The organism is Pedobacter frigoris, from assembly GCF_032678645.1.
Lineage (GTDB): Bacteria > Bacteroidota > Bacteroidia > Sphingobacteriales > Sphingobacteriaceae > Pedobacter > Pedobacter frigoris_A.
Genome location: NZ_JAVTSP010000001.1, coordinates 230,686 through 692,058, shown reverse-complemented (window position 1 = coordinate 692,058; position 461,373 = coordinate 230,686). Strand labels below are relative to the sequence as shown.

Below are 461,373 nucleotides of genomic sequence, written 5' to 3'. Positions count from 1 at the left end.
GGTAATACCGTCCTCTCCTGGGGATCTAATCGTTTGGCAGGTTTCTATGGAAATTTTTCTTACAGTTTTGACGGTAAATATACCTTGTCAGGCAGCGCAAGGAGTGATGCATCAAACTTCGTTACTGATGATCCAAAGTTGAGATGGACACCTTTATGGCACATTGGTGCGATGTGGAATATTGGTAGTGAAGAGTTTATGAAGCCGCTAACCTGGCTGGACCGTTTAAATGTTCGCTTCACATACGGAAGCACCGGATATGCTAATCAAACTGTTTCTACCAAAACACTGATTAGCATAAGCACCTCACCAAGCACGATAACCAACACAATAACCGGTACACTAGGTACCCCTGGTAATGCGTTTTTACGTTGGGAACGTACTTATTCTACCAATCTGGCCGTAGATTTTTCAATGTTTAGCAGAAGATTATCCGGCAAGGTGGAGGTTTATAACAAGGACGGAAGGGATATTGTAGGAAATATTTCATTGCCGGCAGTTACTGGAGCAACAAGTGCGCGCGTGAATAACGCCGGTATCTCTAACAGAGGTATTGAAATTGAACTGGGAACTTTGGTAAATATCAACCGTGATTTTACGTACAATACAAACATTACCTATTCTTATAACCAAAACAAGATTACAAAACTGTTCTTTCCAGCATTGCTGTCTTTTGACATGCTTGCAGGTCAATATGTTGAAGGACGACCTGTAGGCTCTGTGTATTCTTATAAATATCTTGGAATGATTGATGGAGTTCCACATGTAGAAGGACCGAATCAAATCCCGTCCAGCATGAATTCGGTTGCACTGCATAACACGGGTTTAGGCCGGACATTTTTACAATATGAAGGTACCAGCATTCCTCCGCATACTTTAGGCTGGATCAACAATTTCAGGTACAAGAATTTTAACCTCATGACAGTCGTTACAGGAACAATGGGCGGCAAGTTCCGCAGGCCTATATTTAACTATGCTACTGTTGTAGGTAGCAGTAAGACTACCGTAGATCGCTTCGTAGCAGATGTCTTTGCCGGTGATCCAAGTATTCCGCAGTTTCCTAAGTTAGATGAACTGAATTTTTATTTGTGGGACAGGTATACGCCTAACTTAGATGGACTGGTGGAAAGTTCTTCCTTCATTGAACTTAAAGAGATCAATTTAGAATACTCGCTTCCGAAATCAATAGCCAATAAAGTAAGTCTCAGCAACATCAGGTTATTTGCGCAGGCCAGAAATTTAGGGCTGCTTTATACCAACAACAGTGAAAATTATCATCCTGAATGGTTGCCAGGAACTTATCGGCCAGTTAGAAACTATACGTTAGGTTTAAATCTTCAATTTTAAATTTTAAGCTATGAAATCATCATATATCACAACACTAGGCATTATGTTACTGCTGACCGGTGTTGGCTGCACTAAATTCCTTGAAAAGGAACCCGCCAGACAAACTACTATACAAACTGTAGATCAAATGCGCGCGCTGATGGATAATCCTAATGCATCAGCCGGTAATGGGTTCTATGAAGAGAACAACTCTACTGTTGCATTTTCAACAGATGATACTGAAATACCTGCCGATGTATTTGCTGCTAATGTCTCGCGATTAGGTGGCGACAGGCTCTTGTATTACACGTTTGACGTCGATCAAATTATTGGACTTTCGGGCGATCCGTTATGGACGGGAGAATATCGGAAAATATTTGTCGCGAATACCGTGCTTGACAATCTTAATGAAGCAATCGGAACGGCCGCCGAGAAGGCAGCCTTAAAAGCAGATGCCCACTTTTATCGTGCGTATTCCTATTGGGTGTTGGCTAACTATTACTGCCTTCCATACAGCCAGGCAAATTTGGCCAGTCCAGGCTTGACATTAAAAAAGACATCTAACATGGAGGAATCGTTAAAGCGTGCTACCCTGGACGAGACCTACCAGTTTATTCTGTCTGAATTGAACGAAGCTATGAACGTCAGTACTGTTGACGTTGATCCTACAAAGAGATGGCGCGTAACCAAAAGAACGGTGGACGCCATGTTGAGCCGCTATTACCTATGTATTGGCGACTATCCTAATGCACTAGATTATGCAAACAAGGCGCTGGCCTCAACCAATGTGGTTTTAAAGGACTATAAAACTATTGTTGCTGCGCCACCAATAGCTTACACAAATCCTACGGCATCTCTAGAGGTCCCAGAAACCTACAATTGGACAGCTGTTCAATATATTCCCTGGCCAGAGTTGTATTATCCAAGGTTTGCATACACGGCTAATCAATTTTACATGCCAAGTGCTTCGTTAAGAGCGTTATATGAGGGTCAGAATGATTTACGGTACAAGTGGTTTGTGATTGAAAATGGGGGTAGAAGATTTAGTATTGTAACACCTCAAACTTTCAGGTATGTACAATTTGATGATGGCCGACGTATAGTTTCCGGACTTTCGCGTGCTGAAATGTTACTGAACAAGGCGGAAGCGCTGGCCCGTACCAATAAGCCTGCAGAAGCAATGAGCGCCGTTAATGAATTAAGGTCAAAACGGTTTACTAACCCGACGGATTTAACCGCCGCAAATACGGATCAGGCTATCGCTAATGTGCTTGCTGAACGGCGGAGAGAATTTCCTTTTGCTATGCGTTGGATCGACATCAGGAGATTTAGTGTCAACAACTATCCCGCTGATGACGTATCCATTACTCGTGACTTCTTTCAGATGAATGGAAATACTGTTGATGTAACTACGCCAAAAACATTTACGCTACCGGTAGGTAGCAGGCGATACGCAGTGCCTATTAATGGTTTAGATGTGAGTGCCAGCAATGGGCAAATCCCACAGAACACTTATTAAAATAATTTAATATGAAACGATTTATTGTAATACTTGCTGTTTTCGCTTTGAGCATCCAGGTGTATGGCCAAAAGCAAGCTCCTTTGCAGAAGCTCCGGGTATTGTATGTAGGTGGCTCAGCAAATTGGGAAGCTGCATATTTTGTGGGTAAACCTGATGAACTGAAGGCGGATGTAGCTCAACGCATGTCTTCATTTGAGTCTATGTTAAAGCGTTATTTTACAGAAGTTAAAGTTGTTGATGCGTCTACGTATAATCAGTCCCTATCAGACCAGTACGATGTGACGGTTATGGATGGTACGCCTAAGGCGATTAACCCAAGGCAGAATATTACCGATGCTTCTGGTAAATTAACTAAAATAATTCCTGCAGCTTATCTTACCGAGGATTTTAACAAGCCTATGCTTTTTATCGGTGAACTGGGTGAGAAGATGGGTAGGAGCATAGGACTTAAGCTGGATTGGTATTGCCTTTGTCTTGATGCCGATGCGCATAACATGCGTAAAGATCATCAGATTTTTAAAGGTCCATTCCCGGTTAAGATGACCATGGTTACAAAACCCACTCCGGAGGATGCGTTCCATTATGAGTATTTCTTAGGAAAGAAGACACCGGAGACGCTTCCCATGTGGAAAGTACAGACTAAGGGGTATATTACTGATAAAAACTTTAGGATAGGTATGGTTGCCCGTCCATGGGGATTTGAAGATTCGCCAGATGCGGAATTTATATCCAGTGGTGTTTGTCAGAAAACACTGGATGCCGTTGCACTGGGGCGCCATGGAAATTTCTTTCACTGGGGTTTTGCGGCCTCTCCTGAATTCATGACAGAAGAAGCACAAGTGGTATTGGCTAATTCGATTGCTTATATTTCTAAATTCAATGGCAAAGGAGTCATTGCCCGAAAATATTTAGACCGTCGTGCGACCAGAGAGTACCTTAAAGAGCGAAAATATCTTGTCACTAAAGCTGCATATGAAGTAAGACTAGCTTCAGAAGAAAAATTTGCAAAACAGATGCTCGCGGAGAAAGCAACTGCGGAAGCAAAGAAAGCAAATGGGGAAACGCTTGATCAGACTGCTCAAATGGCTTTAAACTATAAGGCCAGTCCATCACAGTCTTATGAGAGCTTTTTAAAGGGAAGGTATAGTGATCTCTTCGATAAATTTGGTACAGACGAAGCTGCTTATGCCAGATATTTTGATGAAAATAAGGACTATTTCTATTCGGAAGATGAGATGTATAAAATCAACATTGATGAAGATGTAAAGAGTTTGGGTATTCCATATTACGACAAAAAAATACTGGATAAGGCCATCGGTATGCTGGAAAGTGGAAATGACGTAGCCAAAGGCAAACGGATTTTAAACCGGTATACTCTGGTGAATTTTGATACTACAGCCCAATGGCGTGCCTGGTTTGATAAATATAAATCTAAAATGTTCTTTACGGAAACCGGCGGCTATTATTTTATGATTGATACCTATGATAAAACTGTTCCCGGAAATCAATATAAAAAACCAGGTGTACAAAAGGTATCGTACAATAAAATTCAAACCGGAAAAACCAGTCATGAAAATGCGGTTGCCGTTGCAACAGGGATGGTAGATTTAGGTAATAATAAAAAGGAGATTGTGATTAAGTTTAAGGTACATTCTGGTTACCATATGTATGCGAATGTAGCTAAAGAGGATCCCTATATCGTCACCGAGGTGAAAATAAATTTGCCTGCCGGATATAGAAAAGTCGGCGAGCTGCGTATGCCAAGCTTTAATTATTTCAATGACAAGGGTACAACCATTTATGAGAACGAGATTATGTTTGTGCAGGAAGTTAGCGGCGATGGAAAAGGAGAAGCAGTTTGTTCGGTAAGTTATCAGTGCTGTGATTCGCAGATCTGCTTTCCACCAGTGATTGGTGATAAGTATAAGGTGGAAATTAATTAAAAGTCAAGACTTTATTAAATACTAAATAGTAATCATGATCTTAAATAGTATGAAACTAGGCAAAATGGCTTTAATAGTCATTTTTTTAACTGCAGCAATGCCTGTAGCATTTGGTCAGAGACCCAATAAAAGTGAAATTATTACGGATAAGGCTGAACTAGCCAAATTACAGACTGCAGTCGAAGCTAGTCCGGACAGCTTGAAAGTGCACACCGCTTTTATCAAAGCCATGGGTACTGATAATCCAGAACTGGAAAAGCAATATGAAGTATGGATGACAAAATATCCAAAATCTGCGATGGTCCCTTATGCGCTGGGAAAAGCGTATGAAGATCAGGAAAGTCCGAAGGCTAAGCCATATCTATTAAAAACAGTTGCACTTGATCCTAAGTTTACAGAAGCCTGGGGAGGGCTATGGATTGATGCAGAACGCTGGGGAGATTTTGCAGGAGGAAGAGACTATCTTGCTAAGGCGGTAGCTTCTGATCCTTCAAATCCAAATTATAATTTCTACTACGCTTCTTCATTTAGTGGTGCAGATGAGGCCAAATATAGGGAGCTTAGTCTTGCGGTTGCGAAGAAATTTCCTTCGCATGAAAGAGGTGCACAGGCTTTGTACTGGTTAGGCGCGCGATCTAAAAAAGTAGCAGATAAAATGAAATATTTTGAATTGCTCCGTAAGAGTTATTCACCATTAAAATTTAACTGGTCTGCGAGTGGTATGTCTTCCTATTATGATATATTGCTTTCAGAGAACCCTGCTAAAGCGATAACATTGGCCAAAGAGATGGCTAAAGATGCAGAGAAGCAAAAAGAATGGTCTAATTTAGCATTGCAGGCGCAAAATGTTGCTGCTGCCAAAAAACTGATTGCAGCGAAGAAGCCCGGAGAGGCGAAAGCAGCGTTAAATAAAATCAAATTACCGAGGTATTTTAGCTTCAATAAAGAAATTGTCTTGTTGAAAGCTAAAGCAGATGATATTGCAGGTAATACGGGCGCTGCTTATGATAGTTTGATCGTTGCATTTGGCAAAGCACCTTCGCTTAGGGTTAAGTCAGTGATAAAAAGCTATGGAGCTAAACTGGGTAAACAAGAAGAGCGGGTTGAAGCAGACATATGGAATAGATTGGATGGTGTAGCTAAAGCAGCTACGCCATTTACGCTGAAGCAATACTTCAAACCTGAGAGTGCTTCTTTGTCTGATTATAAAGGTAAGGTGGTGTTGCTGACTTACTGGTTCCCGGGCTGCGGACCCTGCCGTGGTGAATTCCCGCACTTTGAAAATGTAGTAAGGAAATTCAAAGGAAAAGATTTGGAATATATCGGTATCAATATCGTGTCTGATCAGAATGATTATGTGGTGCCGTTTATGAAAAGCAGTGGTTATAGTTTTACCCCGCTGGAAGAGGTTAAGGGAAGGACTAAAGGCAATTTGGATAATGGAGGCGCTGCTCCGACTAATTTTTTAATTGATCAGCAGGGACGTGTTGTTTTTTCTAACTTTAGGACGGACGGTGATAACGAGGATGATCTGGAGTTGATGATTAACCTGTTACTTGCAAGTAAAACTTTATAGATATGAAATTCTTGAAAAAAATAGCTTTATTATGCCTGGGCATATTTGCGCTTACACCAATATATGCTCAAAAAGGAGCGGGTTTTATCACACTTAAAGGGCAGTTGAAAGGTTTCAGTAATCAAGTGGAAGTCGAGGATATGTCTGAGTTTCAATACCTGTTGCCGCCATCCGCAGAACGCGTATTTGTGCCTGACGCCAACGGCAACTTTACTGTGAAATTTAAAGCCCAAGGACCCAATTACTACCGTTTAGGACGGAATGCGCTTTACTTAACTCCGGGTGATGATCTGGAAGTATTCATCGATAAGGGTAATCCAAAAACGGCCACATTTAAAGGCTTAGGTGCTGAAGCAAATGTTTATATGAAAGATACTCCTTTCCCGAAAGGTGGGTCTTTTATCGAAGCCGGAAAGCAAGTTAAGTCCACTCCGGAAGAAACCCTGACTGCGGTTGAAGCAATGGCCTCAGCACGTGCGAAAGAGCTGGCTTTGGTAACTAAAGTTAGTCCTGAATTCAAAAGACTGGAAACTGCACGCATTAAAGCAGACCTGATCAACAGTATGTATAGTGCTGAAACCTACGGACTCATGATGAAAAAACTGAAAGCCGATGGGACGCCGCTGTCATCTGAAGATTATAAGAAGGTAATTCAGCCAAAAGTTAAAGAACTCAATAAGAATTTTACAGATCCTTCCCTAATGAAACTGGTGGTTTATCGTGATGTTGCTGATGAGGTCATAAAAGAAGGAGGCAAACCAGCCGATATACAAGCTATTAAAGATTGGTATAGCAGTAGTGCATTGGTAAGAGAAATGCAGAAGATAAGCAACAAGCAACAGCTTGCTTTATTCAATCCGAAAGTTGCTGCCATTAAAACCCCTGGTTATAAGTCTGCAGTTACAAAAATGCTGCAACGTTTGATGGCCTTCGGAAAGGGAGATGCGGCTGCAGACTTCATGGCAGTTGATCTGGAAGGCAAAAAAGTAAATCTAAGCAGTTTAAAGGGTAAAGTGCTCTATGTGGATCTATGGGCTACGTGGTGTGGGCCCTGCATGCAGGAAATGCCGCATTACGATAAACTAAAGGAGAAGTATAAAGACAATCCGAATGTAGCTTTTGTATCTCTTTCTATTGACGACGGGGAAGAGCTTTGGAAAAAAAGTGTCAATAGCCGTAAGGCAGATGGCCATCAGTGGCTGATCAACAGATCAAAGTTAGATGCCTACAATATTGTCGGCATTCCAAGAACATTGTTGATTGACAAGGATTTTAAAATGGCAGATATGAATGCGCCAATGCCATCTGAGGCTGCCGCTTCAAAAGCGATTGACGAGTTGTTAAAGTAGTCATCAGGAAAGCACAAGGTCGGAGGCAATCAGTTTGCGACCTTGCGCTTTAATAGTCTCTAAGGAGCGATAATCGTAAACAGATATACCGCAAATATGACGAGCAATACAATTCCCTGAAGGATATTGGTCTTGCCGTTAGCCAGTGATAAGGTTACTGTAAATAATGACAGCAGGAGAAGTACTGTTGATTTGGTGTCAATTCCCAGTGTAATGGTAAGGCCTGTGATCATAGATACTGCTGCTACCGCAGGAATGGTTAGTCCGATGCTTGCCAGCGCAGAACCTAAAGCAAGATTGAGGCTGGTTTGTAAGCGGTTTTTACGCGCTGCCCGATAGGCAGCCATACCTTCCGGAAGCAGTACTACTGCAGCAATAATTACGCCTACGAGGGATTCCGGAGCTCCGGCATTGAGTACCGCAATTTCAATATCTTTGGCGAGTGATTTTGCCAGAATTACCACAATAGCTAAGCAGAGCAAAAGTATGACCATACTGACGATTGCCGTTTGTTTGCTCGGCGGGTCTGCATGGACCTCTTCATTACCATCAGTTTCTTTGGGAAGGAAATAATCTCTGTGTCTGAAAGTTTGCACCAATACAAATGTTCCATAAAGGACTAACGAAATAACAGCCACAAAACCAAGCTGAACATTGCTATATGAAGGCCCGGCTTCACTTGTGGTATAGTTTGGAAGTACCAATGTGAGTACCAGGATGGCAGTCAGGGTAATGAGTGCGGCGCTTACACCTTTAAGTCGAAAAGTTTGTTCTCTGAATTTTATGCCGCCGACAAAGAGGCATATTCCGGTGATCCCGGTCAAAATAATCATCACAGCGGCAAATACAGTATCCCGGGCGAGTACGGCGGTTTCCGGACCTCCGGACAGCATGATAGAAACAATTAATGCGACTTCTATAATCGTGATGGCCAATGCGAGAATAAGCGTACCAAAAGGTTCGCCAACACGGTGTGCTACAGTTTCAGCATGATGTACTGCGGCTAATACACTACCTATCAGACCTGCGCCCAGTATAAATTTGTAATAATCTCCAAAATTAAGAGAGAGCCCAAAATAAGCAATCCAGGCAAGGATGGGAGCGGCGATAGTCCAAATGGGAAGTGATAGTTTCTGCATATAAATAAATAGTAAGTTGTCAATCCCATCAATATAATATTTTTTGAGGGTTTTCACACGTCTTTTATTCAGATCACTTAATAGTTGTGTGATAGACGGATAATATCTAAATTGCGCTATTAGTATATTCAATCATGAAAAAGACATATATTTTAGTCGCATTTTTATTATTCGGGATTAGTGCCATTGCGAATGCTCAGCAAAAAATGCCGACCGCACAGGAGCTTACAGTAAAAAATGTAGATGAGATGGCAGAAAGGCTAAAGTTAAGTTCGACTCAAAAAAGCATCATCTACAATTATACTTTTGAAATGTATAAACAACAGCTTGATCTGGTAAAGAAACAGCAGGCTGGCACTTCTAAGGAAGAAGATATCAGTAAATTCTATAGGTTTCAAAATCAGACAAATGATAATATTAAAACCATTCTAAAAGGAGAGCAACTTCCTGAATTTGAGAAGCTGCAGGAAGAATGGCTGAATGGTGATAAGAATAAGAAGAAAAAGAAAAAAGGTAAGAAAGATCAGGAAGAAGTAGTGACTGGGATTGAAGGTCTGAAGAGCGGAATTAAACCTTAATCTCTTAATATGAAGTCAAGGTTGTTTCTGCTCCTGCCGCTGGTTGTTTTTATATCTTGTAATACTTCAAAAAATGCAACCTATATTCCTGATCAGGAGGAGTTTGTAAAGTATTTTTCATCGACACTGGAACAGGAGAACCTAATCAATCCTCAGCCACAACACTACAAAAAATCAGTAGCAGAAACCGATATTCCAAGATTTAGGGAAACAATCTGGACGCTATGGAAACAAGCCAATCAGCAACGACTGGCTACCTGGAAAACAATAGCGGAAGACAGTAAGCAAGATTCTATGGTTTGGGATCTCCCTGATCAAAAGAAAATGCTGTTTGCCATTTTAAAAAAAGGGAATCGTCCTGCTGAGGGCTATCCGCTCTTTATCAATTTGCATGGGGGCGGATGTTATCCAAAAGAACCGGGCCCATGGACATCAGCGATGAATAATTCTGAATGGAAAGCTGCAAAGACGCTGGGCGCGAGGTATGCTGATGGCCCCAGCTTATACTTTATACCCAGGATGCCTGACGACAGGAGAGGAAGGTGGTATCACAGGGCGTCTATAGCTGCATGGATCAGAGCCTGGCAACTCAGTGTCTTGTCGGGGGATGTAAATCCAGATAAGGCTTATATATTAGGAATTTCCGAAGGCGGATATGGAAGCTTTAGAATGGGCATTTTTCTTGCTGACTATTTCGCGGCAGCAGGACCTATGGCTGGTCCGGTGTGGGTAAATCAGGAGCCGGTAGAAAATTTAAGAAATACAGCCTTTCGAATTGAAGTAGGGGAGAATGACAATGCTTATGGCAGGTCAACTAATGCAAAGGACTGGAAAGCTCGTTTAGACAGCGCTGCATCTAAAAATCCAGGACAATTTATTCATACTGTGGAAATACAAAAGGGCCGCGGACATGGTATTGATTACTTTAAAACTGCACCCTGGTTAAAACAATTCACAAGAAAAGCTTATCCGGATACTTTGAGTGCAGTTTACTACGCTCAATGTGACAGCATTTATGGAGGCGAGCCCAATGTTCCCTGTACCTATCGAAAGGGATTTGGTTATTTACGTTTGGATGGTTTGTCGCAAACGGGCGAACGGAGGTTTAATGTCTTTAAGGACGGCAACGTTTACCACGTAAATTCATCCAATGTGAAGGCTGAGGTAAAAGGAACTGTTAAACTCTATGTAGATCGAATTAATTTTGATAAACCTGTTCAGGTCTTCTACAATGATAAGATGATCCATAATAAAAAATTGCTTCCAAACATTGGTACTATGGCAGAGAGCATGGCCTTGTTTGGAGATCCCAGAAGGATTTTCGCTGCTGCGGTAACGATCAATATAGAATAAGAAACACTTTTATTGGAACTCAATAGTAACGAATACCGGGTAATGATCAGAAGGTGTTCTTGCAGTTGAATTTTGCAGTTTTATTTCACCAGGAGCAGTAGCCGGGTTAAAAGCCTCCTGAGTATTATCGAGCACACGATAAGTATCAGTCAATACCCCATATCTGCTTACTTTGAATTGTTTAGTTAGGAAGATATGGTCGATTCGGCTGCTGGTAATTGAATTCGCTTTAAAGTTGTTGAACGTACCATTCATAATGTAAGGTGATTTTGCCAATTGAAAAGCATCTTTTAGTAGTCCTGAATTGTTAATTACCGCATAGCTATCGCTATTTTGATCTACGTTAAAATCTCCTGTCAGGATAGCAGGAATCTTAGTGCTACCTATTTCATTGATTTTTTTCATGATGAGTTTTGCACTTTCTTGTCGTGCTATAACACCGATATGATCGAAATGGGTATTGAAAAACATGAATTTCTTTTTTGATTTCTTATCCTGAAACAAACCCCATGTGCAAATTCTTGGCAGTACAGCATCCCAGCCCTTATTGGGCGATGTGGTATTTTCAGAAAGCCAGAAAGTGCCGGTTTTTAGGAGCGTGAATTTGTCTTTCTTATAAAATATGGGTGAGTATTCGCCTTTTTGAGCACCATCTTCTCTTCCAACGCCCGTATAAGTGTAGTTAGGTAGTTGTCCGAGCATATCTTCAAGTTGGTTGTGAAGAACTTCCTGCGAACCGAAAATATCAAAATCATGAAATTTAATCAATTGAGTGAGCGGTATGTAACGTTGTTTCCATCCATCACCTTGTTTTACATCGCTACCTGCATCCAGACGAATGTTGTAAGTGGCAACTCTAAGCGTTTGTGCTTGTAAAGAGCCAATTGAGAGCATTACAGTAAGGAGGGCAATGTATATCCTTTTATTCATGATTTTATCTTTTCAATCCAAAATTAACAATTAATAGAATATAGCTCGTTAAAATTTTTTATGTTTGCATTCCGAATAAAAATCCATTGCCCGGATGGCGAAATTGGTAAACGTTGCGGTCTCAGAAGCCGTTGGAGTAAGATCCTTGAGAGTTCGAGTCTCTCTTCGGGCACAAAAAGGGACGAACACAGATTGCTGTTGTTTGTCCCTTTTTAATTTACTAAGCCCCGCTTTTTTTCATTCCCAACACCCAGGTTACCGCTGCGCCTCCAATTGCACCAATTACAGTCATTGCTACAATATCTGCTAACATGCATTCCATAGTAAACATGGTTGTGGTTGCATACATTGTTAAGTCAATAAATAGGGCAACCATAAGCGCGAGTAAAGCTCCGCGCATCGTCCCCTGAGCAATGCTAAGTCCGGAACTCCATTTTCCAAGAACGATAGCATATAGAAATCCCCAGGCCAGATTTGCTATCACAAGATGGAACATATCTGGTACTTGTTTTTGCATCGATGCTGCAGGCCCGGCATTTGCAGACATAAAGTCCATCATGATAATGCCATAGACCAGCCAGCCCAGGAAGAAGAAGACGACTCCGCCAGCAATGCCGGCAATTAAGATTTTGTTCATAACGTTTGGTTTAGTGGTGAATATTTGGTTATAATTTAGTTGATACTAAGTTACTTACAATATTCTTAATAAACCATTCACGAACTCAACCCCATAGCGAGCACTTAGGTGCAGTAAACGATGATATTTCTTGACGTTATTCGTTTTTCTGTTAATGTTTTTTTTGTCATCTTTAAACATATTTATTTGTGATGTCATTGAACGACCAAAACAAAGTATTCCCGGCTTTTATGTATGGTGGAGGGGAATCTGGAGAGTTGATTAGAAATATCGACTGGTCAGTTACTCCTCTGGGGATCCCGGATTCCTGGTCACCCTGTCTTAAAATGCTGACAGGAACGATGCTTTCTACGCTGTCTCCCGTTTTAATTTGTTGGGGAAAGCAATATGTGCAATTGTATAACGATGCATTTCGTCCGATCTTAGGGAAAAATAAGCATCCGCGCGCCATGGGGATAAGTGCATCTGAAACCTATGAGGAGATATGGGATACCATAGGTCCCATGTTTGAGGATGTAATGGCTGGTCACCCGGTAAGTTTTCCGGATTTTATGGTTCCAATGGATCGAAATGGCTATTCTGAAGATTGTTATTTCAATTTTTCATACAGTCCCATCCGTGATGAAGATGGTAAAATAGGGGGGGTACTTGTCATTTGTACAGAAACTACTGAAAAGGTAAACTCATTAAAGGAGCTAAAGGAAACGAACAGGCAGTTAGTGATTGCAAAAACCGCAGACTTCATTGCTATGAAAAGGATAGAAGAGAGTGAAGAACGGTTTCGTATAATGGCTGAAGCAACTGATATCATGATTGCGGTGGCAGATGAAAGCAGCCATGCTGTTTATTTTAATCATGCCTGGGTTGAACTAACTGGCAGGCCTATGGAAGAGTTGCTGGAATTTGGCTGGGCTGATCTTATTCATCCCGAGGAAAAAGAGAGCTGGCTGGAGAATTATATTGGGGCTTTTAGGCAAAGGATTCCCTTTGAAGGAGAGTTTAGAATTTTAAGTAAAAATGGAGATTACCGTTGGTTGCTGGCAAAAGGACCGCCGAGGTTTCATAATGATGGTCGCTTTGCAGGTTATATCAGTTCCTGTATAGACATTACTGAGCGCAAGCGCCAGGAAATGGAAATGGAAAGACTTTCCGAAGATCTGGCAATCATCAACGAAGAAATGGCTGCGGCGAATGAAGAGCTGACCACAACAAACGAAGATATCTCTCATTCAAATGAGGAACTACAGCTCAGTGAACAAAGATTTAAGAGTTTGATCCGGCAGGCTCCTTTCGCCATATGTGTAATAGGAGCTGAGGACCTGATGATTTTGGATGTAAACGACGATTATCTGGAGCTCGTGGGCAGAAGGCGTGATGAACTAGAAAATCGCACCATATGGGATGCCGTTCCAGAAGCTTCCGAAAGTTATGCGCCGGTAATGTACGAGGTGATCCGATCCGGAATTGCTTTTGTGGCCGATGAACATGAGGTTATGCTGGTCAGGAATGGCATTCCGGAAATGTTATTTATTGATTTTGTATACGAGCCTGTAAAAGACCTTAATGGCATAGTAACGGCGATTATGGTGGTAGGGATAGATGTGACAGATAAAGTATTGGCACGTAGAAATATCGAGGATATAGAAGAGCGCATCAGGCTTGCTGTAGAGGCTGCTGAAATGGGAACTTTTGACTATAATTATATAGAAGATAAGATACTGACGTCAGATCGTTTCAATCAGATTTTTGGATTTGACCATAGTGTAACCAGAGACGAGTTGCTTTCCAGGTATCATGAGTCGGACCGGAATTTGAGTGCCGAGGGACATAAAATTGCTGCCAAAACCGGTAAATTGTTTTATGAAGCACGACTCATTTATCCAGACAATTCGCTGCATTGGATACGTGTGCAGGGTAATGTTTATTTTGATGATCAGGGACAACGCAAACGTATATTAGGTACCGTGCTGGACATCACTGAGTTTAAACGCCTGCAACAACAGAAAGACGATTTTATTTCGATAGCGAGCCATGAACTGAAAACTCCGATAACCAGTTTAAAAGCTTCTTTGCAATTGCTGGACCGCATGAAAGACAAAGGAACAACACCGATGACGACTAAACTCATTGGGCAGGCTACAAAAAGTATGAACAAGATTAGTGAACTGGTTGAGGATCTGCTTAATGTAAGCCGTATGAATCAGGGACAGGTAGGGCTTAATAAAAAAACTTTTCGGTTGTCAGAAATGCTTGATGACTGTTGTAACCATGTTCGTGCAGGAGGAGATCATGAACTTGTTTTTGAGGGCGACAGGAACCTGGAAGTTTTTGCTGATGAGCAGCGTATTGATCAGGTAGTGGTCAATTTTGTCAATAATGCAGTGAAATATGCACCAAATTCAAGAAAAATATACCTGGTAGTAGAAAAGCTTGGAAATGCAGCCAGGGTTTCCGTTAAAGATAATGGGCCGGGAATTCCAAAAGATAAACTTCCGCATTTGTTTGACCGCTATTTTAGAGCAGATGTATCTGGTTTTCAGGTTTCAGGACTTGGTTTAGGTCTTTATATCAGTGCAGACATTATTGAACGTCATGATGGAAAGATTGGAGTGGATAGCGAAGAAGGTAAGGGGAGTACATTTTGGTTCACGTTGCCACTCTAATTCAAGAAAAATTACAGTTTCACCTGCCTGATTATATTTTTTATATTCAATTCAATGATATCCGTCATCGTCTTACAATTAAGATACATGTCATCATTAAAATAGGCCTTCATGCCCTGTTTCAGATTTTCAATATTCTCTGCTGTGGTAAGCACATCTTGATTAGAAACATCGCGTAGGTCTGTCAGTCGATGACGTTCGCTGCGTACTCTATGCAGCAATGATGATTTCTCTTCCTGTTGATATTGAAGATATGTTTTGTCAGTAAGCTGATCCATACACATCTTTACATATGGGAAATTTTCCTTGAAGAATTGGGGCAGATATACTTTTATATTGCCCTCATAAAACTGCTGATCAAAATCAATCGCCCGAATTCTGAATTGTATATCGTCAAAGTCGGGAGTAATCTGTACTACAAAATTGTAGGCTCTCATGTCACCAAGCAACATCACAAGGCACCGTTCATTAAACTTAACAAATTCCTTAGCGATCCTGGTTGGATTGTATTCGGGATTGTGCAGATAGAGTTTAGAAAAAACATCACCCGGGATGCCTGCGATATGTTCTTCAATTAATGTCTCCCTGTCAACAAGATAATTTACCTGGTTTGGAGATAAGATTTCTTCAAGTTCTAAGCCGTAAATTCTGGAAGCATCAGCTTTCTTAACGTAAAAATAATCGTAAACATCATTTAATCTGTTGACTATCCGAATGCGAAAAGGATTGGTATTGCCAAAGGTGCAGTACTCAATTCTGTCAATGTATTTATGCTGAACAATACGTAGGTTGCCAGAGGCTTTCAGATTGGCGTAAATGATCTTGAGTCCATTATGTAACTCGTTTAGTTGTCCGGCGGCATATATTGGAGCTTCCCAAAGCGAATCTTTTCCATACTTATCCATTATAGGATAAGATTCGGTAAACATCAGCAGATCGTTATATGTGATCGGAAGTTTAGAATCCCTTTGGTAAGTCTTTAAATATTTCTGCAAGGCAGAAGATACCGGAAATATCGGTTTCTTGCGGGATATTTTTATATCATCTGATTCCATCATCACTAATTTAGCTCTAAAATGCGATTTTATAAATAAAGAACAGTTCTTTATTTCTCATCATAGGCTCTGTTTTGCAAAAAAATAATACTCGATATCCAAATTAACGTTAAGCATTTGATATATTTAACTGGCTTATGAAAAGACTAAGATTTTTAATGTTAATGCAATTCAGTCTGTTTATACTGGTGCCGATCAATAGCTATTCACAGAGTGGATTGCAGCGATTTGACGATCAGATACTTATTGATTTGTCGAAGAAAAGAACCCCGGAGAAAACAGGTTTTTTTCTTTTTCTATCTAATCATAATGACTGGGTCAATATTGGTGTACCCGCAGGTTTGCTGGCCGCTGGCGTAATAGGAGATAACAAGGAGATGCGACAGAATGCTTTGTATGTTGCCAGCAGTTCCGCAGTAAATACATTGGTGACCATGCTGGTCAAAAAAATCGTAAAAAGACCCAGGCCTTTCTTAGCGAATGTGAAGATCAACGCGGTGTATCATCCTACACATTATTCTTTCCCATCGGGGCACACTTCTACATCTTTTACTACTGCAACTGCTTTATCTCAGGCTTATCCAAAATGGTATGTAATTGCACCGGCTTACTTGTGGGCAGGCTCTGTGAGTTATTCAAGACTGTATTTAGGAGTTCACTATCCTACGGATGTAGCCGCAGGAGCTATATTGGGGACAGGTACTGCATTTTCATTTCGTTTCATGAGGCCTGATTAAATTCATCGGATTTCTTTTAAAAAAAGAAAGGGCTGTTCCATCCAGACACATCCCTTTTCTAACCAAATATAAACCTGTATGAACGGGTTACTCTTTATTACCAAATATTTTGCCAAGAATTGACTGTTGAGGTATTTGGTAATACTAACGCAACAAATTTAGTGATTATTGTATAGTGTACAAAATACACTAACTTCTTTTGTTAAAATTTAACAAAAAAACAACAATTGAAGCTTTGTCATTATTCAGATACATCAAAATCCAATTATTGCCGATTATTAATGAAAAATAAGTGAGTTGCCTGAATCGGTATTTCTGGCCATTGCAGGTATGATAATCAGGTGGAAAAGCAGACAATCTTCATATAGATGTCATAACATTTGTGTGAAAGCTATGTCCTGACTTTTTTACTATAAAATTCAAATGTTGAGTATTAACTTTGTCGGGCTTATTCATTTAAGCTTTATAACATTGAATTAATTTTAATCGACACGTGGATAAATTGTTTAGTTCTACCGAGAAAATAGGTTATAGTATCTTGCTCGTATTTGCTTTAATGTCGTTTGGGGCAATAAAAGCAAACGCTCAACAAATCGTTGTTAGTGGTGTCGTAACGGACGCTTCTACAAAAGAAGGCCTGCCTTATGTTTCATTTTTAATAGGGGGGACGACCAAAGGTGGACAAACTGATGCGGATGGTAAATATACAGTCGCTATTGCCAATGGGCAAACAACGCTAAAGTTCAGCTATGTGGGATATAAGACTCAGATTAAGAATATTAAGCCCGGAGTTTCTCAAGTGATTAATGTACAGCTTCAATCCGAATCTACCCAAATGAACGAGGTTGTTATTACGGCTGGCAAGAAACAGAAATACCGCAATAAAGAAAATCCGGCAGTTGAACTGATCCGTAAAGTAATTGAAAACAAGTCCAAAAACAGGATAGAACAATATGATTATGTTTCCTACCAGAAATATGAACGTATGCTTTTTTCAATGAGTAACCTTTCAGATAAGTTCAAGGGCAAGCGTGTTTTTAAAAATTACCAATTTCTTTTTCAGCAACAGGATTCAACTAAAATAGGTGGAAGAAATCTGTTACCTGTATTTCAGGAGGAGAAGCTTTCAGATAATTACTACACTAAAAGCCCGGAGAAAACTAAAACAGTTGTTTTGGCCAATAAGCGTGTCAATTTTGACGAACGTTTTATTGATAACCAGGGATTGAGCACTTATTTTGACAGGATGTACCAGGATATAGATATCTACGATAACAATATTTCGGTAGTCAGCAATCAATTGTTGAGTCCTATTGCTGATGGTGCTCCAACCTTCTACAGATTCTATATTTCGGACACGATCAAGACCCAGCAGCCAAATCTGATAGAGCTGTCGTTTATGCCCCGCAATACCACAGATTTATTGTTTCAAGGTAAATTATATGTGACTATGGATGGGAATTATGCCATTCAAAAAGCATTTTTAACGGTAAATAAAAACATCAACCTGAACTTCGTAAGGGCACTTGAAGCAGATCTTGATTTTGAACAAAATGCAGATAAACGCTATCATCTTAGCAAAAGCAATCTGATAGTAGATTTTGGGTTGAGTAAGAAAAGCGGAGCCGGATTTACCGGTGAGCGACTTGTTTCTTTTAAAGATTATAAGATAAATACGCCATTGCCTGATACTATTGATAAAGCAACACAGCTTGTTGTCGCCCCGGATGCCAATAAACAATCAGAGCAATTCTGGAAGATGAACAGACCTGTAGCATTGAGTGCAGCAAATGCAAAGATCTACAGTAACCTGGATACATTGCAGACTATACCTTCCTTCAAAAGGACGATGGATATTGTAACCCTGTTTTTTGCCGGATATAAGGATTTTGGGCCATTTGAAATGGGACCGGTTAATACTTTCTATAGTTTTAATGGTGTTGAAGGTTTTAGGTTACGTGTGGGTGGTCGTACAACAACAGCTTTAAGCAAAAGGTACTTTTTTGAAACCTACGCCGCTTATGGATTTGAAGATCAGAAATGGAAGTATTTTATAAAAGGTACTTATTCATTGAATAACAAATCAATATATGCCTTTCCACAGAACTATATTAGTGCAAGTTTTCAAAGGGACACAAAAATCCCGGGTCAGGAATTACAATTTGTTCAGGAAGATAATTTTCTGCTTTCCTTTAAAAGAGGCGAAAATAACATGATGCTCTATAACGACTTTTATAGAGTAGACTATGTCCGCGAATTTGAAAATCATTTCTCCTATAGCCTCGGCTTACGTAAATGGAATCAGAGTCCTGCAGGTTCATTATATTTCACGAACTCAGAAAGTAGCTTTACAAACAGAATCAATAACATCAATACTTCTGAAGTAAGCCTACAGCTCAGGTACGCACCACACGAGAAGTTTTACCAGGGAAAGGTATACCGCACACCAATAGTAGATAAATACCCGACTTTTAACCTGAGGTATACAGCAGGTATTAAAGGTTTACTGGGCGGCGAGTATAACTATCATAATTTTATGGGAAGCATTGACAAGCGTTTGTACCTTTCTCAATTAGGATATACAGACCTGACGCTGGAGGGAGCCTATATTATAGGCAAAGTTCCTTTTCCACTTTTGTCGATACATAGAGCCAACCAGACCTATGCCTACCAGTTAAATTCATATAACCTGATGAACTTTCTGGAGTTTGTAAGTGACCACTATGCAAGCATCAATATTGATCATAATTTCAATGGGTTTTTCTTTAACAAAGTACCATTGTTAAAAGAATTGAAACTAAGGGAAGTATTGTCGTTTAAGGCACTCTACGGTGGATTACGTGATGAAAACAACCCGGTAACCAATCAGTCTGCCATGCGTTTTGTGAAAAACCAGGACGGCGTTTCTATCACCAATGCTTTGAATAAAGAACCTTATCTTGAAGGAAGCGTTGGTGTTGGCAATATTTTCAAAGTCTTGCGCGTAGACGTAGTTAAGCGTTTCACTTATCTGGATAATCCATTGGTAACCAATTGGGGAATTCGTGCCAGGGTAAAGTTTGATTTTTAAACCCTATTTTCGTGCTTATTTTTATAAGTAAATATGATGAATTGGGAAAAACTATTGTCGTCTAAACGTTGGGGAAACGAAGATCGGTTTATAGGAAATCAAAAGGAAGCCAGGTCTGAATTTCAGCGCGATTACGATAGAATTATTTTTTCTTCACCCTTTCGGAGGTTGCAGAATAAAACACAGGTATTTCCATTGCCTGGAAGTGTATTTGTGCACAACAGATTGACACATAGTTTAGAGGTTGCAAGTGTAGGACGGTCGTTAGGTACCATTTTCTATAATAAGATCAAGGCATTGGATGCTGATGTAGATGAGACTTGTCCGCTTCTTTGCGAAGTAGGCAATATCATAGCCTCAGCCTGTCTGGCACATGACCTTGGAAATCCAGCTTTTGGACATTCCGGTGAGTCTGCCATTTCCTATTACTTTACAAATGGAGATGGGAAAGCTTATAAATCGCAGGTTAGTGCTGATCAATGGGAAGACCTGATTCACTTTGAAGGAAATGCCAATGCTTTAAGAATTCTTACCCATCCCTTTGCAGGTAAGGGGACAGGGGGCTTTGCGCTTACTTATGCTACCTTAGCGGCAATCGCAAAATATCCATGTTCTTCACTCGCCGGACATAACAAACAAAATATTTTCACCAAAAAGTACGGCTTTTTCCAGTCTGAGGAAAGCGGGTTTGTAAAGATTGCTTCAGAAATGGGCTTGATCAAAGTACAGGACTCGCCGCTTATTTATAAAAGACATCCACTGGTATATCTTGTGGAAGCTGCAGACGATATTTGCTATAACATTATTGATCTGGAAGATGCGCATCGGCTAAAGATCCTTACCTACAAAGAAGTAGAAACTCTTTTGCTTCCGCTGTGCAATGATGACAACATGAAGGCACGTTTATCAGGCATAGAAGATGATGATGCAAAGATTACATTAATGCGCGCAAAATCTATCAGTACTTTAATAGGGCAGTGCTCAAATGTGTTTTATAACGAGCAGGAGTCTATACTAAGTGGCGATTTTAATAAAAGTTTAATGGACCAGATCGATGAGCCATTTTTATCTGTAATGAAAGAAATCGAGCGGATATCTATACAAAAGATTTATAATTATTCATCTGTAGTCCAAATAGAAGTTGCTGGTTATAAGGTCATGGCGGGATTGCTGGAAGAATTTATTCCTGCCTATTTGCACAATGACTCTAAATATCATAAGAAACTTGTGGAACTGATTCCAAAACAATTTCTTACTGAAAACAAAGGTGTCTACACAAGGATACAGTGTGTGTTAGATTTCGTCTCGGGAATGACAGATATTTACGCAGTAGAGCTTTTTAGAAAAATCAAAGGAATTTCATTTCCATCGATTAGCTAAAAATAGGCTTAATAAACCTCTTTTTTTATTTGTTCTGTTGACAGCCAGTTGTTTACATGGTGTTTGGTATGGGTTTTGAGGATTGGTTATTCCTAAAATTACTCAAATATGAATTGAAGTTAACTCAAATCCTAAAACATCTCAGCTATGAACACAATTGATTTTAATCGCCACCTAATTACAAATCAAAATGCTCTGGAGTCATTCGCTTTTAAGTTTACTCACGATTATGAGGATGCAAATGATTTAGTTCAGGATACCATGCTAAAAGCAATGCGTTATTCACGGAAATTTCAAGAAGGAACCAATTTTAAGGGATGGTTGTATACCATCATGAAAAACACCTTCATCAATGGTTACAGGAGAACACTAAAAACGAGGTCGCTAATGACCACCCATGAAGAAATTCCTACAGCTCAGTTACTCAATGGTGCTACAGGGAATTCTGGTGAGAACAAATTTATGATGGAAGATATTCATAATGCAATGAATAAACTTCAGCCGGAATACCTGACTCCGTTTATAAAATATTTTGAAGGATTTAAATACCATGAGATTGCTGAGGAACTAAATATTCCTATAGGCACCGTAAAAACCAGAATTCATATGGCAAGGGGACTACTTAAAAAGAATCTCAAGATGTATACAGCAGAATTTTCAGCAGAGTCACGTTAAGGTGGCTCTGTTTATTTAAAGCTTAAGGTGTTCATCAATAGCTTTTCCTATATCCTCAAAGCAGGCAGAAGATATCCTTCTGCCGCCGTTATTTTCTATGTTCCATGACCCTGTTTTCTCACGCCTTAAAATGATTGGATCAGGCTCTCCGGTCACCATCTCTACCTTAAATTTATGATTATCCTCAGATGACGTGACGATCGCATCTAAATCTATATTCCCCATCTTGAAATTAATTGGAAATGCTTTCATGGGATTTTCCTCCTCACTATTTTATAACCCCCTTCTTCACCATATCTTCAAATAATGTTTTACTAAATTCAGATGCGAGGGATTGCGGACTATCCGGATTGATCGTTTTTGTCTGTGCAGAATACACTAATTTATCTCCGACCAGGTTGAAGAAATTCGCTTCCAGCATAAACTTGTTTGTTACCTGGTAATAACCGGGCTCGTATACTCTCGCATACATAGGTCTGTAATAGCCCCAAAATCCATATGGATACGGCATGATGCCAAATCCTCCGGGTACATAGCTTTTACTTTTAGTTTTATCCAGTAAAGCTATGGTAAATGCCCCGTCATATCCTTTCTCTTTAATTTTCTGAACTGCTACTTTCTCATCTAAGCCATCAAAATCTTTCGGCCCGTATTCCGCCAGTGCTGAACCGGCCGATACTCCATGGGTCTTTAAGTTCTCAACTATAGAATTTTCAACGTTTTCCCTTAATTTCCTGTCTTTGTTGCCCATTAGTGCTATAACCAGCACTTTACTGCTTTGTGGTATGGTCACATCTTTGGCTGTCCATGATGAAACCAACTTAGTACTGCTGCATGAATCTAATAAGATGCATAGCGCAACTAGAATAATCCCTATTGCTGATAATCGTTTCATTGTTGTATGATTAATGCTGATATAATAACAATTTAAAATCCATTTGGTTGCAAATAATTTGCACATCAAAGGTTTGTTATAAATATAACTAAACCAGTTGTTGATTTCCAGTGTTATGTATTTAAATTACAATTATGCCATCAAGTGTAATAGACCGTATTGAATATGATGCTGAAAATAGGATACTGAGTGTAGTGTTCCAGTCGGGCAAGGTATACTATTACAAAGAAGTTCCGCAGGGTGTTTATCTTGCGCTAAGAGCAGCAAGATCAAAGGGCAGATACCTGAATAACTATATAAAAGGAGTTTATGAGTTTGAGAGCTCTAGTACATGAGGCCATCTGAAAAGATGCAGACAGCCTCATGTGTTATTTTACTTCGCTACAGCATCGCGCAGCGCTTTAATCTGATCGTGAGATGCTCTCAGTTCAATTTTTTGCTCTGTAATGAGCGATTTCAGATTCGCTGATAATCCTTCTGTCTCCAAAGCCATTTTATACGCTTTTTGCGCTGCATCCTCACCAAATTCGCAGTTGTTTAAAACGGTTTCTCTATCATGACCTGTAAAAATTGCTTTTACATCCATCCAGGCCCTATAAATTTTCCCAGATGTAGTAGTTCCTGTTTCAGCTTTTTCTCCAAGAACCTGTACTTCTCCAGTTAACGCCGACTTATGCCTGTGGCTTTGTCTGATCATCTCTACAAACAACGATTTAAGATCGCTGTCTTCTACATGTAGCTCTTCAATTGCTTTCTCATATCCTGCAACTCTGTCATTATTGATTTCAATAAGATCATTGAGGATTTCGGTGTTTACATTACTGTTTTCCATTTTTTAAAGGTTTTGATGTATTAAGTCAACAAGCGGTATTCAGATATGTTTTAATTTTTCACGATTACCCCACAGCCAACCCTTGGCCCGGAATTTCCGGTAGGCTGGGTAGTGTAATCATCAGTTCCTCCATGTACAATGATTCCCCGTCCGATGATGTTTTTAATGTCATTTTCCTGCACACTCCATCTGTCTGTAGTCACAGTTATCGTTCCATGGCCTTTAGCATCTAACTGGATGTTTCCTATATCACCAGAGTGGTATGCTGCAGATCCCCATTTTCCATGAGCTTCTTTGGTAGGATTCCAGTGGCCATGTGTATTTTCTCCCATATTTCCACAATCTCCATGTTCATGGAAATGCACTGCAACGGTACTGTCGGCTCTTTCCGGATAATTTATTTCAAGATCCATTTTTATCTTACCATCGTTCAAAAGAAAGAATTTGGCCGATCCGATTTCTTTTCCGTCTGCGGTGGTTGCAAGTTTTGAATGTGCTATTTCTTTGTCATTATTGCTTGTGCAGGAAGACAGAATAGCTGAAATAAAAATTAGTGTTAAAATTGAAAATTTCTTCATGTCGTTTATAATTAATGATTTACATCATACAACAAAAGCAAATCTGTTTGGTTTGGAGATAGAAAATATAAACATATATGATAACTGCATTTAGTTCGTTTGTTTTCTATTACAGTAGTTTGTATTATTGAAACTTTTACTAGAATTATGAAGAAATACCTTGCGATTTTATTTTTATGCTTTAGCACAGCTGTTTTTGCACAAGAGAATTACTGGCAGCAGAGCGTCAGTTACGATATTGACGTTACCTTGAATGATCAGGAGAAATCATTAAAAGGATTTGAGACGATAGTTTACAAAAATAACTCTCCAAGCACGCTTGATTTTATTTGGTTTCATATTTGGCCAAATGCATACAAACAGGAATCAACAGCACTGTTTCAACAAATAAGAAATGATACATCCAGGGTTAAAAAGCTGAAAAATTACAGTTACGGAAGCATTGAAGGCCTAAATTTTAAGGTAAATGGAGCCGTTGCGGTAACAGAACCACACTCAAACCCGCAGTACATAGACATCATCAAGGTAAAACTAAATTCCCCTTTGAAACCAGGTGATTCAGTTAAAATAACTACTGATTTTAAAGTGAAACTTCCTTCTTACTTCTCCAGATCCGGATTTGCCGATGGAGAGTTTATGGTATGTCAGTGGTATCCTAAACCAGCCGTTTTCGACAAAAGTGGATGGCACGAGTTCCCTTATCTGGACATGGGGGAATTCTACAGCGACTATGCCTCTTTTAACGTAAATATTACCGTGCCCAACAATTATGTCGTAGGAGCTACAGGTGTATTGCAAAACACAGATGAACTTGCAGCGTATAAAAGCTTGGGTGCCAAAAACGTAGCTAACAGAGATGGAAAACCGGCGGTTTACGTACCGAAAGCTAAAAGCGGAACTAAGAAGCTAACTTACAAGATCTCCAATGTACCGGATTTCGCCTGGTTTGCAGATAAGGATTTCGTAATTCAGTATGATACAGTGAAACTTGAATCCGGAAAGGTAATCGATGCATTTACTTATTATCATAATAAAAAAGGAAGCCTGTGGGTAAACAGCATTGACTATACCAAAGATGCGGTAAAAAAGTACAGTGGCTGGATCGGCGATTACGAATATCCTGTGGTACAGGTTGTGGAAGGACCGGAGAATAATTCAAGCGGTGGTATGGAATACCCGACCATTACATTGATTACGAGTCCGGATGCGAAGAAAGAATCTCTTGATGGAGTAATTGCTCACGAAGTAGGGCACAACTGGTTCATGAGTATGCTGGGCAGCAATGAGCGCATGCATACCTGGCTTGATGAAGGCCTGAATACTTATTTTCAATTCAGGTATGAAGCAGGTAAATACAGGGCAAATTCGATATTCGGTGATCACATTCCTGCAGAAATCAAAGCCCTTCCTGAAAAGGATTTTTTAAATAGCTTGTACAATGCAATGGGTAATATCCCTATGCAATCTGCTATCGAAATTCCTGCAGATAAGTTTGCGTCATCAGACGAATATGGTATCATATCCTATGTGAAAACAGCACTGTGGCTTTACATACTGGAAAGTCAGGCAGGAAGAGAAAAGATGGACAAAGCTTTTAAACTTTATTTCAGTAAGTGGAAAAATAAACATCCTCAACCTGAAGATCTGAAAGCTGCATTCGAAGAATCCATAGGTGTAGACTTAACTAAGTATTTTGACTTGTTGAAGCAAGAGGGACAGTTTAAGTAACCCATTGTTATTTATATATAATCAGCACTTTATCTTTATATTTTAAAAAGTCAAATGAGATCAAATCATATATTGAATAGGGTGCTGATTTTAGTACTAATCATGTTTAACGTGGGTTGCGATCAGGTCACCAAAACTATCGTAAGAGATCGGATTAGTTATCATGAAAATATCCCTGTAATTGACAATCACCTAACACTTACCAAAGTAGAGAACTATGGTGCATTTTTAAGTTCAGGAGATTCATTGCCTTATGCCATCAAATTCATTTTACTTTCTTTGATGCCTTTGCTGGTATTGGCATATGGGTTTTATTTTTTAATGATCAAAACCAATTTAGACAGACTGTTCATCACAGGCATTTGCTTTGTAATAGGCGGTGGTATTGGAAATCTTTACGACAGGATCATTCATGGATCAGTCACAGATTTTCTCCACATTGATTTCGTAATATTTCAAACCGGAATATTTAATGTAGCAGACCTTTCTATCATGGCAGGTATGTGTCTGGTTTTAATTCATTTATATTTCAAAAAAAGACCCCAGCAATTGCAAGGCGAATAGCTATTTCACGTATACAGTTTTAACATTCACAAATTCCCTGATTCCGAACAACCCAAGCTCTCTTCCGTATCCGGATTGATTTATTCCGCCAAAGGGGAGTCTGGGATCAGACTTAACCAGTGAATTGACAAAGCAGGAGCCGGCATTTAAACGAGTTTTCGCAATTTCCTCGCCTTTCTCCTTGTTCTTCGTGAAGACAGCCGCACCCAGTCCGAATGACGTATCGTTGGCTATTTTTATAGCATCTTCTTCATTTTTTGCGTCAATAACCAGGGCCACCGGACCAAATACTTCGTCCTCATATCCTGGCATTCCTTTTTTTATCCCGGTAAGGATCGTTGGCGTATAAAATGCATGATTTCCTTTAAAACGGGGAATTTCACCTCCAAGAATACATTTGGCGCCAGCCTCAATGTTGTTCAGCACCTGCTGATGGAGCTCGTCCCTCAGGTCCTGACGCGACATAGGGCCAAGGTTTGTATTGGCGTCAAAAGGATCACCGGTTATCCGCACTTCCATCGCAGATTTAAATGCCTTAAGAAAATCTTTCAATACATCCTTGACCACAATAAAGCGCTTACCTGCGATGCAGCTCTGACCGTTGTTAATCAGCCTGCTTTGGGTGCATACTTCGGCGGCATATTCCAGATCTGCATCTTTTAAGATAATATAAGGGTCACTGCCCCCGAGTTCCAATACAGATTTTTTTAAATGCATCGCAGCCTGTTGCGCTACCTGGATACCGGCTTCAGTACTTCCTGTTAAGGTTACAGCCTTAATAAAAGGCAGCTCAATTACGTCCTTAACCACTTTACTGTTGATCAGCAATACATTAAACACATCTTTCGGAAAACCAGCGTCGACGATGATCTGATGTATAGCCAGTGCACATCCACTAACATTGGACGCATGCTTTAAAATCCCGCAGTTGCCGGCCATCAAAGCAGGAGCGAGGAAGCGGAATAGCTGCCAGAAAGGAAAGTTCCATGGCATTACCGCCAGTACCAATCCCAGCGGCTGAAAACTCACATAGCTTTTTGATGCCTCAGTGTCAATGATTTCGTCTTTTAAAAAACCAGCACCATTCGCAGCATAGTACTCACATACCAGTGCGCATTTCTCTATTTCTGCAATACCATCCTTAAGTGGTTTTCCCATTTCCAAAGCCATCAATTCTGCCAATGCAGCACTGTTTTTTCTCAGTGTCACTGCAGCTTTAGTGAGAAAGCCGGCTCTTTCATCAAAACTTGTATTGCGCCATTTCAGCCAGGCATTGTGCGTTTTGTTCACTTTCTCCGTCACCTGTTTCCAGGTATCGGCTTTATAGCTTTTGATTATCTTTCCATTTACAGGATTAATTGATTTGATGTTCATGGCATTAGCTTATGGTTTCTTCCTACAGGATAACAAAATTCTAGACCAAACGTTTCACGCCTTCCTGTGCGGCCACCAGATGCGCGACATTCCAGATGATATTGTTGTTAATCCTGAAGGAATTTTATTCAACTGATCTGCGCTGAATTCATTGACTGCATTAAGTACATAAAGTCTTAGTTTTCTTAATGTTTCAATCTGAGGATATACCGATAGACCCATAAATATTGGATTATAAATAAATATTGCATTAATATGTTAATTATCCGCAATATAATTAAATAGAAGATGCAGTTTGGGTATAAAATTTGATTAGGGATTTGTAATTTTGCAAAAAATTTCAAAAATGACCGGAAAGAAGAGTAATTCAAGTAAAGAGGTAGATGTAATATTGATTGGCGCGGGTATTATGAGCGCAACTTTAGGAGTATTGCTAAAAGAATTACAACCCGATCTGAGCATAGAGATTTTTGAGCGCCTGGATGTGGCAGCAGCGGAGAGTTCTGATGCCTGGAACAATGCGGGTACAGGCCACTCAGCATTCTGCGAATTGAATTACACTCCTCAACTGACCGACGGCTCTGTTGAAACTAAAAAGGCGGTTTCTATTGCAGAATCCTTTGAGGTTTCTAAACAATTCTGGACTTTTCTGGTACAAAGCGGTATCGTTGGAAATCCTGAGGAATTCATTAAAGCGATACCTCATATGAGTTTTGTCTGGGGAGAAGAAAATGTAGACTTTTTGCATAAAAGATTTACTAAACTTCAGGAAAGCAATCTTTTTAAAGGAATGAATTATTCTGAAGATCCTAAACAGCTGGCTGAATGGATGCCGCTTGTGATGGAGAACAGAAATCCTGATGAGAAAGTGGCTGCTACCAGAATGACCCTTGGTACTGATGTTAATTTCGGTTCATTGACAAGAATGATGTTTAATCATCTTCAAAAACTTGAAAATGTATCCCTTCATTTCCACCACGAAGTCCGCAAATTGAAACAAAGGGACGGGCTTTGGGAAGTAAAGGTTAAAAATGAATCGACAGGCAAGAAAAGGATAGTAAAGTCAAAATTTGTTTTCATAGGCGCGGGAGGTGGATCATTGCCACTTCTTGAAAAAGCAGATATACCAGAAGGAAATGGCTTCGGAGGTTTTCCGGTTAGCGGCCAATGGTTGAAATGTGTGAATCCTGAGGTAATAGAACGTCACAATGCAAAGGTGTATGGTAAAGCTTCAGTTGGGGCTCCTCCAATGTCTGTACCTCATCTGGATACACGAATGATTGATGGCAAAAAGGCTTTGCTTTTTGGTCCATATGCAGGTTTCTCTACAAGATTCCTGAAACATGGTTCGTTGCTGGATCTTCCGCTATCAATTAAAGTGAACAACATCAGACCGATGATCTCTGCAGGACTGGATAATTTACAGCTTACCAAATATTTAATCGACCAGGTAAGACAATCTCCTCAGGATAGGATGGAGGCATTGAGGGAATATTTACCTGATGCCAAAATGGAAGACTGGGAGCTTGAAACAGCCGGACAGCGTGTTCAAGTTATTAAAAAGGATGAAAAACATGGTGGTATATTGGAGTTTGGTACTGAGGTGGTGACTGCTGCTGATGGGTCTATAGCTGCTTTATTGGGTGCTTCGCCAGGTGCATCAACAGCTGTTTCAATCATGCTTACTTTAATGGAACGTTGTTTTAGCACTCATATCAAAACTGATCAATGGCAACAAAAATTAAAAGAAATGATTCCTTCCTATGGTCAGTACCTTAGCGGAAATCCTGAGCTTACTGATAACGTAAGAAATCATACATCAGAAATATTGAAGCTGGAAGTGCCAGAAATGGTTTAAACCGGTTTTCTTATACATGAAATGAGGACGTCTGATGAAGGCATCCTCTTTTTTATTGGCCTCAAATGCAGGAAAATATAGCCATCTTTATAATAATCTCATATTACCTACAGTATACCTACATATAAACAACATAATTAATGTATCCTTACCATATCCTTGCTATATCCTTGAACTATCCTAGGATATAGCAAGGATAGTCCAACCATAGTTCAAGGATAGTTCAATGATATGTCAATACTGTTATTATATCGTTGTTAATATGAAGGTATTATGAAATTATTTAAAACCTTTTCCTAGCCTGATTTGTTGTTGTTTTGGAGGTTTATAAAAGACTAACTACGATTGGCATCATCCTGAAACAATACGTTTGTCATCCTGAAATAGCGCGTTCGTCATCCTGAATTTATTTTGCTTCGCAGCTTCTTCGAGTTCAGGATCCCGGTTGAGCAGGTTTTAAAATGCCATATTCAGGATCCTAAAATAAATTCAGCAGGACGGCAATAGGAGCCAAACTTTTAATACCCTCTTTAACTAATTAACCATTTATAAACAGTAATTATGGCAATAGCAAACAATGGCCCTCATGGGAGTCACCGCGGACGGATTGGCAACATCGTATATTACATGCTGAACGGACAGCCGGTATCTCGGGAGATAGGCATTACAGATAAACCACCTACAGTTCGATAATTGACTGCCCAGCTGAGTACCAAAATATGCAGTGAATTTTTAGCATCTGTCAAGGAATTTACCGAGGTCGGATTTGCCGCCGAAGCAGAAGGTACTACCGCTAATCCCTTTAATTTATCAGTAAAATACAACCGTAAATACATTATTAAAGGTACCTATCCAGAGCTTGCAATCGATTTTGAAAAGGTAGTCTTAAGTTCAGGAACTCTAAAACAGCCGGAAAACTGGGAGGTTACAGAAACAGAAGATGGGTTGCAGTATACCTGGGATGCAGATCCGCAGATGCCATGGGCAGAGTCAACCGATCAAGTGATGATGATGGCTTATTTTCCAATAAGGAACAAGGTGGTTTACACACTTTTTGGTAACAATAGACTTTCCGGCAGTGATATACTGGAAATTCCACCTAGTCTAAGGGATACGCCTATGGAAACGTATATGTCCTTTGTCGCCGCCGACAGGAAACAAACGGCACACAGTATTTACACAGGAAGTTTTAATCAATAATGTTATGGGTATACTAAGAAAAGGGCTTCTTGGCCCTGTTAAAAATAAAACCGGTGCAGTAATTGGTCGCGAGCACCGGGGTCAGAACATACTTACAGGGCTGCACAACCCAAGTACGAAACCGCCTACAGAAAAGCAACTGGAGGAAAGGCGGAAGTTTGGCATGCTCAATAGTTTTCTGAGCGACATTGATAAATTGGTGAATGTTGGCTTTAAGCGCTATGCAAAAATAGGATCACCTGTAAATGTGGCCTATTCTTACAATGCGGATCATGCATTTGTAAAGCAGGGAGAGGAGTGGCAACTCAATTTTCCAGAGATGGTCTACAGTCGCGGACACGTAGACACACCAGAGGGTGCGAATGTAGTGCTGGGTGCCGAGGTTCACACGGTATTGTTTAGCTGGCTAGCACAAAAACAAACAGCTTCCTGTCAGTTTGCCGATCAAGCGAGTTTCCTCGTATATAATGCCGCGAAGAATAAGGCACTGATCCTGATGGACGCTACAAACAGATATGCACTTTCGTACCAGTTGACCCTGCCGACCGAGTTTGCTGGCGATGCATTGCATTGCTATATGAATTTCAATTCCGAAGATGGGAAGCGGAGCGGAGATAGTGTGTATTTGGGAGAACTTTTATTTTAGTAAATTGTAATCGCTAAGTGCATTTGCGAGATACGAATTTAATGGTGCGAAAATTGATAAACAACAGGTAACTAATCAAATAGAAGATGCCAAAATGGTCTAAAATAACCCTCAAAGTACTAGGTGTCCTGATTGGACTGGTATTGGTGCTATATGTTGCAGCCGCTTTATATGTTAATGCCAATAAAAAGAGTTTACTGGCATCCGTTACTGCTCAATTAAATAAAAGCCTGAATGGCTCGATATATATCGAGACAATGGATCCAACGTTTTTAAGAGGATTTCCGGGAGTGTCGCTTACTTTAAAGAACGTAGTACTTAAAGACAGTCTTTGGAAAAACCACAAGCATACCCTGCTTGAGGCAAAAGACCTGGAGGTAGCCGTTAACACCCTGGCCTTGTTTACAGGCACGATAGAAATTAAAAAGATTGGTATTAATAACGCATCCGTCTATTTGTATACTGATAGCTTAGGTTATAGTAATACTTCTGTCTTTAAAAAGAAGGATAAATCTAAACCGAAACCTGCAGACAAAGATGCTCCGGCACAGTTTGGCAAGTTTACGTTGAACAATGTGAACTTTGTGATGGACAATCAGAAGGGGCACAAGCTGTTCGAGTTCGTGGTGGACGATCTTAAGGGCGATGTTGATTATTCCTGGTCGGGATGGGAAGCTGAAATTAAACTTAAGACAATAGCGAAGAGCTTGGCATTCAATACCAGAAGAGGATCTTTTATTAAAGATAAATTACTTGAGGGACCGTTTAATATAGATTACAACGATGAATCCGGGGTTTTAACCGTAGCGCCTAATACACTTAGTATCGGGTCAGATCCATTTATCATAGGAGCGAAGTTTGATACTTCAAAAGAAAACACTGATTTTAAAATAGATATAGAAGCCAAGGACATCCAATGGCGTAATGCATCGGCATTGCTGGCTCCGAATATTAGTTCCAAACTGAATATGTTTAATCTGGATAAACCCATTCATGTCAATTGCACCATTGCGGGCAATATGGGGCCGGGTGGCGAACCTGCTATTCACGTAAAAGCGCTGGTGGCAAATAACGTGCTTACTATACCAGGAGGCGTGGTTAAAGACTGTAATTTTACGGGGATATTTACCAATAATTTCATCAATGGGAAGGGGATGACGGATGAGAATTCAGCCATCAAATTGTTTAATTTTAAAGGAAGCTACGAAGAGATGCCTTTTTCAATTGATACCGCTTCAATTAATAACCTGGACAAGCCAATTGCGACAGGGGTATTTAAGTCTCAGTTTGACATTGCCAAGTTGAATAATGTGATTGGTGACAATATGCTGAAGTTTGGAAAGGGTACAGCAAATGTAAAACTGGCTTACAGAGCAGACATTGTTAATTTTCAATTGACTAAGCCTTTTGTAACCGGACTGGTAGATATTAAAAATGCTGACGTGAGTTATGTGCCGAGAAGAGTTAACTTTAAAAATACGGCCATCTCACTTAACTTCACAGATCATGATCTTTTTATTAAAAACATCCGGTTGCAGAGCGGTAAGAGTGTTGTTTTTATGGATGGCAGCATCCGCAACTTCTTGAATTTATACTATACAGCGCCTGAAAAGATTTTGCTGAACTGGCAGATTAAAAGTCCCGAGCTGCATCTTGGTGAGTTTCTTGGCTTCCTCGGTACCAGGAAACCTAAGGCAAAGAAACGTACTCCAAAAAGTAATTTTTCAGATAACCTGAACGAGGTATTCGAGAAGAGCCAGGTAAATATGAACATCCAGGTAAATAAGGTTTATTACAATAAGTTTCTGGCGACCAATGCAAATGCCGATCTGCTGCTGTCGGAAAATAGCATCGCCATCAGGAACGTAAGTGTAAAACATGCGGGCGGTGGACTAAAGCTGAGTGGTAGTGTGACTCAGAAAGGCAGCGTCAATAAGTTTGTACTGAACACTAACATCAGTAATGTAGACATCAAGAACTTTTTCTATTCTTTTGATAACTTCGGAATGAAGTCGCTGACTTCCAAAAATCTAAGAGGCTACCTGTTTTCTAAGGTGAATATGACCGGACAGATTAGTGACAGGGGAAACCTGATGCCGAATTCTTTGTATGGCAGCATCGTATTTGACCTTAAAAAAGGAGCATTATTGAATTTTGAGCCGGTAAAAAGTGTCGGTAAATTTGCCTTTCCTTTCAGGGATCTTGACAACATTACTTTTACCAATTTAAATGGTAAATTTGATGTACGCGGACAGAATATTACCATCAATCCAATGCAGATCAATTCAAGTTTGTTGAATATGGACATTGCAGGGGTGTACTCGCTGAATAAGGGTACAAATATCGCATTGGATGTTCCGCTTCGTAATCCTAAAAAGGATGAGGAAATTACAGATAAGCAAGAGCGGAAGGATCGCAGAATGAAGGGCATCGTATTACATTTACTGGCCACAGATGGAGAAGACGGCAAGATTAAAATAAAGCTGAATAAAAACAGAGATAAAACTAAATAACCCTAATCCAATATTCACATGAAACGTAATGCAACAGCCGTTTGGAATGGCACAATTAAAGAAGGTAAAGGTCATATCACCACTGACAGCAAGGTGCTTGATCAAACTCAATATTCTTTTAACAGCAGGTTTGCTGAAGGAATTGGTACGAATCCTGAAGAACTGATGGCAGCCGCCCATGCCGGATGTTTTACTATGAAATTGAGCCTGGACTTAACAGAGGCTGGGTTTAATCCAACTGCTCTGGAGACTAAAGCGACAGTGTCTTTAGACAACGGAGTGATCACCAGTTCACATTTGGTATTAAAGGCAGATATACCCGGGATCAGTAATGACCAATTTCAGGAGATTGCTGTAGGATCAAAAGCAAATTGTCCAGTTAGTAAGGCTTATAATGTTGACATTACCCTGGAAGCATCACTTTCTTAATCATTTTTAAAAAAATATTTAATTAATCCCCTGTTTGTTTCTCATTCAGGGGATTTTTTTATCTTATAGTTATTAGAAACGCTGTAATTTAACTATTTTCGGTTTTTCATGTCAGATTCTAGAATATCAACATAAATGACCAAGTCTATACTTGTTTTAAAATTAGGTTCGGCCTCTATTACGACCAAAGAAGGAGAAATTGATGAAGCTATAATATCAGATATTACACGTCAGGTTGCTGAGCTTGCTGCAAATTATCACCTTATACTTGTTTCTTCAGGAGCAGTGGCGGCAGGTAAAAAGTTTGTTAAAAATTATAAAGGTAAAATCAGTGAAAGAAAGGCCGCGGCGGCTATTGGCAATCCATTGCTGCTGGGTACTTATTCCAAATATTTTCAATCTTATGGCATTTCCATCGCACAGAGTCTGTGCGAGCGTCAGCATTTCTCAAACAGGCCTCAGTTTCTGCAACTGAAGGAGACCTATGAGGAATTGTGGAAGAATGGTGTGATTCCTATTGCCAACGAAAATGATGTGGTAAGTAACCTGGAATTGAAGTTTTCTGATAATGATGAACTGGCAACACTTCTTGGAGTGGGCTTTGGTGCTTCAATGATCTTATTGGGTACCTCCGTTCCGGGCGTATTAGATAAGGATGGAATCGTGATTGATAAAATTGATTCTATCAATAATGATGTGTTTTCACTGGCCAATAAAAGTACATCTGAAGTAGGATTGGGCGGTATGAGTTCTAAGCTGACCTTTGCGCATCTTGCTTCTACAATGGGAATCAGGGTTGCTATTTTTGGTGTTAGGACTCCCGACGGGATTTTGAAAGCTGTAAAAGGAGAAACCGGAACGGCATGTACGCCGAAGAACTGCTCTATTTCTGCAAGAAATAAATGGCTGGCCAGCGGGAGTTTGGTGACGGGCAGGGTCATGGCCGATGAAGGAGCATGTTCTGCAATTAGGAAAAGGAAAAGTTTACTGGCTGTTGGGATCAAGACCATAGTGGCTGATTTTGCAGGCGGTGAAATATTTGAGGTTATAGATGAGCAGCACCATATTGTTGCTGTTGCGCGTGCTAAAGTTTCATCAAATGCAATCACAGAGAATTTAAAACAACACAACCTAGAAATAGCAAATGCCAGTGATATTGTGGTCTTATAATATAGAATGGAATCGATTCAAGAACAGTTAATCAATGCCCGGCAGGCGCAAAAATCTATTGCCTCGCTTAAGGATGAAGAAAAGCAGCGTTTCCTGATTAGACTTGCTGAGGTTATAGCTGATCAGTCAGGGGAAATCATCTCTCAAAATCTAAAGGATCTGGAGAGAATGCCTGCTGCTGACCCCAAGCGTGATCGGCTGGTGTTAAACGAGGCACGCATAGCTGAATTGTCTAAAAGCCTTGCAGACGTAGCTGGTTTGCCGGACCCTACACAGCAGCTGATTTCAGAAAATACCCTGGAAAACGGATTGTTCATTCAGAAAAAAACAGTCCCGCTGGGTGTAGTAGCGGTTATCTATGAGTCGAGGCCCAATGTAACCATAGATGTTGCTGCCTTGTGTATCAGATCTGGAAATGTTTGTTTACTCAGAGGTGGACAGGATGCTTATTTTACCAATCTTTTCATTGTATCGTTGATTCAGCAGGTTCTTAAAGAATTTGATCTGGATGTGAATATTGTACAGCAACTTCCGGCGGATAGAAAATACATAGCCGATATACTTAAGGCAGAAAAATATATAGACGTAATTATACCGAGAGGTTCTAATGAACTGATTGAATTCGTGCGTAAAAATGCACTGGTGCCAGTTATTGAAACAGGAGCTGGCGTATGCCATACTTATGTAGAGCGAACAGCCAATTTACCTTTGGCAACTGATGTGGTTGTTAATGCTAAAGTTTCCCGTCCTTCGGTATGCAATGCGCTGGATACGGTAATTGTAGACAGGCAGATAGCAAGCGAATTTCTGATGTTGGCAGCTCCTAAATTGTCGTCATATCAGGTGGAGATATTTGCAGACGAAACAGCATATGGGATTTTAAAAGGTTTAGATTATCCTTTTTTGCAATCGGCCACTGCGGAAGATTTTGGTAGGGAATTTTTGGATTTTAAATGTTCTGTGAAGGTAGTTGATGATATTGATGAGGCATTAGCCCATATTGCTGAGTATTCTTCGAAACATTCAGAGGCAATTATTACAGAAGATGCAACAAAGAGCGAGCTTTTCCTGAACCAGGTAGACGCAGCTGTAGTTTATTTAAATGCATCGACAAGATTTACTGACGGACAGGTATTTGGGCTGGGAGCTGAAATAGGCATTTCAACTCAAAAGCTACACGCACGCGGACCGTTTGCTCTTGAAAAATTAGTAACAGAAAAATGGATAGTAAAAGGCAAGGGACAAATAAGATGAAAGCATTATCCATAAAAGACATCGCCAAAAAGGCGGAGGTATCAATCACAACTGTATCGTTCATTTTGAATGGAAAGGCAGCACAGATGCGGATCAGTAAGGCCGTTATTGAAAAGGTAGAAGCGATCATTAAGGAAATGGAGTTTAAACCAAATCAGGTAGCCAGAAGCTTGCGTACAGGAAACACGAAAACGATAGGCCTTCTTGTAGAAGATATATCAAATCCGTTCTTTGCGAGCATTGCCAGGAAGATTGAAGATAAAGCTTATAAAAAGGGGTATAAAATTAGTTACTCAAGTACAGAGAACAATCCGGCCAAGGCCAAGGATTTGATAGAAATGTTTAAATCCAGACAAGTGGATGCTTACATTATCGCCCCTGTACCGGGTATTGAAGACGACATTAAGCTCTTGCTTGCTGAGAATATTCCTGTCGTTATATTTGACAGGAACCTGCCTGATCTTGATGTTAATTTTGTTGCTGTTGATAACTTCAACGGGACCTATATGGCTACAGAACATCTGATCAGTAAAGGAAAAAAGAATATTGCCTTTGTAACGGTGGATGTACATGTAGATCAGATGGATAATCGTTTTTTAGGGTATCAGAAAGCTTTGAAGGATCATGGTCTATTGTTTAATACGGATCTGTATACAGAAATTCCATTTAATAATCCTGATGACAATACCGATGCGCAGTTGAAATTGATGTTTGAGAATAATCCGGAAATAGACGCCGTTCTTTTCTCTACAAACTATCTTGCTATTAAAGGGCTTGGTGTTTTGAAACAGATTAATAAACAGATCAATGAAGACTTTACCATCATCTCATATGATGACCATGATGTGTTTAGATTGCATACGCCACCCATAAGTGTTGTTGACCAGCCGATAGAAGAAATAGCAGAAAGGATTATTGATATTGTGCTTCATGAACTTGCCAATAGCAATAATCCTGTGAATAGAAGAGAGCTGAGCAAAGTAATGTTACAGCCTCATTTTATTGAAAGATGATTTAGAGGTTAGACCTCTAAATCATTCATAATCGATTTTACTTTTTCGCTCAGTTGAGCATCAGCGGCTTTAAATGCCGCTTTATCTTTTATTGTAGCATTTACACTGCAATAGAACTTGATTTTAGGCTCTGTTCCCGATGGTCTGGCTGAAATTATGCTGCCATCAGCAGTGATGAATTGCAGTACGTCAGATTTAGGTAGTTCAAGCTCTGTTTTGGTACCTGTCTTTAGATCGGTTTCAATTCCTAATTCATAATCCTTTAGTGTATCTACTTTAGCGCCGCCCAATGTAGCAGGAGGATTGTTCCTGAATTTCTCCATCATCGCTTTAATTTCTTCAGCTCCGGTTTTTCCTTTTTTAGTGATAGAGACCAGTTCTTCTTTGTAAAGACCGTACTGTACGTACATATCCAGCATTGCATTGTATAAGCTACTGCCTTTGTCTTTATAGAAAGCTGTCATTTCAGCAATAAATGCACATGAAACCACAGCGTCTTTATCCCTTACCAATTCTCCGATCAGATAGCCATAGCTTTCTTCGCCACCACCGATAAATGTTTTCTTACCTTGTAATTCAGTCATCAGTTTACCAATCCATTTGAATCCGGTTAATGTGTTGTAGCACGGAACATCTTTCGATTTGGCTATTGCTTCGATTAAATTAGAGGTTACTATGGTTTTGACTATATATTGGTCCCCTGTTAGTTTTCCTTTTTCTTCCCAGGCACTTAAAAGGTAATTGATCAATAAGCTGCCGGTCTGATTTCCGTTTAACAGTACAAATTCCCCATCATTGTTTTTTACCGCAATGCCGACGCGGTCAGCATCAGGGTCTGTGGCCAACACAAGATCAGCATCTATCTCCTGCGCCTTTTTTAAAGCGAGTGTAAGTGCTTCTTTTTCTTCGGGGTTAGGATATACTACAGTAGGGAAGTTTCCATCAGGAGTGCTTTGTTCCTCTACAAGTGTCAGGTTGGTAAAACCAAATTGCTCCAATGCTTTAGGAACAAGTGTAATGCCTGTTCCGTGGATGGGAGAGTAGACGATCTTAAGGTCTTTTTGGCGCATAATTGCTTCTGGAGAAACAGATAAAGCTGTGATTTTGTCCAGGTAAAGCTGATCAAGTTCTTCACCAATTAATTCAATATTTCCGGCTATACCGTCAAATTTAACCTCATCAATGCTTTGTATTTTTGCTACCTCATCCATTACAAGGGTATCGTCAGGGGAGGTGAACTGTCCGCCGTCAGCTCCATAAGCTTTATACCCATTGTATTCCTTAGGGTTATGAGAAGCAGTAAGCATAACCCCGCTTTTGCAGCCAAGTTCTCTGATGGCAAAAGACAATTCCGGAGTTGGTCTTAGTGCCTTAAAGAAATAGACATGTATGCCATTTGCAGAAAAAACATCCGCAGTAATTTGTGCAAAATAATCAGAGTTATTTCTGCTGTCGTGCGCAATAGCTACTTTGATTTTTTCACCGGGATACTTATTATTCAGGTAGTTGGCTAAGCCCTGGGTGGCCGTTCCGATCGTATACTTATTGATCCTGTTTGATCCCGCACCCATTATTCCGCGTAAACCTCCGGTACCAAATTCCAGATTTCTGTAGAACGAGTCTGTAAGTTCGGTGTAAGCTTCTTTGTCTAGCAGTTGTTGTATTTCTTCTTTGGTTTTTTGATCGTAATTTCCATTAAGCCAACTGTTTATGGTGCTTAAGGTAGCTGCTTCTAATTGCATATGTCAGGTATATGTTTTAAGTTATTACTAGAGGAAACAAAATATTTTTAGCGGTAGTTTTTAAGGGAGTGCAACAATGAGCAAATTATTCCAAATTTTATTTTGTCAATATCACAATTATTAACGCCGTTTTATTTAATTTCACGCCCTAATATAAGTATATAACCAATTTGATTGAAATATTTATTAACCTTTAAAGATTAAACCACTAACAATGAAACTGTAAACATTTTGTTTATAGGATCATGAAAAAAACAAATTATAAACGACATGAAAATATTAAAGTTTGGAGGAACTTCCGTAGGAAGCCCTGAGCGCATGAAAAAATTACTGGACATCATCAATCCAGCCGAAGAACAAATTGTAGTATTATCAGCTGTGTCTGGTACGACCAATAGTTTAGTAGAAATTTCAGCCAAACTTTTAAAGGAAGATAAACAGGTTGCGTTAAGCTTAATTAACGCATTGCATCAAAAATATAATGAATTTGTAATCGAACTTTTGCCGGAAGGTGATTTTCGTGAACAGGGGCAGGAAGTAGTAGATTACCATTTTAATTTCCTTGGTACTTTGGCTAATGATTTATTTACGCCTATTGAAGAAAAGATTGTGTTGGCACAGGGTGAGTTATTGTCGACTACGCTGTATCATATTTATCTAAAGTCAATAGGAGTTGCTTCGGTGCTTTTGCCAGCTTTGGATTTCATGAAAATTGATGAAGACAACGAGCCGGATGTGCCTTTTACCACAAAGCATTTGCAGCCGATACTCGATGCCAATAAGGGAAACAAGCTTTTCATTACACAAGGCTTTATTTGCAGAAACAGCTTTGGGGAAGTAGATAACCTGAGACGCGGGGGAAGTGATTATACTGCTTCGTTACTTGGTGCAGCTATTCTTGCTGAAGAAGTTCAGATCTGGACTGACATCGATGGGATGCATAACAATGACCCAAGGATCGTAAAAGGTACTAAACCTATTTCTCAGCTTTCTTTTGATGAGGCTGCTGAATTGGCTTATTTCGGAGCAAAGATCCTGCATCCGCAGTCGGTTTTTCCGGCTCAGAAATATAAGATACCTGTGAGGTTGTTGAATACCATGGAGCCAAATGCTTCAGGTACTTTGATCTCGACAGAAAGTGAAAAAGGAAAGATCAAATCGATTGCAGCTAAAGACGGTATTACTGCGATTAAGATCCAGTCGAGCAGAATGTTGCTGGCCTATGGGTTTTTGAGACGTGTTTTTGAGATTTTCGAGCGTTATAAAACGCCAATTGATATGATTACTACTTCTGAAGTAGCTGTGTCGTTAACAGTTGACTTCACGGATAACCTGGATAAGATCATTGAAGAATTACATGATTTCGGAAGTGTGGAAATTGACAGCAATCAATCCATTGTATGTGTTGTTGGTGATTTTAGTGCAGATAAACATGGGTATGCGGCACGTGTATTAGATGCAATCAAGCACATCCCTGTACGTATGATTTCTTATGGAGGCAGTAATTACAACATTTCATTATTAATCAATACAGAATATAAAACTGAAGCGTTAAAAAGCCTTCATAATCGCTTGTTTGAGTAGGAATTACCTTTTCTTAAGCCATACAAGGAGCGCTGCAATGATAAGAATGAGTGCGATGAAGAGTCTTACTCTACGGTCGTATTCTTTTTTATTGATCCTTTGCTTTTTATAATCAAGGTAATTGCCAAAATAGATCAGCGCCAGTACAAGAATAAAAATTACAATAAGAAACTTAAACATTATGTTTTCTGATAAAGATATATCGCACTTCACTAGTCTAGAAACACCTTTCTATTACTATGACCTTGCATTATTGCAAAAAACACTTAGCAACTGTGCGGATGCTGCGAAGTTATATAATTTTCATGTGCATTATGCCATGAAAGCAAATTTCAATCAAAAGGTTCTGCAACACGTTAAGTCGACAGGTTTTGGCGCAGACTGTGTGAGTGGTGGCGAAGTAAGTAAGGCTATCGAAATAGGATTTGATAAGTCGCAGGTGGTATTTGCCGGTGTAGGTAAATCGGACAAGGAAATTAACAATGCATTAGATCATGATATTTTTTGTTTCAATGTAGAATCTATACAGGAGCTTGAGGTGATCAATGAGCTGGCCGCTGCTAAAGGTAAGACCGCCAGGGTAGCTATACGGATCAATCCGAACGTAGATGCACATACGCATCATAACATCACAACGGGGTTGGACGAGAATAAATTTGGTATCAATTCATGGGATTTGCCGCTTTGTGCAGAAACTTTAAAGAAATGTGCGAATTTAGAGTTCCTGGGAATTCACTTCCATATAGGTTCTCAGATCACGAATCTTGACGTTTATAAAAATCTATGTGTTCGTGTAAATGAGTTTGCTGAATGGTTTGAAGAGCGTGGTTTTACAGTTAAGGTATTGAATGTAGGCGGGGGCTTAGGGATTGATTATCACAACCCGGATCAGCAAATCCCAGACTTTACTTCATACTTTAAAATCTTCAATGATTTTCTGAATGTAAGGCCAAATCAGGAAGTGCATTTTGAATTGGGCAGGGCATTGGTTGGTCAGAGTTCATCGCTCATTAGTAAGGTCTTATATGTGAAGAATGGAAAGAAAAAGAATTTTATCATTTTAGATGCAGGTATGACTGAATTGATGAGGCCAGCATTGTATCAGGCATATCACCAGATTGAAAATATTTCTAAAGCCGCATCGCCTTCTGCAGTTAAATATGATGTAGTAGGCCCTATTTGTGAAAGTACAGATTGTTTTGGGAAAGAAGTAGAATTGCCGGATACTTTGAGAGGTGATTTGATCGCCTTACGAAGCACTGGCGCTTATGGTGAGGTTATGGCTTCTCATTATAATCTGCGTGAGAACATACAGTCCGTTTATAGCGGAGAATAAAGATTAGTGCAATTATACAATAGCAGTACCGTTATCGCGAGGATACGAGAGATCTCTTGAATTATTTCCGGACAAGAGATCTCTCTCTGCAATCGAGACGACGACAGGTTGTGCTTTTTAAAAATACCTATTTATTCTTCAAAGAAGTCCGCAAGTCCGCCAAGGTAATACTCCTGAAGACCTTCAGTAAAATCCTTAAAATCTTCCTCCGGGATGTTTGTCTGTACAAATTCCAGGGAAGTTCCTTTTTTGTCTTCGTGAAGTTTAATGGTAACTATTGACGGTTCGTTCTCTTCACCAAAATACCATTGCTGAACAATTCTCTTTCCGTATTCAAACTCTATGTTTTTTCCGCTGATGTCTCCGTCCCAGAAAGAAAACTCAGTTCCTGGTTCTTCAGTAAACTCTACTTCAGCACCAGTCCACAATTGTATACTTTGAGCTTTAGTAAGTGCCAGGTAAACTTCTTCAGGAGGGGCAGGGATATAAATGTACTTTTTAAATGTTTTCATGTTGCTTTTCATTTTTATCCGCATCCGGTGCTGTTGTGGGTATAGCGGATGCTGTTAGTTTTTTATTGTAGTATTGAATTAAGGCTTTTGTACACTCGGACTCCGGATAGGTAAAGACAAAAGTTTCTTTAACCCTTTTTGATACTTTAAGATACCAGATGACGGCGATGGAAATGATGATTGAAAAAAAAGTAAGGCCGATCTGGTAACCGATGTTGGCATACAAGTCGAGTAGCTTGTTACTTAGGATTGATATTACTGAAGTAAAAATAGTCAATCCGATCATTAACTTGGTGAAAAGTATATAGGTACGCGGGAAGCTTTCTCTTCTGTTGACGAATAAAAAGATACACAGTATAGAAAATACAAACAGTACAAAATGGGCAATTAGGTCTGCACCAAAAGCGAACTTATAAATTATTGCCTTATAAGTTCCAAGCTCATTCAGGCTCTTCCAAAACGTATCGTCAAATAGTTTCAATACAAACACTTTGGATAAAATGAGAGGCCCCAAAACGACTCTTATTGCCATTAAAGTAAGCCATCCACCAATTGACAATGCTGAGGCAAGTTGAGCCACATCAAAATGACCCCTTTTTTTGTACAACTTTACGAAGAAAAATGTTGAAAACACCACAGTTAATATACCCGCCATTACTGCATAAGAGTTGGTATCTGCACGCACTGATACAGAACCAGGCTCTTTTGCCATAAAATAATAGCTTAGGTTTTCATCGACCTTTTTATAATCTTCATTATATGCTTTTATCTGATCGGCATTCATATAGGCACTCAGGCTTTTGTATTTGTACTTGAGTGTTGCTTCATTCGTACTGTTCTCTCTATTCAGTTCAAAAGAGTACTGGCCATTGTTTACTTTGATAACTTCTGAATCTTCATCGTACATATAAGGCATATAAACAGTGATGTTTTGCTCTACATTGACCGGATGTCTCAATGCCAGGGGCTCGGATCGTTTTTTTGCGCTTACCTTACGAAGCTCATTGCTGACCAGGTCTGCATAAAAATTTACATATTGCTGGTTGTCTTCTTCGCTGCGCACCCAAATGTTTGGTATTTCGTAACTCTCGGTGATCTCCACAACATTGTCATCTTCATTGTCTTTGATCTCCAAAGGAGAACTGCTCTCCGTGTCTGTATAATATTTTCCATAGTACTCCAGAAAGTCTTTTTCAATGCCGTCTGTTCCGGATTCTGCGATTTCACTCCTGATGTTGTCGGCATAATTCCCTGTGTACCTGCTATGGATCACCAAAGTCGAATTTTTAGTGCCTGATGTATCAGATATGTTAAAAGTCAGCTCTGCTACTAATTTGCCTTCAGGTTTGCTTATTAGTTTTTCAAGTGTATTATTGCCCGGTTTGATGACCAGGACATATCCATAGTCAGGGGCATAAAAATCATTAAATTTACCTCTTTGATAAGATATTGTTGGGTCAATCCATGTTCTTCGGTTATTGTAATCTATTGCAACGATCACATGATTGAATACAAAAGGACTGGGGAGATATTCTTTGGTAGCTAAGGTCAGATCAGTGCCTGCATAGACCATATAGGCTTTAATGTTCAAACCTTTGAGTAGGTGTACCAACAATAGCGACTTATCTTTGCAGTCGCCATACCGTTGACTCAATACTTTTTCCGGAGAATTGGGTCGATGAGAATACATACCCATCTCGATTCCCATGTACCTGATCTCATCCTGTACAAAGCGGCTAGCCAATTCTATGTATTTCTTTTCATTGCCCGCTGCCTGTTTTTTGAAATCCTGAATCTTCTTATTAAGCAATGGTGATTTCAGATCGGGGTAATCGTTGACCGACAAGCCCCAATTTACCACTTCATTCCAGTTGTTGTACTCAGTTACCTGCGTTCTTTTTAATGGATTGTACCAGGAAGGTTCATTATCTTTGGTACGGTATGTTTTGGTTAATGTGCTGGTCCACTCATACAATTTATAGCCGTCACGTTCAGTAATCTCCGGTGCTTCGGCTTTATTGAAGCTTTTCAGGTTCAGTTTGCGGTCTTTGCCTGCGATGAGGTTCATATACAATTGGCCCAAACTGCTAGATCCTTCTGTATAGTACATGGAGACATGTTTTTTACCGAAGATCGGGTTGTTGCCTTTTATGGTATAAGCATATTCAATTCTGTCGCCTTTGCGGACATCGTCCAATATCAGGAAAGCATCATAGGTAGCACTATAAATAAATTTAGAAAGATCTTTTTCGTTTTGAATGACTTTAAATTTACCTGCTTTCAACTGATCGACTTTCTGACTGCCACGCCAGATCAGGATCTTGTGAAAAACAAGTTTTTGAAAACCAGGTTCATATGTAATGCTGATCTGAGAAGCATTTTGTACGCCTGCATCGGAAACGATCTCCCTTATAATATGGGTGTAATCTTCTTCAAGTTCCGCATGGTTTTGGTTTTCATATAAGGACAGATAATATCCATCTGAAACGTCTTTAGCTTTCAGTTTAACGTTCTTGTTTTCAACTTTAACGATCCATGAAGGTTCGTGTTTGTTGATGGAAAAACCATGGCCTTGCGCAGAAACATTGACCTGATTTCCGAAAATGATTAATAGGAGTAATGATATAGCTAAACAAATCGTATGATAAGACCTGAGCGTTAAGAAAGACATATAAATTAAGAGTTTTTATATTGCAGAATCTGAGTTATTTAAAAGCATTGAGACCAGTCACATCCATGCCGGTAATTAATAAATGTATGTCATGAGTACCCTCATAAGTAACTACTGATTCCAGATTCATCATGTGCCTCATGATAGAATATTCGCCTGTAATTCCCATTCCACCAAGTATCTGTCTTGCATTTCTGGCGATGTCAAGTGCTATTTCAACACTGTTCCTTTTGGCCATGGATATTTGTTCGGCACTGGCTCGGTCCTCGCTTTTTAATGTGCCTAACCGCCAAACCAGTAATTGTCCTTTCGTGATTTCAGTAATCATTTCAGCAAGTTTTTTCTGCTGTAATTGAAATCCGCCGATAGGCTTTCCGAATTGAATACGTTCTTTTGAATATCGCAGAGCTGTATCGTAGCAGTCCATAGCAGCACCTAATGCGCCCCATGCAATTCCGTAGCGTGCCTGATTCAGACAACCCAATGGACCTTTTAATCCTGAAATATTAGGGAACACATTTTCTTTAGGTATTTTGACGTTGTCAAATACAAGTTCGCCTGTAGCCGAAGCGCGTAGACTCCATTTGCCATGTGTCTCAGGTGTGGTAAAACCTTCCATGCCGCGTTCGACCACCATTCCTCTGATTTTGCCTGATTCATCTTTAGCCCAAACAACGGCAATATCGGCAAAAGGAGCATTGGAGATCCACATCTTGGCTCCATTCAATAGGTAATGGCTGCCATTGTCTTTTATGTTGGTTACCATTCCACCTGGATTAGATCCATGATCAGGTTCTGTAAGACCAAAACAACCCATTAATTCACCTGTGGCCAATTTTGGGAGATATTTTTTGCGCTGTTCTTCTGATCCGTAAGCGTAAATAGGGTACATAACCAATGAACCCTGAACAGAGGCTGTAGAGCGGATTCCTGAGTCCCCGCGTTCTATTTCCTGCATCAATATGCCGTATGCAGTGTAATCTAATCCCGCTCCGCCATATTCAACTGGTATAGTGGGGCCAAAGGCTCCAATTTCGCCTAAACCTTTGATGACGTGTTTGGGGAATTCGGCTCGCTGTGCATAATCTTCAATAATCGGACTTATTTCTCTTTTAACCCAGTCTCTTGCTGTTGAACGGATCAGTTTGTGTTCTTCAGATAACAGTTCGTCTAACAAATAATAATCAGGAGCTTCGTAAAGGTCTTTCTTGGCAGATTTATTCATTGTTTACACTATATTTGGTTAAGCAATCAGCTGTTGTTTTCAAAGGTAATAATTTAAGGGAATGGCTGGTAAAAACCAATCAAAAATATAATTTTGCCAAATGAACAGCACAAAAAGCTATCTGCAAACCGTTGCCCTCAAAGATGTGAAGTGTCATGCTCTACATGGTTATTATCCAGAAGAACAGTTGACCGGAATTTACTTTATGGTAGATGCTGTGGTGACCTTTATCCCAAATGAAGATACTGAAAATCTGGCCCGCACAGTGAATTACGAAGTACTGAATACCATCATTCTGGAAGAGATGAAACTGACTCAGAAGATGCTTGAAACGGTTGTTAAAAATATACTAGACCGGATCATCGGCCATTATCCCTTTATTTTGACCGGGGAAGTCGGTATCAGAAAATTAAATCCACCGATGCCTGGTCAGATAGGTCACTCTTTTGTACAACTAAGCTATAAGGCTTAAAAATAGGGGGCTATCCCTGCTAAAAATATAATGGAATACACTAAAATAAATGAGGATCTGCTGGAGCAGATCAAGCAAGCTGTTGGTTCGCAAAATGTATTTACAGATCAGGATGCACTGGATACTTATTGTCACGACGAGACGGAAGACTTAAAGTATTATCCGGAGGTTGTGGTGAAGCCTGTTGACGCAGTATCTATCTCTGCTTTATTGAGATTGTGTAATGCTTTTCATGTGCCGGTAACTCCGCGTGGAGGTGGTACAGGCTTAAGTGGTGCCGCTTTACCCATCTACGGAGGAGTGTTGCTTTCAATGGAGAGATTTAAAGCGATTATCGACATAGATACTGAAAATCTTCAGGCAACAGTGGAGCCGGGTGTTATTACAGAAGAGTTTATTAATGCTGTTGCGGAAAAGGGGCTGTTGTATCCTGTGGATCCGTCCAGTAAGGGTTCTTGTTTCATTGGGGGAAATGTCGCTCATGGTTCAGGTGGGCCTCGTGTGGTAAAATATGGAACTATAAGAGAGTATATTTTGAATCTGGAGATGGTATTGCCAACAGGGGAGATCATCTGGACAGGTGCAAATACAGTTAAGTATGCTTCTGGTTATAACCTTACACAACTGATGATAGGTTCAGAAGGTACGCTTGGTGTCGTGACCAAGATCGTGACAAAACTAATCCCTAAATCCCATCATACCGTCCTTATGCTGGCTTCGTTTACTGAAAATGAAAAGGCCTGCGCAGCAGTTTCTGCGATATTCAGAGCGGGAATTATCCCATCAGCATTGGAATTTATGGAAAGAAAAGGAGTGGAGTGGGTGATTAAATTTGATGATATCAAATTTGATCTTAAAGACGATGTCAATGCATTTCTATTGATAGAATTCGACGGTGACGATATGGATACCATCTTCAAAGATTGCGAAAAAGTAAATCTGGTGTTGGAAGAATTTGATTGTATAGATGTGCTTTTTGCAGATACGGCTCAGCAAAAGGAAGACTTGTGGCGTATGCGTCGTACTATGGCTGAATCAGTGAAATCGAATTCAGTATATAAGGAGGAAGATACAGTGGTACCGCGTGCAGCACTTCCTAAGCTGATAAATGGAATCAAAGAGATTGGCTCGCGTTTTGGTTTTGAAAGCGTTTGCTATGGGCATGCCGGAGATGGAAATCTTCATATTAATATTATAAAGGCAGGAATGAGTGATGACGATTGGAAAAACAAACTCAAAGATGGTATTGTAGAGATTTTTGAGCTCACGACTGCGCTGGGAGGTACTATTTCAGGTGAACATGGCATTGGGCTGGTGCAGAAGGAATTTATGCCGATAAAATATAGTGAGATTAACCTTAATCTTATGCGTGGGATCAAGACTGTTTTTGATCCTAATGGGATATTAAACCCCGGAAAGATATTCTAATCCGGGGTTTGAAAAGTTAGTAATTGTCTAGCTGCTCAAAGGCGAGCATTTTATTTCGTTCGTCATTGGGTATAGGAGCCGATGTTTTCATTTGGTAGTCAAAGGCAACACATGTGGTTTTGCCTTTGCTGCAAACTATCTCTTCGTTATTTTTAGTTTTGACCAACAAATACTCCAGGTCGAAACTGCTTTTCCCTATTCTTGATGTGCGTACATAAATACTGATCTTATCTTCAATGAATATTGGTGCGATATAATCTAACGACGCATTCGCGATTACAACTCCTGTTTTCTTCCAGTCCCATCCAATGGCCTGTTTCCAATATTTGGTTCGGGCAATTTCCATGTAAGTAAAATAGACCGCATTATTTACGTGTCCCATCATATCAAAATCAGCAAACCTTGTTTCTATAGTAGTTTTATACTTAAAACTGTCTAATTGATTGATGTCTTCTGTCTTTTTGTCTGCTTCTTTTGTTTTGTTGCGCCAAAATGTCTTAAAAATCATAAATAATGTGCTTGGTATAAGAGTTGAATATAGGTTTAGTATAAAATTAAAAAACTTAAAAATAGGAGAAATATACAATGACACTAGTAAAATTTAACAACAGAACCAGGAACACTGCACCATACTTTAACAACGTTTTCGATTCATTGTTTAGTGAAGCGATAAATAAAAATTTAACCATTAATAAAGTTCCAGGGGTAAATATATTAGAGAGTGAAGCTGATTATAAAATCGAATTGGCGGCTCCAGGTTTAACAAAAGAAGATTTTCAGATTAATCTCAAAAAAGATACGCTTTCAGTTTGGGCGGAAAAAAAAGTGAGTGAAACTGAGGAGAAAAAAGATTACACACGCAAAGAATTTGAGTATTTCTCTTTTGCAAGATCGTTTGTGTTACCAGAAAGTGTTAATCCGGATAGCATTACTGCAGAGTATGTAAACGGTATTTTAAATATTACGATTGGTAAGGATACAGTTAAATCTCAAAGCAGAGAAATAAAAGTTTCATAATAGGTTAAAGTTTGGTTTTTAAGGTTAGGGCATATCGGATGATATGCCCTTTTTTATTTTTAGGTATAACCCAGAATCTTTAGTACCTGCTTACTGTTTTGTTCCTCACCAAAAACTTCAAAGTTAAATGTTTCATCACGATTGCGTCTGATGATCACATGTTTAGGGCTTGGTAGCAAGCAGTGATGGATACCGCCATAACCACTTAATACTTCCTGGTATGCTCCTGTGTTAAAGAATCCTAAATATTGTACCTTCCTTGTTTTAGGCATAAATACACTATTCATGTGTGCTTCCTGATTGTAATAATCCTGGCCATCACAAGTAATACCTCCCAGGTTTACACGCTCGTATTCAGCATCCCAGTTATTAATTGGTAGTAAGATGTATTTTTGATTCAGTGCCCATACATCTGGAAGATTTGTAATGAAGGAACCATCCAGCATTAGCCATTTCTCCCTGTCGTTCTGTTGTTTACGACCTAATACTTTATAAAGTATACCAGAAGCTTCCGCTACTGTATATTTTCCAAATTCAGTAATGATATCCGGTTCCACGACATCATGTTCAGCACAGATTTCCTTTATCCTTTTAACGATCTCATTTACCATGTATTCATAATCGAAATCAAATACGAGAGAGTCTTTAAATGGCATACCGCCACCAATATCTAAAGTGTCCAATTCAGGATTGATCTTTTTGAATTTGCAATAAAGAGTTACGTATTTTTCGAGCTCATTCCAGTAATACGGAGAATCTGTGATACCTGAATTAATAAAGAAGTGTAGTAATTTTACCCTGAAGTTCGGATTAGCAGAAATCTTATTGTTGTAGAAGTCTATCACATCTTCCATACGTACGCCCAGACGAGAAGTGTAGAATTGTGAATCCGGTTGTTCCTCAGCAGCGATACGAATACCCAAATTACAAGGAGTATCCATTTCTACTTCATCGTCAAAAAGATTGAATTCTTCCTTGTTATCCAAGACAGGAATGATGTTTTTATAACCATCATGAAGCATATCTATGATATACTGTTTGTACTGATAAGTTTTAAAACCGTTGCAGATTACTGTAATGTCTTTGGTAAGTGCGCCTTTCTTTTCCAGAGCTTCAATCATTGGCATATCGAATGCTGAAGAAGTTTCCAGGTGAATCCCATTTTTAAGGGCTTCTTCTACGATATGACGGAAGTGGGAACTTTTAGTACAATAACAATACTTATAGTCTCCGCGATAGTTATTCTTAATGATTGCCGTTTGAAACAATAGCTTGGCTTGCTGTATCTTTTTACTAATCATTGGAAGGTAAGTAAAACGTAATGGCGTACCATAGGTTTCAATCATCTCCATCAGATTTAGGTCTTGAAAATATAATTCGTCGTCTATAACGCTGTAACCTTCCTGAGGAAAACCAACACTTAGATCAAGAAATTCGGAGTAACTCTGCATTTTTTATATTTTTGAACTATTATTTATGAGGCTTGGCAAATTAAAATAAGTTAATTTTGTTGCCAAAGATAAACACTTTATAAAATACACCCGTATTTTTTTTATGACTAAGACTTTAAAAATTATTGAAGTAAAATCTGAGATTGGAGCCGGTACACGCGGGGCAAGTTTGGGTGTTGATGCAATTAAGATTGCGGCACTTGATTTTGGTAGTCGTTTTTTTAAAAAACATAAGTCTGTTGAAGTGCCAAATGAAAATCATTTATTGCTGGAAACTACCGGTAGTCCCTATGCAAAGCGGATTTCTGGTATTCTGACAATGGTGGAGCGGGTGAGTGACGAAGTAAGGACAACGTTGGACAAACAAGAATTCCCGGTAGTACTTGCGGGTGATCACAGTACTGCAGCCGGAACGATTGCCGGGATTAAAGCTGCTTATCCGAAATCTAAATTAGGTGTGATTTGGATAGATGCGCATGCCGACTTACATTCTCCGTATACTACACCGTCGGGAAATATGCATGGCATGCCTCTGGCAATGGCTCTTGATGAAGATAATATGGATGCGAGGGTAAATAAGCTGGATCAGGAGACTATCAATTACTGGTATCAACTAAAGAATGTAGGCAAGATTGCTCCTAAGATCAGCTACCGGGATCTGGTGCTGATTTCGGCCAGAGATATGGAGAAACCAGAGGAATCCCTACTGAAAAGAAATAAAGTTAAGATATTTACCACCGCTGAGTTGCGGAAAAGAGGTGTGGAGCGGATTGTAATCGAAACCCTCAAATATCTGGATCATTGTGATTTGATCTACGTATCATTTGATGTAGATTCATTGGATCCTACTGCTTCAAGAGGTACAGGCACCCCGGTAGCCCAGGGATTAACAGAGCGTGAAGCCGGCAACTTGATGTCGAGATTAATAACTAATCAAAAGGTTTGCTGTTTTGAGATCGTTGAAGTAAATCCAACACTTGACAGAGAGAACCAGATGGCGGAACATGCCTTTGAGATTTTGATTAAGGCAACCAATGCGTTTAGGAATGAATAAAAAAGTTGCATTTTGAATGCATTTTAAAGTTTTTAGTAAAGAATATGAATATTGAACAACATATAACTACTGCGACTATTGCTGCAGTAAAGCAATTATACGGTCAGGATTTACCTGAAAACCAGGTGAATTTGCAAGAAACAAGAATTGAATTCGAAGGGCAGATTACAATCGTTGTATTTCCTGTAGTAAGATTTTCAAAAAAATCACCCGAGGTTACTGCAACTGAATTAGGTGAGTATCTCGTAGCAAACGTTGGAGACGTGACTTCCTTTAATGTCATTAAAGGCTTTTTAAATTTAAGCATTGCAGATGACTATTGGGTGAATCTATTCAATACTGTATTGCTTGATTCATCATTTGGTAAAATAAAACCAAATGGCAAAAAGGTTATGGTGGAGTATTCTTCACCAAATACAAATAAACCATTGCATCTTGGGCATGTTAGAAACAATTTACTAGGGTATTCTGTAGCGGAATTACTTAAAGCCAATGGTTACGAGGTGTTTAAGGTGAATCTTGTAAATGACAGAGGAATTCATATCTGTAAATCAATGCTTGCATGGCAGAAATGGGGTAACGGAGAGACGCCGGAAAGTTCACTCCTTAAAGGTGACCACCTGGTTGGTAAGTACTATGTGATTTTTGATAAGGAATATAAAAAAGAGATTGAAGCACTAAAAACGGAGGGACAAAGCGAGGAGGATGCCAAAAAGAATGCCCCTCTAATCAAAGAAGCTCAAAAGATGCTGCAAGACTGGGAAGCAGGAGATGAAGAAGTAATTGCGCTTTGGAAAAAGATGAATGGCTGGGTTTATGATGGATTTGCTGTAACTTATAGAAATCTGGGTGTCGATTTTGATAAGTACTATTACGAAAGTAATACATACCTGCTTGGTAAAGATACAGTGGAAGAGGGGCTTGCAAAAGGAGTTTTCTTTAAAAAACCAGATGGCTCTGTTTGGATAGACCTGACAGCAGATGGTTTGGATCAAAAGCTTGTATTGAGAGCTGATGGTACTTCTGTATACATTACACAAGATATTGGTACTGCTGAAAAGAAACATGACGACTTCAATATGGACGATTCTATATATGTAGTGGGTAATGAGCAGGATTATCATTTTAAAGTGTTGTTCTTAATTTTAGAAAAACTAGGCAAGAGCTGGGCTAAAGGACTGTACCATTTATCTTATGGAATGGTGGATCTTCCTAGTGGAAAAATGAAGTCAAGAGAAGGGACTGTTGTAGATGCGGATGATCTGATTGCCGAAATGGTAGCTACTGCAAAGCAAAAAACAGAAATGCTTGGTAAGGTTACTAATTTTAGTGAAGAAGAAAAGGATTCCTTATATCATCAAATAGGCCTGGGAGCCCTTAAATACTTTTTGCTGAAGGTTGAGCCTAAGAAACGATTGTTATTTGATCCTTCTGAATCTATTGATTTTCAGGGTAATACCGGGCCATTTATACAGTACACTCATGCGCGAATTAAATCTCTGCTGGGCAAAGCTGGATATGAAAATAGCTCTGCGGTTCTAGATGCGAGCATTACTGCTACAGAACTTGATATGATTATATTATTATCTAAATATCCTTCTGAACTGGTGGCAGCTGCCAAGGTCTATAGTCCTGCGACTTTAGCTAATTATCTATATGAAGTGGCCAAGATGTTCAATAAGTTTTATCATGAGGTTCCACCAATTGTAAAGGAAGAGGATGAGAAAGCTAAACAACACCGATTAAATATCTGTCATGTAACAGCTGGCATATTAAAATCTGGGATGGGAATACTGGGAATTGAAGTTCCGGAAAGAATGTAAAATAAACCCCTAAGCTAAATAGCTTAGGGGTTTATTTTTTAGAAGCCAGCTGTGTAGGTATCAATATATGTTGATCTGTTTTGTATCCAGGTCTTTAGACTGGCTACATCGAGTTTAAAGTTGCCGCTTCCTGTGTTCCATTTCGTATAATCCCTGGCTTTTGAAGGCTCCAATGTTGCGGCGTAATCATCAATATAGGTTAGTAGCTGAGGAAGCTTACTGCTTTTAAAAGCCGCCCATTTTTGTTTAAATAGTGTTTTTACTTTAGGATCTGATAGTAATCTTGAGAAAAATAAAGTCCCGGGAGAGGTTTTCGTTATTGGTAGTAAGGGAGCATTATATTTCGAAAAGTGTTTGTATGAGCCTTCATAACCATAAGCCCAGTCGAAATCCCATAACGGCCCCATAGTATATTTTCCATTTTTTGGTTTATACATATAAGTGCTTTTTGGATGATTTATTTCCTGATTGTCTGTAAGCATGTAGACGATTAAAACATCCGCAAGAATATTGATGTCTATATAGTCTGTATAATTATTGTTTGGAAAAGAAGTAGCTGAAATTGCATTTTCCATTACCTGGAAATCCGTTTTTATGGTATTGAGCTGATCCTGCGTTGTGAGATCAGGATATTTAATCATGACTGGCAGATTATAAGCGGTAGATTTGAACTTCCATGGTTCATCATAATAACTATCCAGTTCGAATAGTGTACCTCCATCTTCTATATTCACCCTGTTCTTTGCTACTGCCACCTGCTCGGTAAAGCTATAACTCCCCATATAAGTTCCATTTACAGTAAGATCCACCGGAATGATATGGTTCGTGTACGGGATATCCAGTAACTGTCCGGTCTTCATAGCTACCGCGTTGAGCATTAACGTAGGGTCTATGTAATTGGCAAGGAGTACCCAATCTTTGTCCTCTGCCAGTCCAAGTAATGCTGCTTTGGAATCCAGTTTCAAGCGATAAGGCTTCTTTGGATAGTTCCATGTAGAATTTCCCCTTCCTTTAATTTTAGTAGTGCCATTGAAATCTTTGAAGGCTGTATTCCCCTCAATTTTTATGGTAGCCGTTAGATAGTCATCTTTTGAAACTACAGGAGCATTTCCTGTTGTGACTATGTAAATATGTGGTACCTCCGATATCCATTTTACTGTTACTGTATATTGTTTTTTAGTTCCGGTTTCTGAGGTTAGGATATAAGTTACAGGTGTAGAAAAATCATTGACCGTTATTCCACTTTGCTGTTTGATCCCGTTTACTGTTACATCGATAGCAGGCGTTGCAAATGTTGCAATAAGCTGTTTTTGAAAATGCTTTAATTCAGAACTTACATTGACATTATTTATAACCAGATTGTAATCCTGTTTTAGATCAGTATTATTTATTCTTAGGAAAGAAAAGGTACTTAGGACAAGGCCGGGATCTGCTTTTATACTGATTGTGACCGGATAATTGGATTCTGAATCATCTTCAGCTTTAATTGTATAAGTAATCTGCTTTGAGAAGTCATTTGATGTTTGTGTTGATTGTTGTTCAATGCTATTAACTAATACTTTTAATCCATTGTGACCAAAAGTAGCTTTTAGATTAGTTAAAGGTACACCTTCAGGAAGTTCAAGGCTGATGTTATTGTTTTCAATTTTAGCATCAATATCTTTAGATATTACCCCATTGTTGTTTTTAGCCTCAATCTTAAAGAATTGAAGCTCTTTGGAGCTATGTTTGATGTCTTGCTTACGGCATGACCATAGTATAGAACTGCCTATGATCAGCAGTAGCAAGTATTTTTTGGTTTGGTTCATTCCTAGGTTTATTTTTCTGTACCCGGTTTAGTGGCTATAGCTTTCTTTTTTCTAAATGTAGGAAATGTCATCGGACTTTTTGTTGGTCTTTCATCGCCTAATAAAACTCCCCACTGTTTAAAAGTTTCTGTTCTGTCAAATATTACTTTCAATACTGCAATTAAAGGCATAGAGAGGAACATGCCAGATACACCGGCTATGCTGCCGCCAATAATCACTCCTAATATGGCAAACAGTGCATTGATTTTTACTTTTGATCCTACTATTCTAGGCATCAAAATGTTATTGTCTAAGAATTGAACAACAGCTATAACACCAAGCACAGTAACAACAGGCCACAGTTCTGTTGACGAAGTAAGTGTGAGCATCACACCGATGACGTTCCCTATTAATGCGCCTACGTAGGGAATCAGGTTTAGAATCGCAAAGATTACACCTATCAGCAGTGCGTGTTTGATTCCTATGAGCAATAATATTCCTCCTAAAAGAATTGTCATATAGGTTACTTGTATCAATAGTCCAACCAGATAATTTTTGATGATAGCCTCAGTTTCATAAATTGCTTCTTTTACTTTTGGATGGTGATCGGTCTTAAACCACATAAAGATAAACCTCAACAGGATGTCTTTGTAAAAGAGCATCAAATAAATGTAAATTGGCAAAAGACCTACGAATACAAATATGGAACTCAGGGTTACTGCGGCACCACTGGCAGCTTTACCAGCTACCCCGAGCAGATCATTGCTTTTTTCATTTATAAACTTGACTTGTTCTGTAGTAGAAAAGTCGCTTATGCTACTTATCCATTTACTGAGTGCATTTAAATGGACGCTTACGTTGTGTTTTATCTGTGGAAAATCATTTACTAGTAATCCAACCTGAGCTGAAAAGAACCAGATGATCAGTCCAAGAAATATAGCGAGCAGGAGTATAGGTAGGATTATAGCAGCAACTTCCGGAAACTTATGTTTAATTAGAAAACGATAAATAGGAAGGAGCACTATGCTGATGAAAAATGCCATAATTACAGGCATGATGATGTTGTTCGCAACTACTAATATTGCAATTACAAGAACTATTCCAAGCAATTCAATAGATCGCTTTACTGTAAGTGGCATGTCTGTCATGGGGAGGATGTTTAGTTTTTCAAAAGTAAAAAGATAGTTAATTCGGGTAGTAACACTCCAAGGTATGAAATGTTTGTCTAGTTTTGCAGATAACTATAATCAAAAAAGAGGCCAGAAGGTAATTCTGGTAAGCAGGAATGATCACAAATGAAACCATAGTAGCTTTATCAACACCGCCCGGAATAGGTGCAATAGGAGTAATTCGTCTATCTGGGAAGGATGCCATCGCAATTACCAATTCAGTGTTTTATGGAAAGGATTTGTCACGGCAGGCTTCTCATACTATACATTTTGGTTTAATTAAAGACGGTAATGTAGTTATAGATGAGGTGCTTGTGTCTTTGTTTATTGCGCCTAAGTCCTATACTAAGGAAAATGTGGTCGAGATCTCATGTCATGGCTCTAATTATATAATTCAGCAGATTATTACCTTACTGATTAAAAAAGGAGCATCTGCTGCCAAACCTGGCGAATTTACATTGCGTGCTTTTTTGAATGGTGGATTGGATTTGTCACAAGCAGAAGCTGTAGCGGATTTGATCTCTTCTGATTCTGCTGCTGCACATAGCGTAGCTATGAACCAATTGAGGGGTGGATTTAGTACAGAACTTAATGTGCTAAGAGAGCAATTGATCCATTTTGCATCTATGATAGAACTTGAACTGGACTTTGCGGAAGAAGATGTAGAATTTGCCAACAGAGATCAATTGCAGGAATTGATAGGTAAAATTACGATTGTTTTAAATAAGCTGATTCGTTCTTTTGAGCTTGGAAATGTGATAAAAGAGGGAATAAATACCGTGATTGCCGGAAGACCAAATGCCGGTAAGTCTACGTTGCTTAATGCTTTGTTAAATGAGGATAGAGCCATTGTAAGTGATATAGCTGGTACAACACGTGACACTATTGAAGAGGTATTGAACATCAATGGGATTAACTTCAGACTGATAGATACGGCCGGAATTAGAGAGGCAACTGATACTATTGAAGCCATAGGCGTTGAAAAAACGATGCAGAAGATTAGCCAATCTGCAGTTTTGGTATATCTATTTGATGTGGTAAATATGTCGGCTACGGAAATCCGGGACGATATCGCCAGCTTATATAGGCCGGGAATGTCGTTTGTTGCTGTGGCGAATAAGATAGATCTATCTTATAGTGATCGTTTAAAAGAGCTTAATTTACCTGCTGATATTCAGTTTATTTCGATATCTGCAAAAGCACATCAACAAATAGAAGAACTAAAGCAATTGCTTTATGAAACTGCTGTAGGAGATAAGCTTTCGGATAATCATACTATGGTTACAAATATTCGTCATGTAGAAGCATTGCAAAGAACTCAGGCAGCATTAAATAGTGTAGCCAATGGATTGGATAATCCGGTGACGTCTGATTTTTTAGCTATGGATATTAAACAGGCTTTGTACTATTTAGGTGAGATCACGGGACAAGTTACAACCGATGATTTGCTGGAAAATATTTTTAGTAAATTCTGTATCGGGAAATAGTACAAGACGTTGAAGTTTGATCCAATATAAATTCTTTAACCATTAATTTGATATCATCCATATATCAATAATACATAAAAATCATCTTTTGCTAGCAGGACATGCTGATACAGGAATACTGTTGAAGGAGTTTTGGAATTTAATCTGGATTAAGTGAAAATCCGACTGATTAGTCCAGATTTTTTTATAAATTTCACAATCAATTAATGTTTGAAGCCAGGGTTTTTTAAAGCTAAAGTACTTTTACCAGCCCAGGTATATTTATAATATTTCAATTGCCGTGGTTATGTATAGACTTGAAAGAGATAATTCGATATCCGTGATAAGTATCCAGGGATTTAGAGAAGGACAACTTGCTGGCCGTGAAGAAATTTTATTTAATGAACTTCATGGTGAAAGAACTATAGAAAAGCCGCATAAGCATGATTTCTTTATCATTAATCTCTTCGACCAGGCCGCCGGTATACATTGTATTGATTCCGTAGATTATGCGATTGGCAACCACCAGGTACATGTATTATTTCCAGGACAAATGCATAAATGGAATATTAAAGCGGGAACAATCGGTTATCAATTGATGGTCGAACGTAATTTTTTTGAAAAGTTTGCTCCGTATTTCAGGTTTTCTTTTACCAACTACCAAAACCATCCGGTGATACAATTGTCGGAAAGTGCTTTCAATCTCTTGTATTATGAGTTTGATGCGATTAAAAATGAGCTGAAAAGAGACCATTCGCTTGTTCATTTGATCAATGCCCGTGCGGCGGTCATTGCGGCAATAGTGAGCAGAGAGGCAGAGGAGGTTTTTACAGAGTTTAGAGTTTACCAATCCAATGCGAGGCTGGCTGCTTTCAACGTGCTAATAGATGAATTCTTTGTGCACCAGAAGTTCGTAACTTATTATGCCGATAAACTTCATATATCTGCCAATTACCTAAACATCTTATGCAAAAAGCATCTGAAAATATCTGCAACCCAGCTTATACAACAACGGGTATGTACGGAAGCAAAAAGACTGCTTCAAAGTACCGGCCTTTCCATTAAGGAAATTGCTTTTGAATTGGGCTTTGTTGACCAGGCATACTTCTCTAATTTTTTTAAAGGGCAAACAGGAATATCACCCACCGAGTTTCGGGATAAAAGATAAATTTCACAAATAATGAGAGGAATCTTTCAAGTATCTCAGCGATCCGGTAATGTACTTTTGTATGCGATATTTTGTTTTCAATCAGAAAAAACAAGAGTTTATCTAAAAATAATTAAGTTAGTGTAATATGGAAAAATCCGGCATATCACGTAAAGATTTCCTTAAAAATTCTGCATTTGGTTTTGCGGGTTTAACGTTTGTTCCAGGAATATTGCAAGCAGAGCCCAAAAACAAAATAGAAGAAACTGATAGTAGGGTTCTAAAATCAGCAAATAGTTATACGTTGAAAAATGTCCGTTTGGAAATTGGTTTTGAGTATGATGCGGATGAAGTAACGGCCACCAAAACGGCACTTTTTTCTATTGATATAGAAAATGGAAAAATAAAAAAAATAAACCCGAACCAGCCAAATTCAAAGGCTACCGATGCGAAAGGTATGCTGATGCTTCCGTCGTTTAGGGATATGCACATCCATCTGGATAAGACTTTTTATGGAAATAAATGGCAATCGGTAAGAAGGAGAGAAGGTGGGGTAAAGGGAATGATTAAACTGGAACAGCAAATTCTACCTGAAATGCTGAAAAATTCTACCTATAAGGCAGAAAAGATGATTGAGCTTCTACAATCAAAAGGAACAGCTTTTGCACGCAGCCACGTGAATATCGAACCAACATCTAAGCTTGAATCATTAAAAAATTTACTGAAAGCCTTAGAAAATAAAAAGAATGTTTTCGGTGCAGAACTGGTAGCCTTTCCACAGCACGGCGTGTTTTATACTGATTCAGTTCCATATCTCAAAGAAGCTGCCAAGATGAACATTGATTTTATTGGTGGCCTAGATCCTTACAGCATTGATGGTGCGATTGAGAAAACAATTGACTTTACAGTACAACTAGCGCTTGACCACAACAAAGGCATTGACATACATCTGCATGAATCAGGTGAATCGGGATTAAAAACGGTAGAATACCTAATTGATAAGGTAAACGAAAATCCGAACTTAAAAGGAAAAACATATGTTAGCCATTGTTTTGTGCTGGGTAAACTGGACAAAACGAAACAGGAAGAAATTGCTGAGAAACTGGCCAATGCTCAAATAGGTATCAACTCTACGATTCCTTTCGGGGGGCTAATCATGCCAATCCCAACTTTGATAAAATATGGCGTAACAGTGATGGCCGGAAATGACAGTATTGTAGATCATTGGAATACATTTGGTACGGGAAGCGTATTACAAAAAGCCAATCTCGCTGCGCAATTATATGGTTATTCTACAGAGTTTGGCTTGTCCAGAATGTTGAAGTTAGCAACTGCGGGACCTCTGCCTTTAGATGACAAAGGTGTGCGCCAATGGCCTAAACCAGGTGATGATGCAAATTTGGTTTTTATTGATGCTACTTGTTCTGCAGAAGCTGTTTCCCGTATGTCGCCAGTGAAATCCCTGATTCATAAAGGGAATATTGTCTTTTAACTATCTAATTTATTATGAGTTAAATTGATGCCTGATAAAGTCGTTGCTTATGGTGGCTTAAAATAAATTAATCTTAACTTTATGCACTATGAGAGTACTTTTACTTGGGTTTGTGCTATTGTTATGCAGCTTCCCGTCATTTGCACAAATAAATACAAAAGCCACTGAGGCCGTGATTACTTTTGGGTTTCGGAACAATGGAAAGGAATCAAGAACTGAACAAAAAATGTTCATTAAAGGAGATATGGTACGCTTAGTACCCCAAGGTAACCAAACAGAACAACAATATCTTCAAATTGCGCAGAAAGCCAGTTATCAAATTCAAAATAGCAATGGAACAATATACACCCTAAAAAAGAGCTTCTCCGAATATGTGAAGGCGGAATTGCTTCCTGGTATAGATACTATACTTGGCATTCCGTGTAAAAAGGCTAAGGTATTTATTCGCTCGAATACTATTGAAGTGTGGTATACAGATATTTTAAAAATAAAGGGAACACCTGGTATTTCTATTGCTCCCGGATTGGGTTTGGTACTTAAGACGATTCGTAACGGAAATGCTGAAACGATTGCTAAAAAAATAGAATACCGTACGGTATCCCCAGAAGAAATTGCCTGGCCAAAGACCTGGGGTATCGTCGTAGATGAACCTACTTATCAGAGACAAATAATTGAAAGCCGTTATAAAACACTAAATATTTTCAATAACGAACAGATTAGCTTTGGTAATAAAATAGAAAATCCTGATGGTGAACAATCTAATGCCACCTATCATTTTTCAGGTGGTACAATCATCTTAAAGAAAGTGAAATTGCCGGAGACAAAAGCTGGACAGCAGTTATTTGTCGAATTGGTGCAAAGATCTAATGGCGATGCATATGACCGTACCGGATCAGTATTTATGATTCCTACTGATAAATCAGTTTCTTACCTGAATGCGCTAAAAAATGGCATTCAGGCCTTGCCCGTATACTCTGCTAGAAACGGGAAGAAATACCAGGGTGTTACTGCTACAGATGGCTATTTACCACCATTGGAATTAATGCGTTTTTTTACATCTTTTGGAGTAGGTCATTTTAATGCCCAGGCAAAAATAAAAGGGTATAACTGGGCGGACAGTGTAGTTTACAAACAAGATATAACAGCCCTGTTGCCAAAATTACAAGGCGAGGTATGGCTTGGCGTCTTTATTGGAAATTATGATAAAGGGGGACATAAAGCCAGTTTATATTTCAAATATTACCCTGGTTATGAAGGTGAAGGTGAAAAGGAACAAAAGAAATGGGTAATGCCTGTTTTTAATACTACTAATCTGATGGAGATGTCTGGACAGGAATATGGAACTATGTTCGATCAGGATTCATTAACCGTAACTGTTGACGTTCCACAAGATGTAAAGAACCTTAAACTGAGATACCTTACAACAGGTCATGGCGGCTGGGGTGGAGGAGACGAATTTGTGCCAAAACAAAATGAGGTCTTTTTGGACGGCAAGAGAGTTTATCATTTCATTCCCTGGAGAGAAGACTGCGCTACGTATCGTTTTTTAAATCCTGCATCCGGCAACTTTGGCAATGGCCTTTCTTCTTCTGATCTTAGCCGGTCTAACTGGTGTCCGGGAACAATTACTTTACCTGTAGAAATCCCATTGCCCGATCTTAAGCCTGGAAAACATACACTTAAGGTCGCAATTCCGCTCGGCAAGCCGGAAGGTGGAAGTTTTAGTGCATGGAATGTATCGGGAACGCTAATCGGAGATAGGGAATAACGATAATAGAGCAGAACCTTATAATTCTTATCATAGATCAATGATAAGCCATTTACTGCTCTGTAATTTTGTGTTAAATTAAAAACTCAGAAAAATGAAATTAAAAATCAACTCAATTTTTTTATTAGTAGCAGTATTGTCATTGTCTGCTTTCAAAAAGCCAGCTAAGCCAGTAAGTTATGTAGTAGACGCAGAAAAATCAAATATTACCTGGCTTGGTAAAAAGGTTACGGGATCACATAATGGAACAATTTCTTTAAAATCAGGGTCACTGAAGGTTGATGGGAAAAGTGTAATAGGTGGTAACTTCGTGATTGATATGACTTCAATTAAAGATGCTGATGGCAGCGAAAAATTAGAAGGACACTTGAAAGCAGATGATTTTTTCGGTTCAATTAAGTTTCCTACTTCGACTTTTGCAATCACTAAAGTTACTGGTAAAGGGGCTAATATAACAGTTTCAGGTAACTTAACTATTAAAGGGATTACTAAACCCTTAAGCTTCCCTGCAACTGTTACTGTTAATGGTGACGGAACTGTATCAGCATTAGCGGGTAAAATTACTGTTGACAGGACTAAATATGACATCAGATATGGTTCTAAATCATTCTTTGACAGCATTGGTGATAAAGCAATTGATGATACCTTCGAAATCGGAGTGAAATTAATAGCGAAAAAATAGTTGCCGTTCAATTGAAATTTAAAAGCCTGCTCCATTTAGAGCTGGCTTTTTTTGTAAGTATGCAGTCTTCGGTGTTTCCATCAAACCAATTTATGTTGATTTGAGATTTTCATTTACCTTATACCTCGGTCAAATGAAACTAATAGTTGTATAAGCTTGTTTCGATTCTTCGTACTCATTGAAATGTCCATGGGCAAATAAATAAGTTTTTCCAATGTTAGGTCTTCTATATTAGGAGTAAACTTTGGCTCCCCTTGTTTTATGAGACTGGATGCTTTTTGTGAAGCGTCAAAACCGTTGGTACGTAAATAATTGATTAGGCTATTGGGATCTTGAGTTTCAATGGGCAACACCCAATGAGTATGTTTTTTATTTAGAATGCCGATTTTATAGTTTTGTGGAATGTGTTGTAAAATATCGTTAGCGAATAGTATTCTTGCCGTAATATTTTGCTGATTAAAGTCATTCAGTTTTTTTTGCAATAGTTTCTTGTTTGGCAGACAAGGACGATAACGTATTTTTTTGAGGATATCATCACCTGTGAAACCCTTGGTGAAGTTCGATAATACCTCATCAAAATCCTTATTCATCACTTTTATAAGATTATAGAATCCAGTATAAATAGACTTGTAGGTGAGAAGTTTTATCAATAGAACTTTAAATAGTTTATTGGTAAATATAGATATCCGCTGTTTTTCATATTGTTGGTTTCTAATTGAGGCATCTGTATACAAGTCATTATCCTTTATATTTAGCATCGCCCCACTGACAGCTGTATTCGTTTTAATAAGCCCAAAACTAAACATTATCGCATCTGTTGTCGGATTGCCTTCATATAGGTTACCCGCATAAGCCTGAGCGCAATCTTCAAATACGAATAGGTTGTGTTTTTTTGCAATGTTATTTATTTCATTTGTTTCCATAATAGCACCGAAAAGATGGGTAATCAATACCGCCTTAGTTGAAGGTGTTATCGCAGATTCTAAATGTGCAGGTGATATATTTAATGTATGTTTATTTACAGGCAGTGGAACCGCTATCAGCTTGTGGGCTGCGATGATTTTGAACATATCAGGGATATTGATGTCTGTTACCAAGATCTCGGAACCTGCTGGCAGATTTAAACTACTTAGAATCAAATCGAAGCCTGTACGTACAGAAAGGCAAGTTATAATATTGCTTTTTTTCTGACGACTATCTGCTCTTTCAGACTTAAAGTAGCTGGTGAAACAATACAAAATACCAGTAAGTAAATCTTTATTGCTAATATATAGCTTTCCCCTGGGTATCATGGTTGCAAGATATTAAAAGTTTAGTGTCTTATTGAGGATATAGGTACAATCTCACGCCTATTTTTTCCTGTATACTTTTGTGTAGTATTAATTAACAATTTGTTTAGCTTAATTAAACATTTGTTTCTTTTTTTTGCACCTTAGCGTAATCACTAAAACAAAACACAAAATGAAAAAAGGAAATATTATAATTTTTGATGGTGCAGACAAACCAATGCGTTCTGATATAAAGACAGTTCCAGAACTACAGGAAGGGGAGGTGTTGATAGAAAACCTTTATACTACTCTATGTGGTAGTGATTTACATACTTTTTGTGGATTAAGAAATGAGAAGACACCTACAGTATTGGGGCATGAAATCGTTGGTCGTATACTGAAATTTGAAGAGACGCATAACAGGTTAGATTATCTTGGAAATACTTTAAAAGAAGGTGATGTTGTTACCTGGACTATATTCAGTTCAGATCCAAATTCTGAATGGACAGCACTTGGAATGCCACAGAAGGCCAACAGTTTGTTTAAATATGGTCATGCGCAGATAAAGGGCGATGATGCATTCCATGGTGGATTAAGTGATTATTGCATTTTGAAAAAGGACACGGTCATACTCCGAATTCCTGAAGACTTACCGCTTCCCATAGCCGCAACAATTAATTGTGCAATAGCCACCGTTTCAGGAGGCCTAAGGCTAGCCGGCGATCTTAATGGGAAGAATGTGATGATTACCGGTATGGGGCTGCTTGGGATTATTTGCGGAGCCATGTGCAAAGACGCTGGCGCAGCGGTAGTATGGGCAACAGATATTAATGAAGCCAGACTCGAACAATCCAGATCATTCGGAGTTGATAAGACTTTCCTTTTGAATGAAAATGACACTGATTTTGAAAATTCATTAAAAGAGACCTTTCCGAAAAATGGTGTAGATGTGGTTTTCGATATGAGTGGAGCCCCATTGGCCATGGAATTTGGAGTTAAATCTTTGGCAGTAGGTGGAATCGCCATATGGATTGGAGGCGTATTTCATTCGCGCCCTATACAAATAGATGCAGAGCAGGTTATTCGTAAATTAATCAGTATCAAAGGGCTGCACAATTACAATTATGAGGATTTTGTTTCCGCAGTTGATTTTATCACAAGAAATTACAGGAAATATCCTTTTGATGATATTGTTTCAAAAGAGTTTGCTCTTCTGGATGCCCAGGAAGCATTTCAATATGCTGTAAAACACAAGCCACTTCGAGTGGGTATTCGAATTTCAAAATAACTATATAAAAAAATGGCTAAAAAATTTAGAAATCAGCAATGGGTTATGTTGCTCATTTGCATGTTGTGTTATCTGTTTTTTTATACCGGAAGGCATAATTTTGGGTGGGCGGTAAAGGATATGTCAAAAGAATTGAATATCGGTTATGCACAAGTAGGATGGATAAGTTTCTCCATGCTGATTGGTTATGCAGTGGGTCAATTCATTAACGGGAATTTGGCGGACCGATTCAGTGCCAGGTTTATGGTGGTTACTGGAGCCTATCTGTCTGTATGTATGAATATAGCCATTAGCTTTTCACAATCTGCAGGGCTGATCATGATTTTCTGGGCATTCAATGGTTATTTTCAGTCTATGGCGTGGGCTCCTAGTAGTAAGGTGATTTCGAACTGGTGGTCCAAAGAAGAAAAAGGAAAGGCTTTTGGATTATTTACGATGTCTGCGGGGTTATCATCCGCTGTAACGTATTTGCTTTCTATTGTAATGATTCAACAACATATGGAATGGAGAATGTTGTTTCGTTTACCTGTTTTGTTGTTATTAGTGGTCGCCACGATTTATTTATGGGTAATAAGAGATAAGCCGTCGTTGCTTGGTTTTCAGGAATTTGAAGAAAACAGGTCTGAACCGTCCGCACCGAAAGAAGATTGGGTGCGCCGATATAAAGTTGTTTTTAACAATAAGGGCTTTATGATGGCCTCGCTTTCTTTTGCATTTGAAAGCATGGCCAGATACGGTCTTATTTTTTGGGTTCCAGTACATTATCTTGGTGAGAATTGGAAAGCGAACCCAAGTTATTTGTGGGTAACCTTTTTGCTTCCAATAGGCATGGCAACGGGTGCACTTTCCTTTGGGATATTGTCAGACTCATTATTTAAGCGTAACAGAATTGCTTCTATTAGATTTGGTATGTTAATTAGTGCCGGACTGGCATTACTAATTTATTTATTGCCAGCAGAGAATATCATTGTGGGCGCTGTATTGATGTTTTTTGTCGGTTTCTTTGTTTATGGGCCTCAAGCCAATTTCTGGACTTTAAGTCCGGAGATGCTCGGAAATAAATATACTGGCACTGGAATCGGACTAATGAATATGTGTGGTTATGTATTTGCGGCTTTAGGTGAACCGATGTTTGGACATGTCATTGACTTGTTGGGCAACTCTGATGTCATATTTATAATAGTCTCTGTAATCTGCTTACTTTCTGCTATAGTAATCTCCCTGGTTAAAGTGAATAAAATGCCTTATCTGACTAAAATTCCAGTGTCTTAGTCAGATAAGGCATCGCTTTTAATTTTCAATAAAATCCAGTTCAGCAATAGTTACTGTTTTTCCATCGCCAGCTATCACTTTAGGAGTTAAGCGAACGAACTGGCTATCGATAGGTGCTTTAAAATAATGAATTCGTCTTACAGGATCATTTATCAAGTTGCCAAATTCAAAGCTTTCAGCATCTACCCACGTCTTCCCATCTTTACTGATTTGTATAATTCCACTTTGTATCATGCCATCGCTATTTTCTTTTTGCGGTGTATAAGCAAATCCTTTTAAAACGGTAAGTTTTCCTAGATCTATAGCAATAGGATCTATTGATCCTTCTTTGGAATGCCAGTATGTTCGATCGTTTTCATCAATTGCATTGGGTGGGCTGTTGCGGCTTTGTTTTTCGCTACTGCCATTAAGAATTTTCCAATGGCTTTTTGTCATTCCAAATAGACTTGTATTTACTGAACCCTTTACATTTTTCGAATAACTTACTGCTTTAACTTCACGGCTGTTTATTAAAAAAGGCTGAGTATATTTCAAACTAGAACTAGTAGGTTCAGTTCCGTCAGTAGTATAATAAATTTGAACATCTGTGCTTAGATTTTGTGCTGCATGTTCTCCGTGTGGTTTCCAGTTAAACTCTTGCTCAAAGGGAGTAAGTTTAACAAATCCATTTAGGTCTCTGGAGAATTGAATTTGGGGTGGCCTGCTAATATAATAGTGGGCAGTGATATTGCTAATTGCTGGAATGGCGCGGGATTTTAATATACGTATCCTAAATTTTCCTGAGGTAATTTCAGGAAAACGCAGGATTCTTTTGTAGCCTATATTTGTACCTTTGGCTATTTCTTTCCATTGATTGTTTATCCACGCATCTAACGCATGTAGTTCTACGCGTTCACCGTGTGTCGCAATTGCCTCTTGTATAACTAGCCTGTTTATGGTGATGGGAGAAGGTGTTGATAACAAAACTTGATTGTTATTCAGAAGGTATGTGCTGGTATTTTGATCTAAAATTTCTTTTGGTCCAGATGCCTTGCTCAAGAGGTTTTTGCCATAGGTCTCTTTTATTCTCTTGCCTACCTCATTTAATACCTGTACATCTGTGGACGAAAACTTTCCATCACGGTTAGGCGGAATGTTAAGTAAAAAAGTGGAGTTGCCACCTGTTGAACGTTCATAAATATCAAACACATCGTCTGCACTTCTTACCTTCTGCTTGTTATCGTCTCTATAGAACCATCCTTCTCTTATTGAAGTATTGGTTTCTGCTTGCTGATAGTGTAAAAATTTACCTTTATAAAGATTGTTTCTGTTTCCAAGTGAATCCTCAGTCAAATCAGCGAAGTTATTCATTAGTTTTGGGTCTTCGAGATAAGGGATTACATTCCATTCGGTATTTCTGGTTTTTCCAGCTTCGTTACCACACCATCTGATATCTTCTTTCCCAAAGATTACTGCATTCGGAGCCAGGGTGTTAATTAGCTTTTTCCATGCCATATAATTATACTGCTGACCACCCTTTGTTTTTGGATGTGCACCATCAAACCATACTTCATCAATGCGACCATACTCTGTAAGCAGTTCATAAAGCTGGTTCATGAAATATTCATTATAATCGTCGGCTTCAAATTCAAAAGTTTTTTTGTTGACAAATGGTCTTCCAGGAACAACTCTAGGGATTGTTCTTTTTGTATACTTACTTAAGTTTCCGTATAAGCCTGCAGGATTCTCTATCTGATATAAATCAGCAGGGGATAGGTATACCCCTAGTTTTAGTCCATATTTTTTACAAGATGCAGAAAGGTCTTTTAGGATGTCTCCCTTACCATTTTTATAGTCAGTGGACATAATACCGTGTTTAGTATAGCGGCTTTGCCACAAAACAAAACCGTCGTGGTGTTTTACGGTAATAATTACCATCTTCATTCCTGCCGACTTGATAGCTTCGCACCATTGATCGGTATGAAGTTCCTTTAGATCAAAAATTTTAGGATCTTCTAAGCCATTACCCCATTCCATTCTGGTAAAAGTATTAGGCCCAAAATGTATGAATGCAATAAATTCATTTTTTAATGCTTCATATTGATTTTTTGTGGGGACAACGTTTGCTGCCTTTTGTATGATCATTTCCTTACTATCCCCAATGTCGATTGGAATAGTATTTTTAGTTCGCGTAGCTGTTGTTTTGTTTTGGCCTGCAACGCTTAATGTTATTGTTGTAAGTAGTAAAAAGATTAATATTTTCATTGTGTATTTGGTTAATATGTATTGCTTAAATTTCATCATCTAAAACCAAAATGGCTTTGATAAGTGTTTGATCCTGATTTGTAAAACTTAAATTTGGGTCTCCAAATTTTAACCTGTGGGTAATGTAGTCCTTGGTTTTAATCTTTCCATTTTGTATACAGGAGATCACATGCTTGAAATCTTCAGGTAAAGCATTTCTACTACTCATTAGCGTAGCTTCTTTTTTGTGGAAGCCTGGATGATTGATACTTATTTCTTCCTTTTGCAGACCTATAATTACGAAACGTCCCCCATGTGCCAGGTAATTAACTGCATTATTGATCGCCTTAATATTGCCTGTACAATCCAGAATAACGGTAGGCATATCCTTGTTGGTAAATTCCCTTAGTTTTTCGATAATATCATCTTCATCAGGATTGATGGTGTAAGGAATGCCCAACTTGTTTTTACAAAAGTCTAATCGTTTCTGATTTTTATCCATTGCAATTACCTTGGCTCCAGCTATAATTGCGAAATTCATTGTTGCAATGCCGATTGGACCTGCGCCCATGACCAATATGAATTCTCCCTGTTTAATTTGAGCTCTGCTGATCCCGTGCGCTCCAATGGCTAGGGGCTCAACCAAAACCAATTCATCTTCCCTTAATTTATTCCCAGATATAATTGAATAGTCTGGTACTAAAATATATGAACACATAGCGCCGTCTGTGTGAACACCTAATACTTGAAGTTGTTCACAGCAATTTGTCTTATGAGATCTGCAGGCAATGCATTTACCGCAATAGAAATATGGGCTTACTGTTACTTTTTCTCCAATAACGAAGCCACTATCTGGTTCCGTATCGGCAATTTCAGCTGAAATTTCATGTCCCAATATTCTTGGATATTCGAAATAAGGCTGTGTCCCGTCAAAGGCGTGATAGTCTGTTCCGCAAATGCCAACACTATTAATTTTCAATATACTGTGTTCTTTTTTTAAAGCGGGCATTTGAACTTCTATATATTCCAATGCTCCTGGAGTTTTACATACAAGTGCTTTCATTTATATTATAATTTAAGACATAAAGAAAGGTTCTTTCAGCTATAAAAGAGAGTTGAATTTAACTGATTATTAAGTCAAATTAACATCTTTATAGATATTCTTCCTTTTTTGGGCATATTTTTATTATAATCGTAGTTTATGAAACCACTCCATTTGAAAGTTCCAGGTAGTGTAGATCAGTCTTTCTGTATTAGAAAAGATATGATCCCCAACATTAATAATAGATGGCATTACCATACGGAAATTGAATTGATCTGTTTTCATAAAGGCACAGGTACTCAGTTTGTTGGCGATGATATAAAGAGATTTGGACCTGGAGATATAGTCTTAGTCGGTAGTGATTTACCTCATTACTGGCGTTATGATATACCTTGTTTTGAGGATAAAGCCTCGCAGGAACCTTATTCAACGGTAATTCATTTTAGTCCTAATTTTATAGGAGAACGGTTTTTATTTCTGCCAGAAGCAAAATCGATAAAAGATGTGCTGGATAAGGCCAGACGCGGCATCCTGATCAAAGGAAATGAGGCTACAAAGATTGCTGCTTTTATTGAACAAATCTACAGAAGCGAGGGGATGGCTAAAATAATAGGACTTCTTACGTGTTTAATGCATATTTCAAATCTGCCGCAGCCGGATTTACTTTCCTCTATGGGCTTTAGGTATGACTTTCGGGAATCTGAGAACGAAAGAATGAGTAATATTTACAATTTTGCTTTGAATAATTTCAAGAAAAAGATTCAACTTGAAGAAATCGCAGCAGTTGCAGACCTTGTTCCAAACTCATTTTGCAGATATTTTAAAACTCGCACAGGAAAGACATTTTCTAGATTTCTAATTGATATCCGGATAGGTTACGCATGCAAACTGATTCTCGAGAATAAAATGGGAGTCAAGCAAGTATGTTTTGAGTCAGGATTTTATAATTTCTCTTCTTTTCATAAATGCTTTAAAATGATCACGGGTAAAACGCCAAAAACATATCGGCAAACTCACCTCATTGATTAATTGGATTTTTGTACAAAACCTCCAGATTACTTTAATAGCAGATTAATTAATACACCAATCATTGCTGAAGAGGCAAAGCTAACCAAGGTTCCCACTAATACGTATTCTGTTTTTAGTTGAGTATTGGCTTCTTTTTCGCTGAACCTTAAAATTGATTTTGCTGTCATTAAAAAACCAATTGCTGTATATTGAGCCATCAGCACAAAAGTCAGTATGAGTATTCTTTCACAAATGCCAATCCATTTGCCTGCACTAGCTAATCCAAGCTCTTGTTCTTCTGTAGTTTTAGTGATTTCAGGTAATGCTGGAGTTTGATTTTCTTCGGTTATATCATCACTTTTATTTAAGGTCAATTTTTCTTTTTCACGACTAATCTGATCACGCCATTTTTGTGTTGCTTTTCCTATGATGATTCCTAATGGCCAGCTTACAAATAAATAACCTGCTGAAACCACCCAAAATTTTGTATTGCTGAATAATTGAGCTTTGAATGGCAGAATGTTTACCCAGATGTTTTCAATGGAAAGCCACAAAATCACTATAACAAGTAAATGGGCCAGTTGATCGGCAATAAAATAGCTGAATTTATCTTTGTTTGTTTTTGATTTTATATAATCGATAAACAGATGGGTGCTGAATATCACTAATGGAATGACCAAGTTATCATAAAGCCCCGAGAAGAGATAAGCAACTATCGTAGTTATAATAACATGTATATATAGCTTCGAAGATTTTCCCTTTTTTTGTTCTCTGTCAGTCACCCAGCTTTTTGGCTGTAATACAAAATCAGTCAAAAGATGTGCAATAACTAATCTCAATAGTAAGTTTATTTCCATTATTTCTGTTCTATTAAGTTTGCAATATATTTGATTGTGGCTTCAACTTCCTTCCATCCAGCTGATTTTAACCTCCCGTTAACTGAGGGCTGAGATAAAGAAAGTGTTTCTGCAGTTTCCTGCTGGGTTTTGCCTTCTAGTAGAAGAAAAATTACTTCTGCTTGTCCCTTCGTCCATTTGCCTATGTATTTATTGATGAAGCCAAGAATTATTTCAATGCCGGCATTCTTGTTTTCATCTGCTGTATGGATGGATAAGTATTCACTATCTTTCATGGTATCGAAGTTTCTTCCTGACAGGTGGAACGCTTCTCCATCTGAGTTGAGAACATTTTTGCCTAAATAAGAAATCTCACCAACACCTATAGAGATGCGTGTGCTCAAATATATTTTGTTATTCTCATCTGAATGTTTTTTGAACCAGCATATTAGTTGTATACTTTTTGTTATGGCCTCGAAAATTTCATCAAATAATACCTGATAGCTATCTCCCCTAAATATTTCTGCTTCACCTTTTTCCTTAGTCCATGTTTTTAAAAGCACTTCTGTATTTTCAATTAATTGTTGTCTTTTAATCGCAGATAACTTTGTGAAGTTGATGATATCTCCTGTTATAACAGCTTGTTTTTTCATACCCATCATTTATGTAATAATAAATATAGGGATTTTATTCTATATATTAAATTTATAGGGATTTTATTCTATATTTAATGATAATAGGTGTTTTGACCTATAATGCATAAATGTATCAATTACCATGTATAAACAAGAAGAATTTTTTATTTACAGGTGGTAGGTCCAAACAACTTAAACAAACAATTATTGGGTTTATAACTAAGTATATGGTCTTGTAACTTTTAAATAGATCAAAATGAAATTTTAGTGCAAACTGTTATATTAGGTGCTGCTAAAACGGATTAACAATAAGTAGTTCTAAATCGATGACCTTATCATTAACCGAAAACCTTAACCCAAACTGTAACCTGAATATAAAAATGAAACTAAATTACCACCTGATTCTGATCGGGTTTTCCTTATTCTCCTTACTTCAAAATAATGCACATGCCCAGGGAAAAGCGAAGCCTGAAGATAACCGCTTTACCAAAGTAATACTAGCACAAAAGCTTGAAGAACCCATGCAGTTCCAGGTCTTGAATGATGGTAAAGTACTTTATGCTGAACGTAAAGGAAAACTGAAAATATATGATCCGGTTACAAATAAAATGGTCGTAATAGCCGATCTTTCTGTAAGCAGGGAATATGTAAGTAAAACCGGAGAACGATCGGAAGGTGAAGATGGGTTGCAAGGTGTTATTCTCGATCCGGATTATGCTAAGAACCATTGGATTTATATTTACTACTCTCCAAAAAATGAATCGGCAAACAGGTTGTCAAGGTTTACATGGATAGGAGGAAAGCTCAATATGGCAACCGAAAAGAAAATTCTTGATGTTGCAGTACAACGTGAAGAATGTTGCCATGTAGGCGGCGGAATGCTATTTGATAAGGATAAAAACCTTTTGCTAAGCACTGGAGATAATACTTTTTCAAGATCATCGGATGGATTTACACCAATAGATGAACGCCCGGGTGAAAGTCCAAGGGACGCACAAAAATCTTCTGGAAATACCAACGACCTGAGGGGGAAAATTCTAAGAATACATCCGGAACCTGATGGCACCTATACCATTCCAGAAGGAAATCTGTTTCCGAAAGGAACCCCAAAAACAAGGCCGGAAATCTATACAATGGGCAATAGAAATCCATGGCGATTAACCATAGATAGTAAGACCAACTGGTTGTATTGGGGAGAGGTAGGTCCTGATGGCTCTAATAGTTCTGAAAGCCGGGGACCACGTTCTTATGATGAATTTAATATAGCTAAAAAGGCAGGCAACTATGGCTGGCCCTATTTTATAGGCAATAATCAGGCATATAGATATTATAATTTTGCAACCAAGCAATCCGGAGCGCCTTATGATGTCATGAATCCTGCAAATAATTCGCCTAACAATACAGGACTCAATATATTACCTCCGGCCGTAGCTTCAATGATCTGGTATCCCTATGCTGCAAGCGAAGAATTCCCTGAAATGGGCAGTGGTGGGCGAAGTGCAGTAGGCGGCCCTATATTTCATAAAAGTGATTTCAAACAGACGGCTAAAGTTTTTCCTGATTATTTTGAGGGAAAATGGTTGATTACGGACTGGGTGAGGGGTTGGTTGTTATTAGTGGCACTTGATGACAACGGTAATTTCAAATCCATGGAGCGCTTCTTGCCCAATCTGACTTTACGCGGCCCTATAGATATCAAGTTTGGCCCGGATGGAAGCTTGTATGTACTGGAATATGGCAATGGCTATTTTAAGGATAATCCTGAAGCCGAACTCATCAAAATAGAATATAATGGTGGTAATAGAAAACCAGTGGTACAGGTAGCGACCAATATCCCGGCCGGGCCAGTTCCTCTAAAAATTAAATTGTCTTCTTCAGGAACCTCTGATGCTGATGGAGATTCTTTAAAATATGAGTGGAAAATTACAAAGGGAGGTATTTTAAAGCAATCAAGCAAATTGGCGGATCCTGAAATTACTTTGATGACAGGTGGAGTTTATAAAGCTATACTTACTGTTACAGACGGCCAGGGAGCTAAAAATAGCAAATCAGTTGATATTGCTGCAGGTAATGCCATTCCTGTCGTTAAATTCGATTTTAAAAAAGGCAATTCTAGTTTCTATTTTCCTGGCAACAGTATCAGCTATGCAGTTAGCGTAACAGATAAAGAGGATGGTAGCCTAGCTAATAAAAGAATATCACCTGCTCAGGTATCCGTTTCCATTAACTACCTTACTGAGGGATATGATATGACGGTTATTGCTCAGCGTCAGAATAATTTTGATGTTACAGCACAGTTTTCAGCCGCTAAAGCAATGATTAAGAAAAGTGACTGTAATGCTTGTCATGCAGTTGATACCAAATCATTAGGCCCATCGTTTAAACAGGTTGCTTTAAAATATAAGAGTAGTAAAACTGCAGAAGCCACGCTTGTAAAAAAGGTGATCAACGGAGGAGCGGGAGTATGGGGCGATGCAATGATGCCTGCACATTCTACCATGCCTGTAAGTGAGGTAACTTCAATCGTTAAATACATCCTGAGTCTGAGTGAAAAAGCTCCGGTCAATAAAAATCTACCAGTTATTGGGAGCTATACAACAAACGTTAAGCCTGGACAAACAAATAAAGGCTCTTTTATATTTAGGGCAGCTTATAAAGATAGAGGCAGTAAATTGGCTCCCGCACAGTTTGCAGAACATGTGATTGTACTAAATGATCCGTATGTTTCAGTGAACCATACAGATGGCTTTAACGGAGTTGATTTAAATAGAAATAAGACAGCAGTTACTTCCAAAGTCTCTGGAGCATCTATTCAAATGAAGAATGTGGATTTAACTGACCTTAAAAAAATGGAATTCGTCACTGACGGAAAAGGTATAAATGGCGATGTGGAAGTGCGTATAGATTCAATTGATGGCCGGTTGATAGGTAAGGCTTCTGCAGCAAATCCGGTAGCTACTCTGTTACCTATAATAGGGAAACATACATTATGGTTTGTATTTCCAGAGAAGGAAACCAAGTTATCTGCTATTAAGATGAATATATATTAGCAGATACATAATTCACACTTTATAAAAAAGCTGTACAGAAAGAAACATAGTTGAAGTTTAAATGATTTCCATCGTATCCCTGCAGGTGATGAGCACAATTACACCTTTCTGTACAGCTTCTTTCAGATTATTGCTTTATAAACTGGAACTTTTGAGAATTTCCGGTTCCTGTTGTCCAGATCTGGATTTTAGTACCGTTTGCTGAAAATCCGCCGTTCACATCCAGTTGTTTGTCGGGAGCACATGCAGGCACTAAACTATAGTATCCACTACCTACACTTCTAATCACCCATTTTTGTCCCGCTGAACTGTCGTCGTTATAAAGTTGGATCTGCGTACCATTCGCTGTTCCCGCACCTGTGACATCCATTACTTTGGTAAGTGCGTGTAGTGGTTGGAGTTTATAATAACCACTGCCTACACTGGTAACTTTCCACTGTTGGTTTAAAGTTGACGGGTTATTGTTGCTGTAGAGTGCAACCGTTGTGCCATTACTGGTGCCGCTAGCTGTTACGTCAAGCAAACTTGTATTGTTTACCGCGGAAATGATTTTGTAGGTAGATCCGGATTCAATTCCTACATCTTCATTTAATGTACTTGGTTCTACTGTAGGCTGAGGTAGTCCTAACCCGGCAATTTCAGTATATACACTTTCATTTACCAGAAATCCCCATTTTCTAAAGAAGTTAGTGAGGTTTCTGCCGGATACAGAACATGCTTTAAGCATGAAATAACGCATTTTTTCAGCATCTGTACTTACAGTAGGAAGTTCTACACGTGTTACTTTATGTAGCTGCTTGTAAAAATTGTCTCCAAAGGCCAACCATAGTTGATGGAACATATATAATCTTATCCACTCGCCATTAGATATTGTACCATTGAAATCCTTGGCAGGGCTCGTGTTGGCTAAATAGGTAGAGACAGCCGGCCATACATTGTCACGTTTTAGTCTGGATGGCGTAACACCCATAGCGCGCTCCACTGCCAAACTGTAAATATTTACTGTAACTTCTCCAAGAGTACTCCATTTCCATGCCTGTTGCTGATGCATATGCCCAAGCTCATGCCATGGTCCCCAGCCATCTACACCACCAATGGTTGATGTGAATGCTGCAGAAGCAGCAGCAGTTACATAGGCAGTACGATAATACGTTGCAAACATCCATCCGGTACCATCGTTTTCAGTCATGATAATACGCTGATTTATATTTGGTTGGTGTTGTACAGCAGAACCATCAATTCCACTAATGGCATCCTCAATATCCATCGTCTGGTCAGCTTTACTCAATACGTAATTATTATCCTGAGTTTGTGTGTTTAAAGCTCTTGTTCTCGAATAAACCTGGTACACTCTGGTACCAATTAATATGACGTCAGGAGAAGCGGTATAGGTAGACAATTGGTTCGCCCAGTCCGTTTGTGTAGTTTGATTTTTGATGAAAACAGGCGCACGGACATGTCCGCTCACAAAAGTAATACGCACACTGCTTGAGGGCGTGCCTGTAGTGCCGAAACGAACCCATACCAACCCCCCATATTGATCGGCGGTTATGTTGTTGGTTCCGGTTGTAAGCGTAAACTCCTGTGGATTGTTTTTAACCGAATACCTGGAGTAAGTACCCACCAGTATTTTTGGGCGGGCAGTTCCTGTCAATTGCTGCAAACTGATTTGCATGGTTGTATTAGGAGCCAGATAAAACCCTGTGGGGTCAAAGTCTGACCAGGGATTTCCAAGAGCCAGTCTGTTCCTTTCCGCAATTGCGTCTTTTAATTCATTGAAATCTTGGGTATTGCTCCCTACTGTAGAGTTTAGGTTTGGGTTTGATGACGCAGATAGGGCATCTGGTCTTGCTTTACCTCGGGTTTCAGGATCAAGCTTTTGGTTTTTACACCCAAAGAGAAGTATCGCACATAATGTAGCAATACTTAAAAAGTTAAAAATTTTGTGGTTCATAATAGGATTTGATTAGGGATTGTTAAGGTTTAATTGATTTTAATTCATACCTGCAGGTCGTTTAAAGATTAATGTTAAACTACTTCGCTGTGCGATGTTATAATGCGTTAATCAATTATTAATCAAATGAACAAATAAAGTCATTAAACTTAATCTTAAACTTTTGCGCAAACGTTTGAAAAGTGTCGTAATACCCTGTTTTATAGCCTGTTTATATAAGTTTTTTACAGATGCTTATATCGATGTTCGAAAATTTTAATAATAACATCAAAATTTTAGGTGGTTATAAAACTTTTAATCAATATGTTTGTCTAGATTTATAAAAATAAATTTAGACAAATAATGAAGTACTCCATATCCGATCTTGAACAACTTTCAGGAGTGCAGACTCATACCATTCGTATCTGGGAACGCAGGTATCATGCTTTGGAGCCTATGCGTTCTGCAGGAAACACCAGGTTTTACGATGATAACCAATTGCGGAGATTATTGAATATCGTAGGACTTAGTCAAACGGGCCTAAAGATATCTCAGGTATGTGCCTTATCAGACCTGGAAATGGACAAGCTCCTTAGTAATGAGATGGATCATCAAATCTCTAAGGATGCTCAATTTGAATATTACATCACCCAGCTACTCAACTTCGGATTGCACTATAATGAGTATGATTTTGATATTCTGATTTCTGAGTGTTTAAGTATTCATGGAATGGCTGTTACTTATAAAAATGTAATTTACCCCTTGCTGGTGAGGTTAGGAATGATGTGGAGGAGAGATCACATTTGTCCTGCCCAAGAACATTTTATATCTAATATACTCAGACAGAAGCTGTATAAAGCTATAGACGGTTTGCCTATAAAGCCTAATGCAAACTCTTCATGGCTTTTATTTCTCCCTGAAGATGAAGGCCATGACATTGGTTTGCTTTATGCCAATTACGTGCTTAAAGCAGAGGGACAGCGTGTTATTTTTTTGGGAGGAAGAGTTCCCCTGGATTCTGTAAAAGATGCTATGCACAATAATGGAATAGACCACATATTATTATTTATGGTTAGGTCCCGGCCTTTAAATGAAGCCAACGAATATTTAAATGAACTCAGCAATTTGTATGAAACAACAAGGATACATATTGCAGGAAATTATAAGTTGATCAGTGAGTTAGAGCTGGCATCCAACATAGGTTGGTTTCAATCCATCGAAGAATTTGAACAAATTATAAAAGCAGCACAACATGTCAATTGAAATCAATGATCAAAAAACTGATTTTGCAGTAATAGGTGCTGGATTTGCTGGTATCAGTGCGGCTGCCTATTTAGCGAAAAGCGGATTTAAAGTTGATGTTTATGAGAAAAATCCTACTATAGGCGGTCGGGCAAGGCAGTTGGTTACAGATAATGGTTATGCTTTTGATATGGGTCCCAGTTGGTATTGGATGCCTGATGTATTCGAAAAGTTTTTTAATGACTTTGGCTATAAGGCTAGTGATTTTTACGAATTGGAGCTTTTGAATCCTGGATTCTCTGTTGTATATGGTCAGGACGATGTGCTTGATATTCCTGCCGATTTCAACGAATTGTGTCTGCTTTTCGAGTCTATTGAAAAGGGGAGTTCAGAGCAGTTGATTGAATTTCTAAAAGGGGCTGAGTTTAAATACAAAGTTGGAATAGATAAATTGGTTTACAAACCAGGCCTTTCATTGCTTGAATTTTTAGATACAGATCTTATAAAAGGAATGTTCAGACTTCAGGTGTTTACATCCTTTAGTAAACATGTTAGAAAATACTTTAGACATCCGAAGTTGATTGCTTTGATGGAATTTCCTGTGCTTTTTTTAGGAGCCATGCCAAAGGATACGCCGGCTTTGTATAGTTTGATGAACTATGCGGGATTAAAATTGGGAACCTGGTATCCGAAAGGTGGTTTCGCAGCTGTAATAGCGGCTATGAAAACTGTGGCAGAAAGGCAAGGGGCAGTATTCTATTTAGACGAACCCGTGGTGAGCTTTCAGATAGAAAAAAATAAAATAACAGGATTGACCTCAGCAAATAGAGAAAAGAAATATGAAGGGATCATCGCCGCTGCAGACTATCAACATGTAGAGGAAAAGCTCCTGGGGGATAATTATCGCAATTATACAGCGCATTATTGGGATAATAGGGTATTGGCTCCGTCTTGTTTGATATTTTATCTGGGAGTTAAGAGGAAAGTAGATCGTTTGAACCATCATACATTATTTTTTGATGAAAACCTCGATCAACACGCTATGGAAATATACAAAGAACCACAGTGGCCTTCCAAACCATTGTTTTATGTTTGCTGCCCGTCCAAGACAGATCCAGACGTAGCTCCAAAAGGTCACGAAAACTTATTTGTATTGATGCCCCTTGCAGTAAATATGGAAGATACTGCGGAGTTGCGTGAGCACTATTTCGATCTCATCATGAACAGGCTGGAACAATACACCGGTAGTGAGATAAGGTCAGATCTGGATTATAAAAAGAGCTATTGTGTAGCTGATTTTATAACAGATTATAATTCCTATAAAGGCAATGCTTATGGATTAGCAAACACATTAACGCAAACTGCAAATCTGAAGCCCTCACTTAAAAATAAAAAGATTGGCAATCTGTTTTATGCCGGACAGCTTACTGTTCCCGGACCGGGAGTACCACCGTCTATTATTTCTGGAAACGTAGCCGCCAAACAATTGATAAAGCACCTAAAATTACCTAGATATGAAAGAGTTATTTGACAAGTTATCTGCAGATTGCAGCAGGATCACGACCAAGCGGTATAGCACCAGCTTTTCATTAGGAATATATTTCTTAAACAAGAAATTACGCAATCCCATTTATTCAATTTATGGATTTGTAAGATTAGCCGATGAAATTGTAGATAGTTTCCATGAATTTGATAAGGCCTTTCTTTTAAATAAATTTAAGAACGATTGCTTTGAAGCAATAGAGCAGGGAATTAGTTTGAATCCTGTACTTAACTCGTTTCAGCAAGTAGTAAATGCTTATAATATTGATAAAGAACTTATAGATTTGTTTCTGCAAAGTATGGAGATGGATTTAAACCAAAATCAATATACTCCTGAAAAATACGATCAATATATTTTGGGCTCTGCTCAGGTAGTAGGACTGATGTGTCTCAGGGTGTTTACCGAAGGCGATGAGAGGCTTTATGGAGAATTGAAAGATTCGGCTATGAAATTAGGCTCAGCCTTTCAAAAGGTAAATTTTCTTAGAGACTTAAAAGCCGATTATAACACCCTAAGCCGCACTTATTTTCCTAATGTAGATCTTGAAAAGTTTTCTAATTTAGAAAAGAAATTGATAGAACAGGATATTGAAAATGAATTTAAAGCAGCTCTTTTAGGGATTAAACAATTGCCGTCATCGTCTAGAAATGGCGTATACCTTGCTTATATCTACTATAAAGAGTTGTTCAACAAGATTAAAAATACGACTGCAGAGAAAGTAATGTCTAAAAGAATCAGAATATCAAATAGCCATAAGTTTGGTCTGATGTGCGATTCAATTATCCGTTTTAGAATGAATGTAATATGAAGATTTTTTTGTTTATAATATTTTGTTTAATAGATGGTTATGGTGATTTGTCTGAACCAAAGGTAGCAGAGCTGAGAAACCTGTTTTATGAATCAGAATCGAATAAGTCTGCATGGGTAAAGCTGGTTAAATTAGTTGAGCCTGTGAATACTAAATCAAGCCCTTTATTAGTTTGTTATAAAGGAGTATCAGAGATGATGGGGGCAAAGTATACCGTAAATCCAGTTAGTAAACTAAGAAGATTTAAAAAAGGGAGATCATTTATAGAGCATGCGGTAAAAAGAGAACCAGAAAATCTCGAAATCAGGTTTCTAAGATTTTCAATTCAAACAAACTTGCCCACCTTTCTCGGATACAAAGATCAGATTAAAGAGGATAAAATAATACTGTTGAATAATTTACGTGGAATAAGAGATAAAGAGCTTAAAACGAATATTGTAACATATCTTTCTTCATCTAAATATTGTACTGAAGAAGAAAAGAAAAAAATATAGAAATGACGGAAAATGTAATACTTGTAGATCTTAATGATAATGAAATTGGTATAATGCCTAAAATGGAAGCGCATCTTGAAGGTAAACTTCATCGTGCATTTTCTATTTTCATTTTCAATGCCAATGGTGAATTGTTATTACAGCAACGTGCATTTGATAAATACCACTCAGGTGGAAAGTGGACAAATACTTGTTGTAGTCATCCCCGGCAGGGCGAAGAAACAATTGACGCTGCACACAGGAGACTTATGGAGGAGATGGGTATGAATGCTGAATTGCGTCACGTATTTAGTTTTACATACAGAGCTGACTTAATGGATGGCATTTCAGAATATGAGTTTGATCATGTATTTTTTGGTGTCAGTGATGAACTGCCGGTAGTCAATACAAATGAGGTGGCTTCATATCAATACATAGGAATGGAAACTTTATTGGAAGAACTGAATACATATCCGGAAAAATATACCGCATGGTTGAAGATCTGTTTTTCCAGGGTAATGAATAACTATAATCAAATATTTTAGGCTTATGAATGTATTGCTAGTTAATTTCTTGATTGTCTTGGGAACTTTTATTACGATGGAAGGAGTGGCCTGGTTTACTCATAAATACGTTATGCATGGCTTATTATGGGTATTACATAAAGATCACCATCATAAGGATCACGAAGGTTTTTTAGAACGAAATGATTTTTTCTTTCTGATCTTTGCTGTGCCGGGTATTGTCTGTCTGGCTTTAGGGTCTTTTTACGGCAATAATGTCGCATTTTGGATAGGTATAGGAATCACAGTATACGGTGCCGCATATTTTTTTGTCCACGACATATTCATTCATCAACGGTTTAAGGTTTTTAGAAATGCTGACCACTGGTACTTTAGGGCAATCAGGAGAGCTCATAAAATGCACCATAAGCACATAAATAAGGAACATGGCGAGTGTTTTGGGATGCTTTGGGTACCTTTTAAATACTTTTTGGAAATGAGAAAAACCACCTAGATATGAAGTATACTTATCTTCTGATAGATTTCTTTACAATAATAGTTCCCTTTATATTTTCTTTCCATCCCAAATTGAATTTTTATAAAACCTGGAAAGCATTTTTTCCGGCGGTAATTTTAACTGGGCTGATCTTTATTTTATGGGATGTTTATTTTACTTCAATAGGGGTATGGGGATTCAGTCAACAATATTTGATTGGCACTAAATTATGGAACTTACCAATCGAGGAGATCCTGTTTTTTTTCTGTATTCCCTATGCCTGTGTATTTACCTATCATTGTCTGGATATCTTTATTCAAAAGACCCTTAACCAAAAACAGGAGCACGCACTTACCTTATCTTTTATTATTTGTTTTGCCCTGGTAGGCTTTTTTGCTCATGATAAGATTTATACCATGGTTACTTTTTTTGGTTTATCATTCATTTTGTTATTGGCAAAGTACCTATTGAGGATTAGCTGGCTGGCTAAATTTTACGTCATATACGGCGTCTTGTTATTACCGTTTGTTATAGTCAACGGATTACTCACCGGTACCGGTTTAGAAAATCCAGTAGTTTGGTATAACGAAGCAGAGATACTGGGATTTAGGATTCTTACAATTCCGGTAGAAGATGTTTTTTATGGTATGGGATTAATTTTTATTAACTTATTGCTTTACAAATATTTTATAGCTCTGGCAGAGCGAAAATCTATTTAATTGGTAACCTGTAGCGTTTATACCGTAGCTGTCGTTTAGGTTAAAAACAAACTAATATGAAAACCAATCTATTTAAAATCTCAGTTATACTGTTTCTATTCAGTGTAGTTACTACGGCGTGTAAAAAAGATAAAGAGAAACCGGATGACAGTTTAATAATATCTTATGGCCTTGATGTTGGACTGTGTTATGGATATTGCAACAATAAACTGACCGTTAAAAAAGACCAACTTGTTTTGAGAAGAACGGATCATAACCCTACCATTACGGCTAAGGTATGTGAAGGAACAATAAGTACCGAAGATTGGAATGCGTTAAAAGCAGCTATTAATTTAACTGAATTTAGCAAGTTGGAAGAGACTTACGGATGTCCTGGTTGTAATGATGGAGGAATTAGCTGGGTTGAGATTACTTACAACGGTACTACAAAAAGAGTAACTTTTGAATCCGGAAAAGAGCCAGATAACATGGCTGCATACCTCAGTATATTGCGTAAGCATCGCGATTCATTCAAAGACTGTAACTAATAGCAATTTTGCGCAAACGTTTGTAATCCAAATTTTAAAGGAAACAAGGTTATTTACTGCTAATACTCCAATTTTGAAATGATTATTTGATTATTATTGTGTTAAACCAATTTTAACTAAAAATGATCAAAACACACAATTTGATACTTGCGGTTGCTTTATTCTTCACATCATTTTCGGCAGCAAATGCACAGATTAACGTAATTCCTTTGCCGGCTAGTCTTAAAGAGACTGCTGCGAGTTTTACGATTACATCTCAAACGAAGATTTTATATGACAAGGGACTGAAGCAACAGGCTGAACTTTTGGCTTCAAGCTTGTCGCCAGCTACAGGATATGACTTTTCAATCGCTGAGAATAAAACTGCGGTAAAAAATGCTATTGTATTAAAAATAGATAAAGCAATAGCTGATAATAGAGAGGCTTATAGTTTGAGTGTAAAGAACGATCAGATCGTGATCACGGGAACTACAGCCGCCGGCACCTTTTATGCCTCACAAACTTTGCTTCAAATGCTTCCTGTTCAGATATATAGCAAGGAACGTCAGAAAAATACCGTCTGGAAGATAAAAGGTGCAGAAATTAAGGACCAGCCTTTATATGAATGGAGGGGGATGATGCTGGATGTAGCCAGGTATTTTTTCACCAAAGATTATGTGCTGAGATTCATTGATATGATGGCTATGTACAAGTTGAATGAACTTCACTTGCACCTGGTGGATGATGCTGGCTGGCGCATCGAAATCAAAAAGTATCCTAAGTTGACCTCTATCGGAGCATGGCGCGGAGAAGGCCCAAATAGAGTTGGTGGCTATTATACACAAGAAGATATCAAGGAAATGGTTGCCTATGCCGCCGCCAGAAATGTAAATATTATCCCCGAAATAGAATTGCCGGCGCATACCTTATCGTCTATCGCCGCATATCCTGATTTATGCTGTACGGGTGAACAATATACTGTTCAGACACAACATTCAATCAGCAAGGAGTTGTATTGCGTAGGAAGGGAATCTACTTTTGATTTTTTAAATGACGTTTTTGCAGAAACATTTGCACTGTTCCCTTCTAAATATATCCACATAGGAGGTGATGAAGCACAATATGACCGTTGGAAAGCTTGCCCACATTGCCAGAAAAGAAAGGCTGATCTTGGTTTAAAAACAGAAAAAGAGCTGCAGGTTTATTTTAATCAAAGGGTACAAAATATGGTTAAAAAGTATGGAAAAACCATCGTTGGCTGGGATGAGATTATAGAAGATGGTTTAAAGGAAAAGGCAGTAGGCATGATTTGGCATGATCAGAAAAAAGCCTTTAAAGCTTCAGAAGCCGGACATTATTCAGTAATGTCACTTACAGGCCACTGTTATTTTGACGTTGCGGAAAGCAATATCCCTGGTGAAATAAAAGCCGCCACATGGCTGCCTCCAATTTCTCTCGAAAAGGTCTATCAATTGAACCCAATGCTGAAAGGACTGGATGAAAAGTATCGCCCATTGATATTAGGTGCCAGTGCTACGCTATGGTCAGATCAATTTATTCATGGAACGGTTTTGCAGGAACTTCCTTTAATTGATGAGAACCGCTCGGAAAAATACTTTGAATATTTAGCTTTTCCACGGATGGCCGCTTTAGCCGAAGTTACCTGGACACCTGTAGCTAGACAAAGCTGGAATGGATTTGAAAGCCGGATGGCGAGCCATTACAACAGGTATAATTATGCCGGATATGGTTACCGGGTACCCCAGCCGAAACTAATCAGTAATGAAAAGCAAGGCGAAGGCTACGTGTTGAAGGTCGCTAATGTTGTTGACGGAGCAACAATCAGGTATACTACCGATGGAACCAGACCAAATGTGTATTCTCCAATTTATTCTCAACCGGTGAAGGTAGGCAAGCTATCGGATTTTAGCGCAATAACAGTAGTGAACAGAAATGTATATTCATTGCCATTGTACTTTCCAGAGAAATATGAGAAATTCCAGAAGTATGGACAATTGGTGGCGGAATGGAAGCCATCGTTGATTAAAGGAAAAGAGTATGCCGTTTTCGAAATGAATGGTTCAGGTAAGATAAATGCCAATGGTGAGTATCAATTGTCGTTTTGGTATGTTGATGGCGATTCAAGATTAGACATCAAATCAGTTGAGGTTTATAAAAATGGAGTTAAAATAGCTGAAGACATTCACAACGGTTTTACCGGCAGCCAGCAGGAAAACAATACTTATAAGTTTAAAATCAGCGAGTACGAGACAGGTGCTGCTTTTACAATAAAAGCAATGGTTCGGGGTGATGTGAGCAACAATTCTAATGGAGTGGTATTTATAAGGAAATTGTAACTTTGAGCTATGAATTATAGCCCACCTGAATTGAGAACGGTTAATGTAACCCGGTATGTCACTCCTCTGCGGGAGGGCGGATCGATGCCTGCAATAGCAGAGGCAGATGACGAATTTTTATATGTGTTAAAGTTCAGGGGCGCTGGTCAGGGTGTTAAAGCGCTTATTGCTGAGATCATAGGCGGAGAAATTGCCAGGGCACTCGGATTTAGAATTCCAGAGATTGTGTTTGCTAATCTGGATGAAGCTTTTGGCCGTACAGAACCGGACGAAGAAATTCAGGATTTACTGAAAGCAAGTGTAGGGCTAAATCTCGCTTTACATTATCTTTCAGGAGCCATTACCTACGATCCAACGGTGACCCAAGTAAACAGTAACCTTGCTTCAAAAATTGTATGGCTGGACTGTTTACTCACCAATATGGACCGGACTGCAAGAAATACCAATATGCTGATGTGGCATAAAGAGTTATGGCTTATTGATCATGGAGCTTCATTGTATTTTCATCATGCGATGCAGAATTGGAAAGAGGCGGCTGTGAAGCCATTCACCATGATAAAGGATCATGTCTTGCTGCCATTTGCAACAGAGCTTGATGAAATAGACCGGCTATTTAAAAATATACTCACAGATGACGTGATTGACGGTATAGTAAACTTGATTCCTCAGGATTGGCTGAAAGACCAATCTGACGATGAACCAGAAGAACGTAGAAAGGTATATGCTGAGTTTTTAAAATCAAGGATCAGCAATTCAGAAGTTTTTATTAAAGAAGCACAACATGCAAGAGCGTCACTTATTTGAGTATGCAGTTTTGCGTGTGATGCCACACGTGGAACGAGAGGAGTTCATCAATGTGGGTGTGATTTTATATTGTGCAAAACAGCGCTTCCTGAAGGCGGTATTTCATGTAGACGAAAATAAGTTAAAAGCATTTTGCGAGAAGCTGGATATTGAAGAAGTAGCGGCAAATTTATTGGCTTTTGAAAGAATATGTGCCGGAGGGAAAGCAGGTGGACCAATAGCCACGCTGGATATTGCATCCCGTTTTAGGTGGCTTACTGCAACACGTAGTACTGTAGTGCAGACATCGAAAGTTCACCCCGGCTTTTGTGATGATCCGGATGAGAAACTGAATAAGCTTTATCAGCAATTGGTTTTATGACCTTAATCTATCTTTTAAATGGGATTTTTTTCATTCCTTTATGCTTTATAAAAAAACAATACTGAAATGAACGAGGAGTTTTATCTTCATATCTACACCAAACAAAACCAGATAGAAGCAGTACCATCCAATGAGGAAATAGCACAATGGGCTATTAGTCTGATGAATATATTGTATCCGGAACGTTTTACTTCACCTGATTATTCGATTAATGAAATCAAAAGATTACTCGCAAAGCAAGAAAAGGAACTGACGAGGATCTTAAATGCAACCAAGGCTTGTGAGCATAGTGATAATGAAAGTATAGCCAGCGCATTTTTTGACGGGCTGCCCGAATTGTACCGCAAAATGAATACTGATATCAGTGCCATATTGAACGGTGATCCGGCTGCTAAAAGTGAGTTTGAAATTATCAGAAGTTACCCCGGTTTCCTTGCAATAGCGCTCTACAGGATTGCTCATTCACTACTGAAAGCTGAAATCCCGATTATCCCAAGGATATTGACAGAATATGCACATTCAGTTACTGGAATAGATATTCACCCCGCCGCCACTATTGGTGAGTGTTTATTTATAGACCATGGAACTGGTATCGTAATTGGTGAGACGACAATAATTGGGAATCATGTGAAATTATATCAGGGTGTCACTTTAGGCGCTTTGAGCGTAGAGAAATACATGGCCAACACCAAAAGACATCCTACGATAGAAGATCATGTAATTATTTATTCCGGGGCGACCATTTTGGGCGGAGATACCGTGATTGGCAAAGGGTGTATCATTGGAGGTAACGTTTGGCTCACTAAGAGTGTTCCTGCAAATTCAACAGTTTATCATCAGTCGGCCATTAAAGTTATAGAGACGAAACATATAGATTAATATGGGAAATATCATAGATGCTGTAGGTAATACACCACTGGCAGAAATTCAGAAATTAAATCCTAATCCGGCAGTAAAGATTTTTGCCAAACTTGAAGGAAACAATCCTGGTGGAAGTGTAAAAGACCGGGCTGCATTAAATATGATTCGCAGTGCGATAGAAAGAGGAGAGGTAACGAAAGGAACGAAACTGATTGAGGCAACCAGCGGTAATACGGGTATTGCGTTAGCTATGATTGCAAGCACATATGGCATTGAAATAGAGTTGGTAATGCCGGCTAGTTCAACAAGAGAACGAACACTAACAATGGAAGCGTTTGGAGCTAAAGTAACCCTGCTGGAGTCTATAGAAGTTTGCCGTGATTATGCTGAAGAGAAGGGAGTGCAGCCAGGATATTTCCTATTGAATCAATTTGCTAACCCTGACAACTATCTGGCTCATTATAAAACCACAGGTCCGGAAATATGGAAGGATACAAATCATAAGATTACCCATTTTGTAAGTGCCATGGGGACAACAGGCAGCATCATGGGAAACTCTATGTTTTTAAAAGAAGTAAATCCTGAAATCCAGATCATAGGCTGCCAGCCAACAGAAGAATCATCAATACCAGGTATCAGGAGATGGCCTGAAGCCTATCTTCCAAAAATATTTGATGCAAGCAGGGTAGACAGGGTGATGGATGTGTCTCAAAAAGAAGCTACTGAAATGGCAAGGAGGATGACAAGAGAAGAAGGTATTTTTGCTGGTATGAGTAGCGGAGGCGCTTTAGCTTGTGCACTTAAGCTTGCAGAGGAACTTGATTCCGGATTAATTGTATTCATTGCCTGCGATCGCGGTGACAGATATTTGAGCAGTGATTTGTTCGGATAAATTGCATATTAATTTTAAAGCTTTAAATTAGCTCCTGCAACGATAACGATTGCGTAAATAATTTCTACAATAACTAATTATTCCTAGCAATAATTATGTAGAATTGTTTTATACAGCATAATTTTATATGATTATATCTAAAGTATTTTTAAAGAATATAAAAAATGAAAACGTTATCATTCCTAATAACGAAGTATTTGATTTACCGGAAAAAGTCCTTCAGTTTGGTACTGGTGTACTATTAAGAGGCTTAACAGACTACTTTGTAGATAAAGGAAATAGAGAAGGGCTTTTTAATGGGAGAGTAGCAGTTGTAAAGTCTACAAGCAAAGGAAGTACCTCCGATTTTGATGAACAGGACAGTTTATATACTATCTGTGTAAGGGGGATACAGAACGGTAAAAATATTGAAGAAAATATAATTTCTTCCGCCATCAGCCGTGTACTTGTTGCAGATAACGATTGGAACGACATTCTTGAAATCGGAAAGAATCCGGAAGTTAAATTAATTGTATCTAACACGACGGAAGTTGGAATTCAACTTGTCAAAGAAAGTATAAAAAATCAAACACCGGCGTCCTTCCCCGCCAAATTATTGGCCGTACTCTATGCACGATATAAATCACTTGGAGATACAGAAGATGCTGATGTTGTCATCATAGCTACTGAATTGATTCCCGATAATGGTACAAAACTTCAGTCCATTGTACAGGAACTGGCTGCCTTCAATGAACTTGAAACTGAATTTACGAACTGGTTAGCCAAGCATGCTCTATTTTGTAATTCTTTAGTTGACAGAATTGTACCTGGCAGACCGGAAGGACAGGCTTTGGCCAAACTCGAAGATGAACTTGGATATCAGGATAACCTATTATTGATGGCTGAGCCGTATCGTTTGTGGGCTATAGAAGGTAATGAAAGGGTAGCTAGCTTACTTAACCAGCTGGAAGCCACAGATTCTGGAGTGATCATCAAATCAGACATTGAGATTTACAGAGAATTAAAAGTAAGGCTATTAAACGGTACACATACTTTGTCCTGCGGGATAGCACATCTGGCGGGTATAGATACAGTAGCCGGGGGCATGTCGGATACGGCTGTGAGGGAATACGTTACAAAGGTTATGCAAGATGAGATTGCCCCTGCAATTCCATATCAGGTTCCAGATGGCGAAGCTAGAGCATTCGCAAATCAGGTACTGGATAGATTTGCAAATCCTTACATAGAGCACTTATGGATTAATATCACTTTTCAATACACGATGAAGGTAAAGATCAGGATATTGCCAGTATTGTTCCAGTATTATACGCAGACTAATAAAGTGCCGAAACACATCGCGTTCGGATTTGCTGCATTTCTGGTGTTTATGAGAACTGCGGAGAAATCAGGAAATCAGTACTATGGGAATTATAAGGGAGAAGTGTATCCAATCAACGACGATCAGGCTGCCTATTTCAGCGACAAGAGTAAATTAGATGACAGCAAATATGTGAGCAGTATTTTAGCTGATAAAACATTATGGGAAGCAGACTTGGCGAGTATTGATAATTTTATAGAAACGGTGGAGGAATACTATAACGGAATTTTAAAATATGATATTAAACAAGCGCTACTTAGCATAAGCTAAAAAAACAAAAACACCTAACCAAAAATAAACCAAATATAATGAACGAGAAAAAAGCAACCAATTACAGGTGGACGATCTGTGCTTTACTATTTTTTGCAACAACAGTAAACTATCTTGATCGTCAGGTATTGAGCTTATTAAAACCAAGATTAGAAGAGATTTTCGGATGGAGTAATAGCGATTATGCCAATATCGCATCGGTATTCCAGTTTACTTATGCCATTTCTATGCTATTCGCAGGAAGAATAATCGACAAACTCGGTACAAAAAGTGGTTATGCATGGGCTATTATTATTTGGTCTGTTGGGGCGATTATACATGCCTTTGCGATTCCGATAGGTCAAAGTATTGCGACAGTATTGGGCTTTGTCGGCATTACGTCTATATCCATATCTATAGCTGGCTTTATGCTTTCAAGGGCTGTTCTTGGATTTGGAGAGTCAGGTAACTTTCCCGCTGCAATAAAGGCTACTGCCGAATATTTTCCAAAAAAGGAACGATCATTTGCTACCGGTATATTTAATTCGGGAACAAATGTCGGCGCAATTTTAGCGCCTTTAACTGTTCCTTTTATTGCAAAACACTGGGGTTGGGAAGCCGCATTTCTACTTATCGGAGCTGTAGGTTTTCTATGGTTGATATTCTGGTTTAAATTCTATGAAAAACCAGAGGAACAAAAAAGAATGTCAGCTGAAGAACTGCAGTATATAAATGAAGAAGATGCTGATCAGAATATTAAAGGAAATGATACCATTCCTGCCGAAGAAAAAGTGAAATGGTTCAAATTGCTTACTTACAAACAGACCTGGGCGTTTACAGTGGGTAAGTTTATGACTGATGGAGTATGGTGGTTTTTCTTGTTTTGGCTTCCTGCTTATTTAAAAGATCAGTACGGAATGGTTGACACCCAGGTGATGTTGCCGCTAATAGTGATTTATAGCATGACAATGTTTGGCAGTATTGGTGGCGGATATTTTCCAATGTACTTCATAAAAAAAGGATACGGCGCCTATGATGGACGAATGAGGGCGATGTTTGTAATCGCAGTATTTCCTTTGGTAGTATTGGCTGCTCAGCCTTTGGGGCATATTACTTTCTGGATACCTATTATCTTAATTGGGATTGGTGCATCAGCACACCAGGCATGGTCTGCGAATATATTTACCACAGTATCGGATATGTTTCCTAAGAAAGCGATTGGTTCTGTTGTGGGAATAGGTGGTATGGCCGGTGGATTGGGAAGTGTTTTAATCACCAAACTGGGTGGATCATTATTTGATAAATACAAAGCGCTAGGACATATCGAAACAGGTTATACAATCATGTTTACCATATGCGCACTTGCTTACCTGATTGCCTGGAGTATCATGAAATTCCTGGTGCCGAAATACAAACCTATTACCGACCTATAAGATATCAATACTAAGGTCTCAACCGGATTAATATTACTTCGCTTTAGCGACACATTACCTACTATATACCTACTGATAAAAGACAGAATTGAACTATCCTTGGTATATCCTTGAACTATGGTTGGACTATCCTTGCTATATCCCAGGATAGTCCAACCATAGTCTAAGGATAGTTTAACCATACCTCAATTACGTTGTTTATCAGAAGCCACCCTGTAGTCATACAGTTGGCATTACTATCCTCTCTTTACTTAGTTATATTTGATGCTAAAATCACTTAATGAATTGATAATAAAATAGAATTAAGAATTCTGTTTATTGCTTTCTTTGTTACAACCAAACGAAATCTGGAACGTATGAAAAAAATAACCCTGTTATTCGCTGGATTGTTCATTTTGAGCACCGGTGTTTTTGCGCAAAAAAACTACCTGCAGGAAAGTAAACCTGATAAAACAAAACGGATGCAATGGTGGGATGACGCTACCTTCGGAATGTTTATCCATTGGGGTTTGTATGCAGTGCCTGCAGGTGAATATAATGGAAAGGGCGGAGGCGCGGAATGGATTATGGAAACCCATAAAATACCGGTATCTGAGTACGAAAAATTTGCTCAACAGTTCAATCCACAGAAATTTAATGCGAGGGAATGGGTTAGAATAGCCAAGAATGCAGGTGCGAAATATATTGTGATTACTTCCAAGCACCATGATGGTTTTAGTATCTGGGACAGTAAAGTGACCAATTATGACATTATGGATGCAACACCTTTTAAAAGAGATATTTTAAAGGAACTTGCAGATGCTTGTAAAGCCGAGGGGATTCAATTTGGATTGTACCATTCGATAATGGACTGGCATCAACCTGACGCAAAATCCAAGGACTATCCTCATCAGAAAACAGAAAAACCAGATTTTGCTAAATATAGGGAAGAGTATTTAAAACCACAGTTAGCCGAATTGATCAAGAAATACAATCCGTCAATTTTATGGTTTGATGGTGAGTGGATACCTGAATGGACTGAGGAGCAGGGTAAAGATTTGTACAACTATTTGAGAAATTTAAAGCCATCATTAATCATCAATAACCGGGTAGGCAAAGGAAGAGGCGGAATGCAGGGGATGAATAAATATGAAAATGCAGCAGGTGATTTTGGCACCCCTGAACAGGAGATTCTTAAAACTGCATCCCAGGATTATTGGGAAAGCTGCATGACCTTAAATAACAATTGGGGTTTTGTAAAAAATGACAACAAATGGAAGTCTGTCCAGGTTCTTATAGACAACCTGATAGATGTGACTGCGAAGGGAGGGAATTACCTGCTAAACGTGGGGCCGACAGCAGAAGGACTAATTCCAGAACCTAGTATAGAACGTTTGGCTGAAATGGGGAATTGGCTGAAAATAAACAAACAGGCCATCTATGCTACAAAAGCGCTACCGAATTATAAAGAAGGAGAAAATATTAAATTTACGCAGAGTAAGGACGGGAAACTTGTTTACGCAATTTTTAATAAAGCAGAAAACAATGAAATTAAGCTTACCAGTATATCTCCAAAGACAGGATCAAGAATATATCTGCTTGGTTCAGCTAAACCACTAACCTGGAAAAAGGACAACGGAGTAACGGTAGTTAACTTGCCTCAGGAATTACCAGGTAAATACGCATGGACTTTGAAGATTGAACAATGAAATTATTAAGACTACTGTTTTTTTTGAGCCTGAGTATCGCATTTAATGCTGATGCCCAGGTAAAAATTATACCTTTCGCCAACTATGTGAATGTGAGGGGCGGCATAAACCATTCTTATTATGCATTTACCATCCAAAAGAAAGCAACGGTAGCTTTTCTTGGTGGATCAATAACTTATAATTCAGGATGGCGAAATAAAGTCTGTAACTATTTAAAAGACCGTTATCCGCAAACAGATTTTCATTTTATAGCGGCAGGAATACCATCATTGGGCAGTTTGCCTCATTCTTTCAGACTTAAATTTGATGTTCTGGACTCAGGAAAAATAGACCTCCTGTTTTTAGAAGCAGCTGTTAACGACGAGGCAAATGGGACAGACAGTCTGGTTCAGGTTAAAGCTTTGGAAGGCATCATCAGACAAGCAAGAAAAAGTAATCCATCTATAGATATCATCATGATGTCGTTTGCAGATCCTGGTAAAACGAAGGCTTATGACGAAGGTAAGATACCTACATCTGTAGCAAATCATGAGCTTGTGGCAACACATTACCGTTTGCCTTCTATTAATCTTGCTAAAGCTGTGCGGGATAAGATGAGAAATGACGAGTTTGACTGGAATAAAGATTTTAAGGATCTGCACCCCTCACCGTTCGGACAGGAGCTGTATTTTAACGCGATAAAAGAACTGTTTTCTGAAACTGAAACGGTGTTCAGGAGACAGGTGATGGTAAAAAAGCATGCAAAACTTCCTAAGCCATTAACTCCCAAAAATTTTAGTGATGGCAATTACCTCGATATAAAGCTTGCAGAATATGATAAAGGATGGAAACTGGATAACGACTGGACTCCGGAAGATCATATTGGGACAAGAGCAGGTTTTGTAAATGTACCTGTCTTGAGTTCCGCATCTCCGGGTGCAGTATTAAAGCTAAAATTTAAGGGTAATGCTATTGGGATGGCCATTTTATCTGGTGCAGATGCCGGCATCGTAAATTATAGGATAGATAATGGCCCGGAAAAACAGCTTGATTTATTTACTCAATGGAGTCCATCATTACATCTGCCGTGGTATGTACTTTTTGGTGGTGATCTTAAAAATGGCAAACATGAACTGACAATTAGCATCAGTCCCAATAAGAACAGCAATAGTAAGGGCAATGCCTGCCGGATTGTTCATTTTTTGGTCAATGGTACTCAATAAGAGGTACTGTTGTTCATTTGTGGTTTACCCTTTTATTTTATATTTGTTGTATAGTGTAGTACAGATGAAATCGACTATAATAATAAAACCACACACGCACAAATGAACAAAAATCTATTTATCTTTTTTATACTGCTGTTTTCGGCCGGTATTTGTTTAAATGTCAATGGACAGGCTAAGCAGCATATTGTTATCGGAACAAAAAGTGTAAATCTTATTTTTTCGGTTGGTAAAGACGGTAAACTGTATCAGACCTATCTGGGTGAGAAGCTGACAAATCCGGGTGATACCGCACTGCTTAAACCTTCAAAACATGAAGCTTATATCGGGGCCGGTACAAACAATTTATTTGAACCGGCAATAAAGGTGTTGCACGCAGATGGCAATCCGTCGATTGATTTGAGATTTAGTAGTCTGACGACAAGCGAAAACGAAGGCAAGACTAGCACTACAGACATTACGTTAAAGGATCCTAAATATCCAATTTTTGTAATTCTTCATATTCAGTCGTTTTATGATGACGATATCATCAAGACCTGGACAGAGATTAGGCATCATGAAAAGAAGCCTGTAGTATTGTACAATTTTGCTTCTTCCATGCTTCATTTTGATGCAGATAAATATTGGCTTACACAATTTCATGGAGACTGGGCGGAAGAGGCAAAAATGCAGGAAAGCCAACTGACAAGTGGAATTAAGATCATAGATAGCAAATTGGGTACACGTGCTAATATGTACCAGTCGCCATTTTTCTTTTTATCGCTGAATAAACTTGCTGATGAAAATACAGGAGAACTCATAGCCGGCACGCTTGCTTGGACAGGAAATTTTAAGTTTCTATTTGAGTTGGATGAACGTAATTCACTGAGAATAGTTTCGGGAATGAATCCATTTGCATCAGAATATAAACTGGAACCTGGAAAATCGTTTACTACCCCTGAATTCATTTTTACTTATAGCAACAAGGGTAAGGGAAAGGCCAGTCGTAGTTTCCATTCCTGGGGCAGAAATTACGGTATATTGGATGGCAATAAACCCAGACTGACGTTGTTAAATAACTGGGAGGCTACCTATTTTGATTTTAATCAGCAAAAACTGGGAAGCCTGTTTACCGATGCAAAAAAGCTGGGTGTGGATCTTTTTCTTTTGGATGATGGATGGTTCGGTAATAAATACCCAAGAAATAATGACAACGCCGGATTAGGTGACTGGCAGGAAAATAAGTTGAAATTACCTGATGGAATTAGTTCCCTGGTGAAGGATGCTGAAAGCAAAGGCGTTAAATTTGGTGTCTGGCTGGAGCCTGAAATGGTAAATCCTAAAAGTGAGCTTTATGAAGAACATCCTGATTGGATATTGAAATTACCTAACAGAGATGAAAATTATTATAGAAACCAACTTGTTCTAGATTTGATCAACCCTAAGGTTCAGGATTTTGTTTATGACCTGGTTGACGGCATGTTGACTAAAAGTCCCGGTATCGCTTATATCAAGTGGGATTGTAATAGAATGATGACCAATGCTTATTCTCCGTATTTAAAGGATAATCAGTCGGCGATGTATATCGAATACACCAGAAGTCTGTATAAAGTATTGGAACGTATCAGACTGAAATATCCATCATTGCCAATGATGCTTTGCTCTGGTGGTGGTGGCCGCACAGATTATGGAGCTTTGAAGTATTTTAATGAGTTTTGGCCAAGTGACGATACAGATGGTTTTGAAAGAGTATACATCCAATGGGGCTATTCTTATTTCTTTCCTTCACTTGCACTGACCAGTCATGTGACCTCATGGGGCAAACAATCTATAAAATTCAGGACTGATGTTGCAATGATGGGCAAATTAGGTTTTGATATCGATTTAAACCACCTGAAAGAAGAGGAACGGATTTTTTGTACAGAGGCTGTAAGAAATTACAAGCGTTTGGAGGAACTGATCACCAAAGGTGAAATGTATCGTCTGGTGTCTCCTTATGAGCAAAATAGAGCAGTATTGATGTATGTGGATGATGCTAAGAATAAAGCATTGTTGTTTGTCTATAATTTGCACCTGCGCTATGGTGAAGAATTTAATAAGGTTAAGTTGCAGGGACTGGATCCACAGAAGCAGTACAAAGTTGTTGAAACAAATCGTTACAATGGCGCCAAGTCATCATCTCAGGACAATGATAAGACATACTCTGGAGATTATTTAATGAAAATAGGACTTAGTGTGTCCACACAGACAGCTTTGACTAGTGCTATATTTGAAATTAACTCAGTTAACTAAATGGGTGTCGAGACTGATGAATATATAATTAAGAGAAAACTTCAATGAGATTGAAATGAAGAGATGTGTTTATTTATTAATCCTGCTGATCTCAGTGGGTTTTGCTGCAAATGGAAAAGTAACGTTGCCGAGTATACTTACGGACAATATGGTTTTACAGCAGAAAGAGAAAGTTAATCTTTGGGGGAAAGCTGCACCGAATGCAAAAGTTACAATTACTACATCATGGGACAATCAGAAGTACCCCCTGCAAGCAGGTGATGAAGGTAAATTTGAGGGTACGGTTAATACACCCTCTTATGGCGGCCCTTACAGTATTTCATTTGATGATGGTGAAGTACTTACTTTAAATAATATCCTCATCGGGGAGGTTTGGATCTGCTCGGGGCAATCAAATATGCAGTTTGCGATGAGAGAGATAGGCAATCAGGCAGAACAGGAGATCAATGCTGCAAATTATCCAAATATCAGGGTGTTGAGATTGAGTATGGCGGCGAGTAATGTGCCGATGACTGAGGCAAAACTTGATGGAGGAGGATGGGCAGTATGCAGTCCTCAAAGCATACGTGATTTTTCTGCTGTGGGCTATTTTTTTGGCCGGGAGCTTAATCAGAAACTGAATGTCCCGATAGGTTTAATAGAAAGCAGTTGGGGAGGTACCATATCAGAAGCATGGACCAGTGGAAATACCCTTAAGAGGTTTTCGGAATTTCAGCAAGCTGTAAAGCAGATGCAAAGTGATAACCGTACACCTGATCAGGTACTTTCGGATTATACACAAGCTCAAAAGGATTGGTTTACAAAAGTTCAAAGTACAGATGCGGGTTTCTACGACAATAGGGCAGTCTGGGCAGCCAGTGATTTTAATGATGAGAATTGGAAAAATATAGAACTTCCCGGTTTTTGGGAATCGTCTGTATTGCCCTCATTTGATGGGGTGGTGTGGATGCGCAAGAAGATAAACATTGGTTCAGACTTTGCAGTTAGTGACCTTACAATTCATCTCGAACAAATAGACGACAATGATATAGTGTGGTTTAATGGTGTTGAAGTGGGACGAACAGAAGGATGGAATACAAATAGAACCTATAAGATACCAGCTAAACTGATAAAAAATGGAGAGAATACAATTACCATAAGGGCATTTGATACCGGAGGAAATGGCGGTGTTCATGGAAATGCTGATGGTTTAAAACTTATAAATTCATCAGGTGCCATCATACAACTGGCAGGGACATGGAAATATAAGACAGCAGTTAATTTTGCAGAGCTGCCTACACCTCAGCTACAAAATGGTCCGAATAGGCCTTCTGTGTTATATAACGCAATGATAAACCCTTTAACAAAAGTTAGACTTAAAGGAGCTATCTGGTATCAGGGAGAGAGCAACGCAAGCCGGGCAGATCAGTATAGGACTATTTTTCCCGCATTGATTAGGGATTGGAGGACACAGTTCAACAATCCTGACCTGTATTTCTTATATGTTCAGCTTGCTAATTTTATGCAACGTAAGAATGAACCTGGTGATTCAGAATGGGCTGAGTTGAGAGATGCGCAATTACAGACGCTTAAAGTTCCTAATACAGGAATGGCATTGGCTATTGATATAGGGGAGGCCGCTGATATTCACCCTAAGAATAAATTGGATGTCGGAAAGAGGTTGGCATTAGCAGCATTGGCAAAAACTTATGGACAAACGTCGGTAGTCTACTCAGGTCCAATTTACAAGTCTTTTGTAAAGGCAGGAAAAGAGATCACCATCAGCTTTGATCATATAAATGACGGTTTGAAAACCAGAGACGGTTCGGCGGTTAAGGGATTTACGATTGCAGGAAAAGATCAGAAATTTAAAAATGCAAACGCAATAATTAAAGGAAATCAGGTAGTGGTGAGTGCCGCAGACGTAAGCGAACCAATAGCTGTAAGATATGCCTGGGCAGATAATCCAGAGTGTAATTTAGTGAATGGGGCGGGATTACCTGCTTCACCATTTCGTACTGATAACTGGAAAGGAATAACGTTTGGGAAGAAATAGTAATTAAATATTTGATGAATAAATCAATATATTTACCATGCAACATTAAATAATGGAAAGACGTTTAGCTATAAAGCAAGTACTGATCTTAGCTGGGGGACTGATGGTATTGCCATCTTGTTTGAGGGAATCGGGAAAAGCTTCGATCGAATTAAAGAATTTGGATATAGATTTGGATCAGGAAAACATCCTGGCGGAAATCACGGAAATGATTATTCCAAAGACAGATACACCCGGTGCAAAAGATCTTAAACTTCATCTCTTTGTTTTGAAAATGGTAGATGACTGCTATGAAAAAAAGGACCAGCAAGTATTCAGTAACGGACTGAAATATGTTTCTAAACTTGAAGCATCTGAACGGAAGCAGTTTATTCTGGATGCGAATGCAAAAAAAGAGCATTTAGATGAAGATGCATATAACTTTTTTAATATAGTAAAAGACCGTACGATTGGTGGTTATATGAATTCTAAATATGTGATGAGTAATCTGGTGATCTGGGAATTGGTACCCGGAAGATATAATGGTTATTTCCCTGTTAAAAATACCTAAGTAAAAAATCATGTCAAATCTTAATATTGATGCAGTAAAGAAGAACACTTACGATGCAATTGTAATTGGTTCAGGGATCAGCGGTGGCTGGGCGGCTAAGGAATTTACTGAGAAGGGATTAAAAACGCTTGTTCTGGAAAGAGGAAGAGATGTAAAGCATATCGTTGATTACCCCACAACTAATAAATATCCTTATGAATTTGAGCATAGAGGGGAGGTCTCTTTAGCCATTAAAAAGGAAAATCCAGTGATAAGTAAATGCTATGCATTTAAAGAAGATGCAATGCACTTTTTCGTTAAAGATAATGAACACCCTTATGTTCAGGAAAAGCCATTTGACTGGATACGCGGGTACCAGGTAGGTGGTAAATCTCTTATGTGGGCAAGGCAGACTCAACGCTGGAGTGACCTGGATTTTGAAGGGCCATTGAGGGATGATTTTGCTGTCGACTGGCCCATTAGGTATAAGGATATTGCACCCTGGTACAGTTATGTAGAGAAATTTGCGGGAATATCAGGTAATAGTGATGGCTTACCGGAATTACCGGATGGAGAATTTTTGCCGGGATTCCCTTTGAATGCGGTTGAAGATTATTTTAAGAAATCTCTGAAAAATAAGTATGGTAACAGGCATGTGATCAGTGCCAGATGTGCACATTTGTCGCAACCTAAACAAATCCATTTTGATCAGGGCAGGGTGAAGTGTCAGAACAGGAATCTATGTCAGAGGGGTTGTCCGTTTGGAGGGTATTTCAGTAGCAATGCTTCTACTTTACCCTGGGCAGCCAAGACCGGGAATTTAACTCTTCGTCCGTTTTCAGTGGTTGAATCTGTTATCTATGATGATAAATTAGGCAAGGCAACAGGTGTGAGGGTAGTAGATACCAATACCAAGGAAGTTACTGAATATTTTGCCAAGGTGATTTTTGTAAATGCAGCTGCAATTAATACTAACCTGATCCTGTTGAATTCTAAATCTTCACGTTTTCCAAACGGATTGGGAAATGACAGTGGTGTGCTAGGTAAATATGTGGCGTTTCACAACTATAGCGCGCGTATTAATGCCGAGTATGAAGGGTTAAAGGAATTTACAACAGATGGACGAAATCCTGCCGGCGGTGGGTATATTCCGCGATTTAGAAATCTCTTAAAACAGGAAACTAACTTTAAAAGGGGATATGCAGCGGGTTTTGGAGCTTACAGAACTGCTGATACTGATACATCCGGAATTGGCATAGATCTAAAGTCACAACTATTGACGAAAAAATTAGGGCCGTGGAAAGTTGGTTCCCATATGATGGGGGAAACTATTCCTAAGGAAAGTAATTATGTGAGTCTTGATGCCAATAAAAAAGATGCCTGGGGTATTCCGCAGCTAAAAATCGCGATAGACTATGATGACAATGATGCTAAGATGAAGAAAGATTATATTGAGCAGTTATCGGAAATGTTTACTGAGGCAGGTTTTAAAAATATTGAGGTAAATGATGCATCTCAAGCGCCTGGTCTGGATATTCACGAGATGGGAGGTGTTAGAATGGGACATGACCCAAAAACATCAATGCTGAATAAATGGCATCAGCTTCATGCGTGCAAAAATGTATTTGTGACTGATGGCGCATGCATGACTTCTACCTCTACACAAAACCCATCGTTAACTTATATGGCGTTTACTGCGAGAGCAGTAGATTATGCGGTAAATGAAATGAAAAAAGGAGAGCTATAGCTCTCCTTCCATTTTTTTATACTCTTTTAACAGGGCAATCTGGTTTTTAGCCCTATTGAGATTATGGCCTTCATATTTAGCGCCATAATAAGTATCATTTTGCAGGTAATCTGCTAAGAAGCGAATAGCCTGCATATAAATTATAAATTTACCTGCATAAGTAAAGTATTGTTTTTCCGTTTCTGTTAGCACATCGTTCATCTCGTCCATATAACCATCATAGATGGCCTGGAAAAATTCTTTTCTGATACTGATCTTTGAAAGGTCTGTTTCTTCTTCACTTGCTACTGCAAGGTAGGTCCTCATCATATCCCCAACGTCACTGATGAAATACCCAGGCATCACAGTATCTAAGTCTATTACACACAAACCGTTATTCTTCTCGTCAAAAAGTACATTGTTTATTTTTGTATCGTGATGAATTACCCTAAGAGGAATCTCTTTATTTTCTACAATTTTACAATAAGTATCTACAATACTTTTGTTTTCATTGATGAATTCAATACTCTCTTTGGCAAGCTCCAGTCTGTCTGCAGCAGCATTTTTGCAAGCTTCTGCGAACTGCTCAGACCTTAGTTTAAGATTGTGAAAATTAGGAATAGTGATATTTAGTTGTTCAGCATCAAATTCTGCAAGAATTTTAGAGAATTTTCCAAATTGCTTTGCTGCCTCATAGGCTTCCGACTTATTAGTGAGTGAGTTGTGGGAAGTAGAGCCTTCAACAAAAGGAAACAGCCTGTAATAACCGAAGTCTGTATCTAAGAGAGACTCTCCACTTAAAGTGTTTACAGGCGATACAAATAAGTAATTTGGGTATTTGACATTTAAATACTCTTTAATTAAAGAGATATTTTCATCAATATCTGTAGGTGTTTTAAAAACGTCGTTATTTACTTTTTGTAAAATATAATTTTGGGTATCAGTACTTACTTTCCAGGTATGGTTAATTAAGCCGTCTCCAAATAGCTTAACGGTAGTTTTATCTGAACTCAAACCATACAATGGCAAAATATTTTCGAACATGCGCTTATTAAAATTTGTTTATCAAACGTAAACGTAACGAATTCCATATTTAAACCATCGTGCAAACGATTGCGCAAAATTATTTTGACTGACTGATTACCAATTCAGATTCAACAACAATATTAAAATAAGCTTGTTCGGCACCTGATTCAGTTTTAGGTTTATTAATCAGATCTATGAGAATATCTGCGGCTTTTTTACCTTGTTTATAGGGAAATTGCTCTACAGAGGCAATTGGGGTATAATCCATGTAATTTATGATAGGAAGATTTGCATAGCTAACGAAATCTATGCCTTTCAGGTCCAATGAGCGTGTATATCTGATAGCGAAAAGGGCCACATAGTCGTTGAAAGTTACTATCGCTGTAGGTTTTCTTCGGTGATTAAGCATGGTATCCATTACTTCTATGGTACCTGCTTCAGAAAGATCACAACTTACAATTAAAGAAGGATCAAATTTTAACCTGTTTGACATCATTGCTTTGATGTAACCTTCTTTTCTTTCATGACTTGCTACCAAAGTGTTTGGGCCATTGATCATACCAATAGTGCGGTGACCTTTCTTTAAGAGGAAATTCACAGCCTCGTATGTACCTGTTTCAAGATTAGAAGCCACATAATGTATGTCTTTGATGGGAGGGATACGATCAAAGAATACAACAGGGATATTTAGCTTCTTAAATATTTCAAAATGTTCGTATGTACTTGTTGTTTTTGATACGGAGACAAGAAGGCCGTCTACACGTTGCGTTTTCATCTTTTCTACCAGTAGCTTTTCTCGCTCTGCATCATCATGTGATTGTGCCAATAGCACCGTATAATTTCTTTTGTAGGCAATGTCCTCAATTCCGCTTATCGCCGTTGAGAAAAAGGATTCAGATAGTTCGGGTAAGATTACACCAATAATAAGTGATTTGCCATGGAGAAACTGTATAGCTTTTTGATTGGGTTCATAATTGAGCTCTGATGCGAGTTTTTTAACCCTCATTTTCGTAGTTAACCCAATACTTGAATGATCATTTAATGCTCTTGATACAGTTGAAACTGATATCTTAAGTATTTTAGCAATTTCCTTTATTGTTGTTGGTTTGTCAGACATTATGCTCAAATATTATAATAAACTTTGAATAACCTTACAATTTTAATAAAATTCTATTTTTTTATCGTTTAATATCCAATATACACATAAATCTGCGCAAACGTTTGTCCGTACGTCAAATACATTTAAGTTTAAAAGTGGCGGATTTTTCAATATAAATTTTACATTAAATAATTGTAATTGTATAGTCTGCTTTATTATTATCGAGATATCAGATTTTTTTCACATTACTTCTATCGCATACATTATTAGGAAGTTACGATATATTTAAATTATATAGAAAAAAGATAGAAGCTGAAAAATATCAAACGTTTGCGTGTTTTTTTTTGGTTTTTGTGCTACCAGTTACTCATATAGTATATACCTTGTGGTAGATTATTGTTGTTTGTAACAGAAATGACGATGATTCAACTAACCAGAACATATAAAGTGTACTAAATAAATTATGAACAGAAGAGAATTTGTTAGAAACTCAGGTTTAACTGCCGCAGCCGTTACAATTTTGCCGGAAAATCCATTATTTGCAGGTACAACTGCTGATAAAGTAAAAATTGCAATGATTGGTGTGGGATTACGTGGACAAAACCACTTAGATCTGTTGTTGAAAAGAAATGATGTAGAGCTCGTAGCCATTTGCGACATCGAGCCCAGAATGCTTGAAACTGCAAAAGGCCTGATTACTAAAAGTGGTAAACCAATGCCGAAAATTTTTACAGGTGATGAAAATGCCTGGAAAAAAATGCTTGAAATCAAAGGATTACAATCTATACTAATTGCTACTCCGTGGGAATGGCATAAAGAAATGATCATTAAATCTATCGAGTCTGGTATTAAGTATGTAGCTACTGAAGTTATTTTAGGTATTACATTACAAGATCATTGGGATGTTGTTCAGGCAGCAGAAAAACATAATGCCCATGTAATGATGCTGGAAAACGTTTGTTATAGAAGAGACGTTTTAGCTGCTTTGAACATGGTTAGACAGGGTCTATTTGGTGAAATCCTGCACCTTCAGGGTGGATATCAGCACGACCTAAGGGAAGTTAAATTTAATGACGGTGTCAAACCATATGGTGGCGGTGTTGAATTTAATGAGAAAGGTTTTTCTGAAGCTAAGTGGAGAACTAACCATTCTGTATATCGCAATGGTGATTTGTATCCAACTCACGGAATTGGTCCGGTAGCCAACTGTATAGATATCAACAGGGGTAATAGATTCCTGAAATTGAATTCATTCTCTACGAAATCAAGAGGTTTGCATAATTATATTGTTGAAAAAGGTGGTGCAAGTCACCCTAACGCTAAAGTTAATTTCCGCCTTGGAGATATCGTGACGACTACAATTGACTGTGCTAACGGAGAAACCATCATTTTGCAACACGATACCAATTTACCAAGACCTTATTCATTAGGCTTTAGGGTTCAGGGTACAAAAGGATTGTGGATGGATGTAAATAAAAGTATCTATGTAGAGGGTGTTAGTAAGCCGCACCAGTGGGACAATGCAAAAGAATGGTTAGACAAATATGACCACCCACTTTGGAAAAAATACGGAAATGATGCTCAGGGAGCAGGACATGGCGGTATGGATTTCTTTGTAATCCATGCGTTTATTGAATCTGTTAAACGTAATTTACCAACTCCATTAGATGTATATGACGCGGCAGCATGGAGTGCAATTACACCATTAAGTGAGCAATCAATAGAGATGGGCAATGAAACAATTGACTTCCCGGATTTCACAAGTGGCAAATGGATGCACAGAAAACCTGTTTTTGCATTTAACGACGACTATTAGAAATATTTAGTTTGATTTATATTTAGCCTTTCCCTTTAGGGAGAGGCTTTTTTAATTTACAATATTTCCAAATTGTATTTTGTTAATATTAACTTAACATTGAAAGCGCATCTTTGTGCATGTTTTTAACAGCACTTGCCCTTACATTTTTATTATTTGCAGTGATAGCTGCATTTAAAATGGAATCACCTTTAAAAGGTATACTGTTTATTGTTACGCTTGCAGCAGTAGCCGGTATTCTTTATTTATTCATTTTATTCCCTGGATATTCCGGACTGGCAGTTTCATTGATATTAGCTGCTTTTATCTTTAGGCAAAATAAGAGGTAGTAGGCCAGCCTTTTCTAGTTTTATAATTGAGTTATAAATTATTTCAAAAAAGTATACTAATAATACAATATTTTATTTAATAATTCTTAAATTTATTTCAATCAAAATAGGGAGGATATATTAAATATTATTGGTTATGAAAACACTAGGGGAGAAATTTAGGATTTTACGCCAGAAACGAGGGGTAAATCAAAAAGCAATGGCCGATTTATTGGAAATTTCAATTCCGGCATATTCAAAATTAGAAACAAGCATCACGGATCCAAATTTTAGCAGGATTAATCAGATTGCTGAAGTTCACAATTTAACTTTAAGGGAATTACTGGATGTCGGCGAAGAGGGAGTGAATGAACAAACGCAACTAATCGATCAATTGAAGGAAAAAGTTAGTGATTTGGAAAACACCGTTATTAAATTGCAGACTAAGCTTATTGAACTGTATGACAAAGAAGATCAGCGTAATAAGAAATAATGGATAATTAGTAGACAGGGTTAATTACGCCTGTCTACTAATTTAATAAGTAATCTGCAATTTTCAGTTAGCCATTCATAGCCTGATACTCCAGCAGGTTTAAGGAAAAGTTTTGATCCGAAACCAAGTGATGTAACCCCTGCACTCAGCCATTGATCAATATTCTCTTTGTTGACATCAACACCCCCAGTAGGCATAAATTTTAATTTCGGAAAAAGAGGTTTAATTGCTTTTAAAAATCCAGGGCCCAATGTGTCTCCAGGAAAAAGCTTAACTAATGAAGCACCTAATTCTTCTGCAAAGTTAATTTCTGTAGGTGTCATACAACCGGGAATCCATAAGGTATTGTTAGATGATGCCAACCGGGCAATATCTTCCTTTACAATCGGACTTACTAGAAAATCTGCTCCAAGGTCGAGATATGCTTGCGCTTGCTGAATATTTTTTATTGTTCCAATTCCTAATTGAAGATCTTTAAAATGTTCATTCCTGTATTCAAGTAAAATTTTAAAGTTATCGAGCGCATTTTCTCCTCTGTTGGTAAATTCAAATACCCTGATTCCCCCATCATAACAAGCCTTAACTATTGCCTTGCATATTTCTGGATCTTCATGATAATAGACAGGAATTACAGGGTATTGTTCTATATGTGATAATGTATTTATTTTCATTGTTGCTGTTAAATTGAGCCATTCCCAAAATCTCCTTTTACAAAAAGCTTTTGATAACCGGCATTAGTTGCTTTATTAATAATTTCTTGTCCGTCATTTGTATGGATTAATGCGTAAATTAATCCTGCCATGAAAGCATCACCACTTCCAATTCGGTCGATTACATCATATGTTTCCCTTACGTCAGATATGAAATGTTCCGTTCTCGTATGGTAGGTACCGTAGAATAGGTTATGTTTTGCTTGATCCATAAATCTGAAAGTATTGGCCAGATGCGAACATTGGGGGAATTTTTCAAAGATCTCCCTGGCTGATGCTTTGGCCTGTTCGAAATATTCTTCACTGCTTGTATTTCTGTCCAGACTGGGATCTACTGCTGTGCCCAGCATTTTGTTGGCCGCCCATATATTACCCATGATCACGTCGCAGTATTGAACAAGTTCAGGCATTACTTCGATTGGTTGTTTGCCATAGTCCCATAGTCGGTTCCGGTAATTCAGGTCTACAGAGATTTTTAAGCCCTTCTTTTTGGCAGCAATAAGTGCCTCCTTGCAAATAATAGCCATTGTTTCATTAAGAGCGGGGGTAAGTGCAGTAAAATGAAACCAGGTATGTCCTTCCATCAGAGAATCCCAATCAATAGTCTGCGGAACAAGCGTACTGAACGATGAAAATTTTCGGTCGTATACCACTTCTCCACTGCTTAATCCATTAGCTGAAAGTAGAAAGTATAAGCCTAATCTGCTACCTTGTATTAAGGTTTTTGACGTATCTGCTCCCAAATCCGATAATGTTTGCAGAGCACTGGCTGCTAAAGCATTTTTTGGGGCAGCAGTAACGTAAGAACAAGGAATATTCCATTGAGAAAGAGAGGCTGTCACGTTAGCTTCTGAGCCACCTGGAAATAAGGACACTGTATGGTTTTTAGAAATAAACTGTTCTTCGGCAGAACTAAACCTGAGTAAAAGTTCGCCAAACACCAGTATGTTCTCTTGTTTCTGCATATTTAAATGAATATCAATGTGCAATAATACAGGTTTAACTCATTAAATCCATCAGCTAATGTATATATATGCACGCAATCGTTTTCGGATTTATTTCCTTGCTCTTGTAGAGGCCCTTACCTGAATTGTAGTATCCAATAATATGGTTTCGTATTCCGGCTCCTGGTTTTTCTTTTCAATCAGTGATATTAATTTTGACGCAGCCAATTGGCCAATTTCAAAAGCAGGTTGGTGGACAGTAGTTAGAGGAGGATTAAAGGCATCAGCAAGATCAGTATTGGTAAATCCAATCAGAGCTACGTCTTCAGGTATTTTATACCCAAGCTTGTTTAACAGGGCCAGGCATCGGGTACTGATCTGATCTGTACTTGTCAATATTGCGTCTGGACGATCCTTAAGTGCCATGTAGTATTTGATGGACTCTTCCAGGTCAGCATTTAATTTTTTCGCATCTGTATAATCACAAGATCGCAGGAGATCTGGCCTATATGTTAGTTTATATTCTTCGAGAGCTTGCTTGTATCCGTTGAGACGCTCTGTAGCAATATTTAAAATTGTGTTGGTATTTAAGTGTGCTATACTCCTGTAACCGTTCTTAATGAGGTGCACAGTGGCATCGTAAGCGCCTTTAAAATTATCAGCACCGACTTTGTGTGTGTCTATGTCGTCACTTAATCTGTCAAATAATACAACGGGTAATCCAGACTCCTGCAGGGACTGCAGGTAGCTGAAGTCGACTGTTTCACAGGCGGGAGAAATCAGGATTCCGTCAACACCTCCTGCATATAGCAACTCTATACACGCTCTTTCCTGTTTTTGTGACTCTTTGCTTTGCATGATAATGATCTGATAAGATTTATCAGTACTTGCGCAATCAATACCATCCAGCATCTGTGCTGCAAAGTTATTTTCCAGAGAGCAAACAACTACACCTATCGACCTACTTTTACCTTCCTTAAGTCCCTTAGCCAGACGATTCGGAAAATAATGATGCTGTTGCGCATAATCCAATACCAATTTTTTAGTCTCTGCACTGATTTCATGGCTATCATTTAATGATTTGGAGATGGTAGAAATAGATAAATTGAGCGCTTTGGCAATGTCTTTTAAAGTGACGCTGTTGTTCATACTGTTTTCCGTTGTGTGCAGGAGCGAATTTGCAATTTATAAATCGAATAAAGTAAAGTTAATCATATATTTGACCATCCTCCTTTAAAAACACTTTAATATCAATGCTCCATAAAAAATATAAATTGTTCTTTTTAATATTCATTTTGCCTTTTTTTTCTTCCTGTTTTCAGATTATTGAAGAAATTAACGTTACTAAATCAGGTTCAGGCAGAGTAAGTCTTACCTTAAATATGAGTGCGAGTAAGTCAAAGGTAGCTTCCATTATGTTGATGGATAGTATACAAGGATACAAGGTACCTGACCGTCAAACCATTCAAAAGGAAATGAATGAGGCTGTTGAGTATTTGAGAAATTCACCCGGTATCAGCAAGGTTGAGAAGAAAATTGATCTTGAAAATTACATTGTTAGCCTGAGTTTTGATTTTAAAAGTATTACGAACATCAATAATCTAACCAGTAGCGTTCTTAAAAAACTGAAGATCAACGCCATAAGTAATTCTTCCTATTCCTACGACGCCAGAACAATGACCTTTCAACGTAGCTATCAGCATACCAAAGAAGCTGTTAATCAGTATAGTAGACTTAAGCCTGAGGTTAAAAATATCTTTAAGGAAGCCACTTATACCAGTATTTACCGCTTCGAAGAATTGATAATAAACAGTAACAATCCTCTGGCTAAAGTATCTAAATCTAAAAAAGCTGTGATGATCAATGCAGGGATGCTCGGTTTGATCAATGGGAAAACCGATATCTCTAACAAGATTGTTCTGGCAAAATAGAAATTGCCCTTTTAAATTAACAACTCAATACATGAAAAATCTGTACAAATGCTTTTATGCATTAATTTTAACAATGACTGGCTTAACGGGTTTTGCCCAGGACCTATCTTCTAAAATTCCTGCCGACGCACTCGCCGTAGCTACCATAAAGGGTAAGAACCTGACGGAACTGATGTCTTTAAAGGAATTCAATACCACTTTCTTAGGAAAACAGGTATTGTCAACCTTGAATAAAATAGATCCTGCTTTAAATACTCTAGAGGATTTAGGGTTTAATCTATCCTCTAACTTTTATTATTATAATCAAAGTAATGATAGTGTAACCTATAACTGCTTTCTTGCACCTATAAAAAATGCAAAACAAATTGATGCATTGTATACAGGAGGCCGTAAAAAATTTAATTCAAAAGATGGACTTAGGACCTATTACAGCGCCGATTCAAGCGAAATAGTATATTGGAACGATGAAATGCTGCTTTTTGCAATTGGTAGCGCAAAACAAAGTTACTTCTCCCGTCAAGATGTTATCGACAGATTTGGTTTGATTTCTTTAGATCTAGAAGTAGACTCAAGTGCTGTTACCGTTGTTTCAGATACAACATATATCGATACTGCCGTAGATACAATTGCGGTTGGAGAAGAAGCAGAAGATTCAGATAGTCTGGAAGTAGATATGGTACCAGTTACGGTCGAAGATAGTTATGTTAGTGAAAATTATAAAAATATCCAGAAGCAAAAAGCGATAATTGCGCTATGGACGGATCGGATGCTTGAGGATGCATTCTCATCTAGAACTACTGGTTCCATATTAAATAATAAAGATTTTATAACCAGTTTAGATGACAACGCAGAAGCAAGCATTTGGCTTTCCGGCGCAGATAAGCTTATGAATAGTTATATGCCTGACTTATATAGTTTTAAGGGGATTAATTTTCTGAATGGTTATGGTGCGGTTAATGCCAAGCTTTATCTTGAAAAGCAATCCATAAAACTCAGTACTTCTATCACTTTTAATGATGCTTATGCTGATGTTTTTAAAAAGGTTTATAAGCGTAAGGTGAATAAAAACTTCCTGAAGTACATGAATGAAGATAAAATGATAGGGTATATGGCCTATGCAATGGATACCAAAGCCTATCTTCAGGAATATCCAAAATTAATTTCCAATATTTATGGCTCACTATATGCAGATGAAATTGGGATGGCTACAGATCTCTTTTCTCTGCTGCTTGATGAAGAAGCTATTAGTAAAGTTGTAAAAGGTGATGGCTTATTTATATTTAACGGGTTGTCTCAGAAGGAAGCTACTTTTAAGTCTTATGATTATAATGAAGATAATTTTGAAACAAAGGAAGTAACAAAAACCAAAAAAGAAATACTTCCTGATTTCCTATTTATGTTGTCTACAGAAGATACCAAGTTGTTGGATAAATTAATTGCATACGGTACAAAAAAACAAATGATACAGCAAAAGTCCGGGTATTTTGAACTTGCGATACCTAAAACGCCGCTGGCAATTTTTGTCGCCATAAAAAACGGGATTCTATTTTTTGGAACCGATGAGACAGAATTTAAAAGTATTACGGGAAATACTTTTGTAGGTAACATTAGCAGTAAACACAAAAAACGAATGATTAGCGCTAATTATTCCGCTTATTTTAATCCAAAAAAGATGGCAGGGAAAATCCCTTTGGGAGAAATGGGAGGCTCTAAGGAAATGGAAAAGGTAAACGGAATATTAACTTCAATTGGAGATATTTATTTGAAATCAAATCCTATTAAAGGCAATACTTTATCAGGTGAAATAAGTATGGATGTTCCCGCAACCCATCAAAATTCTCTGAGGTATTTGTTCTCTATCATTGAAAATGTACAAAAGTAAATTTCTAAGAATAATACTGATATCAGCAGCAATTATCATAATGCTACTGATATCGGTATTTGGATATTTGAAATATCGTCAATACACCTCTTATAACCAAGGGATACATAAAAATGCGGCATTGATTTTTCGAATCAACGCGGACCAGGTCTATTCGAAGCTGTTTAAAGATTATTTAGGTAATTCAGGGTATTATGAAGATCGCAATAAATACAGTAATCTAAACACTGGACTGAAGATTCCTGCTAATGTATTTGTCTACAATATATCCGGTAGATCATTTGATACATTTTTCTGTTTGATGCCGATTAAAAACCCAGAGAATCTTAAAGCCTTTTTAAAAGACGAGTTAAGGATTAATGCCATAGCAGGGCAGGAGACCGGACTTAGTTTTGGTACATCACCAGATGGCAAATTAACAGTGGCCTATAATAAACAAAGAATTGCTATAGCATATTCATTTAAGAAGGAAGCGATTGCTCAAATACTTAAAGATATGTTAAAGGGAGTGAATATGGTTCGGCCTGATGATGAAAGATTGTCTAAGCTTAGGGCTAATAAAGCTGATGTAACTTATGTATATGGTCGGTATGAGGGAACCGGTAATTTTCACGACGGCAGAATTACCTTTAATGGAGATTTTAGTTCCAGATATTTAAAGTCAAATCAAGGTTCCTTGTCTCATAAAAAATTTAGTAGGTCTGCGCAATTGACGATGTGGTTAAATATAGACTTGTCCAGATTACCTTTTAAAAAGATAATTCAATTAAAGAACGCACAACTCAACATCGATAGTTTGCTTAAACATAAAGTTAGGTATGCAGATTTAGAAGTTGCCGGCAACATTGAGCAACAGGATACTGTAATTACTTATGATTACAATGAAGATTTTGAAAAGGTTGCAATTGCAGCTACAAAAACTTCTTTTGTGCCTAATGTGGTATTGTCTCTAAATTCTGATGCGATGCCTTTGACGAAGTATTTGAATCTTGAACGTGTAATTAGCTATAATGGAGCTTTTAATAAGACACTCTTTCCTTTATACAATATATATTGGTTTGCAGGAACTGATGAGTTCAAATTGAGTACAAGCAAAAAAGTAGTTTCTACTGAAAGAGAAGATACTCCCTATTTTTTCGGACTTGAAATCGACTTTGGGTCTTTTTCCAGTAAAAGTAGTTCTCAATTAACTTTTAAAAAGATGCGAGATCTAAAATCACTTACAATCTTTGCAAAGCAAAAAAACAATGATGCGAACTGTTTTGAAGCAGTTTTAAAATTTAAAAAAAGTGATATTAACGGCTTGGCTCAATTATTCTGATTCGATTTGACAAATAAATGATACGTAATTAGCAAACTGTTTATACATTTGCTTAACGGTGTTAAATTATTTACACCTCGTCATAATTATATTATGGGAAGTAAAGAGAGAATAGCAAGACTAAAGGACGAAACCAGACTAAATATTTTAGATGCTGCTTTAGATATTGTAAAAGATGAAGGGTGGCAGTCTCTTAGCATGAGGAAAATAGCTGATAAAATTGAGTATACAGCACCTATTATTTATGAGTATTTTGCTAACAAGGAAGGGATTTTACTTGAGCTGACAAGAAGGGGATATATTATCCTCGCTGGTGAGGTGAGGACAGCCAAACAGTTGCATGAATCTCCGGCAGATCAGCTTGAAGCAATGTGGATAGCGTATTGGAATTTTGCTTTCAAATATAAGGAGCTTTACAGATTGATGTATGGAGTAGATATGAATTGCTGCGAGCTCAAAAAGTCTATGCCTGAAGCGGAACTCGCTGATGATCTCATATATGAGGTGATCGAAAAGATTATGACGGTTGACAATCCTCCTGAAGATCTGGTTTGTCGAAAATTTTATACTTTTTGGTCCATTATACATGGATTGATTTCCATCAATCTGGTTAATAAAGGACGAAATGAAGAAATGAATCAACGTATTCTAAAAGATGCCATAAAAGGCATCATTAAATACATCAACGACTAATTAATATATTACAGGTTCTATGGACCTTTTTTTAAAACTACTACTTAACACTGTTAAATGACTTTAATGTCGTTATCAGCCATCTCTTTAATATATATAATATGAAAATTCCTCCAAACTATTTACAATTACTTAACACTGTTAAACAATCTAATAACGTTATGAAAACATCAATACTAGTTTTAGCAATATTTTTATATGGGTGTAGTGGTCAAACCAGTACACCTCCGCCACCCGCAATACAGGCCCTGCCTGTCACAGAGGTCAGAAAATCATCCGAAACCACATTTACTGAATACCCGGCGTCAATAGAAGGTACTGTAGATCTGGAAATACGTCCCCAGGTATCTGGCGCGTTAGATGAGATTTTTGTAAGCGAGGGCGCTCTTGTTCGTAAAGGACAGCCGTTGTTTAAGATCAACGAACTTCCATTTAGGCAGGCAGTAAATAATGCAAAAGCAGCGCTTTTGTCAGCCAGGGCTTCTCTTCTAAATGCACAGTTGGAAGTAGAAAAACTGACTCCACTTGTGGCCAATAAAGTTGTATCAGATTTTCAGCTAAAAAGTGCGAAAGCTAGCTATGAATCTGCTTTAGCTAACGTAGAACAAGCTAAAGCCGGAGTGGGAATTGCAGAAATCAATTTGGGTTATACACTTATTAAGGCACCTGTAAGTGGTTATGTAGGTAGGTTACCTAAAAAACAAGGAAGTCTTGTAAATCCATCTGATCTAAATCCTCTTACCTTGCTTTCTGATGCACATGAGGTTCATGTTTATTTTTCACTGGGTGAAGATGACTTTATTGCTTTTAATTCCCGGTACGAAGGTAAAACTATAGCAGAAAAAGCAAGTAAGATTCCGGGTATCTCTCTCGTACTTGCCGACCAGACAACCTATGCCCAACAAGGTAAGATTGATATGGTAGATGGACAATTTGATAAACAAACGGGCTCCATTTCACTTAGAGCGACATTTCCAAATGCTCAGGGTATTTTAAGATCTGGTAATACAGGGAAAATTCGCATAGCTGAAACGCATAATGATGCCTTTTTAATCCCGCAATCAGCAACTGTTGAGATGCAGGATAAAGTCTTTGTATTTGCTGTTGCAGATAGCAATAAAGTGAAAAAGATGCCAATTACGATTATTGCAAGAAGTGGAAGTAACTACCTGGTAAAAGAAGGTATAAAGGTTGGTGATCAGATAGTGCTAAGTGGAATAGACCGGTTACAGGAAGGGCAGGAGATCAAACCTGAGAAAACAACACAAAAAGTGGCTCAATTAATTAATAAATAAATCTCGCGATAATGTTTAAAATTTTTATACAAAGGCCCGTATTGGCTACAGTGATCTCCATACTCCTGGTGATTCTGGGAGTACTTGGTCTAACCAAATTACCTTTACAACAGTTTCCAGATATCGCACCACCATCTGTATTGGTTACCGCTGTTTATCCAGGCGCGAATGCTGAAACTGTTCTACGTTCAGTGGCTCCCTCAATTGAGGAATCAATAAACGGTGTTGAAAATATGAGCTACATGAGTTCAACGGCTAGTAACGACGGTTCATTAGCTATCACAGTATACTTTAAATTAGGTACAGATCCTGATCAAGCCGCTGTAAATGTTCAAAACCGAGTAGCACAAGCGACTAGTCAGCTGCCTGCAGAAGTTGTTCAACAAGGGGTGATTACGGCAAAACAACAGAATAGTTTCATTATGGCAATTGGGATGTTTACTGAAGACGAAAGTAAATATGATCAGACATTTGTTGCTAATTATGCCCAGATCAATATTATTCCAGAGATCAAGCGTATCCCTGGAGTCGGTGCTGCCAGCATTTTTGGTGGGGTAAAAGATTATTCAATGAGAGTCTGGCTAAATCCGACTCAAATGGCTACTTATCAGGTGACACCTAATGATGTCATGAGAGCGATACAAGACAAAAGTCTGGAGGCAGCTCCCGGACGCTTTGGAGAAAAAAGCAATGAAGTATTTGAGTATGTAATCAAATACAAAGGCAAATTGAACAAACCGGAAGAGTATGAAAATATAGCTATCCGTGCTAATACCGATGGAACAATACTTCGTCTGAAAGACGTAGCAAGAATAGAATTTGGAGCTTATTCTTATTCCAGTCTTACACGCCTGAATGGTAAAAAAGGAGTTGTTATTGGCGTGATTCAGTTAGCTGGTTCCAATTCAAACGAGATTCAGATTGCAATAAACAAGTTGATGGAAAAATCTGCTAAAGATTTTCCTAGCGGCATTAAGCACAATATATTCTACAGTACAAAAGTTGCTCTTGATCAGTCAATAGATCAGGTGAAACATACACTGATAGAGGCATTCATCCTCGTATTTATCGTAGTATTTATTTTCCTTCAAGATTTCCGTTCTACGCTGATTCCAGCTATTGCCGTTCCAGTTGCCATATTGGGGACGTTTTTCTTCATGCAGCTATTTGGTTTCTCTATTAATCTCCTGACTTTATTTGCTCTGGTTTTGGCGATCGGTATCGTTGTAGATGATGCAATTGTGGTGGTTGAAGCAGTACATGCAAAGATCGAACATAAAAAACTTTCTCCAAAAGCCGCTACTACTGAGGCTATGCATGAAATTACAGGAGCGATTGTATCTATTACTTTGGTAATGGCAGCTGTATTCTTACCCGTAGGTTTCATGGAAGGTTCTACAGGTGTGTTTTACAGGCAATTTGCATTTACTATGGCCATTGCTATTGTGATATCTGCTGTAAATGCATTGACATTAAGTCCGGCACTTGCTGCATTATTCCTGAAAGATAATCATGGGACGGGTGAAACTGAAGAAGCACCAATTAAGAAGGGGTTCAGTCAGAAATTCTTTGCAGGATTTAACAGCAGTTTTGCAGCGATAACCAATAGGTATGTTGGTGGGCTGAAATTCTTAATCCGCAATAAATGGGTCAGTATGGGAGGTCTTGTTGTCGTTACATTAGCAACTATATGGATGGTTAAAAATACGCCATCAGGATTTATCCCTACCGAAGATCAGGGCTTCATAGCTATCGCCGTGAATACACCTTCAGGTACATCCCTGGAGGGTACATCAAAAGTAATGACCCAAGCTGAAAATGCATTGCACGAACTTGATGCTTCAAGATTTGTAACTGCAATTTCTGGATTTAACTTATTGACAAATTCAACGAGTCCTTCATCCGCAGTGTGCTTTGTACTACTCAAACCTACTGAAGAACGAGGTAAAGTCAAAGAGATCAATGCGATCATGGATCTTGTGCGAGCTAAATTAGGGAGTATTACCGGCGGTAGTTTCTTTGTATTTAGTTTTCCGACTGTACCAGGATTCAGTAATGTAGAAGCTTTAGATTTGGTTTTACAAGATAAAACTGGTGGAAAACTGGATAAATTCAGCGGCGTAGCGAATGGTTTTATCGGAGAACTGATGAAAAGGAAAGAAATTGCAGTAGCCTTTACAACTTTTAAAGCTGATTATCCTCAATTACAGCTCGAAATAAATGATGAAAAAGCAGATCAGCTTGGCGTAAGTGTTAAAGATATTTTGCAAACAATGCAAACTTATTTTGGTAGCGCACAGGCTTCAGACTTTAATCGCTTTGGTAAGTATTACAGGGTAATTGTTCAGGCCGATGTTGCAGACAGGGCAGATCCTGCATCAATAGATAGGGTATATGTAAAAAATAACGCTGGGGAAATGGTACCTGTTAATACTTTGGTTAAGTTAAATAGGGTATATGGTTCAGAAACAGCTTCGCGTTACAACCTATTTAACTCCATACAGGTAAATGCAATTCCTAAGCCAGGCTTTAGTTCGGGCGATGCAATTAAAGCTATACAAGAAGTAGCATCACGACAGTTACCATCTGGCTATGCTTATGAATTTTCAGGACAAACAAGAGAAGAGATATCTTCAGGCGGGCAATCAACCATCATATTTATGTTGTGTCTGATATTTATCTATTTCTTACTTGCAGCACAATATGAAAGTTATATCCTTCCTCTTGCTGTCATTCTTTCTATTCCGACAGGGATTTTTGGAGTCTTTATAGCCATAGGTCTTACTGGTATAGAAAATAATATCTATGTACAAGTTGCACTAATAATGCTCATCGGCTTACTCGCAAAAAATGCAATCTTGATCGTAGAATTTGCAGCGCAGAGAAGAAGAGCTGGCCAACCATTAGTAGCAGCAGCTCTTGAAGCCGCTAAACTTAGACTTCGTCCAATTATTATGACTTCACTCGCATTTGTAGTTGGCTTATTCCCAATGAGTATTGCAACCGGCCCTTCAGCTCAAGGTAATCATTCTATTAGTATTGGTGCAGCGGGAGGGATGTTGTCTGGAGTAGTTATAGGTTTATTTATTATCCCGGTATTGTTTGTTGTTTTCCAATACCTACAGGAGCGGATTAGCCCTAAAACAAAAACACCTGTTGTTCACAATGAAAATCACGTTAAAGAACTCATTCATGAAATCGCATAATTATATATATAAATTTCTGCTTATCACATTGGTATTTAGCGGTTGTAAAGTATCAAAAGATATTCTAAAACCTGTTGATGCTACACCTGTTGCATATAGAGGGCGTGCAGAAATAGCTGATACAATTAGTATTGCCTCAATTCCAGTTAAGGATTTTATAACTGATACAGAGGTGAAAAAACTCATAGATACGGCAATTTCCAGAAACTATGATTTACAATTGGCTTTAAAAAACATTGAAGCATCAGACTTATTATTCAGACAATCCAAATTAGGAAACCTGCCTGTTATTAATCTCCAAATTGCAGCAAATTCAAACAGGCCATCAAATAACAGCCTAAATGGATTAACCTCCAGTCAGTTTTTAGGTACGAAACACATTGAGGATTACAATGCTAATCTGGGATTAAGTTGGGAGGCGGATATATGGGGTAAGATCAGAAACCAAAAAGAAGCTGCGTTAGCTACATATCTCCAGACCATAGAAGCTAAAAAAGCGGTGCAAACCCGATTAATTGCCAGTGTAGCCCAAGGTTATTATCTGTTACTGATGATGGATGCACAATTGTCGGTAGCTAAGAAAAATCTGGCGTTGAGCGACAGTACGCTGAAGATGATCCATATACAATTTGATGCAGGTCAGGTCACTTCACTGGCAATTCAGCAATCAGAGGCACAACAATTAGTTGCAGCACAGCTTATTCCTCAATTGGAACAAAATATTGCAATACAGGAGAATGCTTTAAAAATTCTTACCGGTCATTTACCTGGCCCAGTAGCACGTTCGTCTAGTCTGGAGTCAACAAAAGTACCAGATTACCTGTCAGCCGGACTACCGTCTGACATGGTAAGCCGAAGGCCGGATGTTAGGAGTGCAGAGCTATCTTTAAATATTGCCAACGCTAAGGTCGGCATTAGTAAAGCAAATATGTATCCTTCGCTGATCATCACAGCGAGCGGTGGACTTAATTCATTCAAAGCAAGCAACTGGTTCAATGTGCCAGCGTCACTATTTGGTATGGTAGCTGGAGGGATTACTCAGCCGGTTTTTCAGAGAAAAGAATTAAAGACCCAATATGAACTTGCGAAAGTCGACAGAGAGAGAATCGTGATCGAGTTTAGGCAATCAGTACTCAATGCTGTTGGAGAAGTGTCGGATGAGCTGGTAAAACTTGAAAAGCTAAAAGTCCAGTATGATATTTCACAAAAACGTGTTATCACTTTACAACAAGCTGTAAAGAATGCTAATCTGTTATTTAATAATGGAATGGCGACCTATCTTGAAGTAATTACTGCACAAAGCAATTCATTACAAAGCGAATTAGAGTTGGCAGCAATTAAGACAGCCAGATTAAACGCATCAGTGGAACTTTATCGTTCACTCGGAGGAGGTATATAGTAACATAATAATAAAGGGTGATCATCATTGATCACCCTTTATTATTATAGAGGATAAGCTGTTTCACTTTTTGTTTCAGACAGTACAAAGAAACTTTGAACTGTACTTATATTAGGTAATGTTGCCAACTTATTCCGAAGGAATAAATGATAAGAATCCATATCGCTTGTAGCTATACGGAGGATAAAATCAAATGCTCCCGTCATTTGAAAACACTCCATAACTTCACTAAATTTCGCAACGTCGTTTTCGAAAGCATACAATGTACTGGCTGTATGTTCTTTTAAAAGAACTTGTGAAAATGCAATAAGATTTTTATTGATTTTCTTCCTGTCGAGAATTGCCACAATACGTTTGATATAACCCTGCTCTTTTAACCTTCTTATCCTTTCATGGATGGTTGCGATTGATTTACTAAGCTTAAAGGCAAGCTCCTTATTCGTCAGGGTAGCATCCATTTGTAGAAGCTTTAAAATCTCAACATCTACTGGGTCTAATTCAGTCTGCATATTACTATCTTATTAATTCCAAAAATTAAACAATTTTAAGTGCTCATTATCAGTATTGTAATACGGTTTTATGCATTAAAAAATGGAGTTGAAAAAAAAACTAATATTGCCACTGTTTAATAATGTAAACTGTAAAAAAATACTACATTTTGTCAAAAATCCGAATAATTTCCGGAATTAACCGCATGCCATTGTTAATTTGATTTATAATATAGAGTTTTATCGATTATTAATGAATCATAAAATTGATTTATTAATCTAAAAGTGCAAATAGAATTATGATAATGAATGAAACAATGTCGTTTAAATGTTTATCCGACGATTTAGCAAGTAAGTTTGAACACCTATGGCATTTGGTAGGTAACACTCCGATGCTCGAATTGCGTTATGAGTACAAAGGGAAGCCTGGTAAGATCTATGTGAAATGCGAACACTATAATTTAACAGGCAGCATAAAGGACAGAATGGCTTTGAATATTATGTATGAAGCGTATAATTCATGTACTATAAAGCCTGGCGATACAATAGTAGAAGCAACCAGCGGTAACACAGGAATAGCATTTGCGGCTATTGGAAAGGCGCTTGGCCATAACGTAAAGATCATTATGCCCAACTGGTTGAGCAAAGAGCGTATTGATATCATCAGAAGTATGGGAGCCGAAGTAGTTTTGGTAAGTAAAGAAGAAGGTGGATTTTTAGGAAGTATCAAAATGTGCGAGGAACTGGCGGCTAAAGGTGGTGTTTTTCTTCCAAGACAATTTGAAAATCAGTATAATGAAGAAGCCCATGAGAAAACTACAGGTATGGAAATATGGGAACAGCTAAAGCAAAATGGATTAACACCTGATGCATTTGTGGCAGGGGTTGGTACTGGTGGTACAGTAATGGGAGTAGGTAAAAGATTAAAAGCTCACAATCCAGCCATCACTATTCACCCATTGGAACCAGCAGAAAGCCCTACACTAACAACTGGATATAAAGTTGGTAGTCATCGTATACAAGGTATTTCAGATGAATTTATTCCAGAGATAGTTAAGTTAGATGAATTAGATGAGATAATTCAGGCTAATGATGGTGATGCAATTATTATGGCGCAGAAACTGGCTAAAGAACTTGGTTTGGCGGTCGGCATATCTTCTGGTGCAAATGTAATTGGAGCTATTAAACTAAAAGAGAAAATGGGAGTCGAAGCTGTAGTGGTAACATTATTATGCGATAGTAATAAAAAATATCTTAGCACAGATTTGGTCAAAGAAGAGTCAATAAAGGAATCGTTTATCTCAACTGATACTAAATTTACAGGATACAAACCTATTTGTCGTTTAAAATAGCCATTTTTATAACCAATTATTTTATAAGTTTGTCAACACATAAAAAAACAATAAACATGAAAAACCTATTATTATTAGCAGTGGGACTGTTTTTTAGCCTTTCGGCAAGCAGTCAGATTTTGAAACCAGTGAAGTGGGCTTACTCTGCAAAGAAAATTTCTAAGACAGAAGCTGTAGTTGCTATCAGAGCTACTATTGAGGACGGATGGCATTTATATTCGCAAAATATGGCTGACGGAGGCCCTATAAAAACAACATTCACTTTTGCCCCGGCTAAAACCTACAAACTTAACGGTAAAACAGCTGAACCAAAACCAGTTGTTAAATTCGAGAAGACATTTGATATGAACGTGAGTTACTTTGAAAAATCAGTAACCTTTACACAAAAAATCAAATTAACAGGAGCAAATGCTGTTGTTAAAGGTACTGTAGAATATATGGTTTGTGATGATTCACAATGCCTTCCACCTGAAACTGTTGATTTTTCTATTGCCGTAAAATAATAAATAAATGACATTTATAAATATTAAAACAAGCATTAAGGTGCTTGTTTTGGGGATAATATTTTTTCTTGGATCGTCAACATTAGTGTCAGCGCAGCAAGCTGACACTACTTTTGATGACATGGAGTTTACTGAAATAGGCGCAGATACTACATCTGCTCCCGATTCAGCTAGCGTTGCACCTGTATCTACCATAACTAAAGATACCATCTCGAAGGTTGATTCAACTAAGGTTGCTGGTACACCATCTGGGACTAAAACAGAAAAAGAAAAGACACTTTGGCAAACTTTTATTGCTGGTTTAGTTGGAGGTTTTCTTGCATTCTTGATGCCTTGTATATTTCCTATGGTTCCGCTGACCATTAGTTATTTTACGAAACGAGCCGGAAGTAAGGGAAAAGGCATAGGTCAGGCGTTAATTTATGGACTGTCGATTATTGTTATTTATGTTGCGTTCGGGTTGTTAATTACCGTTATTTTTGGATCTGCAGGTTTGAATGCATTAAGTGCGAGTGGAACATTCAACTTTTTGTTCTTCATCTTACTGGTGGTTTTTGCAATTTCTTTTTTTGGAGCTTTCGAAATTACACTTCCAAGCGCATTTGTAAATAAAATTGATAACAAGGCCGACAATAGTAAAGGTTTACTCGGTATTTTCTTTATGGCAGCATCGCTGGCTTTGGTGTCGTTCTCTTGCACTGGACCTATTATCGGTACTTTGCTTGTAGATGCGAGTTCTAAAGGTGAACTTTTGGGACCTGCTGTTGGTATGTTTGGATTTTCTTTAGCCCTTGCATTACCATTTACTTTATCTGCTATTTTCCCGGGCTTTCTTAGTAGTATGCCTAAATCAGGTGGTTGGCTCAACAGTGTTAAAGTTTGTTTAGGCTTTTTAGAGCTAGCACTGGCGTTAAAGTTTCTTTCTTCGGCAGATTTGGCTTGGCATTGGGAATGGTTTGACAGGGAGATTTTCCTGGTATTATGGATTGTGATATTTGTTTTGATGGGTATTTACTTGTTAGGAGGAATTAAGTTTGCCCACGACAGTGATCTGCCTTATGTCTCAACACCCAGGTTATTTATAGCGATTTTATCTTTCTCATTTGCAATGTACATTGTACCAGGGTTATGGGGGGCACCTGTTAGCATATTAAGTGGATTAGCACCGCCAATGAATACACAAGACTTTATCTTAACTCCTGGTAGCACATCTTCTTCATCAAACACATCATCTGTAGAGTTTCCGGCGAAAGTTAAACATGGTGAGCACCTGAAACCTCCAGTAGGGTTCCGCGCATTTTTTGATCTGGATGAAGGTATTGCTTATGCTGCATCAGTAAATAAGCCTGTTTTACTAGACTTTACAGGACATACTTGTGTTAATTGCCGGAGAATGGAAGATTTAGTATGGGTAGATAAGGAAGTGGGTCGTTTAATTAAAGACGAATATGTCCTGATTCAACTTTACGCAGACGATCGCAACATCAAAATGCCTAAAGATAAAATCCATTATTCTAAGATATTGAAACGTAATACAGACGATTTGGGTTACTGGAATCTGGACCTTCAAGCGACGAAATATGGATCTAATGCCCAGCCGTTATATGTGCTGGCTACTGCAAATGATCTTACTCCATTGGTGCCGCCTCAAGGAGCGAATATGGACGTTAAGGAATACGCAGCTTATCTTCAAAGTGGACTTGATGCATTTAAGAGTAAAAAATAAACATTCAGTATAATAAAAAGCCTTCAAAAATTTTGAAGGCTTTTTATTTATTAGGTAGTTATATAGTCAATAAACTATCAACTTGATTGGAATCAATTGTATCAGTATGATTGAAACTTGCTGCAGTATACATCGCCGCTAAATGTTCATCTAAGTATCTCGAAGTGTAAGGCTGATCGCTCACATTTATAAAAAGCACGTTCTTACCTTCAATAGTGTTAATAACAATATTTGCCACCTCTGGTGCCACAGCTGGGCAACCTTGGCTACGGCCTAATCTACCCAATGAATTTATCGTTTCTTGGCTTACGTAGTCAGCACCATGTACTACAATAGATCTTTTTCTGGCATTAGAGTTATAACCTTCATCCATTCCGTCTAAACGAAGCGAACGTCCATGCTGTCCATAATAAACTTCTCCGGTTAAGTAAAAGCCTATACTACTTTGAAAGGAGTTGTTACTATTTGAAAAGTGTCTGGCTATATCTGACCCACTTCTTTGGCCATGAGCTACCCATGTATTTAGTAATACTTTTTTCTTATTCAAATCTATGATCCACAGGCGTTTTTTAGTACTATTTAAGTCAAAATCCGCAATTGTTAATATAGACTTATCCGAAGACACATCTCCGTTTTTTTTTAGATTATAAAACCCCGTAACCGCTTTTTCAAACACCGACGGATTTAAACCACTTTCTTCCAGATGTGCTGATTTATACAAATCAGTTATGTGATTTGTATATAAGCTATCTTCCGGTAATTCAGAAAGAGTTGTGTTATTTGGTGCTGTTGATGTCCAGCTGACAATAGTTAAAGCGAAATTTATTGCAATAAAACCCACCCCTCCAATAAAGCATTTCGTCATATAAACTTGTTATCTACAAATAAATAATTTAGTTAATTAAGTATATTATATTGATGAGCAGCATTTAGACTTTAACAAAAATAGTTAAACAAAATGTATATGTTTGATAGTTAGTTGATTGTATTGCATTAATATGACTTTTATCTTTTTTCATTGCAAATGAGTTTACTGTACTATTTATTGATTATTGCGATGCTTAACTTACATGCGTAAACTTGGTGAAATATAACTAATGATACCGAAGGCCTATAATAAAAATTATCTAACCATAAATGATGTAATGTATCTATCTTTGAGGAAAAGTACATTCCAGCACCATGATCCGATTTGATTTCTCAAAAGATTATATCCTTGAAGATGACACGGCATTGCTGCGTCCTTTGCAAATTGAAGATTTGGAATATCTTGTGTATGTTGCCGGCCAACCAGCGGTCTGGAAATATTCTACTTTAAAGGCCGACACTCCTGAAGATTTAAATATATATATAGAAAAAGCACTTCAGGCACGTGTAGAAGGTAAGGAATATCCTTTTATAATATTCGATAAGCGTACAAATCAATATGCTGGTTCAACACGTTTTTATGATATAAAACTAAATCAGCACAACCTTAGTCTTGGATATACATGGTATGCACTCGAGCACCAGGGAACAGGGCTGAATAAACATTGTAAATACCTGTTATTTGACTTTGCCTTCGGACAGGGCTTTGAAAGAGTTGAATTTGCAGCAGATACTACAAATCAAAAAAGCATAGCAGCAATGAAAAGTCTGGGCTGTACTGAAGAAGGTATTCTGAGAAGTCATGTGATTCGTTTAGATGGGAGCAGGAGAGATACGATAGTGCTAAGCATGTTAAGATCAGAATGGGAACAAACTTATAAATATGAATTAGAACAAAAAATATATGCTACAAAGTGACTTATTTCAGATAGAAAATGAAATTCAATGGGAAGATCTTGGAAATGGAATTAAAAGACAAGTGTTTGGTTATGACGATAGGATAATGCTTGTTAAAGCAAAATTTGAAACTGGAGCGGTTGGAGAATTACATCAACATCACCATACTCAGGTTACTTATGTAGACAGTGGCTCGTTTGAAATGACCATCGGTAATGAAAAGAGGATCATAAATAAAGGTGATGGTTATTATGTGCCACCAAATGTAATTCACGGATGTGTGTGTCTTAAAGCAGGTATACTTATAGATTCTTTTACCCCACATCGGGAAGATTTTCTTTAAAACATAAGAGGGGTTATTTAACCCCTCCGAATGCTGCAAAACACAAGTTTTTATGTAAAACCTCAGTATCCCTAAAGCCAATTCGCTGCATCAGATTTAGCTGATATTTTATAGATCTTGGAGTATCTTCATATGCTATGTAATCAAATACTTTTTGCCGGTATTCCGGTCCGCCCAATGTCTCCAGATAATCGCCGTAATGTTTCTGAAATAAATTGTTTAGTGGTTCAGCATCATGTACGATCAGATCTGAAATCCAGAAACAACCTCCTGGTTTTAGCGCTTTGTACAATTTGCTGAAAACATGTTCCCAATCTTCATCCGTTCTCAAATGATGAAGTGTAGCGGCAGCAAGAATGATATCATATTGCTCATCTGCAAGATCAAGCTCTCGCATATCAATTTGTATCGTGGTTACTTTTCCGGTTGTTTCTAGCGAAACGCGCTCTTTGGCTCTTTCAAGCATAGGTAAACTCAAATCATTTAACGTGCAGTTTAGGTTAGGAATCTTACTGAGCATTTTCAATGTATAATTTCCTGCACCACAACCAATATCCAACAACTCCTTTGCATCCGGAACAATAAATTTAGCTGCATCAGTACAAAGTTCCATTGTCAGAGGTGCATCCAGGGTGGTTAATTGTCCTGTGTCGAGGTTTGAGAATCTTTCTACATCCTGGTCAAACCTTGTTTTAATCTCATCGTTTGTTGCTTTGTTGGCGTATTGTGTACTCATAATAATTGTTTTCTTCAAATGTGGCTATTGTTAAACACATTTAAAAGTTTTTTTATTCAAGCATAGGGGTAAAGTTAAAGTTCGTTGTCCTACTACCAAATCACAAAATACAAATGAATAATAACTCTAAAAAACAAAACATGAAAACGAACAAATTTTATCTAATGGTTGTGTTGATCTTGATATCAGTCAGCGCAGCAAACGCACAATCAAGTTTTAATCTGGGCTTAAAAGCAGGAGTGAATCATGCCACGCTACCGACCAGTTTCAAAGAAGTGAAGAACAAAGAAGGAAAAGCAGGTTATAATTTTGGGATATTTGCAAGGGTAGGTAATGATCTCTATTTTCAGCCCGAACTTAATTACACAGCATTTAAAAGCGAGTATACATATGCCGGAAATAACTACAAGCCTAAATTTAAACAAGCAAACATTCCTTTGATGGTTGGCTATAAACTGGTCAATACCGAGGCTCTAAATTTTAGAATTTCAGCCGGACCAGACTTAAGCTATACATTAAATAAAGTAGAGGGACCGTTACAGTTTGATTATAAGAAATTTTCAGCTGGTGGTGTGATCAATGCCGGTGTCGATATAGGAAGCTTAACATTGGATGCGCGTTATAGCAGAGGTTTTACGAAAATCAATAAAGGATTAGATGAAAAAACAGGAATATTTAACTTATCCGTAGGATTTAAGATATTTTAACGATTAAATGCTTAAAAAAACAAAAGCCAGGATTCATTCTGGCTTTTGTTTTTCATAGGAGATGATTATCTGATATTTATAGAGCGTGATAATATTTTAATTCTATCGTTGAAATAATTGTCGTAAACAAAGTACTAAAGAGTAACGTATCATTTTCATCGATAGAAGTAGAATTCTTGCAACAAAGATAGTATACGGTCATTTTCTCATCAACTGAGTAAATACGCAGTTGCAAATCACGTTACTTGTTTGGGTATAAAAAATAAGTAACATATATTTACTTTAATCCCAAATATATGATGAAGAAGATCCTTTCTATTGATGGCGGAGGAATAAGAGGAATTATTCCTGGAATGCTATTGGTTGCGCTTGAAGAGAAATTAAAACGTGAAAGTAAAAACCCTGATGCAGCTATTGTAGACTATTTTGACTTCTTTGCTGGTACAAGTACAGGCGGGATATTAACATGCCTTTTGTTATGTCCTTCTGAAGACCATCCAACTAGACCCAGATTCTCAGCCAAAGCAGCTCTTGATCTTTACTTAGAACATGGTAACGAAATATTTAAAATGAGCTTTTTTAAACGTCTACGTGCTAAACTTGGTCTCGCGGGAGAACGTTATAACAGTGCTGTATTTGAAAATGTATTGCATAAGTATTTTGGTGAAACAAAACTAAGTCAGCTCATCAAACCATGTATCATTAGTTCTTATAACATAGAACTAAGAAAAACACATTTCTTTAGACAACAAAATGCCATTTCAAGAGGTGATAGCAGGGATTTTTATCTTCGTGATGTGTGTCGAGCAACTTCAGCAGCACCTACGTATTTTAGTGTCGCAGAGATTCATTCCCTGGCTAATGTCAGGTATCCATTATTAGACGGTGGGGTATTTGCAACCAATCCTGCATTAAGCGGTTTAATTGAAGTGACCAAAGCATTTAATCAGACCAGAATAAATGACATTTACCTACTTTCATTAGGAACAGGTCGCTCCAGGAAATCTTATGATTATGATCATTTCAAAAAAAGCAGTGCAATGGCAATAGTTCCTGCATTGGTTGATATCATGATGAGTGGTGTAGCGGAAACCAGCGACTTCTTTCTTCAGCAGCTTTTCCATTCAGCTGGTAAGGAAAAGAACTATATCAGAGTAGAACCGAGAAGTCTTGAAAGTATTAAAGAAGGTCTTGATGCAGCAAGCCCATCAAACATAGAAAAACTTGTAGCCTTAGGTGATAGGACCGTTAGTGAAAATGAAGACACGCTCAGTCAGATTGCTAAATTTCTGGTAGAAGAACAAAAGCGTACCAGTGCTAAAATGCCTTGGGATTTTCTTAGAGTGGCACGATAACCATTAGACCGAAGTGATTTTACAAGCCTGGTAAAAACAGAATACAAACAATACGAAAGCAAGCAGTTTTAAGATACCAAGCGCAAATCTTATTGTCGCAGATTTTTGTCCCTTTTTAATGTTCATGATCATAAGTGCTATTTTATAATGCACGAAATTAACCAAAGGGTAATATTCCATCAACTGAGAAAATACGCAGTAACCAAGAAGGCCAGATATTCCGGCCTTCTGTGGATGTTAATAAATAGGGATATTAGGGTCTTTTTTAAGTAAAGCAATGATTGACTCATACTTGTAATTGATATATTACATAATCGTGCCTAAAAATAAAATACTCCCTATGTTACTCGTATATAGTTATTTGTCAAAAATACTTAATTTTAAAAGTGTTGATATTCTCTACACTTTGAGGAGAAAGTAAACAGATTAATTCATGTCGCGTTCTACTTTTCTTGCAGTACTTTTACCAGGCAAATAGATTTGGAAACCAACACCTAAACTAAGCCTATGCGCATAAGCACTACTGCCAAAACCGACAACCCCATTATACTTAAGTAAGCCCTCCAATCCGATAGAAGGGGTGACGAAATAAGTAAAACCAGGACCAAAGCTGAATCCTAATCCATTGGTAGAACCGCCCTGAGCTGGATTTACTCCATTAATTCCCACAGTAGCCTCACCAAAGAAGCGAGAATTGTTTACGACCTCATCAGCGCCTGTAGTACCATAGTATCTACCTAAAGCACCTATTCCGTAGTTGATATCAGTACCACCACCTTTTTGAGTACTCAATCCAAACAATACATCACCACCAAGAGCAAGGCCGTCTTGAACAAACCAGGCAGCTTTAGGATTGATTTCAAGTTCAAAAACATTTGGTTTGTCCAAACCGAAGTTTATTTTGCTGATGTTGGCACCCATCATTACATGCCCTTTTTGTATCTGTGCGCTTGCTCCAAACACCACTGCGATACCTAATGCGAAAGTCAAAGTTAATCTTTTCATAGTTTTAATTGTTTTAGTGGATTGAAACCACGTAGCGTAATAATTTAATTAAGTAATTAAAGCAATCAATACTATTACAGATATACAATTTAATTGTTTCCATTAAATGAAATTAGTGTCACAGGTAGTAAAAACGATGATCATTTAGTCAAATAATTCCAATTGGTCGGGGTTTCCAGACCTGGAATGTATTACAGGGTCACCAAAATTCGACATCGAAATTCCAAGTAACCTTACTTTTTTATTCTCAAGATCAACATTTTCAAGGAGTGATACAGCGGTGTCAAAGATATCCTGATAATCTCCAATTGCGTTAGAAAATGACTGATTGCGAGTAATTTGTTTGAAATCACTATATTTTATTTTAAGAGTTATTGTTCTCCCTTTGAGCTGATTCTTTGCCATCCTCGAGGATACTTTATCTGACAGTTTTCTTAGTTCGGTATGCATCTCCTCAACTGTAATCAGATCATGTTCAAATGTGTCTTCAGCAGCAAGGGATTTAATAGTCCTTTCTGATCTGACCGTACGCTCATCAATCCCTCTTACAATTTTGAAATAGAATTTTCCACTTTTACCGAAATACCTTACCAAATCATCTTCCGATAACCTTTTAAGATCAGCACCAGTATGCAGGCTCATGCTTTTCATTCTTTTTGCAGTTACCTTACCAACACCAAAAAAACGTTCAACCGGCAGCATTTCCATAAAACCTTCTATTTTTGAAGGACCTATAAATGTCAATCCATCAGGCTTGTTCATGTCAGAGGCGATCTTTGCCACAAATTTACTTGACGATACGCCCGCGGAAGCAGTAAGGTTAAGTTCATCTTTTATAGCCTGTTTAATTTGCTTAGCAATTTCCAATGCCGAACCAATACCTAGTTTGTCTTCTGTTACATCAAGATAAGCTTCATCAAGAGATAAGGGCTCAATGATGTCTGTATATCTGCTAAATATTTCCCTTATCGCAGTAGAAACGGCTTTATAAGCATCAAATCTGGGTCTTACAAAAATCAATTCAGCGCAAAGCTGTAACGCTTGTCGGGAAGGCATAGCGGATTTAACACCAAACTTGCGGGCTTCATAACTTGCGGTCGCAACTACACCACGGCCACTTGGCGATCCGCCTACTGCAATAGCTTTACCTTTATATTCAGGGAAATCCCTTTGCTCTACTGATGCATAAAATGCATCCATATCAATATGGATTATCTTCTTCATCATTGATAAATTTAAGCAAATCCCAATTCAAATGAAACAATGCCTGTTGCTTCGTGTTCTCTAGAAAATAAAACGCAGCACTATGGAAAATACACAAAATAAAGATCTTAATCCGCACGAATTCACGATAGAGATCAGTGGTGAACCTCAGGCAGTTCGTGTTGAGATCACAAAGCCAGGCGATTATGTGATTTATATCAATGGAGAGAGGACTGGGCATATTTACCCTATAATAGGAAGTACTACACTCAAATGGAGAAGTAAAGACCACATCAGTCAGGAACTGGTAGATGAAATCGGAAAACAAATCGAAACGTTGGAAAACAATCATCTTTAAGTCGGGATTCTACAACCTTTTATCAATGTATCAGCTATTATTTTTAGTAAAAAATAGATTATAACAAAAAATATTGTCGCAATTTACTAAATTAAAACTAATTATTTTAGTATTATTGCATACTGAATTAGTTATGTATGATATTAGTAAATGATATTTTTCACGGCAAAATAGAACTTCCGGGTATATTTGATGACCTTATGAACTCAATAGCAGTCAAAAGACTGGGACGAATACATCAAAGTGGTGCTATCTTTTTGGTCAATCCCAATATCTCCCACACTAGACTTGAACATTCTATTGGAGTGACGATCCTGATCAGGAAGCTGGGAGGTTCAGAATTAGAACAGATAGCAGGCTTACTACATGATATTTCCCATACTGCTTTTTCGCATGTAGGTGATTATGTGTTCGGCAATGCAGAGGAAAATTATCATGAACAAATCTTTGAACATACCCTAAAGAATTCAGATATACCTGAGATACTAGGTTGGCATGGCTATACTCTTGATCAAATACTAAATGGAAACTTTCTGATCCTTGAACAAGAATTGCCTGGCTTATGCGCAGATCGTATAGATTATACCATCAGGGACTCCTATCATGCTGGTTTAATTACCCGCTCAGCAGCCAGAGACTTTATCAAATACCTTAGTATTGAAAATGGAAGCATTGCAATTAACAACACAGAAAAAGCGGAGTGGATTAATGAACTCTATAAAAAATTGATTGATGAAGTATTTAATCTTCCTTTACATGTCTATGCCAACAGGAAATTAACAGAACTAATTAAGAAGGGCCTAGAGAAAAATGAATTATCGGCCGATGATCTTTCAAAAGATGATACTTATTTGCTCAATAAAATTAGAAGCACAGCTTCAGGATATGAAGGTATAAAAGCAATCCGACAACAAAGAGATTTTGATGTTTTTGTTAAGAAAGGTATGGGCTTGAAAATGAAAAACAGGCAATTAAATGCGCTGATTTAAACTCACATTCAGGATCTTAGTGATGTCCTGAATGTGGAGTTTTATTCTTTCTGATGAAAGACAAATAGAATGCAGTAGCCAAGATAATAACTACTAACCCTAATAAAACAAGTGTAATTTGTAATCCGTGTGCCGATTGTTGATGTTCCATATTTAAAATTTGATGAAGGTAAAAATAAAAAACAAATTTTATAATCATTAAAATACTTTAAATACCATTTAATCTATATAGGGTTTGTATAGATTTACTACGAGAATAATACAATTCTACCGGAATAAAAACCACAGATAATTTCTATATTGGCCGCTTCAACGAAGACTTCCTGAATGACATGTGCCTGAATATGATTTGGTTCTTGTCTGTGGGAGGTGTCGAAGAAATTTTACTAAAAGAATTATGATAAACACACTCTGGAGCTCTAAACCTCAAAACAAACTTTTACTTGCATTGGCCATTCCCTTACTGACGTCCGGTGCACCAGCATTCGCAACATTAAAAACACATACTGTACAAGTTGTCACGCAGCAAAATCAGAAAGTTATTAGTGCAAAGAAAATAAGCTCAACTGTTGTTGAGGTATTGCTTTCAAATAATCAGAAGCTGACATTAGACTTCTATGGTAATAATATCTTCAGGTTATTCCAGGACAATACCGGCGGCACTATACGTGATCCCGAAGCTAAGCCAGAAGCCAAAATACTTGTTGAGAATCCAAGACAAGCAGTCTCAAATCTAAACGTAAAGGATGAGAATAGCATTGTTACCATTTCTACAGATAATATTACTGTTCAGATAGACAAAAATACGACCCTTTTAAAAATCATTAATCAAAAGACCAAGGCTGTTCTTCTAGAAGAAGTAGCTCCTGTTAATTTTGAGAAAGGAATGGTGACACTGACACTAAAAGAGAACCCTCAGGAGTATTTTTACGGTGGTGGCGTACAAAACGGACGTTTCTCACACAAAGGAAAATCAATTTCTATAGAAAATCAAAATAGCTGGACAGATGGTGGAGTAGCTTCTCCTGCACCTTATTATTGGTCGTCCAATGGCTACGGTTTCATGTGGTATACTTTTAAAAAAGGTAAATATGACTTTGGAGCAAAAGAAAAAGGAACTGTAAAACTATCACACGAAACCGATTATCTGGATGTATTCTTTATGGCTGGTGATGGTCCTTCAGCATTGTTAAATGACTTTTACCAGTTGACAGGTAATCCTGTTTTGTTACCTAAATTTGGTTTTTATCAAGGTCATTTAAATGCCTATAACAGGGATTTCTGGAAGGAAGATGAAAAAGGAATTATTTTTGAAGATGGTAAGCGCTATAAAGAGAGTCAAAAAGATAACGGGGGTACAAAAGAATCTCTTAATGGTGAAAAGAACAATTATCAGTTTTCTGCACGTGCGGTTATAGACAGATATAAAAAGAATGATATGCCATTCGGATGGATACTTCCAAACGATGGTTATGGTGCTGGTTACGGACAAACAGAAACTTTGGATGGAAATATCCAAAACCTAAAAAACTTAGGTGATTATGCGCGTAAAAATGGTGTTCAAATAGGATTGTGGACGCAGTCTGACCTTCACCCTAAACCAGAAATAAGCGCCCTGTTACAACGCGACATTATAAAAGAAGTTAAAGATGCTGGTGTACGTGTATTGAAAACTGACGTAGCATGGGTAGGGGCTGGTTACTCATTCGGACTTAACGGTGTAAGTGATGTAGGTCAGATCATACCTAAATACGGAAACGATGCCAGACCTTTCATTATATCTTTAGATGGCTGGGCTGGTACACAACGTTATGCAAGTATTTGGTCTGGCGACCAGACTGGTGGTGTTTGGGAATACATTCGTTTTCATATTCCTACTTATTTAGGCTCCGGATTATCCGGACAACCAAATATTACTTCTGATATGGATGGAATTTTTGGTGGTAAAAATACCATCATCAATACCAGGGATTTCCAATGGAAAACGTTTACTCCAATGCAGCTAAATATGGATGGATGGGGTTCTAATGAAAAATACCCTCAAGCATTGGGTGAGCCGATTACTTCAATCAACAGAAATTACCTTAAGCTGAAATCAGAGTTAATACCTTACACTTATAGCGTTGCAAGAGAAGCGGTTGCAGGGTTGCCGATAATCAGAGCGATGTTTCTGGAGTATCCAAATGCGTATACGCAGGGAACCGCAACTCAATATCAATTTTTATATGGTCCTAATTTCCTAGTGGCACCTATCTATCAGGCTACACAATCAGATGAGACAGGAAATGACATCCGCAATGGGATCTACCTTCCTGAAGGTATCTGGTATGATTATTTTACAGGTGAGAAATATATTGGGAATAACATTGTAAATAACTTTGATGCCCCATTGTGGAAACTTCCTGTATTCGTTAAAAGCGGAGCTATTATACCTATGGCAAATGCCAACAATAACGTAACTGAGATCAACAAAGGGATCCGTAGTTATGAGCTCTATCCCGCAGGAAAAACATCGTTCAAAGAATATGATGATGACGGAATGACGGAGCAATATAAATTAGGCAAAGGTGTGTCTAACTTGATTGAACTTGAAGTTGACAAAAAGAACCGCGCTATCGTAACCGTTCGTCCTGCTGAAGGTAATTTCGATGGTTTTGTAAAAGAAAAAGCAACGGAATTCGTCGTTAATGTAACTGCAAAACCAAAAAAGATAAGTGCGAAGATCGGAAACAATAAAGTGAAGCTGGTCGAAGCAAAATCTAAGGAAGAATTTGTAGGCAAAGACAATGTATATTTCTATGACGCGACTCCTAACTTAAACAGGTTCTCAACTAAAGGAAGTGAATTTGAAAAAGTAATCATCGCTAAAAATCCTCAGGTATTGGTTAAAGTAGGCGCTACAGACATTACCATAAATCCGGTAACTGCTACTATTGAAGGTTTCAAATTTGATCCTGCAGATAGAAAACGCATATCAACAGGTCCGCTTGCTGCTCCTTTAAATGCCCGCATTACAGATAAAAACACTGAGGCGTATACATTGAAGCCAACATGGACAAAAGTTAGCAATGCCGATTACTATGAAATTGACTTTAATGGCATGAACTATACCACCATTAAGGATACTGCACTGTTATTCGAAGGGTTAACGGCCATCACGCCATATACATTTAAGCTGCGTGCGGTGAACAAAGATGGCTATTCCGACTGGACCGAGATTAAAGCTACTACTAAATCTAATCCTTTAGAATTTGCAATACAGGGCATTGTAGCCGAAACGAGTGTAGATAACCAGGGTGGAGCAGGAACTAACAAGCTATTTGATTTTGATGAGAGCACTACATGGCACACTAAATATAGTACCAAAGCAGTTCCTTTTGAGATGATTATAGACCTGAAAACAATCAATCAATTGGACAAATTCCACTACCTGCCACGTTCAGGAAAAGGCAATGGTATCTTATTGAAGGGTACAGTATCATATAGCAACAATAAAGAAAACTGGACAGAAGCTGGTCCGATTGATTGGGAAAATACAGATGCAGTGAAAATCTTCAATTTCGCAGGTCATCCGTCAGCCCGTTATATAAAAATCAATGTTACTGCAGGTGTTGGCGATTACGGATCAGGTCGTGAGTTATATGTGTTCAAAGTTCCGGGTACTGAAAGCTACCTTCCTGGTGATATTAACAATGACCGTTTGATCGATAAGAATGACCTGACTTCTTATACTAATTATACCGGATTAAGAAAAGGGGATGCAGATTTTGAAGGTTATATCAGTAATGGCGATATCAACAAGAATAACCTGATTGATGCTTATGACATTTCGGTAATGGCGACTCAGCTTGAGGGCGGTGTTGACAACCGTAAAGTTGATAAGTTGGCAGGTAAACTTCAAATCAGTACAGTAAAACAAAACTATAACAAAGATGAGATCATTGAAGTTAAAGTAAAAGGTGTTGATCTTATGTCCGTAAACGCATTAAGTTTTGCATTGCCTTACAATCCTCAGGATTATGAATTTGTAGGTGTACAAGCTTTAAATATGAAAAATCTGGATAATCTGACTTATGACAGGTTACATACCAATGGTGTTAAATCTTTATATCCAACTTTTGTAAATCTGGGTAAAAAAGAAGCACTGACAGGCACTTCTGATTTGTTTATATTGAAATTAAAAGCTAAACGTAAAGTTAAGTTTGAACTTAAAGCTGTAGATGGATTGCTGGTCGACAAGAATTTAAATTCACTTAAATTCTAAGACCTGCATTTATGAAAAAATGTTTAATTCTATTCATTTTTTCTGCTTCGCTTGCTTTTAGCACGAAAACTTACAGTCAGTCATTTGATTATAAAGCCCTGGAAAAGATTACTTCCGGGGCTTTGTCTAAAGCATATTCCGCCAGTGTGAGGATGTGGGGATATGACACTGTAAAGAAGCAGCAAAATAGTGCTCAGTTTAGCGGGGTAGTGGTAACAGCCGAAGGACATATCCTTACAGCGGCCCATGCTACCGTGCCGGGCAATACTTATAAAGTATTTTTCCCTGATGGTCAGGAGCGAATTGCTGTTGCCTTAGGAAGAATAGGCTTCAAAGAGAAGCAGAACCTGCCGGATGTGGCCATGATGAAGATCATTGGCAACGGAAAATGGCCTTTCGCAGAAATGGGTTGGTCTTCGAGTCTCAAGACAAACGAACCTTGTGTCAGCATTGCCTACCCAGAAACATTAAGCCAGTCTAAACCTAGTGTAAGATTTGGTCGGATTTCTGTACCTATGACGCAATGGGGCTTCGTACAGTCTACCTGCAAAATGGAGCCCGGTGATTCCGGAGGTCCTTTGTTCGATTACATGGGACGTGTAATAGCCCTTCACAGCCGAATAGATAAACCGGAAGATGTTAACTTTGAAGTACCGGTCGATCTGTACAGAAAATATTGGACTGCCTTAAATAAATCCATAGACTACGATAAACTACCCGATGAAGAGAACGATGTTTTATCAGACCCTTTCGCCAACAAGATCATTACCATACCTGCATTAGAAAACATAGGTAATCAATTTCTGAATTTGGAATCTAAATTTAAAGGAACGAGTTTAGTCATTAAGAGTGTGCTTAACGGAAAAGAACAACAAGCCTTAGGTGCCTTATTTCTATTGGATAAGATGCTCGTAAAAAGCGGTATGAGGAGCGGTAGTTTTATTATCGGTAAAAGCACTTTGATCGGCAACAATCCTATCGTTAATCTTGGTTCAGGAAAGCTGATAAAGGCAGTTGTCGTTGCCCGTGATAAAAGCAGCGATCTTGTCTTACTTCAGTTGCCAAAGAAACTTAAAACAGGCATTACCGCAAAGATGCTGAAGGATACATCGGCTATTCAGTTTAATGAACTTGGGAAGTTTCTACTTTCAGCTTTGCCTGGCCAAACTAGCAAAGTTAGCGTACTCGGTAGTCAACTCTTCTCTTTACCGAGGAAATTCAGTTCGGGTTATTTTGGTGCGAATGCAACCTTTATCAATCAACAGATTATTTTAACACGGGTTACTCCAGGTAGTCCGGCAGCAGATAAATTAGAATTACAAGATCAGATCACGGGTATTAATGGTACTCCGATCAGCCAGCCGCCACAGTATGGTGCTGAGATCATGAAATATGCTCCGGGCGACACAATTTCCATTCAGGGCGTACGCAAAGGTGTACCATATAGTCTTCCGGTAGCACTCACCGTTGTGCCGGTAAGAGGCAATCATCCAGCTGATAAAATAGAAGGTGGTAAAAGTATCAGGCTCGATGATTTCAAAAGCGTATTTACACACGATGCTGCAATTTCTGCCGCGGAATGTGGCGGGCCTTTGTTCGATGCCAATGGCCGGTTTTACGGAATTAATATCGCCAGATTTAGCAGAACAAGCATTCTGACTATTCCAGCGGGAACAATATATGACTTTTTAAAAGACTCATTATAAAATCTCAACAGTCTTTAATATAAGTGATTGTTGATGTTATTATTAAAAAGACCGTTTCGTAAAAAAGGTTTGCTCGCTAAACATTAGTGAGTTTTTATTGCAAAACTCTATTATGCTTCTTTTTCCTTTTTCTCCAATTGAATAAATCATGTTCAAATCTTTGTGATGCAGCCTACTTAGGTCTCTGACATAAAGAATTCCTACCTGAATTAAAGCATTTTTGGTTCGGGTAGAGAATTCCTTCACCTCCCTGATCGAGTAGTTTTTTATATTCATTAAGCAGTTTAGTTAGTTGATGCATTGGCTAATTCTGGAAACCAATTATCGCTATGCATTTATAGTACAATTCTAAATAAAAAATACAACAAAAGAAAGTAAAATATTAGTATTTGTAAACTTTTAAGCTCTACGTTTTCTATATACTTATAAGGTTTTGATAGTGTTAGGTGCCTTTTACTAAATTTAGGCTGATATTGACAAATGTTTAAAAATTCAAATTGTTTAATATTTGTAAATATTATGTCTTTTTCTGTACCTTGTAGTCAAATAAAAAACAACACCAAATGAAAAAAGAGAATGCCGAAATAGGTAGGCTCGTTATCTCGACAGAGCTCAGCGAGGAGATATCTCTTGATCATGTAAGCTGCAACGAATTAAAACAACCAAGAGATCCCTCGGTAACTCAGTATGAGGATGAACCTAAACCTACTTTTTTAAAACTATCTCTTTAACTTAAACCACACAAATGAACAGAAAAGATTTTTTAACAAAAACCGGACTTGCAGGAGGTACCTTGCTTTTTGCCAGATTTCCGGAACTTAGTACTGAAGACCAGCAAGTAAACCCCGAAGCTAAAAAAATCAGGTTCGGGATGATCACAGATCTCCATCATGACATCATGCACGATGGTATCGACAGACTATCTGCATTTATTAAAGAAATGAATGCTGAATCGCCTGATTTCATCATACAGGGTGGCGACTTTTGCGTACCTAAGAAAGCCAATACACCATTACTTGACGTCTGGAACCAATTTAAGGGGGATAAATATCATGTAATTGGCAACCATGACAACGACGGCGGATACACACGCGATCAGGTAGTCGAATTCTGGAACTCGAAATCAAAATACTACTCATTTGATAAAAATGGATTTCATTTCGTCGTATTGGATGGAAATGAGCATAACGAAAGTCCGGACCGTCCAAAAGGTTATGCCAGGTACATTTCTCAAATACAACTAAACTGGCTAAAAAAGGATCTGGATGCTACTACTTTACCAACCATAATTTTTTGCCATCAGGGAATAGACAATGATTCCGGTGGTTTAGAAAATGGCACTTTATTGCGCTATACTTTTGAGCAGGCAAATCAAAAAGCTGGCAGACAAAAAGTAATCCTCGTGCTTAGCGGTCATCACCATCAGGACTACTACAACCACATCAATGACATCCACTACGTCCAGATCAATAGCGCGTCCTACAGCTGGCTGGGTGATGATTATAAAGAGGTTAGATACTCTGCAGAAATTGATAAAGCTAAGCCTTATATCAAATACACGGCACCCTATAAAGATCCAATATGGGCAATGATCGAAATAGAACACAACGGCAGGATTAAAATAAAAGGTAAAAAATCAGTGTTTGTTGGTTCATCACCGGAAAAACTGGGCGTAAAAATGGAGACTGTCATATATCCAATTGTCCCTTATATATCAGATAGAAAACTAAGTTAGGTAAACACACACAAATGAAAAGAAGAGAATTAATCAAATCACTAGGGCTTGCAGCGGGAACCCTGGCAGTAAGCAACATCGCAGAAGCATCGGCAACAGTCCCTGCGGAAAAGAAGAAAAAGGTATTAAAAGTAGCCCACATTACAGACGTACACATCAGACCGGAGCATAATGCCGTTGCGCGTTTTAAGAAATGTCTGGAAATGATCAAAAAGGACAAGGTAGATCTAATTCTTAATGGTGGCGATACCATTTATGCTGCTGATTATGCTAACATCACTAAAGACAGGGTAGAACAGCTCTGGTCTTGCTGGAAAGAAAGTGTAGAAGTAGTTAAGGGCATCCCTATGCACCACGTATTGGGCAATCATGACATGTGGTGGCAAGGAAAAGGCGACGAATTGTACGGTAAACCAGGTGTATTAAAAATGTTGGGCATCGCGCACAATTACTACAGTTATAGTCAGAACGGATGGCATTTCATTATGCTCGATAGTAATCATTCGGTTAGTCCCGGAATGCTCGATGATGAACAGTGGAATTGGTTTGTACAGGAAGTAGAGAAAAATACAGACAAAAACATTTTAATCATGTCGCACTACCCATTGCTGAGCTGCACAGGTATTACCGATAATAAATCAGATGTCAGAGGCCCTTTCAAAATCGGCGGAGGTTCAAATCATACAGATGTACTCAAGTTCATCGAAGTTTTCAATAAAAACAAGAACGTTAAAATCTGTTTAAGCGGACACATCCATTTGCTTGATAAAGTTTGGTATAACGACGTTACCTATATGTGTAACGGAGCTACCAGCGGTTTCTGGTGGGAGCCAGGCGATGATGGCAAAAGTGCATATAGACAAACAGTGCCGGGATATACACTTCTAAATCTATACAATGACGGCACGTTTGACAGTGAATATGTTAAATACGAAATGAATACTTAATACATTAAAGAAACCAGATTGTACCAACACAAAATGAGTGATATGAAACAATACATATTAATTCCTTTATTTATACTGTCATTTGCCCTCAGCTCGGCATATGCCCAGATCAAAGTAATGAGCTATAACACACATTATTGTGTTGGTATGGATGGTAAAAACAGCCTGAAAAACATCGCTGAGCTAATCAAAAAAGCAGACCCTGATATCGTAGGCCTACAGGAAATCAGCGATTCATTAATGGCTGCAGAAATTGGAAGGCTAACAGGAATGAAAGTAGTGTTTGGTCCGTCATTGGGTAAAATGAACGGCTATGGCGATGCCATTTTAAGCAAATACCCATTTAAATGGGAGGGCAATCAAAGCATACCAAGCGCAAGCTCCAGTCGCTACCAGGCCATGGCGGTGACCATAGATTTTTCAATTAAATCTAAGGAGATGGGCGCAGTAAGACTAATCAATACACACTTCGACTGGCTTAAGACAATTGGTTCAAAGCAAGCAAGACTCGCCACAGTAGATGTTATAGAAGAAGCTTTTTTCAAAGACAATAACATACCTACTATCCTTACCGGCGATTTTAATGCCGAGCCAGACGATGTGGTCATTGCTAAATTGAAAAAGTACGGCTGGATCAATACCGGTGGAAATGGAAGCTACAAAACAATCAGTTCCGTCAATCCGACTAAACAAATTGATTACATCTTTTATAGGTCTAAAGAAAAATGGAAGGTTGAAAAGTTTTATGTCATGACAGGCGAACTGAGTTCTGATCATTTGCCGGTAGTTGCAGATCTAATCATTAAGTGATAAATTGAACTGAAATACATAACAGTAATCAAATTGACAAAATGAACTTTAGAAGCTACAGCATAAGAACGATTTGTTTGATTTTGCTGGTACTGCCTGCAATTGCAGCAGCCCAGCAAAAACGCAATATACTCCTGATCTTTGCAGACGATATGGGTTACAAAGATTGCGGCTTCACAGGAAGCGATAAATTTGAAACACCAAATATTGATGCCCTTGCCAAGAGCGGAATGGTATTCAATAATGCCTATGCAGGAGCAGGAAATTGTGCGCCCAGCCGCGCTTGTTTACTGAGCGGATCCTACACGCCGCGTCACGGCGTTTATGCAGTAGGAAGCACCACGAGGGGGCCCTTAAACCTCATGCGAATGGTTCCTGTTAAAAATACAACCAGCCTTAACCCATCTTTCGTAACCATAGCTGAAGCTTTAAAGAAGCAAGGCTACGCTACAGGTATTTTCGGCAAATGGCATTTGGGCAATAAGCCAGGGTTGACACCTAAAGATCAAGGGTTTGATGAATACAACGACAGCAGGGCAAACAACCCTAACAAAAATGTAGAAGGCACAGACGATCCAAAAGGTGTTTTCTCACTAACCAATGCTACTATTGAATTCATGCAGAAGCAACAAGGGAAGCCTTTCTTTGCCTACCTGGCACATCATGCCATTCATAGCGCACAGGAAGCATTACCCGCTACATTAGCCAAGTTCAAAGCCAAAGGATTAAAAAACAAAGATGCCATGTATGCGGCATGTGTGTATGATTTTGATGCCAGCATAGGTTTAATAATGAAGTATTTAAAGGAATCTGGCCTCGATAAAAATACCTTAGTTGTTTTTACAAGTGACAACGGAGCAACTCAGGCCTCATCTCAGGAACCCCTGCGTGGCAATAAAGGCTCTTATTATGAAGGTGGTATCCGCGAACCATTTATAGCCAGTTGGCCGGGGTATATCAAACCCTCTACAAGCAACAATACCCCAATCATCAACCTGGATCTGTATCCAACATTCTTAGCCCTGGCGGGCAATAAAAACATAGCATTAGATGGTGAAAATCTATTACCTATCTTTTATGGCGATAAAGAAAATACCCAGAGAAAAGAAATCTTCTGGCATTTCCCGGGATATTTAGATAATCCTGTGATAAGAGGCAGAGACAGTATTTTCCGCACACGGCCTGTTACTGCCATGCGCAAAGGCGATTGGAAAATCCTGCTATATCATGAAGAATGGCTTCTAGACGGCGGAAAAAACAAAATCACTACCAATAATGCCATTGAATTATACAACCTGAAAGATGATGAGGGCGAACGAAAAAATCTGGCAAACATCAATCCGGCTAAAAGAGACGAGATGTTACAAGGACTTTTAAACTGGTTGAAGAAAACAAATGCCCCAATGCCTGTAAAAATTGATGCTACCCATCAACTTGAAAAAGGAGGAAGTGCGGCGTCAGACGATTAACTAATAAAAATTATTGCTTTATGTGAACTTATAAATTCTATTTTTCGTATATATGTATGACATAATTACGAAGTATATCTATAGCATTAAGCTTATCTCATGGATTTATTAAATGTTAAAGTCACCATTTTTACTTTTTTTATTTTATTCTTGCCTACACAACTGTTCTCACAAACTGCAAAACGACAAGAGTCAGAAAAACAAACCCTGAAATTATCTTCCAAATCATGGAAACTTATTTTCTCTGATGAATTTAACAAGTCTGGCGATTTTGATACCAGCAAATGGAGTTATTGTAAAAGATGGCAGCCTGCATGGGCCAAATTCTTAACTTCAAGTTCAGATTATGTGTCTCAGGATGGAAAAAACCTGGTTTTAAGAATGGACAACAAAGTCATCGCAGGAGATGATATTCCATACCATTCAGGCGGAATCCAAACCTCCGGAAAATTTAGTATCACTTATGGAAAAGTAGAGGTAAGAGCAAAATTCAACAAAGGTAAAGGTTCCTGGCCTGCCATCTGGATGATGCCGGAATCAAACACCTATGGAGGCTGGCCAAAAAGCGGCGAGATCGATATTATGGAACACGTAAATACTGAAAGTGTAATTCATCATACCATTCATAACGCACAGGTAACTGGTGCAGATGGCGGCAGTACCGCTACAAAAAGTGTCACTTACAACGAAAATGACTTCAATACCTATGGCATCATCTGGAATCAGAACGAGATACAGTTTTATACGAACGGGACATTACAGTATACCTATACAAAACCTACAAATGCGATATCCAAAGAGTGGCCTTTTGATAAGCCGTTCTATCTGATCTTGAACCAATCTGGCGGTGCTGGCTGGCCTGGAAAAATCACAGATGCAGATCTGCCTTTCAAAATGGAAATAGATTGGGTACGGATTTATAAATAAACCCTGCCCGTGTACACACTATCTGCCACTGCAGTCCGATCTTCAGTGATAAAAGAAATATAGGTCTCCACAAAGCCTGTCTGCATTTCCAGAGGAATCTTCAGAATTTCAGATCCGGCCGACCTAATGGCACCTGCAAGTATATATATCGGCTGTTTGGAGGCAGGAAAATAAGCCATCAACATCACCTGATCCAAGTCACTTTGCTCCGGATGTATAGGATCAGTAAACCAGCTAAACAGCAATCCTTCAGGCACTAAAGATACTAGTGGCTGCTGTGCAGGTAGTAAATCGCCTTGCGAAAGTATGACCTTGCTATAATCAATTTCTACATTTGGATAAGTCCCAATCAAAGCATACTTTTTATGATAAGAGACCGCCATATTGAAGGGATAACGCTTTTCATTAGTAGCAACTACTTTAAAGCCAACTTTAATAAAACCCAATACCGACTGCACAAAAATAGTTGCCACCGCCATTTGTTGCCTGGTATTTAACTGCGCTTCACTAGGAGGCACCGTGTTCTTTCCTATGGTACGAACTATATTTTGTTCGTTTATTTGATAAAAAGAAAGGTTACCAATTTTTCCGGTGTATGCACCGAAGAGGCCAGAATTTAATTTTCCCATGATCTTATAAAATTAATTTTCCAACATATATACTGTTACTCACTTTCTTGAATTTTCTGGACTGGAAACTCATATAACAATGTAATTTTCCGGGAATAAACTTTGGAGGCAACTCCATTAGATATTCACATTTGCTTCTTTTTACTGCATTTATACTTGCCGCAAACAACTTTAAGTCTTCATTGTAAACCAAAAAAGTAGCCTCATCATCGTAATCACAATGATTTGTCAATTGCCATGTGAATGCCAATGAATCAAAGTCAATAAATGAAACATTAGGATTCAGTGGGCCTGCAAGACCTCCTTTACTATACAAAACTGCAGAATAGTCAATATCATAAATACCTCCGCTACCAATTACTGCAAATTGAAAATTATAAGAAACAGCTTCATTAAATGCTATTCCTTTTTTAGCCACATGTTTATAACCAGAGGCAATTAAACTCTTGATTGGTTTTAGAAATTCTACTATAAATTTCAATTTCAGATTCTGGTTCTGCTGGGCTATACTAATTTTCTTATTGCTTTTGTAATGCAAACCAGTGATCAAGTTTTGTCCTTTCACGTTGCGTCCTACCAGGGGGCCGGTCTTATTTACAAATCCACCAAATATTCCTTTATTCAAGATTCCCATATTACTCTTGTTTTTTTAGTTGAATTAAAAGCTAAAAAGATGCAGTTCCACAAAGGGATACTGCACCTTCTTTACACATTACGCTACTACCGTTAATGCGCCAACAAACACACTGTCACTTACCAGATCACCATCAGCCGAAGCCATAGAGATCCAGCATTGAACCTGATCGCCTGCAAACTCCGCAGGGAGATCCAGGGTGTAGGTCAGTGCAGATCTTGGCACAACACCCATGAAACCTACAAACATGTTTTTTACCGTGTTGTAAACCAATACGGTAACTAAATCTGTTGGTTTACCTGAATCAAGGACAGCCAGTGCCGACCAATCAAACTTGATACCTGCACCGACAACGGTAGATACCTCCGGATTGTAAGCAGGTGCCAATGGCCCTTTACTAATGATCACCTGATCGTAGCTGATCACATAAGCCGGCGCTACACCAGAAATGGTACCGTAGTTTTCGGAAAAAGCTGCATTAAATGCAGACTGTTTTTCCTTTTTTACATCCTTAAATCCTACTCTCAGTAAGGAGTTAATAGGACGTAAAAAATCAACCATCAATCCAAATCTCAACCGGGCGTTGATCTGTAACTGAGTAGGTGGTTTAGTGGATGGGTAGGGAATGCCTGTGATGACATTTTGCCCATTTACACGGTGGCCGACTAGTGCCCCCGCTTTTCCCTGGAAGCCTCCAAAGGCTCCCAAATGTTGAATTCCCATAAAATAGTTATGAGGTAAAACCATATGTTATTTATACCACCTACAAATCCGGTTTAGCTTTCTGGCTCTGTCTCCTGACATTACCTTTAAGTCGCTACTCCGGTTGCAAATGGTAGGTTAAACATAAAATCAAAAAACATAAGTAGCTAATAATCAGTATCATTTTACCTGTTTTTGCACCTTATTGCACTTTTCTGCACCTTTATTTAAGTAGATGTTTTATCTTTTTATTTCTGGAATCCTCAACAGCTTTAATCACCTGTTCTTCATTTAGTTCGAAACAGCGGCTGTATTTTTCTATGGAGACAGGTTCATATTTTGGAATTCCATATTTGGCACGTACATATGCAAGTCTGGACTTTGCAGTACGCTCACTGACCTCAATAATATCGGCCAGATCTTTGGTTTTGATGAATAACCGGCACATAATTTAGATTTAGGGTTAATTAGATTTTTATTAAACACCAAGTTAACGCCCGCTAAATTTATTTCAAATTGAGAAATCTCAACTCCGATGTCCGTTAATAATACGGCTCAATTCCTCTTCACTGATACCTATATAGCTAGCTACCTGCTTTTGCAACAAAAATCCTTTCCCTACCGGATCGCTAAAAAACTTTTTAAACCCTTCGTAAGCTTCCTTGGAATTTACTTTGCAGATCTCTATTTTTTTGAGCCAGTGCTGTTCCGCGTCTCCTAATATCAAATTAGCCAATTGATATACCTCAGGCATTTTTTCGGCCATAGTTATAAACGAATCGTATGAGAATGTGATCATCCTGCTGCCTTTTCTGGTCTCCAAAGAAAAATCTACCGGCACCTGGTTCATAAAGCTATGGCTAGGAAGGTATATTTTTCCGGGAACAGATATATCTGTTGTTTTTTCTTCCTCATATTCCCGGTCGGCTTCTGGTTTATAAGTAGTGTAGCGCCTCAAATAACCTGATATAGGCCAGTAAGCAGTTTGCGCAGTTTCGTCGGGTTTCAAAACCGGTGAATGTTCTGTATAATCAAAAGGCCCTTTTAATTCTGGAAATAACAACGAGCGAAACTCAGTAGGCATTGGTGTGAAACTGAGAAGATGAGCCAACAGATCATCATATTCTGGAGGATAGGTGTTCATTTAGATAGGTAGTTAGTTGAATATTACTCCATTCGAAAATGGTATAGCGAAGTTGAGTAATTTTTTGAGTAAGGTGGTAGAAAAATAGAAACTTTAGTGAAAGTTTAGTGAAAATGCGCTGAAACTCTAGATATTCTCCGCCTACGCGTCGATGGTCATTCGAAGATCGTTCGATGTTGCTTCGCTTTGAAGCGGAGGATAAGCGGATGGGAAGGGTAGGATTAAAATTGTATTACTAAAGTTTTATTTGGGTTTCAATATTGGTTTAGTGGGGTTTCAGAACACTATCAGTAAACAGATTAAAATATAGCATCTCTTGTGTTGTAGCTATTTAATCTTGTTGGTCATATTCTTCTTTTGTCATACTTCATGATTGTAAAATATTGAATTATTTGTCAATAATTTTTAATTATTTACAGAATATTAATTACTGAGAAATATTTGGTTGTATAAGTTATTTATTTGATATTTGTTTTGACTTTTATTTGGATGAACAATGAAGGAATACGAGGAAAAATTAGATGCTACATTAGTTGATGTCGCTATTGCCGAGCCAGAGGTCATTTATTCGGTTGTAGAGAAGAATCCTTTTGTTGATCCGCTAAATGATTGGGCTTTCAAACGGATTTTTGCTAGTGAAGCCAATAAAGAGGTGGCTAAAGCTTTCCTGAATGAAGTTTTGAAAGGAAAAAGGGAAATCGTATCTATGACATATGGTAAGAATGAGTACACAGGAGAGGTAAAGGATTATAGGGGAGCTGTACTGGATTTTGTCTGTATTGATAAAGATGGGACGTCTTTTCTGGTTGAACTGCAAAGGAAAAAACAAACATATTTTAAGGACCGCTCTCTGTTTTATACCTGCAGATTGATTAGCGATCAGGCACCAAAAGGAAAGGGATGGGACTACAAACTAAAAGCTATCTACATAATTTCCCTACTTGAAGAATCCAGTTTACAAGGTACAGATAGGGAGTTATATCTGCACAACGTTGCTTTGTGCGATACCCTAAAAGGTACGATTTTTTATGATAAGCTTCATTTCATTTATATTGAACTGGAAAAATTTGACAAAGCAGAATCTGTGCTTGAAACTGGTTTGGATAAATGGATTTATAGTTTGAAAAATGCTTCCAAGATGACTAAGGAACCAAGATTTGCGGGAGAAATGAGCGTATTTTTTGAATCGGCGAGATGCGCCAAATTTACTAAGGAGGAATTAGAAATGTACAGAACAGCACAACAAGAAGAATGGGACAATCAGAATGTTCTTAACCATGCAAAGAAAGAAGCAATGGAAATGGGTCGTGAAGAAGGTCGTGAAGAAGGTCGTGAAGAAGAACGACTGAGGGCTCTTGCAGAAAAAAAGGAAATCGCTAAAAAATTAAAAAATAAGGGTTTAGATTTTAAGATGATTTCAGAAGCTACAGGTCTTACGATTGAAGAGATAGTTTTATTATAAACAATATAATATAATGTTTTCAACTGAATTTTACGAATTGAGAAAACAAATGGCCCAGTGGGACAGACAGAATTGTTTTGATTTTGCTAGAGGTGAAGGTTATGAGCTCGGACAGGAAATGGCATTGGCGACATCTTTGGAGGAAAAGAAATCAGCGGTGGTGAAATGCATAAAAAAGAAGATCGAATTGGTAACAATAGCTGAAATAACAGGTTTTGATTTTCCAGAAATCAATGATTTGTTATGGAGTGCGCAGAAGAAAGCTAAATCAAGATATTGGGATTACTGTCTAGTTCTGGATTTTGTCAAAGATGAGGCATTTCAAGAGGGTGCTAAAGATACAATCAAGGAAATTGAGACAGCACAGCAAGCTTCGATACTGAAAATAGCATTGGCCATGAAGAAAGAAAAATTTACTCTACTTCACATTCAAAAATCCCTTCACTTGACCGAGACGCAAATTAAATGGTTAAGAGGTGCTAGCTTTTTAAAACAAGACTAATAGGTATCTACTTACCCAATGAAACAAATTTAAAAAATAGAGAAACGCCAATGAAATAAAGAAACGTAACAACATATCGCTGCTTCTTCAATGAGGTATTAATTAAAGAGTCTCGACAATCAAATTCTCACAATTATAGAACCGAGACAGTAGATTAATGCCCATAACGAATAATATTGTACTTTTGGAGGTGCACTATAGCGTTATGGGCCTACTGTAACCCGTGTTCCAGGCCGTGAGAAGCCCGATTGTGCGGAATTTACTTAGGCCCGCTATAGTGCATCTTCGTTTTTAAGCCTTCTCAGTTTTATTAACTCAGAGCAGCCCGTACGGCTTCTAAATCCCTACCGAGACTCATTTCAAGTAAAAAACTAAAATGAGACCATGATAAACGAAATAATCACCCGTATTACTAATCTAATTCCTATAGAGCGTATTTACCTCAGCACTTTTGAATATCAAAATACAAAAGTGAAAGAACTGAGTATTCTGATGCGAAATACATCCAAGTTGCACATCATTGAAGCTAAGCCTCTGGTAGAAATGATCATGAACGGATATCCAGAGTATAAGTCGAGGATGTTTTATACACAGGAGGTGTATCAGGCGATCGCACAGGGTAGCATGGTTTTTTATTCGATATGCAGGGAGGAAAACCTTGTTTATTTATCTCCCGACAGTACAGATGTTATCTCGGTTGTGGCGCTATCGGCCAACGAAGTGCTTTGCAATGCTAACGTTAGCCTGCAAAAGGAAGTGAAGAAAATCGGCGGTTTCAGGGAGGGAGCAGCGTTTTATATCGAACAAAATAATCAGCTTTTGGCGGCTTTTATGCTGCATCAGGTAATAGAACTTAGTTTTCGTACAGCAGAACTGCTAGTTATAGGCAAAGAGAAAGTGTCTCATTCAATCCGTAATCATCAGAAGCTAATGAAGCATTATGTGGCGGAAATGGGTTCAGTTTTCAATGATCAGGACGACCAGGAGATGATTTTGCTGGCATTGCTGGATGATGCTTATCGCTGTGTGCGCTATGAAAATGACTATGAGGTAAGTAGAGAGGAACTGTTGTTTTTTGTGCAAAAAGCAGATTTGATAGGAGAAAGATTAATTGATCTCTACGAAATTGTGATCGCACAATTTGAACAAAACTTTATTGGAAATAACGAATGTCTATAGTGTAGTCACAAAACTATTAAATTCCTTCATGTAAAGATTTGGCTCCGTACCCATTGATGTAAAACATTCCAAGTGATTACAATCCCAGGTAACTATTTTTGAATTAGGATTTTTTGATAGAAAATCTTCATAGTCGGCTGTCTTTGTGATAATATCTTTTAGCCCTGAAAAAAGCAATACCGGCTTTTTAATGTTGATCTTATTGGATTCGATATAAGCCGAGGAAGTGGAGGGTAGTGAGATGTTCTTCTTTTTCAGTGCAAATATTCTTTCAACTACTAATTTTGGGTCTATCACAAAAGAATCTAAAACCAGACCTTTTATCAATTTGGTGGTATCTGCATTCTTACGCGAGATGATCGTTCCCATCGATTGCCCATACAACACAATTGAACCTGGATGATATTTCGCTTCAACAAATGCAATAGTCTTGGCCAGATCTTCTGCAAATTCATCATAATACATGGCGTTTAAATCCATCTTAAAATCTGAACTTTCTCCAAAGCCTCTGTAATCATATAAGATCACATTATATCCTGCATCATAAAATGCCTGTGCTTGCCCTAAGGAATTGGACATATTTCCGGCATCAGTGCCCGAAATGATGATAAAAGGTTTTTTAAGATCCTGCTGCAGGCACGCCCAGGAATTTAATGTAACAGAGTTATTTACTTTAATTCTATTCGTTTCGTACTTCAGTCCGATAGCATCTGGCTTTGCCGAATATTCCCTCTGTGGATTAATGGCGTAAGCATTTGTGAATAATAAAATCTGAATGAAAAAGACAAAAGCTAAGAGCGGTTTATTGGTTATTTTAATCGTCATCTAATTGAAGTAAATTTTAATCTGATTGGCCATTCAATATAGGTAAATATTTGGAGTTGTATTTTTGAATGGCTACTTTGAACACAAGAATCTAATTTTATGACGTTTCAGAAGGCATTTTTTTTGTTAATAGTAATTATCATTGGCTTGAATATCAAGATATACGGGCAAGGTAACGGACAGAAAAACTTTGTCTTTTATGATAGCAAGGACACTGTGGTGTTGCAAAAGAATGAGTATGCAATCAAACAAAGCGCATCTGGATTTAATTTGACCATCATAAATAAAGATAAGAAGAAAAAGATAAGTGATCTGGATAAACCTAATATCAGTTTTACTGTAAAAGGAGCTAAAGCTACCGCTGTTGGTTTATTTGTGCTAAGTGCAGCAATGCCCCTGGGACATGATTATTTCTTCCCGCTGAATGGTAACAACGGGGTGTTTTTCATGAAATCAAATTCGATTGAGTTTACCAGAATACCAAAGCCTGACTGGAAAAAAGAGCGTGAAGAATTGATATTCAATGATGCTCCTTTTAAGCAATGTCACGCTTCTACGTTGGTAGAAACTTCGCCTGGTGTTATATTGGCAGCCTGGTTTGGTGGCAGTTATGAAGGTAGTAAGGATGTGAAAATCTGGATGTCCAGACTGGAAAAGGGTAAATGGCTGGCTCCATGGGTGGCTGCAGAGGGTGAAATGAAAGATACTGTAGTTGTGCCGTTGTGGAATCCGGTATTGTTCAAATCTCGTTCAGGAAAGGTATCTCTGTTCTACAAAGCCGGCCCAAATCCAAGAGAATGGTGGGGTATGGTAAAAACCTCTAAAGATAATGGCAAGAGCTGGTCTGCGGCTAGTCGATTGCCAGATGGCATCCTGGGGCCGATAAAAAACAAACCCGTACAGTTAAAGGATGGTAGTATTTTATCTCCATCTAGTACAGAAACCAACGAGAAATGGCAGGCACACATAGAGCGGTCGACAGATGATGGCGCGAACTGGCAACTGATCCCGGTAGATCATGGGTCTGCACTGGATGTGATACAGCCGAGTATTCTCTTTTATGAGGGCGGAAAGCGGCTGCAAATGCTTTGCCGCAGCAAACAGGGGACGGTAGTAGAATCCTGGTCGGCCGACAATGGTAAGTCCTGGAGTGCACTCAGCAAGACTTCGCTGCTGAACCCAAACTCAGGAACTGATGCGCTGACTCTAAAAAACGGTACACAGTTGATAGTTTACAATCCCGATGTACCCGGCAAAGATTGGTTCAATGGCCGGTTTAAATTAAATGTAGCAATGTCCAGGGATGGAAAAATCTGGACAGATATCGCAATTCTGGAAAACGGAGATGCTAAAAAGGAGTATAGTTATCCTGCTATCATCCAAACTAAAGATGGTAAGGTACACATCACCTATACCTTCGATAGAAAAAACATCAAGCATGTGGTATTGAGCAATACTAAATAACAATTTAGATCCTGGTTTATTGCTAATTAGAATGTTCCGTTCTGGAATATTCATTTACCATTCCACAATCTTCTGGTCAATAACACTTAAGATCGCCACTTTCTTTTAAATTATGTAATACATATTAAAATTGCATTTTTTGATATATGAAAGCAGTTTTCAAAGAATGCGCGCAAATTGTTAGAAAAAATTAGCTTAAAAATCTTTGGAAATTAGAATTATAAAACTCAACTTAGTCTATTATGTATAACATAATATTGTAATTCTAACCAATAAGAGATGAAAAGACTTTACCAAAACTATGTTAGCAAAGTCCTGCTGACATTCATTGTAAGCTTAACCATGCTTACAGCTATGGGCCAGAACATTCAACTATCCGGAAAGGTCACCGACGAAAGTGGCCTCGGTGTTCCGAATGCCAGTGTAGTGGTAAAAGGAACTAAGAATGGGGCTTCTACCAATTCCAATGGTATATTTAATATCTCTGCAAATAAGGGAGATGTTTTAGTAATTACCTATACCGGCTACTTGCCGCAGGAAATTACTGTTGGCAACCAGACTACCATCAATGTGAAATTGGAAGAAGATACCCAGGGGTTAGATGAGGTAGTCGTAGTGGGGTATGGTACCATGAAGAAATCCAAGATCACTGGTTCTGTTTCTAAACTGGATAATAAAGTGCTGGAAACAGGTGTACGTTCTAATCCTGCATCAGCTCTTGCTGGTACCATTCCGGGATTAAGGGTTCAACAGACTTCGGGCCGTCCAGGTGCCACGCCAACCATCGTATTACGCGGTGGTACTGGATATACCGGTGGTGGTTCGCCATTGGTTATCGTAGATGGTTTGCTGAGGTCTGGATTTAGCGACATCAATCAGGATGATATTGAATCTATTGAGGTGTTGAAAGATGCATCAGCAACGGCTATATATGGTGCCAGAGCAAGTAATGGTGTGGTTTTGATCACTACTAAAAAAGGTAAAGAAGGGGTTTCAAATATTTCTATCAAATCTAAAGTAGGTATCAACAAACTGAATATTCCTTTTGAATTTTTGAATGCCGAAGATTATATCTACTGGTCCAGGAAAGCTATTGAAACGTCTGGCAAGTATGAGCCAAGCCGTTTAACTCAATTGAACACGACCGGGCCTTTTGGTACAGGAAATCTTTATAAGGATGGCGCTGGTAATATACTGGACGGAAACCTGAATGCTGCTGCAGTTTGGAGTCCGATGTTCAGAAATAGCATCAATGAGGAATTACTGTCTAAAGGATGGCAGGTAATGATGGATCCTTTAAAAACCAACGCCGCCGGAGCATATGATTTAAATGGTACGAATAAAGAGATCATTTATAAGAACTTCAACTATAGCGACTATGCTTTGAGGGACTATAGTTTGACCCAGGATTATAATGTATCGATGACTGGTGGTAATGAAAAAGGCAAGTATTATGCTGGTTTGGGAAGTTATGATGAGAAAGGTATGCCAATTAACACTTATTATAAGCGCCTTACTTTTGTATTGAATGGTGAGTATAAGGTAAAACCATGGCTGACCTCTATTTCGGGTTTGAACTTTGCCAATGCGAAATGGAGAGATGCGGTGACCAATAGTGAAGGTAACTACCTGACCAGGTCTTTGGGTGCGCCTCCGACCATGCGTGGTATGAATGAAAAAGGGGAGCTGCTGGTAGGTAGAGATTTTAGAGACGGAAATCCGGCAGTAAACGATGATAAATTCATTAGAAAAAACAATACGGACAAGTTTACTTTATCGCAGGCTTTTAAAATAGATTTCCTGTCTAACTTATCGATGAGGGTTAGTGGTAACTATTTCTATAATCAAGGGAATTATGAGTCGTTTGATAAGGATTATTTGTCTAGCCCAAACAATTACAGCAGGGCACGTGCTTCATCAGCTTCCTTTGATAAAGAGTTGAGCCAGACCTACAATGCCGTATTAAACTACAATACAACTATAGCTTCTAAGCATCACTTGGATGTAATGGGTGGTACGGAATATTATGATACTTATGCTCAGGGTTTATCTGCATCTGGCAGTGGGGCTCCGACCGATGATTTTACAGATCTGCAGTATACAAGCTCTGAAAAAGACAGACGAAGCATCGACACTTATCATACTAACCAGCGTATTTTGTCTTTCTTCGGTCGTGCGAACTATGATTATGATGAAAAGTATTTATTAACTGCTACCATCAGACGCGATGGCTACTCAAGATTGATCAACAATCGCTGGGGAAGTTTCCCGGGGATCTCTTTGGGATGGAATATCGCCAAGGAAGATTTCTTTCAGCCGATGACAAATGTGGTGAACAGCTTAAAACTTAGGGCAAGTTATGGTGCCAACGGTAATGTAGGCGGCATAGGTGCTTATACTTTGCAGGGCTCTTACGGTTCTAATAAATACAACAGTAGTGTTGGTTATTTGTTGAGTCTTGGTGCTTTACCTAATCCTGATTTGAGATGGGAGAGTCTGATTACCAAAGAGGTAGGGCTGGAAGCACGCTTGTTAAATAAAATAGACTTCTCAATCGCTTATTATCACCGTACTACAAGTGATAAAATTGCGGATTTAACTTTCCCTGCTACGGCTGGTGCTACGTCTATCACCACAAATAACGGTGATATGCAGAATCAGGGTGTGGAGGTAGATTTGAGTTACAATGTATTTCGCAACAACGACTGGAATGTAAATTTCAATGCGAATATGGCTTACAATGCCAACAAGATTCTAAAATTACCTAGCAATGGATTGCCTAATAACAGACAAGGTGGTTTTCAGGTATATGACCCAAATAGTAAAGAGCTGATCTGGGTTGGTGGCCTGCAAGAGGGACAGGACCCGAATATTGCTTATGCTTACCAGGCTGAGGGCATCATCCGAACACAGGCAGACCTGGATTCTTATGCCTTAAAGCTGAGAGACTTAATCGGTGCGCGGGTATTGGTACATCCTGATGTGTACAATGCGATGAGCACTGCTGATAAGAACCTGCATTTCCCTATTGCTTTGGGTGATGTGAAATGGAGAGATGTGAACGGCGATGGTGTGATCAATAGTTTTGACAGGGTGTATCAGGGTCGGACACTTCCTCGCTGGACAGGTGGTTTTGGTGCTAATGCAAGCTGGAAAGGGATCACATTGAGTGCGAGATTCGACTATGCATTGGGTTTTGTTGCTTATGATGGTCCAAGAACATGGTTCCTGAGTAACGCTCAGGGTACTTTTAACACCACATCTGAGGTGTTCAATACATGGACTCCTGAGAACATTAATGCTAAATATCCTACTTACTATTGGGCTGATCAGTTGTACAAAAACAATACGTTTAGGGAGTCAAGCATGTTCTACAACAAAGCAGATTATCTGGCTTTAAGGGAGATCAACCTGACTTACAAACTGCCTGCTAAGTGGACTACGGCATTAAAAAGTGAGGGCATTAACTTCTCAGTGAGTGGGCAGAACCTGGTTTACTTCAGTAAGTCTACACTGTATTCTCCTGAGAGCAGCAGTATCGGTACTGGTGGCGCAGGAAGTGGCGGTTATCCATTGCCAAGGACAATAATTTTTGGTGTTCAATTTATTTTTTAGAAAAACGACAATGAAGAAGATATTAATAGGCGTTATTGCCATAGCATTGAGTACGACTTTTACATCGTGCAATAAATTACAGCTGGCTCCGGAGGATTATTTCGCAAGTGAAAGTTTCTGGAAAAATACGGCACAGGTAGATGGTGCCATGATTGGATTGCATGCGCAATTGAGAGGGTTTCAGTTTACCTTTTATACGCTGGGTGAATTGCGTGGAGGAACGCTGAAAACCGGAACCAGTTTTACAGGTACTGCTTCACTGAATTCTGCAAGTGTGATCAATCAGGACATCAGGGAGTCTAGTCCGGGCATCAGTGGTTGGTCTGGATTTTATCCTGCGATATTTCAGGTAAATAATTTCATCTACCAAGTGGAAAAAGCAGATTATTTAACTGCAGCAGATAAATCTTACTACCTGGGACAGGCATATGGATTGAGGGCTTATTATTATTTCCATTTGTACCGCACATTTGGAAGGGTGCCTTTGGCTATAGAACCGACCATACTTTTGACCAAACCTACTTCAGCACAGCAGATGTATCTGCCACGTACAAAGACTGAAAAAGAAACGCTTGATTTTATCAAAAGTGATATAGATAAGTCCGTGACAAATTTTGGAACCAACTACACGGCTAAGTTCCAGAAAGCACAATGGTCACTATCTGCCACGCAAATGCTGAAAGGAGAGGTGTATTTATGGTCTGCAAAAGTAAAAATTGATGGTGCTGCACCAACTACAACTACTGCTGATCTGACTACTGCCAGGGCCGCTTTGGAAGATGTAATCTCTAAACATACTTTATTGACTGATTTTAGTGCGGTATTTAAATCTGCCAGCATATCTGCGAGCAAAGGAAGTACTGAAATGGTATTGGCATTAAGGAACCAGTTTGGCGAGTCTACCAACAACTATAGTCAGTTCATTTATGCGATTACAGACCCCTTGAGTGGTTATGTTGATGACAAAGGTGTAGCCATTCCTGCTGATCCATTGCAGGTAAATGGTGGTGGTACCATCATCCGATATGAGTATAAGGTTGAGCTTTATGATCAATTTGGAGCGAATGACAAGAGAGGAAACGCTACGTTTTTAAATTTTAATAAAGGAGCGATAAGGGCTACCAATTTGCGCAAGTTTCCGGGAACTGTAGTAGAGGGCAACCGTAATTTCTCTGATGATTTTCCTGTTTATCGTGTAGCTGAAGCTTATTTATTGTTGGCAGAGGTGAAGAATAAGCAAGGTGTAGATCCTACAACTGAAATTATGGCGGTACGTAACCGTGCTTTCGCTCCTGTTGCAGCGCCAGCATTTGTAAATGGCACATTTGAACAGAATGAAATCGCCATTTTCTATGAAAGAAGCAAGGAATTTGTAGGAGAAGGTAAGCGCTGGTATGACCTGAGACGTATGCAGGATGCTTCCGGAAATCCACTGGTATTTAGAAAAGATTTGCCTTTGGTAGGTGTATTGGATAATACCGCCGGACAGAACCATAAGATCCTATGGCCAATAGATATTGGTACTATGAATCAGGATGAAACGCTGAAAGGTGACCAGAATCCAGGATATGCCGGGACTTAGGTCAATTAAATTATTACTATATTATTGATTACTAAATTATAACTGAATGACAACCGAACATATAAGGGGCTTAATTGCAGCCCCTTTCACTCCAATGCATGAAAATGGAGCTATTAATACTTCCATTATCCCGAAATATTATCGCTTTTTAAAAGACAATAAAGTAACCGGCGCTTTCATTTGCGGCTCTACTGGTGAAGGTGTTTCTATGTCGACTGAAGAGAAGAAGCAAGTGGCATCTGCCTGGGCAGACTGCACCAAAGATGACAAGGACTTTAAAGTCATGCTATTTTTAGGTGGTACGAGTATTACAGATTGCAAGGATTTGGCACGCTATGCAAAGCAAATTGGTTTATATGCAATCTCTTTTACCGCTCCATTTTATTTTAAACCTGCCAATGTAGATATGCTGGCTACAGCTTGTGCTGAAATCGCAGCTGTAGTGCCTGACATGCCGTTCTATTATTATCATATTCCGGTGCTTACTGGAGTTGGATTTGCGATGTACGACCTATTGAACGCAGTTGACCATAAGATCCCGAATTTTGCAGGAGTAAAATATACGCACGAAGACTTCATGGATTTCTTATCTTGTATGCACTTCAAAGATGGTAAGTACGATATGCTTTGGGGGCGTGATGAGAACATGCTTTCTGCATTGGTGTTAGGCACCAAAGGTGCGGTAGGGAGTACATTTAATTACGCCGCTCCATTGTACTACGATATGATCGATGCTTTTGAAGCTGATGACTTAAAAAAAGCACAGCAGCTTCAGCAGCAATCTATTGACATGATCAGGTTACTGGGTAAATATGGTGGTATTGCTACCGGAAAGGCATATATGAAATTGATCGACATCAATTGCGGTGAATTCAGATTGCCTGTGAAAAATATGGATGCTTCACAATTTGAACAGTTTAAAAAGGATGTTGATGGGGTAGGTTTTCACAATTTTAAATCGAAGGCAACCTCATTAGTTTAATGAAATGCTATGTATAAAATCTTATTATCCCTATCCGTTTCATTTATGCTGATATCTACCGATATTTTTGCCCAAAAAACTACAATAAAACAAGTAGAGTGGATTGTTGCGGCTAAATTGCAAAAGCCAGATGGCAGTGTTTCTATAGGTTTTGCCGGACCTATTAATGCCACACACAAGGATGTACTGATCGTTGCCGGTGGAGCTAATTTTCCTGATAAAATGCCCTGGGAAGGTGGCGCAAAATACTATTCTAAAGAAATACACATTCTGCAAAAAACAGGAAATCATTATTCCTGGAATAACACTCAATCAACACTTCCTGAACCTATTGCCTATTGCGGGAATACAGTAACTGAACAGGGACTGGTATATGCAGGTGGAGAAAATGAAAAAGGGCTTTCTCGTAAAACGTATTTGCTGAACTGGAACGCTGCATCAAATGAGGTCGAAATAAAGAATTTACCAGACCTGCCTTTAGCTGTTACCAATATGGCTTTAACTCATATTGGTAATACGGTATATGCGGTTGGCGGAGATGAAAAAAGCACCTCTTCAAATGCTTTTGCAAGTCTGAATCTGGATGACAAAGCGCCTGAATGGAAGCGTCTGCCTAACTTACCTATTGCATTAGCCAATGCGGTGGTAATTACTCAAAAACAGGTCGGTACACTGAAGATTTACGTGATTGGTGGACGTACAAAAAACGCGTCTGGGATTAGCGAACTGCACAACACGGTTTATATGTATAATCCGCTCAATAAAACATGGGCGACTTGTGCTGATATTTCCGATGGCAAGCAAACTACTAATTATTCCGCCGGTGCGGGCGTACCGATTGGTAAAAACCAGATCTTGCTTTTGGGAGGTGATAACGGAGAAACTTTTCATAAGATTGAAACATACATTTCACAGATTGCTAAATCCACAAACGAAGCAGAAAAACTAAAGCTTACTGCGGAAAAGAATGCATTGAGCATTCATCATAAAGGGTTTTATAAAGGAATGCTGCTGTATAACACAGATACAAATAAATGGACTAAAATAGGTGAATTGCCGTTTCATGCGCAGGTAACGACTACTGCAAGAATGTGGGGAAATAAAATCGTCTTGTCGAACGGCGAGATTAAACCTGGCGTACGCACGCCAAACATAATGCTTGGAAGCATTAAATAGCTAGATTATGGAGAATACTAAAAGATATGCCTGGGTTGTTGTAGGGTTGCTGTGGGTAGTGGCGTTATTAAATTATATGGACAGACAAATGTTGTCGACCATGAAGCCTGCCATGCAAATGGATATTGCTGAACTGCAGTCGGCCACAAACTTTGGCTATCTGATGGCCATATTCCTTTGGATCTATGGTTTTATGAGTCCGGTGTCCGGTATCATTGCCGATAAATTCAACAGGAAATGGCTCATTGTCGGCAGTCTATTTGTATGGTCTGCAGTCACTTATTTGATGGGGTATGCGGAGACATTTAATCAGATTTACTGGCTTAGGGCGCTCATGGGCGTAAGTGAGGCTTTGTACATCCCGGCAGGTTTGTCTCTGATTGCTGATTTCCATTCTCCGAAGACAAGATCCCTTGCCATAGGAATACACATGACGGGTCTGTATATGGGGCAGGCTTTGGGTGGTTTTGGGGCAACTATAGCTGATAAATTTAGCTGGCAAGCTACTTTTCATTCTTTCGGAATCATAGGCATTGTGTATTCAATGGTGCTGGTGTTTTTCCTTCGCGAAAGTAAAGTGGTAGATAAAAATGCTTCTTCTGATCAGATCCAGCTTAGTGCAAAGCCTTCTGTTTTAAAGGGTTTAGCGCTGCTGTTTACTAATATTTCTTTCTGGATTATCCTCTTTTACTTTGCAATACCCAGTCTTCCAGGCTGGGCTGCTAAAAACTGGTTACCTACACTCTTCGCAGAGAATCTAGATATTCCAATGGCAACTGCCGGGCCGTTATCTACCATCACTATAGCAGCTTCGTCTTTTATAGGGGTTATATTCGGCGGAATCCTATCGGACAGGTGGGTTCAAAAAAACATCAAGGGAAGGATTTACACAAGTGCAATAGGCTTAGGTCTAACCATCCCGTCGTTGTTGCTGCTGGGTTTCGGACATTCCTTACTCCATGTAGTAGGAGCAGCGTTATGTTTTGGCCTTGGATACGGAATGTTTGATGCGAATAACATGCCCATTCTTTGCCAGTTCGTTTCTGCTAAATATCGGGCCACCGCTTATGGCTTAATGAATATGACCGGAGTATTTTTTGGTGCTTTCATCACTGATTGGCTGGGTAAATCTTCTGATGCTGGAAAGCTTGGGAATGATTTCGCGATGCTGTCCGGAATTGTTTTGGTCGCCCTTATTATTCAGCTCTATTTCCTCCGTCCTAAGGCAAATGATTTTGTGGATGCCACGTAATTGATAGTTTAACATAAACACACACAACATGAACAAGGTTAACAGATTTTCGGGGTTATTGATGATACTGGCAACGGTATTTTTCTATTCCTGTACACAAAAAATTTACAAGAACACCGGCGGCAATGCGATACAAATCACTGCTGTCCCTACCATAAACCCCATTTTTAAAAGAATGGAAACTAATCCTTTCCTGCACATCACGGTGAACATACCTACAGGAAATCCGGAAATTACCTATCAGCAACTCAGCGGAACTATTTCTGGTGATGTTCAGGGTATTGCTCGACTCGAGATTTATGGTAGCAACGATAAAGCTGAATTTGCAGCTGATCAATTGTTAGGTAGCATTACATCCGGAGCCCGGACATTTACCATTCCCTTCAGCAAAAAGTTAAATCCCGGGACTCACCATTTGTGGTTGAGTGTCCGTTTGAAAGAAAATGCCAATACTGAAAAGGCGTTTGATATCAAGGCTGATCTCCTGAAAGATGGCACAGGATTGGGCTATAAGATAGAACAGGCAAAATCCGGTAAAAGATATCTCGGCATTGCCATCCGCAAGGCTAAAGATGAGAATGTGCATACCTACAGGATTCCGGGAATGATCACTACTGATAAGGGAACGCTGATCTCGGTTTATGACATCAGATATGACCATAGTGGCGATCTTCCTGCAAATATAGATGTGGGTATGAGCAGAAGTACTGATAAGGGAGAAACTTGGGAAGGAATGAAAAACATCATGGATATGGAAGGGCCAAATGACAATAGCGGTGTAGGTGATCCTTCTATTTTATTCGACCCGGCGACAAAGACCATTTGGGTAACTGCATTGTGGAGTAAAGGTAACCGCTCTATAGCGGGTTCTGGTCCTGGTTTAACACCTGAAGAAACAGGCCAGTTTGCAGTAACTTTCAGCACTGACGACGGGCTGACCTGGGCGAAGCCTTACAGCATTACCAAACAGGTAAAAAATCCGGAATGGAGATTGTTTTTTCCTGGGCCCGGCAATGGCATTGCAATGGCTGATGGTAAGCTTGTTTTTCCTGCACAATACTGGGATGCACAGAAAATGCCGCATTCTACATTGATTTATAGTGAGGATCATGGCAAGACCTGGAAAAGTGGAATAGGGGCCAAATCCAATACCACTGAAAGTCAGCTGGTAGAGACTACTCCTGGGACACTTATGCTCAATATGAGAGATAACAGAGGTAAGTTCAGAAGTGTGTCTACAACAACAGATATGGGTCAAACTTGGACCACCCATGCGACTTCATACAATACATTAACAGATCCGGTATGCATGGCTGGCTTTATCAAAGCTCGTATAAATATAAAAGGTGAAATGAAAGATGTGCTGTTCTTCAGCAATCAAAACAACCCGAAATCAAGACAGGATTTTACCATCAAAGCGAGTTTGGATATGGGAGAGACCTGGTTGCCGGCCAACCAGTTATTGATCGACGAGCGGAAATCTTATGGATATTCAGCACTGACTAAAGTAGATGACAATCATATCGGGATTTTATATGAAGGCATCAGAAGTATGCTATTTGTGAAGATCCCTGTAAGCGATATCATTAAGTAATCGGCGCCATACATGATGATCAGGTCATTCTTAGTCATTTGTCTTTCGCTGATGCAGTTAAACCTCATGGCTCAAAACAAGCCGTTAAAGGTTGCATGTATAGGTAATTCTGTAACCTATGGTTATCTTTTGAAAGATCCATCCAGGGAAGCTTATCCGGCTGTCCTGCAAAATCTGCTGGGAGCTGGTTATGAAGTTGGTAACTTCGGACTAAGCGGTACTACTTTATTGAAAAAAGGTCATAATCCTTACTACAAGACCAAAGCATTTAGCGCTGCTATGGATTTTCATCCGGATATAGCAATAGTGCATCTTGGTTTGAATGATACTGATCCCCGCGACTGGCCAGATTTCAGGGATGATTTTGCGCCCGATTATGCATGGCTGATAGACACCCTGAAGAAGCGAAACCCAGAGGTTAAAATATACATCTGTCGCTTGACACCAATCTTTAATGAGCATCCAAGATTTAAATCAGGTACCCGTGACTGGTATTGGCAGATACAGGATTTGATTCCTCAGATTGCGTCTGCCAATAAGACCGGACTGATTGATTTAAATACGCCTTTGTACTCTAGACCTGATTTGTTTCCTGATAACCTGCATCCCGATAAGCAAGGAGCCAAAATTATAGCACAAACTGTATACGCCAACATCACCGGAAATTATGGAGGACTAAAACTCTCTTCTGTATTTTCGGATCATATGGTGCTACAGAGAGAGAAGCTGATCCCTGTACATGGTATGGCAAATGCTTCTGAAAAGGTCATCATTAGTTTTGATGGAAAAACGAAGGAAACCACAGCTGATCAATATGGTAAATGGCGCGTAGAATTCCCGTCAATGCGAGCGGGTGGGCCTTATCAGATTGAAATTAGTAGCAGTTCTTCAAACATCGTTTTAAGCGATGTTCTTATCGGCGATGTATGGCTGTGTTCGGGACAATCCAATATGGCCTTTCCTTTAAATGCTGCTGCAACTGGCAAAGCTGAACTGAGGGATGTTAAAGAAAACCGAATGCTTAGGCTTTTGAAATTTGATGCCATAGCGGAAACAAACAATGTAGCCTGGGATTCATTAACATTAGAAAAAGTAAATCAGCTACAGTATTTTTCAGGTAAATGGGGCATTAGTGATGCGAGGAATCTTTCTGATTTTTCTGCTGTGGGCTATTACTTTGGCAAGAAACTGGTTGAGGAAGAAAACGTACCCATTGGTCTGATACAGCTAGCTGTTGGAGGAAGCATTATAGAATCCTGGATAGACCGTTTTACCATGGAACATGATGAACAACTCGTAGATGTGCTCACAAACTGGCGAAAGTCAGATTTTATTCAGCAATGGGCAAGGGAGCGTGCAGATGTAAACTTAAAGAATGCGCTAAAATCTAAACAACGTCACCCTTATGAACCCGCATATAATTACGAAGCCGGAGTTTCCAGGCTGATCGATTACCCCATTAAAGGTGTAATCTGGTATCAGGGTGAAAGCAATGCGCAGAATCCTGAACAATACAAGCATACATTTCCTGTGTTGGTTGACAGCTGGCGCAAAAAATGGGGATATGACTTTCCATTTTATTATGTGCAGCTATCTGGTATAGACCGCCCTTCATGGCCTGTTTTTAGAAACCTGCAACGCGAGCTTCAATACAGCATTAAAAATACTGGAATGGCAGTAAGCTCTGATCTCGGCGACTCATTAAATGTACATCCAGTATGGAAAAAGGAAATCGGGGAACGTCTGGCTTTACTCGCTTTAAAGAATACATACGATAAAAAAATCAGTGCCAGTGGTCCTATTGCTTTTGAAGCAAAGCAAATTCAAGACAAGATCACCGTTTCTTTTACTGAAGTCAATGTGTTAAATACAGTTAACCACCAGCCACTTATCGGTTTCGAAATTGTAAATGACAAGGGATACCATATTCCGGTAAAAGGCATCATCAAAAGAAAATCAGTGGTACTTGATGTCCCTGCAAGTGAAACAATTAAAAGGGTATTATATGCATGGCAACCATATACCAGAGCCAATCTTATCGATGAAACAGGTCTTCCAGCCTCTACTTTTTCAATTGATTTAAAAAATTAATTAAATATCATTAAATAACTAATTAAAAATGGGTTATACATCTAAAGACTTACGAGAACTCCAGGCATTTTATGAACATCAACTCTTAAAAGACACCGTACCATTCTGGTTTCCGAGATCCGTAGATCAGGAATTTGGCGGTTATATATTGATGCGCGATCAGGATGGCAGTTTGATCGATGATGATAAGGCCGTTTGGATTCAGGGAAGAGCAGCATGGCTTTTGTCTACCCTTTACAATACAATAGAGAAGAAACAGGAATGGTTGGATGGCGCAAAATCAGGAATAGATTTTCTTAATAATCATTGTTTTGATACAGATGGACAGATGTTCTTTCATGTTACAAGGGATGGTAAGCCGATACGCAAGCGGCGTTACTTTTTCTCGGAGACTTTTGCAGTGATAGCTAACGCAGCTTATGCTAAGGCCAGCGGGGATGAGGCAGCTGCAGAGAAAGCCAGATATCTTTTTGGGAAATGTATTGAATATGCCACTACACCAGGGCTGTTTCCCGCTAAATATACAAATACCAGACCGTCAAAAGGAATTGGGGTGCCGATGATCATGATGAATACGGCCCAGCAACTTCGTGAGAATATAGGTGATCCGCGTTGTGATGAATGGATAGATAAATGGATCAATGAAATAGAAACCTATTTTGTAAAAGATGATATTAAATGTGTGATGGAGCAGGTTGCCCCTGATGGAAGCATCATAGATCATATAGATGGACGTACGCTAAACCCTGGTCATGCAATCGAAGGCGCATGGTTTATACTGCATGAAGCAAAATATAGAAATAATGATCCCAGATTAGTTGCATTAGGTTGTAAGATGCTGGATTACATGTGGGAAAGAGGCTGGGACAAAGAACATGGCGGGATTATGTATTTCAGGGATGTATATGATAAACCCGTACAGGAATACTGGCAGGATATGAAATTCTGGTGGCCTCACAATGAGGTAATCATAGCTACATTATTAGCTTATGACATCACTGGTGACGAAAAGTATGCAGCCTGGCATAAGCTTGTTCATGATTACGCTTACAATCATTTCCATGATAAGGAAAACGGGGAATGGTTTGGCTATTTGCACAGAGATGGGAGTATAGCACAAACGGCAAAAGGCAATTTATTTAAAGGGCCCTTTCACCTGCCACGACAGGAATGGTATTGCCTGCAATTACTTAAAAAAATTAATCAGTAAAATTGATCTAACTGACTATTAACTAGAATAAATAATTATGCTTAGATACTTTTGGATATTGCTGTTTTCTTTAAATGTGTCTGCTCAGGTTTCTAAAACCAACAGACCAGCATTAATTCCCCTACCTAATAAATTAGAATGGAAAGAAGGCTCTTTTGATTTAAAAAGCTATAAAGCAATTGTAGCTGTTGACGCTAAACTGAGAGGTAACGCAATTTTACTTCAAAAATATTTAGAAAGCAGGGGAATCAGGATTCCAATAGTCAGGGAAAATAATGATAAACTGCCGGCAATCATACTTGAAACGAGCTCTTTTGCCAGTCATGAAGCGTATCGTCTCGATGTCGGTCCAAAAGCCATTCAGGTAAAAGCTTCAGGCGATGCTGGAATGTTCTATGGAATACAAACATTAAAACAACTGGTTGGAAATGCAAATAAGATCGGCGAATGTCATATTGAAGACGCTCCGGCTTTTGCTTGGCGTGGATATATGATTGATGCCGGCCGCAATTTTATGCCTATGGATTTGTTAAAGCAGCAGATTGATGTGATGGCAAGTTACAAACTCAATATCTTTCATTTCCACTTTACAGAAGATATAGCGTGGCGACTGGAAAGTAAACTTTATCCTCAGCTTACAAATCCGGAAACGATGATTCGTAATAAGGGACAATTTTATACGCAAAATGACCTGAAGGAATTGATTGCTTATTGTAGGGCAAGGCAGATCACTTTAATCCCGGAAATAGATATGCCGGGGCATAGTGCTGCCTTTAAAAGAGCAATGAAGGTGGATATGCAAAGCGATAGCGGCTTAATAATCGTAAAAAATATAATTAAAGAGTTTTGTGCTACCTATGATGTGGAATATCTTCATATTGGCGCTGATGAAGTTAAAATCACCAATAAGAATTTCCTTCCTGAAGTAACTGCGTTGATAGAGCAATTGGGAAAAAAGGTGATAGGATGGGAGCCTGGGGGTAATTTTACGGAGCTTACCATCAGGCAGTTGTGGATGGAAGGTGCTACAAAAGTAAGTGCAAACCCCAATATCAAATACATCGATTCCCGTCATTTGTATTTGAATCACATGGATCCGCTGGAATCTATTGCCACCATATTTCATCGCAAAATAGCCAATCTGGACAAAGGTAATAGTGCTGCTTTAGGTGGGATTATCTGTATGTGGCCAGACCGAAGAGTAAATATACCGCAGGATGTATTTACTCAAAACCCGGTGTATCCTGCTATGCTCGCTTTCGCTGAGCGCAGTTGGAAAGGCGGGGGCTTAGAAGGCTGGCAGGCTAATATCGGCTTAAAAGGAAGTACAGAGGCTATCGCCTTTTCAGAATTTGAGAACAGACTCCTGTTGCATAAAAAACTGCATTTCAGTAATATTCCTTTTCCCTATGTAAAACAATCTTCCAGCACATGGAAACTTTATGGCCCTTATGAAAATGGTGGAGATCTCAATAAGCAGTTTGATCCGGAGTATCCGGCTTTTGATGTTAATAAAACGCCCGTACTAACCGCTGTTGGTGGAACACTAATTTTGAGACATTGGTGGGCGCCCCAGGTAAAAGGCCTATTGGAAGCCCCTCAGGAAAATACTACCTGGTATGCCGTTACGCAAATTTGGAGTAACGAGAATAAAGTACAGGACTTTTGGATAGGTTTCAATAACATCTCCAGATCATACGCTTCGAGTTCACCTAAGTCAGGCACGTGGGATAACCGAAATAGTGCTGTTTATGTAAATAACCAGTTGATTCCACCTCCTGTATGGAAACAGGCAGGCATGGAGGGGGATTTGGAAAAGCCTTTGATTGATGAAGGATACGAATTTAGAGCGCCGACTAAAATTCAGTTAAAAAAAGGCTGGAACAAAATTGTGGTGAAACTGCCAATAGCCAGCTTTAGAGGAATTGATTGGAAAAATCCTGAAAAATGGATGTTTACTGTCGTACCTTGGCGTTAAATTTGTTGGGGATCAGCAAATATTACGTACCAACCAGTTGATTTATGTTTAAGAACCATACTTTTTTTCTTTATCTATCTTTAATATTCCTTAGTTCTTGTTCTTCTATTTATATGCCAAACGTACCAAATACGCCGATGTTAAGTCAAAAAGGGGAATTTAGTGGGGGGGTGCATGGCTCATTAAGAGGAAACTTCAGTTTGAATGGAGCCTATGCCGCCAGCAACCATATTGGTGTTTTGTTTGGTGGTTCATACATGAACTCAGAAAGAGAGAAAAAAGATTACAAACATAAATTGGTAGAAGTCGGTGGCGGATACTTTGATACTTTTGGTCCGGATGACAACAGGATCATTGAGATTTATGCTGGTTATGGTAATGGAAAGACCAACAGAACCTACCGGAATTATGACGATAACGAAGTGCTCACCAGTACAGATTTTGAAGAAGCAACTTACAACAAAACCTTTTTTCAGGTAAACTACAGTTCAAAAAAGACCAGCAATCTCAGGTTATTCGGTACGGATTTTCCTATCAATTATGGTACGGCTTTGCGCATAAGTTCTGTCGAGATGAAGACTTTTATGCGCAATAACATTGGCCAGATCAGGGAAGGAAATGTTTTCCTGGAACCCATCTTTTTTACAAGAATGCGTGTAGGCGAAAATATTCAGTTGCAATATACGACTAGTGGCACATTTGGGCTCAATAGCAGAAAATACATGAACGCAAACAATTCACTATTTACCATAGGCGCTGTAATGAACATAGGAGGCAGGAAAAAGTAATTTACATTACATTTCCTGCATCATTGCTTCAAGGTTAATTTGTCTTTTACTCTTGAGGTGTTTTTCAAGCACAGATTTTTTAAACCTGGGATGGTTTCTTAAAGTACTCATTGGTATTCTCAATGATTCACCGTACCTCCATATAAATCCTCCTGCGGTTAATGCTTTGTCGTTTAGTACCTTATATATTTCACTATCAAAGATTTTCGTAATCTTTGCAGCTTCCGGAACGTTATTGTAGGTCTGTATCCATTTGCCATCGAGATCGTATCTGGACACCTTTTGTGCCTTTTTAGGCTTAAGATGTTTTACCTGGATGGTGTTTTTAATACTTAGCCTCCATATAAAGCCCCCAGCAGTTGTTCTTTTTCCACTGATTACCTTATGAATAGATCCAAAAGTGATTCCAACTGCTCTGGCTGCTTCTCTAACGGTACTATAGGCATTTACAAGCTTTCCGCTATAATCATACTGGCCTACACGCTTTTTTTGAGAAAGCAATGGAGACATGCCAAATGATTTTTTTTCAAGAAGGGGAGCCACATCTATCTCAGGTGCCGAACCACGTCTCCAAATGTATCCACCTGCGGTAAGTGTATGGTGACCTTCTCTTGCAGCAGCAGATATTTGTCCGCTGAAGATTTTAACAGCCGCACTCGCAACTATAGCATTTTGGTACGTTTCCAGCAATTTGCCTGTAACGGAATATCGGCTAATCTTATAAGTGCCATTTTGCTTCTTAATCGCATTTATCTTTAATTGTCTGAGTTTTATCTCCTCAGGACTAAGGCTTCTGGAGATATCAGATTTTCGCCCGTGAGCCTGCATCAAAAGATTTTTATCTTTTGGTGTGCCGACATATAGGTTGTCTGCAGCCACATTCATGGGATCTCCATCTTTGTAAAGCACGTAGTTGTTTTTGTCTTTCAGGTCAAATTCCTGTACAAAACAATAGCATACCAATCTGGCTAAACCCCAATTGTGAATCTTTTTCTCTTTTACCAGTGAAACACCAAGATATACTCTTTCCTCTTTAAGAAAAGCATTCCAGCTTGATCTTTTGACGGGGCTAATGATCATTTCTTTTCTGAAACGCATATAACCTCGTTTGTCTTTTCCCTGACCCTGGAGCCTGCGTACCCTGCCTAAATTGGAAACGCGATAACAGTCTGTAAGATCAGGAACATCTACCCATTTTTCCCCGGGCAAGTCGGCGAGAGTAGTATCCTGATGAGCGTATAATGACTTAGTCATAACTGAATTAATTATTAATAAGACGAATTACAAATAGATGCTATAATTTTGAAACAACCAAAATCACGGCTGCTTATTAACATAATTTAACTAAAGTGTTACATGCATGGCCCTTCTTTGCCCAATGGAGCATTTAATGTAATTGAGTCATTTGAATCTCAAAAGTCAAAAGGGGCTATCTTAGTGATTTAAGTATTTTACATATCTTAGCCACGTGTTAAAATTGCTGAAACCATATTCAGGATTGATCTTTGCATTGCTTTTTTTAGCACTGTCAGGAAATGTATTAAGTTTATTGTTACCCAAGATCATTGGTAGTGTCATTGACGGACTTAAAAATCCTGATTTCTCTATGAATAATGCGATGATTCAGTTTTCAGGCATTACTGCAGCGGTTTTTATATTAGGTTATTTGCAAAGCATTCTTCAAATTTATGCGTCAGAAAAAGTGGCAAGAGATTTAAGAACAAGACTTGCAAATAAGATTTCCATTCAAAATTTTCTATTTATAGAACAGCAAAATCCGGCAAAGCTGTTAACAAATCTAACTTCGGACGTTGATGCCATTAAACAGTTTGTGTCTCAGGCAATAGTATCCATGATCTCATCGCTGGTTATCATCATTGGTTCTACCATCTTATTGTTCAGTATAGACTGGGAGCTTGGACTGATTGTGATTTGTATCGTTTCTACAATTGGCATTACTTTTTATCTCGTTTTGAAAAGAGTGAAAATGCTTTATAAAAAGAGTAGGGAAGTTATTGACAGGCTAAATAAGGTAATTAATGAAAGTATTCTGGGTGCATTTTTAGTCCGCGTGGTGAACTCCCAGACTTTGGAGTACGATAAATTTTTAGAAGCCAGTGTAAAAGGCAAAAACCTTGGACTGGCCATATTGAGGCTTTTTGCCTGGCTAATTCCGATCATTACCTTTACAGCCAACATTGCTGCGCTGGTTATTCTTATTTATGGTGGACATTTAGTAATCACAACCAGGATGTCTATTGGTGATCTCGCAGCCTTCAATAGCTACCTGGCAATGCTCATATTTCCCATCATTGTAATTGGATTTATGAGTAATGTAATCGTTCAGGCTACAGTATCTTATGGAAGAATAAGCAAAGTCCTGGATGCTGAAGATCTGCTGGATTCGGGTGAGATTGAGGCTGAGCTGACTGGTGCAATCAGCGTGGAACATGTAAACCTTAGTTATTCTGGCAAGAAAGTACTAAAGGACATTAGTTTTGAAATACAACCGGGCTCCAAAGTCGCAATAGTAGGCCCCACAGTGGCGGGAAAAACCCAACTGCTTCAGTTGATCGCCGGAATGATAAAACCGGATGACGGCATGATTAAATTTGACGATTTTCTGATTTCTGAGATTGAAAGTAATACTTTTTATCGTCAGTTAGCCATAGTATTTCAGGATAGCGTATTGTTCAACATCAGTATCAGAGACAATATTGGATTTAGCGAACAGGTAACTGATGAGCGGCTTCAACTGGCAATTGAAACTGCTGAGCTAAAGGGACTCGTTGCTTCTTTGCCAAATGGTCTGGATACGCTGGTTTCTGAACGGGGACTCAGTCTATCCGGTGGACAAAAGCAGCGTATCATGCTTGCAAGGGCGCTGGCTATCTGTCCAAATATTTTGTTGCTGGATGACTTTACAGCAAGGGTAGACCAACAAACAGAACAAAGAATACTCGAAAATATCCAGCGCAATTATCCTTCGATTACCCTTATTTCGGTAACTCAAAAGATAGCCGCAGTTGAAGATTATGATCAGATTATCTTAATGATGCAGGGAGAAATATTGGATACTGGAAAACATGAAGAACTCATGCTCAGAAGTCCGGAATATGTTCAAATATATAATTCACAACAAAGTACAAGCAACTATGAATTATAACCTGAATGTAGAAGAGAATGACCCGAAAAAAAAGCCGGTTTATCAGGAATTAAAAAATCTCCTGAGTGCTGGTGCTGCTGAAAAGAAGAACCTCGTGATAGCACTTACTATCATGCTGATTAACACCAGCATAAACTTAGCTGGCCCTTTGATTATTGGTTATACAATTGATCATTACATCCAAACTAAAGAATACAACGGTTTATTGATGTTTTCAGGCATATTGCTTTGCATGTATTGCATAGTTTTTGGTGCCAGTTACATTCAAACGAGATTGATGGGGGGTGCTGCACAACGAATTGTATTCAATTTAAGGAACACAGTATTTAATAAAATACAAGAGTTGCCAGTTGCTTTTTTCAATCAGAATAAAGCGGGCGATCTGATTTCCAGAGTGAACACAGATACCGACCGTTTAAATCAATTCTTCTCTCAGGCCTTATTGCAGTTCCTCAGCAGTATTTTTATGCTCATCGCTGCAGGATCATTCATGCTGATCATTAATTTTAAACTTGGGCTGGTAGCCATTTTACCAGCACTATGTATATGGGTATTTGTCAACAGGCTCTCACCCTGGGTGAGGAAAAAGAACGCTGCAAATTCAAAAAACGTCGGTTTGATGAGTGCTGAAATACAGGAGAGCCTGAGCAACTTTAAGGTGGTCGTAGCCTTTAATCGCCGTGATTATTTCAGAAAAAGGTTTGACAAAGCCAATCAGCAAAATTATACAACAGCAATTGGGGCCGGAATAGCCAATACGGTATTTATGCCGGTTTTTAGTTTATTCTCTAATATTGCTCAGTTATTAGTTTTGATTTATGGAATATATCTGATCAAAAACGGGGGGTTAAGTGTAGGTTTTCTAATCAGTTATATCGCTTATGCAAATAATTTCTATAATCCGATTAGACAGCTCGCATCATTATGGGCTAGTTTTCAAACCGCATTAGCTTCCTGGGACAGGATATCTAAAATATTAGGAATGGACAATAATCTCCAGGTTTTAAAAGATGACAAACTACCGTCCTCAAATAATTCAGGTGTTTTAGAGTTCCAGAACGTTCATTTTGGTTATCCCGAAGGAAAAGAAATTCTTCACGATGTGAATTTTCGGCTACATAAAGGCAAAACTTATGCCTTTGTTGGGCCAACTGGAGGAGGAAAGACAACTACCGCATCGATTATGGCCCGTCTTTACGACCCATTGCAAGGGAAGGTATTACTAAATGGAAGAGACATCAGGAGCTACAATGCAAAAGAGCGATCACAAAAAATAGGTTTTATCCTTCAGGAACCAATATTATTTACAGGAACGGTTAAGGAAAATATCTTGTATGGCAATGAAGAATTCGCTGAATATTCCGAAGCAGAATTTTTGGCAGTCATAAACAATGCCGGTTTAGTTCAGTTGATGAATGTTTTCGATGAAGGTCTTGATACAAATGTGATATCCGGGGGTGAAAGTATGAGCTTGGGTCAGAGACAGCTAATTGCCTTTATGAGGGCATTTTTGAGAAAGCCTGACTTGCTCATTCTCGATGAGGCAACAGCCAACATAGATACCGTAACTGAACAGCTACTAGGCCAGATATTGGAAAAACTTCCATCGGAGACTACATTGGTCATCATCGCACATAGACTAAATACTATAGAGAATGCCGATGAGATATTCTTCGTAAACTCTGGTGAAGTGATTCAGGCTGGATCTTTTCAGGATGCTATAAATAAATTGATACACGGAAAGATACAAAGCTAAAAAAGAAAGGTGCCCGTTTTGGGCACCTTTCTTTTATTTACTTACTGACAGCAGTAATATTAGATAATAGTGGTCTGTCTTTTATTTTGTCTCCTGTGTTCTTAACTAAAAAGTATACATCGTGCATTTTCTTATCAGTAACAAGCTCGATAGGTATCGTCATGTTGTTTGAAGTTGAACTTGCAAGTATTTTTCCATCTTTATCATCAAGTCTGATTTCAATGGTATAGTTCACATTTTCTCCCATTTTAACAACCCCAAACTGGAAAGCAGTTACAGAAGTTAAGTCGATGTTTTTTAATACAATTCGTCCATCGCCCTGAGGGAAAATTAACGCCTGTCCGCCATTGTAATCTCTTTTTCCAAATTGGGAGATATCTTTAATATCATTAGCCTCTATAATATTGCTTTTTAGGTTGACGACATTACTGGATGTAAGTGGTTTTAGCCCCGGTGCTCCCAGGTCTGAATAAGTAGCTTTGATTGCCAATACCGGTTTGTTTTTATTGACAGAAACAGGAGGGATGATATTGCCGGCCGCAGGAAGTGAAGGTTTAGTAATTGCTTTCGCGCTTAGTGACATAATCCATTCTGCGATTTGTTTTACATCAGATTCTTTCATCGTAGCGTGTCCGGGCATCGGAACTTCACCCCATACGCCGCTACCTCCCTTGATCACTTTATTTGTAAGATAAGCTATGGCCTTCGTATTTTTTTGATACTTGGTTGATACCTGTGTAAATGCGGGACCAATTGATTTTGTAGATATTTTATGACAAGTACTGCAGTCGGATTTCATCATGATAGACTTACCCACCAGCGTTTGTACAGCTTGCTGATGTCCCAGCTGAGCACCTGCCAGATCAAATCCCTCGGTGTAGGTATTGGATACATAAAGCCTGCTTTTGTTCACGGTAGCGCCTTTATCTGTTACCAAAACCTGATAACTTACTGGTTTCCCCGGAAAATAAAAGGTTTTATTACCCGACAAGACAATATCTACTTTTGGATGTTCATTCCCTGCAAATACAGGTATAACTGTACTTTTTGATGAGGCTTTCAGGTTATCAATTACCTCAACACTTATGGCATACTCACCGGCCCTGGTAAATGTATGCTCCAACTCAGGTTTGTTGGTTGTCTTTTTAACACCCTTTCCGAGATTCCAGATATAAGTGAGTACATCACCATCATCGGGATCACTGGCGTCAACTTTAGCTGTCAGTTTATAAGGGAGAAGTCCACTTGTTTTTTCTATTAGAAGTTCCTTAATAGCGGGAGGCCTATTACCAGCTAAATAGTCTATTCTGGTAAGTCCTGCATCAGCATTTTTTGAAAACCATCCTTTACCATATTCCAGTATATACAATTTTCCATCAGGGCCTAACTCCATATCAACCGGCGCTGCTAATGAGATGTTTGCCAGGAATGGCTCCATACTGATATAGTCGCCATTTGGTGCCATCGTAACCGCTTTTACCCAACCACGCATCCATTCGTAAATAATCAACTTGCCATTATAGTAAGAAGGGTAAGCAGCTGCACCGGGTTTAGGCCAATAGACAGGGCCAGCCATAGCAGTCCGGCCACCGGAGCCAACTTCCGGAAATTCCTTTGAATTTCCATATGGATACCAGATATAAGCAGATTGCGCTGGTGGAAGTTGAGTTCTGCCTGTATTATTTGGCGAATTATTAATAGCGGCAGCAGGGTCAAATGCAGCCCCACTCGTTCCGGTAGTATAATCATAGGCCTTATAAGGATAATTGTTTCCTACGAATAATGGCCAGCCAAAGTTACCAGCCTTACGTGCCTGATTAATTTCGTCGTAGCCTCTTGGTCCTCTGGAATCATCATCATTATTTGCATCTGGCCCAACTTCCCCCCAGTAAAGAAATCCTGTTTTTTGATCTACTGAGATCCTATAAGGATTCCTGTTACCCATTACATAAATTTCAGGCCTGCTTTTCTGATCATCCTTTGGGAATAAATTACCTTCAGGAATACTGTATGTACCGTCTGTATTCACTTTAATTCTCAGAACTTTACCTCTCAGATCATTTGTATTTCCTGAAGATCTTCTCGCATCATACTGCTGTAAACCTGGTCTGTTATCCAGAGGAGCATATCCTTTATTAACGTACTGTTGCTTTGGCACATCAAAAGGAGTGGAGTTGTCACCCGTAGATACGTACAGCATACCATCTGGTCCAAAAGCAATAGAACCACCAGTATGACAGCAAATCTCTCTTTGAGAATAAAACTCAAGAACTACTTTTTCACTGGCAATACTGATTTTATCATTAACCAGTTTAAACCGGGATAAACGGTTTACTGAAGTTTTTACCGGACTATAGAACAGATATACAAATTGGTTAGTTGCAAAATTTGGATCTGCCGCCATTCCAAGCAAACCCTCTTCCGCGTTAACGTCCGGCGCGCTGGTTTTGAAATAAACGTCTAGTTTACCTGCTTCAAGAAGTTTCTTAGTCTTGTTTTTGTAAAGCATAATTTCTCCCCGGCGCTGCGATATCAAAATATCCAGATTGGGTAGGATAGCGATCTCAGTTGGCTCGAATAACTGTCCCTGAACCAAGGGGACTTTCACAAATCTATCCTGATCAGGTGTATCTATTTTTAGTGTTATTTTTTCTTTTAGATTTCCGGTAGTTCGGTCAATTAGTGGTGTTCCATTTTTGCCGCCTGTAAAAGGCAGTATCATGGTAAATGCAATACCCGAAAGTATCAATGGTAAAGAAGCTTTCATTAATGTTATAGTTTGTGTGTTGGTTTCAAATATTAAATATAGAGCATATTGTTCAAATATGTAATATCCACTTTTATTAAACTACATATGGATTGATTTTTATTGATGTATTTTTTCATCAGAGTTATTTAGATAGTGTTTAAAACATATATTTACTCAACTAATTAATTAAACATATGAAATTAAAAGTCTTTTTATTTGCAATGGCCTCTGTATTTATACTAAACACTGCCATCGCACAAACAACTCCGGCACCTGCCGATGAAGTACTTAACGCAGCAATTAAACAAGCTAAAGCGGAAAAGAAAAATGTTTTGGTAATGTTTCACGCATCCTGGTGTGGATGGTGCCATAAAATGGATGCCAGTTTAAAAGACCCGTCAATTAAACCATTTTTTGATAAGAATTATGTTATTGCTGATATAGTAGTTTATGAACACGACGTGGCAAAGAAAAGTCTTGAGAATCCTGGTGCTGCTGAACTGTTAAAAAAATACAACAATGCAGATCAGGGCTTGCCAACATGGCTTGTATTTGACCAGAACAAAAATCTTCTTGCTGATTCGCAAATGAGAGCGGAAGGAGCTGAATTAACATCCAAAGGTGAAAACGTCGGGTGTCCTGCAGCTGAAAAGGAAGTAGCTTATTTCATCAGTACCCTCAAGAAATCATCAAAGATGACAACTAAGGAACTTGATCAAGTTGCGGTTGTCTTTAGAAAAAATGATATTAAGCGAAATTAACAGTTAATAATCTCGCCTCCATTAGGATGCAGGATCTGACCTGTTATATAGCTGGCGTCATCTGACGCCAGAAACACATAACAGGGAGCCACTTCATTTGGCTGGCCAGCTCTTTTTAACGGCACGTCAGAACCAAATTCGGCAACATGATCCGCAGGAAAAGTTGCTGGAATTAATGGTGTCCAGATAGGGCCTGGCGCAACGCCGTTGACCCTGATTCCTTTATCCGCCAGTGAGGCCGACAGGGATCTCACAAAGGCAACTATGGCGCCCTTGGTTGCTGAATAATCTATTAAGTGATCACTACCTCTGTAGGCAGTTACAGAGGTAGTACAAATGATGCTACTCCCTTTCTTCAGATGCTTAAGTGCCTCCTGGGTGATGAAAAAATGTGAAAATATATTTGTTCGGAATGTCTTTTCCAATTGTGATGATTTTATATCTGTTATGTGTTTCTGAGGATACTGAACCGCTGCATTATTTACCACGATATCCAGCTTCCCCAATACCTTAATAGTCTTTTTAACCAAGTCTCGGCAATGCTTTTCTTCGGCTATATCTCCGGCAAGGGCAATTGCTCTCCTCCCAAATGATTCAACAAACGCTACTGTTTCCTTCGCATCACTATGTTCGTTTAAGTAACCGATCACTACATCAGCACCTTCCTGTGCAAAAGCCACAGCTATAGCCCGTCCTATTCCACTATCTCCTCCGGTTATAAGGGCTACTTTGTCTTTCAATTTCAGTCCTGGTTTCTTGGGTAGATATTCCGGTAGGGGAAGCATCTTGCTTTCTATCCCAGGCTGTTTGTTTTGCTTTTGTTTCGGTCTGATCTGCGTCGGCTTTTCTGATTTCATAATGGATTAATTTGTGCTAACCAAAACCGTTAACAATCCGTCTCCGGAAAGTGTTTTATCAAGCCAAATTAAATGTTAGGAAGAATCTGGTAAAATAGAAGTTTTGTGTAATTTTAACAATAAGGTGAAAAATAGTTTTAGCAAATAAAATAAGGCTTATTTATTGATTAATAAGCATTCTTGTTTTTTGTAACAAAATCACTATTTTGCATTCCCGTTTAATCAAATATGAAATCATTACATTTAAATCTTTTTAAACCAAATAACACAATATGAAGCTTAATTATTTAAGGTTAGGAACAACGGCTTTTGTCTGGTTGTTAGGAACTGCGTTTGTGTCTGCTCAGCAACTGGCAGATCAATCGGAAATTAGCCTAAACGACCTCTCTTCGTTTAAAAGTCATGGGAAAACCTGGACTTTAGCCGGTGGGGTTACAGCAAACTTAGCTGAGCAAAATGCGCTAAATCTAACCAAAGGAACAGGAATCCTTGTAAACATTCCTACAAAGAACGACCATGGCTCTGATTTACTTACTATTGGTGAGCATGGAGATCTTGTTTTAGAATTGGATTATCTGATGGCTAAGGGCGCCAATTCAGGTATCTATTTGCAAGGTATCTATGAATTACAACTGGAAGATTCATGGACCGCAACAAAACCATTATCATCTATTAATGGTGGGATCTATGAAAGATGGGACGACTCAAAACCTGAAGGACAAAAAGGCTTTGGTGGTTATGCACCCCGTCAGAATGTATCTAAAGCACCTGGATTATGGCAACACGTTAAAATCGTATTTCTGGCGCCACGGTTTGACGCATCGGGAAACAAAACTGCAAATGCCAGATTTGTATCTGTTGAACTAAACGGAGTCTTAATTCACGATAATATTGAATTATTTGGTCCTACTAGGGGAGCAAATAGTAAAGAAAAAGCCTTCGGTGCTTTACGTTTACAGGGCGACCACGGTGCTGTTGCTTTTAAAAACATCAAAACTTCTAAGGTAAATAATGACCTGCTAAATGGAAAACAAAGAGGTGGTAGCGATGCCGATCCTATCCTGATAGAAGCACCGGTTAACACTATGATCCGCAGCTTTATTGATATCAATGGTGGACCAAGAGTTGTACATGCCATTTCTATCGGCAGCCCTCAGCAAGTTCACTATAGCTATGACCTGGATAACGGTCTTCTTTTTCATGCATGGAGAGGAGACTTCATCGATGCTACACCAATGTGGCATGATAGGGGTAACGGCTCATCTAAACCAAGAGGTGCCGTAACGACATTTATTAAGAAACCTGCACCTACATTGGCGAAATTAGCTGATGCGCAGGCCAGCTGGCCAACCGACACGACTGGTACAGGGTTTAAAACCAAAGGTTATATTTTGGATGCTGAAGACCGTCCAACTTTTACTTACAACGTATATGGTGCTAAAGTTGATGATGCCATCAGGGTTTCAGCAAACGGTGAAGCACTAAATAGAGAAATAGCCATAGATAAGCCATTAGATAATATCTATGCTTTATTGGCTGATGCTGGTAGCATAGAAGAAATTGGAAAAGGCTTATACCTTGTAGATGGCCAGTCATATCTAAAATTTGATGATACCAAAGACAAACCTGTGATCAGGGATGCAAATGGAAGAAAGCAATTAGTAGTTCTTCTGCGCGGTAAATTAAATTATTCAATTTTATTTTAATCGGGATTAGGAGATAAAGATGAAACATACTTTTAAAATGCTGGCAATGCTGGCTTTAAGCTTTAGTACATCGGTGTTTGCTCAGGAAACACCTAAAGAAGAAGATTTTTACAAAATTAATAAGGTTAGAATACCTGAAGGACCAATACTTGAAGTGGGTGGACTGATTACTCTGCCAAATGGGGATCTTGGTATCTCTACAAGAAGGGGAGAAGTGTATGTAGTGGAAAATCCTACTAGTAACAGACCGTATTTTCGCAAGTTTGCTACGGGACTACATGAGATACTTGGTATTGCTTATAAAGATGGCGCCATATATGTCGCTCAGCGTGGGGAATTAACTAAACTCATCGACAAAAATATGGATGGCAAAGCAGACGTCTATGAAACAATCTATGCCTGGCCTTTAAGTGGTCACTATCACGAGTATAGTTTTGGTCCTAAAATAGCACCTGATGGTACATTCTTCGTAAGTGCAAACGTAGCTTTTGGCGATGAGGAGTGGTGGCGTGCAGAAAGCCGTGTACCAATGCGCGGATGGATCATGAACATCACCGAAGATGGTAAAATGACACCATGGGCTCCTGGAGTACGTTCTCCTGCTGGTATAAATGTAATTGACGGACAGCTATTCTATACAGAAAACCAGGGTGACTGGGTGGGTTCTGGTGGTATCTGGAAGGTAAATAAAGGCAGCTTTATGGGACATCCTGCCAGTTTGAAATGGACAAGCAGATCAGATTCTCCAACTAAATTGTCTTCAGATTTCTTCTACTCACAAATTGATGAAAGAAGGATAAAGAATGATAAAGGCAGATACATTAAACCTGAGAACAGGGTGAACGAAGAGTTCAAAACTCTGTTTGAAATGAAAAAGGTATTTCCTGAGTTGAGATTACCTGCGGTATGGCTGCCTTATGGAATCCTGGGTATATCTACTTCTGAGCCAGTTAAAATTCCTGAAGGAACTTTTGGTCCATTTGAAGGCCAGCTTCTTGTAGGAGATCAGGGGATGAGTATCATTTCAAGGGTTTTCATGGAAAAAGTCAACGGTGAGGAGCAAGGTGCTGCGTTTTTATTCAGAACTGGATTCCGCTCAGGAGTATTAAGATTGGCATGGGGCACAGATGGATCGCTATTTGTAGGTGAGACCAACAGGGGATGGGGATCTGCCGGTGATGCCAATGAAGGACTGGAACGCCTGGTTTACAATAACAGCAAGACTCCATTTGAAATGAAAGCTGTAAGGGCTATGCCTGATGGTTTCGAAATTGAGTTTACGCAGCCTGTTGATCAGAAATCAGCTGAAGACCTGGCTTCTTACAACGTAGAAAGCTTTATATACAAATATCACCCAGTTTATGGATCACCTCCGGTAAACAAAGAAACTTTAAAAGTTAAAGGTGTTAAGGTTTCTGCTGATGGATTAAGAGCTAGGATCATTGTTGACAATCTTCGTCAATATTATATCCATACCATTACGGTGGATGGTGTACGTGAAAAAAACAACTTCTACTCGTTGATTCACCCGGTGGCTTATTATACACTAAACAACATTCCTTCTGGTGATAAATTATCAATGACTGAAGTTAGCACCAAAAATTCAGCAAATGCTGCCACAGCTAAAGTGACTCCTGCTGCCCAAAAAGGCCAGGTTACTAAAGCCAAAACAGATGCAGCAATAAAATCAGCTGTAAATAAGGAAAAGGCTGCAAGTACAGCAAAAACAACTGCAGCGGCTCCAACTTATAACCAGGTAAAAGGCTTGCTAACCAGTTACACTTGTCTTGCTTGCCACAATCCAACCAAAAAACAAATTGGTCCGGCGTTCCAGGATGTTGCTAAACGTAAGTATTCAAATGAAAAAATCGTTCAGCTGATACACAATCCTAAACCGGAAAACTGGCCGGGTTATGCAACTGAAATGCCACCTATGCCTCAGGTTACCAAGGCTGATGGATTAAAGATTGCGGCCTGGATCAACTCGCTTAATAAATAGACACTCTTAGAGTCTATTATACAGTTATGAGATTATTTGGCATTTCAATCAGTTTCTGAGTGTTATGCCAAATAATTTTTTATTTTAGCCAATTCAAATAAACCAATATAAACTAATGAGCACACTCCACTTTTACGATTACATTGTATTCTTCGTGTACTTTATAATCGTATCATCCTACGGATTTTGGATTTACTACAAAAAGAAATCCGCAACCAGCGATTCAAAAGATTATTTTTTAGCAGAAGGTTCTTTAACCTGGTGGGCAATTGGTGCCTCACTCATTGCTTCTAATATATCTGCAGAGCAAATGATCGGAATGAGCGGATCGGGCTTTAAACTGGGACTGGCAATTTCAGCATACGAATGGATGGCATCAGCAACATTAATTATTGTTGCCGTATTCTTTATGCCGGTATACCTCAAAAATAAAATCTTTACCATGCCACAGTTCTTAAATCAGCGCTACAATTCTACTGTAGCTATGATCATGGCGGTATTCTGGTTAGCGCTTTATATAGTCGTTAACTTAATGTCAATCCTCTATCTCGGTGCACTTGCCATTAGCGGAATCTCAGGACTGGATATCACCATGTGTATTCTTGGACTGGCCATATTTGCTATTTTTATTACACTGGGAGGTATGAAAGTAATCGGATACACAGATGTTATCCAGGTATTCTTCCTTGTTCTTGGTGGTCTTGTAGCTTCTTATATTGCATTAAATTTAATCTCCGGACAACAGGGTATCGTTAAAGGCTTCGGAATTTTGACAAATGGCGCTTCTGAGCACTTCCACCTGATCTTTAAAAAAGACAATCCAAATTATATGGACCTTCCTGGATTAAGCGTATTGATAGGAGGTATGTGGATAGCTAACTTGAGTTACTGGGGATGTAATCAATACATCACGCAAAGAGCACTTGGTGCTTCTTTACCTGTAGCGAGATCGGGCCTTTTATTTGCTGCTTTTCTAAAAATGTTAATGCCGGTGATCGTAGTGATTCCAGGTATCGCTGTTTATTATATCATTAAAGAAAAAATTCCTGGAATTAGCGGAAGTGATTTGTTGACCGCATCTGGTGTACAAGATCCTAACAAAGCCTATCCGGCACTACTTGGCCTTTTACCGTTGGGACTTAAGGGACTTTCTTTTGCCGCCTTAACTGCTGCAATCGTCGCTTCCCTGGCTGGTAAGGCTAACAGTATCGCCACCATATTTACTTTGGATATTTATAAAAAAGCATTCGACAAAGAAGCAAGTGAAAAAAAACAGGTAAACGTGGGTAAGGTTGCCGTAGTAGTTTCAATGCTCATTGCAGTTGTATTGTCATTAATAGTAGGCGATGCTTTAATGGGTGAAGGAAAACAAGGCTTCCAGTACATTCAGGAATATACAGGTTTTGTATCTCCGGGTATATTTGCCATGTTCATCTTAGGTTTCTTCTGGAAAAAAACCACTTCAAATGCAGCATTATTTGCCACAATAGGTGGTTTTGTAGTTTCAGTAATCCTGAAATTCTTACCGGGATGGATGGATCTATCTTTCTTGAACGAATATGGATGGGCTGTCGCGAATGCAAATGGCGTATTTGAAATTCCATTTATGGACAGGATGCTCATTGTATTTGCTGTTTGTATTATCGGTATGTACTTTATCAGCATTTACGAAAACCGAAAAGGTGTTATTCCTAATGGGCTTGAGGTAGACCCTAAAATGTTTAGAGTAAATACTTCTTTTGCAGTAGGATCATTAATTATAATAGCAATGCTTGTAGCACTTTATACTGCATTCTGGTAGATCAAAGTTAGAATCAATAAAAAAAGGCGATCCCGAACATATCAGGATCGCCTTTTTTTATTGATCTTGTTTTTTAGTATTTAAAAGCTTTTCCACCCACCATCACTTCTTGTTTTGCCTCGTCAAACGTAGCTTTTTCACCTGTTCTTGCAGCAGCATTTGTCATGATATTGGCTATTGAGTGGTAATAACCGGCTTCAACTGGCGCATTCGTTTCTTGTCTGCTCCTGATGCATTCCATCCAGTTGCGCATATGTGCTGAAGTCAGTTTGTCTCCACCCGTGTTTGCTGATGCAGCTACTTTTTCTGCTAAATCGGTAAGTTTTAATTCCGGAAGCAAATTTGGCTGCATATGCATAGCCGAAGCAGCATTGGCTTTTAATCCGCCTTTAGGTGAAACCATATTGGTTATAAGATTCAGTTCACCGCCATTTGAATAGTAGATTTCTGCCGGGTTTTCATCACCATTGTGCATCCTCGATGTAAATACCACCTGGAAACCATTGGCAGGATCGTTTTCTTTGCCATAATCAAACACAGCAGTAGTAGTATCCCAGTTTCTGCGACCATCTTTCCATTGATAAATACCTCCGTTTGCTACTACACTTCTTGGGTGTTTTAAGCCTGTGAACCAATGTACAGTATCAATCTGATGTGACATCCATTGTCCGGGCATTCCTGATGAATAAGGCCAGAATAAACGGTACTCCAAATATTTACGAGGATCCCATTCCTCAAATGGTCTGTTGATCAGGAAACGCTTCCAATCGGTATCTTCCTGCTTCAATTTAGCTACAAGATCTGGTCTGCGCCATCTGCCAGGCTGGTTTACATTCCAGCTTAGCTCCACCATAGTGATGTCTCCAAATTTACCATCTTTGATGAATTGGGAGGCTGCTTTGTAATTGGTGCCGCTTCTGCGTTGCGAACCTATCTGTATAACTTGTTTAGAAGCTTTGATTGCTTTAAGTGCGGCTCTGGCATCGGCCATTGTCTCCGCGAATGGCTTTTCACAGTACACATCACATTTATTCGTCACTGCCTCAATTGCATGTGTAGCATGTTGAAAATCCGCAGTACTTACGATAACTGCATCTATATCTTTTAAACCGTATAACTCATCGTTATTACGGCAAGGGGTAATGTCGTGTCCGAACTTACTTTTAAGATGATCGACACCCAAACCTCTGCGGTAGTTCCATAGGTCAGAAACTGCAACAATATCAAAATTGAGTTCTTTATGATGATTTAGAAAGCTAGGCAAAAGAGAATCTTTAAACCTATCTGAGAAGCCAACTATACCGACTCTTACACGGTCATTGGCACCTATGATATTTCCATAGCTCTTCGCACTCATACCCATGGTTCCAAGGTAAGTGCCTGCCGCGGCGATACCAGCCTGTTTAATAAACTTTCTTCTTGACTCTAGCATAATCTATATCCGTTTAAAGTGTTTTTATTTTTATGCTTCTGAAAAATACCTGATCTCCATGGTCCTGTAATAGGATATGTCCCTTAGGAGCCATTCCAAAATCTTTCCAATCCTTATATTTACTGCCCGCAACAAGCTCTTTAAATTCCGCTGAACCTCTTGTAAACTCAACCACTTTAAAGCCGTTTAACCAGTATTCAATTTTGTTATTTGGAAATACCCTAATCAGCCCTTTGTTCCATTCACCAATTGCTCTTTGAGCATTTGCAATCTTTTTGCTGGCGATCAGGTCATATAAAGACCCCAAAGTGCGGTTGCCGTTCTTTCCTAATTTAGCATCCGGATGTTTGGCATCGTCCAGTATCTGGTATTCAGGACCAATTGCTGAGCCTTTATTTCCTTCTGATAAGGTTACAAAATACTTCACTCCACTATTAGCTCCTTCTGTTAACTTAAAATCAAACTTTAGTTCGAAAGCACTGTATTCCTTCACGGTTACAATATCTCCACCATTAGTCGATTCTGCACCATCGGTTTTTTGCATACTCAACTCTCCGTTACTGATACTCCAGCCTTTTTCCGGGAACTTTGTTTTATACGCACCAATCCAGCCATTACTTGTCTTTCCATCCCATAACAATGAATAGCCTTCTGCTTTCTCTTGCGAAGACACTTCATTTGGTATATTATTTACCACGTAGATATCGTCGTTTTTAGAAGGCTTTAGATTTTCAGTTTGTATCCTGATGTTTTTCCATTTAATCTGCTTACCTGGTTGGTCACTTCCTCCAATTCCATGAACCTGTAGTGCAATGAAACCAGAAGGGGTCATATTATCAACAACATTCGATGTCGGAATTCCATTTACCCATACGCGAATTGAACTGCCTATACATTCCACTCTGTATTTGTTCCATTCATTATTCTTAAATGCAGCTTGCCCTTTCGGATTAATATCCAAAGGGTATAACCATCCTCTGCGTGCTTCATCATAAAGACCACCGCTCCATTTTCTGGCCGAAGGATCTATTTCAACCTGATAGCCATGTACACGGCCATTCTGGTAATCTGCTTTGCTTTCGCTTCTGATCTGTATGCCAGAATTCATAGCGTTGTCCACAAACAAATCAACCTCCAGAATAAAATCACCATAGTTCTTCTCCGTTGTTAAAAATGAGTTTGGTGTATTAGATACAGTAGTACCAACAATCTCGCCGTTTACTACCTCATATTTCGCCTTACCATTCAGCTGTTTCCATCCTTGCAGGTCCTTGCCATTAAAAAGGTTCTGCCACTTTCCAGTTTGAGCTTGCAATGTCAGTGGGGTAGTTCCGAACATTAATGCAGCTAAAACTAATAATCCTGTTTTTTTCATTTGTATATTATGTGCTTAAGTATTTTATTTTTTACTGAAATCTTTAGCCTGTTGATCCAGTTCATCGGCTCTTAAAATCTTACCCGAGGAAACAATGATTCTGTACTTGAAAGTAATAGACTGGCCTGGACTCAGTTTAAGGTTGAGTGTTTCTTTTCCGTTGCTAAAAATCTGTTGTCCCAATGGATTTGCAGCAAACAGGCCATAATCACGTGCATGCCAGTAAGTCGGATACCCTGGATTTTTTTGATGATCTATAATGCTAACAGCGAGTGGCTGACCTTCCTTCTGTCCGTAAAGCATGCACCAATTACCTCTCGTTCCCCATGCTTTAACCCCGGTTATACCTTCACTGGTCAAATAATTGCCATTTGCACCATTTCCGGACGCAGATACTTTCGTAATGTTTCCTTGATTATCTGTAAATTCCTCAACTTTATCGGAGGCAAATTCAAGCTCTTTAGTCAACCTAATCCCTAGCATACCGTCTTTTGCATCTTTAAAGAATACGGAATCTTGTTGCGCCGTTAATGTGGTAATTCTATCTATGGTACGGGAATCTGATGTGCCCGAAAAAACAAAAGCCGTTTGCTCTTTTAACAATACCTTGCCAGCCTGGTTTTCCCAGTTAGCAGAGTAGCTAAGTTTGCCATTATTTTTTCCATTCTCTGTACGCTCCACCGCTACGTTCCTGATCCAGCCGTATTTTGATTTCTTGTCCGCAGGGATATTATAGGAATTATTCCAGAAATCCAGCCCGTTTACACTCTCATAATTCAGCCATAGACCTACATGGTGGGGATGATCTATTCGCTCTCCATCACGTTTTTCCAAAGGGAAACCTCTGGTTATCACTTGTCCGTTTGCAGTGATGATAGGGTAGAGTATTGGCTTTTCCAGATCATTGGGGTAAATAAAACTTGTGAAATGTTTACCTCCAATCATCACCTTTACACTCTTTTCTTTACTGTTGCTTATAAAGGTTACACCTTCACTTTGTGCATGTACATGCAAACTGACAAAGCAACATACCGTAAGCATAAGTTTGTTTTTCATATTTGGGTTTACATATTGGGCTTTTTCAGATCAAAGTTTAGCTAAATATACCTTATCTTAAATATAATCTGTTCAGAAACATGGCTTTTCATAGAGAAAAATTACGAAAACGATTGCGTTATTTTTTATCAAAACTGTTGGAGAAGCCTTATACTTGTACACAGAAAAAAGGTTGATTTTAATGAATCGTAAGCACTTTTTATCATTCCTCATTACAGCGGGTGCAACCACTATGGTAAGCAAGGCTGCATCTGTAGAATCAGCATTTCCTGTAAAACCGTTTCGGATACCACCTTACCTGAAAGAAGGAGATACAATCGGAATTACCAGTCCCGCAAGTTTTATAGGCCTGGAAGAAATCGGACCGGCAGTACAGCTTATCCAAAGCTGGGGCTTCAATACCCAAATTGGCAAAACTATTGGCAAACGTGATTTTATCCTTGGGGGTACAGATATCGAAAGGATTGAGGATTTTCAACTCATGTTAGATAACCCCAATGTAAAAGCCATTATGTGCGCGAGAGGAGGTTATGGAATAGTAAGAATCATAGATCAACTGGACTTTAAACAATTTAAAAAGCATCCTAAATGGATAATAGGTTTTAGTGACATCACACTTTTACACAACCATATTTACGCCAACTTTGGAATTGCATCTGTACATTCTAAAATGTGCAATAGCTTTCCGAAAGTCTGGCAGGAAGCGCTTCCCATGCAAATAGAAACTATTTTATCGATCAAGCAGGTGATCAGTGGTCAACCGGTCAGGTATACGGCGCCCTACAATAGCAATAACCGCATTGGAAGGGCAGAAGGAGTATTAATAGGAGGTAATCTAAGCCTGATCGAGACGGCGGCAGGTACATCTTCTGATATCATTACAGATGGAAAGATCCTTTTTCTGGAAGATACAGAAGAACAGCTCTATAGTTTGGATAGAATGCTTTGGAATCTGAAAAGAAGCGGAAAATTCGATAAATTGAAGGGACTGATTATAGGTGGATTTAAATTAAAACCTGATCCGGAAGGAGATGAGTTTGGAAAAACACTTCAGGATATTATCCTGGAAAAGATAAAAGAATATGATTATCCTGTTTGTTTTGATTTTCCTGTAGGACATCAAATTAATAACTTTGCACTAAAATGCGGAGCACCGCATATACTCAATATAGATCAAAATGGTAGTTCCCTCACATCCATCTAATCGGCCTTCGATATCGCTATCAGAACTTACTGGCAGGATCAGGCAGACTATTGATGAAGTATTTGGGCAAAATACGTTTTGGGTGATTGCAGACATTACAAACTATACGTACAAACCTCAGAGTAATTATCATTATTTTGAACTCGTAGAGAAAGATAAATCATCGTCAAAAATACTGGCTAAAATAGCAGGAAGAGCTTGGGGAAATGCTGCCGTAAATATTACCAATTTTGAACAGACTACCGGACAGAAGTTTAAAAATGACATTAATGTACTCATACAGGTGTCTGTACAATACAATCCATCATTCGGACTCCAGCTCAATCTGATCGACATAGATACGAGCTTTACACTTGGTTTATTTGAACAGCAACGAAAAGATACACTAGCGCGTCTTCTTCTTGAGAATGCCGACTTTATACAAAAGCAAGGCGAACAATATATCACTCGAAATAGTTTACTTCATCTAAATAAAGTCATACAAAGCATTGCAATTATTTCCTCTGATACTTCTGCTGGTTATCTGGATTTTAAACATACTTTAGAAAACAATACCTTTAACTATAAATTTGATATCGACAATTATTTTACCCTGGTACAAGGTGAGGTAAATGCCAAGCAGATCCTTCGAAAAATCATAGAGGTTTTTCAATCTAAAAAGAGTTATGATGCACTGGTGATCATTAGGGGTGGCGGATCACAGATGGATTTTTTGATCTTTGATAACTATGATTTAAGCAGGGCAATTGCCAGATTTCCGATCCCAGTTATAACCGGGATCGGACACCAGAAGAATGAAACGATAGCTGATTTAATGGCTCACACCTCAACAAAAACACCAACTAAAGCAGCAGAATTAATTGTAGCGCATAACCGCGCATTTGAAGAACAAATACTGAATATGCAAAAGGTAATCCTGATTAAAACTTTTCAGATCATTAACCTGCATAAGGATAAATTAGCACACCTCAATCACATCACTATCAATACTACTAAAGAACTTCTGCATAAATACCACAAAAAAATCATAAATCTCTCAACAGCCATTCTCACGAATCCCAAGATCATCATCTCCAACAGGAAAAAAGACCTGACTAACTTGAGTAATAACATTCAATCTTATAGCCGAATATTCTTTGCGAACAAAAGAGGGTACCTTGGACATTTTATCTCGGTGATTAGGCTCATGAGTCCACAAAATATATTAAATAAAGGATTTGCCATCGTTAAGGTCGATGGTAAAATTGTAAGTAATGCAAGCGGCATCGAAACAGGCACAAAGTTGTCTGTGCAATTTACAGACACTGAAATAGATACAATAGTAACAAATAAAAAAACATATAATGGATCAGAATTTAACTTATGAAAGCGCTTATAAAGAACTAACTGAAATCGCTCACGAAATAGAAACGGAATCTGTTTCTGTTGATGTCCTGGCTGAGAAAGTAAAACGCGCTTCTGAATTGATAGAATTCTGTCAGAACAAGTTGAGGGGTACAGAAACCGAGGTAAATAAGATCATAAAACAAATGGAAAATTCTTAATATCTATAACCATTTATTGGTTTTATACCATTCCATTGTTTCATTAAGACCACTTTCCAGATCAAATGCCGGACGATAGTCAAGATCCTTTAAGGCATGATCAATATTACATGCCCAGTTAACAGCCGTGAGTTCAGCCATTTTCTCCCGGTTCAATGTTGGCGTTTCTTTACTATTGGTATACAGGATATCCATTATGGATGCCATTGCAGATACTATAAAAATAGGCAGGTGAAATTTGAATGTTTTTTTATCGAGGGCCTTCCTGGCAAACTTGCCTAATGAATACCTGTCATATACATGGCCATCAGTAACATTATAAGACCGACCAGAGACTTTGCTATTTAGTGCAGAGATAATTACATCTGCCAGGTCTTTCACATAAACAAATGTCAATTGCTGTTTAAAGCTTCCGATATAGGGTTCTATTCCCTGGTTGATGCTTTTAAACAAGATAAAGATATCCTTCTCACGCGGGCCATAAACAGCAGTAGGACGAATTACCACTAAAGGCAAACCTTTAATCTCTTTTAAATACTGCTCAGCTATAAGTTTACTTGAACCATAACTCGTTACTGGATGCCCTTCAGAATCATCCTCAATAACTCCATTTAAATCTTTGCGAGGACCCAGAGCTGCCAGACTACTTACAAATACAAATTTATCCAGTGGAATAGTTGCGACAACGGCCGCTAAAGCCAAGTTTTTGGCGTATCCCGCATTAACTTTATTATAATCATCCGCCGTTTTAGCTTTGGTAATTCCGGCTGCATGAATGATATAGTTATATTGATTTGCTTCAAGCTGGGTTTTTAAAATATCAACTGAACTGTAGTCCAGATCTACATAGGTAATATTAAAAGCTTTTAAATGTGATACATCACTGCTTTTACGTACGGCTGCAAATACTTCTAATCCTGCAGCCAGTGCCTTTTCGATCAGGTGATAACCTACAAAGCCAGTGGCACCGGTGATCAGCACCTTTTTACTCATATAGCTTTTTCGTAAATCCTGTATTTTTTGTACGGATCACCTTTGATGGCAATAATGGCATTGTTTACAAGATCATTATGCTCTAAAGTCCAGCTCGCTTCTGCATATTTCAAACCCTTGGCACGGTAAGCTTTAATGATCCCTCCATAAATACAGGCTTCAATACCCATTTTACGATATCCGTCAACTACGCCCAGAAGCAGAATTCTGATACCCGTTACTTTTTTCTTACCAAACAGAAGCTTGAATATACCAGTTGGGAGTAACCTTCCTTTTTTAATCTTGATCTGAATCTGGTTCATATCAGGAATGGCAGCACCAAAACCAACCAACTTACCTTCATGTTCCGCAACAAGACAAAAATCAGGATCAAGTACTAGTTTTAAATCTTTAGCCTGATAGTCAAATTCTTCGTCATTTAAAGGAACAAAACCCGTATTCTTATCCCAGGCCTTATTATAAACCTCTCGTAGACTTGCAGCTTCCTGTTTGAAATTTTTCATGTTGATCTTACGGATCGTAATGTTATTACGCTTCAGACGATCCTGTAATCTATCCATTAACTTTACTGAACGGTCATCATAATTGTCTCCGGTAAATCTCCATGCAAGCAGGTCAACTTGTTTTGTCAGACCCCAGCCTTCTAAAAGGGTAGGATAATAACTTGCATTATAAGGCATCATTACAACAGGTGGAGAATCAAAACCTTCTATCAATAAACCACATGATTCATTGGTAGAGAAGTTTACCGGTCCCATGATCTTATTTTTTACTCCCTTGTTTCTCAGCCAGTCTGCCGCAGTATCGAGCAACAGGTTAGCTGATTCCTGATCATTGATACAATCAAAAAAACCAAAGAACCCATCACTGGCATTATTCATGGCATTGTGACTGTTATTTAATATTGCCGTGATTCTTCCTATTACCTGATTTCCATCATAAAGCAAAAAACACTGCAATGAAGAGTGTTTATGAAAAGGATGGGTTGTCAAAAGATCGCGTTGTGCAATGAAAAGTTCAGGCACATAATTAGCGTCGTTTTTATACAACTCGTGTGGAAAATCTATGAAAGTGGCTAACTCAGTTTTAGTGCTTACTGCAACTATTTTTTTCATATAGTTACCTGAGTTTTTTTTACTTCTACTTGTTTCGCTGCTGCCGCAATTTTTTCAACAGCCTCTTCAATTTGAGCAAAAGTGTGAGTTGCCATCAATGAGAACCTGATTAAAGAAGCGTCTGAAGGAACAGCAGGAGAGACCACCGGGTTCACAAATATCCCATTCTTACTCAAAATATTGGTGATCATAAAAGTTTTATCATTGTCTCTGATGTAAACCGGGATAATAGGACTGTCAGTATGACCTATATCAAAGCCGGCTTCAAGCAGCAATTTCTTTGCATGGTTAGTATTAGCCCACAACTGATCTATACGCTCTGGCTCAGATTCAATGATATCAAGTGCAGCTATTACACTGGCTACTGCTGATGGTGGCATACTTGCACTAAACATCAATGAACGTGCTCTGTGTTTCACAAACTCAATGGTTTCTTCTGTGCCGGCTATAAATCCGCCCAAGGAAGCTAAAGACTTACTGAAAGTACCCATGATCAGATCTACTTTATCAGTTAAGCCAAAGTGAGATGCAGTACCGGCACCATTCAATCCTATAACGCCCAAACTATGAGCATCATCCATCATGATATTGGCACCAAATTCATCAGCTATCTTCACGATTTCAGGAAGATTTACTAAATCTCCTTCCATACTGAAAATACCGTCTGCTACAATTAGTTTTGCCGACTCTTCAGGTAATCTGCTCAGTTTCTTACGCAAATCATCCATATCATTGTGGGCGTATTTTATAGACCTTGAAAATGACAATCTGCTACCGTCTATGATAGAAGCGTGGTCATACTCATCAAGAATTAAATAATCATTTCTATCCAGCAAACAGGAGATCACACCCAGATTTACCTGAAAACCAGTACTAAAAAGAACCGCAGCCTCTTTGCCAACATAAGCCGCAAGTCTGCGTTCCAGTTCAATATGTATATCTAATGTGCCGTTCAAAAACCTCGAACCTGCGCAGCCTGTACCATATTTATCAACAGCTTGTTTTGCCGCTTCTTTGATTTTTGGATGATTAGTAAGACCCAGATAGGAGTTAGAACCAAACATCAGCACCTTTTTCCCGTCTATTATTACTTCGGTATCCTGTCCTGATTCTATTGCCCGAAAATAAGGATATAACCCTTTCTCTTTAATTGCTGTAGCGTCTTTAAACGCTGCTATCCTATCGTGTAATTTTTTGCGCATGCTAGCTAAGTACTATATGTTTAGATGACAGTGTCGACAATAAAGTCAACATTTATGCCAATAAATAAAACTCCCCAAATCTAAGATCATAAACACAGAAAACAAAACTTGAAGTCTACCAAGTTTGAATATATTAATTTTTAAAATAAAAATTACAATTTACTTATAATTTTCAGCCTTAAATTAAACAACATTCTACGTGTCTTCTTTTTCGAAGCTTAGAAATTCTGACTTATAGGGTATAAAAGTCATAAAAATTTATTTACCAAACAATACCGGCTAATAAAAAAGAAACGGAGATAAATCTTTCGATCTACCCCCGCTAAATTAACGCTCTCATTTGTACAAACGAACTAACCACGTAAATGGTTTTCAGAAATTGAAAATATTTTTTAAAAGAAACAGGGATAGACCTTTTTAGGTGTATCCCTGCTATAATGATGGTTGATCCACCACAGATCAACCTAAACCAAACAAACTGTGACTATAACGGCAAACATTGTGCAAATGTTTTCACAAAAAGAATAAAAAACATTCCCATGACAATAAATGTGCTATATCTATGATAAATACCCCGGTATTGCCAAAATCACTTAATGATTTGATAAAATCATTAAATAAATAATTTTATAATTCGCTTCCTTTGAGAAAGCTAAATATAGACAGGTACGATGTTTACAATACATAACCGTGATCATTTTCAGACATTGCCCGAAAAAGTATTCAAAAATTACTATTCGAGATTATGTGATTTCGCATGTTATCTAAAAAAGGATCAGTACGCTGCTGAAGATGTCGTACAGATGCTTCATCGCACTTCTTGAAAATATTCAACGTTGTAATAAAAAGCCAAAATAGTTTACTCTTTAGATAGAATCCCTCAATAAAAGAATCTCTAAATTTCTTTAAATTGAAATCGGCTTAATTTCAAACATATCACACAAATGAAAATACATAAATTAATACTGCCTGCCTTATTCCTAAGCGGAATTGCAAATGCACAGCAGAACTTCGCAATCCTAAAACCAGGAGAAACCCAGGATCAAATCATTAGTAAAGCGGCTAATATTACACCTAGTCCAAGGCAACTCAGATGGCAGCAACTAGAACTGACTGCCTTCTTTCATTTTGGTGTCAATACATTTTCCAACAGAGAATGGGGTACGGGAAAGGAAGATCCTAAAATATTTAATCCAACAAAACTGGATGCTGACCAATGGGTAAGGGTTACTAAAGAAGCTGGATTCAAACAGGTCATACTGACAGCCAAACACCATGACGGGTTTTGTTTATGGCCAACTAAATCCACAACTCACTCGGTAAAAAGCAGTCCATGGAAAAATGGAAATGGAGATGTAGTCAGGGCAGTAGCTGATGCTTGTAAAAAATATAAAATCGGTTTTGGTATCTATCTCTCTCCCTGGGATATGAATGCACCCTCTTACGGATCTGATGCTTACAATGACTTCTTCATCACTCAGCTAACGGAACTACTCACACAATATGGGAGGGTAGATGAGGTGTGGTTTGACGGAGCAAACGGTGAGGGACCAAATGGTAAAAAGCAGGTTTACGACTTCAACCGCTGGTACACCCACATCCGCAAATTACAGCCTACAGCAACCATCGCTGTTATGGGACCAGATGTAAGGTGGGTTGGTACTGAAACAGGATATGGAAGAGAAACCGAGTGGAGTGTATTACCAGCAAATAACCTGGACCAGAACGCCGTATCGGCAAACTCTCAAACAGAAATGAACATTAAGCCTTCTGGCTATCTGCAAGGCTCTGATATTGGCGGACGGGACAAACTGAAGAACGCAAAAGGACTGGTTTGGTACCCTGCAGAAACAGACGTTTCTATAAGACCAGGCTGGTTTTACCATAAAGCTGAAGACAGCAAAGTAAAGACTCCTGAAAAACTGCTCGACATTTATTACCATTCTGTAGGTAAAAATGGTGTACTGTTGTTGAATATCCCTCCGGATACTGACGGCCTGATTAGTGAAAGTGACGTAGCCAGTTTAAAAGGATGGACGCAATTGAGGGAACAAACGTTCAAAACAAACCTTTTAAAAGGTGCGGCAGTCAAATCGGCAAATGGCATCAATCCAAAAGCGATGCTGGACGATCAATATAAGACCTACTGGACCACCAAAGGAAAAGACAGTACAGCTGTGATCGAGTTAGATCTGAAAGTAACATCAACATTTGATGTCATATCTCTTCAGGAAAACATTACAGTAGGCCAACGTGTAGAAAGATTCAGCCTTGAATACTGGGATGGAAATGCATGGAAAGTCGCCACTAAAGGAACAACAATTGGCTACAAGCGTCTCATAAAATTTGACGCTGTAACAGCAAAAAAAGTAAGGCTCAATATAGAATCGTCGCGACTGAATCCAACACTTTCTCAATTAGGCTTATACAAACAAACCAAATAAGCCCTATCTTGTTAATCCTCAGTAAACTTAATCATTACCGATATGGATCAGAAAATCATTAACCTGTACGACGAATACACACACACGGGTCTTAGCAGGAAAGAATTCATGAAAAAGCTAGCCATCATTACGGGCAGCACAGCATTGGCATTAACTGTATTACCTCTTCTGGAAAACAATTATGCCGCTGCCGCAACATTAGATGAAGATGGGCTTAACATTGAAAACATTACTTACCCTGGAGCGGAAGGTGATGTTAAAGCCATTCTTGCTAAACCGAAGGATAAAAAGAACCTGGGCAGTGTAGTGGTAATTCATGAAAACAGGGGTTTAAATCCACACATCATTTCGGTAACCAAAAGGCTGGCTGCTGAAGGATTTATAGCAATGGGAATAGATGCATTGTCTCCTTTCGGAGGTACGCCTGCTGATGAAGACAAGGGTAGGGAGCTTATTGGAAAACTGGATCCGGAAAAGAACCTTCAAAATTATCTTAAAGGGCTGGAATATTTGAGAAATAGGAAAGATGGCAATGGCAAAACAGGATGTATCGGTTTTTGTTGGGGAGGCGCAATGTCCAATAAACTGGCTGTCGCAGACCCAAAACTCCTGGCCGCAGTGGCTTATTATGGTACACAGCCAAAGGCCGAAGAGGTCCCTAAAATCAAAGCCAGTATCATGCTTCATTACGGTGGACTAGACGAACGTGTTAATGCCGGTATTCCCGCATACGAAGCCGCCTTAAAGGAAAATAAAATAGATTATAAGCTGTATATTTACGATGGAGTTAATCATGCATTTAATAATGACACTTCGCCGACAAGATACAATGAAGCGGCAGCTAAACTTGCCTGGCAGCGCACTGTAGGTCTTTTAAAGGATAAATTGAGCTAAATATTGGAATTTCAATGCCTGCTTCAAACAAAATATTCTTTTGTGTGTTACAACTTATAATAAACAATTATACTTATAACTGACACTTACATTGGAATTTAAGCAAAAAATGCTTACTTTTGTACAAATTTTTAGACATTAATGAAGATATTTATTACAGGCCTTCCGTTAGAAGTAGGGGAAGATGAATTAACAGCCGTATTTGGTGATTTCGGTCAAGTAAAATCACTTAGGATTATCAAGGATCGCGAAACTGGTCAAAGTCGTGGTTTTGGTTTCGTGGAAATGCCAGTAGATGAAGAGGCAAAAGAAGCGATCAAACGCATGAACGGTGGTGATTACAATGGTAACCGTATTAAAGTGGCTGAAGCGCAGGAAAAACCAAACACTGGCGGAAACGGTGGTGGTGGTTTCAAACGCAACAACCGCACAGAAAAAAGCTACTAATTAGCTTTTTTCTATTTCAGTTTACTGATTCTATTTTTTAATATATTAGAGCAGCAGTGATGACTATGTCATTATTGCTGCTTTTTTTATTAAATTGTAGTCATGAACGTAGATTATATTGCATTGTCGGTTCCTATCTTCTTTATCCTTATAGGGATTGAAATTGCATATACATTCTACAAAAAACTCAATTATTACCGGCTCAATGATTCCATATCCAATCTGAGCCAGGGCATAGGCCAACAGATCACCGGTATTTTTATGAAAACCGCGCTCTTCTTTGGCTACAAATACATATTCGAAAACTGGCGTTTCTTTGATCTTCCGAATAACATATGGACCTGGGTCATTCTCTTTATCGGCGTTGATTTCTTTTATTATTGGTTTCATAGAATGAGCCACCAGGTAAACGCACTGTGGGCTGCGCATATCGTGCACCATCAATCTGAAGAATATAACCTTACGGTGGCCCTAAGGCAGTCCTGGTTCCAAAGCTGGTTTTCCTGGGTATTCTACCTGCCCCTTGCCTTAGTAGGCTTCGATCCGGTCATGTTCCTTACGCTCAGTGCTTTTAATACATTATATCAGTTTTGGATCCATACCCGCGCCATCAAGAGCCTGGGACCATTGGAATACATCATCAATACACCTTCGCATCATCGTGTACACCATGGTTCCAATCCAAAATACATCGATAAAAATCATGCAGGTACGCTCATTATCTGGGACATGATGTTCGGTACATTCCAAAAGGAAGAGGAAGATGTCTATTATGGCATAACCACGCCATTAGCAAGCTGGAACCCCATATGGGCTAATCTTCATTATTGGGATGAGCTATGGCATACCGCAAAGCAAAGTCCCTCATGGAAAGATAAGGTTCGGGTATTTCTCAAGCCTCCCGGATGGTTCCCTGCACATATGGGAGGTTTCAAACCGGCCCCTGAAATAGATCCGCTCAGTTACAGGAAGTATAATCCTGAATATCACAATAAGCTTTCCGGCTATGTATTACTACAATTTATTGTAGGACTAATTGGTGGATCTTCCATTTTGTTCCTTCATCAAACGTTACCGACACTTCCTGTTGTTATCGGTACCATCTTCGTTATACTTACACTCTTAACCTGCGGTGCTTTGCTGGAAGGAAAGAAATGGTTGATTTATTTTGAATATTCCCGACTTATCCTCGGTATTTTAATAGTTTTGCTCCTGGAATTCCCGATAGGGTACCAGGTCATATTCTCAGGCATACAGATCATTTCTGTTATCTGGTTCTATAACCTTCAAAAAATCAATACCAATGCTGAAGAAATACCCGAAATTTAACCTACTGTTTGCCCTTATATTCGTCCTGCAGCTGGTAGCAGAATTCAATAATTTGAATACACTGAGGCTCATTGTCAAGCCGTTGATTGTTGTCTCCTTACTGACCATGTTCTGCCTAAGTACCGGTCTCAAGGGACGTTTTCATAAACGCCTGTTTGCCGGATTATTTTTTGCACTGGCTGGAGATGTATTTCTGATGTTCAACAACCTAAATGCCTCTTTCTTTATGTACGGACTTATCGCGTTCCTGACCTGCCACATTTGCTACACCAGCGCTTTCTACCTTGATTTCCGTTCTGCACCGGAGCTTGATAAAAAAGGAGCAAGGATCGCCATCGCATTATGTTTCATTTTCAGTATCAGCTTTTACTTCTACCTGCGCCCGCACCTGGGTATCATGAGGGTTCCGGTACTGGCTTATACGATCATCATTAGCTTGATGATGATGATGGCAGCATTCAGAAACCTTCGTGTCAATAAAGAAAGTTTTAACCTGATCCTTAGTGGAGCTATTTTTTTCCTACTTTCAGATTCTATCCTTGCCTACAATAAATTTGTAACCGACCTGCCACATGCCGGCGTGCTGATTATGGGTACATATATGATTGCTCAATACCTGATTACCATGGGTGGAATAGAACGTCAGTTAGTTCGTAAAGATTAATCTTTATCCTTTTCCAACACAGTAAATACCTGTACCAGCCGTTCGCCGTTTTCATCTACCAGGGTTAAAGTATGTTTACCTGGCGCCGGACTAACAGCCAATTGATGGTAATCTTTTGTGGTAGCGATATATTCGTTGTCAATATGCCAGTAGATTTTCATTCCCTGATTGCGGTGCGTGGCATTCAAAACCACTTTCCCTCTCGTTCCATCAAATTCTATTGGTATATATACACTTGCATTATTTTTCGGATAAATCATATCCATCACATAGTTCCCGCCACCATCGTCACAGCCGGCTTTAAATGGGGGGAGGTCTTTATAGTCGCTGTTCTTGATCTTGTAATAGTATTCCATCGCCGGAGGCAATACGAACCAGGCTTTATGCACCATCATCGAAGGTGCTTCGCAAGCATCAGTCACACGATAAGTTGATGTCCTGTCCAGGTGTACCATCTTATGGTACGGACACAATGTCGTCTTTTCTCCGGCAGGAGAGACCTGCTCCAATACCTTGTCCGCGCAATATTCCCCGGCCTTATATCCGCTTTTCCGGCATACAATGATGTTCTTTAGTTGATTGGCTGGTTTTTTAAACCACTTACCTGAGGGCAATAGTTTAAAAATGTCAAATAAAACGGGTGCTGCCGCATCAATGCCGGTCAGGCCAGGCCTGCCTTCACCATCCGCATTTCCGACCCAAACGCAAACTACATAATCTGGATTTAGCCCGATAGCCCATGCATCCCTGAACCCAAAACTGGTGCCCGTTTTCCAGGCCAGCCTTTGTGACGAAGAAAATTGCTCCCACAATCCTTCTTCACCCGGTCTCATCAGCTCTTCCATGGCATTGAATGTATTCCAGATAGAGCCATAATCCATTACAGAAGCTACTTCTGTCTCAAAGTCATCGAAACGATCGTCTCTTTTTCCGGTAATGTAAACAGGCGCATCATAATCATGAGGATTATATTTTCCTTTATAATCATTGAAATGGTTTAGCGTTCTCGCCATTCCCATATAAGTCTTAGCCAGGTCCCACATGGTCACCTCACTACCCCCAAGTATCAGCGACAAACCATAGTGATCTGCAGGTTTATTCAAGGTACCAAAGCCCATTCGCTTCAGTTTATCATAGAATCGTTGATATTTATAATTCTGGAGCATTTTTACGGCAGGGATATTCAGAGATCTGCTCAATGCCCTGTCGGCGGGAATTGCACCATCATAACCCAAATCGTAGTTTTGAGGTGAATATCCTCCGATCTGTGTCGGAACATCTGCCACGAGTGTCCTTGGCAATAAGAACCCATCATTCAACATGCTGCCGTACAACAACGGTTTAAGTGTACTGCCAGGACTCCGTGCTGCTTTGATCATGTCTACATGACTTTCAAGTTCTGCTACCTCAGGCTGATAAATATTACCCACATAGCTGATCACACTGCCATTCCGTACATCCAGTACCATCGCCGCAATGTTATTGATATCATTTGCCCGATAGCGGTTATTATAGCGTTTCAACAAACTGTTTACGCGAAGCTGGAGGTCATAGTTCAGTGTTGAAGTAATTTTTGTTGATTTTACATCCTTTGCGCTCTTAATCAATGATGTATACTCATTCTTAAACCGGTTAAGCAGGTGAGGGGCGTACTGCGGAAGTTCAAGTGGCTTTCCCGGTATAGGCTCCAGTTTAGATAAGTCTGCAGTCTGACGATCAATGACATTAAGGTTGACCATCTTATCCAGCAGATCATTCCGCTTTTTAATCAGCTTAGGCGAATTCTTTCCCGGATGTACAAGTGACGGACTATTTGGCAACACGGCGAGTGTAGCCATTTCGCCCCATGACAAACTTTTTGCACTTCTACCAAAATAGCGCCATGCTGCAGCATCAAGACCCACCACATTACTTCCAAATGGTGCATTTGCAGCATATAGTTTCAGAATATCCTGTTTGGAATTTGAAAACTCCAGTCTGAAGGCCAAAAGCACTTCAATCAGCTTTTGCAGCATTGTTCTGGATTCACGCCTGTATAAACGTACTACTTGCATCGTTATCGTACTTCCGCCACTTACAACCCGTCCGACGCTTATATTCAGCTTCATGGCCCTGGATAAGGCCAGTATGTCTACTCCCGGATGCCGGTAAAACCGCTTATCTTCAAATGCAACAATACACTTAGCGAATTTATCGGGCACAGTATCCGCTGCAGGAAAACGCCATTGTCCGTCTTTAGCAATTGCAGCACTTAGCAATTCCCCGTTTGAGGCTTCCACTACATAAGATGTAGGGGATTTAAACAGCTTTGAAGGCAATGACAATAGGAATATCAGCACAGCCACAAGGCAGACCACATCTGTAACAAGAATGACTTTTTGTTTTTTCAACATTATTTTTAAATTCGACAAGCTCAGCTCTACGTCATCCTGAATTTATTTCAGGATCTCGCAAGCGCAATGAAGTCTTTCTAATCCGGGATCCTGAAATAAATTCAGGATGACGGGCGGTAATAACAAGTGTACCAGGTAACATTTTCCCACAACAACTGATCTGTAATAAATCAATTGTCATGGAAAAATTATTCACTTTTTTACGGTTCTTTATTGGGTTCATTAAGTATTTACTGATCAATGTATGGCCAAGGTTATAAAACTAACTATTTAATAACCTGAACCCATTTACCATTCTCAGTTGCGCTGATCGTGTTGTTGTACATTGCTTCACATTGTACTGCCGACAGGTAGTACCTGCCTATGTACGATGCGTTCAGCAATACCTTATACACTACTGTTTCATTCTCTCTCAGATTGAAATAAGTAAATACACGGTCGTCCCTGATGTCCCTGTAGGTATATGGAGATGAAGCAATAATGCTCTCATTGTCATTTACCCTGGTATTGATGATCTCCCAGCCTGAAGGGAAGATCTGTGTCAATGCCATCTGCTCGTAATATCCCATTCTGCCAGGATTCTTAATCGTTACCTCAGCATAGAAATCAGTGCCTTGTTTCAATAATGTCGGATCTATAGCCTTCCCATTCAGTAATTTGTAACTTACGTTAAAATCCATTACCGCCGGATCATTAGGTAAGAAATTGTTCTGTCCGGCAGCAGGCTGACCTTGCAGAATCAAACGGGCAAACAACACACGGCTTCCGGTATTCGACACCGAAACTCCGCCTTTAAAGGTTAGCGGCGTACTCATGATATACTGCCCTGTATTTACATTACCTTTCTTACCATCTATTGTATAATTGTACTTGATGTTATTAGAAGCGCTATTCTGTGCGCAGAATTTAGCTATTGCAAGTAAACTATAGGCCGTAGTCTGCGTACTGTACCAGGTATCCTGACCCAACTTCGCTGCCAGCGGTTGCAATAAATTCGCTGCATCACCTTTTCTTCCAAGCAGTGTCAGCGTCTCTAAGATCATTGCTTCATCTCTTACTTCAGATCCATATGTACCGCCTAACTGATTATATGGCTTGATCTCTGTAGACAAGCCCCTGATCAGGTTGTTCGCAGCATCTGCCTGTCCCGCAAGTTTATAAGCAGCAGCCAAACGCCATTTCGCAGTCACCGATAAATATTCAAATCCTCTTAACCTGTTCATTGCCGCAATTTCAGGCCTTTTTGCCAATGCAAGAATATACAAACGGTAAGATTGCAGCAGGTCGCCACCATAAAAGTTGTTGCTGTTTGGCGACCAGTTATTGGCCTTGCTTTTTAAATAGCGTACCAGTTCATCCAACATGCCAACCGGAAGTGTATAACCAGCATTTTGTGCTTCTATTAAGAAATGACCCGCATAATTGCTGCCCCATTCATCTGAAGATCCTTCGCCAGGCCAGTAGCTCAATCCACCATCCGGAGTCTGGAAACCACGCAAACGTGTAATTCCTGCTTTAATATTCTTCTCTGTATTTGCTTTCTGTTGTTCATTCAAAACTGTTAGTTTATCCAGGAACAATTGCGGGAATACACCAGAAGTTGTTTGCTCTACACAACCATGCGGATATTGCATCAGGTAGCTCAGTCGTTTTTTAAGATTGATAGGGGGGATCGAAGACAATTCCACAGTACCTGAATTGGTGCCCGCCATTCCTATCGGTGCATAATTCACAGACCAGTTCGTACCCGGCTGTATCACTGCAGATACTACATTGGTTACATAAGGATTTGGATTTCTAATGTCCATCTCCACATCATAAACAGCTTTTTCTGCTCCACTTTGAGCGATCAGTTTCACTTTTGCAATACCAATCACCTCAGGCGCTTTGATTTCAAAATAAGCAAGTTGTTCACCTGGTTTATTGAACCTCATTTGCTGGGTATTGCCACCTACAACCTGTAAATTCTGCGCCTGTAATTGAACCGAAACATTTTTCAAGTTAGGTTCTGTAGCAAATACAGTGGCAGGTAGGGTAAAGGTTTCACCCGGTCCAATTACCCTTGGCAGGGTAGCCAGCAGCATCAATGGTTTTTTAACCTGTACCGATTTCTCCGCAAAACCATAAGCCCCGTCTTGTCCGGCAACCACCATAGCCCTTACTGCACCGATGTACTGAGGCAGCTTAAATTTGTGTGTTGCAGAACCGCCTTTCAAGGTAAACGGCCCCATGTATTTCACAACGGGCACAAACCTGTTGGCCTTAGCCGGATTCAGGTTCCGGTTTACAGACCCATCGCCACCAATGCTCAGTATGCGCTCCAGATTGCCGCCCCATGCGCCCAATACGTAATCAAATAAGTCCCAGGTCTTCACACCCAATCCTTCTCTTGCATAGAAAACAGCATGAGGGTCAGGAGTTTTAAATCTGGTCAGGTCCAGTAACCCTTCATCTACAATAGCAATGGTATAAGTCATAGCCTTGCCCGAAGCTTCTGATACCGTAATGGTACTTTCAGTCTCTGGCTTCAACTTATCTGCCATTTTAATGACCGGTTTCAATATCGTCTGCGGATCTTCAATCAGCAAAGGAATAGCACCATACATCCTGATCGGAAGGTCATTCACCGTTTGTGCATGTGGCTGTAGTAAGGTCACATTGGCAAACACGTTTGGTGCCATTTCTTTTTCGGCTTTAAACTTAAACTGGGTTTGTCCAGCTTTGGTATCTGTCCAAAAGGTCTTCAATACCCTGCTGCCATTCTCAATTGAAATCAATGCCCTGCCGCCTTCGCCGGATGGAATAGTCAATACGACTTCTTCACCAACGCTAAACTTGGTTTTATTGGCTGTAAATGAAAGCATAGAAGCCTCAGTAGGGTTGCTGCCCTGCTCTCGCTGAGCCCATCCTGGCCAGTCAATATATATCGATTTACCGGTTACGTGTCCGCCGTTTGCATCCCTCACCAAAATCAGGTAACGTCCCCATTCTGGTTCATCAATCCTGACATTCCAGCTACCTTTACCATTAGAAAGCGTTATATTCTCTTTCTTAACTAGTTTATTATATGAGTTCTGCGTGAAATTGGCGAAGGAATTTTCATTGTCCTGTTCCCACCACCAGCGCCACTGTACTTTATACAATTCCACTTCTACAGTCTTACCGCCCTGCACGAGTTTGCCATTTCTATCTACGTTCACTACCTCTATTTTATGGTCCTGACCGGTCAGCAGCATTCCGCTCATCTTGTCACCCTCAGGTGTTTTTATGCCATAATAATTATTGTAAACATGATACGGAATACTAAAGTTGTCTATGCTAAAATTACCACCTGCTTCAAATACCTTGGTAGTAAAATTAGCTTTGAGCATTCCGGGAGCAGTATTGTTCTCGTTCAGACTGGTATTTACCTGGGCTACGCCATTGTCATTTAAAGTACCTTCAAAAATTGTTTTTATCTGTGATTGGAAAGTCACCGTTGGATTGTCAAATGTGTAAGCATCGAACCCTTTAAACGTGGTTTTCATGGTATTCAGGTTCACGTCTACTTTAGCTTTCAGGTTTTTGCCCGGCGCACCAAATAGCCAGTTCGCAGAAAGCGTAGCATAAGACGCGCCTCCAATACCCAGGTAAGTCGCGTTACCGATGTTGAAGTTGATCTTCAACCGGTTTGGCATCACAGTCTCGATTTTTATGGTCTTGGTAAAAGTAGCACCACCGGCTTTTACTTTAGCCATCCAGTTACCAGTAGGTGAGGTGCTTTCTGTAGCGGTTTTAAACGCATAGAAACCATTTAAAGGTTTACCATTGATGATCCGCTTGAACAATTGTCCCTGTGGATTATACAATTCAAAAGTAACCGGATACCCGCCCGGCAGTTTTTTCAGTCTGTCTTCCAGGATAAAGGAAACGAATACCGAATCTCCCGGACGCCAAACGCCACGCTCACCATAAATGAATCCTTTCAAACCATTCTGAACCACATCACCACCGACATCAAACCTGCTCAAAGGAAGTGAACCTCCATCGTCCATTTTCAGGTAGCCTCTTTCGGTACCATTTTTAGCGATCAGCAGAAAAGGCTTACGCTTCAGGTCAAAAGTAACCATTCCATCACCATCAGTTTTCGCTGTATGGATCACCTGACGCTGATAGTCAAGAAATTCCAGTTCAACACCGCTCATCGGCTTCGCAGTAAGCAAATCGGTCGCAATAACCAGCATACTGTTGTCATTACCACGTTTGGCGATCAGTCCAATATTCGAGGCCATGATATTCCTGCTGGCCCATTTATCATTCGTATAATAGGATGGGGTACAAGGATTTGCCCTGTCTTCCCAGCGATAATTGTTAGGGTAATAGCTGTTGTATCTTTCCCAGAAATCATCATCCTCATCTATTTTTTCGCCATATCCTCCATATTCATCTTCCGAATCACTATTATCGGACGCCGTGATGTCTGCGCATTTAAATACATTATATTCCTGTCTAAAGCCAATGGTAATCCTATACATTGCTCCGGGCTCGGTCTTAATCAATTTGTCCAGATCCAGGGTAAAGCGGTTCTTCTTATGCAAGTCAAGCGCTTTGTCTTCATCCAAACGAATAACCTTTTGCACAATAGGCTTACCTACACATCTGAGTTCACCACCATCCTTATAACCATTGGTCTGAAAAAACTGGGGGATGTTGTTCTCATAAATCTTAATCACGGTTACGTCAACCGCTTTTAGGTTTACGGCTTCAAAAGGCAATACCAACTTACCTGAATTAGGAAGTATCGTACCAGTTCCGGCTATCACGACTGCAGGAAGCTTATTTTCGAAAACAATATTCGCAGATTTACCTGTAGTGAGTTTCCGGCCCGCGATATTCTCTATGCCCTCGTTTACCGTAAAGGTATAGTTACCTTCAAGTGCAGCAGCGGTATAGACCTTCACCTGACTGCCATCTATGGTAAACCTAAGATCCGTTTGTCCGGCAAGTGAAATCAAACCCGCTAAGTCCTGGGCCACACTCACCGGTTCTGAGAACTGAACCAGAGCATAATCTTCCAGATCCTGCACCGCTTTCATATCCAGTATCTTAAACACACCAAGAGCCGGAACTGAAACCTCTACAGTACCTTTTGCATCGGCGTCGATTGAGTTGCCCGACCAGTTCAGCTTCAGCATTTTATCTGATTTTCCTTTCTTGATGCTGTCTATGGTAAAAGCATAGCTGTTCTTTTCTGGATTATGCTGCCATTTCACCTTCAGCGGCTGCTCGAAATCAAGTTCCAGAGATTTTTCTATTGCTTTAGCTTCCTCCTGATCAGAGGTGATGATCTCACCTTTGAGTTTCATGTAATCCATCGAAGTATTATTCTGAGACACCAAACCTTCCTGGCTCAGACTCATTCCCGGTCTGATCACCCTGAATTCAAACTCAAAATCTTCAAGCCCTTCTTCGGTTTCAGTAACCTTAGCGAGGTCAAATGTTGCCTGATAATCTTCGCCGGGTTCAAGCGGTTCATCAGGTCTGAACTCTACCGTCTGGGCATCAATCCAGAAGGTTTTACCTTTTACGGATGGAGAGAAGCTAAACAGATCTCTTGAATCTGCTACGCCTACATCGTTCATCGTTTTTACCTGACTGGCCAGATGTAGCCTGATAAAACTCTTTTTAGAGATCGTACCGGAGGTATAAGCCTCTATGTACTTTGCGTATTTCTGATTGTAATCATTGGGCTTGTCTTTCTTAAAGAAAAAGAATGATCCAACGGCGAAGAGCACAAAGGCAACGGTTCCAATGATGATGCCCTTTTTGTTTTTCTGAATAAACAGGGGAAGATTGAATTTCATACAAATTAATTGAGATAGTAGATGCATGAAAATTAAGAAAAATAATCCGAATGGATCCTATTTTATCATAACTCCTGGCATATCGACCAGGGGTATATGTATTAAATTTTCGTCTACAATGCTTTCCGGCAAAAAGATAAATTTCTTATCGAAAATAACACCATCAATATAATAACTCAGCCAATATTCGTTAGTCAGGCCAAATACTTCCGGATCAATGGCTTCAACACCTTTAAATGACCTGGGATCCAGATCTCCAAGGAAATGCCTCAGCACAGAAGTCTTTACCATTTTTCCACCCTTTTCACCATAGCCTTTCGAGCTGATCAAGACATTGGTAATGGATTCGTTTTTTAAATTCACCAGGTAAACAGTCCAGTTCTTTACTTCAGGAGTTTCGCTAATCAGCACCACTGCCATAGCTACATCTTCAACAATATTTTCCGGAAAGTCTTTCTTCATAATTATTGCATCTTTGCATACCCCGTCATCTCGAGGCACGAGAGATCTCTTGAACTCGCATAACCAAGAGATCTCTCGTGCCTCGAGGTGACGGAATCAGCTTACTTCTTTACTACTGCTTTCTTTTTTGCAGGGGCCTTCTTCGTCGCCGCACCGGTTTTCTTAGCCGCTGCTTTCTTAGCTTTTGGCTCAAAAGCACCAGGTACCTGTTCTACGATTAATTTCTTTACATCTTCCAAAGCAATTGAAGCCAGTTCCTCAGGTGTATATTTGTCATTGGTAGCAGGGTTTTTACGCAGTTTCAGCATTTCTTTACCGAAACGGATAAATGGTCCCCATCTGCCATTTTCAATCGCAATTTTCTCTGATTCCCATTGCTGGATAAACCTGTTTGCTTCTTTTTCTATTTTCTTACCGATCAGTTCCTCAATGTCATTCTGAGAAAGCCTGTCGAAATTATAAGCCTTAGGCACATTGATGAACAAATCATTCCATTTGATAAATGGCCCAAAACGTCCCGTACCCTTGGTTACCGGCAATGATTGATAATGCGCTACAGGTGCATCAGCAGTGATCTTCTCACCGATGATTTCTATAGCTCTTGCCTGATCGATAGTCAGTGGATCTTCATTCTTTGGAACTGAAATGTAAGCATCGCCCCATTTCACATATGGTCCAAAACGGCCAACGCCCACAGCCACCTCTTTACCTTCATAATCTTCTAAAGAAAAGGGCAGTTTAAACTGTTCAAGTGCCTGCTCCAAAGTGACAGTCCCAACAGACTGAGACTTCGCCAGACTTGCGTAGCGTGGTTTTTCTTCATCATCATTCTCACCAATCTGTACCAGCGGCCCGAATCGTCCAACCTTAGTATAAACGTTCTTACCAGTCGCCGGATCGATACCCAGTAAACGCTCACCATTGGCACGGTCTGCGGTCTCCAGTGTAGTTTCTACCTCTACATGAAAAGGCGTATAGAAGGAGTGAAGCATCTTCGTCCATTCCTGAAGTCCCTGTGCGATCTCATCAAATTCTTTCTCTACATTGGCTGTAAAGTTAAAATCCACGATACCTTTAAAGTGTTCTACCAGAAAGTCGTTCACTACTTCACCTATATCAGTAGGGAATAGCTTTCCTTTTTCCGCTCCTGTAATCTCAGATTTAGTCTGTTTCACCACTTTACCAGCAGTCAAAACGATAGAACCAAAGGTACGCTGACGGCCATCTCTGTCTTCCTTTACCACATAACCACGATTCTGGATCGTAGAAATGGTAGGCGCATAAGTAGATGGTCGGCCAATACCCAGTTCTTCCAGTTTTTTAACCAGACTTGCTTCTGTATATCTTGCCGGAGGTCTTGAAAAACGCTCCGTCGCATTCATTTCTCTCAATGTCAATTCCTGCCCACGTACCAACGGAGGCAGTAATTCTGCATTTTCAGCATCATCAGCATCGTCTTCATCAGACGATTCCAGGTATACTTTCAGAAAACCATCAAACTTCATGACTTCACCTTCAGCAACCAGATTTTCCTTACGGGTACTGATCGCGATCTGAGCAGTCGTTTTTTCAAACAAAGCCTCACTCATTTGCGAAGCAATGGCACGTTTCCAGATCAGCTCGTATAAGCGTTGCTCAGAACTATCACCCGGAACAGTATGATGGTTGAAATAAGTAGGGCGGATGGCCTCGTGAGCCTCTTGCGCACCTGCAGATTTCGTTTTATATACCCTTAAGTGATGGTATTTATCGCCGTAAGCAGATTTAATTTCGGCAGCCGCAGCCTGCAAAGCAGTCTCCGATAAGTTTACCGAATCTGTTCTCATATAAGTAATCCGTCCACTTTCATACAGTCGCTGAGCGATTTGCATGGTTCTCGAAACAGAATATCCCAGTTTACGTGATGCTTCCTGCTGCAGTGTCGACGTAGTAAACGGCGCCGCCGGATTGCGTTTTGCAGGTTTGGTCTCTAAGCTGTCTACTGAAAATCCTGCATTTACGCAGTCGTTCAGAAAAGCCTCGGCATCTGCTTCTTTTTCAAACCGTTGTGGCAATTCTGCTTTTACCAGTTCTTTACCTTTGCCGGTAAGGAATTGTGCAGTTATTTTATATGCCGCAGCAGCATTGAATTTAATGACTTCACGTTCGCGGTCTACGATCAGGCGTACCGCTACTGATTGTACACGGCCTGCAGACAGCGATGGTTTAATCTTCTTCCACAATACCGGAGAAAGTTCAAAACCCACGAGTCTGTCGAGCACCCTGCGTGCCTGCTGTGCATGCACCAGGTTATAATCTATTGTACGCGGTGTTTCTATAGCTTTTAATATGGCCGGCTTGGTGATCTCATGAAAAACAATCCTTTTCGTCTTATTTTCTTTAAGTCCAAGTGTTTCAAACAAGTGCCATGAAATCGCTTCTCCCTCGCGGTCCTCATCGGACGCTAACCATACCATCTCAGCTTCCTTTGCTAACTTCTTAAGCTCTGCAACTACCTGCTTCTTATCAGCAGGCACTTCATAGGTTTGGGCAAAATTATTGGTGATATCTATGCCCATATCTCCTTTAACCAGATCACGGATGTGTCCGTAACTTGATTTAACAAGGAAATCTTTGCCTAAATATCCTTCTATGGTTTTAGCTTTCGCAGGTGACTCAACTATTAGTAAATTCTTCGCCATTCAGGAGGTTTTTCTGCAAATAAAGCTATAAATAAGGCTATAATCAAAATCCGATCTAAATTTTCTAATAATTTATTTTCTAAAAGGCTCAATTGCAGTACTTAGAATTCAATACGTCCACAATATAAACTGTTAGAGATACTGTCCCTGTCGTTGGCTACGAAAGCAATGTAAGTTTCCGCATAGGTTACTACTTTGGGATTACGTTTAGCTCCATAATTCTTGAAAATCATCAAGAAATCCTGCCCTTCATTTCTACGGGCACCACTGTCAAGATAAACGGATTCTTTTACTTCAGGGAGGTAAGCCAGCATCATGACCTGATCCCGGTGACTCGCGCCTGGGAGATCTGTTTCCGGCTCCCAGTTAAATACCAGTTTAACCTGCTCACCCATATCATCAGCTGTCACATCCACATCTGCGGGCAAAGGCAAACTTCCTTCACAAACCCTTACGTTTGGATAATCGATTTCCTGATTCGGATATTCACCGGTAATCGCATTCTTTGTATTGTAAGATACCGCAAGGTTCTGTGCTGTTGGTGATACCTTTCGCGCGGCTACATCAAAGCCTACATTGGTAAAACTATTCATTGTTGCAATGAATTTAATCATCAGCTGGAAGCGCTGTGTGGTTGCCTTCTGTTTATCAGTCCTTTTTTTATTTGTGGGATGGGACTTCATCCTCAATATAGCGATCCCTTTACGGATGTAACCTACGTGGTTACCTAATGCGCCGACAATACCGCCCCAGGGGCCGAATTTTAAACGTGCCATGTCAGTGTTTTTTTGTTAATAATAAGTTACGCTAATATACCTAATATCCAGGCAAGTTACAAAGTATTTGGTCCATTATTTAACCAGAAACACTTTTGTCTTAAATTTGCTATTTTCCTGCTTGAGTAAGACAATAGCAAGAGAGGAGCAAGAGAAAAGCAAGACAAAAGCAAGAGAAAATTGTAGCACATCTGCTCTTGTATGCACACAATCTTTTTACTTAATGATTATATGAAAGCAATCTTTTTGTGCTTAACTTCGTAAGTACAATTATGAACCATACGGTTCCAACCCTTAACCCGATTATTATGACTACATTATTGCTTATCCTTAGCTTGTTTCTAAACCCACCGGCAAAAAGCGTTTATGATTTCTCTTTCAAAACCCTTGACGGCAAAGAAATTAAACTCTCAAAATTTAAAGGAAAGAAAATTCTGATCGTAAATACAGCTTCCAAATGTGGTTACACGCCGCAATATGATGAGCTGGAGAAGTTGCACAAGCAATATGGTAAGAATTTGGTGTTAATAGGTTTTCCGGCTGGTAACTTTGGCGGACAAGAACTGGCTACCAATAGCGAGATCAAAGAATTCTGTACCGGTAAGTTCAACGTGACTTTCCTCCTTGCCGAAAAAAGCAGTGTAAAAGGAGCCGACATCACTCCTTTATTTAAGTATTTAACCACAGCAGAAAATCCTGATTTTAAAGGCGATATCAACTGGAACTTCGAGAAATTCCTGATCAATGAAAAAGGTCAGCTGGTTCACCGTTTCCGTTCAAAAACTACTCCTTTGAGTGATGATATCGTAAAGAACTTAAAATAGAAAATGCACTATTGCAGATCTTTTCGAATTTATGCAATCTTATTGCTGGCCTTCAGCATAGCTTCCTGTTCTTCAGGCTATAATGTGGTTAGAAGTAATCGCTCTGATTACAGCATCAATCGGGATTTATTGCCTGACAGTAATATCATCAGGAAATACCTGCCGTATAAAGCGAAACTGGATGCTGAAATGAGTCAGGTCATTGGACACTCTGCAGTTTTAATGTCAAAGAAAAGCAGTGATACTTTGCCTGAGAGTCTTTTGAGTAATTTCTTTTCAGATGCGGTGCTGCAGCAGGCATTGAAAATGGATGCCAATATTGACTTTGCTTTGCCTTCTACTAAGGGCGGACTGAGGGTTGATCTTCCTAAAGGCAACATTACTGTATCTAATGTATTTGAACTGATGCCTTTTGAAAATGAACTGGTTATATTCAATGTAAAAGGAACTGAAGTAAAAAGTATCCTGAATTTTATAGCCAGCACGAATGGACAGCCGGTATCACGTTTAAAAATGAAGATCAGAAACAAGACCGCTGTTGATGTTTTGATCAATGGTAAACCACTGAATCCGGATAAAACTTATCGCATTCTTACTTCTGATTATATCGGTGGAGGGGGTGACAACGTGCCGGTTTTTAAAGGTATTAACGAAAAGAAAGTTCTCGGCCTTAAGATACGTGATGCCTTATTGAATCACATCAAAGAAACTGAAGCCCAGGGAAAAACCCTTAATCCGGAATTAGATGGACGAATTACTAAAGCTTAGCCGAAGGAATTTCATAAAAACAGGGGCGCTTGCGACGGCGACGTTTGCATTAGCACTGGATTCAATGGACGCACTGGCGCTAGAAAAGACTGATCTGGTAAAACTGACCATCCTGCATACCAATGACGTACATAGCCGGATAGAGCCTTTTCCTCTTGATGGGTCTAAATACCAGGGCTTAGGTGGTACGGCAAGACGCGCTGCATTGGTTGGCCAAATACGCATTAAAGAGCCCAACGTATTGTTATTGGATGCGGGAGATATTTTTCAGGGAACGCCATACTTCAACCTTTATGGTGGTGAAGTGGAAATGAAAATGATGTCGGCCATGAGATACGATGCCGCCACAATGGGCAACCATGATTTTGACAATGGTCTGGAGGGATTCCATAAGCAATTGCCACATGCTGATTTTCCTATTTTATGTAGCAATTATGATTTTTCAAATACTTTGCTGCACAGTTCGACACAGCCCTATAAAGTATTTAAAAAAGGCGGATTGAAGATCGGCGTATTCGGGATTGGACTGGAACTGAAAGGATTGGTAGATGACAGGAATTATGGTGAGACAGTATATCTTGATCCTGTAAATAAAGCAAATGAAATGGCTGTGCTGCTGAAGCATGAATTAAAATGCGATCTGGTGATTTGTTTGTCGCACCTTGGCTATAAATATACTACTGCTAAAGTTTCTGATCAGGTATTGGCCAAAAATACCCGCAACATTGACCTGATCATCGGCGGACATACGCATACTTTTATGGAGCAACCTGAGGATGTAAAGAACCTGGATGGCGAGATCACCACTATAAACCAGGTTGGCTTTGCAGGAATAAACCTGGGCAGAATAGATTATTATTTTGAAAAAAATAAAGGCAAGCGTGTAAAAACAGGCTCGCCTTATTTGATATCTAATGAGATTTAGCGGATCAGGCTTATATTAAAAAGCCGCCGCCAAGCAGGTCATTTCCTTCGTAGAAAACAGCTGATTGTCCCGGTGCAATAGCAGATACATTGTGGTCAAACACCACACGCATTTTATCATTTTCCTGAACAATAGTGCTCAGCATACCTGCATCTTTATACCTGATCTTGGTCACCACATTATCCAGAGGTTCTGTGATTGATCCGTATTTTACCAGATTTACATTGCGCACCAAAGCTTCGCGTTTTTCCAGATCTTCGGCTCTGCCTAATACCACAGTATTGCTCTCTGGCATGATCTGGGTCACAAACATAGGTTCGCCAAATGCAATACCAAGTCCTTTACGTTGTCCGATGGTATAGAAAGGATATCCTTTATGCTGACCTACAACCATTCCGTCTTTGGTGATGAAATTACCGCCAGCAACACGGTCTTCCAGATCTTCAACTTTGTGTTTCAGGAAGGCACGGTAATCATTATCCGGCACAAAACAGATCTCATAACTTTCGCTTTTTTTAGCCAGTTCTTCCTGTCCCATATCTAAAGCCATCTGCCTGATCTCTGATTTTGCAAAAGATCCTAAAGGGAATTGGGTTCTTGCCAGGTTTTCCTGTGATACGCCCCAAAGCACATAAGACTGGTCTTTATTTTCGTCTTTACCTTTTGAAATCACATAGCGGCCGCTGTCTTGCTGACGGATATTTGCATAATGTCCTGTAGCTATAAATTCGCAATCCAGTTTATTTGCACGTTTCAATAAGGCTTCCCATTTGATGTGGGTATTGCACAGGACGCATGGGTTAGGGGTGCGTCCGGCAAGGTATTCGTCTACAAAGTTGTCGATCACAAAATCTCCAAACTCGTCTCTGATGTCTAATATATAATGGGGGAATCCGTAGTTTACGGCCAGAGTACGTGCATCATTGATGCTATCCAGACTGCAGCAACCTGTTTCTTTACTGCTGCTTCCTGAAGTGGCATAGTCCCATGTTTTCATGGTCAGGCCTATTACTTCGTATCCTTGTTCGTGTAGCATTACTGCGGCTACTGAACTATCGACGCCGCCACTCATGGCGACTAATATTCTTCCTCTTTTACTCATGTTTTTAATGCTGCCCCGGGTTCAAAGTCCGGTGATTAATATTATAGGGTGCAAAAGTACAGGATTTTGATGATAGTTTGGTGAAAGGTTTGTCAAGAAAAAATTAAGTGATCTGCTCCGGGACGGGAACCAGTTGCGCTGAAGAAGCGCAAATAGTTCCTATGTCCCATCCCAAACACTGAATTTTTAGGAAAGCTGGGAGGTGAGGAAGGTGGAGATGGATGGGTATTGGATACTAGATGACCTGGGGTTTTCAGAGCTGTTGATATAAGTGATTAAGACTACAACACAAACGTATTAGCAAATGATTTAAGCAGGTTTTTAATAAATAAATTTTTATATTAGCCTTATCAAACAAACCACAAAATGAAGAAAGCATTATTGTACTGCTTGTTATTGTCGCCGGTACTTGCCAGCGCCCAGCAAAGTCTGGTGAAATATGTGAGGCCAATTATCGGAACGCAGAAAATGGGGCATACTTATCCGGGTGCTACGGTGCCTTTTGGTGCGGTGCAACTGAGTCCCGATACAGATACTTTGTCTTATGAACTTAATGGTAAGTACAATGGTGAGGTTTACAAGTACTGTGCAGGGTATAAGTATGAGGATAAAACCATCGTTGGTTTCAGTCATACGCATTTTAGCGGCACAGGGCATTCTGATCTCGGCGATTTCCTGATCATGCCTACTCAGGGCAAACTCCAGTTAAATCCCGGAACCGCTGATGATCCTAAATCCGGCTTCCGTTCGGCTTTTTCTCATGCAAATGAGACTGCCGAAGCAGGGTATTATAAGGTCAAACTGGATGATGATCACATCACAGCAGAAATGACCGCTACAAACAGGGTAGGGATACACCAGTATACTTTTCCAAAATCGGATAATTCCCATATTATCCTGGACCTGATGTCGGGCATTTATAACTACGATGATAAGACGGTGTGGACTTACGTCAGGGTGGTGAATGATACTTTAATCACTGGATACAGACAAACCAACGGCTGGGCACGTACACGTACGGTGTATTTCGCAATGTCTTTCTCTAAACCATTTAAAGCTTATGGTCAGAAGAATTTCGATAAAGCACAGGCTTACAAGGGATTCTGGAGGAAGTTTGATCAAACCAAAAACTTCCCTGAAATCGCGGGGAAACGCATCAGAATGTATTTTGATTTCGCAACACAAGAGCAGGAAAAGATCCAGATCAAGTTTGCTTTATCGCCGGTGAGCCAGGAAAATGCACTGATGAATATGAGAACTGAGGCACAGGGATGGGACTTCAATAAATTTAAATCTAATGCCCAGGCCGATTGGAATAAGGAACTGAACAAAATAAAAATTGATGCTGCTGAAGATGACAAGATCAATTTTTATACTGCATTATATCATGCGTTTATCAATCCGACGAATTATAGTGATGTAAACGGCGAATACAAGGGTTTAGACCAGGGGGTACATAAAGCGGATGGTTTTACCAACTATACTACCTTTTCGTTATGGGACACTTACAGGGCTTTACATCCCTTCTTTAACATCATGCAGCCTTCCCGTAATAATGATATGGTGAAGTCTATGATGGCGCATTATGACCAGAGCGCGTTGAAAATGCTGCCGATCTGGTCGCATTATGCAAATGACAACTGGTGTATGAGCGGCTACCATAGTGTGTCGGTACTCGCCGATGCCATTATTAAAGGGGTATACAACGGCGATGCCCAAAAGGCGCTGGAGACCTGTATCGTGACTGCTAATCATCGCGATTACGAGGGGATAGGTGATTATATAGATATGGGTTATATTCCTGCTGAACGCAGCGGAACCTCAGTTTCGAATACTTTGGAGTATGCCTATGATGATTGGTGCATCGCACAGATCGCCAAAAAATTGGGTAGGGATGATGTGTATGCTCAATTTATTAAGCGTGCGGGCAATTGGAAGAACGTATTTGATAAATCTATAGGTTTTATGCGTCCTAAGCTCGCTGACGGTTCTTTCAAAAAGGAATTTGATGCTTTGAGTACTCATGGACAGGGTTTTATAGAAGGAAATACCTGGAACTATAGTTTCTTCGTTCCTCAGGATCCTTCGGAGATGATTGTGCAGATGGGAGGGGCCAAACGTGTGGCTTCGAGATTAGATTCTTTATTCTCCATGCACCTGCCGGATGAGTTTTTTGCTGAGACGGAAGACATTACACGTGAGGGTATTATTGGTGGTTATGTGCATGGCAATGAGCCAGCACATCACGTTGCGTATTTGTATAACTGGGTGGGTCAGCCATGGAAAACACAGGAAAAAATCAGGATGATCTTGAAAATGCAGTATAAACCGACTCCTGATGGTTTGGGAGGAAATGATGATTGCGGACAAATGAGTGCCTGGTATCTATTTTCTTCGTTGGGTTTTTATCCGGTAGCACCCGGCTCTGATGAGTATGCGCTGGGAAGTCCGGCAGTGAAAAACGCGGTGCTTTCTCTTGAAAATGGAAAGACATTTACTGTGGAGGCATTGAATCAGAGCGATAAGAATGTGTATGTTTCTAAGGTTTTATTGAATGGGAAGACTTTAAACGGGTTTAAGATAAAGCATGCGGATATTACGAATGGGGGTAAGCTGACTTTTGTCATGACGGGGAAAATTAAGTGATCTGCTCCGGGACTGGAACTATTTGCGCTTCTTCAGCGCAAATAGTTCCTATGTCCCTTCCCAGACACTGAATTTTAAGGAAACCAGGGTGCATAGCTGGTGCTAAACGAATGCGGGTACAGCAGATCTTGGATCATTGCCCTGAATCTGGTTTCTTCTAATGTCTGCAGGTTCTACAGGTTTTTTGATGATCTTTTTATTGAGGCCACTTGCTGCGCTGTACAGCAGGATACTTCCTAAGGCCACTTCTTCAAATGCGGTGATAGGATGTTTGCGGATCTTTCTGATTCCTTTCTGAAGTATATAAACACCTGCTATTACTGAAACCAGCCTTTTTCCTGATTCTAATTCCTCTGTCTCATAATCCTTTAGCAGGGAACTGATGATTGATATCTTCAATTTATCTTTTACTTTCCTAAACATATTGCTTCTCGTTTATCTGTTAAATCAACATTGTAATGTTCTTCTTTGTTTGACAATTTTATCGAAATATAGTGAAAATGACCCAAAAAAGGGATATTATACTAATTTTTCTAAAACCATCTTTATAGCCTTATCAACTACTTTGCCAGGTTCAGTGCTGAACTGAAAATTGACACGACTTGCCAGAATTGCATTTACAGATAATGCTTTATGTCCCAGAACTTTTGCCAGTGCATAGATGCCTGCTGTTTCCATTTCCAGATTGGTAATTCTTTGATTTTGATATTGGAAACTGTTTAATAAGGTGATCAGATTAGGTACGGCATTCCGGGCACGTACTTGTCGGCCCTGAGGCGCATAAAAGCCGGGAGCGGTAACAGTAATACCATGCTCCATGTCTTTGCCTATGGTATTCAGCAATGTCTGATCAGCAGCAGTCAGATATGGAGTAATGCCTTTGATATGCGAAAAATTAGATTTAAAGCTATCTAATATGCTGTGTTCATCGCCCGAAAGCTCGTGAATATAATATTGCATGAGTGCATCTAGTCCGAGGCCAAAAGATGAGGCCAGTATCGTACCCATTGGTATATCGGGCTGAATGGCTCCTGAAGTGCCTATACGTATAATGTCTAATGAAGTGAGTTGGGGTTTTACCAGGCGGGTATTGAAATCAATGTTGACCAGCGCATCCAGTTCGTTGAATACGATATCGATATTATCAGTCCCAATGCCTGTGGAGATACAGGTAATTCGCTTCTGGCCGATATATCCGGTATGGGTAATGAATTCCCGTTTCCCTTTCTTAAGTTCTATGCGGTCAAAATGTTTAGATACTTCAGCTATGCGATCTGGATCACCAACAGTGATGATGGTCTGAGCAAGATCCTCAGGTTTGATGTTGAGGTGATAGATACTGCCATCTGGATTGATGATCAGGTCGGATTCTGATAATTTCTGTTGCATGCTTAAAGTTAAGGAATAATTGACCGGAGCGCAATGATTCGAATGAGAAAGAGGGCAGAAGGATCAGTTATGTGTGCGAAAAGATTTTTAAGCGGTATACAGATACTTTAGCTTTGCACCTTCAATTTTATCAAACCGGCCGACTACTCCATTCAAATTTGCCTTTCTAACTTCAAATTTAAGACTGCAGGAGTTGTCGAAATTCTGAGAAAGTACGTTGAGTTGTTCATCCTTGACCAGTTTCATGACATCGTTCATCACCAGGTAGTCAAACTGAACTTCATAAACGTCATTTACGGTCTTTTCTACGACCTGTGCAGCTGCTATTGCTTCTGCTGCTGCAGTTTTATAGGCATTGATCAGACCGGGAACGCCAAGCAATGTTCCTCCAAAATACCTGACAACGACAATCAGTAGATTAGTGACATCAGCCGAGAGCATGGCATTTAGTATTGGTCGGCCCGCCGTGCCGGATGGTTCACCATCGTCCTGTATGCGAAAAACACTGCGATCAGGGCTCAACCGCAACGCCCAGCAGAAATGCCTTGCCTTGGCATGTTCAGCTCTTAAATTCTGGAGGAGAGGCTTTATCTCTTCATCTGTGGCAACCGGGTAAGCATAAGCAATAAACTTACTGCCCTTGTCACGAAATATACCTTCAGAGGAAGCATTTATAGTTTTATAAGTATCATCAAACAGCATAGATCTGCGATATGGTAATTAAAATGATGGCCGCCAGAGCAAGTGCAAGCCCAAGGTAGTTTAGTTTATTTAGCTTTTCTTTAAAGATCAGTATACCAACAAGGCTACCGACGATGATCACACCCATGTTCATCCCCGCAAAAACAGTAGAAGGGTCGTTTGACATGGCCTGATGCGCTTTCAAATAGAATAAGATGTTGAAAAAATTGAAGAAGCCCAGGATACAGCCACATATGAAGTTGATGAGCTGTAGTTTTTGCTTTTTAATAAAAGCCAGGTATAAGAGTGTAATGATAGAAATGATGAAAGCCAGTGCAAAAATAATGATAAGCGAGCTGGTATAGGGGATGCTTTTGATCTGTGCTACTTTCTTAAATAAGATATCGATTACACCAAAACCAACAAAGACCATAATGGGATAGATCCAGCCTGATCCTTTGGTCTTATTGCCGCTCTTTTTGTATAGGGTAAAAAAGATCGCTGTAAATCCAACTGCTAGACCTATGAGCTTTACAGTTTTAAACTGGTCGTTGAAAAGAAAGTATGCCGCTAAAATTGGAATGAACAGTGACAGACGCTGCGCAATGTCTGTTTTAACAATTCCGATGTTTTTCACTGATGCTGCGAGGCACCAAAAGACAACAGGTAACAGTACACCCAGAGCCAGATAAACCTTATCAGGAGAGGTAGTTATGAGTTGAGACAAGTCGGGTTTAAAAAAGAAACAGCTGAGTCCTATTGCAAAAAGATAATTCCAGGTAACCGCCTGAGGAATACTGATTTTATACCTTTTGGCAAGTTTTAAAAGTACGGCTACTGTAACACTACAAAATATGCTGATAATGAGGTAAATCATTGATTTGGTTGGTTTTGATAGATGGTTAACTGATCCTTATCTATTTGGTATTGTTCGGCAATGATTCCATTGACCTCCGGAGAAGTAATGCCTTCCTGCCACGAGGTTCCCGATGTAAATACACGGGCTTCATCCCATAAATTGCCTTGTATAAACTGGTTGAGGATATTAGCGCCACCCTCAATAATAACAGATTGTACATCCATCAGGTAAAGCTGAAAAGCTATTTTCTGAGGAAGGTAGTATTGCATGTCTTCCATTTGAATGTAATGGATGTTACCGATAACCTCAGTTTTTATTTCATTGAAGATGACGGTTTTAGCATTGTCATTATAAATGTGGCTGGATTGTGGCACCCTAAGGTTACGGTCTATAAGGATCCTTAAAGGATTATTTCCCGGCCATTCCCGTGAACTGAGTCGTGGGTTATCGGCGACAGCAGTCTGGCTACCCACTAGAATTGCGTCTTCTTCGGTTCTCCACTTGTGAACTAACACTTTGGCCAGAGGACCGCTAATCCATTGCTGCAACGCATTTTTAGGAGCAAAGTAACCATTAGCAGTGGTAGCCCATTTTAGGATAAAATACGGTCTTTGCTGACTAATACGGGTAAAGAAGCGTTTGTTGACCATCGTACATTCCTTTTCCAGAACTCCCGATACGACTTCAATTCCCGCATTTTTCAAACGTTCTATTCCTTTGCCATTTACATCAGGAAAGGGGTCTCTGTTGCCGATCACTACTTTCTTTAACTTGTACCTGATCAGCAGATCTGCGCATGGAGGTGTTTTTCCGAAATGAGCGCAAGGCTCGAGACTTACATATGCAGTAGCAGTTGCAAGGAGTGTTTCTGCCTGATCACCATAAGTTTGAAGTACCTGGTTTACCGCGTTTACTTCGGCATGTGCCTTCCCGTACTCCTCATGATAACCTTCACCAATGATTTTATTATTACATACAATGACGCAGCCCACCATAGGATTTGGACTTACACTGCCTATCCCCAGTTGCGCCAGTTCGAGGCATCGCTGCATATATAATTCGTCGGTCATTGTCGCAAAAGTAAGGTATATTGTTCGATTTAGTTACTTTTGTATAGGATGAATTTAAAGCAGGTATTGCAACTTTTTACTGTACGATTACAGGATCTGTACGGGGAGACAGAAATCACTTCTATTTTTAATATTGTAGCTGAGCACATTTCTGGTCTGAGCAGAGTAGAACTGACTTTTAAAAAAGAAGAAGAGCTAAGTAAAGCAGTTTACGATGCTTATATAAAGGCATTAGATGAACTCAGCACCGGAGTACCTATGCAATATGTGCTGGGTGAAACGGAGTTCTATGGATTACGCTTTAAGGTTTCTCCGTCTGTTCTGATCCCCCGGCCGGAAACAGAAGAACTGGTGGAGTGGATCATCGAAGATTGCAAATTAAAAGAAGGCTTAAAATTTATAGATATCGGGACCGGGAGTGGCTGCATAGCCATTACACTGGAGAAAAAGTTGCCCGGAAATGTGGTGTTTGGACTGGATGTATCTAAAGAAGCACTTGAGATAGCAATGTCTAATGCTACATTAAATAAATCTGATGTGATTTTTACAGAAGCGGACATCAGAACTTACTGCAGCAGAGAAAAATTCGACGTGATTGTAAGTAATCCGCCTTACATTACTATGGATGAGCAGGAGGAAATGCATCAAAATGTGTTTGCTCATGAACCGCATCTGGCACTGTTTGTATCTAATGAAAAACCACTGGTGTTCTATGAAGCAATAGCGGATTTTGCACTGCAGTCTTTAAAGGAAGGCGGCTTGCTTTACTTTGAAATTAATGAGCACCTGGGCAAAGAAACAGTGGATATGCTCAGGAATAAAGCATTTTCAGACATTGTGTTGAGAAAAGATATGCAGGGAAAGGACAGGATGGTCAGATGTGAATTGGTGCGTTAGCTCCTTGGATGAAAATCTGTAATGATACCCCTGAGGTAATCCCTGTCCAGATGTGTATATATCTCTGTGGTTGTGATACTTGAATGGCCCAGCATTTCCTGAACGGCACGTAAATCGGCGCCGCCCTCTATTAAATGCGTAGCAAAGGAATGACGGAATGTATGTGGACTGATGTCTTTCTTGAGCCCTATTTTCTCTGCCAGTGACTTGATCATGGTAAATACAGATATACGTGATAATGAACTGCCCGAGCGGTTTAAAAAGATGTAATCTTCAAATCCCTTTTTTATGGGAATGTCTACCCTGGTTTGGCTGATGTAGATGTTCATATACTTGAGTGCACTATCGCCAATAGGCACTATTCTTTCTTTATTGCCTTTCCCCACAACTTTGATAAAGCCGCCTTCCTCGAAAATATTGGACAGCCGGAGGCTCACGAGTTCAGATACCCGCAAACCACAACTGTATAAAACTTCTATGATGGCTTTACTGCGTACGCCGTCAGGTTTAGAGGCATCAATGGCATCAATCAGTGCATTGATCTCGTGTATGTTTAGCGTATCAGGTAATTTTCTGGAAAGTCTTGGAGCTTCAAGCAATTCAGTAGGATCTGTAGTGATCAGATTTTCCAGCAGAAGAAACCCGAAGAATGACTTTAGTCCGGAGATGACCCTTGCCTGTGTACTGGGCAACATACCCAACTCGTTGATCCAGGAAATAAATAACTTTAAATGATCACTGGTAATCTCCTTAACATCAGGTTGTTTATCTATGGAATCAAAATATTGAAAGAGTTTAGCAATGTCATTCAAATAAGCATCAACAGAGTTGCCAGATAGCGACCGCTCCAGTTTCAGGTAAGTTTTAAATGATCTGATGTAGGGCTGATTAATCACACAAAAATTTTCTACTGTAAGTTTTTAACTTTAAGTTTGAACTGATGAAGATACAAATTATTAATGGCCCAAATTTAAACCTTTTAGGCGTACGTGAACCCGGAATTTACGGAAATCAGGGTTTTGATGAATATATCAAAGAATTGAGAGCGATGTACAGCATCCTGGAAATTGATTATTTCCAGAGCAATGTGGAGGGTGAACTGATCAATAAACTGCATGAAGTAGGGTTCACTTATGATGGCATTGTGATTAATGCAGGCGGATACACACATACTTCTGTGGCGATTGCTGACGCAATTGCTGCTATCAAAACACCTGTTATTGAAGTTCACATTTCCAATATATATGCACGTGAAGAATACAGACATGTATCACTAACGGGTAAGAACTGCAAAGGTGTACTGACCGGATTTGGAATGGATGGTTACAGATTGGCTATTGAAAGTTTATTAAAACAGCAGTCATGATCAAAAAAAGTACACTGATACTTGCGCTAAGCGCCATGGGTTTTGGTGCTTTCGCACAGACGGAAGTCACTGAAAAAGAGATCAAAGATCATATTCAGTTCCTTGCCTCACCTTCAATGAAAGGTAGATTCCCGGGAACCAAAGAGAATAAAAAGACCGTAGACTACTTAATCAAAAACTTTAAGAAATCAGGTATAAAACCCTATGGTAAAAGTTATTTGCAGGAGTTTACCGCTAAAATAAGGGTAAAGAAAGGAGTAACTGATACACCTTATGCAAATACTCAGAACGTGATCGGTTATATCGAGGGTACTGACCCAGTTTTAAAAAATGAATTTATCGTACTGGGCGCTCACTATGACCATCTTGGAATGGGAGGTGCTTCTTCTAAGAAACCGGACACGGTGGGCATTCATTTGGGTGCCGATGACAACGCGAGCGGAACAGCGGCATTAATGGAAATCGGCGAAATGCTTGCTGCTAATAAGGATTTGAAACGCAGTGTGCTGCTGATTGCTTTTGGAGCAGAGGAGCAAGGTTTACTTGGTTCCAGATACTTTACAGAGCATCCTGTTATCCCTTTGGAATCTATAAAACTGATGCTGAACATGGATATGGTGGGACGCATGAACGCTGAGAAGCATTTATACATGGGTGGTGCAGCGTCATTTGATGGTGGTATGGAACTGATGAAAAGCCTGGGACCGGTTGTTGGTATTAATCCGATTGTAATTGCTTACGATGTAGGCGGATCAGATCACGTTTCGTTTTACAAAAAGAACATTTCTGTACTTGGATTTCATACAGGCGGCCATCCGCAATACCATACACCTGAGGATAGCATTGACTTAATCAATGTTGCGGGCGAAAAAATGGTATGTGATTACATTTACAAAGCAATTGTAAGCGTGGCCAACAGGACAGCCCCGATATTATTTGTTCCGGAAAAGAAGAACTAGAATTTCAACTGGCTAAAGGACCTGATTTTCTTGATAAAGTACGCATAAACGATACTGGATGGGTATTGACCGGTATGCTTTGAAAAGCTGATCTGCTTTGCGGTTCTTTTCTTTGCATTAGTTGACAGGCTTTTCAGGAAGTGCCAGTGCGCCTTATTTACGGCAAAGGCAAAATCTGTTTTTCCTTGTACCAAAAAATGGATCCAGGCAATAAAATCAAGGCACATCCTGATAAATACCCTGGAGTATGCATCTGCTAGCGGCAGGTTTTTTTGCAGAATAATGAGGTTATTCCTAAAATTCAGATAGGTTTTATAAGGGTTGTTTGCATTTAAAGTACCACCACCGACGTGATAAACTTCGGCATCAGGACAGTAAACAATTTTATACCCCAGATTCTTTAAACGCCAGCAAAGGTCAATTTCCTCCATATGCGCAAAGAAATCAGGATCAAGGCCGCCAACTTCTTTCCATTGCTTGCTTTTGATGAACAGGGCAGCACCACTGGCCCAAAAAATCTCTCCGGCCTGATTGTATTGCTGGTGATCTGGTTCTACGGTATCGAATAACCTTCCTTTACAGAAAGGGAATCCATGAAGATCCAGGTAACCGCCGGCAGCACCCGCATATTCAAACTGGGTTTTGTCTTTTTGCCATTTGATCTTAGGCTGTGCTGCAGCGATCATTGGGTCGCTTTGCATCTGATCTATGACAGGCTGGATCCAGTTTTCCGGAACTTCTACATCAGAATTCAGCAACACATAATAATCGGCGTCTACCTGTTCCAATAATTTGCGGTATCCTTCAGCAAAACCATAATTATGGTCATTTTCTATTATTCGGATATTGGGGTAGTTTTCCCTGACAAAAGCAACAGAACCGTCTGTGGAGGCATTATCGCCAACAATCAACTGCAGGTTACCATATATAGATTTCACTACGCTTGGAAGGAATTTTTCAAGTAATGCATGTCCGTTCCAATTCAAAATCACTACTGCTACGCTTGGTTCCATTCTTCTATATTGGGTTTATGCTTCCATCTTCTGTGGCTCCACAGCCAGTACGGCGGATTTTCGTTAATTATTTTTTCAAGGAATGCAAATGTCATGTCAGTAATCTGATGTCCCTTTGTCTCTTTAGGGTTTTTGCAGATCAGCTCACAATCCAGTTCATAATACCCTCTTTTTATATATTTCATATTGAAATAGAGCACAGGACGGTTGGTCTGCAATGCAATCTTTTCTAAACCAGTTAGTACCGCTGTCGGTTGGTTTAGAAATTTAATCCAATACCTCGCCTCACTGCGTATCGGTGTCTGATCTCCGGCAAAGCAGAACATGGTAGCATCGTTTTTAGTAGCCACAAGTGCCCGGAGCGTTTGTTTCATCGGGATAAATGCATTTCCAAAACGGGTACGCAGGTTGTAAAACCAGTTGCTATATACTTCGTTATTAACAGGTTTGTAAATGACATAAGGTGTGGCAGAGAGCTTAACTCCGAGGGCAAGCATTCCCAGTTCCCAATTGCAATAATGGGCGCTGCATGCGAGTACGTTCTGTCCTTCAGCATAATACTTCTCGACCATTTCCAGGTTGTTGATTTTTACACGTTTATCCAGTTCGGACTTAGATATATTGGGCATTTTTATGACTTCGAATACTAGATCTGCCAAGTGTCTGTAAAACTGCTTCTCGATTCTAATGATCTCTTTAAGTGGTTTTTGCGGGAATGAACTGCTAAGGTTTTCACGAACTACCTGTCTGCGGTAGCGAAAAATATAATACACAAAATAATAACTTACTGTCGCGAAACCGTACAGGAGGGAGAGGGGGAGCAAAGACAAAAAGTTTAAAAAAAATATTCCTATATAAGAAAAGCTTTTTTTTATCATTATTTTGGCGAATTGAGAATGCAAACATAAATTATCAGATGCAAAGTTCAGCTATATTCCCACTTTTTTATCTTCCGCCAATCGGCTATTTTTCTGGTTTAAAAGACTTTGAGGGTAATTTTACCATAGAAAAAGAAGAGCATTTCCCCAAGCAAACTTACCGGAACAGGGCCAGAATATATTCACCAAATGGAATTTTGGACCTGATCGTGCCGGTAATTAAGGGTTCTAAGGTGCACACTAAGGTAAAAGATGTAAAGATCAGCAATGATTATAACTGGCAGCGACTCCATTGGAAGAGCCTGGAGAGCTGCTATCGCAATTCGGCTTATTTTGAATATTATGAAGATGAACTGGCTCATTTCTACAATACGAAGTTCGATTATCTTTTTGAGTATAATACCGAGCTGATGCAATGGATACTTAAACAATTGAAAAAAGAGACTTCATTACAGTACACCACTGAATATGAAACGGACATACCTCTGGAACTGGATTTCAGAAGCAAACTCCATTTTAAAAATACCGGGCCAGATATTGATTTCAAACCTTATTTTCAGGTATTTGACGATAGACATGGCTTTATACCAAACCTAAGTATAGTGGATTTGTTATTCAATCAGGGTCCGCAATCCAAATTATTTATCTGATTCTATGGCAAAGCATTCTAAATATAAACGGAAACACAAGCATTATTCTCTGCCTGAGGCAGGTTCCAGTCCGGGCCTTGTTTATATCGCTAAAGATGCATTAAAGCCTGTCATAAAAATCTATAAATATAATGCTGAATTCTATGAGGTTTCTGAACTCCATAATATAGAAGCAGTAAGAAATATCATCGCTGATAAACGATTTACCTATTGGATAGAGGTAAAGGGGTTTGATTCACGACAACTTTTTGAGACGCTCACCACTGATTTCAATGTCAATAAACTGATATTGGAAGACATCACGAGAACTTATCAGCGACCTAAAATGGAAGAGTATGATGGTTATGTTTTTGCCACCAGTCGCATGTTGTATTTTGATGAGGCGAAAAACATGGACAATATCCAGGTTTCTTTTATATTGATGGACAATGCTTTATTTACTTTCCAGGAAAACTATGAAGATTGCCTGGAGCCGATAAGAAACCGGCTTAAAGCAGGGAAGGGAAATATCCGGATTGCAGGTAGCAGTTACCTGATGTACGCATTGATGGACATCATCATCGACAGATATTTTGAGATATTGGGCCAGTGGGGTGAAGATCTGGATGCGATAGAAGATCGCTTGTTTGACAGTCCCGATAAAACTGTGATGTTTGATACTCAGGTGATAAAAAGAAACCTGATAGGGGTAAGAAAAGTGATCTGGCCTGAAAGGGATAAACTGAATGATATTTTGAGAAGCGACAGTCCGCTGATCACAGATCAAACAAAAATGTATATCAAGGATGCCTATGATCATTGTATCCAAATTATTGACATGGTGGAATCTTTAAAGGAACTTTCTGTGAGCAACATAGACATGTACTTGTCATTCATCAGCAACAGGATGAACGAGATCATGAAAGTGCTGACAATCATCTCATCTATATTTATTCCCCTGACATTTATCGCAGGTATTTACGGAATGAACTTTGCCATTGAAGACCCTGTTACAGGAAAAGTTCTGCCTAAAAACATGCCTGAATTATACCAGGAAAATGGGTATTTATACACAATGATCATAATGGGATTAATCGCTGTAGTACAAATCATATATTTCTGGCGTAAAGGATGGTTTAAATAGAACTGATTATTATTACCTTTAGCGTCGAATGCAGTCCTTCGAACTCGACAAGTCTGATGTATCTAAGATCAAGTTAGCCCTAACGGGTGATGATGAACAACTAAAAGTTATTCTTGAGGAATACCATGCCTCGGAAATAGCTATTTTATTTGAAAGTCTGACGAAAGAAGATAGACAGCGAATCATCAATTTATTGCCGGTTGAGGTTGCTTCTGAAGTAATCTCTGAGATGCACGAAGAGTCGCACCCTGAGGAACTTTTACTTCAGATGCATCCGGACAAACGGACCGAGATCGTAGAAGAACTGGATTATGATGATGCAACAGACATTATCTCTCAACTTGAAGAGCACGAACAAAAGGAAATTCTTGAAGACCTGAGTGAAGACGACGCTTCAAGTATTCGTAATCTACTGAGCTACCACGAAGAAACTGCGGGCGGTTTGATGAATACAGAATTCATCAGGATCAATCTGGACCTTACAAAAAAGGATGCAATTGATGAGATCATCAGGCAGAGCGAGGAAATAGAGGAATTCTATACCGTGTATGTTATCAATGATGATAATGTTTTTCAGGGTATAGTATCGTTAAAAGACATCATTAAAGCTAAAGGAAACGTAAAGATTACGGAGCTTGTGAAGGCCGAGGTAGCCTGGGTACATCCGGATACGGATCAGGAAGAAGTTGCCAAACTCATCTCTCAATATAACATTACCAGTATCCCGGTACTCGATAACGATATGAAATTGCTTGGTCGGGTTACTTTTGATGACGTTATTGACGTTCTTGAAGATGAAAATACTGAGGACATCCTGAAGATTTCCGGGGTATCGGAAGATGAGGAACTGAGCGGTAACTGGGTTGAAGCTGTCAAGTCCCGCCTACCATGGCTGGTCTTGAACCTGGGCACTGCTTTTTTGGCATCAGGTGTTGTGCGTCATTTTGAACCTACAATTGAAAAAATAGCTGTTCTTTCTGCATACATGACTATTATTGCCGGTATGGGTGGTAATGCAGCAACCCAGGCGTTGGCGGTAACGGTAAGAAGGATCTCTCTGTACGACCTTACTGACAATCAGGCTTATCGTACAGTATTGAAAGAATTTACAGTAGGATTAATTAACGGAGCCGTTACGGGCTTAATTGTATTCTTATTTGCACTATTTTTTGACAGCAACCCTTTGCTCGGAGTCGTGATCTTTCTGGCCATGACCGGCAATTTATTGATTGCAGGGGTAACCGGAGCTGGTATTCCATTGGTCTTAAAGCGTGTCGGAATTGACCCGGCCATTGCTTCTTCAATTATTATTACAACATTTACAGATGTTTTTGGATTTTTGCTGCTGCTAGGCTTAGCAAGCAAACTTTTATTATAACTTATTAAATACATATGCAACCAACTAAACACAATTGGACTAAAGAGGAAATATCAGAAATATATAATAGACCATTTTTGGACCTGGTTTATGAAGCCGCAACTATACACCGTGAAAACAAGGATTACAATGAGGTTCAGGTTAGTTCGTTAATCTCCATTAAAACAGGAGGTTGTGCAGAAGATTGTTCATACTGTCCTCAGGCTGCACGTTACCATACTGATCTTGAAGTACAGCCGTTAATGCAGGTTGGACAGGTAGTGAGTGCAGCAGTAAAGGCGAAGGAGGGAGGTGCATCTCGTTTGTGTATGGGCGCTGCATGGCGCGAAGTGCGCGACAATCGTGACTTTGACCGGGTCATCGAAATGGTAAAAGCTGTTAACGATATGGATATGGAAGTTTGCTGCACTTTAGGAATGCTTACTGAAAATCAGGCACAAAGACTAGCTGATGCTGGTTTATATGCTTATAACCATAACATCGATACTTCGGAAGATGATTATAAAAGGATCATCTCGACACGTACTTATGACGACCGCTTAAATACGATAAAAAATGTGCGTAAAGCAAAGTTAACTGTTTGTAGTGGTGGAATTATTGGTTTAGGGGAAACGGTAGAAGATAGGGTGTCTATGTTACAGACGCTGGCGAATATGGCCGTTCATCCTGAATCTGTTCCGGTGAATGCACTGGTTCCTGTAAAAGGTACACCTTTAGAAGATCAGCCCCGTGTTCCAATTTGGGATATGGTCAGGATGATTGCTACTGCACGCATTGTAATGCCAAATTCAGTTGTTCGTTTGTCTGCAGGAAGAAATGAAATGAGTACACTTGAACAAGCATTTTGCTTTATGGCCGGGGCAAGTTCTATTTTTGCCGGAGATAAATTACTGACTACTCCAAATCCTGCTTTTATAGATGACATGGCCATGTTTGAACTGCTTGGGCTAAAAACCCGAGATGCCTTCAAAAACGGCAGACCATCAAATACGCTTTCTCAAAAAGAAGAGGCTACTGTATAATTTATTTAAAAAAAAAGCCCCCCGATGAATTATGCTCATCGGGGGGCTTTTTACATTGTTTTAAATTGCGATCACACGAGTCTCGATGTTTCCTTTTGTAGCTTTTGAATATGGACATGCTCTGTTGGCCTTATCAGCCAAATGCTGAGCTTCTTCAGTTGTTATGCCAGGTATGTGAACATCCAGATCTGCAGATAAAGCAAAGGCATTTCCATCTTTGTTGAAAGATACGTGTACTTCAACAGTCGCTTCCGTAACATCTACACCATCATGTTGAGCTACTGATCCCAGTGCTCCCAGATAACAAGCACCCCAGGCGGCTGCGAATAATTGCTCAGGGTTGGTTGCACCGCCCTGACCACCCATTTCTTTTGGTTTCCTTAAATTAAGATCCAGTATTCCGTCGTTTGACTTGATATGACCATCGCGACCGCCGTTAGCGATCACTGAGGCTGTATACAGTTTTTCCATAATATAATGATGTTATAATATTTATACAGAACAACGCATACAGCGTTAAAGTTTTTATATTTTGATCTTTTCAGACAGTTTGTAAATGTCGTATGCAACTTTCTGAATGAGATCAAACTGCTCTCCTATGATAATTTCATCCGATTGATTACTGCTGGTATCGTTCATATTACGGCGTATAAGCGGAACATTACTTATCAAGCCCGTATTATTCTTAAGCATGTCTCCCGACAGATTCATTAAATAGATTGTATTCTGAACTATCGGTTTTAATTCATCAAAATTTGAGAATACAAATTCATGCTCCTTATTGTAAAGTGAAAGTGTGGCGATGTAAGAAGATAATAAATGATTTAAGGCTGTAAATTGATGAAGTTCAGTCATCAATATCTGCTTACTCTTTGGTTCCGAGAACATTCGTTGGAAAAGAGAGGCGAGGTTGGCCGTTGTTACATAAACTTCCTTTCTTGCTACTTTGTAATTGGTGAAGTCAGTTACAGGTTCTACGTAAAGAAACGTCACCTGTTCAAAGTAATTCATATTCGCTTTTAATGTATCCAGCATAGCTTCCTTGAGCTTTTCATGCTCCCAGTTGGGGAATAATGAATAACTAGCCAGCAAAGCAATTCCTGAGCCAATAAGCGTATCGTAAATTCTCTCTCTGGCTACAGACAAACCACCCATACCCAGGAAATCAAACAACACCAAAATATAAGGTGTCATAAAAAGAACACTAACCACATAGTTTTTACGCTGGAAGCTATAGCTACCAACCATACAGATTAACAAAATTATAAACAGTGCGTGCTTGTCTTGAATATACATCAATATACCCATCCCTATAAATGCACCTATAACAGTACCAATCAAACGTTCATAATTTCTTTGTTTTGCCAGACTAAAGCCTGGTTTCGAGATCACCAGAATTGTCAATAGAATCCAGTAACTATGGGAGAAATTCAGCGTCTTCGCAACGACAAAGCCAATCAGCATTACGATGGCAACCCTTAGTGAATGTCTGAAAGTAGCGGAACTGAATGTTAAATTTTCAGATAAAAGTTTAAGATCTATGCTTTGCCTGGTCACAAATTTCTCTACGTCTATTTTACGGGGTTGCAGATTTTTCTTCTCTGTTTTGTTAAAATATCCTTTAATCGTTTTAACTCTTGATAGAATGTTCTCAATATTTACTTCAATATTTTTTAATGCAATGATTCCGAGAGTATTATACTTACCATCTGTATTATTTTTCTCTAATTCGGTAATTTCTAACTTCAGTTTTGCTACATCATCAATCAAAGAAGTTGGTAGGCTAGGGGTGCCCCCGGTTTTTAGCGAAAACGCTATATCCTCCAATTCATCAGCTATTTTTATGATAACGGATTCATAATGGGACAAAATACCAGAAGAATCAAACTGCTCGTGCAATTGTTTGTAATTGTAATAAGTAGACATGACCTGTTCAAACAGATCAACCATATCTACAAAAACAAGCAGAAGAAATCTCCCTTCAGGTGTCGATTCTCTTACAATTTCCCTCGTTCTGAATAAAACCTCCCTTACAGCATCCTGTTTTTCGTGTACCAACACCTGCAGCTGCAACAACTCAGCATAATTATCGTCGTAATCTATATTTTGATGGTAAAATTTAGCTTTTGCTTTTAAAAAATCGCTAACCTCATGTATAGAATCGCTCAATATCTGCTGAACGAGACGATATGGTCTGATTCTATAGAAAAAATAGCTCAACAGGGTATACCAGACACTTCCGATAAAGATGAGAAGGGAATAAAATAAAACTTCATTCCATGGCCTGATGTCGTCTATACTTAAAACCATAATCAGTAATGTCGCCGTACCGATAGATGCCGCTCTAAGGCCATACAGGAAAAACATGGAGAATATAAAGCTGCACACGACAAGCAGAATTCCTGTAAAATAGACATTACTATTAGTCAGACCGACGACTACTGAAATTAATGTGATGAGGCTCATTGTGATCAGCATCGCATTTCGACGATGAACTATGGGGCCTGGAGTATCTACAACACTTACGCACAATGCGCCCAATGACAAAGTCATGCCGTACTGAAGCATCCCAAATTGCGCAAGAATTAAAGAAGGACAAAGTACACCCAAAGTAATCCTCAAACCATCAGCGAAATATGTGCTGAGCAGAAAATCATGAATACTTCTTATCGGGCGATTAATCATCATACAAATTTAGCGTTACTGTTAGCAGATTTTGCTATGATTTCAAAAATTAAACCAATAGCTGAGATTATTGCAAAATAATCAAACAAAAAGATGATATCAATAGTTAGTTATAAAAGAAACAATAACCAAGGTAGCAGAATAACAGTGTCTTATAATTAATATTATGTTAAGTATATTCTTCCTTAAACTACCCCTATGTGCTTTTGAAGGTGTTGACCTAAAATTCTTCCAATTTGGATTTTAATTCCTGAACCTTATCCAGTTTATTCTTCCTGGTGTAAATATCAATAAGCAACTGAACAGTTGGCTTATCATTCTGATTGATTTCATGAGCTTGCAACAATGCAATTTCAGCTCTGTTTATAAATGACGAAAATTTTTGACTACCGTCTTTACCTGATTTTAAAGCCTCATTTGCTGAATCTACATACGCCAGGCCTAACTGGTAAATTGCATCGAAATAATTTTCATCAATATTTAAGGCTTTGATGTATGATAATGCTGCTGTATTATAGTTTCCACTATTCTGATAAAGATATCCATACAGGAAATAAAGTAATTTATTGTTTTTATCGACTTTAAGTGTAGATTCTATAACATGAGTGGCGTCTGTATATCTTTCATTATCTAATAATAAATTGATATAAGCATTTGTTAGATTTATATCATCTCCATTGAGTTTTAATCCATCTTCTATTGTTTTTATCGCAAGATCATGGTCGAATTTAGACGTATAAATATTTGCAAGATTCTGGAAAACTACTGGGTCCTTTATTCCGGCCTCCTTTGCTCTTTTAAAATATTCAAGAGCCTTATCAAAGTTTCTTATGTTTTGTGCTGCAATAGCAGTATTAACAGCTAAAGTTGTGTCTTTTGGGAAAAAGTCACTCACTTCTTTTAGTGAATTAAAAGCAGTTGCAAAATCATTGTTTTTAAAAGCAGAATTTGCTTTATCCTGTTTTTTGATATTAATATTGTATACCGATGCGTATATTAAACGTGTGTTTGCCTGAAATTTATCTATTCTTCTAGCAGAATCTATAGCGGCAATTGCAAGCCCATAATATTTGTCTGAGTTCCCTTCGTCTGAATCTATAATTGAAATGTAGGAACTAAGGTATGCTTTTATAGCCCAGGTCTCCGGCCATTTTTTGGTCTTCTTGTCATTTTGAGCGGTTTCAATAGCTTTAAGCCCCTCTCCTAGTATTGACAATTGTTTTTTAACGTCCTGTTTATTGGTAATTGCAAATTGTAATTTACCGATGCTATTCCGTGCAATCTGCAATTGGCTTTTTTGAGAGAAAGCCACATTGCAACATATTAATACTAAAAATGCACTACCGAAAAAAGATATCTTACTCATGTATACAAACTTAAAAAAAAAGAGGGATAAAATATCCCTCTTTTCAATTCTATTAAGTGACTTTTTATTTCTGGATTTCTTCCAGTTTTTTCTTCGTCGCTTCAAAATTCACTTTATCTTCTTTAAAGCCATAGATAATTTTTAGGTTTTCTAAAGCATTAACATTTTTAGGATCAATTTCTAAAGCTGCTTTGTAATATGGAATAGACTGATCAATAAATTTGGTCATTTTTACACCTAACTCATTGAATTCCTTTGTTTTCTTAGCATCTAAAGCATTTCTTTGGTTTTGAACAGCTAAAGCTTGCTTATAATAAGTATCCCCCATTAAATACTGATAAGTTGCATTTTTTGGATCCTTTTGAATCAACTTAGTCAGCATTTCCTGCGATTTCTGGATGTCTCCTCTTTTAATATAAATATCAGTCTCAAGACCAATGAAATATGGATTTTCAGGGAATTTTGCGCCTGCTTCCTGTAGTAAAGCCAATCCTGCAACACTATCTTTCATTTTATCAAAAGTAATACTTACAATCTCTGAATAAAGAATTGAAGCATCTTTGTAACCAAGATCAATAGCTTTTTTAAAATTACTAACTACTTCAGGGTAGTTCTGTATTTCCTTTGCCACAACACCTGTATTTACGTACATGCCTGTATCCTTAGGGTTTTTCTTTGTAATTTCCTTAAAAGCATCGAAAGCTGTAGCAAAATCTTTTCTTTGGTATGCAAATATACCCCTATTTCTGATCGCATTATCAACATTAAGTTCAGCATCCTGGATGTTCGCCTTTTCAGCTCCTTTAGTATCCAGAGTTTTAGCTTGTGCTATCGCCTCTTCAGCTATTTTCTGATTCGCTATAGAATTTTTAACATCCAATGAGTCTACCAAAGAAATCCTTGAAGAGAACAATGCCCTGTAAGACCACGCCTCTGGCATAACTTTAGATTTCTCATTTACAATAGCTTTATCTGTATGAGCTAAACCATCGTTTAGCTCTTTTAAGTTCTCAGCTAATGTTTTGGCTTTGCTTATGCCTAGTAGTCCCCAGGCATTCTTAGCTGCCGTGACTTCACTCTTTTGAGCATTTGCAAGTGAAGCAACACCTACAAATAATACACTTAAAAGTATCTTTTTCATTTTACTTATTATAGATTAAACAATTATTTTTCTTTTTCTTCTTCAGGTCCTTCTTCTTCCTCGTCGTCTCCGCTTGTTTCCTCAATTTCGTCTGTAGTATCAATTTCCAATTCTTCTCCGTCAGCTACTACATGGCTTTCAACAACCTCATCTCCTTCAACTTCTTCCTCCTCATGTTCTATTCTGGCCACAGAAGCAATTTCATCATTACCTTTCAAATTGATCAAACGAACTCCCTGAGTTGCTCTTCCCATTACTCTAAGCTCGCTAACCACGATCCTGATTACAATACCTGATTTGTTGATGATCATCAAGTCATCCGCATCAGTAACATTTTTAATGGCAACAAGGTTTCCGGTTTTTTCAGTGATATTAATTGTTTTAACACCTTTACCACCTCTGTTAGTAACGCGGTAATCTTCTATATCAGTACGTTTTCCGTAACCTTTTTCTGAAACCACAAGTACCGTTGCTCCCGGATCATCCACAGCAATCATGCCAACTACCTCATCTTTGTCATGCGCAAGGGTTACACCACGTACACCAGTCGCAGTTCTTCCCATAGGTCTAACTTTCTCTTCATTGAAGCGAATAGCTCTTCCTGAGCGTAATGCCATTACAATTTCGCTTGAACCAGTTGTTAAACTTGCTTCTAGTAATTGATCACCCTCATTAATATTAATTGCATTGATACCGTTTACCCTAGGTCTTGAATATGCCTCCAAAGAAGTTTTCTTGATTGTTCCTTTTTTGGTACACATGATGATGTAGTTATTTTCAAGGTATTCCTGATCTTTAAGGTTTTTAACCTTAATGAAGGCCTTTATTTTCTCTTCTTTCGGTATATTGATGATATTTTGGATTGCTCTTCCTTTACTCAAGCGGCTTCCTTCAGGAATTTCATATACCCTCAACCAGAAACAACGTCCTGCCTCTGTAAAGAATAGCATATAGTTATGATTAGAAGCAATCAATAAGTGTTCAATGAAATCTTCATTTCTCGAATCACTTCCTTTAGATCCTTTACCACCTCTGCCTTGCGTACGGTATTCTGTAGCCGGAGTACGTTTGATATATCCTTCGTGAGAAATGGTGATTACCACTTCTTCATCTTCGATAAAGTCTTCCATACTCATGTCTTCTGCTGAGTGTACGATTTGAGTTCTGCGCTCATCACCGTACTTTTCTCTCATCTCAGTCAATTCGTCTTTGATGATCTGCATACGTTTACCTTCATCATCTAAGATAGACTGTAAATATTCGATGGTTTTCATCAATTCATTGTACTCATCTTTGATCTTATCACGTTCCAGACCTGTCAACCTGCGGAGCGTCATATCAAGGATAGCTCTTGCCTGAATATCAGACAAGCCAAATTTCTCCATTAAACCAGTTCTCGCTTCTTCAGGAGTATCAGAATTACGGATTAATTTAATTACTTCATCAAGATGATCAAGCGCAATAAGTAAGCCTTCTAATATATGTGCACGTTTTTGAGCCTCAGCAAGTTCAAATTTAGTTCTGCGGACAACAACCTCATGTCTATGCTCTACAAAGTAACGGATCAGGTCCTTCAGATTCAGCAATTGCGGACGGCCATTTACTAATGCAATATTATTTACACTAAATGAGGTCTGTAAAGCAGTCTGTTTAAACAGGTTATTTAAGACTATAGAAGCATTAGCATCACGTTTGATCTCATATACAATACGAATACCGTCTTTATTAGACTCATCCTTAATATTTGAAATACCTTCGATTTTTTTCTCCCCAACAAGTTCAGCAGTACGTTCAATCATCATTGCTTTATTTACCTGGTAGGGTATTTCTGTTACAATGATGGTTTCACGATCTCTGGTTGCTTCAATTTCGGCTTTTGCACGCATCACAATACGTCCTCTACCTGTTTCAAATGCCTCCTGAACACCTGTGTAGCCATAAATAATGGCACCCGTAGGAAAATCTGGCGCCTTAATGTGCTTCATCAATTCAGCAATAGTTACTTCATTGTTGTCAATATAAGCAATTGTTGCATTAATGGTCTCTGTAAGGTTATGAGGAGGCATATTCGTTGCCATACCTACTGCAATACCAGACGAACCATTAATCAGCAAATTAGGAACTTTTGAAGGAAGAACAGTAGGTTCTTCCAATGAATCATCAAAGTTCAGTTGGAAATCAACCGTATCTTTGTTGATGTCAGCAAGCATCTCTTCAGCGATCTTTTGGAAACGAGCCTCTGTATAACGCATTGCTGCGGGTGAATCACCATCGATTGATCCGTAGTTTCCTTGCCCTTCGACCATCAGATAACGTAAGCTCCAATCCTGAGCCATCCTCACCATGGTATTGTATACAGATGCATCACCATGAGGGTGATACTTACCCAGTACCTCTCCTACAATACGCGCTGACTTTTTATATGGTTTATTGTTTGACAATCCCAAATCAAGCATTCCGTATAACACACGGCGGTGTACCGGTTTTAATCCATCACGTACATCAGGTAAAGCCCTTGATACGATAACCGACATCGAATAATCGATGTAGGCGGATCTCATTTGCTCGTCAATATCGATTCTAATTATTTTGTCGTTTTCTTGATTTTCTAAATCTTCTGCCATAAATATTAATGTTCCTTAAGAACGATTTAAATGTGGTATTCTTATAACCTTGCGAATCTAATAAAAAATGCGCCATTACGGCGCATTGTGGAAAAATTTTAACCTATAAATTTAGGGGGAAATTTAGCCTCTTAAGCCCATTCAATCCCCTTTTTTAACTTACTTAATGTAAATGCTTCAGCACTGCCCTCAATGGGCTTATGGTTATAAACCCATTTTGCCATTGGCGGCAAACTCATCAGAATAGATTCGATTCTTCCGTTAGTTTCCAAACCAAATTTAGTACCTGCATCATACACCAGATTGAATTCAGCATACCTACTTCTACGCAGATATTGCCACTCTTGCTGACGCTCTGTAAATTCTGCATCTCTATTTCTATCAATGAGTTCCGTATACGCCGGGATGAACGTATTGCCTATAGCAACTGAAAAATCCAACAGCTGATCAAATGAAAGTCCCGTATTTTCAGGTTTCAATCTGTCATAGAAAATACCGCCAACACCACGTGTTTCTTCCCGATGTTTGATGTAAAAATAATCATCCGCATGCGTTTTAAATTTAGGATAAAACGATGCATCAAAAGCGTCACAAGTCTGCTTTAACAAGTGATGAAAATATCTCGCATCTGTGTCAATTACATAATGGGGCGTCAAATCTATACCGCCACCAAACCAACGGGTTTGATCATCCATTTCGAAATACCGGATATTCATGTGAATGATCGGTACGAAAGGATTATTGGGATGCATTACTATGGAGACACCTGTTGCAAAAAAATCATCACTTTCCACTTTAAATGCCTTTTTTATAGCATCCGGAAGCTTTCCGTGAACAGCAGAAAAATTTACGCCTCCCTTTTCTATCACATTTCCATGCTGCATGATGCGGGTACGACCACCACCTCCACCATCTCTGCTCCACAATTCTTCTTCAAATTTGGCTTTGCCGTCTGCAAGTTCCAGACTTTTACAAATTTCATCCTGAATTCGTTGGTATGCCGCTACTACTCGATCTTTAAACACCATTTCGTTAAAACTATCTCCAAAGTTAACCTTAATAAAAAGGCATTAAGCTTAAAAATTGCAGATAGTACATTTTTTTGACACTATTCCTCTATAAAATTAAGATCACGGCCATAGGTTTCATCCAGGTTATACAAAGCAATATAAGCCAGCCCTACAGTCAATACCGCAATACACAACGCAGCGTTGATAATACCCATCTTACTCAGCAAAAACTGAAAAAGAATGGTTACCAATATTAATGAACCTCTTACCATGTTAGGAACACTTGTGGTTACAGTCGCACGCAGGTTCGTACCAAACTGTTCAGCAGATATGGTCACAAACACTACCCAATACCCTGTAAACAATCCGAAAAACACACATAGGGTATAGAATCCGTTTGCCGTCCAGCCGGTATTCAACAAATAAACCAGCATGGCACAAAACGTCAGGGTGATAAATATAAAAACGATCTTTTTTCTGGTCTTGAAGATCTGGCTTAACGCACCGCTCAGAAAATCTCCCAGGGAAATCCCGATGTAGGTAAACATCACACCCTTACCGTTATCCAAAACATCTACTGCATGTAACGCTTTACCAAATTCCGGGGCTATACCTACAAGTATTCCCACCACAAACCACAATGGAACAGCAATCAGAATACAATTCAAATATTTAAAGAAACGCTTTTTGTTGGAAAACAACATCAAAAAATTTCCCTTTACCACGTCCTTTTTCGACATGTTTTCAAACAATCCGGATTCAAAAACACCAAAACGTAATAGTAATAAAATGATACCTAAGCCCCCACCTACAAAAAACGCAGTCCGCCACTCAAATAAATCACCAACGATATACGCTGCAACCGCCCCCATCAACCCTATTCCTGCAACTAGCATAGTACCATAACCTCTTTTTTCCTTACTCATGCTTTCACTAACCAAAGTAATACCTGCGCCGAGCTCACCTGCCAATCCAATACCGGCAATAAACCTCAATGCAGCATACATAGGTATACTTGTCACAAATCCATTAGCGATATTGGCAATAGAGTACATGATGATAGAACCAAAGAGTACAGATAGTCTGCCCTTTTTATCACCAAGAATCCCCCAGAAGATACCCCCAATTAACAAACCGGCCATCTGCCAGTTCATCAGGCTAAGACCAGTCTCCGTTATTTTATCAGCCGGGACTCCCAGTCCCGAAAGGCTTTTGTTTTTAATAATGAGGAATAGCAGCAGATCATAAATATCTACAAAATAGCCTAGTGCGGCTACAAGAATTAAAAAGAACACATTTCTTTTTTTCTCAGCTTCGGTCATAAAATATTTGTTTGGTTGATGAAAGTACAAACAATTTCATTGAGGAGAAAAAAATTTCAATAAAAAACGCGCATCGTACAATCCAGTACGTGCGCGTTCATTTAACCTTATTTACTATTACCTTGGTTTCACTGTTGTGTCTGGTGGCATCACCTTGGTTGTATCCACCACTTTAGTGGTATCTATTGGTGTCATCGTTGTATCTACAGTTGTGCTGTCCGTAGTACCCGATACATTTTTTGTAGAATTGCATGCTGATGTGGTTATGATTAATGAACCTGCAAAAGCAAGACTTAAAATTAATTTTTTCATAGGGCTGTGTTTTAATTGATTATGAAATTTTCATAGCTTCAATTATTCAACAAAGACGCGGACTGAAAGTTTTAAAAAAATTAATTTGTCTTTATTGATGCATTTTCAGTTTGTCTAAAAGCTCGGCAGAAATGTTCTCTGCATATGCACCATAAGCGTCAATAAGTACACCTTTCAGATTACCAACCTGAGAAGATATGGCATAAATTACAGCACTGTCGTCCGGGTCATTCATTCCTTCGAACCTGTAAAACTCATCAATTTCAAATTCCTCCGGCATCAGCTGAATGTCTATGGCCTTACATTCAATAAAATCCTCAGTTAAGGTAAAATCATATTCGTAGCCGCGTTCTTCAAGACCCGCGACTGCAGCCGTAAGTGTGTCATATATATACATATCCTAATTTAATGAAAAATTACTTTATGTTCATATTTAAAATTTCATAGTTCAATAAACTTTCTGATATTTAAGCATCATGGTTGTATCAGAGAAAACCCTTAAGTGGGGCTTGTGTTTATATCCCCCTCTATTGTTTCAGCGCATTTGGATAAAAAGATTCCATAAGGGATTCAGGGGTGTCGATGTTAAAATCGCCAAAAGCCTGTTCAACAAAAACTACAACGGTTCCATATTCGGAGGAACAATCTATGCTGCAACAGATCCATTTTATGCCATACTATTTGATCAGCTGCTGCAAAGGCAAGGTTTCAAAGTGCGTGTATGGCTTAAAAGCGCTTCAATCCAATACTTAAAACCAGGCCGGAGTAACCTATATTTTACTGTAGTAATTACCGACGATATGCTAAATGAAGCGGTTGAAGCGTTAAATACTACAGGAAAGTTTGTAAAAGCCTATCCCATGGAAATTACAAATGGCGCAGGCGAGTTGTGTGCTACAGTAATGAATGAGGTTTATGTCAGAAATCTACACCAGGGAGAAGAATCGCGCATCGCTTATTAACGCTTTAAAATCCGCAAAATGAATATCAGGAAACTAATTTTACAGGGAGAAGGTACCACACTGGATTTTAAGAAAACCATCACCAGCAATGAAAAAATAGCTAAAAGCTTAGTTGCTTTTGCAAATAATAAAGGCGGACAATTACTCATTGGCGTAGCAGACGACGGCTCTATCAAGGGTGTAAAATCTGAGGATGAAGAACGCTATATGATCACAAAATCTGCTCATCAATTCTGCAAACCTGCTATAGAACCCGAGTTTGAAGAGATTTATGTTGATGATAAACTGGTATTGGTGGTCAGCATCGCCCCTAGTGATACGAAGCCGCATTACGCTCTTGATGAAAATAAGAAATGGTGGGTGTATTACAGGGTAAAAGACAAAAGCATACTGGCGAGTAAAATATTGATGGATGTCATCAAAAAAGGCAACGATAAGAATGGGCAGCTCATCACCTACACTGATCAGGAAAAAAAGCTTTTTGAATATCTTGGCCAGCAGGGAAGAATTACTTTAAAAGAATTTAGTAAGCTGACCAGAAGTTCTTATAAACAAGCCCAGAAGATCCTGGTCAGTCTCATTATAAGCGGTGTAATCCGGCCCCATATTTCTGAAAAAGAGGAATACTTTACGACAGTTTAATGTAATATAATTTTACAAAACCTCTAATTCAGTATAAAAAACCCGACTTTTGCCGGAATGTTGACGAGCCTTTATAACAGGTACAAACCGTATTACGCGGATAACCTACGCCTTGCTATGCCTATTGTTGTTTCTCAAATAGGCCATACTCTCGTGCACCTTGCAGATAGCGTGATCGTAGGGCATTTTGCCGGTACCATTCAACTAGCAGCAGTCTCACTGGTCAATAGCCTTTTTATGTTAATCCTTGTGTTAGGGATGGGAATCGCCTACGGCCTCACTCCTTTGATCGCACAGGAAAACGGGCGTAAAAACTATGACGAATGCGGTAAATTGTTATCCAATAGTCTTATTATCAATTTCCTTATATCGCTTCTTCTTTATGGTTTTGTCCATTTGGGCACACTATTGATCATAGACCATATAGGCCAGTCTCCGGAAGTTGTTGCTTATGCAAAACCATACCTGGGTTATCTGGGCATATCCATCATCCCCCTAATGATCTTCCAGACTTTCAAACAATTTGCAGAAGGACTGGGCTTTACCAAACAGGCCATGTTTGTCTCTATATGGGGAAATGTCATCAACATCATCCTGGGAATTATATTTGTAAAAGGAATGTTCGGGATCGCCCCAATGGGTGTCAAAGGTGTCGGCCTCAGTACGCTAATAGACCGCACCTTAATGGCCATAGCCATGTCCGTTTATGTCATGCGCTCCAAATACTTTAAAATTTACATAGAGAAATTCAGAATTGGCTTTATTGATAAAGTAAGGGCGTTTAAAATCGCAAAGATTGGAGCACCTGTGGCTTTACAGTATTCTTTTGAAATCAGTGCCTTCAGTGGTGCTGCGATTCTCATCGGAACTATAGGCGCTGTAGAACAGGCCGCTCACCAGGTTGCCATAAACCTCGCCGCAGTCACCTATATGATGGCCAGCGGAATTGCATCTGCCGCAACCATCAAGACCGGAAATAACTTTGGCAAAAGCAACTTTACCGACCTTAGACGTTCGGCAATAGCCAGTTATCATGTCATATTGGTCTTCATGAGTACTACTGCCCTCTTTTTCATTTTAGCCAATACCGTATTGCCTTATATCTACACCGAAGATATCGCAGTGATCAATATCGCTGCACAGCTACTTATTATCGCGGGCTTCTTTCAACTGTTCGATGGTACCCAAGTGGTCGGATTAGGCGTACTCAGAGGTATCGGCGATGTAAACATCCCTACGATCATTACCTTCATCGCCTACTGGGTTGTTGGAATACCACTGGGTTATTTGCTAGGCATTACACTCGAACTTGGGGTAAACGGAATTTGGTACGGACTTACCTTCGGATTACTTACCGCCTCTATCCTACTATTCTTCAGGTTCCAAAACAAGACCAGATTACTAGCTAAATAGCACAATATCAGCACGCCACTATTTTAATACTACTAAATCAATAGATTTTATGCCTTGAAATTTTGTTTATTGAAAAAGTTGCCTTAATATTGTCGACTAATTCGATAGATATTCTATTACAGCATGAGCATTCAGGACAATCAAGCAAGAATCACACTAAATGGTAAAACACAAGAGAGAAAATGGAAAAGAATCGCCTATCTCTGCCTCATTATTCTTGCAGCATTATTCATAGGCTTCGCGGTTTACACCTATATCAGTTATGAATCGGTAGTTACCTTTGCACAGGATACCTATGCCCAGATGGATGAAAAGTTCTTTTGGATGCTGCTGGTTGGTTTCTTCGCCCAGCTTGTTGATGGTGCGTTGGGCATGGGCTATGGTGTAGTATCTACTACGCTGCTGTTATCCGGCGGACTAAATCCTGCAGTCATTTCTGGAAGCATCCATACTGCCGAGATGTTTTCAAGCGGAGCTTCGGGTTTCAGTCACTACCGTTTCGGCAACGTAAACAAAAAGCTTTTCAAAACTTTACTGGTCCCCGGTGTCCTTGGCGCTATAGCCGGAGCTATTTTATTGGGTTATGCGGGAGATGCGTTCTCCACCTACATTAGACCGGTAATCTCTATTTATACATTATTGCTAGGCATTAGGATCCTAACCAATGCCTTCAAGGAAAAGCAAAAGCCACAGAAAGTAAAACGTGCAGGATGGCTTGCAGGTGCCGGAGGCTTTCTGGATTCATTCGGCGGTGGCGGATGGGGACCATTGGTAACCTCAACATTGATTTCTAAAGGGCGTACACCAAAATATGTGATTGGCTCGGTCAGTTTAACTGAGTTTTTTGTCACCATGGCCAGCGCAGTTACCTTCTTTTTTATCCTCGGGGTTAGCCACTGGCAGTCCATATTAGGTCTCATTGCAGGTGGAGTCATCGCTGCCCCTATTGCGGCCCGTTTAGTTGGAAAACTACCCATCAAAAAGATGTTTATCGGAGTGTCAATTATTGTCATCATATCTAGCTTACGTATTATCTGGATGTCAGTGACAAAACTATTGTAGAAAATGATAAATTTGCCAGTGGTAACGCTAATGGCAAATCTATCTCTAAAACAACAAATCTCCAATAACTTCAGTAACTACAAGTGGTTCCTTCACCTATTGTTCTGGCTTTCCATTTCAGGCATCTCCATATTTCAAATGTTCAATACAGGTATGTTCAAGCTTACCGGGACACCTGCAGATTTCATACCTTACCTCTCCTTTATTTTTAAGCTTATTACCGCTCTATTGGCATGTTATGGCTTTCAGTTTATGGTGATGCCTGTTTACAGGCGGAGTAAGTCTCTTTTTTGGGTATTGATATTTTTGCTGCTGATCTTTATATTTTTGCTGCAGGTAGTGCTGATCAAATTACTATACCTCGGTCTAAGCAATCAGCCGACAGCTGTCAGCGCAAGCTTCATCTCCATAATATCTGCCAACCTGCCACGCTACATGCTGGTCTTTTTCTTTTTTGTATCGCTTTATTATTTTGTAGACATACATGATCAGCAAAAAGAAATACAAAAGCTGGCCAGGTTCAAAACACAAAAGATTGCTTTAGAAAGCAGCTTTCTCAAATCACAGGTCAATCCCCATTTTCTTTTCAACACCCTCAATAACATCTATGCGTTAAGTTTGAAAAAATCAGACCAGACGCAGATTGTTATAGAGCGTTTAGAATCTCTGCTTAAATACATGCTTTATGAATGTAAAGCTGATCTGGTACCGCTGGATAATGAGTTTACGTTTACCAACAGTTACATTGCCCTCGAAAAACTGAGGCATAAAGAAGAAGAATGCAAAGTAACCGTTCAGATCACAGGCGATACCACCAATAAAAAAATCGCTCCCTTATTGCTGATCAATTTCCTGGAGAATGCCTTTAAACATGGAACAAAATCAAGTTTTGGAAAGTCATGGATCAATATGGACGTCAATATCAGTCCCAGGTTTATACATTTCAGATTACAAAATAGCAAACCTTTCCGGCCGAGCGGACAAGCAATTACTGAATACAAAGGGGGCATTGGACTAAAGAATGTACAAAGAAGGTTAGAGATTCTATACCCGGACAGGCACAGACTGAACATCAACAATTTAAAAGATCGTTTTGAAATAGATCTGCTGATTAATTTTTAGATGAATGACAGATATTGTACAAATAGAGATCAATAAAAAAAACCGCTGGGTGTACTTTACACGGTACCGCTGGGTAGCGCATGTCATTTATTGGCTATGGGTTTTGATAGTTGGCACCATCCTCGCGGTAAAAGAGCCGATTACACCGTCAGTTATTTTGCACAATTTTTTCCTGGACAATTTGCTTATTGCAGTATTTTATTATACTTACTGCCTATATCTCATACCTTATTTTTTCAAAAGGAATAAGAACATTCTATTCTGGTCGCTGGTCATCTTTCTCTACCTCAGCATTACCGCGATCGATGTGTATTATCACGATGCCTTTGTAAAGGACAGCTTTAAAAATCCTTTTCTCAGTGAACATGCCGGATTTCTTGAAAAGTACATCGCCAACCTCGCTGGTTATCTGCTCAATTTTGTGGTTTTTGTAATCATGTTGCTGTTTATGGAAAAAAATGAAGAAAACCACACCTTTCTGGAACTAGAAAAAGAGAAAAAAGAAATAGAAAAGGTAAAACTAGACTTACTGAAAACCAACATTAGTCCGGATTTCCTGATGCGCTCACTAGCACAACTTAAACAATCTGCTGCCGAACAGGAAAATACAACTCCTGATGCCATCCTTACTTTCTCTGATCTGCTGCGTTATAGACTGTACCGTGGCAGGCAGCAAAATGCACCTTTAACAGAGGAAGTACTGGCTCTGCAAAGTTTTATTCATTTCATTGCCCTTAATCATTTCGACAATAACCTGACCATTCAGCTGAATATCCAGGGCAATACCGAACACAAAACAATAGCCCCATTGTCGCTGATCAATATCATAGAACCCTTCTGTAAGGCAAAACCCAAAAAAGCGGTTACGCTGGAAATGATCATGCTGATTGAAGATGACCATTTACTGCTTGAAATGCATTACAGTACAAATGCTGATGAGGCACTGGTTGATGACCTCAACGACTATGGAACGAATTACAAGCAGCTCTATGGCGACAATGTAAGGTTTGAGTTCGAAAATTGTGAGGATGAACGTTGCACGATCAGCCTCACACTACCTATTTCGTAATCCTTGCTTTTACACCAAATGTAAACCAAGAACCCGGCATAGGCACCGCTCCCGCTTCAATATATTGAACATCAAACAGATTTGCTCCCTCAGCATAAATACTATAAATGCGTTGATTAAAGGCCAGTCGGGCATCCATGGTCATATAATCCTTATAATTGATCCGCTCATTATAGCGGGTAGTTACTGTTAGCGATACCTGCTTATATAAATCAGCGCTTACAGTAGTGCTCAATTGATTCCTTAAACTTTCCAGTGCATAACGTGAAAAAACCGCCGCAGGCAAAGTTTTTTTAAAGCTTGGGTCAAGATTTGTATAAGAAGCACCTAGTCTCAATCCGCTCAGAACGTCACCATCATCCGTTTTCAGTGCATAATCACCACTTAAAGTAAATCCTTTGGTATTTACCTGGCTGAAATTCTGTGGTTGCCATGGATTCGTTTGTACCTCTTTTACCCAGTCGATAAAATTGTCAATTCTTCTTACGAAATAACTTGCATTAAGGGCCAGACGGTCATCATTGTATTTCAAACCACCCTCTGCGTATTTCGATTTTTCGGGCTTCAACTGGTCATTGCCAATATTCGTAGGTCCTTTATAATATAAATCTGTATAAGTAGGCAGACGCTGTCCTGTACCTACATTTGCAAATACCCGCCAGTTGCCATAAAAGTTATAACCTGCATCCAGACCAGGAAAAGCCTGCCAGCCATAGTCAGAATTGTAATTGGTATAAGCACCAGCGTTGACTAGTAAACCTAGAACAGGCTCAAACTTAAATTCTCCAAAAATACCGGCATTGTTACGGTTCCTCTTACCCAGATTGGTACTGTTTATCCGCTCAGTTCTGGCTTCCAATCCCAGTCCAAAAGTACCGATGCTCGTCTGGATCGTATTATTTAGCTCTGCATCAAATACATTGGTTTGGTGATGGTTATGAAATTTATCAGGAGTCTGCTTGATGTATAGATAATCGTCCACATTATTCCTGTAACTGATCCTGGGTACTATTGTCCAGTTTTCAGCCAGCTTAGTGGTGTAAGAAACAGCCGCCAAAGCAGTCTTCACGGTTTCTTCGGACTCCTTATCACCCGGAGATGAATAGAACCCATTTGCTCCGAAATTATTATGGGTATAGCCTCCAAGTACATCAATTACGTCAGTCTTTCCTACCGCGTATTTTCCCTGGTAATATACTTTTTGATTGTTAAAGGCAGTGTTGTAACGATACCCATTACCAGATTCCTGTCCGGCAGATAGTGAATGACTAGAGCCATTCAATACCAATGTCCCACCTGCACGAACACCATAATTGTAGTAAGTATCACCTGAAACATTATCCTTAAAACTACTTCCCGCAAAAACATTAGCAGAAACACCAGTTTGCTGCGCAGTTCTGGTTACAATATTGATTGCCCCTGTAAGAGCATTGATACCGTATATCCTTGATGCCGAGCCACGTAAAACTTCTATATGATCAATGTCATCAATAGCAATGGGCAGGTTCATCATGTTGTGTCCCGTTTGCGGATCAGAAACTTTAATACCATTTATCAATACCAGAGATTGATCAAACGTTCCTCCATCAATGCTGATATCGGCCTGTAAACCACCTGGGCCACGCTGGCGAACGTCCACACCCGAAACATAGCTCAATAGTTCACTTACAGACCTGGCTGGCAAACTCTTGATCTTTTCCCGGTCTATGATCCAAACATTTCTATTCTGCTTAGAAAAAGGTAATTGCAATCTATTTTCCTTTACAATTACTTCATTAAGTTTTTTAACAGTATCCTGTTGCGTTGCCTGTTGAGCATGTGCTAAAGAAGGCTGAGCGACATTCAGCCCTATTGTGCTTCCTATAAATACTGCAGGAAGCATAAATTTATTAAAGTGCATCTTTATCTGATTTTCGAGCGGCAAAGATAATCCCTTTATAAATTCAGCGGTAACTTCTTACACTAAATATTAAATCAACCTAAATGCCTTTAAAAACCTCTGATAAAATCTCATAAGATCTTAGTCTGGCAAAGTGATCAAAAATGTGTGCTGAGGCCATGATCTCATCTACCCCACACTGATCCAGAAATTGTTGCAGGTCGTGTTTTACGGTCTCTTTACTACCCACAAAAGTACAGGCCAGCATCTGTTTTACCTGCTCCTCTTCATAATCGGTCCACACCAGGTCCATATTGTCTACCGGCGGCTGCAAAAGCTGGCGCTTTCCTGAAATTACTCCTTTAAACATTTGATACAAAGAGGTAGCCAGCTTATTGGCCTCTGCATCAGTGTCGGCAGCTACCACATTTACACAGGCCAGAACGTAGGGTTCTTTTAAATGTTCAGATGGCTTAAAACGCTCGCGGTATATCTTTATGGCGGTCAGGAACTGCGCGGGTGCAAAGTGACTTGCGAAAGCATATGGTAATCCCAGTGCAGCAGCGAGGTGTGCACTATCGGTACTTGATCCCAATATCCAGATCGGGATATCTAAACCTTCACCCGGAATTGCCCTTACGCTACTTGTACTGTTTTCTGAAGAAAAATAGGCCTGCAACTTCAGTACATCCTGCGGAAAACTCTGTGCCGCCTGGAAACGCTGCTCACCTCTAATCGCAATAGCAGTTACCTGATCAGTTCCTGGTGCTCTTCCCAAACCCAGGTCTATACGTCCTGGATACAAAGATTCTAGTGTACCAAACTGTTCGGCAATGACTAATGGAGAATGATTTGGAAGCATGATACCTCCTGAACCCACTCTTATCGTTTTGGTAGCACCGGCTATATGTCCAATGACTACAGAAGTCGCAGAACTTGCTACACTGATCATATTGTGATGTTCTGCGAGCCAATACCTTGTATACCCCAAATCTTCTACGTGTCTGGCCAGATCGGCACTCTTTTTAAAAGTATCAGCTGGTGTTTTACCTTGTATTACGGTCGCTAAATCTAAAACTGAATATGGCGTACTAGTGAGTGATTTCTTCATGTAAATTACTATTGATGCAAAATTACACCCTATTCTTATCAATTTCGGATGATGAATAGCGATATGACTTTCAATCTACAGTGAAAGTACGTTCGTATTACAATTCCACTTTCTAAAATACATGTTGCACATTCCTTGCAGACTGCTTCGGGCTTCCTTCGCAAAAAGGTACCCCTTTTGCGAAGGAATCTACCATCAGTCTATAACCAGTGTGCTATCAGGGCCATACCTAATTACTTGTGTTCTACTTTGTAAATCGTAGTCTGACTATAAGTTTCGCCCGGTCTCAACACTGTACTTGGAAATGATGGAATATTGATCCCATTTGGATGATGCTGTGTCTCCACGCAGAAAGCACTATAAGGCTCATAATTACGACCTCCTTTACCATGTTTCAGGTCAAGATACTTAGCAGTATAGAAATGTGCTACGGGCTCTGTGGTATATACAGAAAGTTTTAGTCCACTGGCAGACTCTGTCGTTTCAGACGCCAGGGTAAATTCACCATACTGTTTGTCAAGTACATAGGTTTGATCATAACCTTCTTCAGGATCCCAATCCTGACCTATCAATTTACCCCCAAGGAAATCATGATTGGTTCCCTCTACCGGAATTAATTTACCGGTCACCACGTAATTATCATCCTGCTCCAGGTAATTGCTGGCCGGCATCCTATGGTAATGATTTGCTATTGACCCTCCAGATGGAGATAGGTTAAAATAACTATGGTGTGTAAGATTTATTGCAGTTGCTTCATCAGTGGTCGCCTTAAAATCCAATATCAGTTCATCCTCATCGGTAAGCTTAAATGTAAGCTGAATCGTTAAATTACCGGGAAAGTTCTCCTCGCCCGCAGGACTAACATATTGCAGGGTTACGCTTGGGTCTATCGTAGACAATACATCCCAAACTCTTTTATCGTATCCTGTATCTCCTCCATGCAGACAATCGCCACCTTTGGCTTGTGAAAGCTGGTGCGTTTGTCCATCTATCGAAAATCTACCGTTCTTAATACGGTTCGCATATCTGCCTATGATAGCGCCAAAATAAGGATAGTTGGCCAGGTAATCATCACTGATGTATTGGTCAAATTCATCAAAACCCAAAACGATGTCCTGCTTTTCGCCAAGTTTATTCGTAACTATAAATTTGCTGATGATGGCTCCGTAGTTATATATTTTTACATAGGTTCCTTTTGTATTGGTCAGTTCTATACCTAATATTTCTTTGCCATCTATAACTTTACCTGTCTTAACTAGCTTTGTGTTCATTCGTGTTTATATAAAATGTAATATTTGTTCTAAATTGTATGTTAGTGTACTTTTGACATTATGGGATTCGGTTCATAATTGTATATTTAGAACCGATAGATTTCAACTAAACAATACTATCAATACTTTTAATAAAACTAAACAATAATTTAAAATATTACAATGAAAGCGGAATTAACCAATAAATTCTTAGAGAAATACGGACAAGAACCTACTGCGCATTATTTTACCCCGGGCCGTGTAAATTTAATCGGCGAACACATTGATTATAACGGAGGTTTAGTGATGCCTTGTGCGGTTACTTTAGGAACATGGTTGCTTATTGCTCCAAATAACGACAATGTAATCAGGTTTAAAAGTGTAAACTTTGAAGAGGAAGCTACTATTGAACTGAAGTCTGCTTATGAAAAGACTGGTCCGGAATGGTTTAATTATCCGCTGGGTGTTTTCAATGAGATTTTAAAGAAACATACACTGCCTACTGGATTAGATCTGTTGTTTTTCGGGAATATTCCGATTGGTTCAGGACTATCCTCTTCTGCCTCCATCGAAGTTGCAATGGCTTATGCTTTAAATGATTATTTCAATTTAGGTTATGAAAAGATTGAGATTCCCTTGCTTGCTCAGAAAGTAGAAAATGAATTTATCGGTGTAAACTGTGGCATCATGGATCAGTTTGCGGTAGCATTCGGGGAGACCGACAAAGCAATTGTACTCAACTGCGATAACCTAAAGTACAAAATAGTGGATTGTAACCTGGGAGATTATTCCCTGGCCATCATCAATACCAATAAGCCACGTAAGCTGGCTGAGTCTAAATACAATGAAAGAGTTGCTGAATGTCAGACTGCGTTAGCACAACTGAATCAGGAGATTAAGCTGCATAACTTATGCGAACTGAATGCCGAGAAGTTTGCGCTGCATAGTCATTTGATTACTGATGAAACGGTATTAAAAAGGGCTACTCACGTAATTAAAGAGAATGACAGGGTGAATCATGCTGCAAAAGCACTGAACGAAGGAAATTTAACCGAATTTGGTCGTCTGATGTATGCTTCCCACCAGTCTCTGAAAGATCTCTATGAGGTTACCGGCGCAGAATTGGATGCTGTGGTTGATTTCTGCAAAGATTATGAGCATGTAATCGGCGCAAGAATGACCGGTGCCGGTTTTGGTGGCTGCGCTATCGCCCTGCTTAAAAAAGGAAAAGAGGAAGATTTTGCGAAGCAACTGACCGATTACTATGTGGAGCGTATTGGCTATCCTGCCGCGATTTACATTAGTGAGATTGGTAATGGTTCGTCGAAGATTTAAATGGTGACATTTCTTTAAGAATTTTTATTGGTGACAGCGCTTCAAAGATTTAAATAATACCTTTGCGGACTGAAAGGCTTTTAAAAAGGTACGATCGTCATCCTTATTGACATTCGTCATCTCGAGGGAAGCGTAGCGACGAGAACCGAGCCCTTCGCGAGCTCAGCGCAGCTAGATCTCTTGAACTATACTAAATCAAGAGATCTCTCTCTGCGTTCGAGATGACGTTGAGTCGATTCAGTATAACAACCAATTTAATTATCGATTTGGATCGTAAAAACAGTAGTATTAAAACCACGCCCTCAAACAAAATGCAGAAATTAAAATTAGATGAACTCAACCGCGTAAGTGTTGCGGAATTTAAAGAACAGGAAAAGCTTCCGGTAGTTGTGGTATTGGACAATGTGCGCAGCATGCACAACATTGGATCTATATTCCGTACCAGTGACGGTTTTTCAGTTGATGGCATCTGTTTATGCGGCATTACCGCTCAGCCTCCTCACCGCGAGATCGAGAAAACGGCTTTAGGCGCTACGCAATCCGTATCATGGCAGCATTTTGAGACTACCTCTGATGCAGTGGTTTCATTGAGAAATGACGGCTACGAAATCATCGCAATAGAACAAGCTTCTGGCAGTACCATGCTCAATACTTTTCAACCAGCAAAAGACAAAAAATATGCCCTGATATTTGGGAATGAGGTAAATGGCGTGGCCGATGAGGTGATGACGCAAATAGACGAATGCATAGAAATCCCACAATTCGGTACCAAGCATTCGTTTAACATTACGATTTCTGCCGGTATAGTATTGTGGGATTTCTTTGCTAAGCTGAGGTTATAATTATTTCTTTTCTACCAGTACCAGTTCATCAATCATGGCATTACTTCCGGCCAGTGAATTCACACGCAGGATCAGTTTACCATCATTGGTGTCTTCACGCATCACGAACAGTTTTACCCATTTACCGGATTTATCGAGCTTTCCGGTAGTAAATTCTCTGCCTTCCAGCCAGATGGCAGCATCTCTTGATTCATTGTTCCAGTCGGCAAAGTGAATGTAAAGTTCTCCAATTACACCCTGTGGCGGATTAATCTCTATCTCCATAGTTTTACCAAACCATGCTGCATTGTTGTCCCAGCGCCATACTGCCTCTACTCCTTTCGCTGCATATTTTGTATCGCGGTTCAACACAGCCGCATCGGTATTTCTCCTGTAATTGTATTGTCCGCCAGCTTTAGGCACATTGCTTCCGGCTTTGATGTAAAGTAAGGCATTTTCAAATTCCGCGGGAACGGGGATTTTGCTTTCAGCTTGCTTGATGAATGGAAAAGTTTTCCTAAGTAATGCAGTATCCACTTCAACTTTTGGATTGAAGTCACTGCTGCTTGCATACTTTAATAAACTATACTTAAGTTGCTTTGCAACAGGACTTTTACTGTCAGCAATATCGTATCCACAAATCAGTAAACGGCCTTTTCCTACGCGACACTCCAACAGAGAGCCTAGCTTTTCATTGATGTGAAAATCGCTGATTGGCTGTATGATTGGCTGCATAGCTGCCGGCCAGTCGGCCAGTTTAAATGACCTGCCCCTGCTGATGGATTCCCATTGCCAGTCAGAATGTGTATCTGTAGGAAAATCGCGAAGGGATGCGTGTTTTGCATCTATAACAGATCCTAATGTGGTATTTTCCTGACCGGGAAAGAAGACGTTAGACCAAAATAAAGGTGAGAAGAATATAGGTCTGAAAGCTTCAGGTTTTCCAAGCTTTGCTGCGTAAACCAATACCGTACCGCCTTTTTCTAACGCATCCATTGTTTTATCATCGAGCATATTCGTTTCCGTAACAGACGAAATAGCTGCTGCCGGTAGCTGTGTCGGATAAACCCAAACAGACCATTCATTGCTGTATGCTGTACCAGGCAGACTCACTTTTAGCGTCAGTGATTGTGCCTGGGTTATTTTAGAAAGAGATGCTTTTATCTCTTCTATATCTTTAACCTCTCCTCTTTTTATCAAAACCGGCGCTGTGGTTCCTTGGGCGAGAATCTGCTTTTTACCATCCACAAGTTCCCATTTCACAGCATTGGTCAAATCCTTTGCACCATAATTGGTCACCTGCAGTTTGGCATTGAATGTTTCGGTATTGTCCCAAACAAAGCTTTTAAACCTGGCCAGAGGCACTACGTGGTTGTTATATTGCCTGAAAAATTCCGGTGATGTCGTTCCTTTATCGTCATAAAATGCATCAAGCCAGCCTACTAGTGCTTCACCCTGTCCCTGATAATCCTGCATGCTCAGCATTTCAAAACCCGCACAGGATGGTGTTCTGTAAAAGTTCTCAATCAATCCCTTATACAAAACCTTTTGCAAAGCTCCGCTCGCATTGTGAAAATCTACATCGCGGTTCAGCACACCATTGCTTATCGCCGACTGCCTGCATTGTTCCAGGTTCCTTGCTTTTAATACGCCGGTATATTTATTGATTTCTGACCACAATGGATATACAGGAAACTGTCCTACTTCATGCGCGATGATAGGAATAGTGCTTCTGGAGTAGTTCTTTTCCAAATCGTAATCTGTTTTGGCGCCCTGCAATCCGTAAGTTCCACCAATGCCGGGAATGTTATGTGTAACACTGAAATCATCCACGGGCATGATCTTTCTTGCAGTTGAAACAGAATATAGGCGCCTGTTATCACCGTTTTTAAGCTTTCTGACCCATTCCTGCATCACATCGAAATCTGAATTCCCAAGTTCATTACCTATGCAAAGCATGGTAAATGAAGGGTGATTTCCATAGGCATCCAATATGCGCTGTAATTCTGCCTGAACAAATTTATCAGCTGAAGGGTTTTTTCCCAATCCTTCAGGAAGTCCTTTTGTAAGCATGTCGGGCCTGTCTTTCGGCGGACTGGTCATCCACCAGTCGATCCAGATGGTCTCTGCCTGGATATATATACCCAATTTATCGGCTGCTTCAAAAGCCTCTTCCGGCGGGCACCATGAATGGAACCTCACATGATTGAGTCCGTAAGACTTATAGATCTTAAATATGCGTTCCCATTCTGCAACATCGCATGGCGGATAGCCTGTAAGTGGAAAATGTACACAGTCGAGATTACCCCGCATAAATACCGGTGCATCATTGATCATGATCTTCGAACTGGTATGGGAGATGTTTCTGAACCCGAAATCAGCTGATACAGCATCGCTATTTTGCAGTGTTGCCGATATGCGGTAACGGTTGGGCGTAAATTCATCCCACAGTTTAATAGGAAAATCAAGATTCAGGGTTTGATCCTGTTGTTGCTGGTTGGTCAACTGCAATTGCTTTTTAAATACATTTTTGCCGGTCTGTAAATCTGTAATTGCATAATTCACATTAGTTGGTGCTGCATTAGCAACTTTTAGCTTCAGTTTAACCACTTTGCTTTTAGCATCAGGATATACCTGCAAATTTTCTATTCGCGTATTTTCACGTACCTGAAGTTCTATTTTACCTACTACTCCATTCCAGATGCTCTGCGTATATTCTGTATACACGTGGCCTTTATCACCTATGTTATAGATCAGATCATTGTTGATGCGCAAAGTAAGTTTGTGCCTGCCCGGGGTTAGTTTGCCTAGTAAATGGACATGTGGTACTGCAAGTGCATCCTGGGTACCTATTGCTTTATCATCAACAAAAACCTGCGACTCCCACATCACACGCTCCAGAAACAATTGGATGTCTTTACCTTTCCATCCAGCAGGCACATTGATCTCGCGACTGTACCAGGCCGGACCAACGTATTTATAGGCCCGCGAAAGGATTCCATAATCAGGTCCTGAAGTCTTGGTTCCTTTTTGTGCCTGGTCTGTAGTGCCTGGCAGTTTTACAGCAGCATCAAATTGTTTATCTTGGTCTAAACGAAATTTCCACATTCCCTGCAAAGAGATTTGCTTCTGAGAAAAGGCACTTCCTGTGAAAAATAAAAATAGTAGTAAGCTGCTCGCAAGCTTACCTGCAACGGATCGTAAATTCATAGGCTAAAATTAATCATCAGGTATTGCGTAAAAAATGGAAAGAATAATTATTTTACTGGACAATCTTATGATTTCTAAATCATCAACCAATATGGAGAATCTTTTATTAAAAAAACTGAATTTTAAGCCCGGGTTTAAGATCTTGCTTGCTAACGAGCCAGATAACATTGCTGATCTGTTAGGTGACACTTCTTCAATTGAAATTCTCCAACAGAGAAATGAAGTGTATGATGGACTATTGGCATTTGTAAAGGATAGCGGAGAACTGGCAGAGCAATTGTCAGTCTGGGCACCAAAGATCAAAGATAAGACAGTGGTCTGGATTGCTTACCCAAAGAAAAGTTCAGGTATAGTGAGTGATCTGAAAATGGAAAAATGGAGTGAACTGGATGCTCACCATCTGACACCATGTGCTTCCGCTTCTATTGATGATACCTGGACCGGAATCAGAATCAAGCCAAAGGGCAGTGTAAAAACTTCAGGTGTAGGAAATAATGAGATCAGGAAGAATGAGTTTGCTGATTTTATAGATGTGGAGCATAAAAAAGTAACAGTACCACCAGAACTGGCCAGGTTATTTCTACAGCATCCCGAGGCTTCTGCTTTTTTTGAGTCTCTTGCTTATTCGCATAAAAAGGAATATGTATTGTGGATACTTACAGCAAAGCAGGAAGCCACCCGCGTAAACAGATTGCAGAAAACCCTGGAGATGTTATTGACGGGCAAAAAGAACCCGACTATGAAATAAGGGGCTTACACCTCAATAAAAAAAGGCTGTCCGAAAAGGTAACCTCTTCAGACAGCCTGTCAACAATATCCCTTACCTGTAAATATTAAAATCGGTAAACATAATCCTTGCTGAACCTGATCTCCACCCCGTAACCTCAAGCTTAATATAACGTGCAGTTACCGGTGCGTAAAATTTAATGTACTGGTAAGCATTGATTATAGAAAACGTCGCGGCTCCTTGTGAAACCCAGGTCACTCCATCTGCACTTGTAGATACATTTGCAGTAGTCAGGTAGTAATTGGTACTTGACGTATGAAAGCGAACGGCTGTTATCCCTGTGATGGAACCATTCATATTTACCACAAGATTCACACTTTTAGCCGGTGTAATGTACCAGCTGGTATTTGTTCCGGCGTCAAACATATTCGGTAGTGAACCAGAACTTAAGGTAGCATCAAGTGTTGCAGTCCATCCTGTTCTCACAGCATTTAATGTACCCGTTATATCAGCGGCAACCGGCGCGTCATAAAGATTGGTCTGTTTCGTACTGATCACTACGTAGACTGTGTTGGCGTTGGTACTTACCTCTGTATTTTTGGCACCATTTACAGAGGTGATCTTCAATGGAACCAAATAACCTGCCGCAGTCAGCTGAGACATTTTTTCCTTAGGCACAGCTACTTTCAGGGAATCTGTTGAATTCATTCTTCCCTGAGGAATGGTTAACTCTGCCGTACTCACATCCAGAATACCGGCAGGAACAGCAACATAATTGGTTCCTTTTTCAGCATTATAAGTCTGAATCAGGGAATTGTCTATGGCATAGGAAACCTTCACATTTTCAGCCGCTTCCTGTGTGATACGGGCGGGAAATGCTGCTTTAATGTCATCGCCAATACTCCCTATCGGTGTATGTTTAATTGAAAAGGCATAGCCATTGTAGTTTTTAACTGTATAGCTGCCTATGTTAAAATATACGCGGTTTACACTGTCTCCGTTGAAGTCAAATGTCTTTTCCTTGCTGCAGGAAACAAACATGCTGGCTGCCAGAACAAACAATGCGGTATATTTATTTCTGAAAATTATTGAGCTCTTCATCTTCTTATCTAATTTTATTGAGCACACTTATTAAAACTATCTGAATTCCATACGGTAGCCTTAGGCCATGTCATATTACGTCCATTCCCGGTGCGGTCAAAGAAAGTATTTCCTTCGCCCTCGTTCATTTTCCAATAAGCCACTAGGCCGGCAGAGGATGCATCTACACCGCAAATTCCCTCCTGAATTTCTGTTGGAGAAAGAGATCTGTCCCAGAAACGGATTTCGGCAACACGACCTAAGAAGCGCTGCGCAGTCTGATATCCCGAATAAGACATTCCAATTTCCAGTGCACCCAACTGATACACTTTGCCTGCTCCATCGAAGCCAGAGTCAAACTTGCCATTTACATACATTTTATAGGTACTGCCATCATATACACAAGATATAGTGTACCATGTTTTGGTAGCAAATTCTGTTTTGGAGAATACACTGCCTTCTGCAGATACCCATTGCAATTGATTGATTTTACTTCCCGCTTCTCCAAAACGCAAAAGGTTTGGCAGAGATTCATCAACAGGTCCCCAGTTGCTCAGACGACTGATCTGATTGCTTCCAGGGTGCCAGTCATTGATGTAGCACTTGATCTCATAAGTAAACTTCGTAATGTTATTTACCGGTTGTGTAAATGGATATGGGTAATAAAAATTAGGATTTGAGATGTCAATGGATTTGAAATCTATTACCCTGGCGACTTTCAGGTAAATGGTACGTGATGCTTCCAGAACGGACATTGAGCCGCTTACATTTTTAATGGTTACCGGAAGAATGTAAGTCCTTCCATCCACAAATTTATCTACAGACCTGATGTATACTGTAACTGCATCAGAAACATTCGTTCCTGCTTTAATCACAGCATTACTGCCTACCATTTCATAACTTCCCTTTGGCAGCACAAAATACTTGGCAGACATCTCTTCATTGTAAGCTCCTACCAGGCTGGTATCTACTTCAAAAGAGACATTAACGTCACTTTGTACTTTATCTGTTGCTGTAGCGGTAACTGCATAACTGGAAGGAACGCCTTCCACTGTAAACTTAACCAGTTTATTTTCCTGCGTTCCGGTGATCAGAATGACATCTTTAAAAGTTGTACTTTTCTGACAGGCACTAAATACCATGGTGATGGCACAAAGCATTGCAAGGAAGAATAGCCTGGAATTGTATGTTAATTTCTTCATTTTCATTTATTTTAAATTATAAAATAATGGACTTATCGTATAGCTGGATTAGCAACCTGGATACTGCGTCTTACGAAACCATAAGGTATTCCGTTGTTGTAATCCCTGTCGAAATAAAAGGCGCCAAAACCGGCTTTCTTTCCCTGTGTAGGATTCCATCTGGCCATTCCTTCCAGAGAATACATCTGAAGTCCAAATTTATTCAACGTGTTACCATCTGCCTCGGTAAATGGAGAACCTCCGTTTTCATACCAGTCGCCGAAGTTTTCTGTAACGATGAATTTATTAGGTGGACACCAGCTGCTTACCAGGTTATACCTCGTCTGCAGAAATGCTGCAGAAGATGAGGTTGTTCCCTGCGTATAAGCCTGATTTACGAGGTAATCGATGTATGGCTCTATTGTATTCGGCAGTGTATGTGTGTAATAATCCACTACAAAGTATTTACCCGAATTGGACTTAGGCCCCACAATCGCTCCGCAGTACTCTACAAGTTTACCGAAGTTGGCTGCTGTATTCAGGTAAGATCCTGAAGTAGGCTCCCAATCCAGATCTAAACCGTCGAGGTCATTGTCGAACACCATATCTGTAAGATACTTAGCATACTTTCTCAAGCCTTCATCGCTCTTTTCGAAGCCATGGTTTTCTACACTTACAATAGTAGGTACGAGCATTTTAATGCCTCTTTTTTCCATCGCCTCGCGCATTTCCTTATAGGCAATCGGATTGTAAGTAGTCAGGGAATCGTTCTGTTTTAAAGATGGAATTCCCATCCAGAGGCTGCAAAAATCAAGACTATCCGGCAAACCGGCAAAGTGTTCTCCCCATGAGGCCGACTTTTTATATTCAGCAGTTACACCTTCTTTATGCGCATAAGCTGCAAACCATCCATAAAATACCTGATGGTCTGTCTTCTTATATGCTCTTAAATTGGCATAGTATTGATCACTATATGTATATGGCTTCTGAATCTGTAAGGCTTCAGGAGTATTTTGCTTTTCGCAACTGACCGTAAAGGCGGCCAGACAGATCAGCATTAAGTTAAGTAATTTCTTTTTCATCATTTGGCAATTATAACATTGAACAAATTCTATTTTTTATCCCACCAAAGGTTTGTATTACCGTTATCAGCACCGCCCAACAGTGATATTCCACCTGAAATACCGGCAGAATTCGTTTGGTATTCGGTAGCTGGAAAAGGTATCCTACGGATTTGTTTGTCTGTAGAAATTAATCCTTTGCTATTATTCAGTACTACAGGGAACACTTTTGGATAACCGGTTCTTCTAAATTCAGACCAGGCCTCCTGTCCATCGGGGAACATCGCAATCCATTTCTGGGTGATAATACGTTCCAGGTTGAACTCAAAAGTCGAAGCCGCATCCCATTGAATGGTAATTGTGCTCAGTGCAGCAATGTTATTTCCACTATTGGCAGGATCAGCATAAGCCGCCGGTACACTTGTCGAATTGTTGATGTAAGTAGTAGCACTGCCTGCAACACCGCTTACAGCAAAGGAAGTACTGATACCTGTTTCATAAAGTGTTTTTGCGTCACTTCCCATATTCCATCCACGCAACGCTCCTTCTGCACGGAGAAAATATACTTCCGCAGGATTCATCCAAACAATGGGCGCAGTTGCCGAAACGTTAAGTTCCGAATAAGGTCCTTCAGCATAAGTAGCTTTATTGGTGATGTTTATACCATTCCTGATTCCCCTGTAAGTACCATCAGATGCCATATTAAAATACTTTGGCAATCTTGGATCACTATAACCGGATAGGAATGATTGCATATTGGCCCCCATCCTGATGTCATCAAAATTAGTATTGATGATGTAAAGCGGATGGTTATAGCTCAAATCAGCGGTATGCTGTAAAGCTGCCATGTCGCCAGCGGCTGTAAACACCCCTACCGAATGATTTACCGCAGACTCTGCTTCTAATTTTGCTTTGTTTGCATCGGCGTACACAATACGCATCGCCAAACGCAGTTTCAATGAATTGGCAAATTTGATCCAGTTACGGATATTGCCATTGTAAATGAAATCGTACTTTGCCAAAGCTGTAGCGCCAGGATTTTTCGTATTGAAATCAGTCAGGATGGTGATCGCCTCGTTCAGTTCATCAAAAAACTTGTAATAAATATCCCTTTGGCTATCGTACTTGTTTTGTAATGCACCGTTACCAAAATTGATGTATGGAAGCGGCCCATACATATCGGTAGTACGGTGCAGCGCCTCTACTTTTACAATTGTTGCCATTGCATATACCTGAGGGGTTTCCGCCTGTGCTGTTTTCTTAATCGCATTCCATGCAGGCATAATGCCTACAAATGCACGGTTAAATGCCTGTCCATACCATTGAGGGATCAGGTCATACGTGGTGTTATTCGATCCAGAATACCAGTTATTACTTGCACCCATATAACCGGAATACACATCACCGGCAAGGTTTTGCATGGTCTGGTATACCTCATCTCCGAAATCCGGTTGCTGAGCTATCGGAAATACGTTCTTTTGCATCTGAACAAAGAAAGATCCCGCTGCAAGATTGTCGCGCTGCAGCATATCTTCTGTAGCCTGGTGCGGATTGGTGTTCCATTCATCAAAGTTCTTGGTACAACCAACACTTAGCAATGCTAGCAATGCTGCGCAGACAGGTAGTTTTTTTAATGAGAAAGATTTATATATGTTCTTCATCTTCTTTTCCTTAATTATGATCAAAACCTAAACTTAACTGCGAAACCAAGGCTTCTCAGGCTGGGTTGCATGAAATAATCAACTCCCTGATAATAGGTTCCGGTATTGGCTGTAAGCTCCGGATCAAATGGCGCTTTGTTATAAAACATAAACAGGTTACGTCCAATCAAAGAAACGTTAAGCCCTTTTACCCATTTGTAGTACTTGTTTACAGGCACATCATATCCTACAGAAACTTCACCTAAACGAACGTTCGTAGCGCTGTACACATACATGGAACCTATACCTGATGTACCACCACCTACTGTCTGATAGTAAGGCTGAGCCGGAATAGAATAACCATTTACAATGGCACCGCCAGCGGCTCTCGCATCTGCTGTCACTGCTGATACACCATAAGCGTCCATAATGGCTTGTGTTACTGACACACCTACTCCACCTACTCTTGCAGTAACCAGGAAGCTTACGTCAAATCCTTTATATGCAAAACCATTTCTAAAACCAATGTTGAAGTCGGGATTTGAATTACCTGCTTTTACATACCTGTTCTGATCTGTAGCTACGGTCTGGGAAGTTGCATTTACCCAGATATAACCATGCTCATCAGTTTTAAGCGTATTTACGTAAATATCACCCATAGAACCACCCGTCGTCAAGATCATTTTATAACTTGATGTTCCACCCATATCTAAGCTGTCCAGGGAAACTGTTTCTCCTGTCTGCTGATTGGTGTAGGAAGGCAACAAGCTTTTGATCTTGTTTCTGTTCAATGAATAGACCAGGTTAGAATTCCAGGTTACCTGACCAATCTTCTGAGTCAGGGCTGCTGACACTTCAATCCCTTTATTGTCTATTTTACCTGCGTTTACAAAAAAACTGGTATAGCCTGAACTTGGTGAAAGAGATGGATTAAATAACTGATTATAAGTAGATGATTGATAAACTGTTGCATCTATCTTCAGTTTGTTCTTAAACAACATCATGTTTACACCTGCTTCATAAGATTTTGTTCTTTCAGGCTCCAGATCTGTAGCCGGCAGGAATGTACTGGTTTGCGGATATCCGTTGATCACAGGATAAGTTGCAATAGATACAAATCTCTGCGGGGCATTACCTACTTCACTATAAGACACCCGTGCTTTCAGGAATGAAAGTACATCAGATTTGATATCGAAGATCTCTGTCATAACCCCCGATAAACCTACTGAAGGATAAAAGATGGATTTCGCTTTTGTATTGGCCAATGCAGACACCCAATCATTTCTTGCGGTAAGATCCAGGTACACCATGCCTTTATAGCCACCCTGGAAATTGGCAAACAAAGCCTGGGTCTGGTCATGATAACCATTTTGCTCCAGTTTACTTTGAGAAAGGTTAATGTTGCTGTATGTAAATAGGTTCGGAACACTTTGAAGGTCACCGCCCAGACTTGAATAGTCATATTTAATGTCTTGAAGACTGGCGCCAATGTTTGCCGTTACCGAAAAATCATTGACCTGTTTATTGATGTTCAGGAGTAGGTCTGTATAAACCTGACGTGTGCTGAGGTCATATTTGTAATATGCACCTGCATCACCGGCAAATAACCCTGAGGTAGAAGCGTAATATTTTCGCTCATTCAGCGCTGTATTATTGTCCAGTTTTGCACGTCCTGTAATGTTCATCCAGGAGTTGATGTCATACTTCAATGAAGCAGCCATCTGATACCTGTTCTTGCTGTTTGTAAAGTTATTTCTTTCTGTAATCCAGTAAGGATTTTGCATTTGGAAGCCCATATCACCGTACGGCCAGTATTGAGTTTTAAAGTTGCGGGTAGCATCATAACGCTCAAATACCTGGTATTTCCTGATATCATCTCCCCTTGGGAAAAGATAAATAGGAATCAATGGGTTGAAATATTGCCCCTGAGAAAGCATATTCTGCTCTTCGAGCCTAATGTAATTCATACTCAGGTCCATATTCAGTTTATCATTCAAAAACTTGCTGGTATTACGGAATGAAAAATTGTACCTGTCAAGATTGTTGTTGTGAATGATTCCATTGCCATTTACTGCCGCCATAGAGAAATAGGTTTGGTTCTTTTCATTACCGGTAGACAAGCTCAACGTAGTCGTTGAGTTCACTCCCGTCTGGAAGAAATCTTTTGGATCATAAGTACTCGGTGTTTTCAGCTTTTCACCCCAGCTGTAATAGCTTCCGACTTCCGAGCCATAAGTATTCTGAAAATCAGGCATTACAAATGGCGACTGAAATGTAGAATTGTTAGATGCTGTAATGGAAAAACTATCCTTTGAACCTTTTTTTGTTGTGATCATGATCACCCCATTTGCAGCATCACTTCCGTATAGGGCTGCCGCTGAAGGACCACTTAGTACAGAAATGGTTTCTATGTCATCAGGGTTGATGTTTGAAGCACCATCACCGGATTGTCCGGCACCCGAAAACACATCACCAGGCTGCGCGACAGACAACTGAGGCATAGGAATACCATCAATCACATATAGTGCATTGTTATTTCCTGAGATCGATTTCGTACCGCGAAGCACTACCCTTGCACCACCGCCAAGACCAGAAGAACTGCTATTGATGGTTACACCCGCCACTTTACCGGCAAGACTGTTTACAAAATTGGCATCCTTTACTTTATTTACTTCGTTGCCACTGATCTCCTGAACATTGTAGGACAATGATTTCAGTTCTTTTTTAATACCCAATGCAGTTACCACTACTCCGCTAAGCTCATTTGACGCTTCTTTGAGCACCACATTCAGGCTGCTTTGGTTTGCGATAGTAATCTCAGCAGAAGTAAAACCTAAAAAGGATATCACGACCACATCACCTGGATTTGCATCGATGACAAAAGTACCGTCATCCTGGGATACCACTCCTTTTGTGCTGTCTTTAATCCTGATAGAGGCTCCTGGAATAGGCTTACCAGCTTCATCCACTACCTTTCCAGGGATATTTTTCCTTTGTTTTGGTTGGTTAACCGGCTGTTGCACTACCGTTTTTTCCTTTTCTCTGATAACAATTGTCTTGTTTTCAATTGTATAGGTCAGCGGAAAATCTTTTAAACATTTTGTAAGTGCTTCTTCTACCGGGACATTATTTAACTGAACATCCTGCAAACGGTCAGTTTTAATTTGTTTGGCAGACCACAGGATATTATATCCTGTTTGTTTATTGATGGCATTAAATATCTGTTTGAGGCTGGCTGATTTTTGATTCAGCGTAATTCTTTGTGCAAATCCAGCAGCACTTACCTGCATCAACGTCGCGAAAATTAAAATGGCGGTAATTTTCATAATAAGTACGAATTTTCGGATATAGTCAGGGGGATTACAAATTTCTTTTGTAAAAACTTTATACATTTGTTATTCGGTTTAAATTGATAAAAAGTTGTACGACACTACTTTAAGGTTTTTCCGAAAAATTGATCAGGGACATTACGAGTGTTCCTGATTTTTTTTGGAAAACCAATGGGCTACTACACCCTTAGGATGAGTTCTCTCTGATTTTCATATTTGGTTAAATTTGGTTAAGTTTTGTTCGGTGACGTTTATTTCCCATCCATCACCACGATGGTATTATTTTCTATTTTAAATTTTACTTCCTGTGTCAGTTCAAGCATCTTCAGCAATTCTGAAACCTTTGCAAACCGCGTAATCACGCCACCGAAAGGCTCCGTTCTCAATTTATCATCCTGGTAGACTACTTCTACATTGTACCATCTGGATACTTTATGCATGATGCTTTCGAGTTTCTCATCGTTAAACCGAAATTCTCCGTTCTTCCATGCTATTGCGGCGTCAACATCAGCAACGGCCACTTTTAGGTTATTGCCAGACAATAGGGATTGCTGACCTGGCTTAAGCATAGCACTACCAGCTATTGCTGAATTTACGCTTACAGAGCCTTCCAGCAAGGTAGTCATGGTTTCAGTTTCATCAGGATAACTATTGATGTTAAAGTGTGTCCCCAGAACTTCTACTTCCTGATCAGCGGTTTTAACCTTGAAAGGCATTTTTTTATTGTGGGCTACTTCAAAATACCCTTCACCCGACAATTCGACTTTACGTTGATTTCCAGAAAATCTTGCAGGAAAACGCAATGAAGAAACTGCATTTAACCAAACTTTAGTCCCGTCAGGCAAATTAATCTGATACTGGCCACCTCTGGGTGTTTCAATGGTATTAAAAGCATTTACACCAGCTTTCCCAGAATATTCACTGGTCACGGTATATACCAGTTGGCCATCTGCAGTTTTACTGATGATGATCCCTGACTCTTCGGCCAGTTCTCCGGTTGCTGCGTCATTCAATACGATCTTTTTACCACTGGCCAGGGTAAGCACCGCGTTATTTCCTCCCGGCTTGATGACACTCGTTTTTACAGTAAGTGGTACCGATTTGTTTTCAGGTTTGTTCATGAACAAATACCCTGCAGACACTGCAATTAACAATACTGCCGCAGCTGCGATAGCTGGTATCAACTTACGTGTCACAGCAGGCTTGTCAGCTGGTTTTATAGCCATCCACATGTCTTCATCTGCCTTCTGTAAGTCTGCTTCTGATAAACCGGATGCACCTTCCTGATTGTGGTGATGAAGCCAATAGCGCAGCATCTCTTCCTCCTGATGAGTGGTTTTGCCTTCTTTAAAGCGCTTCAATAAATCTTTGACTTTGTTATCCATCTTATGCTGACAATAGGTTCTACATCAACAAAGACACATGAATTTAACAGATCGGGTATGCTTAATGAAAATATTTTTTATAACCTGCCAAAACGTAGTCGAATCACTTTCAAAGCCTTCTTCATCTGTGTGGCCACAGTATGTTCTGATAGTCTTAAACGTTCGGCAATTTCTTTATTGCTTAGGTATTCCTTTCTCCTCAGCTCGAAGACTTCCCGCATTTTAGCAGGTAGCCCGGCAATCTCCTTTTCAATCATCGCTGTCATTTCTTTTTCCCTGATCAGGTAATCCGTCGCGCTGGTGTCTGAATCTACCAAATGCTGAATGGCGTCAACATATTGCTTACCAAAGTCCTTATGTCTGAATATATTGAGGATTTTATTGAGCACAATCCTGTACAAATATCCCGATAGTGTAGTCTTTATTTGGAGCTCAGTGTGGTTTGTCCATAGTCCGGCAAATACTTCCTGCACAACATCTTTTGCTTCTTCTTTATCCTCCAATTTCCTGTAGGCATAAATGAGCAATAGGCTGTTGTAGCGGTTATAAATCTCACGAAATGCTAACTGATCCCCCTTATTTAATAACCCTGTTAGTTCAAAATCGCTTAGCTGGCCGTATATTGACATTAAACGAATTTACAAAAATTAACAGCATTAAAAATAATAAAGCAAGCATCAACAGGTTGGTGGCGTCCATTATTGAACCTATATGGAAACAATGCAAGACATCATAACAATTAATTTACAGAGGAGATGTTGAATCTGCCTTTCAATCTGATATCGTCGGAAGAAGCACCCAGCATAATGCTGAAATCACCCGGCTCAACCACCCATTGCATCTTGCTGTCCATTAATTTAAGGTCGTCAGCAGTAAGGTTAAATTCTACTGTCCGTTCTTCCGAAGGAGCCAAATGTATACGCTTGAATTGTTTCAACTGTCTGTCGGGACTTACCACAGAACTAACTTCATCCCTGATATACAATTGAACTACTTCATCCCCGGCTACAGTACCCTTATTTTTCAATGTAAACTTCACATTGATATTTACTCCATTATTCCTACTAATAACCAAATTACTATATTCAAACGACGAATAGCTCAGTCCATATCCAAATGCATATAAAGGTTTCGCGCTGGTTTCTACATAGTCATGAGATACCGGACGTTTAACGTTGTAATAAACAGGAAGCTGACCTACAGATCTTGGAATTGATATTGGCAAACGGCCCGCAGGGTTATAATCACCAAAAAGCACATCTGCAATGGCATTTCCACCCTCCTGGCCAGGATACCATGCATTTAAAATAGCAGGCACATGTTCAGCGGGCCAGTTTAGGTTTAATGGTCTGCCCTCAATCATCACCAAGACTACGGGCTTCCCGGTTTTTGCAATCAACTGAAGTAGTTGTAATTGTTTACCCATCAGATCTAATGTGGAACGGTCATACCCTTCTCCACTTTCCATATCGCTAACACTAGTTTCAGAAGCTTTAACAGTTGCAGCACCCGTCGATAAGTATTCAGTTTTAAAGTCTCTCGCACTGGAACCGCCCAATACCATTACTACTACATCTGCAGCCTTTGCAGCAGCCAGGGCTTCATCAAACTGAAGATTTGCCGTATCTCTGATCGCGCAGCCTTTTACATAGCTCACTTTGGTGCCTGGAGAGACCTTACTCTTAATGCCTTTTAATACTGTTATGATAGATTCCTCAGCCTGTGGTGCAGTATAATCTCCCAGTTGATTGTACATGTTATCTGCGTTAGGACCTATGACAGCTATATTTTTAAGTTGTTTGCTCAATGGAAGCGTATTGTTTTGATTCTTCAGCAATACAATAGATTCCCGGGCAACCTTCCTGGCCAATTGAATATGTGCAACACTTCTTACCGTTTTTACAGCTTTTGCGGGGTCAACATAAGGATTTTCAAAAAGTCCTAATGCAAACTTTTGTCTTAGTACATTCGCAACCGCGGTATCCAATAAACTCATGCTTACTTTTCCACTTTCAACTGCCTTTTTAAGTGCTTTTCCATAACCATAACCACTTAAATCTGCATCCAGTCCGGCATTGATAGCCATCGCAGCTGCTTCTTCCGCATTTGCTGCTACATAATGATTACTGTGAATTCCTGAAATACTGCCAAGGTCTGAGACTACGAAGCCTTTAAATCCCCAGTCTGTCCGGAGAATATCTTTTAAAAGCACAGGATTTGAAGAGCAAGGGATGCCATCTATCGAGTTATAGGCAGTCATCACCGACAATGCTCCTGCTTTTACAGCAGCTTTGAAAGGCGGAAGATAAGACTGGTGCAGTTCTCTGATTCCTATAGCTACACTCCCACCGTTATGACCACCTTCTGGTACGCCATAGGCGGTAAAGTGCTTAAGAGTAGAGATCACATTTGATCCCGACCTTAAATCATGACCCTGGAAACCCCTTACCATCGCTGCCCCCATAGCGCCATTTAAGACCGGATCTTCGCCATAAGTTTCCTCCACGCGCGACCAGCGTGGTTCTCTTGCCAAATCCAACACAGGCCCGTAGCCAATATGAGCGCCCTGAGTTCTTGCTTCTGCGGCTATTGCAGCCGCCATTGTTTCAATTAATGCCGTGTTCCAGGTGCTGCTCTGGCCTATCGATGTAGGAAAAACTGTAGTTCCAATAGCCATATGGCCATGCGGGCATTCTTCAGCAAAGAACATAGGGATACCAAGCCTGGTATTTTCCAACACATATTTCTGAAGCGCATTCGTCGCATTTGCTGAAAGTACGGGATTCAAACCTGTCTTCAGCGTTTTCTGAGTCCATGGATCTGCTCTCAATGTTGCCCACAGCATTCCGGTATGTTGCTCTGCCTGCGCTTGCTTAAATTTTTCGCTTACTCCGACTTTATTTCCTGTTTTATCATACATTTCCCAACCCAGTAATACTGAGACCTGACCTATCTTTTCATCTACGGTCATGCGGGAGATCAAGTCTTTTACCCTGCTCTCCACGGGCATATTGGCATTTTTATAAACAGGTTTTTGTTGTGCACTCGATTTAAATGCAAGTCCAGCTAAGAGTAGAAAGAAGGAAAGAGTTTTGTTCATTGTGGTTTAGTTATTGGCATTAGATGGTCTGTCGGCATTTTTAACACCCCAAACAGATGATGGCTTACTGCCCATGGTGATCGTCATGGTACCGCCTTTAATAATATCCTGATGTTTTATATAAGATTTTGTATGGTTGATACCGTTTAAAGTCACCTGCTGGATGTACTTATTTTCAGGAGAATTGTTTTTCACAGTCACCTTGAAAGTTTTACCTCCTGCTACTTTAATTTCAGCACTGTTTATGGTTGGACTACCCAGAACATATACGCCGCCGGCCGGACTCACCTGGTAAAAACCAAGAGCAGAAAAGACATACCATGCCGACATTTGGCCCACATCTTCATTTCCAATGATCCCGTCTGGCTTGTCTGTGTAAAAATCATTGAGGATATACCTCACTTTTTCAGCTGTTTTCCATGGTTTGCCTATATAGTTATAGAGGTAAGTCACATGGTGACTCGGTTCATTGCCGTGGGCATACTGACCGATCAAACCAGAAATATCGTTCGAAGCTTTAGCTCCCATATCACCTTTAGCGATAAACAAAGAATCCAGTTTAACGTCAAACTTGCTTTCACCTCCCAGCAGGTTCACCAGTCCATTTACATCCTGCGGTACCAGGAAGGTATACTGCCATCCGTTACCTTCAGTAAAATCACCATGCTCATGGATCGATATAAAAGGGGTATATGGTGTACGCCACTGGGTTTCAGACAAGCGTCCCTGCATAAAGCCTGATTTGCTGTTGTAATAATTTTTATAGTATTGCCCCCTCTTGCCGAAGTATTCATAATCAGCAGTCTTACCCATTTTTTTAGCTACCTGGGCAAGGCTCCAATCTGCGATCGCATATTCAAGTCCCATGGATACGGACTCGGCAGTACTGTCTGCCGGTATGTAACCTAGTTTCTTAACAAAATTAGTCCCCCTGATGTCCTGCATTGCAGTTGTCTTCATAGCCTCATAAGCGAGATTGGCATCAAATCCATTATAACCCTTCAATATAGCATCGGCAATCACAGGAACAGCGCTATAGCCGACCATACAATTGGTTTCATTAGCCATCAGGTGCCATACCGGCAAGCTACCCTGCTGTTTGTAAATCGCGAGCATCGAGCTAACCATATCATTTACATGCTCAGGATGGATAATCGTTGAAAGCGGGTTATTGGCTCTGTAGGTATCCCAAAGAGAAAATGTAGTTACATTATTAAAACCTTCTTTCTGGTGAACTTTCTTATCTGTGCCCCAATACTCGCCGTTTACATCGTCAAATATCGACGGAGCAATCATCGTATGGTACATAGCGGTATAGAACTTTTTAAGCTGTGATAGAGAATCAGTTTTTATGCTGATTTTCTGTAGTTCTTTATTCCATTGCTGATCTGCATTCTTAACCAGTTGATCAAAATTCCAATCAGGGATCTCAGCTTTAATATTCTGTGCCGCATTAGCAATACTCACCGGAGAGATACCCACCTTAACCAATACGGTTTCATTTTTAGCGGTAGCAAAAGTAATTGCCCCTTTTACATTCCTGGCTTTAAGAGCAGTACCGCTTTTCGGTGTAATGCTGTCATAGACTGAAAAATTCTTAATCGCTTTTGAGAAAACAGCGGTAAAATAGATCCTTTGATCTGCTGCCCAGCCCTTCGAAAAGCGATAGCCAGCAATTGTATGATCGTCAACCTTTTCTATATAAGTTTCCATTGGTCCATCCCATCCAATTCCCTGTTTCAGGTCGATGATGATGTGAGCTGCATCTGTAGATGGAAATGTATAACGGTGCATCCCCACCCTTTTACTAGTGGTCAGCTCGGCTTTGATGCCATACCTGTTTAAATCTACCTTATAATAACCTGGTTTAACGATTTCATTCTTCCGGCTAAAAGTTGAAAGAAAACCACTTTCAGGATCTTTTGCTGATCCTTTGCCCAGCTTCAATGGACCAGTAGTTGGCATAAACATGATATCTCCCAGATCTCCAATTCCGGTACCGCTTAAATGCGTATGGGAAAACCCAATAATGGTCGTATCAGAAATATGGTATCCCGAACACCAATCCCAGCCTTCAGAGATATTTACAGGCCCAAGTTGTACCGCTCCGAAGGGAACATTTGCACCTACAAATACGTGTCCATGAAAACCTGACCCGATCAATGGATCAACATATTGTGTTAAACTCACCTTTTTAATTTGCTGTTGAGCGAATGCAGGCTCGACAAAAGCCAATATGACTAAGGCTGACAAAAGTCGGGGAAAATTAAATTTGATCATAAAATAAAGGTAAGCATATTTGGCTTTTTATTAAGACACTTGTAAAGGAGTAATTGGGTATATATTCTACAATTTAAATTCTCACAAGATTTTATGTTAGTTTAGTTGTAAGTGAAAATAGAAAACTTCAATAAATTGTGATTCCAACTACTTTTAAATAATTTTAACCGTAAACCCTCGTAAGCAACAATAATGTATCAAATCGAAGAAACTGGTGGCGCAAACATTGGATTTGGCCGGGCTACATGGCCATTTGCCAAATTGTTAGTTAATAAAAATGAGTTGCAACTAAACGCATCAATCATAGGCAATGTATATTTCAGACCTTGTGACATAATCTCTATCGAACCATATACATTATTTTCAGGCACAGGTATAAAAATAAATCATCGGGTTAACGGATATAGTGAAAAGGTCGTCTTTTTAACTTCAGGGAGTCGCAATTTAATAAAACGAATAGCAGATACCGGGTTTTTAAACAACACAGATCCCATACCCACTGAAGTCGAAGCAAACATCATTAAATACCAATCAAGCGGAAGCTTTCCTATGAAATGGTCAGCGGTGATTGTTTTTGGTGTTATTTGGAATTTACTATTTCTAGGTGATATACTGGGCTATTTTGGCGATACCAATAATCGTATTCCTATTGGAATAGGCGCGCAACTCGCTTTAGCATTTGCCTTTTTGTTTGCCCTTACAACACTATTATCAGAGCCTTTTAGCAGGCTGGTTTTGAAAAAAGACCGTAAAACCAAGGAAATTAGGCCATTCTTGTTGTTTTTATTATTGATAACAGGATTTATGTTTACAATGGTTTCACTCACAATACGGTAGTCCATGTCAGATTTACTTTATACTCAATATGCTTTGGTAAAGCAGTCCAGACAAGTTGTCTTTCAGTTTCTGGAAGAAAAGGTTTTAGGTGATGTGGCTAAACCACTCTCCGTCTTTAAGGACAAAACCATTTCCTACATGTATGTTCATATTGCCAATACTTATATCGCCTGGGCAGGCAATTTTTCAATGAATGACTCCATCTCCTACTACGATCAGGATGAACCATTAAATATATCCCAATTACAAAATCTGTTTACACAAGTTGATGAGATTATGGAACGTTTTATCTCATATTTTGAAGGAGATCCGACCCAGGCAATTAAAGGATATAAATGGCCAGAAAAATATATTGAAACTGATGCATATGGTATTTTTACCCACGTCATTACCCATGAGTTTCATCATAAAGGACAGGCCATGACCATGGCCAGGCTACTCGGACACACCCCTCCTGATACCGATGTGATGCGCTTTTAAGTTGTCCCAGCTTTCAGAAATATTTAAGGGCCCAAGTTGTACCGCTCCGATTGGAAACATGCCGAAGTTACCTCTGATTTAAGACGTTGAAAAAACCTTCTCTAAAGCTTCTGCCAAGCGGAACAACATGTTTATCCAAGTGAATACGATTTCCTTCTACATGCTTAATTTTCTCCCTGTTGATGATGAAGGAACGGTGTACTCGAAGAAACTGACTCGGAGGAAGTAGTTTTTCAATCTCGGACAGGGAGAGTTTGGGTTTAAGTTGGAGGTTTCGGCAATAGTAGCCAGGTAATTTTGAAACCTGCTGTCCACTCATTTCGCTTCAAAGTGTGCAATAAATAATCTGCAAACTATCCACTTGACTGATTTTAAGCGCATTAGGTGGATTTCTGTTGGGATCTGAACTCTTGGGTGGTGATTTTGATTTTAAGAGCGTAGTGAAGCGCTAATGGTCAGAATTTTTGATTGAGAAAGGCTTTGTGTAGAGCGAGTGAGATGAGGGGCTGAGAATGTTACTTTACGCCGATGGATCTGCCTGGATACGGAGCATACCCCATCCAAAAACTACGGCTGCTGTCTGGAAAAATTAAAGTGGACACTTTGGTCTGAAAAGGACTGAACACTATTGCCGGAATCTCCACTGGGTATACCAAATAGTGGTTTATTTCTGTACATTTACTCTTAGTTTGGTTCGTTGCAGTAGCCTAAACTTTCGACGGGGAAGGCACTGCGGTTTAAACAGTTGATAATTTAATTATTGGCTGATGCCAAACGCTAACCAATCCCGATCTAGCATCGGGATGGTTATCTTTTCTAATTCTTCTTTCGTAGTCCTTTTTTCATCTTCTTGTTTTGGTTCATAATCCTGTTAATTACACAATAGGGAAATGAATATTTTAATTGGAAACGTAAATCTTGCGCCCCTCTATTTTGAAGTGTACCCCACCTGATGATTCCAATATCCGCAGCACACTTGATACATTATCAAATCTGGACACAGTACCGCTGTATTTTTCAGCTGGTTTATTACCGGTATATATTACTTCTACGTCATACCAACGCTCCACCATTTTCATGATGCTTTCTATAGACTGGCTCTCAAACATGAATTCATTGTTTTTCCAAGCAATAGCTTCGTCCATATTCGCTTCAATGACTTTGAAGTTTTCTCTATTAAGAATAGATTGTTGCCCTGGCTTCAATGTTTTACCACCCAAGTCTTTATTCACACCTACTTTGGTCAGTAGCCTCGATACGTTTACACTACCTTCAAACAAAGTAGTTTTAACGCTACTTTCATCCGCATAGCTGTTTATATTAAAATGCGTACCAAGAACCATTACCTCCTGTTCCCTCGTCTTTACAACAAAAGGAGATTTTTTATTCTTAGCTACTTCAAAATACGCTTCACCCTCTAACAGAATATGACGAGTTCTTCCAATAAACTGGTTTTTAAACGTGATTTTTGAATCAGCGTTTAGCCATACCTTGGTGCCATCCAGCAATGTGAATATGTAAGTTTGGCCTTTGGTCGTGCTTGCCGTCATCTCGACAGAGCGCAGCGACGAGAGATCTCTTGAAGTAGCATGACCAGGAGATCTCTCATTACCTCGAGATGACGGGTCTACTACAGCAGTGTTATCATTATACTTTAAGTCTTCCCCTATCACTACTCCACTCTTCGCATCGCTCAATTGAATTACCTTACCATTAGCCAATGTAATCGTCGCACCATTCTTACCGGGTGCAATATCATTCGCCACCACGTCATCCTGAACTTGTTTCAGGATCTCGCGATCGCTATTAAAAAACCAAACCCCAAATACCACCATCGCCACAGCCGCGGCAACCGCCGCGATCCTTGGCCAAAGTTTTACAACTGGCTTTTCTGTTTTAGTTCCGGCCACATGAGCTTGTATCCTGGAAAGCATTTTCGCCTCAATCTGCTCCTTAACACCCATTGTACGTTCATCCCACACGTCAGAATCCTGAAAGCTGCCATAAAAATTCAGCAACAACTGCTCTTCTTCCAACGAGGCTTCACCAGCTAAATATTTTTGAATCAGCACTAAAAATTGTTCTCTATCCATGTTTTCAAAAAGACATTCCAAGGCCTTATAACACATAGAGTAAAAAAGAAAGGGTATCCCCTAGTCTAACTGCTGATTTTTGTAATTTTTTGTAGTTTACATCTTTTAGTGGCATACTTTTACATGGTTTAATGGCCTACTTATATGCCTTTAAATATGATTTAACCGACTTTGAAACGCCATCATAAGATGTAATTGTGTGCCATCAAAAGATGTAAATCACATTTTTATAATTTATTATCTGTTACTGACGGAACCTAAACGAAATAAGGTCCTTAAATTGAAAATGGTTTACGAAAACCACAATGCAAATCCTTTTTTTTATTATTTTTGGGATAAAAAACAGCTCTGTGATATCTAAATTAACGTTCGCAATCTCTTTCCTTTTGGTGTTTTGCGTTTTCGCCGCCGAAGCGCAACTGAATAAACTTTATCAGGATAGCGATGAAGATAATGAACTGCGAAAAATCTCCTTCTATTCCCATTCTGAAGGATATATTGCTTTTAAAAAGCATATAGGGTTTACTACAGATGGAGGAAAAACATTTGTAAAAAAGCAGATTACTAATAGCAATGTTAATTTTAATGGCAATGATATAAATCTGACTTTTGGCTTCGCAATAACAGGGGTTAAAGCATTAGATAAAAATACCTTGATTGTTTATGGAGATTATGGTTTAGTACCAGCAATACTCTATTCAGGCGATCAGGGGAACACTTTTAAAGTCGTTTTTCATTCTAAGCCAAGTACCAGCACATTTTCATATATCGTCGATCTCGTTTTTCCCGAAAATGGCAGTATTGGTTTTGCTATCGACGAATGGCGTCTGCTTAAAACCACAGACAGAGGTCTAACATGGAAGCTAGTCAACTACTACGGTCCGAACTTGAAGCGAATCATCGGTTCCAGCGATCTGAACTTATACATTCTCGGAAATTCCAATATACTTCGAACAGTAGATGGCGGACTCAATTGGAACAATGCTAAGTTACCGGCCAACGGCGCCCAGGTTAAGGTTATAGACGCATTTTTTCTAACACCATCCAAAGGTTGGGTTTATTTTGAATCCAATGGTTTTGCAAATGTCTACTTTACGAATGATGGAGCAGAAAGTTATACTCTCAGAAGCAATGCTATTCCGGGCACATTAAACTTCCAAAGAATAAGTTTTGTAAATGATGATATTGGGTATGCATTGGGACCGAACTATACAACGTACAAAACCAGTGACGGTGGAAAATACTGGGAAGTCATAAAACGTGACAATGATTTCAGTTATTTAAATTATAGTCATACTGATATGCAACTATGGGACGAGAATTTGTTTTGGGTCGGCGGTGGGTACGGTTTTCTTGAATCCAGCAGCAATGGTGGAGGAAAACCCATACCAGGTGCTTACTTTTCAGTTGACAAGTCTTCCTTTGCTACTGACAATACTGTCAAGCTCATCAATTATTCAAAACCAGGGTATCAGTACGAATGGTCGAAAAATGGCATAGTGCTGGCGACAACCTATGATGCATCCTTTAAAAGGGATCCGAATCGCTTAACCGATACGGTTAGATTAACTGTTAGCGATGGATCGGTTTCTGCAAGCGCCGAGAAATATTTATCCTATCCACCACCATTAATAATCAGCTCTTTTCAGCCCAAAAGAGCAGGAATAGGTATGGATGTTACCATTTACGGTTCGAATTTCCAAGATATTCAGTCAGTAACGTTCGGTGGAATTCCGGCGACTCTTAAATCTGTTGATCCAACAAAAATAGTAGTGACTCTGGCTAATGGTGGCTCCGGAGAAGTTGTAATCAAGACAAAAGAACTGATGGTTTCATCAAATAGTTTTGAATACGTCCCACCACCAGCGGACAAATCCCCGCTTGTACTTGCTATCATGCCTGACAGCGGTGTAGTAGGTGAATTTGTATCCATAATCGGTTATAACCTCAACCAAGGCGACGTGAAAATAGGGAATGTTAATGCCAACGTGGAAGATAGTAGTAATAAGTTGATAAATGCCTATGCGGGCGAAGGAACTAATGGGCCGGTTTCAGTTACAACTGTGGCAGGAACTTCTTCAATTGATGGTTTCACCTTTATTACACCTGCTGTAATCACATCATTTAGTCCAGAGAAAGCAGTAGCAGGTACCAAGCTGACCATTTTAGGCAGAAATTTCAATTCCGCTATAAGTAAGACCCGGGTTCAGTTTGGGAGTATCAATGCTCGTGTACTTTCAGTAACAAGCACTGCTATTGAAGTGATTGTTCCTCAAAGTGCGCCCTACAAGGAAATTACCGTGATCTCAGATAAAAGAACAGCTTATTCAGCAAAGCCGTTTAACTTATTATTCCCAGATGGAGGCGGAATCTCTGAAAGATCATTTACCTCAGCGGCAGAACTCACACCAGGAGGTCAGCCAGTTTCGGTAATGACTGCTGACATCGATGGTGATAACAAACTAGACCTCATTATTACTTATAATACCGAGGCCAACCATTGTCAAGTTTTCAGAAATATAAGCACAGATAAGCAGATCCTATTTGATAAAGGCTACCTTATTGCAAATATAACCGTCGCATTAGTAGCCGATTTGGACGGCGATGGCTTACCGGACATCCTGAGCAAAACGGGAAGAGTATTTAAAAATACCTCTTTGGCAGAAAAAGTTTCTTTTGTTATGAACTACAATACCAACTCAACTGAAACCACCTCACTTGAAGACTTGGACGGAGATGGCAAACCTGACCTGATCAGCCTAACGGGGATACAAAAAAACGTAAAAACAGTCGATGCGCTAAAATTCAGGAGCGTGGCCATTCCGAACCCCGCTAATAACGCTTCAGGAGATTTGAATGGTGACGGAAAACCCGACCTGATAATCTCTGAAAACATCAACGGTGGTACTGCCAACATTTATATCAGCGAGAGTCGGGTTGGTGTTATAAAATATGGAAACCCGATCCGTGTCCGCGTCAAGGGTACGTTGGCTTTCAGGATTGCAGACATGGATAATGACGGAAAAAAGGATATCATTGCGATTGATCAAATCTCAAAAGAGTTGACCATTCTCCGTAATAAAGGTGAAAATGGCACAGCAGATTTTGATGATCCGGTTGTGTATTTCGCGCCGAGGTTAACCACCTATTTTGATATTGCCGACATTGATGGTGATGGAAAACCCGACATCGTTTCCAGTAGTGAAAATTCGGTATGTTTATTTAAAAATTTAAGTAAATCCCAAGTCATAAGGTTTTCCTTACCTATATCCTTAGCAAATGTAGGGACAAAAGGAAATATCGCATTAGCAGATTTTGATGGTGACGGCAAAATGGAAATTGTTGTGCCGAATAAAAATACAAATTCGGTGATTATTCATAAAAATGCAGTCAAACCAGATCCTGTTATCTATGATTTCAATCCAACAACAGGTTTTGCAGGAGACAAGATTGTCATTACGGGAGCAAATTTTTCACAAACAACATCTGTTAGCTTTGGTGGCGCAATCGCATCATTCAGCGTAGATTCCCCTACCCAGATTACTGCTACTTTGGTCGATGGTGCATCTGGAGATGTGGTACTGACTAATACAACCGGAACAAGCACCTCCCCCGGCTTTTTTTATGGCCGGGTACCTTTCATTCGCAATATTTCCAGCACATCAGCAGATGCAAAGACGGTAATGATTATCACAGGAAACTATTTTAGTCCTGTAGCTTCTGAGAACCTTGTCCAATTTGGATTGACAAAGGCAACGGTATTGTCGGCTACAGCGGAGCAATTGAACGTTAGTATACCTTCTTCAGCCACTTTCGGCCGGGTCAGTGTGATGGTAAATGGTCTCATAGGATGGTCAACCGATGACTTTTCTCTTTCCTTCCCGTATGATTATACTGGCCTCACTAAAAAGTCGTTCACAAACGAGATAGATCTATCTGAAGACCAAGGATTTGGACACATCATTGATTTAGATGGTGATGGAAAAATGGATATTGTCAAAATGCATGTGAATAACGCCCCGATCATCATTTCCAAAAACACATCACAAGACGGTACACTTTCCTTTGGCCCCGATAAAACCTATCCCGGGACCTCTGGAAACGGAAACTATGGAGATATAACGAAATCCCTTTCTGTGGGTGATATAGATGGGGATGGGAAACAGGATGTGATCACCCAGGAATCCAATTTAAATGGCAACATCTCCATTCTTAGAAACACGAGTCAGGGCGGGGAGATATCACTTGCAGAAAAAGTCAGGATATTTGGTTCTTCAGGAGAGAGTGAAATTGGGCCAGTCAAAGTTTTTGACATTGACATGGATGGAAGAAATGATCTGATATCAGCAGGTATCACCGAAAGAAGAATTTCCATCTTACTTAACAGAACCGTAGGCACAAACATTCGCTTCAGTGATCCGATTTATATCAATCTGAACCATGGGGTCACAGATGTGGCAGTTGGCGATATGAATAAAGATGGGTTATTGGATCTTGTGGCAATAACAAGCAATCCCAATCCATTGTCTGTTTTCTTAAACCAAACAAAAAATGGCAAACTGGCATTTGCAGGAGAGAAGACATTTTCTGCCCTCGATGCGGCAAAAAAAATTAAACTGGCCGATTTTGATAATGATGGAAACCTCGATATTCTCTATATTACTTATCGTCCAAATTTCATGATTTTGAAAAACAAAAGAATAGGCAGTGACATTTCGTTTGATGAGAAAACGACATTCACCCTACCTGCGTATTCAGATGACATCTGTATTGCAGATTTAGACGGCGATGGAAGAATAGATCTCGCTTCGCACAGTTTTAATTCTTTTTATATCTTCAAAAATCTGACAAGTGGAATAGATATCCGGTTTGATAAGGAGTTAGAATGTAAACTAAGAAGTGCGAGTATAAATGAAAATATTTTTGCTGCTGATCTCGACGGTGACGGCCTGCCTGATCTGGTTCGCTTCAGTGTAGGCTACAATTCTGTTTTACTTCGAAACCCGGCGGCGGTAAAACCAAAGATTACCGGACTTTCAACAAATGAAGCATATGCCGGCATGACAGTGGCTATTTCTGGATTTGAACTGCAAGATGCTACTTCTGTTACTTTTGGCGGTATTCCTATAAAGAGTTTCGAGGTCATTAACCCAAACAGGATCGTAGTGATATTGGGTAACGGCGCCAGTGGCGAGGTAGTGGTTACAACTCCCTTGGGTACAGCAAAATACGCTGGGTTTATTTTCAAGAAATCCGCCTCAATTACCTCATTCACGCCTACTTACGGAAAGAAAGGAGCTGAGATCATAATTAAGGGTACCTTATTTGAAAATGCAAGGTCCGTTTCTTTTGGTGGTATACAGGCCAGCTCGTTTAAAATTGTATCCCCAACAGAGATGAAAGCCACTTTAGGTGATGGTGGTACAGGAAGCGTATATTTCGAAAGTCAGACAGAAAATGCCTACCTCAGTGGATTTACTTATTTAACTGAACCTATTATTAACACTTTAGCACCCACCATACTAAAACCTGGGGGCAGTGTTGATATAACAGTAGTTACCGACATCAGGTCTGGAAATAATTTCAACTACATATGGACAAGAGATGGGGCAATTATTCAGGGTGCTGCCGGAATGAATTATATCGCTACTCAGGCTGGAACATATCATGTATATTTTATCCATGAAGGCCATAAATTGATATCAAATTCCATAATTGTCACGAATGGGTTTAACCTACCCGTTACCAACTTCAAGGTTAAAGGTACAGCGGTCACATGTAAAAATGTGGAGAATGGCACGATTAGTATCGAGGCGACGCAAAAACTGAACTACTTAGTCACAATTATACGTGAAGGAATTCAAGTGAAAGTAAATAATTTCACTCAAACAACACTGATAGATGGACTTGCCCCTGGCATTTATTCAGTTTGTATAACTGTTGACGACCAGCTGGACTACAAACAATATTTTGAAGTGATGATTGGTAAACCAAAGGATATCGAATTATACGCGGTAACAAACAAGGATCAGACCGTGACCTTGACGATGGAAGGCGCAAACAAATACAATGTCATGATCAACGGACATACATATAGCACAACCGAGGGATTCATTACTCTACCGTTAAATCCGGGGAGCAACTTTATCTTTGTGTCTTCCGATTTGCCATGCCAAGGTACAATCAGCAAGAAGATTGAAGCGCCAATCAAAATAAAGGCAATTCCAAATCCATTCGATAACGATTTATCTATTCAAACTACCTTTGGAATTGGCAAAACCATCAAAATTGAAATATTCGATTCCATAGGAAAAAAAGTTTACACACGCGATCATAGTAATGAAAATGGAACGATAAATTTAAATTTAGCGACCTTGCCCCCGGGTCTGCTGGTTTTAAAAATCTCCTTAGGAAACGAAATGGTTCAATCGAAGATCATAAAGAAATAATGAAAAAATTAATACTATACATTTTTATTGTTTGCGCATGTAGTTGTGGAAAAAAAAAGGAAAGTCCTCTTATGCCACCCAATGTTGCTCCCACAGCAGCTATATTACTGTTGCCAGCCATGAACGAACCTTGCAATAACGGCACAATTATATCAAATCTTTTGAGTAAAGTTCTTTTCAAATGGACACCAGCGACAAATGCAGATAGTTATAAACTGACAGTGAAAAACATGCTAACGGGCCAAACTTCAGAAGCTAACTTAACAGTTGCACAAGCTGAAGTAATCATAAGCAGAAATACACCATATTCGTGGTTTGTGACATCAAATTCTTCCAAATCTACAGAAGTGGCCGTCAGTAATGTGTGGAAATTTTATAATACTGGGAATGGCGTCGAAAATTATGCTCCTTTTCCAGCCGAAATCAGTTATCCCTTGCAAGGAGTAACCTTAATAAACGTTAATGGCAAAGTAATATTGAAATGGGTAGGAACTGACGTTGACAATGACATACGTAATTATGATATTTATTTTGGTGCAATTAGTGACCCACCGTTATTAAAACAGAATTATAATGATGATAGCTATGAAGTCCCGGTTGACAGTTATAAATTATATTATTGGAAGATTGTTACCAAAGACCAGAAAGGAAATACTTCAAATAGTGGGATTTATCAGTTTATGATGCACTAATTTTTCAATTCTTCATCCACCAACCGATTAGCTCAATCGTCAGCAGGCCACCCATAGATGAACGCAATTGCGTAAGGGCTCTGGTAATGTGGTTTTCTACAGTTTTAGTCGAAATCCCCAGCCGCTCGGCAATTTCTTTATGACTCAGGTTTTCTTCCCGACTCAGCTTATATACTTCCCTGCATTTATCCGGCAACTGCTCCACAATCGAGTTGATCTGCTGCAACAGTTCTTTATGCTCCAGACTTCCATAAGCAGAAGGTTCGTGTAATCTTTCATGCAGACCGTCAAAAAAATCTTCCCTTACTTTCTGACTTTTAATCAGCCGGAATACTTTGTACCTGCAGCTAGCAAATAAATAAGCCTTAACCGAAATCTGGATTTCAATACTCTCCCGCTTATCCCAAAGCTTAATAAATATCTCCTGTATAATATCCTCACAAGGCTGCCGGTCTTTGAGCATGTTGTTAACCGAAATATACAAAGGTTGCCAATAGCGTTTATAAAACTCAGACAACGCAGCCTCATCACCCGCTTTTAGGAAAGCAAGCAATTCATAGTCAGTATAAGTGCTGTAAGTTGCCATGAAATTTTTATTGATACCCCGTTATACTAATTTAGCAAAAATGTTCTACAAGATTATATAAGTTCTTCGATATAAACCAACTACGATGAAAAATAAATTTTAGTTTTTCTTGCTAAAAGGGATTAGAAGCGTTCTACTATTCTGAAAAATTACCTAGCGAGTATAATAAATGCTATCCATTCTACTATAAAAGCTTTCAGAACCGTACTTTTGCCGGCATGAAACCTAACTTCGATTGCCTGTTTTACATGGAGAACAGCAGCATATGCATACTAGAAATTCAACGAACTGATCTTCCTTTAGATGCGGATATTTCGCAGCGTTTCCAGTGGTTGATAATTGACATAGCATCGCTAAAAGCCTCGAAGCTAACATTCCGTTCAATGGATCGCTCAGACAATATAGAAGAGCGTTATTTTGAAGAAGGCTATTTAAAATTTAACCTCACCAGCGGTACTTTTATTGAAAAATTCAATCTTGCCCAGCACCAGTTAAAAATCTTAAAACCCTCTGAGTTTCCAGAAGATTATCTAGAAGTTATAATAAACACATTAACATCAAACCAATAGCGTAAAAACACAAAGGCAAGCCACTGTAAGTGGCCTGCCTGTAAATATCATTATGCGGTTGCTTACAACTGCTCGATCTTCAATAAACGCGCTTATAGCATACTTACTATGAGTTCCTCTTTTCTTTAAGGACGCATTCTGCGACCTTAAAGAATCTGGTTCCTCCTTTGTCAGCATAAACATATATTGCACAGGAAATCGTTCCATATTTCTTCGTACTTGCTCTTTTAAACGCTTTGTTTCCACACCATAAAGTTCTGCCAGATCCCTATCCAACATTACCTTTTGACCTCTGATATTATAAATTTTGCTCAATACAGTTCGGTCTGGTATAACAGTTTCTCCAGTAATAATGTTATTTTATCTTCTATATTATCCTGATTGATTTTCATGTCAGCTAAATTCATTCAGATATTTTATAAAAGCCAAATAGAAGAAGAAATAAATTTTAAATTACTAATATTATTAGCAAAACTCGCTGCTTTTATTATATTTGATACATAAAAAACCCTTACTATGCATCAGAAAAGCCACATTTCCAGTTTTTTATTCAATGAATCAGATAGCTTTTATTATCGTTCAAAAAAGTCTTCAAGTCACCAATATATTGCGGGTAATAGCCACAATACTTGTAAAATAGCGAAGGAAGTTATCGGAACAGCTAAAGACAATTGGCTGCTATTATTTGATGATCTAGGCACATTAAAGCATACTCAAAAACTTGGCAATGCCAAGGCGGGATTTGGGGACATCAAAGGGGTTTTACAAATCACATTACAGCATCAGTGTCTATCAATAGTGCTGGTCAGCCATTCCAAAAAAAGCTATACCGCCGACAAGACAGACCTATTATACAACATCAGATTGATTTCTACAGCCAATAGCATCAGTATTACGTTGCTTGATCATCTGGTGATTTCATCTGAGGGTTATTACAGCTATAGAGATAACGGTCTGCTTACCTATATGACGGATTGATATGCCTTCGACTTAACACTGCTTATTAAAAATATTTTTCATCCATTTCAACCACTCATTGTAAAATAAGAGGAAGTTCGCTAACACTAATTTTATAATTTATGACAAAAGCACGTTTCATTGATCCTCTTACGGATTTCGGTTTTAAGTTTTTATTCGGCCGTGAGCCTGACAAAGACATTTTAATAGAACTTTTAAATGCCTTATTTCAAGGAGAGAAACACATCGTCGATCTCAGTTACAGCCCTACAGAGCATGGCGGAGAAAGCAGTAAGGAGAAAAAAGTACTTTTTGACCTCGTATGCACTGGCAAAGACGATGAAAAATTCATCATCGAAATGCAGCGGACAGGACAGGAATATTTTAAGGACAGATGTGTATTTTACATGTCCAGATTGATCAGTTCCCAATTACCCAAAGGGTCCACCAACTGGAACACGCCACTAAAAGAAGTTTATCTGATCGGTATTATGGAGTTTCAGTTCAATAACATCAACAGCAATTACATGCACAACATTGCATTGATGAACAAAGACACCGGCAAAGTTTTTTACAAAGGTATGGGTTATAAATTCCTTGAATTACCTAACTTTGATAAACAGGGAGATGAAATAGAATCAGATCTGGACAAGTGGTTTTATCTTTTAAAGAACATGAGCCGTTTAGATAAAATTCCAGCCTTCCTGGATAAAAGAGTATTTCAAAAGATATTTAAAATTGCAGAAGTGAGCAAGCTGACTAAAGAGGAACGTGAACTATATGAATCAGATTTGAAAGCCAAATCTGATTGGAATGGCGGTATGGACTGGGCTAAGAAGCAGGCAGCACAACAGGGCTTAGAACAAGGTCTACAGCAAGGTTTGGAACAAGGTTTGGAACAAGGCAAACTTCAGGAAAAAATAGAAATAGCTAAAAACATGAAGACAAAAGGCATGTCAGATGAAGACATTTCAGAACTAACCGGCCTTTCGATTGAAGAAATTCAAGAATTATAAATCAAGTTTTTTAAAATAAACAAAAGTCCTTTGGTATCACCGAAGGACCTTTTTATGTCTGGACTATGTGTTCTAGCTGCCTTCGCTATGCGCTCGTATCTTCTAGGGTGATGCGCCGTACCATCTAGGGTATTGCTTCGATCGTGATCGAAGCAATACCCCAGAAGCACCGCAGTTGCACTGGAGAAGCACCGACTGCATAGCAAACGGACCCCAAAAAGAAAGGCGCCGGAAATTTCCGGCGCCTTAAATTATAGAAAAATTAAAAATCCTGATTATGCGTAAGGAATTCCATCCTTAGAAGGCAAGCTACTATGCCCCATCAGGTATTGATCTACCTTTCTGGCTGCTTCACGTCCTTCTGATATTGCCCATACTACCAACGATTGTCCGCGGCGCATGTCTCCGGCTGCAAAGATCTTAGCAATGTTTGTTTGATACTTACCTTCTTCGGCTTTCACATTACCTCTGTTGTCGAGTTCAATACCTAGTTTCTCCAGCAATCCTTCTTTCTGAGGATAAAGGAAACCCATAGCCAATAATACCAGTTGACAAGGAAGTTCGCGTTCTGTACCGGCTTTCTCTTTGAAGTTTACCGGACGGCCAGAAGGATCAATTTCCCATTCTACATCTACTACTTTTACCGCTTTAAGATTACCATTCTCATCTTTGATGAATTCTTTGGTGTTTACTCCCCAGCCTCTCTCGCAGCCCTCTTCGTGAGAAGAAGTCACTTTTAAAAGCATTGGATAAGTTGGCCAAGGCATGTTTGATGTGCGTGATTGTGAAGGCATTGGCATGATCTCAAATTGGGTCACAGATTTAGCACCCTGACGGTTAGAAGTTCCGATACAATCAGATCCTGTATCACCACCACCTATTACAATTACATCTTTGCCAGTTGCCAGAATCGCTTCATCTGTAACCGCAAAGTTTTTAACACGTTTGTTTTGTTGTTTCAGGAAGTCCATCGCAAAATGTACTCCTTTAGCTTCTCTGCCAAGAGCAGGAAGGTCACGCGGAATGGTAGAACCGCCTGCAAGCACGATAGACTGGTAATCTCTCAGCAAGGTATTCAATTCTACGTTAACACCAACGTTAGCATTGCACTTGAATACGATACCTTCTTTTTCCATCAATGCAATACGTCTCGTTACCACATCTTTTTGCAGTTTGAAATCAGGAATACCATAATTCAACAAGCCTCCAGGTGTATCATCACGTTCGTAAACTACTACCTCATGACCAGCTTTATTCAACTGTGCGGCAGCAGCAAGACCGGCAGGACCAGATCCAATTACAGCGACCTTTTTACCAGTACGGATCAATGGTGGTTCTGCTTTAATGTATCCTTTTTTAAACGCTGTTTCTATGATGTGTTTCTCAATCTCTTCAATTGAAATCGGAGATTTATTAATACCCAGTACACAAGCTGATTCACATGGCGCCGGACAAATCCTTCCAGTAAATTCAGGAAAGTTATTGGTACTCAATAAAATAGTTGAGGCCAACTGCCAATCTCCTTTATATACAGCTTCGTTAAATTCAGGAATCACATTACCCAGCGGACAACCAGACTGACAGAATGGTACGCCGCAGTCCATGCATCTTGCTGCCTGTTTGTTTACTTCCTGTTCTTCTAATTCAGCTACAAATTCATTGTAGTGCTTTAAACGCTCTTTTGCATCTTCTTTACCAGGAGCAGTTCTTTCATATTCTAAAAATCCAGTTACTTTTCCCATGATTAAGATATTTTCAGTTTGTTACTTTTGTTCATTAGTACTGCTTTATATTCCTTAGGGAATACTTTGATAAAATGTGCAGATTGAGTAGCCCAGTCGCTCAACAGGAACTTAGCCACGCTGCTTTCTGTCAGTTGTGCATGCTTTCTCAGCAATAAGTTGATGCGCAGTTCATCCTGCTCATCCAAAGGATCAAGATCAACCATCTCTTTATTACACTTGCTTGCAAAGTCGCCATTCACATCGTAGATCCATGCCACACCGCCACTCATACCGGCAGCGAAATTGCTTCCTGTACCACCGATAACCAGCACTTCACCACCTGTCATGTATTCACAACCGTGATCTCCAAGTCCTTCAACCACCGCTGTAGCACCAGAGTTACGTACTGCAAATCGCTCACCTGCCTGTCCACGAACAAACAACTCACCTGAGGTAGCTCCATATAGGGCAACGTTACCGATGATGATATTTTGCTCAGGTACATATTTATTAGCAGCAAAAGGGTAGATCGCCAGCTTAGCACCTGAAAGTCCTTTACCTACATAATCATTTGCCTCACCTTCAAGATGCAGGGAGATGCCTTTGGCAGCGAATGCACCAAAACTTTGTCCTGCAGAGCCCTTGAACTTAAAGTTGATCGTATCAGCAGGTAAGCCCTGCCCTTTATAGACTTTAGAAACCTCGTTAGAAAGCATTGTGCCAATAGAACGATCGATATTGATTACCGGGAATTCCTTGTATATCGGCTCCTTAGAAGCCAATGCAGGTTGAGCTGCTTCTATCAATTTATGATCTAACACATTATCCAACCCATGATCCTGAGATTCTGTATTGTAAAGGCTCAAGCCATTATCTGGCGCCTTAAATAGGATTTTAGAAAAATCAAGGTCTTTTAGTTTCCAGTCCGACTGATCAATCTGACGTACAGTTAAGGCATCTGACTGCCCAACCATTTCATTGATCGTTCTAAAACCAAGCTCAGCCATCGTTTCTCTTAATTCCTGAGCAAGGAAGTAAAATAAGTTTACCACATGATCCGGCTCTCCGGTAAATAGCTTCCTTAAATTAGGATCTTGAGTAGCCACACCAACCGGACAAGTATTCAGGTGACATTTACGCATCATGATACATCCGGCGGTTACCAATGCAGCTGTAGCTACACCCCATTCTTCCGCACCAAGTAGCGTTGCAATTGCAATGTCTTTACCGGTTTTAAGTTGTCCGTCTGTCTGCAGTACCACGCGGCTTCTCAACCTGTTTTTAACCAGGGTCTGATGCGCTTCTGCCAATCCAAGTTCCCATGGTAAGCCAGCATGTTGTATCGAAGTCAATGGTGAAGCACCTGTTCCTCCATCAAAACCGGATACTAAAATCACATCAGCATGAGCCTTTGCAACTCCTGCCGCAATTGTACCAACACCTGCTTTTGAAACGAGTTTTACGTTAATACGTGCTTCGCGGTTTGCGTTTTTCAAGTCGAAGATCAGCTGAGCCAAATCCTCGATAGAATAAATATCATGGTGCGGAGGCGGAGAAATCAAACCTACACCAGGTGTAGCATGACGAACTTTTGCAATCCAGTCGTCGACTTTATGTCCGGGCAGTTGTCCGCCTTCGCCTGGTTTTGCGCCTTGAGCCATCTTAATCTGCAGCTCATCAGCATTGGTTAAGTAGTAACTGGTTACTCCAAAACGAGCAGAGGCGATTTGTTTGATGGATGACCTCATTGAATCACCATTAGGCATCAATTCGTACCTCAACTCATCCTCACCGCCTTCACCTGTATTACTTTTTCCGCCAATGCGGTTCATCGCAATCGCCAGTGTAGAGTGTGCCTCGTGAGAGATCGAACCAAAAGACATTGCTCCGGTAGCAAAACGCTTCAGAATGTTTTCAATCGGTTCTACTTCTTCAAGCGGAACAGCCGGACGGTTATAATTGAATTCAAATAATCCCCTGATGGTATAAGCTTGTAACGTTTGCTCATTTACCAGTTTGGCGTATTGCTTATAAGTATTATAGTCATTTTTCCTGGTTGCGTTCTGCAACAGGTGGATCGTCTGAGGATTAAACAAATGCTGCTCACCTTTACGTTTCCATTTATAGTTACCACCGGTAGGCAATATCGCATCAGGGCGGGTAGCCAATTTAAATATCCTGTTGTGCTTGATCAGAGTTTCTCTTGCGATTTCATCAAGACCAAGTCCTCCTATCCTGGAAACTGCTCCGGTAAAATATTTATCTACTACAGGCTTATTGATACCAAGGATTTCAAATATTTGGGCACCATGATACGATTGTAGTGTTGAGATACCCATTTTTGAGAAGATCTTGAGTAGTCCGCCATTGATAGAGTAAATGTAGTTATTCACCATTTTCTCAGTGGTCATGCCTGACTCTTTACTAAATCCACCAATAGTCTCCAACGCCAGATAAGGATTAACTGCCGTAGCACCAAAACCAATCAGCGTTGCAAAGTGATGTACTTCCCAAACGTCACCCGCTTCTATCACTATACCTACAGCACCACGGTATCCTTTTCTGATCAGGTGATGATGCACTGCAGACACAGCAAGCAGTGACGGTATCGCCGCATGTTCTGAATCCAGAGCACGGTCAGACAAAATGATTACCTGGAAACCGTCCTCAACAGCGTCTACTGCATATCGGCAAAGTCGTTCAATGGCTTTCTCCATGGAACCTGGTTTACCATCTGCCCTGAAGTAGGTTTGCAAAGTCTTAGACTGAAACACTCCAGTATCTATGCTCCTTAACTTTTCCAATTCCACATTGGTCAAAATCGGGTGCTTGATTCCCACACAATGGCACTGCATTGCAGTCTCCTCCAGTAAATTTCCATTTGCACCCATAAATCCCGCAAGACTCATTACCACTTTTTCCCTTATCGGGTCAATTGGCGGATTGGTTACCTGGGCAAACAATTGCTTGAAGTAAGAAGACAGATGCTGAGGTTTCTGAGAAAGTACTGCCAAAGGTATATCTGTCCCCATCGAGCCTATAGCTTCTTTGCCCTCTAAAGCCATTGGTTTCAATACCAAATCCACGTCTTCTCTGGTATAACCAAATACTTGCTGATAACGGAATATAGATTCTTCCGACAATCCTGTGAACACTACTCTTGGCTCAGGAAGTTCTTCCAGTCGGATCTGGTATTTGTTGATCCAGTCTGAGTATGGCTTATCACCACAAACTTGTTGTTTAATCTCCGCATCAGATATAATACGCCCCTGCTCCATATCCACTACAAACATCTTACCTGGAGTGAGGCGGCCTTTTTCTATAATTTTACTCTGGTCAAGAGCTAAGGCTCCAGCTTCTGAAGCCATGATTACATGATCATCTTCTGTAATTGCGTAGCGCTGAGGACGAAGCCCATTTCTATCTAGTGTCGTACCGATCAGGTTTCCATCGGTAAAAGAAACTGCAGCTGGACCGTCCCAAGGTTCCATTAATGTAGCATGAAACTTATAGAATGCTTTCTTTAGCTCATCCATATCTTCGTTGCCATCCCAAGCCTCAGGAATCAGCATCATCAGTACGTGCGGCAATGAACGTCCCGAATGCAGCAACAATTCTACTACATTATCAAGACATCCTGAATCGGAGTTAGTCTCATCGATTACAGGAAGTAAAATATTTAGTTCTTCAGGAGTAAAGTAAGGCGACGCAAATGATTTCACACCTGCTCTAAACCAGTTTAAATTTCCTTGTAAAGTATTAATCTCACCATTATGGGCTATATACCTGAAAGGTTGAGCCAGCCTCCATGACGGAAAAGTGTTGGTTGCGAAACGTGAGTGAATCAGACCGAAGGCCGAAACGACACGTTTATCGCTCAATTCAGTAAAATATGTTCTTACCTGCAACGAAGTCAGCTGACCTTTATATACAATAGTCCTTGATGAGAAGGATGCAATATAAAACTCACCGTTAATACCTTTTACAGTTGTATTAATGGTTTTAGACAGGTAATTCTTGAATACGTAAAGTTTACGTTCGAAATCAGCTCCTGCTGCAACTGAATACGGGCGGGCAATGAATACCTGCTCCATTTCCGGTTCAACAGATAAAGCCATATCCCCAATACCTTCTGTATTGGTCTGTACTTTTCTAAAACCAAGAACTTCAAGGTTTAGTTTCTCTGCTGCACGGTAAATAATTTCCCTGCATTCTTCTCTTGCCTTCACATCTTTGGGTAGGAAAAGCATCCCAACGCCGTAGTCTCCGGATTCATTCAGGCTAAATCCAATTTTAAGACATTCATCATACAAAAATTCGTGTGGTATCTGAATCATGATACCTGCACCATCTCCGGTATTGATTTCGGCTCCGACAGCCCCGCGGTGATCAAGATTTTCAAGAATGGTTATGGCGTCTGAAATGATCTGTTGTGACTTTCTTCCCTTGATATGGGCAACAAATCCGATGCCGCATGCATCGTGCTCAAAACGCTGGTCATATAACCCTTGGTTATCTTGTGATTGTTCCATAAGTCCGTTTAAATATAGTTTGGTATAGTGTATTTGAGACACTAAGATACGAAAAAAAACTAAGAAATTATAATATTGATATATTTTTTAGGAGATATGCAGTACTTTTTAAAAAAAACCACGCTTAATTACCATATCAATAATTTACATCGTTTTAAATTACCATATTCATAATGGTGTTATTTAGAATAATTTTGCATAAGTATTCGCTCAGTTTTAGGGGGTAAAAAGAATCACGACACATCGGGGAAATTTTGTTCTGCTACACTCTTGAGCACTTTTTCCTGTTGGGACAAGGAATCGACAAGCGTACCCTCTCCCAAATCTTTCTGAAAACAGCCATGAATATAGAATCTTAAAAATAATTATTGTTTTTCATGCAACTCAATGTCTTTAATGTCAACAGATTACCGCATTCCAACTTCAAAAATCAAAATTATTGTGATTTTTCTTTTCGCAATCTGATGTCTTTTGCTACTTTTGTGGCGGGCAAGTCTTTTACGATCAGCTCCCTTTGAACTCCCCCAGGGCGGGAACGAAGCAAGGGTAGAAGGTTGTAGCGATGCGATAAGAGGTGCTTGCCCTTTTTTTCTTTTTCTGGTTAGGCTGTTTCTCACATAACCGACATATTCCAACTTTTAATAAATAGAATCGATGTAATTGCCTAATTTAGGCACCGAATAATTTATAAAGACACATTAACCATTGCTAATAATTAAATAACATGAAATTTTTCATTGACACAGCGAATCTTGATCAAATAAAAGAAGCACAAGACCTTGGCGTTTTAGACGGCGTAACCACCAACCCAAGTTTAATGGCTAAAGAAGGTATAACCGGCGATGCTAACGTAACTGCACACTACAAAGCAATTTGTGATATTGTAGACGACAACGTAAGTGCTGAAGTTATCGCTACTACTTTTGATGAGATCATTAAGGAAGGTGAAGCATTAGCTGCCTTAAATCCGAAGATCGTTGTTAAGGTTCCAATGATCAAAGATGGCGTTAAAGCGATCAAATATTTTACTTCAAAAGGCATCAAAACCAACTGTACACTAATCTTCTCTCCTGGTCAGGCTTTATTAGCTGCTAAAGCTGGTGCAACTTATGTTTCTCCATTCTTAGGACGTTTAGATGATATTTCTACAGATGGCTTACAACTGATCGAAGACATCAGATTGATCTTTGATAACTATGGATACCCTACTCAGATTTTAGCTGCATCAATCCGTGGACCATTGCATATTGTTGCCTGTGCTAAATTAGGTGCTGATGTAATTACAGCTCCTTTAAGTGCAATCACTGCGCTATTAAAACACCCACTGACTGATAGCGGTCTAGCTACTTTCCTTGCTGACCATAAAAAAGCAGCAGGTTTGTAATTATTGAATTATAACATAAAAAAAGCGGCTGATTATACAATCAGCCGCTTTTTTTATGATTTTTTCTCTGCCATCAATTTCAGCAGACCAGCGGAATTGGTTCTCATTTCAGTACCGGCAAGCACCTTCTTCACCAGATCGTAGTCAATTTGTTCGTCAGGAACGATCTCTATCCCCTTCACTCCTGCTCCTATTGCTGCTTCTACATCGCGTGGTTTATCCCCTATCATTACAGATAAAGCAGGATCAATTTCAAACATATCAATGGCATCCAGAAGCATCTTTGAACCCGGCTTTCTGCATTCACATGCGCTTACTGTTGGATGATGCGGACAGTAATAAAACGCGGCAATATCTGCAGATTTCTGTACAAAAGCATTCCTCAGCATCTGGTGCATGATGCCTAATTCTTGCTCTGTATATCTTTTTAAGGCTATACCGCCCTGATTGGTAATCACAATAAGCAGATATCCCTCATCGAATAATCTTTTCAATGGCGGAATCTGGTATTCCAGTATCTTGAAATCTTCTACCCTGGTGATGTAATCGTATATTTCGTGATTGAGCACTCCGTCACGATCCAGAAAAATGGCTTTATTCATTAGTTTTGACTTATTATCTTGCGACACTTTTGTTATGCGGCCAAATATGAGAATTATTCAGCTAAACAAATTGACTTTAACCATGTTATTTAAGCAAGTAATTTAGAATTTGCACCATAAAATATTATCATCATGCCTTATATAAAGAAAAACCCGCAGAACAGCGACTCGGTCAACTTATTTTTTGAAGATTACGGAACAGGGAAACCTGTGGTTTTAATCCATGGATGGCCGGTATCACATGAAATGTGGGAATATCAGGTTAATGCACTCACTAACGCAGGGTACCGTTGTATTGCCTACGACAGAAGGGGTTTTGGACAATCAGACAGACCCTGGACAGGTTATGATTATGATACACTTGCCTATGACCTGAATGAGGTAATTACAGCTCTTGACTTATGGGATGTAATGCTGGTAGGGTTCTCGATGGGAGGTGGCGAAGTAGTTAGATACCTTGGAAAATATGGTTCATCAAGGGTATCGAAAGCAGTACTTGTGAGTAGTGTTGTTCCCTTATTATTAAAAACAGATGACCATGAAGAAGGTGTGCCAAGAGAGGTATTTGACGGTATCATTGCTAAAATACATGATGACAGGCCAGCATTTCTTACTGAATTTGGCAAGCAGTTTTTCAATGAAGGGCTGCTAAATAAGCCAGTTAGTCAGGAGATCCAGAACTGGATGCATCAGCTTGCTGTAGTGGCAAGCCCTAAAGCGACGGCAGAATGCGTACGTTCATTCTCAGAAACAGATTTCAGGACAGATTTGACAACCATTAGCATACCAATGATGATCATCCATGGCGATGCTGACAAAACCGTTCCTATTAAACCAACCAGTGAAATAACGGCCTCATTATTACCAAACGCAGAATACTATATTTTCGAAGAGGCGCCACATGGTCTGTTTATCACCAATAAAGACGAATTAAATGGATTATTACTCCAGTTTTTAAGGAAGTAACCAGATCTAGGACAACATATGCTCCAGTATCGGGGCGCATTTTTCGAGGCACGGCGGGTAAAACTGACCGTGCTTCCAATAATCAGACTTAGGAGATAATCCCCACCAAAATTCGGCAATTGCTAAGGGTTCCATTTCTTGTTGAAAAGCGTATTGCAATAATTTAGGCGCTGCACATTCTCCAGCTCCTGCCGGAGGCTTTCCTGCAGCTGTATCTTTAAAAGCTTCAATTAGGCTTTTCGACTGACCATCTTTATTTAAGAAGTGATACTGATCAAAGATCTGGTATTGCAATGCATTAGAGTGATTTTTACGCGTTAATTTAAGTTGCTGTAATTCTTCAGCAACCGAATCGTCTCCGGATAATTCCATTGAACGAATCTTCTCATTCATAACAGAAAGCTCTTCCATTCCCGCATTTAGAAACCCTCCTGCCACAAGCCCATCAAAGATCGGAGGTACAAACCCTTCATGATGATTTTCACCTGCCAGCTTACCGGAAAATGCAGCCAAATACCCCAGCGTACCGCCCTTCTCTCTAACCACAAGTACCCCAAACATTTTTCCGATGACCATTCCCTCCATATTGGCATCCAGCCCAAAATTATGAACCCATTCCTGTTGATGTTGGAGATGATCTTGCAGCTGACTGACAGCAAGGAGACTTAGCGCATGTGGTTCGCCACCTAAAGAAAAACTGAGCCCTTCCGCTAGTTCCTTTAAATAAATTGTTTGATCAAAAGGGATAAACGCGGAATTCTCATAAACCGGATTATCCATTTAGAAAATTTTACAGTTGCAAAGTTACGATCATTTCCATTACAAAAGATCAGCAATTGGAATTTTTATAAAAAGACGGCTGAGCAATTTCGCCAACTTATCACGACTAAGATCCTGTGCTCCTGAGAGAAAAAGCTGAACTTCCTCTTCTGCTAAGCCAGTCATTCCGGTTAAGTCAGAAGTGTTCAATTGAAGTAAATTCATTCTAAGTGCTACAATTTCAAAAGCAAAAATCGATGGAAACTTAAGCCTATTCGTTTCATAATAATCAATTGATGGAAGCAAACTAATTAGTTCATCAAAAGCCTCAGTATTTGGTCTTGCTCCAAAAAGCTCAGTAGCTCTTTTTAATCTCTCCTCGTACTCCTCCTTTGTCAGATGGTCTTTATCAACTGACAATTCTTTAATTAGAATGGATGATTCAAACTCCAGGACATACTCGACGGGCGGCGGAGGTTCAATAATCACCTCAACTTTGGTGGTTTTATGAGATACATCTGGATATCTTTCCTGAATAGCTTCCGTAGCTTGTTCCATCATTACTCTATATTGCTCATCAAGCATAATCCCTGTAATGCAATAGGTTTCAGCATCATGATCCAACAGATAATTGACCAGATAATCGCCACGACCGGGTCTCGAACTACCAGATAAACACCCGGGGTATGCCATATTTTTAGGAGGCAAATGCATGCCTTCATTGTATGGAAATTCTTTAAGCCATGTCAGCAACTCGACTCTTGATTCAGGACACGTTTCGATAAAGTCTGCTATTTTATTTCTGGCAATCAATTTCATACTATCCTAATTATTTCTTTCATACAGCCATTGTCCGAAGCAATAACCATTTCTGTAAATTACTATAGCCATACCAATAATTAGAATAGGCAATAGCACCTTGAACCATTTTGATTTTAAAAATTCCTCTTTAGTCATAATTAAAATAGATTTATATCATTTAGGCGCAGTCATATACTATTTGTTACATATAAGAACTAAAAATCATGTGTCGTACAATGTCAAAAAAATAACAACTGATGACTTTAATCCTTCAAAAGTGAAATATCCTGAGCGGGCTGTGGCAATCCTAGCGCAGCTATTTCAGCATAAACAGTAGAATTCACATTCAAACCCCATTTCTTAAAAAAAGTACTCAGGTTTTTTCCAGAAACTACACAAGCGGATTTCATAAAGTAATTCATTTTTTGATCATCATTGTTTACCACAGGCTTATCTAGCCTTGTCTTCCGCAATAACTTAGGATAGAAATCGGAGCCAAAAGCCAGGCCCAGTTGCTCAAACATACAAAGCCTTACCCACACAGATGCTGCGTCGTTATTGAAATTGCGTTGCGCATCTGGTAAAGCCAGATAAACAGGCACCTGCTCCCATATCTTATCACTCACAAGCCTGTTTTCATTCGGTGTGAATTCCCGTTGCACAGCCCTCGAAAATATGTTGACTGTTACTTCACCAATCGCACCCCAAGTCCACACCTGCTGGTGTAAATGTCCAAGTTCGTGCCAGGGACCCCAGGTAACATCCGCAGGCTTAAGTATTGCAGAAATTGCTGTACCGATATAAGCTGTACGGTAATTATAGGCAAACATATAATAGGTTTTATCTTCATGCTGGGTCAGCAGATATCTTTGATGAACATTGGGCTTATCAAGGTCCGTGGCACTATTAAGTCCGCTAAAGTCATCCTCTATCTTTATAATCCTGGATATTTTCGACAATAGCGCTTCCTGATCTTCTTCCTGATATTTGATAGCAGAAGCACGGTCTACAACAATCATACAACGCTCTCCTTGCAAAATCACATCAGGTACTGTATTCAATTTCGAGAGCATGTCTTTCCATTGGGCATTAGTAGTTGTACCTGCTATATAGTAAGGGACTTTTTTCACACCGCCGGTAAAAGTAAGCTTAGCCTTTGCATTGGGATTATCATTTGTATACCTGATCCAGATCAGGCCATCAGCAGTACTGGTAATTTCGTTTAAACCAGCTTTTAAATTAAACGTAACTGGTTGTGTATTCCAGGTACCATATCTTGAATAAGTACCGATCAGCAATGTCGGCAATCTGGTACCAGCTTGTTGTTCCACGTTTACTTTTATAATTGACGAAGTTGTTACATATAAACCGGTAGCGGAAAAATCGGTCGCCAACCAGCTCAATTGTAACCGTTTCTTTTCACTTTCAGCTGAAAGCAATTCAGTTTGTTCAAAAATTACTGGCGTTTCTGCAACAGCTGGTGGTGGAACGACAGGTGTTTCTGTTCCAGGATTGTCAACAGGGGTAATTTCTTTTTTCTTGCACTGGGTAAAAGCACAGAGCACAAAAAGAGCCGTGGCAGCATAAAATAATGGGGATGATTTCATTTTTCTAATTTAAGAAAATTAAATAATCTTCAGTCGCTCCTCTTCCAGGTCAATCTGGTACAACTGCTGCCGGATAAGCTCTTCATCAATTTTAGAGTCTTTATTGAGTTCTACAAGATATTGTCGCTGGCTTTCAAGTAGTTCTATAAAAACAACTTTCATCTTTTCATTCATCCAACTATCGTCGGTAGCTTTTGCCCGTTCTTCCCACTGACTCAGGAATTTCCTCATACCCGCATGATCGCCTTCCTCATTGCCATACCTGGTTTTCAGGAATTGATAAACATGCTGTTTTAGCCCTTGTTTCATTTTTATTCTGGCCATGTCTTCTGCTTCCTCATTAAATACACCATCAAAAAAACGTGTACGCGTTATAAAATATGGAAGTGTAAGTCCCTGCACCAACAAGGTCAGGAGTATGACCACAAAGGTGATGAACAAAATCAAATCTCTATGTGGAATAACATTTCCGTGATCATATTTCACAGGGATAGCCAGAGCTGCGGCTAATGAAACTACTCCGCGCATTCCCGTCCATCCCAATAACAATGGCATCATCCAGCGTCTTTTTCTTGAAGAGGCATGAGGCATTACACCCCGTCGAAAAATGAGCGTAGAGATTAATGCGGCATACGAACTGATCATTCTTGCAGCCACCAGCACACCCGTTACCAGTACGCCATAGCCAATGGCAGTGCCCAGTGGAACTCCTTTTGAACGTAGTCCACCTACAATTTCAGGTAATTCGAGCCCTATGATCAGAAATACAATACCATTAAGTATAAACACGAAACTTTCCCATACACTATATCCCCGGATACGGCTGGCACTGTTCAAAAAGATCAACCTTTTAGAAGACATAAACAAACCACCGGCTACAACTGCCAATACACCTGAGCTATGTAGCTGTTCTGCTATCCAATACATGAAATAAGGTTCTATGAGTGTGAGGGCTATATCCGAGGGAGCGTCTGTAGGCAGGCGCCTATGTGCCTGTACAAATATCCATGCTAATAACAAACCAATACCAACTCCGCCAATTACTATCCAAAGAAAGCTGACTACTGCCTCCTGCCAGATGAATTGGCCTGTACCTACTGCCACCAATGCGAAGCGAAAGATGATCAGCGATGAAGCATCGTTCAATAAACTTTCTCCCTCTAAAATGGCTGATGTAGATCTTGGGATTTTCACGAATTTTGTAATGGCACCAGTGCTTACAGCATCAGGAGGCGAGACAATACCACCCAGTAAAAAGCCTAAAGCAATAGTAAAACCCGGAATAAGGTGATTGGTAACCAGCGCCACAGAGAATGCTGTAAAAAACACTACCAGAAAAGCAAAGCTCCCAATGATCCGCCACCATTTCTTCATCTCCTTAAATGAAATAGACCAGGCTGCCTCAAATAAAAGTGGCGGCAGGAATATGAAGAAAATCAGATCTGGATTGATCTTTACAACAGGCAATCCGGGGATAAAACTGACAATTAAACCTGCAACCACCAGCAGAATCGGGTATGCAATTTTAAGTTTGGCTGCCCACATATTCAATAGCACAATTGCGGCTACCATTGCGAGTAAAAAGGGTAAAATAGTATGCATTAAGGTAGATGTGTTTATATCAAATATATGATTTATAGATAAAACAAAGTACATTTACGTTGTCTATGAATATTGAAGATTTACGAGACTATTGCCTAAACAAACCCGGAACTACCGAAGGCCTCCCTTTCGGTGAACAAACCCTTGTATTTAAAGTTGGCGGTAAGATCTTTCTGCTGATTGGATTGGAAGAAGCAAACCGTTTCAATGCCAAATGTGATCCAGAGCGTGCCATTGAACTACGCGAACAACACCATGAGGTTGTTCCGGGCTTTCACATGAACAAAAAACATTGGAATACAGTCTATATGGATGGCGGATTAAAGCCTGCATTGATCCGGGAACTGATTGATCATTCTTATGAACTGGTAGTGGGCAGCCTGCCAAAAAATCTGCAGGAAGCTATTACCGGAAACTGATATATATATTAAATTTTTTAGAATGATTTTTAGAACTGCAGAACTTCAGGACATCAAACAAATGCAAGTAGTGAGACACCTGGTCAAAGAAAATACATTGAGTAATCCTGACCTTGTTCCAGATAAAGATGTGGCATTTTACATTTCAGAAAAGGGAAAAGGTTGGGTATGTGAGGTTGATGGTCAATTGGTGGGCTTCTCTATTATCGATCTAAAAGACAAAAGCGTTTGGGCTTTATTTGTGGATCCTGAATTCGCAGAAAAAGGCATAGGCAAGAAATTACACAGCTTAATGATGGACTGGTACTTCGGGCAGAGAAAAGATAAAGTGGTATTAGGTACTGCTCCAAATACGCGCGCAGAACGTTTTTATCAGCTCCAGGGTTGGACCAAAGCTGGCATTTATCCTAATGGAGAGATCAAATTTGAACTCAGTTATGAGAACTGGGCTCAGAAACGTTTGTCGCATGTATAATTATTTTCGGGGATAAGAAGATGATCGCTTTTTAATTTATTGCGTATTTAAATCTCAACACGAAGAAAAGTAATTTTTTCCTACATTTAAGGATGGCTAAATTTTCATCTTATTGTGGATTCATACTTTTCCTGCTGAATAGTATTGTCCTTCCTTCATCTGCACAAAATAAACATACTTTTACCTCTGGCTTGCTTTTAAGGGCTGGCACCAGCTATGGCAGAGAGGCGCTGTATACAGATCCCCTGGCTTATGCATTATACACGAATACTTTACGTACACCTGTTGAGGGAGAGGTTTTTGGAAAAGACAAAGATGGAAACGACATCAAATGGACGAAGATAACAGTTGATGGGGAGAGCCGTTTCAGGGGAAGAGGAGCTTCTAACGGTTATGTTTATTATGAATATGTAGCCAGCGAAGCTCAATCTGCAGTATTAAATATCACAGGCAATGCGACAGTGTTTATAAATGGTGAACCACATATGGGTGACCCTTATGCTGCCGGCTGGATGAATATACCTTTAAAACTAAAAAAAGGGAAGAATGAATTTTTCGTACGCGGGCTTGGAAGACAAACTGTCCTTACGTTTCCTTCTACCCCGATATTCCTGGATATAAACGATCCTACAGTTCCTGTTATTCCGGGAGTCCGCGGTATTATATCATTGAAAGCGGCAATAGTTGTGGTGAATTCATCGGCTGTAACACTAAATAAACTAAAAATGCGCAGCAGTTTGGGTGGAAAAGAAATGACCACCACTTTACCCGCAGTTCCGGCATATAGCACCAGAAAGGTATATTTTGATTTCGATCCAGAAAAAGCGGCTTCAGAGGGGCAAAATGACTGCTTGCTGTCACTGCTTCAGGAAAACAAAGTTATTGATCAGAAAACGCTGAAGATAGAAAGCGCAAAGCCTGGTGATAAATACGCCAAAACATTTGTGAGCGGCATCGATGGAAGCCTCCAATACTTTGCCGTAGCACCACAAACTGGTGGTGAGCAAAAAAATGCAGCATTATTCTTTTCTGTACATGGTGCCGGAGTAGAAGCAATTGGTCAGGCCAGGGCCTACGAATCTAAAGACTGGGGAAGTCTGGTGGCTCCAACCAATCGGAGACCAAGGGGTTTTAACTGGGAAGACTGGGGCCGGCTTGATGCATTGGAAGTCTTGAATATCGCAAAAAAACAACTGCAGCCAGACCCACAACGCATCTATCTGACAGGCCACTCCATGGGTGGACATGGTACCTGGTTTCTTGGCGCTACCTATCCGGACAAATGGGCCGCAATAGCTCCTTGTGCAGGATACCCTACATTAAAGGGCTATGGTTCTGCTGATGGACTGATCCCGGAAAGCAGCAGTTCTGAATTGGGACAGCTGCTGCTACGTACAAGTAATCAGAGCGATGTGCCTAAACTGGCTTACAATTATAAAAAGCTTGGGGTGTATGTATTGCATGGGGATGCCGACGAAACAGTATCTGTGAAATACGCAAGGCAAATGAAATCCCAACTGGCAGCATTTCATCCCGACATGAGCTACTATGAGTATCCCGGAGGATCACATTGGTATGGCAATCATAGTGTAGACTGGCTGCCTATTTTTGATTTTTTCAAATGGCACAAAATACCTGTATCTAAATCGGTAGAGACGATTGACTTTACAACTGCCAGTCCGGGTATATCGGCTTCTAATTACTGGGTGAGTATCCATCAACAGATCATTCCATTGAAATACAGTAATATAAAACTAAGCAGAAATCTGGATTCGGGTACAATCAGTGGAAACCTTGAAAATGTAGCCTTGCTAAAACTGAGCCTATCAGATTTTCCGCAAGGCAAGACCATAAACATCCGGCTGGATAGTCTGAACACACTTAACTACACCACAGTCTCTACTACAGATAGTCTGTTTCTGGAAAGGCAGGGAAATACCTGGCAGTTTACGAAGGTCCCTGATATGAAAGTTAAAGGGCCCCACCGCTATGGTACTTTCAAGGAAGGTTTCAACAAAAACATGGTATATGTGTATGGAACCGGGGGAACAAAAGAAGAACAAGCCTGGAGTATCGCCAAGGCTCGTTTTGATGCGGAAAGCTGGTACTACAGAGGCAACGGCGCTCTGGACATCGTTTCTGACAAAGATTATTCAAAGGCAAAATATGCAGGCCGAAATGTAATATTGATTGGCAATGCGACAACCAATTCAGCATGGAAAACGCTATTGGCCGACTGCCCTGTTCAAGTCAACAAAAATACCGTTGCTATAGGAAGCAAAAAAATAACGGGTGACGACCTCGGTGCCTATTTCGTTTGGCCTATTGCGGGCACGCCATCAAATACCGTTTCAGTCATTTCCGGTAGCGGACTGAAGGGTATGAATGCGGCGAATGCCAATCAGTACTTTGCGGGTGGCAGCGGTTTTCCTGACATTATGGTTTTCAGGCTCAAAATGATTACAGACGGCATTGATCAAGTAGAATATGCAGGCTTTTATGACAACAATTGGAGCTTGAAATAGCTATATTTGTTTATCCTATTGTAAAAATCATCCCCTAACCCTAACCATGAGTAGCCTTTTACCCGCTTTTAAAAATATTATTTCAGTATCCCCGGTCCCTTTAGCTGTTGTAGACACTCAAATGAGATATATCGCTGTTTCAGAAAAGTGGATTAGTCTTTACCATCTGGAAGATCAGGAACTTATTGGCAGGTCTCATTATGAAGTATTTCCGGAAATTGGAGATGTCTGGAAAAAAATCCATTCCGATTGCATGTTGGGGAAAGACCAGAATTGTGAAAATGATCCTTTTATGCGTGCAGATGGTACATTAATGTGGCTGAAATGGGAAGTAAGGCATTGGCTGGACGAAAATGGAGCAATAGGTGGCATGATGATGTCGAGTGAGGATGTTACCCATAAAACAAATATAACTTTAAATGAGAAAAGGTTTCAGCTGTTTATGGATGAGCTACCTGGTTTGTGCTGGATAGTAGATCATACGAATACGCTGAAATATGCCAATAAATGCTTTTTTGATACACTCCGCCTGGGCAGTGATGTAATCGGAAAAAATTATAACAATATCTTTGGTTACGATATCGCCCGCAATGTCCAGGAAAGTAACGCCCTGGTTTTAAAGTCCGGAGAAGGAAAAAGCTTTCATCAGACGGTGAGAGACCAACATGGGCATCCTCAAATCTATAAAGTTTATAAATTTCCTTTTATCGATGAAGCTGGTGAAGGAAACATGATCGGCTCTATAGCTTTTAATGTCACTAAAAACAAACTTCTGGAAGAAGAACTGTATCAGAGTGAAGCTCAATTCAAACTGGCATTTGAACATTCGCTTATTGGAATGGCGTTGCTTACACCGGATGGAACATTCAAACGCGTAAATAAAAGTTTATGCGATATGCTGGGGTATTCCGAAACTGAAATGAAACAGCTCAATATACGGCAACTCACGCATTCCGAAGATCTTATATCTACTGCCTCACGTCTAGAGGATCTTAGTACCGGAAAGATCGATAAAATTAAATTTGAAAAAAGGTACTTACATAAGAATGGCCATGTGATCTGGGTTGTTATCGCAGCCACGATGCTTTATGATAGCCTGCACAATCCCTTATATTATGTATCTCAAATTGAAGATATCACCCGGAGAAAAGAAATAGAAAATGATCTGGTGCTCAGCGAAAAAAAATACCGCACTATATTTGAAAATGTTCAGGATGTATTTTACCAAACTGATCAGGATGGGCTGGTGACAGAGATCAGTCCTTCAATTGAACAATATTCAGGTTATTCCCGCAAAGAAATTATTGGACAGCCGGTATCTGATTTTTATTTTTATGAGCAGGACCGTGAACGAATAATTGAGACATTACGTACCAGCGGATTTGTGATTGATTTTGAGGTAAGACTTAAGACAAAAGATAAGGAATTACGATATGCCTCCGTTAATGCGAGGTTGGTGGTAGAAAATGGTACTATAGTAGCCACCGAAGGCAGTATGCGAGACGTAACGGCCAGAAAATTCCATGAAAACGAACTGAAAGCTTTAAATACCGAGTTGACCGCTTCTAATGAACAGAAAAACAAACTTCTGTCCATCATTGGTCATGACCTTCGCAATCCAATATCAGGTAGTCTGCAACTGCTGGATCTCACCCTGGCCGATTTTGCTTCCAGTTCTGCTGATGAGGTACATACTTATCTTTCTTTGATGAAACAGGAGCTTTCCAATGCCAACAGCCTTTTGGAAGACTTGTTAACCTGGGCAAAATCACAATTCAATGCCATAAGCTTCAATCCAGAGATTATTGATGATATTACTCTTCTTTTTGCAAAATCCATCCAGACCATTGGGCCAATGGCAGCCAAGAAGCAAATTGAAATTACTCAGCAAGTAGATGGGCAGTTTCAATTCAGTGCAGATAAAGACATGTTAGAAACCATTATCCGTAACCTGCTTGCCAACGCTATAAAATTCACCCATTCTGGTGGTAATGTCATATTGGCAATCCAGAATAAAGAAAATGGGGTACTGTTCTCCGTATGTGATAACGGTATTGGAATTCCGGAAGAAAAAATCAAAACACTTTTTGACAAGAATACAAACTATACGACGTATGGTACCTCCGGTGAAAAAGGGACAGGACTAGGACTAAGCCTGTGCTATGATTTTGTACATAAACATGGTGGACATATCTGGGCAGAAAGTGACCGGCAACAAGGTACCTGTTTTTATTTCCTGATACCAAAAAAAGATGTCATTGATTAATGTAAACCGAAATTAGCGCGCTATGCGCTTAAAAAATCCCAATCCATATCTGATCATCACGTAAACGGGAATAGCCAATGCTACCCAGGAAAAGATGTGCCATATCCCCAGTCCCATTATAGCCAGCAACAGCCCTATGATGGTTACCACTGCCAACAAAACGGGAATGCCCCATAGTTTGAAAAAGAGTTTATTTTTCTCCTGCATTTTCCTGAATAGTTGATAAAGTTAGTGATTCCGATTCTCCAAGTAGTCTTTTTAATTGCGCCGACTTAGCCTTGCGCCTCGCAATCCAAAGATAAATTCCTGAAATCAGTACCATAATCGTAGCGATGTCAAAAATTGCCCAAATGACCTTCATGGGAATCCCTCCGTAGTCACCAAAATGAAAAGGCTGAGAGATAAAAATTGTTTTCAAATACCATGGAAGGTCTCTCATATCGGTCAGTTCACCAGTCTTAGCGTCTATCAATGCAGGTTTAATAATCCTTGAAGTTAGCGGAGTAGTTCCTATAAGGTATACAGCGTAATGATATTTACTGGAATAAAGTGTTCCCGGATAGGCCACAAATGACACCTCCATGCCCGGAGCTGCCGCCTTAGCTGTTTGAACAGCGGCATCCAGCGAACTTAATGTCCCGGATACTTTTGGTTTATTCTGATAACCTGCGATCATCTCGGCCAGCTGACCAGCCTTCCAATTCTCCAGCGCAGGGTCTACCAAAGTGTTGATCACCCCTGTAAGCCCTACAACCGATGCCCAGGCCAGTGTTACTATTCCAAGTAGATTATGCAAATCCAGCCACTTTAGCCTTCGCGATTTTTCGGTTCGGATCATTCCAAAATCAAACCGCTTCATGATAGGCCCATAGAGTACAACACCTGAAATAATGGCTACAATAAAAAGTAATCCCATAAAACCCAGAAAGAGCTTACCCGGTATCCCAGCGAGCATTTCCACATGGAGGTAGTACATCACAAGCATAAAGTCCATCTCATTTGGTGGAGTTTCCAGTACTTTGGCTGTATACTCATTCATGTTTAAATAATGATCTGCTTCGATAGGTGCTTCACTAGAGTCAGCTACCACAACAAACATTTGTCCGGGATGGTGATCTGTATCCCAGGACACATATTTAACAGCCTTTACAGGTACGTGTTTTAAGGCCTCATCGAGCACAGCATCTTTTGAAGGCAATGGGGTTCCAGGAGCTAATGCAGCAACTTCTATTTCCTTGCCCAGCAAATGATCGATTTCCTCGTAAAATATCAATGGCAAACCAGTCAGGCACAGCATCAGTAAAAACACCGTGCATACCAGACTGGTCCATTTATGAATATTAAACCAGTTTTTTATTGTCTTAGCCTTCATAAGCCCGTAAATTCATTTTATTAAGGTAATCATTTACACTTAAAACTTATACGCAAAACTTGCGGCGAAGTTTCTCGGTCTTTGCGGGTTTACCGACCAATAACCAATATAATATGCTTCGTTGGTCAGGTTATTCATATTAAACGTAAACCTGTATTTGTCAGAATTATAGAACACACTCGCGTTAATAAGTGTGTAACTTGGTAATTCAAACACTCCGGTAGCACTATTGTCTATTACTTTATATACTCCGGCATAGTTACCGCCTAATCCAATACCAAAATCCTTCAATTTGCCATGTCCGAATTTATAGGTTGCCCATAAATTGGCCAAATCCTGAGGTCCTTGTCCACCTGGGCTACGACCTTCTTCATTGTAAAAATCATTAGGTGTACCTGTATTGCCTTTAAGCACTTTAATTCGGCTATGGCTAACCCCGGCAATCACATTAAAACCGGGAAAAGGATTTGCAGTCAAATCAAAATCGAAACCTTTACTCCCTGTCTTTCCACCTTGTACAGCAGTAATTGGTGTATCATAAACCCTGTTTGAAACCCTAATGTCGTATACAGAGAATGTCGCAAATAATTTATCAGAAAAGAGATTTGTCTTTACACCCACTTCCCATTGGTTGGCCTGCTCAGGCTTGAATGACTTTACGCCCTGACTTACCATATTCTCGTCAAATACTTCACGTGGATTTACATTAAAAAATGCATTCATATAATTTGCAAAAACTGATACTTTGTCCAGAACCGGCTGGAAGACCACACCAAACTTAGGTGACAGCGCCAATTGATGATAAACCTCTGTCTCATCTTTTGCCTTATTGATATCACCTTTAGAGTTAAAATAATCCATTCTTAGGCTTGCCATTACACTTAATGAAGGCGTAAAGTTCAGTACATTTGATACGTAAGCACTCGAAATGCTATTTTTGATATTGGTATGACTTCCACCTCCGGCATCCGCGACAGCTTTATCCACCAAAGCCTGACTCAGGTACACAGGATCAACTTCATTCCCATCTTTATCAATTGTCACTTCGCTGCTTTGCGGAGTTACCTGTCTTACGAAGGCCCATCCCGAACCATTATCGATCACATTGCGGCTGTAATAATCCAGTCCAATCAAAAGCCGGTTTCTCAACCCGGCGATTTTAAAATCCCCGTTGAAGTTCTGCTGGATATCTGTTGTATTGGTAGATTGTTGTTCTTTATGAAAATACTGGTCAAAATAATTATCCCTGTTTGCGCCACCCGTCTCCAGATATGCATCGTCCCAGATATAAGTATAATAACCATCTGATCTTACATTCCCTCTGGAAATCACAGTTTGAGAAGACCATTGATCTGACAATTTGTATAACATCTGTCCCTGAAGATTGTATCTTGGATTTTTTATAGTGACATCATTACTTGCAAAGGAAAGATTCCTATTCAAGTTTAACTCTTTCAAGTTTTTAAAGATCAACGTTGTATCTCTATTGGAGTGGAAAAACACTGGTGCTACAGCCCTTTCTTCCTGCAAAATTTCAGTAAACACATGGAAGGAAAGCCTTTCATTTACTTCATACGCTAAACTTGGAGCGATGTAAAAAGACTTTTTAAATCCTGCATCTTGAAAACTATTTTCTGTATGATAAGCAGTATTTACCCTAAATGCTATTTTCTCTGTTTTGCTTAAAGGAGTATTGATGTCAGCAGTAACCCTGTTTAAGCCAAAACTACCAAAGTTGTAAGCTACTTCACCTCCAAAGCGATCATAAGGTTTTTTCGTAATCGTATTGATGATCCCACCATAACCGTAAAAGCTGGCGCCGAAAAGTGTACCTGAAGGGCCTTTCATCACTTGTATTTCTTCTACACCCGCTGGGTCAAGATTCCCGCTGGTTAGACCAGGTAATCCGTTAATCAGACTTGGCTGCGCTTCAAAACCGCGTAATGCAAAATATGAAGCCCCGTCACCGCCCCTTCCCGTAGATTCCCATGTCCTTGAGATACCAGGGATATTCCTCATCGCGTCATCATAGTTACTAATGGCCTGTTGTTTTAAAATTTCTGAAGATACAGAGCTATATACCTGCGGGTTTTCCAGGTTCTTTAGTGGCATCTTCGCTACAGCTGCCGTCACTTTATTTACGTTTCTGGAAGATATGATCACTTCCTGCAATTGATCAGCATTTTCATTCAGTATAAAATCAACAGATGCAGTTTCGCCTGATTTAATTTCAATAGTCTGTTCTTGTTTTACCAGTCCTATAAATGTTGCTGTCAGCACATATGTTCCGCTTCTTATTCCTTTCAACTGATAACTTCCCTTTTTATCGGTAAAAGCTGTTTTACCTGTTCCCTTAATGTTTACAGTTACGAGTTCGGCTGGCTTTCCATCAGACGTCTTCACGGAACCACTGATGTTTCCGGTTTGTGCAAATGACAAGCCAACAGAAAATAACAATAGAAAAATGCAATTGGTAATGGTTTTTATCATGGTTATATGTTTGATGGCCACAAACCTACTATTTAAAACAATTCTAAACAAACTATTTATTATTAATCTAAATAAACACCATTAACTCGACTTTATCAGTCATACTCAAGGGCTATTTAGAGGTTTCTTCAAGGAAAATTCAAAATCATACGGGCTTGGAAGAAAACGGTCATTTTTTTATCTTTACTTTGGGGAACGATATACCGACCAGCGGGTCTTCCGAAGAACATGACACAATCGAAGCTTGATGCAGATTTTAATGACGAAAAAGCACTTTTACACCAAGTTTCAACGGGTGACTCAAGGGCTTTCAGCATCTTTTTTCATCGATATAGCCCTAAGGTTTATACTTATGCTTTAAAAATTGTCAAATCTGAATCCCTTGCAGAAGAAATTACGCAAGAGGTGTTTGTAAAAATCTGGAACTTGGGCCAGCAGTTGACCTCTATTGAAAACCTGGATGCTTATCTGCGTGTAATTACGAAAAATCACACTTTAAAAGTTTTGCGAAGGCTGGCGCTGGAAGTCAGGACCAATAAAATAATGGCTGACGATTACCGGGAAAATCACAACGATACTGAAGAATACATTATTTTTAAGGATTCTGAAAAGATTTTAAACCAGGCCATTGAAAAACTACCCCCACAGCAAAAACTGGTGTACCACCTGTGTCACCAGGAAGGCCTTAAATACGAAGAAGCTGCTGAAAAACTTAACATCTCCAGACTAACCGTGAAAACTCATATGCAACATGCCCTGCGTTTCCTCCGCAATTATGTAAGCACCCATACTGATATTGCCGTACTGGTAATCCTCATGACTTTGCTCGCTGAAAAGCATTAATCAACTTTTTTTTATTGTTCACTACTCCTCTTCTCCCTCCTGAGGGTCTATATAAGAAAGGGGGCATAAAAACATCCTATCTATGAATACAAAATTAGACTATCTATACCAGCGATATGTTGAAGAAACCTGCACTGAAGAGGAACGTGCAGAACTTTTTTCGATCATAGCCGCTAATTCCGATGATCCGCAGATCGCAACCCTTCTGGACGGCACCTGGAATAAAATGAATACCACTGAACTGCAGACACCGGAAAATGTGGAAGATATACTGGCTGAGATTTTAACGCCGCACGAAAAATCTCCTGTTAAAAAAATAAAATGGTACAGGTATGCAGCGGCAGCATCTGTATTGATCGCTTTAAGCACAGCAGTTTATTTCTATAAATCTGACAAGCCTGCTTTTGATCGGAATACTGAAACGTTAAGTGACATTCCTCCAGGTAGCAACAAAGCCACTTTAACACTGGCAAATGGAAAAGTAATCTATCTGGACAGCGTAGGGAGTGGCAGCATTGCCCAACAGGCTGGAATAGAAATCACCAAAACGAAAGACGGACAATTGGTTTATCATATAGCCACCAATAAGAAAAGTGATACTAAAGCAGGTCCGGCTTATAATACAGTTATCACACCACGTGGCGGGCAGTACCAGATCAATCTTCCTGATGGCACCAAAATATGGCTCAATGCGGCATCTTCATTAAAATATCCTACGGCCTTTAATGGTAACAAACGGAAGGTTGAATTGTCGGGAGAAGCCTATTTTGAGGTAGCAAAAGATAAGAAACATCCTTTTATTGTGGCTACAGACAAACAGGAAATTGAAGTACTTGGTACCCATTTTAATGTAAATAGTTATACTGATGAAGCTGTGACAAAAACGACACTTCTCGAAGGTGCCGTAAAGGTATCGCAGGTTGGTACAGGAAAAACCGCTACGCTGCTTCCCGGCCAACAAGCTATCCTGGATGACAGTAATTTAACCACACGTATTGTAGATACCGAAGAAAGTACAGCATGGAAAAATGGGTTCTTTCAATTTAACGAGTCTGATCTCGGGAGCATCATGAAACAGCTATCGCGGTGGTATAATGTTGATATAGTTTTTGAAAGCAAATCCGCTAACGATCTTTTTCACTTTAAAGTTCCAAGAAACCTCAATCTGAATGAGGTGATAAACCTACTTGAAATCAATGGTATTAACGTAAAAAAAGAAGGGAGAACGCTTATTGTAAAATAATAACAAAACAGTTTTACCTCTAATAAAAAAAGCCGGAAGTGTTTCGACCACCTCCGGACTTAAGTTTCAGGTAAATAAAAATGAAATCTGGGAAGACCACATTAATTATCAACCAACATCGGGGTACACTGAATCTCTTAAAAAAGGGAACCGGTAACGCCACGACTAAACCAAACAAAAATATGAATAAAATTTTAGACGCATTAAGAGTCATGAAATTAATTATATGCTTACTAATCATCAGTTTTCAGGCAAGTGCAGTAGCATTTAGCCAGAACATCAGCTTGAGTGAAAAAAACGCAAGCATAGAAAGCGTCATTAAAAAAATCGAACAGCAGAGTGGCTACTCCTTTTTTTATAAAGTAGACCTGCTTAGAAAAAACCCGGCAAAAATAAATCTTTCGCTAAAAAACGCAACCATAGACCAGGCGCTTAAACAAGCATTAAGCGATCAGCCATTGACCTTTGTCATCGTTAGTAATACTGTCATTATAAGACCAAAAACAGAGCTTAGTGGCAAAGACGATAGTCCTGAGGCCAGAAAACCAGTTCGTGGAAGGGTAACGGATGGAAAAGATCCTCTATCCAGAGTATCGGTTAAGGTTGACGGCACTAACATTGTAGCCATTACAGATGACAACGGCTATTTCACATTAAATCTTACCGCAGGTACCTACCGCATTGTTTTCAGCTCTGTCGGCTATGAAAGCAAAAGCATTCAAAAGGTAATTACTGAGACTGATGACTCAGAAATAAATATCGTTTTAAATCCTGCTATTGCTCAGTTACAGGAGGCGGTGATCACGGGTTATACCACCAAGAAAGCCAGTGAAATTACCGGCGCATTACAGACTTTCAGTGCAAAGCAACTGGAGGGTGTAACCAGCAACAACCTGGTTTCTTTGCTGAAAGGAAAGGTTGCAGGGATGTACATCACAGAGCCTTCAGGCGATCCGAACAACAGGGCTTCCTTTGTGGTACGTGGACAGGGTACATTACCAATAACAGAGAGCACGACTAATCTTCGTGTAACCAACAACCTTAACCCACTGATTGTGGTTGACGGAATTATCTATTCGAATGTAGCTTATCCAAGCGACATCGTTTCTTCTACAGATATTGAAAGTATTACTCTATTAAAAGATGCTGCATCCACTGCGATCTATGGTTCACGTGCCAGTCAGGGTGTGTTGGTCATCACTACAAAAAAGGGTGTGGCTGGAAGCATGAAAGTGGATATCAACAGCACTTTTGGTGTTAGCAAAAGGTATATGGGTAAAATTGAATTTATGAATACCCAGGAGCTTTACGACTATCAGAAGAAAATGTTGCTAAACTCTTTTCAATTAGCATCTGAAGGATTAACAGAGGAAGCCTACCTGACGAAGTATTTACCTGCATCATCTGTCCTGGGCACCTACACAAACTGGAATGACAAACTTTATCGGGACGGATTAATAAAAACAGTAGACCTTGGGCTTTCAGGTGGAACGGAAAAAACACGTTACTATTTTGGAGCGAACCGTTATGATGAACAAGGACCTTTAAAAGGAAATGATCTGTCAAGAAACAGTTTTAAATTAAACCTGGATCATAATATCACCAGCAAACTTAGCCTGAATGCCAATATAAGCACCATTTTTGACAAGGGTAACAAAAGTCCGATCAGCGGATCAAATGCGCTTTACCTCCTGCCCTGGTTTACATTGGACAGCGACAATGGAATACCTAAAAAAACATTAGGTACAGATGCTTTTGGTAAAGTTTATGAAAATCCATTGTATGACCTGCCATACAACAGTAACATCACTAAGACCCAGCAGGTGCTAGGAGTATTTTCAGCTAAATACAAGGTATTCGATTGGTTAACTTTATCTTCAAATAACTCTTACAACACCACCTTTGTAAATAGTGAAGTTTACGAAGACCGTCTTTCTCTGACTGGCCTTGCCGACAAAGGAAGAATGTCACAACGGAAAACCAACCTTTACTCTTTCATGACCTCTAACCTGATTAACGCACGTAAACAGTTTGGCTTGCATACTGTAGGCGCATTAGGTGGCTTTGAATACAACAAGAACGGTTCTGAATTCAATGCGCTTGCGGTACGAAATATGCCAACAGGCGTTAAGGTACCATCGGCAGCGGCCGAAGTTTGGAATACTTTAGGTGGAAAATCTTTCAGCGGAGAGCGTTATGTGAGGGCTTCTTATTCTCTATTCTCGGAAGGTAATTACAATTATGATGAGCGGTATTTTGCCAATGCATCATACAGGATGGATTACTCTACTAATTTTGGAATAGACAAAAGAGACGGACACTTTTATTCAGTAAGCGGTGCATGGCTTGCTACAAATGAACAATTTTTACGTGGCAATAAATACCTGACCAACTTAAAGCTGAGAGCCAGTTATGGAACAAGCGGAAAAGTTGCAGGTGAGGACTTCCTGACTGAAAGTTTTTACAATTTTAACTATCAATATGGCGGCGATCCGGCAGGTATCATCAACCAGTTGGGCAACAGGCAAATCACTTGGGAACGTGCCTATGTAGGAAACCTGGGAATAGACATCGGCTTATTTAACAGGGTTACCTTATCCGCCGATTTTTATAGAAAACGCAATACAGACCTGCTGCAAAAAGTCGCAACTGCTTCTGTACTTGGTGTACCCAGTCAATTCCAAAACATCGGGGCCATGTTAAATAAAGGAGTTGAACTCGTACTTTCGACGAAAAACCTAACGGGTAAATTTACATGGGAAACTGGTTTTAACCTCACATTCAACAAAAACAAGGTAACTAAGCTATATAACGGAAGTCTTATTAATGGATATTTCGGAATTATTAAAGAGGGTGATGACATTGGTACAGCTCGTGCCATTAGATGGATGGGTGTAAATCCTGAAAATGGCAAACCCCAATTTGAACGTTTGGAATTTGACGCCGCTACCAATTCGTATGTAGGCAAAATAGTGAATAGTTATGATGCGGTATCAGCAGGTTTATCCGGAGATGCTGCTGCTGCACAATTTCAATATGTTGGCAAAGCCACTCCAAAATATTATGGTGGTATGGTAAATACATTTGGTTACCAGGGTTTCGAATTATCAGTTTTGTTAAACTTCGCTGCTGATTATGTTTTGTACAATAACGCCAGAAGTACATTCTTTTCATCAGAGGGTAACAATGTATTGAAAAACAACCAGATTAAACCAGTAAATGGGCAGGTAATATGGCAAAAAGCTGGTGACAATGCTACAGAACCCATGATTTATCGTGGTCGTTTAGATGGAGCCGACCAAAATACGTCAAGGTTTTGGGAAGATGCCAGTCATATCAGGGTACGTAACGTAAGATTAAGTTATTCATTACCTGCCACATTGATCAACAAGGCAAAATTAAACCGCGCAAATATTTTCTTAAGCGGTGACAATCTGTTCATTTTCACCAAAAAGAGCTTTACCGGAGTTGATCCTGAAGGAACACTTGCCGGAGACAGCAATAACTATGGTGTGAGTGCCGGTTATGGTGCAAGTCGTAAATATCTATTGGGTTTACAATTAACATTTTAATAAAGCAGACAATGAAAAAGTACATACTATCCGCATATATATGTTTTGCATCAATTGTATTATTTGGCTGCAAAAAAGCAATTGATGAAAATATCAGGCCTTTTAATGATAAATCAGATAAAGAACTCTTAGTCACCCTTGATGGACTGGCCCTGGCCACAAATGGCAATTATGCCCTTATGGTTACCAGTACAGCTGGCGATACACAATATGCCATGAACTGGTTCAATCTAAGTGAACTGAAGGGAAATAATTTGTTATCAGTAACTCAGGCTTTTCCACAAACCAGAAACGACAGTTATATTTTTAACAATTCTCCGAGCCAGGGACCAACAGCTTCTTTTTGGAGAATGTCTTTTCGTATCATATCTGGTACCAACAAAATTATTGACGCCGTTGCTGATGGGCAAGGAGTTGGATATGAGCAACTCAAAGGTGAGAATTATTTCCTTAGAGCACTCGCCTATTTCAATATGGTAAGGGTTTATGGTCGTCCATATTACGAAAATAATGCCGCAGGACTCGCTGTTCCCCTGTCTCTAAATTCATTGGTAGATAAAGACTATAAACCTAAAAGGAATACAGTAAAAGAAGTCTATGCGCAAATCATTACTGATCTTGAAAAGGCTGCTTCTTTGATGAATCAACCAAGGACGGGTAACCCAAATAACTATGCCAGTAAAGAAGCAGCATGGGCGTTGTTGTCGCGGGTTTATCTTTATATGGGTGGTACGCCAACTGCGCCTGTCAACGAGTATAACACCAAAGCAGTAGAATATGCAGATAAGGTAATTGCATCACCTAAGTACACACTTTTGCAGGGAACAGCCTACAGCACATCTTTTGCCGTAGATAGCAAAACCAACAAAGAGTATATTTTTGCTTTCAGACATGACGATGCGAATGGAAATTATATCAACGAATTTCTAACGCCCAGAGATGTTTTCGGTAATCCTTACCAGGGGGAATATGCTGCATCACCCGATTACATGGCGATACTGAACGAAAACCCAACAGATCTTAGAAAAAACTTTATAACTGTTGAAAACGACAAGAGAATAACCTTAACCAACAAAAGCAGGAATTCCGTTAATAAATTCAATTACCAGCAGATTGCTCCGGCAGGAGGCTTCGATTTCAGCGCACGTACCAGGAGCGGAACGCCCTACCTGCGTATTGCCGAAATGTATCTGAACAAAGCAGAGGCGTTGGCAAAAATTGGTAATAATGCTGACGCATTAATCGCACTTAACGCAGTAAGAACAAGGGCCACAGCACCGGCATGGACAACAATTAGCCTGGCAACAGCAAATATGACTGTTTTTCAGGCGGTGTTAAATGAGCGCAGGTTAGAACTTGCATGGGAAGGTCATGGATCATATGATTATTTCCGCAACGGGCTACCGATGAAGCGAAATTATACTGACTATTTTTTCACTGAGCCATTAACCATTCAGCCGAATGATAAGCGTATTGTTTCTCCACTGCCTCCGGTAGAAATTCAGCTAAACCCTAACCTGGATCAAAATCAGTTATAATATTTATGAGCCTGGGTATTCAACCGCCCGGGCTTATGCTAAATTCCGCTCAGAATAGCAATAAAACAAAACTAACACGATGAAAAAACTATTAACCGGACTTGCCTGTATCGCAGCCCTAACTGCTTCAGCACAAAACCGCGAGATCCTATTTAAGGAAGCGGACTGGAAAACACAGCTGGCAACAGCAAAAAAAGAAAACAAGATCATCTTTTTTGATGCTTACACCACCTGGTGTGGTCCCTGTAAGATGATGGCCAAGGATGTATTTACTAAAGATAGTGTTGCGGATATGTTCAACAATACCTTTCTGAATGTAAAATACGACATGGAAAAAGGCGAAGGCCCTGCATTAAAAGACAACTATGGTGTAAGCGCCTACCCTACTTATTTGTTCATTAATGGCGATGGAGAAGTGGTACACAAAATCGTAGGTAGTATGTCGGCGGCTGAATTTATGACAGAAGCCGGAAAGGCGATGAAACCAGAAAGCACCGCTTTTGGATTGGCTAAAAAGTTCAATTCCGGCGACCACTCAGAGGCTACAGCTATTGCCTATATGGAAGCACTGGAAAAAGCCTATGAAGCAGAAAAGATGGGTACAGTAGCTAAAGTGTATTTTGATGGCCTTCCTAAGTCAGCCCTCTTGGAGAAGAATAACTGGGAACTTGCTTTAAAATACCTCAATAACCCATCTTCACAGGCCTTTGCTTATTTATATGCAAACAAAGCTGAGCTGGAAAAGAAATACACAGCGAACCAGGTAAACATGTATTTCGAACGTACTATGAACATGTCTGTTTATGCTGTAAAAAGATCTTATGAGAAAAAGACCAACCTGCAAGAGGCTAAAGAAATTACTGCTGCCATCAGGAAACTGCAGGCAAAACCTACCGCCGGTGCTGTATCAATGCTCGCCCAGTTGGATCTGATCGAATTTGCCGCTGCAAACCAGTGGGGTAAGTTTTCAGCAAAAGTGGATGCAGTAATGGCGGATAATGATTTTCCAAGAAAAGCGGGTTTTGTAATCAGCGCCGCCAATGACATCGTGACTGCGGCACCTGCCAAATACTATCATGAGGCTACTAAATGGGCTAATCAATTGGAAAAGAACAATCCTGACCTTTTCACCAGCATACAACTGGCCGATCTTAGAAAAAGGATCCTGAAGAAACAGGGCAAAACCGCCGAAGCAGAGGTAATGGCCAATAAAGCGATGGACTTGAGAAAAGAAGCCATGCAAAAGGGGCAAATGACCCCTCCGATAATGAAAGATTAAAAATTAACTTAAATATATAAAACGAAAAAACAATGATTAAAAAAGGTTTAATGTTGGCAATTGCTGTTCTGTTTGTTCTAAGCAGCAGTTTTGCCCAAAAAGGAAAAACAGTAACTTTTACCGGAAATGTAAAGTTTCCTGACACAGAAAATAAATATCCGATTTACCTGGGCAAATATGAAGGCGAAGGTTTTAAAAGAGCATTTAAAGCAATTGACAGTACAAAAGTAGATGCAAACAATAATTTTTCATTTAAAGTACCTGCTGATAAGCCTGACTTTTATCAGGTGCGCGTTTATTATTTTGACCGTATTGATTTCTGGGCAAATAATGACAATATCCACGTGAATGTTAGGGGGATTGATACAGCTAAAATGAAAATCAAAAACCCTCCATATATCTATATGGAAAATACATCCGCTGAGAATGATGTGATCAATGATGTTAATCTGGCAAGTTATCTGAATTATCAAACCATGATTGCTGTAAGTCAGGAAATGTATAAAGCAGGTCTTGCAAAAGAGCCTAAATGGATAGAATACATGAAAGATGGTTACGACAAATTGGGCAAAGACATGGATTTCAGAATCAAATATCTTGTTCACAAGTATAGGGACCAACCATCAGTATTGTATGCTTTGAATAACCTGAGTACTAAAAGAGATATGGACCTGATCATGTCTACACTTGATAACCTGACCAAAAAATTCCCTAACCTGGAGCAGGCTAAAAACAAGAAAAAGGAAATTCTAGATGGAATTGCCCAGGCCGCAAAAATTGCTGATGGACAAAAAACACCTGATTTTGCTTTTCCTGATGTAAACGAAAAAAAATGGGGTCCTAAAGATTTTAGAGGAAAATACCTGATCATCGATTTCTGGGCTTCATGGTGTGGACCTTGTCGTCAGGAAATTCCTCACTTAAAAGAAGTATACAAAAAATATAAAGACCAGGGTCTTGAGATTCTATCTGTATCAGTTGACGCAAAACCGGCTGACTGGAAAAAAGCCATGAATGAAGAACGCATGACCTGGCCCCAGATCAACGCTGTAGAATCTAAACCTGTTATGGCTTCCTACCTGTTCAGCGGCATCCCTTACCTGGTTGTTGTAGATAAAGACGGAAAAATTGTAGAGAAAAATGTTCGTGGAGAATCGTTAGATAAAGCCATGAAAAAAATATTTGGCAATTAAACACCTAAGAAAATGAAGAAGATCATATTATCCTTGTTATTCCTGACCAGTTTAACTTCTGTTAAAACCTATGCACAAATGGGTGCAGCCCAAGCGGTTAAATGGGACATTAGCAAAAGCGTGGACATCAATATGGAGTTAGACATGACATGGGAAGTTTTTAGCAACAATGAAATGTTAAAAAAAGCCTCTAATGGTTATGTAAGCTCCATTGAAGTTCTAGACGCCAATAGTCCGGTATCTAGAAAGATTGTTTTTTCAAATGGTGGGAGCCGTATAGAAAATATCACTCAGAATGAGCCACACAATAGACTGATCGCAATAGACTTTGCAGACACTAACCTCCCTAAAGGAATTAAATCAGCAGAGTTTGCCATATTTATTAAGGCTAAAGACAGCAAAACGAATGTGACATGGCGAGCTCTGATTAAGGGTGACGAAGAAGCAAAAAAAGCGCTAATCGCACAGTTGACGGCAGAATTTGACAGTTATGCCCTTGGTTTGGAAAAGATGACAAAAAAGTCTATCCCAGCTGCCCGGATGAATTAAAAAAAATATAATTATTAGAAGCCCCTAAACTAAAGTTTAGGGGCTTTTTATATTCCGGGAAAATAATAACTTTAAAACATGCGTAAAGTTATCCAATTGTATCTCTTATTGACATGTGTTTTCATCGGACTCAGAACCTCGGCACAGGTATCTTTTCAAGCTTCAGATAAACATATTAGTTATATGGGACGGGTTTTAAAGACAAAAGATTCTACAGTTCTGTATTGGCCTGGCACCTCTGCTTCGATTAACTATGTAGGATCTTCCATTAAGGTCACCATGAAATCATTGAGGGAAAAAGGATACTTTTATGCCATAGTTGATGGGGATATCTCCAAGGCAATAAAATTTGGCTCTGATAGCCTGAAGCGAACATTCACGTTTGCAAAAGATGTAACACCAGGTCCTCACACCCTCCAGCTTTACAAAACATCAAACAGCACTTCGGCAAATGTGATCTATAGTTTTGAAATCGAATCAAACGGAAAATTGACGAAGCCTGCAGCACTGCCAAAACGGAAAATTGAATTTTATGGAAACTCGATTACAGCCGGGCATAGCGTGGATCCCGTCGATGCCGGACGTCCAGCCGGGTCACCAGAGTTCTTCAACAATTATTACAGCTATGCAGCCCTAACTTCCCGACATTTTAATGCACAACAATCCATTGTTGCACGGAGTGGCATTGGTATAATGCTCAGTTGGTTTCCCGAAATCATGCCTGAAATATACAATAGGATTGATCCAATGGATCCGAAGAGTACCTGGAACTTTAACAGCTTTAAACCTGATATCGTAGTTGTAAACCTTTTCCAAAACGATTACTGGTTGGTCAATAGCCCTACACATGCTCAATTCAAAGCGAGATTTGGAACAGCCAAACCTACAGAAGATTTTATCATTAACTCCTACTATAACTTCATAAAAAATATCAGAAGGGTTTATCCAAAAGCTCGAATCATATGTGCACTGGGCAATATGAACGCTACAGAAGATGGTTCTAAATGGCCAGGATATATTCAACAGGCAGTGGCAAAAACTAAGGATGCAAATATTTATACTTTGTTTTTCCCCTATAAGAAAACCGACGGACACCCTAACAGAGCGGAGCAGCAGATTATGGCCGACCAGCTGATCAAATTCATTGAAACAAATATCAGGTGGTAACTATTTAGCGCTTCCTTACTTTATATCGAGCGTTTCTGAGATATTACGTATCATGTTTATGCTAAATGAATGTCTGCCGGTAAGCCACCTTTTGATTTCGTCAGGATTAATATCCAAAGAGACAGCAAGATCATTTTCTGAAAGACCTTGATAGGCCAGTATTTCGACTGCTTTAGCGGCGAGGTCCATATTTATCTCCGTTAACTCCTTTATTGCTGGATTTCCGTTCTCTTCAAGCCAGATGGATACAAAATCGTTCTCTTCCATTTATTTGATTTAGACGGCAAATTTAATAATCCTTTTTAAAGTTTGGAAATTCACCCTTACCTGAAGTGCTGATCAGTTAACCACTACCTGCTTTACAGGATCTACTTCACAGGTCGCTTTATTGTTCTTTAATGTCACCCTAGCCTTTACAGAATAAGTGCCTGCACCAGCATATGTATGAGAAGCCGTAGTGCCTGCAACTGTTTCCGTTTGCCCGTCGCCAAATTCGAATTTTACGGAGCTAAGGGTATGACTACCTGAGTATTTCACGACAAAATTGACTTTTTTAGGATTGTTGGCATCAGTAGTATGACTAAAACTTGTCAGAATAGATTCTCCTAAACAATCGATGATACCTGCTGCTTGTTTCTTACAGGAAACAAAGCCCATTATCATCATTAATACCAGTGCTGTTAATTTAATTTGTATTTTCATAAGATTAGATAATTGATTACTATCACAAAAAGTCTACCACTCCTGAACTTAGATGGTAATAAGCTCCAATAATTTTTATTTGACCGGCCGCTTCCATTTCTCTTAAAATTTCACTTCCCGACCTGATTTTCGCTATTGTCTCTAATATGTTATTCTTGGCTACGTATTCTACAAACTCATTATTCTTCGATGTTTTGTCTCCTTTGAAATCTTGTGAGCGCCTCACTGCTGGTTTGATTTTGCTAAGCATTGCGGTGATGTTACCAAGTTTAACATCATCTATGGCTGCCTTTATAGCACCGCAGGATTCGTGACCTAATACCAGAACAAGCTTTGCTCCCGACACTTTACAACCGTACTCTATACTTCCTAACAAATCCTCATTTACAAAGTTTCCGGCAACCCTTCCTACAAATAAGTCGCCGATGCCTTTGTCAAAGATGTCAGCAACCGGAACCCTGCTGTCCAGGCAAGAAATGATGACGGCCTTTGGGTATTGCCCCTTAGCGGCTTTACGAACCATGGTAGAATGGTCGCGGGCGGTTAAATCGTTGTTTACGTATCTTAGATTTCCTCTTTTTAGTCTTTCAATTACCGTATCGGGCTTTAGAATTCGCTGTTCTTCGGCGGTGTAGACTCTTTCACGTAATGGTTGTTGTCTAAGCTCAATTACAATGTGTTTTTCCTGATTTGTAACCTGGTTGTTTTGTTTCCGGTTACAGCCGGCACCGACAAAGGCTATAAAAATAATAACTACCTGTGTAACTGCTAGTTTCAGGCCTCGGATGGTATTGTATTGTTTTGTAATCAATCGTTTAATCATTTCCATCACGTATTGTCTAAAAACCACATCAAATTTGTGAAAAAAGTTTCCTTTAAACAAACTTTTTCTTAGATATTAAATCTTTTGCAATCCATGACATCTGCCTTACTTTGGTTGATTAAAATCTTAAATCTTATTCAAGACTGATGGCCCGCCCCAGCGTAGTTGTGCTCTCATCTTCTTTGGATTTTATTTGAGAACAAAAAATGTAAATAAATTGATAATGTAGTTAATACATGGAGATTTAAACCAAAAAAGCCTCGAATTACCTGGAGATTTTTTGTGATTCAGCTGATCTAAACATAAAATGCTTTCATTAATGATTGTAAGAAAATAATGCTATGAATTATAATGATTTAACAACCCATTTTTACTATGTTCCTAAAAGGGGAATTAAAAAACATGAATTTATGATCATTTTTATATCTTTATTACGTAACATATCTATGAAAAAAATAATTGCTCTCGCTTTCCTGCTTTTTTTGCTCACTAATACCTCTTCAGCTCAGCAAAAAAAACTACAGTTGTCTTTCAATACAAATGTCCTGGATGCTCACGTGGCAACGGAATTTAGTCTTTCCGGAAATAGTACATTCTATACTGCTATTGGGTTTGGATACGGAAGTGTGAGTTCACTAAACCTAAACAAGTATTATGATAAAAGCGCACAAGAAGGCCGAAACTCAGATGTACTCAAGCCTGAAATCTATTTTTCACCATATCTGAATATACAGTATCGGAATTATTTCTTAAGAGCGAGGGACAACAGGAAAGGAGATTATACCGGCAATAATTCCGGCATGTATGCTGGTGCCCGTTTTAAATTTTATACAGCACCAGTGATTTCTATGAATGAAGATGTTGAGTCCATCAGGCAAAATTATATGTTCGGGTTGATAATCGGTTATCAAAAGGCTGTAGGTGCTCAAAGAAGGCTTGTCCTCAATGCCAATACTGGGATCAGTACTCATGCCAATTACAATCTTTCTTTTTTCGGGTTTAAGCCTATGCTTTTTGGTTCTGTGGGGTATGTTATAAAATAAGGCTGCTCTTTTCTAGTTAATTCAGAAACCTTTTTGTAAGTGAACAATATTGATTATGAGAATCAATACAACGGAAATTCTCAAAGCCAGCAAGCTTTTTTTCATTTAATAAGTTAACCAATCTTCTAAAGATAAATCAGTTATTTTAAAAAAATCTCTAGAATCTAAAGATTACCTTGAAAAGGTGTACATTTTATAAGGATAGTGCTTTCCTTCAACGTACTTGATACGGGTTTTCGATTTTGACTCACCTAATCGCTCACCATTTTTTTTGGAATATTTTAGCTGCAATTGCTATATATGAATATAAGAAATTTTTCACTAAATTATACAAAGAGATTTCTTTGGTAATTTGAAAAAAAAAATAATCTTAAGGTATTAAAGCATAGTTTTATACCGTCAACTCCATCAAAACCATAATTTATTAATTTCAGCTAAATAAATTTTTAATGAAACGAGTTTCATGGCTTATTTTTTTTTCAGTTTTTGGAATATTGCCCAGCTGTACTAACGAGAATGGATTCGTGCTAAAAAAGCACAAACTTTTGGGTGAGGAAATTGACACATTAAGATACTATCCAAAGCAGAATCTCTATTTATTAAATGATAAGGACCGCGGTTACCTGGGAGATTTCAAAAGCCAATTTGTTTTTGCTAAGAAAGGTAAATCCATTGGTTATCGGATCGAAACAGGGGATCTGAGGCTGACGATATCGAATCGATCTCTAGGATTAGCACCTGATGGCGATTTCAGTTCCGGATGGTTTTATATAAATAAACATAAAGTTCATCCCATACTGCCAAAAGCTGATTCTATTTCTTCTCGATTACAGCATTCATATCCAAATTGTTTTATCCGTGAAGACAAGGGCTTGTTTTCAGTATATGAGAAGGGTGAGCTTTTAAAAACATTTCATTACGGATCTGCTATTACGAATAAATTAAACCTAGATTTTAACAATTTGACCTATGGCATCTACAGCTTGTCTAATGGAAGCCTACGAATGGTATCCACTGATGGTCGTAAATTACTGATACAATCTGACGGCGTCTATTTCGTTCCTTCACCCGGGTACAATGCTATTGCGGTTAGAGAACTAGACGACTTTTTGGTAAAAATTAATGAAATCATCGGCAAGGACAAAATGGAATTCACTGAGCGTATTTTTCTGAATGCTAAATAGAGACGGAAATACACTCAATCTAAAAGCAAATTTCAAAAGCGAGATCACCTTGCCATAAATTGACTGGATCGCTCCTTGATCGTGTTTTTGATTCAAATTGACTACTCAAGCTGCCTATTACTTCCTCTTAACAAACCTCTCAAATAAAAGCTCAGAAACGACTTAACATTCTCAGTGGAGAATACCCCAGGCAACCTCCTGATCTCAACGCAGACGCTTTAATTTTGCAGATTTAGCCGAAACAGCCAATCAATATTACTAAGTAAAAAATTGCCTGATACCGCCAAAACGGCCACTTTGACCCGAAATGGAGGGGTCAGTTTAAACCGAAATGAGGTGTCAGTTTAAATGCGGAATCACTGGCCACTTTCGCTGAAATACCCAATCAAGTAACCAAATGTCCAGATCGTCAGTACTTCTGTTAAAACCATGAAACCTAGTCGCAAACCCTCCAACCATAATATATTTTACATTATGCTTATTTAAGGAACGCCAAAATTGAATTAGTGCATCATCTAAGACATCCATAATAACTATTTATGAATAACTACCGCTTTATTGAGCATGCTGTTCGTTCTTAACATTTTAGTAAAAAGTTTCAGCTTATCCATATCAGAACGAAAAACATCTCTTCGTAAACGCTCGTCATCGGACAATTTTGTGATGCATACTTCCAAAGGTTCATTAACAATGTTTTCAGGCTCTTTTTTCATATCGTCCTCCATAGATTCTACTTGCAATTTACTCATCATCTTTGGATTTTCGCAATCTTTATTTGAGTATAAATGCAAAAGCCTCACAGAATGTGAGGCTTTCGTGATCCCGCTGGGATTCGAACCCAGGACCACTACATTAAAAGTGTAATGCTCTACCAGCTGAGCTACGGAATCATCGTTCTTATTTGAACTTTCACTCTAAGCGTTTCCGTTTAAAGTGGTGCAAATATAGGATTGTGATACTTATTCTGCAAATTATTAATCTATAAAATGTATAGTGTGTTGATTCTAAGGCTGATTATTATTGCAAAAAGGTTATAATACATTAACAATTCCTAAATATTGACTATTACTTCTCGTTTTGCGATCCTCAGCTACAAATGCCAGATATACATGAACAGCTCTTCTCGGAAAACTTTTCGCTCAGCAGGAAGATGCCTGCTTCTGCATAACGCCTTACTACCACGGTATCGGATTCAGCATTCTCATTCCCGATATCAAAACCAAATCATGGAGGATATAGCTACAATAGGATAAGACAATCATTGCAGTAGAGCTGTTATTTTCTCTTGCTCCTCTCTTGCTATTTTCTTGCTTTTGCAGGAAAAACCCAAAATTAGGGCAATATTTAAGTAAGTTGAAAACAAGATTAAAATACCGCGGAGTACGTAAAGATTGGTATTTAATCGAATGCAATAACCGTCTCAAGTCGTCCAATGTATTGATGTTATCCACTTCTTTATTGAATATGGAAGATCCTTACGGAAAAAATGAGATACCTATTACTTTTGAAATCTCAAATATTTAAAAGACTGAATTAAAATGCGGTAGAGGTAAATTTCAAGAAAATCTGTAAATGACTGAAAAAAGCTAAAGAATAATTATACTTTTGCACTTCTTCAAAAAAGAGATGATTCCGTAGCTCAGCTGGTAGAGCATTACACTTTTAATGTAGTGGTCCTGGGTTCGAATCCCAGCGGGATCACAAAAGCCTTCAAACTTCTAGTTTGGAGGCTTTTTTTTTGTAAATCGTAAACATTTTGTCTAAATTTGATATCACTTTTTAAGGCAATATGTCGTGGAAAAAGATAAAAATCATTCGATAAAGCTGAGATTGAACTTTGACAAGAGAGATTGAGGGATGCTTTTAAAGAGCGTTTTAAAAAGGCAACAGACTGCAAAAATACCGCAGACTATAAGCAAAGTAACGATAACTCAAAAACGACCCACATTGAAAAAAATTATTACCTACTTAATCTTATCGCTATTCTTTTTTAGTGCATATTCACAAACAACTACAACAGGCCAAAAACTTTCTCTAGATAAAGGTTGGCGTTTTCATTTAGGTGATATTCCCTTTCCAATTGTAAAGGGCCACGGATTTTCTTATGGCACCTCAAAAGCTGGTGCCGCAACAGGCGCAGCTGCGGTAACCTATGATGATCAAAGTTGGCGAAAACTTAATTTACCACATGATTGGGCAGTAGAAATGCCTTTCGATTCTACAGAAAATATCTCTCAAGGTTATCGTAAAAGAGGTTATGGCTGGTATCGCCGTTCTTTTCAACTTACAGAAGCGGATAAAGGAAAAAATATCGAATTACAGTTTGATGGTATCGCAACAAATGCCACGATCTGGGTTAACGGCACAATAGTTCATCATAACTTTTGTGGCTACACTTCATCTTATATCGATATTACCACATTAGCTAAATATGATGGAGAACCTAATATCATCTCAATTAAAGTTGATGCGGTGACACACGAAGGTTGGTGGTACGAAGGTGCTGGTATTTATCGTCATACTTGGCTGGTTAAAAGAGACGCTTTACACATCATTACTGATGGGGTTTATGCAAATCCGGTAAAAAAAGATCAAAAATGGACAATTCCGGCAGAAGTTATAGTGGCAAACAGTGGGGTAAAAATTGAAAATGCTAGTGTGGAGGTTAAGGTCGTCGATCAAACCGATAAAGTACTGGCGATTTCATCGGCCAACGTTACGGTTCCTGTATTTGGACAAGCCATAGCCAAAGTTAATTTAACAGTTGACAACCCTACTTTGTGGTCTTTAGAAAATCCAAAGCTTTATAAGATTGTTTCGAGTGTGAAACGAAATGAAACAACTACGGATCGGGTAATTACTAAAGCAGGTTTTCGTACGATAGAATTTACGGCCGATAAAGGCTTCTTTTTGAATGGCAAGAACATTAAACTAAAGGGTACTTGTAATCACCAGGATCACGCAGGTGTTGGCAATGCCGTACCAGATGCATTATGGGAGTTTAGAATTCGAAAATTGAAGGAAATGGGCTCCAATGCCTATCGCTGTTCGCACAACCCCCCATCTGTAGAATTTTTAGATGCCTGCGATAGTTTAGGTATGCTGGTGATGGACGAAAACAGAAACTTTAATACCGGGGATGAATATATACGTCAATTACAATGGTTAATTCGTAGAGATAGAAATAGGCCTAGTGTATTTATATGGTCGGTTTTTAACGAAGAACCGTTTCAAGGAGATTCAAGGGGATATGAAATGGTACGCTTAATGAGTGCTAAGGTAAAAGAATTAGACTTAACAAGACCTGTTACGGCCGCACAAAGTGGTGGACAACTAAGTGAGCTCAACGTATCGCACGCTGCAGATGTGGTGGGTTTTAATTACCAGAAAGATAATTACGATGAGTATCATCAGAAATATCCAAACAAACCAATGTTTAGTTCAGAAGATGTTTCGGCAGTGATGACACGTGGAGTCTATGCTGCTGATAAAAAGCGTGGTTACATACCTTCTTACGATGAAAACTTTCAACCTTGGGGCTCTACCAACAGAGTTGAATGGAAAATGGTTGATCAACGTCCGTATTTGGCTGGCTGTTTTGTATGGACGGGATTTGATTATCGTGGAGAGCCCCAACCTAATGAATGGCCTTCTACCGGCTCTTCTTTTGGTATAATGGATTTATGTGGATTTCCGAAAACTGCGTTTTGGATTCATCAAGCGCAATGGCGTAATGATATCCCTGTTTTGCAATTGGTGCCGCATTGGAATTGGCCAACCGATAGCATTGGCAAAAATATAAGGGTTATGGCCATGTCAAATGCCGATAGTATTGCTTTGTTTTTAAATGGTAAGCTTATAGGTGGACAGAAAGTTGATCATTATGAGATGAACTTTTTTAAAATTCCTTATCAGCCAGGTAAATTGACGGCTGTAGGTTACAATAAGGATAAAAAAGCAGTAAGCAAATTTGTTGTTGAAACTGCTGGTCAGCCTAATCAGCTTCAGCTAATTCCGGATAGGAAAACACTTAAAAACGACGGCTGGGATGCGATGCCTATTACCGTACAGGTATTAGATAAAAAAGGAGTGCCTGTGCCTACTGCCAACAATCATATTACTTTTGAAATAAGTGATGGTGCCGCTATTATTGGTACTGGAAATGGCGACCCCACTAATCATGTGTCCGAAAAAACAAATCAAAGAAGCTTATTCAACGGTTTGGCACAATTGATTATTCAAAGTAAAGAAGGCGCAACAGGGACTATTACGATAACAGCAAAAGCTGATGGCATAAAATTAGGTTCAGCTACTATTGCGTTGGTTAATTCAGCTGTTCCAGCATTTGTACCGGAATTTTCTACGGTAATTAATCTTAATTGGATCATGTCACCGTTTACCAATGAAAAACAAGATCCTATAAGATCAATTGGTGAAACAGATATGAATACCTGGGCAGCAGTTAAAGCAGGAAGTCTTCAAAATTTTGCTACAGGAAACTTTACGGTGTTTAGGTCAACCTTTATACCTTTCAAAAAACAACAACTTAGAGGCGCCACTATTAAAATCAAAAAGCTAAAAGGCAAAGCCGAAATTTGGTTAGATGGTAAATTGGCTAAAACCAAAACTACAGTTACCGAAGAAGATGTAGAAATTGCACTACCGCCAAAAGAAGGAGAAAGAATACTCAATATTATGGTTGAAGGAAGCAAAGGCACATCAGCAGGGTTAGGCGGGGCCGTTACGGTAGAATAGAAATTTAAGTGTATCCCAAATTTAACAAAATTAAAAATTATGCAAGCTTTGTCCGTCATAATTTGCGGGACGGCTTAGTCCTAAAAATTTGAGTATGGTTGGCGCAACATCGTAAAGATATGGGGCACCATGATAATCAATTGTTTTGCGATAAAACATTGCTGTGGCTAAAGAGCTCCATGTAATGCTTGCTCCATTATTGGTCAGAATGCTAATAGCAGGTGCTGCCAGTGTGCCATTGTAGACATTGCCTACGCCTTCATTGCCCTTGGTGTAAAGCACTAAATCGGCACTTTGAGTGTGGCTGGAGGTTACTGATGAAAAGCAATTTGCACTGATATTTGCCGCAGATAAAGCCGATTTGAACATCCTGATCTCTGCTACATTTCCTGTAAAATAAGGATTGTAAGTCCCGGTAGCATCCTGTCCCAGTTTAAAAGGTATTCCGCTTTGCAAGTCATCTATCGAAGAAATATTTCCGATTGCCACTTCGACTCCCCCATCGTACATTATTGCTTTTTGTACAGTTCGGTTGACCACAATGCTAACGTGATGCCAAAGCTGATCACTAAGGTCTATACCATCAAGATCGAGTCTATCTGTTCCATCTCCAAAATTCGCTCTTATTTTTCCGTTTCGATTTGCAATAATAATTCCCTTATTGGATCCGCTTGCCCAATTTTTATTGCCCAAGATGACCGGATCACTTGTTGTTGCAGTTGCCCTTACCCTAAATTCAATTGTAAAACTCCCGTTGGCACTTAGATCAAGATTATTCAAGGCAGGTAATTGTCCATAAACATTTGTTTGAAAGTTAAGCGCGGAGATTGAATTTGGTTTAGTTTCTACAACACTTGTTGGCAATGTGTTTATCAATTGAGGTGTAATGGCCGTATTATTCAAAATAATGAATGCATTTTGCTCTGGATAACTGGATCCCCCATGACTAGAATCACCCCCGTGATCAGTTGATACAACAACCAGCCAGTTTTCATCACTATATGTAGGCCGTGCTTTTAGCGCATTTAAAATTCTTCCTACCCTCGCGTCCACCGATTTTACAGAATCCATGTACATCTGCGTGGTGATACGGTAGTTACTTGCATGGCCAGCATGATCTACATTATCAAAATGACAAAATGCGACATCAGTATTGTTTGTAGTAATTTCTTGAATAATTCTTTTCTCAGTAGCGTCATCTGAAGCACTATTTACTTTTACAGTTACATCATTTGTTGCTACTATGAAATTATTTATAGATGCCCAGGTTACAACTGAAGCAGTACGCATTGTTGGTAAGCTGGTCTTAATTATTCTAAAAAATGAAGGATAATTGACAAAATCTGAACCGGAGAAACTATTATCAGAAGCTTTATGTTTAGTGACACTAACCCCTGTAAATAGTCCTGACCAACCGTTTGAAGACCAGGTAGGCGTTTCGGCTAGCGCATTAGTACTAGTCCATGACGTGTTCATCAAAGTACTTAAATTTGGTGCGTTGCCGGGAGTTATTGCTTTCCAGACACAACCGTCGATTCCTATAAAAAGAACTTTCCTGGGCTTAGCAGATTGAGTTGTATTTATCGGTTTGAGGGATAAGGTTTCCGATGCAATTGCATTTCCATTCTTTCTACAGGCTAAAGCGAATAGCAAAGTAGATGTTAGGCAAATGAATGTTGTCGTGATTTTGAAATTTTTCATTGAACTGATTTTTGGGATGATTAGCAAATGTTAAAGTTAATCCTTTTCAGGATAAATGTTAATAAATACTAAACAATAATATCAGTTCAATGATTTTTTTTATTGGATTTACTTAATTGCTTTTAAAATTCCTTTTGCCCAAAATTTAGCCAATGCTTCAGAACCCCCTGCATTAGGATGCAGATAAAAAACACCATGCTTGCCGTTTTCAGCTTTCAACAATGTTTTATGATTCTTTTCAAAAAAACTATAAACGGCCTTTTCGCCTAAAAAGATCTTACCTGGATCGCTGAGTTTATACTCCGCATGCAGTGCTTCTATTTGTGAATAATAGCTGTTTAAACGATCTAACCCCTCCTGCATATAGCCAGCATTATTGTGAGTATTTGGGCTATACCAAAGTGGATACTGTATGACGAATCTGGCACCAGGGTATTTTTTTATCAAGGTATTGATCACGGTATTCAGATTATTTTTATACTGAGCGGCCTGTACTGGTGCGCCATTCGGTCCGAAAATGGCACTGTCATTTGTACCCAGCATTATAGAGAACAGCAATATGGCTGTTTTATCTTGTGCGAAGGCGTCAGCTGCTTGTACTACTTTTGGGAAATCAATATTATTTTCTGGCAAAAAATCTACAGTAGTATGTCCGCTAAATCCTTTATTACTGATATCTACTGAATTAATATTTTTATTGTGTTTTAGAATTTCAGCGACATAGATGGGTGTAGCTTCTGTTTTTGGATGTGCCAAAGCACCACCCTCAGTAATGCTGTCACCTATGAAAACAATATTTATTTTTTTTTCTTTCTTTCCGGAAAAAGAAGTCAAAACAAAGACCAGAAGCAGACAGGCATAATTAACGGTACGTTTCATTTACTTTTAAAATTGATGATTAAATTGCTGGAAAATTCAAATATAGCCTAATTACTAATCCTGTACTATTCCATAGAAAATAAACCAAACGGATTTCCTTCAGTATCCACACAAATAGCGCAGAAGCCATATTCTCCGATAGAAAACTTGGAACGGTTAACCATTCCGCCTGCAGATTGAATGCGGGCTTCTTCCACACTACAGTCCTGGCATGGAAAATACACCATTGTATTGACACAGTGTCCGTCACCTTCCTTGGTACCTGGCATTTCAATTAAAGCTCCTGAAACGCCCTGATTTTCCATCGGTGAGAAGAATGACATTTTCATACCTCCAGGAGAATCACCGGGCATCGGACTGTCTATGAAATTAGTTCCTAATACAGCATTGTAAAATTTCTTTGCCCGTTCCATATCCTTAACATAGATTTCAAACCAGCAGACGATGTTTTGATTCATAATTTTAGTTTTTAAGTTCTGTTATCCGAATTTAACTAAATTGAGCTGTTAATACCAACTATTATTCCTGATATCAACTAGTTGAAAATATTTTTGCATTTTTTAGCATAAATGACCATATTTATTAAAACGAGTGTGTCATGGAATATATATATGAAAATTTTAACTTCCCTCCTAATCAATCGTTTACGATTCGGACGGAGCCTATAGAGTTAAAAAGATATACTCATATGAAATGCCATCTCAATTTTGAAATTGCATTGATAGAAAACTGTGAAGGAAAGCGGTTTATTGGCGATCATATAGGAGATTTCAAAGATGCGGACCTGGTTTTGATGGGAGGCTATCTTCCTCATTGCTGGCAATATTACGAAACTGCAAATGTACAGCAGCCAAACGTGGTAGTTGTGCATTTTTTTCCTGATTTTTTAGGCAAGGATTTGCTTGAAAAACCTGAGGCCCGCCATTTAAAAGATCTGTTTCACAATGCATCCAAAGGAGTCCGTTTTACCGGGTCTACCATGACAACAGCCAAAGCCTTGTTACTGGAAATGCTCTCTGCAAGAGGCTTACACCGGGCATCTTTAATGCTGCGCCTGCTTGATGTATTGGCTGAATCAAATGAGTACACAATTTTGGCCACACCGGGTTTTAATATTGTTGATAATTCCGCAGATGCAGATAAGATCAATCTAATTTATGATTATATCTTCAAAAACTTTAAAGGCACTATTTCTCTAGCCCAGGTCGCCAATCTGGTCCACATGAATCCGGCGGCTTTTTGCAGGTTTTTTAAGATGAAGACGAACCGGACCCTGCTGGATTTTGTGAAAGAAGTCAGAATCGGCTTTGCCGCAAAGTTACTCATAGAAGGAACCTATAACATAACAGAGGCATGTTATGCAAGCGGACACAACAATTTATCCAACTTCAACAAGCATTTCAAGGAGATTAAAGGTCAATCACCCAGAACATTTATGAAACAATATGCTGAATAAATTGTCGATCCGCCATTAGACTCATGGATTTATAAAAGAATAGATTTGTTCTGTCTGAGCCCACTTTTGTCCATCGGCTACACCGTCAACCCCAATTTGATAAGCATCCATTCGCTGATTCCATTCTTTGCATTTTTTGTCATAAGCCTCAGCAATTTGCCCCATACGATTTAAATCTGCATTTTCCGGCACCGTAATTACCATCACAACTGATCGGTTAAAACGATAGAGTTTAATTTTTCTGTACCCTGCCTTTTTGAAACCAGCCTCAACTTCCGGCCATACTTTCTGGTGATAGGCCAAGTACTCCTTCACTTTTTGTTCGTCGTCAACCAGGTTCACGACAAAGACCAGATCTTTTGTTTTTTCATGATCGACAGGTTTTTGGCAGGATAAAAAAAGTCCCGCCAGCGAGCATAAAATCCACAAACTATAGTAATTTCTCCTGTTCATACTAAATAATTCTTTAATTGAATATAATATAAATGCAACACATAATAACAGCTAATATTCCCCAGAGCACCCAAACTTTGGCTGATTTGTATTCAAACTGCTTATTGGTTTCGGCAATAGACAATAGTGGATTCTTGTGATCAGATTTCGTAAATATTGAAATGACAATCATGAGCGTAGTTAATGCTAAAAATATGTAGAAAGACAGCATTAAAAAGTGAGGCCAGTAGCCTTTATATGGATAGTTTAGGATATGACAAAATCCCAATATGATACACAGCAGACCGCCTCCGTAAAGTACGATCTCTGCCGCTTTATTATTTGCTTTTTTCCAGAGCACACCAATTAAGAAAACAACAGAAAGTGGTGGGGCTAAAATAGAAACGAGACCCTGACTTAGATCGAAGAAACCCTTTCCTGAATAAGAATATAATATTGCAATCAATAAGGCCATTATAGCTGCTGCTATTGTTACCATGCGACCGACAAATCGCTTTTGTTTTTCATTAAGTGGTTTGTATTGATTCACCACATCTAAGGTAAATACAGTACTGAATGAGTTTAATCCAGAGGAAACAGTATCAATTAATGCTGCGATCAGGGCTGCCACGCATAAACCCATCAAGCCTGGAGGCATCAGGTGTTTTACCAAAGTTATATAGGCATTATCTGGCTGAGCGATATCCTTGTATAGCACAAAGCACATGATACCTGGAAATATAAAAATGAAAGGCATTATAATTTTTAGGGCCGAAATAAACAAAGCGCCATATTGGCCCTGTTTAATATCTTTTGCGGCCAGCAACTTCTGCACAATAGTTTGGTCGGTACACCAATAATATAATGCGACAACCGGATATCCTAATACTATGGCCACCCAGGAATACTCAGGATCTTTAGCAGGTTGAAACAAATGCCAGTATGAGTCTGGAGCTCCATTTATGAGTTGTTCTATTCCTCCGATCTTTTTTAGAGATAGAATGGTGAGTACGATTGAAGATAAAATAATAATTAAGGATTGAAATACTCCGGTCCTTACCACAGCCTTCAGTCCGCCCATAGTGGTAAAACTGGTGGCGATAATAGCTACTACCACCATGGCATTTAACAAAGGCCAATTGAATATTTGCGAAATCAGCAAACCTCCTGCGTACAGACCACTGCCCAGCCATACCACCATGATAGAAACCAGACTGTAAACGGTTAAAAAATTATAGGATCGCTTTCCATACCGAAGCAGCAAAAACTGTGGCATTGTGCTAACTTTAGTCGTCAGATAGTGTGGTACAAACACCATAGCGAGTAATAAAAGAAAAATCCAGGCCAGCCATTCAAAATTACTCCCTACCACTCCTTTAGTAAAGCCAATGCTGGCAAAACCAATCAACATCATAGGTCCCGCGTTGGCACTGAACAATGAAAAACCTATTTGCCACCAGGAAAGACTTCGTCCTCCTAAAAAAATATCAGCAGAATTCTTTTTTTTCCGGCCGAGATAAAAAGCGACAAAAAACAGCAATACAATGTATCCAAACAATACGGCATAGTCTATAGTAGCTAATGAAACATCCATAAGAGGCTGATAATTAAATTAAAGTTGAACAAGAGGGCTATAATAATTTGTTTTCTCTGCAGACCAGATTTTATTCATTTTTATTTTGTCTTTCCGTTGCCAGTAATCCCAGTCGATCCGAATGGGCAACCCTTCAATTTGTGGCAATATAAAATGTCCATTTTCCAACTTCGGACATACTGCAAAATAGGATTCCAAGCCATGCATCAATGTAAACAGATATTCTACACGAAACTTTTCCGGAGCAGCCGCTACAATAGCTGCAGTATATAGAGAATAGCCACCGGATGAAAAATCAAGACCGGACTGAATGGCCAAGTCGCGCACGTCCATCCATTCCTGCATACTACTCAAATGATAAGGCGTTGGCTGAAAATGCTGAACTCCTGCATTCCTTAGTGATGAAAACACCTTACCACTTCGTTCAGACTCTCCAAAAGATATTGGAACCGGACATTTTTCACACAATAATGCAATATCTGTTAATGAAGCTGAATGTACGGGTTCTTCAAACCAAGCAATATTTTCATGCTCAACAGCTCTGATAAATTGTAAGGCTTCGTCGACATTCCATATCTGGTTTGCATCTACAGCCAGTTCAATATCACTTCCGATTAATTTACGTACAAATTTCACCCGTTCTATATCTTCCTGCATGGAAGATCCAAAATTCTTGCCGACCTTCATCTTAATACAATCAGTTCCAAAATTAAGGAAGTAATCCATTTCTTTCTCCAGATCCTTATGGGAGTAATTTGTCCCTCCCCCGCTACAATACATTGATACTGAATTCCTGCCGGCATTCAAATACTCATGTAAAGGTTTTCCTTTCCGGCGTGCCGCCAAATCATATAAAGCCAAATCTACCTGTCCCAACAAAGCTGCTGCAGCGCCTCTAAATCCTTCGTTGCGAATGGACCAATACAGCTTATGATATAGCTCTTTATAGCTAACGTGATGGCTGTGAAACAAAATGGGCAACATACACATTTCTAATATATTGGTATAAGCACTAAAAACGGGCGCTTCACCTATATTTCCATCTGTGTCTGTTAAGGTAATCACCGACAAGCTAAATTCCTCGAATGGCCCCATCGTTGCATCCTGAAATGGGATAACAGCTTTAACAGGTTGTAGTCTGCGTATTTGTACTGTACTTATATTAAATATTTCATTCTCGATAGAATTCATCTTACTTCCTTTAAACTGTTTTTAATGCTATAATTTCTTCAAAAATTGTATTCGATAGCGGTCCTTCATGGATATCGCATAGTGTTTCCAATAGCTGTCTGGTATCAACAGGACCGATAACCATTTTAAAGTCTTCTGGAATAGATAATACAAACCGATGTGCCAATGAAGACAATGGCAGGTGGTATCTATCGGCAATTTCTTTCACCCTGATAGCTTGCCCAATACTATTTTTATCTAACCAGTCCGGAGCTGAATCAATAAATTCCTGATACCTGCTGCCAAGTAGCCCCATATGCAGTGGACTGGCGGAATAAAACTGAATCTCATTCGATTGATATTCAGGAATACTGCTTGTCAGTGCATCTGAACAGCATGCATCCAGGCGGTTATATTCCATAATCACATCAAATACAGCTTTATAATCGTATTTCTTAAACCAACTGGGACAATTGCCTCCGATACCGATTTTTTTTGCATACCCCCGCTGTTTAAACCATTGCATTTGTCGAAAAATCTGATCAATATCAGCTTTTTCAGAAATCGCCGACGGATCATGCAAAAACAACACGTCGACCGCCTCAACATTAAGTGTTTTTAGACTTCTAAAAAGGCTTTGTTCCATTGAAGAGGCACTATAGTCGTAAATTCCATTATCAGCGGCATAGCTCTTTAAACGCCCTACCTTGGTGCTGACTTTAGGTAATTCACCATTCCACTGTTTTAATGCCTCACCGACGAATTCCTCGGCGTCACCGTAAGCAGGTGCTGTATCCAGACCATGGATACCAGTTTCCAGTGCTAACAGAATAGTACGAACGGATTCTTCCTTTTGAACCGCCCCCCAAACCCCGCCCAAACCGGCTGTGCCTAAAATACACTTTGATAAAAATTGTGATGACTGCATATATTTGGTTTATGCTTTAGGTATATTAACAAAAATATTTTTTTTATAAGTAAATAACTATTGTCATTTTGACAAATACCTATGTTATATTGATTATTTAATGCTGAGCTGAACATTTACCATTTTTATCAACCAATACCTTAATATTCGTTCCGGACTTTACTGTCACCTTAGGCCAGTTGATAAAATTAGTATAACCCATTGGTTTTGCAGCCTGCGCGCTGGTTTCAGCAAAGATTGAAACAATGGCATCGTGTATAGTTTCATTTTTCAACTCCAACAGGATTCCATTCCCATCCTGTTTCAGGATATTTGCTGTAACATGATCAAATACCTTTAAACGCCTGGTATCTGTTTGCAGATAAATACCAGGTATCTCGAGCGACATCAGCATACCATTGGTTTCGGTCCATGAGTTACGCGTATTGATGAAATTGCCTATACTGCCTTTCCCTTCAGCATCACTAGGCTGGATACGTTCCATGCTGGAACCTGGCAAGTTGTTGGTGGTAATATGATGGGGTGGTACATTTACCGCTTCGGCATGTGCATGACCTATGTCATTAATCAGTTCGGCATAACGGGCGTTATTCGTAGCACGATATAATTTGAAAAGATAATCCCCGGAGGCCGTACAAATACCCGGGGCCGCATGCTTGTTTTGAATACTGGCCCATACCGCACCGGCCATATTACTTTTTAGCTTTCCAATATCACTTTTTATGGGAAATACAGGATCATATGAAATAGTCCATGTGGCACAAAGAGCAGCCTGGATTTCAGCTTTTTTTAACCAATTTTTATCACCTGTGTAGTAATAAAGCGCCATCAATGATTCAAGAAACCCAAAAGCAGATTCAGAATTGGCATCCATTGAGATATCGCCACAATCACCGCCCGTAAGGCCTTGCTTTACTACATCCCGGTTGTAATAAAAATTTGCAGAAGCCTTGGCCGCTTCCAACCATTCTGGCACTTTGAAATAAGCAGAAGCAAGCGCTAATCCTCCGGGTGCAATAGCTCCGGCCGTAGAATTATATACGGCAATATCTCCTGTCTCAGGTACAATAAATTGCCCGAATTCACCATCTTTTTTCCATGTTCTTGTAAAAGCTGCCGCCAATTTACGGGCAGCATTTTCCCATTCAGGCTTAATCATTTTGTCATAGCCCTGTGCTTTAAACAAAAGCAAATGTTTCATAAACCACAACAATGCATCACTATTCTTACGCACCATAGCCTGGATGGCAGGATATGCCGGATTCATTTCTTCAGGTCGTATTTCGCCATTTGCTGTAATACCTCCGTAAAAATATCCGCTCTTACCCTGCAACTTCGCTACTACAAAATCAAGCTCAGCGGCTACACGGTTGCGTTCCTTTTCATTATTTAACGCAAGCATTGGATAGGTGTTCATCATACCACTTACCCATCCCAGCTGAAAGTCTTTATTATTTTCAGGTGTGTAGAAACTGCCTGCTGGCACAGTTACAAAATTATTGCTACAAATAGCAGCAGCCATTTCCAGTTGCTTGCTAAGAGGCAACTGATTACGTGGGTGATTAGGACCCGTTAAATCTTTACGTACCAGCATAAATTTGGCAAGAAGATCAGGAATGCCATTGGCATTAAAAACATAGATTCTGAAACGCAATGCGAGCGTCTCTCCTGCTTTCCATGTTGGGGCTTTATCACCGCTTGCATGATAATCACCAAACCCCGTTGCCAGTTTTCGCATTGATGGTGCAGTGATGCTAAAACGACAATTGTCCTGTGCTGCATTCTCCTCGATAGTTAATCCGTGATTACCAAATTTCGATTGCTGGTCGGTAAGTATAATAAATCCTTTTTTTACTGAAGGAGCATAAAAACACATCGCAGGAGTCGCAGTATTGGTTGTCTGCAGTTCGATCAGCGATGCTTTTCCTTTTTCAATAGAAAGGCGCGGGTTGTTGGAAATGGTCAGGGGCACTTTCGGATTGTAATACATCTCTTTGGGATAAGGAGGATTGTAGGATGTACCAATAGCATGATATCGGTTGCCATTATAGACAATAGCAGGAACCAGTACATAATTCTCTCTACTCCAATTGCTAAAGTCGAATGACACCGCAACTGCGGCAGAAACCGCAATTCCTTTTTCCAGCGTAACCCCTGCTGTAACATCAATGGCATCAGGCTGACCAGCAACTTTTGATGTCTGCAACTGCAGTTGCCAGTTCTCTGTGTTGGTTTCCAGCTTATTTTGCTGAAATTTCTGTTCACCTGTACGATCTGTACCTGTATATTGTTGTATGCTTAACTGCATGCTGCCACTAATGGACCTGAGTATTTGCTGTACTTCTTTTTCAGTACCCTGTAAGCCGACCGTTTGTGCCTTAACTTTTATCTGGATGGTTAATAAAAATACCATTGTAAATAAGCTGGCAATTAATCTATCTATTTTTATCTGAATCATAAAGTATCGGTATCAAACCTAGCATAAAACTGTAACGGGACATATAAATATTGTTGATGAGCGGGTATAAAAAAGAGGGGGCATAGCCCCCAACTATTAACCTAATTCACCTATTAACAACGCCTAAAATTGCAGATATCAATTCCCTAAAACTACTATTGGATTGATTATTACTGATGCTTTTTTTGCCGGATTTGGGATTACAAAGATTTCAGGGCAAAGATCAGATCTAAATTTCTAAGCTATCAACAGTACCAACCATTCCATGACACCCAACTCACAATCAAATTTGATAATTGGGTTCATATCTGCTCTATCACGATCAACAGTAAAGCTCAGTACTTTCCAGGTGCCATCCTTCTTAAGCATGCTAACACTCTTTACACCACTGGCTCCATTCCAGCGTAATTTAAATTCTGTCAGCACGTCTGTTCCCAAATTGCAGAAGCTATACATAAATGTGTTGTTATTTTTCTTTTTCAACAACGAAATGCCATGATGGGGCAATATTGGAAGCGCCTGATAATTTCCATTGCTTAACCAGCTAAGTACACCATGTAACCAACGCAAACGGGCGTGACTACCAAACAGACCACCCTGCATATCCGAATTTTGAGCATAGACAACGATACGTCCGCCAGCTTTATTCTGATAAACTACTGTTCCAATATGTTTTCCTCCGAGGAAATCCATAAAATAACTAGCCACTTTTGCAGAGTCAGTTGTGGTCTCCAGTTCATCCCAGTCCGCTCCTCTGTGTGGAACACGGATTTTGCTAACGTTTGGTAATATATGGTCCTCATATACCTCGGATTGAATTGTATTGGTATGATGTTCACCTACTTTAACACCTAACAAATCACCAAAGCCCCTTTCTATTATAATGCGTGCTGCACCAGTGGTCACCAATGCTGAGCCAGCTAAAATCTTTCTTAATTCTTCGTCATTGGCTTTCCATACTGAAGAAGCTTCCAGCAAGACAGGGTAACCCGATTTTGCAGCGTTAGCAGCTGTCATATAATTAAATGGAATACCCATATCGAAAATCGGATTTTCGAACCTGGCGGCAGGTGCCATTTCAGCATAACTTGCCTTGCCGGCGAGTTGGGTCATCCTGGCAACATCTTTATCACTTAAAGAAATAACTCCTTGAACGGGCCATGATTTCAAGCCTAGATCAGCGAGAGCTTCCATTCGGGGGCGGGCATTCCGGAAAAGAGGGACCAGACTCGGTTCTTCTGAAAGCGGCGAGCCATCTAAATCGTTAACAGCTACCGTAATCATTGACAACCCCATTAGCTGCCCCATAATTAAGGAATGCGTAGAATGAGCTGTCGATTTTGACCAGCTTGTATATCTTGTATTCTCCAGTTCCGGAGCGAAATCACAATTACCCTCCCCCAACGATTGTTCAACCACCTGAACCTGGGATATAATATCCTTCAGTCCGCTGGATAAAGCCTTTGGTGCAGAGCCTGTACCCATGTACAGACCGAATGTCGGACGAATCAAAGGTTTATGTTTTCCGGCGAAATTTCCCAATACTTTTTTCCAGTCACGTCCCTCCAGCGAATGAATGTCAGTTCCTGATGTCATTAACGCAACACGTGTTTCCGGTGATACAACATGTATTTCATCAGCCACCCATTTTGCAAAATCAGCCATATAGTCACCAAGAAAATCCAGCCATTTATTACGCAAATCAGAAGGTTTGCCAGGCTGCAGCACTTCTTTTAATAAATCTTCACGTGTATACGTCTTACCTGTTAACGCCGCAAATTTATTAAGATGCTCAGGACAGTAACAGAACATACCACGTGTACTATGGTTATGTAGGCGAAAATCATCATCAATCCAAAGGATATCTGGTTTTAAACTTGCCCATTCACGCAACATTTTGCTAATGTCTTCACGGTACAGCTTATCTTCAGGACAAGGTGTTCCCTTTGAAGTTTCTCCGTTGGAATCTACCATATATTGTTTCCACCGATACAGTGGTCTGAGATCAGTATTTCCTGCATTCGCGCCCAAAAGCTGTTGAAAATTCAGTTCCAGACTAAAGCCTTCTTTACGAATTCTAGGGGCTACAATTTCACGCATCCATTTAACCCAGCCTGTCTGACTTTCGGCATCGGGGGGCAGGATGTAATAGCTCGACATTGGTGTGTTGACATAAAACTGAAAACTGTTGATTCCAGCCTCATGGCCAAAGGTCACGAGTTCTTCTAAACGGGCATCAGCCATCTTTTGATCTCCCCATTCAGGAGCCCATGGCAGAAAGTATCTGTACGAGATGAATGTTTTCCTATTTTGAGGCAATGGTAACAACCCTTCATTACCATTCTTTCCATACACCGGATTTGCCAATGCAACAGCGGGAAGCAGCGCCGTACCCACTCCCGCACCAAGTAATCCTATAAATTCTTTTCTTGAAACTGACATTTTCTAAAATTTCATTTTTTTGTTAATGTACAAAATCAAAAGTAAAGCCATATAATAACTTAATGATTACCAAAATCTACCCTATTGTCTCGATCGTCAATTTATGCTTGCTTTTCATCAGCTCATTTAGTAGCTTTATTCCAGGCAACTCATGAAAAAATTAATCTTATTTTTAGTTTTATTACTTTCTGTCATTCATACTGTTTTAGCTCAAAAAACAGAAATATGGATTGTTCGCCATGCAGAAAAAGAAATCAGTGCAGCTAACGATCCAAACCCAAATCTTTCTGTTGCGGGGAAAAAACGAGCTGAGGATTTAGCTACATATCTGAAGAAATTTAAATTTGATGCCGCATTTAGCACCCCCTATAAAAGAACGCATCAGACATTAGATCCTCTGGCAAAGAAAAACAAGATCGATATATTTGATTATAAGAGCATTACTGAACTTTATGATGATATCAGGAAAAACTATTCAGGTAAAAAATTAATCATCGCCGGTCATTCTAATACTGTTCTGGAAACTATTGAGGCCTTCGGTATTCAGCGGCCAAAACCAAAAATAATGGAGGATGAATTCAACAACATATTTCATTTGACCTTAAATGGAAACAAAAGCGAGCTCAACGTATTTCAATACTAATCCGAAAAATGAACATAAAGACACACGAGGCTAACAATATTAAAATCGCGGAAGTAATTTCAACAGAAGTCACCATGAAAAATGCAGAGGATAGTCTCCAGCTGCTTGTGGATCTTTATTACCAGGACTTCGACAAAATCATCATTCATGAAAAGAATATCACTCCAGATTTCTTTGACTTGAAATCAGGAATTGCGGGAGAGATTCTTCAAAAGGTATCTAATTATAGAATGCAATTATTTATTGTTGGTGAATTCAGCAAATATCCTGGAAATAGTATTAAAGACTTTATATATGAAAGCAATAAAGGCAGACAGGTTAACTTTCTTAATTCTGTAGAGGTCGCTATTGAAAGATTAGCGAGGTGAAATATATACCGCCAATTTAATTTGCTCAAAGTTGTTATAAAAAAAAAGCCATCACAAGGATGGCCTTTTTCAAAAACACTAAACTAAAAAAACTGCTATTTCGATTTCTCTTTCAAAATATTTAATTCCTTCTTCAGGAGTTCAATTTCTGCTTGTTGCTCTTTAATCGCTGCAACAAGTAAGGGAATCATACTTTCTGTATTAACTTCACTATACCTTGCTACCTTTGAGTTGTTTTTTCCTTCATTGTACATTTTAGAAGCTTCATAAACCATTTCCGGAAATTCTGGTCTTACATCGCTCGCCAAAAAACCATACTGCTCTCCAACCGGAAGTTTAAGGTATCTATATTTATCTACATCATATTTAAAAGTAACCGGTTCCAGGTTCTTTAGGTGCTGTGTAGAGTTTTCAATCTTACCTATTTTAATCTTCAGTTGTTGTTCTTCGATTTTTTGTGCATTTGCGGATAAAGTAAATGCAGTAAATAAAAGGCCTATGCCGGCCCCTCTAAATATTAATGGATATCTCATAAAATTATAATTGGATTCAAAATTCACCTGACATGAGAATGTCCGGATCTCGTTAATAAATAAGTGTTCTTTTTATTTAACCCGCCAGAGTGTTGGGAGGAGGATTAGGAAGCGACAGATGAACCGTAATCGTTTCGGGAAAACTAAAATGATTCAGTTTCTCGGAAGACAGGCACTGTTCCACCCACTCGAATTCCGAATTTATTTCATCATCAAGTGCAAATTCCAGTTGTTTGTCTTCTTTTGAATCATCAGGCAATTCTTCACCTTGCTGACCCAAATGATGACTGATCAGTACTCCTTTATCATTATGCATCATTAACGAAGCACTCTTTACCATCAAGAATGACAATAGAATAAGTAAACCTGTTAATTTTTTAAGCATTTGTCCGTAGTTGTGATCGGTATGTCAACATTGCAAATATAGAAACCTAATCAAAACACACAAGTTTCATTTCAATAAATTACACAAAAAAAACCAATCGAAATCTATCCCACGGTTTGCTTTTTTTCATGAACATATGCCGAAGGCGTAATTCCAAATTGCTTTGTAAATGACCTGCCAAATTGTGCCTGGGAACTAAAACCAGTCATATCTGCTACCTGCTGAATCTTATGGTCTGTTTTGATCAGCAGTTCCGCTGCCTTTTTCAATCTTGTGATATTGATGAGTTCATTAGGTGAAAGGTTAGATATCGATTTGATTTTCCGGTAAAAAGTAGCTCTGCTCATGTTCATCGTATCTGCAAGCTGATCAACATCAAGATCTTTATTAGAGAGATTTTTAACAATGAAGCTATTCAATTTATCCAGCAGCACTTCATCCGCTTTAGAATGAGCGATACTTTTTAGGTGTACTAAAGGAGAGCTGGAAAAGTAGGCTCTCAGTTTATTTCTGTTATTTAACAGGCTTTGGATTTGCGCCATCAGGTAATTAGGAGAAAAAGGTTTTTCCATATAGGCATCTGCCCCAATCTCCAGTCCGGCTATTTTAGACTGAAATGTAGTTTTTGCAGTTAGTAGGATCACAGGGACATGGCTGATCTCAATATCCGTTTTAATTGCAGTACAAAGCTCAAATCCATCCATCTGGGGCATCATCACATCGCTAACCACGAGTTGAACAGCATGACCCTTAATAAGGCCTAATGCTTCTAATCCATTTGCAGCTTTCAAAATATTGTAATTACTACCAAGTTCTTCGGACAGATAATCAATGATTTCAGAATTATCATCTACCAGCATGATCAATGGCTTTTCTTCCAAAGAACTCATCTTTGAAATTTGCTCATACGAACTGTCAACATTGAATGCTTTAGGTGAATGAACTTCCTGCTTGTGTTGCATTGGAATATTCAGGACAAAAACGTTCATTACCCCTTCATCATGAACGTTAAGAGTTCCGCCATGTAATTTTGCGAGAGAACGCGCCAGGGCAAGGCCTATGCCTGTACCCACTTCAGAGGAAGTTTCATCCAGTCTTACAAAAGATTCAAAAATCCGCTCTCTCATATCATAGGGAACCAAATAGCCGTCATTTCTAAAAATAACTTGCAAAGTTTCTTCTGGATCAGCGTAAACTTCAAGTTTTACATTGATCGTTCTTTTCGCATATTTCACTGCATTCCCAAGCAGGTTACTCAGTATCTTGTTAAGTGCTTCAGGATCTAAAGAAGCATAAACCGGATTTTCCGGCAATTGAATCTGATAATTAATCTTCTTCTCTTCTGTAACAGCTTCAAATCTTACAAAGTTTTCGTACAGCAATGCAGAAACATCAGATTTAATATAGTTCAGGTGGTATTCCCGAGATTCAATTTTTCTGAAGTCCAATAACTGGTTAGTGAGATCAAGTAGCCTGTCCGCATTTTTCTCCATTGTATGCAGGTAATTTAATACCTCTTGACCTGGATTAAACTTATTTATTACGGTTTCTATCGGCCCTTTAATTAATGTCAAGGGTGTACGTATCTCATGAGTAATCTGTGTAAAGAATTCTATTTTAGCTTCATAAATATCTTTTTCCTTCTGATTCTCCAACACTTCAAGTTTGCGTTGATTACGAAGCTTCACCTTATTGTTAAAATACCTAATCGTGTAATATAGCGCCGATATGAATAGTATAAAATAAAAAATATAAGCCCAGATACTCAACCAAAATGGAGGTGAAATACGAATAACCAATCTTCTAGGCGTCTCATTCCATTGTCCACTACTATTCGTTGCCTTTACCAAAAAAGTATAAATGCCCGGAGACAATTTGGTATAGAACACCTTTCTATTCTTTTTAAGATAGGTATATTCCTTATCCACTCCTTCCAGTTTATAAGCATATTCGGCAGTTTCATAGTCTGTATACACCGGAGCCGCAAAATCAATACTAAAAGTAGATTGGTCGTAGGTCAGGTTAATCTGGTCGGTAAAAGTGATAGATCTCTTCAACGGCGAATTACCTTTGTTAATACCCAGCTCTTCATTGAACACCTGGAAACCTGTAACCTGCACCTGCGGAACAATCGCATTTTTTACAAAATCAGATGGATTAAATGCGATCATTCCATTTACACTGCCAAAGAACATCTTTCCTGAACCATCTTTAAAAGAAGAATTGTAGTTAAACTGATCATTCAATAAGCCATTGGCCTTTGTGTATACACGCATTTTTTCTGTGATCGGATTAAAACATACCAAACCCTTCGAAGTACTCACCCATAAATTACGCTGCTCGTCTTCTTCTATCCTGTAAAACACATTACTTGGAAATCCCTTATCTGTCCCATATCTGGCAAACGTACCTTTTGCTTTATCCAGTTTATTAAGTCCATTTTCTGTAGAAACCCATATGGTATTGTCATTTGCAATAAATACATTATTCACAAAATCATTGCTCAGACTATTGAGCTTTTCAGGATTGTATTTATAAAATCCCTTTTTTTTAGTGACTGGATTATAAAAATAAAGTCCTTCCCGAATGGGGCCTACCCAAATATTTCCATCTTTATCCTCATTGATACTCATGACGAATAAATATTCAGGAACATCTTTGATTAGGGTAAAATCATTTGAACCTATATTGTACCGGTATAATCCATAAGCAGTGCCGATCAAAATCTCTCCTGCACGTGTACGATAAATACATTCAATGAAATTGGAGTTAAGAGAATTCGCCGAAACTCCTTTATCATAATGACGGACAACCTTACCAGTTTGGATATTCATCACGTCCAGTCCTTGCTCATAAGTACCAATCCATAATTCATCATCAACAGCCATGAGCGCATGGATATTCGTATGTGATATATTGGTTTTGGCACCATCAGGACTAAATATGCTGAAGGTATTTTGTCCTGGTGCTAATTTGTTCAATCCGGCATCTTCAGTCCCGATCCATAAATTACCAAACTTATCTTTGGTAATTTCTCTAACTGCATTCCCACTGAGCGACTTCTCTTTCCCTTTGCCCTGAGCGAAGAATTTATCAAAAGAAGTAAAAGGTTTAGGGTAGTAATTAACACCTCCAAAATAGGTACCCACCCATACCCCTCCCTCTTTATCTTTAGCCAAAGCATAAATCGCATTGTCTGAAATGGCATAAGGATCACTGAAATTCTTTCTCAAATTGGTATACTTTCCTGTAGCGATATTGTAAACAAATACACCAGATTCGGTTGCAATCCAATAAGTGTCTCCCTGATAATGGAGAAAGTTCTTAGCAAAGATACTCGTCTTGTCCTGGTTAAAAGTTAGGACATCTTTATATGATAATAACTTAATATCAAACAATTTAACGCCTTGATGTGAAGTACCTATTAAGATAGAATTGCCTGCAGGATAAATCTTATCAATCCATTTGGAAATAACCTTTGGTGAATGGCTATACAAGTCGAACCCCTCAAAATTATCTTTAGCTTTATTGTAACGTTGAATCTCACCTGCCCTTGTTGAGGCCCATAAAGTACCATCAGTCGTAAAACAGATAGAAGATGCTTCAAAATGTTGATTATTACTGAACGGTTCTACCTTATTACTGACTTTATTGTATCGATAAATGGTAAAATTAGAAATGAAAAGTACGCTCCCTTGTCTGTCATCTAATAAATCCCATACTGCTGATTTTTTTGTCGATGCTATACCTTTAAATACCTCCGTAGTGTCCTGATAAAGGTATAGTCCAAAAGAAGTACCAATCCACAAGCTACCGGATTGATCTTCGCAAATCGAACGAACTACATTGTTCCCTATACTCTTCTGGTCTTTAGGATCATTTCTGAATACCTTAAAATTATAACCATCAAAGCGATTGAGTCCGTCTTTAGTACCAAACCACAAAAAACCTTTGGAATCTTGCAAAATACTGAACACAGAATTGTAAGACAACCCTTGTTCAACCTGGTAATGTCGGAAATGAAAAGGCTGTGCATTTAATATATTAGCGCAGCTACACAGAAAAAGCAAAATTAAGAATAACGTTTTCAATTTATATTTGGTTGTTACACATGATACAATTGCAGCAGACGCATTCTGTTACCGCCGGAAATTTGAGACAAAATGCATAAAAATTGAGACATATTAATGAAGCTAAAGCGTTTTATTTGAATATTGATTGTCGCAGCACCTAAGACTGTGTCAACACCTGTTTAACCACAAAAAACCAAATATTCGATTTTATGAAACTAAAGACCTATGTAGTCGGACTATTCCTTAGCCAATCTCTTATCGTCTCAGCGCAAACATGGAAGCCAGTACCTGGAAAAATTGCTTCACCATGGGCGGAAAAAGTAGATCCTTTAAAACCCTTACCGGAATATCCTCGACCACACCTAACCCGGAATAACAACTGGAAGAATCTAAACGGGCTATGGGATTATGCCATTACCGGAAAAAATGAAGAAACACCGAAAACCTACCAGGGAAAGATCCTGGTTCCTTTTGCCCTGGAATCTTCTTTATCAGGAGTAGGAAAAACTATAGATAAAAACAACTTGCTTTGGTACAAAACCAGCTTTAGCATTCCTTCAGGTATGAAGAACAACATTTTACTGCATTTTGGCGCTGTAGACTGGAAAACAGACATTTGGGTAAATGGACAAAAAGTGGGTGCTCATCAAGGTGGATTCGATCCGTTTACATTCGACATTACTGCATTTGTAAAAAAAAGCGGGAACCAGGAACTTATCATCAGCGTATGGGACCCAACAGATGAAGGTCCTCAGCCAAGGGGAAAACAGCAAAAAAAACCAGAAGGCATTTGGTATACACCAGTTAGCGGTATCTGGCAAACAGTCTGGCTCGAAAGTGTACCTGAAACTTATATAGCATCAACCAAACAGACACCTGATATTGATGCGAAAACACTTTCAATAAACGCACATGTACAGTCGGCCGCTAACGGCGACAAAATCAGGATCACTGCTTTTGACGGAAAAACGAAGGTAGCAGAACAGGAAGTTGATGCAAATACACAAGCGACATTACCTATCGCCAACCCAAAATTATGGTCACCGGCCTCACCATTCTTATATGACCTGAAGATTGCCGTGGTCAGAAACGGTAAAGTGATTGACGAAGCAGGCAGCTATTTTGCCATGCGTAAATCTTCCATCGGCTTGGATAAAAATGGCGTGCAGCGCATGTTGTTAAATAATGAATTCATATTTCAGTATGGCCCCTTAGATCAAGGATGGTGGCCTGATGGATTATACACCGCTCCTACTGATGAAGCTTTGAAATTTGACATCGTTAAGACTAAGGAAATGGGTTTCAATATGATACGCAAACACATTAAAGTTGAACCTGCACGCTGGTATTATGAATGTGATAAAATGGGCATGCTGGTATGGCAGGACATGCCGAGCGGAGATCTTGGTAACCAATGGGAGTCTAAACTGGGACAAATGGGCGGAACAGATAAGAACCGGACACCAGAATCTGAAGCAATGTACCGCAACGAATGGAAAGAAATCATGGATGATCTGCATAACTTTCCGAGCATTATTGTGTGGACACCTTTCAACGAAGCATGGGGACAGTTTAAAACCAAAGAGATTGCTGAATGGACTAAAGCAAAAGATCCTTCCCGTCTGGTCAATAGTGCAAGTGGTGGCAACCATGTGATCACTGGTGATATTGTTGACCTCCACCACTACCCTGACCCTCAGATGCCTCGTCCCGATTTATTTGGGCCTACACATGCCATCGTATTGGGCGAATATGGAGGATTGGGATTACCGGTACCAGGGCATACCTGGAAAGAAAAAGACAACTGGGGGTATCAGAGTTTTAAAACTGCCGATGAACTTTTCGACAAATACGCATCCTTTATGAATAGAATGGAATACCTGATCAAAAAAGGGCTTTCAGCTGCTGTGTATACACAGACTACAGATGTGGAACAGGAGACCAACGGATTGATGACTTATGACAGAAAGATAATCAAAGTACCTGAGGCGAAACTTAAAGAGGTGACAAATAAATTGTACAATAAATCACTGGTAGAACTTAAATAATGAGGGAACTATGAGGTTTAATAAAAAGAATACAGGAATATTCCTTGCGGTTTTACTGCTCTCAGGATTATCCGCGCAGAATACTATTGCTCAAAGCATCAAGGCGGAGATCGTGAAAACGACTAGCAACGCGACCGCTAACAGCTATTACATCAGCAACAAGGCTCCCCTGCTGAACAATCACTTTATAAAATTACCTGTTGGTAGCATTAGCCCGGGAGGCTGGCTTAAGCAAGCATTAATACTCCAAAAAAATGGTTTAACGGGAAACCTGGGAGAGATCAGTATCTGGCTGTCTAAAAACGACAATGCATGGTTGAACAAAAGCGGCATCGGAAAACACGGATGGGAAGAATTACCCTACTGGCTAAAAGGCTATTCCAATATCGGCTACATGCTCAACGATGATAAAATGATCACAGAAACCAAATTTTGGATCAATGCGACATTGAATAACCAGCGTGACAATGGCGACTTTGGTCCTTTAGTAGAAAAAGGCGACGGTAAAAGAGACCTCTGGACAAATATGCCAATGCTATGGTGCCTTCAATCTTACTATGAGTATACTAAAGATTCCAGGGTTATCGACCTAATGACAAAATATTTCAAATGGCAATTGAGCATTCCTGATGACAAATTATTGGAAGATTACTGGGAAAAAAGTCGTGGCGGAGATAACATTACCAGCATATATTGGCTATACAACCGTACCGGTGAAAAATGGCTGCTTGATCTTGCAACGAAAATAGACAAGAACACTGCCAACTGGAGGCAAACAGACAATTTGCCCAACTGGCATAATGTAAATATAGCTCAATGCTTTAGAGAACCTGCAACTTTTTACCTTCAAAGTCATGATAAGAATGATCTGGCAGCTTCTTACAGCAACCATCAATTAATCAGAAATATCTATGGCCAGGTTCCAGGAGGCATGTTTGGTGGCGATGAAAACTCCAGGAAGGGTTATGACGATCCCAGACAAGCAGTAGAAACCTGCGGCCTGGTAGAACAAATGACCTCCGACCAAATGATGCTCGGCATAACAGGAGATACATTTTGGGCGGAAAACTGTGAAGATGTAGCTTTCAATACCTTTTCTGCAGCGTTTACACCTGATTATAAGGCTTTACGTTATCTAACGGCCCCAAACATGGTGATCAGTGATGCAAAAAACCACCATCCAGGCATAGACAATACTGGGCCTTTTCTGATGATGAATCCTTTCAGCAGCAGATGCTGTCAGCACAACCATGCTGCCGGATGGGTATACTATGCTGAGAATACCTGGATGGCTACACCTGACAACGGAATTGCTGTCCAACTTTATGCCGAGGGTGAAGTTAAAGCAAAGGTAGGTGATGGAACAGGCATCATACTTAGCCAGGTAACCAAATATCCATTTGACGATCTGGTCAACATTACCGTTAAAACGCCAAAAACCGTAAACTTCCCATTATATCTTCGTGTACCAGAATGGTGCAAAAACCCCATTGTAAAGGTGAATAATAAAGAGATCCCTGTAAACACCAATGGCAGCGAGTACATTAAATTGAGCGGCTCTTGGAAGAATGGAGATAAGGTTGCATTACAACTCCCAATGAGTTTAAAAGTAAGAACCTGGGATAAAAACAAAAGCAGTGTAAGCGTAAACTATGGTCCACTGACGTACTCTTTAAAAATCGAGGAGGACTATATACAAAAAGACAGTAAACAAACTGCGATTGGAGATTCTCAATGGCAACCTGGTGCCGACCCAAGAAAATGGCCTTCCTATGAAATCCACCCTAAAACTGCATGGAACTATGGGCTGGTGCTGAATGCGGATCAACCAGAGAAGTCATTCAGCATTGTAAAAAAAGGCTGGCCGAAAGACAATAATCCTTTCACAAATGGCAACGCTCCTATCGAACTAAAAGCTAATGGAAAATTGATCCCTGACTGGGGGATCGATCAGTACGGCTTAGCTGCAGTACTTCCTCAAAGCCCCGTTGCAACGGAAGAAACCACAACTACATTAACCCTTGTACCCATGGGAGGTGCCAGATTGAGAATCTCAGCTTTCCCTGTAGTAAAATAAAACAACAAGGATTAAAACCCTTATTTAAAGGGCTGATATTTAGAAGATATCAGCCCTTTTTTTAATCAAAAAACAAAGATTTTTTGAATGTATTATTTTCATACATTTGGCGCATTATTTTAACAGCCATGGGCCATCATAAAAACATTCAAAAATTAAGTGCAGCGGGTTTATTAATTAGTCTTGGAATCATATACGGTGATATAGGTACATCTCCCCTTTACGTTTTTAAAGCAATAATCGGAGAAAGGTTAATCACCCAGGACCTTATCCTCGGAGGGCTTTCCTGTATCTTCTGGACGCTAACACTTCAAACTACCATAAAGTACGTAGTTATTACTTTACAAGCAGATAATAAGGGTGAAGGTGGTATCTTCTCTTTGTATTCTCTGGTAAAGCGCAAGGCCAAATGGCTCATTATTCCTGCAATGATCGGTGGAGCAGCTCTTCTGGCCGACGGGATTATGACGCCAGCAGTAACTGTTTCTGCTGCTATTGAAGGATTGAGTCTCATTTACAGGGATCTGCCAACTGTCCCCATCGTACTTGCCATTATCACGGCACTCTTCATCCTCCAGCAATTCGGAACTTCACTTGTTGGAAAAGCCTTTGGTCCCATCATGTGGCTATGGTTCACCATGATTGCAGTGTTGGGCTTTGTCTATATACTGGAACTTCCCGAGATCCTCAAAGCCATTAATCCTTATTATGCCATCCATATTTTAACGACAAACCCTGAAGCCTTTTTAATCATCGGAGCTGTATTTCTGTGTACTACCGGAGCTGAGGCCTTGTATTCAGACCTTGGACATTGTGGCCGGTCAAACATCCGCATCAGCTGGATTTATGTAAAGACTTGTCTGATTCTGAATTATATGGGCCAGGGAGTTTGGTTATGGAAGCTACAGGGCACCAAACTTGGCGATGTAAATCCATTTTACCACCTGATGCCAGACTGGTTCCTGATTTATGGTATTGCCATCGCGACAGTTGCGGCTGCCATAGCAAGTCAGGCATTGATCTCCGGATCATTTACCCTGATTGCAGAGGCTGTAAGACTGAATTTATGGCCTAAAGTGAAAATCAACTATCCCAGCGAACAAAAAGGACAATTATATGTACCTTCTATGAACTGGATTCTCTGGGCAGGCTGTATCATCGTGGTACTTATATTCGAGAAATCGGTAAATATGGAGGCTGCTTATGGATTGTCTATTACTGTAGCAATGCTTATGACGACCATTCTTGTCTCAGTTTTCCTGATGCGGAAGAAAGTACCTATGGGCTTTATCATTGTATTCCTGACGATTTATGGGATCATCGAATTGACGTTCCTGGCAGGAAATGCAGCAAAGATACTTCATGGGGGCTGGTTCACATTAATTCTGGGTATCGCTTTATTCTCAGTCATGTGGACCTGGTCTAACGGACGTAGAATAAGGAACAGATACATGAAGTTTGTCGACATTGAGGAGTTTTTCCCGATGATCAAAAACATCAGTGCTGATGCTTCAATTGCCAAGTATGCCTCTAATCTGGTATACCTTACAAGCGCAAATTTCAATACAGAAGTTGAATCTTCTGTTATTTACTCTATCATTCAGAAACATCCGAAAAGAGCCGATGTATACTGGTTGCTGCACGTAGACGTTACCGATGAGCCTTATACTATGGAATATGAAGTCGACCCAATGATTCCCGGTAAACTAATCAGAATTGACTTCAGGTTAGGCTTCAGGGTTGAACAGCGTGTTAATGTTTTATTTAGAAAGGTAGTTGAAGAACTGGTAAAAAGCGGAGAGATCGATATTACAAGTAAATACGAATCCCTGCAGGCCCTTAAGATCCCCGGAGATTTTCGATTTGTGGTGTTGGAAAAAATCCTCTCCAATTCGAATAGCCTTAAATTTATAGAACGTATAACCATGGCTTATCACAGGATATTGAAACATCTGAGTATATCAGAAAGACGAGGCTTTGGTTTAGATTCAAGTTTTGTTACCATTGAGCAGGTACCATTAATCGTAGACATTCCAGATCCGATCATCTTGAAGAGAATTAAATAGCAATGAAAATAAGTGAGTTAGCTGCTTTCATGAAAATAACCTGAACTTTTTTGCAATTTATTTAGCAAAATAAATTTAAAATTCTATCTTTGCACCCTCTTCAAACAGAAGATGATTCCGTAGCTCAGCTGGTAGAGCATTACACTTTTAATGTAGTGGTCCTGGGTTCGAATCCCAGCGGGATCACAAAAAGCCTCAGAGAAATCTGAGGCTTTTTTGTTTAGAACCAATAGGCATATCCTTGTGCTGCAATTCGCACTTCCATAAAGTAAAAGCAACTGACTATTTCGCGGATATGGTGTCCTTAAAAAATACAAATCTTTTACTTTCATCATAATTAATTGGAGTATTTGGATTGTAATGAGGAATGCCCACAGTATACATTACCATTCCTTCCCCCATGATCAGTCTATCTGCTCTTTTGAGTAAAGTCAATGGATTTCTATCCCATTTCGGTAAGCCATAATGTTGAAAATTATAATCTCCGATCATGGTATCTCCTCTCACAACACCACGTATATTACCTGAATCTTTATATGCGCCACGGTAACGAATCTCCAGTATGCCTTTGAAGGTCGCCGGTGAAAGCATTTCAATCGTAGCAATGGCAGTATCTCCATTGTTATTCGCTACATACCTTGTTATTGGGTTTTTAGAGACACCCTTAGAACCTGTCTGACCACATCCCGCTAATAGCATAATCAATATGGCAAATAAGCCAGCCGTTTTTAAATCCATATCCTGCGAATATAATCAGGTACTTTATTTCTTCATCATAAAAATTATCTGTAAATTTAATTACACACACAAATGATTCATTATGAAAAAAATCTTCATGATCCTGTTGGCCCTGCCAATAGGTCTGGCTGCACAAGCCCAGCTCAAAACTGATACCTGCGCAACCGCAGGCATTATCAAAACGAACTTACAAAAGTCTGACGGAATCACAACGATTATCACTCCTTCGGGAGGCGTAACCACTGCGGTAAAAAATGGTAACATATCTACCATTGTCAATTCGAATGGCACCCACTCTACAATAATTGATCATGGAGCAGTAAGTGTCATCGTAAACCCAGACGGCACCCATTCAGTAGTTATCAAACAATAGCATCAGTTAATTCGTTTTTTGGAGTGCCTTTGCTACTCCCTTAATAAACAAATAATTGACAGTACCGCCTATCGCTCCCCCTACTATCGGGATTAAGCGCTGGGCGGTCTTTGAACCTACATTGAGAATAATCTTCTCTGCCACTTCTTCCATAATATTTTTGCTGATCGCAAGCCCGGTATCGGCTTTAACAGAAGAAGCAACAATCTTAAAGAAATCCTCGAATCTGATTTTATATTTTCCTGTATTATGATAAGATATCGCCAATGTTACCCTAAATTGTTGAGTAATTAGGTTGATGACATCCAGAGGAATGCCTATAGCCATCGTACTTATGCCCCCGGCTCCTGTAATTAATCCAGACCCTGCAGCCATTAAAGCACATTGGTTTACAAAACCATCGATACCGATTGTATCCACACCTTTTTTTATTCCTAACTGGTCTATATGGCTAAAGATTTGTTCAAACCCACCTTTCGAAAGTTCATTAAACCCGGATTTAATACCTGATTTTATTTTACTCAGACTAAATCCCTTCTTCATATTCATCCTGCTCATCTGTTTAAATTACGTATGTTACCATACGTACTACTTTCGTGCCAGACCCAAAAGATAAAACCTATAATCAACAAAAAGCCCGGCTCTGCCGGTCTTTTTAGCCCAAAACAATCGATATTGATTAGTGGTTTTCATCTTCTTTTTTAACCCTGGCAAATGCATTTAAATGAGACTGTTTTAAAGGTGAACCAGTCTTGAAAAGCTTAACAGCCCGGGCATAAACGTCTTTATTAAAATTTACCCCATCAAATCATCTGTTAGTAAAAAGATCTTTTATATACTTACCGGCTTTACCAATCGCTCCAATTTGCTCAGAAATTGTTTCAATAAGATTACTATCCGCCTGTTCTATATCTCCCATGTTGATCCCTGACTCCAGTTGCTTAGGATATAAAATAATCAGGCTTTGATTCAAAAAATAATTTGACAAATAATAAGGCAATTTATTGAGTTGAGGAATGTGGGAATTGTGTCCTTTTCGCGACGATATAATGATGAATAAATCATTTGCTTTTAACTCCCTGCTGAAAATCAGGAAATCATCCCAGTTACTGAACTCGTTAAAGTTTATTTTCACCACATCAGGAGACCGCTCAATGATCTTTTCAATGGCGTGATTGGTAACCGGTGTACCATAAAAATTGATAGCTATACCGGCTTCTTTTGCAATCATCATCAGCTTTCTCAGCCAGTGAAGAAAGCCTGGCTCTGTTTCCGCCTTAGGTGGTATAGCCACTACAATCCGCTTAAAGGTATTCAGAGGCTGGGTAGGTCTATAAATATAGATCGTTTCATGAACTCGTCTAATGATGTTCTCCGCTTTAGTTCCCAAAAAAGTATGCTGATCCGCTTTTTTGTGCAGCCCGATGACAATATCACTTACATTGTGTTCTTTAATGGTATACACAATCCCATTACTGATACTTGAATCATATCTTGTAACCGGAATGATATTATTCTCCGAAGCCACTGCATGTGAAACAGCCTTTTCCAGAATTTTCCTAGAAGCCCCGACCGTATTGTTTCCCTCATCGTCGATCACATTCAGTCCGTAAATCGGAGCATCTACCTTTTTAGATTTCAGCATTACACCAAAATCCACAAGTTGGATCACCATATCCGGATAAGCCAGCGACACCAATATCTTTTCATTCACCTGTTCTTCTGACACATTTGCTTCTTCCTGGTCCTGATCAAGCGCCATTTTTTTCGATGCATCTTCTACGACAAATGAACTTACGCCACAGCTTACCAATATCAGTATGATCGTTCCGTTAAGCACATCCTCATTTAAAAGTCTGATGGGTTCTCCTGAAGCAGTTTCCCCGGTTATGATATTATATCCCACCAAAATGATGGCCAATGTTGCAGCGGCATGTGAGGCACTCAAACCAAATATCATTTTCCCCTCAGTGGCCGTCAACTTAAAGATCCTTTGCGTAAGCCAGGCAGCAAGATATTTCGTCGCCAATGCCACAAAAAGAATGACCCCTGCTACTTTCAATGCACCCCAACCTTTAACCAGTACCGTAATATCAACAAGCATACCTACACTGATCAGAAAAAAAGGAATGAACAATGCATTTCCAACAAAGTCTATCCTGTTCATCAGCGGAGAACTGTGCGGCACAAATTTATTCAGCACCAGTCCTGAAAAGAATGCTCCGATGATGGCTTCAATGCCAGCGGCTTCTGCTAAAAAAGATGCCAGAAAAACCATAGCCAGCACAAAAATATATTGCGAAATACTATCGTCATAATGCTTGAAAAACCAGCGTATAATAATGGGAAATACCGCAAAAACAACGGTGACGAAAACTATAGTCGACAAGCCCAATTGCAGCCAGAAGGCCGAGGATACACCTTCTTTTGTCATTCCGGCGATACCTGCCAGAATTAACAACGCAAGAATATCCGTAATCATAGTCCCGCCTACTGTCATACTGATAGCCCTGTTGCGGATCACGCCATATTTACTGGCTATTGGATAAGAAACCAATGTATGCGTAGAAAACATACTTGCCAGCAGTAAAGAAGATAAAAAGCTATAGCCCAGTACATAATAACTGGCTATTGTACCTACTGTCAAAGGAAATATAAAGGTAAGCATGCCAAATACCAAAATGCGCTTTCGGTTCTTTTTAAACTCTGCCAAATCTATCTCTAATCCGGCCAAAAACATGATATAAAGTAAGCCTACAGTACCAAACAACACGATACTGCTGTCTCTTTTGAGTAAGTTTAAGCCATATGGACCAACAAGAACTCCAGCTATGATTAGCCCTATAATATGAGGAACCTTTATTTTATTAAAGATAATCGGTGCAAATAAGATAATAAATAGCACCAGAGAAAAGATAATAACAGGATTATGCAGTGGTAAGGTAAAATCTAAAGAAGATAATAATATCATAAGCAATTGGTTTGCGAAGTTATTTTAACTTCTCTGCAGTTAATGAGTACACTATTTTACAGTCTTTTTGAAGGATTTCCCTTTTTCCGTCCATCCGGTCATTAGATATCTTCAGTATTGCACTGATCATAACACCAGAATTTTGCTGTTCATCAATGATGTGCAGCACATTATCCTTATAAGTGCCCACATAAATGCGGGTCAATACTTTTCCTGAATATGCTTTAACTACAATAGTATTGCCATTGTAGCTAAAATTCCATTGCTCCGTTTTTGTATCTCCCAGGGCAGAACCTTCACAAGTAGTTTCAATACAACTCATCTTAACAGCCCATTTTCCTATGATCAAAGGATTCTTTACACCAACAGAATCTATCTGTTTTTTAGCGCTATCGAGAGATTGTTTTGTATATTCCAGCTGCTGTTCCTTCATTTTCAGCCGTTGTTCCCATAAAATGAGCTGTTGTTCCTTTTTTACAATTTCCGCTTGTTGCGCTTTGATCTTTTTTTCCCGTTCATTCAGCCCGCAACTTTGTAAAAAAACAATTAAAATGAGCAGTAGAATTGAAATCTTCCTCATAGGTATCTGGAGTTAAAATTGGCTTCTAATCTCGCTAACTTACAAAAAAAATGCTTTTTTAAGGTTGGAATATTAATCGAATGTCGCAATTCGCCCATTTATTGTCGTGTTGACACAGTATATTTTTCTATCCGTAAATGTAAATTTGATAAACAAAATTAAGATTATGAAAACATCTATTTATCCTTGTCTTACCCTCAAAGGGAAAGTTGCTGAAGCGGCAGATTTTTACATTGCTACTTTTGGCGATGGCAAAATTACCCAAACCTCTCCTTTTGTAATTAGCATCTCATTAAGCGGCGAAAAATTCATGTTATTGAACGACGGCCCGACCTCATTACCAAATCCATCAATTTCGTTCATGGTGATTAGCGAAACAGCTGAAGAAACAGAAACGTATTGGCATAAAATGATTGAGGGAGGTAATAGTCTGATGGAATTAGGAAGCTATCCCTGGAGTCCAAAATATGGCTGGGTACAGGATAAATTTGGCGTTTCATGGCAGCTGTATACTGGAAGTAAAACAGATACACCGCAAAAATTCTGTCCTACACTGATGTTCACCGGCAAGCAGTTGGGAAAAGCTGCCGAAGCAATGCATTTTTACACAGACTTGTATCCTAACTCGGCAATAACCGGAATCATGAAATATGCTGAAGGAGAAGGTGACAATACAGATTATGTAAAACACGGACAGTTTAAAATAAAGGACTACATTACTATGGCAATGGACAGTTCCTTTGATCATGGCTTTGGTTTTAATGATGCCATATCATTTGTCGTGGAATGTGAGGATCAGGCAGAAATTGATAAATATTGGGACACGCTTACTTCGAATGGCGGCCGGGAAATTCAATGTGGATGGCTTGTAGATAAATATGGCCTGAGCTGGCAGATCATCCCAAAGGCACTTATGGAATTAGTTAAGAACCCTGAACGTGCACAACGCGTCATGGGCGCGTTAATGAAAATGAAAAAGCTGATCTTAGCCGATCTCGAAAATGCCTGATACCTTGTTTGGTATAAACAAGGATTAAACAGGGAGTATACACGCTTTATACCCGGTTAATTACCGTGTATACTCCCTTTATAAACTTTATCATAAGCTTGTATTTACCTGGTAAGCTACTAACCTGCTAGTAATAAACTAAATAAATGAGGTTATTTTTACTCATCACCAGAGTTTCCAGATTTCTTTCTTGATATTTTGGCCTGTTTTATATTTTGAAGATGCACCGCAGCATCAATAGAGTGTGATGTATGAATGTCACGGTCTTCTTCTGCTATGTCAGAGAGCTTTTGATAATATTTATGCAGTACGTCCAACTCAGATTCACTTAAATCTTCAATATCTACCATCCTGTTGCTGGCATGTCTGCTAGCTGCGATCAGCTCATTGAGTTTCAATTGTATGGCTTTTGAATCCTTATTTTGCGATTTTTGAATCAGAAAAACCATTAAAAAGGTGATAATTGTTGTTCCGGTATTGATCACCAGTTGCCAGGTGTCTGAATAGTTGAATACAGGCCCGGAAATGATCCATATAATGACGATGCAAAATGCGACACAAAATGCTACCGGACTGCCGGTCCAGGTAGTAATTTTAGTTGATGCTTTTTCAAAAAAATTATCGTTTTTGTTTTTCATGACAGATTGGTAATTAGTTGTTTCCATTATTTTACAACAATGATAGTAACAAAATGTGAAATGATTTGTTTATTCATAAAATCACCTCATATGGAAACACCAATTTACTGGATTTTTATACTTGCCTTGCCTGTAGCCTGTGTGGCCTGGACAATAACCAAAGAAGAAGTATTCAAAGAACCCCGTGAATTTTGTATTTCAAGGTCCAAAAGCTGCAGAAATATCCTGCAGAGGAAATTCTTTTATCTGTTTACCTGTGAATATTGCTTTAGTCATTATGTAACTGTGTTACTATTGATCATGACAAAATATACCCTGCTTTATCAGGACTGGAGAGGTTATATCATTGCAGGCTTTTCAATCGTCTGGATTGCAAACGTCTATATGAGTATTTACAACTTGATCCGTATAGATCTTAAAAAAGAAAAGATCATCGCTCAAAAAGAACAGGACGAATTGGATAGAAACAAGATATAATGCACTTATCGAATTCGTCCTGTATAAGAATTTATGTTTTTGCTTTTTCGTAGTTATTATCCCCGTTTCTCACTTTTTTAGTAGTTTCCAGCACAATAACGAATGGTGTTGCTCCAATAGCTTTATTCAGATGGATGAAATATTCATTGGCATGAATTTCTTCGACCTTCAAAGTTTCAGAAGGGCTCGCCAATTGGTATGATTTTGCAATAGCTGTCCCGGCGGGCAATTTTACCCTATAAGCTCCTGAAACCGGCGTATTGAAGATGATCATATTGATCTTATCCGCTCCTTTCTTTTTGGTGAAATAACCCCAATCTTGCTTTTCAAGACCAGCATAGGTACTGCTATAGATTGCTTCTCCATTTGTTTTCATCCAGTTTCCGATCTCTGAAGCTAGTTTCTTTTCCTCCGGTCTGATTGATCCATCTCCTGTAGGTCCAAAGTTCAGTACAAAGTTACCTCCTAATGATACAGATTTTGCGGTCATTTCAATCAGCTCATTACTGGTTTTTATGTGCCCTTTCCAGGCTTTGTTATATCCCCACTGATTTTCAGGAACAGTCATTACGCAGTCCCAGTCATTCCCATGTACATCCTCTATCTTATTCGGAAGTTTTCTTTCCCAACCTTGCTCATAATCGCCCATCAAATCGCCGTTACTATCAAAATGCCTGCTGCCATTCTCGTCGGCTCTGAACCTGCTTCCTATGATCAAACCCGGACGTAATGCCCTTAATTCTTTTTCCAGGCTGTCTGTAAAACCATCTTGCTTCATCCAGGCAGGATCCCATGTACCATCAAACCAAAGACCTTTTGCTTTGGGATAATTTGTTAGCAATTCAACCAACTGGTTCCTGGTGAATTTTTTAAATTCTTCATACTTATCTTTTTTCTCTTTTGATGAGAATGGATTATAGGTTTTCCAGCTTTCTATGGTAAACGGATTTGGCTTCGCATTACCTGCTTGGTATCCAGGGTGATTCCAGTCGATAATAGAAAAATATAGATAAACATCTATACCCTGTGAATCATATGCATCTACGACTTCTTTAACTACATCCTTTTTAAAAGGACTATTTTTTATAGTGTAATTAGTGTATTTACTTGGCCACATGCAAAAGCCATCGTGGTGCTTAGTCGTAAAGATCACATACTTTGCTCCCATTTGCTTTGCTTCCGCAGCCCATTGTTTAGCATCAAATTTTATTGGATCAAATTTATAGATCAGGGAATCATAGGTAGATTTTGGAATTCCATTCCAGGAGCGGATCCATTCAGCGGCTCCATTGTACTGTTTGCCATTCCATTCACCACCTGGGATCGCATATAAACCCCAGTGAATGAACTGTCCAAGTCCATAGCTTCGCCATCTCTCCATAATTGCATCATCACGCTTACCTATGCGGTGACTGCCGTATTTCAGTTCTATTTTTTCAGTTTTCTTTTGCTGTCCTAACACAGCGGTGGATTGCGCCAGGAACAATATTCCCAAGACAATCATAGTTGATCTTTTCATTTGTTTATTTGTGTGTTTAAAATGAGGGGACTCGAAAGCCCCCCTCATGATTATTGATTAGTTATAAGCTACTTTTACTGAGGAAACGGCATCATTAAATCCACCGCCAAGACAACTGTTACCTCCGGTATATACCGCAGATGCACCACCAAAATTATCATCCTTATAAATGGTTACTTTCAAACCATAAGGAATTTTAAACGATGACAGATCATTATTTACCAGTCCCAATGCAACCATTTGTGATTGCGTATAGGTACCTATTGGCAATGTTGCCGTCCAGCCACCATAACTACAATGCTGATAAAACTGTATTGAATTTGGAAACTGAGGTACATCACTTACAAAACTGAAGTTATATGTGTAGGTAACTACAGTACCGTTCTCACAAACCAATTTAATTTTCAATTCGTATGGTGTATTTCCTTTTACCTGAAGATCGCTGACCGGCAAAGCAACATTGAAACTGTCGGTAGGTGTTACCGATGACCTGAATGCATTGGCATTGTAATCTTTATTCACCCCTGTTCCCTCATTGTTTACATTGGGATCAAGGAAATAAAGCACATTTGTCACAGGACTGCTGCTGGTAAATTTACCCCTTACGTAAATGTTTCCATCATAAGGATTTGGATTACCATAGGTCTTTAAAGTGGTCGTCACAGCGCCGTAAAAAGTTGCAGATGTGCTCGCCTGAAATACCTCACAAGTATTCAGCACTGCACAATCTGCTTCTGTCAGGAATGTTGCTGAACGACCGTAGGTAGTATTACCTGCACCCATCAAAGAAGTACCTAATGTACTGGCCTGTGAAACACGCTGCTTGTTGTGCGGTAAGCCAAGTCCATGACCCAGTTCATGCAGCATACCTGCCATCAGGTTGGACGTTGTTGTTGCAAGATTGGCCACGTCAAGTCCATTATAGTCCACGGCAAAACAGTTACGCCCTACCCCATAAAAAGGGGTACTGCCACCATCTGTTCTTAAAGGCATGATGATCAGACTGTGTTGGCTGCTGAATTCTGAAGCATGTGTCGCTTTATAAGCATTCACTTCTGTGAGTACTGTACTTCCACTGGTCGAATAGCCATAGTCGGCTTGCCCATACTGCCCCATGATGGTGATAATATTCACATTTCCGGTAGTGTCATTGATAGATAATCCGAAGGTTTTTGTACCATAACCATTGCGGTCCATCTCCCCTGCCACAAAGTCCTGAAAATTGAACAACAGATCGCTGATCCTGGTTTTATAATTAGCCAGTGCTGGATTATCATTTGGAATAAAATAAATCACATTCAGATTGCGGCTATTTGTCACCGGTGAACTCAGCGTACTTTTTTCACCTGGCGGCTTTCTTGACAAGGCTTCCTCCTGGTTGGCAATAGGTTTCTTACATGCTGTAAAAAACAGACCGCAGCAAATCAGATTAACTGCAAGAATAGGGATGATTGTTTTTTTCATGTTTTTTTGGTTTTTTATTAGGTTTGAGATTTGATTGATTGCATTTTTAGATTACCATCCGGGATTCTGAATTAAAGTGCCTTTACCTTTTAAAACTTCAGCTAATGGCAATGGTGCCAGATACATTCTGTTATTGAAAACAGGAGACAGTACAGTAATGGAACTATAAGCAAATTTTCCATCCAATTGCTTTAAAATGCTGGTGCCGGTTACTGTCTGGTTTTCTACTACTTCGGCTATCTTCCACCTGCGGCAATCATAATACCAGTGACCTTCCTGAAAAAGCTCTATACGGTATTCATTTTGGATCAATGACCGCAGATTATCTTTGGAAATATTCGTCGCAATTCCATATCTGTTATTAGATCCAGGCTCTATACCTGCACGTTTTCTGATCATGTTGATATAGGTTACAGCCAACTCTGTTTGGTTCATCTCATTCAAGGCTTCTGCATACCCCAGGATCATTTCTGCCAACCGGATTACTGGATATGCGCGTTGTACAGATAAACTGGCATAGGGTGATTCAGTATTGCACATTTTACGTGTATAATAACCGGTTCTGGTATAATACTGTTCTATCCTGTCGGCAGCAGGTATTGGGGAACCTGTAGGACTGGAATTTGCGGTATAATAGATATCAACTGGCTGCATTGCAGTTGTGGTCCTGTTGCAAAGCAGGGCCTGGTTGAAAATGATAGAATAGTTGAAACGAGGATCACGGTTTACATAAGGATTTTCCTTGTTATAAGGATAGGCTGAAGTTGCATCTGTAATGGCTTTACCATCCTTCATACCAAAAGCATTTACCAAATTTTCTGAAGGGTTACTAAAAGTAAGTGCCTCGGAAGTCCTGCTTCGAGGAAGCCACTGAGTTTCCAGCGCCTTTCCATTAGTGATGTTATACACGTAGATGTATTCCGTGTTTTTCCGTCCGTTGATGAACATATTGTAAAAACCAAAACCTGGCTTTGTGGTATTGTCTTCTACTAAAGCATAGTCTGTATTATCTACAACCTGCTTTAAAGCATCAGCGGCTTTTTGCCATAAAGTTTCGTCCTTCGTCACAGAGTAGGCTATCAGCGGAGCTACATTGGCAATCGTAGATGCCGGACTTCCATTAAACAAAGGACTTGCTGCAGTAAGCAATACCCTTGCTTTAAGCGCCTTACAAGCTCCTGACGTAGCCCGACCATAGTCTGCAGAGACAAGTTGGGATGCTGGCGTCAACACGGCAGCGGCATCATCCAATTCTTTCACAATGTAATCAACGCATTCTTTATAAGTATTTCTCTTGTACTCATAAGCTGGCAAATCATCTATTGCTTCATCTCCCATTAGTTGAACTCCACCATAAAGTCTGACCAAAGCAAAGTAATACCAGGCCCTTAAAAATTTTGCTTCGGCGATAGCCAGCGTTTTTCTTCCGTTGGATATAGGTGTCTTGGGGATATTTTTCAGGAAAATATTCGCATTTCTTATTTTCTTATAATAAGTAGTATAGAAAATATTCATGTAATGTGAATCCGGAGTCTGCGTTCCTCCAATAAAAGTAGCCTGTGGACTGGAACCATACCCCGCAGCTACATTGGTAGTCAGCGTCTCAAAATTATCATTCATTGTACCGAAATAAGTACTCGCATAAGGAACAATATCCATCCCTGTGAATGCATACAAATCCGACAGGAATCCAAGCGTGCTGGCACTGTCTGCAAATACTTTTTCTTCAGTAAGCGGTTCTACTTTAGGGTCCAGAAACCCTCCCTTTTTACAAGATTGAAATGCCATAATGCCACAGCATAAAACAATCAGTATATATTTATTTTTCATCTTTATATTTTTTGAAGTGATGAAGCTATTGTGATAATTAGAGTTCAATTATAGTCCCACCTGTATACCAAAATTGACTATACGTTGCTGTGGATATTCACCGGCAGATGAACTTACTGCAGATTCGGGATCTATAAATACCGGTAAAGCGGTATAAACCAAGCCCATATTGTAGCCGTTTGAATAGACACGTATGTTATTCAATCCTAATTTTTTACAGAAGGTTGAAGGCAGTTTATAACCTATCTCAAAATTTTTCCAGCGTATGTAATCGCCACTTTTATACCAGAATGAGGATAAAGCAGTATTATGCGCGGAACCCGATAAATCCGGGAATACTGCGTCTTGAGCATTTAAAGGTGTCCATCGGCCTAAGTTGTAAGGTATGGATTGCCGGTCTGGACGCTGATATCCAATGATCCCCCGCTGAATGTTGATGATATAATCAAATGACCCCTGAAATAAGGTACTGATATCAAACCCTTTATAAGAGAAGCCAAAGCTAAGACCTGCGGTATACGTTGGCTGATTGTTGCCAATATATCCCTGATCATAATTGTCTATCACCCCATCTCCGTTTAAATCTGCAAATTTCAATGAGCCCAGCTGCAATGTCGTCAAAGGTGTAGAGCCAGTAATGCGTGGTAAGGTATAAAGTTCAGAAAGGTTCTGATAAAAACCAGTACTCGTGTATTGAAACACACTGCCTACTGGACGGCCTGTTCTTTCCTGCCAAGGATATAGATAGTCCGGATCATTTCTGTACAATACCTTATTTTGTGCGTAAGTCACATTGGCATTACCAAAGAAAGAAAGATTCGAATTAATTTTATCACGGTAAGTCACATTCACCTCGTACCCTTTGTTGCTTACTATACCCAGGTTATACTGTGGTACACTGGCACCAAAACTTCCAGCCAAAGTACCGGGAGTAGTCAGGATGTCTTTTCTCTTCTTATAGAAGAAATCTGTTTCAATCTTAAGCTTCGACTGGAACATGTTGAATTCTAAACCAATATTGGCGTCATTCTGAACCTCCCATGTAATTTCCGTATTGGCCAGAGTAGGTTCTACTATACCGTTTGAACTAGTTGGACTTTCTCCAAAAACATATGACCTGCCGGAAGGATACACGTAAGCTTTAACATAAGAGTAAACACTTGAACCGATATTTTCATTACCTGTAATTCCGTATGATGCTCTTATTTTCATGAAATCTATGAAACTGATATTGTTTTTAAAGAACGGTTCCTCACTGATATTCCAGCCTATACTTGCTGCCGGAAATAATTGGTATTTTCTGCTGGATTCAAATTTATCTGAGCCATTATAACCTGCACTTACATCAAAAAGATATTTATTTTTATACGAATAGTTCAGTTTACTGGCAATACCGCGGATATTAGAAGGTATAGTCGCGTTTGAAGAACTTGTGGTCTGATTTAAAAGAGCCAAAGCCGTTATATTATGATCACCAAAAGTCCGCGCATAGTTCAAGCTGGCTTGCAGGTTAACCAATCTGCTGGTACCTGTAGCTCCTCCCTCCCTGATTAGATACCCCATTCTCGGAACATTAGGATTCCAGGGTTCAAAAGCTTTGGTCGTAGGATTAAATGCATAGGCAAGAATCTCCAGGTTTGTACCACTTCCACTGCGTCGCAATGTTCTGTTGAATCCATAATCACTGGCAAAAGAAACCAGCGCATTGGCGGATAAACCAGGGGTGATAAAATCCAGCTTTTGCTTTGCCTGCGTAACCAGGTTGATGTTATTGGTATAAGAACGCGTATAACCAGAATACTTCAGGTTTGCCACCGGACTAGGTTTTATACCACTGGGATTACTGCTGGTGGCCAACTGTCCATCAGGTGTATACACGGGAAAACTGAATGAGGAAAGCTCACCATTCCACAAATACTGGAAAGTAGTACCACCGTTATTCCACGCCTTGTCATAAGGTTCATTCGTGATCCCAAACCTGCCTGATAAATCCAAACGGATATGAAGATCTTTCGTTGGATCGATATCTACGTTTGATCTGAAATTGTACCTATTGTAAAAGTAATTTGTTTCATATCCCTGATCTTTTGAAAAATCTTTAAATATCCCTCCCTGATCTATGTAACCTAAAGACACAAAGTACTTAGCGATATTGGAACCACCGCTGATATCAAAATTGACGCGGGTCTGCAAGCTTACATCTTTTAATACTTCATCCCACCAGTTTACGTTTGGATAATTATAAGGATCATCATTTAACCTGTAATGTTCCAGGTTATTACCGGAAAAGAATTGAGGTGCAACAGTTGCTGGATCTACAAATGTATTGGTCAGGCGTTCCCTGTATAACGATAACGTAGTATAACCATCATTTACCCTGGGTCTTTGCGTTGGCATCTGAATACCTGTCTCACTACGCACAGATAATAAAGGTTTACCTGAATCACCTCTCCTCGTCCTCACGATTAATACTCCATTTGCTCCCCTTACACCATAGATCGCCGTAGTGGAGGCATCTTTCAGTATCGTTACGCTTTCCACTTCATTTGGATCAATCTGGTTTACCTGATCGATGGTAAACTCAATATCATCCACAATGATCAATGGATTTGAACCTCCTGCGTAAGTACTGACACCACGAATTTGGAAAGCAGCACCATCTCTTCCGGGCTGACCACTACGTTGTTGTGAGAAGAACCCCGGTAAGCGCCCAGCCAATGAGTTTTGTAAACTTGCACTTGGACTCTGCCTAATTTCAGTACCGGTAATGGAACTGGTGGCTCCTGTATTGGTTATCTTCGAGGCTTTCTGACCGAAGCCGAGTACGACCACTTCTTCCAGACCTTTCACATCATCCTCCATGGTCACGGTGATCTTTGTTTTACCTTTCAGACTAATCTCCTGGCTTAAATAACCAACCAGTTTGAATACCAGAATCTCACTGTTGCTCCTCAAGGTTATTTTAAAATTGCCTCTGTTATCTGACGTTGTACCGTTGGTATTCTGATCTTTTTCAAAAATAGATACCCCTGGTATCGGTCCTGCTTTATCAGAAACAGTACCGGTTATTGTTCGGCTGGACTGCCCCATTGCATATGAGCATGCAATAAGGGTCAAGACCACCATGTATATAATTTTTTTCATATTTAATTTCTTAAATCGTTACCAATTAGGATTTTGGGTCATTGACGGATTAGATACTACCTCGTTAAATGGAATTGGAAACAGGTACATCTTTGAAATATCAAATTTTACTGGTACTACAGGTACCGTGGTGTAAGTAACTGTTGTTCCTGATAATGTGCCTTTAACCCCATTTAATGTTCCATTGAGTACCGTACCGGCAATTTCCCACCTTCTGATATCCCAAAAACGCTGTTCTTCAAAAGCCATTTCAACCCTTCTTTCATTTCGGATTCGCTCCTTCATGGCCGCTGGGGTGAGTCCTGCCGGCAATGCTGGCATATTTACCCTGGCCCTGATGTCATTGATCGCTTTGTAGACTGATGCATCTGCCCCAACCGCTTCGTTCTGTGCTTCGGCATAATTCAGCAAAACTTCCGCGTATCTAATGATCGGAAACACATGATTAGTATTGGCAAAACTTGTAGCACTTGCATTGCTGGTCATAAATTTGCGCATATAATAACCCGTACGCGTCTCACCGTTGTTGGTATTGCCAAAGCCTAAAGGACGATCCAAACCTCCGTCGTAGGTTTGCACCTTACGGGTAAGCCAATAAAGTCCGTCAAACATAACTGTGCCTACCAAACGTGGATCTCTGTTATAATATGGTGTATTGCTGTTGTAATCAGTACCCGACTCTGATATTGTCTTTCCACTGTACATTTCGAAAGCATTGACCAGTTCCTGCGTAGGATTGGTTTTCCCGGAACCGCTTCTGGCATAACCTATAGGATCATTGGCACTTTCCACAGTCTGGTTGGTGGTACTCATATAAGGCAGAATGATCTCGTTGTTATTCGCAGTAGAAAAAATACTAAGGAATTTATTAACTGAAGTTACATAAGTACTCAGATTAGCTGAAGTTGTGATCCCTGCCAATGTAGTTGTGCTGTAATGGGCTGTTGTAGCTGCGTCATTTAGCTTATAAGTAAATTTATTGGCCGCTACACTGTCTATGATATCTTTCGCAGCCTTTGCTGCTGCAGCCCATTTTGACAGGTCATTATTCGGATTGTTTAAAGGGCTTGCTGCGTATAACAATACCTTTGCTTTTAAAGCCATTGCAGCTCCTCTGCTAAAACGACCATAAAAGGTAGCCGAAAATGTTCCGGTGGCATTTGGTGCCAATAAAAGTGGCATCACGGCATCCAGCTCCGAAGTAATATAAGTAACACATTCCTGGTAAGAGTTTCTTGGCACCTGAATTTTTTCATTCACAGCAAATACCTTATCACCAATTAAAGGCACTCCGCTCCATCTTTTAAGCAGTTCAAAGTAAAACATAGCACGTAAGGCTCTTGCTTCTGCTTTCCAACGCTCTTTATATCCTTTTAGACTGGCTTTCAGATTTACCCTGTCTACCTTGCTCAAGAAAATATTTACTTTTCTGATATTGCTGTAATTGGCATCCCATGCATTCTCAGGGAGTATTGTAGAATTGATGGCTCCTGTTGAGAAATACTGAACATTGTCCAGAATGTTATTTGGCACAGCATCATCAGACCCTGCATCAAGGATGTTATTTCCAATACGGTTGAAACCTTTTGGAAGACCTGAGTAAATGTTGTTTAGGTATTGGTCAGAATAAGTTCCCAGGGAATCTGCAGGATTAAAGATTCTGTCCTCATCAATAAACTCAAGGGGTCCATCTTCTATCATCTTTTTACAACCTGTTGCCGTAAACATCAGTGCTGCAACAATTAAAATATAATATCTTTTCATCATCTTATTTTGATTAAAGTCTTAAGGAAATACCACCGTTAATGATGCGTTGATTCGAAAAACCAGATAGCTGAGATTCGGGATCGAAATAATCGAGATCAGTAACAGTAAACAGGTTGTAGGCATTAACAAAGAGTCTTAATTTGTTAATTTTTGCTTTACCGAGCAGTTTAGCAGGGAAACTATATCCCAGTTCTAAATTCTTCAGTCTCAAATAATCTGCGTCCTTAATCCAAAAAGTAGAAGTTTGAGTATTGTTGGTATTTCCTCCCAAAGTCAGCCTGGGAAGAGTGGCATCAACATTATTTTCAGTAGTCCAGCGATTTTCCGTGCTATAGTCGAGCACATATCCTGTACCATTTGAAAAAGCGGACATAGATGATGGACTAAGGGTAACCTGTCTGTTTACGATACCTTGCAATAAACCCGTCAGATCGAAATTCTTATAGTTGAAACCGAAGTTAAAGCCAAAGTAAATACGTGGTTTGGTACTATTGATGAGTTTTTGATCAAGGAAATTAATAACACCGTCATTATTCAGATCTTTGTATTTAAGGTCGCCAGGCTGTGGATTATACCCCAGGATGCTTGGAGTATTACCCGAGTTTTCTCCTTGTTTATAAAAACCAATGGCTTCATAACCCCTGGTCTGTGTAACCGGAGATCCCTTCTTATACAACCAGCTATATGGTAAAGTAGGTTCATCATTGTCTATGATCTTAGATTGTTCTATAGATACATTGGCACCAAGTTCATAGCCAAACTTGGCTCCATTAGCTTTATCTGCATAATTTAAAGTAGCTTCAAAACCAGAAAAGCTTTGTTTTCCAATATTTTCATTAGGATAAGTCTGTCCAAATATTGCGGAGCTATAGCCACCCCCTTTTTCCTGCAATAAATCGTAATATCTGTTGCTGTAGTAAGTGAATGAACTATTTAATTTATTATTGAAGAATCCAGCTTCAAGACCAACATCGTATTTCCATGCTTTCTCCCAGGTCTGACCAAGAGCGGCCACACTATTTTCAGATATGCCGCTTACGCTGCCTAAACCTGTACCAAAAACATAACCAGTACTACCTATAGTATAAGTTTGTAAATAGTTATAATATCCGGGAGCTCCCCAGGCAGTCTGACCTAATGTCCCGCGTAGTTTAAGAAAACTAATCGCTCCGGATTTAAACCAATCTTCGGAACTGACTACCCAGCCAAGTCCGAATGAAGGTAAAAAACCCCAACGGTTGCCAGGCGCGTACCTATTGAAAGCACTAAAATTGCCTACCGCTTCGGCAAGGTATTTTCCTTTATAATTATACCTTGCTGTCAGCCCCGCATTTTGGTAAATCCGGTTTAACTGTGTATAAGATTCTAATATATTATCATTATTGTAGCTCGCCAGCAAGCTGATACTATGGTCATCAAATTCTTTATCATAGCCCAGCAGGAAGTTCGTGTAAGTCTGTTTGAACTGCCCGTCAATTGAATAAGATCCATTCGTAGCATCCAATACTCCATCATTACCTACTTTTGTAAAGGTGGTACCCGAACCGGTAGTGGTTGGATAGAAAACCGCAAACGTTTTCACACGAGAAGTTGTCTGCGCATAATAGTTATTAATTGAAAGCGTTCCCTGTGTCCACAACCCTTCTGTAATGTCATCAAGCTTATACAATAATGTAGCATCAACATTTACTGTCCTATTACTGCTAGTAATGTATCCTCTGTTTACCGTAGAACCAAGTATGTTGTTTGAGATAGTCGCTGAACCACCATAGGTACCATCTTCATTCTTTGGCGCATAAGCCAACGGTGAAGTCGAATAAATACTGTTCATTATATTAGAAGAACCAGCTCCAGGTTGATTATTGGATTCTACTGATCCAAATACATTTAAGGATAAACTAATATCCTCGTTAAAATTCATCTGCGCATTTGCACGTACATTATATCTTTTATAAAAATTATTGGTGTTATAGGTATTATCTGCGTCTGTGAGGAAGTTCCCCTTAGAACTAAAGTTTTCAATACTTGCATAATATCTATAACTTTTACTATTGCCCATCACATCGATATTGTAACGTTGCTGGCTACTTTGCTTTTTGTAAACCAGGTCATACCAGTTGGTGCTAGGCTGCAGAAATTTGTTATTAGTCCCATTTTGATAAGCCGCAATAGTCGAAGCATCATAAAATGGTATTGCATTTGGACTGGTATTTTTCTGGGCCTCATTATAAAGCTTCGCATAATTATCACCAGTGATAAAATTTGGCGTATTTAAGTGCTGCAAATTCCCATATTGCGCGGTGAAATTCAATTCAAACGGCTTATTTTCAGCCCTGTCTTTGGTTGTGATGTAAACAACGCCATTTGATGATCTTAATCCGAACATTGCTGTTGACAAAGCATCCTTCATTACCGTAATGCTTTTGATGTCATTTGGATTAAAACTTGTGAAAGATCTGATGACACCGTCAATTACAATTAAAGGCGTTTTTCCTCTCAGGCCGAAACTAGCCGCATCATTACCTGGCGCAGCTGAGGATTGTAGTGTATACAAACCAGGTAACCTTCCTGCCATGACATTGGTAATATCTGCAACGGGTGTAGTACTTATACTCTCTGAATATATGGTTGAGGTACCTCCCAGATTTGCCTCACGGGAGATTACTCCATTCCAAACGTTAACGCCTCTTTTTATATAAGGAAGTTTGCCATCCATTTTATCTGCCGATAAACTGTCAGCTGTAGTCGGGAACTTTTGCTGGGCAATACTGTATACAGGCACTATAGCGCAAACGAAACTGTATGTTAATCCCCGCTTCAGTAGCTGCGTAAATGCACTAGCTTTAGTTGATGTATTATTTTTAATCATTTTTTTTCTTTTAGCTGTAATACACTAATAATTATCGAAGTTGTCCACGCACCAGTCCATCAGTTTTTTGACTAGACGTTACCTGCATGTAAACGGATTCGTTTTGTAGTTTTTGTATGATCACATCATCCAGATTGAGAATACCATTTATTTCACGCTGAGCATTGAATGAACCATTTTTCAAATCGAGCAATAGTGTGCCATTTTCGGTAGGACTTCCAGTATATAATTTTGCTGAAATGGCATTATCACCATTTTCAAAAGGTTTATCAAAATAGACGTTGTAAGACAATTGCTTATTATCCATCAGGTAAAGAATGGCTACAGCATGATCCGTTCCGCCTGATATGGCCGGAATTACATTAGTAGTGGTTAAGTCGATTTTCCACTCTTTTTTTATAAAAATGTCTGATTTAAATACATCCTTCTTGCATGAAATTAAAGAAAGCATGATCACGACAACAAGTATGTTTTTTATACTCATGTTAGTACTTTTCATTTTATTGGTTTGATTAATTGTTAGGTTTGTTTGTACGAGAGGTGATGGTTAGTTTTTCTTCATATAGTCTGGTTTAGGTTAACAAATCTGTTGTTCGCTTCAAAGTGATTTTACATCCTATTTAAATTTGAATGAGGAATAAATATGCAAACGTTTTCATTCGTCATACAATAATCACTATCATATATTTGGCTTAACCAAAACTCAGATATTATTCAGCCAAAAAAGATGAAAATCTTAAAATAAGAGATAGACAGGATTAAATTCTTCATGAAAATGTTACATTTATTCGAAGATTATGAAACGCTCTTTTAACTTGTAATAAATTATTCAACAGGTGAAAAAAGAACTGATTGTATTCTACTTTCTAATGGTCTTGTTATTACCAAACAAGGGCTTTGCGCAACAAGATATTTCCTTTAATAATCTGACTCTGGAACAAGGACTTTCGCAAAATTCTGTTGTCAGTATTGGACAGGACAGCCATCAATTTATGTGGTTTGGGACCAGGCATGGGCTTAACAGGTACGATGGTTCCCAATTTAAAATTTATACAAGTGATCCTAAAAATATCAACAGTATCTCCAATAATATTATAGAATCCATATTTACCGACTCCAAAGGTATCCTGTGGCTGGGAACCCCCAGCGGACTGAATAAATACGATAGCAAAAACGATAATTTTATCCGAATTACAACTAAGGACAATGGGCTTAGCAATGACATCGTCAATTGTATTTATGAAGACCAGGACAAAAATCTATGGGTTGGGACAGACAATGGTCTCAACCTCATGACCAACAGGGAAAGGAATATATTTAAAAAATTCTATTTTAAAGATGGAGGGAATAAGCCTGGACTGAATTCCATTTACAGTATATTAAGAGATAAAAATGGAACCATTTGGATTGGATCAAGCAGTGGTCTGATCAAAATGAACATTACAAAAGAAGGCAAAACACATGCAGAGGTATTCAGAAAAACAAAAAAAACTGGCAGCATCAGCTCTAATTATATTGCAGATATAGCAAAAGATCATAATGACAATCTATGGATAGCGACAGATAAAGGGATAAACCTTTATAATCCTATGAAAAGGTCTTTTTTAAATTATTCACATCAACAAGGTGTAGCAAATTCACTTATACACGACGATGTCAGGGAAATTATCGTCCACAAAAATGGGAGTCTTTGGATCGGCACTCAGGAAGGCCTCAGTATTCTGGACCCTAAAAGCAAAGTTTTTAGCAATTACAGACATAACCCTGATATCAATACCAGTTTAAGTCAAAACTCCATCCACAGTATGTTTCAGGATCTGAATGGAACAATGTGGATAGGGAGCTTTTACGGTGGTGTTGACTTGGTATACCCCTACCCTCATGCGTTCCATAATTACAGAGCAAGTGGCTTTGTATCTAGTATAAATAGCAATATAGTAAGAGCTATTGTTGAGGATAAGCATAAAAACCTCTGGATAGGAACCGAAGGAGGAGGACTAAATTACTTCGACAGGACAAATCACAAATATTCATACTACAGGATGATCCCCGGAAATCCAAATGCTATGCCTTCAAATCTTGTAAAAAGTCTATTCCATGACAAGAATGGAAAAATTTTCATAGGCATGCACGAAGGTTTTATTAGTGTGTTTAATCCTGAAAAAGAGCACTTTGAACACATCATCAATACCTCTGATAGACTTGGAAATAAAGGGAGTGCTGATATTATGACGATATTGGAAGACAGCCGGGGAACTTTCTGGGTGGGTTCACGTGATGGTTTAAATAACATCATCAGAATTCCTGGAGGGTTCGCAAAAAAAACAGTCAAAAGTGATCTGGAGAAACAATTAAATAGTAATTACATACAAACTATAATTGAAGATTCATCACAAAACATCTGGATCGGTACTGTAAAAGGGCTGCATCTATATAATCCTGCTACTCGTAAAATGAGCATTTTCCTCAAAAAAGAAGGAGATAAAGATAGTCTGCAATCTGATTATATCAACTGCATCATTCAGACCTCAAAAGACCAGTTCTGCATAGGAACCTATTTTGGTGGAATCTCGGTATTTGATATTGCACATAAAAAGTTTAAAACATATACTGAAACCGACGGACTGTCGAACAATAATGTCCTTGGTATGATTAAGGATAATAATGGAAATTTGTGGATCAGTACTGATAATGGTTTATCTAAAATGAACCTGAAGACCGGTAGGTTTAACACTTACACGAAAAGTGACGGACTGGCAGGTAATGACTTTAATATGAGGTCTTTTCTTAAAACGTCTAAAGGTGAATTTTTCTTTGGCGGCTACAATGGCTTAACTTCCTTCTTCCCGGATCAGATCGACGTAAACAATATTGTGAGCCCAATTACTTTCACGGGTCTGAAACTCTTTAATGAGTTTGTACAAGTAAACAATGCAAATAAAATGATGAAAGAAAACATCATTTATAGTCCAAAACTCAAATTCAATTATGACCATAATAACTTTACGATTGGTTATGCTTTACTAAACTACATTAAGCCTGATAAAAATAAATATTATTATAAGTTGGACGGTTATGATAAAGATTGGATAAGTACCAGCTTACCTTACGCAACTTACACCAATCTTCCATCTGGAAATTACATTTTCACAGTAAAAGGTATCAACAACGATGGAACACCTGGTGGTAATCCAGCTACAATAGGTATCAACATGCTTCCTCCTTTCTGGGCTAGCTGGTGGGCATATCTATTTTATTTTTTCCTTTTTTCGAGTATCTCATTTGTAACACTGCGGTACTTCTTTGTAAAAGCCATGTTGAAGAAATCCGAAAATCTTCAAAAAATGAAGCTGAATTTCTTCACCTACGTGGCGCACGAAATACGAACTCCGCTAACTTTAATCCTGGGACCAATAGAGCATCTTTTAATTACCTCCAGAAACTACCCTGAAATTAATAATCAGGTGATCCCGCTTAAGAATAATGCAGACCGGCTAATGAGACTGGTAACAGAACTTATGGACTTCAGAAAAGCGGAAACTGGTCATCTTAAACTTCACGTCAGCATGGGCGACTTAGTGGGTTTCTGCCATGAAATTTTTATAGCCTTTAAAGACATGGCTGTCAGCAGGAACATAGAATACAGTTTTACAACAGATCAGGAATCTACGGAACTTTATTTCGACAAAGGCCAGTTGGAAAAAGTACTCTTCAACTTGATTGCAAATGCTTTTAAATTTAGTAATAAAGATGGGAAAGTAGAACTATCAATACATCAGACTAACCAGGAAGTGGAAATCAAAATTACCGACAATGGCCAGGGTATTCCTTACGACAGTCAAAACAAATTATTCAGCGACTATTTTCAGGTAGACGAACAAGAATCAAATCACATCGGATCAGGTATTGGCCTTGCTCTTTCAAAAGGAATAATTGAAGCCCATCATGGTAAAATTGAAATTGTAAGTACACCTGCCACTTTAGAACAAAATGGTTATACCTGTTTTACCATTAAGTTGAAAAAGGGAAAAGCTCATTTTAAAAAAGAAGAACTTCTGGAAGTTAAAGAAATTCCATCACAGCATAAAGTTTACTTGCAGCAGGATGCCCCTCCTATTTTTGTAAACAAGGATAAAGACGTTGTAAAAAGTAACGAAATGATTCTGATCATTGAAGACAATATTGAAATCACACAACTCCTCGTTGATGCTATAGGTTCTTATTATCAAATAGAAACGTGCCTGAATGGTCTTAGTGGCCTGAAAATCGCCGTCGAGCTTTTACCTGATCTCATCATTTGCGATGTAATGATGCCGTTAATGGACGGATTAGAGCTATGTCAAAAACTCAAAACAGATGAGCGGACAAGTCACATTCCAATTATACTGCTTACTGCACGTTCTTCCTATGACCATCAGCTGGCTGGATACGAAACAGGAGCCGATGCCTATGTAACAAAGCCGTTTAGTATGGCACTGCTAAATCTAAACATTAAAAATCTTTTGGCAGCAAGGGATACGATGAGAAAGAAATTCTCCCAGGAAATTAATCTGCAGCCCCAAAACGTTACTATTAACTCGACAGATCATGCATTCATTGATAGGATAATCAAGTATATCGAGACACACATGGCCGACGAAAATTTTGGGGTTTTTGATCTTGCAAAAGAAATGGGAATGAGTTTGCCAATTTTATACAAAAAAATAAGAGCTATGACAGACCTGTCTGTAAACGATTTTGTAAAATCAATAAGGTTGAAAAGAGCATCACAGCTATTAAAGCAAAATGTATATACGATATCTGAAATCTCCTATATGGTAGGCTTTAATGATCCAAAATATTTTAGCAGGGAATTTAAACGGGCATACGGTGAAACTCCAAAGACATTTAGCAAAAGCTTAAATTAAGTTAATGATGCTTTTAGCCATAGCTTTGTAAAATACTTTTCAAATTATAGTTCATATGAGAATTAGTATATACTTTTGACTAAAATAACCATTTAGTCAAAAATTATGAAAGCTATCTTATCGCTCATCTGTGTTGTAATACTGCTTAGTGCTTGTAATAACACCACAAAAATGAAACTTAGAGCACCTGAACCTGAAATCGCAGATGTGAATACGGTAAAGGCTGTTGATTCTTTAAAAACAGATACAGTAGCCGTTGATGCAAAAAACTAGCCCATCAACTCCTTCATCAGTTTATTAAAAGCCTCTTTCAATTCTAACAATTCTTGTTCTACATGGGCAAGGCGGATCTCAATGTCGGTTGCGGGTTTACTGTAATTGTCCTCATTAGTTTCATCCTGCGTAAGATCCGGCATTCCACCAAGCAAGTGCGTATACCTCATTTCCTTTTGTCCTGCTCTTCTTGCAAGCTGGAGAACATATGGCAACTCAGGTTCAGAAAGTCTTTCTAATGTAGACTGTACTTCTTCTAAAGACTCAAATTCGTATAACCTTCCTGCATTTGTATTTAATTCACCGGGAGTCTGAGGCCCTCTCAACATCAGCAAGCAAACAATAGCAACCTCCTGAGGTGTTACCGGAAAAACAATTGCAAAATTATGTTTATACTTAATACTGCGACTTGAGCCTCCCGTTGCGGTAGATATCAGGCTTTTTCTTTTAAGTGAATCCAAAGTTAGTGTGACGGTCTGCTCATCATACTGTACTACAGGTTTCCTTGAGGTTTTCTGATTACATGCCGCCGTGATTGCATTGATAGTCATTGGGTAATACTCCGGAGTAGTTCTGGCTTTTTCCATAAGTACTCCGAGAACACGCAGTTCTTCAGCATTTAATACAGGTAGCGTTTGAAGTGTGTCCATTAAAAGATATTAAGAATTGGAAAGGATCTGATTAATACTGTTGAGTTCCTCTTCAGTAAAATTCGTGTTATGCAGACATTTTAATGAATCTGCGAGTTGCTCTGGTTTACTAGCCCCTACCAGTACTGAAGTAATCCTGTCATCTTTCAATATCCAGGATAAAGCCATATGAGCCAATTTTTGCCCCCTGCTTTCTGCGATTTTGTTAAGCTGTAAAAGTTGTTGAATTCTGGATTCGGTAATCTGATCCTTTTGTAGAAATCCATGTGATTTTGCTGCTCTTGAATCCTCAGGAATTCCTTTTAAATATTTATCAGTCAACATACCCTGTGCCAAAGGAGAAAAAGGGATACATCCAACACCTTCACTACCGAGAAGGTCTAACAAACCATCTTCTATCCAGCGTTCATACATAGAATATTTAGGCTGATGAATCAGACACGGTGTCCCTAATCCTTTAAGAAGTTCAATTGCTTTTTTTGCTTCCTCAGGCTTATAGTTCGAAATTCCTACATACAAAGCTTTACCTTGCCTTACAATAAGATCAAGCGCAGCCATCGTTTCTTCTAGCGGAGTTTCTGGATCAGGGCGGTGGTGATAAAAAATATCTACATAGTCCAGCTCCATTCTTTTCAAACTTTGATCAAGACTTGATATCAGATATTTTTTTGAACCCCAGTCGCCATATGGTCCATCCCACATGGTATATCCTGCTTTTGTTGAAATGATCATTTCGTCCCTGAAATCCTTAAAGTCTCTTTTTAAGATTTTACCGAAATTTTCTTCTGCTGACCCCGGAGGCGGGCCATAATTATTAGCAAGATCGAAATGGGTAATCCCACTGTCAAAAGCCAGTTTTAAGATACTGGCCGAATTCTCCAGTTGATCGACATGCCCAAAGTTATGCCAGAGGCCGAGGGAAATTGCAGGAAGTTTGAGACCACTGTTACCACAGCGGCGGTATTTCATTTTAGTATATCTTTCTGGATCAGGTAGGTATGGCATATGAATTGGAAATATTCAGTAGCAGTAAAACTGCTACTGATATTTAAAAAGTACTGATACTTATTTAGCGTTTTTTTTGTCTGTTACTTCAGTACGGATCTCCTGAGCAAGAACTTTTAAATCTTGCATAGCTTTACGTACTCTTGTTCCAGCAGCGTTGTTGCCTGCATTGTAAAATTTCTCAGCATCAGCCTCCACAGAAGCTAACAATTCTTTAACTTTTGAAAATTTTTCCATAATTTTTTAATTTGTTTTTTACTTGTATGGAAGCTGCTGACGCGGTTTCCATAATTTTTAATTTTTGTTAATACCATGAACCCGCTTTAACGACCTTCATGTTGTGATTTTTAATTTATAAGCCAAATATATATTATTTTAGAAATAAATGGGTATAACTTCATTCCTATTGCATTTTTTATAACTAATGTTGTTTTTCGCACAAACCTTTTGCTATGTCTGTTGGTTACTTTTAGAATACGATTCACAAATATTCCAGCCTATGCCCAAACTTATATATGTTGTTGAAGATGATCAAGATATCAGTTTTATTGTAGAGTATATATTGATAGAAGAAGGCTATCAGGTAAAAACATTCAATACAACCAGCGCTTTTAATGCTCAAATGGAATTAGATTGGCCTGATTTGATACTTTTGGATGTAATGCTACCTGATGGAAATGGAATTGAAATATGTCATTCTTTAAAAACTGCTGCCGCTACTACCCATATCCCAATCATTATCATGTCGGCCCATGCAACTGAAACAACTATACTGAGAGAAGCTTGTGCAGATGATTTCATCAATAAACCGTTTGATCTGGATCACCTGGTACAAATTATAAAAAATACGTTGGGTAAGATAGCGTCATCGAATGACACCCGTCAATAATACTTCTACCCATACAAAACACTCAAAAAAACAATTCATACGAAGTCCGGCAGAATAAAGACTTGATATTTCTTTGAAATAAAGAAAAAGCTACCGAAATTAGCCGCTAATGAAATACTTTAAAAGTACATATAAAGCAAGAATTGTGACCTACAATAAGGGTCAGTTGCAATTGTACGCCCTATTTAAAAGGTTTTTCAGAGAAAACTATCCTTTTGGATTTACATTCCAGACTACCAGTAAGGACTTTATCAATTAAGCCCCGGATCATTTCGATTTTTCTTCGATTCAGGGGCCATTGATCTCCTGATCATTTCACTGTATTTATCACTTTGTATTTAAAACTATGGCCTCAACTTATTGATGCTATAGTTTAATGCATATTCAATTATAACATTTATGGAAACAAAATCATTATCACTATCAAAAAGCGACTTTAAGTTATTGAAAGAGCATTTAGAGAAATCTAATATGAGCGCATACAACAAAGAAAAACTAAGGATTGAGCTAAAGGAAGCTACTATTTACGCTGAGGAAGATCTCCCTGCTGATGTGGTTTGCCTCAAATCTGAAGCAAAAATAGCAAACACTAAAACCGGACAGGAATTTATATTTACTTTAGTCATGCCCGAGGAAGCCAATATCCAGGTGAAAAAAGTTTCTGTATTTGCTCCTATAGGTATCGCATTATTTGGATATCGAACCAATGATATCATTAACTGGGAAATGCCTGACGGAATTCAGGAATTCAAAATCCTGACTGTAAAAAGAAATTAACTTTATTTTCTTCCGGCCATCTTAATCATTCGCTGTGCAAGGTCCTTACCCAGATAACCATCAATAAGACCATGTACAATATATAATATAGGAGTCATTAAGATGGCCACAATGAATTTATACGTATAATTTACCAAACCTATTGCAGCAACCATCTGCCAACTCCAGTGATAAGCTGGGTTGAGATAAAAAGCAATAAAGATCACTACAAAACTATCAATGCATTGAGATACCAGGGTTGATCCGGTGGCACGCAGCCACAAAGCTTTATCGCCGGTTATCCTTTTAATGCGGTGAAAAATCAACACATCAGCGATTTGCCCCACCAAAAAAGCCACTATGGAACCAACTATGATCCACATTCCCTGACCAAAAATACCTGCAAATGCATTATTCATATTCAATGCTGAACCATTAACTTCCTGATTTACCCAAAATCCAGAAGGTGTCAGGTGCATAGCTGCTCCAACGATAATAAATGCATAACCTATAAGTGCGGCGGTCAGAATAGATAAAAACCTTACCTGTTTCACACCAAAATATTCATTAATGATATCTGTCATGATAAATATAAGTGGCCATGTCAATACCCCCGCCGACATATTAAAAGAAAGATTTGGTACCCCAAGTAAGTCTATATCAAATTGTTTTATACCGAGTGTGCCCTCTACAGTAAAAATCTTAACACCAATAAACTCGGAAAGGATTGCATTGGCAACAAAAAAACTACCTAGAATGAGCAATAACCTACTCTCTTTTGTTTTAAAACTCATAGCAGGATGAAATTATTAAATAATTCCGATATAACGAGATAAATATTATTTCTATTTTCGCTTTAACATGATATCTATACAATCCAAATTACCAGGTGTAGGCACCACTATTTTTTCCGTGATGTCTAAATTGGCTGAGACTCATAAAGCCATCAATCTTTCTCAGGGTTTCCCTGATTATAATTGCGATGAGAAATTGATCGATATGGTCAGTGATGCAATGAGAGACGGGTCCAACCAATATGCACCTATGCCTGGTTTATTATCACTAAGAGAACTGATTGCAGAAAAAGCAGAGCAGCTTTATGGAGCAAAATACCATCCGGATACGGAAGTCACAATTACAGCTGGTGGGACGCAAGCAATATTTACTGCGCTTTCTTCCTGCATTACCGCCGGAGATGAGGTGATCATCTTTGAACCGGCTTATGATTGTTATGCTCCTGCTATTAAGCTCTTGGGAGGACTGGTAAAGCCTTACGAACTACATCCACCAGACTACGAAATTGACTGGGAAATGGTCAAAAAGCTTTTTACCGCAAACACAAAAATGATCATATTAAACAGTCCGCAAAACCCTACCGGCTGCACCCTCTCTGAAAAAGACATAAAGGCTCTGATCAAGCTTACAAAAAATACAGATGTATTAATTTTAAGTGATGAGGTATACGAACATATTATATTTGATGGCAAAAAGCACCACAGCATAGCCCTGTATCCAGAATTAAGGGAAAGAAGTTTTATTGTCGCTTCATTTGGAAAGCTATTACATACTACAGGATGGAAAATGGGTTACTGCCTGGCGCCGGAAAATCTGATGAAAGAATTCAGAAAAGTACATCAGTTCAATGTCTTCAGTGTAAATACTCCCATGCAGGTTGGTATCACTAATTACCTTCGTAATCCTGATGTCTACAACGGACTATCAGATTTCTTCCAGGAAAAACGTGACCTCTTTAGGTCATTGCTAAATGAAACCAGACTAAAACTGCTACCTTGTCATGGCTCCTATTTTCAGTGCGTAAGCTATAGTCACATCAGTGATGAAAAAGATACGGATATGGCGACTAGAATGATAAAAGAATTTGGTGTAGCTAGTATCCCTGTTTCTGCCTTCTATATCCGCAGTACAGATCATAAGATATTGAGATTTTGTTTTGCCAAAAAGCAAGAAACATTGGAAAAAGCCGTTGAAAGACTAATGCAATTATAATTTACATCCTTTAAATCAGCATAATGGAACATCCAAATTACCTGAACATTAACAATCTTAAGATAACGATCTTTCAGGCCTATTTATTTTGGGAAAATACAGATAAAAACCTGCAGAACCTGGCCCTTAGGTTGTCAATGGGGATCAAGGAGAAAACAGACCTGATCATTCTTCCCGAAATGTTCAACACCGGATTTAGCATGAATGCAGAAGCATTGGCTGAAGAGATGAATGGAAAAACAATGCAATGGATGCAGCAGATCGCACAAAAATATGAGTGTGTGGTTTGTGGAAGCCTGATCATAAAAGAAAATAATCATTATTACAACCGGCTGATCTGGATGCTGCCAGATGGTAGCTTTAGTTACTATGACAAACGCCATTTATTTGGCCTGGGAAATGAAGACAAAAACTATACCCCAGGTGAACAACAGGTAATAGTAGACCTAAAAGGATGGAAAATTCGCCTTGCTATTTGCTATGACCTTCGTTTCCCTGTATGGTTGCGCAACAAAAACCAGGAATATGATATTCTCTTAATCATTGCCAGCTGGCCGGATAAAAGGTCAGCGCATTGGAATGCACTGATTCCGGCAAGAGCAATCGAAAATCAAAGTTATGTAATCGGGGCCAATCGTGTGGGGCACGATGGAAATGAGATTTACCACAGTGGCCACTCACAATGTATAGATCCACAGGGTAAAACTGTATATTACAAGCCTGAAGACGAAGACCTGTATACCTTTAGTATCAATTATGAAGAGGTCGTAAAGACACGTAGAATCTTTCCATTCCTGAGAGATGCAGATCAATTTAAAATCATTTAACAATAGCATATATGCTTAACCGTAGAAAATTTATTAAGTCCACTGCTGCTACAGCTTCCTTGTTTGCTATAGGCAATAAAAGTGTGTCAGGAATGATACCTGCAATGGGCACAAAAGACATTAAACCGATTGTAATTTCTACCTGGGATTTTGGAATCGCGGCCAACCAGGCTGCGTGGAAAGTATTGGTCTCTGGCGGAAGAGCGTTAGATGCCGTTGAAACAGGTGTGCATGTACCTGAAGCAGATCCTAAGAACCAATCTGTAGGATACGGTGGTTTACCCGATCGTGACGGCCACGTAACGCTTGATGCATGTATAATGGATGAATTGGGTAACTGCGGTTCTGTCGCCGGACTCGAGCACATTAAACATCCTATTTCTGTAGCCAGACTGGTAATGGAAAAAACACCTCACGTAATGCTGGTTGGTGATGGAGCCTTACAGTTTGCTCTTGAAAATGGTTTTAAAAAGGAAAATCTCCTCACCAAAGAAAGTGAAAAGGCATGGAAAGAATGGCTTAAAACAGCTAAATATGCACCTGTGATGAATATAGAAAATAAACTATATGATAAGGCCGCACCTACAAAGTTACCAGGTAACCAATACAACCATGACACAATAGGTATGCTCGCTATTGACAGCAAAGGCAACATTTCAGGTGCCTGTACTACGAGTGGAATGGCTTATAAATTGCATGGACGTGTTGGAGATAGCCCCATTATCGGAGCAGGACTCTATGTAGATAATGAAGTTGGTGGAGCCACCTCTACTGGAGTTGGCGAGGAAGTCATTCGCAATGTCGGCAGTTTTTTAGTAGTAGAATTGATGAGACAGGGTTATAGTCCTGAAGCGGCCTGCAAAGAAGCGGTCATGAGGATCATTAAAAAGAAACCAGACACAGCTAAAAATATTCAGGTCGGATTCCTTGCCCTGAATAAAAAGGGAGAATATGGTGCTTTTGCAATTCAGAAGGGCTTCAGCTATGCGGTGTGTACGGAAGAAAAAAATGATTTATTGATTCCCGGAAAGAGTTATTATTAAAATAAAAACATCATGGTAAATATGGAGGTGTGCGCCAATTCTGTCAGGTCTGCTCTGGCGGCTCAGGAAGGTGGCGCTATTAGGGTCGAACTATGTGATAATTTACCTGAAGGTGGAACAACCCCAAGTTATTCACAGATTGCTCTGGCTAAAAAGGTTTTATCAATAAAGGTATATCCCATCATTCGCCCCCGGGGTGGTGACTTTCTATATTCTGATTTGGAGTTCTCCATAATGAAGGAAGATATTAAAATATGTAAGTCTCTAAACTGTGACGGGGTTGTCATAGGTATTCTAAAAGCAGATGGTAGTGTCGACAAAAAAAGATGTGCAGAACTAATTGAAACGGCAAAACCACTACCCGTGACCTTTCATAGGGCTTTTGACATGAGTAATGATCTGGAACAGGCCCTGGAAGATATCATCGAACTGGGATGTGAACGTATCCTCACCTCGGGTGGTGAATCATCTGCGCATAAAGGAATTGAAGTATTAGCCAAATTGAATAAACTGGCAAATGGAAGAATCATTATTATGCCTGGTGCAGGCGTCTCCACAAGTAACATTCAGGAAATCATCGAGGCAACAGGCGCGGTAGAGTTTCATGCCTCTGCAAAGCACGCTATAAAAAGTGATATGCAATTTAGAAACCCTAAATTGAGCATGGGCAGCATAGCTGATGAATTTAGTTATGATCTTACTGATAGTGAGACAGTAAAAAATTTAATTGAGCTGGCCAACAAACCTATATAATAATCCGCTCAAAATCTTATCTTTGCGCCACTGATGAAGCATATACGTAATTTTTGCATAATTGCACATATTGACCACGGAAAAAGCACCTTGGCTGACCGTCTATTAGAATATACCAAAACGATTTCTCAACGCGAATCGCAGGCACAGTTACTGGATAACATGGACCTTGAACGCGAACGGGGCATAACTATTAAAAGTCATGCCATACAAATGAATTATAAAGTTGGTGAAATTGAATACAACTTTAACCTGATTGATACACCGGGACACGTGGATTTTTCTTACGAAGTTTCACGTTCTATCGCAGCTTGCGAAGGTGCTCTGCTTATTGTTGATGCATCTCAGGGAATTCAGGCACAGACTATTTCAAACCTATATTTAGCGTTAGAACACGATCTTGAAATTATCCCTATTTTAAATAAAATGGATCTTCCGGGAGCAATGCCTGAAGAAGTTAAAGACCAGATTATTGATTTAATAGGTTGTAAACGCGAAGAGATCATCCCGGCATCTGGTAAAACGGGCTTGGGTATCCCAGATATTATTCAAGCTATCGTAGACCGCGTTCCTGCCCCGGTTGGCGATCCTGAAGCTCCTTTACAAGCATTGATTTTCGATTCGGTTTTTAATCCTTTCCGGGGAATTATTGCTTATTATAAAGTAGTAAACGGTGAAATTAAAAAAGGTGATAAAGTTAAATTTATCAATACTGGCAAGCAATATTTAGCAGACGAAGTAGGTATTCTAAAATTGGATATGTCGCCAAGAACAGTAGTTAAAACGGGCGACGTAGGCTATATCATTTCTGGGATCAAAGAAGCGCGTGAGGTAAAGGTTGGTGACACAATTACTACTGTAGACAGACCTTCATTAGAATCCATTCAAGGTTTTGAAGAGGTTAAACCTATGGTTTTCGCAGGAATCTACCCTGTTGATACCGATGAGTTTGAGGAGTTACGTGAAGCGATGCACAAATTGCAGCTGAATGATGCTTCCATCGTTTTCGAACCGGAAAGTTCCGCTGCATTGGGCTTCGGTTTCCGCTGTGGATTTCTTGGAATGTTGCACATGGAAATTATCCAGGAACGTCTGGAACGAGAATTCGACATGACGGTTATTACTACAGTACCCAACGTGTCTTATATCGCAAAGACCACTAAGGGCGATGAAGTTATTGTAAATAATCCGTCAGATTTACCAGATCCGAGTAAATTGGATTCTGTTGAGGAACCTTATATCAAAGCAAATATCATTACTAAAGCAGAATTTGTTGGTCCTGTAATGTCTCTTTGTATTCAGAAAAGAGGAATTATTGTCAATCAATCATACCTTACTTCAGATCGTGTGGAGCTTGTTTTTGAGATGCCTATGGGAGAGATCGTTTTCGACTTCTATGACAAACTAAAAACGATTTCCAAAGGTTATGCTTCATTTGACTATCATCAGGTTGGCTATCGCAAATCTGACCTGGTAAGATTAGACATGCTATTAAATGAAGAACCTGTTGATGCACTATCTTCACTCATTCACCGCAGTAACGCTTATGACTTTGGAAAGAAAATCTGTGAGAAACTGAGAGAACTAATCCCGCGTCAGCAATTCGAGATTAAAATACAGGCATCTATCGGTGCAAAAGTAATTGCCCGTGAAACGCTTAGTGCGCTACGTAAAGATGTTACCGCAAAATGTTATGGAGGTGATATCTCACGTAAACGTAAATTGTTAGAAAAGCAGAAACAAGGAAAAAAACGCATGCGCCAGGTGGGCAACGTGGAAATCCCGCAAACAGCTTTCATGGCAGTATTAAAATTAGACTAACCAAAATACATTCATTTCAATGCAGTTACTAGACGGAAAATTCGTATCGGAGAAAATAAAACAGGATATTGCTGTGGAAGCAGCAGATTTTTTAAGTGAAACAGGCAGAAAACCACATTTGGTAGCTATTCTGGTTGGAAACGATGGAGGTAGTGAAACCTATGTTGCCAGCAAAATGAAAAACTGTGAAAAGGTAGGCTTTCAATCTTCTCTAATAAGATATGACGTTACTGTAACTGAAGAAGAACTGCTAGGAAAAGTTAGAGAAATCAATCAGGACCCAGGAGTCGACGGACTGATTGTACAGCTACCGCTTCCAAAACATATTGATCCGGAAAAAGTTACTGAAGCAATTGATCACCGTAAAGATGTAGATGGCTTTCATCCGGTTAATCTGGGAAGAATGATGCGCAATTTACCATGTTTCATACCTGCTACTCCTTATGGCATCATGCTAATGCTTGAAGCTTACCAAATTGATACTACCGGCAAACATTGTGTAGTTGTAGGTAGAAGTAATATTGTAGGTAGTCCAATGAGTATTCTTATGGCTCGTAATGCGACGCCAGGTAACTGTACGGTTTCACTGACACACAGCAGAACCGTTAACCTTAAAGAAATGACTTTACAAGGTGACATCATCATCGCCGCTATTGGGAAAAAGAACTTTATCACAGCAGATATGGTCAAACCTGGTGCTATCGTTATTGATGTTGGTATGAACAGGGAAACCTCAACTCAAACTAAATCTGGTTATAAATTATATGGAGATGTTGATTTTGACAATGTATCCCCTATTTCATCATGGATAACTCCTGTTCCTGGGGGTGTAGGTTTGATGACAATAATCGGCTTGTTAAAAAACACATTGGCTTCCGCTAAAAAGGAAATTTATAAATAATCAGTATTCGGAAAATAAATAGCATTATTTTCCGAATATCCTTTTAATCCAGCTCTCTTTTAGACCCACATAGACTCCATCAGTTCTAATCTCAACGGGGTATATATCTATATAGTCCCCCTGCCCTTCAGCACCTCTGCCTGTCTGCAGATTATATTCCCACCTATGGATAGGACAAACTAAATATCCTTCTTTGCACCATCCCCCACTAAGTATTCCTCCCGCATGTGGACAAGTATTCTGAACAGCAAATAACTTATCCTGGTGTTTTAACAAACACATTTTTTTTCCGTTCACAACAACTTGTTTTACAAATTCACCGTCCGGTAGATCGGCTTCTATTTTATACCATTTCAGATTCATGCAATATTTAAAGTCTAAATATAAGCAACGCAATTATTTTATCTACCTTTGCAATCTTAAATATGGCACATCAAATACCAGCAGACGGCACGTTACTTCCTTTAATGGAAGAATTTTACACTATACAGGGAGAAGGATTTAATACAGGTAAGGCAGCCTATTTCATTCGATTGGGCGGATGTGATGTGGGTTGTCATTGGTGTGATGTAAAAGAAAGTTGGGATGCTGAGCTGCATCCGCTGACAAAATCGGATGATATCGTTGCCAAAGCAGATAGTTTTCCAGGTAAAGCAGTAGTCATTACCGGCGGTGAACCATTAATTTATAATCTTGATTACCTGACTCAACAGCTTCAGGAAAAAAACATACTTACTTTCATTGAAACCTCAGGTGCCTACCCTCTCTCAGGAAAATGGGATTGGATCTGCCTGTCGCCTAAGAAATTTAAAGCACCCAGACCGGATATTACTCCATTTGCAAATGAACTGAAAGTGATTGTATTCAATAAAAGTGATTTTGAATGGGCTGAGAAGTATGCAGAAACTGTTTCAGAAACATGCAAGCTTTACCTGCAGCCAGAGTGGTCCAAATCAAAAGAAATTACGCCCCTCATAATTGATTATGTAATGGCCAACCCTAAATGGGAGATTTCTTTGCAGACGCATAAATTCCTAAATATCCCGTAAAGCCGATTTTTATTTCCGCTGAATTGCAGTATATTTAAAATAAAGACAAATAGCTGCAAATGAAAACAATACTGCTTATACTTTTCTTACACCTTAGCATTCAGCAAGTTGTAGCACAGTTAAGCAAGGTAAAAAAAGCGCAAGCCAGTTTTGATAAGGCACAGGTTTATCTGAAATCCGACAACTACGATCAGGCCATACTTACTCTAAAAGAGGCCATCATTGCAGATCCTAATTTTCAATATGCTTTTATACAGATTGGAGACATAAACCGTAGAATAAAATCATTCGGAGCAGCCAAAGACGCTTATAAAAGTGCCCTGTCAATAAATGCGGATGTAGACGCAAGAGTTTACTATGGATTGGCCGAGTCAGGAATATTTACCGGTGACTATGACATTGCTTATAAGAATATCCGGATTTTTATCGAAAAGTATAAAGGAAATGACAAGGATTTTATAGTTAAAGCCAACAAGTACCTTAAAGATTGTGAATTTTCTATTTTGGCTGTTAAAGCCCCACAAAAATACAGCCCTGTTAATATGGGTAAGGAAATCAATTCCAGCTATCGTGATTATTTCCCCTCAATTACCGCAGATGGCGAAAAGCTAATATTTAGCCGGAATATTGATGGGAATGAAGACTTTTACATTTCTGAAAAAAAAACAGATACCTGGACTAGCCCGCGGGAACTCAGTGACCGGATTAACACAAAAAAATACAATGAAGGTGCACAGTCAATTTCCCCTGATGGCAAATATCTTTTCTTTACAGGATGCAACAGACCCGACGGTTTGGGAAGGTGCGACATCTACGTAAGTCACAAGCAAGGTAACAGCTGGGGCGATCCTTTTAACCTTGGAAGTCCGATAAATTCCCAATACTGGGAATCACAGCCCGCAATTAGTCCTGATGGCAGCACGCTTTATTTTGTAAGTAACCGACCAGGTGGTATTGGAGGATATGACATCTGGAAAAGTACATTACAACATGACGGATACTGGAGTAAACCTGAAAACCTGGGACCAGATATCAATACTCCTTATGATGAGCATACCCCCTTTATTCACCCTGATGGAAAAACCTTATACTTCTCTTCCGATGGATGGCCGGGCTTAGGGAACAAAGATATTTTTCTAAGTAGAATGAACGACTCCGGTAAATGGTCGAAACCGGAGAACATGGGCTATCCCATCAATACTTTTAATGAAGAAACAGGACTAATAGTTACCCCAGACGGAACTGAGGGGCTCTTTTCTTCTATTTTGGAAGGAGGATTCGGTGATATGGATATTTATCACTTCAATATGCCAAACGACAAGAAACCGCTTGCAATCACTTATGTGAAGGGCATTGTAAAAGACAGACAAACCGGCAATTTTTTGGAAGCCAAAGTACAGGTAGTAAACTTGAGAAACAAACAGGTAGAATATAATGATTACACATCCAATGAAACCGGTGATTTCTTAGCTGTAATGCCCATAGGAGGAAATTATGCCTTTAACGTCAGTGCAGATGGGTATTTATTCCATTCTGAGAATTATGAACTGAGTAATTCTTACATTAACAAGCCTTTTTTGCTGGAGATCAATATGGACAAATTGAAGGTTGGCAGTAATGTCATTTTAAAAAACATCTTCTTCAACACCAACGAGTATAATCTCCTTCAAATTTCATTTGTAGAATTGGGCACTCTGGTAGATCTATTAAAAAACAACCCAACTATCAATATTGAAATACAGGGTCATACCGATAATGTTGGAAACGATGAAAGTAATATGAGACTTTCTCTTCAGCGTGCAAAATCAGTTTATGATTACCTTACAAACAACAAAATAATCGCCGAAAGATTAACTTACAAGGGATTTGGAGAAACCAAACCCATCGCACCAAATGATAGTGAAACCGGTAGAAAGCTCAACCGGAGAACATCATTTCTAATCACCAGACTATAAATAACTATACGTACGATCAAAAAAAGCGGTTAAATAACCGCTTTCCTTATTTTAATCAGTTTCACCAGCAAATCTTCTAGCAAATCAAGATGAAGCATATTGGCACCATCAGATTTTGCATTGGCTGGATCAGGGTGTGTTTCAATAAATAATCCATCAGCCCCTACTGCAATGGCTGCCTTTGCGATAGTACCGATCAGTTCGGGTTTGCCACCTGTAACACCACTGCTTTGATTAGGCTGTTGTAAAGAATGGGTACAATCCATTACTACAGGAACCTCGAAACCCTGCATTTCAGGTAAGCCTCTATAGTCTACGATTAAATCCTGGTAGCCGAATGTATTCCCTCTGTCAGTAAGTATAACTTTATTGTTCCCGGCTTCTACTATTTTCTCAACTGCAAATTTCATGGAACCAGCAGATAAAAACTGTCCTTTTTTTACATTCACCACTTTCCCTGTAAGAGCGGCGGCGATTAACAAATCTGTTTGTCTACATAAAAATGCAGGAATCTGTAATACATCCACGTAGGCTGCTGCCATCGCAGCTTCTTCATGAGCATGAATATCTGTTACTGTGGGCACATCAAATGTAGCTCCTATTTTTTCCAGAATCTTAAGTGCTTTTTCATCTCCTATACCTGTAAAAGAACTTCCTTTTGAACGATTCGCTTTACGGTATGAGCCTTTGAATATATAAGGAATCTGCAATTTATCTGTAATGGTAACTATTTTTTCTGCTATACGCATAGCGATATCTTCGCCTTCTATAGCACATGGGCCAGCCATCAAAAAGAAATTACCGGAATTGATATGTTTTAGTTTATCTAACTCGAAATTGATCATTGTGTTTTTTAATTGTTAATTACCTAATTCAGACATGAACTTTATACGCATCAGCTGTATTTCTTCACGTGAATAATCGGTCTCACCAAGTTCTTTTAGGGCTTCATCAATTGAATCGTTCTCTGCTGATTGAAAGTAATCAAATACTTCATCCTGGCGATCCTCATCAATGACCTCATCTACAAAATAACTTAAGTTTAATTTTGTACCGGAATTTACAATCGCTTCAACCTCTTTCAAAATATCATCATAAGTGATACCTTTTGATTTAGCAATATCTTCGAGTCCTATTTTCCGGTCTATATTTTGAATAATAGAAACCTTGAGCTGTGACTTATTAGCCTGTGTTTTTATAATCAGATCGATAGGCCGTTCTACATCATTATCTTCCACATACTTTTTTATCAATTCAAGAAAAGGACCTCCAAACTTAAGCGCTTTTCCATTACCTACTCCCGAAATCTGCTTCAATTCATCCATTGCAATAGGATAATGTGTACACATTTCTTCAAGTGAAGGATCCTGAAAAACAACAAATGGAGGCACATTTTTTTGCTTCGCGATCTTCTTTCTCAGATCTTTTAATAACTGAAGTAATTGCGTATCTAATGTACCACTACCATGCTTCACGTCATCCTCATCATCATCTGCGGCACTTTCTATTGGTTCATTCAATACGAATTTCAGGCTGTAAGGACTATCAATAAACCCTATGCCGGCATTCGTTAGTCCAAGCAGACCATAATTATCAATGTCCTTAGACAAAAAATTATTAAGTACAGCCTGCCTGATTAAAGACTTCCAGTGATTTTCACCTTCTACTGTTCCAATACCAAACTCTGGTAGTTTACTGTGTTCGTATGCTATCGTCTGAGCAGTTTCAGTCCCCATAATGATGGCCAAAATATGGCTGTCATCAAACTTCTCTCCTATTTTTTTGATCAGCTTAAGCAGAATCATCAATGACTCTTCTGCTTCAAATTGTTTTTTAGGCTTTTTACAGTTGTCACACATACAGTTACAACCAGTCTCGTTGAAGTTTTCTCCAAAATAATGAAGAATCTGTTTTCTTCTGCAAACACCCGATTCAGCGTAGTCAATGACTTCCTTTAATATCTGAGTACCAATTTCACGTTCAGATACAGGTTTGTCTTTCATAAACTTAGCCAGCTTATCTACATCTTTTTGTGCATAGAATGCGATGCAGATTCCTTCACCACCATCTCTTCCTGCCCGGCCTGTTTCCTGGTAGTAACCTTCCATACTTTTGGGAATGTCGTGATGGATCACAAAACGCACGTCTGGCTTATCTATTCCCATACCGAAAGCGATTGTAGCTACAATCACTTCCACATCTTCCATCAGGAATTTATCCTGAGTATCTGCACGTACTTTAGGTTCCAGCCCCGCATGATATGGAAGTGCCTTTATACCATTTAAGTTCAGTGTTTCAGCAACCTCTTCTACTTTTTTACGGCTCAAACAATAAATGATACCTGATTTGCCGGTATTGTATTTGATGTATCTGATGATCTCTTTAATGACATCACGCTTCGGACGAATCTCATAAAACAGATTAGGTCTGTTAAATGACGACTTAAACAACGTGGCATCAGACATTTGAAGATTTTTGATGATATCCTGCTGAACTTTAGGTGTAGCTGTAGCTGTTAAAGCAATAATAGGAATATCCTCCCCAAGTCCTTGAATTACCTGCCTGATTTTACGGTATTCGGGTCTGAAATCATGTCCCCATTCCGAAATACAGTGTGCTTCATCAACAGCAACAAAAGATATTTTGATCAATTTCAAAAAATCAATATTGTCTTGTTTGGATAGTGATTCAGGAGCTACATACAAAAGTTTTGTCTGTCCACTCAGCAGATCACTTTTCACCTGGGTGATTTCTGTTTTATTTAAAGAAGAATTTAAGAAGTGTGCAATGCTGTCGCTTCCGCCAAAAGCACGCAATTGATCTACCTGATTTTTCATCAACGCAATCAGCGGTGATATAACTATGGCAGTTCCCTCTTCCATCAAAGCAGGCAACTGATAGCAAATGGATTTCCCCCCACCCGTAGGCATTATCACAAACGTATTTCTTTTTTCAAGAATATTGGTGATGATAGACTCCTGATCACCTTTAAAATTATCAAAACCAAAAAAGGTTTGTAAGTTGTCAAACAACGACTTTTTCACATCCATTTCGTGTATAAAATATTCAGTGCTATTTTTACTTCAAAATAACATAATTTTGCACTAATTCAAAGCATCAATATACTAATAATTTCTGTTTGAAAAGTAAAAAATCTATTATAGACAACGCAATTAACACGTTACAACTGGAAGCTCAGGGGATTCTCGACTTAATTCAGCATATAAATGATGATTTTGTCGAGATAATTAACCTTATTCTCGAAAGTAATGGTCGTGTAATTGTAACCGGAATAGGTAAAAGCGCAATTATAGCGCAAAAAATTGTCGCCACTTTTAATTCCACCGGCACTCCTTCTGTATTTATGCACGCAGCAGATGCAGTCCACGGAGACCTGGGAATGATCCAAAAAAACGACATCGTCATCTGCATCTCAAAAAGTGGAAATACACCTGAAATAAAAGTACTCGCCCCTCTTCTTAAACAATCCGGAAATATCATGATTGGCATGGTGGGACAGATTAATTCAGATCTCGCCTTACAGGCAGATTATGTATTAAACACTTCAGTTGAGAAAGAAGCCTGTCCACACAATCTAGCACCAACAACCAGCACGACGGCCCAACTTGCAATGGGTGACGCCCTGGCTGTATGCCTGCTTCACGCGCGCAATTTCAACGAAAATGATTTTGCCCGTTTCCATCCGGGAGGTTCGTTAGGAAAAAGACTTTACTTAAAGGCCGGCGACATTGCGTTAAAAAATGAAAAACCACGCATACACCCTACTGCTTCTGTAAAGGATGTCATAATAGAAATTAGTCAAAACCGTTTAGGTACGGTCGTTGTTATTGAAAATGATACGATCCTGGGAATAATAACTGATGGAGATATTAGAAGAATGCTAGAGAAACATTCTAACTTAGCAGACATTACTGCAAAGGATTTAATGAGCAGAAATCCCAAGAGCATTGAAAAAGAAACGTTGGCAGTACAGGCACTTGAACTAATTAAGAATAACAACATCACACAGTTGCTCGTTACTGATAATGGAAGTTATTTTGGCATGATACATTTACACGACCTTCTTCAGGAAGGTATAATTTAGAGATACGCGATTACCAGATATGAATAAAAATAATTACGCCTTAATAATGGCCGGTGGCGTCGGAAGCCGCTTTTGGCCGGTAAGCAGAACTGAATACCCTAAACAATTCATCGATTTTTTTGGCGTCGGAAAGACCCTGATCCAAAGTACTTACGACAGGTTTCTAAAAATTTGTCCTCCTGAAAATATCTTCATTGTCACCAATGAAATATACACTGATATCATCAAAGAGCAACTTCCGGATTTAAATGCAAATCAGATCCTTGCAGAACCTATCATGAGAAATACAGCTCCCTGCATTTCTTATGGCTCTACAAAAATTGCCCGGCTCAATCCCGATGCAACAATAGTGGTGGCCCCGTCAGATCATACCATTACCAATCAGGATGCTTTTATATCCGCCATTGAGCAATCGCTGACAGCGGCTTCCCAAAATGACTGCCTAATTACCCTGGGGATCAAACCAAGCAGGCCTGACACAGGATATGGATATATTCAGTATACTGAAAATCGCTTAAAAACTGACGATCAATTACATAAAGTAAAGATATTTACAGAAAAACCCAATTTAGAACTTGCAAAGTCATTCGTACAAAGTGGTGACTTTTTATGGAATGCAGGAATATTCATCTGGTCAGCAAGGTCTATAAACAAAGCCTTTTCCAAACATTTACCGGACATGTATGAAATATTCCAGCAAGGGGCTCATATATACAATACGGAAAGTGAGTTAGAATTTATAGGCAATGCTTACCAGCAGTGCACTAATATCTCTATCGATTTTGGCATTATGGAAAAAGCCGACAATGTTTACGTTCTTCCCGCTGATTTTGGCTGGTCTGATCTGGGAACATGGGCTTCCATTTACGACATAGCTGAACATGATTATGTTGGCAACGCAGTGATTCCTTCGGAAAAGGTAATGATGTTCAATTCGTCAAACTGTATGGTAAATGTCCCGAAAGACAAGCTTGTGATTCTCCAGGATCTTCATGATTATATCGTCGTGGAATCTAATAATACGTTATTGATCTGTCCAAGATCAGAGGAACAGAGCATTAAACAGATCGTGGCTGATGTCAAATCCAAATTCGGCGTCAAATACATCTAACAAAACTCATTACATAAAAAAGGGCTGTATAAATCGATATACAGCCCTTTTTTTATTCCGATCAATTAAAGGGTCCTTTGTCTGATGGCTTCATACAATATCACACCAGCAGAAACAGAAACATTCAGAGAACTGATCTCTCCTATCATCGGTATTTTTGCTAAATGGTTGGCCATTCGCATAATTTCATTTGATATTCCCTCGTCTTCTGCTCCCATCACAATTGCGGTTGGAGCTGTATAATCAGGAACATAGATTAAATCATTCGTTTTTTCAGTACATGCCACAATCTGCAAACCACAATCTTGCAGATAAAGTGCTATCTTCTGAAGATTAGGATGTCTGCATACTGGTATTGTAAATAACGCACCTGCAGAGGTTTTTATCGCATCTGCATTGATCTGCGCTGAATTTTTGGTCGGTACGATAATGGCATGCACACCGGCACAAGCAGCTGTTCTCGCTATCGCCCCCATATTTCTCACGTCTGTAATTCCATCAAGAATCAATACCAAAGGAACTTCGCCTTTCTCATAAATCACAGGAACAATATCTTCAATTTTCTGAAAAGAAATGGCTGAAATTACAGCAATAACACCCTGGTGATTTTTCTGGGTCATCCTGTTCAACTTCTCGACAGGAACATTGTGAACCGGAGCATCCACCTCTTTTAACAAGGCTTTTAGTTCTAGAATGATTCCGCCTGTTAATCCACGCTGAATGTAAATACTCTCAATATCTTTACCTGCTTTAATCGCCTCTATAACAGCACGTATACCAAATATAAACTCATTATTTTCTTTAGGTCTTCCCGACCTCCTGGAATTTTCCATCTCATTGCAAATTGAGCTGCAAAAATAGTTCAAAAAATGGGATTATTTGAACCTTATTTTCCAGATGCTTCTTATCCGCTTATCCACATATTCCTGTTAGCAATTTCATAAAACAAACCAAGCCCCTAAAAATTGACTGATATTTCAGCTGTTAGAATGTGTATAAAGAATTTAAGAAGGCACCTTATTTTTGTATATTTTTGTACCCTATGATTACGGACAACGGAAAACAGGGACAGGACAAAGGCAGTTACAATGCCAGGAAAAACAGGTTAAGTAATTCTATGAATACCCTGGGAAAAATACCCCCTCAGGCTATTGATCTTGAAGAAGCTGTACTTGGAGCCTTAATGCTTGAAAAAGACGCATTGTCTACCGTTATCGACATTTTAAAGCCTGAGGTATTCTACCATGAGGCACATAAAAAGATTTTCGAAGCCATCCAAGGCTTATTTCAAAAATCAAAGCCTGTTGACATCCTGACCGTAACCTCTGAATTACGCACATTAGGTCTGCTGGAAATGGTCGGAGGAGCCTATTACATTACAAATCTGACCAATAGGGTTGCTTCTGCCGCTAACATAGAATTTCACGCCCGTATCATATCTCAAAAATACATCCAAAGAGAACTGATCAGAATTTCTTCAGAAATCATTCAAAATGCTTATGAAGATACCACTGATATTTTTGATCTTTTGGACCATGCCGAGAAGAACTTGTTTGACATCGCTCAAAACAACCTGCGCAGGGATACCCAAAAGATGGATGAGATCATCAAACAATCACTTGCTACGCTTGAAGAGCTTCGTGGTAAAAGTGACGGACTCACAGGTGTACCTTCCGGATTTACTGATCTCGACCGCATCACTGGCGGATGGCAACCTTCAGATCTTGTCATCATTGCTGCCCGTCCTGCGATGGGTAAAACAGCTTTCGTTCTGACATGTGCCCGTAATGCTGCTGTAGATTTCAAAAGACCGGTAGTAGTATTCTCTCTGGAGATGTCCTCTGTTCAGCTGGTAAATCGTCTCATATCGGGTGAGACAGAAATAGAACAGGAGAAGATCAGAAAAGGTAACCTTGCCGAATGGGAATGGCAACAGTTGCACAGTAAGATCGGAACTTTAACAGAAGCACCTTTATTAATAGACGATACGCCAGCCCTTAACATCTTTGAATTCAGGGCCAAATGCCGTCGTTTGAAATCACAATACGACCTGCAGCTGATCATCATCGATTACCTCCAGTTAATGCATGGTAAAGGAGAAGGTCAGAGTGGAGGCGGAAACAGGGAGCAGGAAATTGGTAGTATCTCTAGGGCCCTTAAATCTGTAGCTAAGGAATTAAATGTTCCGGTACTCGCACTTTCTCAGTTGAGTCGTGCGGTAGAAAGCAGACCCGGAGCAAACGGAAAAAGACCGATGCTGTCCGACTTACGTGAATCCGGTTCCATTGAGCAGGATGCCGATATGGTACTGTTCTTATACAGACCTGAATATTATGGCATTACAGAGGATGAGCAAGGTCGTTCACAGGCCGGTATAGGTGAGGTAATTATCGCGAAACACCGTAATGGTGAAACCGGTATTGTACCGCTAAGATTCATCGGGAAATACGTTAAATTTGCAGATTTGGAAGAAAACTTCTCAGCACCAACTTCCTTTTCTATGGAAAGTTCTGGTGCCGGAATGCAACCATCCCAGGATTTTGACAGACCCGCCGGTAATGTCATCATCAAACCGTCACGCATGGATGACATGCATGACGAGGATGCTCCGTTCTAGTTAAAGAAAATAGCCCAATAGTATTCCCGCAAGCACAATAAACGTCGGACTGATTTTGGTGAAATTCAAAATCAGGAATGTGGATATCAATATACCAATGGCCAAAAGATCTAGGCCAACCGGCTTCACAAGCAAAATAAAGGCGGCTATTATAAAACCAACACTAACCGCATTGATACCGGAGAGGGAATACTTTATTCTTCCCACTTTTTTCAGATCTTCCCAGAAAGGAACAATCAGGAGTACCAAAATCAACCCAGGAAGGTTTATCCCAAGAACTGCTACAGCTCCTCCGAGCATCTGCCCTGTTAGCCCATATCCAAAATTCCGCATACTCAATGCACCTACATAACTGGTAAATGAAAATGTAGGTCCCGGAAGGGCCTGTTGCAATGCGAAACCGGAAAGAAAACCCGGAGCGGTTAAATAATGCTTCATCTCCACAAATTCTGTAAACATCAAAGGCACCAGAACTTGTCCACCACCAAATATCAAGATTCCGTTACGGTAAAAATTCTCAAAAAGCCTGATCGGAAGACTAAATGGAGAGGTCCTGTTGATAATGGCACCAAGGAGCGCAAAAAACAAAAGCACACTCACAAAGTAGATCAGCTTTTTTCTGTTGATATTAGAAAACAGTTTTACCCTGATCGCACTCTCTTCCTGTGGCGTCTCCAGTGCTGAGGATATCATACCTCCTATTAAGATGGCCATAGGAAAAACATAAGCATTCCTAAGTACCAGCGTTGCGATAACAGCCGAAACAGCGAGAAATATAGAAACCTGCGATACCAAAACCCTTCTTGAAAGGTTATATGCCCCATAGGCCACTATTCCTAAAGCAATTGGCTGGATATATTCCAGGATCTCCGTAAACTTTTGCTTTTGATCGAGCTTAGCGAAAGTGATCGCAGCAAAAGTCATAACTGCCGCTGAAGGTATAATCCATATGAAAAAGGTAAACAGGGATAGACGCAAGCCCCCAACCTTATAGGCAATACCGACAAGCGTTTGTGTTGAGGCTGGTCCTGGCAACACCTGCGCCAGGGCATTCAGCTCGAGCAAATCCTCTTCAGAGATAAATCTTACATCTTTTACAAAATACTTGAGTAGCAGTGAAAGGTGTGCCTGGGCTCCCCCAAACGCGGTAAAGGTAAACAAGAAGACATTTCTGATAAATAAAAGCTGTCGTTTATTCATCTGATCACCATTTAGTCGTCTTCATAATCCAAACCTGCCGCCGAATTATAAGCGCCCTGAAGTTCTGAAAAAGCATGCATATCACGTTTATTTCTCGCTGCAGTCATTCCAAGCTGGTAAATTTCTATCGCCTTTTCTTTGCTATCTGTTTTTTCATAGAGCTTACCAAGATGATAGTAAGTGCCTACGTATTGCGGATGCTCCGCAACTAGTTTTAAATAATACTCAAATGCCTTTTCAATGTCATTTGATGAATTGTATTCCGTCGCCAAGGCGTATAAAACGAAGGGATCATTAGGATCGCTGTCTAAAAAGTTTAATAACTTCTCTATTCGGGTACTTTGCATTTTTTATCCCTGCTTTTTTAATTAGATTTGCAAAAAGACTATTAATCAGCTCAGCTAAATAATAGCTTCATTACCTTTAAAAATCAATATGTAAACTTATGAAACCATCATCAGCATACAAAAGAATTCAAGTAACTAAGCTGATGATAGCTTCATTACCTTTAAAAATCAATATGTAAACTTATGAAACCATCATCAGCATACAAAAGAATTCAAATAACTAAGCTGATGATAGCTTCATTACCTTTAAAAATCAATGTAAACTTATGAAAATATTAGTTTGTATCAGTAATGTGCCAGACACAACCACAAAAATAACTTTTACTAATGATAATACACAATTCAATACAGCAGGGGTACAATTTATTGTAAATCCTTATGATGAAATTGCGTTATCAAGGGCTATTGAACTTTGTGAAGGTGGTAAAGGTACAGTTACGGTGATCAATGTTGGTGAAAGCCAGACAGAACCAACAATAAGAAAAGCGCTGGCTATCGGAGCTGATGATGCTGTACGTATCAACGCTGTACCGAGAGATGCCTATTTCACTGCTTACCAGATTGCTGAATATGCTAAAACTACAGATTTTGACATGATCCTTTGCGGTCGCGAATCAATTGACTATAACGGATCTCAGGTAGCTGCAATGATTGGTGAATTTCTTGATATTCCATCAATATCTATCATTAAGAAACTTGATTATGACGGAACTACAGCAACCATAGAAAGAGAGATTGAAGGTGGTAAAGAAATTGTTTCTGTTAGCGGAAAATTTGTAGCAAGTTGCGCTGAAGGAACTGCAGAACCTAAAATCCCAAATATGAGAGGAATTATGTCTGCCAGAACAAAACCACTTCAGGCTATAGAGGCTAAAGAAATTGAACAGGTTTCTAAAATTAACTCTTTTGAAACCCCTCCTCCTCGCGGAACAGTTAAACTGGTTCCTGCTGAGGAAACAGCGAAATTAATTGATCTATTACATCAGGAAGCTAAGGTAATCTAAACCTAAGCACTTAATACAGTTTAAATTTTTAATAAAGATCCTATGTCAGTTTTAGTATATGTAGAACAAGTTGATGGCAAATTTAAGAAATCAGTTTTCGAAGCTGTATCTTATGCAAAAGCCATTGCAGATAATCAAGGTGGTAATCTAACCGCAATAGCTATTGGTAACGTTGATGAGAGTGAACTTAAAGCACTTGGCACTTACGGTGCATCTAAAGTGCTGAATGTAACAAACGACCAGTTAAAGAATTTTGTAAACCAGGCTTATGCCTCAATTATAGCGGAAGCCGCGAAAAAAGAAAATGCTGATGTTGTAGTATTGTCCAATTCCTTTTCCGGAAAAGGTCTTGCTCCACGTGTTGCCGTTAAACTTAAAGCTGGTCTGGTTGACGGAGCCGTAGAACTTCCGAAAACCGATGGTGGTAAGTTTTCTGTAAAGAAGATTGCTTTCTCTGGAAAAGCTTTTGCCATTACTGAATTAACTTCTGCCGTTAAGGTGATTGCCTTAAACCCGAATGCATTTGGCGTAAAAGAAACTGCTGGAGACATTGCCATAGAAAGCTTTAGTCCTGAAGTGAAAGCTACAGATCTTACTGCTATTGTAAAAGAAATCGTGAGGGCAACCAATAAAATTTCATTACCGGATGCAGAACTTGTTGTTTCAGCAGGACGCGGACTAAAAGGTCCTGAAAACTGGGGAATGATTGAAGAACTGGCAGATTTACTCGGAGCAGCTACAGCATGCTCTAAACCTGTTTCTGACGCAGACTGGAGACCTCACTCTGAGCACGTTGGACAAACCGGCATAGCCATTAGTCCAAACTTATACATCGCCATCGGAATATCTGGTGCTATCCAGCATCTTGCCGGTGTAAGTTCTTCAAAAGTAATCGTCGTGATCAATAAAGATCCTGAAGCTCCTTTCTTCAAAGTAGCTGATTATGGTATCGTAGGCGACGCATTTGAAGTTGTTCCAAAGTTAATAGAAGCATTAAAGGTACATAAAGGTTAATTAAATACCCGGCCGTCGGAATTACCGACAGCCGGGTATTACTTAATATGAAAAAAGTAAAACTCGATATCGTTGGTTTATCGTATAGCCAAACTCAATCAGGTGCGTATGCACTTGTACTCGGAGAAGTAAACGGAAGAAGACGTTTACCAATTATAATTGGTGCCTTTGAAGCGCAGGCAATTGCAATTGAAATAGAGAAAATGACCCCAAGCAGGCCACTTACCCACGACCTGTTTAAAACGTTTGCTCAGACCTATAATATACAGATCCAGGAAGTACTTATCTACAATCTTGTAGAGGGTGTATTTTTCGCAAAGCTAATCTGTACAGATGGGGAGAATATTCAGGAAATTGACGCCAGAACATCCGACGCCATAGCATTGGCCGTTCGTTTCAATGCTGTCATCTATACTTATGAATTCATTCTGTCATCTGCAGGAATAGTAATTGAAGGAAATGATTTTCTATTTCTCGAAAATATGGACAACATGACTAAAGAACAGGGCACTGAAGACATGAGTACTGCCATACCTACTTCCAGCTACAAATCCTTAAGTTTGGAAGAATTACAGCAAAAATTACAGGAAGCTATTGCAGAAGAAGCTTATGAGAAAGCGGCAAAGATTCGTGATGAGATCAGTAAAAGAAATTCAGCTTAGTAATAAACTATTTCGTAGCCTATAGAATTTGTATCAACAAATAATTCTATATTTCATTTATTAATTACTAGATCACTTTTAGATTATCATTATGAACGTTAAGTTACGCTTAACCCTGATGAATTTCATGCAATTCTTTATCTGGGGTTCATGGCTCATCACCATTGGGGTGTATTGGTTTCAAAATAAACAGTGGTCAGGTGCCGAATTCGGAGCTATATTTTCTACAATGGGAATATCTGCTATTTTTATGCCTGCGCTGACAGGAATTATCTCAGATAGGTTCATCAACGCAGAAAAATTGTATGGTACCTTACACATACTCGGAGCCATAGTTCTTTTTTGTCTTCCTATGGTTGATAATCCCGGAACATTTTTCTGGGTTATCCTGCTCAATATGATCTTCTACATGCCGACGCTATCATTGTCGATCACCGTTGCTTATTCCGCACTAAAAAGGCATCAAAAGGATGTTGTAAAAGATTACCCTCCCATCAGAATCTGGGGAACAATCGGCTTTATTGCTGCATTATGGGCAGTGAGCCTTTCTGGTAACGAAGCATCTTCAAATCAGTTCTATATCGCTTCAGCAGTTTCCCTGGCCTTAGGTATTTATTCATTTACACTACCAAAATGCCCTCCCCTTGCTAGCAATGTAGATTCCAAATCTTTCGTCGATGCATTGGGATTGCGTGCTTTCGCTTTGTTTAAACAAAGGAAATTCGCGGTATTTTTCCTCTTCTCCATGTTTCTGGGCGCTGCACTTCAGCTTACAAATGCTTACGGAGATACGTTTTTACACGACTTCAAGAACATTCCTGAATACAAAGACCTGCTGGCAGTAAAGTATCCTGCGATCATCATGTCTATATCACAAATTTCTGAAACACTCTTTATCCTTGCCATTCCATTTTTCCTAAGGAAATTCGGGATCAAATACGTGATGCTCTTCAGCATGCTGGCCTGGGTGCTGAGATTCGGACTTTTTGCATTCGCAGACCCTGCAGGTGGCCTATGGATGATCATCCTGTCATGTATTGTCTATGGAATGGCATTCGATTTCTTCAACATCTCGGGATCACTATTTATGGAAACTCAGATAGATGAGAAAATCAGGGGAAGCGCGCAGGGATTATTCATGATGATGGTAAATGGATTTGGTGCATTATTTGGCAGTTTCACCAGCGGATTGATCATAGATAAGTTCTTCACACAGGCAGACCAAACCAAGGACTGGACTGGCATATGGATCACATTTGCATCCTACACCCTTGTTTTAGCTATTGTCTTTCCGCTGATCTTCAAATATAAACACAACAAAGCGGAAGTAGATGCCATTAAGGCAATGAACCACTAAATCTCTTTAAAACTCTATATATGTCAGGTAGATATCGTAAAGAAAAAAACTGCTTAAACTGCGGCCATACTGTTGAAGATCATTTCTGTTCACATTGCGGACAGGAAAACATCATAGTTGAAGAGGATGCTTTGCACATGATTGCTCATGCCACTGCCGATTATTTTCATTTTGAGTCGAAGTTTTTCCACACAATAAAACCACTTTTGGTTAAGCCCGGATGGCTTACCCAACAATTTGTGGCAGGTAAGCGCGTTGCTTTCATTCACCCGATTCGTTTGTATATTTTTTTGAGTATCGTTTTCTTTCTGGTGATCCTTAGTGGTGGACATAAAGCAAAAGAACATATTAAAACCGCTCCGGAAATAAAGCTAGAAACCCAGAAAAAAGACAGCGTCGTTATCGAAAAAACGTTTTCTTTAGACCTTGAGAACCTGAGAGCGTCGGACAAGTTTGCAACCGTAGAAGCCTATAACAATTATCAAAAAACCTTACCGAAGTCAAAAAGGGATGGTTTCATAAAAAACTATACCATTAAAAGAAATATCGAACTCAGAGATTATCCCGGTGGTGTTAGTAAGAAAATGACGGAGGATTTTGTTCACAATCTTCCAAAGATGATGTTTCTTCTTCTTCCTCTATTTGCTCTTCTGTTAAAATTAGTATATATCCGTAAAAAGAAATACTATTATGAGCACTTGATTTTCTCTTTTCATCTTCACTCTGCCCTATTTCTAAGTGCATTGATCACGATATTATTTAGCTGGCTTATTGGCTTTATCTACAATATCGGTTATGTCCTGCAGGCGTTATGTTCCGTTTATATCATATGGTACATCTACCGCTCTTTAAGAACCTTTTATGATAGCAAACGCTGGATCACCGCGATAAAAATCCTCTTCCTTTTTACTGGATATGCCATTTTGGTAGGCATCACTTCCCTAATCGGAATTGCATTGTCTGTGATACTGATGTAACGGGGTAAAATATTTGACATAAAAAAAACGCTGATCAAATGGTCAACGTTTTTTTAAAGCTTAATCCTGGATTATCTCGTGGTGATGTCATTAAAGTCTCTGTTGGTATGCCCAACATACACCTGACGCGGACGACCGATAGGCTCTTTATTTTCATGCATTTCTTTCCATTGTGCAATCCATCCCGGTAAGCGGCCCAATGCAAACAAAACAGTAAACATATCTGTAGGGAAACCTAAGGCTCTGTAAATAATACCTGAGTAAAAGTCAACGTTCGGATAAAGCTTACGTTCTACGAAATAAGGATCATTCAGCGCTGCTTCTTCCAGTTTTTTAGCAATCTCCAAAACAGGATCGTCAATACCTAATTTCTCCAGGATATCGTCGCAGGCTTTTTTAATGATCTTAGCCCTTGGATCAAAGTTTTTATAAACTCTGTGACCAAATCCCATCATTCTGAAAGGATCATTTTTATCTTTTGCTTTATTGATCCATTTCTCAGTGTCACCACCGTCTTCTTTAATTCGTTCAAGCATCTCAATTACAGCCTGGTTTGCACCACCATGCAATGGTCCCCACAATGCAGAGATACCTGCGGAAACAGAAGCATATAAGTTACAGTCAGAAGAACCTACCATCCTTACAGTAGAAGCAGAACAATTTTGCTCATGATCAGCATGCAGAATCAGCAAAGTATTCATCGCATTAACCACTACCGGATCAATATCAATCTCTTCAGTACGCTGACCGAAGATCATGTTTAAAAAGTTGCTTACGTAATCGTATTTGTTTTTTGGATAAATCAGCGGATGACCCAGTGATTTTTTATAAATGAAAGAAACTATAGTTGGAAACTTAGCCAGCAATTTGATCATTGTCAGATCCATTGTTTCCGGTGATGAATTTGCATTCAATGACTCCGGATAAAACGTAGACAATGAGCATACCAGAGAAGCCAGTTGGGCCATAGGATGAGATTTTGAAGGATAACCATCCAAAAACTTCTTCATATCCTCATGAATCAATGTATGCATCCTGATAGACGATTGAAAAGCATCAAGCTCTCCCAAAGTCGGCAGGTTTCCGTATATAAGCAGATAGGCAACTTCCAGAAAGGTAGATTTTTCAGCCAATTCCTCAATAGGATATCCACGATACTTCAAAATACCTTTCTCCCCATCAAGGAAAGTAATCGCACTTTTTGTTGATCCTGTATTTTTATAACCGAAATCTAAAGTAATGTGACCTGTTAAATCTCTTAGTTTAGAAATATCAATGGCCTTCTCCCCCTCTGTACCTGTAATAACCGGGAACTCGTACACCTTCCCGTCAATCTTAATTTCTGCAATATCTGACATATATATTCTTAAATTTATATTAAACAAAACTAACTAATCCTTTTCGATTAGTATTTAATCAACTATAACAAAGCTGTTAAATTATTATTAAATGTGGGTCAAATTCCCGTAAGAATCCGAATTATTTGACCGGTTTGATTTCCTCAAGTACCGCTCCGCATTCCATCATTTGATCTCCATAGTAAGGATTTTGGATTTTCTTTTCTGAAGCCAGCCAATCCCCTCCGTTTCCATCATTGGCCATCGGGCAGTGCTGAACATAAATAGATCCTTTTTGAACATCTGCATGCTTAAATAAAGCAATTACATCCGAACTCAAAGCTGTAAATTCTTTCCTTTGTGCTACAATGTCTTTAGCCGATGCTATTTTCTCTGCAGTCAACGCTGTATTCTCACATCCTTTATATCCGGCCAGACTAACCTGAAGTTTAGCAGCTGCGCTTTTAGCATCTTCATATTTTGTGGCAACCAATGCATTTTTCAGATTGATGTAACCATCATAAATGCTTTGCACTTTAGCGTCCTTTAATTCAACACCCATTGGTACTGTCGCCTCCTGTGATGCTGTTGCAGTACTATCCGAAGAAACTGCTGCTTTTTTTTCAGCGTTCGTGCAGGATAAAGCAATCATTATTACCCCCGCGGCAATATATCTTTTCATAGTTTATGTTTTGGTTTTTTAATAATTCTAAGTTAGTCCTATAAGTTACAAATATTTACACATATATCACCTAATTATTGCTTTTATAGGTAATTAAAGCGATAATTCGGCTTTAATTTCTGTATTGCGGTTAAAATAACATTTTAAATTCAAATAAATAAAAAAAGCCCCCCGATAATTCGGGGGGCCTTCAATAAAATGTTATAATTCAGGATTATAATTTGAAGCCATAAGCTAAACGTAAAGCAAACTGACCATTGTATGGCTGGTAAGTTGTAGACGCTGCATCTTGTTTGTAACCTTCGTATCTAGCACCGATATCAAAGCCACCATTAAATTGGTAACCTAAACCACCAGACCAGATTAAAGAAGTTTTACCGCCATCTTTAGTTGCAAAACCTGCACCTGCCTCACCTAAAAGGTACATGCCACCAATTTGAGGGAATACTTTAATTCCACCTTTTACAGGGATAAAGTTATAATCTGTTCCATTATCTTTAGCCATCATTGTGGTATAACCGCCAGTAGCTGTGATAGCCACTTCTTTTGAAAGACCAAATTGGAAACCTAAATCTGCACCTAATCCGTATTCAAATGGAGAGCCTTTTTCTGCAACACCTCCGCTTACACCAATTGCCAAACGTACACCTTTAGCAACCTCAGTTGATTGTGCATGTAAGTTGGTTGTCGCGAATGTAACTAGTGCTGCTGCAACTGCAAATAATTTAGTAACTGTTTTCATAATTTTTAAATTTTTAAAAAAATCTTGTGTGTTAATTAATTTATATAATCTACTACAATATAAAAACCTTGCCAAACTTTTACGCCTGACAAGGTTTTTACATAACAAATATTATTTATAACGATTATAATTTGAATCCGTAAGCTATACGTAATGCAACCTGACCAATAGATCCGCCTTTAAACTCTGCGCCTTCATAACGCAGTCCAAGATCTAAACCATTATCCCATCCATAACCTACACCCGGAGCCCATAAGAACGCTGTTGAAGAATTGCTTTCTGTACCGAAGCCAGCACCCAATTCTCCTGAAACATAAGCACTTTCAGCAAAGAAAATTTTTGCACCTGCTTTAACAGGGATCATTCCAACACTACCGCCACCATAAGAATCTTTCAGTGACCAGCTGTTATAACCTGCTGATAACAAACCAGAAATATTGGAGCTGAAATCTTTTTGCAAACGTAAATCACCACCAATTACAAAGCTATAGGCTTTAGTTGTTGGAAGACCTGCATTCAAACCAATACCTAAACGTAAAGCTTTAGAATCCTGAGCATTAACACTCGTCGTAAAGAACAGCGCAACTGCAGCTACTGCAGAAGCAAGAATTTTAGTAGAATTTTTCATTTTTTGATCGCTTGTTTAAATTAAATAATGATAATTTTATCGTACAGTAGTTAACAAATTTCATACCACATCTAAATTTATACATGTTCTTTTCCAGGAACTACGTTTTGACCAAAAAAATTTCATTTGAATTAATCGACCCCCTGCAGATGTCTGTTAAATGAGTCAGTAATTACGACACTCAAATCATCGGCGTCCAGTGAAGAGTCAAACCAATGAATTTTAACCCCGTCTTTTTCCATTTTCCTGAAAAATGTCATCTGACGCTTTGCAAATTGACATATTGCAATAGACAACCGCTCTTTTAGCTCAGCCAGTGTCATCTCGTCGAACAGATAAGCACTGATGAATTTATACTCCAACCCATAAAACTCAAGAATCTCTTTACTCACCCCGCTGTCCAAAAGCGTTTTTACTTCTGCTATCAGACCTTCTTCAAACCTCGCTTCCAATCGTCTGATGACTTTCTCTCTTCTTAATGTGATATCAGAGGTCAACCCTACTACAAATGGATTAATAATAGGTCGCTCCTCTGCCACCAGTTCATGACGCGACAGGTATTCGCCAATCTCAATCGCCCTGATCATTCTCTTGTGCGACGACTGATCAGCATGTTGCACTGATGCTAAAGGATACGCGCGAAGCCTGAGTATCAGTTCCTCTTTAGTCAGCATCTGAAGGTTACTTCTAAGCTCCTCATTAACCGGCACAGCAGTAAACGGTTGATCCTGAAGTACTGAATGAATATACATCCCGCTACCGCCGCAAAGTATAGGCATGATGTTTCTACCCGTCAGATTTTCAAATACCTTGTAGAAATCCTCCTTAAACTCATTTACATTATATTTTTCTCCGGCGTCTTTAATATCGATCAGGTGATAGGGAACAGTTCTGCCTTTAAACACATATGCTCCCAGATCCTTACCGGTACCAATGTCCATACCTTTAAAAACCTGACGGCTGTCTGCACTGATGATCTCTGCACCAAACTCTGCAGCCAACCTCACAGCAAGATTTGTCTTTCCGGAGGCTGTCGGACCTAATATAACCAGCAATGGGTTTTCAAGCATAAATCGGATTTAAGAATGCAAATATAAGAGGTACTTGAGATTGCCGGTATTGAAAATCTGAATATACTCGTCTGAGCTCAATTCCTCCGCACTTACTCTGTGAGGAAAAAACCTTACCAGTGTATTTACATTTAACAGGATTGTAGCGGGTAATGTAATCTCTTTCAGTTTAAATCCGGCTTGCTCATAGGCTTTACCCAACGACCAGTCCCTGTCTGAATAGCTCATTACATCATGCGGACCATATTCCTTTATAAAATGCTTCAACAGTTTACTAAAACCACCCGTAACAGTATATCCAGTTAACGTAGCGAACCGGATCAATTCGGCAGAACGGTAGCCATCGATCCCATTTTTCATGTACCTTAAATTGCTAAAAGTCGCCACCGCAACCAGCCGGTCATTTTCTCTAAGACCAAACTTATACTTTGCTTTTGCTGATTCCTGCAGATGATTGGCAATCAGGAATTCATCAGCCTGCTGTTGTGTAACAGTCACAATTTCTGTTTTTCTGGCATGAATACGCTCATTCACACCAATTATAGCAGCGATCCTGCCCAATACTTGGTCCTTTCTGGTCGACCATATGTCTTCCCAAAGATTAAAGCAATCTATGCCTTTACCTTTATAATCATCCTGTAATGCAATAAATTCATTGGGAAACGACTTGTTTCTGAGGGAAACAAGGTTCAGTACTACATTATCAAAAGCGATGAGATCGTATTTCCCGCCAGTGACTTTTATAAAATTAAATTCACGCGCTTCAAAACAATCAATAACGTCCTGTTTCCAAAACTCTACTATACCCAACCCTTTTCTTTATATAGTTTAAAACCCGCAGCAAGTGCATTTTCAATATGCATCAACAGTACGTCATCCAGCTTACTAATATGAAAGCATGACTTGCCTTTTAATAATTTTAGAAGTTCGGGATCAAATATCTCTTTCATTTCCGACTCCACATATACCGGCATATAATAAAATCCTACATGACCTTTTTTGATCATCACCGCTGCAAAATAAACTTCATTTCTTTTTTTGCCTTCAATAAGTACCTGCTTCTCGCTCCACAGGTCATAATCAGTTTCACTGTTGATCCTATTGGTAAACCCCTGCACAGTATACGGCTGCATCACCGCTCTTATGGTCTGAAATATTTCTACAAAATCTGTTTTCATCAGTATATCATTTAAGGGTGTATCAACTAACCATTTATAGCATCAAATAAACAACAAGATACCAATCCATATTGTTCTTAGCAAAGATTAAAACATCCACCACTCTTTTGAAGGATAAGTTTCATCTAAAATTACAGACTCCCCCATCATTGGTGTGGTGATTTTAAAATCCTCAGCCTTAGCTTTTCTCACTACTCTGATTGCAGGCTCATTCCAGTCGTGCATGGCGAGTGTAAACTTACCCCAATGCACCGGCATCAGCACCTTCGCTTTCAGATCCATCGCAGCCTGAACAGTTTGCTCTGGAAACATATGGATCAACGGCCAGTACGCGTTGTACTGTCCGCATTCCAGGATGGCAATATCAAACGGACCAAATTCTTCGCCTGCCTTTTTAAAATGGGTATCGTACCCTGAGTCACCTCCAAGATACAACCGGTTATTAGAAGTCTGCAATACAAAAGCCGACCATAACGTCTGGTTTCTCTTAAATAAACGTCCCGTGAAATGCCTAGCAGGTAGTGCCCTAAACTTTAGCGGACCGACCGTAGTTTGCTCGTTCCATACCAGTTCTGTAATCTTTTCCGCAGGCACACCCCAATATTCCAGATGCGAACCTACACCCAAAGAAGTGACAAACCTTTTAGTCTTATCCTTCAACTTCAGAATACTATTGTAATCCAGGTGATCATAGTGGTCATGCGTAATTAACACAACATCCAGAGCGGGAAAATCTTCCGGCTTTACAAAATCAGTTCCTTTATAGTTTTTGCTTCCAATAAAACTCAGCGGAGACGGCCGCTCGCTAAACACCGGATCTACCAATATATTCAGCCCGTCTACCTGCACCAGATAAGAGGAATGACCAAACCAGATGATCTTCACTTTTTCTGAAGCTGAGAAATCGGGCTTAACAGTTGGGATCGCCTGTGGTGGTGTACCGTTTTTATTCCCTTTGATCATCCCGCGAATCATATCCCAATAACTTACATTATCAGGCTTCATAGGTGTGGGAGATAAATTTTCCAGCGCACCATCCTTATAATTACTCAGTTTCCTGATCCTTTCTAAGCGTACACCATCGGGAACCTTGCCAAAAATAGGGAGATTTACCACCCATACCGTCACCAAAACCAGTACTAAAACGACTACCAAGGTATATATCATCCCCTTTTTCATTTATATAAAATATGATGAAGCTACCGGATTTATCCCATTACCTGGTCTGAAAATCTGAAATAGTTTCATATTTAAATTAAACAACAATATACTTACAAAAGAATTAGAACTACCACTACCCTTCTTTAACCGCCACTTTTTCCTCTTTCATAAACTTTTCCGCCAGTCCGGCACCTGCCTGCAGCAGCTCATTAGTAATAGACCTGGTATACTCAATAATCTCGGCTTTAAAATCAGTCACCGATGCCCCCGACCGAATCTCTTCCAGTCTTTTCTCCCATTGACCCGTCAGTTCCGCCTGTGCTATCTTTTGATCTTTTACCACATCATATACCGCCAGTCCCTTATTGGTAGGCACCAGGTTCCTTTTCTCCCTGATCACGTATTCCCTGTTGATCAGTGTTTCAATGATCGAAGCCCTGGTGGCCGGCGTGCCCAAACCACTGTCTTTCATTGCGTACCTCAATTCCTCATCTTCAATATCCTTTCCTGAAGTCTCCAGCGCTTTCAACAGCGAAGCCTCATTGTACATTGCCTTTGGCTTGGTCTGCTTCTCCAGCAAAGCTTTATTGACGATAGGCAGCTCCTCGCCAGCCTTTACTTTTGGCAATGAAGGGTTTTCTTCGTCCTTTTTCTCATCATCCGACTCGTTAAATACAGATCTCCACCCTGCCGAACGAATTACAGTACCGTTTGCCATGAAAACTGATCCTGCTTCTATTGTGATCTTGGTAATCTCTTTTACGCATTCCTGGTGGAAGGCTTCCAGCATCCGGCCCACTACCATATCATAGATCGCCTGCTTATCTCCAGACAACTGGTAGGGCGACTCACCCGTAGGCAATATCGCATGGTGATCCGTCACTTTCTTCGCATTTACACTTCTTTTATTCAAAGGAACTGTAAGCAGGAAATCAGCCTGTTTACCAAAATCCTGATGCCCTTTTAGTTTTTCTATCAAAACAGGCACTCCTGCAAAAACATCATCTCCGATATACCTGCTGCCCGTACGTGGATAGGTAACCAGCTTGCTTTCATACAATCCCTGCAATAAATTGAGGGTCTGATCGGCCGTAAAACCTTTGCGTTTATTGGCCTCCTGCTGCAAGCTACTTAAATCATGCAACAGCGGAGGCGGCTCCTTTCTGGGCTTAGCTTCTACTGTAAGCACCTTCGCTCCGTTTGGAAACCCCGAAGCCACGTCTTCTATCTTCTCGAATAATGCCTCAGCATCTTCTTTTTTATCAAAGTTATTTACAGAAATCGCCTTAAACAGTTGCCCATCCTCATCCAGCTGTATGGCCAACTGGTAATACAATTGCGGCACAAAATGTTTGATCTCCAGGAAACGCGAACAGATCATAGCCAATGTAGGCGTCTGAACCCTGCCCAGCGAAAGTACCGAGCGTGCACCTGCTGAAATACTCAGTGCCTGCGTGGCATTCATTCCCACCAGCCAGTCCGATTCTGACCTGCAGTGTGCAGAATTAAACAAGGTATCATAATCTGTGCCCGGCTTTAGGTTCCTGAAACCTTCTTTAATAGCTTCATCAGTTTGCGAAGAGATCCACAGCCGTTTAAAAGGCTTTTTACATTTCAGAAAGTAATAAATATACCTGAAGATGAGTTCACCTTCCCGCCCGGCATCCGTTGCCACAATGATCTCAGTTGCTTCATCAAAAAGTTTTTTAATGATATCAAGCTGCTTCCGCACACCGGGATCTTCCACCATCCCGTCTTTTGTCTTGATCTTACGGATTCCCAGCTTAAATTTCTGTGGAAGCATAGGCAAATGCTGCCGCCTCCAGCCAATAAAACCATACTCCTGTGGCGGGGCCAATTGTAATAAATGCCCGAATGCCCAGGTAAAAGAATAGCCTTTACCCTCTATATAACCATCTTTTTTAGTCGTAGCACCGAAGACTTTAGCCAACTCACGGCCCACAGAGGGCTTTTCTGCAATAACAATCTTCATAAATTATTCAAAAATATCTAAACCAACTTTAAATGTATTGCAATGCGCTTCCACAATATCCCTAATGTCGGGCGAATAACCACCTCCCATACTTACCTGCACCGGCAAATTGTGTTGCTTACAAAACTGCAATACCATATTATCTCTTTCTTTACATCCCGCTTTAGTCAGACACAGCTTACCTAGCTTATCACTTTCCAGCACGTCTACGCCCGACAAATAAAACACAAAATCAGGTTCGTGTTTCAATAAACCACTCAATGCTTCACTTAATTTATTCAAAAACTCCTCGTCTTTTACCCCATCCTCCAATGCGATATCCAGGTCGCTGCGCTCCTTTCTGAATGGAAAATTCCTGTCTCCATGCATCGAGAAAGTAAACACCCGCGGTTCGTCATAAAAGATTTCCGCCGTGCCATTTCCCTGGTGAACATCTAAATCTATGATTAAGATGCGCTTTGCTAAATCATTATCCAACAAATAGTTTGCAGCAATCGCCTGATCATTCAACAAACAAAATCCTTCTCCCCAATTACTCCCTGCATGATGCGTACCTCCGGCCACGTTAAAGGCTATTCCAAACTGTTTCGCATATAATGCACCATCAATGGTTCCTTGCGCTATTCTTAATTCCCTTTCCAGCAATTGTGCTGTCAACGGAAAACCAATCCTTCTTTGTTCCGCAGCCGGCAGACTCAAATCTCTAAGCTGTTTCCAATAATTTTTATCATGAGACAACAGTACAATATCTTCTTCCAACACCTCAGGAGCAAACAAATGCTGTTCTGTAATCAAACCCTGATGCAGCAATTGCTCCGGGATCAGTTCATACTTGACCATCGGGAAACGATGTCCCTCGGGCAAAGGATGTGCATACAAGGGGTGGCAGGCAATCTTAACCATCTACCTGAGGATCTCCCCTACATGTTTTTCTATATTGTTACAGATCTCATCTACAGGCAGATCATTTGCATCTTCTCCAAATGGATTCTCAATTTCCTCTGCAATCAGCTCTAAACTTGCCAGCACATACAGAATAAACGGAACTATAGGAACTACAAAATAGCCCAGGCTAAACACCCAGCCAAATGGCAAAGTGATTACGTAAATGAAAATAAATTTCTTGATGAATGCACTGTAAGAATATGGAATTGGCGTTCTCTTAATACGCTCACAGCCACCACATATATCTGTGAATTGCTGAACATCTGCATTAAGTATAATCAATTGTTCCTGACTGATCTCTCCAGTGCCCTGCAACTCAAAAATCCTGGAAGCTATACTGGTCGCGACCTGGTTAGGAATATGTTTGCCACCATCTACTTCGATCAACAAACTGTTCTTTCCGAAATACTGCTTCTCTCTCAAATGTTCCTTTAATGCAAAAGCATATTTAGGAATGGCATATTCAAAAAATTCTATGTGTGTTTCTTTTAGCTTTAACGCCTTGAGCTTAATGGCAAAATTACGGCTCACATTGGTTAACCCACCTAACAGCCTTCTTCCTTCCCACCACCTGTCATAGGAAGTGTTGGTCCTAAACACCAGCAGCATCGAGATTACAAAGCCCAGCAGATTGTGCATCATGCCTATATTTTTCACATAGGTAGTTTCCGCCAGCTTCAGGTAATTCAGCTCCAGAAAAGCAATACAGCCAGAAAACAGGGCTACACTCAACATCAACGGCCATAAAGTCCTGATCGTGTCCGCTTTATGTACGTGAAATATAAACGTTACCCAATCTTTAGGATTATAATTGATCATAATAAGCTAATTTCTCTCAAAACTAATAAAACTACAGCAACTATCTGCCAATACCGAGCTGTAGCTTTATCGTTTCAAACTTATATAAAAGTAATCAGCAGTTATGAACATTTTTAAATTAGTCTTGCACTGCATTAAAGATCGAGTTAAGCTCACATTCTCTCTTGCTTTTCTTTTGCTTTTCTCTTGCTCCTCTCTTGCTATTGTCTTGCTCGAGCAATAAAACACCAGGATTTAGGCCGTACTTTAGCAAAGTATATACAAGCCCGAACTAAACCACAGTATGAACGCTAGCTATTCGGTTTACTCACGAAACGGTTGCCTTTCACATAATACCTCCAGGGAAGCAAGGCATGATCACCAGCATAACCTACACCTACCCGCGGCGACGAAACTATTTCATCGCCGTTAAAACTAAGTCCCTTATCTTCTATCCAGATTTCATCTCCACCCAGATCCTTTGCATTTAATCCCCTGTCTATACCCATCGCCTTAGCTAAAGCACCTGGGCCGGCAGTAAGATTCGGCTTTAAAGCCGCCATATTTCTCCTCTCCAGCATCACGTCCAACCCTTCCACGGGCTCCAGCCCCCTGATCAGCACAGCATGAGGCATTCCCTGTGGTGCTGTTACTACATTAAACAAATGATGGATACCGTAACACAGGTATACGTAAGACAGACCTCCCTGCTCGTACATCACTCTTGTCCTGTCTGTAAGACGTCCGCCATAGGCGTGTGAAGCTTTATCCTCAACACCTTTGTAAGCCTCAGTCTCGACGATGATACCACCAGTAAGCACCCCGTCGATACAAGTATATAACCGCTTACCCAGCAATTGCACGGCAAGCTGATTTACTTCTATATTCTGATAAAATGAAAGTGGTAACTTAGCCATTCAGTAGATTAATTATTTCCTTTAAATATATTGCATCAACTTCATCAAAATGAGATAGATATTCACTGTCTACATCCAGTACACCAATAACTTCATCACCTTTATATAAAGGCAAAACGATTTCCGATCTGGAAGCTGAAGCGCAAGCAATATGCCCTGGAAAAAGATCTACATCAGGAACAATCAGCGTTTCGCGCTGCGCCCATGAGGCACCACATACACCCTTACCTTTCCTGATCCTGGTGCATGCTACCGGCCCCTGAAAGGGACCAAGTACGAGCTCTTCTCCCTTAACCAGGTAAAAGCCCACCCAAAACCAACCAAACTGCTCCTTTAAAGCAGCGGCAATATTGCCAAGGTTTGCAATCTGATCTTCCTCTCCTGTAATCAAAGCTTTAATTTGCGGAATCAGCATTTTGTACTGAGCCTCTTTATCTGCGTCTTTTAAGATTTGTAAATCCTCTGCCATTACTTTACTATTGAAAATTTCTTTTTATTGAACTGACAACAAAATTAAGAAAGTCTCCATTAGAAAAATCAATCTGCTGTCATGTTTCAGTGATCACTCATCGGGAGCCCATTACCAGCTGCAGCGTACCTTGCTCGCACCTAAGTATTAGCTCGTTCACAAAACAGTATTTATTAGCGAAGGAGGTACGCACAAGGTAATAATCAGGTAATATCGAGCTACGACACAGAACCGGATCAAGACTACCGCAACTATGTACGACACTCAAATTAAAATAATTAGATTTGTGGTTTTAACGACCATTTGCCGGAACCGGCAATGCGTTTCTATCTGATCACTAACTTACATAAAAAACAGAGATGAACAAAAAAACACTAATTACCTCCCTACTGAGTTGCTCATTACTAACCATCGGTGTGTTGCAATCAGGCTACAAACCATGGGAAGAAGGCATGTTTCCTTTAAGCGAAATCCACAAGCTAGACCTGAAAAAAGCAGGGTTAAAAATAGATCAGAACGACATATACAATCCCAATGGAACAAGTCTGGTTGATGCCCTTGTAAATGTTGGCGGATGCACAGGTTCTTTCATTTCAGACCAGGGACTGATCATCACCAACCACCATTGTGCCTTCAGTGCTGTGCAACAGGCCAGCACACCAGAACACGACTACCTGACCAATGGATTTGTTGCAAAATCACATGAAGAAGAAATTGAGGCAAAAGGGTTAACCTGCCGTATTACAGATAGCTATGAGGACGTGTCAGACAAAGTCTTAGGTGCTGTTGCGCAAATCGAAGATCCTGCCTCCAGACTTCAGCTCATCAACAATGCAATGAAAAACATTGTCGTAGAAGCTGAGAAAAAAGACCCTTCAATTAAAGCCGAGGTATCTGAAATGTTCATCGGAAAAACCTACGTATTGTTCCGTTACAAAACTATACAAGACGTAAGATTGGTATATGTACCTAACCGTCAGATTGGCGAATATGGTGGCGAAACAGACAACTGGGTATGGCCGCGTCATACCGGAGACTTCTCTTTCATGCGTGCATATGTTGGCAAGGACGGCTCACCGGCAAAATATTCAAAAGACAATGTACCTTATACGCCGAAAAAATTCCTGAAAGTAAACCCCAAAGGCACTGCTGAGGAGGACTTTGTGTTCATCCTGGGTTATCCGGGAAGAACCTTCCGCCACAGACCTGCTCAATTCATTGAATACCAGCAGAAGTTTGTACTTCCTTATACCTCAGACCTGTACGATTTCCAAAATACCACTATGGAAACCGTAGGTAAAAAAAATAAGGCTACAGAGATCAAACTGGCTACCAGAATTAAAAGAAATGCCAATACGCTAAAAAACTACAGGGGTAAATTACAGGGATTGAAGGGCATAGACCTGATCGCGCAAAAGAAACAGGAAGATGCCGCCCTATCTCAATTCATCAATAACAATGCGGATGTAAAGGCCAAATACGGGAGTTTGATGACCGACATCGACAACCTTTACAAACTCATCAATGGTGACGCACAAAGAGACCTTTGGCTGTCGCAGATCTATAGTTCTACCAGTTTACTGGGCGTAGCCAGAAACATAAACTTGTTTAAAGCCGCTTATGACGCACAACCGGCTGCGCAAAAACAGGCATTTTTTGATCAGAACCAACCCAAGTTAAAACAAAATCTGGCGGCAATCTACGATGCTTATGAAATAGATGCGGACAGAAAGATCTTCAAAAGAATGATGAGCGATGCTGCAGCATTTAATTTCACACAGAAGGTAAATGCGGTAGATAAAATTACGAGTAAAGGCTCAAACAGCAATACTGTGATAGATCAATACATCGACAATACATTTGGGATTAGTAAACTTAAAGATGCTGAATATGTTTTGAACACATTAATTCAATCAGCCAAATCTATCAGTACATACAATGATGGACTATTGCTTTTTGAAACTGATTTATCTAAACAAATAGCTGAGCTGAAACCTGAGAAAGACCGCAGAGAGGGGCTCTTAAATAAATTGATGGGCGATTACGTAAATGTAAAAGAGAAATTCCTGAAAAAGGATTTTATTCCAGATGCGAACAGCACACTGCGCCTGACCTACGGATATGTGAGGGGTTATTGGCCAGCTGATGCATCATATATGCGCCCTTACACAACCATAAAAGGAATCTTAGAAAAAGGTACAACCGGAAACCCTGAGTTTGCATACCCTCCACAAATCAAGGCACTTTGGGACGCTAAGGATTTTGGGCCTTTCGTAAAGAAAGACCTGAATGATGTACCTGTTTCATTCCTGTACAACATGGACACTACCGGCGGGAACTCAGGCTCTCCTATTATGAATGCTTACGGAGAACTGATCGGGGTAAATTTTGACCGCGCATATGGTGCTACGATCAATGATTATGCATGGAACGAAAGTTACAGCAGATCCATAGGGGTTGACATCCGCTATGTACTTTGGGTAGCTGCAAAAATAGATAAAGCCGATTTCCTGCTTACCGAAATGGGAGTCACACTTTAATCCGATATCGGTAGTACCGACAGCCGTCCCTTAATTGAGGACGGCTTTTTTTTAATCAATTTAATCTTCATCATCTTTAAATAAACCACATGAGAGTAATAGCAGAACTTCCACATCCCGACTGTAAGATCACCTTGTTCAACATGAACCAAAAATACATCGTCAAATTTGAACAGGGAACATTAGAGCAGAGTTATAAATTATCAGAATTAGACCTCACAGGAGGAGGGGCAAACGAGATCTTCCAGATGCTGGATGAAGCTTTTATAGCTACTGTTGTTGAGCGTTTCAAAACCATGAGAAGCGATTTTTCCGCAGCGTATGACCGTCAGCAATACTAAGACTACATAAAACACATAAGGTGCTGTAAAACAAATAGATAAAAACTAAATCAAAATAATATTCTGTATTTTAGTACTATTTTCATCACAAAAAAAGACTTTACATAATTAAAAACTTAAAATGAATTACTTTAAATCAATTGAAATACAGTACATTAAATATATCAACAATATTAAATTTTGTTAGTTAAAATAGCCAAATAAATGAGAGGTTTGGTTAAAAGGCAATGTAATTATACCCATTTATTGGTATTGTTTAATTCAACAAATTTTGTGAATATTTGCGACTTATAAATATAAACTAAAACCAAATTACATGAACATTAAAATCTCTACCCTATTGACATCAGCGGTTGCTTTGATGATTGCCTTTTCATCATGCAATAAAATTAAAGAAGCTACCCAGCGTGACATTTCTATTAGTCCGGCGGGTGTTACTTTCACTGTGCCGATCATCACATCTTTAGACGCAGGAACTACAATCGGAACTGTTCCGGTAACTATAGATCTGGATGCGTTGATTAAAGCACAGGCTTCTAAGTTTGGGATCAGCAATGTAAGGAATGTAAGAATCACCGGAGTTAAGATCAAGCTTAATGATTCTGATGACACCAATAACTTTGCTAATCTAGAAAACCTTACAGCGAAAATTAAAGCCAGCGGACAATCTGATGTAACTGTAGCTTCGGTTCCCAGCAATCCTGACACCAAGTCATCTGAACTGACCATTCCTATCACGGGAGGAAATGCTGAATTAAAAAGCTTTGTGACTGCTAGTTCTTTTAGCTATGTGCTGACTGGTAAGGCAAGAAGAGTAACGACCAAACCTTTGAGCGCTACTGCGACCTTCACCTACACACTTACAGTAGGCTTGTAAGACAAAATACTACGGCAAGGCTTGCTGTACGAAAAGGGCTGTTAAAAAAAACAGCCCTTTTTTTACGGCCTCCAATAAACCCTGTTAACCAGGGCAATCATAGATGGGCAAATCCAAAGCTTTGATCTTAACGTAAAAATTGCTATATTTGCAAAACGGGTTTGTAAATCACAACACTTTTTCTCTAATTGTAATTATCTGCCGGTCAGGCCTTGACCGGAAGTCTAATTTCTCCACGACACTGGCCCGTTGCCGCCGGGATGATCTGAATAGAATGATAAACAGGGAAGGGTTATTTTTTAACTAATACATTGAATTTATGGCTAAATCTCAGGCTACCTTCATGAAGAAGCAACTGGAAAAAAACAGACAAAAGAAAAAAGAAGATAAGGAACAACGCAAATTAGAACGTCAGCAGAATTCGTCCGGAGGTGATCTGGACAGTATGATGGCATATGTAAACGAATTTGGTGAAATCGTTTCTACTCCTCCGGAAAAAAAGTAGTCTGAATAGTATACAAAAAAAGGCATTGATTGTTCATTGCCTTTTTTTTTATCCCTCCGATTTCCTAAGTTTATTTCCGCTGTGCCTTTTCCCAGATCACAGATTGCTCTCCAAAGAAGTACCTGATCAACCCCGCCAGTACCGCGTAATTCATGACACAGAAATAATAAGGTATAAAAAGGATTTTTACCCTGAGCTTCCGCGCTTCCAGGAGCTTACCCAAATAAGCAGAGAGATAAAACAATACTTGTCCGGCCAGCATAACCACATACAAAGGAGTTGCCTCATTCAGCACTATACACACGTTTAAAACAAAGGAAAGGATCATCAGAAACGGCGTGATCGTCCACCTCAGTACCCGGTGACTGATGTATTGGAAAGACAGCACAGGATACCTGAAGGGATTGAGTAATGCGCTTAACCAGATCACAGATTGTATTCCGCCGGCAGCAATTCTGATCTTTCTTTTCAACTCCTCTTTGATGTTTGCAGAAGAAGTCTCCTGGGCATAAGCCTCAGGTTCATAAACAATCACATATCCCTTTTCAGCAATGCGCATAGAGATCATAAAATCATCGAGCACACTATTTGAGGGAACGGGTTGATAAAGGCTTTTGCGGATACTAAATAACTCTCCTGCTGCCCCTACTACCGAATACAACTCAGAATCCCATTCTTTCAACTTAGATTCGTATTTCCAGTAAAACCCTTCACCAGCTGTAGCATCAGCAGCCTCATCGATCATCACGCGCTTCTCTCCCGCTATAGCACCCACTTTCTGATCTGCGTAATGACGACAGATCAGCACGAGCGCATCCTGGTTTAAGAAAGTATTGGCGTCTGTAAAAACGATCACTTCCGAAGTCACCTGTGCAATGGCGCGGTGTACTGCAGATATTTTACCCTTACGTTCGGTGGAATGCAGCAATTTGATCTGAGGATATTTCCCAACCAATTCAGGAGTATTGTCTGAAGAACCATCAGTGACAAAGATCAGTTCCAGCTTGCCGTGAGGATAATTAAGCGCCAATGTGTTGGCAATCTTCTGCTCTATAAAGTCAGACTCGTTGTAGGCAGCCACAATAAGTGTACAGGTTGGCAACTCGCCAAAGCCAGACACCTTTCTACCTGTCTTTTTAAACAGCCTTTTAATCCTGATCAGGAAATATAATAATATCCCATAGCCAAAGAAAGTATAAAAAACGAGGAATAGGCAAACCCAAAATGTTATTTCCATTGTTGTTTTAATCTAAATCCCAAATTCCGGCTATTTATGTTATTGGTCATGTTCCAGAAGATGGCAGACCACAATACCTTTATAAAACCTGCAGTACCGGAAGCCAGGTATTTCAGCATATTTCTGGGAACCACCAGCAGCATGAAATAAATGTAAAAGACGATGCGCTGGTGAAGCTTTGCATTTCGCCTGATGAATAAGATCCGGTTACGGTTCATAAAAAACTCTTTCAAAGCACTGTTTTTACCTACAGAAAGTGATTCTTTATGATAGATCAGCCCGTTGGTATTGATCCATATTTCATACCCTGCATCTTTGATGCGTTCGCACCAGTCCATCTCTTCGTAATAAAGGAAAAAGTTCTCTGCCATAGGACCAGCTTTTTCCAGGGCTTCACGCCTGACCATCATTGCTGCTCCATGAATAAAACCAGTTTGTACTATTTTATTATTGTATTGCCCATCATCCGTTTCAAACTGGCCTATGCAGGCATTGCGGCAGGTATAATAATCCATAGGCGTAAAACCTGCGTATTGAATAATTTTCTTGTCATCAAAATAATTGATTTGTGGCGAAATAATGCCAATGTGCTTGTTTTTATTTAAAGTGTCAGCTAAGGTTTCTATCAAACCAGGAGTAACTTCTGTATCATTATTGATAAGAAAAAGGTACTCTCCCGTTGCATGAGCAATTCCAAGGTTATTTCCGCCGGCAAAACCTAAGTTTTTTTCAGAACGTATGTATTTGATATTCTGGTAATCTCGTTTAAAGTAAAGTTCATTATCAATAGGACTACCATTATCAACTAAAATTATTTCTATATTAGCTATAGCATAATGTTGATACAAAGAATTAAGCAATTCTATTGTAGCCTGCGGCTGAAAAAAGTTTACGGTTATAATCGATATTGAACTCATAAAATATTAATACACCCTCAAAGTAGACTATTTTGGCTGATAAAAACAAACTTATTCAAGATCTACGGCATTTTGAACAGGAAGCTAAAGATCAGGAACTGATTCATAAGCTCAACGAGTTTATTGCACTGCTTGAGGGCAGTAAAATAGACACAGAGAATATCTATGGAATCAAAACAAAGATCAATCAGGCATTGGATAAAAAGCTCACGGGTAAAGAGCTGATCAAACAAATCCAGGATGTTTCATCTTCAGATGCAGATAAATTTGATCAGCTGAGCCAGCTGGAAACCTTGCTGAATAACAACTACATAGATTCAGTGCAGGCAAAAAAAATCAGTTTGGGTAAAATGACCATCAATATGGTAAAAATAATCATCGGTTTTATGTTGGTGGCCCTTGGTTTTGCGATGATCATTTTACCTGCTCCTCCTTATTTTGAAATGTTTGTCATCTTTAATTTCAATCCAGATGATGGATTTACTTTAATGGACCTTATCTCATTGATTATTATAGCCATTGGCATCTATATTGTATTAAGTTCGCTTATCCGAAACAAAACAATATGAATAAACTTATTTTACTGGTTGATGATGACATTGTACAGCTTAGGCTTTTCGAGAAACTACTAACCAGTAACGGCTACAACTGTAAAATAGCGTTGTCCGTAGATGAGGCTGAAAAAATTTTGATGGAGGAAGCACCGGAATTGATTATTTCAGATTATCAGATGCCAGTAAAAGATGGATTTGACTTCAGAAAAAAGCTTTTAAACAATGATTCGTTTAAAAATATTCCGTTCCTGTTCCTAACTTCAGTTAACGATAATAAATTTATACAGCAGGGACTCGACCTAAAAGCTATTGATTACATCAGCAAAGGAACTCCTCCCGCTCAGATTCTATCAAAAATAGACAACCTGCTGCAATCAGTCAGAGAACATTACGAAAGGTCGTTAAGCGAAATTAAAGGTATAGCTGAAAAGCTAAACCTGAGAAATACACCCCAAAAAGCGCCTGAATTAAAGAACTTCAGCATTAGTTTTTTTAACCAAAGTTTCCAAAACCAACCTGGCGGAGACTTTATTGATTTCATTAAGATCAACGACAGGTTTACATTCGTTGTACTGGGAGATGTGATGGGGAAAAAATGGGGCGCATGGTTCTTTTCCTTCAGTTTTCTGAGCTATGTCAGATCAGCAATTAGACTTTGCGTATATGACGGAAATTTTTCTTTATCAGAAATTTTAGTTAAATTAAACAAAGTAATTCATTCAGACGAGGTACTTAGTGATATATTCTCTACATTGAGTATGGTATTAATAGACGATGATGAGCAAAAAATAAGGTATGCGGGAGCCGGAGATTTACCTTTATTGAAATATGAGGCTGATCAAACCACACTGAAAAGTTACCAGTCTGATGGGATTTTGCTCGGCTTTTCAGAAGACACCTCGTTCAATGAAATAGAAGTTGAACTGAATGAAGGTGAAGAGCTCTATTTGATATCTGACGGTATGATTGACTTTGAGATAAACGGAGTTAAGAAATCTGACCTGAATTTATTGAAGTCGAGGCTTTACCAGATGAAAAGAGAAAACAAGACTGCTATCGACATCAAAAACAACCTTTTTAATAAAAACACATCACAGGTTGATGATTGCAGCATTATTATTTTAAATAAAAAACAGGTTTTATCATGAAGATAAGAAAACAGAAGATTGATGGTGTACTTGCTATTGTTATTGAGGAAAGAGAAGCAAATCTCTCCAAATCAGAGCAATTTAAAGACCTTGTTTTACACGAAATAAGCACAGGAGAAAGAAAATTGATTTTATCCTTCATTAATGTAGATTATGTCGACAGCTCTTTTTTAGGCGCTTTGGTTGCTATTTTAAAAAGCCTACTCCCGTTGGATGGAAAACTGATTCTGATAGGCATGAATGATGATATTGTGAATCTATTTCAACTTACCCGCCTTGATAAAATTTTTGTTTTGAAAGATACGTTAGACAGTGCATTAAAGGAATTTTAAATGGAGCAATCATTCCCGATCATCTTAGAACTGGAGACACCTCAAAATGTTGATGACATTTTTAGCTTTACCAGAACTGTACTGCAAAAAATCATGCAGCATAAAGACGTTAGTCTGGCAGAACAAAGAAAAATCAAATTGATCCTGATCGAACTGATCACAAATTCTATCAAACATTCCACGGATGGAAATTCACAAATTAAGTTGGTTATCGACCATCCGTCATTAAGTATTCAAAAATTTGAAAAAGGCCTTCAGATCGAGTTTAGTTCAAGCTCCCAGCAAATCCCTTTTGAGGATATAGACAAAACATTAAAAATTAGTTTTTCTGAAGAGAACAGACACCATATCCAAACACTGGGAAAATATAAATTTAAATTTCTGAACCCATATCTAGAGGAAGGCCTGAGCATAGAACACATGCCTGAGCATTTCGGGTTTTACATCATTACACTAGCTTCAGATAGCTTTATCTATCAATATGACCCAGATGATAAAGAAAATAGATACATAGTAAACATCGATTTACAGTCCTAACGACGAGTGCATTTTCCCCGATTCGGGAAATGTATATACACAAAAATCCCCACCCTAATTTCATCTGACTTCATTATAGCGCTATACGAAAGGATTTAATATTTGGTATTATTTTTTCTCTACGCGCGTAAACAACCTTAATACTTAAGTATTTTTATGAACAAAAAATTACTCGCCTTCTACTTTTTCACATGCACTTTAGCTTTGGTCTCCTGTAAAAAAGAAATTGCAGGCAACGATGACAACTTAGAGGGCATAGAAAAGGTGGCTCCTGATGATTTTGCCTATCAGACAACAAAAAAAGTGGACCTCAATGTAAGATTACTCACGCGGACAAATCAGCCTGTCAGTGGTGTCCTGGTATCATTTTACGCTCCTTCTGCAGTATCGAACGGAAAAGAGATCACAAAAGTAATGAGTGATAAAGATGGGTATATCAGAACCAAAATCACCATCCCCTCGTCACTGGACACGGTGGTTATAGACCCAGCTTATGTGGGTTTGCTTCGCAACGCAAAGGCTTATATTAAAAACAATTCGCTATCTGCCATTATAGGTGGGGAATTTGGATATAGCGGAAATATAATTATCCAAAAAACTGCGATATCTAAGAAAAATTCATTCTTTCAGTCAAAGCTAAGCTCCATAGGTGCCAAAGGTGACCAATCTTCGGGATACATTTATGATCCTAATTTATATGACGAACTGGGAAGACCAAAAACTCTTGAACCTATTGATAAAATCGATTTCAATGAACTTATGAAACAGGTAAATGCTGCATTGCCTGAAAGAGAAAAAGTAAAAGATAAATATATTGCTACTCAGGTTCCTACCGATCTAAAAATAGAACGCCTTGCTGATGTATGGATTACATTTGTCCATGAGGGTGCAGACTACAGAAATTCTCTGGGTTATTATACTTACGAGACAGGACATGCCCCTAAACGTCCTGAAGACATTCAGGAAGTAAGAATGGTATTTCCTAATACATCAGTTGTGGGCGGCTTTGGTGAAGGTAATATGCTGCAGGGAGATAAAATTAAAATTGGCAGGTTTACTGCAGGAACGTCAATAGGATTTGTACTGTTACAAAATGCTTATCGCGGTGGCGGAACTATAGATTATGGGGCGAACAAATTCTATTCAACAGAGGCGCTTAATCCAGAATCTGATGCAAGGTTAAGAAGGCATAATGTGGTACTCAACAATGTTTCTCAGCAAACTTTTTTAATTGGCTTTGAAGACATCAACAGAACTCCCGGGCAAGGTAGTGATCAGGATTTCAACGATCTTGTAATCTATGCGCAATCTAATCCAGTAGAAGCCATATCTCCTGTAGATATTCCATTTCTTGACGAAAACACCGAGGATAAAGATGGTGATGGCGTTCCTGATTTTCTGGATAAATTTCCTGATGACAAAAACAGGGCTTACAAACGCTATTATCCGAGCGAGGAAATCTGGGGCACTACTGCATTTGAAGACAACTGGCCAAATGAGGGTGATTATGACCTTAATGACCTTGTAGTAAGCTACAGATATACATTTGCAATGAGCTCAGATAACAAACTAGTCGATATGACCGCTGAATATAAGCCACTGGCAGCGGGAGCTGATTTTCAAAACGGCTTCGGTGTTCAACTTCCATTTGACCCCTCCCAAATCAGTAAAGTAACAGGTGCTAATATTTCCGGTTCCATGTTTAAGTTTGATGCAAATGGACTGGAAAGCAAACAAAACAAAGCAGTAATTATCCCATTCGATAATTACCGCAATTTATTTGGAGCAAATGCCGCACAGGTGAATACGATACCAGGTCATTCACAACTGGACAGTAAAATAGTCACGATTGAAATTTCCTTAAACAATCCTTTATCCGATGACTATACAGCGATGGTACCTTTCAATCCTTTTATGATCAGCAACATGGAAAGAGGAAGAGAAATTCACCTGATGAACCAACCTCCTACTGAGCTTGCAAACTTTTCATTATTCAAAACTGCAGCAGATTTCTCACGTGTAAATGCCGGAAAATACTACCTCACTAAAGACAACAGACCATTTGCGATTGATTTCTATGGGTCGTTTGAATACCCAATTGAAAAAGCTCCTATCTATGATGTCTATCTGAACTTCGCAGAATGGGCAAAGTCAGGTGGCAAGAAATATGCAAACTGGTATGAAGATATAAGCGGATACAGAAATACCAAACTGATCTACAAATAGCGGTAATTGTAAATTGTAATGCCGAAGACATGACAGGGATTTTCAAGGTTTAACTCCTTATGGATCCCTGTCATTTTTTTTTAAAAGCCAATCATCTTTTAAATTTCTGATTGATATGAAGGTCGTAGTTATATTTAATTTGTCTATAGATCAGTCTTATTGCTGAAAGTATTAAATTATTACTTTGCCTCCAGTTGCTGCGCTGTACGGTACTTGGTTCTGCGGCATTGTTTTCCTGGATAAACAAGCTGTCGAAATTATCATAGAAAATAGCCTTTCCTTTGTTTTGAATAAATGAAAGACACATCTGATATTCTGTCTTGTCTGATTTTATACCCTCCGTATATTTACCAAAACGTTCAAAAAAGGTACTTCTTCTCAAGTGTGGATGATCACTATAATTATAAATCTTATTCTTGTCCAGAAATAGTGGCTTATAAATCATTTTAGAGAAACCGTTTTTATATGATTTTAAATATGGATAAGCGAAATAGGCATAAAAACGGGCGATGTCAATATCGGATTCTTCTTCCATGATTTGAAATGCGTCGTTAAAATGAGGAAGAAACTGATCTGTAGGCACGAAATCTTCTTGTACATAAAGTGTATACGGTGTTTTTACTGCCATTTGTCCTTTATTGAGATTGTTCCCTAAACCTTTGTTTACATCAGAAGAAATTAATGTAAATTGATATTGAGCCTGAAGTTCTAGCAATCTCTGGTAATGTAAAGGTTTACTTGCATCATCTGAAACAACTATTTCGTTAAATGAAACATTCTGCTCATTGAGGGTTTTTAACAATCGCTCCAGGGAGCTACTTCTGTTGTAATGAGTGATCAACAGTGATACTTTTTCAAAATGGTGCTTGTTATCCATTGTTATAATTCTTGACTTGTTCGCTTTCTGGTTTTGGATAGGCTAAAAAGTCTTTATGGTATTTCAAGGCTTTGTATTGAAGGTAGGCCTTTCTGAGTAATCTGACAAAGATGTTAGGACTAAGCTTCCAGTCTTTACGATATGCCGCTGTACTTGGTTCGTCGGCATTATTCAACTGATCGAACAAATCACTGATCCGTGGGTAGATAAATCCTCTTCCACCATTCTTAAGAAAAGCAAGGCACATATTATACTCAGCAATATCTACGTTAACACCTTCCTTATAACGGCCAAATTTCTCAAGGAAGTTACTTCTTTTCAAATGAGGATGATCACTATAGCTGTAGAATTTGAGGTAGCCAGGATACCAAAGTTTGAAATTCATAATTTCAAACCCCCTCTCAAAAGGAAGTGTATACGGATAAGGTACATAACCATAAAATCTTGCAATATCCATATCTGCATGTTTATCCATTAATTCGAGGGCGTCAGCGAAACGCATAGGAAATTCAGCCTTTGGCACAAAATCCTCCTGTACATAAAGCGTATAGGGCTTGGTTACTCTATCTTGCCCTTTATTGATGTTATTGCCAAGTCCTTTGTTTACGGGGGTGGTAACTAAAACAAAATTAAATTCACTTTTCATCTGTTCGAGTTTTTGTAAATGCTCAGGCTTACTACAATCATCCGACACTATGATTTCTGCAAAGCTGCATTCCAATTCTTGAAATTTGCTGAGCAGCCTCCTTAGAGAACCCGATCTGTTGAAATGCGTGATTAGTAGCGCAACGTCACTGAAATTTCTATCAGTCATATCTTTTATCATTATATTCAAGAGTTGAATTTATCTTTTTAATAACACTCTCTTCAATCTTTTCCATACCCCTGATACCAATCCCCCATCCATTTGAATTCTCCTGTCAGTTGTCCACACCAATGCTTTGATTTCTTTTACAAGTTCAAGTCTGCCGAACCCCTTATCTCTGAGTTTAACTGCCAGCCATCCATCTTCGTTGGTACCGGGAGGATGATCAAAACCATTAACTTCTAAGCCCTCTTTTCTTCTAAACCCAGAGTTAAAACCATAGACATTAACAGCCTCGTCTTTTATAAATTTATTAACCCATCTACTGAATTCAGCAATATACTCATAAAAAAAATATACAGATCGCCCCGTATTGGCAGTCGGAATAAGTGAGAATCTACCATAGGTCATTGCTACAGCCGGGTGTTCCAAGGGCTTAATCATATTTTCAATCCAGTGTTCAGGATATATACTGTCAGCATCAGCATTTAAAATGTAGGTTCCTGTTGCATTGGAAAGCCCCATATTTCTTGACACTGTAATTCCCTGAACGGGTTGAAAAACACATTTAACACCACATGCTATTGTAAGCTCTTCAGTTCTGTCTTGTGAATTATTATTTACAACTATAATTTCTACGATCCTTTCTGTTTTATTAGTACATAAGGACATTAAAGTCGGTACAATGTTATTTTCCTCGTTATATGCCGGTATTACAATGCTAACTTCCGGCGACGCTCCTGATAGTTGAGCATAACCTTCCGATGCCGACTTACACATCTCATCCAAAGAAATGTTACCGTCTAAGTACTTGGCTATATTTGCAGGAATATCTAATGGTCTCATATTACTTTGGAATAAACATAGCTGTTACAAAAATATGACTTGAGCTAAGCGTAAAGATATAAAATCAGATTTATATCAGTATATTTACACTTAAATAATATTTCTAATTTGCTAAAAAAAGATAAACCTAAAGCCTGTTTTTAAAGAATACGATGGAATATGTTTCCTGAAAAAATCGCATCAATTTGGCATTTGCATTTTATTAATTATTCAGAATCAGTATGTTGATAAATAGAAAAGTTAACCTTACAGCAGTTTTACCTTCTTTTTTTATCCTCCTTTTTATCAGCTTACCAGATGCCGTTTTTTACGCCAAGAATCACCAATTTTCTAACCTCCTTAAAGCGATAACAATCAGCATGTCGTTGTTAAGTATTCCTGTTTTTATATTCCATAAGAGGTTGAAATTGCTATTCATTTTATATTATCCTCTGGTACTGATTACGCCTATTACTGTATTTTATATTTTAACATATGGAGTTACAGTAAATAGTGACACCTATTGGTTGATATTTAATACAACTTTTAGTGAAAGTCACGAATTACTCAAAGGCTTTTACCTTTATGGAGTATTGATTTTTTTTACGATAACCCTGCTGTATTATTTTCTGCTTAAAAAAATACCAGCTAAAATTAGTTTTCGCTCTTCACTATGCGTAAGTCTGTTCGGGACTTTACTGTTTCTTATCATCCCGTTCTTTAGTAATAGTCATTCTTTGGGTTATTTTACAAAAATAAAGGGAAATTTATCCTGGGCCTGGCCGAGTTCAAATTACTATGCATTAAAAACTGTTAAAAGTAATTTCAGTACCATCCATGATTTTGACACCAGAACCAAGGATTTTAAGTTTAACGCGATACAGCAAATCAATATTGAAGACAGGCAAATATACCTGTTGGTGATTGGCGAAAGCTCACGCTTCTATAATTGGGGCATCAATGGCTATAGCAGGGATACTTCCCCTAAACTAGATAAAAGAGGAAATCAGATTATTAGTTTCACTAATGTCATATCCGGCGGATATATTACGCAGCTTGCAGTCCCGATGCTCATCAGTCAGGCAACACCCCAAAACTTCAGCATTCATCTGGAACGAAAATCTATAGTCAGCATTTTCAAAGAAGCAGGGTTTAAAACATACTGGATTTCAAACAATGTTGACAACGGATATATTTTCATTCACTCCAAAGAGTCAGACGTAGTGAAGTATGAACTTTCAGATTACAAGGCTAGCAAAAATGTGAAGACCGATATGGATTTAATGAAGACGCTTTCTTCAATATTATCTAAAAAAGAGAAAAAGACCTTTATAGTACTTCACACTTTAGGCAGCCATTATGATTATGATGCCCGATACACTACAGATTTTAAAAAATTCAAACCAACGGCCTCCGATGTTAATGCAACAGCCACGGATTATAAAAAAAAAGATGCTATAATTAACAGTTATGATAACAGCATTTTGTTTTCTGATGCAGTACTTGATAGTACAATTAGTTTGATTGCAAGGGAAAATGCAGTCTCTTATGTTAATTATATCTCCGATCATGGAGAAAATCTGTTTGACGACACCAACTTATTGTCACAGCATGGCAGTCCCACTCCCACTAAATATGTCGCGAAAGTTCCCATGTTTTTTTGGGCATCCGAGAAATACCAAAATTTGTTCGGACAAAAATACAGGACATTATATAATCAAAGACATGCTCCAACGGGTTCAAATAACATATTTTATACGATGCTTGATCTTTGCGGCATATCTTTTCCGGAAATAAGCTATCAAAAGAGCCTGGCCAACGAAAAATATATTCAAGAAAAGCGGTATATCCTGGGGGCAAATAACAAGTTTTTTTTATTTGATGAAACAAAACAAGATATTGTCCATTAAACCTCTAATTACAAAAGCCTTTAAACCCGATATGTTCCATAAAATCATCACAAAACTGGCGAGCCTATACGTGATCCTAAGATATCCAAATGTCCCAAAAGAGTATCGCTACTTTTACAGGGATACTTATGTATGTCAATTGACACAGCTCAAATATGTGTTTCAGGACTATTTTATAAAAAAGCCATATAAACGCATAAGCTTCAGTGGCGAATTTACTCCAGATATTGCGTTTGCGTTACCATTCGCCTATTGGCACTATAAAAATGGTACACTTTTAGGCACTGAAGGCGCCAATTATACTAAAGAATTATATTTCTTTTCCCCTTCTCATACAGAGAGTTTTGATACAAGAACCACTGCCGGTAATTATAACTACGAAACTCCCAGGATTCTTTACAGCCACGACTATAATATGAGCAAATGGACGCCTGTACCGCTTAAAAGCTTATATAAAAATGACATTTATGTTTATGATAAGCCGATAATGATTGTAGCGAACAGGTATAATATGGAATGGGATGGCCCTCCTATCAGTTTTCTGAGCATCCCATTTTTGGAAACTGTGTTCAATAAATACAAGGATAAATATCAGATTATTTACAACAGACCGCGACCAGAAAATATAACGAACGACAATAGTGATGTTTATGATCTGAACGAGTATGAGTGGATAGAGGAAAATTTTCCGGAAGTAATTTTAATGGAAAATTTATATAAAGAGAATAGAGGACGTGCAAATAACTTTAATCATTTTCAGATGATGGTATATGCAAATTCAGACCATTTTCTATCTACACACGGAGGTACAGGTGCACTGGCAAGCTATTTTGGAGGAGTGAATATTATTCTATCAAAGAGGGGTGGCGAACACCATTTCAACTGCTTCAACACTTTATATCGAATGCTTTCCGGCTCGAATGTGCTGCACGCTAGGACTGAAGACGAAGTTATTACATTTTTGAATAACAACTTTTAGAAATGGGCACGAACAATGACAATTATTGGTTAAAGTCGGGCATTATAAATATTGTCCAGAATTTTTCAGGAACGATTATCAATTTAATTACCTTTTTTATTCTGGTCAGGCTGTTAAACAAAACGGATTATGGTATTTGGGGCATTTATATGCAAACGGTCATCATTCTCGAAGTCATCAGAAACGGGCTGATACAAAGTGCCCTGATTAAATTCATTTCTGGTTCCGATAAGTCAGAACATAATCATATATTTTCTGCTTCACTTACTATAAGTGTTACTTTAACCCTGGTCTGCGTCATCTTAATTTTTGCTTTTGCAGGCACATTTGCCAGATTGCTCAAAGCACCAGAATTGGAGTCTATTTTCTACATTTACATCATTGTTTTCATCTTCTCCGGGATATTGACGCAGTTAAATTGTATCGAACAAGCGAACTTTAAATATACTGGAGTCGTCGCGAGTGGTTTGGTACGGTCATCCGTATTGTGTATATTTCTGATTGTAAACTATTTTTTCGAGATATCCACAGATGTTATAACCTTGGTTTATGTTCAGATCGGTGCAGTAATTATCGGTTTGTTAATTGCCTGGAAATACACAAAACAATTCATACACTTTTCCTACAATTTCAGCCAGGATTGGTTTAAGAAAATTTTTCACTATGGTAAATATGCCTTTGCTACTTCGCTGAGTTCGATCCTTTCCGGCACAATTGACCAGTGGATGTTGGCAAGCATGATTTCACCAGCGGCTTCTGGATCTTTTAATATTGCCGTAAGGATTGGAAATCTAATCGATATACCTACGAATGCCGTTGCTACGATTGTATTTCCCCAAAGTGCAAAAAGAATAGAAACAGAAGGTAAAAGTGCTGTAAAATATTTATATGAAAAATCCGTGGGAACGATACTTGCCATGGTGATACCTGCGATCATTTTTATATACATCTTTGATGGGCTAATCATCAGTCTGCTTGCGGGTGACAAATATGCAGATACGGTGCCAATACTGAATATCACTTTACTTTACTGCATATTTGGGCCTTTTGGGAGGCAATTCGGTGTAGTTATAGATTCCATTGGAAAAACCCGGACAACTTTTATCATCGTTATCGTCAACACGTTCGTTATTCTTACGCTTAATTACTTTTTTATCAGAAAATATGGTGTGATTGGTGCAGCTTATGCCACGCTAATATCAAATATATTCGGGTTTACCATTGCTCAGGTCATACTATGGAGAGAGCTTAGGGTAAATGCCTTAAATGCATTTATATATGCGTACCAATTCTATCCTGAGTTTATTAAAAAATATATCCTAAAAAAAGGTTAAATATGGTTGGAGTTAAATTTATTGGCAGACTGGGAAACCAGATATTTCAGTACGCATTTTTTCAATATCTGAAAACAAACAACAAAGACAAGCACTTCTTTTTTACCAATCCACATCATGGTTATCTAACAAAATATTTTGAGATAGATTCCTTTCAGCAACTCACACTAGGGTCTAAACTTTATTCGATTTATGCAAGGCTGGTACCTAAGATTTTTAAGTTTAAAGAAGTCTATATTGAGAGCATACAGGTACCCAAAAAAGTTGAGGTCAAGGATTGGATTTTATATAAGGGTTTTTTTCAGACTGATTTTTATCTTAAAAACATCATTGGCAATTTTAATTTGGACATTAAAAAGGAATTCAAACTAGAGTTTAAAAAACAATTTGGTCATATTTTCAATAACAATCGCACTATTACAGTGCACATCAGAAGAACCGATTACTTGAAATATGGTAAAAGAGATATATCGCTTCCAATAACATATTTTGAAAAAGTACTTAATGAGATAAAAGATGTAGACAGCTACACTGTCTTCTTTGTTAGTGACGATATTGACTATGTCAGAGAATATTTTAAGGAAAAGCCGAATTATGTATATTCTATGAACAACGAAATCATTGATTTTCAAATTATACAAAATTCCGACATTGCTATCATTTCCAATAGTAGTTTCGGCTGGTGGGCTGCTTACCTTTCGCCAAAAAAGAACATGGTATACGCACCAAAAAACTGGCTGGGTTTTAGAATAGGCAAAGAACATCCAAAGAAAATAATGACCGATCGTTTTATTTGGTGTGAAGTGTTATCATGAAAGTACTACATATAACAACATACATTACAGGAGGAGCTGGAATAGCCGTAAAAAGGCTTCACGAGGCTCTTTTAGATGAGGGTGTGGATTCAAAAATCTTATGTCTATTTGCACTTCCTGAGAATATCTCCCGCGAAATATATCAGCTAAATCAATCAAGAAGTTTTACTTATAGAATTCTTAAAAAGCTTAAACTAGATAAAAACAGCAGGCTGATAAAAAATCTTAGAGGAAATTTTGAAGCATTCAGTTCTCCGCATTCGCCTTATAATGTGCATCTGCATCCTTTAGTAATAGACGCCGATATTATCCATCTCCATTGGATTTCTGACTTTGTGGACATACCAACTTTCTTTAAGTCGGTTAAAAAACCAATCATATGGACCGCACACGACCTCAATCCAATTTTAGGAGGCTTTCACTACGAGCAGGATGTGATAAAGAACCCATGTTTTTCGTTGATTGAAGAAAAATTTAAGAAGCTGAAACATCATTACATAAAAAAAGCCAACGTTCACTTTATTGGTAGCAGTACAATCACCGTTCAGAAGATCGAAGAAAATCTCCCTGGAGTCAGTTGCTCAAAAATACCTTGTATATTGGACCTCCGGAACTTTCAGCCTATCGATAAAAAAAAGGCTAAAACAGCTCTTGGCATAAGTGAAAATACACTCATATTAGGATCAGGCGCCGACGACCTTACAAATTATAGAAAAGGCTATTGGCTCCTGCTCGAAGCCCTTGAGATGATGGATGAAAATGACAAAGATCGTTTTAAGATCTTATCTTTTGGTGCAAAAAAAGGTACATTTCAACATAATACCCCAAAATCACCGGACACAATAAAATTTGAACCCATATATGATAAAAGATTGCATTCATTGATTTACTCTGCAATGGATTATTTCGTGATCCCATCTGTGGAGGAAACTTTTGGACTTACGGGGACTGAAGCTTTATTGTGTAATACACCAGTGATTAGTTCCAAAACTGGAGGCATGGTTGACTATGTTGAAGATGGAGTTAATGGTTTTTTGTTTGAGCCTTTGGATAAAGCTGCTCTATTGATGAAGATAAAAAATATAGTGCATTCCATTCAGAATGTGGATGATTTAAATTGCAGGCAATCAATAATTGATTGGTACGAAAGAGAACAACCCGTTGCAAAACATATTCAGCTTTACAACGAGAAACTTAAGAATTAGCTCAATAACTTTTGTTTATAAAATTTCTCAAGTAAATCTCCTAACTGAGCAATCCTTGTCTCCCATGTGTTTTCGCCTGCAACAGCAATCCTTACTTGCTTTGCCTCTTTATTGTCGTCCTCAAGGTAATATTTGATCGCGGCGGTAAATTGCGAATCATCATTGCAGTAAGTAACTGCTTCTCTAGTAAATTCGGCTAGATCTGGATTAAAGTCAGTGGCTACGACGGGTTTACCTGCGCCTAAATATTCAAAAAGTTTTAAAGGAAATATGGTTTTACTTACATCGTCTTTTTTAAAGGGAATTATAGCAACATCGAAACCTTTGATTACTGCTGGCATATCTTCATATGGTAAGCGTCCCGTAAAATAAACGTTATTCTGATCTTTAAATCCAGATGGAACAAACTCATCAGATACCGGACCTACAAATACAAAGCTCTTATCTGGATTTGATTTCACAACTTTATCCAGAAGCGGAAAATCCATCCTTCGTTCAACATGTCCAAAATAACCTATTATAGGTTTTTTAATGCCAGATAATGATTCGTGGACCAATAAATCTTCTGCTAAGGCTTTTGAGCTATGTGTTAGATCTGCAGCATTCGCAACGAAAAATGTATTGGAGTTTAGCAACAGCTTTTCTTTATACAATTGCTTACTTGTACAAACAATGACATCTGAGGTTTTAGCTAAAATCTGCTCCGAAACACTTCCATGTCTTTTATCATAATCTATAATTAGTGGATCTACACACTGATAGACTTTGAGTGTTGCATTTATTTTTCGGCCGATTTCAGGGTAGTGAAAATTAAAGGAATTTATAAAGATAAAATGTTGAATACTTCTGCTTTTGAGCACTTTATTGATCTTTTTAGCGATCAATCTCTCATTCCAACTTAACATCATTCGGTAGAAATTACCTTCTGGCAGGAAATTAATTGAAAGTACCGGCGGAGTAACGATAATCTTCAGTCTTTCGATATCTGTATCAATTACTGACGTGCTGTTAATACCAAAATGTGGTTTACGTACCTGATATTCCTTCGTACCTTGTTCTCGAAAATAGTCTCTGATTGTATAAGGATAGTCCACGTAGAAAACATCGTTATCACGTGCAAGAAATTTAGCTGTGGTGAAACTCGTAGATTCATATATACCATCGAATTTTGTGGCTCCCAGTATTACGATAGTACTATTTTTTAGATTCATTTCTCATAAATTTAGTGATTCTACAGGGATTTTAGTCACCTTGACCCTTTTAAAAAAATGGAAATTTGGTGTGTAAATTTCTTCGGCCAATTCTTATCCATAAAAGGCTTCTCAAAAAGTAAAAAAGCTACACTACTTAATATCAGCACTAAGGGTATGAATAAAACGAGCTGTATCAGGAGATTAACTGTATAATCTGAGCCGAAGCTTATGTCTTTAGTAAACAGCATAAAAAACTCCGAAAGTGGCAAATGGACTAGATAGATGGTGTAACACATTCCGCCTGTAACCATCACCCAACGATTGGTAATGAAACGATTCACATAGTCTCCTTTGAAAACAGCAAAAAAGAACACAAAAAGACAAACTACAACCAAAAATCTGCTGGAGATTTCATAGTTCCAACTCCAGGAATATATCAGTCCCACAAAAGATAAGATCGCAATTAAGTCGTAAAATCTACTTTTCGAGATTTGTCCCCAGTCACATAGATATATATCGGCAAGAAAAAAACCAATTAAAAAATAATGAAGATGACCTAGAATAGAAAAGCTGTATGGATTCTGATATAATTTAAAATGTTGCTGAACCAGCATAACCAGTACAATCATAAAAACATTAAAGAATCGCCTGTAAGCCTTATTTTTAATAAAAAAGAAGAAGCTTGCAAGGAAGGGGGCAATAATATAAAACTGGACTTCGATTTCCAATGTCCAGGTAGGAGGATTAAATGGGGACCATTCATTGTAAATGATCGCATGTGTGTAAGTAATATTACATAGATAATGTGGCAGGTATTCCGAAAAACTTTGATGCTTGTGAATAACGAACACAAGGAAAAAAAAAGTCATCCATATTATATAAGGCGGCTCTAATCTGGTAAGTCTTCTCCAAAAATAGGCTCGAATACTCACCTTTTTACCTTCCTGCAAATAATAAGAAGCAAACGGTAAAGCCAGTACAAACCCACTTACAACAAAAAAAATGTAAACGCCAAGAAATCCCCTGTGTGCCAGAAAATTTGTAAGGGTATTTTGTGGTTCAACAGCAAACTGAATGGCAGTATTTCTTTCAAAACGTTCACTTAAATGCTGAATGATAACCGGCAATATCGCAACAAATCTTAAACCATCTATTTCTTTGATGAGTTTTCCGCCGGAAGTAACCCTAATTAACCGATCAGGTATTGATTGCAAAAATTTATACATAACTCATCTTTTATTATAAATTCTATAACCGCTGATAAAGCCTATTATAAAAAACAGAAGTGCAGGAAATGCGACGATATCCAGTGGCATAATTACTTTATAATTGTTTTAGTTGAATTTATGGTATCTAATTTTGGCGATAAAAATACAAAGGAGATGGACATAAACATGATTACAGAAGAAGGAAATCCATTCATCACTTCATTACCATAACTACACATAAAGACTCCTGCTACACCTGATGTCATGGCTATACATTTAATTCTGAGTCCGGGATCATTCAATCGCATTGATATACCGCAGCATTTGCCTATGAGGTACATATAAAATGAAAACCAAACTACCAACCCCACTACTCCGTACATGGCCCAAATCTTTACCCAGTAACTGTCGGGGGGAATTTTGGCAAGAACTTTACCTGTATTATATTTAGCTCCATTCATACCTATGATCCCGACTCCTCCTCCAAAAGGCAGATCATCCATTAGCTTTTTTAACTTTGCCTGATTAATTAATCGTGCGTTTAATGAAGGGTCTGTAGGATCAAGAGCAGTCCTGAGTCTGACAATTTGATAGACACCACTACCGATTGAAGTGAATTTAAGCATTCCCAGGAATAACAAACCAAAAATAGACCCTATAATTACAATCTTAAAATTCTTTGTCAGGAATACTGCACAAACGCCTGCTACCAACAGTGCAAACAATGCACCACGAGTTCCTGAAATTAACATTCCATAAAATAGCAGCGCTCCAGATATAGCAAAAAAAATACGTTTCCAGATCTTAAAAGGCCCCAAAGCTAATGCAAAAGCGACAACAGACATAGCAGCCTGTGAAGCCCCAAATTGTCCAGCATCTGTATAAAGAGAGAAGATTCTTAATCTCCCATCGACTATATGAGTAAAATCTGCACCATCAGCCAACCATTGTTGTTCAGCAGCTGATACTCCGAATGCCAATTGCTTGATTCCATACAAGGCCGCCAAAACAGACAAACCAATAGTAAACGTAATAAATAAATCTAAATCTTTTTTTGAATTGAAGAGCAGGAAAGCAACCGGAGCAATGAGGAGCCAATTTAAGGTCGTAAATCGAATTTCCATTAGCCAGCCCATTACACTTGCTCCCGCTGGGTTCAGTACTTCCAATATATTTATGATGAACCATACAAGGGCAATAATACAATGATCATTTCTCAAATTTGACCAATTGTAATCGAACCGATGAAACAATATAGACAACCATGTGAATCCTAACAAGATTTCCATCAGCGGACCGAAGGGTAATCCTGTATTTCGCAGTAGTCCGGCTATAATAAAACAGTAAATAAAATATGCTATAAATCCTACTCTTGGATTGGCGAATAAAGAGTAAGCAAAAACAATTGCTCCGGTAACCAAAAACGGTATAAACAACGCTATAAACTTAAGTTCAACCGTTAATAAAGCCGTTAATATAGAAAACGTTAACGCAATTGCGAAAACGATTAATTTTCTTTTAATTTCGGCTGAAGTGTAACGTGACCAAATCATGCTGGTTATTTATTGACTGTGTTTAGTAGCAATGTTCTTTTTATTTAAAAAAAATGACTTACCTAATGATACTACTTGATAGAAAACAAATACAGGTATGTATTTTAGAGCAGTGTATATTTTTTTATCAGTCTGAGTATTAGACAAAGCAGCGAAAAAGCTAAATGTAAAAATACTTATCGAAATCACTATAACAAAAGCCAATGAAAGATTGATAAAAATATTAGTTAAAACAAGCAACAAGCTTATACCTAAAAAAATAAATAACGGTGGCCGTAAAAGTATAATTCCAAATAAAATTTGATTTATGCTAAAATTCTTTATACCTTTTAAGATCAATGAAAAACCAAACTTGGAGAATTTAAACCAGGTTTTAATCCATCGTGATCGCTGATTTACCAATTGCTTTGAATTTACTGTTTTTTGATCCAGCACTATCGCTTTATCACTGAAGGCAATTCTTTCATCCAAGCTCAGAACCTTTGCCTGCAGCAATTTATCAAACCCCGCGCCTTTCAAATTAACATCCTGCAGGCACTGTTGATAAAGCACCACTTCAAAGGCCATACCTGATCCTGATAAAGTGGCGGAAGAACCAAGATCAAAGAGTAACTTGCCATCGAAAAAATGATAATATATGTCACGTGCCGCATCAAGACAAGCTATTGTAGAATTAAGGTTCTTTGGATTTCTAACCCCCTGAACGGCTTTAAATCCTTTTTCAAAATAAACATTTAGTTCATTTATCAATTCCGTATCAGCAAGATTATCGCTATCCATGATTAGCATAACATCATGTTTTCTTTCGAAACGGCTTATGGCGTAAAAGTGTGATGAAATATTGCTGGCGAGAACATACTCAGGAAAAATAACTATGACCCTAGGATCATTAAATTCGAGATCTTTAGAATGAATGCAATCATCAGCAACTACATATACTTTGAAATTTCGATAGTTAATATTCAGAAGCGAATTGACTACGTCAGGGATAAATGCAGTTTCCTGATGAGCGGTAACAATTATGGCATAGTCTCTGTCACCTCTTTCTGAGTGCAATAATACTTTTTTTTTGCTTTTTAACTTCCAGTAAACGTACATCAGAAAAGGCAGGATCAGGTAAAAAAGAATGAAAAATTCCAAGAGGTAAAAAATACCATAAAAAAATCCAGACATTGACATATTCCTGCTGTTGAAAAATTATTGATTATTCGTGTTATTGAACATATTTAACACCCACCCTTTAAATGAACTTTGCTCTCTTAAGAGGGAAATATATTTTTTGTCACTTTCACTTATAGATGTTCCTGATTTATATACAGTTATGAAATCCTGAACGAAAGAAAGCCATTCCTTTGCCTGAGTTACCTCTTTAAGTGCACCTGACTCGATGATGATAATGTCATAGTTTTCTTTAGCCCATTCAAGTTTACTTTTAATTTTATCATAACTAGCCATTTCCATGAGCGAAGTATCTCCACCTCGATTTTTGAGTATGGTCATTATCCCTGGTGCAACCGGTGAAACCAGATTTTCTTTATCTTGAAGAAAATCCTCTAAATATACCCCTATAGGAGAAAGCTTACTTATATGAGGATTAAAAAAATTGCCATCGATCAAAAGCACTCGAAGATTGGTCATTTTCCACGCAAATGCCAGACTCATAGACAGAAAAGTCTTTCCATCCCCGGAATGCAAACTATTAACAAGCAATATCTTATCAACCAAATTATTTTCAATTTCGTATCTAAGTGACCTCAATTGATTTCGGAACTCGATTAACTGCTCATCCTTTAAGTCTAGAGTCCACAGTCCTAGCAGGTCTACCGATTTATTGATAAGTTTATTTATAGAACCAAGAACTGGAAGCTCGGTTTTCTTAGTTAAATCTATTGAATCTACAATCCTGCTGTCACCAATAAATATTAGGAACAAAGTCATCAGGCAGAAACTAAAACTAACTATTGCACTTATAATTACAAGCAGAAATTTTTTAGATGGCTGAACTAATCCGGCTGTGCCTTCTTGTACAAGATTCATTTTAGAATTGAATCCGGCTTCCAGGCTATTCTGATTGTATTTGGCTAAAATGTCCAAATATTCTTTACTCGCAATATCTATATTCATCTCCAGGGTCTGCACCTCTGCCTCCTGGGGAACCAACCCGCTAAACTGCCTGGTTAATGTATTAATTTTATCCTCCAAAGAACTGATGCTATATCTTGAGATATCCATTTGGATTTCCAGATTTATCTTCTCATTAATTAATGCCTGTTTAGTATTAAGTGGATTTGTAATATATTGATCGGATGATTTATTAATCTGTTCCGTTAACTTTCTGCTTAAAGAATCATACCTCTTCTTATAGCTTTCATCTAAGTCATTTTCCAAATAAAGATTGTACAAATCACTAAGTTCTTGTTTAGATTCAATGATTGATTGGTTTACAGTTGAAATTTTTGACTCTATATAATTACGTTCCTTAGGATCGAACTTTGCGTCTATTTCATTCAGCGCGCCTGCATAAGAGGCAGTCTTTTCTATTGCTTCTTGTTTTTTAGTATCGTATTCAACAATTAGTGAGTAAAGCTGTTTAGATTGTTCAGAGAGGTTTAAAACTTTATTTTTTATTTTATAATTTTTCAGTTCGGCCATTCTATTTGCCAGCGTATCTGTCTTCTCTCTCAATAAATTTCTTAAGAAATCATTAGCCCTAAGTTTATTTTTTTTTACAGTTGAGGTATAATTCTTGATAAATTCAGCTGCCAGCGTATTCACAACGAAGGCAGATAGTTCCGGAGTTTCAGCTTCGAACTGAATCGTAATAAAATCGCTTTCTCCAGATCTGAAGACTCCGATTTTGCCTTTCAAACCATCTGGGTGGTAGTCCATAGAACTTAATACAGCATATAAACCCTTTTCGTCTGGAATGGCACTATTTAGTTCAAGATTTGAAGCATATTTACTTTTGTAAACCGATATCGCATGAGATCTAGCATCTTGATTCAAAGTTGACAACAATTTACTTGGTCGTTTAAGGGGGCTGGTCGAAGTCAGGTCGTGGATCATCAACAAATAAGATACCTGATAAAGCACCTTATTCATTTTTATCATCTCCATCAGGTTACTAAATTGCTGACGAACCTGTTCTCCCTGGATCGTTTGAATAATTGCTGACTGTTGTGGAGTCTCGTCTACAATACCAGTAGAGATCTGTGCCTGAGAAACATAGCTGCTTTTCAAATTCCGCACTAGAAAATAGGTAATAATTACAGTTATAACCGGTACAATCATCAATACCAATTTATACTTTTTTATAAAGTTTAAAAATTTGTATACCTCGGTCATTACTTTATATTCTCAAGTTTGGTAACTGTTAATTCTTCTAAGGCAATTTTGGCACTTAAGTAGTTCGTTTCAGCTTGAATCTTAGCTTCGTAAGAAGAATTGAGTGCACTGGATGCGGAATTGAATTCAGCTAAGGTAGTCTCTGCCTTTTGATATTTTATCTTCACATCATCGAAATTACTCTTCGCATTATTGTATCCGTCGTTTAAGGGCACTAAGAGCTTCTGTGCCTGAAGAAAAATAATATATCTGGTTTTGACTAATGCTTCTAATTCAAGGAAATACTCAGCTTGTGAGGATTCGGCAATTTTTACCTGCTCCTTAGCCTTCTTTATTTGGCTTGGTTTAGAAAACAAAGCTCCTGGATTAATAGCAAATCCGAATTGGTAACCGGTCAAAATATCAGCAGTAGTAATATTGACGGCGTTGGTATTTGCCTGATTAGAACGGGCAACATATTGAAACGACAAAGGATCAAGCCAAGAGATTTTCGCACTAGAGACATCAGTTTTTGCAGAATTGATTTGATGACCTAACATCTTCACCCTAGGGTGATTGGCTTTCGCTGCTGCCACTAATTTTTCCATATAGAGGTAGGAAATTTCACTCAAAAGACTTTCCTGGGCAAATACGTTACTAGTTCTAACGAAAAAAAGAAAAAGCGTTAGAAATAAAATAATAGTAGCTTTTTTATAATTCATGATGAGATTGTAAAATTCAAATATATAGTTATGATTTAAAATATGCTAATATTGTACCATATAACGGAGAAATCAATTTTGGGATGAAAACTTTATTGAAAATAATAAAAAACCAACCAGAACTTAAAAAAATAATCCATTGGATGATCATTCCCACTGGAGAAGCAAGACCAAGATTATGGATCCGACTTCTGGTAAATCCCTTCGTACATAAAAAAGCACGAGGCAGCAAAGTCAGGTGGCAAACCCGGATGGACGTTGTACCTTTCAATAGATTTGAGCTTGGCAAAAATTCCGTTGTTGAGGATTTTTCCACAATTAACAATGGAGTTGGTCATGTTATAATTGGTGACGGCACCCTTGTGGGAATGAGTAATGTGATTATCGGACCTGTTCGTTTGGGAAACAATATCATCATCGCACAGAATGTTGTAATCAGTGGTTTGAATCATAATTATCAGGACATAAATGTGCCAATTTCTAAGCAAAATGTAAGTACAGCAGAGATCGTGGTAGAAGATGATTGCTGGATTGCTGCTAATGTTATCATTACATCTGGTGTAACGATAGGAAAACATAGTGTCCTTGCAGGTGGGTCAGTAGTTACCAAAGATGTACCAGCTTATTCAATAGTTGCAGGAAATCCAGCGAAAATTATCAAACATTATGATCACGAAAAAAAAGCGTGGATTAAAAACATTGAGTGAGTACTTTTTTTTATCTTACAGCTTCAAAAACGTCTAAATGCTTTTCAATTCGATTCAATTTGCTTTTTTTTACGTAATTGTTACGTTCCTATATTTTATTTTGCCTTTTAGATTTCGTTGGCTTTTGCTTCTGATTGCCAGTTGCTATTTCTACATGGCCTTCGTACCAATATACATCCTTATATTGGGTTTTACTATCGTAATAGATTACTTTGCTGGTATTTATATAGAGCAAAACAAAGGTAAAAAAAGAAAAATGCTGTTGGTCGTAAGCCTCGTGGCTAACATAGGAATTTTATTATTCTTTAAATATTTCAATTTTATAAATTTTAATATAGGCGCTTTATTAGAAAATTTCGATCATAAAAATCCCATTCCGTATTTAAGCATATTGCTCCCAATTGGCCTATCGTTTCATACTTTTCAGGCAATGAGTTACACAATTGAGGTTTACAGAGGGAACCAAAGTGCTGAACGTCATTTTGGAATTTATAGCCTCTACGTAATGTTTTACCCTCAACTCGTTGCAGGGCCGATCGAGCGACCTCAGAACCTACTCTATCAATTCCACAGGAAGCATAATTTCAATTATAAAATGATGACCAGTGGGCTGAAATTGATGGCCTGGGGCCTTTTTAAAAAAGTGGTAATTGCAGACAGGCTCGCTATCGTAGTTAATCAGGTGTTTGATACCCCTGAAAATTACAATTCACTAGGTCTCATCATTGCAGTTATATTTTTTACATTTCAAATATTTTGTGATTTCTCAGGATATTCGGACATGGCGATTGGCGCAGCCAGAACGATGGGATTTAAACTGATGAAAAATTTTGACATGCCTTACCATTCAAAATCTATCGACGAATTCTGGAAAAGATGGCACATTTCATTATCCACATGGTTTAAAGACTATCTGTATATTCCCTTGGGGGGTAATAGAGTAAAGATTCCACGCTGGTATCTAAATCTTTTTATTGTTTTCCTCGTATCAGGTTTATGGCATGGAGCCAACTGGACTTTTATCATCTGGGGTGCGTTGCATGGATTTTACTTGGTTTTTGGGTTGATAACTAAAAAGGTCAGAAACGAGATTGGTAAAATATTGCGATTAAATCGACTTCCATTCTTATCAGTAATTTCTACTTTCATATTGGTTTCTTTTGCCTGGATATTTTTCAGAGCTCAGGACCTCTCCTCAGCCTGGAATATCATCAGTAGAATATGGTATGGTCTCCCCGATCTTCCTCATCAAATATTAAACATCAAGAATGTGGGAATTGAGCTGCCTAATCTATTGATATCATTTGCCCTGATTTTCTTTCTGGAATTTATACATGAACTTCAAAAAAACTATTATCTGATCCGACGAGTCCAGTCCTCCAATTCTTTTGTTAGATGGTCGATTTATTATGTGCTGGTTATGACCATTTTGGCTATGGGGGTTTTTAATCATAGTCAATTCATTTATTTTCAGTTTTAATTATATGAGAACCTTCTTTGCTAAAGCAATATTTTTTTCAATAGCCATAATCCTGACAGTAACAGCTGCGCTATTTCTACCAACCGATCAATTTGTAAGAAAGAGCCTTTTCTTTTCTCAAATAGACAAAAATAATTTATTGAAAACTACACCAGGTCCCCGAATAATATTTATTGGTGGATCTAATCTCAGTTTCGGTCTGGATGGAAAAATTATTAAAGATTCCCTTAATATTAACCCAATTAACACATCGATACATGCTTCCCTGGGATTAAAATATGTAATAAAAAACACCTCTAAATATATTCGTCAAAATGATATAGTAGTAATTGCCCCTGAGTATCATCAGTTTTATGGCCACACTGCAGACGGTGAGATTGAACTCCTCACCATGATTATTGATGTATCGCCAGAGACGAAAAGTCTCATAGGTTTTAAACAGTTTTTACAGCTTTTGAAATTTGTTCCTAAGTATTTTTCGTCTAAAATTAATCCTTTGACTCATTTTATGAGGGCTGATACTTCTGTAGGTATTTATGACAGGCTTTCATTTAATCGTTACGGAGACGCATATAAACATTGGAATTTAAAAAGAGAAATTGTCCCACCCATTACGATAGAGGGTAATTTCAATAAAGAAATAATCGATATCCTGGTTGATTTTGACAAGGAAATTAGATCAAAAAATGCAAAATTATTTGTTACCTACCCAGGTTATCAAGGGTTGTCCTATAAAAAAGGTAATGCGAAGATAAGCCGGATTCAGAGTGAACTTAGTAAAACAAACCTTTCGATATTAGGAAATCCAAAAAGATATGAAATGCCTGATAGCCTTATTTACAATACTCCATATCATTTAACCAGGGAAGGAGTTGTAAAAAGAACAATATTATTAATTAGTGATATAAAAAACCAGTTAAATTATAAGCTATCGCATAAATAAACAAAGGTTGGGGAATTTATTTCATGATCCGAGATATTTCTTTCCTATTGGTATTTCACTCAACCACTACACTGACATTTAAAATCATTAATTATAAATCGTTTTAAACATGAATACAGCTTAAATTAATGTATTATTAAATCGAATGACGAATAAGAGAATGAATGGCGCTATATTTGGATTTAATAATTTATTTGATGCTTTTATTTCTACAGTTTATGATAAAATTATTCCGGTTCAGTCTAGTTTTAATATTAGGTATTTTTGCTTCAACTTCCTGTTTTTCACAATTTCCGTATACCGAAAGCTTTAGAAATTCAACCGCTACCGGAATTGTATTTGGAGGTACGCCATCTTCTTTTCTAACGGCTTCGGGCGCCAGCCCGATTGATGCACCGGGAACTGGATTTTTAAGACTTACCAATGCGGCGAGAAACCAAAAAGGGTATGCATATAACACTTCTGATTTTCCATCCAGTAATGGTTTGAAAGTCGAGTTTGAATATGCAATATACGGTGGAGATGGTGCTGATGGAATCAGCTTCTTTCTGTTTGATGCAACTGCAGATCCATTTGTAATTGGGGGATTTGGGGGCTCATTAGGTTATGCACAAATTACCACTACTACCCCTATTTCTCCAGGAGTAAGTAAAGGTTACCTGGCGATTGGGCTTGATGAGTTCGGTAATTTCTCAAACAACAATGAGGGCAGGCAGGGAGGAATCGGTTTCAGACGGGGATCTATTACCTTAAGGGGTAAAGGAGACGGGGCAGCTTTAACTCCCGACAATTATCGATTTCTGGTTTCAGAACATCCTGATGAATTGGGCGCTTCACTGATTGGGAATTCGGAGCAACGCATAACCGACCCTACAAATCAGGCATACCGGAAAATATATATTGAACTAATCCCTAACCCTGCAGGAGGATATAATATTAATGTGTACATCACAAAAGGAGGAATCCCTCAGGTAAGAGTCAAAATCATAGACAGTTATTACTACCCTGATATTGCTCCTGAAAATTTGAGATATGGATTTGCTTCGTCAACAGGTGACAATACTAATTTTCATGAGATCAGAAATGTAGCGATAGATCTTTATACGAGGAACCCAATAGCGGCTAGTGATGCACGAAATGTTTGTCAAAATCTTACCGGATCAATTGATGTGACAGCAAACGATATCGTTAATGAAACTGGCGTCACCATTGATAAGTCTAGCGTAGATCTTGATCCGGCTACCCCAGGAGTTCAAACTAGCTTCCTTGTAGCTGGAAAGGGAACTTTTTCTGTAAATGCAGGTGGTGTAGTTCAATTTGTACCTTTAGCTGGCTTTTTAGGTACTGCCACAGCAAAATATACGCTAAAAGACTCGAATGGAACGCTTTCCAACGTCGCAACCATCAATCTAACTTATGTGGCTCAACCTACAGCTGCATCTGCGGGACCAAATGAAGCCATAAATGTTTTTTCAGCAAATGGTACATATGTATTGCAGGGCAATATACCTGCTTCTCCTAATACCGGCTTATGGACTCAGGTATCAGGACCGAGCACCGCACTTTTCAATTCTCCGACTGTCAACAATACAACAGTTTCTAATTTGATATCAGGCGTATATATTTTCAGGTGGACAATTAGCTCGACAGCAGGTTGTTCGTCATCAGCAGACGTTCAAATAACTGTAAATAATCCGCCGGTTGCAATAAATGATATTGCGACCACACCATTAAATACGCCTGTTCCAATTCTAATCCTGGACAATGATACGGACGACGCCGGTAATGCAAACATCAATAAAAATAGCATTGTCATCAAAACGCAACCGACAAACGGAACACTTTCTATCAATTATACGACTGGAGTTGTTAGTTACATTCCCAATCCAGGCTTTTCGGGAACAGATAATTTCACTTATAGCGTAAAGGATGCCAATTTAGCCGAGTCAAATATCGCAACTGTAACTATTGTGGTTAATAAAACACTTGTCGGAGTAGACGATGTGGCAAATACCACAGTCGGAGTACCCATATTAATTCATGTGCTGGATAATGACCCTAAAAAAACTGGCGCAACTGTCCTTAAGTCAACAGACCCTACGCATGGTAGCATTTCCATTAACTCAGATGGGACAATAAATTACATTCCAAATCCTGGTTATAGTGGAAAAGACTCTTTTATTTATAGATTGACTAATTCAAATGGTGATCTTTCCGACCCAATTACTGTTACTGTAAATGTTAAGCCAACGGGATTACCTGATTTAACCAGTACTCCACTTAATACGACGGTAATTATCCCTGTAAAGAATAATGATCCTGGTAAGGACGGAACTACTGTGATACCTGCCGTTAATCCCGGACATGGTTCGATTACAGTAGATGCTTCTGGAAATGTCATTTATGTACCTTCGCCGGGATTCTCAGGAAAAGACACCTTTACTTATTCATTAAGAACATCTGACGGTTTAGAGTCAAATCCTATTACCGTAATCGTTAACGTAAAGCCTGTTGGCTCTTCCGATAATGTAACTACTCCCCCATCCACGCCAATTACCATCCTGATCAAGAATAATGACCCAAGCAATCTTGGAACAACGGTAATCCCTAATACTAACCCTTCCAACGGGACAGCAATATTAAATCCAGATGGAAGTGTGACATATACACCGAATACTGATTTTTCTGGAAAAGATTCTTTTACCTATTTTTTAAGTACAACTGACGGTGTTCTGTCGGATCCAGTCAATGTTACTGTAATTATCAGACCAGTAGGATCAAATGATAATGTAACCACGCCTATCAATACGGTGATCACCATCCCAGTTAAAGATAATGACTTGAGTAAAACAGGAACTTCCATCGTTATAAATACAATTCCTTTACATGGAACTGTATCGTTAAACGGATCGGGAATACCTGTTTATACCCCAACAAGCGGGTATTCGGGTAAAGATAGTTTTACTTATATACTGCGTACAGTTGATGGACTGGATTCCGATCCGATTACGGCTACCATCACGATAAAACCAGTTGGAAATAACGATAACGCAACCACATTAACCAATGTACCTGTAACGGTACTTATAAAGGACAACGATATTAGTAAGGCTGGAACAAATGTACTGATCAACTCCCTTCCTTCAAATGGAAGTGTTACACTCAATTCAGATGGTTCTGTGACCTATAATCCAAATACCGGTTTTTCAGGAAAAGATACTTATACTTATGTATTACGCACCGCTGATGGGCTTGATTCTGACCCAATCACCGTTACGATAAATGTAAAACCAACCGGCACTGCTGATATGGCTACTACAAATGCAAATGTACCTGTTGTTATACCTGCGAAAGACAATGACAATGGTAAAACAGGAACAAGCATTCTAATAGGGACACAGCCATTGCATGGAACAGTAACAGTTAATAGTTCTGGAGTGCCTGTATACACCCCTACTCCAGGATATTCTGGGCCAGACAACTTCACCTATATACTACGAACAGCTGATGGACTAGATTCTGACCCTATACCTGTTACGATCACGGTTAAGCCCCAGGTTGTGATCCCGGCACCAGATATAACTATTGAAACTCCTGTAAATAAGCCTATCGTAGTTACCTTACCAATTCCTCCAGGTGGTACAGTAATAATTACTGATCCGCCGGAGCACGGCACCATAACTATTGATCCTGTTACAGGGCAACCAATTTATACTCCGAACCCAGGATATAGCGGCCCAGATGATTTTACCTATGTTATAAAAGATTCCGATGGTAATACATCATCACCGGGAAAAGTCACCGTAAATGTAAAAATTCCAGCTAAAATAGGTTTGGCTAAAGAGTTGAAAAAAGAGAACATCATTAAAAATGTAGACGGTACCTTCACCCTGACGTATACATTTGTAGTTAAGAACTACGGCGAAATAGCTCTTGGTAAAATGTCTTTAAAAGATGATCTGGCAGACGTTTTCAGAGGTAATTCAGTAAAAGTAACGAGTATTTCTTCTACTGGTACGCTGGTGGTCAACACAAATTACAACGGAACTACAGTGACCGAACTGCTGGATCCTTCGAGCAAACTATCCGCAAGTCCACAATCTAATTCAAGCGCCATAATTACATTGCAGATTAATGTTAATCTGGATAAAAAAGAGGGTGATTTTTTAAATACAGCTGTTGTCAGAGGATATTCAACGACAAACGGTGTGGAGACAGAAACCTTTGATGTATCTACTAACGGAATTAAACCTGATCCTAAGGACGATGGAAATGTTAGTCCAACTGAATTTACACCGGTTAATTTAATCAGAAATGACATCTTCATACCTGGTGGATTTTCTCCAAATAACGATGGCATCAATGACCTCTTTGTAATTGAAAATACATTAGGCAGACAGATATCACTTGAAGTATACAACAGGTGGGGCAATCGGATCTACCGGTCTTCAAAATATGAAAACAATTGGGGTGGAAAAACAACAGAAGGTATCCATATCGGTGATGAAGTACCTGCGGGCACTTACTACTACATCATAAAAATTGATAATAATGATAAACGTGTGGGATACATAACAATTAACAGATAATATGAAAAGGCTAACAGGAATTATATTACTCTCCTATTTAATGTTGTTTTGCAACGATGTGAAAGCACAGCAGGATGCTATGTATACCCAATATATGTTTAACACATTAGCCATTAACCCTGCATACGCGGGAAGCAGAAATGTAGTCTCTGCAACGGCATTATTTAGAAATCAGTGGACAGGTATTGAAGGAGCTCCGAAAACCGGAACCCTGACTATGGACGCACCAATTCTCAATAAAAAGCTTGGTGTGGGCATACAAATTTTCACTGATAAATTAGGTATTACACAGACAAATGGAGCCGTAATCAGTACTGCATACAGAATCAGAATGGATGAAGGCTCTTTAAGCTTTGGAATTCAGGGCAATTTCAGCCAATATCGCGCAAACTTTACTGAAGTTCCGTTAGGAAGTATCCCTAGCTATGATCCTGCTTTTGCAGAAAATGTAAATAAATTCCTTTTCAATGTAGGAACTGGTGTTTACTATAATTCAGATAAATTCTACATTGGTTTGTCTGCTCAGGATTTGATGCCAAATAAGATTACATCTTACACTTCAAACGATATAGGTATGGGGAGTAAACAAGCTCTTCACGTTTTTTTGGCGACAGGTTACGTTTTTCCATTGTCTCAAGACTTCAAATTGAAACCTTCAGTTCTTGTCAAAGGCGTTAAAGGCGCTCCTTTAGAAGCAGATATCAATGCATCATTGTGGATAAAAGATGTCATCAGCATTGGAGGTCAATATCGGACTAGTGCAGACATTGCCGCTATGATCGAATTACAAGCTACACCGCAAATCCGAATCGGCTATAGCTACGACCGTAGTACTACGGCTTTAAGGAACTTCAATTCGGGAAGTCATGAAATCATGCTTCGGTACGAATTCGGTTTTGAAAAGGGAAAAATTTTATCACCAAGGTATTTCTGATAATTACAATATGAAAAGAAACATAAATAAAGCAACTTTGATAGTATTTCTATTACTCTCAGCTTTATCGCAGCAGGTAAAATCACAATCCGGAAAAGAAAATGGAGCATTAAAAAAAGCTACTACAGAATTTACCTCATTAAAATATATTTCGGCTGTTCCTTATCTTTTAGAGGTGTTGAAAAAAGATTCTCTGAATGTGAAAGCTCAAGAAATGATTGCTTATAGCTATAAGATGATCAAAAATTATGATGAATCATTAAAATGGTATGAAAAATTAAGTAAACAGAAGCCACTCAATCCAAAATGGGCACTTTATTACGCTGAAGCTTTAGCGAATAAACAGCAGTATGAAAGATCTGAGGGATGGTATAGAAAATATGTGACATTAGTGCCTGAAGACAAAAGAGGAACTTCCTTTGCAACCACAAATCTCAGTAACTTCAATAAGAATGTAGAGAACTGGAAAGTATCATTTACAAATCTAAACAGCCAAGGTTCTGATTACTCTCCCGCTTATTATAAAGAAGGTTTGATATTTAGCAGCAACAGAAAAACCAGTGGATTATCTAAGACTGTATTTGGCTGGAATAACACACCATTTACAAATCTTTATCAGGTAGAGAAAATAAAAGATATTAAAAATATCAACGTTGACAGCTTATTCTCGGCTGCTCAAAACAGACCCAGAAAAGACTATAAATTTAATGATGACGATACTTCACCAACAAGCAATGACAGCAAAACACTAGGTCAGTATACACCTGGTTTAGAAAGAGATACACTGCTTCTGTTGTTATCAGAAGGGATTAAAATAACACCTATAACGGGCGGTATAAATACCAAGTATCATGAAGGCGCACCTGCAGTTTTCCCTGATGGCTCCATTATTTTTACAAGAAACAATTATTATAACGGAGGAACCCAGACCAGTACAGATGGTATTAACAAGTTAAAGATGTTTACTGCAGCAGGGGGAAATCTTAACAATATCATCCCATTTCCCTGGAATAATAATGAGTATTCTGTTGGCCATCCAACGCTCAGCAAAGATGGCACCATTCTGATTTTTGCATCAGATATGCCCGGGGGCTCGGGTGGAATAGATTTATATTACTGCGTACGCTCAGGAAATGGTCAATGGACAAGACCTGTAAACCTTGGAAAAAAAATAAATACTGAAGGCAATGAAATGTTTCCATTTCTTGATGTAAATAACATACTTTATTTTTCATCAACAGGTCATCCGGGACTTGGAGGTTTAGATTTATTTGAAGTTGAGCTAAAAGAAATGAAACCCACTGCAGCACCAAAGAACATGGGCGTTCCTATCAACTCATCTACAGACGATTTTGGTCTAATCAAATCCGCAGATGGAAAAAGTGGTTTCTTCAGCTCGAATAGACGAGGTAATGATGATATATATAGTTTTTCCAGAGCTTCATATCGCATTTTACTGGAAGGTACTATAACTGATGCCAGAACCAGACTTCCTTTAGCAGGTAGCAGGTTGCTAATGCGTCATTTGGATGGCACGGATACAATAAAGACAAATGCCAAGGGGGAATTCAGGAGAGAAATGCCCAGAGAAACTGATTATGAGACCACCGCTCAGAAACTGGGTTATGTAAACTCAATAGGCTTTGTGACTTCCCAGGGAATTGAACAGGATTCTATTATAAAATTGGATATACGACTTAATAAAACAGAAACTGCCCAGCAATATGTCCTAAACAACTGCGACTCCTTAAAAAGGGTATTTGCCGTTCAGAACATTTATTATGACCTGGACCGGTATGAAATCAGATCAGATGCCCGCCCCGCTTTGGAGGAATTGGCAGCTCTGATGAAGAAATATCCAGAAATCACCATCATCACTTCCAGCCATTGCGATAGCAGGGCTTCTGAAGAATATAACAGAAGATTATCCTTGAATCGAGGTGCTTCAGCTAAATCATATCTGGTGTCGAGAGGTATTTCTGCAAACCGGATAAAAATAGAGTATTACGGAAAAACGAGGTTAGTCAATCGTTGCTTTGATGGGGTACCCTGTTCAGAGGAAGATCAACAGTTAAACAGAAGGACTGAATTTGATGTTATTTTGAACGGTGTCAATATTACCAGACAAAATTGCGGTGAAAAGTAGCGGATATTATTGCTGACAAAAAGGCTTTGATCATTAACCTTATCGGGGCCTTTTTACATATTGTAGTAATTTTTTTAGTATATACTTTCCAGATCAGCCCTGCAGTGAATTATACAAAACCATTGTGTAATGGTAACTAAACCTTTTCTTTTTGAACTGCTGCCGGTAATGTCTTTAATAAAATTTTAAGATCCAGCCAAAAAGAATGATTTTGGGCATAAAAATTATCAAGCTTTTTACGCTCCCTTTCTGACATGTTCGCTTTACCTCTCCTACTTACCTGCCATAATCCTGTTAAGCCTGCAGGTCCTAAAAACCGCATCGTCCATTCATTAGAGGTCAACATTTCGGCTTCATAAAGTGGCAAGGGTCTATTTCCAACTAAAGACATGTCACCAATAAACACATTAAATAACTGGGGAAGTTCGTCTATACTAAAGGTTCTGATAAAATGTCCAAATTTTGTGATCCGGGGATCATTCTTTAATTTCACAAAGGTTGTGCTTCCATCTTCTGATTTATCGTACTGATTTAACTCCGAAAGTTGTTCAAGCTCTTTGCTTGCCCCCACCCTCATCGACCGGAATTTATAAAAATCAAATATTTTATATCCGGTACCAACCCGTTTGCTTTTAAAAATAATCGGCCCTCTTGATTCCAGTGCTATAAATAAGCCGATGACAACAAAGAATGGTAAAAGAATAATAAGTGCCAATCCCGAAGCAACAATATCAAACAATCTCTTTAACAATGGAGTTCTATACGTGAAATTCACATTAGACAGATCTGATAGCTGAGGCTTTATCAATTTGAACTTTACCAAAAAGAAAATCCGTTCGCAAAGATCATTTATAGGAATCGGCACAATATACAAATCGTTGACTTTATACTTCATCGCCAAAGACCTGGTTTTTGCGTCTTTTTCTTTAGCCAATAGAATAATTACAAGACCTTTCAATAATACATTGCTTTTTAGCTTGCCCACGTATTCAAAACATTCTAAATTTTCATCTACTTCAAGTAAGATTACATCTGGCAGGGTATATATAGATTGCTCTTTGATATAATTATCCACATCTTGGATATTTGATTCAGAATGTAAAATAAAATGTTTGTCCAGCTCAGGTACTAGCTCAGCTGAAAAAAACGGTGCTGAGTATAATATAGATATTGATTTATTTGTTGCGTTTGAATTAACTTCCGACTGAATCATATTTCTTGAATACATCGCTGATTGCTTCTTTTAGTTGTGTTGGATTAAAGGGCTTTGGAATAAAGTCATCTAATTGAAAGGGCATTTTGGCCACACGTTCCGTTAAATTCGACGCCCCAGACAAAATAATTACCGGTGTATCTCTATAGAATCCACTTATCTTTAAATTATAGATGAATGAACTTCCGTCAAAATAGGGCATTTCAAGATCAGAAATAATTAATGAGGGGGAATTTCCCTCTTCTAGCCAACTTAGTGCTTCTACTCCACTTGTTTTAATTACTAGCTGGTATTCATTTGACAGGACAAAATTCAACAATTTAAGTATACTGACTTCATCATCAACTATTAAAATCTGTCTCTTACTCATTTTGCATTGTCAATTAAAGTGTCTTATGAAAAGTCATAACGAACATACGAAATTTTGTAGATTAGTTTTAAATCAATTTCAATAAAATATT

At 39.2% G+C, this 461,373-nt stretch carries 372 protein-coding genes, 4 tRNA genes and 1 other RNA gene (1 of these 377 only partly in view); 212 read left to right on the top strand and 165 right to left on the bottom strand.

All coding sequences use genetic code 11. The features are described from left to right. The 5 genes in view from R2Q78_RS02980 to R2Q78_RS02960 are tightly spaced (at most 49 nt apart) and all read left to right on the top strand, a layout consistent with a single transcriptional unit that may run on beyond the window. Positions 1–1,347: the 3' end of a SusC/RagA family TonB-linked outer membrane protein gene (locus R2Q78_RS02980; RefSeq protein ID WP_316788734.1), read on the top strand. The gene continues 2,247 nt to the left of window position 1, outside the view; the window shows 1,347 of its 3,594 coding nt (coding positions 2,248–3,594); its start codon lies beyond the left edge, outside the window; its stop codon occupies positions 1,345–1,347. Between the two features lie 10 nt (positions 1,348–1,357). Then, positions 1,358–2,845: a RagB/SusD family nutrient uptake outer membrane protein gene (locus tag R2Q78_RS02975; protein WP_316788732.1), complete on the top strand. Its 1,488-nt coding sequence runs from the start codon at positions 1,358–1,360 to the stop codon at positions 2,843–2,845. Positions 2,846–2,856: 11 nt separating this feature from the next. Continuing rightward, positions 2,857–4,791 carry a protein-disulfide reductase DsbD domain-containing protein gene (locus R2Q78_RS02970; protein WP_316788730.1) on the top strand — a complete coding sequence of 645 codons (1,935 nt, stop codon included), beginning with the start codon at positions 2,857–2,859 and terminating at the stop codon, positions 4,789–4,791. A 49-nt stretch (positions 4,792–4,840) separates the two neighbouring features. Then, positions 4,841–6,367 carry a redoxin domain-containing protein gene (locus tag R2Q78_RS02965; protein WP_316788728.1) on the top strand — a complete coding sequence of 509 codons (1,527 nt, stop codon included), beginning with the start codon at positions 4,841–4,843 and terminating at the stop codon, positions 6,365–6,367. Between the two features lie 2 nt (positions 6,368–6,369). Further along, positions 6,370–7,716, top strand: a complete 1,347-nt coding sequence (locus tag R2Q78_RS02960; protein ID WP_316788727.1) for a TlpA disulfide reductase family protein — start codon at positions 6,370–6,372, stop codon at positions 7,714–7,716. Positions 7,717–7,775: 59 nt separating this feature from the next. Here R2Q78_RS02960 and R2Q78_RS02955 read toward each other — a convergent pair whose 3' ends face one another. Then, positions 7,776–8,855, bottom strand: a complete 1,080-nt coding sequence (locus R2Q78_RS02955) for an ionic transporter y4hA (RefSeq protein ID WP_316788725.1) — start codon at positions 8,853–8,855, stop codon at positions 7,776–7,778. Positions 8,856–8,989: 134 nt separating this feature from the next. Here R2Q78_RS02955 and R2Q78_RS02950 point away from each other — a divergent pair, with 134 nt between their 5' ends. Next, a complete protein-coding gene (locus R2Q78_RS02950) occupies positions 8,990–9,433 on the top strand; it encodes a hypothetical protein (protein WP_316788723.1) in 444 nt (147 codons plus the stop codon). A gap of 9 nt (positions 9,434–9,442) precedes the next feature. Further along, positions 9,443–10,786: a hypothetical protein gene (locus tag R2Q78_RS02945; protein WP_316788721.1), complete on the top strand. Its 1,344-nt coding sequence runs from the start codon at positions 9,443–9,445 to the stop codon at positions 10,784–10,786. 9 nt (positions 10,787–10,795) lie between these two features. On the opposite strand, the gene R2Q78_RS02940 is transcribed toward R2Q78_RS02945, so the two are convergent. Then, positions 10,796–11,716, bottom strand: a complete 921-nt coding sequence (locus R2Q78_RS02940) for an endonuclease/exonuclease/phosphatase family protein (RefSeq protein WP_316788719.1) — start codon at positions 11,714–11,716, stop codon at positions 10,796–10,798. An 88-nt stretch (positions 11,717–11,804) separates the two neighbouring features. Between R2Q78_RS02940 and R2Q78_RS02935 the strand changes: the two genes are divergently transcribed. Further along, positions 11,805–11,888 (top strand) — tRNA-Leu (locus tag R2Q78_RS02935). A 48-nt stretch (positions 11,889–11,936) separates the two neighbouring features. Here the strand turns inward: R2Q78_RS02935 and R2Q78_RS02930 are convergent. Continuing rightward, positions 11,937–12,353, bottom strand: coding sequence for a hypothetical protein (locus tag R2Q78_RS02930; RefSeq protein WP_316788717.1), 417 nt, complete (start codon positions 12,351–12,353; stop codon positions 11,937–11,939). 191 nt (positions 12,354–12,544) lie between these two features. On the opposite strand from R2Q78_RS02930, the gene R2Q78_RS02925 reads away from it, so the two are divergent. After that, positions 12,545–15,016, top strand: coding sequence for a PAS domain S-box protein (locus R2Q78_RS02925; protein WP_316788716.1), 2,472 nt, complete (start codon positions 12,545–12,547; stop codon positions 15,014–15,016). An 11-nt stretch (positions 15,017–15,027) separates the two neighbouring features. Here R2Q78_RS02925 and R2Q78_RS02920 read toward each other — a convergent pair whose 3' ends face one another. Beyond that, positions 15,028–16,071: a hypothetical protein gene (locus R2Q78_RS02920; protein ID WP_410478476.1), complete on the bottom strand. Its 1,044-nt coding sequence runs from the start codon at positions 16,069–16,071 to the stop codon at positions 15,028–15,030. 137 nt (positions 16,072–16,208) lie between these two features. Between R2Q78_RS02920 and R2Q78_RS02915 the strand changes: the two genes are divergently transcribed. From R2Q78_RS02915 to R2Q78_RS02900, 4 genes are all read left to right on the top strand, one after another. Next, on the top strand, positions 16,209–16,808 hold the full coding sequence (locus tag R2Q78_RS02915) for a phosphatase PAP2 family protein (protein ID WP_316788712.1): 600 nt from the start codon (positions 16,209–16,211) through the stop codon (positions 16,806–16,808). A gap of 556 nt (positions 16,809–17,364) precedes the next feature. Further along, complete coding sequence (locus R2Q78_RS02910; protein WP_410478475.1) at positions 17,365–19,878, top strand: DUF5686 family protein; 2,514 nt, start codon at positions 17,365–17,367, stop codon at positions 19,876–19,878. Positions 19,879–19,914: 36 nt separating this feature from the next. Then, on the top strand, positions 19,915–21,258 hold the full coding sequence (locus R2Q78_RS02905; protein WP_316789990.1) for a deoxyguanosinetriphosphate triphosphohydrolase: 1,344 nt from the start codon (positions 19,915–19,917) through the stop codon (positions 21,256–21,258). Between the two features lie 147 nt (positions 21,259–21,405). After that, a complete protein-coding gene (locus tag R2Q78_RS02900; protein ID WP_316788708.1) occupies positions 21,406–21,933 on the top strand; it encodes an RNA polymerase sigma factor in 528 nt (175 codons plus the stop codon). A 15-nt stretch (positions 21,934–21,948) separates the two neighbouring features. Here the strand turns inward: R2Q78_RS02900 and R2Q78_RS02895 are convergent, their stop codons facing one another. Next, positions 21,949–22,185: a hypothetical protein gene (locus R2Q78_RS02895; protein ID WP_316788706.1), complete on the bottom strand. Its 237-nt coding sequence runs from the start codon at positions 22,183–22,185 to the stop codon at positions 21,949–21,951. A 16-nt stretch (positions 22,186–22,201) separates the two neighbouring features. Beyond that, positions 22,202–22,828, bottom strand: a complete 627-nt coding sequence (locus R2Q78_RS02890; RefSeq protein WP_316788704.1) for a hypothetical protein — start codon at positions 22,826–22,828, stop codon at positions 22,202–22,204. A gap of 134 nt (positions 22,829–22,962) precedes the next feature. On the opposite strand from R2Q78_RS02890, the gene R2Q78_RS02885 reads away from it, so the two are divergent. Next, positions 22,963–23,163, top strand: a complete 201-nt coding sequence (locus tag R2Q78_RS02885; protein WP_316788702.1) for a KTSC domain-containing protein — start codon at positions 22,963–22,965, stop codon at positions 23,161–23,163. A gap of 38 nt (positions 23,164–23,201) precedes the next feature. Here R2Q78_RS02885 and R2Q78_RS02880 read toward each other — a convergent pair whose 3' ends face one another. Continuing rightward, a complete protein-coding gene (locus R2Q78_RS02880) occupies positions 23,202–23,660 on the bottom strand; it encodes a PA2169 family four-helix-bundle protein (protein WP_316788700.1) in 459 nt (152 codons plus the stop codon). A 50-nt stretch (positions 23,661–23,710) separates the two neighbouring features. Then, on the bottom strand, positions 23,711–24,238 hold the full coding sequence (locus R2Q78_RS02875) for a superoxide dismutase family protein (protein WP_316788699.1): 528 nt from the start codon (positions 24,236–24,238) through the stop codon (positions 23,711–23,713). 147 nt (positions 24,239–24,385) lie between these two features. Here R2Q78_RS02875 and R2Q78_RS02870 point away from each other — a divergent pair, with 147 nt between their 5' ends. Together R2Q78_RS02870 and lspA are read left to right on the top strand one after the other, a co-directional pair. Continuing rightward, complete coding sequence (locus tag R2Q78_RS02870) at positions 24,386–25,966, top strand: M1 family metallopeptidase (protein WP_316788698.1); 1,581 nt, start codon at positions 24,386–24,388, stop codon at positions 25,964–25,966. 54 nt (positions 25,967–26,020) lie between these two features. After that, entirely contained in the window at positions 26,021–26,530 is a 510-nt protein-coding gene (lspA, locus tag R2Q78_RS02865; protein ID WP_316788697.1) for a signal peptidase II, read from the top strand. On the opposite strand, the gene R2Q78_RS02860 is transcribed toward lspA, so the two are convergent. Beyond that, positions 26,531–27,904, bottom strand: a complete 1,374-nt coding sequence (locus tag R2Q78_RS02860; RefSeq protein WP_316788695.1) for an NAD-dependent succinate-semialdehyde dehydrogenase — start codon at positions 27,902–27,904, stop codon at positions 26,531–26,533. 54 nt (positions 27,905–27,958) lie between these two features. Then, complete coding sequence (locus R2Q78_RS02855) at positions 27,959–28,126, bottom strand: hypothetical protein (protein WP_316788693.1); 168 nt, start codon at positions 28,124–28,126, stop codon at positions 27,959–27,961. A gap of 106 nt (positions 28,127–28,232) precedes the next feature. Between R2Q78_RS02855 and R2Q78_RS02850 the strand changes: the two genes are divergently transcribed. From R2Q78_RS02850 to R2Q78_RS02810, 9 genes are all read left to right on the top strand, one after another. Then, positions 28,233–29,762, top strand: coding sequence for a malate:quinone oxidoreductase (locus R2Q78_RS02850; RefSeq protein WP_316788691.1), 1,530 nt, complete (start codon positions 28,233–28,235; stop codon positions 29,760–29,762). Between the two features lie 561 nt (positions 29,763–30,323). After that, positions 30,324–30,455 (top strand): hypothetical protein, encoded by a 132-nt coding sequence (locus R2Q78_RS02845; protein ID WP_316788689.1) that lies wholly within the window; start codon positions 30,324–30,326, stop codon positions 30,453–30,455. After that, positions 30,456–30,962, top strand: a complete 507-nt coding sequence (locus R2Q78_RS02840; protein WP_316788687.1) for a DUF6266 family protein — start codon at positions 30,456–30,458, stop codon at positions 30,960–30,962. It begins immediately after the preceding gene. A 4-nt stretch (positions 30,963–30,966) separates the two neighbouring features. Then, the gene (locus tag R2Q78_RS02835) at positions 30,967–31,608 is read left to right on the top strand and encodes a DUF6266 family protein (RefSeq protein ID WP_316788685.1); all 642 of its coding nucleotides are present in this window, start codon (positions 30,967–30,969) and stop codon (positions 31,606–31,608) included. A gap of 86 nt (positions 31,609–31,694) precedes the next feature. Beyond that, positions 31,695–34,121: an AsmA-like C-terminal region-containing protein gene (locus R2Q78_RS02830; protein ID WP_316788682.1), complete on the top strand. Its 2,427-nt coding sequence runs from the start codon at positions 31,695–31,697 to the stop codon at positions 34,119–34,121. Between the two features lie 18 nt (positions 34,122–34,139). Continuing rightward, positions 34,140–34,550, top strand: coding sequence for an OsmC family protein (locus tag R2Q78_RS02825; protein WP_316788680.1), 411 nt, complete (start codon positions 34,140–34,142; stop codon positions 34,548–34,550). Between the two features lie 135 nt (positions 34,551–34,685). Next, positions 34,686–35,720 (top strand): glutamate 5-kinase, encoded by a 1,035-nt coding sequence (gene proB, locus R2Q78_RS02820; protein WP_316788678.1) that lies wholly within the window; start codon positions 34,686–34,688, stop codon positions 35,718–35,720. Between the two features lie 6 nt (positions 35,721–35,726). Next, a complete protein-coding gene (locus R2Q78_RS02815; protein ID WP_316788676.1) occupies positions 35,727–36,974 on the top strand; it encodes a glutamate-5-semialdehyde dehydrogenase in 1,248 nt (415 codons plus the stop codon). Continuing rightward, positions 36,971–37,987, top strand: a complete 1,017-nt coding sequence (locus tag R2Q78_RS02810) for a LacI family DNA-binding transcriptional regulator (protein ID WP_316788675.1) — start codon at positions 36,971–36,973, stop codon at positions 37,985–37,987. The genes R2Q78_RS02815 and R2Q78_RS02810 overlap by 4 nt, the downstream gene beginning before the upstream one ends. 8 nt (positions 37,988–37,995) lie before the next feature. Here the strand turns inward: R2Q78_RS02810 and R2Q78_RS02805 are convergent, their stop codons facing one another. Next, positions 37,996–39,729, bottom strand: coding sequence for a phospho-sugar mutase (locus tag R2Q78_RS02805; protein ID WP_316788673.1), 1,734 nt, complete (start codon positions 39,727–39,729; stop codon positions 37,996–37,998). A 270-nt stretch (positions 39,730–39,999) separates the two neighbouring features. Between R2Q78_RS02805 and R2Q78_RS02800 the strand changes: the two genes are divergently transcribed. Next, positions 40,000–41,313 (top strand): aspartate kinase, encoded by a 1,314-nt coding sequence (locus tag R2Q78_RS02800; protein WP_316788671.1) that lies wholly within the window; start codon positions 40,000–40,002, stop codon positions 41,311–41,313. A gap of 3 nt (positions 41,314–41,316) precedes the next feature. On the opposite strand, the gene R2Q78_RS02795 is transcribed toward R2Q78_RS02800, so the two are convergent. Then, positions 41,317–41,493 (bottom strand): hypothetical protein, encoded by a 177-nt coding sequence (locus tag R2Q78_RS02795; protein ID WP_316788669.1) that lies wholly within the window; start codon positions 41,491–41,493, stop codon positions 41,317–41,319. Between the two features lies 1 nt (position 41,494). On the opposite strand from R2Q78_RS02795, the gene lysA reads away from it, so the two are divergent. Beyond that, positions 41,495–42,649 carry a diaminopimelate decarboxylase gene (gene lysA, locus R2Q78_RS02790; protein ID WP_316788668.1) on the top strand — a complete coding sequence of 385 codons (1,155 nt, stop codon included), beginning with the start codon at positions 41,495–41,497 and terminating at the stop codon, positions 42,647–42,649. Between the two features lie 131 nt (positions 42,650–42,780). Here lysA and R2Q78_RS02785 read toward each other — a convergent pair whose 3' ends face one another. Genes R2Q78_RS02785 through R2Q78_RS02775 form a run of 3 tightly spaced genes read right to left on the bottom strand, consistent with a single transcriptional unit; the run spans position 42,781 to position 47,057 of the window. Beyond that, the gene (locus R2Q78_RS02785) at positions 42,781–43,161 is read right to left on the bottom strand and encodes an SRPBCC domain-containing protein (RefSeq protein WP_316788666.1); all 381 of its coding nucleotides are present in this window, start codon (positions 43,159–43,161) and stop codon (positions 42,781–42,783) included. Continuing rightward, entirely contained in the window at positions 43,148–45,832 is a 2,685-nt protein-coding gene (locus tag R2Q78_RS02780) for a DUF3857 domain-containing protein (RefSeq protein WP_316788663.1), read from the bottom strand. Before R2Q78_RS02780 ends, R2Q78_RS02785 begins: the two co-directional genes overlap by 14 nt. A gap of 34 nt (positions 45,833–45,866) precedes the next feature. Beyond that, positions 45,867–47,057 (bottom strand): acyl-CoA dehydrogenase family protein, encoded by a 1,191-nt coding sequence (locus R2Q78_RS02775; protein WP_316788661.1) that lies wholly within the window; start codon positions 47,055–47,057, stop codon positions 45,867–45,869. Positions 47,058–47,157: 100 nt separating this feature from the next. Here R2Q78_RS02775 and R2Q78_RS02770 point away from each other — a divergent pair, with 100 nt between their 5' ends. Beyond that, the gene (locus R2Q78_RS02770) at positions 47,158–47,529 is read left to right on the top strand and encodes a dihydroneopterin aldolase (RefSeq protein WP_316788659.1); all 372 of its coding nucleotides are present in this window, start codon (positions 47,158–47,160) and stop codon (positions 47,527–47,529) included. 30 nt (positions 47,530–47,559) lie between these two features. Continuing rightward, positions 47,560–48,957: an FAD-binding oxidoreductase gene (locus R2Q78_RS02765; RefSeq protein ID WP_316788657.1), complete on the top strand. Its 1,398-nt coding sequence runs from the start codon at positions 47,560–47,562 to the stop codon at positions 48,955–48,957. Positions 48,958–48,973: 16 nt separating this feature from the next. Here the strand turns inward: R2Q78_RS02765 and R2Q78_RS02760 are convergent, their stop codons facing one another. Continuing rightward, positions 48,974–49,465, bottom strand: a complete 492-nt coding sequence (locus R2Q78_RS02760) for a thioesterase family protein (RefSeq protein ID WP_316788655.1) — start codon at positions 49,463–49,465, stop codon at positions 48,974–48,976. A 77-nt stretch (positions 49,466–49,542) separates the two neighbouring features. On the opposite strand from R2Q78_RS02760, the gene R2Q78_RS02755 reads away from it, so the two are divergent. Then, positions 49,543–49,974, top strand: a complete 432-nt coding sequence (locus R2Q78_RS02755) for an Hsp20/alpha crystallin family protein (protein WP_316788653.1) — start codon at positions 49,543–49,545, stop codon at positions 49,972–49,974. A 59-nt stretch (positions 49,975–50,033) separates the two neighbouring features. Here R2Q78_RS02755 and R2Q78_RS02750 read toward each other — a convergent pair whose 3' ends face one another. Next, positions 50,034–51,425, bottom strand: a complete 1,392-nt coding sequence (locus R2Q78_RS02750; RefSeq protein WP_008246064.1) for an arginine decarboxylase — start codon at positions 51,423–51,425, stop codon at positions 50,034–50,036. 103 nt (positions 51,426–51,528) lie between these two features. On the opposite strand from R2Q78_RS02750, the gene rocF reads away from it, so the two are divergent. After that, positions 51,529–52,479: an arginase gene (rocF, locus tag R2Q78_RS02745; protein ID WP_316788645.1), complete on the top strand. Its 951-nt coding sequence runs from the start codon at positions 51,529–51,531 to the stop codon at positions 52,477–52,479. A gap of 44 nt (positions 52,480–52,523) precedes the next feature. Then, entirely contained in the window at positions 52,524–54,302 is a 1,779-nt protein-coding gene (gene argS / locus R2Q78_RS02740; RefSeq protein ID WP_316788643.1) for an arginine--tRNA ligase, read from the top strand. A gap of 38 nt (positions 54,303–54,340) precedes the next feature. Here argS and R2Q78_RS02735 read toward each other — a convergent pair whose 3' ends face one another. Then, positions 54,341–56,110: a CotH kinase family protein gene (locus R2Q78_RS02735; protein WP_316788640.1), complete on the bottom strand. Its 1,770-nt coding sequence runs from the start codon at positions 56,108–56,110 to the stop codon at positions 54,341–54,343. An 8-nt stretch (positions 56,111–56,118) separates the two neighbouring features. Further along, positions 56,119–57,237 (bottom strand): AI-2E family transporter, encoded by a 1,119-nt coding sequence (locus tag R2Q78_RS02730; protein ID WP_316788638.1) that lies wholly within the window; start codon positions 57,235–57,237, stop codon positions 56,119–56,121. 137 nt (positions 57,238–57,374) lie between these two features. On the opposite strand from R2Q78_RS02730, the gene mnmE reads away from it, so the two are divergent. The 5 genes from mnmE (at position 57,375) to R2Q78_RS02705 (ending at position 63,813) form a co-directional block, all read left to right on the top strand. Beyond that, the gene (gene mnmE, locus R2Q78_RS02725; RefSeq protein WP_316788636.1) at positions 57,375–58,745 is read left to right on the top strand and encodes a tRNA uridine-5-carboxymethylaminomethyl(34) synthesis GTPase MnmE; all 1,371 of its coding nucleotides are present in this window, start codon (positions 57,375–57,377) and stop codon (positions 58,743–58,745) included. A gap of 286 nt (positions 58,746–59,031) precedes the next feature. Continuing rightward, entirely contained in the window at positions 59,032–59,892 is an 861-nt protein-coding gene (locus tag R2Q78_RS02720; RefSeq protein ID WP_316788634.1) for a helix-turn-helix domain-containing protein, read from the top strand. Between the two features lie 127 nt (positions 59,893–60,019). Further along, entirely contained in the window at positions 60,020–61,363 is a 1,344-nt protein-coding gene (locus R2Q78_RS02715) for an amidohydrolase (RefSeq protein ID WP_316788632.1), read from the top strand. Positions 61,364–61,451: 88 nt separating this feature from the next. Continuing rightward, the gene (locus R2Q78_RS02710; protein WP_316788630.1) at positions 61,452–63,131 is read left to right on the top strand and encodes a PNGase F N-terminal domain-containing protein; all 1,680 of its coding nucleotides are present in this window, start codon (positions 61,452–61,454) and stop codon (positions 63,129–63,131) included. A gap of 94 nt (positions 63,132–63,225) precedes the next feature. Then, entirely contained in the window at positions 63,226–63,813 is a 588-nt protein-coding gene (locus R2Q78_RS02705; protein WP_316788629.1) for a YceI family protein, read from the top strand. A gap of 113 nt (positions 63,814–63,926) precedes the next feature. Here R2Q78_RS02705 and R2Q78_RS02700 read toward each other — a convergent pair whose 3' ends face one another. Continuing rightward, on the bottom strand, positions 63,927–65,105 hold the full coding sequence (locus R2Q78_RS02700) for an aminotransferase class V-fold PLP-dependent enzyme (protein WP_316788627.1): 1,179 nt from the start codon (positions 65,103–65,105) through the stop codon (positions 63,927–63,929). A 169-nt stretch (positions 65,106–65,274) separates the two neighbouring features. On the opposite strand from R2Q78_RS02700, the gene R2Q78_RS02695 reads away from it, so the two are divergent. Both R2Q78_RS02695 and R2Q78_RS02690 read left to right on the top strand, forming a co-directional pair. Then, on the top strand, positions 65,275–66,369 hold the full coding sequence (locus R2Q78_RS02695; protein WP_316788625.1) for a zinc-binding dehydrogenase: 1,095 nt from the start codon (positions 65,275–65,277) through the stop codon (positions 66,367–66,369). 12 nt (positions 66,370–66,381) lie between these two features. Next, positions 66,382–67,641: an MFS transporter gene (locus tag R2Q78_RS02690; RefSeq protein ID WP_316788623.1), complete on the top strand. Its 1,260-nt coding sequence runs from the start codon at positions 66,382–66,384 to the stop codon at positions 67,639–67,641. A gap of 18 nt (positions 67,642–67,659) precedes the next feature. On the opposite strand, the gene R2Q78_RS02685 is transcribed toward R2Q78_RS02690, so the two are convergent. Both R2Q78_RS02685 and R2Q78_RS02680 read right to left on the bottom strand, forming a co-directional pair. Then, complete coding sequence (locus tag R2Q78_RS02685) at positions 67,660–69,885, bottom strand: alpha-L-fucosidase (RefSeq protein ID WP_316788621.1); 2,226 nt, start codon at positions 69,883–69,885, stop codon at positions 67,660–67,662. Between the two features lie 25 nt (positions 69,886–69,910). Then, on the bottom strand, positions 69,911–70,927 hold the full coding sequence (locus R2Q78_RS02680) for a zinc-binding alcohol dehydrogenase family protein (RefSeq protein WP_316788619.1): 1,017 nt from the start codon (positions 70,925–70,927) through the stop codon (positions 69,911–69,913). Between the two features lie 138 nt (positions 70,928–71,065). Here R2Q78_RS02680 and R2Q78_RS02675 point away from each other — a divergent pair, with 138 nt between their 5' ends. After that, complete coding sequence (locus tag R2Q78_RS02675; protein WP_316788618.1) at positions 71,066–71,935, top strand: AraC family transcriptional regulator; 870 nt, start codon at positions 71,066–71,068, stop codon at positions 71,933–71,935. 26 nt (positions 71,936–71,961) lie between these two features. Here the strand turns inward: R2Q78_RS02675 and R2Q78_RS02670 are convergent, their stop codons facing one another. Further along, positions 71,962–72,771: a DUF3307 domain-containing protein gene (locus R2Q78_RS02670; protein WP_316788617.1), complete on the bottom strand. Its 810-nt coding sequence runs from the start codon at positions 72,769–72,771 to the stop codon at positions 71,962–71,964. Further along, the gene (locus tag R2Q78_RS02665; RefSeq protein WP_316788616.1) at positions 72,771–73,403 is read right to left on the bottom strand and encodes a hypothetical protein; all 633 of its coding nucleotides are present in this window, start codon (positions 73,401–73,403) and stop codon (positions 72,771–72,773) included. The genes R2Q78_RS02670 and R2Q78_RS02665 overlap by 1 nt, the downstream gene beginning before the upstream one ends. A 362-nt stretch (positions 73,404–73,765) precedes the next feature. On the opposite strand from R2Q78_RS02665, the gene R2Q78_RS02660 reads away from it, so the two are divergent. Beyond that, positions 73,766–76,435 carry a PQQ-dependent sugar dehydrogenase gene (locus R2Q78_RS02660; protein WP_316788615.1) on the top strand — a complete coding sequence of 890 codons (2,670 nt, stop codon included), beginning with the start codon at positions 73,766–73,768 and terminating at the stop codon, positions 76,433–76,435. Positions 76,436–76,562: 127 nt separating this feature from the next. Here R2Q78_RS02660 and R2Q78_RS02655 read toward each other — a convergent pair whose 3' ends face one another. Then, on the bottom strand, positions 76,563–78,389 hold the full coding sequence (locus R2Q78_RS02655; protein WP_316788614.1) for a M60 family metallopeptidase: 1,827 nt from the start codon (positions 78,387–78,389) through the stop codon (positions 76,563–76,565). A gap of 342 nt (positions 78,390–78,731) precedes the next feature. Here R2Q78_RS02655 and R2Q78_RS02650 point away from each other — a divergent pair, with 342 nt between their 5' ends. The 21 genes from R2Q78_RS02650 (at position 78,732) to R2Q78_RS02550 (ending at position 102,444) form a co-directional block, all read left to right on the top strand. Beyond that, a complete protein-coding gene (locus tag R2Q78_RS02650) occupies positions 78,732–79,631 on the top strand; it encodes a MerR family transcriptional regulator (protein ID WP_316788613.1) in 900 nt (299 codons plus the stop codon). Beyond that, a complete protein-coding gene (locus R2Q78_RS02645) occupies positions 79,621–81,141 on the top strand; it encodes a phytoene desaturase family protein (protein ID WP_316788612.1) in 1,521 nt (506 codons plus the stop codon). Before R2Q78_RS02650 ends, R2Q78_RS02645 begins: the two co-directional genes overlap by 11 nt. Then, positions 81,125–81,961 (top strand): phytoene/squalene synthase family protein, encoded by an 837-nt coding sequence (locus tag R2Q78_RS02640; protein WP_316788610.1) that lies wholly within the window; start codon positions 81,125–81,127, stop codon positions 81,959–81,961. The genes R2Q78_RS02645 and R2Q78_RS02640 overlap by 17 nt, the downstream gene beginning before the upstream one ends. Next, complete coding sequence (locus tag R2Q78_RS02635; protein ID WP_316788607.1) at positions 81,958–82,455, top strand: hypothetical protein; 498 nt, start codon at positions 81,958–81,960, stop codon at positions 82,453–82,455. The genes R2Q78_RS02640 and R2Q78_RS02635 overlap by 4 nt, the downstream gene beginning before the upstream one ends. A 2-nt stretch (positions 82,456–82,457) precedes the next feature. Continuing rightward, positions 82,458–82,979: an isopentenyl-diphosphate Delta-isomerase gene (gene idi, locus R2Q78_RS02630; RefSeq protein WP_316788605.1), complete on the top strand. Its 522-nt coding sequence runs from the start codon at positions 82,458–82,460 to the stop codon at positions 82,977–82,979. A 4-nt stretch (positions 82,980–82,983) separates the two neighbouring features. Continuing rightward, the gene (locus tag R2Q78_RS02625; protein ID WP_316788602.1) at positions 82,984–83,451 is read left to right on the top strand and encodes a sterol desaturase family protein; all 468 of its coding nucleotides are present in this window, start codon (positions 82,984–82,986) and stop codon (positions 83,449–83,451) included. A 2-nt stretch (positions 83,452–83,453) separates the two neighbouring features. Continuing rightward, positions 83,454–84,152, top strand: a complete 699-nt coding sequence (locus R2Q78_RS02620) for a lycopene cyclase domain-containing protein (RefSeq protein WP_316788601.1) — start codon at positions 83,454–83,456, stop codon at positions 84,150–84,152. Positions 84,153–84,208: 56 nt separating this feature from the next. After that, entirely contained in the window at positions 84,209–84,679 is a 471-nt protein-coding gene (locus R2Q78_RS02615; RefSeq protein ID WP_316788600.1) for a DUF6438 domain-containing protein, read from the top strand. Between the two features lie 122 nt (positions 84,680–84,801). Continuing rightward, positions 84,802–87,015: a beta-N-acetylhexosaminidase gene (locus R2Q78_RS02610; RefSeq protein ID WP_316788598.1), complete on the top strand. Its 2,214-nt coding sequence runs from the start codon at positions 84,802–84,804 to the stop codon at positions 87,013–87,015. 9 nt (positions 87,016–87,024) lie between these two features. Then, positions 87,025–87,819: a HipA family kinase gene (locus tag R2Q78_RS02605; RefSeq protein WP_316788597.1), complete on the top strand. Its 795-nt coding sequence runs from the start codon at positions 87,025–87,027 to the stop codon at positions 87,817–87,819. Further along, on the top strand, positions 87,797–88,180 hold the full coding sequence (locus R2Q78_RS02600; RefSeq protein WP_316788596.1) for a DUF3037 domain-containing protein: 384 nt from the start codon (positions 87,797–87,799) through the stop codon (positions 88,178–88,180). The genes R2Q78_RS02605 and R2Q78_RS02600 overlap by 23 nt, the downstream gene beginning before the upstream one ends. 66 nt (positions 88,181–88,246) lie before the next feature. Continuing rightward, entirely contained in the window at positions 88,247–89,059 is an 813-nt protein-coding gene (epsC, locus tag R2Q78_RS02595; RefSeq protein ID WP_316788595.1) for a serine O-acetyltransferase EpsC, read from the top strand. 1 nt (position 89,060) lies between these two features. Further along, on the top strand, positions 89,061–89,933 hold the full coding sequence (cysM, locus tag R2Q78_RS02590) for a cysteine synthase CysM (RefSeq protein ID WP_316788594.1): 873 nt from the start codon (positions 89,061–89,063) through the stop codon (positions 89,931–89,933). 127 nt (positions 89,934–90,060) lie between these two features. Then, entirely contained in the window at positions 90,061–91,560 is a 1,500-nt protein-coding gene (locus R2Q78_RS02585) for a tagaturonate reductase (RefSeq protein ID WP_316788593.1), read from the top strand. 38 nt (positions 91,561–91,598) lie between these two features. Further along, entirely contained in the window at positions 91,599–92,972 is a 1,374-nt protein-coding gene (locus R2Q78_RS02580; protein ID WP_316788591.1) for an MFS transporter, read from the top strand. 356 nt (positions 92,973–93,328) lie between these two features. Continuing rightward, positions 93,329–94,660: an alpha-L-fucosidase gene (locus tag R2Q78_RS02575; protein ID WP_316788589.1), complete on the top strand. Its 1,332-nt coding sequence runs from the start codon at positions 93,329–93,331 to the stop codon at positions 94,658–94,660. Continuing rightward, positions 94,657–95,862 (top strand): SGNH/GDSL hydrolase family protein, encoded by a 1,206-nt coding sequence (locus R2Q78_RS02570; protein ID WP_316788587.1) that lies wholly within the window; start codon positions 94,657–94,659, stop codon positions 95,860–95,862. Before R2Q78_RS02575 ends, R2Q78_RS02570 begins: the two co-directional genes overlap by 4 nt. A gap of 102 nt (positions 95,863–95,964) precedes the next feature. After that, positions 95,965–98,133: an alpha-galactosidase gene (locus R2Q78_RS02565; RefSeq protein WP_316788585.1), complete on the top strand. Its 2,169-nt coding sequence runs from the start codon at positions 95,965–95,967 to the stop codon at positions 98,131–98,133. 55 nt (positions 98,134–98,188) lie between these two features. Next, complete coding sequence (locus R2Q78_RS02560; RefSeq protein ID WP_316788583.1) at positions 98,189–100,168, top strand: sialate O-acetylesterase; 1,980 nt, start codon at positions 98,189–98,191, stop codon at positions 100,166–100,168. A 52-nt stretch (positions 100,169–100,220) separates the two neighbouring features. Continuing rightward, complete coding sequence (locus R2Q78_RS02555) at positions 100,221–100,718, top strand: gluconate 2-dehydrogenase subunit 3 family protein (protein WP_316788581.1); 498 nt, start codon at positions 100,221–100,223, stop codon at positions 100,716–100,718. Between the two features lie 10 nt (positions 100,719–100,728). Beyond that, positions 100,729–102,444, top strand: coding sequence for a GMC family oxidoreductase (locus R2Q78_RS02550; RefSeq protein ID WP_316788579.1), 1,716 nt, complete (start codon positions 100,729–100,731; stop codon positions 102,442–102,444). On the opposite strand, the gene R2Q78_RS02545 is transcribed toward R2Q78_RS02550, so the two are convergent. Both R2Q78_RS02545 and R2Q78_RS02540 read right to left on the bottom strand, forming a co-directional pair. After that, positions 102,439–103,467 (bottom strand): aminoglycoside phosphotransferase family protein, encoded by a 1,029-nt coding sequence (locus R2Q78_RS02545; RefSeq protein ID WP_316788578.1) that lies wholly within the window; start codon positions 103,465–103,467, stop codon positions 102,439–102,441. The two genes, R2Q78_RS02550 and R2Q78_RS02545, sit on opposite strands and share 6 nt — an antisense overlap. A 79-nt stretch (positions 103,468–103,546) precedes the next feature. Then, complete coding sequence (locus tag R2Q78_RS02540) at positions 103,547–104,566, bottom strand: LacI family DNA-binding transcriptional regulator (protein ID WP_316788577.1); 1,020 nt, start codon at positions 104,564–104,566, stop codon at positions 103,547–103,549. A 445-nt stretch (positions 104,567–105,011) separates the two neighbouring features. On the opposite strand from R2Q78_RS02540, the gene R2Q78_RS02535 reads away from it, so the two are divergent. Both R2Q78_RS02535 and R2Q78_RS02530 read left to right on the top strand, forming a co-directional pair. Then, positions 105,012–106,364 (top strand): Gfo/Idh/MocA family protein, encoded by a 1,353-nt coding sequence (locus R2Q78_RS02535; protein WP_316788575.1) that lies wholly within the window; start codon positions 105,012–105,014, stop codon positions 106,362–106,364. A gap of 465 nt (positions 106,365–106,829) precedes the next feature. Further along, positions 106,830–107,165 (top strand): helix-turn-helix domain-containing protein, encoded by a 336-nt coding sequence (locus R2Q78_RS02530; RefSeq protein WP_136834974.1) that lies wholly within the window; start codon positions 106,830–106,832, stop codon positions 107,163–107,165. 20 nt (positions 107,166–107,185) lie between these two features. On the opposite strand, the gene R2Q78_RS02525 is transcribed toward R2Q78_RS02530, so the two are convergent. The 3 genes from R2Q78_RS02525 to R2Q78_RS02515 form a co-directional block, all read right to left on the bottom strand. Further along, positions 107,186–107,836 (bottom strand): bifunctional 4-hydroxy-2-oxoglutarate aldolase/2-dehydro-3-deoxy-phosphogluconate aldolase, encoded by a 651-nt coding sequence (locus tag R2Q78_RS02525; protein ID WP_316788573.1) that lies wholly within the window; start codon positions 107,834–107,836, stop codon positions 107,186–107,188. A gap of 8 nt (positions 107,837–107,844) precedes the next feature. Continuing rightward, positions 107,845–108,840, bottom strand: coding sequence for a sugar kinase (locus tag R2Q78_RS02520; RefSeq protein WP_316788571.1), 996 nt, complete (start codon positions 108,838–108,840; stop codon positions 107,845–107,847). A 90-nt stretch (positions 108,841–108,930) separates the two neighbouring features. Then, complete coding sequence (locus R2Q78_RS02515) at positions 108,931–109,968, bottom strand: LacI family DNA-binding transcriptional regulator (protein WP_316788570.1); 1,038 nt, start codon at positions 109,966–109,968, stop codon at positions 108,931–108,933. A gap of 233 nt (positions 109,969–110,201) precedes the next feature. On the opposite strand from R2Q78_RS02515, the gene R2Q78_RS02510 reads away from it, so the two are divergent. From R2Q78_RS02510 to R2Q78_RS02480, 7 genes are all read left to right on the top strand, one after another. Next, positions 110,202–110,750: a hypothetical protein gene (locus tag R2Q78_RS02510; RefSeq protein ID WP_316788568.1), complete on the top strand. Its 549-nt coding sequence runs from the start codon at positions 110,202–110,204 to the stop codon at positions 110,748–110,750. Between the two features lie 226 nt (positions 110,751–110,976). Continuing rightward, on the top strand, positions 110,977–112,632 hold the full coding sequence (locus tag R2Q78_RS02505) for a hypothetical protein (protein WP_316788566.1): 1,656 nt from the start codon (positions 110,977–110,979) through the stop codon (positions 112,630–112,632). Between the two features lie 40 nt (positions 112,633–112,672). After that, a complete protein-coding gene (locus R2Q78_RS02500) occupies positions 112,673–113,953 on the top strand; it encodes a hypothetical protein (protein WP_316788564.1) in 1,281 nt (426 codons plus the stop codon). A 93-nt stretch (positions 113,954–114,046) separates the two neighbouring features. Continuing rightward, the gene (locus tag R2Q78_RS02495; RefSeq protein ID WP_316788563.1) at positions 114,047–114,646 is read left to right on the top strand and encodes a TetR/AcrR family transcriptional regulator; all 600 of its coding nucleotides are present in this window, start codon (positions 114,047–114,049) and stop codon (positions 114,644–114,646) included. A 161-nt stretch (positions 114,647–114,807) separates the two neighbouring features. Next, positions 114,808–115,941 (top strand): efflux RND transporter periplasmic adaptor subunit, encoded by a 1,134-nt coding sequence (locus R2Q78_RS02490; protein WP_316788561.1) that lies wholly within the window; start codon positions 114,808–114,810, stop codon positions 115,939–115,941. An 11-nt stretch (positions 115,942–115,952) separates the two neighbouring features. Further along, positions 115,953–119,147: an efflux RND transporter permease subunit gene (locus R2Q78_RS02485; protein WP_316788559.1), complete on the top strand. Its 3,195-nt coding sequence runs from the start codon at positions 115,953–115,955 to the stop codon at positions 119,145–119,147. Further along, on the top strand, positions 119,134–120,546 hold the full coding sequence (locus R2Q78_RS02480) for an efflux transporter outer membrane subunit (RefSeq protein ID WP_316788557.1): 1,413 nt from the start codon (positions 119,134–119,136) through the stop codon (positions 120,544–120,546). The genes R2Q78_RS02485 and R2Q78_RS02480 overlap by 14 nt, the downstream gene beginning before the upstream one ends. 44 nt (positions 120,547–120,590) lie before the next feature. Here R2Q78_RS02480 and R2Q78_RS02475 read toward each other — a convergent pair whose 3' ends face one another. Beyond that, positions 120,591–121,055, bottom strand: a complete 465-nt coding sequence (locus tag R2Q78_RS02475) for an Lrp/AsnC family transcriptional regulator (RefSeq protein ID WP_316788555.1) — start codon at positions 121,053–121,055, stop codon at positions 120,591–120,593. Between the two features lie 278 nt (positions 121,056–121,333). On the opposite strand from R2Q78_RS02475, the gene R2Q78_RS02470 reads away from it, so the two are divergent. The 3 genes from R2Q78_RS02470 to R2Q78_RS02460 are packed head-to-tail and all read left to right on the top strand — an operon-like array spanning position 121,334 to position 124,615. Further along, a complete protein-coding gene (locus R2Q78_RS02470) occupies positions 121,334–122,386 on the top strand; it encodes a PLP-dependent cysteine synthase family protein (RefSeq protein ID WP_410478466.1) in 1,053 nt (350 codons plus the stop codon). Between the two features lie 56 nt (positions 122,387–122,442). Continuing rightward, the gene (locus tag R2Q78_RS02465) at positions 122,443–122,889 is read left to right on the top strand and encodes a protein-disulfide reductase DsbD N-terminal domain-containing protein (RefSeq protein WP_136834962.1); all 447 of its coding nucleotides are present in this window, start codon (positions 122,443–122,445) and stop codon (positions 122,887–122,889) included. A 7-nt stretch (positions 122,890–122,896) separates the two neighbouring features. Next, positions 122,897–124,615 (top strand): protein-disulfide reductase DsbD family protein, encoded by a 1,719-nt coding sequence (locus R2Q78_RS02460; RefSeq protein ID WP_316788550.1) that lies wholly within the window; start codon positions 122,897–122,899, stop codon positions 124,613–124,615. Positions 124,616–124,673: 58 nt separating this feature from the next. Here the strand turns inward: R2Q78_RS02460 and R2Q78_RS02455 are convergent, their stop codons facing one another. After that, complete coding sequence (locus tag R2Q78_RS02455; RefSeq protein WP_316788548.1) at positions 124,674–125,480, bottom strand: murein L,D-transpeptidase catalytic domain family protein; 807 nt, start codon at positions 125,478–125,480, stop codon at positions 124,674–124,676. Positions 125,481–125,797: 317 nt separating this feature from the next. Here R2Q78_RS02455 and R2Q78_RS02450 point away from each other — a divergent pair, with 317 nt between their 5' ends. Both R2Q78_RS02450 and R2Q78_RS02445 read left to right on the top strand, forming a co-directional pair. Beyond that, on the top strand, positions 125,798–126,400 hold the full coding sequence (locus R2Q78_RS02450; RefSeq protein ID WP_316788547.1) for a GNAT family protein: 603 nt from the start codon (positions 125,798–125,800) through the stop codon (positions 126,398–126,400). Beyond that, positions 126,387–126,722: a cupin domain-containing protein gene (locus tag R2Q78_RS02445; protein WP_316788545.1), complete on the top strand. Its 336-nt coding sequence runs from the start codon at positions 126,387–126,389 to the stop codon at positions 126,720–126,722. Before R2Q78_RS02450 ends, R2Q78_RS02445 begins: the two co-directional genes overlap by 14 nt. 13 nt (positions 126,723–126,735) lie before the next feature. On the opposite strand, the gene R2Q78_RS02440 is transcribed toward R2Q78_RS02445, so the two are convergent. Further along, positions 126,736–127,458: a class I SAM-dependent methyltransferase gene (locus tag R2Q78_RS02440; protein ID WP_316788543.1), complete on the bottom strand. Its 723-nt coding sequence runs from the start codon at positions 127,456–127,458 to the stop codon at positions 126,736–126,738. 140 nt (positions 127,459–127,598) lie between these two features. Between R2Q78_RS02440 and R2Q78_RS02435 the strand changes: the two genes are divergently transcribed. Both R2Q78_RS02435 and R2Q78_RS02430 read left to right on the top strand, forming a co-directional pair. After that, on the top strand, positions 127,599–128,165 hold the full coding sequence (locus tag R2Q78_RS02435; RefSeq protein ID WP_316788541.1) for a porin family protein: 567 nt from the start codon (positions 127,599–127,601) through the stop codon (positions 128,163–128,165). Positions 128,166–128,461: 296 nt separating this feature from the next. After that, positions 128,462–129,520, top strand: coding sequence for a patatin-like phospholipase family protein (locus R2Q78_RS02430; protein WP_316788539.1), 1,059 nt, complete (start codon positions 128,462–128,464; stop codon positions 129,518–129,520). A 426-nt stretch (positions 129,521–129,946) separates the two neighbouring features. On the opposite strand, the gene R2Q78_RS02425 is transcribed toward R2Q78_RS02430, so the two are convergent. Together R2Q78_RS02425 and dinB are read right to left on the bottom strand one after the other, a co-directional pair. Next, positions 129,947–130,525 carry a hypothetical protein gene (locus R2Q78_RS02425; protein WP_316788537.1) on the bottom strand — a complete coding sequence of 193 codons (579 nt, stop codon included), beginning with the start codon at positions 130,523–130,525 and terminating at the stop codon, positions 129,947–129,949. Positions 130,526–130,669: 144 nt separating this feature from the next. Beyond that, the gene (gene dinB, locus R2Q78_RS02420; protein WP_316789988.1) at positions 130,670–131,749 is read right to left on the bottom strand and encodes a DNA polymerase IV; all 1,080 of its coding nucleotides are present in this window, start codon (positions 131,747–131,749) and stop codon (positions 130,670–130,672) included. Positions 131,750–131,831: 82 nt separating this feature from the next. On the opposite strand from dinB, the gene R2Q78_RS02415 reads away from it, so the two are divergent. The 4 genes from R2Q78_RS02415 (at position 131,832) to R2Q78_RS02400 (ending at position 139,045) form a co-directional block, all read left to right on the top strand. Continuing rightward, positions 131,832–132,086: a hypothetical protein gene (locus tag R2Q78_RS02415; protein ID WP_316788535.1), complete on the top strand. Its 255-nt coding sequence runs from the start codon at positions 131,832–131,834 to the stop codon at positions 132,084–132,086. 137 nt (positions 132,087–132,223) lie between these two features. Beyond that, positions 132,224–133,075, top strand: coding sequence for an HD domain-containing protein (locus tag R2Q78_RS02410; protein WP_316788533.1), 852 nt, complete (start codon positions 132,224–132,226; stop codon positions 133,073–133,075). Positions 133,076–133,472: 397 nt separating this feature from the next. Beyond that, the gene (locus tag R2Q78_RS02405) at positions 133,473–137,339 is read left to right on the top strand and encodes a TIM-barrel domain-containing protein (RefSeq protein WP_316788531.1); all 3,867 of its coding nucleotides are present in this window, start codon (positions 133,473–133,475) and stop codon (positions 137,337–137,339) included. 11 nt (positions 137,340–137,350) lie between these two features. Further along, positions 137,351–139,045, top strand: coding sequence for a trypsin-like peptidase domain-containing protein (locus tag R2Q78_RS02400; protein ID WP_316788529.1), 1,695 nt, complete (start codon positions 137,351–137,353; stop codon positions 139,043–139,045). Positions 139,046–139,087: 42 nt separating this feature from the next. Here R2Q78_RS02400 and R2Q78_RS21875 read toward each other — a convergent pair whose 3' ends face one another. Next, positions 139,088–139,321, bottom strand: a complete 234-nt coding sequence (locus R2Q78_RS21875) for a DNA-directed RNA polymerase subunit alpha C-terminal domain-containing protein (protein ID WP_410478465.1) — start codon at positions 139,319–139,321, stop codon at positions 139,088–139,090. A gap of 287 nt (positions 139,322–139,608) precedes the next feature. Here R2Q78_RS21875 and R2Q78_RS02395 point away from each other — a divergent pair, with 287 nt between their 5' ends. The 6 genes from R2Q78_RS02395 to R2Q78_RS02370 all read left to right on the top strand — a co-directional run bounded on the left by R2Q78_RS02395 (position 139,609) and on the right by R2Q78_RS02370 (position 144,933). Next, on the top strand, positions 139,609–139,776 hold the full coding sequence (locus R2Q78_RS02395; RefSeq protein ID WP_316788527.1) for a hypothetical protein: 168 nt from the start codon (positions 139,609–139,611) through the stop codon (positions 139,774–139,776). A gap of 14 nt (positions 139,777–139,790) precedes the next feature. Continuing rightward, a complete protein-coding gene (locus R2Q78_RS02390) occupies positions 139,791–140,780 on the top strand; it encodes a metallophosphoesterase family protein (protein WP_316788525.1) in 990 nt (329 codons plus the stop codon). A gap of 14 nt (positions 140,781–140,794) precedes the next feature. Further along, on the top strand, positions 140,795–141,727 hold the full coding sequence (locus tag R2Q78_RS02385) for a metallophosphoesterase family protein (protein WP_316788524.1): 933 nt from the start codon (positions 140,795–140,797) through the stop codon (positions 141,725–141,727). A gap of 42 nt (positions 141,728–141,769) precedes the next feature. Then, the gene (locus tag R2Q78_RS02380) at positions 141,770–142,537 is read left to right on the top strand and encodes an endonuclease/exonuclease/phosphatase family protein (protein ID WP_316788523.1); all 768 of its coding nucleotides are present in this window, start codon (positions 141,770–141,772) and stop codon (positions 142,535–142,537) included. Positions 142,538–142,578: 41 nt separating this feature from the next. Then, positions 142,579–144,006 carry a sulfatase gene (locus R2Q78_RS02375; protein WP_316788521.1) on the top strand — a complete coding sequence of 476 codons (1,428 nt, stop codon included), beginning with the start codon at positions 142,579–142,581 and terminating at the stop codon, positions 144,004–144,006. A 99-nt stretch (positions 144,007–144,105) separates the two neighbouring features. Then, entirely contained in the window at positions 144,106–144,933 is an 828-nt protein-coding gene (locus R2Q78_RS02370) for a glycoside hydrolase family 16 protein (RefSeq protein WP_316788519.1), read from the top strand. Here R2Q78_RS02370 and R2Q78_RS02365 read toward each other — a convergent pair. The 5 genes from R2Q78_RS02365 to R2Q78_RS02345 form a co-directional block, all read right to left on the bottom strand. Next, entirely contained in the window at positions 144,924–145,562 is a 639-nt protein-coding gene (locus R2Q78_RS02365) for a DUF6266 family protein (RefSeq protein WP_316788518.1), read from the bottom strand. The two genes, R2Q78_RS02370 and R2Q78_RS02365, sit on opposite strands and share 10 nt — an antisense overlap. A 4-nt stretch (positions 145,563–145,566) precedes the next feature. Further along, a complete protein-coding gene (locus tag R2Q78_RS02360) occupies positions 145,567–146,196 on the bottom strand; it encodes a DUF6266 family protein (protein ID WP_316788516.1) in 630 nt (209 codons plus the stop codon). Between the two features lie 78 nt (positions 146,197–146,274). After that, entirely contained in the window at positions 146,275–146,919 is a 645-nt protein-coding gene (locus R2Q78_RS02355; protein WP_316788514.1) for a DUF6266 family protein, read from the bottom strand. Positions 146,920–147,121: 202 nt separating this feature from the next. Continuing rightward, positions 147,122–147,346, bottom strand: a complete 225-nt coding sequence (locus tag R2Q78_RS02350) for a hypothetical protein (protein ID WP_316788512.1) — start codon at positions 147,344–147,346, stop codon at positions 147,122–147,124. Between the two features lie 78 nt (positions 147,347–147,424). After that, positions 147,425–148,042 (bottom strand): hypothetical protein, encoded by a 618-nt coding sequence (locus tag R2Q78_RS02345; protein WP_316788510.1) that lies wholly within the window; start codon positions 148,040–148,042, stop codon positions 147,425–147,427. A gap of 496 nt (positions 148,043–148,538) precedes the next feature. On the opposite strand from R2Q78_RS02345, the gene R2Q78_RS02340 reads away from it, so the two are divergent. The 3 genes from R2Q78_RS02340 (at position 148,539) to R2Q78_RS02330 (ending at position 151,185) form a co-directional block, all read left to right on the top strand. Next, positions 148,539–149,504: an Rpn family recombination-promoting nuclease/putative transposase gene (locus R2Q78_RS02340; protein ID WP_316788508.1), complete on the top strand. Its 966-nt coding sequence runs from the start codon at positions 148,539–148,541 to the stop codon at positions 149,502–149,504. A gap of 13 nt (positions 149,505–149,517) precedes the next feature. After that, positions 149,518–150,006, top strand: coding sequence for a hypothetical protein (locus tag R2Q78_RS02335; RefSeq protein ID WP_316788506.1), 489 nt, complete (start codon positions 149,518–149,520; stop codon positions 150,004–150,006). Positions 150,007–150,390: 384 nt separating this feature from the next. Then, positions 150,391–151,185 (top strand): hypothetical protein, encoded by a 795-nt coding sequence (locus tag R2Q78_RS02330; RefSeq protein WP_316788505.1) that lies wholly within the window; start codon positions 150,391–150,393, stop codon positions 151,183–151,185. On the opposite strand, the gene R2Q78_RS02325 is transcribed toward R2Q78_RS02330, so the two are convergent. Then, a complete protein-coding gene (locus R2Q78_RS02325) occupies positions 151,180–152,010 on the bottom strand; it encodes an alpha/beta hydrolase (RefSeq protein WP_316788504.1) in 831 nt (276 codons plus the stop codon). The genes R2Q78_RS02330 and R2Q78_RS02325 overlap by 6 nt on opposite strands. Positions 152,011–152,157: 147 nt before the next feature. Here R2Q78_RS02325 and R2Q78_RS02320 point away from each other — a divergent pair, with 147 nt between their 5' ends. The 11 genes from R2Q78_RS02320 (at position 152,158) to R2Q78_RS02270 (ending at position 169,742) form a co-directional block, all read left to right on the top strand. After that, complete coding sequence (locus R2Q78_RS02320; RefSeq protein WP_316788503.1) at positions 152,158–153,474, top strand: sialidase family protein; 1,317 nt, start codon at positions 152,158–152,160, stop codon at positions 153,472–153,474. Between the two features lie 279 nt (positions 153,475–153,753). Beyond that, complete coding sequence (locus R2Q78_RS02315) at positions 153,754–157,089, top strand: TonB-dependent receptor (RefSeq protein WP_316788502.1); 3,336 nt, start codon at positions 153,754–153,756, stop codon at positions 157,087–157,089. 10 nt (positions 157,090–157,099) lie between these two features. Then, positions 157,100–158,671: a RagB/SusD family nutrient uptake outer membrane protein gene (locus R2Q78_RS02310; RefSeq protein ID WP_316788500.1), complete on the top strand. Its 1,572-nt coding sequence runs from the start codon at positions 157,100–157,102 to the stop codon at positions 158,669–158,671. Positions 158,672–158,717: 46 nt separating this feature from the next. Then, positions 158,718–159,653: a dihydrodipicolinate synthase family protein gene (locus tag R2Q78_RS02305; RefSeq protein WP_316788498.1), complete on the top strand. Its 936-nt coding sequence runs from the start codon at positions 158,718–158,720 to the stop codon at positions 159,651–159,653. Between the two features lie 9 nt (positions 159,654–159,662). Then, positions 159,663–160,829, top strand: coding sequence for a kelch repeat-containing protein (locus R2Q78_RS02300; RefSeq protein ID WP_316788496.1), 1,167 nt, complete (start codon positions 159,663–159,665; stop codon positions 160,827–160,829). A 7-nt stretch (positions 160,830–160,836) separates the two neighbouring features. Further along, positions 160,837–162,081, top strand: coding sequence for an MFS transporter (locus R2Q78_RS02295; RefSeq protein WP_316788494.1), 1,245 nt, complete (start codon positions 160,837–160,839; stop codon positions 162,079–162,081). 28 nt (positions 162,082–162,109) lie between these two features. Next, positions 162,110–163,675 carry an exo-alpha-sialidase gene (locus R2Q78_RS02290; RefSeq protein WP_316788493.1) on the top strand — a complete coding sequence of 522 codons (1,566 nt, stop codon included), beginning with the start codon at positions 162,110–162,112 and terminating at the stop codon, positions 163,673–163,675. A 12-nt stretch (positions 163,676–163,687) separates the two neighbouring features. Beyond that, positions 163,688–165,766 (top strand): GDSL-type esterase/lipase family protein, encoded by a 2,079-nt coding sequence (locus R2Q78_RS02285; RefSeq protein WP_316788490.1) that lies wholly within the window; start codon positions 163,688–163,690, stop codon positions 165,764–165,766. 28 nt (positions 165,767–165,794) lie between these two features. Beyond that, positions 165,795–166,976 carry an AGE family epimerase/isomerase gene (locus tag R2Q78_RS02280; protein WP_316788489.1) on the top strand — a complete coding sequence of 394 codons (1,182 nt, stop codon included), beginning with the start codon at positions 165,795–165,797 and terminating at the stop codon, positions 166,974–166,976. Between the two features lie 37 nt (positions 166,977–167,013). After that, complete coding sequence (locus R2Q78_RS02275) at positions 167,014–168,954, top strand: beta-N-acetylhexosaminidase (RefSeq protein WP_316788488.1); 1,941 nt, start codon at positions 167,014–167,016, stop codon at positions 168,952–168,954. Positions 168,955–169,091: 137 nt separating this feature from the next. Then, the gene (locus R2Q78_RS02270) at positions 169,092–169,742 is read left to right on the top strand and encodes a hypothetical protein (RefSeq protein WP_316788486.1); all 651 of its coding nucleotides are present in this window, start codon (positions 169,092–169,094) and stop codon (positions 169,740–169,742) included. 6 nt (positions 169,743–169,748) lie between these two features. On the opposite strand, the gene R2Q78_RS02265 is transcribed toward R2Q78_RS02270, so the two are convergent. Beyond that, positions 169,749–170,996, bottom strand: a complete 1,248-nt coding sequence (locus R2Q78_RS02265) for an NUMOD1 domain-containing DNA-binding protein (RefSeq protein ID WP_316788485.1) — start codon at positions 170,994–170,996, stop codon at positions 169,749–169,751. A gap of 214 nt (positions 170,997–171,210) precedes the next feature. On the opposite strand from R2Q78_RS02265, the gene R2Q78_RS02260 reads away from it, so the two are divergent. Together R2Q78_RS02260 and R2Q78_RS02255 are read left to right on the top strand one after the other, a co-directional pair. Next, positions 171,211–172,908, top strand: a complete 1,698-nt coding sequence (locus R2Q78_RS02260; RefSeq protein WP_316788483.1) for an ABC transporter ATP-binding protein — start codon at positions 171,211–171,213, stop codon at positions 172,906–172,908. Continuing rightward, positions 172,898–174,664 (top strand): ABC transporter ATP-binding protein, encoded by a 1,767-nt coding sequence (locus tag R2Q78_RS02255; protein ID WP_316788481.1) that lies wholly within the window; start codon positions 172,898–172,900, stop codon positions 174,662–174,664. The genes R2Q78_RS02260 and R2Q78_RS02255 overlap by 11 nt, the downstream gene beginning before the upstream one ends. 37 nt (positions 174,665–174,701) lie before the next feature. On the opposite strand, the gene R2Q78_RS02250 is transcribed toward R2Q78_RS02255, so the two are convergent. Beyond that, entirely contained in the window at positions 174,702–177,431 is a 2,730-nt protein-coding gene (locus R2Q78_RS02250) for a PQQ-dependent sugar dehydrogenase (protein ID WP_316788479.1), read from the bottom strand. A 176-nt stretch (positions 177,432–177,607) separates the two neighbouring features. Here R2Q78_RS02250 and R2Q78_RS02245 point away from each other — a divergent pair, with 176 nt between their 5' ends. Then, positions 177,608–178,174, top strand: a complete 567-nt coding sequence (locus tag R2Q78_RS02245; RefSeq protein WP_316788477.1) for a thioredoxin family protein — start codon at positions 177,608–177,610, stop codon at positions 178,172–178,174. Here the strand turns inward: R2Q78_RS02245 and R2Q78_RS02240 are convergent. Then, the gene (locus tag R2Q78_RS02240) at positions 178,171–179,031 is read right to left on the bottom strand and encodes an SDR family oxidoreductase (RefSeq protein WP_316788475.1); all 861 of its coding nucleotides are present in this window, start codon (positions 179,029–179,031) and stop codon (positions 178,171–178,173) included. The two genes, R2Q78_RS02245 and R2Q78_RS02240, sit on opposite strands and share 4 nt — an antisense overlap. A 272-nt stretch (positions 179,032–179,303) precedes the next feature. Here R2Q78_RS02240 and R2Q78_RS02235 point away from each other — a divergent pair, with 272 nt between their 5' ends. From R2Q78_RS02235 to R2Q78_RS02225, 3 genes are all read left to right on the top strand, one after another. Further along, on the top strand, positions 179,304–180,737 hold the full coding sequence (locus R2Q78_RS02235; protein WP_316788473.1) for a DUF1080 domain-containing protein: 1,434 nt from the start codon (positions 179,304–179,306) through the stop codon (positions 180,735–180,737). A 19-nt stretch (positions 180,738–180,756) separates the two neighbouring features. Then, positions 180,757–182,736 carry a hypothetical protein gene (locus tag R2Q78_RS02230; RefSeq protein ID WP_316788471.1) on the top strand — a complete coding sequence of 660 codons (1,980 nt, stop codon included), beginning with the start codon at positions 180,757–180,759 and terminating at the stop codon, positions 182,734–182,736. Positions 182,737–182,851: 115 nt separating this feature from the next. Then, positions 182,852–184,537 (top strand): sodium:solute symporter family transporter, encoded by a 1,686-nt coding sequence (locus R2Q78_RS02225; protein ID WP_316788469.1) that lies wholly within the window; start codon positions 182,852–182,854, stop codon positions 184,535–184,537. 73 nt (positions 184,538–184,610) lie between these two features. On the opposite strand, the gene R2Q78_RS02220 is transcribed toward R2Q78_RS02225, so the two are convergent. From R2Q78_RS02220 to R2Q78_RS02210, 3 genes are read right to left on the bottom strand one after another with little or no spacing between them, the layout of a single operon-like run. Further along, positions 184,611–185,969 (bottom strand): Gfo/Idh/MocA family oxidoreductase, encoded by a 1,359-nt coding sequence (locus tag R2Q78_RS02220; protein WP_316788467.1) that lies wholly within the window; start codon positions 185,967–185,969, stop codon positions 184,611–184,613. Between the two features lie 13 nt (positions 185,970–185,982). After that, positions 185,983–187,344 (bottom strand): DUF1080 domain-containing protein, encoded by a 1,362-nt coding sequence (locus R2Q78_RS02215; RefSeq protein ID WP_316788465.1) that lies wholly within the window; start codon positions 187,342–187,344, stop codon positions 185,983–185,985. Between the two features lie 24 nt (positions 187,345–187,368). Continuing rightward, positions 187,369–188,400 carry a PmoA family protein gene (locus tag R2Q78_RS02210; RefSeq protein ID WP_316788463.1) on the bottom strand — a complete coding sequence of 344 codons (1,032 nt, stop codon included), beginning with the start codon at positions 188,398–188,400 and terminating at the stop codon, positions 187,369–187,371. A 181-nt stretch (positions 188,401–188,581) separates the two neighbouring features. On the opposite strand from R2Q78_RS02210, the gene R2Q78_RS02205 reads away from it, so the two are divergent. The 3 genes from R2Q78_RS02205 to xseB are packed head-to-tail and all read left to right on the top strand — an operon-like array spanning position 188,582 to position 191,148. After that, positions 188,582–189,604, top strand: a complete 1,023-nt coding sequence (locus tag R2Q78_RS02205; protein ID WP_316788461.1) for an LD-carboxypeptidase — start codon at positions 188,582–188,584, stop codon at positions 189,602–189,604. Beyond that, positions 189,579–190,970, top strand: a complete 1,392-nt coding sequence (gene xseA / locus R2Q78_RS02200; protein WP_316788459.1) for an exodeoxyribonuclease VII large subunit — start codon at positions 189,579–189,581, stop codon at positions 190,968–190,970. Before R2Q78_RS02205 ends, xseA begins: the two co-directional genes overlap by 26 nt. Beyond that, the gene (gene xseB, locus R2Q78_RS02195; RefSeq protein WP_316788457.1) at positions 190,948–191,148 is read left to right on the top strand and encodes an exodeoxyribonuclease VII small subunit; all 201 of its coding nucleotides are present in this window, start codon (positions 190,948–190,950) and stop codon (positions 191,146–191,148) included. Before xseA ends, xseB begins: the two co-directional genes overlap by 23 nt. A gap of 3 nt (positions 191,149–191,151) precedes the next feature. Here xseB and R2Q78_RS02190 read toward each other — a convergent pair whose 3' ends face one another. From R2Q78_RS02190 to spt, 3 genes are read right to left on the bottom strand one after another with little or no spacing between them, the layout of a single operon-like run. After that, on the bottom strand, positions 191,152–192,141 hold the full coding sequence (locus R2Q78_RS02190) for an NAD(P)-dependent oxidoreductase (RefSeq protein ID WP_316788455.1): 990 nt from the start codon (positions 192,139–192,141) through the stop codon (positions 191,152–191,154). Further along, positions 192,138–193,256 (bottom strand): hypothetical protein, encoded by a 1,119-nt coding sequence (locus tag R2Q78_RS02185; protein WP_316788454.1) that lies wholly within the window; start codon positions 193,254–193,256, stop codon positions 192,138–192,140. The genes R2Q78_RS02190 and R2Q78_RS02185 overlap by 4 nt, the downstream gene beginning before the upstream one ends. Continuing rightward, positions 193,253–194,458, bottom strand: a complete 1,206-nt coding sequence (gene spt, locus R2Q78_RS02180) for a serine palmitoyltransferase (protein ID WP_316788452.1) — start codon at positions 194,456–194,458, stop codon at positions 193,253–193,255. The genes R2Q78_RS02185 and spt overlap by 4 nt, the downstream gene beginning before the upstream one ends. Before the next feature lie 944 nt (positions 194,459–195,402). Here spt and R2Q78_RS02175 point away from each other — a divergent pair. The 5 genes from R2Q78_RS02175 to R2Q78_RS02155 all read left to right on the top strand — a co-directional run bounded on the left by R2Q78_RS02175 (position 195,403) and on the right by R2Q78_RS02155 (position 200,236). After that, a complete protein-coding gene (locus R2Q78_RS02175; RefSeq protein ID WP_316788449.1) occupies positions 195,403–196,902 on the top strand; it encodes an alpha-L-fucosidase in 1,500 nt (499 codons plus the stop codon). Between the two features lie 42 nt (positions 196,903–196,944). After that, positions 196,945–197,796: a dienelactone hydrolase family protein gene (locus R2Q78_RS02170; RefSeq protein ID WP_316788448.1), complete on the top strand. Its 852-nt coding sequence runs from the start codon at positions 196,945–196,947 to the stop codon at positions 197,794–197,796. Positions 197,797–197,937: 141 nt separating this feature from the next. Then, positions 197,938–198,243: an RNA recognition motif domain-containing protein gene (locus tag R2Q78_RS02165; RefSeq protein WP_136834915.1), complete on the top strand. Its 306-nt coding sequence runs from the start codon at positions 197,938–197,940 to the stop codon at positions 198,241–198,243. Positions 198,244–198,345: 102 nt separating this feature from the next. Next, complete coding sequence (locus tag R2Q78_RS02160) at positions 198,346–199,572, top strand: sterol desaturase family protein (RefSeq protein ID WP_316788447.1); 1,227 nt, start codon at positions 198,346–198,348, stop codon at positions 199,570–199,572. Continuing rightward, the gene (locus R2Q78_RS02155) at positions 199,547–200,236 is read left to right on the top strand and encodes a lysoplasmalogenase (protein ID WP_316788446.1); all 690 of its coding nucleotides are present in this window, start codon (positions 199,547–199,549) and stop codon (positions 200,234–200,236) included. The genes R2Q78_RS02160 and R2Q78_RS02155 overlap by 26 nt, the downstream gene beginning before the upstream one ends. Here R2Q78_RS02155 and pbpC read toward each other — a convergent pair. The 5 genes from pbpC to R2Q78_RS02130 all read right to left on the bottom strand — a co-directional run bounded on the left by pbpC (position 200,233) and on the right by R2Q78_RS02130 (position 212,391). Then, positions 200,233–202,629: a penicillin-binding protein 1C gene (pbpC, locus tag R2Q78_RS02150; protein ID WP_316788445.1), complete on the bottom strand. Its 2,397-nt coding sequence runs from the start codon at positions 202,627–202,629 to the stop codon at positions 200,233–200,235. The genes R2Q78_RS02155 and pbpC overlap by 4 nt on opposite strands. Positions 202,630–202,895: 266 nt before the next feature. Then, positions 202,896–208,472 (bottom strand): alpha-2-macroglobulin family protein, encoded by a 5,577-nt coding sequence (locus R2Q78_RS02145; protein WP_316788443.1) that lies wholly within the window; start codon positions 208,470–208,472, stop codon positions 202,896–202,898. 57 nt (positions 208,473–208,529) lie between these two features. Next, positions 208,530–208,934 (bottom strand): hypothetical protein, encoded by a 405-nt coding sequence (locus R2Q78_RS02140; protein WP_316788441.1) that lies wholly within the window; start codon positions 208,932–208,934, stop codon positions 208,530–208,532. Between the two features lie 101 nt (positions 208,935–209,035). Next, positions 209,036–211,615 carry a type I DNA topoisomerase gene (gene topA / locus R2Q78_RS02135; protein ID WP_316788439.1) on the bottom strand — a complete coding sequence of 860 codons (2,580 nt, stop codon included), beginning with the start codon at positions 211,613–211,615 and terminating at the stop codon, positions 209,036–209,038. Between the two features lie 101 nt (positions 211,616–211,716). Beyond that, positions 211,717–212,391 (bottom strand): DUF6266 family protein, encoded by a 675-nt coding sequence (locus R2Q78_RS02130; protein ID WP_316788437.1) that lies wholly within the window; start codon positions 212,389–212,391, stop codon positions 211,717–211,719. 308 nt (positions 212,392–212,699) lie between these two features. Here R2Q78_RS02130 and R2Q78_RS02125 point away from each other — a divergent pair, with 308 nt between their 5' ends. From R2Q78_RS02125 to R2Q78_RS02115, 3 genes are read left to right on the top strand one after another with little or no spacing between them, the layout of a single operon-like run. Beyond that, positions 212,700–213,215: a glutathione peroxidase gene (locus tag R2Q78_RS02125; RefSeq protein WP_316788435.1), complete on the top strand. Its 516-nt coding sequence runs from the start codon at positions 212,700–212,702 to the stop codon at positions 213,213–213,215. 3 nt (positions 213,216–213,218) lie between these two features. After that, positions 213,219–213,983, top strand: a complete 765-nt coding sequence (locus tag R2Q78_RS02120; protein WP_316788433.1) for a 5'-nucleotidase — start codon at positions 213,219–213,221, stop codon at positions 213,981–213,983. Continuing rightward, positions 213,961–214,908, top strand: coding sequence for a metallophosphatase (locus tag R2Q78_RS02115; RefSeq protein WP_316788431.1), 948 nt, complete (start codon positions 213,961–213,963; stop codon positions 214,906–214,908). Before R2Q78_RS02120 ends, R2Q78_RS02115 begins: the two co-directional genes overlap by 23 nt. Positions 214,909–214,918: 10 nt before the next feature. Here R2Q78_RS02115 and mnmA read toward each other — a convergent pair whose 3' ends face one another. Continuing rightward, entirely contained in the window at positions 214,919–216,010 is a 1,092-nt protein-coding gene (gene mnmA, locus R2Q78_RS02110) for a tRNA 2-thiouridine(34) synthase MnmA (RefSeq protein ID WP_316788429.1), read from the bottom strand. A gap of 366 nt (positions 216,011–216,376) precedes the next feature. On the opposite strand from mnmA, the gene R2Q78_RS02105 reads away from it, so the two are divergent. Then, positions 216,377–218,656 carry a GH92 family glycosyl hydrolase gene (locus tag R2Q78_RS02105; RefSeq protein ID WP_316788427.1) on the top strand — a complete coding sequence of 760 codons (2,280 nt, stop codon included), beginning with the start codon at positions 216,377–216,379 and terminating at the stop codon, positions 218,654–218,656. A 102-nt stretch (positions 218,657–218,758) separates the two neighbouring features. On the opposite strand, the gene R2Q78_RS02100 is transcribed toward R2Q78_RS02105, so the two are convergent. The 5 genes from R2Q78_RS02100 to ribD form a co-directional block, all read right to left on the bottom strand. Continuing rightward, positions 218,759–219,079: a hypothetical protein gene (locus R2Q78_RS02100; protein WP_316788425.1), complete on the bottom strand. Its 321-nt coding sequence runs from the start codon at positions 219,077–219,079 to the stop codon at positions 218,759–218,761. Positions 219,080–219,175: 96 nt separating this feature from the next. Next, positions 219,176–220,045, bottom strand: a complete 870-nt coding sequence (locus tag R2Q78_RS02095; protein WP_316788423.1) for a nucleoside phosphorylase — start codon at positions 220,043–220,045, stop codon at positions 219,176–219,178. Between the two features lie 87 nt (positions 220,046–220,132). Continuing rightward, the gene (locus R2Q78_RS02090; protein WP_316788421.1) at positions 220,133–220,747 is read right to left on the bottom strand and encodes a YigZ family protein; all 615 of its coding nucleotides are present in this window, start codon (positions 220,745–220,747) and stop codon (positions 220,133–220,135) included. Beyond that, positions 220,737–221,603, bottom strand: a complete 867-nt coding sequence (locus R2Q78_RS02085) for an EamA family transporter (RefSeq protein ID WP_316788420.1) — start codon at positions 221,601–221,603, stop codon at positions 220,737–220,739. The genes R2Q78_RS02090 and R2Q78_RS02085 overlap by 11 nt, the downstream gene beginning before the upstream one ends. Then, positions 221,600–222,655 carry a bifunctional diaminohydroxyphosphoribosylaminopyrimidine deaminase/5-amino-6-(5-phosphoribosylamino)uracil reductase RibD gene (ribD, locus tag R2Q78_RS02080; RefSeq protein ID WP_316788419.1) on the bottom strand — a complete coding sequence of 352 codons (1,056 nt, stop codon included), beginning with the start codon at positions 222,653–222,655 and terminating at the stop codon, positions 221,600–221,602. Before ribD ends, R2Q78_RS02085 begins: the two co-directional genes overlap by 4 nt. 48 nt (positions 222,656–222,703) lie before the next feature. Here ribD and prmC point away from each other — a divergent pair, with 48 nt between their 5' ends. After that, positions 222,704–223,552, top strand: coding sequence for a peptide chain release factor N(5)-glutamine methyltransferase (prmC, locus tag R2Q78_RS02075; RefSeq protein ID WP_316788418.1), 849 nt, complete (start codon positions 222,704–222,706; stop codon positions 223,550–223,552). Here prmC and xerD read toward each other — a convergent pair. After that, positions 223,549–224,448, bottom strand: a complete 900-nt coding sequence (gene xerD, locus R2Q78_RS02070; RefSeq protein WP_316788416.1) for a site-specific tyrosine recombinase XerD — start codon at positions 224,446–224,448, stop codon at positions 223,549–223,551. The two genes, prmC and xerD, sit on opposite strands and share 4 nt — an antisense overlap. 44 nt (positions 224,449–224,492) lie before the next feature. On the opposite strand from xerD, the gene aroQ reads away from it, so the two are divergent. Next, positions 224,493–224,918 carry a type II 3-dehydroquinate dehydratase gene (aroQ, locus tag R2Q78_RS02065; protein WP_316788414.1) on the top strand — a complete coding sequence of 142 codons (426 nt, stop codon included), beginning with the start codon at positions 224,493–224,495 and terminating at the stop codon, positions 224,916–224,918. Beyond that, on the top strand, positions 224,915–225,877 hold the full coding sequence (locus tag R2Q78_RS02060) for a M28 family peptidase (RefSeq protein ID WP_316788413.1): 963 nt from the start codon (positions 224,915–224,917) through the stop codon (positions 225,875–225,877). The genes aroQ and R2Q78_RS02060 overlap by 4 nt, the downstream gene beginning before the upstream one ends. Here R2Q78_RS02060 and R2Q78_RS02055 read toward each other — a convergent pair. Both R2Q78_RS02055 and R2Q78_RS02050 read right to left on the bottom strand, forming a co-directional pair. Continuing rightward, entirely contained in the window at positions 225,874–226,890 is a 1,017-nt protein-coding gene (locus tag R2Q78_RS02055) for a glycosyltransferase family 2 protein (protein ID WP_316788411.1), read from the bottom strand. The two genes, R2Q78_RS02060 and R2Q78_RS02055, sit on opposite strands and share 4 nt — an antisense overlap. Further along, positions 226,875–227,714, bottom strand: a complete 840-nt coding sequence (locus tag R2Q78_RS02050; protein ID WP_316788410.1) for a lysophospholipid acyltransferase family protein — start codon at positions 227,712–227,714, stop codon at positions 226,875–226,877. Before R2Q78_RS02050 ends, R2Q78_RS02055 begins: the two co-directional genes overlap by 16 nt. 92 nt (positions 227,715–227,806) lie before the next feature. On the opposite strand from R2Q78_RS02050, the gene R2Q78_RS02045 reads away from it, so the two are divergent. From R2Q78_RS02045 to bioB, 4 genes are read left to right on the top strand one after another with little or no spacing between them, the layout of a single operon-like run. Then, positions 227,807–228,418, top strand: a complete 612-nt coding sequence (locus tag R2Q78_RS02045) for a WbqC family protein (protein WP_316788409.1) — start codon at positions 227,807–227,809, stop codon at positions 228,416–228,418. Between the two features lie 4 nt (positions 228,419–228,422). Continuing rightward, positions 228,423–229,541, top strand: coding sequence for a magnesium/cobalt transporter CorA (gene corA, locus R2Q78_RS02040; protein ID WP_316788406.1), 1,119 nt, complete (start codon positions 228,423–228,425; stop codon positions 229,539–229,541). Positions 229,542–229,569: 28 nt separating this feature from the next. Next, a complete protein-coding gene (gene mgtE / locus R2Q78_RS02035) occupies positions 229,570–230,919 on the top strand; it encodes a magnesium transporter (RefSeq protein ID WP_316788405.1) in 1,350 nt (449 codons plus the stop codon). Positions 230,920–230,933: 14 nt separating this feature from the next. Beyond that, positions 230,934–231,941 (top strand): biotin synthase BioB, encoded by a 1,008-nt coding sequence (gene bioB, locus R2Q78_RS02030; RefSeq protein ID WP_316788404.1) that lies wholly within the window; start codon positions 230,934–230,936, stop codon positions 231,939–231,941. Between the two features lie 60 nt (positions 231,942–232,001). Here bioB and R2Q78_RS02025 read toward each other — a convergent pair whose 3' ends face one another. From R2Q78_RS02025 to R2Q78_RS01985, 9 genes are all read right to left on the bottom strand, one after another. Beyond that, positions 232,002–232,412, bottom strand: coding sequence for an organic hydroperoxide resistance protein (locus R2Q78_RS02025; RefSeq protein ID WP_316788402.1), 411 nt, complete (start codon positions 232,410–232,412; stop codon positions 232,002–232,004). 54 nt (positions 232,413–232,466) lie between these two features. Then, positions 232,467–234,629, bottom strand: a complete 2,163-nt coding sequence (locus R2Q78_RS02020; RefSeq protein WP_316788400.1) for an FUSC family protein — start codon at positions 234,627–234,629, stop codon at positions 232,467–232,469. Positions 234,630–234,846: 217 nt separating this feature from the next. Then, the gene (locus tag R2Q78_RS02015) at positions 234,847–235,992 is read right to left on the bottom strand and encodes a tetratricopeptide repeat protein (RefSeq protein ID WP_316788399.1); all 1,146 of its coding nucleotides are present in this window, start codon (positions 235,990–235,992) and stop codon (positions 234,847–234,849) included. A gap of 64 nt (positions 235,993–236,056) precedes the next feature. Next, positions 236,057–237,133, bottom strand: a complete 1,077-nt coding sequence (locus R2Q78_RS02010) for a tetratricopeptide repeat protein (RefSeq protein WP_316788397.1) — start codon at positions 237,131–237,133, stop codon at positions 236,057–236,059. Between the two features lie 23 nt (positions 237,134–237,156). Then, complete coding sequence (gyrA, locus tag R2Q78_RS02005) at positions 237,157–239,757, bottom strand: DNA gyrase subunit A (protein ID WP_316788395.1); 2,601 nt, start codon at positions 239,755–239,757, stop codon at positions 237,157–237,159. Positions 239,758–239,888: 131 nt separating this feature from the next. Then, positions 239,889–240,785: an oxygen-dependent coproporphyrinogen oxidase gene (gene hemF, locus R2Q78_RS02000; RefSeq protein WP_316788394.1), complete on the bottom strand. Its 897-nt coding sequence runs from the start codon at positions 240,783–240,785 to the stop codon at positions 239,889–239,891. Positions 240,786–240,865: 80 nt separating this feature from the next. Next, positions 240,866–242,089, bottom strand: a complete 1,224-nt coding sequence (locus R2Q78_RS01995) for an MFS transporter (protein WP_316788391.1) — start codon at positions 242,087–242,089, stop codon at positions 240,866–240,868. 117 nt (positions 242,090–242,206) lie between these two features. Further along, on the bottom strand, positions 242,207–242,401 hold the full coding sequence (locus R2Q78_RS01990) for a coproporphyrinogen III oxidase (protein WP_316788390.1): 195 nt from the start codon (positions 242,399–242,401) through the stop codon (positions 242,207–242,209). 91 nt (positions 242,402–242,492) lie between these two features. Next, positions 242,493–242,798, bottom strand: a complete 306-nt coding sequence (locus tag R2Q78_RS01985) for a phosphoribosylpyrophosphate synthetase (RefSeq protein ID WP_316788389.1) — start codon at positions 242,796–242,798, stop codon at positions 242,493–242,495. 79 nt (positions 242,799–242,877) lie between these two features. Between R2Q78_RS01985 and R2Q78_RS01980 the strand changes: the two genes are divergently transcribed. From R2Q78_RS01980 to R2Q78_RS01955, 6 genes are all read left to right on the top strand, one after another. Then, the gene (locus tag R2Q78_RS01980) at positions 242,878–243,363 is read left to right on the top strand and encodes a DUF4442 domain-containing protein (protein WP_316788388.1); all 486 of its coding nucleotides are present in this window, start codon (positions 242,878–242,880) and stop codon (positions 243,361–243,363) included. 18 nt (positions 243,364–243,381) lie between these two features. Then, positions 243,382–244,005, top strand: a complete 624-nt coding sequence (locus tag R2Q78_RS01975) for an ATP-binding protein (RefSeq protein WP_316788386.1) — start codon at positions 243,382–243,384, stop codon at positions 244,003–244,005. Positions 244,006–244,062: 57 nt separating this feature from the next. Next, the gene (locus R2Q78_RS01970; protein WP_316788384.1) at positions 244,063–245,418 is read left to right on the top strand and encodes an MATE family efflux transporter; all 1,356 of its coding nucleotides are present in this window, start codon (positions 244,063–244,065) and stop codon (positions 245,416–245,418) included. Between the two features lie 123 nt (positions 245,419–245,541). Next, a complete protein-coding gene (locus R2Q78_RS01965) occupies positions 245,542–246,480 on the top strand; it encodes a sulfite exporter TauE/SafE family protein (RefSeq protein ID WP_316788382.1) in 939 nt (312 codons plus the stop codon). Between the two features lie 3 nt (positions 246,481–246,483). Further along, positions 246,484–247,602, top strand: coding sequence for a sensor histidine kinase (locus R2Q78_RS01960; protein ID WP_316788380.1), 1,119 nt, complete (start codon positions 246,484–246,486; stop codon positions 247,600–247,602). A gap of 4 nt (positions 247,603–247,606) precedes the next feature. Continuing rightward, positions 247,607–248,671, top strand: coding sequence for a histidine kinase (locus R2Q78_RS01955; protein ID WP_316788378.1), 1,065 nt, complete (start codon positions 247,607–247,609; stop codon positions 248,669–248,671). Here the strand turns inward: R2Q78_RS01955 and R2Q78_RS01950 are convergent. The 3 genes from R2Q78_RS01950 to R2Q78_RS01940 form a co-directional block, all read right to left on the bottom strand. Continuing rightward, positions 248,661–250,571 (bottom strand): TonB-dependent receptor plug domain-containing protein, encoded by a 1,911-nt coding sequence (locus tag R2Q78_RS01950; RefSeq protein WP_316788376.1) that lies wholly within the window; start codon positions 250,569–250,571, stop codon positions 248,661–248,663. The genes R2Q78_RS01955 and R2Q78_RS01950 overlap by 11 nt on opposite strands. A 79-nt stretch (positions 250,572–250,650) precedes the next feature. Continuing rightward, on the bottom strand, positions 250,651–251,661 hold the full coding sequence (locus tag R2Q78_RS01945; protein ID WP_316788374.1) for an LLM class flavin-dependent oxidoreductase: 1,011 nt from the start codon (positions 251,659–251,661) through the stop codon (positions 250,651–250,653). Between the two features lie 233 nt (positions 251,662–251,894). Continuing rightward, a complete protein-coding gene (locus R2Q78_RS01940) occupies positions 251,895–252,932 on the bottom strand; it encodes an aldose epimerase family protein (RefSeq protein WP_316788372.1) in 1,038 nt (345 codons plus the stop codon). Between the two features lie 162 nt (positions 252,933–253,094). Here R2Q78_RS01940 and R2Q78_RS01935 point away from each other — a divergent pair, with 162 nt between their 5' ends. Beyond that, the gene (locus tag R2Q78_RS01935) at positions 253,095–254,246 is read left to right on the top strand and encodes a galactokinase (protein ID WP_316788371.1); all 1,152 of its coding nucleotides are present in this window, start codon (positions 253,095–253,097) and stop codon (positions 254,244–254,246) included. Between the two features lie 311 nt (positions 254,247–254,557). Further along, a complete protein-coding gene (locus R2Q78_RS01930) occupies positions 254,558–255,088 on the top strand; it encodes an RNA methyltransferase (protein ID WP_316788370.1) in 531 nt (176 codons plus the stop codon). Here R2Q78_RS01930 and R2Q78_RS01925 read toward each other — a convergent pair whose 3' ends face one another. Continuing rightward, the gene (locus R2Q78_RS01925) at positions 255,089–258,277 is read right to left on the bottom strand and encodes a glycoside hydrolase family 2 TIM barrel-domain containing protein (protein ID WP_316788368.1); all 3,189 of its coding nucleotides are present in this window, start codon (positions 258,275–258,277) and stop codon (positions 255,089–255,091) included. A gap of 34 nt (positions 258,278–258,311) precedes the next feature. Between R2Q78_RS01925 and R2Q78_RS01920 the strand changes: the two genes are divergently transcribed. Continuing rightward, positions 258,312–259,025 carry a YdeI/OmpD-associated family protein gene (locus tag R2Q78_RS01920; RefSeq protein WP_316788366.1) on the top strand — a complete coding sequence of 238 codons (714 nt, stop codon included), beginning with the start codon at positions 258,312–258,314 and terminating at the stop codon, positions 259,023–259,025. Positions 259,026–259,097: 72 nt separating this feature from the next. On the opposite strand, the gene R2Q78_RS01915 is transcribed toward R2Q78_RS01920, so the two are convergent. The 9 genes from R2Q78_RS01915 to R2Q78_RS01875 all read right to left on the bottom strand — a co-directional run bounded on the left by R2Q78_RS01915 (position 259,098) and on the right by R2Q78_RS01875 (position 274,060). Then, positions 259,098–260,105, bottom strand: a complete 1,008-nt coding sequence (locus tag R2Q78_RS01915) for a BT_3987 domain-containing protein (RefSeq protein WP_316788364.1) — start codon at positions 260,103–260,105, stop codon at positions 259,098–259,100. A gap of 14 nt (positions 260,106–260,119) precedes the next feature. Beyond that, positions 260,120–261,286, bottom strand: coding sequence for a BT_3987 domain-containing protein (locus R2Q78_RS01910; RefSeq protein ID WP_316788362.1), 1,167 nt, complete (start codon positions 261,284–261,286; stop codon positions 260,120–260,122). A 32-nt stretch (positions 261,287–261,318) separates the two neighbouring features. Further along, positions 261,319–262,350: a glycoside hydrolase family 18 gene (locus R2Q78_RS01905; protein ID WP_316788360.1), complete on the bottom strand. Its 1,032-nt coding sequence runs from the start codon at positions 262,348–262,350 to the stop codon at positions 261,319–261,321. A gap of 26 nt (positions 262,351–262,376) precedes the next feature. Then, positions 262,377–263,987, bottom strand: coding sequence for a RagB/SusD family nutrient uptake outer membrane protein (locus R2Q78_RS01900; protein WP_316788358.1), 1,611 nt, complete (start codon positions 263,985–263,987; stop codon positions 262,377–262,379). Positions 263,988–264,007: 20 nt separating this feature from the next. Continuing rightward, positions 264,008–267,292, bottom strand: a complete 3,285-nt coding sequence (locus R2Q78_RS01895) for a SusC/RagA family TonB-linked outer membrane protein (protein ID WP_316788356.1) — start codon at positions 267,290–267,292, stop codon at positions 264,008–264,010. Between the two features lie 254 nt (positions 267,293–267,546). Next, a complete protein-coding gene (locus tag R2Q78_RS01890) occupies positions 267,547–268,680 on the bottom strand; it encodes a FecR family protein (RefSeq protein ID WP_316788354.1) in 1,134 nt (377 codons plus the stop codon). 77 nt (positions 268,681–268,757) lie between these two features. After that, positions 268,758–269,309, bottom strand: coding sequence for an RNA polymerase sigma-70 factor (locus tag R2Q78_RS01885; protein ID WP_316788352.1), 552 nt, complete (start codon positions 269,307–269,309; stop codon positions 268,758–268,760). 110 nt (positions 269,310–269,419) lie between these two features. Continuing rightward, complete coding sequence (locus tag R2Q78_RS01880; protein WP_316788350.1) at positions 269,420–271,780, bottom strand: glycoside hydrolase family 3 N-terminal domain-containing protein; 2,361 nt, start codon at positions 271,778–271,780, stop codon at positions 269,420–269,422. Positions 271,781–271,786: 6 nt separating this feature from the next. Next, a complete protein-coding gene (locus tag R2Q78_RS01875) occupies positions 271,787–274,060 on the bottom strand; it encodes a GH92 family glycosyl hydrolase (protein WP_316788349.1) in 2,274 nt (757 codons plus the stop codon). 192 nt (positions 274,061–274,252) lie between these two features. Between R2Q78_RS01875 and R2Q78_RS01870 the strand changes: the two genes are divergently transcribed. Then, the gene (locus R2Q78_RS01870; protein ID WP_316788347.1) at positions 274,253–274,897 is read left to right on the top strand and encodes a hypothetical protein; all 645 of its coding nucleotides are present in this window, start codon (positions 274,253–274,255) and stop codon (positions 274,895–274,897) included. Positions 274,898–274,900: 3 nt separating this feature from the next. Next, on the top strand, positions 274,901–275,377 hold the full coding sequence (locus R2Q78_RS01865; protein WP_316788346.1) for a DinB family protein: 477 nt from the start codon (positions 274,901–274,903) through the stop codon (positions 275,375–275,377). Positions 275,378–275,444: 67 nt separating this feature from the next. Here R2Q78_RS01865 and R2Q78_RS21870 read toward each other — a convergent pair whose 3' ends face one another. Beyond that, positions 275,445–275,696 (bottom strand): LytR/AlgR family response regulator transcription factor, encoded by a 252-nt coding sequence (locus tag R2Q78_RS21870; RefSeq protein ID WP_410478464.1) that lies wholly within the window; start codon positions 275,694–275,696, stop codon positions 275,445–275,447. Between the two features lie 580 nt (positions 275,697–276,276). After that, a complete protein-coding gene (locus R2Q78_RS01860; protein ID WP_316788342.1) occupies positions 276,277–277,470 on the bottom strand; it encodes a FecR family protein in 1,194 nt (397 codons plus the stop codon). A gap of 350 nt (positions 277,471–277,820) precedes the next feature. Here R2Q78_RS01860 and R2Q78_RS01855 point away from each other — a divergent pair, with 350 nt between their 5' ends. Both R2Q78_RS01855 and R2Q78_RS01850 read left to right on the top strand, forming a co-directional pair. Beyond that, on the top strand, positions 277,821–283,919 hold the full coding sequence (locus R2Q78_RS01855) for an FG-GAP-like repeat-containing protein (RefSeq protein WP_316788340.1): 6,099 nt from the start codon (positions 277,821–277,823) through the stop codon (positions 283,917–283,919). Next, positions 283,919–284,611, top strand: a complete 693-nt coding sequence (locus tag R2Q78_RS01850) for a hypothetical protein (RefSeq protein WP_316788338.1) — start codon at positions 283,919–283,921, stop codon at positions 284,609–284,611. The genes R2Q78_RS01855 and R2Q78_RS01850 overlap by 1 nt, the downstream gene beginning before the upstream one ends. Positions 284,612–284,615: 4 nt before the next feature. Here R2Q78_RS01850 and R2Q78_RS01845 read toward each other — a convergent pair whose 3' ends face one another. Beyond that, positions 284,616–285,197 carry an RNA polymerase sigma-70 factor gene (locus R2Q78_RS01845; protein WP_316788336.1) on the bottom strand — a complete coding sequence of 194 codons (582 nt, stop codon included), beginning with the start codon at positions 285,195–285,197 and terminating at the stop codon, positions 284,616–284,618. 248 nt (positions 285,198–285,445) lie between these two features. Here R2Q78_RS01845 and R2Q78_RS01840 point away from each other — a divergent pair, with 248 nt between their 5' ends. Further along, positions 285,446–285,766 (top strand): hypothetical protein, encoded by a 321-nt coding sequence (locus tag R2Q78_RS01840; protein WP_316788335.1) that lies wholly within the window; start codon positions 285,446–285,448, stop codon positions 285,764–285,766. Here the strand turns inward: R2Q78_RS01840 and R2Q78_RS01835 are convergent. After that, a complete protein-coding gene (locus R2Q78_RS01835; protein WP_316788333.1) occupies positions 285,755–286,081 on the bottom strand; it encodes an ORF6N domain-containing protein in 327 nt (108 codons plus the stop codon). The genes R2Q78_RS01840 and R2Q78_RS01835 overlap by 12 nt on opposite strands. Positions 286,082–286,282: 201 nt before the next feature. Between R2Q78_RS01835 and R2Q78_RS01830 the strand changes: the two genes are divergently transcribed. Together R2Q78_RS01830 and R2Q78_RS01825 are read left to right on the top strand one after the other, a co-directional pair. Continuing rightward, positions 286,283–286,744, top strand: a complete 462-nt coding sequence (locus tag R2Q78_RS01830; RefSeq protein ID WP_316788331.1) for a JAB domain-containing protein — start codon at positions 286,283–286,285, stop codon at positions 286,742–286,744. 101 nt (positions 286,745–286,845) lie between these two features. Then, positions 286,846–287,739: an Rpn family recombination-promoting nuclease/putative transposase gene (locus R2Q78_RS01825; RefSeq protein WP_316788329.1), complete on the top strand. Its 894-nt coding sequence runs from the start codon at positions 286,846–286,848 to the stop codon at positions 287,737–287,739. A 275-nt stretch (positions 287,740–288,014) separates the two neighbouring features. Here the strand turns inward: R2Q78_RS01825 and R2Q78_RS01820 are convergent, their stop codons facing one another. Next, the gene (locus R2Q78_RS01820; RefSeq protein WP_316788327.1) at positions 288,015–289,481 is read right to left on the bottom strand and encodes a glutamate synthase subunit beta; all 1,467 of its coding nucleotides are present in this window, start codon (positions 289,479–289,481) and stop codon (positions 288,015–288,017) included. A gap of 2 nt (positions 289,482–289,483) precedes the next feature. Next, a complete protein-coding gene (gene gltB, locus R2Q78_RS01815) occupies positions 289,484–293,995 on the bottom strand; it encodes a glutamate synthase large subunit (RefSeq protein ID WP_316788326.1) in 4,512 nt (1,503 codons plus the stop codon). A gap of 487 nt (positions 293,996–294,482) precedes the next feature. Between gltB and ffs the strand changes: the two genes are divergently transcribed. Together ffs and fsa are read left to right on the top strand one after the other, a co-directional pair. Further along, an RNA gene (gene ffs, locus R2Q78_RS01810) (signal recognition particle sRNA small type) lies at positions 294,483–294,582 on the top strand. A gap of 137 nt (positions 294,583–294,719) precedes the next feature. Beyond that, positions 294,720–295,379, top strand: coding sequence for a fructose-6-phosphate aldolase (fsa, locus tag R2Q78_RS01805; RefSeq protein WP_136834851.1), 660 nt, complete (start codon positions 294,720–294,722; stop codon positions 295,377–295,379). 53 nt (positions 295,380–295,432) lie between these two features. Here fsa and R2Q78_RS01800 read toward each other — a convergent pair whose 3' ends face one another. After that, complete coding sequence (locus R2Q78_RS01800) at positions 295,433–295,981, bottom strand: HAD family hydrolase (protein WP_316788322.1); 549 nt, start codon at positions 295,979–295,981, stop codon at positions 295,433–295,435. Between the two features lie 132 nt (positions 295,982–296,113). Between R2Q78_RS01800 and R2Q78_RS01795 the strand changes: the two genes are divergently transcribed. Beyond that, positions 296,114–296,947 (top strand): alpha/beta hydrolase, encoded by an 834-nt coding sequence (locus tag R2Q78_RS01795; protein ID WP_316788320.1) that lies wholly within the window; start codon positions 296,114–296,116, stop codon positions 296,945–296,947. 6 nt (positions 296,948–296,953) lie between these two features. Here the strand turns inward: R2Q78_RS01795 and R2Q78_RS01790 are convergent, their stop codons facing one another. From R2Q78_RS01790 to R2Q78_RS01775, 4 genes are all read right to left on the bottom strand, one after another. After that, complete coding sequence (locus R2Q78_RS01790; protein WP_316788318.1) at positions 296,954–297,727, bottom strand: hypothetical protein; 774 nt, start codon at positions 297,725–297,727, stop codon at positions 296,954–296,956. A 39-nt stretch (positions 297,728–297,766) separates the two neighbouring features. Beyond that, complete coding sequence (locus tag R2Q78_RS01785) at positions 297,767–298,525, bottom strand: hypothetical protein (protein ID WP_316788316.1); 759 nt, start codon at positions 298,523–298,525, stop codon at positions 297,767–297,769. A 245-nt stretch (positions 298,526–298,770) separates the two neighbouring features. Next, the gene (locus R2Q78_RS01780) at positions 298,771–300,114 is read right to left on the bottom strand and encodes a M60 family metallopeptidase (RefSeq protein ID WP_316788314.1); all 1,344 of its coding nucleotides are present in this window, start codon (positions 300,112–300,114) and stop codon (positions 298,771–298,773) included. Between the two features lie 18 nt (positions 300,115–300,132). Next, a complete protein-coding gene (locus R2Q78_RS01775; RefSeq protein WP_316788312.1) occupies positions 300,133–301,716 on the bottom strand; it encodes a Na+/H+ antiporter in 1,584 nt (527 codons plus the stop codon). Between the two features lie 65 nt (positions 301,717–301,781). Between R2Q78_RS01775 and R2Q78_RS01770 the strand changes: the two genes are divergently transcribed. From R2Q78_RS01770 to R2Q78_RS01755, 4 genes are all read left to right on the top strand, one after another. Next, positions 301,782–302,135, top strand: coding sequence for an MmcQ/YjbR family DNA-binding protein (locus tag R2Q78_RS01770; protein WP_316788310.1), 354 nt, complete (start codon positions 301,782–301,784; stop codon positions 302,133–302,135). Positions 302,136–302,157: 22 nt separating this feature from the next. Then, complete coding sequence (locus R2Q78_RS01765) at positions 302,158–302,610, top strand: GNAT family N-acetyltransferase (protein WP_316788308.1); 453 nt, start codon at positions 302,158–302,160, stop codon at positions 302,608–302,610. A 92-nt stretch (positions 302,611–302,702) separates the two neighbouring features. Continuing rightward, positions 302,703–305,135, top strand: a complete 2,433-nt coding sequence (locus tag R2Q78_RS01760) for a prolyl oligopeptidase family serine peptidase (RefSeq protein ID WP_316788307.1) — start codon at positions 302,703–302,705, stop codon at positions 305,133–305,135. Positions 305,136–305,181: 46 nt separating this feature from the next. Beyond that, entirely contained in the window at positions 305,182–307,401 is a 2,220-nt protein-coding gene (locus tag R2Q78_RS01755; protein WP_316788305.1) for a PAS domain S-box protein, read from the top strand. A gap of 12 nt (positions 307,402–307,413) precedes the next feature. Here the strand turns inward: R2Q78_RS01755 and R2Q78_RS01750 are convergent, their stop codons facing one another. Genes R2Q78_RS01750 through R2Q78_RS01740 form a run of 3 tightly spaced genes read right to left on the bottom strand, consistent with a single transcriptional unit; the run spans position 307,414 to position 311,263 of the window. Further along, complete coding sequence (locus R2Q78_RS01750; RefSeq protein WP_316788303.1) at positions 307,414–307,608, bottom strand: hypothetical protein; 195 nt, start codon at positions 307,606–307,608, stop codon at positions 307,414–307,416. Continuing rightward, complete coding sequence (locus tag R2Q78_RS01745; RefSeq protein ID WP_316788301.1) at positions 307,592–308,773, bottom strand: PepSY-associated TM helix domain-containing protein; 1,182 nt, start codon at positions 308,771–308,773, stop codon at positions 307,592–307,594. Before R2Q78_RS01745 ends, R2Q78_RS01750 begins: the two co-directional genes overlap by 17 nt. A 39-nt stretch (positions 308,774–308,812) precedes the next feature. After that, complete coding sequence (locus R2Q78_RS01740; protein ID WP_316788299.1) at positions 308,813–311,263, bottom strand: TonB-dependent receptor; 2,451 nt, start codon at positions 311,261–311,263, stop codon at positions 308,813–308,815. 228 nt (positions 311,264–311,491) lie between these two features. Between R2Q78_RS01740 and R2Q78_RS01735 the strand changes: the two genes are divergently transcribed. The 8 genes from R2Q78_RS01735 to R2Q78_RS01700 all read left to right on the top strand — a co-directional run bounded on the left by R2Q78_RS01735 (position 311,492) and on the right by R2Q78_RS01700 (position 322,647). Further along, on the top strand, positions 311,492–312,106 hold the full coding sequence (locus tag R2Q78_RS01735) for an RNA polymerase sigma-70 factor (protein WP_316788298.1): 615 nt from the start codon (positions 311,492–311,494) through the stop codon (positions 312,104–312,106). Between the two features lie 82 nt (positions 312,107–312,188). Next, positions 312,189–313,349 carry a FecR family protein gene (locus R2Q78_RS01730; RefSeq protein WP_316788297.1) on the top strand — a complete coding sequence of 387 codons (1,161 nt, stop codon included), beginning with the start codon at positions 312,189–312,191 and terminating at the stop codon, positions 313,347–313,349. A 182-nt stretch (positions 313,350–313,531) separates the two neighbouring features. Further along, positions 313,532–316,921: a SusC/RagA family TonB-linked outer membrane protein gene (locus tag R2Q78_RS01725; protein ID WP_316788295.1), complete on the top strand. Its 3,390-nt coding sequence runs from the start codon at positions 313,532–313,534 to the stop codon at positions 316,919–316,921. An 11-nt stretch (positions 316,922–316,932) separates the two neighbouring features. Next, a complete protein-coding gene (locus tag R2Q78_RS01720) occupies positions 316,933–318,459 on the top strand; it encodes a RagB/SusD family nutrient uptake outer membrane protein (RefSeq protein WP_316788294.1) in 1,527 nt (508 codons plus the stop codon). Between the two features lie 79 nt (positions 318,460–318,538). Next, positions 318,539–319,738 carry a thioredoxin family protein gene (locus R2Q78_RS01715; RefSeq protein WP_316788291.1) on the top strand — a complete coding sequence of 400 codons (1,200 nt, stop codon included), beginning with the start codon at positions 318,539–318,541 and terminating at the stop codon, positions 319,736–319,738. A gap of 32 nt (positions 319,739–319,770) precedes the next feature. Beyond that, a complete protein-coding gene (locus tag R2Q78_RS01710) occupies positions 319,771–320,931 on the top strand; it encodes a TlpA disulfide reductase family protein (protein WP_316788289.1) in 1,161 nt (386 codons plus the stop codon). A gap of 12 nt (positions 320,932–320,943) precedes the next feature. Then, positions 320,944–321,480, top strand: coding sequence for an SRPBCC family protein (locus R2Q78_RS01705; protein ID WP_316788288.1), 537 nt, complete (start codon positions 320,944–320,946; stop codon positions 321,478–321,480). 78 nt (positions 321,481–321,558) lie between these two features. Next, positions 321,559–322,647: a GDSL-type esterase/lipase family protein gene (locus R2Q78_RS01700; RefSeq protein WP_316788287.1), complete on the top strand. Its 1,089-nt coding sequence runs from the start codon at positions 321,559–321,561 to the stop codon at positions 322,645–322,647. Positions 322,648–322,662: 15 nt separating this feature from the next. On the opposite strand, the gene R2Q78_RS01695 is transcribed toward R2Q78_RS01700, so the two are convergent. The 3 genes from R2Q78_RS01695 to R2Q78_RS01685 all read right to left on the bottom strand — a co-directional run bounded on the left by R2Q78_RS01695 (position 322,663) and on the right by R2Q78_RS01685 (position 324,178). Beyond that, a complete protein-coding gene (locus tag R2Q78_RS01695) occupies positions 322,663–322,914 on the bottom strand; it encodes a helix-turn-helix transcriptional regulator (RefSeq protein WP_316788284.1) in 252 nt (83 codons plus the stop codon). 72 nt (positions 322,915–322,986) lie between these two features. Continuing rightward, positions 322,987–323,349, bottom strand: coding sequence for a PKD domain-containing protein (locus tag R2Q78_RS01690; RefSeq protein WP_316788283.1), 363 nt, complete (start codon positions 323,347–323,349; stop codon positions 322,987–322,989). Between the two features lie 22 nt (positions 323,350–323,371). Further along, positions 323,372–324,178 (bottom strand): carbonic anhydrase family protein, encoded by an 807-nt coding sequence (locus R2Q78_RS01685; RefSeq protein ID WP_316788281.1) that lies wholly within the window; start codon positions 324,176–324,178, stop codon positions 323,372–323,374. A gap of 440 nt (positions 324,179–324,618) precedes the next feature. Here R2Q78_RS01685 and R2Q78_RS01680 point away from each other — a divergent pair, with 440 nt between their 5' ends. Both R2Q78_RS01680 and R2Q78_RS01675 read left to right on the top strand, forming a co-directional pair. Next, on the top strand, positions 324,619–325,215 hold the full coding sequence (locus R2Q78_RS01680) for a hypothetical protein (protein WP_316788279.1): 597 nt from the start codon (positions 324,619–324,621) through the stop codon (positions 325,213–325,215). Positions 325,216–325,664: 449 nt separating this feature from the next. Then, complete coding sequence (locus R2Q78_RS01675; RefSeq protein ID WP_316788278.1) at positions 325,665–326,399, top strand: hypothetical protein; 735 nt, start codon at positions 325,665–325,667, stop codon at positions 326,397–326,399. Positions 326,400–327,216: 817 nt separating this feature from the next. Here R2Q78_RS01675 and R2Q78_RS01670 read toward each other — a convergent pair. After that, positions 327,217–327,289: transfer RNA gene (locus tag R2Q78_RS01670), tRNA-Lys, on the bottom strand. Between the two features lie 738 nt (positions 327,290–328,027). Here R2Q78_RS01670 and R2Q78_RS01665 point away from each other — a divergent pair. Continuing rightward, positions 328,028–328,100: transfer RNA gene (locus tag R2Q78_RS01665), tRNA-Lys, on the top strand. Between the two features lie 246 nt (positions 328,101–328,346). After that, positions 328,347–331,154 (top strand): beta-galactosidase GalA, encoded by a 2,808-nt coding sequence (gene galA, locus R2Q78_RS01660; protein WP_316788277.1) that lies wholly within the window; start codon positions 328,347–328,349, stop codon positions 331,152–331,154. Between the two features lie 30 nt (positions 331,155–331,184). Here the strand turns inward: galA and R2Q78_RS01655 are convergent, their stop codons facing one another. From R2Q78_RS01655 to R2Q78_RS01645, 3 genes are all read right to left on the bottom strand, one after another. Beyond that, positions 331,185–332,855, bottom strand: coding sequence for an alkaline phosphatase family protein (locus R2Q78_RS01655; protein ID WP_316788275.1), 1,671 nt, complete (start codon positions 332,853–332,855; stop codon positions 331,185–331,187). Positions 332,856–332,963: 108 nt separating this feature from the next. Then, positions 332,964–333,734, bottom strand: a complete 771-nt coding sequence (locus tag R2Q78_RS01650; RefSeq protein ID WP_316788273.1) for a GDSL-type esterase/lipase family protein — start codon at positions 333,732–333,734, stop codon at positions 332,964–332,966. Positions 333,735–333,799: 65 nt separating this feature from the next. Then, positions 333,800–334,192 carry a VOC family protein gene (locus R2Q78_RS01645; RefSeq protein WP_316788272.1) on the bottom strand — a complete coding sequence of 131 codons (393 nt, stop codon included), beginning with the start codon at positions 334,190–334,192 and terminating at the stop codon, positions 333,800–333,802. 140 nt (positions 334,193–334,332) lie between these two features. Between R2Q78_RS01645 and R2Q78_RS01640 the strand changes: the two genes are divergently transcribed. Then, positions 334,333–335,190, top strand: coding sequence for an AraC family transcriptional regulator (locus R2Q78_RS01640; RefSeq protein WP_316788270.1), 858 nt, complete (start codon positions 334,333–334,335; stop codon positions 335,188–335,190). Positions 335,191–335,211: 21 nt separating this feature from the next. On the opposite strand, the gene R2Q78_RS01635 is transcribed toward R2Q78_RS01640, so the two are convergent. From R2Q78_RS01635 to R2Q78_RS01610, 6 genes are all read right to left on the bottom strand, one after another. Further along, positions 335,212–335,643 carry an L-rhamnose mutarotase gene (locus R2Q78_RS01635; RefSeq protein ID WP_316788268.1) on the bottom strand — a complete coding sequence of 144 codons (432 nt, stop codon included), beginning with the start codon at positions 335,641–335,643 and terminating at the stop codon, positions 335,212–335,214. A 13-nt stretch (positions 335,644–335,656) separates the two neighbouring features. Continuing rightward, positions 335,657–337,216 (bottom strand): sodium:solute symporter family transporter, encoded by a 1,560-nt coding sequence (locus R2Q78_RS01630; RefSeq protein WP_316788266.1) that lies wholly within the window; start codon positions 337,214–337,216, stop codon positions 335,657–335,659. A gap of 18 nt (positions 337,217–337,234) precedes the next feature. Continuing rightward, positions 337,235–338,407: an enolase C-terminal domain-like protein gene (locus R2Q78_RS01625; RefSeq protein WP_316788264.1), complete on the bottom strand. Its 1,173-nt coding sequence runs from the start codon at positions 338,405–338,407 to the stop codon at positions 337,235–337,237. Positions 338,408–338,417: 10 nt separating this feature from the next. Continuing rightward, positions 338,418–339,314 carry an aldo/keto reductase gene (locus R2Q78_RS01620; protein ID WP_316788262.1) on the bottom strand — a complete coding sequence of 299 codons (897 nt, stop codon included), beginning with the start codon at positions 339,312–339,314 and terminating at the stop codon, positions 338,418–338,420. A gap of 97 nt (positions 339,315–339,411) precedes the next feature. Next, positions 339,412–341,727, bottom strand: coding sequence for a hypothetical protein (locus tag R2Q78_RS01615; RefSeq protein WP_316788261.1), 2,316 nt, complete (start codon positions 341,725–341,727; stop codon positions 339,412–339,414). 282 nt (positions 341,728–342,009) lie between these two features. Continuing rightward, positions 342,010–344,214 carry a hypothetical protein gene (locus tag R2Q78_RS01610; protein WP_316788260.1) on the bottom strand — a complete coding sequence of 735 codons (2,205 nt, stop codon included), beginning with the start codon at positions 344,212–344,214 and terminating at the stop codon, positions 342,010–342,012. A gap of 151 nt (positions 344,215–344,365) precedes the next feature. Here R2Q78_RS01610 and R2Q78_RS01605 point away from each other — a divergent pair, with 151 nt between their 5' ends. Then, on the top strand, positions 344,366–344,857 hold the full coding sequence (locus R2Q78_RS01605) for a phosphoglycerate mutase family protein (RefSeq protein ID WP_316788258.1): 492 nt from the start codon (positions 344,366–344,368) through the stop codon (positions 344,855–344,857). Positions 344,858–344,865: 8 nt separating this feature from the next. Continuing rightward, on the top strand, positions 344,866–345,225 hold the full coding sequence (locus R2Q78_RS01600; RefSeq protein WP_316788257.1) for a DUF4180 domain-containing protein: 360 nt from the start codon (positions 344,866–344,868) through the stop codon (positions 345,223–345,225). 95 nt (positions 345,226–345,320) lie between these two features. Here the strand turns inward: R2Q78_RS01600 and R2Q78_RS01595 are convergent, their stop codons facing one another. The 3 genes from R2Q78_RS01595 to R2Q78_RS01585 form a co-directional block, all read right to left on the bottom strand. Then, positions 345,321–345,758 (bottom strand): tail fiber domain-containing protein, encoded by a 438-nt coding sequence (locus tag R2Q78_RS01595; protein WP_316788255.1) that lies wholly within the window; start codon positions 345,756–345,758, stop codon positions 345,321–345,323. Between the two features lie 76 nt (positions 345,759–345,834). Further along, entirely contained in the window at positions 345,835–346,077 is a 243-nt protein-coding gene (locus tag R2Q78_RS01590) for a hypothetical protein (RefSeq protein ID WP_316788253.1), read from the bottom strand. Between the two features lie 170 nt (positions 346,078–346,247). Next, positions 346,248–350,213 carry a two-component regulator propeller domain-containing protein gene (locus R2Q78_RS01585; protein ID WP_316789986.1) on the bottom strand — a complete coding sequence of 1,322 codons (3,966 nt, stop codon included), beginning with the start codon at positions 350,211–350,213 and terminating at the stop codon, positions 346,248–346,250. Positions 350,214–350,425: 212 nt separating this feature from the next. On the opposite strand from R2Q78_RS01585, the gene R2Q78_RS01580 reads away from it, so the two are divergent. From R2Q78_RS01580 to R2Q78_RS01565, 4 genes are all read left to right on the top strand, one after another. After that, positions 350,426–352,264, top strand: coding sequence for a glycoside hydrolase family 2 protein (locus R2Q78_RS01580; RefSeq protein ID WP_316788251.1), 1,839 nt, complete (start codon positions 350,426–350,428; stop codon positions 352,262–352,264). Between the two features lie 10 nt (positions 352,265–352,274). After that, the gene (locus tag R2Q78_RS01575; protein ID WP_316788249.1) at positions 352,275–354,341 is read left to right on the top strand and encodes a beta-L-arabinofuranosidase domain-containing protein; all 2,067 of its coding nucleotides are present in this window, start codon (positions 352,275–352,277) and stop codon (positions 354,339–354,341) included. A gap of 128 nt (positions 354,342–354,469) precedes the next feature. After that, positions 354,470–356,407 carry a KUP/HAK/KT family potassium transporter gene (locus R2Q78_RS01570; RefSeq protein ID WP_316788248.1) on the top strand — a complete coding sequence of 646 codons (1,938 nt, stop codon included), beginning with the start codon at positions 354,470–354,472 and terminating at the stop codon, positions 356,405–356,407. 113 nt (positions 356,408–356,520) lie between these two features. Next, positions 356,521–356,593: transfer RNA gene (locus tag R2Q78_RS01565), tRNA-Lys, on the top strand. 96 nt (positions 356,594–356,689) lie between these two features. On the opposite strand, the gene R2Q78_RS01560 is transcribed toward R2Q78_RS01565, so the two are convergent. Beyond that, a complete protein-coding gene (locus R2Q78_RS01560) occupies positions 356,690–357,145 on the bottom strand; it encodes a hypothetical protein (protein WP_316788246.1) in 456 nt (151 codons plus the stop codon). Positions 357,146–357,227: 82 nt separating this feature from the next. Here R2Q78_RS01560 and R2Q78_RS01555 point away from each other — a divergent pair, with 82 nt between their 5' ends. Then, entirely contained in the window at positions 357,228–357,518 is a 291-nt protein-coding gene (locus tag R2Q78_RS01555) for a hypothetical protein (RefSeq protein ID WP_316788243.1), read from the top strand. Positions 357,519–357,524: 6 nt separating this feature from the next. Here the strand turns inward: R2Q78_RS01555 and R2Q78_RS01550 are convergent, their stop codons facing one another. The 3 genes from R2Q78_RS01550 to R2Q78_RS01540 all read right to left on the bottom strand — a co-directional run bounded on the left by R2Q78_RS01550 (position 357,525) and on the right by R2Q78_RS01540 (position 361,069). Further along, on the bottom strand, positions 357,525–358,076 hold the full coding sequence (locus tag R2Q78_RS01550) for a hypothetical protein (RefSeq protein ID WP_316788241.1): 552 nt from the start codon (positions 358,074–358,076) through the stop codon (positions 357,525–357,527). A gap of 250 nt (positions 358,077–358,326) precedes the next feature. Beyond that, positions 358,327–360,489 carry a cation:proton antiporter gene (locus tag R2Q78_RS01545; protein WP_316788239.1) on the bottom strand — a complete coding sequence of 721 codons (2,163 nt, stop codon included), beginning with the start codon at positions 360,487–360,489 and terminating at the stop codon, positions 358,327–358,329. 19 nt (positions 360,490–360,508) lie between these two features. Next, a complete protein-coding gene (locus R2Q78_RS01540; protein WP_316788237.1) occupies positions 360,509–361,069 on the bottom strand; it encodes a hypothetical protein in 561 nt (186 codons plus the stop codon). Positions 361,070–361,235: 166 nt separating this feature from the next. Between R2Q78_RS01540 and R2Q78_RS01535 the strand changes: the two genes are divergently transcribed. Beyond that, a complete protein-coding gene (locus tag R2Q78_RS01535; RefSeq protein ID WP_316788236.1) occupies positions 361,236–362,078 on the top strand; it encodes a VOC family protein in 843 nt (280 codons plus the stop codon). A gap of 158 nt (positions 362,079–362,236) precedes the next feature. Here R2Q78_RS01535 and R2Q78_RS01530 read toward each other — a convergent pair whose 3' ends face one another. Then, entirely contained in the window at positions 362,237–362,716 is a 480-nt protein-coding gene (locus tag R2Q78_RS01530) for a low affinity iron permease family protein (RefSeq protein ID WP_316788234.1), read from the bottom strand. A 90-nt stretch (positions 362,717–362,806) separates the two neighbouring features. Between R2Q78_RS01530 and R2Q78_RS01525 the strand changes: the two genes are divergently transcribed. Beyond that, complete coding sequence (locus R2Q78_RS01525) at positions 362,807–363,193, top strand: hypothetical protein (RefSeq protein WP_316788232.1); 387 nt, start codon at positions 362,807–362,809, stop codon at positions 363,191–363,193. A gap of 31 nt (positions 363,194–363,224) precedes the next feature. Here the strand turns inward: R2Q78_RS01525 and R2Q78_RS01520 are convergent, their stop codons facing one another. From R2Q78_RS01520 to R2Q78_RS01490, 7 genes are read right to left on the bottom strand one after another with little or no spacing between them, the layout of a single operon-like run. Beyond that, on the bottom strand, positions 363,225–364,712 hold the full coding sequence (locus R2Q78_RS01520; RefSeq protein ID WP_316788230.1) for an alpha-L-fucosidase: 1,488 nt from the start codon (positions 364,710–364,712) through the stop codon (positions 363,225–363,227). Positions 364,713–364,769: 57 nt separating this feature from the next. Next, complete coding sequence (locus R2Q78_RS01515; protein WP_316788228.1) at positions 364,770–366,176, bottom strand: hypothetical protein; 1,407 nt, start codon at positions 366,174–366,176, stop codon at positions 364,770–364,772. 51 nt (positions 366,177–366,227) lie between these two features. Then, complete coding sequence (locus tag R2Q78_RS01510) at positions 366,228–368,006, bottom strand: RagB/SusD family nutrient uptake outer membrane protein (protein WP_316788226.1); 1,779 nt, start codon at positions 368,004–368,006, stop codon at positions 366,228–366,230. 48 nt (positions 368,007–368,054) lie between these two features. Next, entirely contained in the window at positions 368,055–371,150 is a 3,096-nt protein-coding gene (locus R2Q78_RS01505; protein ID WP_316788224.1) for a TonB-dependent receptor, read from the bottom strand. 18 nt (positions 371,151–371,168) lie between these two features. Continuing rightward, entirely contained in the window at positions 371,169–372,917 is a 1,749-nt protein-coding gene (locus R2Q78_RS01500; RefSeq protein WP_316788222.1) for a RagB/SusD family nutrient uptake outer membrane protein, read from the bottom strand. 10 nt (positions 372,918–372,927) lie between these two features. Continuing rightward, entirely contained in the window at positions 372,928–375,786 is a 2,859-nt protein-coding gene (locus tag R2Q78_RS01495; RefSeq protein ID WP_316788220.1) for a SusC/RagA family TonB-linked outer membrane protein, read from the bottom strand. A gap of 31 nt (positions 375,787–375,817) precedes the next feature. Further along, positions 375,818–376,285, bottom strand: coding sequence for a CHRD domain-containing protein (locus R2Q78_RS01490; protein WP_316788218.1), 468 nt, complete (start codon positions 376,283–376,285; stop codon positions 375,818–375,820). A 337-nt stretch (positions 376,286–376,622) separates the two neighbouring features. Between R2Q78_RS01490 and R2Q78_RS01485 the strand changes: the two genes are divergently transcribed. Continuing rightward, a complete protein-coding gene (locus R2Q78_RS01485) occupies positions 376,623–380,693 on the top strand; it encodes a two-component regulator propeller domain-containing protein (protein WP_316788216.1) in 4,071 nt (1,356 codons plus the stop codon). Positions 380,694–380,962: 269 nt separating this feature from the next. On the opposite strand, the gene R2Q78_RS01480 is transcribed toward R2Q78_RS01485, so the two are convergent. From R2Q78_RS01480 to R2Q78_RS01470, 3 genes are read right to left on the bottom strand one after another with little or no spacing between them, the layout of a single operon-like run. After that, entirely contained in the window at positions 380,963–381,616 is a 654-nt protein-coding gene (locus R2Q78_RS01480) for a YceH family protein (protein WP_316788212.1), read from the bottom strand. 9 nt (positions 381,617–381,625) lie between these two features. Beyond that, complete coding sequence (gene mgrA, locus R2Q78_RS01475) at positions 381,626–382,621, bottom strand: L-glyceraldehyde 3-phosphate reductase (RefSeq protein WP_316788210.1); 996 nt, start codon at positions 382,619–382,621, stop codon at positions 381,626–381,628. Positions 382,622–382,681: 60 nt separating this feature from the next. Next, positions 382,682–382,858 (bottom strand): histone H1, encoded by a 177-nt coding sequence (locus tag R2Q78_RS01470; protein WP_136834791.1) that lies wholly within the window; start codon positions 382,856–382,858, stop codon positions 382,682–382,684. Between the two features lie 262 nt (positions 382,859–383,120). On the opposite strand from R2Q78_RS01470, the gene R2Q78_RS01465 reads away from it, so the two are divergent. The 3 genes from R2Q78_RS01465 (at position 383,121) to R2Q78_RS01455 (ending at position 384,287) form a co-directional block, all read left to right on the top strand. Further along, positions 383,121–383,510 carry a response regulator transcription factor gene (locus R2Q78_RS01465; protein WP_316788208.1) on the top strand — a complete coding sequence of 130 codons (390 nt, stop codon included), beginning with the start codon at positions 383,121–383,123 and terminating at the stop codon, positions 383,508–383,510. 109 nt (positions 383,511–383,619) lie between these two features. Next, positions 383,620–383,769, top strand: a complete 150-nt coding sequence (locus R2Q78_RS01460; RefSeq protein ID WP_316788206.1) for a hypothetical protein — start codon at positions 383,620–383,622, stop codon at positions 383,767–383,769. Positions 383,770–383,909: 140 nt separating this feature from the next. Then, positions 383,910–384,287 carry a GreA/GreB family elongation factor gene (locus R2Q78_RS01455; RefSeq protein ID WP_316788204.1) on the top strand — a complete coding sequence of 126 codons (378 nt, stop codon included), beginning with the start codon at positions 383,910–383,912 and terminating at the stop codon, positions 384,285–384,287. A 2-nt stretch (positions 384,288–384,289) separates the two neighbouring features. On the opposite strand, the gene R2Q78_RS01450 is transcribed toward R2Q78_RS01455, so the two are convergent. After that, the gene (locus tag R2Q78_RS01450) at positions 384,290–385,060 is read right to left on the bottom strand and encodes a queuosine precursor transporter (RefSeq protein WP_316788202.1); all 771 of its coding nucleotides are present in this window, start codon (positions 385,058–385,060) and stop codon (positions 384,290–384,292) included. 67 nt (positions 385,061–385,127) lie between these two features. On the opposite strand from R2Q78_RS01450, the gene R2Q78_RS01445 reads away from it, so the two are divergent. From R2Q78_RS01445 to R2Q78_RS01420, 6 genes are read left to right on the top strand one after another with little or no spacing between them, the layout of a single operon-like run. Continuing rightward, entirely contained in the window at positions 385,128–386,273 is a 1,146-nt protein-coding gene (locus tag R2Q78_RS01445) for a methionine aminotransferase (protein ID WP_316788200.1), read from the top strand. A gap of 23 nt (positions 386,274–386,296) precedes the next feature. Continuing rightward, the gene (locus R2Q78_RS01440; protein WP_316788198.1) at positions 386,297–387,100 is read left to right on the top strand and encodes a nitrilase family protein; all 804 of its coding nucleotides are present in this window, start codon (positions 386,297–386,299) and stop codon (positions 387,098–387,100) included. Positions 387,101–387,111: 11 nt separating this feature from the next. Continuing rightward, entirely contained in the window at positions 387,112–388,143 is a 1,032-nt protein-coding gene (locus tag R2Q78_RS01435; RefSeq protein ID WP_316788196.1) for a N(4)-(beta-N-acetylglucosaminyl)-L-asparaginase, read from the top strand. Positions 388,144–388,155: 12 nt separating this feature from the next. After that, positions 388,156–388,896 (top strand): copper homeostasis protein CutC, encoded by a 741-nt coding sequence (locus tag R2Q78_RS01430; RefSeq protein WP_316788195.1) that lies wholly within the window; start codon positions 388,156–388,158, stop codon positions 388,894–388,896. Between the two features lie 33 nt (positions 388,897–388,929). Further along, positions 388,930–390,717 (top strand): translation elongation factor 4, encoded by a 1,788-nt coding sequence (gene lepA, locus R2Q78_RS01425; RefSeq protein ID WP_316788193.1) that lies wholly within the window; start codon positions 388,930–388,932, stop codon positions 390,715–390,717. A 19-nt stretch (positions 390,718–390,736) separates the two neighbouring features. After that, positions 390,737–391,618, top strand: a complete 882-nt coding sequence (locus R2Q78_RS01420) for a bifunctional 5,10-methylenetetrahydrofolate dehydrogenase/5,10-methenyltetrahydrofolate cyclohydrolase (RefSeq protein WP_316788191.1) — start codon at positions 390,737–390,739, stop codon at positions 391,616–391,618. 24 nt (positions 391,619–391,642) lie between these two features. Here the strand turns inward: R2Q78_RS01420 and R2Q78_RS01415 are convergent, their stop codons facing one another. After that, complete coding sequence (locus tag R2Q78_RS01415) at positions 391,643–391,981, bottom strand: Rieske (2Fe-2S) protein (protein WP_316788189.1); 339 nt, start codon at positions 391,979–391,981, stop codon at positions 391,643–391,645. A gap of 62 nt (positions 391,982–392,043) precedes the next feature. Here R2Q78_RS01415 and R2Q78_RS01410 point away from each other — a divergent pair, with 62 nt between their 5' ends. Both R2Q78_RS01410 and R2Q78_RS01405 read left to right on the top strand, forming a co-directional pair. Further along, the gene (locus R2Q78_RS01410; protein ID WP_316788187.1) at positions 392,044–392,667 is read left to right on the top strand and encodes a 7-carboxy-7-deazaguanine synthase QueE; all 624 of its coding nucleotides are present in this window, start codon (positions 392,044–392,046) and stop codon (positions 392,665–392,667) included. A gap of 59 nt (positions 392,668–392,726) precedes the next feature. After that, positions 392,727–394,622, top strand: a complete 1,896-nt coding sequence (locus R2Q78_RS01405) for an OmpA family protein (protein WP_316788185.1) — start codon at positions 392,727–392,729, stop codon at positions 394,620–394,622. Positions 394,623–394,651: 29 nt separating this feature from the next. On the opposite strand, the gene kdsA is transcribed toward R2Q78_RS01405, so the two are convergent. Further along, on the bottom strand, positions 394,652–395,467 hold the full coding sequence (kdsA, locus tag R2Q78_RS01400) for a 3-deoxy-8-phosphooctulonate synthase (protein ID WP_316788183.1): 816 nt from the start codon (positions 395,465–395,467) through the stop codon (positions 394,652–394,654). Between the two features lie 15 nt (positions 395,468–395,482). After that, a complete protein-coding gene (gene recQ / locus R2Q78_RS01395; protein ID WP_316788181.1) occupies positions 395,483–397,672 on the bottom strand; it encodes a DNA helicase RecQ in 2,190 nt (729 codons plus the stop codon). Positions 397,673–397,761: 89 nt separating this feature from the next. Between recQ and R2Q78_RS01390 the strand changes: the two genes are divergently transcribed. Both R2Q78_RS01390 and R2Q78_RS01385 read left to right on the top strand, forming a co-directional pair. Continuing rightward, positions 397,762–398,727, top strand: a complete 966-nt coding sequence (locus tag R2Q78_RS01390) for a KpsF/GutQ family sugar-phosphate isomerase (RefSeq protein ID WP_316788178.1) — start codon at positions 397,762–397,764, stop codon at positions 398,725–398,727. 19 nt (positions 398,728–398,746) lie between these two features. After that, positions 398,747–399,838 (top strand): mannose-1-phosphate guanylyltransferase, encoded by a 1,092-nt coding sequence (locus tag R2Q78_RS01385; protein ID WP_316788177.1) that lies wholly within the window; start codon positions 398,747–398,749, stop codon positions 399,836–399,838. Between the two features lie 65 nt (positions 399,839–399,903). Here R2Q78_RS01385 and rlmB read toward each other — a convergent pair whose 3' ends face one another. After that, positions 399,904–400,671: a 23S rRNA (guanosine(2251)-2'-O)-methyltransferase RlmB gene (rlmB, locus tag R2Q78_RS01380; protein WP_316788176.1), complete on the bottom strand. Its 768-nt coding sequence runs from the start codon at positions 400,669–400,671 to the stop codon at positions 399,904–399,906. Between the two features lie 209 nt (positions 400,672–400,880). On the opposite strand from rlmB, the gene dnaB reads away from it, so the two are divergent. Further along, positions 400,881–402,455 (top strand): replicative DNA helicase, encoded by a 1,575-nt coding sequence (dnaB, locus tag R2Q78_RS01375; RefSeq protein WP_136834774.1) that lies wholly within the window; start codon positions 400,881–400,883, stop codon positions 402,453–402,455. Here the strand turns inward: dnaB and chrA are convergent, their stop codons facing one another. Next, positions 402,456–403,655: a chromate efflux transporter gene (gene chrA, locus R2Q78_RS01370; protein ID WP_316788173.1), complete on the bottom strand. Its 1,200-nt coding sequence runs from the start codon at positions 403,653–403,655 to the stop codon at positions 402,456–402,458. An 11-nt stretch (positions 403,656–403,666) separates the two neighbouring features. After that, positions 403,667–404,002, bottom strand: coding sequence for a tetratricopeptide repeat protein (locus tag R2Q78_RS01365; protein WP_136834772.1), 336 nt, complete (start codon positions 404,000–404,002; stop codon positions 403,667–403,669). 266 nt (positions 404,003–404,268) lie between these two features. Here R2Q78_RS01365 and R2Q78_RS01360 point away from each other — a divergent pair, with 266 nt between their 5' ends. From R2Q78_RS01360 to R2Q78_RS01340, 5 genes are all read left to right on the top strand, one after another. Next, positions 404,269–405,006, top strand: a complete 738-nt coding sequence (locus R2Q78_RS01360; protein WP_316788171.1) for an electron transfer flavoprotein subunit beta/FixA family protein — start codon at positions 404,269–404,271, stop codon at positions 405,004–405,006. A 42-nt stretch (positions 405,007–405,048) separates the two neighbouring features. Next, positions 405,049–406,020 carry an electron transfer flavoprotein subunit alpha/FixB family protein gene (locus R2Q78_RS01355; protein WP_316788169.1) on the top strand — a complete coding sequence of 324 codons (972 nt, stop codon included), beginning with the start codon at positions 405,049–405,051 and terminating at the stop codon, positions 406,018–406,020. Positions 406,021–406,067: 47 nt separating this feature from the next. Then, entirely contained in the window at positions 406,068–406,682 is a 615-nt protein-coding gene (locus R2Q78_RS01350) for a bifunctional nuclease family protein (protein ID WP_316788167.1), read from the top strand. Between the two features lie 91 nt (positions 406,683–406,773). Beyond that, the gene (locus R2Q78_RS01345; RefSeq protein WP_316788165.1) at positions 406,774–408,039 is read left to right on the top strand and encodes a nucleoside permease; all 1,266 of its coding nucleotides are present in this window, start codon (positions 406,774–406,776) and stop codon (positions 408,037–408,039) included. A gap of 20 nt (positions 408,040–408,059) precedes the next feature. Continuing rightward, positions 408,060–409,016, top strand: a complete 957-nt coding sequence (locus tag R2Q78_RS01340; protein ID WP_316788164.1) for a DUF3667 domain-containing protein — start codon at positions 408,060–408,062, stop codon at positions 409,014–409,016. A gap of 71 nt (positions 409,017–409,087) precedes the next feature. Here R2Q78_RS01340 and R2Q78_RS01335 read toward each other — a convergent pair whose 3' ends face one another. From R2Q78_RS01335 to R2Q78_RS01275, 13 genes are all read right to left on the bottom strand, one after another. After that, a complete protein-coding gene (locus R2Q78_RS01335) occupies positions 409,088–410,374 on the bottom strand; it encodes a citrate synthase (RefSeq protein ID WP_316788163.1) in 1,287 nt (428 codons plus the stop codon). A gap of 121 nt (positions 410,375–410,495) precedes the next feature. Next, positions 410,496–411,035 carry a DUF3347 domain-containing protein gene (locus tag R2Q78_RS01330; protein WP_316788160.1) on the bottom strand — a complete coding sequence of 180 codons (540 nt, stop codon included), beginning with the start codon at positions 411,033–411,035 and terminating at the stop codon, positions 410,496–410,498. Positions 411,036–411,249: 214 nt separating this feature from the next. After that, positions 411,250–411,777 carry a hypothetical protein gene (locus R2Q78_RS01325; RefSeq protein WP_316788158.1) on the bottom strand — a complete coding sequence of 176 codons (528 nt, stop codon included), beginning with the start codon at positions 411,775–411,777 and terminating at the stop codon, positions 411,250–411,252. A gap of 124 nt (positions 411,778–411,901) precedes the next feature. Next, a complete protein-coding gene (locus tag R2Q78_RS01320) occupies positions 411,902–412,405 on the bottom strand; it encodes a hypothetical protein (protein WP_316788156.1) in 504 nt (167 codons plus the stop codon). A 131-nt stretch (positions 412,406–412,536) separates the two neighbouring features. Next, entirely contained in the window at positions 412,537–413,475 is a 939-nt protein-coding gene (miaA, locus tag R2Q78_RS01315; RefSeq protein WP_316788154.1) for a tRNA (adenosine(37)-N6)-dimethylallyltransferase MiaA, read from the bottom strand. A 9-nt stretch (positions 413,476–413,484) separates the two neighbouring features. Continuing rightward, positions 413,485–414,285: a hypothetical protein gene (locus tag R2Q78_RS01310; RefSeq protein WP_316788153.1), complete on the bottom strand. Its 801-nt coding sequence runs from the start codon at positions 414,283–414,285 to the stop codon at positions 413,485–413,487. After that, positions 414,276–414,653 (bottom strand): hypothetical protein, encoded by a 378-nt coding sequence (locus R2Q78_RS01305; RefSeq protein WP_316788151.1) that lies wholly within the window; start codon positions 414,651–414,653, stop codon positions 414,276–414,278. Before R2Q78_RS01305 ends, R2Q78_RS01310 begins: the two co-directional genes overlap by 10 nt. A gap of 87 nt (positions 414,654–414,740) precedes the next feature. Further along, complete coding sequence (locus tag R2Q78_RS01300; RefSeq protein WP_316788149.1) at positions 414,741–415,820, bottom strand: MBL fold metallo-hydrolase; 1,080 nt, start codon at positions 415,818–415,820, stop codon at positions 414,741–414,743. Between the two features lie 127 nt (positions 415,821–415,947). After that, a complete protein-coding gene (gene topB, locus R2Q78_RS01295) occupies positions 415,948–417,807 on the bottom strand; it encodes a DNA topoisomerase III (RefSeq protein WP_316788147.1) in 1,860 nt (619 codons plus the stop codon). A gap of 3 nt (positions 417,808–417,810) precedes the next feature. After that, complete coding sequence (locus R2Q78_RS01290) at positions 417,811–418,710, bottom strand: histone deacetylase (RefSeq protein ID WP_316788145.1); 900 nt, start codon at positions 418,708–418,710, stop codon at positions 417,811–417,813. Then, positions 418,711–419,571: a bestrophin family protein gene (locus R2Q78_RS01285; protein WP_316788144.1), complete on the bottom strand. Its 861-nt coding sequence runs from the start codon at positions 419,569–419,571 to the stop codon at positions 418,711–418,713. It abuts the gene before it with no gap. A gap of 290 nt (positions 419,572–419,861) precedes the next feature. Beyond that, positions 419,862–420,467: a DNA-3-methyladenine glycosylase gene (locus R2Q78_RS01280; RefSeq protein WP_316788142.1), complete on the bottom strand. Its 606-nt coding sequence runs from the start codon at positions 420,465–420,467 to the stop codon at positions 419,862–419,864. Continuing rightward, positions 420,460–420,936, bottom strand: coding sequence for a GAF domain-containing protein (locus tag R2Q78_RS01275; RefSeq protein WP_316788140.1), 477 nt, complete (start codon positions 420,934–420,936; stop codon positions 420,460–420,462). Before R2Q78_RS01275 ends, R2Q78_RS01280 begins: the two co-directional genes overlap by 8 nt. 359 nt (positions 420,937–421,295) lie before the next feature. Here R2Q78_RS01275 and R2Q78_RS01270 point away from each other — a divergent pair, with 359 nt between their 5' ends. The 4 genes from R2Q78_RS01270 (at position 421,296) to R2Q78_RS01255 (ending at position 425,199) form a co-directional block, all read left to right on the top strand. After that, the gene (locus R2Q78_RS01270; protein WP_316788138.1) at positions 421,296–423,476 is read left to right on the top strand and encodes a S46 family peptidase; all 2,181 of its coding nucleotides are present in this window, start codon (positions 421,296–421,298) and stop codon (positions 423,474–423,476) included. Positions 423,477–423,565: 89 nt separating this feature from the next. Further along, the gene (locus tag R2Q78_RS01265; protein ID WP_136834752.1) at positions 423,566–423,817 is read left to right on the top strand and encodes a hypothetical protein; all 252 of its coding nucleotides are present in this window, start codon (positions 423,566–423,568) and stop codon (positions 423,815–423,817) included. A 316-nt stretch (positions 423,818–424,133) separates the two neighbouring features. Then, positions 424,134–424,694 (top strand): hypothetical protein, encoded by a 561-nt coding sequence (locus tag R2Q78_RS01260; RefSeq protein ID WP_316788135.1) that lies wholly within the window; start codon positions 424,134–424,136, stop codon positions 424,692–424,694. Between the two features lie 319 nt (positions 424,695–425,013). Further along, positions 425,014–425,199 (top strand): hypothetical protein, encoded by a 186-nt coding sequence (locus tag R2Q78_RS01255; RefSeq protein ID WP_136834750.1) that lies wholly within the window; start codon positions 425,014–425,016, stop codon positions 425,197–425,199. A 70-nt stretch (positions 425,200–425,269) separates the two neighbouring features. Here the strand turns inward: R2Q78_RS01255 and R2Q78_RS01250 are convergent, their stop codons facing one another. Together R2Q78_RS01250 and R2Q78_RS01245 are read right to left on the bottom strand one after the other, a co-directional pair. After that, positions 425,270–426,436 (bottom strand): glycosyltransferase family 2 protein, encoded by a 1,167-nt coding sequence (locus tag R2Q78_RS01250; RefSeq protein WP_316788133.1) that lies wholly within the window; start codon positions 426,434–426,436, stop codon positions 425,270–425,272. Next, a complete protein-coding gene (locus tag R2Q78_RS01245; RefSeq protein ID WP_316788131.1) occupies positions 426,427–427,353 on the bottom strand; it encodes a glycosyltransferase family 2 protein in 927 nt (308 codons plus the stop codon). Before R2Q78_RS01245 ends, R2Q78_RS01250 begins: the two co-directional genes overlap by 10 nt. Positions 427,354–427,385: 32 nt before the next feature. Between R2Q78_RS01245 and R2Q78_RS01240 the strand changes: the two genes are divergently transcribed. The 5 genes from R2Q78_RS01240 to R2Q78_RS01220 all read left to right on the top strand — a co-directional run bounded on the left by R2Q78_RS01240 (position 427,386) and on the right by R2Q78_RS01220 (position 432,150). After that, the gene (locus tag R2Q78_RS01240) at positions 427,386–427,922 is read left to right on the top strand and encodes a hypothetical protein (protein ID WP_316788129.1); all 537 of its coding nucleotides are present in this window, start codon (positions 427,386–427,388) and stop codon (positions 427,920–427,922) included. Continuing rightward, the gene (locus R2Q78_RS01235; RefSeq protein ID WP_316788127.1) at positions 427,919–429,055 is read left to right on the top strand and encodes a SpoIIE family protein phosphatase; all 1,137 of its coding nucleotides are present in this window, start codon (positions 427,919–427,921) and stop codon (positions 429,053–429,055) included. Before R2Q78_RS01240 ends, R2Q78_RS01235 begins: the two co-directional genes overlap by 4 nt. After that, positions 429,052–429,387, top strand: coding sequence for an STAS domain-containing protein (locus R2Q78_RS01230; RefSeq protein WP_316788124.1), 336 nt, complete (start codon positions 429,052–429,054; stop codon positions 429,385–429,387). Before R2Q78_RS01235 ends, R2Q78_RS01230 begins: the two co-directional genes overlap by 4 nt. Further along, positions 429,388–429,924 (top strand): hypothetical protein, encoded by a 537-nt coding sequence (locus R2Q78_RS01225; protein WP_316788122.1) that lies wholly within the window; start codon positions 429,388–429,390, stop codon positions 429,922–429,924. It begins immediately after the preceding gene. Between the two features lie 156 nt (positions 429,925–430,080). Further along, positions 430,081–432,150 (top strand): LruC domain-containing protein, encoded by a 2,070-nt coding sequence (locus R2Q78_RS01220; protein WP_316788120.1) that lies wholly within the window; start codon positions 430,081–430,083, stop codon positions 432,148–432,150. Positions 432,151–432,241: 91 nt separating this feature from the next. Here R2Q78_RS01220 and R2Q78_RS01215 read toward each other — a convergent pair whose 3' ends face one another. From R2Q78_RS01215 to R2Q78_RS01205, 3 genes are read right to left on the bottom strand one after another with little or no spacing between them, the layout of a single operon-like run. Continuing rightward, on the bottom strand, positions 432,242–433,027 hold the full coding sequence (locus tag R2Q78_RS01215) for a glycosyltransferase family 2 protein (protein WP_316788119.1): 786 nt from the start codon (positions 433,025–433,027) through the stop codon (positions 432,242–432,244). After that, a complete protein-coding gene (locus R2Q78_RS01210; protein WP_316788118.1) occupies positions 433,020–433,841 on the bottom strand; it encodes a glycosyltransferase in 822 nt (273 codons plus the stop codon). The genes R2Q78_RS01215 and R2Q78_RS01210 overlap by 8 nt, the downstream gene beginning before the upstream one ends. 30 nt (positions 433,842–433,871) lie before the next feature. Beyond that, positions 433,872–434,678 carry a glycosyltransferase family 2 protein gene (locus R2Q78_RS01205; RefSeq protein WP_316788117.1) on the bottom strand — a complete coding sequence of 269 codons (807 nt, stop codon included), beginning with the start codon at positions 434,676–434,678 and terminating at the stop codon, positions 433,872–433,874. 407 nt (positions 434,679–435,085) lie between these two features. On the opposite strand from R2Q78_RS01205, the gene R2Q78_RS01200 reads away from it, so the two are divergent. The 5 genes from R2Q78_RS01200 to R2Q78_RS01180 are packed head-to-tail and all read left to right on the top strand — an operon-like array spanning position 435,086 to position 440,900. Continuing rightward, the gene (locus R2Q78_RS01200) at positions 435,086–436,567 is read left to right on the top strand and encodes a phosphoethanolamine transferase (protein ID WP_316788114.1); all 1,482 of its coding nucleotides are present in this window, start codon (positions 435,086–435,088) and stop codon (positions 436,565–436,567) included. Continuing rightward, positions 436,539–437,546 carry a hypothetical protein gene (locus tag R2Q78_RS01195; protein WP_316788113.1) on the top strand — a complete coding sequence of 336 codons (1,008 nt, stop codon included), beginning with the start codon at positions 436,539–436,541 and terminating at the stop codon, positions 437,544–437,546. Before R2Q78_RS01200 ends, R2Q78_RS01195 begins: the two co-directional genes overlap by 29 nt. A 2-nt stretch (positions 437,547–437,548) precedes the next feature. Then, on the top strand, positions 437,549–438,880 hold the full coding sequence (locus tag R2Q78_RS01190) for a flippase (protein WP_316788111.1): 1,332 nt from the start codon (positions 437,549–437,551) through the stop codon (positions 438,878–438,880). A gap of 2 nt (positions 438,881–438,882) precedes the next feature. Next, the gene (locus tag R2Q78_RS01185) at positions 438,883–439,695 is read left to right on the top strand and encodes an alpha-1,2-fucosyltransferase (protein ID WP_316788106.1); all 813 of its coding nucleotides are present in this window, start codon (positions 438,883–438,885) and stop codon (positions 439,693–439,695) included. Next, positions 439,692–440,900, top strand: coding sequence for a glycosyltransferase (locus R2Q78_RS01180; RefSeq protein WP_316788105.1), 1,209 nt, complete (start codon positions 439,692–439,694; stop codon positions 440,898–440,900). Before R2Q78_RS01185 ends, R2Q78_RS01180 begins: the two co-directional genes overlap by 4 nt. On the opposite strand, the gene R2Q78_RS01175 is transcribed toward R2Q78_RS01180, so the two are convergent. From R2Q78_RS01175 to R2Q78_RS01150, 6 genes are all read right to left on the bottom strand, one after another. After that, positions 440,897–442,111 (bottom strand): glycosyltransferase, encoded by a 1,215-nt coding sequence (locus R2Q78_RS01175; protein WP_316788103.1) that lies wholly within the window; start codon positions 442,109–442,111, stop codon positions 440,897–440,899. The two genes, R2Q78_RS01180 and R2Q78_RS01175, sit on opposite strands and share 4 nt — an antisense overlap. 35 nt (positions 442,112–442,146) lie before the next feature. Next, a complete protein-coding gene (locus tag R2Q78_RS01170) occupies positions 442,147–443,319 on the bottom strand; it encodes an acyltransferase (protein ID WP_316788102.1) in 1,173 nt (390 codons plus the stop codon). Between the two features lie 92 nt (positions 443,320–443,411). Next, positions 443,412–444,854 carry an O-antigen ligase family protein gene (locus R2Q78_RS01165; protein WP_316788100.1) on the bottom strand — a complete coding sequence of 481 codons (1,443 nt, stop codon included), beginning with the start codon at positions 444,852–444,854 and terminating at the stop codon, positions 443,412–443,414. Positions 444,855–444,863: 9 nt separating this feature from the next. After that, the gene (locus R2Q78_RS01160) at positions 444,864–445,910 is read right to left on the bottom strand and encodes a glycosyltransferase (protein WP_316788098.1); all 1,047 of its coding nucleotides are present in this window, start codon (positions 445,908–445,910) and stop codon (positions 444,864–444,866) included. 141 nt (positions 445,911–446,051) lie between these two features. Further along, positions 446,052–448,145 (bottom strand): lipopolysaccharide biosynthesis protein, encoded by a 2,094-nt coding sequence (locus R2Q78_RS01155; protein WP_316788095.1) that lies wholly within the window; start codon positions 448,143–448,145, stop codon positions 446,052–446,054. Positions 448,146–448,198: 53 nt separating this feature from the next. Beyond that, a complete protein-coding gene (locus R2Q78_RS01150) occupies positions 448,199–448,900 on the bottom strand; it encodes a TolC family protein (protein WP_316788093.1) in 702 nt (233 codons plus the stop codon). A gap of 83 nt (positions 448,901–448,983) precedes the next feature. On the opposite strand from R2Q78_RS01150, the gene R2Q78_RS01145 reads away from it, so the two are divergent. From R2Q78_RS01145 to R2Q78_RS01120, 6 genes are all read left to right on the top strand, one after another. Continuing rightward, the gene (locus tag R2Q78_RS01145) at positions 448,984–449,607 is read left to right on the top strand and encodes an acyltransferase (protein WP_316788091.1); all 624 of its coding nucleotides are present in this window, start codon (positions 448,984–448,986) and stop codon (positions 449,605–449,607) included. Positions 449,608–450,037: 430 nt separating this feature from the next. Beyond that, positions 450,038–451,087 (top strand): MBOAT family O-acyltransferase, encoded by a 1,050-nt coding sequence (locus R2Q78_RS01140; RefSeq protein WP_316788089.1) that lies wholly within the window; start codon positions 450,038–450,040, stop codon positions 451,085–451,087. Positions 451,088–451,091: 4 nt separating this feature from the next. After that, positions 451,092–452,030 carry a hypothetical protein gene (locus R2Q78_RS01135; RefSeq protein ID WP_316788088.1) on the top strand — a complete coding sequence of 313 codons (939 nt, stop codon included), beginning with the start codon at positions 451,092–451,094 and terminating at the stop codon, positions 452,028–452,030. A gap of 218 nt (positions 452,031–452,248) precedes the next feature. After that, on the top strand, positions 452,249–456,619 hold the full coding sequence (locus R2Q78_RS01130) for an Ig-like domain-containing protein (RefSeq protein WP_316788087.1): 4,371 nt from the start codon (positions 452,249–452,251) through the stop codon (positions 456,617–456,619). 1 nt (position 456,620) lies between these two features. Further along, on the top strand, positions 456,621–457,553 hold the full coding sequence (locus R2Q78_RS01125) for a type IX secretion system membrane protein PorP/SprF (RefSeq protein ID WP_316788085.1): 933 nt from the start codon (positions 456,621–456,623) through the stop codon (positions 457,551–457,553). 10 nt (positions 457,554–457,563) lie between these two features. After that, positions 457,564–459,699, top strand: coding sequence for an OmpA family protein (locus R2Q78_RS01120; RefSeq protein ID WP_316788083.1), 2,136 nt, complete (start codon positions 457,564–457,566; stop codon positions 459,697–459,699). A 136-nt stretch (positions 459,700–459,835) separates the two neighbouring features. On the opposite strand, the gene R2Q78_RS01115 is transcribed toward R2Q78_RS01120, so the two are convergent. Together R2Q78_RS01115 and R2Q78_RS01110 are read right to left on the bottom strand one after the other, a co-directional pair. Next, a complete protein-coding gene (locus tag R2Q78_RS01115; protein ID WP_316788081.1) occupies positions 459,836–460,927 on the bottom strand; it encodes a sugar transferase in 1,092 nt (363 codons plus the stop codon). Then, on the bottom strand, positions 460,893–461,282 hold the full coding sequence (locus R2Q78_RS01110; protein WP_316788080.1) for a response regulator: 390 nt from the start codon (positions 461,280–461,282) through the stop codon (positions 460,893–460,895). The genes R2Q78_RS01115 and R2Q78_RS01110 overlap by 35 nt, the downstream gene beginning before the upstream one ends. Positions 461,283–461,373 lie beyond the last annotated feature (91 nt).

Coding starts and splice junctions, on each gene's coding strand:
- R2Q78_RS01365 (WP_136834772.1), bottom strand. CDS start 404,002: ATGCAAAGTACCCGAATAGAGAAGTTATTAAACTTTTTAGACAGCGAT.
- R2Q78_RS01440 (WP_316788198.1), top strand. CDS start 386,297: ATGGAACATCCAAATTACCTGAACATTAACAATCTTAAGATAACGATC.
- R2Q78_RS01675 (WP_316788278.1), top strand. CDS start 325,665: ATGAAACGAGTTTCATGGCTTATTTTTTTTTCAGTTTTTGGAATATTG.
- R2Q78_RS01495 (WP_316788220.1), bottom strand. CDS start 375,786: ATGATTAAAAATAATACATCAACTAAAGCTAGTGCATTTACGCAGCTA.
- R2Q78_RS01550 (WP_316788241.1), bottom strand. CDS start 358,076: ATGAGCAGGATGAATATGAAGAAGGGATTTAGTCTGAGTAAAATAAAA.
- R2Q78_RS02470 (WP_410478466.1), top strand. CDS start 121,334: ATGATAATGAATGAAACAATGTCGTTTAAATGTTTATCCGACGATTTA.
- R2Q78_RS01540 (WP_316788237.1), bottom strand. CDS start 361,069: ATGAGGAAGATTTCAATTCTACTGCTCATTTTAATTGTTTTTTTACAA.
- R2Q78_RS01230 (WP_316788124.1), top strand. CDS start 429,052: ATGAAGATAAGAAAACAGAAGATTGATGGTGTACTTGCTATTGTTATT.
- R2Q78_RS02210 (WP_316788463.1), bottom strand. CDS start 188,400: ATGAAAAACAAACTTATGCTTACGGTATGTTGCTTTGTCAGTTTGCAT.
- R2Q78_RS02085 (WP_316788420.1), bottom strand. CDS start 221,603: ATGATTTACCTCATTATCAGCATATTTTGTAGTGTTACAGTAGCCGTA.
- R2Q78_RS02555 (WP_316788581.1), top strand. CDS start 100,221: ATGGAAAGACGTTTAGCTATAAAGCAAGTACTGATCTTAGCTGGGGGA.
- R2Q78_RS02485 (WP_316788559.1), top strand. CDS start 115,953: ATGTTTAAAATTTTTATACAAAGGCCCGTATTGGCTACAGTGATCTCC.
- R2Q78_RS02545 (WP_316788578.1), bottom strand. CDS start 103,467: ATGTTCGAAAATATTTTGCCATTGTATGGTTTGAGTTCAGATAAAACT.
- gyrA (WP_316788395.1), bottom strand. CDS start 239,757: ATGGCAGAAGATTTAGAAAATCAAGAAAACGACAAAATAATTAGAATC.
- R2Q78_RS01610 (WP_316788260.1), bottom strand. CDS start 344,214: ATGTCAGTTTCAAGAAAAGAATTTATAGGATTACTTGGTGCGGGAGTG.
- R2Q78_RS01500 (WP_316788222.1), bottom strand. CDS start 372,917: ATGATGAAAAGATATTATATTTTAATTGTTGCAGCACTGATGTTTACG.
- R2Q78_RS01770 (WP_316788310.1), top strand. CDS start 301,782: ATGAATATTGAAGATTTACGAGACTATTGCCTAAACAAACCCGGAACT.
- R2Q78_RS01405 (WP_316788185.1), top strand. CDS start 392,727: ATGAAAACAATACTGCTTATACTTTTCTTACACCTTAGCATTCAGCAA.
- R2Q78_RS01910 (WP_316788362.1), bottom strand. CDS start 261,286: ATGAAGAAATTAACATACAATTCCAGGCTATTCTTCCTTGCAATGCTT.
- R2Q78_RS01180 (WP_316788105.1), top strand. CDS start 439,692: ATGAAAGTACTACATATAACAACATACATTACAGGAGGAGCTGGAATA.
- gltB (WP_316788326.1), bottom strand. CDS start 293,995: ATGGAACAATCACAAGATAACCAAGGGTTATATGACCAGCGTTTTGAG.
- R2Q78_RS02305 (WP_316788498.1), top strand. CDS start 158,718: ATGACAACCGAACATATAAGGGGCTTAATTGCAGCCCCTTTCACTCCA.
- R2Q78_RS01840 (WP_316788335.1), top strand. CDS start 285,446: ATGGAGAACAGCAGCATATGCATACTAGAAATTCAACGAACTGATCTT.
- R2Q78_RS01140 (WP_316788089.1), top strand. CDS start 450,038: ATGAGTTACACAATTGAGGTTTACAGAGGGAACCAAAGTGCTGAACGT.
- R2Q78_RS02585 (WP_316788593.1), top strand. CDS start 90,061: ATGATTATATCTAAAGTATTTTTAAAGAATATAAAAAATGAAAACGTT.
- R2Q78_RS01360 (WP_316788171.1), top strand. CDS start 404,269: ATGAAAATATTAGTTTGTATCAGTAATGTGCCAGACACAACCACAAAA.
- R2Q78_RS01280 (WP_316788142.1), bottom strand. CDS start 420,467: ATGGCTAAGTTACCACTTTCATTTTATCAGAATATAGAAGTAAATCAG.
- R2Q78_RS01535 (WP_316788236.1), top strand. CDS start 361,236: ATGAAAACATCTATTTATCCTTGTCTTACCCTCAAAGGGAAAGTTGCT.
- R2Q78_RS02105 (WP_316788427.1), top strand. CDS start 216,377: ATGAAGAAAGCATTATTGTACTGCTTGTTATTGTCGCCGGTACTTGCC.
- R2Q78_RS01335 (WP_316788163.1), bottom strand. CDS start 410,374: ATGTCAGATATTGCAGAAATTAAGATTGACGGGAAGGTGTACGAGTTC.
- R2Q78_RS02475 (WP_316788555.1), bottom strand. CDS start 121,055: ATGCAGACTGAATTAGACCCAGTAGATGTTGAGATTTTAAAGCTTCTA.
- R2Q78_RS01615 (WP_316788261.1), bottom strand. CDS start 341,727: ATGGTATTTTTATTAACCATCCAGATAAAAGTTAAGGCACAAACGGTC.
- lysA (WP_316788668.1), top strand. CDS start 41,495: ATGTTTTCTGATAAAGATATATCGCACTTCACTAGTCTAGAAACACCT.
- R2Q78_RS02445 (WP_316788545.1), top strand. CDS start 126,387: ATGCTACAAAGTGACTTATTTCAGATAGAAAATGAAATTCAATGGGAA.
- R2Q78_RS01150 (WP_316788093.1), bottom strand. CDS start 448,900: ATGAATTATAAAAAAGCTACTATTATTTTATTTCTAACGCTTTTTCTT.
- R2Q78_RS01650 (WP_316788273.1), bottom strand. CDS start 333,734: ATGAAACGTACCGTTAATTATGCCTGTCTGCTTCTGGTCTTTGTTTTG.
- R2Q78_RS02770 (WP_316788659.1), top strand. CDS start 47,158: ATGAACAGCACAAAAAGCTATCTGCAAACCGTTGCCCTCAAAGATGTG.
- R2Q78_RS01135 (WP_316788088.1), top strand. CDS start 451,092: ATGAGAACCTTCTTTGCTAAAGCAATATTTTTTTCAATAGCCATAATC.
- R2Q78_RS01745 (WP_316788301.1), bottom strand. CDS start 308,773: ATGAAGGCTAAGACAATAAAAAACTGGTTTAATATTCATAAATGGACC.
- R2Q78_RS01165 (WP_316788100.1), bottom strand. CDS start 444,854: ATGATTTGGTCACGTTACACTTCAGCCGAAATTAAAAGAAAATTAATC.
- R2Q78_RS02205 (WP_316788461.1), top strand. CDS start 188,582: ATGAATCGTAAGCACTTTTTATCATTCCTCATTACAGCGGGTGCAACC.
- R2Q78_RS02525 (WP_316788573.1), bottom strand. CDS start 107,836: ATGAAAATAAATACATTATCACATATAGAACAATACCCTGTAATTCCT.
- R2Q78_RS01830 (WP_316788331.1), top strand. CDS start 286,283: ATGCATCAGAAAAGCCACATTTCCAGTTTTTTATTCAATGAATCAGAT.
- R2Q78_RS02515 (WP_316788570.1), bottom strand. CDS start 109,968: ATGAACAACAGCGTCACTTTAAAAGACATTGCCAAAGCGCTCAATTTA.
- R2Q78_RS02440 (WP_316788543.1), bottom strand. CDS start 127,458: ATGAGTACACAATACGCCAACAAAGCAACAAACGATGAGATTAAAACA.
- R2Q78_RS02825 (WP_316788680.1), top strand. CDS start 34,140: ATGAAACGTAATGCAACAGCCGTTTGGAATGGCACAATTAAAGAAGGT.
- R2Q78_RS02885 (WP_316788702.1), top strand. CDS start 22,963: ATGCCATCAAGTGTAATAGACCGTATTGAATATGATGCTGAAAATAGG.
- R2Q78_RS01930 (WP_316788370.1), top strand. CDS start 254,558: ATGCAGAAATTAAAATTAGATGAACTCAACCGCGTAAGTGTTGCGGAA.
- R2Q78_RS01715 (WP_316788291.1), top strand. CDS start 318,539: ATGAAAAAACTATTAACCGGACTTGCCTGTATCGCAGCCCTAACTGCT.
- R2Q78_RS02685 (WP_316788621.1), bottom strand. CDS start 69,885: ATGAAAATATTAATCTTTTTACTACTTACAACAATAACATTAAGCGTT.
- R2Q78_RS01255 (WP_136834750.1), top strand. CDS start 425,014: ATGGCTAAATCTCAGGCTACCTTCATGAAGAAGCAACTGGAAAAAAAC.
- topB (WP_316788147.1), bottom strand. CDS start 417,807: ATGAAGATTGTTATTGCAGAAAAGCCCTCTGTGGGCCGTGAGTTGGCT.
- R2Q78_RS01330 (WP_316788160.1), bottom strand. CDS start 411,035: ATGAAAAGATATATTGCCGCGGGGGTAATAATGATTGCTTTATCCTGC.
- R2Q78_RS02830 (WP_316788682.1), top strand. CDS start 31,695: ATGCCAAAATGGTCTAAAATAACCCTCAAAGTACTAGGTGTCCTGATT.
- R2Q78_RS02610 (WP_316788598.1), top strand. CDS start 84,802: ATGATCAAAACACACAATTTGATACTTGCGGTTGCTTTATTCTTCACA.
- R2Q78_RS02025 (WP_316788402.1), bottom strand. CDS start 232,412: ATGGAAAAACTGTATACAGCCTCAGTGATCGCTAACGGCGGTCGCGAT.
- R2Q78_RS02330 (WP_316788505.1), top strand. CDS start 150,391: ATGATAAACGAAATAATCACCCGTATTACTAATCTAATTCCTATAGAG.
- R2Q78_RS01900 (WP_316788358.1), bottom strand. CDS start 263,987: ATGAAGAACATATATAAATCTTTCTCATTAAAAAAACTACCTGTCTGC.
- idi (WP_316788605.1), top strand. CDS start 82,458: ATGACGGAAAATGTAATACTTGTAGATCTTAATGATAATGAAATTGGT.
- mgrA (WP_316788210.1), bottom strand. CDS start 382,621: ATGCCATACCTACCTGATCCAGAAAGATATACTAAAATGAAATACCGC.
- R2Q78_RS01685 (WP_316788281.1), bottom strand. CDS start 324,178: ATGGAAATGATTAAACGATTGATTACAAAACAATACAATACCATCCGA.
- R2Q78_RS01420 (WP_316788191.1), top strand. CDS start 390,737: ATGCAGTTACTAGACGGAAAATTCGTATCGGAGAAAATAAAACAGGAT.
- pbpC (WP_316788445.1), bottom strand. CDS start 202,629: ATGTTGAAAAAACAAAAAGTCATTCTTGTTACAGATGTGGTCTGCCTT.
- R2Q78_RS02310 (WP_316788500.1), top strand. CDS start 157,100: ATGAAGAAGATATTAATAGGCGTTATTGCCATAGCATTGAGTACGACT.
- hemF (WP_316788394.1), bottom strand. CDS start 240,785: ATGGTGTTTAAAGATCGAGTAGTAGCGGCATACCAACGAATTCAGGAT.
- R2Q78_RS01995 (WP_316788391.1), bottom strand. CDS start 242,089: ATGACCGAAGCTGAGAAAAAAAGAAATGTGTTCTTTTTAATTCTTGTA.
- R2Q78_RS01465 (WP_316788208.1), top strand. CDS start 383,121: ATGCCCAAACTTATATATGTTGTTGAAGATGATCAAGATATCAGTTTT.
- R2Q78_RS02275 (WP_316788488.1), top strand. CDS start 167,014: ATGCTTAGATACTTTTGGATATTGCTGTTTTCTTTAAATGTGTCTGCT.
- R2Q78_RS02225 (WP_316788469.1), top strand. CDS start 182,852: ATGAGCACACTCCACTTTTACGATTACATTGTATTCTTCGTGTACTTT.
- R2Q78_RS01455 (WP_316788204.1), top strand. CDS start 383,910: ATGGAAACAAAATCATTATCACTATCAAAAAGCGACTTTAAGTTATTG.
- R2Q78_RS02795 (WP_316788669.1), bottom strand. CDS start 41,493: ATGTTTAAGTTTCTTATTGTAATTTTTATTCTTGTACTGGCGCTGATC.
- R2Q78_RS02650 (WP_316788613.1), top strand. CDS start 78,732: ATGAAGTACTCCATATCCGATCTTGAACAACTTTCAGGAGTGCAGACT.
- R2Q78_RS02875 (WP_316788699.1), bottom strand. CDS start 24,238: ATGAAGAAATTTTCAATTTTAACACTAATTTTTATTTCAGCTATTCTG.
- lepA (WP_316788193.1), top strand. CDS start 388,930: ATGAAGCATATACGTAATTTTTGCATAATTGCACATATTGACCACGGA.
- R2Q78_RS02405 (WP_316788531.1), top strand. CDS start 133,473: ATGATAAACACACTCTGGAGCTCTAAACCTCAAAACAAACTTTTACTT.
- R2Q78_RS02160 (WP_316788447.1), top strand. CDS start 198,346: ATGAACGTAGATTATATTGCATTGTCGGTTCCTATCTTCTTTATCCTT.
- R2Q78_RS01355 (WP_316788169.1), top strand. CDS start 405,049: ATGTCAGTTTTAGTATATGTAGAACAAGTTGATGGCAAATTTAAGAAA.
- R2Q78_RS02730 (WP_316788638.1), bottom strand. CDS start 57,237: ATGACAGACATGCCACTTACAGTAAAGCGATCTATTGAATTGCTTGGA.
- R2Q78_RS02230 (WP_316788471.1), top strand. CDS start 180,757: ATGAAACATACTTTTAAAATGCTGGCAATGCTGGCTTTAAGCTTTAGT.
- R2Q78_RS01865 (WP_316788346.1), top strand. CDS start 274,901: ATGTCAGATTTACTTTATACTCAATATGCTTTGGTAAAGCAGTCCAGA.
- R2Q78_RS01600 (WP_316788257.1), top strand. CDS start 344,866: ATGAACATAAAGACACACGAGGCTAACAATATTAAAATCGCGGAAGTA.
- R2Q78_RS01980 (WP_316788388.1), top strand. CDS start 242,878: ATGGTTGTATCAGAGAAAACCCTTAAGTGGGGCTTGTGTTTATATCCC.
- R2Q78_RS01170 (WP_316788102.1), bottom strand. CDS start 443,319: ATGTATAAATTTTTGCAATCAATACCTGATCGGTTAATTAGGGTTACT.
- R2Q78_RS01435 (WP_316788196.1), top strand. CDS start 387,112: ATGCTTAACCGTAGAAAATTTATTAAGTCCACTGCTGCTACAGCTTCC.
- R2Q78_RS02800 (WP_316788671.1), top strand. CDS start 40,000: ATGAAAATATTAAAGTTTGGAGGAACTTCCGTAGGAAGCCCTGAGCGC.
- R2Q78_RS01470 (WP_136834791.1), bottom strand. CDS start 382,858: ATGGAAAAATTTTCAAAAGTTAAAGAATTGTTAGCTTCTGTGGAGGCT.
- R2Q78_RS01290 (WP_316788145.1), bottom strand. CDS start 418,710: ATGGTTAAGATTGCCTGCCACCCCTTGTATGCACATCCTTTGCCCGAG.
- R2Q78_RS02140 (WP_316788441.1), bottom strand. CDS start 208,934: ATGAAGAAAGACTTTCCGGAAAATATTGTTGAAGATGTAGCTATGGCA.
- R2Q78_RS01560 (WP_316788246.1), bottom strand. CDS start 357,145: ATGGATTTAAAAACGGCTGGCTTATTTGCCATATTGATTATGCTATTA.
- R2Q78_RS02700 (WP_316788627.1), bottom strand. CDS start 65,105: ATGATACCCAGGGGAAAGCTATATATTAGCAATAAAGATTTACTTACT.
- R2Q78_RS01270 (WP_316788138.1), top strand. CDS start 421,296: ATGAACAAAAAAACACTAATTACCTCCCTACTGAGTTGCTCATTACTA.
- R2Q78_RS02665 (WP_316788616.1), bottom strand. CDS start 73,403: ATGAAAAAACAAGCTGTTATAACAGGAGATATCATCAACTTCACAAAG.
- R2Q78_RS02760 (WP_316788655.1), bottom strand. CDS start 49,465: ATGATTTTTAAGACATTTTGGCGCAACAAAACAAAAGAAGCAGACAAA.
- R2Q78_RS02835 (WP_316788685.1), top strand. CDS start 30,967: ATGGGTATACTAAGAAAAGGGCTTCTTGGCCCTGTTAAAAATAAAACC.
- R2Q78_RS02530 (WP_136834974.1), top strand. CDS start 106,830: ATGAAAACACTAGGGGAGAAATTTAGGATTTTACGCCAGAAACGAGGG.
- R2Q78_RS02635 (WP_316788607.1), top strand. CDS start 81,958: ATGAAGATTTTTTTGTTTATAATATTTTGTTTAATAGATGGTTATGGT.
- dinB (WP_316789988.1), bottom strand. CDS start 131,749: ATGAAGAAGATAATCCATATTGATATGGATGCATTTTATGCATCAGTA.
- R2Q78_RS01950 (WP_316788376.1), bottom strand. CDS start 250,571: ATGCACTTTAATAAATTTATGCTTCCTGCAGTATTTATAGGAAGCACA.
- R2Q78_RS01505 (WP_316788224.1), bottom strand. CDS start 371,150: ATGAAAAAAATTATATACATGGTGGTCTTGACCCTTATTGCATGCTCA.
- R2Q78_RS02965 (WP_316788728.1), top strand. CDS start 4,841: ATGAAACTAGGCAAAATGGCTTTAATAGTCATTTTTTTAACTGCAGCA.
- R2Q78_RS01800 (WP_316788322.1), bottom strand. CDS start 295,981: ATGAATAAAGCCATTTTTCTGGATCGTGACGGAGTGCTCAATCACGAA.
- R2Q78_RS01460 (WP_316788206.1), top strand. CDS start 383,620: ATGAAATACTTTAAAAGTACATATAAAGCAAGAATTGTGACCTACAAT.
- R2Q78_RS01990 (WP_316788390.1), bottom strand. CDS start 242,401: ATGAAAAAATTAATTTTAAGTCTTGCTTTTGCAGGTTCATTAATCATA.
- R2Q78_RS01205 (WP_316788117.1), bottom strand. CDS start 434,678: ATGAGACCATTAGATATTCCTGCAAATATAGCCAAGTACTTAGACGGT.
- R2Q78_RS01195 (WP_316788113.1), top strand. CDS start 436,539: ATGAAACAAAACAAGATATTGTCCATTAAACCTCTAATTACAAAAGCC.
- R2Q78_RS02430 (WP_316788539.1), top strand. CDS start 128,462: ATGATGAAGAAGATCCTTTCTATTGATGGCGGAGGAATAAGAGGAATT.
- R2Q78_RS01640 (WP_316788270.1), top strand. CDS start 334,333: ATGGAATATATATATGAAAATTTTAACTTCCCTCCTAATCAATCGTTT.
- R2Q78_RS02315 (WP_316788502.1), top strand. CDS start 153,754: ATGAAAAGACTTTACCAAAACTATGTTAGCAAAGTCCTGCTGACATTC.
- R2Q78_RS02455 (WP_316788548.1), bottom strand. CDS start 125,480: ATGACGAAATGCTTTATTGGAGGGGTGGGTTTTATTGCAATAAATTTC.
- R2Q78_RS02265 (WP_316788485.1), bottom strand. CDS start 170,996: ATGACTAAGTCATTATACGCTCATCAGGATACTACTCTCGCCGACTTG.
- R2Q78_RS01190 (WP_316788111.1), top strand. CDS start 437,549: ATGGGCACGAACAATGACAATTATTGGTTAAAGTCGGGCATTATAAAT.
- R2Q78_RS02955 (WP_316788725.1), bottom strand. CDS start 8,855: ATGCAGAAACTATCACTTCCCATTTGGACTATCGCCGCTCCCATCCTT.
- R2Q78_RS01605 (WP_316788258.1), top strand. CDS start 344,366: ATGAAAAAATTAATCTTATTTTTAGTTTTATTACTTTCTGTCATTCAT.
- spt (WP_316788452.1), bottom strand. CDS start 194,458: ATGCGCAAAAAATTACACGATAGGATAGCAGCGTTTAAAGACGCTACA.
- R2Q78_RS02720 (WP_316788634.1), top strand. CDS start 59,032: ATGTATAGACTTGAAAGAGATAATTCGATATCCGTGATAAGTATCCAG.
- R2Q78_RS01750 (WP_316788303.1), bottom strand. CDS start 307,608: ATGCAGGAGAAAAATAAACTCTTTTTCAAACTATGGGGCATTCCCGTT.
- R2Q78_RS02715 (WP_316788632.1), top strand. CDS start 60,020: ATGGAAAAATCCGGCATATCACGTAAAGATTTCCTTAAAAATTCTGCA.
- R2Q78_RS02250 (WP_316788479.1), bottom strand. CDS start 177,431: ATGAAAGCTTCTTTACCATTGATACTTTCGGGTATTGCATTTACCATG.
- R2Q78_RS02860 (WP_316788695.1), bottom strand. CDS start 27,904: ATGAACATCAAATCAATTAATCCTGTAAATGGAAAGATAATCAAAAGC.
- R2Q78_RS02575 (WP_316788589.1), top strand. CDS start 93,329: ATGAAAAAAATAACCCTGTTATTCGCTGGATTGTTCATTTTGAGCACC.
- R2Q78_RS01510 (WP_316788226.1), bottom strand. CDS start 368,006: ATGAAAAATAAATATATACTGATTGTTTTATGCTGTGGCATTATGGCA.
- R2Q78_RS02775 (WP_316788661.1), bottom strand. CDS start 47,057: ATGAATAAATCTGCCAAGAAAGACCTTTACGAAGCTCCTGATTATTAT.
- R2Q78_RS01985 (WP_316788389.1), bottom strand. CDS start 242,798: ATGTATATATATGACACACTTACGGCTGCAGTCGCGGGTCTTGAAGAA.
- mgtE (WP_316788405.1), top strand. CDS start 229,570: ATGCAGTCCTTCGAACTCGACAAGTCTGATGTATCTAAGATCAAGTTA.
- R2Q78_RS02435 (WP_316788541.1), top strand. CDS start 127,599: ATGAAAACGAACAAATTTTATCTAATGGTTGTGTTGATCTTGATATCA.
- R2Q78_RS02090 (WP_316788421.1), bottom strand. CDS start 220,747: ATGCTGTTTGATGATACTTATAAAACTATAAATGCTTCCTCTGAAGGT.
- R2Q78_RS02925 (WP_316788716.1), top strand. CDS start 12,545: ATGTCATTGAACGACCAAAACAAAGTATTCCCGGCTTTTATGTATGGT.
- R2Q78_RS02020 (WP_316788400.1), bottom strand. CDS start 234,629: ATGATGATTAATCGCCCGATAAGAAGTATTCATGATTTTCTGCTCAGC.
- R2Q78_RS01760 (WP_316788307.1), top strand. CDS start 302,703: ATGGCTAAATTTTCATCTTATTGTGGATTCATACTTTTCCTGCTGAAT.
- R2Q78_RS01735 (WP_316788298.1), top strand. CDS start 311,492: ATGACACAATCGAAGCTTGATGCAGATTTTAATGACGAAAAAGCACTT.
- R2Q78_RS02480 (WP_316788557.1), top strand. CDS start 119,134: ATGAAATCGCATAATTATATATATAAATTTCTGCTTATCACATTGGTA.
- R2Q78_RS01920 (WP_316788366.1), top strand. CDS start 258,312: ATGGAAAGAATAATTATTTTACTGGACAATCTTATGATTTCTAAATCA.
- R2Q78_RS02145 (WP_316788443.1), bottom strand. CDS start 208,472: ATGAAATTCAATCTTCCCCTGTTTATTCAGAAAAACAAAAAGGGCATC.
- R2Q78_RS01700 (WP_316788287.1), top strand. CDS start 321,559: ATGCGTAAAGTTATCCAATTGTATCTCTTATTGACATGTGTTTTCATC.
- R2Q78_RS02940 (WP_316788719.1), bottom strand. CDS start 11,716: ATGAATAAAAGGATATACATTGCCCTCCTTACTGTAATGCTCTCAATT.
- R2Q78_RS02345 (WP_316788510.1), bottom strand. CDS start 148,042: ATGAACACCTATCCTCCAGAATATGATGATCTGTTGGCTCATCTTCTC.
- R2Q78_RS02695 (WP_316788625.1), top strand. CDS start 65,275: ATGAAAAAAGGAAATATTATAATTTTTGATGGTGCAGACAAACCAATG.
- R2Q78_RS02900 (WP_316788708.1), top strand. CDS start 21,406: ATGAACACAATTGATTTTAATCGCCACCTAATTACAAATCAAAATGCT.
- R2Q78_RS01235 (WP_316788127.1), top strand. CDS start 427,919: ATGAATAAACTTATTTTACTGGTTGATGATGACATTGTACAGCTTAGG.
- R2Q78_RS02680 (WP_316788619.1), bottom strand. CDS start 70,927: ATGAAAGCACTTGTATGTAAAACTCCAGGAGCATTGGAATATATAGAA.
- R2Q78_RS01545 (WP_316788239.1), bottom strand. CDS start 360,489: ATGATATTATTATCTTCTTTAGATTTTACCTTACCACTGCATAATCCT.
- R2Q78_RS01555 (WP_316788243.1), top strand. CDS start 357,228: ATGAAAAAAATCTTCATGATCCTGTTGGCCCTGCCAATAGGTCTGGCT.
- R2Q78_RS02255 (WP_316788481.1), top strand. CDS start 172,898: ATGAATTATAACCTGAATGTAGAAGAGAATGACCCGAAAAAAAAGCCG.
- R2Q78_RS02560 (WP_316788583.1), top strand. CDS start 98,189: ATGAAGAGATGTGTTTATTTATTAATCCTGCTGATCTCAGTGGGTTTT.
- R2Q78_RS01345 (WP_316788165.1), top strand. CDS start 406,774: ATGAACGTTAAGTTACGCTTAACCCTGATGAATTTCATGCAATTCTTT.
- R2Q78_RS02270 (WP_316788486.1), top strand. CDS start 169,092: ATGTTAAGTCAAAAAGGGGAATTTAGTGGGGGGGTGCATGGCTCATTA.
- R2Q78_RS02450 (WP_316788547.1), top strand. CDS start 125,798: ATGATCCGATTTGATTTCTCAAAAGATTATATCCTTGAAGATGACACG.
- R2Q78_RS02295 (WP_316788494.1), top strand. CDS start 160,837: ATGGAGAATACTAAAAGATATGCCTGGGTTGTTGTAGGGTTGCTGTGG.
- chrA (WP_316788173.1), bottom strand. CDS start 403,655: ATGAATAAACGACAGCTTTTATTTATCAGAAATGTCTTCTTGTTTACC.
- R2Q78_RS01630 (WP_316788266.1), bottom strand. CDS start 337,216: ATGGATGTTTCATTAGCTACTATAGACTATGCCGTATTGTTTGGATAC.
- R2Q78_RS02460 (WP_316788550.1), top strand. CDS start 122,897: ATGACATTTATAAATATTAAAACAAGCATTAAGGTGCTTGTTTTGGGG.
- R2Q78_RS01185 (WP_316788106.1), top strand. CDS start 438,883: ATGGTTGGAGTTAAATTTATTGGCAGACTGGGAAACCAGATATTTCAG.
- R2Q78_RS01110 (WP_316788080.1), bottom strand. CDS start 461,282: ATGAGTAAGAGACAGATTTTAATAGTTGATGATGAAGTCAGTATACTT.
- R2Q78_RS01730 (WP_316788297.1), top strand. CDS start 312,189: ATGAATACAAAATTAGACTATCTATACCAGCGATATGTTGAAGAAACC.
- R2Q78_RS02735 (WP_316788640.1), bottom strand. CDS start 56,110: ATGAACCAAACCAAAAAATACTTGCTACTGCTGATCATAGGCAGTTCT.
- topA (WP_316788439.1), bottom strand. CDS start 211,615: ATGGCGAAGAATTTACTAATAGTTGAGTCACCTGCGAAAGCTAAAACC.
- R2Q78_RS01860 (WP_316788342.1), bottom strand. CDS start 277,470: ATGGATAGAGAACAATTTTTAGTGCTGATTCAAAAATATTTAGCTGGT.
- aroQ (WP_316788414.1), top strand. CDS start 224,493: ATGAAGATACAAATTATTAATGGCCCAAATTTAAACCTTTTAGGCGTA.
- R2Q78_RS01430 (WP_316788195.1), top strand. CDS start 388,156: ATGGTAAATATGGAGGTGTGCGCCAATTCTGTCAGGTCTGCTCTGGCG.
- R2Q78_RS01870 (WP_316788347.1), top strand. CDS start 274,253: ATGTATCAAATCGAAGAAACTGGTGGCGCAAACATTGGATTTGGCCGG.
- R2Q78_RS01690 (WP_316788283.1), bottom strand. CDS start 323,349: ATGAAAATACAAATTAAATTAACAGCACTGGTATTAATGATGATAATG.
- R2Q78_RS01655 (WP_316788275.1), bottom strand. CDS start 332,855: ATGAAAAATTTCAAAATCACGACAACATTCATTTGCCTAACATCTACT.
- R2Q78_RS01790 (WP_316788318.1), bottom strand. CDS start 297,727: ATGGATAATCCGGTTTATGAGAATTCCGCGTTTATCCCTTTTGATCAA.
- R2Q78_RS02425 (WP_316788537.1), bottom strand. CDS start 130,525: ATGAAAAGATTAACTTTGACTTTCGCATTAGGTATCGCAGTGGTGTTT.
- R2Q78_RS01490 (WP_316788218.1), bottom strand. CDS start 376,285: ATGAAAAGTACTAACATGAGTATAAAAAACATACTTGTTGTCGTGATC.
- R2Q78_RS02570 (WP_316788587.1), top strand. CDS start 94,657: ATGAAATTATTAAGACTACTGTTTTTTTTGAGCCTGAGTATCGCATTT.
- R2Q78_RS02550 (WP_316788579.1), top strand. CDS start 100,729: ATGTCAAATCTTAATATTGATGCAGTAAAGAAGAACACTTACGATGCA.
- R2Q78_RS01300 (WP_316788149.1), bottom strand. CDS start 415,820: ATGATATATACCTTGGTAGTCGTTTTAGTACTGGTTTTGGTGACGGTA.
- R2Q78_RS02960 (WP_316788727.1), top strand. CDS start 6,370: ATGAAATTCTTGAAAAAAATAGCTTTATTATGCCTGGGCATATTTGCG.
- R2Q78_RS01325 (WP_316788158.1), bottom strand. CDS start 411,777: ATGAAAACAGTTACTAAATTATTTGCAGTTGCAGCAGCACTAGTTACA.
- R2Q78_RS01635 (WP_316788268.1), bottom strand. CDS start 335,643: ATGAACAGGAGAAATTACTATAGTTTGTGGATTTTATGCTCGCTGGCG.
- R2Q78_RS02095 (WP_316788423.1), bottom strand. CDS start 220,045: ATGCAACAGAAATTATCAGAATCCGACCTGATCATCAATCCAGATGGC.
- R2Q78_RS01175 (WP_316788103.1), bottom strand. CDS start 442,111: ATGAATCTAAAAAATAGTACTATCGTAATACTGGGAGCCACAAAATTC.
- R2Q78_RS02815 (WP_316788676.1), top strand. CDS start 35,727: ATGGAATCGATTCAAGAACAGTTAATCAATGCCCGGCAGGCGCAAAAA.
- R2Q78_RS01890 (WP_316788354.1), bottom strand. CDS start 268,680: ATGGATAACAAAGTCAAAGATTTATTGAAGCGCTTTAAAGAAGGCAAA.
- R2Q78_RS02385 (WP_316788524.1), top strand. CDS start 140,795: ATGAAAAGAAGAGAATTAATCAAATCACTAGGGCTTGCAGCGGGAACC.
- R2Q78_RS01575 (WP_316788249.1), top strand. CDS start 352,275: ATGAGGTTTAATAAAAAGAATACAGGAATATTCCTTGCGGTTTTACTG.
- R2Q78_RS02540 (WP_316788577.1), bottom strand. CDS start 104,566: ATGTCTGACAAACCAACAACAATAAAGGAAATTGCTAAAATACTTAAG.
- R2Q78_RS02920 (WP_410478476.1), bottom strand. CDS start 16,071: ATGGAATCAGATGATATAAAAATATCCCGCAAGAAACCGATATTTCCG.
- R2Q78_RS02755 (WP_316788653.1), top strand. CDS start 49,543: ATGACACTAGTAAAATTTAACAACAGAACCAGGAACACTGCACCATAC.
- R2Q78_RS02240 (WP_316788475.1), bottom strand. CDS start 179,031: ATGAAATCAGAAAAGCCGACGCAGATCAGACCGAAACAAAAGCAAAAC.
- R2Q78_RS02045 (WP_316788409.1), top strand. CDS start 227,807: ATGCAAAGTTCAGCTATATTCCCACTTTTTTATCTTCCGCCAATCGGC.
- R2Q78_RS01590 (WP_316788253.1), bottom strand. CDS start 346,077: ATGATGCATAATGATAAAGGAGTACTGATCAGTCATCATTTGGGTCAG.
- R2Q78_RS02355 (WP_316788514.1), bottom strand. CDS start 146,919: ATGGGAATTCAACATTTGGGAGCCTTTGGAGGCTTCCAGGGAAAAGCG.
- xseA (WP_316788459.1), top strand. CDS start 189,579: ATGGTAGTTCCCTCACATCCATCTAATCGGCCTTCGATATCGCTATCA.
- R2Q78_RS02280 (WP_316788489.1), top strand. CDS start 165,795: ATGGGTTATACATCTAAAGACTTACGAGAACTCCAGGCATTTTATGAA.
- R2Q78_RS01215 (WP_316788119.1), bottom strand. CDS start 433,027: ATGGATAACAAGCACCATTTTGAAAAAGTATCACTGTTGATCACTCAT.
- R2Q78_RS01515 (WP_316788228.1), bottom strand. CDS start 366,176: ATGAAAAAAACAATCATCCCTATTCTTGCAGTTAATCTGATTTGCTGC.
- R2Q78_RS01720 (WP_316788294.1), top strand. CDS start 316,933: ATGAAAAAGTACATACTATCCGCATATATATGTTTTGCATCAATTGTA.
- R2Q78_RS02495 (WP_316788563.1), top strand. CDS start 114,047: ATGGGAAGTAAAGAGAGAATAGCAAGACTAAAGGACGAAACCAGACTA.
- mnmA (WP_316788429.1), bottom strand. CDS start 216,010: ATGAGTAAAAGAGGAAGAATATTAGTCGCCATGAGTGGCGGCGTCGAT.
- R2Q78_RS01775 (WP_316788312.1), bottom strand. CDS start 301,716: ATGCATACTATTTTACCCTTTTTACTCGCAATGGTAGCCGCAATTGTG.
- R2Q78_RS02510 (WP_316788568.1), top strand. CDS start 110,202: ATGAGTGCGAGTAAGTCAAAGGTAGCTTCCATTATGTTGATGGATAGT.
- recQ (WP_316788181.1), bottom strand. CDS start 397,672: ATGGATGTGAAAAAGTCGTTGTTTGACAACTTACAAACCTTTTTTGGT.
- R2Q78_RS01965 (WP_316788382.1), top strand. CDS start 245,542: ATGAGCATTCAGGACAATCAAGCAAGAATCACACTAAATGGTAAAACA.
- fsa (WP_136834851.1), top strand. CDS start 294,720: ATGAAATTTTTCATTGACACAGCGAATCTTGATCAAATAAAAGAAGCA.
- R2Q78_RS02130 (WP_316788437.1), bottom strand. CDS start 212,391: ATGGCACGTTTAAAATTCGGCCCCTGGGGCGGTATTGTCGGCGCATTA.
- R2Q78_RS02805 (WP_316788673.1), bottom strand. CDS start 39,729: ATGCAATTAGAAGCAGCTACCTTAAGCACCATAAACAGTTGGCTTAAT.
- R2Q78_RS02360 (WP_316788516.1), bottom strand. CDS start 146,196: ATGGGAATCTTGAATAAAGGAATATTTGGTGGATTTGTAAATAAGACC.
- R2Q78_RS02410 (WP_316788533.1), top strand. CDS start 132,224: ATGATATTAGTAAATGATATTTTTCACGGCAAAATAGAACTTCCGGGT.
- R2Q78_RS01480 (WP_316788212.1), bottom strand. CDS start 381,616: ATGGACACACTTCAAACGCTACCTGTATTAAATGCTGAAGAACTGCGT.
- R2Q78_RS02915 (WP_316788712.1), top strand. CDS start 16,209: ATGAAAAGACTAAGATTTTTAATGTTAATGCAATTCAGTCTGTTTATA.
- R2Q78_RS01450 (WP_316788202.1), bottom strand. CDS start 385,060: ATGAGTTTTAAAACAAAAGAGAGTAGGTTATTGCTCATTCTAGGTAGT.
- R2Q78_RS02490 (WP_316788561.1), top strand. CDS start 114,808: ATGAAAACATCAATACTAGTTTTAGCAATATTTTTATATGGGTGTAGT.
- bioB (WP_316788404.1), top strand. CDS start 230,934: ATGCAACCAACTAAACACAATTGGACTAAAGAGGAAATATCAGAAATA.
- R2Q78_RS01955 (WP_316788378.1), top strand. CDS start 247,607: ATGACAGATATTGTACAAATAGAGATCAATAAAAAAAACCGCTGGGTG.
- R2Q78_RS01120 (WP_316788083.1), top strand. CDS start 457,564: ATGAAAAGAAACATAAATAAAGCAACTTTGATAGTATTTCTATTACTC.
- R2Q78_RS02675 (WP_316788618.1), top strand. CDS start 71,066: ATGAAACCACTCCATTTGAAAGTTCCAGGTAGTGTAGATCAGTCTTTC.
- R2Q78_RS02655 (WP_316788614.1), bottom strand. CDS start 78,389: ATGAACCACAAAATTTTTAACTTTTTAAGTATTGCTACATTATGTGCG.
- epsC (WP_316788595.1), top strand. CDS start 88,247: ATGAACGAGGAGTTTTATCTTCATATCTACACCAAACAAAACCAGATA.
- R2Q78_RS02325 (WP_316788504.1), bottom strand. CDS start 152,010: ATGACGATTAAAATAACCAATAAACCGCTCTTAGCTTTTGTCTTTTTC.
- R2Q78_RS02780 (WP_316788663.1), bottom strand. CDS start 45,832: ATGTCTTTCTTAACGCTCAGGTCTTATCATACGATTTGTTTAGCTATA.
- xseB (WP_316788457.1), top strand. CDS start 190,948: ATGGATCAGAATTTAACTTATGAAAGCGCTTATAAAGAACTAACTGAA.
- R2Q78_RS01285 (WP_316788144.1), bottom strand. CDS start 419,571: ATGATCAATTATAATCCTAAAGATTGGGTAACGTTTATATTTCACGTA.
- R2Q78_RS01445 (WP_316788200.1), top strand. CDS start 385,128: ATGATATCTATACAATCCAAATTACCAGGTGTAGGCACCACTATTTTT.
- R2Q78_RS01225 (WP_316788122.1), top strand. CDS start 429,388: ATGGAGCAATCATTCCCGATCATCTTAGAACTGGAGACACCTCAAAAT.
- proB (WP_316788678.1), top strand. CDS start 34,686: ATGACCAAGTCTATACTTGTTTTAAAATTAGGTTCGGCCTCTATTACG.
- R2Q78_RS02765 (WP_316788657.1), top strand. CDS start 47,560: ATGGAATACACTAAAATAAATGAGGATCTGCTGGAGCAGATCAAGCAA.
- cysM (WP_316788594.1), top strand. CDS start 89,061: ATGGGAAATATCATAGATGCTGTAGGTAATACACCACTGGCAGAAATT.
- R2Q78_RS01250 (WP_316788133.1), bottom strand. CDS start 426,436: ATGGAAATAACATTTTGGGTTTGCCTATTCCTCGTTTTTTATACTTTC.
- R2Q78_RS01570 (WP_316788248.1), top strand. CDS start 354,470: ATGGGCCATCATAAAAACATTCAAAAATTAAGTGCAGCGGGTTTATTA.
- R2Q78_RS02620 (WP_316788601.1), top strand. CDS start 83,454: ATGAAGTATACTTATCTTCTGATAGATTTCTTTACAATAATAGTTCCC.
- R2Q78_RS01915 (WP_316788364.1), bottom strand. CDS start 260,105: ATGAAGAGCTCAATAATTTTCAGAAATAAATATACCGCATTGTTTGTT.
- R2Q78_RS02465 (WP_136834962.1), top strand. CDS start 122,443: ATGAAAAACCTATTATTATTAGCAGTGGGACTGTTTTTTAGCCTTTCG.
- R2Q78_RS01875 (WP_316788349.1), bottom strand. CDS start 274,060: ATGATCAAATTTAATTTTCCCCGACTTTTGTCAGCCTTAGTCATATTG.
- R2Q78_RS02155 (WP_316788446.1), top strand. CDS start 199,547: ATGCTGAAGAAATACCCGAAATTTAACCTACTGTTTGCCCTTATATTC.
- R2Q78_RS02365 (WP_316788518.1), bottom strand. CDS start 145,562: ATGGGAAAATTAAATTCTGGCCTCTTCGGTGCATACACCGGAAAAATT.
- R2Q78_RS02810 (WP_316788675.1), top strand. CDS start 36,971: ATGAAAGCATTATCCATAAAAGACATCGCCAAAAAGGCGGAGGTATCA.
- R2Q78_RS02100 (WP_316788425.1), bottom strand. CDS start 219,079: ATGTTTAGGAAAGTAAAAGATAAATTGAAGATATCAATCATCAGTTCC.
- R2Q78_RS01885 (WP_316788352.1), bottom strand. CDS start 269,309: ATGTCAATATACGGCCAGCTAAGCGATTTTGAACTAACAGGGTTATTA.
- R2Q78_RS01780 (WP_316788314.1), bottom strand. CDS start 300,114: ATGAAATCATCCCCATTATTTTATGCTGCCACGGCTCTTTTTGTGCTC.
- R2Q78_RS01415 (WP_316788189.1), bottom strand. CDS start 391,981: ATGAATCTGAAATGGTATAAAATAGAAGCCGATCTACCGGACGGTGAA.
- R2Q78_RS01755 (WP_316788305.1), top strand. CDS start 305,182: ATGAGTAGCCTTTTACCCGCTTTTAAAAATATTATTTCAGTATCCCCG.
- R2Q78_RS02910 (WP_410478475.1), top strand. CDS start 17,365: ATGTCGTTTGGGGCAATAAAAGCAAACGCTCAACAAATCGTTGTTAGT.
- R2Q78_RS02400 (WP_316788529.1), top strand. CDS start 137,351: ATGAAAAAATGTTTAATTCTATTCATTTTTTCTGCTTCGCTTGCTTTT.
- R2Q78_RS02395 (WP_316788527.1), top strand. CDS start 139,609: ATGAAAAAAGAGAATGCCGAAATAGGTAGGCTCGTTATCTCGACAGAG.
- R2Q78_RS01645 (WP_316788272.1), bottom strand. CDS start 334,192: ATGAATCAAAACATCGTCTGCTGGTTTGAAATCTATGTTAAGGATATG.
- R2Q78_RS02520 (WP_316788571.1), bottom strand. CDS start 108,840: ATGCAGAAACAAGAGAACATACTGGTGTTTGGCGAACTTTTACTCAGG.
- R2Q78_RS02350 (WP_316788512.1), bottom strand. CDS start 147,346: ATGTGCCGGTTATTCATCAAAACCAAAGATCTGGCCGATATTATTGAG.
- R2Q78_RS02215 (WP_316788465.1), bottom strand. CDS start 187,344: ATGAAAAAAACAGGATTATTAGTTTTAGCTGCATTAATGTTCGGAACT.
- R2Q78_RS02185 (WP_316788454.1), bottom strand. CDS start 193,256: ATGAAAAAAATAGTTGCAGTAAGCACTAAAACTGAGTTAGCCACTTTC.
- R2Q78_RS01740 (WP_316788299.1), bottom strand. CDS start 311,263: ATGATAAAAACCATTACCAATTGCATTTTTCTATTGTTATTTTCTGTT.
- R2Q78_RS01305 (WP_316788151.1), bottom strand. CDS start 414,653: ATGAAAACAGATTTTGTAGAAATATTTCAGACCATAAGAGCGGTGATG.
- R2Q78_RS02710 (WP_316788630.1), top strand. CDS start 61,452: ATGAGAGTACTTTTACTTGGGTTTGTGCTATTGTTATGCAGCTTCCCG.
- R2Q78_RS02705 (WP_316788629.1), top strand. CDS start 63,226: ATGAAATTAAAAATCAACTCAATTTTTTTATTAGTAGCAGTATTGTCA.
- R2Q78_RS01905 (WP_316788360.1), bottom strand. CDS start 262,350: ATGATGAAAAAGAAATTACTTAACTTAATGCTGATCTGTCTGGCCGCC.
- mnmE (WP_316788636.1), top strand. CDS start 57,375: ATGATCACAAATGAAACCATAGTAGCTTTATCAACACCGCCCGGAATA.
- R2Q78_RS21870 (WP_410478464.1), bottom strand. CDS start 275,696: ATGAGTGGACAGCAGGTTTCAAAATTACCTGGCTACTATTGCCGAAAC.
- R2Q78_RS01385 (WP_316788177.1), top strand. CDS start 398,747: ATGAATAAAAATAATTACGCCTTAATAATGGCCGGTGGCGTCGGAAGC.
- R2Q78_RS02170 (WP_316788448.1), top strand. CDS start 196,945: ATGGATCAGAAAATCATTAACCTGTACGACGAATACACACACACGGGT.
- R2Q78_RS02945 (WP_316788721.1), top strand. CDS start 9,443: ATGAAGTCAAGGTTGTTTCTGCTCCTGCCGCTGGTTGTTTTTATATCT.
- R2Q78_RS01825 (WP_316788329.1), top strand. CDS start 286,846: ATGACAAAAGCACGTTTCATTGATCCTCTTACGGATTTCGGTTTTAAG.
- R2Q78_RS01530 (WP_316788234.1), bottom strand. CDS start 362,716: ATGAAAAACAAAAACGATAATTTTTTTGAAAAAGCATCAACTAAAATT.
- R2Q78_RS02415 (WP_316788535.1), top strand. CDS start 131,832: ATGGAAAATACACAAAATAAAGATCTTAATCCGCACGAATTCACGATA.
- R2Q78_RS01210 (WP_316788118.1), bottom strand. CDS start 433,841: ATGACTGATAGAAATTTCAGTGACGTTGCGCTACTAATCACGCATTTC.
- R2Q78_RS02785 (WP_316788666.1), bottom strand. CDS start 43,161: ATGAAAACATTTAAAAAGTACATTTATATCCCTGCCCCTCCTGAAGAA.
- R2Q78_RS02660 (WP_316788615.1), top strand. CDS start 73,766: ATGAAACTAAATTACCACCTGATTCTGATCGGGTTTTCCTTATTCTCC.
- R2Q78_RS01620 (WP_316788262.1), bottom strand. CDS start 339,314: ATGCAGTCATCACAATTTTTATCAAAGTGTATTTTAGGCACAGCCGGT.
- R2Q78_RS02115 (WP_316788431.1), top strand. CDS start 213,961: ATGGACGAATTACTAAAGCTTAGCCGAAGGAATTTCATAAAAACAGGG.
- R2Q78_RS21875 (WP_410478465.1), bottom strand. CDS start 139,321: ATGAATATAAAAAACTACTCGATCAGGGAGGTGAAGGAATTCTCTACC.
- R2Q78_RS01795 (WP_316788320.1), top strand. CDS start 296,114: ATGCCTTATATAAAGAAAAACCCGCAGAACAGCGACTCGGTCAACTTA.
- R2Q78_RS02120 (WP_316788433.1), top strand. CDS start 213,219: ATGCACTATTGCAGATCTTTTCGAATTTATGCAATCTTATTGCTGGCC.
- R2Q78_RS02600 (WP_316788596.1), top strand. CDS start 87,797: ATGCAAGAGCGTCACTTATTTGAGTATGCAGTTTTGCGTGTGATGCCA.
- miaA (WP_316788154.1), bottom strand. CDS start 413,475: ATGCTTGAAAACCCATTGCTGGTTATATTAGGTCCGACAGCCTCCGGA.
- R2Q78_RS02190 (WP_316788455.1), bottom strand. CDS start 192,141: ATGAGTAAAAAGGTGCTGATCACCGGTGCCACTGGCTTTGTAGGTTAT.
- R2Q78_RS01945 (WP_316788374.1), bottom strand. CDS start 251,661: ATGAAGAAATCACTCACTAGTACGCCATATTCAGTTTTAGATTTAGCG.
- R2Q78_RS01125 (WP_316788085.1), top strand. CDS start 456,621: ATGAAAAGGCTAACAGGAATTATATTACTCTCCTATTTAATGTTGTTT.
- R2Q78_RS01580 (WP_316788251.1), top strand. CDS start 350,426: ATGAAACTAAAGACCTATGTAGTCGGACTATTCCTTAGCCAATCTCTT.
- R2Q78_RS02535 (WP_316788575.1), top strand. CDS start 105,012: ATGAACAGAAGAGAATTTGTTAGAAACTCAGGTTTAACTGCCGCAGCC.
- R2Q78_RS02845 (WP_316788689.1), top strand. CDS start 30,324: ATGGCAATAGCAAACAATGGCCCTCATGGGAGTCACCGCGGACGGATT.
- R2Q78_RS02390 (WP_316788525.1), top strand. CDS start 139,791: ATGAACAGAAAAGATTTTTTAACAAAAACCGGACTTGCAGGAGGTACC.
- R2Q78_RS02625 (WP_316788602.1), top strand. CDS start 82,984: ATGAATGTATTGCTAGTTAATTTCTTGATTGTCTTGGGAACTTTTATT.
- R2Q78_RS02565 (WP_316788585.1), top strand. CDS start 95,965: ATGAACAAAAATCTATTTATCTTTTTTATACTGCTGTTTTCGGCCGGT.
- rlmB (WP_316788176.1), bottom strand. CDS start 400,671: ATGGAAAATTCCAGGAGGTCGGGAAGACCTAAAGAAAATAATGAGTTT.
- R2Q78_RS01725 (WP_316788295.1), top strand. CDS start 313,532: ATGAATAAAATTTTAGACGCATTAAGAGTCATGAAATTAATTATATGC.
- R2Q78_RS02645 (WP_316788612.1), top strand. CDS start 79,621: ATGTCAATTGAAATCAATGATCAAAAAACTGATTTTGCAGTAATAGGT.
- R2Q78_RS01340 (WP_316788164.1), top strand. CDS start 408,060: ATGTCAGGTAGATATCGTAAAGAAAAAAACTGCTTAAACTGCGGCCAT.
- R2Q78_RS02870 (WP_316788698.1), top strand. CDS start 24,386: ATGAAGAAATACCTTGCGATTTTATTTTTATGCTTTAGCACAGCTGTT.
- R2Q78_RS02015 (WP_316788399.1), bottom strand. CDS start 235,992: ATGAGTAAGATATCTTTTTTCGGTAGTGCATTTTTAGTATTAATATGT.
- R2Q78_RS01520 (WP_316788230.1), bottom strand. CDS start 364,712: ATGAAAAGATCAACTATGATTGTCTTGGGAATATTGTTCCTGGCGCAA.
- kdsA (WP_316788183.1), bottom strand. CDS start 395,467: ATGATCAATTTCGAGTTAGATAAACTAAAACATATCAATTCCGGTAAT.
- prmC (WP_316788418.1), top strand. CDS start 222,704: ATGAATTTAAAGCAGGTATTGCAACTTTTTACTGTACGATTACAGGAT.
- R2Q78_RS02055 (WP_316788411.1), bottom strand. CDS start 226,890: ATGGAACCAAGCGTAGCAGTAGTGATTTTGAATTGGAACGGACATGCA.
- R2Q78_RS01410 (WP_316788187.1), top strand. CDS start 392,044: ATGGCACATCAAATACCAGCAGACGGCACGTTACTTCCTTTAATGGAA.
- R2Q78_RS01845 (WP_316788336.1), bottom strand. CDS start 285,197: ATGGCAACTTACAGCACTTATACTGACTATGAATTGCTTGCTTTCCTA.
- R2Q78_RS02060 (WP_316788413.1), top strand. CDS start 224,915: ATGATCAAAAAAAGTACACTGATACTTGCGCTAAGCGCCATGGGTTTT.
- R2Q78_RS01245 (WP_316788131.1), bottom strand. CDS start 427,353: ATGAGTTCAATATCGATTATAACCGTAAACTTTTTTCAGCCGCAGGCT.
- R2Q78_RS01880 (WP_316788350.1), bottom strand. CDS start 271,780: ATGAACAAAACTCTTTCCTTCTTTCTACTCTTAGCTGGACTTGCATTT.
- R2Q78_RS02670 (WP_316788617.1), bottom strand. CDS start 72,771: ATGGAAATAAACTTACTATTGAGATTAGTTATTGCACATCTTTTGACT.
- R2Q78_RS02290 (WP_316788493.1), top strand. CDS start 162,110: ATGAACAAGGTTAACAGATTTTCGGGGTTATTGATGATACTGGCAACG.
- R2Q78_RS02175 (WP_316788449.1), top strand. CDS start 195,403: ATGAAAATACATAAATTAATACTGCCTGCCTTATTCCTAAGCGGAATT.
- R2Q78_RS01625 (WP_316788264.1), bottom strand. CDS start 338,407: ATGAATTCTATCGAGAATGAAATATTTAATATAAGTACAGTACAAATA.
- R2Q78_RS02605 (WP_316788597.1), top strand. CDS start 87,025: ATGAATTATAGCCCACCTGAATTGAGAACGGTTAATGTAACCCGGTAT.
- R2Q78_RS01820 (WP_316788327.1), bottom strand. CDS start 289,481: ATGGGAAAAGTAACTGGATTTTTAGAATATGAAAGAACTGCTCCTGGT.
- R2Q78_RS01145 (WP_316788091.1), top strand. CDS start 448,984: ATGAAAACTTTATTGAAAATAATAAAAAACCAACCAGAACTTAAAAAA.
- R2Q78_RS01320 (WP_316788156.1), bottom strand. CDS start 412,405: ATGAAAAATTCTACTAAAATTCTTGCTTCTGCAGTAGCTGCAGTTGCG.
- R2Q78_RS02125 (WP_316788435.1), top strand. CDS start 212,700: ATGACTACATTATTGCTTATCCTTAGCTTGTTTCTAAACCCACCGGCA.
- R2Q78_RS02880 (WP_316788700.1), bottom strand. CDS start 23,660: ATGGAAAACAGTAATGTAAACACCGAAATCCTCAATGATCTTATTGAA.
- R2Q78_RS01595 (WP_316788255.1), bottom strand. CDS start 345,758: ATGAGATATCCATTAATATTTAGAGGGGCCGGCATAGGCCTTTTATTT.
- R2Q78_RS01940 (WP_316788372.1), bottom strand. CDS start 252,932: ATGAACACAAAGCTAGTTAAGACAGGTAAAGTTATAGATGGCAAAGAA.
- R2Q78_RS02640 (WP_316788610.1), top strand. CDS start 81,125: ATGAAAGAGTTATTTGACAAGTTATCTGCAGATTGCAGCAGGATCACG.
- R2Q78_RS02690 (WP_316788623.1), top strand. CDS start 66,382: ATGGCTAAAAAATTTAGAAATCAGCAATGGGTTATGTTGCTCATTTGC.
- R2Q78_RS02375 (WP_316788521.1), top strand. CDS start 142,579: ATGAACTTTAGAAGCTACAGCATAAGAACGATTTGTTTGATTTTGCTG.
- R2Q78_RS02615 (WP_316788600.1), top strand. CDS start 84,209: ATGAAAACCAATCTATTTAAAATCTCAGTTATACTGTTTCTATTCAGT.
- R2Q78_RS02890 (WP_316788704.1), bottom strand. CDS start 22,828: ATGAAACGATTATCAGCAATAGGGATTATTCTAGTTGCGCTATGCATC.
- R2Q78_RS01850 (WP_316788338.1), top strand. CDS start 283,919: ATGAAAAAATTAATACTATACATTTTTATTGTTTGCGCATGTAGTTGT.
- R2Q78_RS02010 (WP_316788397.1), bottom strand. CDS start 237,133: ATGAAAAAGATACTTTTAAGTGTATTATTTGTAGGTGTTGCTTCACTT.
- R2Q78_RS01130 (WP_316788087.1), top strand. CDS start 452,249: ATGATAAAATTATTCCGGTTCAGTCTAGTTTTAATATTAGGTATTTTT.
- R2Q78_RS01710 (WP_316788289.1), top strand. CDS start 319,771: ATGATTAAAAAAGGTTTAATGTTGGCAATTGCTGTTCTGTTTGTTCTA.
- R2Q78_RS02975 (WP_316788732.1), top strand. CDS start 1,358: ATGAAATCATCATATATCACAACACTAGGCATTATGTTACTGCTGACC.
- R2Q78_RS02285 (WP_316788490.1), top strand. CDS start 163,688: ATGATGATCAGGTCATTCTTAGTCATTTGTCTTTCGCTGATGCAGTTA.
- R2Q78_RS02340 (WP_316788508.1), top strand. CDS start 148,539: ATGAAGGAATACGAGGAAAAATTAGATGCTACATTAGTTGATGTCGCT.
- R2Q78_RS02905 (WP_316789990.1), top strand. CDS start 19,915: ATGAATTGGGAAAAACTATTGTCGTCTAAACGTTGGGGAAACGAAGAT.
- R2Q78_RS02500 (WP_316788564.1), top strand. CDS start 112,673: ATGCTACTGATATCGGTATTTGGATATTTGAAATATCGTCAATACACC.
- R2Q78_RS02970 (WP_316788730.1), top strand. CDS start 2,857: ATGAAACGATTTATTGTAATACTTGCTGTTTTCGCTTTGAGCATCCAG.
- R2Q78_RS02930 (WP_316788717.1), bottom strand. CDS start 12,353: ATGAACAAAATCTTAATTGCCGGCATTGCTGGCGGAGTCGTCTTCTTC.
- R2Q78_RS02750 (WP_008246064.1), bottom strand. CDS start 51,425: ATGCAGAGTTACTCCGAATTTCTTGATCTAAGTGTTGGTTTTCCTCAG.
- dnaB (WP_136834774.1), top strand. CDS start 400,881: ATGATTACGGACAACGGAAAACAGGGACAGGACAAAGGCAGTTACAAT.
- R2Q78_RS01785 (WP_316788316.1), bottom strand. CDS start 298,525: ATGAAATTGATTGCCAGAAATAAAATAGCAGACTTTATCGAAACGTGT.
- R2Q78_RS01115 (WP_316788081.1), bottom strand. CDS start 460,927: ATGTATTCAAGAAATATGATTCAGTCGGAAGTTAATTCAAACGCAACA.
- R2Q78_RS01525 (WP_316788232.1), top strand. CDS start 362,807: ATGGAAACACCAATTTACTGGATTTTTATACTTGCCTTGCCTGTAGCC.
- R2Q78_RS01680 (WP_316788279.1), top strand. CDS start 324,619: ATGAAAAAAATAATTGCTCTCGCTTTCCTGCTTTTTTTGCTCACTAAT.
- R2Q78_RS02165 (WP_136834915.1), top strand. CDS start 197,938: ATGAAGATATTTATTACAGGCCTTCCGTTAGAAGTAGGGGAAGATGAA.
- R2Q78_RS02335 (WP_316788506.1), top strand. CDS start 149,518: ATGTTTTCAACTGAATTTTACGAATTGAGAAAACAAATGGCCCAGTGG.
- R2Q78_RS01895 (WP_316788356.1), bottom strand. CDS start 267,292: ATGAAAATTACCGCCATTTTAATTTTCGCGACGTTGATGCAGGTAAGT.
- R2Q78_RS02580 (WP_316788591.1), top strand. CDS start 91,599: ATGAACGAGAAAAAAGCAACCAATTACAGGTGGACGATCTGTGCTTTA.
- corA (WP_316788406.1), top strand. CDS start 228,423: ATGGCAAAGCATTCTAAATATAAACGGAAACACAAGCATTATTCTCTG.
- R2Q78_RS01275 (WP_316788140.1), bottom strand. CDS start 420,936: ATGGCAGAGGATTTACAAATCTTAAAAGACGCAGATAAAGAGGCTCAG.
- R2Q78_RS01705 (WP_316788288.1), top strand. CDS start 320,944: ATGAAGAAGATCATATTATCCTTGTTATTCCTGACCAGTTTAACTTCT.
- R2Q78_RS01765 (WP_316788308.1), top strand. CDS start 302,158: ATGATTTTTAGAACTGCAGAACTTCAGGACATCAAACAAATGCAAGTA.
- R2Q78_RS01260 (WP_316788135.1), top strand. CDS start 424,134: ATGAACATTAAAATCTCTACCCTATTGACATCAGCGGTTGCTTTGATG.
- R2Q78_RS01265 (WP_136834752.1), top strand. CDS start 423,566: ATGAGAGTAATAGCAGAACTTCCACATCCCGACTGTAAGATCACCTTG.
- R2Q78_RS02245 (WP_316788477.1), top strand. CDS start 177,608: ATGAAATTAAAAGTCTTTTTATTTGCAATGGCCTCTGTATTTATACTA.
- ribD (WP_316788419.1), bottom strand. CDS start 222,655: ATGACCGACGAATTATATATGCAGCGATGCCTCGAACTGGCGCAACTG.
- R2Q78_RS02235 (WP_316788473.1), top strand. CDS start 179,304: ATGAAGCTTAATTATTTAAGGTTAGGAACAACGGCTTTTGTCTGGTTG.
- R2Q78_RS02380 (WP_316788523.1), top strand. CDS start 141,770: ATGAAACAATACATATTAATTCCTTTATTTATACTGTCATTTGCCCTC.
- R2Q78_RS02300 (WP_316788496.1), top strand. CDS start 159,663: ATGTATAAAATCTTATTATCCCTATCCGTTTCATTTATGCTGATATCT.
- lspA (WP_316788697.1), top strand. CDS start 26,021: ATGAGATCAAATCATATATTGAATAGGGTGCTGATTTTAGTACTAATC.
- R2Q78_RS01155 (WP_316788095.1), bottom strand. CDS start 448,145: ATGATTGTACCGGTTATAACTGTAATTATTACCTATTTTCTAGTGCGG.
- rocF (WP_316788645.1), top strand. CDS start 51,529: ATGACTAAGACTTTAAAAATTATTGAAGTAAAATCTGAGATTGGAGCC.
- R2Q78_RS02895 (WP_316788706.1), bottom strand. CDS start 22,185: ATGAAAGCATTTCCAATTAATTTCAAGATGGGGAATATAGATTTAGAT.
- argS (WP_316788643.1), top strand. CDS start 52,524: ATGAATATTGAACAACATATAACTACTGCGACTATTGCTGCAGTAAAG.
- R2Q78_RS01970 (WP_316788384.1), top strand. CDS start 244,063: ATGTTGACGAGCCTTTATAACAGGTACAAACCGTATTACGCGGATAAC.
- R2Q78_RS02370 (WP_316788519.1), top strand. CDS start 144,106: ATGGATTTATTAAATGTTAAAGTCACCATTTTTACTTTTTTTATTTTA.
- R2Q78_RS01960 (WP_316788380.1), top strand. CDS start 246,484: ATGATAAATTTGCCAGTGGTAACGCTAATGGCAAATCTATCTCTAAAA.
- R2Q78_RS02855 (WP_316788693.1), bottom strand. CDS start 28,126: ATGGGTCTATCGGTATATCCTCAGATTGAAACATTAAGAAAACTAAGA.
- R2Q78_RS01350 (WP_316788167.1), top strand. CDS start 406,068: ATGAAAAAAGTAAAACTCGATATCGTTGGTTTATCGTATAGCCAAACT.
- R2Q78_RS02220 (WP_316788467.1), bottom strand. CDS start 185,969: ATGCTAGAGTCAAGAAGAAAGTTTATTAAACAGGCTGGTATCGCCGCG.
- R2Q78_RS01220 (WP_316788120.1), top strand. CDS start 430,081: ATGAACAAAAAATTACTCGCCTTCTACTTTTTCACATGCACTTTAGCT.
- R2Q78_RS01935 (WP_316788371.1), top strand. CDS start 253,095: ATGAAAGCGGAATTAACCAATAAATTCTTAGAGAAATACGGACAAGAA.
- R2Q78_RS01975 (WP_316788386.1), top strand. CDS start 243,382: ATGAATATCAGGAAACTAATTTTACAGGGAGAAGGTACCACACTGGAT.
- R2Q78_RS01925 (WP_316788368.1), bottom strand. CDS start 258,277: ATGAATTTACGATCCGTTGCAGGTAAGCTTGCGAGCAGCTTACTACTA.
- R2Q78_RS02950 (WP_316788723.1), top strand. CDS start 8,990: ATGAAAAAGACATATATTTTAGTCGCATTTTTATTATTCGGGATTAGT.
- R2Q78_RS01695 (WP_316788284.1), bottom strand. CDS start 322,914: ATGGAAGAGAACGATTTTGTATCCATCTGGCTTGAAGAGAACGGAAAT.